Genomic DNA, 461373 nt, shown 5'->3' with positions numbered 1-461373 from the left:
CTGTTGCTAAAGTCAGAATTATTGGCAACCAAAAACGCCTAATTGCAAAAAAGATGGAGGGTGATTTCATAGAATTAAATTTACTGGAATTTTGTCTAATTATGGTCAATAAATTCACCCGCAGGTTTATAGGACAAAGATTCAAGTGCGTCTAATTCTATATCTGGAGTAACTTTACCATTGGCAACCACTTCTAAGAGCGATTGCAAAGTTTTGTCATTTGTCATTGGTCATTTGTCCTTTGTCCTTTGTCACTTATCAGTTATCAGTTGTTAGATGCCACTAATTACTGACTAATGACTAATGACTAATCGGTTACTTTAATTTGTTCAATATTCCAGAATGCGCCACCAAGGGCAGAGAATTTAATTCCTTCAAAACGATTACGCACCGCTGACATGGAATAAGGATTAACCAAGTAAATAAAAGGTAAATTTTCTTGAGTAATCCGCTGTGTTTCGGCATAAATCGCTTTAACTTTAGCTTCGTCCAATTCTCGTGCAGCTTGAATGTAAAGATTCCCTATTTCTGCTTCCCAAGGAGCAACCTCCCAATCCTGAATCGGCTTTTGTCCTGCTTGAGGTTTCTGATTAAACATATGTAATCCGCCTTCAGGTGCCCAGACATTAGCACCATCATTCGGCTCTAATCCGCCGGTCAAACCCATCAAAGAAGCTTCCCAATCCAAGGAGTTAGAAGTTTTGTCAGTAAAAGTATTCCATGCCAACGGGGTGAAATCAACTTGAATGCCGATTTTGCTCAAGTCTTGTTTAATCTGCGATCCCATTGCCTCACGGATTTTATTTCCAGCATTGGTAAGCAAAGAGAAACGGACACGATTTCCCCGATCGTCTACTAACTGATTGTTGTTGTACTTAAATCCTGCTTTTAGCAGTAATTCCTTCGCTTTTTTCTGATTGTAATCGTAAACTTTTAACCCCTCTTTAGGGGAAAGGTAATAGGGGCTTTGTACAGAAATCGGTGAATCTTGTGGCACACCCAAGCCGCGAAAAGTATTATTAATCATCGTTTGGCGGTCAATTGCATAAGCTATAGCTTGCCGAAATTGCACATTATTGAACCACCGAGACTTAACTGGATCGACCAGTGGTTTTCCGTCCCTTTTACCTTTGTTGAGATTGAACCAAACAAACGATGTACTAGATGTTGGTCCACCATTATAAATTGTGAAATTACCCTGTTTTTCTTGCACCTTTAGCAAAGAAAAGTAATCTGGCGATACTCCCACAGTATCTAACCCACCAGAACGAAATTGCAGCAAGGAGGTATCTGTTGATTCCACAATTTGCCAAATTACCCGTTCAATATAAGGCTGGGAATTACCTTGAGCATCCTTGCGCCAATAGTTGGGATTGCGCCGGAAGACCACACGCTGACTAGTATCGTAGCGCTCTATTTTGTAAGGGCCGTTGACAATAATTTGGTCGGGAGGAGTATCAACGCCCCATTGCGTCAGAAAAATCGGCTTCCCATCTTGGTCTTTCGTTTTTACTGATTTTCGCAACACATGAGCGGGCAAAATGGGATAACTTGTACTTAGCAAGAAAGGTCTAAAGGGTTCCGGTACGCTAAACTCAACCCGGCGCTCATCCACTTTTCGCACAGTGGGCAGTTTCCGACTTTCACCAATCCTCAAGCCGTCTCTTACATCTGTAGGAATCGCTTCGTTAAAGTAAATATTGTTGTAGGAAAACACTACATCATCTACTGTTAGCGGCTGACCATCAGACCATTTCAACCCTTCGCGTAGGGTAAAAACAATCTTTAATTTATCATCAGAAATTTGCCAGGATTCCGCTAAAGCTGGCTCGACTTTAGCAGTTATCGAGTTTTGGGTAACTAGCCCCTCGTAAATTAGAGAAAAAACATTGGGAGACTCTTGACTCAGAGGGTAGTTAAAGGTTTTGGGATCGCTGAGAATGCTACTTACTAACTGCGGCACTTGAGCAGCTGCGCTTTTGAAGTTAGCTGGGTTGCAGGCAGTAAGTATAAGTGCTGTTGCTGAAGTTAGAATTATTGGTAACCAAAAATATTTAATTGCCAGAAATATTTGTCTAACAAATTTCATAATTTTAAATTTATTTTGATCCTAATCAGTTTTCAATATCTTGCTCAGAGGCTAAAAGAAAGTTATTCTGAAGCACCTAGCAAGACGACAGCATAAGCACATATACCTTCTTCACGTCCAACAGGGCCTAATTTTTCGTTAGTAGTAGCTTTGATACCAATTTGATTTGGTTGTAATTCTAAAACCGCCGCTAGTTTGTCGCGCATGTTGTGAATATGCGGTTTTAATTTTGGACGTTCTGCTACTATCACTGAGTCAATGTTTCCGATCTGCCAGCCTTGATCGCGAATCAGTTTATGTACTTGAGTTAATAGTACTAAACTATCTGCTCCCGCCCATTTTGGATCGCTAGGTGGAAAATAATGACCAATATCCCCCAAAGATAATGCCCCAAGCATGGCATCCATAATTGCATGGGTCAGCACATCAGCGTCACTGTGCCCCAATAAACCCAGTTCATGGGGAATTTGAATTCCACCTAAAATCAAAGCGCGATCGCTCACCAGTTGGTGAATATCGTAGCCATTACCAATACGAATTTTAGTCATTTGTCATTTGTCATTTGTCATTTGTCATTTGTCAGGAGTTAGAAATTATTCTCTTCCTGCTCCCTTGCTCCCCTGCTCCCCCTGTTTCGATTTTTCCAGGAGATCGGGGCGGCGATCGCGAGTTTTTTTAATTTGTTGTTCGTAACGCCACCGCGCGATCGCGGCATGATTCCCACTGAGCAAGACATCAGGCACTTTCAAGCCGCGAAAATTGGCAGGACGAGTATATTGGGGATAGTCCAATAACCCTTCTTCAAAACTTTCTGCTGTCAGGGATTCAGTTTTGCCTACGGTTCCTGGTATTAGACGCACTACGCCATTAATCAAAGCCATTGCTGGAATTTCCCCACCAGTCAGAATAAAATCGCCCAAAGATACTTCACGAGTTACCAAATGTAGCACCCTCTCATCCACTCCTTCGTAATGCCCACAAATAACTACTAATTGGTCATAATTTGTCACCAATTCTTTCAAAAGAGGTTGATTAATTGCTTGACCCTGTGGACTCATCAAAATTACTTCTCTTCGAGGTAGAATCGGCAGCGACTCCACAGCGGTAAAAATAGGTTCTGGCTTCATTAGCATCCCAACACCGCCACCGTAGGGTTCATCATCTACTTTTCGGTGCTTGTCAGTGGTAAAGTCCCGTGGGTTAACCAGATGCACTTCGGCAATCTGTTTGGCTAAGGCTTTACCTAGCAGCCCAGAATTGAGAACAGAGTTAAAACAGTCAGGAAAAAGCGTAACTATATCAAAGCGCACAGTTATTCGTATTCGAGGACACTAATCTTAAATTTGAATGTCTAGCAAACACCATCAAGCCAAGGTCAGTTCAAGGTCGAGTCAAACTTCAGTTAAACTTTATCAATAGTATCTAAAACTACCAGACCTCTTGGATTTTAGATGGGATCAAAAGTTTTTCTAATTACTTAATTTATGTTTAAATGTTGTCACAACTACATTTAAATTAATAATCATATCAAGTTAACAACTTCCAGGATGCATCGAGCCAGTCTCAGAAAAAAGTGTAGTCTTAACTGCTCGTCCCTAACCCAAGAGTGGGAATCTAGCCCCCTAAAGACTATTTTGCCCTGCTGCAAGTGGACAGGTGAAAAACAAGGCGCTGGCTTTGATGAATGGGAACGAACACGTTTAGACTGAGGTTTCGTGTGCGTTAAGCAAGAATTTGGAGAGTGGCTGACCCAGTTCCAAACTTCAAAAAAGTGTCCTCTCAAAGAAGCAAAGCGCAAAAATCATTAGGCTTCTGAACCTTGTTAAATTCACCTGAAGTTGTTGACAGGAGAAACACAATGCCGCAATTACAAGCTAAATCGCTAGAAATGAGGACACCCCAAGCAACTAAAACCGCCGTTCTGGTTATCGGAGGCGCAGAAGATAAAGTTCATGGGCGCGAAATCCTACGAACTTTTTTTGGACGAGCCGGTGCTAGTAAGGCTTATATTACAATTATTCCATCTGCCTCTCGCGAACCCGCCATCATCGGTGGTCGGTATATTCGCATTTTTGAAGAAATGGGTGCCCAGAAGGTAGAGATTTTAGACATCCGTGAACGAGAACAGTGTGAAGCCTCCCAGATCAAAGCATCCTTAGAAGCCTGTAGTGGGGTATTTTTGACCGGAGGGGACCAACTGCGTCTTTGTGGCGTATTGGCAGATACGCCAGCAATGGAAATTATTCGCCAGCGGGTGAGGGCGGGGCAACTTACGTTAGCAGGCACCAGTGCAGGAGCGGCGGTGATGGGGCATCACATGATTGCTGGCGGCGGTAGTGGAGAGACGCCCAATCGTTCCCTAGTAGATATGGCAACGGGTTTGGGATTTATTCCAGAAGTAATCGTTGACCAACACTTTCACAACCGTAATCGGATGGGGCGACTGATTAGTGCGATCGCAGCTCATCCTGATCGCTTAGGTATTGGCATTGACGAAGATACTTGTGCTGTGTTTGAACGTGATGGTTGGCTACAAGTTATGGGTAAAGGTAGTGTCACCATTGTCGATCCCACTGAGCTGACCCACACCAACGAACCCCATGTCGGTGCTAATGAACCGTTAACTGTGCATAATTTACGTCTCCATATCCTCAGCTACGGCGATCGCTTCCACTTGTACCAGCGGACTGTATTGCCTGCTGTACACCGAATCTCCAGCTGACGGGATAGAGTATCTGAGGTTACACTGAGTTGACCGCACATTTATTATTTCTTACCGTAGAAAAATGATAAGAATACTATGTAAAAAGAAAAAACTGTTTGCAATGAACAGTTTAGCGGTCAATTCCAGTAAGAAACTAGAATTTTGGTTCCGAATCTCCATCTACCTATTCCCATGAGAATCCTCAAGATCCAGACATTACGCGGCCCAAACTATTGGAGCATTCGACGCCACAAACTGATCGTCATGCGCCTCGATTTAGAAACCCTTGGCGAGACGCCCTCGAATGAAATCCCTGGCTTTTATGAAGGATTAGTTGAGGCGCTGCCGAGTCTGGAGGGTCACTATTGTTCGCCTGGCTGTCGCGGTGGTTTTCTGATGCGAGTCAAAGAAGGCACTATGATCGGGCACATAGTAGAACACGTAGCCTTAGAACTCCAAGAATTAGCTGGGATGCATGTCGGCTTTGGTCGCACCCGCGAAACTGCCACGCCCGGAATTTACCAAGTAGTAATCGAGTATCTGAATGAGGAAGCGGGACGCTACGCTGGACGAGCCGCAGTACGGCTATGCCAGAGTATCGTTGATCGAGGCCGTTATCCCAAGGCAGAACTAGAGCAAGATATCCAAGACCTGAAAGACTTCACTCGTGATGCTTCCTTGGGGCCTTCTACGGAAGCGATCGTCAAAGAAGCAGAAAAAAGAGGCATTGCCTGGATGTCGCTGGAAGCCCGCTTTTTGATTCAGCTAGGCTACGGCGTGAACCAGAAGCGGATGCAGGCGACAATGACGGACAACACCAGCATTCTGGGTGTAGAACTAGCTTGCGATAAAGAAGCGACTAAACGTATCCTCGCTGCTGCTGGTGCGCCAGTACCCAGAGGTACAGTAATCAACTTCTTAGACGATTTGGAACAAGCCATTGAGTTCGTTGGCGGCTATCCTATCGTTATTAAGCCTCTGGATGGCAATCATGGACGTGGGATCACCATTGATATCAGAACTTGGGAAGAAGCTGAAGCTGGATACGAAGCTGCCAGACAAGTTTCTCGGTCAATTATTGTTGAAAGATATTACGTTGGGCGTGACCACAGGGTACTGGTCGTAAATGGGAAAGTAGTAGCAGTAGCCGAACGTGTCCCGGCTCATGTCATTGGCAACGGCAGATCCACCATTGCCGAACTGATTGAGGAAACAAACCTTGACCCAAATCGCGGTGAAGGACATGATAACGTCCTGACCAAGATAGAACTAGACCGCACCAGCTACCAGCTCCTAGAAAGGCAAGGTTACACCCTAAATAGCGTCCCACCCAAAGGTACTATTTGTTATCTCAGGGCAACAGCCAACTTGAGTACAGGTGGTAGTGCCGTAGACCGTACCGATGAAATTCACCCAGAAAATCTTTGGTTGGCGCAACGAGTAGTTAAGATTATCGGTTTGGATATCGCCGGACTCGATATCGTCACCACAGATATTAGCCGTCCTCTGCGGGAAGTAGATGGCGTGATTGTTGAAGTTAACGCCGCTCCCGGTTTTCGGATGCACGTTGCCCCAAGCGTGGGTATTCCCCGCAACGTTGCTGGTGCAGTGATGGATATGCTGTTTCCTAACGAGCAATCTAGCCAAATTCCCATCCTCAGCATCACGGGTACTAATGGCAAAACCACCACTACTCGACTACTAGCACATATTTATAAACAGACTGGAAAAGTAGTAGGTTATACTACTACTGATGGAACATATATCGGTGATTACTTAGTAGAATCTGGTGATAATACAGGTCCCCAAAGTGCCCACGTCATCCTCCAAGATCCCACAGTAGAAGTAGCAGTACTGGAAACGGCTCGCGGTGGTATTCTCCGTTCTGGATTGGGCTTTGAAGCAGCAAATGTAGGAGTAGTATTGAATGTAGCCTCCGACCACTTAGGAATAGGCGATATAGATACCATTGAGCAGTTAGCTAATCTCAAAAGTGTAGTAGCGGAAGCTGTATTCCCTGATGGCTATGCGGTACTTAACGCCGACGATCGCCGCGTCGCCGCCATGTCAGAAAAAACTAAGGCTAATATTGCTTACTTCACTATGAACCCTGATTCAGAATTAGTGCAGAAGCACATCCAAAAGGGTGGAGTAGCGGCAGTATATGAAAATGGCTATTTGTCAATTGTTAAAGGTGATTGGACACACCGCATAGAAAGAGCCGAAAATATACCTTTAACAATGGGCGGACGTGCGCCGTTTATGATTGCCAACGCTTTAGCAGCAAGTTTGGCAGCGTTTGTACAAAACGTCACAATTGAGCAGATTCGTGCTGGTTTGAAGACCTTCCGGGCTTCAGTTAGCCAAACACCGGGACGAATGAATCTATTTAATTTAGGCAACTACCACGCTTTGGTGGACTATGCCCACAACGCAGCTAGTTACGAAGCTGTAGGTTCCTTTGTGCGGAACTGGACTACAGGACAACGAATAGGCGTAATTGGTGGCCCAGGCGATCGCCGCGACGAAGATTTTGTTACTTTGGGCAAATTAGCAGCGCAAATTTTTGATTACATCATCATCAAAGAAGACGATGATACACGGGGACGACTACGGGGATCAGCCGCCCAGTTGATTATTCAAGGCATCACGGAAGTTAAGCCTGATAGCCGCTATGAATCAATTCTGGATGAAACCCAAGCGATCAATAAAGGCTTAGACATGGCTCCTGATAACAGTCTAGTGGTAATTTTGCCAGAAAGTGTTACTCGCGCAATTAAGTTAATTAAGCTGCGTGGTTTAGCCAAAGAAGAGACACACCAACAAAATCCCGGCACAACTGTCATCGATTCCCAAAATGGAATCGCACCTTCTTCTGTTGTTAATACTTTGCTGTAGTCAGGAATCAGGAGGAAGCACCGCGTTGGCTTCTCCTGACTCTTTTAATTACTGTTTTTCTTCTTCCTGATTGGTTTCCTCGCTGGGAGTTTTCATCTCCTCCTTAAAACCTCGTAGGGTTTTGCCCAGTGCAGTCCCCATTTCAGGAATTTTTTTTGGGCCGAAAATTAGAATAGCGACTATGCTAATTACAGCTATTTCTGGCCATCCCAGTCCAAACATATAAATTTCCTCTAAGGCATCTGTAATTAAATATAGACATTGATGGCTCAAATCCGATAAATTCGCCAGTGATAAGTGCTCGACCCTTTTGCAAAAACAGGGTATAAGGGCGATCGCTCCAACAGACAACTGATATCGAATTGATATCAATTCGTCAATAATCAGCTCAACTAACTTCCCATTGGATTAGTAATTGGCAAACCTAACCAATCACTTAATTCATGAGCTAACCATTCAAGTTCTGCTTCAGATTTAATACCGCCATTGTTCGCACCAATCTGATATTTTTGTCCTCCTGACCAAATATATAGTGCTGAAACGGTAATTCCATTAAAGTATTTTGGAATGTAAACCAGCTTATTAATACTTTGTCTCGGTAATGGACGCCGTTTATCCAATTTCCAAGTAAACAATTCCCAGGTTAAGGTCATTTGTTCTGAATTCAGGCGTAAGCAGAGGCGTCCAAACTTCAAGAGAAGAAACTCATGTATGGCCCAACAGTTAAGACCCAAAAAGGGAAGAAAAAATAAGGCTAACCACTTACCAGAAAGCAAGAGTGTGCCAATTATCCAACAAAGCCAGAATGAAGTCGAGGCGATCAAAAATAAACCCATGAATACTGTTGATCGATTAAAACCAGCTGGTGGAACGATAATTTCTAGAGAATCCTGATTTTTGGTTAATTGAATCTTACTCCCATCTGGTTTGCCAACAACCAAAGTAGGTAAATTTATTGACTGTGGTTTCTCTAAGGCTGCGATCGCAACAGCAGCAGAACTCAAACGCTTTTCTAAACTGGGTTCAACCATCGACTTTAACCAATTGCTAAAGCTGGGACTGAGATTAGCCGCTAGCTCAAACTGAATGCGAAAATCTTTTTGGGGTAAATCGGCTGGGTGAGTACCCGTCACCAAATAAATTAAAGTTGCACCTAAACTATAAAGGTCAGAAGCGGGAACAGTACGCCCGCCAAATTGCTCCTGTGGCATATAGCCATAGGTTCCTACCACAGTCCTAGTCCCGGTTTCTGTGGCCAGGACGGTTTGCACCGAACCAAAATCGATCAGATAAACTTCACCGACACTATTACCAGAGCGATCGCCCAATAATATATTGCTAGGCTTAATATCACGGTGGATCACAGGCGGATACAGCCCATGTAAGTAAATCAGAATCTCTAAAAGTGCTTTGGCTATCTGTTTGATTTCAGCTTCGGTAAAAGTTTGCCCAGTTTGTAAGTATTGCTCTAAAGTTTGTGCTGCAATATAAGTTTGTACTAGCGCAAATCCTTGAGTAGTTAGTGAATTTACCTCAAAATAGTCTAAATAGCGAGGTATACAGGGATGTGCTAGGTTTTTTAAAATTTTGGCTTCCCGCTCAAACAGCTTGAAATCGTCCCATTCAGAGTCACTACCAAAAGAGAGTAACTTGATGACAACTAATTCCTGAGTTTTTAAGTCACGAGCTAGCAAAGTTCTACGCCCAGCTTTTTTACCTAATAGCTGCTGAACTTCGTAGCGATCTCCCAATATTTGACCAATCATAATTAGTAAATTTTTATAATTTAAACATTTGAATTTAGCTAATTATATTTCAAAATATTACATAAAATACTACTCGCTAATATCCATACGTAACCAATCGCTTAATTCATCAGCTAACCATTCCAGTTCTGCTTCGGATTTAATTGCACCACTACTACCACCAAGTTGATATTTTTTTACTCCTACCCAAATATCCAATTGTGCGGGAACGGCAATTCTCGTGCCTTCAGAATCTTTAGTAAAATGTTTGGGAATATAAACTAACTTATTAATACTTTGTCTTGGTGATGCACGGGGACGATAAAATTTCCAAGCAAACAACTCCCAGCTTAGGGAAATTTGTTCGGAATTCAGGCGTAAGCAGATATGTCCAAATAAATGAAATAAAAATTTATACACCATCATGAAGCCAGCACCCCAAAAAGGAAGCGAGAACAAGGCAAAGGGGATGTTGACAGGAAAAGGTGCTGAGAGTGCGCCAATTGTCCAAAATAAGATAAATGAATTCCAGATGATCGCAAATAAACCTGTGAATACTATCGATGGATCAAAACCAGATGGTGGAACGATAATTTCTAGAGAATCCCCATTTTTGGTTAGTTGAATCTTACTCCCATCTGGTTTACCAACAACTAAAGTAGGCAAGTTTGTCGGTTGTGGTTTCTCTAAAGCTGCGATCGCTTGTTCAGCAGAACTCAAACGCCGTTCTAAACTAGGTTCAATCATCCACTTTAACCAATTGCTAAAGCTGGGACTGAGATTAGCCAGTTGTTCAAACTGAATGCGAAAATCCTTTTGGGGTAAATCGGCTGGATGAGTACCTGTCACTAAATAAATTAAGGTTGCGCCTAAACTATAAAGGTCTGATGCTGCAACAGTGCGTCCGCCAAATTGCTCTGGTGGCATATAGCCATAAGTTCCTACCACAGTCCTTGTCCCGCTTTCGCTAGCCAGGACAGTCTGTACTGAGCCAAAATCTACCAAATAAACTTGACCGACACTATTGCCAGAACGCTCCCCCAATAAAATATTGCTAGGCTTAATATCACGGTGAATTACAGGCGGATACAGCCTATGTAGATAAATGAGAATTTCTAAAACTGCTTTGGCTATCTGTTTGACTTCAGCTTCGGTAAAACTTCGTCCAGTTTGTAAACATTGCTCTAAAGTTTGTGCAGGGATATAAGTTTGTACTAGAGCAAATCCTTTGATGGTTGGTAAATTTACCTCAAAATAGTTTAAATAGCCAGGAATTGAGGGATGTGCTAGGTTTTTTAAAGTTTCGGCTTCTCGCTCAAACAACTTGAGTGAATCCCACTCAAAGTCACTGCTAAAAGAGAGTAATTTAATGACAACTAATTTCTGAGTTTGCAAGTCACGAGCTAATAGCGTCCGTCGCCCTGCTTTTTTTCCAAATAGCTGCTGAACTTCGTAGCGTTCGCTTAATATTTCGCCAATCATTATGGTTTCTTGTAATGCTACGGTTGAAAAGTTTTATAGCTTATAGCTTTTCAATTTGGCAAATCGATATCTTTAGTATAATTGCGTAGTTCTATGCCCTCCCAACTTTGGCCTTATATTACCCCTGGTATTCCCGATGAATTATTCGAGCATTTGCCAGGAATTCCCCTGAGCCAGCGAGAAGTCCGACTACTATTGATTGCCCAACTGCGGCTAAAATCAGATTCCGTGTTGTGGGATATTGGTGCAGGGACAGGTACAATTCCGGTAGAGGTGGGGCTATTGTGTCCAGGCGGACAGATTATCGCTATCGAAAGGGATGAAGAAGTAGCTAATCTGATCAAGCGTAACTGCGATCGCTTTGATGTGAAAAATGTCGAAGTTGTTGAAGGCAGCGCCCCAGAGTGTTTGCATGACCTCAAAATTACCCCTCACCGCGTTTGTATTGAGGGAGGTCGCCCCATTCAGGAAATTCTGCAAGCAGCTTGGCATTATTTGCCGCCATCCGGTCGGGTTGTAGCCACAGCTGCTAATCTAGAAAGTCTGTATGCTATTTCCCAGAGCTTTTCCCTATTAAGGGCTAGAAATATCGAAGTTGTCCAATCTGCGGTTAACCGCCTAGAGACACGCGGCTTTTCTCAAACTTTTACCGCCGTTGATCCCATTTTTATCCTCAGTGGTGAGAAACTAGACTAAATCCAAAATACTTCTATGCCTTGGTCTCGGATTATAAGTGGAATTGTTGCGATCGCTCTTGCTCTTTGGGCAACCCTTTTGGGGGGTTGGTACTTTACCATCATCTTTGCGGTCATCATCTTTTTGGGTCAACAAGAATATTTTAATTTGGTGCGAGCCAGAGGCATCGCTCCCGCCGCTAAAACCACTATGGCTGTCAGCCAAGTATTACTGGTTATTTGTACCCTTGATGGCAGTTTAGCTGACGCTGTGATGCCAATAGCTGGCACACTTATTTGTTTTTACCTGCTGTTTCAACCCAAATTTGCCACGATCGCTGATGTTTCCGCTTCCATTATGGGGCTATTTTACGTAGGTTATTTACCAAGTTACTGGGTGCGGCTACGAGCAATTGATAGCGCTACTTTTAGCAATCTCCCTTTTGGAGGTTACTGGCCCACAACCTGGACAGATTTCTGGGAAAAGGCAAATTCCGCTTCTTTAGCACAAGGTTTTACAGCCACACTACTAACTTTTTTGTGTATTTGGGCAGCTGATATCGGTGCTTACACTATTGGCAAATTCTTTGGGAAAACCCGTTTATCTGACATTAGCCCGAAAAAAACTGTTGAAGGCGCTGTCTTTGGTATTACTTCAAGTGTTGCCGTAGCCATAGCAGGAGCCTATTATCTCCACTTGCCCAAATCCCCCTTCACAGGTTTAGCATTGGGTTTGCTGATTGGTATTGCTAGTCTTTTAGGGGATCTCACAGAATCTATGCTCAAGCGGGATGCTGGAGTTAAAGATTCTGGGCAGTTAATCCCCGGTCATGGTGGTATTTTAGACCGTACCGATAGTTATATTTTCACAGCTCCTTTGGTTTACTATTTTGTGACATTACTTTTGCCACTAGTTAGTAAATAGGTGAATTGGGCATGGGGCACTTGTACTGAGCGACTTGTGCCGAGCGAAGCCGAGGTAAGTCGAAGTATTGGGCATTGGGCATTGAAAAGAGGCAGAGGGGCAGAGGGGAAAAACTACTGCAACTTCCCTGTGTTTCCCTGCTCTCCAGTCCCCAGTCCCCACTAGGCGCTATATCATTTAAAATAGGGTATTAATATTTTTTAATTTGTCATCATCAAGGGTTTACGTTAATCCGCCCACGACATACCAGCTTGCCTGGGATCAGCGTTAATTCTTCGATATCGACATCTGAGCCAAGATCCAGATTGTACTCATAATTGTCCTTTAATATATCTCCCCGATCAGGCTTGATTGGGATATGTACCAGTTGCAACTCATGCCCACTAAGTAATTGTAAGCTCAGACAAATCTCTAGAGGCGTTGTTTCACTATCGGTTACTCTCAAACCTCGCAGTATAATTTGGTTGTTCCCAAGGAGAATTTCTTGCCACTTGATTGGTTGTGACTGGGGGTAATCTGTTGGTAAAACCTTAACCAATAGATCGCTCAAAGCAGTCGATAATAAGTCTGATGAGAGAGAAGCGTTAAGATCCTTCTCATCTACGATCAAATCGCCAATCACTGGTACTGTTTCTAACAGTTGCAGATGTTTTCCCTTGAGTACGGAACCGATATTTACCCGAATATTTTCTGCTATTAATTGAATTTGTGTAATTAGGAGACCTTGATAAACTGCATGAGTAGCAAAAACAGATACCGAAGGAATGCGTCCAGAGAAAAGTTGGCGATCGCTGGCTTTAATCTCGACTTCTAATTCCGATATTTGACTGACCTGCGCTCTTAACCAAAGCTTGACTGCTGTTGTGAGTACCTGTGTAATTATGCGGATTTTATTTCCACTTCTTTTTTGGGGATTTTGCTCTGGCATTTAACCAATCTGTTTATGAGTATTTGCTCAACAACCGAACCGAAATTAAATAAGCTTTAAATGTAACATTTATGCCTACTCGTTACAAAATGCAAATATCATTTAATTGATAACAGTAAATAAGCAATTTCCACATGGAGGTACGGTTACAAAAAATTCTTGCTCAATGGGGTATCGCCTCACGTCGTGAAGCCGAAGAAATGATTAGGCACTCACGGGTGCGGATTAATGGGGTATTGGCACATTTAGGTCAAAAAGTCGATCCCGAAAAAGATGCGATCGCAATTGATGGTAAGCCTGTATCCCAAAAGCAGCGTCCAGCTTTAATATATCTATTGCTGCACAAACCACCGGGAGTGGTTTCAACTTGCTACGACCCTCATCGAAGACCAACAGTTCTGGATCTACTACCGAAAGAATTACGGGAGGGTTCAGGAATTCACCCAGTTGGCCGTCTAGATGCAGACTCTACAGGAGCATTAATCCTGACCAATGACGGAGAATTGACATTTGGATTAACCCATCCACGTCACAGTATTTCCAAGACATATCATGTTTTGGTCAAAGGACATCCTTCAGAAACAGTACTGCAAATGTGGCGTCAAGGTGTGATGTTGGAGGGTAGAAAAACCAGGGCCGCTAAGGTACACCTCATAGAACGTCGTACCGAGCAAAGTGTTTTAGAAATAGTGTTGCAGGAGGGAAGAAATCGCCAAATTCGCAAGATAGCTCAACAGTTAGGATACCCAGTAATCAAGCTGCATCGGACTGCGATTGGCCCAATTAAATTACAAACTCTAAAAGAACCCTTTTTGTCAGAGGGTAAATATCGTTCCCTTAAAGATTATGAGATTCGCTTTTTGCAAGATCAGATAACGCAACCTAATTATTGATTCAGTGGAATTAAGGAGTGTCAGTAGGCATGAAATGGCTAAGAAAGAAGAATAATCACCAGCCATCACTTTCATTAGAGGAACAACGAGCCGAAAAGTTGGCAGAATTAGGCGCTCAACTTTGGGCATTGCGTCAAGAACAGGGTCTATCTCTAGAACAAGTGGTTGCATTGACCAGGATTCCCCGACGATTATTGCAGGCGATCGAAGAAGGTAATTTAAACGATCTACCAGAACCAGTCTATATTCAGGGTTTGATTAGGCAATTTGCCGATGCACTCGGCTTGAATGGAGTAGAATTTTCTGGCACTTTTCCGATCAGTTCTGCACAAGTTAGCCCTCTAAGTAGGGGGAATACTTCACCCCTGGCTCAACTACGTCCGATTCATCTTTACTTTCTTTACATATTCCTAATAGTATGCTCTGTAAATGGGTTATCTCAGTTATTAAATAACGCCTTACTACAAGCAAATAATAGCCCAAACCAGCAATATCCAAAACAAAAGTCTGTTGTTAAACCAGAACTAGCTCAACTAAAAGAGTCAACACAGGTACAACCTGTCAGCGATACCCTGAGCGATGTCCAAAAGGGACAGGTTGTCCAAGTTGGTGTCACTTTGAAAGCCTCATCTTGGATTCGTGTAGTAGCCGATGGCAAAACCGAGTTTGAGGGTATTCTGCCAGAGGGAACTCACCGAGTTTGGAAAGCCCAAGAGCAACTGACAGTGAAAACTGATAATGCTGGTGGTGTGTTGGTGAGCGTCAATCAAGAGAAAGCCAAGAAAATGGGAGAGCCAGGGAAAGAAGAAGAAGTTAGGATTGCTGCCAAGCCTAAATTTTGAGATGAGGGAGATAAGGAGGTATTTATTTCTCCTTCTGCTCCCCCTGCTCCCTCATCTCCCCATTCCCCACTCCCCCTGCTCCCTACTACTCACTCCCTACTCTTCACTGGGCTTCCGGGGCGCGTCCATTAAGTCTGGTAAGAACTTTCAAGCGATCGCGCAATTCGTCTGTTATCGCTCCTGGTTGATAGCGCCACTCCCAGTTCCCCTCAGCAATACTGGGAAAATTCATCCGCGCTTCGTTTCCTAATCCCAAAATATCTTGCAAGGGAATAATCGCTTGGTTGGCTACAGAATTCAAAGCTAGGCGAATCAAATCCCAGTGAATGCCATCAGGGCTGATAGAACCTAAATAAAGCAACAAGTTTTGCTTTTCCTGCTCCTCAGCTGTATTGAACCAGCCTATAGTTGTATCATTATCGTGAGTCCCGGTATAAACTACAGCATTGTGCCGATAATTGAATGGTAAAAATGGATTAGTGGAATCAGCACTAAAGGCAAATTGCAAAATTTTCATCCCCGGAAATTCATACTTGTCTCGCAGCGCTTCTACCCCCGGTGTAATTACTCCCAAATCTTCTGCTAAGACGGGTAGTTTGCCCAACTTTTGCCTAATCACTTCAAAAAAAGCATCTCCAGGCGCTTCCACCCATTTACCATTCATGGCAGTTTGTTCACCTTGCGGCACAGCCCAATAAGCCTCGAAGCCCCGGAAGTGGTCAATGCGAATTATGTCTACATAATCCAGCATTGCCTCAAAACGCTGTACCCACCACTTAAAGTCTTGTTTTTGCAATTCCTCCCAGTTGTAAACTGGGTTTCCCCACAATTGACCGGTGGCGCTAAAGTAATCTGGTGGAACTCCTGCCATTTGGGCGGCAGCTCCTGTCTGTTCATCTAGACAAAAGATGTTGGGATGCGCCCACACATCAGCGCTATCATGAGCTACGTAGATGGGGATATCGCCGATAATGTCAATACCGCGCATGTTGGCGTAGCTTTTAAGCTCTGACCACTGGCGGAAAAACTCAAATTGGACAAATTTATAATAAAAAATCTCTTCATTGAGCCGCTCCTGTACTTGCTCCATTGCTTGTGGATCACGCTTGACAAGTTCTGACGGCCATGCGTGCCAGTTTGCATTCTCGTTGGCATCTTTCAACGCCATAAATAAGGCGTAATTATCTAGCCAATAGGCTTTGCTGTCGCAAAAACCTTCAAACTCTTTTTGTTTGATAGGTGTGGCATTGGCTCTAAAATGTTCATAGGCTTTTTTGAGTAGCCCAATTTTAACCGCCACAACCTTCTCGAAATCTACCTTTTCTTCTGGAAAACCTGGTAAATTAGCAAAGTCTTCTTCTGTTAGCAAACCCTCATCTTGCAGTTTTTCTGGGCTAATCAACAGGGGACTTCCCGCCATTGCCGAGTAGCACATATACGGAGAATTCCCGTATCCAGTGGGGCCCAAAGGTAAAACTTGCCAATATTGTTGATGGCTTTCTTTAAGAAAATCAATGAAGCGATAAGCTTCTAAGCCTAAATCCCCAATGCCAAATCGACTGGGAAAGGAGGTAGGATGCAGCAAAATACCACTTGATCTAGGAAAAGGCATAAGTAATCTAAATTATAGGAGGGAGCAATTGTCTGATGGAGACGCTAGGCGATCGCATCGAATCTATCACAGAACAGTATTCGATTATCAGTTATCAGTTGTCACAGAGCTAACAAATACAGTTAACTATTAACTGTTCACTGTTAACAGATTATGACTTACCGAAATCCTACACCGACAGTTGATATCATTATTGAACTCGTAGATCGACCTCATCGGCCAATAGTGTTAATTGAAAGACATAATCTACCTTTAGGTTGGGCCATTCCTGGTGGTTTTGTAGATTATGGGGAAGCGGTGGAAGTGGCGGCGCAGCGAGAAGCTAAGGAAGAAATAGGTTTACAGGTGGAGTTAGTTGAACAATTACTGGTGTATTCTGACCCCGATCGCGATCCGCGTCAGCATACGATTAGTATTGTGTTTTTGGCGACAGCTACGGGGGAACCTCTGGCTGGGGATGATGCTAAGGGTGTAGGCATTTTTGAGTATTGGCGAGTGCCTGGTAATTTATGTTTTGACCACGATCGCATTTTGCGCGATTATTGGCAATATCGGCATTATGGGATACGTCCGAGGTTGGGGTAAGAGGGACGAACCGCCAAGACGCCAAGGGCGCGTTCGCCCAGCGTCTCGAAGAGAAGGAAGAGGGGAGAGGAATACCTGTGACACAAAGTTTTTGTGATTATACTGTGTCAGTGGTATTTAAAGGTGCGTTATGGACGCTGAGGAACTTTTAAAACAATATGCAAAAGGTCAACGAAAGTTTGATTCAGTAAATCTGAGAGGAGTAGACCTCAAAGGTGCAAATCTGAGTGGGATTGACTTAACAAGTGCAGATTTGACGGGAGCAGATTTAAATAATGTCAACCTGAGTAAGGCATGTCTTAAAAGCACAAATCTCACCAGGGCATCTCTGACAAGCGCAAACTTAAGTGGTTTGCTAGAAAGTTCTAGTTTAAATTTGAGTTGGGCAGACCTAGATAATGCCAATTTGAGTGATGCTACGCTAAATTCTGCCAATCTAACTGAAGCTTCTTTCAAAAAAACAAATCTTGTGAGAGCTAACCTTAGTGGTGCAATTTTAAGTGGGGCTAACTTGTTTGAAGCTGATTTGAGTCAAGTAAACCTAATTCAGGTACATTTCAGAGATACCAATTTGCAGGGAGCCAAAATTCGGGGTGTTAATTTATCTCAAAAGAATTTATCTAGTATGAATCTGGCTGAGGCTGATCTAGGTGCAGCAAATCTCAGAGGCGTAAATTTAAGAAAAGCCTGTCTCAAAGGGGCAAATTTAGAGAGAGCGGATTTACAACAAGCGGATTTAATGAAAGCAAATTTGAACGGAGCAAATCTTAGAAAAGCTGACTTAACTGGAGCAAATCTTTACGGAGCCAATCTTCAAGATGCAGACCTGACTGGTGCGATAATGCCAGATGGAGAAGTCTACAAACCGATCACAGCTGAAGCGGAAATCGGTAAACAGGAAACATCGTTAGAGAAAGTAATATCTATGACCCGTAAAGTAATTAATACTGATAACGCACCCGCTCCAGTCGGTCCTTATAATCAAGCGATCGCAGCTTCAGGTCAATTTGTATTCATTGCTGGACAAATTGCCATCGATCCCCGCCTTGGTGATGTCGTCTACACTGATGATGTCAAAAAGCAAACTGAGCAGGTATTAGCTAATCTTGAAGCCATCCTCACAGCAGCTGGTGCGACTTTTGAAGATGTGGTGAAGACCACTGTATTTTTAGCTGATATGAATGATTTCGCGGCGGTGAATGCCGTTTATGCGAAATATTTCTCGGAAAATACAGCCCCAGCACGGGCTTGTGTGCAGGTATCGCGCTTACCTAAAGATGTGTTAGTAGAAATTGATGCGATCGCAGTGATTAGTGGTTAGGAGAAATAGAACAATGAGCAAAATTTTAACGGTTACATTTGATGGTTCTGTTTTGCGCCCGGATATTCCACCTGATTTAGAACCGAACAAACGTTGAAGACCAAGTAAAGCAATTTCGCCAAAATCCAACATTACCCCCAGAAGACGATCGCCGTCATTTTCTGTATAACGTTTTCATGACAAATCGTAGGCGATCGCTCAATTCAATTGCATAGAGATGTTAAAGAATTTTGCCTCTTTTATGACAAAGCATGACGGTCTACCATAGAGACGGTGGCAGAAAAAGTCAAACCACGCTTGGATGATTAAAAATGAAATCAATAAACGAAAGAGAACAGTTAATTAAAGATATCAACGTACTGCTAAATCAATCTTATGATAGTACTTTAGATGAAATTCACGCACTTTTAAAAAAAATCGATGATGTAGAAGATGAAGAAGACTTAAAAGCTATTAAAGAAGCTAGGGAAGATATACGCATTAATGGCAGTGTGTCTTGGGATGAAATTAAAAACGAAATAAGAAACGAAATAAACAAGGATGTTGCGTGAGTTACGAAGTGAAATTTTCCAAGAGTGCGAAAAAGCAATTTAGGATACTACCTCTAGACGTACAAGAGCACATACAAACTAAAATCAACGACTTGGCAATAGAACCTTGTCCAAACGGGGTAAAAAAATTACAAGGTGATGATAATTGTTAGGCTGTAGGTAATTGATCGTAAGATTCCGGTTCAATATCTGGTACTTTCGCTAAAACTGCATCGTATTTTTCTCGACTGCCAAGCTTTGCTAACTCCCCTAGATAAATTTCAGTTGTTAGTGCAACAATTTTCTCCGCAACTGCTGTCGCCACAAACTGATCGATAGAAATACCGTCTTGTTTGGCAAGTTCCTGCAAACTTTTGTACAAAGAGTCAGGAAGCTGGACGCTGAGGTTGCTCATGACAATGCTCCAATAGATTGCAAAAACTCCGCAGGTGTCAATATTTTTATCCCAAACTGCTCAATGCCATTGAAGTCACGAGCATTATATGTTATTACGCTATCACATCGCGCCTTGACTGCTAGCTCCAGCACCATATCGTCTTTCGGATCGGGCAAGTAAGGTCGCCAGAGGAAGAAAATTTGATGTCGCGTTGCAACCGAGCAATGGAACTCGATAAATTCTTCAACATCTAGTGCAGTGAGATAGAGATTTGGGAGTTGCCGTGATAATACTTCTCGATACTCCAAAACCAGTGGAACCGAAAGATGGATATCAAAAACCCCTGTACCCACAAGCGTCAGCAGACGAAAAGCACTCCCTCGTTTGGAACGCAGACCAGCAACGATAACATTTGTATCAAGGACAACTTGTGGAACTGTCACAGAGGCATGATACTGGCTCTCGACTTACGAATTAATGCTGTTTTGCAGTTCTAATACCAATTTGAAAAATGATTATGAGGAACTTTACCTTTTTGATCACAAACTGTATTGCGATCGCTCAATGTAATTCAGTATAAATATAGCGCTTAGAGTTTGCGTTAAATACAAGCGATGCCTGCGGTGGTCGCTGACTTGTACTGAGCGACTTGCCCTAAGCGCAGTCGTACCCCTCCGGGGAAGCAAGTTACGCGTAGCGTCCCGCAGGGAAGGGAGTCGAAGTAGCTTTATCGTAACACTTCCCCACGGGACGCTACGCGAACGTGGAAGCAAGCTACGCGCAGTGTCTCGTAGAGAAGTGCGAGCTACGCCTACGCAAAGCTGTATCCCTATGGTATCAGTCAGATAAAAACAGGGAATTGTCTAAATCCACTCAAATCCCTGTGTGGCTAAAAATTCTTTAGCTGGTTCCAAAATATCTTTGCTTAAAATCATTTTGACTTTTGAAGAACTAAGATACAAGCGAAAACGCTCAATAAATAGTTGGTTAGCAGGTTCAATTTTCCTAATGGCACTCCAGGGAATCAACAACGGCGTAAGCCCCAAGCTAAACAACGAGAAAATACTCAAATAAATCCCTTGATGAGTTATACCAACATTTAAAGTCCTTTGTAATACACCAACCCCACACAACCGCTTTCCATTTGCGAGAAGTTTTGTGGCGGCGCTTCTTTCGTGCGGTAGAGTTTAGCGAGGCGATTCCAGTCATGACGGAATAGAAAAATCATGACTATCGTGGAAAATGTAAAAAAAACGATGTATATCCACTGAAGGTTATGTGGCATTTGTTTTTAAATCATTGATGATTGATGCTTCAACTGTAAGCGATGTCCAACAACAAGCTTCAGTGTGTCTACGTACTCACCAATCAATTACGTTCCCTTGAACCTTTCAAAATTATCGAAGCATTCCGGTTAAAAATTGCTCAATTGAAACCCTATTCATTGAAAAAACTGGCCTTAATTAAAGCCAGTTTTTTGATTTTATTGCTAACTTCTAGCAAAACTTACGACCGAGTATTAACGGAACACACTTGAGAAGATATTATTAAACTTTCTCATTAAAATGTCAACATTTCACTACTTGTTTCTGCAAAATTTACCATTTAGGTATCGCCGCTTTCCTTAAATTTTCAGACTGTGCTGACAAACTTTTATCGCCAAAATGCTGATTCATCAACGCGGGAACTTGTGTAGCTTGAATTCGACTATGGCGTGTTTTATCTGGCATTACTAAATTCGGCCCAGCTTTACAGTTCTTCATACAACCAGTGCCCTTAATTGTAATTTGGTCTTCTAAACCGCGATCGCTTAAAGCCGCCTCCAACGCCTGACAAACTGCTTTACCGCCACGTTTCATACAATCAGACTTTTGACACACCAAAATCGTGGCCTTAGTCTTAGCTGGTTTTACCTTGACATCATCAATAAATGGGGGTTCTTCTCGTGCAGCGATGGTTTTAACTGCCGCTATTTCAGAACGTGCCACCATCACACGTTCCGCTTTCAGTGTAACTTTGTCTTTTTTTATATCGTATTCTTTATAACCAACAACTTGTAGCCAAGTACCTGCTGGTAGCCGCATGTCAAAAGCAGCCCGTAAATGTTTAGCGAGTTTAACGTAGCATTCACCCTCATGAGTAGCCAGCAGTAAACCTTTCAGCTTATAGCCATCTTTAATAACAAAATCTATAAATCTGCCCTCAAAGCAAAATTTTGATACTTCCATATTGTGAGATCCACCCATTTTTTAACCTCCTTTTAATTAATACAAGCTACCAAGCAAGATATTCTCAGCAGCTAAAAATTATAACTGTTGGTAGCGATTTTTCCAGCAACACTCAAGAGTCCAAATCTGGTCTTGACGAGAGGCTGTAAATCGCCGTACTACACTCCAAAGTTGAACAGCCGCAGTCAGATTGCTAATTTCAACTTTTAATGGCTGGTTAGCCGCACAACTACAGGGAATGTCTAACTCCTTTAGACGTTGATAGACTTGCCAGCGGTCTACCCAATTCACCTCTACAAGGTGGTTTATTTGTATTTCTGAACTATACGATTTCAAGAGAATTGCCCTCAAAATGCAACAAACTTGCAGTAACTACCGCCATTTAACTCCCTGCTTTTTGAAAGTCTTAGTAGTCTAGCCTCTCAAAACCAGCATACCTTAAGTGCAAACAATTCTCATTAATTTTGGAAAAAGAATAAAATTTTGCAATCATCCCATGAGGGAGATCGGGTGGATGACCTGGACAATTAGGGCAAGGAGGTATTTACTCCCCCATCTACGCTCACTTCTTGGGGTATGTATGCACACTTAAGTTTTCATGTCAATAATAATGAAAAATATACACAACTAGATGAGCGTGCCATAATCCAGCAAACAAGAAACTTAAGACTTTTAGTAAACAAAAATACAAAATCTTGTCATGGCAAATTGGCTTGCTCTTATTGTGAAAATGTTAATATGTAAACAATGAGCAGTTAAAATCTATAATTGGTAAATAGCGAGGAGAACAATGTCTGAAACGCAAACTTTGTTACGGAATTTTGGTCATGTATATGACAATCCTGTGTTGCTGGATCACAGTGTAACTGCTCCAGTTACAGAAGGATTTAACGTTATATTAGCTAGTTTCCAGGCACTGTACTTGCAGTACCAAAAGCATCATTTTGTAGTTGAAGGCTCAGAATTTTACTCTCTGCATGAGTTTTTTAACGAAAGCTACAACCAAGTACAAGACCACGTTCATGAAATTGGCGAACGTTTGGATGGACTGGGTGGTGTGCCAGTAGCTACCTTCAGCAAATTAGCAGAATTAACCTGTTTTGAGCAAGAATCTGAAGGCGTATATTCCTCTCGCCAAATGGTGGAAAACGACCTAGCTGCCGAACAAGCAATCATTGGCGTGATTCGTCGTCAAGCTGCTCAGGCAGAGAGTTTAGGCGATCGGGGCACACGCTATCTGTACGAAAAGATTTTGTTAAAAACTGAGGAACGTGCATATCATTTATCTCACTTCCTCGCCAAAGACAGCTTAACTTTAGGGTTTGTCCAAGCAGCTCAAAGCTAAAATTCTCATAATCTAGATTTGTCTAGCTAGACTGAAAGAAAAAGTTGGCAGCCCAACTGTTAAAATATTATAAAAAATGGCAGAGAATGGTATACCTAATTTCTCTGCCATTTTTCATCTAAGTAAACATATTTATATAATATTTAACGTTGAAAATATTTAGCAATTAGCTAGTTAAGATAAATTTTTATTTAAGTAATTTATTTATGCATAAATAAGCAGACAGACAGATGCCAAAATAAATCATCATTTATCGCAAGGTTCATCAGATTAAATAATAAAGATTCCCAAAAGCTTTAGAAATTTGAGGATCATAATTAAATAAAATTAGAAATACAAAATAATTGTTGAGCATTGGGCATGGAGAAGAGACAAGGTAAACAAGGAAGAGGGGAAAGACTTGTTCAATAATTCCCCCTTGTCTCCTCTGCTCCCCTACTCTCTTCCTGTGATCAAACTTAGAAAACTTAATAATAAAAAGCACCACAGGGGGTAAAGACCCTTAAAATGATCAGGATTTCTATTCTCATATTCCAAGGCAACGACTATGCCCCGCCGTGACGACCTTCAGAAGATTCTACTGTTAGGTTCTGGTCCAATTGTGATCGGACAAGCCTGTGAGTTTGACTACTCTGGCACTCAAGCCTGCAAAGCGCTGCGAGAAGAAGGCTATGAAGTGGTTTTGGTCAACTCCAACCCTGCAACGATTATGACCGACCCGGAAACGGCCGATCGCACTTACATTGAGCCGCTAACTCCAGAATTGGTCGAAAAAGTCATTGAAAAAGAACGCCCCGATGCTCTACTACCAACGATGGGAGGACAAACCGCCCTCAACCTCGCCGTTGCTTTAGCCAAAAATGGCGTGTTGGAAAAGTACAGCGTTGAGTTAATCGGCGCTAAACTCCCAGCGATCGAAAAAGCCGAAGATCGAAAACTGTTTGGTGAAGCAATGGCAAGGATTGGGGTAGCTGTGTGTCCCAGCGACACAGCCGAATCTTTAGAAGAAGCCAAAGCTGTTGCCCGCCAAATTGGTACTTATCCTCTAATTATTCGTCCAGCTTTCACAATGGGTGGAAGTGGCGGTGGTATTGCCTACAACCAAGAAGAATTTGAAGAAATGGCACAGGTGGGTATAGATGCCAGCCCTGTTTCGCAAATTCTCATTGACCAGTCTTTACTTGGTTGGAAAGAATATGAACTCGAAGTGATGCGTGACTTGGCAGATAACGTGGTGATTATCTGCTCCATCGAAAACCTTGACCCGATGGGCATTCACACCGGGGACTCTATTACCGTCGCTCCCGCGCAAACCCTCACTGATAAAGAATATCAAAGGCTGCGGGATATGGCAATTAAAATCATCCGTGAGATCGGTGTAGAAACTGGCGGTTCTAATATTCAATTTGCTGTCAACCCAGTTAATGGAGATGTGGTTGTAATTGAGATGAACCCCCGTGTTTCCCGCAGTTCGGCTTTGTCTTCCAAAGCCACGGGTTTCCCCATTGCCAAAATGGCTGCAAAATTGGCTGTGGGCTACACCTTGGATGAAATTAAAAATGACATCACCAAGAAAACTCCGGCGTCCTTTGAGCCGACAATTGACTATGTGGTGACAAAAATCCCCCGCTTTGCCTTTGAAAAGTTCCCTGGTTCGGAACCAGTGCTGACAACCCAAATGAAGTCAGTCGGGGAAGCAATGGCAATTGGGCGGACGTTCAACGAATCCTTCCAAAAGGCACTGCGATCGCTCGAAACCGGACGTGCTGGTTGGGGTTGCGACAAAGCCGAAAAATTACCCAGTGGTGAACAAATTCGCGCCCAACTGCGGACACCTAACCCCGATCGCATTTTCTCCGTGCGCCATGCCTTGCAACTAGGGATTAGTGCTGAGGAAATCTACGAACTGACTGGTATTGACCCGTGGTTCCTAGATAAATTTCAGCAACTGCTAGATGTCGAGAAATTTCTCAAGCGGACACCTTTACAGCAATTGACAAAAGAGCAACTTTATGAAGTGAAGCGGGACGGATATAGCGATCGCCAGATTGCCTATGCCACCAAAACCACCGAAGATGAAGTTCGCGCCTACCGCAAGTCACTAGGAATCATCCCAGTTTATAAAACTGTAGATACCTGCGCAGCTGAGTTTGAAGCGTTTACCCCCTACTACTATTCTACCTACGAAGAAGAAACAGAGGTTTTGCCAGTAACCAAGCCAAAAGTGTTGATTTTGGGTGGTGGCCCCAACCGCATTGGACAGGGAATTGAGTTTGACTATTGTTGTTGTCATGCCGCTTATGCTTTGAAGGATGCGGGGTATGAGACGATTATGGTCAACTCCAACCCAGAGACAGTTTCGACAGACTACGATACCAGCGATCGCCTTTACTTTGAGCCTTTAACAAAAGAAGATGTTCTTAACATCATCGAAACTGAAAATCCAGTCGGGGTAATTATCCAGTTTGGCGGACAAACCCCGCTAAAGTTGGCTATCCCACTCCAGCAGTTTCTCAGCACTCAGGACTCAGGACTCAGCACTCAAATTTGGGGTACATCGCCAGATTCCATCGACATGGCAGAAAACCGCGAGCGGTTTGAAAAAATTCTCCAACAGTTGAATATTTCCCAACCGCCCAATGGTATCGCGCGGAGTTACGAAGATGCGCTGATTGTTGCTAAACGCATTGGCTATCCGGTGGTGGTGCGTCCTAGCTATGTGTTGGGGGGACGGGCGATGGAAATCGTTTATTCCGATGCTGAGTTGGAACGCTACATGACCTTTGCGGTACTAGTGGAACCAGAACATCCGATTTTAATTGATAAGTTTTTGGAAAACGCGATTGAAGTCGATGTCGATGCGATCGCCGATCATACAGGACGGGTAGTGATTGGTGGCATCATGGAACACATCGAACAAGCAGGGATTCACTCAGGAGATTCTGCTTGTTCCTTACCTTCTATTTCCCTATCGCCAGCAGTTCTCAATCAGATTCGCACTTGGACGATACAGCTAGCACAAGCATTGTCAGTCGTAGGGTTGATGAATATTCAATTTGCCGTTGTCGGTGCAAGCAGCTATTCTCCGCAAGTTTACATTCTAGAAGCCAATCCCCGCGCTTCTCGCACCGTGCCATTTGTATCTAAAGCTACGGGCGTACAGTTAGCTAAACTAGCATCCTTAATTATGTCGGGCAAAACCTTAGAGGAGCTACATTTTACAGAGGAAATCATTCCCACACATATTGCTGTAAAAGAAGCAGTATTACCCTTTAATAAATTCCCAGGAACTGATACAATATTGGGCCCAGAAATGAGATCCACTGGTGAGGTGATGGGGATTGACAGCGACTTTGGCCGTGCCTTTGCCAAAGCGGAGATGGGTGCTGGGGAGCGTTTACCGTTAACGGGAACTGTATTTGTATCAATGAGCGATCGCGATAAAGCTGCTGCAAGTGGTGTGGTCAAGGAATTTATTGATTTGGGCTTTACAGTGATGGCTACCCTTGGTACACGCCGAGTTCTTCTCGAACAGGGGTTAAATATTGAATTAGTGTTAAAACTCCATGAAGGTCGTCCCCACGTCCTAGATGCGATCAAAAACCAGAAAATCCAACTTATTATCAACACACCATCAGGGGAAGAAGCCCAGACTGATGCTAGGTTAATCCGCCGCACAGCCTTAGCTTATAAAATTCCCATCATTACTACTATCGCCGGTGCAAAAGCTACCGTTGCTGCCATCCGTTCCTTACAAAATACGACTTTGGACGTTAAAACTATCCAAGAGTACTGCCCGATCGCTAGGGAGTAGAGAGTAGGGAAGCAGAGGAGCAGGGGAGCAGGGGAGACAAGGGGAATGACTACCCCAATGCCCCATTCCCCATGCCCAATTCCCAGGAAAAATTAAACAATTGTTAGAAGAGAATGAATATAGTTCTCATTGAGATACTTTAACAAATATGAGGAAAATTATTTCAACCAGATCATTTCTTAAATTGACTTGTAGTCAGCCTTAAGATAGAGGGCAACATTACATGAACTGGAAAAACCAGGAAATTTCATGTCGCTATCTAGCCAAAATCTTCTCATAAATGTTACAATTATTAATAGGACTTCCAGAGAAAATGTTTAAAAAGCAACCTTTTATCTAACTGTGGATACTTGTGAAAAGTAGGAAATAACTGTAGTTTTAGCAGTTAAGAAGCCTAAATTTGATTATTATGAGCAGCCGAGTTTCTCAGGCGCGTAAGTTGCAAACGATAGTACGGGTTCCCAGTCAGACTGGGTAGCACCCTAATAAATAAAGAAAGCATCTATCCCTTAATGACCCTACCGCCAACCTCATCATTACCAAAGAGTAGCGCCATGAAGACCGCTCAGACAGCCACAGACCTCGTGCGGACTTACCTGCGTGAGATTGGCCGTGTGCCACTGTTAACCCACGAGGAAGAGATTTTCTATGGTAAACAGGTGCAACGTTCCTGCGCTTTGCACGAATCAAGGGAATCTCTTGCCACCCAGCTAGGTCATCAACCGACTCTAGAAGAGTGGGCCAAAGCAACAAACCTAGAACCAGCAGAGTTGAACGAAGCGATCGCAGATGGTGAAATTGCCAAGCGCAAGATGGTAGAAGCCAATTTGCGGCTGGTAGTGTCCGTTGCCAAAAAATACATCAAGCGCAATGTCGATTTACTGGACTTGATCCAAGAAGGTAGTATTGGTATGCAACGGGGCGTAGAAAAGTTTGACCCCACCAAAGGGTACAGATTTTCTACTTATGCCTATTGGTGGATTCGGCAAGCTATTACTCGTGCTATAGCCGAAAAAGCTCGTACAATTCGGTTGCCGATCCATATCACCGAAAAATTAAATAAGATTAAAAAGGCACAGCGCCAATTGTCTCAAAAGTTGGGACGCGCTCCTACGGCTGGGGAGCTAGCTCAAGAATTAGAATTGACGCCCAAACAAGTACGAGAGTATTTAGAAAAGGCGCGTTTGCCTCTTTCCTTGGATTTGCGGCTGGGTGATAACTACGACACCGAACTTGGAGAAATGCTGGAAGATCCAGGGGCTTCTCCCGAAGAGTTTGTTATGCAATCTTCCCTATCTTATGACTTAGATCGTCTAATGGGCGATCTCACGCCACAACAGAGGGAAGTAATCACACTGCGCTTTGGCTTAACTGATGGGCAAGCCCTGACTCTGGCTAGAATTGGTGAAATATTGAACATCAGTCGAGAACGAGTCCGACAAATTGAACGGGAAGCTTTAAGCAAACTTCGCAAGTCTAAAGCCAATATGGATGAATATTTGGCAAGTTAGAAGTTAGGAGTGATGAGTTGTAATTAACTCCCCACTCCTCACCTATTTATTGGGGTGAGAAAATACGCTGACTTTGGTACGGTTACACCTACTGCCACTCTTAGGCTAGGCTGTTACATTAGTTGACAGGAAGACAAAATAACTAAGTCAAATCCAAAACAGACATTTAAAATTCTAATCACAAGCACCGCAGCTAATAGTGGTAGTTAAGGAGCTAAAAAATGAGTAACCCATCCAATCGTGTCTCAGAATTTTTTAATAGCGAATCAGAAACTAACGATTTACTATGGCAGTACGTTAAATCCTTGAGTCCAGAGACAGTTACCCAGCTATCCAAACCCACGTCTGCCGAAGTCTTTCAGGTGATGGAACGGAATATTACAGGACTATTAGGTAATCTACCTTCAGAACACTTTGGTGTTACTGTAACCACAAATCGGGAAAATCTAGGTAGGCTTCTTGCTTCTGCGATGATTAGTGGTTATTTCTTGCGTAACGCTGAACAGAGAATGAATTTTGAAATGGTTTTACAAGGATCTGAAACTGACAACAGCGAAATTGACTAGAAATGTAAAATTTGGGAAATTCAATCAATATTGTTAGGCTGATAGCTAGTCATAGTTACGGCGATACGAATTGAAAATAAGTCTCTGCGAAATCTTTGCCGCTAATTCCGGATTATACATCAGCTAAGTTTTTTAAAATATCCAAAATAGTGACGAATTCAGGTTGAAATTTCAATGCATAGGCGCTTCACCTTCCCGCAGGGTAGAAACGCTGAGGTTGGCGCAGAGGAACGCGGAGTCTTTGATTTCGCTTCTCTGTGAAATCCTGTAATTTTGTGATTAATTCAATCAATTATATGATATCAGGCTAGTTACTTATAACTCCCGAACCTATACAGAAAGCATAAAAATTCCTCCCCTTTAAGCCTCTGCGGTCTGAATAATAAGTTTTTAACCAGACACGATATTAGAGGTGTATTTGTAGCTGATTAATGCACATTTGTGGATAAACGAACAGTGCTAGATGACCTATGCAATAAATCTAAACTCGGCAGAGTTACAACTAGTCTGCCGAGTTTTGTTATTAGTCAAGAGTCAAAATTCAGGAATTCTTTCCTTACTCCCCATTCAATTATGAGTGAAACCAGTTCTTTCCTACCCCATAAAATCATCGGTGTTGCAGTAATTTGGAATGACCAAAAGCAAATTTTAATTGACCGCCGTCGTCCAGAAGGAGCGATGGGTGGTTTGTGGGAATTTCCTGGTGGTAAGATAGAGCCTGGTGAAACCATCCAAGAATGTATTCAACGGGAAATTTCTGAAGAACTGGGAATAGTAATTGAAGTGGGAGAGCATCTGATTACTATTGACCACAGCTATACAAACTTGCGCGTTACCCTTACAGTACATCATTGCCGCCATCTTACAGGTGTCCCCCAACCTTTAGAATCCGATGAAATTCGCTGGGTAACTTTGGAAGAACTGGAGCAATTTACTTTTCCGAAAGCAAATATTCAAATTATTGCTGCATTAAAAGGGACTGAGGACTAGGAAAGAAGTAGGGGGAGTAAGGCGAGACAAGGGGACAATGAGAATAACCATACCCAATGACCAATGACTAATCCCGTAACAATCTATTAATTGCATCAGGTTGAGTCCCGCAATTTTCTACAATAGGCGCAGGGACTTTGATTTAAGGTGTCAGCAAATAAATGCCTAAAACCGTTGCCGATGTGATGAGCCGCGATCCTATTGTTGTCCGGGAGGAAACTCCACTTAAGGAAGCTATCCAAATTCTCGCAGAACGCCATATCAGCGGACTACCTGTTGTGGATGATCTTGGTAAATTGGTGGGCATTATCTCGGAAACCGATTTGATGTGGCAAGAAACTGGTGTTACTCCACCTGCGTACATTATGTTTCTTGATAGTGTTATCTATTTAAAAAATCCTGCTACGTATGACCGTGATTTGCACAAGGCTCTAGGGCAAACCGTCGGGGAGGTGATGAGTAAAAACCCGATCGCTATTTCCCCTGATAAAACTTTAAAAGAAGCAGCTACAATCATGCATGATCGCAGCGTTCATCGCTTACCAATACTTGACAGCACAGGTCTAGTAATTGGTATTCTCACTCGTGGTGATATTATTCGGGCAATGGCTGCTAGTCAAGATTAGTCAAAAATAGAGACGCGATTAATTGCGTCTATCTTTTTTATACATTTGAAAATCAAGGATAACTAAATGAGTATTACTCCGGAGTCTGTTAAGCAATTGCTTAGTTCTGAGGATTTAGGCGATCGCTTACGTGCTGTAAATCAAATCCGCGAATTGGAACCTGCGATTGGTTTTGAATTAATTCAAAGTGCTATTGGCGATCGCAATTCCCGTGTCCGTTACTCAGCGGTGAGTCAAATGGATACACTCGGAACCCAAGATTTACAGTTATCCTTAGATATTTTGCGCGATCGCTTGCTTCATGACTCCGAAGTAGATGTACAAGCAGCAGCAGCAGACTGTTTGGGCGCTCTAAAGTTAAGCGAAGCTTTTGAAGATTTACAGCAGCTTTATCATACAACCGATGAATGGCTAATACAATTCAGTATTATTGCTACATTGGGAGAGTTGGGCGATCCGCGAGCCTTTGAACTACTCAAAGAGGCACTTTCATCAGAAAATGAATTAGTCCAAACTGCTGCTATTAGTTCTTTAGGTGACTTGGGAGATGTACAAGCAGTTCCTCTGTTGGCTCCCTATGCTACCAACCCAGATTGGCAAATTCGTTACAGACTTGTGCAAGCCTTAGCTCATTTGGATAATCCAGAAGCCAAATCTATATTAGAAACTCTGGCTAATGATGAAGTAGATGCGATCGCAAGCGAAGCCAAAAATTCTTTGCAGTCAGTTTAAGTCTATCTAAGGTTAAGAGAATTCACCTTAATATAGATTTATCTGACAGTAGAAAAAATTCGACCTGGTTGGGATAATTTTGCATTCCAGCCAGATCGAATAGATCAATTAGAGTTACTTTTAGCAATTAAAAGTAACTTTTTTATATTTAGGATAGGACTATTGAATGACACTTTTGCGACGGCGAGACATAACCATGCCAGCACCAACTAAACCCAAACCTAGCATTGTGGTTGGCTCAGGAACACTAACTGCTTCGAGAGTTAAGTGGTAAGTGCTTGAATTTCCATTAAGAGAAGCACCCAAATTGCCTGTCGCAATAGTTTTTCCTTTGAAATTAAATGTCCCCGTAATCCCATCAAATTCGTCATTAATGTTACTGTTCGATTTCCGAGTTCTGGTAACTACAGAATCATCTAGATCAAAGGTAAGAAGCGCAGTAGTACTACCCAGGGTTCGGAATCCGAAATCAATGAATGGAGTGTAAATGCCTGTAGAGTATGAGTATGTAGCGCTTGTGGTTGTTCCCACTGTTGGTAGATTAGCTATCTTGGTTAAATTTAGAGTGTTAATTTTAATACCTGAGCTTAAGTTTGGTAAGAAGGCTGCAAAATCATCGTAAGTATCATCAACATGAACAGTCTTAAATCCAATACTAGTATTTTTTGGATTGACTCCATCAGAAAGAACGACAGATTTACCACTAAGACCAATACTCCCGTTCAGGCTCACAGCTTGAGCAGAACCCGCAGAGGTAAACAACCCAGCAGTAGCCAAGGGGATTGCAAAAGTAGCAGCCAGAGTAGCGTTTACTAATTTAGATTTTAAATTAATCATGATCCTTTGAGAGTCCTAATAATAATATGGAACAGAGAAATTGATTGCTTGACTTTTACTATCAGTAATCTATTTAAAATACTGTCAGTGAAAGCGAAACTTGTGTGATGTATTTCTTATCTCCATAGAATCACATAGACTTAGAACCTGCAATATTTACTGAGTGGTCTTCATCACATCTTCAACGAATAAATCGTCTTCATAAAGTTTTAATTTCTTACATATCTGCGCTTCGTATATCTCTGACTCTCTATGGTTGAAATTCTTGGCAATAGCTCTAACTTTAAGAAAAACTATTTACGTAACAATATAAAATAAGTGTATTTTTATATTGTTAATAGCTAAACTCTATTTTAGATAAATGGAGTATGAAGTGTATCTATAATCTTTCTAATTACTAAATATTTAGTGAAACGGTTCCTCTCATAGAATAAATGGGAGGAACCGCTGCATTTGTTTACTATAGATAGTCTTGGTTATCAAATTGAATGTTTGTAACAAACAGCTAATTGCTAGCTATTATCGCTGTTCTTAAATATGTCAGATTTTTCAAATGCTAAGAGCCAAATACCTGTGGCCAGGTTGTCACAACAAAAACTACAACGGCGGCGATCGCTAACAACCCTTGAATCAAATTTCCAACCAAAGACCCGACTACAATTCCTATACCTGCTTTAACCGCCAACCCGAATTCACGTCGATAAAGGTACTCACCAATAATTGCTCCCAAAAGCGGGCCTAGTAAAATTCCTAACAGTGGTCCTCCAAAAGGTAAAGTTGGCAATAATCCCAAAAACCCTACCACCAAACCAACAATTGCGCCAATTTGCCCCCACTTGCTAGCTCCAGCTTGTTTTGCTCCCACATAGCTAGCTAAAAAATCCACTCCGACACTCAGCAGTAAAACTAGAATTGTCACAATTAGTGGAATTTTGATAGCTGCAAAGGAACTACTAACGATACCCCAGATGATAATTGCAATTAAAATTAAGCTGCTACCGGGAATGGCTGGAACTACAGCACCAATAATACCCACAACCATTACAGCAACTAATAGCCAATAAATAATTTGCATAGATCAATTGTAAACTTCCAAATTTTCTCATAGAGGCGCACATCTGTGCGCTCCTACTGTTTATTCTATCTGGGTAAGATAGCGAAAAATGCCTAGTACAATGTGGTGCAAGTTTGCCTAATGCTTCTAAACTGCTATTTAAAAGCTCAAAACCTATGACGAGAAAAATATTAACTGGACTAAGTTCTGAAGCCTACGAGCACCCCTTTGATCGCAAAGCCTTGGCTTCTTTGCAAAATATGCCTGGTGTCTCCCTACTACTCAAAAAAATTAACGAATACGGTATTGATCGCCTACTAAGACTGCAAAGCCTTGGTAGTGAAATTAGAATTTCGCCGCGTAATTTTCCCCAATTACATCAAACATTTGTAGAAACCTGCCAAATTCTTGATGTTGCTCCACTTCCTGAATTGTATCTATTTCGAGGCACAGGTCACATTCAAACCTACATTGTTGGCGTGGAAAAACCCCTTGTCGGTATCAATTTAGATGCAATGGAGTGGCTTGGTGTAGATGAGTTGGTTTACGTTTTCGGACACGAAATCGCTCGTATCAAGAGTAAGCACATGATTTATCACCAAATGGCAATTGTTATGCCAACGTTGAAAAATTTGTTGAGCAGTACCACACTGGGATTCGGTGGCTTAGTAGCTGGTGGAATGGAATTAGGTTTGTATAATTGGCGGATGATGGCTAGGTTCACTGCCGATCGGGCTGCAATGCTTGCTTGTCAGGATATTGACGTAGCAACTACTACATTGATGAAACTCGCGGGTTTACCAGATGAGTATTTGACTACTGCTGTAATTGAAGATTTCCTCGTCCAAGCTCGTGAGTTTGCATCCAATAACTTTGATAGTGTGGATAAAGTTACTAAAATATTAAGCTATACAGAGCCTGGGCTTTCTTGGATAGTTATGCGAACTGGCGAATTATTAAAATGGGTTGATTCAGGAGCTTATGATAATTTAATTCAACAGGCAAATTTAAAGACACCGGAAGAATTAGAAGAAAAAGAAGGAAAGACACCAGAAGAAAAGGAAGGTTGGAATTTTTTGACTTCTTGGTGAGTTAATAATTCGTAATTCGTAATTAACTTATAGATACGAGCAAGTCAATTTGAGGTAATAATTACAAATTACGAGTTATTCTTACAGATGATAAACCTAAATTTAGGCTAAGTCGCTTGGTTGGATAAATTCGAGTGAAGAGTAACGGCTAATTTATCAGCAATTCCTGCAATCCAGTTTTCATCTTGTTTGGTGTAACTTCGAGGAGCATTTGCTCCCAAAATTAATGCACCTTGGTTGCCAATAGGTTGACAAATTACACCTTGAGTATTTTCTGGTAAATAATCAAATTCAACCCTACCTGGATATATTTTTAACGCAACTAAATAAATCGGTTTTTGTTTTTCGAGTACCTGTTTTAAGATTACTCCTGGCACAACTTCAGATTTAGTACTCAGAATCCCGCGACGCAACAAAACTTTACCTTGATAAAAAACCACAAGCGATCGCGTTACTGTATTAGTCAACAATAAATGAGATGCCCAGGCTAGCTCTGTTTTCACGGCTTCGGGTAAATCTGCTGCGAGTACAAAACCTTCTTCTCCAATTAGTTCTACAATATCAGGCGATCGCGGCTGAACTTGCTGCCAAATTAAACCCGTCAAAATTAACACTGCACTCAAAATCACGCCCACTACATCACCACGCGATTGAGACTGGGTTAATTCGGGTGTCAATAAACGGTTAATCAATAAAAGTACAGCGCCCAGCCCACCCACGACAATGGGTAGACGCCGCAAAACTCGATTAGGATCAGGTTTAGTCATCCTTGAGTAAAGTTATGAGTTATGAGTTATGAGTTATGAGTTATGAGTTCAAGAAGGTTTTTAACTCCTCACTTCTAACTCCTCACTCCTAACTATTCTCACTCCTCCCCTGGTTCAATAATCCGCTGGAAAAGATAACCAGTACCCCGTGCGGTGAGAATCAATTCTGGGTTGCTAGGATCATCTTCTAATTTTGCCCGCAAACGTGATATATGCACATCTACTACGCGGGTATCTACATGACGTTCTGGTGTATAACCCCATACTTCCTGCAAAATTTCTGAACGAGAAAAAGCTTCTCCAGAACGACTGACTAACAACTCTAACAAGCTGAACTCCATACCTGTCAATCGAATCCGCTCATCGCCTTTGTAGACTTGTCGCTTATTCGTATCAATTTTAATATTAGCGACATGGATTACCCCAGAACTGGGAATTCCAGAAGCACCGTTTTTATCTACTCGCCGCAGCACCGAGCGAATCCGGGCTTCTAGCTCCTTGGGGGAAAATGGTTTAACTACATAGTCATCAGCACCTAATTCTAATCCGGTGATGCGATCGGCAACATCACCCAAGGCTGTTAGCATAATAATGGGGACATCTGATTCTTTTCGTAATTCTTGACATACACCATAGCCGTCTAGCTTTGGCATCATTACATCTAAAACTACCAGGTCAGGCTCTGTTTTGCGAAAAGTATCTAAAGCTTCTTCCCCGTCGCCAGCTGTCACTACATCGTAGCCAATCATGGAAAGGCGTGTTTCCAAAATCCGGCGAATGCTGGCTTCGTCGTCTACCACCAAGATTTTTTCTTTATGGCTTTCCAAGTTTCTCTAGGCTCCTTAACTAAAAATTTACATGATTAATTTTTAATACCATAATATTAAGATATCATTCCATGAATTGATTTGGAAAAAGCTCTAAATACTACTATTATTAGTTTTTAGTTTTTTTCAAGAATTAAGTAAATATTAAGATTATTTAATAAGATTTAAGAATGGCAAAGCCAAAAACCTTTTTCACTTGTAACGAATGTGGAGCAGAATCGCCCCAGTGGTTTGGTAAGTGTCCAGCTTGCGGCACTTACAACTCGCTTGAAGAACAAATTTCTATTCAATCCTCAGTAGATGTACCCAGTCGGGGAGGAGTGAGTAGTTGGCAATCAGCTCAAGGCAATGGTAAATCTCACGCTAAACCAGCTAAAGCGAGAGCCTCTTTAACATTTGATCAAATTACCGATCGCCAAATTGCCCGTTGGGAGTCTGGTTATGAAGAATTAGATCGAGTGCTTGGAGGCGGGGTTGTCCCTGGCTCTATGGTGCTGATTGGTGGCGATCCAGGTATTGGTAAATCGACTTTATTGTTGCAAGTATCTAATCAATTAGCACAGAAATACCGCATCCTTTACGTAACTGGTGAAGAATCGGGACAGCAGGTAAAATTACGAGCTTCCCGGTTGGGAGTATCAAAACCCCTAAGTGTGGTGAATGAGGAGAATGTTAAGGTAGTAGTAGATACTACACTTCCTATAGACCCTGACAGTATAGGTGCAGATTTATATGTACTGCCAGAAACAGATTTAGAAGAAATTTTACGCGAAATAGACTCTCTTAAACCAAATGTGGCGGTGATTGATAGTATTCAAACGGTGTTTTTTCCGGCGCTGACTTCTGCACCAGGTTCAGTAGCTCAGGTACGGGAATGTACCGCAGCACTGATGAAAGTGGCGAAGCACGAAGATGTCACCATGCTGATTGTGGGACACGTCACCAAAGAAGGAGCGATCGCTGGGCCAAAAGTTTTAGAACATTTAGTCGATACAGTGTTGTATTTTGAAGGCGATCGCTTTGCCTCACATCGGTTATTACGGACAGTCAAAAACCGCTTCGGTGCAACTCACGAAATCGGCATCTTTGAAATGGTGACAGATGGATTGCGAGAAGTCTCCAATCCCTCAGAGCTATTTTTAGGCAACCGTGACGATCCAGCACCAGGTACGGCAATTGTGGTTGCATGCGAAGGCACTCGTCCGATAGTTGTGGAATTGCAAGCTTTAGTTAGTCCTACCAGCTACCCTTCCCCTCGGCGGGCTGGAACTGGCGTAGACTACAACCGCCTAGTGCAAATTCTCGCCGTCTTAGAAAAACGAGTGGGAATTCCGATGTCAAAGTTAGATTCCTACGTTGCTTCTGCGGGTGGGTTGAATGTGGAAGAACCGGCGGTAGATTTAGGAATAGCGATCGCAATTGTAGCTAGTTTCCGTGATCGCATAGTTGATCCCGGTACAGTATTAATCGGTGAAGTTGGGTTAGGTGGACAAGTGCGATCGGTTTCCCAAATGGAACTGCGGTTAAAAGAAGCTGCTAAGTTGGGATTTAAAAGAGCGATCGTGCCAAAAGGGACAAAATTTCCCGACTTGAATATTGAGATATTACCAGTATCCAAAGTCATAGATGCAATTATCGCCGCCATCCCCCATCAAGAATTGACAGCAGACGATTTAGAACCCGATGAAGATGAGTAACTGCTGGGTACTGGGAAATTGTTCCAAATTTTCGCAGGGTTCAAAGCAAATTCTATAATTTTTACGAGTAAAAACTCAGTCCCTAATCCCCAATCCCCAGTCCCACTCACTTTTACACACCCAAGGAAAACCCACCATGACAGCCCTTACCCAAGACTACCAAATCACTTGGGAAAAACTACCTGATGATTACAAACTCCCAGATGATCCAGTGGACAACATCAATCAACCAGCATTAGCTGCTGCACTCACGGAAAGCCTACAATTAGCCGGAAAAATTTCAGCTAACGCCCTAACTCCAACCAATTACGGCATTTGTGCCACTCTAAACAACAAAATAGTCATTAAAGCGCCTGATTGGGCTTTCATTGCCAAAATTAATGTTAGTAGAGAAGAAGTAACACGCAGTTACACACCTGAATTACAGGGTGACATTCCCGTAATTGTGATGGAATTTATTTCCGATACACAGGAAACAGAATATTCTATCAAAGCGACATATCCCCCAGGAAAATGGTTTTTCTACGAGCGCATCTTAAAAGTGCCAAACTACATCATCTTTGAGCCAGATAGTGGCAGTATCGAAATATATCGCTTACATAACACAGAACATTACATTTTGCAGGATACTGATGAAAATCAACGCTACTGGATAGTAGAAATGAATCTTTACGTTGGGGTGTGGCAGGGTACTCGTGAAAACCGCACAGAAAAGTGGTTACGATGGTGGGATGAACAAGGAAACCTTTTGCTTTGGGGTTCCGAGTTAGCCCAACAGGAACGCCAACGCGCCCAACAGGAACGACAACGCGCTGAACGACTAGCAGCACAATTGCGGGCGGCGGGAATTGAGCCAGAAGATTAGACTTCCTGTAAATAATTTAGGTTTGCTAGATCAGCAAAAAATTTGCTAATCTAGCATTTTTTTTATAAAGATGAAATTTTAAATAATACCAATTACAGCCAAAAGTGGAGAGTATTTTTGTTAATTATTATTGCTAATACTATCAAAGCTAAGACTAATTTGTTCCCGTTAAAACTTGAAAATATTATTAACAATTTTCAAGTTTGCAATTGATAAGTATAAAATTATACTTTAATTTAAAGGCATGATAAAAGCGATCGCCCAATCCCGCAAAGAAGAATGCGTAGGCGTAGCCCGTCGTAGACAATCTTGCGAAAAATCGACGCGGCAAGTTGCGAGTTTTCAAAACTCTCAGAGAACAAATCCTCAACGATCCCGCCTGGATACCGCATCAAAGTAGACTCAAGCGAGACTTTAAAGACAAAGCATTACGCTCAGGAGTCTTTTTTGATACGCAGCATGATTTTCTGCTCTTGAGGAATCACCTGCACTAAAAATTTTGATAGCTGATGCCGAAGCAGCTATCTGATAATGATATAGGTTCTCAGAAAGATTAATTTTTGAGAGCGATCGCATATTTAGCACTTGAAATACATATAATATTTCTTTCAGCAAGTCTATAGCAACCTCAGTTTTTATGAAAAACCATAATGTCACGCTATATCCTTACTGTTCCTCAACTCAGTTTCAATTGGGTTACTAAGGGGAAAATAAGGTTCAGCAGCAAATCTAAAAGGCGATGCCCTGAACACTTGCAGATATTACCGCAGACACTGATATATGTTGCGGCGGTTAAAATACTTAAGTATGAGTAGTATGATTAAACTACTCAGGTTAAAATTGTCTATTTGGTAACACAAGACCATCAGAAAATTGTAGAAAAGTGTATTTCCTTGGCTCGATAGTGGTGTTAACCTCAATTTAAAGGATGTTATCAGCCTTTATCTGCTAGAGTTTCTGACTTTCAGCAAATTAGATAATTTATCAAGAACAAAATCGCTAGGAGTGCGATGATGATGTCACAGTCCCCTATGACAAGACCAGAAATAGCTGCTGGAACTCTAATCGATAACCGCTATATTATCCAAAAACTTCTAGGACAGGGAGGATTGGGACGAACTTACTTAGCATTTGACACTCGTAGGTTTAATGAAGCCTGTGTTCTCAAAGAATTTGCACCCATTGGCACAGGCGAAAGTGGACTGGAACAATATCGTAACTTATTTAAAAGAGAAGCAAAAATTCTTCATCAATTGCAACATCCTCAAATTCCCAAGTTTTTGGCTTGCTTTGAAGGAGATGGTCGGCTATTCCTAGTACAAGAGTATGTTGACGGTAAAACATATTCAAGACTCCTAGGAGAACTTCAACGTCAAGGAAGAAATTTTTCTGAAGACGAAGTTATACAGTGGCTAAAGAATCTGCTGCCTGTTTTAGAATATGTCCATCAGCACAACATCGTCCATCGAGATATTTCTCCTGACAACATCATGTTACCTGATGGCAAGGATCTGCCAGTGCTGATTGATTTCGGGGTAGGCAAGCAAATGGCTGACATGAACGAGGGGAGAAGTTCCAACCAACAGGTAACGTTTGTTGGCAAAATGTCCCTCGTAGGTAAAGTGGGATATGCTCCCCGCGAACAAATCAGCCTGGGTTTATGTTCACCCTCTAGTGACCTTTATGCTTTAGGTGTAACTGCTATTGTATTACTCACAGCTAGAGATCCATCTTTACTAATGGATCAATACTCACTTGAATGGAACTGGCGTGATTATACCTATGTTACTGATGGGTTTGCTCAAGTACTTGATTGCATGTTGGAAGATAGACCTAACAAGCGGTACCAAACAGCCAGCGAAGTTGTTCGAGATTTAGAGCGTATTGGAGAACCAGAAGTGGCAATGTCTTCTGCAATCATGGTTGATGATTTGCCAGCCACGGTATTTAACCCTGAATTTCAGGCTATGTCGGTCATATCGCAGTCATATAATCAACCTGAAGAAACAATTTTTAGTTCACCTACTAGTCCACATACTGGGCAACGAATTGAACAACAACAATCTTCACTTCAACCAGCATTTATCAAACATTGTCAGCAAGAATTAGCCTACCACATTGGTCCAATGGCAAATCTGATTATAGAAGAAATACTAGCTCACAATCCTTATATTTCAGCTGACCAATTTATTGAACTTGTAACTAAGGAAATTCCTAACTTTCAAGCGGCTTTTGAATTCAAAAAAAACTTATTCTCATAGAAATTTAGACATCACGAATTGAGGAATAATTTTTAATCTTGTAGCTAATTCTGTGGGTTTAAGTCAAGAGAGCCAATAAAAGTAACAAAGTTTTTTGGCAGGGTCTAAATACCCATTATAAAAATTAATTATGTTAGCATGACGCAAAGCTAGCCTGTATACTTATATGGGAATCTTGCTACACGCAACGTCTTCTAGAGAGCGTCATTACGTTAACGTAGCGGTAGCTAGTCCGCGTCCCCTGCTCTTAAGCAAGCTAAATGTAGCGTCTCGTAGAGAGCATAATTACGAATTATTGTAATCGTTTGTACCTCCTTGAGTACGTTTGATTCTTTTCATCGCCATTTCTAAACTTAACTGCATCCGTTTAAAGGCTTTAGCTAAATTACCAATTTCATCATTAGACATCTGCTCAAATTCAACTTCCATGTGTCCGGTACTAACTTCTTCGGCTATGCGAGTCATACGTTTGAGAGGCCTCACAACTTGTCGATTCAAGAACAAGTTAACTAACAGGATAGTCGCTATAAATATAGCTGATACAATCAAGATAATTAGTAAGGAAGACTGATTTGCTTTGCTGATGACATTCTTTGCAGGTACTGATATAATCTGAGCGCCAACAATTTCATTAAACTTCCACCCAAATCCATTAGCAGCACCATAAAGACTAATCATACTTTGAGGTGCAGCTTCAGGTACACTATGACAGACTAGACAACTTTGTTCAGAAACTGCTAAGGGGCGAGCAATATAAAAGATATCCCCACCAGGAATTGAGCGAAATCCACTAACTTCTTTAAGGTCTGATTTATTTCTGAACTGTTCTACAATTTCCGTTTCAAAACCGTCAGCCTTATCCCGAAGATTTGTGGGATTGAGAGTTGCTTCTTTATAAAAGAAATCACGGTAATCTGTTGTTTTCCGTAAAATTTCAAACACCTCTCGTGCTGAGTATCCAGGCACGGTTTGCGGCAAAAATTCAGTAGCCAATTTATCAACTAGCTCTGGATTCACTTGAGTACTGGTGTATTTCCGAACAGAACTCATTGTTTGGATGAGCATGAGACCAGTTGAGCTAATATCTTGTTTAGCATTCTCCCTCAGTAGAGAAGAAAGAGTAAATCCACTCAAGCTCAGACCAAATGTCAAAATTACCAGTAGCAGAATTGTAAATTTTTGTTTCAAATTGAGATTCTTTAGCATAATTTTAGATTACCTACAAGTCAAATTATTATGAACAAATATATCTAAAGTTACTGTTTACTCTAACATGAGCAATCAACTTTCATTTTTTCGTATAAAGGCATAGTTTAGCCAAAACTATCAGGGTATACCCAACTTTATACTAGTAGTAATTATTGAGGTTAATGAAAATGTTCTCTAAGTAACTAAGTACCAAAAAGCTACAACAGCAATTCAAATGGAATTCCCAAAAATTCGTGTTGGCTGAACTGAAATACCGTGCCAAAATAAATACCAGCAATTGTCAAATATTACTAATGGTGTGGAATGCAGGAAAGTCTTTATTCGGGGGACGCTACATTATTGAAAGCCAACTAGGTGAAGGCGGAATTGGCATTACTTATCTTGCCAGAAATCAACGAAATCAACAGCGAGTGATTAAAACCCTCAAAGAAGAAATCCTGAATCACCCTGCCTGGATACTCCACCGAAACAAGTTACGGCAAGACTTTCGTGATGAAGCAGTTCGGCTGGCTGTATGCCACCATCCTCATATAGTAGAAATAGAAACCATCTTTGATGAGGGGAATTTGCCCTGCATGGTGATGGATTACATCGAAGGGGAAGACTTAGCACAGCGCTTGAGGCGAATAGGGGTGCTATCAGAGGCAGAAGCATTACTCTACATCCGGCAAATTGGCGATGCTTTGACCCTAATCCATTCTAAAGGACTGTTGCATCGGGATCTCAAACCACGCAACATTATGATCCGCATTAATAAATTAGAAGCAGTGCTGATAGACTTTGGCATTGCTAGAGAATTTGTTCCTAATATGATCCAAAGGCATACAGTGTATCGTACTCCTGGTTTTGCTCCACCTGAACAGTATGAATCAGAAGCGCCGCGAGGAGAATACATTGACATTTACGCCCTAGCCGCTACTTTGTATAATTTGCTTACCGCAGTTGTGCCAACTAGTGCAGATGATAGACGTCACAATATTAATTTAGAACCACCACAATATTTTAATCCCAACATCAGCAACAGGGTAAATCAGGCTATTATGTGCGGTATGGATCTAGAGTCAACGTATCGTCCCCAGTCTGTGCAGGAGTGGTTGGATTTATTGGGTCCTGATACAGGGGAAGATATAAGCAAAATATCATCTACTTTAGTGATAAAGCCTAGACTGCAACTACCAGTACCTGTTGTATTAGATCGGCAGAACTGGCAGTGTGTACAGACCCTCAAAGGTCATTCTAGTATGGTTCATGCGATCGCCATTAGCCCAGACGGGCAATTTATTGCTAGTGGCAGTAATGACAACACCATCAAGCTTTGGCAAGTGGGTACTGGCAAGCTAGTGCGTCAACTAGGTCGTTGGTCTTCTAGTCATTCCAGTATGGTTCATTCCGTCGCCTTTAGCCCAATATCTTCAAACCTTTCTTATCAAGGCGAGTCTGGCAAATCTGCAGGAGTTGCAGAGCTGAACCGGGGAATTTTAGCTAGCGGGAGTTGGGATAATACAATCAAATTGTGGGATGTTAACACAGGTAAAGAAATTCGTACTCTCACTGGTCATGCTAATTGGGTGAATTCCGTTACTTTTAGTCCAGATGGCAAGTTTCTGGCTAGTGCCAGTGCTGACTGCACAATCAAACTGTGGCAGGTACACACAGGCATAGAAATCCAAACTTTTATAGGTCATTCTGACCCAGTTTCGTCAGTCGCATACTCTCCAAAAACGCCTGCAACCAATAGCCAGGATAGACAGCTGGTAGCTAGTGGCAGCAATGATTACACTATTAAACTGTGGCAAGTACACACAGGCAGAAACATTTACACACTCACAGGCCATTCTTTTTTTGTCAACTGTATTGCCTTCAGCAAAAATGGGGAAATTATCGCTAGTGGTAGTGGTGACAACACGATTAAACTGTGGCACATAAATACAGGCAAAGAAATTCGTACTCTCACGGGTCATTCTGATTCAGTTTGGTCAGTCGCCTTTAGCCAGGATGGACAATTTCTCGCTAGTGGCAGTTGGGACAACACTATCAAACTGTGGCACATACACAGTGGTAGAGAAATCAGCACACTTACAGGGCATTCCAATTATCTTAGATGCGTTGCCTTTAGTCCCGATGGCCAAACCCTGGTTAGCGGTAGTGATGACGACACTATTAAAATTTGGCGAAGGGGGTAGTAAATAATTCGTAATTTTTCTATAAATCTACAGATAGAACTGCGATCGCCCCAAATTTGTGACAATAATGACGGCAACCGTTATTTTTGAACAATAAAAATTATATGGGCTTTGGTATTGGTGATTTATTCTGGATTTTCCTCCTTCTGACTTCTTTGCAACCCCTTTGGCAAAAACGTCAAATAGAATATCGGCGCTTGCGTGCTTTACAAGAATTCCAGCAGGAACGCAAAAGTCGGGTAATTTTACTGATTCACCGTCAAGAGTCCATTAGCTTTTTGGGAATTCCCATATCTCGCTACATTACTATTGAAGACTCAGAACAAATACTACGAGCAATTCGCCTTACACCGCCAGATGTAGCGATTGACTTAATTTTGCACACTCCTGGTGGTTTGGTTTTGGCTACCGAACAAATTGCCAGAGCGTTAATTCGCCACCAAGCAAAAGTCACAGTCTTTGTACCCCACTATGCCATGAGTGGCGGTACAATGCTTGCGATCGCCTCTGACGAAATTATTATGGATGCTAACGCTGTCTTGGGGCCAGTTGATCCCCAACTGGGTAATTACCCCGCAGCCAGTATCTTGAAAGTGGTTGAAGATAAACCCATCAGTGAGATTGATGACCAAACCCTAATTATGGCCGACCTCTCACGCAAAGCAATTGGGCAGGTACAGCGGTTTGTACGAACTTTGCTAAAAGACAGTATACCTAAACAAAAAGTTCTGCCAGAAAATATCGAACCGATTATCGAAGCCTTGACAACTGGGCGCGTCACCCACGACTATCCCATCACTATTGAAGAAGCAACAGAAATGGGGCTGCCCGTAACCGTCGGACTGCCCCATTCTATTTACGATCTCATGGATCTGTACCCACAGCCACAAGGAGGACGACCCAGCGTGCAGTACATTCCTATGCCTTACAATGACCGCCGTCCAATTCTACCTACACCCAAAGGCAGACCCTTAGAAGAACCAAATCAGATGACTTGAGGGGCTTTGGGGTAGGAGTTTTTTGTGGCGACTAGGGTGTAGCTGTTGGTGTAGCTGTCGGTGTACCTGTTGGTGTAGCTGTTGGTGTAGCTGTCGGTGTAGCTGTTGGTGTAGCTGTCGGTGTAGCTGTTGGTGTAGCTGTCGGTGTAGCTGTTGGTTTAGCTGTCGGTTTAGCTGTTGGTTTAGCTGTCGGCTTAGTTGTTGGTTTAGTTGTCGGCTGGCTGAAGAGTGTCTTTGCTTCTTCATTCAGCTTTTGGCGAAGTGCTAAATTAGCAATTCCAGTTTCTTGCAACTGATATTTCTTCTGATACTCCTTCACCACTTCTTCCGTGCGGGAACCATAAAAATGATCGCGCGGCAGGGGAGGATTTGGCTTCACCACTACATTCAAATTTCTGTGCAGAATTTGAATGATGTTAGCAGCAAAATCTTGGGTTTTTGGCCCTGCAATACCATCAACTGGTTTTAGCTTATAACCAGTCTGAAAGTCTCGAATTGCCTTTTTAGTTTCCTGGTCTGTCAAAGCAGTATTTGTTACCTTGACGTTATAGCCTAATCCCCGCAATACCTCACGGAATTGCTGGGGCGTATAACTTTTTTGAGGGGCTGCAAAACCTGTGTCTGCAATTACCAAACTAGCAGTCATCAGGCAAGTAACAGCAAAGGTTGCGCTTGATTTTCCAAACCCACACCACATACTTAAAAACTCCTTTGGGTTAAATCAGCAGGATCATAAACGTTAACAGCTGCATTTTAAGTTTGTTTAATAACTTTTTTCACGATTATTTAATGAATTTTGAACAAATTGTGATTTTTTTTTGTTAAATTTAGCTAAAATTTAACAAAATAATTTGTGTCATCTATCAAAAGAAGTATCTTATATTAGCAAAGATACAGCGGTTATCATTTGAAGCGAATATACCCTTTTAACACTAAACTGCGGTATAAATCACATCTGTGCATTGGTGTCAACTTAAGGTGAAAGGCAGTCTCTTTACCTGTGGCTGTGCTGCAATGAGAAGTATTTTCAGCAAGAGGTTGGAAAAGAGGTTTTAAAAGAGTTTTGTTTTGGGATGAAGTACTTCTACTGGGGTCTACTCGACTGGAAATTGCTGTAATTGGTTAGAAAGGGACAAAAATTAATAAATGAAAGAATTTATGTTTTAAACACCTAAGGAAGTATCATATATTACAAAAAATGAAAAATATAAAATCTTCTAAGCAGCGTAATCTCTGGTTTGAAAGATTTATGGCAATTGCTGCCACAGTAAATTTAAGTTTAGTGTTGTTTGATTTAAGTTACGTACCTTGGCGAGATTTCTACTTGCGAAAACTTCCCCAAATTACTAAGATTTATGACCAAATCAAAGGTATTGAAAGTCATCGAGACACAAAAAGTTATCTAGAAACAGTAGACGCATTAGAAGAACAAGTTAGGCAAACAGGGTTACAGTCGTCTCAGGTAAATAGCAGGCTAATACAAATAAGTCGTCTAAGCAGCGAGATGATTGACAGTAACCCGTTTGCTGGAGCGAATAAGAGTGGGACGCTGGAAAAAATCAAACAAAGGATGCGATCGCACATCCGCAAAGAATCTGCAAAACAGTCCTTCGCTACTTTTTGGAGTCAGCCATATTTATCACAAAATGGCTGGCTTGAAGAAATTAATTTTTTTAACAAGAGCATCCGCCCTTTGATCGCCAGTAATTACTACCGCCAAATCGGGGAAAATGGGGATTTTGTTGATAAATTCTGGATAATTGACTTACCCTTTGTGATTTTATTTGGTGTAGAATTGCTGGGGCGTACCTTCTTGCTCAGACGCCAACATCCCGGTTTTAGCTGGTTAGAAGCAATATTGTGGCGTTGGTACGATTTATTTTTACTGATACCATTTTGGCGAGGGTTGCGAATCATACCTGTATTAATTCGCCTCGATCAAGCACGGTTATTGAATCTGCATCCAGTGCGAAAGCAAATTAATCAGGGGATTGTCGCCAATTTCGCCGAAGAACTCACAGAAATTGTAGTAGTGAGGGTGATTAATCAGGTTCAGGGTTCAATTCAGCGGGGTGAGTTAACAAGCTGGCTCTCGCAACAAGAAAATTTACGTCCCTACATAGATATTAATAATGTGAATGAAGTGGAAGCGATCGCTGGTCTTTTGGTAAAAACAATTGTCTACCGAGTTCTACCCGATATCCAACCTGCGATCGTTGCCATTCTGCGCCACAACATCGAAACCGTCTTCCATCAAGTCCCCGTCTACCGCAACCTCCAGAATCTCCCTGGTGTAGGACACGCCCAAACCCAGTTAAGCGAACAACTGGCGACTCAAATCACAACTAATGTTTACAAAACTTTAGTTAGCGCTGTTGAAGACCCTGTAGGAGCAAAACTCACCAGTCAATTGGTACAAAGCTTCAGTGACGCTTTAGGATCTGAAATCAAGGAAAAACACGTACTTTCAGAAATTCAGAGTTTACTTTTTGACTTCTTAGAGGAAATCAAACTCAACTACGTCCAGCGTTTATCCCAAGAAGACATAGACCAAATTATCGAGCAAACGCGGCAGCTAAGAACACAAGTATCAGTTCCTGCAGTAGTCGATAAAGGCGCTACTCTCCCAAAAATACGGGAAGGTAGGGAGAGGAGAGGGGCAAGGGAGCAGGGGAGATGAGGGGATAAGAAGAACAACCAATGCCCAATGTCCCATGCTCAATCCCCAATGCCCAATGCCCAATGCACGACTATAAAAGAAATGCGCTAAACTCGAATTAGGCGAATCATCATTTGGTTCGTCACAAGACTTCTTGGAAGATATACCTATCGCAGGAAGTGGGTCGATGCCCACTTTTTTTATTGAATTTTCTCATGGCTCATCCTTTAGTTCCACAAATTATTGATTTGGCGACACCAGTGGCAGAAGAACTGGGATTAGAAGTGGTTGGCGTGGTTTTTCACACCAACCAAAGTCCACCAGTGTTGCGAGTAGACATTCGCAATCCTGAGCAAGACACTGGGTTGAACGATTGTGAGAGGATGAGCCGTGCTTTAGAAGCCTCCTTAGATACTGCGGAAATCGTTCCAGATACATACGTCTTGGAAGTGTCTAGTCCTGGCATTTCGCGGCAACTGGTAACAGACAGGGAGTTTATTTCCTTTAAAGGATTTCCTGTCATTATCTCCACAACGCCCCCCTACGACGGACAACAAGAGTGGATTGGTCAGTTGATTCGTCGGGATGAGACAGCACTTTACTTAAATCAAAAAGGTCGTGTAGTCGAAATTCCCCGCTCCCTAATTACTAAGGTGCAGTTAGAGGAGCGCCGATAAACAAAGGGCTATGGCTCAAGAGTTAGAGACTAGAGCACCTTAGCTCAAGGCTAAAGATTAGGAACTAAGGGCTAAAGGTTAGAGGCTAGGGGCTAGAGGTTAGAGATTAGTTTAAAGCTATTCTCTAATCCCTGGCTCTAGTGCGTAGTTTTCAGTCCCTAGTCCCTAGTCCCCACTCAGTAGAGACGCGATTAATCGCATCTCTCCCCACTCCCTAATTTTTAATGGAGATTGCTTATGTCAATGGTTACTTTACCTGGATTAAAGGAATTAATTGAAAGTATAAGTCGCGAACGGAATTTACCCCGGCTTGCAGTTCAATCAGCTATTAGAGAAGCACTACTCAAAGGTTATGAACGTTATCGCCGCGCCCAAAATTTAGAGCGCAAACAGTTTGACGAAGATTATTTTGAAAATTTTGAAGTAGAACTCGATATTGAAGAAGAAGGATTTCGCGTCCTTTCCACCAAAACCATTGTTGAAGAAGTAGATAACACAGACCACCAAATTTCCCTAGACGAAGTTCAACAAGTTGCTCCCGAAGCGCAGTTAGGGGACTCTGTGGTGCTGGATGTTACCCCCGACCAAGGAGAATTTGGTCGGATGGCGGCGATGCAAACTAAGCAAGTATTGGCGCAAAAATTACGGGATCAACAGCGCCAGATGGTGCAAGAAGAGTTCCAAGATTTAGAAGGAACTGTTCTCCAAGCAAGAGTCCTGCGGTTTGAGCGGCAATCAGTGGTTCTAGCAGTTAGCAGCGGCTTTGGTCAGCCAGAAGTAGAAGCCGAATTACCGAAGCGGGAACAGTTGCCCAACGATAATTATCGGGCAAATGCCACCTTCAAGGTATATCTGAAAAAAGTCTCCCAAGGTCAGCAACGAGGGCCACAGTTGCTTGTGTCTCGTGCTGATGCTGGTTTGGTAGTTTATCTTTTCGCCAACGAAGTCCCAGAAATTGAAGATGAAGTGGTACGGATTGTTGCAGTAGCTAGGGAGGCAAACCCCCCTTCCCGTTATGTCGGCCCCCGGACTAAAATAGCAGTAGATACTCTTGATCGCGATGTAGACCCAGTAGGCGCTTGTATTGGAGCTAGGGGATCGCGAATTCAAGTGGTAGTCAACGAATTACGCGGTGAAAAAATAGATGTAATTCGCTGGTCGCCAGACCCAGCAACATACATTGCTAATGCCTTAAGTCCAGCACGGGTAGATGAAGTACGCCTGATGGACCCAGAATCGCGGCAAACTCATGTACTTGTAGCTGAAGATCAATTGAGTTTGGCCATTGGGAAAGAAGGACAAAACGTCCGTTTGGCAGCCCGTCTGACTGGTTGGAAAATAGATATTAAAGACAAAGCTAAGTATGACTATGCAGCAGAGGATACCAAATTTGCAGCCGTCAGGACAAAATATCAATCAGAGGAATCAGAAGAAGACGATCTTGAATATGAAGAAGAATTTGAGGATGAAAATCAGAACGAATTAGAAGAGGAAGATAGTTTTGACAATAACGATGATGAATAATTGATTAATTTTGTAAAGTTTTGATACTGTAAGATTGTAGTCTCAGTCTCAAGGATTATTTTCTCAAAAGCTACTTGGTATAAGTAAAAAATAGTAATAATAAACTTCTTTTTACATCCCAAATCCTGGACTGAGATCACAAAGAATTGATGAAACCAAATTATCGGCGCTGTATTAGTTGCCGTAAAGTAGGCTTAAAAAATGAGTTTTGGCGGATTGTCCGCGTCTTTCCATCGGGAAAGGTACAATTGGATCAGGGCATGGGGCGTTCTGCCTATATTTGTCCAGAAACGAGTTGCTTACAAGCGGCTCAAAAAAAAAATCGACTAGGGCGATCGCTACATGCATCAGTGCCAGAAGCGCTGTACCAAAGCTTGTCGCAACGTCTAGCCCGCAGTAATACCCAAAACCAAATTTAGTTGGAACAACTTTGTGACGTAATCATTAGAGGAATTGGGTCGAAAGCCGAAGTCGCACTTTCATCACACTCCCTGTTGAGCGTTAAGGTTAGTGCCAAAATAGTAAATGGGTGTAAAAGGCATTCGGCTCTCCAATAACGAGGGGCGAGGCACCATTCCCAGAACAAGATGTAATCGATTGTGTTGTGGAAGACTCAGAATCAACAAAACAAGAAACTACAAAATGGCAACCTGGTAGTGCTCAGGCGCAGTTCGGCGTCCAGGGTTCCTATAAAAATCTTTTATTTAAGAAATTTTTATGGGTATCACTCAACCATCATTCCTGGTGGGGATGCCATTATTAAACCGAAACATCTCTCTTTCCTGATTGGAGGCACCGGCAAAAACTGAACGGCAGTCTAAAAACAGTAATCCAAGGATGGAGATGTCGCACTCCCAGGCAACCATCCGCTAAAACTGTAAATTAAAGGGGAAGAGTGGATGAACAACGGCAAAGTTAGAATTTATGAATTATCAAAGGAATTGAATTTGGATAACAAAGAGCTACTAGCAATTTGCGACCAGCTCGATATTGCGGTCAAAAGCCATAGCAGCACGATTTCAGAATCCGAGGCAGAAAACATCCGGGCGGCAGCAGAAAAGCTTGCAGCTACGAATGTGTCAGCCAAAAAGGAACTAGGTACAACCAGCCATAAGCCAAATTCACCACCCAACGGCGGACGTAACCGACCTGCTGCACCCCACAAACAGCAAATTTTGGAAATACGCAAACCCAAAATATTGAGAAATACTACTTCCAACGCCCCAGAGGCGTCACTTGCTAACAATACCCAAGCTGCCTTGTCTGAAGCTAATCCTCCCTCTCCTCCACGGCCTTTCGCTACACCAGTCTCACCCCTGAAACCGGCAGCACCAACTCGACCTGTGCCCCGGACTCAATCTGAGACTCAAGAGCAACCTTCGATCGCTGACTTGGAACAAACGCCTAATCCAAATCCGGCGTCGGAAAAAATAGCATCCCAAAAACCGGAAAAAATAGTTCCGCCCAGACCGAAATCGGAAAAACCGATCAAACCACAACTAGTTGCTCCTCCAGCCAGACCTGAGGCAGAAGAAGCCCAAGTGGTAGATGAGCCGCCAGGATCTCAGGCAGATAAACCGATCCTCAAACGCGACCAACGGCTACGACCCGCGGAAGGCGATCGCGAGCAAATTAAGCCAAGAGTCGCTAAACTGCCAACAGACCAGTCCGCACCATCTGCACCACAAAGAACAAGTCGTCCCACCCCTTCACCCAGCAGACCAGAGCCGAGAGGCAATAGACCGTCTGCACCATCACAACTGGGAGAGGGACAAAGACCCAGACCAGCACGTCCAGGTGAAGCAGTAGCAGCCGCAATGCCGATCGCTACTCCACCCAGACAGATGTCAGGCACAGCGGGTAAATCTCAAGGATTGGGTGATGAGCCAGTCACACCTGATCTCCTCGATTTGAAACGCCCAAGTCCGCCTCGACCGACCAAAGGCGGCAAAAAGTGGGTAGAAGAGGAAATAATTGACGAAGTTAAAGAGAAGGCAAAAGCTGGCGTCAAAGGCAAGCGAATCAAACCCATACTTGATGATGAGTTTGAAGAAGATTTGCTGGATGATGACGATATAGATTCACCAGCCATAGTTCAAGTCAGCCTTTCTATCGCTCGTCCTCCCAAACCGAAAGCGACTCGACCTGTACAGATGCCAGGTGCAACCCTTGCTAGCGCCCCAACTGCAAGAGCCAGAAAGTCTGGTTCCAGGTCTGGTTCCAAGTCTGGTTCTGGGCGCGACCATCACCAAAACCGTCGCCAAGAAGCCGAGACAAAGCGCGATCGCCCCGAAAAAGTGACGATCACAGGGCCGTTGACTGTGCAAGAACTGTCTGACGTTTTAGCCGTTCCCGATACAGAGATTGTTAAAATCCTGTTCCTTAAAGGTATGGCGGTGAGTATCACTCAAAATCTAGATATTCCCACAATTACCCTGGTAGGAAAAGAACTAGAAATAGAAGTTGAAACCGCCGAACGAGAAGCAGAAGCTCGGAAAATTACGGAAATGGTCGGTGCAGAAGACCAAGAATATCTCCACCGCCGTCCGCCAGTCGTGACAATTATGGGTCATGTAGACCACGGTAAAACAACTCTGCTCGACTCAATTCGCAAAACCAAAGTGGCTGCTGGCGAAGCTGGCGGTATCACTCAACACATTGGTGCTTACCATGTAGATTTGGAACATGAGGGCAAACCTCAGCAGATAGTCTTCCTGGATACTCCTGGTCACGAAGCCTTTACAGCTATGCGGGCACGAGGAGCGCGGGTAACAGACATTGCCGTCTTAGTAGTGGCTGCTGATGATGGTGTCCGTCCCCAAACCATTGAAGCCATTAGCCACGCCCAAGCCGCAGGAGTACCAATTGTTGTTGCAATCAACAAAATTGACAAAGAAGGGGCACAGCCAGAGCGGGTTAAACAAGAACTGACCCAGTATGGTCTGACATCAGAAGACTGGGGCGGTGAGACAATCATGGTTCCCGTGAGCGCCATCAGAGGTGAAAATCTGGATACGCTCTTAGAGATGATTCTGTTGGTAGCAGAAGTTGCAGAACTATCTGCCAACCCAGATCGTACCGCCAAAGGAACTGTCATTGAAGCACATCTGGATAAAGCTAAGGGAGCAGTTGCTACCCTGCTAATTCAGAATGGCACCCTGCATGTGGGAGATATCTTAGTAGCTGGCTCGGCCTTCGGTAAAGTCCGGGCGATGGTGGATGACAGAAGTAAGAGAGTAGACATTGCTTCTCCTTCCTTTGCTGTCGAGGTACTAGGTTTAAGTGATGTGCCAGCAGCCGGCGACGAGTTCGAGGTCTTCCAGAACGAAAAAGAAGCCAGAGCGCTCGCTAGCGATCGCGCAGACAGACAACGCCTATCCCGCCTATTACAAGGACGTGTTACCCTTACAACCCTGTCGGCTCAAGCACAAGAAGGCGAGTTGAAAGAACTCAACTTGATCTTGAAAGGAGACGTACAAGGTTCGGTGGAAGCCATTGTGGGAGCGCTCAAGCAAATCCCGCAAAACGAAGTCCAAATTCGGATGCTGTTGGCTACGGCTGGAGAAATCACCGAGACAGATATCGACTTAGCAGCTGCCAGTAACGCTGTAATTATCGGCTTCAACACCACCTTTGCCAGTGGCGCTAGACAAGCCGCCGATGAAGCAGGTGTCGATGTCCGGGAATATAACGTCATCTACAAACTCCTAGAAGATATCCAAGATGCCTTGGAAGGTCTTTTGGAACCAGAGTTGGTGGAAGAACCCTTGGGTCAAACCGAAGTCCGTGCCGTCTTCCCAGTCGGTCGTGGTGCGGTTGCCGGTTGCTACGTTCAATCTGGCAAGTTAGTTCGCAACTGCAAAGTCAGGGTGCGACGTGGTGGTAAGGTGATCTTTGAAGGCGTCCTTGACTCCTTAAAACGGATGAAAGAAGATGCTCGTGAGGTCAACGCCGGTTATGAATGTGGTGTCGGCATAGATAAATTCAATGATTGGGTTGAAGGTGACATCATCGAATCTTATCAGATGGTTACAAAGCGCCGCACTCTCACCTTAACGAGATAGTGTTGAGGGTAAAATTGTTAGAAGTTAGGAGTAATAAATTAGGAGTTAGGAGTTAAAGGCTGCTAATTCTTAACTCCTAACTCTTAACTCACAACTTTTTTATAATATGCATTCATTTCGCTCTGAACCTATTTTGTGGATTCACGTCGCTGGATTGGCGACGTTGCCTGTTTTTTTAGTACTCTGCTTATTGTTTTTGTCTGTAGGCGAGCCATTTTTGCCAGTCTGGATGGAGCTATTCTTAGTTGCCGCCATTGGTGTTCTCCCCCTGCTATGGATGCAGTTGCGTCGCCCCTTTTATATATTTGCTCTTTTAGGAATAGCTCTAAAGCCAGAGAATCTGACTGAACGGCAGCGGAAAATTCTCTGTTTAATTAATACAAAATTAAATCGTATCCTGGCATTAGTAGCAGCAGTATTGTCAGTTTGGATACTGTGGAATCTTTACCAAATTGCCCCATTAGTCGCAAATTCAGCTAAATTCCTCCCACAATGGCGCAGCCTTGCACTAGTGCTTGCGGGATTGGCCTTTTTGGGCAGTAATCTATTTTTACAAATACCTGTGAGTGTAATGCGAGTTTTGGTGATTAATGAGACAGAATTCGCTGGCATTGAGCCATTATCTTTAGAAAAGATTAAGCAAGATTTCACCATTTTAGGAGTGCGGGTTAATCAAATCGTGCCCCGATTATTGCAATCCTTGTTTAGGATAAATACAGATTCATAGTAGCCCCTAAAGTATATGACAGCGGATTTCAAGTTGGTAAGGTACACGGGCTAAGTCTGTTACCCAGGTATAAAGCGTGTTTTACTCCTGAATTCTGAATTCTGCTGTATTTCACTTTAAAGGGCTAGAGAGAAAAGCAGGGGAGGCAGGGGGCAGCACTTCTCTACGAGACGCTGCGCGAACGGCTACGCTCAGTGACCGAGGAGCAGAGAAGAATAAATAACCAATGCTCAATGCCTAATGTCCAGTCACCGTTGAAGTTTAAAATAAAGGAATAAGGAACTATGGCTCAAATTCCAGCTTCTAGCGATCGCCAATTTTCTGCCGATACTGAAATTTGGTATAGCCTCAAATGTGCGATCTCCACTAGTTCAGGTTTTCAACGTTGGCAACTAGAACGCGATGCTCAATTGCATGGAATTCGCTTGGAACAGCAGGTACAGCGGTATTTACGAGAAACTTTAGAAACTTTAGCTTACTAAACACCAAATAAATCTTGTAAGCTTGTTTGCAAGCGGCGGAGTTGACGGTATGCACTCTCCAAGCGATCGCCATCAACTTCCATTTCATTTGTGGGATAATTCTTAATAATTTCAATCAGCGACACTTGCCCGTCTTGATTCGCAGCAAGTACCAAAGCGGCTCGTAAAGCTTGCCGATTTGCTCTTTGAGACGGTGTAGAAATAACTTGACTAATTTGCTCCAAAATAATATTTCCAATCTGGCTATTCAATACTTTATCTAAAAATACAGGATTTACCTTTATTGGCTTTGTTAAATACTGACGAATGGCTTTGGGGTCTTGTCGCGCCAAAGCTAAATTAACTTTTAGTAAACCTGAAAGTTCAGCTGTTTGGGCAAAGGTGGATAGTTCCTTTACAGAAAGTGATTCACGGAAGATACCATACTTTAGCACTATTCGTTCTGCTGCAAAGGCAGGAGTGGACAAAAACAGAAGACAGATAATGCTTACTAAAACTAAGACGCGACATAGCCCTAAAAGATTAAAATGCATTTCTCTCGATTTCCAATAGGTTTGCTTTTTTTTGTGATGATATTCCAGCAGAATTAATTGCAGCATCTCGCTTTAGGGAATACTAAAAATCGCCTCATCCCCATAGTGCCCCTAAGAAAATTTTCTGAATAACAGAATATAACTAATGTATAAGTTCTGTGACCTATCTAGGGAATTTAGCTGAATCAGTGCTAATCATCCAGTATAGTTTGGCATGGGTTTTAGAGCAGCTATAAGGCTGTTATCTTTAACCTTGTTCGATATACCGTAATTCAGACATCACAGACGGAAAAAATGAAATATTGGGGTTCTCACATTTCTCTAGCGAAAAATTTTCGCCTTCTTTCCAGCAGTCATCTCAGATATACTTTGCGCGTAGGAGCCGGGCTAACGGCAATACTTGTTGTTTTTAGTGGGTCAATACTACTACCTAGTGAGGTTAATGCTGATACCACTCATCTAGAAAATATCGCCCCAACTCATACAGCGCAAGCTCCTGCAACTGCCGCAGCGATTTATGTTAATCCAGCAACTGGTGCAGATAGGGCTGGTGCTGGTGCAACCTCGGCAGCACCCTACAAAAGCATCAGTTTCGCTCTCAGTCAAGCCCAAGCAGGTGCAGTGATTCAATTAGCACCTGGTAACTATAACCAGGAAAGTGGTGAAACCTTCCCGCTTCTACTTAAACCAGGGGTGACACTGCGAGGTGATGAAGCTACTAAAGGTCAGGCGATATTGATTACAGGTGGAGGTTTCTACACTAGTCGCACCTTTGCTAGACAAGACATTACCATCCTTGCCGAGCAAGATACCACGATCGCAGGTGTCACCGTCACCAACCCAAATAGCCGGGGTACGGGTGTGTGGGTGGAGTCAACTAATCCGATTATCAAAAACAGTACTTTTACTAACAGTGTCAGAGAAGGTGTTTTTGTAACGGGTACAGGCAATCCCAAAATTGAAAGTAACCAGTTTGTGCAAAACAAAGGCAATGGGATCTCAATTGCTAAGACTGCTCAAGGAGAAATTCGGAGTAACTTATTTCAGGATACTGGTTTTGGTCTTGCGATCGGTGGGACTTCCACACCTCTAGTTGTAGAAAACCAAATTATCGAAAACCAAGACGGTCTTTTTATCTCAGAGTCAGCCAAGCCCGTATTGCGTAAAAATTTCATTCAAAACAATAAACGGGATGGAGTAGTAGCGACTGTCAACGCTTCACCCGACCTTGGCACCAACGAAAATCCTGGTGGCAATCTTATCCGCAATAACACTCGTTATGATGTGAACAACGCCACTAAAACCAGTAAAATTGTTGCTGTTGGCAACGATATTGATCAGAAAAAGATTTCCGGCTCAGTAGATTTTGTTGCCGCCAGTGTTGATGTACCGCCTGGAGGGCCTGTTGCCTTTAAAGATGTACCAGCAAATTACTGGGCAAAAACCTACATCGAAGCTTTAGCCTCCCAAAATATTATTGCGGGCTTTCCTGATGGCAGCTTTAAACCCAATGAACCTGTAACCCGCGCTCAATTTGCCACTATTGTCACTAAAGCCCTAAAGCCACCAACTAAACGCACAGCCATTCAGTTTAAGGATGTAGCAAGCAATTTCTGGGCTTACGCTGCCATTCAATCTGCTTACCAGAGTCAATTTGTTTCTGGCTATCCCGATGGCACTTTTAAGCCACAGCAGCAAATTCCTAGAGTGCAGGCGTTAGTCTCTTTAGCTAATGGTTTGGGCTTAACTGCAAATAATCAAAATGTCGTTTCCTTTTACACCGATGCTGCTCAGATTCCTAATTATGCGATCGCACCAGTTGCCGCCGCAACTACACGGCAATTAGTAATCAACTATCCCACAGCCAAGCAACTCAATCCTAATCGTCAGGCGACTAGAGCCGAAGTTGCTGCCTTTGTTTATCAGGCACTTGTCAATGCTGGACGTGCCCAACCAATTCCTTCATCTTATTTGGTAACAGTTCAGTAAATGTCTAGTTAGCAAATTGGAAACGCCAGACTAACAAATTATCAGTCTGGCGCTTTCGATTAATGTGAGTTTTATTAATTTTAGAAGTTTGTAATCATAAAATTTGGGGTCTTTAAATATAGCTGACCTCATTTGAATGTGATTGGGTTTATGGTCAGGATCTTTATATTGGCTGACCCCGTTTCAACAATTTATATTTTCTCAGAAATTTTTGCTTTTTGGGATTTACTAATAATTTTTTTATTTTTTCTTTCTGGATATTTTAATCTTCATAAAAGCATGAGTAAATTTGAAGAAAAGATATATTAAAAGAAAGTAGTCAAAAATTAACTAGCTAAGATTTCTCCCTTCAGGAATTAGGATTTTTACCCGAATTGGGGCGTTGTTGCCGACGCTGTTCCCAACGCCAGAGGAAAACCATTAAAGCAACTATTCCTACTTGGAGAGCTAAACTAGGCAAAGCACTCTCAACATTGCGTCCGGCTAGCACTTGGAAGAAAAAGACGAATGCACCGAGTAAGCCAGAAGCACCGAAAGCGATGTAGAAAAATTGTCGGAAGCCGCGATAAGGAGCGGCTATTTCTGCTTTCAGGCTGGCATACTGTTCAGGGTTAAGGCGATTTTTGGGATTTTGATTTACCATGATTAAATCATGTTATACTTTTAGATTGTGTACGCCGATGTGGCTCAGTGGTAGAGCAGCTGATTCGTAATCAGCAGGCCGTGGGTTCAAATCCCATCATCGGCTCTGATGAAAGTATTCTTCAATAGTCTAGTTTGACATAAGTTGTACAGTGACTAATTATATGTCGTCGGTGACATATTACTGACTGGGATATTGTTATCGGTCGATTTTATAGCAATGCTTGCGATCGCTGCTGCTGGAGTTGGTGCTACCTAATTTAGTTGAGCAAAGACAGTCCCAGTGAGGCTTGGACATCTGCCGATATTGCTTGGGAAGAGGATTTAGAACCTTCAATGTGGTGTTAGAGCAACAAAACCAAGACTGCTGTAAAGTAAGTAGCGATGCCTGGGTTGGGCTACGCCAACGCATCTTTTTGAAAATCAAGCGGATCGCAGGTTATTGGCAGAGGGCGATCGCTTAATTTTCTCAATTAGACTGAGATAGATTTACTAAATAATTCACTAAATCACTCTGACTGTTTACTGTTAACAGATTTAACACCCCTCCTTCGATTTTTAAGTCAGGTGGATTATTGCAGCAAAGGAGTTGTGCCATTACCGTTAGTTGACGCATTGGCAATTGCAGCTTGAGTAGGTTGAGTAGTAAGAACCGCTACAAGTGGAGTAACTTTTGAAATAGATTGTTTATTTCGTTTGCGATTAGAGCCGCCAGCCTTGGAATACTCTATACTGTTTCTGCCGTAGACAGTTGCAACTCCACTTAGCATTCGTTCAGACATTTCGGAGAGAGCTTTATCCATCTGGGTTACTGTTTTACGCGATTCTTCCAGATTGGACACCAGCGTATTATTAGCTTCTACCATCGCACGGGTAGTGTTGATTAAGTGGTTGTAGCCTTCAATGGTTAACCCATGTCCCAAATCCAGATTTTCATCAATAGATTTAAGCAAGGCGAGACGAAGTTGAGCTTTGTCAATAGCAGCAGAACCACGAGTTTTTAAAGACATAACACATCTTTTTTTAATTCCTTTTTCAAGATAGTGGAGTATCCTTTTGCCTGAGATGGGTAGTTTTGTGGATTTATTTCATTAAAAGTTGAACGAAATAATTACGAGTTTGCCTGTGTTTTTACTCATTTTTCATATCGATTTGTTGTTTGAGAATAAGTGCAATCAGCAACAGTAATAACAAAATCAACAAATGTGTACCCCGAAATAACAAATGCATACCCCGAAATAACAAATGCATACCCCGAAATAACAAATGAGTACCCCGAAATAACAAATGCGTACCCCGAAATAACAAATGCGTACCCCAAAATAACAAATGCGTACCCCAAAATAACAAATGCGTACCCCGAAATAACAAATGCATACCCCGAAATAACAAATGAGTACCCCGAAATAACAAATGCGTTGGCGTAGCCCGCCGCAGGCATCGCCAAATTTATAAATGGAATCGCCGAAATCACAATTGCGTTAACGTAGCCCAACCCAGGCATCGCAAAATCATTGCGCCTACGTTATCATTCAACCCAACCTACGCAAAATCAGGTTTTTATCTCTAACACCGAGGTATTGGGATATTATGCAGGATAATAGAGATGGTTCAATTAGCGTGTCTAAATTTTCATGCAGTTTGAGTGGGATGAGGCGAAAAATTTAGAGAATCTTCGCAAACATGAGATTGATTTCGCCGATGTTCCTGAGATGTTTGAAAGTCTAATGCTAATTGAGTTAGATGCTCGTTTTGATTACGGAGAAGACCGTTGGTTCGGTATAGGTTTCCTCGGTAACGGTGTAGCCGTTGTAGTTTGGACAGAACGCAAAAATAATGTGATTCGGATCATTTCAGCACGAAGGGCAAATCGGTATGAGCGACAAAGACTTGAGAAATACCTCTCGTACTAACTGGACAGCATTAGAGTCAATGAACGATCAAGAAATTGACTACTCTGACATTCCACCATTGACAGAAGAGTTTTTTCAGAAAGCTACTCTCCGAGTTCCCGCATCTCAAGCACAGCAATTGGTACAGATTGAGCCAGATATACTAGAGTGGTTTCAAGCTCAAAACGGAGAATATAAAACCTTAATCAACTCTGTTTTACGTCGTTACATCGAAAACTGCGACGAACAGAGAGCAGTGTAACAATTCAAAATTCAATATTACATTGCAAATTCCCCCGATTAGATGACAATTTATATTGGGTGGGTGTTGCTTAATATTTCCTTAAAAGCGCGATCGCCAAAATAACAAATGCGTTGGCGTAGCCCAACCCAGGCATAGCTAGATTAACTCTTGATTATGAAAGTAAAATGAAATTATCCTCCACCTAAGCCCCATCATGGTTGTCCCAGAACTCGAACAACAACTCCTTCAGCTTTCACCTGACGATAAATTGTATATTATCCAACTCCTGGCACAAAGCCTGACTACATACAATAACAACACCCAGCCTGTGCAAACAAGCAAAATATCAGAATTATTCCGTCAATTTCCCGTGGCTGAATTACCCGAAGAATTTGACCTGACTCGATTACTAAAAACCCTGATTGAGTTCCTACAACCAGTAACTCCAACCGAAATAACAGAATATCCCTTGCCTCAATTCTATGGATGTATCCAAGATGAAACCTTCTTCCGTCATCCCCAAGGACAACAACCAGAACGCGAACCAATCCTGTGAAATTCTTGCTCGATACTAACACCTGCATTATCTATATGCGGGGTAAAAATTCCACTTTAAAACAGAAACTAAAATCCACTGCCACTAAAGATATTGCCGTTTGCTCAATCGTCAAAGCTGAACTATTTTATGGCGCAATGAAAAGTGCCAACCTACAACGGAATCTTACTTTACAACAACAATTTTTAGCCCAATTTACATCACTACCCTTTGACGATTTAGCAGCAACGACATTTGGGACAATTCGCTCTCAACTAGAAGCATTAGGTACTCCCATTGGCGCGTATGACTTACAAATTGCCGCCATCACCCTGACAAATAACTTAACCCTCATCACCCATAACACTAGAGAATTCCAACGCATTAATAACTTGTTGATTGAGGATTGGGAGATATAGCGATCGCCTAAATCACAATTGCGTTGGCGTAGCCCAACCCAGGCATCGCACCCTTGTTTTACCTGAAACTGCCACTGGGCGATCGCCTGAACAACCTTTGCAACTGTTAGAGTTTGACAAGCAAGCGGCATTAGAGGTACTTTGTCAGGGACAAACTGTGATTCCTTTCTGGTGCGATGCCTGCGGCGAGCTACGCTAACGCGTGCATCAACAATTAAGGGACAATCTTAAAAATTATCGTAAATAAGTAGTGATGCTATAATCTTTGATACTAGTGTAAATTTTGGTACGTATATTCAACCTAAACAAAGACCATCTTATAATTGAATTCTTTGACATAAAATATTTCATGATCAAGCCAGCTTGCAATCCAGGTTCAAGGGTTCGTTACAGAGCAAACATCAAATTATCTAAAGAGCAAGATGAAGAACTTAATATTTCTTCATCACTTGTGTCTGAAACTACTTCTTTACATGGTGCGCTTACAGCATCAAGAAATGATGTGCGTGTCGTGGAGCTTTTTGCTGGAGCCTGCGGAATGGGTGTTGGATTTCTGATGGCTGGGGAGCAAAAAAAAGGATTTATAATTATTAATTCTGCTGAAATTAACCCAATATATTTAAAAAGCCTTGAAACTAATTATCAATCATTTTACAATAACTCAACTAACCGCATTGAAGACTGTATTCCTTCAGATTTTACTCCTACAGATTTAACTAAAAACTAAGAAAATTTACGGATGCTGGGTATGTTCTTTTTCCCGCAGTTATAGTTCCTGCTTAATATAGTGTAATCGCTGATGTTAAAACCATTCAAATTATTATTTTATTAATTTAAGTTAATATTCAAATTTATGAATAGAGCTGATACTAACAAACATGAGAATTATGAAATACTTAATTTAATTGGATATGGTTTAGCTAAATTTGATATGGATTTTGTTAGAGAATTTAGTTTTAAAACTAAGCAAGAGTTTTTTCTTTATTTTGTAAACATTGGTATTGCTAAAACTGTAGGAACAATAAAAAATAGACAAGATTTATTTGATCCTTTTTTTGATAATGCAAGAAAAGGATGGTGGCAAAAGGGAAATATATATATTCATCGAAAAATACTCATTGATTCCCTCTTTGGTTCAGAAGATTATAAATCTTATGCAAATATTATCAAACTCTACTTAGATAAAAAAATCAGTAGTATAGACACTATAGATGCAAAATCTATAAGCCCTATTTTAAAGAGCAAATTTAAGCAACTACAAGATACGGGAAAAGCAGCAGAACTGTTTTTTATGAAAAACTATCAAAGTATCCAGGAATTTAAAGATGGTTTTTTAGAGGATGCCCGAACGTTTGGAGATGGCTACGATTTTCAAGTAGATGTTTTCCAAAAAGCATTTTTAGCTGAAATAAAAGGCATTAAATCTAATTATGGTAGTGTAAGATTAACGAATAATGAATTTTTGAAAGCGCAGGAATATAGAAAGGATTATGCTCTGGTCGTAGTAAGTAGTTTGGAAGATGTTCCAAAGTTTAGTATTATTTTTGATCCTGTAAGCAATATGAATTTTACAAAAAACATTATATTACAAAGACAAATAACTTTTAATACTAAGTTTCTTCCTTGGTAATATAAATTATTAATAATTATATAATTTACTATATTTTAAATGATTTAGCAGAAATAGCAAGACGAATCACCTCTACCTACAGAAGTTATAGACATTAACTCTGTTACTGGTGAAGGAATTAGAGGGACACCCGGAGCAAGTGGTGCGTGGAAAGATAATTTGATCTTGCAAGCTGTTAATGCCCTGAAAGATCAGCCGAGATACCAAAATACGGCTACATTAGTAATTGTCAATTTAGATTCTAATCTGAAGAAAAGCGTTAGTAGAAACTATACTCAGCTTGGCAGTGTTTTACCTGGTGATGCTGGAACAATACCTTATGGAGTTGACCGCAACTATCCCGCGTTATTAATGACTAGATTAAAAGGTGAGGTTGATTCTCAAGGTGGTTAGGATGGAGTGCCTTTCTGCGTTACAATTATCCGATTTCCAGATGGGAACTATGCGTTTTCTGTAAATGAAAGCTAATTTAAATTTCTTCAGATACCCTAGATAAACAACTTTTGAGCAGTTACTATCTTCTCAAACGGAAAGTGGCAGCGATCACAATGCTTTTGCTTCCATAAGGCACAGATTTTAAACCTAACCCCACACTTTAGGACATTTGGAAAGTAAACGCAAATTATGGCGCTCACCGCTCATACCACATCAAAAACAGGGACAATTTTGCTGTGCGATCGCGCATTTTTGACAACCAGAAAAATTCACACTATTTTGGGTTGATATGCGATCGCTCTTTTGAGCCAGAGCCTCGAATTATTCCTCAAATTCAGTTTCACAGAAAGCTTTTAACAAATCGATACAATTAGCGATCGCCATCGTCGGTAGAGACAACCAAAAACTATAATGAATGCATAAAGCAACCAATCATAGATAGGCAAGATTAGGAGAATCTAAACAATGCAGGCTCATAGCAGTTTAGAGCAAAGGCTACTTGAAAAAATTCGCCAGCTACCTCCCGAACAAGTTTTGCTAGTTGAAGATTTTATTAATTCTCTGGAGAAGCAAAATACAGAGTATAGCCTTACCTTTGCAGCAGCAAAACTTTCTGAACCAGTTCTGCTTAAAATCTGGGATAACCCTGATGATGCAGAATATGACAAACTATGAGTTTGGTGATGTTGTTTTAGTGCCGTTTCCTTTTACTGACCAGACTACTACTAAAAAACGTCCAGCAGTAGTTGTGAGTTCTAATAGCTATCAACGTGAACGTTCGGATTTAATATTGATAGCTATTACCAGTCAAGCAAATCCAGCAACTTCCTTTGGTGAAATCACAATTACTGGATGGCGAGTAGCTGGTCTTCTCAAACCTTCAATTATCAAACCAGTTTTGACTACCATAGATAAAGGGCTAGTGATTAAAAAGTTAGGACGACTTGAGGAAGCAGACTTTCAGACTTTGTAAAACCTTTTTCTGGCTATTTTGGGTTGATATGCGATCGCTCATTCCAGTGAAAGCCTCGAACTATTACTCAAACTCAGTTTCGCAGAAAGCTTTTAACAAATCGATACAATTAGCGATCGCTCCTAAATGAGCAATTTCATATCCATGTGTATTTTGTGTGGGAAATGCCAAACACGCAGCACGCCCAACATGACCAAATTTCATTGCAATCGAAGCATCACTACCAAACTGACTCAGTATCGTTAGCTGCACTGCTATATCGAGTTGATTGCCACTATGGCGCAGTTGTCCATTTAGCCCCTCATCATATATTCCATAGGCATCTTGAGATAAAAGTACAGGACTTTCGCCATCTTCAACAGGATATTCTTCAGATAATGGACAAATTTCTAAAGCAATCAAGGCATCTAAACGCTGATTTTGGGTGAAAAATAGCGCCCCAATTGCTCCCACTTCTTCTTTAGCTGACGCTACTAAATAGACATCGGCTACTGGCTGTTTGAGATTTTCAGCCAAAGCTAACAAAATCGCAACAGAAGCTTTGTTATCCAAGGTGTAACCAGCAATATGATCCTTTAACCGAATTGGACGCTTGCGATGTTTGCCAATCACCATTCTAGTTCCAGGTCGAATACCAGCTGCTTCTAATTGAGCAGATGTCAGCTTCGTTTCAATCCAGGCATTTTCCCACTTAACAGTAGTATCTTCCTGCTGCACTTTTTGGGGTGATTCGTGGGAAACGTGGCGGGAACCAAAACTGAGAATACCGTTGATAGTTTCGTTATCTCCCAGTAAATCGACAACACCTTCGCCGTAAACCCACGGGAAAGAACCGCCAAGTTTGCTGACTTTGACACGACCTTCATCACCAATACTCTTGACAATTGCACCAATTTCGTCTTTATGTGCTGTGATGGCGATCGCTCGGTCTGGGTTTTTTCCTGAAATCTTGGCAATAATATTATCGGCGCGATCGCACCAGACTTCTACACCCAGCGCCGCAAATCGTTGCATTAACAACTGGTTAATCTCAGCTTCTGCACCACTAGGGGAATGGTGCATGACCAATTCTTCAATAATTTCAAATAAGCGATCGTAATCCCACATCAATTAGTTTAGTTTTCAACTGTTATATGAGACAATTATGCATTAACAACCCGAACTACTGATACAAGTGCTGCTCTTTTTCGTTGACGCTTCAGCACTCCTAGCGCACCAAAAGCACTAAGGGCTAAAATCCCCAAGTTCATTAGATACTTCCAAACTAAGTACGTCTATTGAGTTAATTTACGTTGTTTTACTTAACTATGCCTCAAAAATTCATCAAACACAGGTAAAAACGCTTAAAACACTGAGATTTACATTTTATTGATAAAAAATAAGCCGATTACAAAGAAATTGCAACCTTTCCATGCTAAAGCGTGGGCATTAGCCACTTTTCTGCTAATGATGAACTAACTGCAACAGAATGACATAACTCTTCGTAGACATCCCTGTTAACTTCGCTTTAATTTCAAAGCCTCAGTAGCCGATACACCCTCACCCTGACTGCCAAAGTACCACAAAGCTGTAGCAGCCTCAGCACGAGTTACTGGTTTTTTGGGTTGAAACAGAGTCGTATAGCCAAACACCCGACGAATATTCGATTGTTCGCCATTCTGGTAATCAGCCAGCACTGCTCTTAAAGCCTTGGAGTCAATTCTCGCTGCATCTTGGAAACCCCAGGTTTGTTTGACCGCATCTAAGTTAGCAGAGGGTAAAGCTTGGCGAGTATCTAAGGGTAATTTCCACAGCAGCAACTGTTCCCGCGTTAGAGGTGCATCAGGACGAAATAAAAGTACTGTAGAATCTCCAGACAAAGGACTGGGAATTAACCCAGCTTCAGCTAATCCCTGAATTGCTGGAAAATCAGGGTCTTTTGCTGATACATCACTAAAAGCTGGTTGAGTACTTTCTGATGCCAAGCGAATCTGTTTAGCTGAATTGTTGGTATACACAGCATTGTTAGCAGCAATTAGCCAACGAGCATATTCCCGATGTGTAACGATTTTACCGGGTTCAAACTGGTTAGTTGTGTTAGTAGAGTTGCTCTTAGTTGTCTTTGCTTCTATAGATAAAACACCTAATGCAGCCAAGTCCTGGATGTGTTGCCGCCATTCTTGCGGTGCCTTATTCAGATCGTTGAATGCCTGAGATTCGGGTGTAGCTGTAGGAGTTGTTTGGTTATTAGCCGTACTTGGTGGCTGTGCTGTCAAGTTTGCAGGTGATACCGGGCCAATGAACTGTCGATCTCCTGGTTGAGCAGCGGCGTTAGTAGTTTCGTTAGGATCTGTAGTTGAGGTAGGTTGTGCTGATGCTGTACTATTCGGTACGTAATCAATCAGTAATTCAGTGGCTGTTTGGGGTTGATTAGGTGTGGCATTAGTAACTGATTTGGGCTGAATGGAAACCTTCAACAGCAAATCGTTGCGACGTGCCTCAAAAGCCCCTCCTGTATCATCTGTCGGCTGTTGTAAAATCTGCCAGTTATTTGTTTGAAACTGGCTGCGATAAAAACTAGCAATAAAATTACTGGGGTCAGAACTTAACCAACGAGTTGAGATTTTGTTTTCTGAGCCGCTAGCAGGTGTAACTTCCTGTAGTTTGGCATTGGAATATAAGGGGATATCTTTAGGAAAATCAGATGGTAACTGAACTGCTGATTCATTTTGCTGTGCTTGCGGTTGATTACCTTGAGATTCTCCAAAGACAACTCGATCACTTTGCAGTTTCGGATCTGCCGCCAAAGATTCCTCAAGGTTTTTGGCGACTGGACTATTAGCACAGGCTGTTAACGAAGTGAGTATAACAGCCCAAATTAGAAATACAGCTGGACGTTTACAGGAAAGCACAGGAAATCACAAATTGAGTTTCAATTCCTACCCTAGCGCAGACTGTCCATTAAATGGGAATGGGGTATGGGGCATGGAGAAGAGACAAGGTAGACAAGGGAAAGACTTGTTCAATAATTCTCCGTTATCCCCTCGTCTCCCCTGCTCTCCTCTGACTTTATATATCACCAAAAGACACTACCGACTCACTACGTCTTCTTCGTAAATGTCTATTTTGGTGATGATATCTCCAAAAATGAGTAAACGGTAGCAAAAGCTACCGTATTGTCTTCGTTTTACAGCCATTAGGTTTTGATAATTCCTATGCTTATTTATAGAGTTCCCTAAAATTCTGGAAAACTAACATTTTTAAGAAAAAATATAAATAAACCTGAAATCCTTGCTAGATAGGAGTTTTATGAGTCGGGAGTTTGTAGTAAGGACTTTAGGATTTAGATGAGGACTAGAGCCACCGACTACAAACTGATCAATAGTAGATTGTGAACCAATTTTTCAGAGAGTTATCTAAATATCCAAGTTCTAGAGCAGATAACTAATTGATAACTGGTCAAAAAACAGTTTAGCTAGCAAAAGCTTGAATCTACTTGCAGATGCACTAGTTGTAATGCGATGCCTACGGCGGGCAAAGCCTACGCCAAGCAACTGAAGTGATAGACTAGGAATGAAGCTCCCCTTAGCCTCACCCAAAGAGGGAAATAGATCGAGTTCACTAACACTGGCTGACAATCGATTCTGAAAATTATTCATCTGACGATGGTAATATGAGTCAGGCAATAGCTGAAAAATGCCAGTGTTAAACAATTCCAGGAACTTAGCGTAAGTTCGTTATTCTTGACGACTGGGGTAAATAGGTAAAGCAGTCAAGTGTCGCAGCAGTTTTCCTAGTATCTCTAAATTGATTTTCTGGAGAAAGTGCTACTTGTGCTGTAGTCAAGAGTTTATTAACAGCCTCGAAAGCAGTGAGTGCTTCCTCTAAAAGTGCGTAGTTTACCGCCGTAGGCATCGCCTCTATGTTATCCAAAACTTTCCCTCAATCAACCCATCCCCTGTTATTCTTGGATAGGGCTGTGGTTCTTTTAGGAAAGCTGGAAGGTGCGCTTCGCAAGTTATAGAAGTAGTATAGAGTTGGCTTTAGCTGTTTGTCCCAATGCCTAGTTAATGATTGGCTAGAAGCGAAAAAGACACTTCATCAAATGCACTGGCGGTTGAGAAAACCCTCTACAAACTTGGTCTGAACAGTTAACAGCTTCCTGATAGATTAGATACAATGAGCATCTGTGTTTTCTTGGGCGTAGGCGTAGCCCGTCGTAGACATCGCTTGCTCAAAGCGATTACTCAAAATGACATGGTGCTGCACTAGCCGATCTGACATAGTTATTAAATTTTTCACCTGCTAGCTCTGGCGAAAATTTTTGATTCAGGGCAAATTAAGACTTATATTCAAGGGGCAAGGGTGTATCTTGGAGATGAAGTTAACCAAAAGGGAGCAAAAGGCTGAAAAAGATATATCTGATGTCAAAAACACAGATCGGATAGGAGTATGAAAATCTAAAATAGATATTAAGAAGAAAAAACAACGACCATCAACAACCGTCAGTCCTTTTTACTTTCTGTAAAGCGTCACCGGGTTGTTACCAGTGCTGAAACACGATTACATGCAAGTTTCCCAGGATCAGCCTATTTATTTTGAGGCTCCACTCCAGCTGTTACTATTTGTCGATGGACGCCCTAAGTCCCGTCAACAGGTGCAGCGAATACGTGCTTACTTAAAAGAATTGCAGGCTGAGTATAGTTTTGAACTTCAAACTATTGATGTTGGTCAACAACCTTACTTAGCAGAACACTTTAAATTGGTAGCAACGCCAGCTTTAATCAAAATTCACCCGGAACCACAACAGGTTTTGGCTGGGAGTAATATCATAGCGCAATTGAAAAATTGGTGGCCTCGCTGGCAAGCTACTGTAGACGCCCACTTAAAATTACAGGAAGACTTACAAGAACAGATAGACGATACTGTTAGGGCAACATCACCCAAATCCACCATCCGTTCAGTTGCTGTTTCTGCCGAACTTATCCGACTCTCAGACGAAATTTTTCGCTTAAAACAAGAAAAAGATAACCTCCAAGAGCAGCTACAGTTTAAAGATCGGGTGATTGCGATGCTGGCACACGATCTCCGCAATCCCCTAACTGCTGCCGCGATCGCCATAGAAACTCTCCAATCTAACTACGATTTAGAAACAGGCCAATTCCAGCGCCTCAAACCATCCTTGACAGCGCATCTATTAAAACAAGCCCGTAATCAAACTAAGATCATTGATCGGATGATTGCCGACCTTTTGCAGGTAGGTCGTGGCAAAGATACAGAGTTTCCTATTTTACCACAAAAGGTACAGCTAGGTAAACTGTGCTTAGATGTACTAGAAGAATTGTGCGATCGCTACACCGCCAAATCCCAAGAGGTGGAAACAGATATTCCCAATGACTTACCTTATGTATATGCTGACCCAGAACGCATCCGCCAAGTGCTAGTAAATCTGTTGGATAATGCCATCAAATACACTCCAGAAGGTGGCAAGATTAGCATCGCCGGATTGCACCGCACTACTCAAAAAGTTCAGTTTAGTATTGGCGATACTGGGCCTGGTATTCCTGTAGAAAATCGCGATCGCATCTTTGAAAACCACTTCCGCCTGCAACGGGATGAAGGTACAGAAGGTTACGGCATTGGCCTTTGTTTATGCCAACGCATCGTTCTGGCACATTATGGCCAAATTTGGGTAGATTCTGCCCCCAATAACGGAGCATGGTTTCACTTTACACTGCCAGTTTATCCTTCTTAGGTATTGGGGCATGGGGCACTTGTACTGAGCGAAGTCGAAGTATTGGGCATTGGTAAAAAAACTAGCAACACTTAATGACAAATGACAATTAATAACTTGAGATAAAGCGATCGCGTCCCCCGGCCTTTGCTTGGTAGAGTGCTTTATCTGCCAGCACGATCAACTCTGAAGGTGAAGATTCCCAAGTCGGGACAACAGTTGCCACGCCCATACTGAGAGTGACGTGCTGACTCACCGCAGAATCGTCATGAACAATTTGCAAATCTTTGATTCCCGCTTGGATCGCGGCGGCAACATGAAGTGCGCCAGATGCAGGGGTGTGTGGCATAATCACAGCAAATTCTTCGCCACCATAACGCGCTACTAAATCCTGATGTTTTTGTGCCTTAAGGCTTAAAACAGCACCCACCTTTTGTAAACAGACATCCCCAGCAGGATGGCCATATTTATCGTTATAAAATTTAAAAAAGTCGATATCACACAAAATCATTGACAAGGGAGATTCCTTTTGTACGAGCTTAATCCACTGAGTATTGAGATAATCGTCAAAGCGGCGACGATTAGCCAACTCAGTTAAGCCATCTACATTGGCTAGGTGGTGCAAAGCTTGGTTTGCTGCCTCTAATTGTTTGTATACTTGCGCTTGCCGTAGCAGTCCGCGCAACCGACGGCGCAATACAGGCAAGTGAATTGGCTTAGTGACATAATCAGTCGCCCCTGCGTCAAAAGCACGGTTTACGGATTCCTCATCGTCCAAGCATGTGATCATCAATATCGGAGTGCGCTCCCATATCTGGGAGATCACAGTATTGTTAAGGGCTGAGTCAGTATCAAAGGTTGCAACAGCTGATTTTAAATTATTCTTGGCAATCTGGCGCAAGTGCTCACAGCAGGTAAAGCCATCCATCACAGGCATTACAGCATCTAGCAACACTATATCCGGTTTGATAGTCTCGTAAGCATCTAAACATTGCTTACCATCATTGACCTCGACCACTCGATAATCTTCTTGTTGCATAGCTTTACGCAACAATATTCGGATGGTCTTGTCATCATCAGCCACTAGAATCAGTGGCGGTTGGTTAGTAGAAACAGGAAATGGGCTTATGCCTGACATGAGTTGCCTTCCACTTGCTGGACTATCCTGAAAAAGGCTGTGCAACTCAATCGCATGGGGGCGATCGCTATTTTCATCAATGCCAGGATTTGTGGCAAAGGTGTGTCTGGCTTCACAATCAACTGTTTTTTGACAATGGACTGCCCAATGTTGTTGGGCCAAGCAAGCGGTAGATAAATAAGTTGCATAGACAATCTGTAATTGGAACACGAAGGCAATTGCTACCTTTTTGTTCAGCGATGGTTATGGGAGGAAATGTTACTTTTATATTTCCCTATTGTTAAAGTCAAATTACGATTTTTTTGAGAATTACAAATACACACCTTAATTCTTGAGTTGTGTAGTTAGTTAAGAAACCTAACGAGCCAGAGCGAGGCAATTGCCAAATTACCCTCAGAAGATAGTTAATACTAAATATTAATATCAACTGACTGAAATTTATTTAGTCTATTCAACAAGGCTTACTGAGGTTTAGTATAATTACATAAAATTGAAATTTAACTTAGTTTAAAGCTTTATTTTCAACTGACTCTATAACAATTTAGTTATAGCCATAAACCCCCCATAACTACAGTTTTGCAGATCATACTCAATTCTATTTTAACGGACTATAGTCTTTTATCAGTTGTTTTTATACGAATGAGTGCTATTAGACTCAGAATGAATTCTGAGGCAGATGAAAATGAAATAGATAGCGTTGCAAATCGTTCTGGGCTAATAAATGAAGTTAAATTTTTATTTAATTAGGTTCAGTATATCTAGTTATCTAAAAAATAGACTTTTTTTTGGAAAGATAGCAATTTAGTAGCTAAAATTATATGTTACTACCAGCTACTAAATTAATATTAATATTTTGAATAACTAATCCTCTAAGTGCTTTACAGACAGCACAGAAAATGCTATATTTTTGATTATACAAATAAAGAAAAGTTCTTACAAAAATAGTCTAAACATCTTGACATTCGCTAAATATTTAAAATGCCAGACTCATTAATGTATCAGCAGGATAATTTTGTTGTTCTCGAAACAAATCAACCAGAACAATTTATGACACCATCAGAGTTATTAGAAAAGCTCAAAACAACTCTTCAACAACTCATAATTCAAGATTTGCCGCCTGACTTGCAAAAATTTGATACTGTGGAAGCTCAAGCACAATATTTACTTGACACTAGCTGCAAATTAGATATTAGCCCTGGGCAATATTTACAGTGGTACGCAGTTCGTTTAGAAAAGTAAGTTTTTGGTTAAGTGCTTAAGAGAAGCCCAAAAGATTTTAAGTACAAGTTGCTGCCCAGATTCCCAACTTTTTGAAGAAGTCGGGGATATAAATCGTGGTTAAGGGAATTCCAAAAAGAATAATTACTAATTCATAATTCATAGTTAAAGACACTGTACATTAGTCCACACACTCATCAAAAATTTAGTGGTCAACAAGATAATGGAGAGTACAAGAGCTACTACTAATTGTAATTATGAATTATTAATTATGTTGACTGTTGCAGAAATATGGGTAACAAGAAGTGATAAAGGAAGGAAGTTTGGGTAATGATAACTTTTGCTATTGACTACTGACTACTGACTAGTGATTCTTTTTGAGTATTGATTAACGCTAGCTCAATTATATTTTCAGATGGCTGCGTTATTTGAATTTCCAATCCAGGTCCAAAATAATTGGTCATTTTTTCATGCTTTTTTTGCCACACATCAATTGGTATTAGTGGTGAATCAAATTCTAAAATTAGGGCATAGCTCCCATTAACTTCTGTTTCTCGTAACCCTGTGACTGTTGGCCGTTCTTGGTCAGTGGGACTCAAACCCAGAAAAGAAAGTGTTGTATCTAGATGAGAATCTTGACCGTAGCAATATCGGGTAATGTCTTTGCGAATTTTATTTTGCGTATCAGTTGCTTGCTGCTGGCGCAGTATCAATGCTGATGGTGAGGTAGTTTGAGTAAATGGTACTGGCTTAAGTTCATTAGCTTTTAGTGCCAGCCCTCCCAATAATAGAGGAATCCCGTAAAAAAATCCGACAAGATTGAGTGTGGCATTATTATTAGCATAGGCGACGAAGCCAATGATGGTTAATATGCCACCGATAGTTAGACCGAGTGTTCCTAAAGAGATTTGGCGTAGCATGAGCTTAAATTAGTATAAAGTCTGAATACCTTAGTTTTATTATCATCGGCTATGAGCAACAAATTAGGAAAGAACATCGTCCCCAAGTGCTAGTATTCAACTAACCTTAAATTGCCATATTAAGGCGGTTATAAACCGCACGCCAGTTGCTAAAGAACCGGAAGGAAAGACACCAAGAGCGAACAAGTCAGGCATTTTTGCCCAAATCACTGGCTTCGTCTAAACGAGACTTTACCCACCTTTGTCTTTGTGATTTTCAAACACTCAATTTTTCCTTAGTCTACATTCGTGCAGGATATCGTAGGGAAGACAAGTGGCTCTAAGTACACAGTTTCGTAAATTCGTGACCAATTGAGGGTTTGAGTTTAAACGCAGAGGGGAGGCAGCGCGCCAAGGGGGTTCCCACGGCAGTCGCTCATGGGGGGAACCCCCTTGGCGCGCTAGCCTCTCCCTTTGGGAGAAGACCGCGCTGCCTCCCCGTTGTAGCGACTGCCGTCACGCAGAGTATAGCGCAGAGGAGCGCAAAGTTTGTTTGAGTCCATTCGCTAAGAACTTCAGGGTTAGCTGTACTAAGTTGACTACTGAGGGCGTATAGTGTCCCAGAATATTAGATTTTGAGTTAACTTTAAATTTAAAGGTAGTTAAAGATGGGAAAAAAATAATGGATTTACAGACTATAAAAGAACGAATTGTGGCAGTTCAAAGTAAACGCGATTACCTATTAAGCTTACTGGAGCAACCAAACCTGGGAACTTTGAGAATTGACGTAAATCAGGCTTTGGAAGAACTGGATGAACTAATTGATGAATTTAGACGCACCATTCCGGTAGAGTAGAATTTATCAAAAATTACGTCGGTTTAACCTCAACTTCAGGCTAGACCGACGTTATTCAGTCGTATCATGTCTTTAAATCCCCAGAATTGAACTAGCCTGAGTTGGCGAAGCAATAATCATTGCATCATTTATCCTGCCACTGAACCATCTCCTGCACGCTGACCCAGTCGCCTAACTAAGACAATAAGTTCGCTTGTCGGTACATCTTTCTTGCAAACTTCATCAAAGCTAGACATTGCCTTTGTACCGTGAAAATTTACGTCTTCCACTGATGAGTAAGCAAGTATCTGGGTGTTCGGAGATATAGCTTTAATTTGACTAGACGCACTCCACCCATCCATGACTGGCATCTGTAAATCTAAAACAATTACGTCAGGATGGCAACGTTTAACCATTTCTATAGCTTCTTCACCATTACTGGCTAAACCTACTACTTGAATATCTTCTTGGCAAGAAAAAACCAATTGTAAGGTTAAGCGAGTCAGTTCGTGGTCATCAACTACTAAAACACGCAAGGTAGAAAGCTCGCAGGATAACATTAACATTGAGGGGAAAGACAAATTTATTTAGAATAACCTCTCCAGTCTATGAGAACAAGTGCCAGCACTGACTCTATCCTATGGTTGAATAACTTGTGTGAATCTATGAGGAGAAACAACTTAGACAACTGCTCAAAAAATTCAATTTTTTCAAAACAACTAAGTTGAGCTAGTTGTGAAGGTATAAGTAACTTATTTTTTAATCAATCAGGTTGGGACTACACCAGTTGAGCGTAATGCCATGTTCATGAGAATTTTTTGTGAATTAGCTTCTGGAGAATCATCATAAGGACGCCGTTGAATGTAAGTACCATCAGCTTGTAATTCCCAAGCTTGGCGATTATCTGCGAGCATAATTCCCATAATTTCTTGCAAATCTTTAGCAATATCTGGGTCTTTTACTGGGGTAATTACTTCGACTCGGCGATCCAGGTTGCGGCGCATCCAGTCAGCACTGCCGATATAAATTTCCTCCTGTGTATTGTTATGAAAATAATAAATCCGAGAGTGTTCTAAAAAGCGACCGACAATACTGATGATGCGAATGTTTTCACTAATGTCTTTGATTCCTGGGCGTAAACAACAAACACCCCTAATAATTAAGTCGATTTGCACTCCGGCGCGGGAAGCTTCATATAAAGTGCTGATAATTTCTGGATCGACTAGGGAATTCATTTTGGCAACAATCCGTCCAGAAAATCCATTTTGAACATTTTCAATTTCGCGGCGAATTAGTGCTAAAAAGCGATCGCGCATATTCACAGGTGCAACCAGCAACTCTCGATAAGATTTTTGCAGGGAATATCCTGTTAAGAAATTAAATAAATCTGTGATGTCAGCACCCAATTCTTCACGGCAACTAAACAATCCCAAATCTGTATACAGTCGTGCTGTTTTAGGGTTATAGTTACCAGTTCCAATATGCACGTAGCGACGTATCCGGTCTTTTTCGCGCCGTACCACCATGACGGTTTTACTATGGGTTTTTAGCCCGACTAAACCATAGACGACATGAACTCCAACTCTTTCTAGTCGTTTTGCCCAGTAAATATTATTCTCCTCATCAAATCGCGCCTTTAATTCCACCAGCACAGATACTTGCTTGCCATTTTCAGCAGCGGCAATTAAGGCGTTGACGATGGGCGAGTCACCAGAAGTCCGGTAAAGGGTCATCTTGATGGCTAACACATTCGGATCGTAGGCAGCATGGGTAATAAAGCGCACTACTGTAGCCGAAAAGGATTGATAGGGATGGTGGACTAGTAAATCCTTTTCTCGAATTACAGCAAAAAAGTCTTTTCCTTCGTCCGTCTCCAGCGCATCTGGGTCTAAACTCGGTTCTCTCAGCCTTTGCAGGCGTAACGGTACAACAGATTGGCGCGGTGGATCTTTGAGTTCCGGCAATGGCAAGGACATAAAGTACATTAAATCCCGCAGTCCCAAAAGACCATCTACCTCGTAAACATCACTTTCTGTTAATTCCAAATCATGCAATAATCGCGATCGCACTATTTCAGGAGTCTGGGATTGAATTTCTAGCCGGACTGGACTACCACCCAGGCGCCGTTTTCGCAATTCCTGTTCGATCGCTAACAACAAATCATCTGCTTCATCTTCTTCTAAGACCAAATCGGCATCACGGGTAATGCGGAACGGATGATATTCTTGAATGTTCATCCCTGGAAATAGAGATTCCAAGTTATGAGCGATCGCTTGTTCTAAAGGTACTCCAGTCCAGTGAGCAGGTTTTTCGCTGTTCTGATCTCCCAACTCAGGCGGTATCGGTAAAAATCGTGGTAGAACACTAGGGACTTTGATTCTGGCAAAGAATTCTTCTTCGGTGTCTGGGTTCTTGACTACAACAGCCAGATTCAGACTGAGATTAGAAATAAAAGGAAAGGGATGACTAGGATCAACAGCCAGAGGAGTCAAAACTGGAAAAACTTGTTCCTCAAAATAGCTGTTGAGATGAGTCCGCTGCTTTTGATTTAAATCTATGTAATTCAGAATATGAATGCCATGATTTACTAGTAGAGGACGAAGTACTTCCTCAAAATGTTGATGCTGTTTCTGAAAGTCGGGAGTTAGGGTAGACCTAATATCGTCTAGCTGTTGTTGTGGTGTGCGACCATCAGGAGTTAACAGGCTAACTTTTGCCTCTACTTGTTGCTTTAAACCAGCAACGCGCACCATGAAAAACTCATCCAAATTAGAGTTAAATATTCCCAAAAACTTGAGGCGTTCCAGAAGAGGCGTGCGATCGTCACAGGCTTCATGTAAAACCCTGGCATTAAATTCTAACCAGCTTAACTCCCGGTTAAGATAATATTGTGGATCGCTGAGATTGATGGGGGTAGCGCTTTTCTTAGATTTTGCCATAATGACCTAAAGGCAGGCAGATGTGGCCCATTTAGCTGGGGGACAATAAACATAGTAAGTTAAATGGTGCATAGAGGCGAAGCAGCTTTTCCGGGGGTAGGAAAAGGGAACTTCATTTGTCCTTAGTTTCCTTCGTTGTGGCAAACGGCAATTGCAAATTTTGGTCGTAGAGAAAATCTTTGTCAATCGTGATCTCGCGTGTGGGCAAGTTACCGTTATTTGTGATGCCATCTTGAGGCGGGATTCGCAATGTATACTTACCAAGCGGAACTGCATCTAGACGATAAAGACCAAATTCGTCACTTGCAGATGAAGAAATTCTTTTACCCTCAGCATTGATGACTTCTACCTTTATTCCTGGTATTGGCTTACCTGCGGCATCTGTAATTCTTCCTGCTAAACCATATTCTACTCTGACAGGGAAATCTAACTTAGTCACAGCAGAGCTTTCCACCTTAGCGACTATCGTACTTTTCTTCACAGAAAGTTCTACAGGTAATCCTTGTGGGTCAAATTGAACTACATATACACCTTCTGGCAAATTACCTACGAAGAAATTACCTTGCGAGTCAGTTACAGTTCCAGCGACGCTTTGACCTTGTTTATTGATTACTTGGATAGTAGATTCACTTAAATTAAAACCTTTCTTTGCTCCTTCTATAACAATTCGTCCAGCGATCGCACCCTTATCTTTACCAATAGAGGTATACTCCGAAGGAGTCATTCTCCCACCTACAAAAGATAAATCTGATACTAGTGAAATAAACAGGCGATCGTCACCAATACCACCAAAAATGTTTTTAATCCTAGAAGGGATGCCCTGATATTCGACTCTAGCGAACAAACCTGGTAACACACGCATACTAGCACCAATCACTGGGCCAATATCTCCACCTCTATATCCTAGTCCAATGCGCCAACTTAAGTCTGAAAAGTTACTGGTATTACGATTGAGGGTTACAGTGAAACGTGTAGGCAAGTCGCCGCCAGATTCAGTCCCCAATGATAGTAAATATTCTCTATTCAGATTATAGCTAAAGTCTGTTGTATAGATATCATTGACGGCGCTCAAAGCCAGACTGCTATTCTGTGTTGGTCGATAAAAAGCGTTAAATAAATAACGTCCAGCAAAATCAGGCACGCCTCTTAAAGATAAGTTAGAAAACGGACTGAATGAAAAAGTCGGCAAAATGTAACTAGTTGAACTCTTCTCATATTGCCGATTACGGGCTACGACTCCCAGAGCCAAAGTATTACTAAAAGTATACTTAGCTTCTATACTATGGTTATAGCGATCGCGCGATTGATTATTGTATAAATAACCAGCAGGATATAATTCAGAATTGCCGAAAATTTGCAAGCGATCTAACTGGAAATCTAAATTAGCTGTATAGCCAAATTGACCATTAGAAGTGCCAACACTAGCAGCTATAATTGCTGGATTTATTAACCGCCAAATAAAACCTGCTTGTGTTTGTGTTCTATCAGAAAGTACTTGTACTGAACTTTCCACAGTCAAGTCATTAGAAATTCCCTGACGCGCTTGAAAAAATCCACCAAGCTTACCTGAGTCAGCGTTAACAAAATCATCAAATAAACTTCTCTGAAGATAGTTACCACTTAAACCAAAACCTGCTAGTTGGGTGCTTCCGCCAGATGGTAACAATAAATCAGAAGCTCTCAGTCTTAAAGAACGAATTTCTGTAGGTATAGTTAGGTTATTACGGTTAAAAATCAACAATTCAATGTCATTGGTTTGACCAGCAGGTAAATTAACATCTAAAAATTCGTATTCTCCACTCAGTCCTACTTGCTGTTGAGCAACTATAACTCCACCAACTCTTAACTGTACAAAACTTGCTGGAGCAACTCGACCGTTAAAGCTTTGTACAGGCTGGGATTGTCTGGATAAAAGTTCAGTTGCACCATAGCTTGCATTAGCATTAAATCTATTTAAGGGGAGATTGGTATGACCAACTTGGAATCCAGTCAGATCAATATGTGACAATAAGGGATGTAAACCGATTTGTTGACGACCAATCTGATAGATAAATTGATTTGAACGTTTAAAGAAAAAGTATTCAGCAATCTCCGGCTGGTTAATAAAATCGTTCTCAAGACGTATACGCCACAAACCCCCAGCTAAACGTCCTCCAAAAAGAGTAGAACTGTGCCAGCCTGAATTACCAAAAGTATTAGTAAAATTTAACTCTTGCCTTAAGTTTGATAAACCACTGCTAGGAGGTAAAGCTTCAGGTTGGAGATCAGTAGCCTGAGTGCTATATTGCCCATTATTTCTTCGCCAAGGCAAATCAACTATTAAAGCTGCATCTGAGGCTTTTAACTCAATATTTGTTGCTAATTTTGATTGTAAAACTGCATCACTAATATAGGTAATGGTGTTGATTGTCTGAAGTTCATTTGATGTCAGTGTAACTTGACCAGAAGGCGTTTTAAGTTTTGTATTATCACCAGATTTTTCAACAGTAAAGCCAGCAATTTTAGCAAAATCCAGTAATGGAATTAATAAAATCTTTCCCTGTTGGATAATATCTAAATTACCAACTTCTTGGTCATTAATAATTATTCCCAATAATAAGCTTTGTGCTTCTACAGCTTTATTTTCGGCAAGATTATTGAAGACAGGATAATTTTTTACTACTGGGTCTGTTGATGTTGTAGGTAACTCACCAGAAACTGAATTCTTTGTAGTTTGGGCAATTAACTTTTTAACAAGTTGCTTATTGACAGAGCTTTCAGGTATTTTATTTAGCTTTTTAACAAGTTGCTTATTGACAGAGCTTTCAGGTATTTTATATGGAGAAAATTCTGCGGCTAGGGTTTCTGGTGGGGCGATCGCTGCTGCAACTATCTTATTTGTCTTCTTAGTATTGGCATCGAGTAGCTTTGCGAAAAAGAAATTCGTGGGCTGTGCGATCGCAACTGTTGGGGGAGGTGTTGGATTATGGTAGGGCATATTTAAGCACAAAAGTTTCTATGAGTAGCCAAAAAAGTTTTTCGGCTACCAAATCATTTCTAGAAAAAGTGGCAATTAATTTACTTTGAGAATTTGAGCTTTGGAATCTGCAAAATCTATTTACGCTGAAGAGAATTGCTCAGATTCCTACCACCTGGCTTATTTCCAGACTGGTTATTCTTAGCAGCCGTAACTGTGAATGGAATAGCTTTATCAATTGGTACACCACTCAATTCCCCGTTGATATCCAAGACGTAGTTTCCAGGGGGTAGAGTTTTAGTAATAGGTAAGTACAGTTGACGAGTATTATTAGGTAATACTGGTAATGATGGTAATGAGCCTACATCTAATACAGATTTTGGTAATTTTTCTCCCGGTTTACCTGTATTAGCTATAGGTTTAGTAGCTTCACTACCTGGATATTGAGCAGCAGGCCAAATAGCATACTGACCACTTAACCGTACATAAGCATTACCTTTATTAGTAACATCAAATACAGCCTTGAGAGCATTCGGTTTGGCATCAACAGTAATAGAATTGAGGACACCAATTTTTTTAATCTCTCCCACATAACCATAAATTACTACCCCTAGCCGTGCATTTACCCTCACTCCTTGAGATGATTTGATTGGGTTGGGCGAAACTTCTTGGAGATAAAGTACAGCACGATGTTCACCTGGTTGGGGTTGAACTTTAGGACGAATAGCAAAGCGTATGGTTTGCGCGCCTCCAGGTGGAATTGTAAATTGAGAAGGAGTAAAAACTATCCACTGATCTAAAGATTGCTCATTAGAAGCAATGTCTTGGGCTTTATTATCTTCATTCATTGCCCAAGATTTGACACTGGCTTTTAGCGTCACTGGTTCAGAAGCAAGGTTAAGAACGCGAATAGTTTCAGTGCGTGTCTTATTACTATTAATTTTGACTTCCAATCGAGGTGGAGTGACACCAATATTAATTGCTGAAGCAGAAGGTATGCCCAGAGCCAAGGCTCCTAGTAAACTTAAAGCTATTTTGCTGATTTTTTTTAACTTTGGGATTGTGTTTTTCACTTTCATATTTCACATTACGAAAAAAACTAACGCCGATTAACTGTTACCGCCACATTGCCACCATATAAACCTGCTGACTGAGCAGTTGAGAGATCCATTTTCAATCGAAATCCCCCTTGCACTAAAGCTGTATTGCTATTTTGATCGCGGGAAATTTCAGTGATGGGTAATGGTTCTATGACTACTTGAACTGCCGAATTAGAACTCTGGGGATTACTTACCGCATTGTTGCGTCCATTTTCAGCCTTCATTTCATAAGTGGCATAGAGAAAACCAACTTGTTCTATAGGCACTCGCATTTGCCAGAAATTGGGAAAATCACGGCTGATAAAGTTATTAAAACCCGGAGGAGACAGCAATTGTTGTGAATTGGCAACAGACTCACTTTTGGCTGCAGGTACAATTTCTGATGCTGGTAAAGGAGGAATAACTAGTGTTTGAGGAGTAGATAACTGATTAATATTTGTAGGTTCAGTAATTCTCAAGAAAGACTGCCCTAAAGAAGGAGGCTGTGGCAATACTAAAAGTGTTATGCTTATAAAAAAGCAATTAATAATTTCAGTCCATAGCTTCTTTCGTGTTACTAGATTGCTGTCACCCTGTTTACATTTGTCTGGCATTTGGCATCAATCTCCACCATCCTTAAAGAACATCAAATAAATTTACCGACGCAAAGTTCAACCCCAATCTAAGAAAATTAGATTAAAGACTGCGTAAACATTGTTAAGTATTAGGTAAGGCTAAGGGTAGATGAAAAATATGTTGATATGATTAATCTAAGAACCTTAGCCCTGATTAACTAAAGTTGCTGAATAAAGAGATGAAAGTGTAATCAAAATGCCAATTCCGATGCCGTTATCCCTCAAACAGCAATATAAATTAGTTTGCGGTAGCTTTGATGTCAAGGGTTGCTCCGCTATATGTACCTGCTTGAGCAATTCCATTTCCTGGCACATCTATGGTTAAATCAACGCCACCAACGAAAGGAGTGACTAAGCCAGGGACAGGAGCAAAGTTTGGATTAGCGCCATTAGAACTCAGGGTTGCTGTAGCAGTACCATTGGTGAGAGCAGCATTTGCAACTGTTGCGTCGACAGTAATCCCCAGACCACGAGGGCTGTTAGACCAAACTGCAAATACCTTAGATATTGTTTTATCCACTGAGAGATTTGTGCCGTTGGTGTTGAATGGAGTGCTTTGATCGAGTGTACTACCGCTTGAATTTGCTGTACCGGTTTTATCAGTACCATCACTGGTATATGGTCCACTTCCAATTAATGTCTTTGCAGATAAGTCCGCAGGTTTAAGGTCTAAATCAATTGTGCTGACAGTCCGCAAGTAGAGAACTTCGGGTACTGAGAGAGTAACGGCCACGTTATTTGTAGTAGAAACTTGAGCATTGGCGGGTGCAACAATCACACTACTCAAGGCGCTAACAAAGGCAGAGGTAGCGGCGATAACTACTAAAAATCTGGTCTTCATGATCAACAATTTCTCCGTAATATTGTGTCTGTGTGAATTTAATTTGAGCTTGAGCAAATCTCAATATCTCGTTAAGCAAACAAATTTGATTTGCGGTTGATATCCAAGAAATAAAGTTCCAGTAAATTTACTGTTTATTAATCTTGGTTTATACGTTGTTTTATAGCTGTTGTCTTACAAATCACCTCCTTGTTAAATCACCCACAATTCTGTGCCGTTAGTCCCGTTCGTAGCAGTGAAGAACAGCCGCGTACCAACGACAGTGAGCTTGGCAGGGTTAGCAATTCCTGTAGTGTAAATATTGCTAAATTTCCGCGTACCAGAAACTGTGCCGTCGCTGCTCCACACTTCCCTGCTGCTACCATCAGAAGCCGCAAAATACAGGGTGCTATTGAAATTGACGAGATTAGTAGGAACACTATTATTCGGCTGGCTATTAGAATCGTTACCAGCCCAAATATCTTTAACTAGTACTGTATTGTTATCAGTACCATCTGTTTTCCAGAGTTCGAGACCACTTGCTGAGTCATAAGTCACGAAGTATAAGGTATTGCCAACGGCAGTCAAATCGGTAGGGCCAGTACCAATATTTGGTGCTTGTGTAGTGTCATTCTTAACCCTTACAGTGCCGTTAACTGTGCCGTCACTCTTCCAAAGTTCTGGCTGAAAGTTATTGCTATATTTGACAAAGTACAAAGTATTGCCAATAGCAGTTAAATATTCTGGCGCTACGCTGTTGTTACCGGATGTTGCATCTTTAACTAAACTAGCTGCTCCAGCTTGATACTTCCAGACTTCAAATCCGCTCGTACCATTATTGGCGGTGAAGTAGAGGCTACTGCCTATAGAAGTGAGGCTGTTTGGCGATGAACTGAGTACTCCTGTCCTGATGTCAATAACTTGTGTTCCGTTTTGAGTACCATCACTTGACCAAAGCTCAGTACCATAAGTGGGGTTATTGGCTGTGAAGAACAGCTGACCATTGACATTGGTGAGATTCAATGGTTTGGAACTATTGACACCAGGATAGATATCTTTAACGATCGCAGATGTTGTGCCGTTATATTCCCATAATTCCTGACCATGCGTGCCATCATCAGCAGTAAAGAAGAGTTTATTACCAACAACAGTAAGATTAGTAGGGTTAGAACTGCCAGAATTAGGATTAATATCACTAACTATTTGGGCTTGAGTGCCATCATATACCCAAAGTTCTCTACCTTTGACTCCATCATTAGCACTGAAGTATAGCTTGTTGTTGAAGACGGTCAGATTAGCTGGGTTAAAATTGCCAGAATTAATATTAGTTAGGCGAGTAGTATTAGCTACAGTACCATCACTCTTCCACAGTTGAGAGCCAGTACTACCATCGTTAGCAGTAAAGTACAAAATATTACTTCCGACTGTTAGATTGCTGGGATTTGAACTACCAGAACCGGAGTTGAGATCAAGCATCCTGGCTTGAGAATACCCAGACAAGTTTAAGGTGTAGTAAGTGTTGGCAGAACCAGAGACGTAAACGCGAACATAATAAGTCCCAACCCCCAAATTGGCGTTTATAGTTTCATTCGTATTCCCTGATTGAGCAGATGTTTGAATTACACTAGCGTTGCTATCCAACAGTTGCACATCTGCATTGTCAATCAACTCATTGAGGGTGAGATTGAATCCACTATTGGTATTAGACTTGAAAGTGTAGTAATCAATAGTGTCAATATTACCCACAAAATCGTTGAAAGTTTGAGAACCATTTAAAGTACCAATATCTTTTGCTGTAGAGAAGGAATTGGGAGCTTGATCTGCTGCTATGGCTTGAGCAGAAGTACTAAGAGTGTAGTTTGTTGCTACTCCTGTAGCAGGAGTAACAAGAGCGTAATAAATACCTGCATTCAAGCTGCGCCGAATGGTATCTATAGCAGTTCCTGATTGATTGGAACTTTGAATATTATTACCGTTAATATCTACCAGTTGTAAATCTGCATTTCCTGTTACTGGTGCTAAGGTGAAGTTAATTAAAGCAGCAGAAGTCAAATCAAAGCGATAATAATCTTTATTGTCAGATGAATTAACAAAATCTGAGTAGCTGTTAGTAGTTAACGGATTAATATTACGAGCTGTTCCTAAAGTGTTACCCGCATTATCTACTGGATCTGAAACCAGCGAAATCTGCAAATTATAGTTAGTAAAACCTGATGTTGCCTGAACTACACGAATGTAGTATGTTCCCTGGCTAACATTGCTGTTGATAGACTCTGAAGCATTGCCAGATTGAACAGAACTACCAATGATTGTCCCAGAAGAACTAAATAAGTATACATCGGCATTAGCTCCTAAGCCATTTAGGTTAATGCTGAGGTTCCCGTTGTTATTTAATTGAAATTTGTAATAGTCATTATCATCTACAACTGCACCAGTACTACCTACAAAATCAGTGGTGTTATAACTGGTGATTGTACCAATATCAAATGCGGTTCCAAGTGAATTATCAGAGCGGTTACTTTCTAAGATGATTTCAGATGAGAGACTGAGATTATAGTTTGTGCTAGTCGTACCCAAAACCTGGGCATAGTAAGTGCCAGCCGCTATGTTCCCACGAATTGATTCTGGGGTAGTACCTGAGTTAGTAGAGTTATAAAGAGAACTGCCAGAACTATTGAGCAATCTTAAATCGGCATTACTGCTCAAGCCATCCAAGCCCAAAGTAACAATACTGGAACTGCTAACAGTAAATTTATAAGTATCGCGGATGTCAGAGCTACTAAGAGAGTTTTGAAATATGCTCGTTGTGCTAGTGAGAGAACCACCAATATAAGTTGCAGTATCTAAAGCTGTGGCTATTGTACTTCCCGGATCGGGGAATCCAGAATAAGTTGGCATAGTTATTTATTATTTTTTATAAAGTTCAAGCACATATACTGGCTACAAGTTACTCAGAACATTCATCAACACAAAAACTATGTATTAGCTGATGCGATAAAATTTTTAATGTTCTTTGGCATCTCTCCTTTAAACTTCATTGCAAATAGAATTTAACTCTTAGGTAAAAGATGATGCCTGCGTGTAAGTACTTAATTAGATGAAGCTAATTGTTAAAAAAATAAATTATTTATGTAGATAATTTTAGTATAAAAAATTTTTTGATTAGATCCTGATTAAGGGTCTTTTCAAGCAAAATAATCGATAATACCATATCTGTTTTATTCTTTGCTAACTCGCTTACCCAAAGCATTTTTCGCCGCATTGCAATATGTTCCAAGCTACTCGTCGCCGTCTCGCCCTTTGGTATACTTCTGTCACTGCTGTATTACTACTACTGGTTGCCAGTGGCGTTTATTTATACGTTAGCCTCAATTATTTTATATTTGAAAGGTTGAATAACTAAGCTTCTACACCCACTTTGGCAAGACCCTGGCATCTTAAGATCAATAGCGATCGCTTTTTGTTTTCCAGCAAAATCTCACACTTCGTTGCTATCCCACCTCAGAATCAATTCTGATGCTAATAGCTAAAGTCTTTTTTTAGAGAACTAAGTACAAAATTTTTGGGAACTCCAAAAATTAAATTACTCAATTCCTCCATCCAAGACGGCTATCAAATTCTTCTTCCCCTGCAATGCCAGCTCCCTTTGCTCACTCAGGGATTGATTATTTTTTATTTGGAAGTCCTTTATACTGGAGATTATAGCGATGTCTACGACGGGCTACGCCTACGCAATAACTTTGGGGCGTAGACAGCAAGTAGTTTACTGCTAGGCATGGCTTTTCTCAAATGTGAATGTAGGTTTTTCAAAAAACTTTCAAAGACTCCCCTGAATAACCAAAAGCAGACAGATGGTTAACTAATGTTAAAAAAGGTTAATCTATTCATAAAGTAGTCAGGCTGGGAATTGAATATCACATTAAAAAAAGTTAATGGAAGCTGGAAATATTGATACAGAAGCTGTGAGGTTAGAAGCCCTCCGCCAGTATCAGATTCTTGACACCGAACCCGAAGAAGCTTACGACAATCTTGCTCAGTTAGCGGCATTTATTTGTGGCACTCCCATATCCTTGGTAAATTTTATTGATGAAAACCGTCAATGGTTTAAAGCGAAAGTAGGTTTAGATGTATCAGAAATGCCCCGGAGTGTTGGATTATCTTATCTTTGCCAACAGCAGCGTCATGTTGTAGTGATTTCTGATACCCTAGCTGATGAAAAGTTGGCAAATAATCCAGTCGTGACGGGCTATCCACATATACGATTTTATGCAGGTGTACCCTTAATTACTCCGAAGGGAGATATATTGGGAACTCTGTGCGCGATTGACCAAGTTCCACGGCAACTAAGCCAAAAACAAGTAGAGGCGTTTGTAGGTTTGAGTCGCCTGGTAATCGACCAACTAGAACTCAGACGTTATGTAGCTGAGGTATCTCAAGTTGCCGAAAAACTAATGGCGCACGAGCAAGCAGCCCGCGCCCAATCTGAAGCCGCCAAAACCCGCATCGCCAATCTTCTCGAAAGTATCACTGATGGTTTTTTTGCCCTAGATAAAAAGTGGCAATTTACCTATATTAATGGTCAAGCAGAACGGCTGTTGCAAAAAACTCACAATGAGCTTTTGGGTAAAAACATCTGGGAGGTGTTTCCAGAAATTATCGGCACAACATTTGATTGTGAATATCGCAGGGCAATCTTAGAACAGGTTAGTGTCGAATTTGAGGAGTTCTATCTGCCACAGCAGCAGTGGCTTAAAGTCCATGCCTATCCGGCAAAAGACGGCTTGTCTGTTTGTTTCCAAAACGTTACTGAACGACGGAAAACAGCAAAAGCACTACGAGAAAGTGAAGAACGTTGGCAATTAGCATTACATGGTAATAATGATGGTATTTGGGATTGGAACCTCAAGACTAATGAAGTGTTCTTCTCAACTCGATGGAAGGAAATGCTCGGCTATAAAGACCACGAAGTTTCCAACCGTTGGGATGAATGGACAAAACGAATCCATCCCGATGAGCAAGATTGGGTATTTCAGGCTTTCCAAGACCACTTTGCCAAGAAAACACCGTTTTACGTCTGTGAATATCGAGTCCAGTGCCAAGACGGCAGCTATAAATGGATTCTAGATCGAGGACAGGCACTTTGGGACGCATTGGGTGATATAGTGCGGATGGTTGGTTCTTATACTGATATCACAAATCGCAAGCGGGCAGATGAAGAATTAAAGCGGCAAAATCTGCGATCGCAACTATTTGCTGAAATTACCCTGAAAATTCGAAAATCTTTACAAATAGATGAAATTCTTCAAACCACTGTCACAGAGGTACAACAACTACTACAAGCTGACCGTGTGTTGATTTTTCGACTGGAACCTGACGGTTCGGGAACAGTGGTACAAGAAGCAGTGCTGCCTGGTTGGCCGATAATTCTAGGAAAAAATCTTTTTGACCCCTGTTTTAAAGAAGAATATATAGAGAGGTATCGCCAAGGGAGAGTAAGTGCCCTTGAAGACATTGAGGCTGCTCATATTCAACCATGCCATCGAGAATTTCTTCAGCAGTTTGCTGTCAGGGCTAATCTGGTAGTGCCGATTCTTGTCAGGGACGGTATTTGGGGTTTATTGCTAGCTCATCAGTGTGCCGCACCTCGACAGTGGAATCAGTTTGAAACAGATTTGTTACAGCAATTAGCTAACCAAATTGGGATTGCTTTATCTCAGGCACAACTATTAGAAAAAGAAACCCAGCAAAGTCAGGAACTTACTCGTTCTAATGCGGAATTAGAACAGTTTGCCTACGTAGCTTCCCATGATTTGCAAGAGCCATTGCGGATGGTAACTAGTTATTTACAACTGCTGGAGCGGAGATACAAAAACAAACTCGATGCCAATGCGGATCAGTTTATCACCTACGCAGTAAATGGGGCCAGCCGGATGCAGACCCTAATCAACGATTTATTAAACTATTCCCGCGTCAGCACTCGTGGACAACCTTTTGTGCCAGTTGATTGTAGTATTGTCTTAGAACAGGTGCTTGCTAATCTTCAAGTTGCGATCGCAGATCGAAAGGCAGTTGTCACCTATGATACTCTACCTCAAGTGATGGCTGATGCTACCCAATTGACACAAGTATTTCAAAACCTGATTGCCAACGCGATCAAATTTTGCGATCGTCAACAGCCATTAATTCACATTGGAGTAAGTAAGAGAGATGTAGATGTATTAGATGGAAAAAATTTAAATTTTATCCCCTCAGAGGATGAATGGTTGTTCTGGGTGCGTGATAATGGAATTGGTTTGGAATCCCAATATACTGAACGTATTTTTATAATTTTTCAGCGCTTACACGGTAGAGACAAGTATCCAGGTACTGGAATTGGTCTAGCAATTTGTAAGAAAATTATCGAACGCCACGGCGGCCGGATTTGGGTTGAGTCGAAACCGGGTCAAGGCTCGACTTTCTACTTCACAATTCCAGATAGAGCAGGTAAGCAATGGTAAATACCATAACAGCAATTATGCCTATTGAGGTTTTGTTAATAGAGGATAATCCTGGCGATGTCCAACTGACACGCATCGCTCTAGAAGATAGTAAAATCTCAATTCACTTGAATGTAGTCGAGGATGGTGTAGAGGCAATGGCATTCTTGCGAAAACAGGGAAAATATGCTAGATTACCTCATCCAGATATTGTATTGCTCGATTTTAACCTTCCGAAAAAAGATGGACGAGAAGTATTAGCAGAAATAAAAGGAGATGAAAACCTCAAACGAATTCCTGTAGTAGTTTTGACGACTTCCCAGGCAGAAGAAGATATCCTCAAAGCCTATAACCTTTTTGCTAACTGTTATATAACTAAGCCAGTAGATTTCGATCAATTTGTTAAAATTGTCCAATCAATAGAAAATTTTTGGTTTGCGATCGTAAAACTGCCACCGGAGTAATGGAAATGGCAGGTGAAAATATTATTAAAGTTTTGTTAATAGAAGACAACCCTGGTGATGTCTTATTGTTACAAGAGTTATTCAAAGAAGTTACCACAGTTGTAGTTGAGTTGATGCCCGTTAAACGGCTTTATGAAGCAGTCAACTACCTAACAAACGAAATTTTTGATGTTATTTTGTTAGACCTCTCGCTGCCAGATAGCCAGGGATTACAAACCTTTGTCATTGCTCACAATCAGGCAAAAGCAACTCCAATCATTGTGCTGACGGGTATAAATGATGAAACCCTAGCAACTAGCGCAATGCAACAAGGAGCGCAAGATTATTTAGTGAAGGGGCAAGTAACTGGTGACTTGCTGGTGCGATCTATGCGTTATGCCATCGAACGTCAAAGGGCAGACAACGCACTGCGGCAGAGTGAGGAGCGATTTCGGGTTGCTCTGAAAAACTCTCCAATCTTTGTCTACAACCAGGATAGAGATTTACGGTACACCTGGGTTTACAATCCCCCATCTGGGTTGACAGTTGAGAAAATATTGGGCAAACAAGACTTAGATATCATTCCATTAGAAGATGCTCAACGTCTGATTGCAATTAAACGTGGAGTGCTGAGTACAGGCATCGGAACGCGAGAAGAAGTATCAATTACTATCAAAGAGACAACGCGATATTACGATTTAACTGTCGAGCCACTACGGAATGAAACCCAAGAAATTATCGGGGTGACATGCGCCAGTATAGATATTAGCGAACGACAAGCTGCGCTACGCGATCGCAAATTGGCAGAAGAAAAAATTCGCGAACAAGCAGCATTACTAGATGTCACCACAGATGCCATTTGCGTCCGAGATTTAAACAATCAAATTATCTTCTGGAACAAAGGTGCAGAAACACTTTACGGCTGGCAAGCTACAGAGGCTCGGGGTAAAAATGCTAGTGAGCTTTTGTATGATGAACCTTCACCGGAAATTGAAGCGGCTCTATTGCAAGCTATTAGTCAAGGTAAATGGCAGGGTGAGTTAACAAAACTTACTAAAATGAACAAAGAGGTCCTTGTGGCTAGTCGCTGGAGTCTGGTTTGCGATGAACAAGGAAAACCCAAATCAATTCTCACCGTTGACACAGATATTACCGAGAAAAAGCATCTAGAAGCCCAATTATTTCGCGCTCAACGCCTGGAAAGTATTGGCACTTTAGCTAGTGGTATTGCTCACGACCTCAACAACATCCTGACACCGATTTTGGCAGGAGCGCAACTGCTATCGCTGAAATTTCCCGATGCAGATGAGCGGACTCGTCATCTACTAGAAATTTTAGAAATTAACGCTAGACGCGGTGCTAATTTAGTCAAACAGGTGCTGTCTTTTGCACGGGGTGTAGAAGGGAAGCACATAACTTTGCAACTCAAACATATAATTGTGGAAATTGCCAAGATTCTTAAAGAGACCTTTCCCAAATCGATAGAAATCAGCACTAATGTACCGCAAGATTTGTGGATGGTTTCTGGAGATAGTACCCAACTGCATCAAGTGCTGATGAACCTCTGCGTTAACGCCCGCGATGCTATGTCTAATGGCGGTACTTTGAGTCTCTCTGCCGAAAATATGTTGATTGACGCAAATTATGCGCGCATGAACCTAGAAGCCAAAGAGGGGTCTTACATAGTGACTACTGTCTCCGATACTGGAGTTGGGATTCCTAAAGAAATGCTAGATAGAATTTTCGAGCCATTCTTTACTACAAAAGATGTCGGACAAGGCACTGGTTTAGGACTTTCCACAGTATTGGGGATCGTTAAAAGTCACGGAGGTTTTGTGAACGTGTATAGTGAACCGGAAAGTGGCACTAGCTTTAAGGTTTACTTGCCAGCAGTGGGGGGAATAGAAACACTCAGCCCCGAAGATTTGCCACCACAGACAGGACATGGAGAATTGATTTTGGTTGTAGATGATGAAGCCGCCATTCAAGAGATTACGATAACATCATTAGAAGCTCACAACTACAAAATCTTAGTTGCCAGTGATGGCATTGAGGCGATCGCGCTATATGCTCAAAATAGAGACAAAATTAGTGCTGTCCTTATGGATATTATGCTGCCCTCACTGGATGGTTTAACAGCCATGCGTACCTTGCAAAAAATTAACCCCCAAGTCAAAATTATTGCCAGCACTGGACTTATGTCTGACAATAAGCTCAGTGCAGTAGCAGCTATTGGTGTCAATACATTTTTGTCGAAGCCCTATACTGTCAACGAATTATTGCTTTCTTTACATAAAGTACTATCGGAAGTCAAGTAATTACGTAATTATACTATTAATCTTAAGTATAAAAAACTGCTTTATTGATGTGAGTGCAAATTCCTTGGATTTGATATGATTGAGCATCTGTTAACACACTCCTTTTACCGATACTCACAGCTTGGCTAAATCAATATGCCTCGGTTTCTTAGGTTAATCATCAATATAGTAGTCTTAGGTGCATTGTTACTCATATCCCAGCAAGTTTGGGCGCAAGATTGGCGTCCGGTTCGCGGTGGCATCCCTTTCGGTATCAGTGGTATAGCTTTGATAGAGCAACAAAGCAATAGGCTCGATTTTCTGATTGTCCATGACAACAAACAAAAAAACCAAGGTCGTTTAGCAATTATTACGATTAAGGGTAAAAGGCAGCCTGAATATTTCCCCTTGAATTGGCCAAATAATACAGAATTGCCCATAGACTTAGAAGCTTTAACATCTGTTCCAGAGAAAACAAAATTTTCTTTTATAGCTTTAAGCAGTTCTGGGAAAGCTTATCACATCAGGTTCGAGCCTGCCAATAAAAGCATCTCAGTTCTCAAAGAATTCAATCTACCAGGAATTATTCAAGGAAATAACTTTGAATCATTTGGATTACAAAATATAGATGGTAAATTAGTTGCTCTTTGGGGACATCGAGGTGAAGGAGAACAACCAGCAACTATTTTTTGGGGAATGTTTGACTTGGCTAAATATCAAATTACCCTCGCAGGTTCTGCCAATCTAAAAGTACCGTTTCCATCTGGAAATGTTCGCCATATTTCAGATATTAAAGTAGACCCCGTAGGAATTGTATATATCACTTCAGCAAGTGATGCTGGGGATGATGGCCCATTTCAGTCGGCTGTGTATGTAGCTGGTTACTTGGGATTGCGTGGCAACAAAATTGTATGGCAGCAAAATTCTCAATTTGTTCCTCTCTACCGCTCTAATTATCACAAAATTGAAGCTATGGAACTTGTTCCCGGTGCAGAAGGCGGTGTAGTAGTTGGTACAGACGACGAGAATTTAGGTTCTTATGTGTACATTGTGGGTGGAAGTAGCTGACAAAGATCGGCACAAGAAAGGAAGGACGATCAATTGCTTGTCCAAGCTTGTTTATTTGCGATCGCCAACCAGTTTCCTTAAACATTAATATGCATATATTGAATACTTTGTCAATATTTTTAGGGCGATCGCAACCTAGTGTAGGTTGACCATTATCTCATCGATAACGACCACCCATTAATTACCCCTACACATTAAATCGGAACAACATTACATCCCCTTCCTGCACAACATACTCTTTCCCTTCACTGCGAACCAACCCTTTCTCCTTCGCAGCATTCATAGAACCAGTTGTTACCAAGTCTTTATAAGCGACTGTTTCGGCGCGAATAAATCCCCTTTCAAAATCACTGTGGATTACACCAGCAGCTTGAGGTGCAGACATTCCCGTATTAATTGTCCAAGCGCGGGTTTCTTTGGGACCACAAGTAAAATACGTCCGCAAGCCTAGAAGCATATAAGTTGCCCGAATCAATGATTTCAAACCGCCTTCTTCCACACCTAAAGACGCGAGGAAATCAGCTTTATCTGACTCTGGTAATTCTACTAATTCCGCTTCAACTTGAGCCGAAACTATCACAACTTGAGCATTTTCTGTCGCTGCAATTTGCCGCACTATTTCCACAAAATGATTACCAGTTGCCAACTCATCTTCAGATACATTGGCGGCGTAGATAATTGGCTTATAAGTAAGCAGATCCAGTCCTTTAATAATTTCTGTTTCTTCTTCGTTCAAGCTCACCTGACGCACCGATTTACCTTCATTTAAAACCACAGCTAATTTTTCTAAGACTGTGATTTCAAACTGTGCATCTTTGCTGGTACGAGCTTGTTTGCGAGTGCGGTCAATTCGCCGCTCAATTTGTGCTAAATCTGATAAACCCAACTCTATATTAATAATTTCAATATCTCGTGCTGGATCAACAGAACCAGCAACGTGGATAATATCATCATTTTCAAAACAACGTACCACATGAACGATCGCATCAACTTCCCGGATGTGGGACAGGAATTGATTTCCTAGTCCCTCACCCTGACTTGCACCTTTAACTAAACCGGCAATATCTACAAATTCAACCCGCGCCGGGATAGTTTGTGCCGAACTGGCAATCTTAGCAAGAACATTTAACCGTTCATCCGGTACTGCGACAACGCCGACATTCGGTTCAATCGTGCAAAAAGGGAAGTTAGCTGCTTCTGCTTTGGCATTAGCAACTACAGCATTAAATAAAGTAGATTTTCCGACGTTGGGAAGTCCGACAATTCCGGCTCTTAGCATTTTGGATTTTAGATTTGAGATTTTGAATTACATTACCAAGGTAATCTAAACAGGTTCTGGTATGGTTTGGGGAATTGGTGCTGGAACCGTCTGAGGAATGGGAGCAGGTACTGGTTCTGGTACAGGCCCAGGTAAAGGTTGGGGTATCGCTGGCCCAGGTACAGGTTCGGGACTCGGTAGCGGATTCGGCTCAGGATTGGGACTCGGTAGTGGACTCGGACCAGGAGTAGGAATTTGTGGATCGGGTATAGAAATCGCAGTAAGATTCAGCATGGTAAGTCTAAATTAAATTATTCAACCTTTCCACGCTAGATGACAACCTCATCTGTTGACATCTCCCCAAATAGCTATACCCACGAACACTTCCTTTAATAAATTACCGCTCTTGTCATTCTCTGCGTCCCTTTGCGCTTCCCTTTGCGCGACGGCAGTCGCTACAACGGGGGGAACCCCCGCAACGCGCTGCCTCCCCTTTGCGTTTAAACTCCAACCTCAATTCGCCACCATTTGCACAAAACTACTGCTCCTTTACCTTTTCTACCACCTCTGGCACTGGATCGTAACCACCTGGATGAAACGGATGACAGCGTAAAATCCGCCGAGTTGCCATCCAGCTACCACGAAACACTCCAAATCGTTCAATGGCTTGAATAGCATACATTGAACAAGTTGGTTGAAAGCGACAAGTCGGAAGAAACAATGGCGAGATAAACATTCGGTAGCCCCGAATTAGCCAAATCAATAATAATTTCATTGCAGCTACCCAAATCTTATAAATTAGTAACAGAGGTAAAAATTCTCATTTTGTTGCATCTTTGTTAATTACATTTTCTGACTCCACCTCAATTCCGGTTTTATGGCTGCAAATTGCGTCGGCTGCAATTTGGGTGTTACTCATCCTCCTGATTGCATGGGTGATAAACCGCTTTACCGACAAGCCAGAAATCGTGCGGAAGATAGTTCATATTGGCACTGGGAATGTGATTTTAATCGCTTGGTGGCTAGATATTCCCGCCAGTGTCGGGATTACAGCTTCTATTTTAGCGAGTGCAATCACCTTATTATCCTACCGATTGCCCATTCTTCCTGGTATTAATAGCGTCGGACGGCAAAGTTTAGGGACATTTTTTTACTCTGTAAGTTTCGGTATTTTAGTTGCCTGGTTCTGGTACTTGCAACAACCCCAGTACGCAGCACTCGGAATTTTGATAATGACTTGGGGAGATGGACTAGCAGCCTTGATTGGGCAGCGTTTTGGTAAACATAAGTATAAAGTTTTTGGGACAGAAAAAAGTTGGGAAGGCTCCCTAACTATGATGCTCGTTAGCTATCTCGTAAGTAGTTTGATTTTAGTTGGAACTCAAGGAAACAGTTGGCAAACTTGGGCAGTATCACTGTTAGTCGCAGTTATAGCTACTGCTTTAGAAGCTGTTTCATTTTTAGGTATTGACAATTTGACAGTTCCTTTGGGTAGTGCAGCACTTGCCTTCTTTTTAAGTCAGTTAGTTTTGAATTAGTAATTACCTTGAGTACTATTTCTAATTGAGCAAATAAGAGATAGTGTCAAAAATTCATCGTTAGTGAATAAATAGCCTGCAACGTTTCGGGGTTGAGTAAATCAGATCATATCTCAGTAGCACTATATTTGAGATTAGAAAAGAAATTGGATCTTAAATTATGGCTTGGGAAATTACCACTGAAGAGTTGTTGAAAAAGTACACTTCCGGTAAACGTAACTTTGCTGGGGCTGTGGTAATTAGAGAAAGAGGATATGGGCGAGAGTTCATTGATCTCGAAGGTGCTGTCTTGTGAAATATTAATTTGCATGGAGCCGATTTGAGGGGAGCCGATCTAAGTGGAGCCGATCTCTTTGGTGCTTCTCTGAGAGAAGCTCGGTTGGATGGTGCGATTATCAGGGATGCTAACTTGGAATGCGTTAATTTGTTTAGGTGTTATTTGATTGGTGCTGATTTGGTTGGAAGTAACTTGTATCATGCTAATGCCATCGGTGCTATTTTCCGTGAAGCTAGATTTTTGTATGGTGGTGAGCATAACGTTTTCATTTGTGCTGATTTCCGAGGTGCTTCCATTGCCCACGACGCTATCTGTAGAGCCATGAATGTAATTTGGGATACTACTATGCCCGATGGCACTATTGAACGTGGCCCCTACTTTGGAGAGTGGAAATCTATCAGGAAGTAAGGGAGCAGGTTCAAGAACAGGCTTGATAGCATTGAGTTTTTCTATAATCTCCTCAATAAATATTTCTTCATTTTTTTCCTGAAGTTCCGTAGGAATATTAGCAGAGAAATCATACCCCAAGAAAAAGTGGTAAAAAGTCAATTTTTCGTATCGGCTCAATCAACAAAAAATAAATCTTTTTGAATATATTCAATATCACCCATTACGTGAAAATTGAGCCGAGTCTATTACCGCGATCGCTCCAAAATCCAATCGAGTAAAATCGGATTGACTAACTCCGGCGCTTCATCCTGGGGACAATGCCCTACTCCCTCTAAAGGAATAAACTTTTCTACTTGCGGAAAGTTAGCTAATTCTCTACCTAAGTTTATTGGTTCCCACGGATCAGCCGTTCCCCACAAGATAATCACCGCACAGGATAACAGTGGTAAAAGTTCTTCTGGTAGAGGCCCTGTGGAATAAGAAGTAAAAGCTAGGAACACAGCACCAGCCCCTGGATCGCTTGCTGGTGAAGTGAGAATATCTACCAACTCATCTGTCACCATCTCAGCATTCGCATAGGCTTGCAGCAGAATTTTCCGCACCGTTTTCGGTTTGGCGAGTTGATTGAAAAAGAAATCACCAACTGGTTTGATAGATAACAGACGTTGGAGTAGAGGCGCTCCGTAACGACGAGATAAAGGTAAAGTTACCCGTTTGCGATCGTGTAACAGCCGTAAAGAACAGTTGAGTAATGCAACTCCCAAGGCAATATCTGGGTTGCTTACTGCGGCTTGCATGGCGACAATACAGCCAATAGAATTTCCAACTAAAAAAGCTGGCTCACCGACAACTTCGCAGCAAAAATCTGCTACTTGCTGTCCCCAGGTTTCTAATGTGTAAGTAATTTTTTCACCAGGTTGAGGTTTTGCGGAAGCGCCAAAACCAATCAAATCGATCGCATAAACACGGCAATTTTCCGCTAATACGGGAATATTTTTCCGCCAGTGCCACCAAGAAGCACCAAATCCATGCACCAGGATAACAGCTGGGCCAGTAGTTCCTTGGGTTTGATAGCAGATCGGAAAATCTTGCCAAATCCAGGTTTTTGTAGAGTTAAGTGCTGTTTTTGAACTTGAGGTTGTCATGATAAATTTGATGTAAAGAATGCTAAAAGTTTTTCAGTAGCAAGGCACAAGTAAAATTGTTTTTAATTTGCATAAAATTTATCAGATTTTCAAAATAAACCCTTTGCTCTAGTGATAGCCTATATATATACCACAAAAGTTTCTAGGCTGATAATACTAGTATTAAGCTGATAATTTTATCCAGTATAGAGAGTTCTCATCTTGTTGATAGAGGTAATTTACTCACAACTGAGATTATGTCAGTATTAGAAATTATAACTTCTCTAATATGAGTAATATTTGGGCTATTTTTTAGATGTGAGTAAATTAACATCAGTGCTAGATTCAGTAGTTTCACAATTTACGATCGCAAATTTGGTCTATAAGATTGGCGAATATGAGGCATCGGCTAAGGGGTGGTTTGCAACTGGAAACTGACGCTGAATTTAACAATATTTTTCTTGTTCCTAATTCTGCGAGCCAGAAAACATGAATCTACTAGAAACAATTGATACTCCCGTTGGAAGCTACGCACCAGATTTTGAACTGCCAGGAATTGATGGTCAAGTACACCATCTCAGGCGTTATCTTGAAAAGTTCCGAGCAGTCGGCGTTATTTCCATGTGTAACCACTGTCCTTATGTAGAGTGGTATTTAGGCAGACTAAAAAACATTCAAGCCGAATTTGCCCCAAAAAGCTTCACACTAATTGGACTGAATGGTAGTAATGTTGACTACGACACTAGGTCAAGCTTTGAAAACATGAAAGCTTTTGCCCTACGTCACCAGTTGAACTTCCCCTACCTGTGGGATTCAACGCAAGATGTGACCGGTAGTTTCGGCGCAACAAAAACACCAACGGCCTTTCTAATAGATACTAACGGTATAGTCCGTTACAAAGGTAAAATTGATAATCATCCCCAAAAGCCATCATCAGTGGGACAGGATTATTTGAGAACTGCGATCGCTTCTCTGTTTAAAGGTGAAGAAATAGCCATACCACAAACAGAACCAGTAGGTACTACATTGATTTGGCGTAACTAGACATAGATAGTCCCTGTAACTGCTATCTTAAATTGGAGGCAATTGCAACTTTTTTGATAAAGCGTAACTTCATGGGAACGAATTACCGACGGGTTTTACTCAAACTGAGCGGTGAAGCCTTAATGGGCAACATGGGCTATGGCATTGATCCCGAAGTGGTCAAAGGAATAGCACAAGAACTAGCAGAGGTGATAACCACTGGCACTCAAATCGCCATAGTTGTTGGCGGCGGCAATATTTTTCGTGGCGTCAAAGCAGCGTCGGCGGGGATGGACAGGGCAACCGCTGACTATATCGGGATGATTGCCACGGTAATGAATGCCATGACGCTGCAAGATTCGCTAGAACACATAGGAGTACAGACGCGGGTGCAAACTGCGATCGCTATGCAAGAATTAGCAGAACCGTATATCCGTCGTCGTGCTATCCGTCATCTTGAAAAAGGGCGGGTGGTAATTTTTGGTGCTGGTTCTGGAAATCCCTTTTTTACTACAGATACTACTGCGGCATTAAGAGCCGCAGAAATTGATGCTGAGGTGATTTTTAAAGCCACCAAAGTAGATGGAGTATATGATGCCGATCCTCATATTTATCCTGACGCCAAGCGTTACAATAGCTTAACCTACGCGCACGTTTTAGCCAAAGATTTGCGGGTGATGGATAGTACTGCGATCGCCTTGTGTAAAGAAAATAATATCCCAATTCTGGTATTTGACCTAACGGTGCGAGGAAATATCCACCGAGCAGTCTTGGGAGAATCCATCGGCACCCTTGTGGGAGGTTCTTGTGAAATTAGCTGAAGCTGAAAGTACGATGCAAAAAACTGTTGAGGCAACTCAACGAGCTTTTAACTCGATTCGCACTGGTCGCGCCAATGCGAGTCTATTAGATAAGGTACTGGTAGACTATTACGGTTCGCCTACTTCCTTAAAATCACTGGCAAATATTAGCACGCCGGATGCTACGACGATCTTAATTCAACCCTACGAGCGCAACACCCTAAACATCGTTGAGAAGGCTATTTCCCTCTCAGATGTGGGTTTAACACCCAGTAACGACGGTTCTGTAATCCGGTTGAATATTCCGCCCTTAACGAGCGAACGCCGTAAAGAATTCGTCAAAATGGCATCTAAGTATGCTGAAGAGGGTCGTGTTGCTATTCGCAACATTCGCCGCGATGCCATAGACGCCATTCGCAAACAGGAAAAAGCCTCTGAAATCTCCAAAGATGAATCAAAAGACCAACAAGACAACTTGCAAAAACTGACAAACGAGTATAACGCCAAAATAGACGCACTGTTGGCAGAAAAAGAAAAAGACATCACGACTGTTTAAAGTCTAAAGTCTTAAGTATAAAGGCTGAAGGATAATGGATAAATTCTTCAGCCTTTATTATTTCTTAGGTATCTAACAAAAATTGATCAAGTATCTGAATAGAAAATAAACTAATTGAGGAGCAAAAATTCAGCCTTATGTACGACTGCATCATCATCGGCGCTGGACCAGCTGGTGGAACAGCTGCATATCATTTAGCCAAACAAGGTCGCTCAGTATTAGTGTTGGAAAAAGAATCTCTGCCAAGATATAAACCTTGTGGTGGTGGTGTATCTCCAGCGATCGCTCAATGGTTTGACTTTGATTTTAGCCCAGCGATTTCTGTAAAAGCCGACTCCCTTCGTTTTACCTGGAAATTGGGCGACCCCGTGGAAGCAAAAATCGCCACCAAAGAACCAATCTGGATGGTGCGACGAGATATTTTTGACCATTTCCTAGTGCAGCAAGCACAGAAGCAAGGGGCTGAAGTACGAGATAATACGGTAGTAACTGGTATTGAATTTCAAAGTGACTATTGGCAAGTTAACACAGCTAATGGCCCAGTTACAGGTCGCTATTTAATCGCGGCTGATGGTGCCAAAGGCCCAATGGCAAAATGGCTAGGTTTCAAAGAACGTAAACGTCTGCTCACAGGGGCTTTAGAGGCAGAAATCCCTGGCATTATAGAAAACAAACCCACAATTCATTTTGAATTTGGCTTGGTTAAAAACGGCTATCTCTGGAACTTCCCCAAAGCTGATGGTTATTCCATAGGTGTTGGGACGTTTATTGGTCGTCAACCCCAGGACTTCAAAAATATTTTGGATGAGTATGCCAAATCGTTGAATCTAGACCTCAAAATCGGCAAACAATATGGTCATCCCTTATGTATTTGGGATGGTAATCAAAAGCTGCACACGCAAAATGCAGTTTTAGCTGGGGAAGCTGCTTGTGTGGTTGATCCCATGACAGCAGAAGGCATTCGCCCTTCAATTTTTAGTGGTTTACTCGCAGCCGCAACCATTAATGAAGCACTTTCTAGTGACACTAATGCTTTAGAAAAATATAGCAAAGCCATTAATGAAGAATTGGGTACTGAGATGGCTTGGGCGCAAAAATTAGCTGGAGCATTCTATCGCTTTTCCAATATTGGCTACAAAGTTGGTGTTAAGCATCCCTCGGCTCCCCAGATCATGGGTAAGATTATGTGTGGAGAACTGCGCTATGGCGATGTTACCGGTCGTGCCCTTAAGCGTTTAATTCCTGGTTTTGGAGGTTAATTAACCAGATAAGTTACTTGAGCAACTTGTTAAAGGTAGGCAAACTTCCGCCAGATTGTACTAGGCATTTCTCAATATGGCAATTTACTTGACAAAACGGCTGTCTATATTCGCTAATATTCTTGCTCTTGTCCTCTTCATGCCGGGAATTGCCTTAGCTGCACCCGTTCAAATCAATACGACTTATGGTGTTATTTTCGCTCCAAGTACCAAAACTGCAAGCTACCCCACCTCGTCAGACATTAGCCTGACTCCCTTACAACGCCAGGAACTCCAGGCTGTGCGTCAGAGAAGAAATAGGGAAATTGTGGCAGTATTAAACTCATCTCAGCGTGACCAACTTAATCACAATCTCCGAGCTGGTAATAATATTAAGCAGGCGCTAGAAAAACTAAATTTACAACCAGAACAGCAAGATTTAGTAAAGGCGATCGTGCAATTTACTAACTTGAAAATGAAAGCTATTTCATCTAGGTATTTGCTGACAATAGGAGAGAATTAACAATTCAAAATTCAAAATTCAAAATTAAAGACATTTTCAAACGGGGATTTAAACCCCGACTGAAACTGATACTACGTATAGACGTAGGGATCTTAAACCCTTTAATTTACGATAAAGGTTTGATTTGTAGAACTTATGGAAACAGCTGACTAATCTGGACTTCAATTTCTGGAAATGCAATCAAGGATAAGGTTGTATTTTTCTGCAAAATAAATTCAAGATTGTAACCTTTCAAGCTTGGTTCGCGGAAAACGTAAACCTGACGCTGATTTACATCCGAAATCCAGTAGTCAGCAATTCCTGCTGTAGTATAAAGAGGCACTTTTTGTTTGCGATCTGTCTCTAGTGTTGAATAGTCAAAACCATTAACCAATCGAAAACCCTCACAGAGGTGGCTACAGAGATGATGGTAGGTTATTACTAGCTATAATGTATCGTTGTAGAGGATAGCAAAGTGTTACTAAGGGGCAAATAAAGGCAAATCCCTCAATAGTTGCCTAGAGAGGGATTTAGTGTGGGCTAGAGAGGGATTTTGGGGTGAGTGTGGCGTTGATTTTTTAACTGCTAGTTTAAATTACTTGCTTTCTCAACTGCTTCCTTTAACTCTTCAAAGGTAATACTACCGTCTTTGTCTGAATCATACTCTACTAGTAACTCCTGGGGACTAGTGGTATTTGTTTCTGATGAGATGATTGCACTTAAGCCAGGACTTAAAAAAAGATCATTAATGGAGATTTTGCCGTCTTGATCGCCATCTAAGGTATTAAAAAGAGATTGAAGCTCTTGCTCGGTTGTCATAAGTTTCTATCTGAATTGATTTTTCAATTTAATATCTCAAAATCTTGACAAAGACGCAAGGACAATTAAGACAGTTAAGGAAAATTTAATGAAATTTTTATACTTGGCAATGTTTTTTATAAGAGACTCGACCGCCCACTAGAGATTTTTCAACCCGCTGGGTATACAGTAAAATATACTACTAAAAACTGTCAAGTATTAAGCAAAAAAATTACAGTTATGTGTGGGATGTCGGGAAATGGGAGTATTATGGCCCGTGGGAGAGTGTGGCAACAAGATTTTAGCGATATCTGGCTCAGGTTCGGAGTATTGGCTCAACTAAATGGGATTTTGCACCCGAACTAAGGCAACTTATACTAGCGATGCCTGCAGCGGGCTGCGCCAACGCTTGAGATAATCAGATGTACAAAGCGTTGTTGCTGCATGAAGGGGATTTTTGGCGCTCATCGGGTAACTTGCCCATCAATCAGTTCTACCCGTTTATCCTCTGTAATAATACCCGTTTCAAACATCTGGTGATATTCGTTTACAGTCCACAGGCGCACTCTAGTTTGTGTGATTGTATTTCCTCTAGCCATCGCACATCACTTTTAGGCAATTATCTCTTACTCTCAACTTTGACAGCATCTATAATTAATCTTGCCCTATTTAGTTCGTTACCATGTCGGAAGAAGATATCCGAGCCGCGAGGCTGGAGAAAGTAGAACAGCTCAAGCAGTTAGGGACTAATCCTTATGCCTATCGTTGGGAATCTACCCATCATGCAGCGCAATTGCAAGAAAAATTTGCCGATTTATCCAGTGGCGAAGAAGTTGATTTAGAAGTTGCCATAGCCGGACGCATTATGGCACGTCGCGTTTTTGGTAAATTGGCTTTCTTCACCTTACAAGATGAAACCGGTACAATTCAGCTTTATCTGGATAAAAATCGCATCCAAGAAAGCATGGCAGATATTGATGCCGATGCCTTCAATCACTTGAAGCAACTTACAGATGCAGGCGACATTCTCGGAGCCAAAGGTACTATTAAACGGACTGAAAAGGGCGAGTTATCTGTCTACGTTAAACAATATACTATCCTCACTAAATCCCTGTTGCCCCTACCCGACAAGTGGCATGGATTAACGGATGTTGCCAAACGCTATCGTCAGCGCTATGTTGACTTGATTGTTAACCCAGAAGTGCGGCAAACTTTCCGCCGTCGCGCTCAAATTACTGCTGGTATTCGCCGCTATTTGGAACAGCGAGATTTTCTGGAAATTGAAACACCAGTTTTGCAAAGTGAGACTGGGGGTGCAGACGCACGTCCATTTATCACCTACCACAACACTTTAGAAATGGAATTGTATCTGCGAATTGCCACAGAACTCCATCTCAAACGGCTGATTGTGGGTGGTTTTGAAAAGGTGTTTGAATTGGGGCGAGTTTTCCGCAATGAGGGAATTTCAACTCGACACAATCCCGAATTTACGACGATTGAAATTTACCAAGCCTACGCCGACTACAACGATATGATGGCGTTGACTGAAGGGATTATTACCACTGTTGCCCAAGAGGTACTCGGCACATTACAAATTACTTACCAAGGGGAACCGATAGATTTAACACCACCTTGGCGGCGGGTAACAATGCACGATTTAGTTAAAGAATTTACGGGCTTGGATTTTAATTCGTTCCAAAGTTTAGAAGAAGCAAAAACAGCAAGTAAAAATGCTGGTATTCCTGGTATAGATGAAGCCCAATCAATTGGTAAGTTATTAAATTTAGCCTTTGAAGAGAAAGTAGAAGCCAATTTAATTCAACCTACCTTTGTAATTGATTACCCTGTAGAAATTTCGCCCCTAGCAAAACCTCACCGTTCTGTGCCTGGTTTGGTAGAACGATTTGAGTTATTTATAGTCGGGCGAGAAACTGGGAATAGCTTCTCAGAACTTACCGATCCCATCGATCAAAGAGAACGCTTAGAAGCTCAAGCGGCGCGGAAAGCTGCTGGCGACTTAGAAGCCCAAGGTGTAGATGAAGACTTTCTGACAGCTTTGGAATATGGTATGCCGCCTACAGGTGGTTTAGGGATTGGGATTGATCGATTGGTGATGTTATTAACCGATTGTGCCAGTATTCGGGATGCGATCGCCTTCCCCTTACTCAAGCCAGAAAAATCAGAATCATCCCCAGATGAAGCCAGTAGTAACAATTCGTAATTGAACCGGGGACTAGGGACTAGGTACTGAGGAAGATTTTAACTCTTCCTCCTCATTTCCCTAATCCCCGCAGTCCTTATACCACTACTTTTTCTAAGATCAGCTTAGAACGTTTCACTTGCTCAGGAATCGCCACAGGATAATCTCCGGTGAAGCAGGCAGAACAGAAACTATTGGTGTCTTCTCGCGTCGCTTCCAGCATTCCCCCCCAACTCAGATAGGCGAGGCTGTCTACTTCCAGTTGCTTAGCAATTTCTGCTACTGACTTGGTAGCAGCAATTAACTGATCCTGAGAATCGGTATCGATGCCATAAAAGCAGGGATGAGTTACAGGCGGAGAAGAAATTCGCATGTGTACCTCTACTGCACCTGCATCACGTAAGGTTTTGACTAGTTTACGGCTGGTAGTACCCCGTACAATCGAATCATCTACAATAATTACTCTTTTCCCTGCCAGCACATCTTTGAGGGGGTTGAGTTTCATCCGAAGACCCGATTCCCGCATCATTTGGGTTGGTTGAATAAAGGTTCGCCCAACATAGCGATTTTTAATTAGTCCTTCGCCGTAAGCGACACCAGATGCTTGCGAAAATCCAATAGCAGCAGGTATACCAGAATCAGGAACACCAAAGACAATATCAGCATCTACAACAGATTCTTTAGCTAGCTGGTGTCCTAATCGCATTCGATAGCTGTACAAACTCTCGTTGTGCATGACGCTATCAGGGCGGGCAAAGTAAATCATTTCAAAGATACACAATTTCCGCTTGGACTGTTTACTCCAATGATAAGAAGCTAAACCTTCTTCAGTAATCCAAACTAATTCACCTGGTTCTACGTCTCGCAAGTATTCGGCTCCAATGATGTCTAAACCACAAGTCTCGGAAGCCAAAACGTAACGGACTGGATTACCAGCCAAAGTGCCGATTACTAAGGGGCGGATTCCATTAGGGTCACGGACACCCATAACGCCGACGGGAGTGCCAATAACTAAACTAAAGGCTCCTTGGCAACGGTGAAATGCCTGAATTGCACCTTCTAGCCAATCAGCGCCCGTATCTATGGCTTCTGCGATCGCAAAAGCGATCATTTCTGAGTCTGTTGTTGTAACTAAGTTACATTTATTCTCAAGCAACTCTTGACGCAATTGCACGGTATTGACTAAATTGCCATTATGTGCTAGGGCTATTAAACCTAAACGGGTTTCTAGTACTGCAGGTTGAGCATTAACTTTGCGGCTAGAACCTGTTGTGGAATAACGAGTGTGACCAACAGCAAGACTACCGGGCAATTGATCCAAGACAGATTCATTGAAAACTTGAGACACCAAGCCCATGTCTTTGTGGAGATGTACCTTTGTCCCCTCAAAAGTGGCAATACCAGCTGATTCTTGACCCCGATGCTGGAGGGCATACAATCCAAAGTAGGTCAGTTTAGCAACGTTTTCTCCTGGGGCGTAGATCCCAAAAACACCACAAGCTTCTTCTGGCTTGTCAGGCTGATTTTCATGACTATTGATTGGGTTGTTGGTCTGGTCGGGGTATTCATCCGAAGTGACAGAATGAATAGAAATCATGCTAGCTTTGCTCCTAGTGGGGGGTCAATCAATCTTGGATTTGAGATTGACGATTTTGGATTGATCGCACCGTAGTAAGGATGCGGCTTAGGATTTGAGAATGCCTATTTTAGATTTGTTTCGCCCAGTAAGAGCAAGATATGAACTAGAAGCAATGCCCCTAATCCAAAATCTAAAATTCAAAATCTCAAATTGGTAGTCAGTCACTGGGATTATATAGATGGCTGCGGAGTTCTTAACAAATCTTTAACCATCCATTAAAACAGTACCGTAAATTTGCTCAGAGACGCTAATAGTTCTGAGTGAAGTCTAAATATTCAGCACTCAAAACTCAGCACTCAGAAGTAGTGGTATGGATGGTGAGACGTCTGGCGATCGCATGGAAATAGCGATCGTTCATATCTTCGATACTAACTTTGATTAAGGTTTGGTTATCAGTGGTGAAAACCCCCAAACCCGTCTCAAAATTACCAACTACACCGAGTTTCTGCCACTCTTGACTTAGATGTTCCTGTAAATATGATTCCCAAATTTCTTGTTGTGCTGATGCTACAGAAACTAAAATTCTGGCACCACCTTCGGCAAACAACACCTCGTCGAGGCGGTTTAACTGTGTTGGTGCTATTTCTAAATTGATTTCGGCACCAAAATTGCCAGCAATGCAACATTCGGCTATGGCGATCGCCAATCCTCCCTCAGCAGAATCATGGGCTGAATGTACCCAACCATTACGAATTCCCTCACGACAAACTTTCTGAACGCGACGTTCCAAGTCAAAATCTACTTGTGGTGGTTTTCCAGCAACAGTATCGTGGATAGTGGCTAAATATTCAGATGCTCCCAAACTGATTTTAGATGCCAGAGGCAATCCGAGAAGATAAATCACATCGCCGGATGCTTGCCAACCTTGACTACAAATTTTGGTTATATCAGGAATCAAGCCCACCATACCGACAACAGGGGTGGGATAAATGGGTTGTGGGATGCCTTGAGAATCGAGAGTTTCATTGTACAAAGAGACATTTCCGCCCGTGACGGGTGTCGCCAATTCTCGGCAACCTTCCGCCAAACCGCGACAAGCTTCTGCCAATTGCCAGTAACCAATGGGTTTTTCTGGAGAGCCAAAATTTAGGTTATCCGTCACAGCCAGAGGTTCTGCACCCACACAGCTAAGATTGCGTGCCGCTTCTGCCACCACTGCCTTAGCTCCTTCGTAGGGGTGAAGATAAACATAACGAGGATTACAATCTACCGTGGCTGCAACACCGCGTTGGACATTGTGAATTCTTCTCTGCTCCTCTGCCTTTTTGCTCCTTTGCCCCTTATCCTCTTGAAGGGGGCGCAAACGGATAACAGCTGCATCTGCACCACCTGGCAGCATGACTGTATTATTTTGTACTTGATGGTCATACTGACGATATACCCAATTTTTAGAAGCGATCGTGGGTGTATCGAGCAAAGTTAAGAGAATATCCTTCCAACTTTGCAATCCTCCTGGAAGTTCTATTCCAGCAGTTGTGGAAGCAGGTAGGGAATCAGCAGTCCATTCCCAAGCTTTACGTGCATATTCTGGTGCTTCTGCTAACAACTCCCGGTTATACAGTGGGGTATTCTCCGCCAAAGCCTCAGCGGGAATTTCTGCTGCTACTTCACCCTGAAAGAGAATTCGCACGATCGGTTCAGCGATGACTGTCCCGGCAACAACGGCTTGAAGTCCCCACCGATGGAAAATGTCAATTAATTCTTGCTCACACCCTTTATGAGCAACAAACAGCATTCGTTCTTGAGATTCCGAAAGCAGATATTCATAAGGAACCATCCCTATTTCTCTGACGGGAATCTTATCTAAATCTAGTTCAATTCCCACACCGCCTTTTGCTGCCATCTCTGAGGTAGAACAGGTGATTCCCGCCGCTCCCATATCTTGGGCGGCGACAACTGCACCCGTCTTAAACGCCTCCAGACAAGCTTCAATTAACGACTTTTCCAAAAAGGGATCGCCCACTTGCACAGCAGGGCGATCGTCTATGGATTGATCGCTCAATTCTGCACTAGCAAAACTCGCGCCTCCCATGCCGTCGCGCCCAGTGGTGGAACCAACATACAACACGGGGTTGCCTAAGCCAGATGCTCCAGATTTGACGATTTCTGATGTTTCCATCAACCCTAGTGCCATAACGTTCACTAGAGGATTTTCAGAGTAAGCAGAGTCAAAGTAAACTTCGCCGCCAACGGTGGGTACTCCCACACAGTTACCATAATGAGAGATTCCTGCCACCACACCGCTAAACAGTCGTTGGGTTTTGGGATCTTCTAAAGAACCAAAACGTAACGAGTTTAATAGGGCAATGGGACGCGCACCCATTGTAAAAATATCTCTGAGAATACCTCCGACTCCCGTTGCAGCTCCTTGAAAGGGTTCGACCGCTGAGGGATGGTTGTGAGATTCAATCTTAAAAGCTAATTGGAGTCCATCACCCAAGTCTACAACACCAGCATTTTCACCAGGCCCCACCAGGATGCGGGGGCCATCGGTGGGAAATTGTTTGAGTAGAGGTCGAGAATTTTTATAACAGCAATGCTCAGACCACATCACGCCAAACATTCCCAGTTCAGCTTTGTTGGGATGACGGCCTAACCGACGGACAATTTCTGCGTATTCTTCTGGTTTAAGACCTTCAGCAGCTATTTCTTGGGGGGAAAAGGCTGGTTTTGAGGTTGCAGTCATGAAAGTAATGCACTCTGGGGGGACAGAGCATTATTCTATCGATTTACTTGCCCTGTAAGTACAGTTCCAGAAATGCAGATAATTCTTCTTTGGATATTTCTTTCTGAACTACTTGAATCACCAAGTTGTAAGCTTGCTCTTGAGATAGGTTGAGAGTGTAGCCATTTAAGTTCAAAAAAGTAAGTATAACAGCGAAAACGGTACGCTTATTGCCATCAATAAACGGATGGTTCATTGCTAAATGGTAGAGGTACGCTGCTGCTTGCTTGTGAATTGTTGGATGGAGAAGTTCACCGCCAAAAGTAGCTTGAGGTTGTGCTAGTGCTGAATCTAGCAAACCTTCGTCTCTAGCACCTCATGTTCCACCAAATCTTTGAATTTGGCGTTGGTGAACATCTAAGACTTGAGAAATAGTGAGAAATTTAAGAGTCTGCAAGCTGAAGGAATACCTCTTCCCATTTTTTTTCAACTGCTAAGTAAGTCTGCCATACTTCTTCATTTGAGGCAATCTGATTTGAGGCAGTATTTTCTACTTTATCTTCATTTTGTTCAATTTTACGGAAATATTCAGCAAAATCAGGAATATTTAATAATATTTTTTCAGTAGCTTCGTTTTCTTCTGTTTTTTGTAGATAAGCAATAATTGCAACTGCTACTCGTAACTTCTCAGGAGAAAGTTGATGCAAACGGCTTTCGGCTTCTGATAAATAATTGCTGTGCTTTTGTTCTGTTGCCATCGTTACCCCAAGCTAGGTTTTTTTTGCCAATTGTGAATCACTTATGCTGCTAACTCTAACTTATCGCGCTTACAACCACCGCATCATTTAAATTAGTAGCTGAGTTGGTAAATGGCGTTAAAAGTATTTTGGGATGCTAATTAATTTATGTTGCAAAACACGACGCCTACGGCGGCAAGCTACGCACTTTTACTTTCCTGTAGATTGAAGCGCGATCGCTCTTTAATTTAAACTCTAACTAAATACTTGTATTTCCATCTTGGTAAATATTGGCAGAAGATGCTTGTGCAGCCTTTCTTACAAGCAAACTTATTTCTTGGATGGAGGGGTAGTAAAACCTCAGAATGCACTCAACAGGATTATTCCGACAATCAGGTAGACAAGATGAAGATTATTAGCACAAAAAATGCTTTAGTCTTTAAAGATAACTTGATTTTTTAATCTTGGTGAAATTTCTAGCTCCTTTACCTACGTGAATTTATGGTCACTCAGAGATTATTCGGGTATATGCAGTTTAGATGTAACAATCAAGTGACGAGAATCACACATATCGATGATTAGGATCGTCTCGCAGCGATCGGTAACTAGGCATAATTAATGACAACTGAACTCTAGCCGAGTCATTAATAGGGAACACACTTAATAGCCGACAGCCTTAATCAAGGACTGTCGGTTTTTTGTATTTGTCATTTGTCATTAGTCATTAGTCAAATGCCCAATACTTCTCTAAGAGACGCTACACACTCAGTACAAGTACCCCATGCCCATATCCATAAAATTTCCCCACAACTGGTTGGTAACTTGACAGAGATTTTGCCACAGCCACTACCAAATGTGGGGAAGGTATGATCAAATTGGGGATTTTATGCCTATCGAGTGCTAATACCTCGCACTCACTCTAGTAGACCGGAAGTATATTCCTAGAACCAACACATACTTTGTATTAAGACATCGCTTGAATGATGTAATCAAAGTAAGGTGCTGCTTCAGCAGCGTCTTCTGCACTCAGTAAGCTAAGGGAGGCTGTTTTGAGGGAATTAATCGCTTCTACCATTCCAGGCACGGGAACGCCCAATGAATTGTACATTTCCCGCACACCAATCAAACCGATTTTTTCAATTGGCTCTTTATCACCGGCAAGTACACCATAGGTAATTAGGCGTAAGTACCAGCCAAAATCACGGATACATAGAGACCGTTGGCGTTCACCGTAAGCATTACCTCCGGGGGAGATAAAGTCAGGACGCTTCTGCCAAAGTTGTTTGGTTGCTTCCTGAACTATCTTTTTTTCGTTTTCGGCTAAGGTAGCTGCAATCCGCGTCCGTTGTACGCCAGTTTGCAAAAAGTCTTTGATATTTTTAAGTTCGCCACTGCTGGGATAACGCAGTTCGTCGTCGGCTTTGAGAATAACTTGGCTAATTACAGTCATGATGATTGAAATCACCTGAAATATTATCTGTTAGTTTAGCGAGTTGGAGGTACACAAGTGAAGGGATCGAAGTTACTTATGTATTGAATTTATCTGTTTGGGGAGAGTAGGGAGTAGGGAGTAGGCGAAATGAAGGGGACGATGACCAATGACTAATGACAAATGACAAAAATAATTTGGCAACAGGGTGAATTAATTGAAGTGACGATCGCTAATCTGAGTGATACAGGCGATGGTGTGGGGCGCGCTGATGAGCGTGTTGTGTTTGTCCCAGATACTATACCAGGCGATCGCGCCATTGTCCGCTTAGTTCATGTTAAACCTAAATACGCCCACGGTAAGCTCCAACAGCTATTGTCACCATCCGCCCACCGTATCCGACCCAGTTGTATTGTGGCTGACAAGTGTGGTGGTTGCCAGTGGCAGCATATTAATTATGATTACCAGCTAGCTGCCAAGCAAAATCAAGTTATCCAAGCTTTGGAACGCATTGGCGGTTTTATCCAACCACCAGTAGATCCGGTACTCGCTGCCCCTTTTGCTTTAGCCTACCGTAACAAATCTACATATCCTCTGGGCACATCGGCAACAGGACAGGTACAAGCTGGTTACTATCAAAAAGGTAGTCACCAATTAATTAATTTAAATCAATGTCCAGTCCAAGATGTGCGATTAAATCCCTTACTTGCCGAAGTTAAGCAGGATATTCAACAGCAAGGTTGGCAAATTTATGACGAACAGCGCCACCAAGGAAAAATTCGCCATCTCGGTTTACGCATTGGCCGACACACAGGGGAAATGTTGCTGACTTTGGTGGTAAAGGACTGGAATTTATCAGGAATTGAAACCCAAGCCCAGGAATGGTTAAAGCGCTATCCGCAGTTAGTGGGAGTGTCGCTCAATCGCAATAGCGATCGCACAAATGCTATCTTTGGATCAGAAACCCGTTGCATCGCTGGAGTACCCCACCTGCGTGAAAATTTTGCTGGACTGGAATTTCAAGTACGCCCAGATACATTTTTCCAAGTGTATACAGAAACCGCAGAGGCACTATTGCAGGTAATTCAATTAGAACTCAATCTTCAAGGGCATGAGTTCCTAGTTGATGCTTATTGTGGTATAGGGACTTTAACTTTACCCCTCGCCAAAAAAGTACGTATTGCTACAGGATTAGAAGTGCAACCAGCAGCAGTAGAACAAGCAATTTTGAATGCCCACCGCAATGGAATTGATAATGCGACATTCCAAGCCGGGGCAGTAGAGAAATTGCTTCCCCAAATGGGCACAATACCAGAAGTAGTAATACTCGATCCGCCACGTAAAGGGTGTGATCGCGCAGTCATAGATACTTTACGGCAATTGAAACCATCTCGGATCGTTTACGTCAGCTGTAAAGTAGCTACCCTCGCCCGCGACCTGAAATTGCTTTGTCAGGATGGGCAATATACCATTACACGGGTACAACCTGCTGATTTTTTTCCTCAAACTGCTCATGTTGAAACTGCCGCCTTTCTTGTACTATCACATTTTGACAAGGGTAGTAATTCCTTCAAAAAAACTGAAATTTGAAAATTTTAGTTTAGTGCATACTAAAGATGCTAAAATTGAATTAAGCCAAAAATAAAAACTCATTTTTTTTAAATAAATTCAAGTTGCATAGGTTATTAAAAACATGAAGAAGATTGTGTAAATTATAAATCGGCAACTAACTAGAGTATGCTAATACTCTCTAAAATTAACAGCATATTTTTAATCTGCTGACTTCATTATCAAACTTATTCCAGCCGATATATACCTAAACAATCCCCATTCATAGTTATAGAGCCAATGCTCCCTAGCATTTTCAAAATTTAGTTTTAAAGACGCAAGTTTGAAGGCAGCATGACCACCTCAAGTTTTATCAGGGTGACTGTAATAGCAAACTGATGTCTAGCTAACTGAAAGCTATGGGGTTTCTCTTGTGATTACTATTTCACTCCGTCCAGTTGGACGTTATTGGGGCACTATTAGTTTTGCCTCAACCCTCTACCTTTGTCCCATATTAGACTTATTGTTGGCAGAAATTCCAGCAAGATTACAAGCAGAATTGCGGCTAGGACTTCAAGAAGCTCTAGTCAACGCAGCCAAACATGGTAATAATCTCGATCCGAGTAAAACAGTTGTAGTTCGTTTTTCCGTAATAGATAATCAATACTGGTGGATAATATCAGACCAGGGTAGTGGCTTTACTCCTTCATCTACTAGTAATGAAGAACCAACAGACTATCTTCCACCAGATGAGTCAGAAAATGGTCGTGGTTTATGTCTTCTGCATCAAATTTTTGATCAGGTAGAGTGGAACCGTAAAGGCACAGAATTGAGGCTTTGTAAACAAATGGAAAATCGCCGGGGATTATCTCTGCTACGGTAGGGTAGTTAAGAGTTAAGAGTTGAATAATAATTCATGACTCTTAACTCTTAACTTCTAACTTTTTCCGTGAGTCGGACAGGGAGGGGCAGAAATAGAGCGATCTAACCAACCAACTGCTTGTTCTAATCTAGCTTGAGCTTCTTCTGGCTGATTCTTTAAAAGATACACAATCGCTGCTGCTACTTGTTCATTAGCGCGAGAATTGCGGTTAGACTTGAGGCGATGCCAATCGTTAGGGGAAATAGTCAGCCTTTCCATAAGGGCTTGAGCTAGTTCCAGAGTACTAAGTTCATTCAGTTGACTGGTTTTAGGCAGCTGAGTAGATTGAGACATAATTATGAGTGCTGAGTGCTGAGTGCTGAGTGCTGTTAGCGGAAGCGGGGCGTTTAGCCCGTGCTGAGTCAAAACTCATAGTTTTAATTTTGACTATTGGCAGACTCGCCTTTAATCTTAGTTTACTACTTGTACATGAAGCCGTCTAAACAATCACAGCCGTCAGCAGAAAATCCCGAATCAGATTTTGAACAAGAATTAGAGGAAGTAGAGCGATCGCTCCTATCCTTAAGAGAACGTTACGAGCAAGTGCAACGCGATCGCCAACAACAGGCACAATGGCAACAGCGCCGCGATCAACTAAAGCACAATAAATCTCAGACACCAGAAATCAAAGCAGAGTTACGGCAAATTCAACAGCAGTTGGAAAGGCTAGAACTAAACTTAGAAAGCCAGTTATTTTCTTGGCGTAGCCTCAAAAAACCTTTCTGGCAAGTAGTCCGCTTTGGTGGAATGGGCGTTATCATAGGCTGGATATTAAAGTCTTATGCTGGGTAAATATGGTAAATCGACGGATTGCAGAAATATTGCGAAGTGGCCAATCTGATGAGTCCCTCCAAGTGCAAGGCTGGGTACGGACAAAACGTGAGTCAAAAGGATTTGCTTTTATCGAAGTCAATGACGGCTCATCGCTAGCTAATTTGCAAGTCGTCATTAATCAGGATTTGCCAGATTACGAAGCTATATTAAAAAAATTAAATACAGGTGCTGCTGTCGAAGTGACAGGCGTACTAGTGGCTTCTCTTGGTAAAGGACAACGGATTGAGTTGAAAGCCGACTCCGTGAAAGTTTACGGTGAAGCTGATCCCGATACATATCCACTGCAAAAGAAACGCCACTCCTTTGAGTTTCTGCGAACCATTGGACATTTGCGATCGCGTACCAATTCATTTGGTGCAGTTTTCCGCGTCAGAAATGCTTGCTCTACAGCAATTCACCAATTCTTCCACGAAAGAGGCTTTTTGTGGGTACACACACCGATCATCACTGCTAGCGACTGCGAAGGTGCAGGTGAACTTTTTAGCGTTACCAGTTTGGATTTAAAGAATATTCCCCGCACAGAAAATCAAGCAGTAGATTACAGCCAAGACTTTTTTGCTAAACCCACATATTTAACAGTTAGCGGCCAGTTGGAAGCGGAAGTTATGGCGATGGCGTTTTCTAACGTCTACACCTTTGGCCCTACCTTCCGTGCAGAAAATTCCAACACCTCCCGCCACCTAGCAGAATTTTGGATGGTTGAGCCAGAAATGGCTTTTTGTGACCTAGAAGGTGATATGGATTTAGCTGAGGCGTTTCTCAAACACATTTTTAAATATGTGTTGGAAACTTGCCCAGAAGACATGGAATTTTTCAATGAACGCATTGATAAATCTGTGTTGGCGACAGCCGAAAATATTATTAACAATCAGTTTGAACGCTTAACTTATACAGAAGCCATCAAACTTTTAGAAAAAGCTGATGTTAAATTTGAATATCCTGTAAGTTGGGGTTTAGATTTACAATCAGAACACGAACGCTACCTAGCTGAACAATTATTTAAAAAGCCTGCAATCGTTACAGATTACCCAGCGCAAATCAAAGCTTTTTATATGCGCTTGAATGACGATGAAAAAACCGTCTGTGCAATGGATATTCTTGCACCTAAAATTGGCGAAATTGTCGGCGGTTCGCAGCGAGAAGAACGCCTAGAAGTTCTAGAACGCCGCGTGTTAGCGCAAGGATTAAACCCAGAAGAGTTGTGGTGGTATCTCGATTTACGTCGTTACGGTACTGTTCCCCATGCTGGTTTTGGACTAGGTTTTGAACGACTCGTGCAATTTATGACTGGTATGGGAAATATTCGTGATGTGATTCCCTTTCCCCGTACACCGCAGAGTGCTGAGTTTTAGTTTGAGAATTTTAAAACCAGATGATTAGAAATCGCATCTATACAAGCTAAGTCCGTTGGCGCGGACTAATAAAAACTTTGAAACCCGCATTCGCGGGTTTTGCTTTTATAGCCGTGTATTTCCTAAAGTGATTAGTTAAAATTAGGGTTTTTGAATCTCCTCTTGTAAAACTTGAATTTGCTCAATAGGTAATTCAGTAACTTGAGCAATTTGTTCTAAACTCATTCCAATTCGTAGCAAATTTAAAGCCATACTTTCTTGTTGTTTCTGCTTTACCTTCTGCTTTATCTTTGGCTTCGCCTTCTTCTGCTATCCTCCATAAGATTTGTAAATAATCTATTCTTACTTCGGAGCTTATTTACAAGTTGTTACAGGTATCTAAGGGACTCTGGCACTGCCCAAATTTTAATTTTTCTATCAATGCTATAACTAGCAATGAATTCACGATTGCTACTCATAGCAACATAACCAATTGGCGCTGTATGCCCCTGCAATGTAGATAATTTTCTGTTCATTGCTAAATCCCAAACAACTATTTCGTAATTCTCTGTACAGTAGATGAAGACTCTACCATCTGAACTTATAAGGCAGGGAGCAACACCCGAAGATGTATAGAGAATGCGATCGCTGATCAATTCCCACACACACGCCTTATTTTCACGGATTCCGCAAGCCAAAACTTGCCCATCAAGGCGATTCGCAAGTGAATTTACTGTCAGGGTAGGCAGATTGTCTAATGTTTGAGTAAGTTCTCTTGTTTCGGTATTCCACAGTTGTAGCCTATTCTGCAATCTCTGCTTGAAACGTGCAACCAAGAACTTTCCATCAGGGGTGAAGAGAAGGGGTGCAGTCAACCAAAGGTTTAGCTTTGATTGATTCCATGAATTATCATAAGGAATTAAAGCCACATCTTGAAATTGATGATGGAGGCGACGAGTATATGTTTCATAATCCCAGATATCTAACTTTCCTGTTCTGCCTTGAGTATAGCTAGTAGCAACTAATGGCTGTTTAGTTGGGCAGACAGCCAAGCAATGGGGATGGGCTTGAACAGTACCCATAAGGTAATCGGGATAAGTGCCAATCGGCTCTTGTGTTTCTGTATCTAATGGCCAGAGAAAGTCCTGAAAGCTAATAATACACACCTTGCCGCTTTTGCCTAAACAAAATTCGTGAGCCATCGCTAGATCAAAATCTTTCTTGCTTTGACCTGTTTCCAAATGCCAAATATTAACGAAAGATTGCTTATAAGACAGATCCTAATAGCAAATAAGGGTGTTATTGTAGTCTGCGATCGCAAAATAATATGGATGATGTTGTTCAGGGTTGTAGCAATCTAGATAAAATTCTGTCAAGGTATGTAGGCATTGCATTTTTGCAAAGGGCAGATAATTCAATATGGCTTGTTCAGCAGTAGCTTCGCTGCTATAGGACAATAAGAGCAAAGCTGATTGCCGCCCTTCTCTGACATCATCGCCCAATGCCTGGATTACTAGATCAAATCCTTTAGGCCCATATTGAAATGCTTCTAAAAGAGCATCCACTTTTTCTTTTGTAGAACCACCGCGCAAACGATATCTAATGCCCTCTAATCCCTCTAGTGCTGCACTAGAAGAAGAAACTAGGTCGTGTTCTCTCATAACCTCGCTGTTATCTGTGGGGGAATTTATCTAATAGTGTATGTCCATTAAATCTGCCAAAAGCGGAGAAATCTTGAGCGCATATTTTGCCAGTATAACTCCTTAGTCAGATTGGGAATACCCACATTGTTTAGCTGACTCAAAACCTTTGCTTCCTACTTAAATAGTTCAATGGCTTTGGGGTTATTCTCAGTCAGCATTTTTAAGACTTTAGTTTTGCCACGCTCGTCAACTTCAAAAGTGTTACCAAAGCTACCTTGCCCTAGCGAGACTTGAACATTTTTGAGACAGAAACAAGGCTTCAACCTAGACAGGTAAAAGAAAATACACCGGAGGCTCAAATATTTAGAATATGCACCTGCAATAATATCTCTTTTATACACAATAAATTAGGGTTACAACAATTGTTGTAACCCTACAGATTTACTATATTAAATCTGCTCGAAAAGCACTATAAAATAACAATTAACCTTATAACTACCGAATTATGAGCAATTATTCACATTTACTATATCTAGATTAATGGTTTGCCAAGACAAATACTTTATTGCTTGCCTGCGTGGGATAAGTGACGCTAGTGTTAAAAGAATTGTGCAAAGTAAAACCCTAATCCCAGAAATCGAGTAGGAAGCTAGAATAGCAATTCCAAATAAACAAGTAGAATCTAATACAGATATTTTAGATAATAGACGCACCCAAACTCGTATCCAAGTTCGCATTCCTAAAGACTTGTATGAGGAACCAGTTATTTCACGACTGGTTTCTCACTATGGGGCCATAGTCATTATTGCTGATGCTCAGGTAAGCGCAAACGTGCCACAATATAGCTGCTTCGATCTGGAACTGCGAGGTACTGTTTCTCAAATTGAAAGCGCCTAACTTACCTGGATGAACTGGATTTAGAAGTTTTGCACCAATCCAGCCCTGAAGAAGATGGATGGTAAATCTTAGTTAGGAGTTAGGAGTTAGAAGTTAAAAAATTCATAATTCGTAACTCCTAACTTTTAACTCTTAACTTTGTTTAAGCCATTTGATTTTCAATCGCCCACCGCGCTAGTTCAGTGCGGTTGTGGAGATTGGTTTTGCCCAACATATTGGACACATGGCTTTCAACCGTGCGCTGACTAACATTTAGTTCTTCAGCAATTTCCCGGTTAGCTAAACCCCTAGCGACAAACTGGACTACTTTCAGTTCGGTTGGGGTTAACTGTACATCGAAGGGAACCTGGATGCGGGAACCGTTTTCGCCTCCTTTTGCTTGGTGTTCTTTCCAACGGATAGTTTGTTTCAGCGAGGATTCAACTTGCGCTACGAGTTCTTCTGGTTCAAAGGGCTTGACCATATAAACATCAGCACCTTTATTCAGACCCTTAACTCGGTCTGCACTTTGTCCCTTAGCTGAAAGGAAAAGAACCGGAATCCAGCTGGTGCGTTCGTTTTGCCGGACTTGTTCCACAAAAGTATATCCGTCCATTTCCGGCATCATCACATCGCAGATGATCATGTCTGGAACATCTTGCTCTAAAATTTCCAGAGCTTCACGTCCATTTTCGGCGGTGATGACTTCATATCCCCGGAACTCTAAGTAATCCTTCACCAGCAAGATGAGGTTAGGGTCATCATCAATCAATAGAAGTCGTTTGTGATCTTTCATGCTGGGCTCTTTCATAGCAGTGGCACTTGTCGCGCTTCGGTCCATCAAAGTCTTGAATATTTATCCTCTATGGTGGGTTATTCGAGATGTTGTCCTTTTTCCTACTTAACTTGCCTTTGCTGTCTCGAAGTCTGAAAAATGCCGAGCACTTTCAATAGACTAGTAGCTCGATAGCAAAAGTCCAGCAAGGATACGTATAGCAGTAGTATCTATAATGCGCTATTATATATCGCTTTGAAAGGGGCGGGGTAAAAAACACTGATTAAATAATAATCTTTCGGACTCACAAGTAAGTATTGGCTTAAAGATGACCCTACCTCAAAACCAACCCGCACTTTCTTAAAGCTTACTGCTATACCATATCCTTTGGTTGTTAAGCCTTTATGAGGTGTTCACAAGAAACTAGGGAAGTTTCTGGCAAAAGATGGATTGAAAACGCATATTCTTCTACCACCTTATTGCCTATTGAGTGTTCTCGGATGATCCGCAGGGTAACTTCCGGGTTTGCTTGGCGATACCAGACACCATCAGGGTAAACCACCATTATGGGTCTAGAACAAGAAACACGCAAGCAATTGGCTTTAGTTTTATAGACGCAAATAGAATGACTTTAGTGCGGCTTATTGAGTTTTAAATCTTTAAGTCGCTTTTTTCAGTAATCCCAGAATTCCAGACTAGCTCGTTTTGAGCAGCAATTGCCTGGTCAGCGTAAATAAAAATGTGTCGCTGAATTTTTGCAAGTCCTAAACTTTCTACACAATTACTCAGGGTCTTATGTTCCAAAGATTGAGTGGTTTTGGGAATTTGATGGCTGGACTGGATCACTGTCACTGTATTGTTACTCATCAAGCGGCTCCCTGATTACAGTTCTATAACAATTTGCAAGCTTTGCAAATAAAGTTGACTGGGGAGTGGGGAACAGGGAATGGGAAAGAATTCTCATACCCCCTACTCCCTACTCTCTTCGTAACTTACGGAACAAAACCCGCAAGGTATAAATAATTAAGCATTTATACTTAAGTACATCTATGACCCTCTAGTTCGGGAACCCGTACTCAAGGCATTCTTGCCATTAGACGCCACTTTTCGGTAAATTAGCACTCAGGAGTTGAGAGTGCTAAACTGGAGAAAATAATTATGGCAGCTTTATCTCTAAGCGTTTCTACAGTTAAACCTTTAGGTGATCGCGTTTTTGTAAAAGTGAGCGCCTCTGAGGAAAAGACCGCAGGTGGTCTGTATTTGCCCGATACCGCCAAGGAAAAGCCCCAAGTAGGGGAAGTAGTGGCCCTTGGTCCTGGCAAGCGTAATGACGATGGAAACCGTCAGGAATTAGAAATTAAAGTCGGCGATAAGGTGCTGTACTCTAAGTACGCTGGCACTGACATCAAACTCGGCACCGAAGAATATGTACTGCTTTCTGAAAAAGATATTTTAGCAGTTGTTATCTAGTGGGGAAAAGGGAATAGGGAACAGGGAACAGGGAATGTCAAAAATAAAGACAATGTCCCATGCCCAATGCCCCATGCCCAATGCCCAGTGCCCAATTCAAAAAAAATTGACTTACTCCCGGAATTTAGACACCTATGGCAAAGCGCATTATCTACAACGAAAACGCCCGTCGCGCCTTGGAACGAGGCATTGACATCCTGGCTGAGGCTGTAGCTGTTACCCTTGGTCCCAAAGGTCGTAACGTAGTCCTAGAAAAGAAGTTTGGCGCACCGCAAATCGTCAATGACGGTGTAACGATCGCTAAAGAAATCGAATTAGAAGACCACATTGAAAACACTGGTGTAGCTCTGATTCGTCAAGCTGCTTCTAAGACCAATGATGCTGCAGGCGATGGCACCACCACTGCCACCGTTTTAGCTCATGCGATCGTCAAAGAAGGCTTGCGGAACGTTGCAGCTGGTGCTAATGCAATTTCGCTCAAGCGTGGTATAGACAAGGCTACTGGCTTCCTCGTAGAAAAAATTGCTGAACACGCCCGTCCAGTGGAAGATTCCAAAGCCATTGCCCAAGTTGGTGCGATCTCGGCTGGTAATGACGAAGAAGTTGGTCAGATGATTGCCCAAGCAATGGACAAGGTGGGCAAGGAAGGCGTAATTTCCCTAGAAGAAGGGAAATCTATGTTCACCGAATTGGAAATCACCGAAGGGATGCGCTTTGACAAAGGCTACATCTCTCCCTATTTCGCTACCGACCCTGAGCGGATGGAAGCGGTTTTTGATGAGCCTTTCCTACTGCTGACCGATAAGAAAATCGCTTTGGTACAAGACCTAGTACCAGTGTTAGAGCAAGTAGCTCGTGCCGGTCGTCCTTTGGTGATTATTGCTGAAGATATTGAAAAAGAAGCTTTGGCAACCTTGGTAGTAAACCGTTTACGCGGTGTACTCAATGTGGCTGCTGTTAAGGCTCCCGGCTTTGGCGATCGCCGCAAAGCACTACTGGAAGACATCGCTGTTTTGACTGGTGGTCAACTAGTTACCGAAGATGCTGGTTTGAAGCTAGATAACACCAAGCTGGATAGCCTGGGTAAAGCTCGCCGGATCACCATTACCAAGGACAGCACCACAATTGTTGCCGAAGGTAACGAAGCTGCTGTTAAGGCTCGTGTCGAACAGATTCGTCGTCAAATCGATGAAACCGAATCTTCTTACGACAAAGAGAAACTGCAAGAGCGTCTTGCTAAACTCTCTGGTGGTGTCGCTGTGGTGAAAGTGGGTGCAGCTACCGAAACCGAAATGAAAGACAAGAAACTGCGCCTAGAAGACGCTATCAACGCCACCAAAGCTGCTGTGGAAGAAGGTATCGTTCCTGGCGGTGGTACAACTCTGGCTCACCTAGCTCCTGATTTGGAAACTTGGGCGAAGGAAAATCTTAAGGATGAAGAGTTGATTGGTGCGTTGATTGTCGTTCGCGCCTTACCTGCACCTCTGAAGCGGATTGCTGAAAACGCCGGTCAGAATGGTGCTGTGATTGCTGAACGCGTAAAAGAGAAAGAATTTAGTGTTGGCTACAACGCTGCAACAAACGAATTCGTCGATTTGTTAGCTGCTGGTATTGTTGACCCTGCGAAAGTGACTCGTTCTGCTCTGCAAAACGCTGCTTCTATCGCTGGTATGGTATTGACAACCGAATGTATTATAGTTGACAAGCCTGAGCCTAAGGATGGTGCTCCTGCTGGCGCTGGCGCTGGTGGCGGAGACTTCGATTACTAATACTTTGTAGTTACATAATTTCTGAAAACAGCTGCTTCCCTTGTGGAGGCGGCTGTTTTTTTGTGTCAGCAGAAGAAGAAGAGTACCCTGACTTTTCACGGTATCTGGAAAACCTCTCTCTAAATCTCTCTCCTAAAAGGAGAGAGACTTTGAATTTTTCCCCTTCCCGCGTCGGGAAGGGGGTTAGGTTTTTCGTGCGCTTTTCCACATAACGTGAAAAGTCAGAACAGTACCCGACTGAGTTTGTGTGTTGGTTGCTTGGGGTAGAGGTGCAAAAAATTGAAGTTTTAAAAACGGAACTCACGCTTGAACCAATTCGTGTGAATTTTGTGACTGAAAGAGTCTGTAATTTATTAAGATATCGTTCAAAAGGAAGCGTTTAAATTGATTATTCGTCAGCTTAAACGGCGCTTTGGTGATATTGATGGATCATTAGTTGAGCAGGTTCAGAATTTATCTGTTGAACAGTTAGAAGAGTTAGGAGAGGCTTTGCTAGATTTTTCTGAAGTTGCTGATTTAGTAGCTTGGTTAGAGCAGCAATAGAGCAATTAATAAAAATGATTTACTTTTAAAGCTACATCATATTTTAGAGATTGAGGCTGCAAGTAGTTTTCCGCTTTTATCTTGAGCTTGCAATTTTTGAATAATATGCTCAATAATACTATTCAAATCCTTCCGGCGGCGCATTGAGCGTTTGGGGTCAAGTTGACCGTGTTTCAATAATTCTCTAACCTTTTCTCCTAGCTCAGTTAAGTAAAACCTCAGTTGTTCTTCACCCTGTTCGCGTAAAATTTGCCGACATTCAGTTACGATAATATCGCCATTTTCGAGAGTTTTACTAGCGTCTGATTGCTTTGGTGTTGCTTCGGACAAGTTTTTACTTTTTTGAGCGTTTAAACTGTTAGTTAGACATTTTTCTACAGCCTTGACAAGTTTTGGGTCAGATTCTACGACTTCTGCGATCGCTCTTAATAAATCTGCAATTTGTGATGCTTCCATTATCTACCTACTCTCTGAATAAATTCTTTAGTTAATTTCACCATAGAATCATGAGAATCATCATATTTTTGTTTATATGTCAAATAATTACTCAATTCTAACCCTTCTGCAATTTTGGCTCTTTCTAAAATTTTGGTTTCAAAAACTTGTGGATAGAAAGGGTTAACAATAATAGAGTTTAAATTTTCACTTTGGGCTATAGTTCGGTTGTAACGAGAAATTAATGTTCCAACTGCTTTTAAGTTATGTACATAATCTCTATTAAACTTTTCAATGTGTTCAAGTAATAAATCTAACCCATGAATTGACATTCGGTTTGGTACACAAGGGATTATACAAGCATGGCTAGCTAGAAATGCACTTTTAACTACTGCGTTAATATTTGGAGCGCAGTCTATTAAAATATAATCATAATTATTTAGTAAGGGTTTGAGGATTGTACGAATAAGATCAACAGGTTTAAAGTTAAAATAATAATAAACTGATGGCAAGTCTTCCTGGATTTCAAATAGCCTTGGGCTGCTAGGTATTAGATGTAAGTGGGCAAAAGAATTTCTGCTCCTAACATTTGAAACATTGTGTTTAACTATAAAATTTTCCCTTTGAACATTTTCTAAAAAATATTCAGGATCTTTAAATAAATAAGGCAATGTCAATTTTTTACTTTCAAATTCCTTTTCCCAAACCTCTTCTGACATTAAAGCACTAGTCAAATTAGTTTGAGGATCAAGATCAATAGCAAGTACACGCTTTTTGTACATGGTATCGCCGGCTAAATATTCCGCTAATGCCATAACGATGGTAGTTTTACCAACTCCACCCTTCAGGTTGCAAATGCTTATCACTTTAGCTGTCATAATTTCTGGTAGATTGACGCATTTCATGGGCTACAGTTCTATGTTTCCCTGAAAATATGCCCAACTAACAGGTTCATTTCTACTTTTCCATAAAAACCCATGAGCCAAATTAATCCCGAAACAACCCCCTTACATACCTTAAACCCACTCAACCGATTTTCTGACAGAGCAGAGGATTATGTAAAATATCGACCAAGCTACCCCGCAGATGCAATTGATATTATCTTGGAAGGATTAGGTGAAAGTTCACAACTCGTAGCAGCAGATATTGGTGCAGGTACAGGAATTGCTTCAAGATTGTTAGCTGAACGCAAAGTTAATGTCATCGCCATAGAACCAAACGCGGCGATGCGAGAAGCTGCTCAATCACATCCTTTGATAGAGTTTCGTGATGGAACAGCAGAATTTACCCAACTACCTGATAATTCAGTTGATTTAGTTACTTGTTTTCAAGCTTTCCACTGGTTCAATCCCGAAGCAACTTTATTGGAATTTCAGCGCATTTTAAAACCATCAGCACGCTTGGCTGTGGTGTGGAATAACCGCGATCAAGAAGATGCCTTAACTACAGAATATAGCCGAATAGTCCGCGAAGCATCTAATAATCACCCAGCAGAATCTCGAATGCAGTCGGTAGAACCACTGTTAGTAACTCCCCATTTTATTAATATCAACGAATATAATTTTACTTATAGACAACAGTTAGATTTAACTGGACTTATTGGACGAGCAATGAGTGTTTCTTACCTCCCGCGTGAAGGCTTGGGATATGAACAGCTTATTGATAGGTTTCAAGAATTATATGAGCATTTTCGTGATGAGAGTGGTTTTGTCTATATGGTCTATCGCACTAGCGTACACCTTGCTGAAGTAATTTAAAAATAAAAATGGGAATCATAATAAGTAGGGTGCGTTAATTCACTCTTAATAAATATCAGGATTCACATGGCACAACCAAAATATGAAGGTTATTGCGAATGCATTCCTACCAAGTTAGTCAAAGAAAAATTTGGAGATGTTAATGTTTATGCACAAAATGCGAAATCACTCTTAACAAAAGCTACTGGTTTTATTGGTAATTATGATTTTACTCTAAATCCTTACAGGGGATGTCAATACGGTTGTAGTTATTGCTATGCTGCTGCATTTACCCCAAATGCTCAAATGCGCCAAGATTGGGGTAAATGGGTAATTTTTAAGGAAAATGCTGCTGAGATTTTAGCAAAAGAATTAAAAAAATGGTATGAAAAAAATCCCCAGACTCCTCCTAGTATATACATGAGTAGCGTTACTGATCCTTATCAACCACTTGAGTCTAAACATCAATTGACTCGTCGGTTGTTGGAGGTAATGCTAGATATGGGGATTGACGGTTATCCAACTCCAACCTTGGTGATTCAAACTCGTAGCCCAATTATTACTAGAGATATTGATTATTTACAACGATTTAAGAGATTGCGAATTAATATGAGCATTCCCACTGGGAGCGAATTAGTGAGAAAAGATTTTGAACCGCGATCGCCCAGTATTAAAGCCAGACTAAATGCTATCACTAAAATTAAACAAAGTATTGATTATTATAAAGGTTTTCTTCCTAAAATTTCTATTACTATTACCCCTCTACTTCCTACTTTGCCAACTGATGAGTCTGCTTTCATTGACAAACTAGCCATCGCCAATAGAGTTGTAATTCAAACTTTTCATGCTAGCCAAAGTCGTTCTCTCATTGCATCAACTCGCCAAGAAGCTGAAGAAATTAAGCAAAAATACGCTTGGTGGTATGAGGATGAGAAATTAAGCTATAGGAAATTTAAGGAAAAGTTAGTTTCTCAGCTTCCAGGTGTAGAAATTATGGAAGGTAAAGAGGGATTTTGCTATGAATAATCCTATCGTAAATTGGTGGCGAAGTCAGCAGTTCAAATTATCTTTGAAACGCGGGGATATCCGACGCGCAGTCCAACTATTGCAAGAGATTCAAAAATCAGGTGCAAGATTCTCATGGTTAGAAAAACTATTTAGGGATAAACTTCAACTTGAATGTTATTCCCAAGAATACAAACGTCAAACAGAAACTTTAAATAAACAACTAACAGAAGCATCCCAGGGAAAAGATAATCTCATATTAATCCCAGATGAGGAATTTGTTAAATATATCTATAAAGTTTTCAATTTAATACAGCACGATGAATATAAACTGCAATCTACTGGTATTGATGAACGTATATTTAATGATTTGGAATCAAGGCTAGTTGAATATCTCAAAGAAGAATTTAGTAAAATTCCTGAAAAACAGTTATTTATTAAGTTAGAAGACGCTCTTGAGGATATTAATAACTTAAAATTTGGACAAGATCCAGACTATCGTTTTAGTCTAACTCCTCATGTCTACTTTATGAAGTATTTTTTAGAAAATGTATATTGCATATATTTAGCTTGGTTTCTTATTTACCAAGATGCTTTACTACCAAGTAAGGTTAATATCCTTGATATTGCAGCAGGCCCAGGAACAGTTGCTTATGGTTTAGCTTTATTTCTCCAAAGTAGTAGCGGTTTTTTTCATATACCGCAAATGCACATATCTTATTACTCTTTAGAAAAACAAGATGCCTTCCAGTTTCGTGGACTTCAGTTTTGGCGACGATATATAGAGTCGCGTTTAACCCCTGTGAATGCTTTTTTCCGCTTTGTTACTACTGATATTTTTACTTGGAAAACTCAATCGAATAATCTACCTAAAGACTTTTTCGACTTTATCGTAATTTCTCACTGCTTCTTTGCAGATCCAGCCAAGAGAGTTGAAGCTAATAATACTTACAAGCAAATATTTGCCACAAGCTTAAAAAGTTCAGGTTATATTCTACTAATTGTGCAAGATAAAAAGTTATTTAAAATTTATGATGTTCACCAAGTTGAAAACCGAGAACAGGAAAAAAACGTAGTGGATAAATTTCTGGCAGAATTGGGATTAGAGTTGGTCTGGTATAGATATCTAACCTCAACAGGTTCAAGAACATCTTTGCCCGGTGCTGAATTTGCTAAGTTTGCTCAAGACAAATTACCAAAAAAACTGTATATGAGTCCAATACTGCAACATTATTTTGGTCAAAAGCATCAGTCAAACTATACATTAGATGATTATGTAATCTTGGCGAAGAAATCATGATAAATTGCAGGTAACGCACCAAAGAATGCATTAAATCAATATAAGATATCTGAACTTTAATCTTGAATTTATAAATGAACTGCAATTCACAAACAGCAGAAGGTTGGCATGGCAAACTTAATTTAGTCTATGCCGATCGCCAAGGTGCAACCCAATTAATTTACAATCACCAACAAGCGCCCTTGAAGGTACAGCGCCCATTTTACCCAGAAGGGGAAAAAGTTTGTCATAGCGTCATTTTACATACAGCTGGGGGAATGGTGGGAGGCGATCGCTTATCCTCTAACATCCACCTCCAACCCCAAACCCAAGCCTTAATCACTACATCTGCCGCAAGCAAGATATATCGCAGTAATGGCTTGCAAGCTAGACAAACTATCGAGATACAAGTTGATGCTGGTGCTTGTTTAGAATGGTTGCCGCAAGAGACAATTTTATTTAACGACGCGATTTTTCGGCAAGATTTACGGGTAGAATTAGCAACCGGGGGCAGTTGGTTAGGCTGGGAAATTACCCGATTTGGTCGTAGTGCTAGAGGAGAAAAATTTTACCTTGGAGAATGGCGATCGCACACTGAAATTTGGCAAGAAGGTGTTCCTTTATGGATTGATCGCCAATACTTACCCGGTAGTGAAGAAATTTTCCACAGTCTTCACGGCTTGGCTGGAAAACCAATAGTAGGTAGTCTAGTTTGGGTTGGTGGTACAGTTTCAGCAGAAATTGTCGAAAAAACGCGAAATTTATGGGATGGGCAAGGAGAAGCGGGTGTTAGCCGATTACAACATGGATTATTGTGTCGATATCGCGGTTCTTCTACATCTGAGGTAAGAAACTGGTTTATTAATGTTTGGCAGATGCTGCGAGTTTCTTTTTTGAATCGTGGTAATTGTATACCAAGAGTTTGGCAGGTTTGAACTAACCACAGAGGAGGAAGTACGAATGCAACTTACGCCGCAGGAAAAAGATAAGCTACTAATTTTTACAGCTGCTTTATTAGCAGAAAGACGTAAAGGAAGAGGTTTAAAACTGAATTATCCTGAAGCGATCGCTTATATTTCTGCTGCCATTTTAGAAGGTGCAAGGGATGGGCAAACTGTAGCTGAATTGATGAGTTATGGTACAACTCTCTTAACACGAGATGATGTCATGGAAGGGATACCAGAAATGGTGCATGAAGTGCAAGTTGAAGCAACTTTTCCTGATGGTACAAAGTTAGTGACAGTACATAATCCCATTCGTTAAATTTACTTCATATTGTGTTATTTTTAAGACTAAAGCTTTTTATAAATATGTATAATAATTAAGTATATAATTTAACAGATTATCAAAAGTGTACTGCTTGACTATCATCAAGTATAAAGGCAATGAATACAGGAAACACAGGCTTTAAAGCAACTATTATAACCACTGCCATAACTACTGCCTTTGCCGTTGTTGCCGGAATAGTTAATCACATTATGTCTGGCAACAGAGACAGAGAAAATCAGCAGACAACTGCATCATTAAAATATACTGAGCAGCAGCTAGAAGAATTATATGGGCCACTTGCTTTTCTGATCTGGGAAGGTAGATGTACTTATACAGATTTAGCAGAAAAGTTAAGAGAAATGCGCGGTCAAAAACGTATCTTAGAATCTCTTCAAGTAGGAGAAAAAAATGGTTATACAATTTTCCCCTTCAAAAACGAAGCAGAAATTAAATTATGGGTTTTTTGGATAGAAAAAGATGCTTTTCCCCGCCATGAAAAAATTAAAAAGCTTTTGATGACAAAGACACACTTAATTGAAGGTGAAATACTGCCAGAAAGTTATCTAAAATTTTTGAATTATCATAATTCTTGGAAAATGGAACATCTGCGGTGGCAAGAACAGCAAATTGAATATTTGTGGAAATCAAAATTTGACTTTCCATTCCAATTTGAAGATGAAATTCTTAAAACTTTTAAAAATCTTAAGCGTCAACAAGCAAACTTTTTAAAAGTTAATCATGACTTACACAAGAATACCGTTAAACTTACGCAAAAATATCCAAAAACATGAATTTATTGAACCGCCTTCTCTGCAAGAGGCTTCCACCAACGCGCAGCGTCTTGCAGAGAAGATGCCAAGAACGTCAAGAATTCATAGAGTGTGCATAAGTCTTATTTAAATGAAATATTGGATTGAACATGATACCAGGAGAAATCATTACACCAGTAGGTGAAATTGAACTAAATGTTGGTCGTCCAACTGTAAAATTGCAAGTGTCAAATACAGGCGATCGCCCCATACAAGTAGGTTCCCATTATCACTTTTATGAAGTCAACACTGCCTTAAACTTTGACAGAGAACAAGCGCGAGGAATGCGCCTCGATATCCCCGCAGGAACCGCAGTTCGCTTTGAACCAGGCGATGAAAAAGAAATAACTCTAGTCCCTCTCGTTGGTGCTCGCCAAGTCTACGGCTTCAACGCCAAAATTAACAGAAACCTCTAAAAACCTCCGCGTACCTCTGTGCTTCCCTCAGCGTCCCTCTGGGTTTAAAAAAGGTTATTGAATAGGTTTAATTTCAAACTCCAATTTGGAACGATAAAAACAAACATCGAATTCTAAGAAAAAATTAGTTTGTCCAAGAATTAAAGGAGTGTTAAGACTGCTTAATTCTCATCCATCCTCTGCGATCCTTTGCGCCCCTTTGCGTTTAAACTCGATTTTAACCTCGATTACTAAAAGTGCATTATGCCTTACATAATGGATCGCCGCGCCTACGCCGAAACTTATGGGCCAACTGTAGGCGATCGCATCCGACTTGCAGACACAGAATTATTTATTGAAGTTGAACAAGATTTCACTACCTACGGCGACGAAGTGAAATTCGGCGGCGGTAAAGTCATCCGAGACGGAATGGGACAATCCCCAATTTCTAACGCTGATGGTGCTGTAGATTTAGTAATTACTAATGCCTTAATTCTCGATTGGTGGGGTATTGTCAAAGCAGATATTGGCATTAAAGATGGCAAGATTTTCAAAATTGGTAAAGCCGGAAATCCTTATATTCAAGACAATGTAGATATTATTATTGGCCCTGGAACTGAAGCCTTAGCAGGGGAAGGAATGATTCTCACTGCTGGCGGTATCGATGCCCATATTCATTTTATTTGTCCCCAACAGATTGAAGTGGCGATCGCTTCTGGTATTACCACCATGATTGGTGGTGGTACTGGCCCAGCTACGGGTACAAATGCCACTACCTGCACCCCCGGCCCTTGGAACATTTACCGAATGCTGCAAGCTGCTGATGCTTTTCCTGTCAACTTAGGATTTTTGGGCAAAGGTAACGCCAGTCAACCCCAAGGACTTGTAGAACAAGTAGCCGCCGGTGCAATGGGGTTAAAACTACATGAAGACTGGGGAACCACACCCGCAGCAATTGATACCTGCCTTAGTGTTGCCGATGCTTATGATGTGCAAGTAGCGATTCATACTGATACCCTGAACGAAGCCGGATTTGTCGAAGATACGATCGCAGCTTTCAAGAATCGTGTCATCCACACCTACCACACTGAAGGCGCAGGCGGAGGACACGCACCAGATATCATCAAAGTTTGCAGCCAAGCCAACGTTCTGCCATCTTCCACCAATCCCACACGTCCTTACACCCTCAATACCTTAGATGAACACCTGGATATGTTAATGGTATGCCATCACCTCGACCCAGCGATCGCCGAAGATGTTGCCTTTGCCGAATCTCGCATCCGCCGAGAAACCATTGCAGCTGAAGATATTTTGCACGACTTAGGCGCATTTAGTATGATTTCTTCTGATTCCCAGGCAATGGGAAGAGTAGGCGAGGTGATAATTCGCACCTGGCAGACATCTCACAAAATGAAGGTGCAACGGGGAACTCTGAACCCACAAGGAACAGAGCAAAAAGCAGATAATTTTCGAGCAAAAAGGTATGTTGCTAAGTATACGATTAATCCGGCGATCGCTCACGGAATTGCTCAATATGTGGGTTCAGTGGAAGAGGGAAAATTAGCAGATTTATGTTTGTGGCGTCCTGCATTTTTCGGCGTGAAACCAGAGATAGTGATTAAAGGCGGGATGATTGCATGGTCGCAAATGGGCGATGCTAACGCCAGTATTCCCACACCACAACCAGTGTATATGCGACCGATGTTTGGTAGTTTTGCAGGGGCGCGTCATGCCACATCATTAACTTTTGTTTCGCAAGCAGCTTTAGAGAAAGAAATTCCCAGCCAGTTAGGTTTACAAAAGGCAGCAGTTGCAGTTTCTGGGACACGCCAATTAAGTAAGCGAGATATGAAGCTGAATGATGCACTACCCCACATTGAAGTTGATCCAGAAACATACCAAGTCAGGGCCAATGGTGAGTTGCTGATTTGTGAACCTGCAACAGTTTTACCAATGGCACAGAGGTACTTTTTGTTTTAATTCATGACCGAGCAACTTTATCGCTTTTAAGGATGAGAGTAATATTGTCCTGATAAACTTTTTGTTTTAGAATTACGATCAAATAGTTAAACGTTGCATCTGATGTAGAAAATCATGTTACCCTTTAAGAAAAAAATTGTGACTGATGAAGCGATGTGTCCGGTAGCAGTGTTGATTGATTATCAGGACTGGCAGCAAATTGAGAAGATATTAGAAGCTCATCAATCACAACAAAAACAAGAGTTTAATTTAAACCAGTATGCTGGTGTAATTCAACTAGCTCAAGACCCTTTGGAATATCAGCAGAAAATTAGGGATGAGTAGTGTTGACACAACCTTTGATTTTTTTAGATACAGATGTAGTCATGTATTTTTTGGGTGTCGTTTGGTAAATCCAGTATCATCAGGATAATATTTTATTTCAGTGATTACTGAGATTGAATTGCTCTCTTACCCGAGTCTCAGTTTAGAATAAGAAACACAAATTATTGATTTTTTCAATAAAATTACAATCCTTGGTATTGATAGTAATATTAAAAATTTAACAATTGCATTTCGCAAACAATACAAATTCAGGCTTCCTGACGCAATAATTGCAGCAACTCCAAAATCTCTAAATGCAACATTGTTTACAAATGATGTAAAATTGGTTAATTTAACAGAAATTAATACTCAGTCAATGCAAATTGTGTAATGGGTGCGATCGCAATTCCTTCCACAGTAGAATTTCAGCAAGTTTTAGATAGAATCGCCTCTGAGACATGAGCGGTCGCCTGCTTTGCGCTGAGGATGTATACCTTATTTATCCTAGTCACACAGCTACTCTTACTCACCATATAAAAATCCCTTTATTTTTCCAAATTTTAATTTTTAATTTTTAATTCACTTATTGGTAACAGCAAACTATTTTCAACTTCCTGCCTGACTTCACAGCTAACATAACAATCGCTCTCTAGACAATCCATCAGCAGTACATTTGCATCGTAATACTGGAATAATAATTCCTGTTGTGCCTCGCTGAACTGCCAGTCATGACAAATATTACGATAATTAGAAACTACAAGCTTTATTTTTTTACACCAATTCTCTCTATTTTCTTTCCACCAGTTTTGAAATGTTTCTTTGTTATGATTAGGATTTGGTAACTCATTCTTAAGTTGGTTAATGACTAAAATTAATTCCATTTTATTTTCATAACAAAGTATTTCATTAATATCAATAAAAATTCCCTTGTTAGGAGAAAAATAATCATAATTTTCATATGCAATCAAATCGTAGTAAGCCTTATCAAGACCGCTAGAGTTTTCATAAATCAAGTAATGGTTATGAATCCCAATTATTCCAAAATAATTAGCTAATTCAATATATTCATCTTTCTCTAAAAAATCAAAGTTATAAATAAACTCTAAACATAGATAAAAAACTCGGATAACCACTAATTCATCGTGACACACAACAGAGAGAGATTTTTTATGAAGCCATATTAAAAACTGTTGCAACTTCTCATCTTTAGCCAGTAATTTATCAATTTCTAGCTTCATCAAGAACACCAATTTATCAGCATTTCGCATCATACCAGCGGTAAGCAAAAACACTTCTCTCCAGCGTTTTTCAGTGATATGAGCCGCTAAATTTTCCCAAGCAGAATTAGCAACAATCTCCCTAGCAGTAAAATATTCTTGAAACGTTAGATGTGAAAAGGAATAGATACCCTTTGCCCGTTCTACTAGTAGCCCATGTTGTGCTTCAATCGCCTTCAAAACAGCTTCGCTGTCTAGTTCCAATTCTTTTAGCTCAGTACGAGCATCACGTAAGTTACGAATGAAGTCAGTAATGTATGCTTCAACCGTTTTTTGCTTAAAGAAATAATCTTTCTGCTCAAAGCTAGTAAGGGCAATTTGACTCAGCAAATCTTCCTTACGGTGCAGCGACAGGTTTTTATAAACTTGATCGCGCTCAATGTTGCGTTTAGCATCCCATTTTTTGAGCAATACATCCAACCCTTCTTTATAAAGTTCGGAACGATTTGCTGGAAAATCTGCGCTTTCCCCAAATACCAAACACAGCAGCGTTAACAATAGTGGATTGGTTGCTAATTCTTGAATTGGTTCGTTATCTTGCAGCTTGTGGATGAATCTTTCAGCTTTTACGGGGTCACTTAACCGAAACCAGTTTTCGACAAAAATGGCAATTTGGTCTTGGTCAAAATCCGCCATTTCTACCTCAGTGAACCGTTCAAAGGTGTATTCTTTGGCAGCAATTCGACAGGTAATCATGAACTGATTGGTATGAAACTGATCGGAAACTTCCCGAATTTTTCGTAAGACACGCTTAGTATCTTCTTCTCGAACTTCATCCAACCCATCTAGCAACACCAATGCCTTACCCTGTCTCAAAACTTGGTCTGTTTTAATGCTGGCATCCTTCACTCCACAACGCGACAATTGTTGAGCAATATATTTCAGAATGTCTAGCTGCTTAGGCGCTTCTGCAAAGTCTTTCAAGGTGATAAATAAAGGAACTCGGTTTGTCAAAAACTTCCCCTCAATGCACTGCATCGCCAAATACTTCAAAAACGTGGTCTTCCCTGCTCCAGGTTTTCCCAAAACCATTAGCTTACTGTAGCGTTGCACCACTTCCAGTCCCGATACTCGCTTCTCTGTTACTCGGCCGAGTCCAAAGTGATCAAAGTGTTCTGGATCGCAGTTTTGCAACAGTTCAGGGATATCCAGTCGCCTGCGTCCTGTGATTTTCTCCAGAATGTTGACGTTGGTATAGATGCCTCGCTCTCCAGTTAATTCAATCGGCTGGGGCATATCCAGCACCCGCATAGTTCCACACTTTTCTTTGACGCTGAGTTTCACTTTCTCGCGGATTTCTTGAACTAAGGCATCAACATCATCCTCTGCAATATCAGCAGTTAAGTTATCCGAAGGTTTTTGCTGTATATATCGCTTTTCGAGATATTCCCGCAAGCGGGTTTCTTTCACAGGTCCATTACCACTAATACAGAACTTCTTGTAAATCCCCGTTAGACAACTGCTGAGATTGCTATTAGAGATGTTGAGCGCTTGTGTAACTTGAACTCGACTCTTGCCACTACTGAAGATTTCCAAAAAGACTGCCTTTTCTCGGTTTGATAATTCGCTGTATTGCTCTAGTTGTGTCAGGAAGTCTCTTGGTAACAACATATACCTAATGTGAAATTGCCTTAAAGTTCAGTTTAGCTTGCGTTTCCAGAGATTGGCGGCTAATAGAGATATGTCAAGACAAGTCAATCTAAGTCACTATAAGTCAAGTAAATAACTACAAAAGAAAATTGCGACATTGAACTCAGTCAAGCAAATGAGGCGATCGCAACGCAATGCTAGAAACACTAATTCCCCTAGTTATCAACAAGTCTATTGAAGTCATCCTAAAGCTACTACTGGAAAAAATCTGGGCATGGCTGTTGACGGATAAAAGCTTCCAACGCCTTAACCATTTTCTGAAAATGCAGATTTTTGTACTCTATCTGGATTGGATTTTGCTCAAAACATCTCTAAAATCTCTGCCAGAGCTAGCAAAAGAGAACAATTCAGACACAAGTGGCTAGTTGTGAAGGAGGCGACGGTTTCCTCTATGCTTTAATTTTGAAAACAAATTGTGCAGAATGCTGAACAGGGCCTATCCTAAATACGGGAAAGTTCGCTCTACCATAAGAAGTATGTTGTCTTAAGTAACTCAGAAGGCACTCTTAACTCTTGGGCGATCGCCTACGCAATTATATCTCCAATTACCTATGAAAACCGATACATCAAAGGCTACATAAGTCATTCCATTATCTGCTGTATCCAAAGCTAAAATTTTACCAGCCATAATTTAATAGTAAAAAATACTTCTTAGGTAGGGAGGCTTACTAAAAAACTTGGCAGACAAATTGTTACAAATACAGCTAGTCTTACAAAAATTTACTTTTACCCCATACCTTGCATCTATATGACTTCACAATCTTCTCGCTCTGACAAAATTCTGGTTGTTGATGACTCTCCTGATAACGTGTTTTTGATCAAAACTATTTTGGAGGAAGAAGGTTACACAGTTAGCACCGCAGAAAATGGGATTTCGGCCTTGGCAGAATTGAAAGCTTCTCCTTGTGACTTGGTTCTGCTGGATTTGATGATGCCAGGTATGGACGGGTACGAAGTCACCAAGCACATTCGTGGAGAGATGAAATTGCCGCAATACATCCCCATATTGCTGATAACTGCCCACGATGCGCCCAACGTCGCCCACGGACTAGACTTAGGTGCTGATGATTTTATCCGCAAACCTGTAACAGTAGATGAATTGCTGGCACGAGTGCGATCGCTCCTGCGTTTGAAGCATAGTATGGATGAACGTGATGAAATTGCCCGCCAGCGAGAAGATTTTGTCTCCCGCCTCACCCACGACTTACGTACTCCCTTGGTAGCTGCCGATCGTATGTTGATGCTATTTCAGCAAGGTGCATTGGGAACATTATCAATGCAAATGCAGGAAGTAATCGCCATCATGGCCCGTAGCAATATCAACCTGCTTTCTATGGTGAATACTTTATTGGAAGTTTATCGTTTTGAAGCGGGTCGCAAAAGTTTAGCGTTTCAACCGGCTAATCTGGGTCAGTTGCTAGATGAAGTGATTGGAGAATTGTCACCCTTAGCTCAAGATAAAACACTGTCCCTAAATTTGGATGTTACTGAAGAGTCAAGCACAAACACAGTCATGGGCGATCGCTTGGAACTGCATCGTCTATTTACCAACCTCATTGGAAATGCGATCAAATTTACCGAAGCTGGGTCTATTACTATTCGTTTTACTTCTCAACGCCAGTTCAACAAAAGTAATCAATCTCAGTTCTCTGAAAAATCCAATTCCGTTGACTACATTAGAATTGAGATAGCGGACACTGGCCCAGGTATTCCCCCTGAAGAACAAGCCACCATCTTTGAACGATTTCGCCAAGGCAGTCATAAGAGTTCTGGTAGTGGCTTAGGACTGTATCTTGCTCGTCGAATTGTCGAAGCACATCAAGGCATTATTCTGCTTAATTCTGAGTTGGGCAAAGGTAGTGTATTTATTGTGCTTTTACCCATTAAAACATGAGAAAATTAGTAATTACAAATTAGCAATTGTAAAGTTTTTTATCTTGATAATTCATAATTTATAACCTTACTACTATCTACCGATAATTTAAAGTAAAAAAAATCAATTGAAAAATAAAACGCTAAGAATTGACGAATTAAATATGTTGAGATAATAGCATTAGTATTAAATAAATACTTTTTGATAGGACAAAACAATGATTACCACTGAATTATCTAACATTGGCAATATTATTCAGACTCAGCGAGAGTTTTTTCAAACGGGCAAAACTAAAGATGTAACTTTTCGCATTGAACAACTGAAAAATCTTAAGCAAGCAATCATTGAGCACGAACAGCCAATAGTCGAGGCATTACAAGCGGATTTAAGTAAACCAGAAGTAGAAACTTACCTTACAGAAATCAGCGTAATTAAGGATATTGATTACGCCATCAAACATCTTCAAAACTGGACTAAACCCCAAAAAGCACCGATTTCCTGGGATTTTTTTTCCTACTCAGCAAAAATTTATCCAGAACCGTTAGGGGTTGTCTTAATTATTGGGCCTTGGAACTATCCATTTAACTTAATTATCTCACCGTTAATAGGTGCGATCGCAGCCGGTAATTGTGCAATTATCAAACCTTCAGAAATTGCTTCTCATACGTCTGATATAATTGCTAAGATTATTGCCAAACATTTTGACCCTGCTTATCTTGCAGTAGTAGAAGGAGGCGTGGAAGCAAGTCAAAAACTACTAGCAGAAAAGTTTGACCATATCTTTTTTACTGGTGGTACAGCCGTCGGCAAAATCATCATGGCAGCAGCAGCAAAATATCTCACACCAGTGACTTTAGAATTGGGTGGCAAAAGTCCTTGCATTGTAGATACTGACATTAATCTTGAACACACTGTCAGACGAATTACTTGGGGCAAATTTATTAATGCTGGACAAACTTGTATCGCCCCCGACTATCTTTTAGTTAATAAAACAATCAAGAAAGATTTAATAGATGGTCTGGAAAAATCTTTAAAAGAATTTTATGGTGAAAATCCTGTAAACAGTCCTGATTATGCCCGGATTATCAGTCAAAAACACTTTGATAGATTGGTGAGTTTTCTCAAAGACGGTGAAGTTATCATTGGTGGAGAAAATCAACCTTCAGAGCGTTATATCGCCCCAACACTGATTGATAATGTCTCATTAGAAGATTCTGTAATGCAGGAAGAAATTTTTGGGCCCATTTTACCGATCATTGAATATACTGACATTGCAGAAGTGATCGCTTTAATTAACTCTAGACCCAAACCCTTGGCATTATACTTATTTTCTCAAGATAAAAATCTGCAAAAGCGAGTTTTGCAGGAAACTTCCTCTGGTGGAGTCTGTATTAACGACACAGTTATGCAGGTTGGTGTCTCGTCTTTACCATTTGGTGGAGTGGGAGATAGCGGTATCGGCAACTATCACGGCAAAGCTAGCTTTGACACCTTTTCCCATAAGAAAAGTGTATTGCAAAACTCCTTCTGGCTCGATTTAAAATGGCGATACGCTCCATATCAGGGCAAATTACCACTCATAAAGAAACTTCTGGGTTAAAAAAGTTAGGAGTTATGAGTTAGGAGTTATGAATTTTTAACTCTAAATTCCTAACTCCTAACTTCTAACTCTTAACTATAAATTATTAAAACCCAAAAGCGTTGCTGTAACGTTCCTCAGCCCAAGGTTCACCACGGCGATGGTAGCCATTGCGCTCCCAAAAACCAAGTTCTTCACCAGCTAAAAATTCCAAACCATTAATCCACTTAGCACTTTTCCAAGCGTAGAGGTGGGGTACAACTAGCCGCATTGGGCCACCGTGTTCAGATGGAAGGTCTTCACCAAAGACTTTAAAAGCAAAGAAGTTTTCTTCGCGTAGAAAATCTTCTATAGAAATATTGGTAGTGTAGCCGCCATAGCAGTGTTCCATAATGTGGGCTACTTTCGGGTCTAATTCAATCAGACTCATGAAATCTTTAACTTTAATGCCAGTCCATTTGACATCGAGTTTAGACCAGCGCGTTACACAGTGGAAGTCGGCTGTGAATTCATGTTGAGGTAGCACCATAAAGTCTGACCAACTAAAGGTAGCAGATTTTACTAAACCCCAAACTCGAAACTCCCATTCCTCAGTGTTGACTTGAGGAGTTTCACCGTAAGTTAATACGGGAAAACCTTTAGCCAAGTGTTGACCAGGAGGGACGCGTTCGCCCTCTTCTTTGCCTGGTTTCTGAAAAAATTTTCCTAGCATAGTTAGAGAAAAATAAGTTTTCTCAAGATGTTTACAAGCTTTTTTGCTGAATTACCAACAGACTAGATGTTTTACTCTTTATATGAACTCTTGAATGATAGGTAATGGGTAATGGATATTTCCAATTACTCACTACCAATTTTTTTCGATCTAATGAGCTTATATAGAGTGTCTATGATTCATAATGCAATCAGGAAAGCTAAGAAAAAGCATTTATCTAGCGATCGGAAGTTTGATTGTTGAGTTTGGCAATCAAATCCATCGGTGCTGTTCATGCTTTTCCTGACTGAGAAATTATGATTCTTCTTCCTCTTCTTCAGCAGTTGGATAAACAAATGTAGAACGTCCAGTCAAAATCGACTTGCCCAGAGATAGGGCTTTCTGAGCTTCAACGACAGCTTTATGCCTCCAGGTAGCTCGACGTTTATCTCGTTTTGATTTGGAAGTTTTCTTCTTAGGAACAGCCATGTCAGCAGATATCGCAATTCTTGACAACCTTCTTATTCTAGGCCATCCACTGACGCCAAAGACAACAGTTGAGTCAGGAATAAGTAAGTTGGGTTAAGACTGGCGCAAGGATCCGGGAACAGAAACAATGACTTTCTTTAAGTCACCCAAGGTTCCGAGCCAAGAAAGCTTTGGCTCAGACTTCTAGCTCAACCCATCATTTTGGCGTTGACACAGCGCTAGCTGCTGGAACTTGATTAGAGTTATTTTCAAAGAAAAGTAAAGATCGCGCAGTTTTGAAGTAAGTGGCCCAAATTTGAGCATCGGGACGCGATCGCCATTGAGGACGACTGACATCTAATGTCAGGACTGGTGCGATCGCTCCATAATTTTGTACGGACACAATGATGGAAACATCTGTCACCAAGATATCTTGGTCAAAGCTCCTTTGAGCAGCTGCCCTAGCGGCCGCTTCCGCTCTCCTGAGAACGGTTTCATAGTTTTCTTCCGGCAAGCGGTCAATAGCTAGATCAACTCTAGCGGTGTAAGCTCGCACAACCTGCGGTGCGATCGCTTCCATCAAAAACCACGCAGGAACAGTAGATATAAGCAAAACTACTAAAGGAATTATCCGGATTCTTCTGGCAATTCGGCTAATAAATGAAAAGGGAGCGAGCGATGATGGTAGGTGAGCAGAAATTTTGCTCATGACCTTCTATCTCCTTAGTAATGATCTGTTATTGAAATTAAGTAAAGGTATTTTCCGGCTAATTAACGTAATAAAAATTACATTATAACTTAAGATTCAATCAGAATCACCTAGACTATAAGACATAGGTTAGCTTTGTTTTTTTGGCAAAGCCAACCGCAATTTTAAGACCAGCAAACAACAATAACTGACAAAGAGCGGGATGGCAAATTACTGGGCGATCGCGATTGGTATCAATCAATATCAGTTATTTCAACCTTTAAGTTGTGCCCAAGCAGATGCTGAGGCACTAGAAGATTTTTTGGTGACAGAGGCAGGTTTTCTCCCCAAACACTGTCAAGTCATGACAGATACTTCGCCGCCGACTGGGGATAGATCAACTTACCCGACGAAGGAGAATATTTTGCTGCTGCTTGAAGATTTGGCAGCAACAAGTTGGCAACCGGAAGACTATCTGTGGTTATTCTTTAGCGGCTATGGAGTCAACTACAAGGGCAAAGATTACTTAATGCCAGCAGAGGGCAACCCCGAACTCGTGCAAGAGACTGGCATAGAATTGCGATCGCTAATGCAAAGTCTACAACTTGCCGATCTGAATGTATTGCTATTACTCGATATCAACCGCGCTTTTGGCACTCAAGCGGATGCTCCCGTTGGTGAAGAAACAATAGAACTAGCCCAAGAACTACAACTCGCAACAATTCTTTCTTGCCAACCAGAGCAATTTTCCCATGAGAGTAGCGAACTAGGTCACGGATTCTTTACAGCAGCTTTGTTAGAAGCTTTGCACTCTGGTAATGGCAGCAACTTGGCAGATTTAGAAAGCTACCTGAGCCTGATTGTACCAAAGTTATGTCATCACCACTGGCGTCCGATCCAAAACCCTGCCACTATCATCCCATCAAGGCAGCAAGTAATCTTGCCAAAATTGGCAATGGAAAGTGATTTTCAGCCAGAAGCAGTGATTTATCCAGAAGAATCTTTTGCTGTTGCCCTTGCAGCTCCTCCCCTCAACGATTTCTCTAAAACTTCAGCAGATCGTCGGGGCAGACAGGGAGAAGTTAGTGTGAACTCCTCCCAACAGGTGAAGAGTCAAAAAGTCCAGGAGTCAGGTGGCAGCTTAGTTTCCCAACCAATGGCAGAAACTTCCTTGGGAGTACATACCAGAGGAAGATTTATCCCCAATTCCTCCAAAGGTTACGTCTCTCGATTGCCAGCGAATCAGCCAAGTATCCCTTATTGGAAACAGTTTATCTTATGGGGTGGAGGCAGCTTGCTGGTAGCAGGTTTAATCGCCGTAGTTTTTCTGCGTAATCAAGAAACTTTTAGAATTAAGCAAATATCAAGTACATCACCTAACGCTACTGTTAGCGATCGCCAGGTTGTCGAGAATTTACCAAGCGATCGCACTCCACCAGTTAAACTCAACAACCAATCTAGCGCCCAAATAGCCTCTAGTTCCCAGTCGAAAAAGCGGAATCAAGCAGTATTAGACCTGGCGAAAATGTCGCTCAGACAAACTCAGGCTAGCGATTTGAGCATGGCGATCGCTACGGCCCAAAAAATTCAACCCGGAGAACCACTGTACGAACAAGCTCAAGAGAATATTAAGATTTGGAGCCAGATGATTTTAGATTTAGCAGAGGGTCGTGCTAAACAAAGACAGTATGCCAGCGCTATTGCTGCTGCTCGATTAATCACCAAAGATGAAGCCCCCTACGCCAAAGCACAAGCAGCAATTAATCTGTGGCGGCTAGAGGGTAAGCAGTATGTGAGTAACAAAACTCTTTTAGATGCAGCTAATGCCTTAATTAAGTCTGAACAGGCATCTACCTACAATCGGGCGATCGAAGTTGCCAAGAAAGTACCAGCCGATCAACCAGGCTTCGATACTGCCCAAAAATCGATCAATAAATGGAGTGAGAAAATCTTAGACCTGGCAAAGCGTCGTGCTACCGAAGGAGAACGTAATGCCGCAATTGCGACCGCAGCGTTAGTGCCAGAGGAGACAGGCGCTTACGAAGATGCTCAGGATGCCATCCAAAAATGGCAAAAAAAATAGTAAAAAAATAGTAAAAAAATAGCAGGCAGTTAGGAGTTAGGAGTTATATTTTTAATTCAGCACTTATTACTCCCTCCCTCCTCACTTTTCCCTCAGCACTCAGCAGTACTGCGATACATCTTCTCCACATTCGTCGGCTAGATAGCACAGCGCTCGGAAACGTAAACCAACTACTTCTTCATATAAGGGGTTGAGCTTGCACATGGGCGGGATGTGAAACAAGGTTTTCCCAAATAATTTGACATCGCGCTCAAAGGGGCACTGAGATGGAATCAGTTTGCACAAGCGGTGAGCTAGTTGGCGATCGCTGACTTGAATGTTTTCTACTCGCTGCCGTAAGGGTTGGAGAATATCCCAGTAAGGCTTGGAAACAGAATGGTTTAGCTGGGTTGCTTTATGGTCAGTAGTCTCTGCTTGATTGATTGATACCCAGCTAGCCAGAAAAATCTTTTTTGTGGTATTGTCGAATACCTTCATGGTTAACCCTCTGTGTTATTGAGGCTATTCACCTTTTTGATGAATATATACAACGTGGCAACGAACTTTCCCGGAAAAATCGCGTTCTGACTGCGATATAATGTAATACCTGATTAGCCACTTAAGTCAGAACCTAATTTATTACTACGTCAAGTTAATCGCAAATTTCTGGGGATCGGTAGTGTAATATTACGATCTTGTTCATAACTTGACATAGTTTAGATTTTAATAAAGACATCCATCATTGGATAGGCTTTAGTGTAACATTTACAGAACTTAATATAAGGTCTTTCTGAAAGTATTTTTGCTAAGTATAAACATCAATAATATTCTAGAAGGCATTTTTCCTCTGCGTGTTCCCACTTTCTCACGTAAGTGCATCCTTTTCATCGCTGGCTGAATACCGTAGAAGTAGTGATTTTTGATTGAGTAGAATCGATTGCATTTCACAAAACTTAGGTTGGCAGTGGCGATTTGAGAATGATATAGTCTAAAGCGTTAAAATTCAGATGAGCTTGCTTATGGGTGTTTCTGTACTCTACAGCGCAATTCCTCCTGGTAGTACGCTGTACGCACGCCTTCAACGTGAAAAGGCACTCAGCACCCTTGTAGTTTATCTTTTCCCCTATGGCTGCGGTATTTTCCGCTTTTTTGAGATTGATCCTGAAGAGATTAATGAAATCCTTGAAGATGTTATCGAAACACACCAAGAGACTTTTGGATCTGAGCTAGAAGCAGATCGGGTAATCGCCCAATTGCGGTCTGAGTTAAGGCTTACTCGTCAAGCCTATCCAGGGATTGAAGATAGAACAGCATCACTAGAAAAAACATCTGTTGAGATCGAGAAACGTTTGTCGCAGGAGCTATCGAGAAGAAGGTTTGCGAATGCTGATGAGATTGTTGAAAAGCTGATGTTCGGAGATCAAACTCTTGCTCCAACTCTCTTGTCAACAGAGGAGTCATTGGGACTTATATCTCTTGAGCTAGTCAGTGAAGGAGCCAGCATTTTTCGACAGATCGATCCTGAAACACTGTTTGCAAGAAATGAATGGTGTTTTGAAGACTTCGAGCGGTGGAGAAATTTGTATCTTTCAGCAGCCGAGAAAAATGAGGAGATATTGGTTGCAGTTGCTTGAGGCGACAGCAACCTAACAAGTTAGATCGCTCTACCGGGTTGAACATTGCAAAATTTAGGCGATGCCTTCTCTTCGAGAGGCTTCGCCAACGGCAATGTCTTCTCCTGTCGGAGACGCTGCGCGAACGACGAACGCAATCAGTATTTTTTTTGATTTCACGCAAAGGAGCCAAACAACCTTAAGCTGAAAACATCTGCTGGGCTGTCAGGGTTAATTCTGCGAATGTTTGAGAAATAATCTGCTGGTTTCCAGTAAATACAGTTTGCTTGTAACTACCGTTGTCTAGCAAACACACCGTCAGCTTATTTTTTAAGGGGTCAACAATCCAATACTCGACCACACCAATAGTTGCATACTCAGAAGTTTTTTGGTTATAGTCCCTTTCTTCAGATTCAAGACTAACTACCTCAATTAAAAGGGGTGGGACAGTCTTAAGAATAGCTGAGGTACTCTCAATACTTTTTGCCTGTTCATTGGTAATTACACAAACATCAGGTCTTCTAAGTTGTTTATTGGTCAGCACCTCTGTACCGTTAGGGCGCGGTTGTAGAGGCAGTCCCATTTTTTGAATTTCCAAAAAAAAGCAAACTAACAGTAGAGTGATAATCGCCTCATGCTTGCCAGTACTAGGAGGCATTTCTACCAGCACCTCATCCTCAATTTCATAGCGCTTGTCGGTACCATCATCAAAATTGATGTATTCCTCAAGAGTACTAATTTTTATTGGTGTTTTAGTCATAGCGATCGCCTCCAAGAACTATAGGCAAGTACTATACCCATAATAAAAGACCGTATCTCACGCCAAAGCGCAAAGACCTTCAGAAAAAATCTGCGTCTGTGCGCTTCTACGTTAAATTGCGATCTTAGCCTATGATGCTACCTGAGCAGCAGTCCGAGTCCGCCGTCTTCTGCCATCAGCAACTTTTACAGGTGGCTCATCAGGGATTTGCATCAACAAAGTCACAGATGGTTGACATTGCAATTCCCGACGGATGGAACGTTGCAATTCTCGTTCTAAAGTTTCTTGCAATCCACCCCAGTCTATATCTGCTGCTTCACCTTCGCTAGGAGCAAATTCTGTCCAGCGCACAGAGAGGATTTCTTCAATGCGTTGTTTTACCCAGGTTTGTAACAGCGATCGCTCTACACTTGTTACTACACCCCGGAGGTGAGTTTCTGGTTTTGCTAACAGTTTACCATTCCAATCAATGGCAGCTGCGATCGTGATAATGCCTTCTGAAGCCATGCGTTGCCGTTCTTGCAGCACTTTGGCACTTACCATACCCGAACTAGTAGTATCCACCAGTTCAATACCAGATGGCACTTTACCAGCGACGCCAATGGCATCCTCTGTCAGTTCGACAATATCACCATTCTGGATAATTATCATGTTTTCTGCGGGAATGCCCATACTCTGAGCCGTTTCTGCGTGCTTCACTAGCATCCGATGTTCGCCGTGAAATGGCACAAAGAATTTGGGTCGAGTTAAGGCAATCATCAGTTTTTGTTCTTCCTGACAGCCGTGACCGGAGACGTGAATTCCTTTATCTCGACCATAGACGACTTTTGCCCCCTGAATCATCAACTTATCAATGGTGTTGACTACAGCGATCGTATTTCCGGGAATTGGGTTAGCAGAGAATACTACCGTATCTCCTTCACGGATTTTAATGTGAGGATGTTCTTTGTTGGCAATGCGGGTCATTGCTGCCATCAATTCACCCTGAGAACCTGTAGTTAAAATCAGTACTCTTTCATCGGGTAGATTGCGGACAGCGTGCAATGGTTGCAGCAGATTATCTTCACACTTGATGTAACCTAAATTGCGGGCATGAGCAATCAAGTTCAGCATGGAACGCCCGACAACTGTCACTACACGGTTCTGCTTCTTGGCGATATCCAAAATCATGTTGATGCGATGCACGCTAGAAGCAAAGGTAGTGACAAATAATCGCCCCGGTGCTTGACTAAATACTCTCTCCAGATTGGGATAAACTGAACGTTCCGAAGGCGTAAATCCTGGCACTTCTGAGTTAGTGGAATCACTCAGTAAACAAAGAACACCTTTTTCTCCATGTTCTGCTAGGCGTTGCAAGTCAAACTTTTCACCATCCACTGGGGTGTGATCAATTTTAAAATCCCCTGTGTGAATAACTACACCTAGGGGAGTATGAATGGCAACAGTAAAACTATCAGCGATGGAGTGGGTATTACGGATATATTCCACTAAAAAGTTTTTGCCAATCCGCACTACATCACGTGGTAGAACTGTTCTGATTTCTGTGCGATCACGGACTCCTGCTTCTTCTAATTTACCTTCTAACATTGCCATTGCTAGTCTGGGACCATAAATCACCGGGATATCAAATTGCTTGAGATGAAAAGCAATACCGCCAATATGGTCTTCATGACCATGAGTAACGATCATCCCTTTGATTTTGTGGCGATTTTCCCGCAGATAAGTCGTATCTGGTAAAACAATATTGACTCCATGCATCGCCTCTGTGGGAAAAGCTAATCCTGCATCTAAGAGGATTATTTCATCGTCATACTCAAAAAGACAGGTATTTTTACCAATTTCATGCAATCCGCCCAAAGGAATAATTTTCAAGGCGGAATTATTAGCTTCGTTTTTAGCCATTTTCTCCTTAGATTGTTACTTGTGGTTAATTAAGTTGATAGTTAACTTTCCTTGTATTTAAGACAACATCATCTGTCTCTTAAGTCAGTTCCAAAGCAATCAAGTTTTAATTGAAGATTTCAATTTTTTATTCAATAAAATCAACTGTAAAACTCAAGGATTCATAGTATTTCTATCAGTCCTAGCACAGATTTTTAAATTGCAACTTATGAACAATTATGATCGTTGTTTATATGTACCTTTGGCAAGGAGGAGATTATCAATGCTTAACTAGCTGGTGGCTAGATTAAAGTAAGTTCTTTCAAAACCGCTTCTAACTTTTGACTGACTTCTAAATCAGCTTCACATAGTGGCGGACGAGTTGAACCAACCTCCCAACCTTGAAGTTTCAGTGCTTTTTTGACTGGAATGGGATTTGAAGTGAGAAATAGAGCTTTAAACAACGGGAAAAGTTGGAGATGAATGTCGCTTGCTACCTCAATTTTTCCCGCACCAAAAGCTTGAATCATCTGCTGTAGTTGGTTTCCTACCAGATGAGAAGCCACACTTACCACACCCTTTGCCCCGATCGCTAACAAGGGCAAAGTCATGTAATCATCACCAGAATATATGTGGAATTCTTTTGGTGTCAAGCGACGAATTTCGCTTGCCTGATCTATATTACCAGTGGATTCTTTAATCCCGACAATATTGCTAACCTCAGCTAACCGGGCAACTGTTTCTGGCTGAAGGTTTTGTCCGGTACGACCGGGAACATTATATAACAACAACGGTAAGTCGGGACAGGCTTGTGCTATAGCCTTAAAGTGCGCTTCCAATCCCGCTTGTGGCGGTTTGTTGTAATAAGGAACAACTTGTAAGGAACCATGTACTCCTATTTTAGACGCTTTTTGGGTGGCTGCGATCGCTTCTTTGGTAGAATTTGATCCACAACCTGCGATTACCTTGGCTTTTCCGGCCACAGACTGCAACACCTCGACAAACAACTGGTATTCCTCATCCCAACTTAGCGTTGGCGATTCTCCTGTTGTGCCGCACATCACCAATGTATCTGTACCGTTGTTAGCTAGATGTGTCGCCAGTTCTGCCGCTACATCATAGTTGACACTACCATCTGCTTTAAATGGCGTAATCATAGCGGTTAAAACATTGCCAAAATCTCCCACCCTTTTTTCACTCCTGATTACCCATGTTTTTATATCTTGGTGGTTCTCTATTGTAATAACCTATCTGCAAATTGCTTTCAAGTGTCATTTTTCCTTTGTCATTAGTCACTTTACCAATGACCAATGACTAATGACTAATAGCTAATGGTTTGAGTAGATTTTTCTCTACTAACAACTCAGCGATTTGTACTGCATTTAATGCTGCGCCTTTGCGGATTTGGTCGCCACACAACCATAATTCCAAGCCACAAGGATGAGAAAGATCCTGACGAATTCTTCCCACTAGAATTTCATCTTGACCTGTTGCTTCAATGGGCATCGGAAAATGATTAGTTCCCCAATCTTCAACCAATTTTACTCCAGGGGAAGAATTTAAAATTTCTCTGGCTTCCTTCGCACTAAAGGGAGTCTCAAATTCTAAATTAATGGCTTCTGAGTGGGCGCGGAGTACGGGAACCCGTATACAGGTTGCAGTGATTCTGATTTGCTGCGTACCAAATATTTTTCGGGTTTCGTTGACCATTTTCATTTCTTCCTCACAATAACCCAAATCGTTTAATGGGGAGTTATGCGGGAATAAATTAAATGCCAATGGGTAAGGCAATATTTCGGCAATCGGTGGCTGTCCTTGTAGTATAGCGCTTGTTTGGGTTTTGACTTCTGCCATTGCCCTAGCCCCAGCACCACTAGCAGATTGGTAGGTTGCAGCGACGATGCGTTGTACTGGTTTAACTTTATGCAATGGCCAGACTGCCACAGCCATCAAAATCGTTGTGCAGTTGGGGTTAGCAATAATGCCTTGGTGATTCGCTGCGGCTTGGGGATTCACCTCTGGAACTACTAAGGGAACTTCCGGGTTCATCCGAAAGGCACTGGAGTTGTCAATTACCACTGCGCCCTTTTCCACAGCAACTGCTGCCCAAGTTTTAGATGTGGAACCACCTGCACTAGCCAGTACTATATCGACATTTTCAAAAGTGCGATCGCGAACTTGCTCTATTGGGATATTTTCACCTTTAAACCGCAGCGATCGCCCGACACTCCGCTCTGATGCCAATAACTTCAAGTCAGCAACCGGAAAATCACGACTTTCTAATAATTCCAGCAACTCTGTGCCAACTGCACCAGTAGCTCCCAAAATAGCTAAACGATAGGATTTCGACAAACTTGCTTTCTCCTTTAACAGATTTAATCTGCAATTTCTTGGAACAATTGACAATTTAGTTATATTTAAATAGCGATCGCAGTCTAGAAATACATTTTTAATAGGTTTAGATTTTTCTTTAATTTAGTCTATCTTTATATATTTAATACATTTATTTTTTTGTTTTTTTAATAAGTTAAGTGATGTTGCATTTTCAAACAACGGTGATTTATTTTTTTCATCGATTAATCGATTATTTTAATTATATATTATACAATAAAGCGCTATCTATCAGAAAAAGCGAGATATCTGCACTTAGGCGTTTAACAAGCATCCTACCTGTAAAGAAACAAATGTATTAGCTATAAACTTGCTCACCAAGATGATGAATATACCAGGATCTAAATGCATAAAGCCAGCACAACGTAAAATTGAGCTATGCGGTTAAGTAACAAATGCACTTTCGTACCACACACAACTTAATAATAGCTAGACTCAATACTATAACTTTAACCTGGGGGTACTAACCACTCTTTGAGAACCAGGATATCACGGCGTTAGCCCACTGAATAATTAATTCCCAAGTTTTAGAGTGAGTCGGGAGTCAAGAAGGGAATAGGGTACAGGTTATAGGGTATAGGTTACAGATTTTTTCCCTATCACCTCCCCCCTAATCCGAATGCCCCATTAACCAAATTGTTATGAAGGTAAAATGTCAAGTCCTTGATAATTGGCAGTAAACTGGATCTTTGCCCCAAGACAAACATCCATCCTTGGATGTAACAAGACCTTTTGGCAAACTCCCATTACCCCTAAGAGACATCAAGCCATAAACGCAAACAATTATTTTATTGCGTTTTGTGTGTACTCGGAGTATAAAATACCAAAAAACTAGAGACGAAGCATGAAAGTCACCCAGGAAAAACTTCCCGCCAGCCAAATTGGCCTGGAAATAGAGATTACGCCGGAAATTACCAAGCAAACTTACGAACAGGTCATTAAAAACTTAGCGAGTACTGCCAATATTCCTGGGTTTCGTAAAGGCAAGGTGCCTCGGCCGATATTACTACAACGGCTGGGTACAACTCGAATCAAGGCAGCGGCGCTGGAAGAACTAATTCAAGATGGCATTGAGCAAGCAGTCAAACAAGAAGCCATCCCAGCAATCGGTCAGCCGCAATTACGCTCCTCTTTTGAGGATTTGATTAATAATTATGAACCTGGAAAACCCCTGACGATTTCGGCTGCTGTGGATGTAGAACCAGAAGTGAATCTAGTGCAGTACACTGATTTACAAGCCAAGGCTGAAGAAGTCAAGTTAGATCCAGAGCGAGTGGAGAATACGCTGGATAAGGAACGTCAAGAATTGGCGACATTAATTCCTGTGGAAGGACGTGCAGCCCAAATCGGCGATATTGCCGTAGTTGATTTTAAAGGTTCATTCGCCAGAGTTGAGGGCGAGGACGAAACAGTTGAACTAGAACCGATTCCCGGAGCCGAAGCAACTGATTTTCAAGTTGAGTTGCAGGAAGATAAGTTTATTCCAGGCTTTATTTCGGGAATAGTGGGGATGAATCCTGAAGAAACCAAAGAAATTGCGGCGCAGTTCCCAGATCCGTATGCTAATGAAGAATTAGCTGGAAAAGCGGCAACTTTCACCGTGACGCTCAAAGAAATCAAAGAAAAGGAGCTACCAGAAGTAAATGATGATTTCGCCCAAGAAATCAGCGATTTTGAAACCTTAGAGGAGTTACGCGCTTCTTTGGTAGAGCGATATCAAAAAGAGGCGGACGACAAAACAAAAACCAATAAGCAGGAAGCCTTGTTAACGGAACTGCTCAAGCACGCAGAAGTTGACTTACCAGCAACTTTGATTGAGCAAGAAGTGGATGCAATGCTAACACAAACAGCAATGCGGCTGTCTCAGCAGGGATTGGATGTGAGAAAGCTGTTTACTCAAGATATTATTGGGCAATTGCGGGAGCGATCGCGTACTGAAGCAATTGAACGCATCAAACGCTCCTTATCCTTGCGGGAAATCGGGAAACGCGAATCTATCGAGGTAACACCAGAAGAAATTGCAGCCAGAGTCACAGAACTTTTGGAGCAATACTCAGAGGAACAGGACGTTGATGAAGATAAACTGCGCTCAATCGTGGAAAACGAACTGTTAACTGAAAAAATCATCGATTGGCTCTTAGAACACTCATCAGTTGAACTTGTACCGGAAGGTTCCTTGAGTCCTGCAGAGGAAACGGAAGACGCAGAATCAGATGCTGATGGTGATGCACCTCAAACTGAGGAACAAAACAGCGAAACTTCTACAGAAGTTACAGAAGGATAATAAAAAATCCCACAGCCATGAATTCACCAGTTCTGAGTTAAAGTTCTGGTGAAATGGGTAAGCTAAGGGAGATGAGGAATTAGAGGGAGAAATAACCAATGCCCCATGCCCCATAACTCAGGGATGAAGTCAAAAATAATTAAAGAATTAGTGAATTTTCGGCAAATAGTGACACCTGTTATCACTTGAGCTTGATACTGTGTTACACGAGAGGAAATTATATGAGGCATAATGGTTAACACGTAGCTTATAAAATTCCATTCGTTGAAAAGGCAGCATCTGCTTGCTGCTGAAACATCTGTCCTAAATAATCGTCAAAGAAAGCTTGTATGCTTGAATCGCAGTCGGGATATTCCCCAATCAGCAACTTAAGTCGAATAAACATTAACTCCCAGTTGAGCAGCCCTAGCAACATCGTGCCGATGGTAGTAGAACAATCTGGCATGGGAGAAAGGGCTTTCGACATCTACTCCCGCCTGCTGCGAGAGCGGATTATCTTTTTAGGAACGCCGATAGACGATGCCGTAGCCAACTCAATTGTGGCTCAGTTGTTATTCCTAGACGCTGAAGACTCAGAAAAAGACATCCAACTGTATGTTAATTCTCCTGGTGGCTCGGTCTACGCAGGGATGGCAATCTATGATACAATACAGCAAATTCGCCCTGATGTTGTTACCATCTGTTTTGGATTAGCCGCGAGCATGGGGGCATTTTTGTTGACAGCAGGAGCTGCCGGTAAGCGAATGTCTCTGCCCGACTCCCGGATTATGATTCACCAACCACTTGGTGGCGCTCAAGGTCAAGCCATTGACATTGAAATTCAAGCCAGAGAAATTCTTTACGTTAAGGCTAAGTTGAATCAGTTAATGGCTCACCATACTGGTCAACCCTTAGAAAGAATTGAAGCAGATACTGAGCGCGACTTTTTTATGTCGGCAGAAGAGGCAAAAAACTACGGTTTGATTGATCAGGTTATTTCCAGGCAAAATCTTCCCGTAGCAGGGGAAAACGTCACCATTCTGAAATAAGAGGCTGGTATGTCTAAGTACGACTCCCATTTAAAATGTTCATTTTGTGGCAAGTCTCAAGAGCAGGTGCGTAAATTAATCGCAGGGCCGGGAGTCTACATCTGCGATGAATGCGTTGACTTGTGTAATGAAATACTAGACGAGGAGTTACTCGATACTAATGGTGCAGCAGCACAACCAGCACCAAGAGCAGAGCCACCTGAAAAACGGCGTACCCACTCTGCTAGTATTTCGTTTAATCAAATACCCAAGCCAAGAGAGATTAAAAAATATCTAGACGAACACGTCATTGGTCAAGACGAAGCGAAGAAAGTTCTGTCAGTAGCTGTTTACAATCACTACAAGCGGCTGGCAGTCATTCAGTCTAAAGCCAGTGGCAAACCTGGAGCAGATGATGCCATAGAACTGCAAAAGTCCAATATTTTATTAATTGGGCCAACTGGTTGCGGCAAAACTCTCTTAGCGCAAACCCTAGCGAAAATCTTGGATGTACCCTTTGCGGTCGCCGATGCGACGACGCTGACGGAAGCAGGGTATGTGGGAGAAGATGTGGAAAATATCTTGCTGCGACTGTTGCAGGTGGCAGATTTGGATATAGAGGAAGCGCAACGGGGAATTATTTACATTGACGAAATTGACAAAATTGCTCGTAAGAGCGAAAACACGTCAATTACCCGCGATGTTTCTGGCGAAGGCGTGCAACAAGCCTTGCTGAAAATGTTGGAAGGAACGATCGCTAATGTACCACCCCAAGGAGGGCGCAAGCATCCTTATCAAGACTGCATCCAGATTGATACAAGTAATATTTTGTTCGTCTGTGGTGGTGCTTTCGTAGGCTTAGAAAAAATTGTAGATCAGAGAGTTGGCAAAAAAGCAATCGGCTTTGTGCAACCGGGAGAAGGGCAATCGAAGGAGAAACGAGCAGCAGACACTCTTCGCCATCTACAACCGGATGATTTAGTAAAATTTGGCCTGATTCCAGAATTTATTGGGCGGATGCCAATGGTAGCAGTTGTAGATCCGCTAGATGAAGAAGCGCTTATGGCGATTCTTACCCAACCACGCAGCGCCTTAGTGAAGCAGTACCAAAAGCTGCTGAAGATGGATAATGTCCAATTAGATTTTAAAGCCGATGCTTTACGAGCGATCGCTCAAGAAGCTTACCGCCGTAAAACTGGTGCTAGAGCATTACGTGGTATTGTCGAAGAATTGATGTTGGATGTAATGTATGAGTTACCATCCCGTAAGGATGTGACACGCTGTACAGTTACAAGAGAAATGGTCGAGAAGCGATCAACTGCTGAACTAATAATACATCCGTCTTCACTACCGAAGCCAGAATCTGCTTGATAGTCATTAGTCATTGGTCATTAGTCATTGGTCAAAAAATAAGGAATAATAACCATGTACCAGGGACTAATGACAACTGACAAAGGACAAATGACTAATGCCTTATATTAATGTTCGTGGCGTTGAGCATTACTACGAATGGGTGAAAAAACCATCCAGTTCTTTGGTAAAACCAGTAATGGTTTTCCTGCACGGTTGGGCTGGTTCGGCTAGGTATTGGCAAAATACTGCTGATGCTCTATCGGAGCAATTTGATTGTTTACTCTACGATTTGCGGGGATTTGGCCGTTCTCGTGGGAAGCCAACCATCGCCCAAGCGAGTGAAGCTGTTGCTAAATTTGAGTCCCCACAGGAAGAGTCAGAGGCAATCAGAGAGTTAACCTATGAATTAGAGGAATACGCTGATGATTTAGCAGCTTTGCTAGATGGGTTGCATATTCAGCGTGTTTATATCCATGCTCATTCAATGGGTGCTTCTGTTGCCACTTTATTTTTTAACCGCTATCCCGAACGAGTAGAACGAGGAATTTTAACTTGTAGCGGTATTTTTGAGTACGATGAAAAATCCTTTAGTGCCTTTCATAAATTTGGTGGCTATGTAGTTAAATTCCGTCCCAAATGGTTAAGCAAAATTCCATTTGTTGACCGGATGTTTATGGCGAGATTTTTATATAGTTCCATACCACATTCTGAACGGCAAGCTTTTTTAGAAGATTTTCTCGAAGCAGATTACGATGCAGCGATAGGGACAATTTTTACTTCAGTCAGTAAGGCTCAAGCTGAAGTAATGCCGCAAGAGTTTGCCAAGCTGACAGTGCCGACTCTACTGGTGGCGGGGGAGTATGACAAGATTATTCCAGCCGAAATGGGGCGTCAAGCAGCTGCCCTGAGTGACAAAGTGGAATTTGTGATGATTCCCAACACAGCGCATTTTCCAATGTTGGAAGATGTACCAACTTATCTACAACGGGTACAAGAGTTTTTGCAAATTAACACGCCAAAACCACAAGTCGGATAACTGATAGCGGTTTTTTAAACAGTTAAGTGTACCTGTGTGATACCTTGACGCATTTCATATTGTCGCTTTAACCAAGACTTTTGAATTATTTTACGGAGCAAGGGAGCAAGTTGAATCAACAGCGAACGCAGTAGTGCATTTTTTCGCAGTAGTTCGCCTTGTTTAGCTTCCTGTAACTGGAGTTGCTGGGCGCGGATAATTTCTGGCTCCCGTTCCGCTTGGATATGCGATAATGCCAAGTCAATATCCTGGTGTCCAGTTTCTTTGTGCAACAAGGGTACAAGATGATTAGCGGCGACAATCACATCACGCAGTGCTAAATTAATTCCTTGAGCGCGGACAGGAGACATTGGGTGTGCAGCGTCACCCAGAAGCAGTACCCCTGGTGCGTGCCATTGTGGACAATAACCGACCACCACAGAAAGCCGAATGGGGGATTCGATGGTGTCTGCATAATTACGAAAATGCTCTGCTAGCCATGAGGGTGATAGTGAGGCAAAAATCTCTGCCCAGTTGGTTTGTTTCCAGTCTGTGTTTTCAGTTGCGGACATCACCCAAGCCAGATGCAGTTTTCCTGATTCTGCTCCGTGAAAGATGCTAAATGCGTGATCGCCATTTAAAATAATACGAAACACATTATCGGCTGCAAACTCAGGGCTGGTGGCAAGTTTAAACCAAAGAATATCAATATTTTTAGGCTGGCGTACCAATTCCAATCCTACACGTTGTCGCACAAGGGAATTTCGACCATCTGCTCCAATCACTAAGTCAGCAGTAAGTTCTCTGCTATCGCTCAGTACCACACCTGCGACACGTTGATTACTCCACAGTAAATCCTTGACAGGAACACCCTGGATAAATTCAAACCTATCATTGGTTTGAGCTTCCGAAATCAGTGCTTTGAGCAGTGGTGGTTGTGAAACCAGTGTACAGGGTCGGGTTGCCCCCATTGGTTCATCAACTCGAAACAACTGCTTGTCCCCGATAATGAATTCCCACGCGTCAAGTTGCCGATGGGGAATATATTCCAACAACGCCGATAGACCCATTTCCTCTAAGGCATCTAAGCCACTGGGCATTAATCCTTCACCGCGAAATACACGATGAAAGTCTTTTGCTGCTTCAATTAAGGTTACAGTAATACCACGTTTCACAAGGAGCAGGGCAAGGGTTACACCTGTTGGGCCTGCGCCTACAATCATAATCTGCACTATCCCATCCCTCCTGTATCAGTTGCTCTCAAAGATGTTGGTAGAATTAATCTTGAGATTAACTTAAACCCAGTTCTCGTTTTAGCAAGTTAATCGAGTTAGCGCCGATATAATTTTCAACCTTAATCAGCTTTGGTGGACGAATAATATCTTCATCAGAGGCTTGCACAGCTGCTTGTACTGCCGCAAAACTGGCTTGGTCGCTGATGATGACCTCAGCTCGTTTAACCATAGCCTGAAGTTTATAGGCATCTTTTGGTTGCGAAGTCATCACCAATAATTCATCACCCCGCAAACCGTGGAGGATAACTTCTGCGGCTCGTGCAATCCCGGAACTAAGGCTAACTATACCAACACAGTTTTCTTTTGGTAGGGTTTTCAATAAGTTGAGTTCTTTGCTGTAGTCGTAGATATCGAGAGGAATTACTCGTGCAGCTTTTGGAGCTGCGATCGCTTCTACATTACTGATAAAATATCGACTTGTGACTACTGTCGCAGAGGTAGTTTTATCTAGTACAGCTGTTAATTCTTCCATCGCTACCAACTGGACTGGGATTTTTAGCGATCGTTCTAATTCATACACCATTAACTCACCAGCACCCATATCATAAGATGGAACTGCAACCAGTACCCGCGCACTACAACGCAAGCGCCAGTCAATTTCTGCTAAAAATAGCTCTCTAGCTTGATTCAGTGAACATCCTTGGGAGAGCAGTTCGTCAAGTGCTTGCTGGACAACTTGATAGGCATCAGGATTTTGCTTGAGAATTGGTGATTGCAGCCTACTACCGCCCTCATGACCTTGGGCACGAACATAAATACCCGAACCAGCCATACTTTCAACAAATCCGTCTTCCTCTAGTTGACGGTAAACCTTACTTATGGTATTACGGTGTAACCCCGTTTGCATTGCCAGCGCCCGTGTGCTTGGTAATTTGTAAGCAGGAGGATATTGCCGAGAAGCGATCGCAAATCGGATTTGATTAAACAGCTGGGTTGATGCAGGAATTTCGCTGTCTGGCTGAATACGGAATTGAATCATCACCAAGCCTCCTTAATACTAAGTGCTGTTAGCAGTAGCGGGGCGTTTAGCCAGTGTTGAGTTTTGAGCGCTGAGGTTTGAGTATTAAGTGTTGCTTGCCTACTCAGCACTCTTTCGGTGTCCAAATGCATTTGCTACATCTTGAATATTTTATTTATATATAAAGTTGTTCTGATACAAATTTCTAATGCACTCACTATTAGTAATTAATAATTTAATTAGAAAAAAGCTGGGCATACTGGCATAGTTATATCAAATAAACACACGGCTAATCACACAGCACTGGTAAAAATTATTATGACAGAGCAAGCAACAATTACCACAACGGTTAATCTTTTGCAAGATAATATTCAAGTGTCTGCAAATCTTGCAGAACCAAAAGAATTTGGTTCTTACCCAGGAGTTGTAGTATTACAAGAGATTTTTGGTGTCAACGTTCACATTCGGGAAGTTACAGAACGGATTGCCAAACTTGGGTATGTAGCGATAGCACCTGCCCTTTTTCAACGGATTGCTCCTGGCTTTGAAACCGGATACACACCCGAAGATATTGAAATCGGCAGAAGCTACGCTATGCAAACTCAAGCCTCAGAGTTATTGAGCGATATTCAATTAGCAATTGACTACCTCAAAAATCTGCCTCAAGTGAAAAAAGATGGTTTTGGCTGTATTGGCTTCTGCTTTGGCGGTCATGTCGCATATCTTGCAGCTACTTTGCCAGATATTAAAGCTACAGCTTCCTTCTACGGTGCTGGAATTACCACCCGCACACCAGGAGGTGGCGCTCCTACTGTCACCCGTACCAGAGAAATATCAGGTACTCTCTATGCCTTCTTTGGTACAGAAGATGCTAGCATCCCAGCCGAACAAGTAGATGAGATTGCAGCAGAGTTAGAAAAATATAAAATTCCTCATCGTGTGTTTCGCTACGATGGAGCTGATCACGGATTTTTCTGTGACCATCGTGCCAGTTATAATCCTAAAGCTGCGGCCGATGCTTGGGAGCAAGTGAAACAACTCTTTGGTCAACTAAACTGAAGCATACGCAGCCAAGTTTGTCATTAGTCATTGGTTATTGGTGAATAACAAACGACAAATGACAAATGACAATCTAAACTTCAGTTGCACCATATCAAATAATAACTAATCTTCAAAAGTCATGAATTCCGAATCGAAACTTTCTCAAACAGCCAATTCGCCCTTTACAATGGACGATTTTGCTAAAGCACTAGAAAAACACGACTACCAATTTCAAAAGGGACAGATTGTACATGGCAAAGTTTTCCAACTTGACCATGATGGAGCCTATGTTGATATTGGTGGTAAGTCGTCAGCTTTTCTGCCGCGCGATGAGGCTTCTTTGAGAGCAGTTACCGATTTATCAGAGGTGCTGCCATTGCAAGAGGAAATGCAGTTTTTGATTATCCGAGATCAGGATGCAGAAGGGCAAGTTACCCTTTCCCGAAAGCAGTTGGAAATTCAGCACATCTGGGAACGACTGACCGAAATGCAGGAAAATGCTCAGACTGTACAAGTACGGGTTATGGGTGTGAATAAAGGTGGTGTTACCGTCGATATTCTTTCTTTGCGGGGATTTATTCCGCGATCGCACTTGGCAGAGCGTGATAATTTAGAAGCACTCAAAGGTCAAAATCTGACTGTGGGTTTTTTGGAAATTAATCGTAACACCAACAAACTCATTCTTTCCCAGCGTTTAGCAACTCGTTCTAGCAACTTCAGCTTATTAGAACTAGGTCAACTGGTGGAAGGTAAAGTTACTGGCATCAAACCTTTTGGTGTATTTGTCGATTTAAGTGGGATGAGTGCCTTACTTCATATCAAGCAAGTAAGTCAAAAATTTATTGATTCTTTAGAAAAAGTATTTCAAGTTGGTCAGCCAATTAAAGCTGTAATTATTGACTTGGATGAGGGTAAAGGGCGGGTTGCTCTTTCTACCAGAGTTTTGGAAAACTTTCCTGGCGAAGTGCTAGAAAATTTCGATGAGGTCATGACTTCAGCTGAGGCACGTGCTAATAGAGCTAATAACAAAGCATCTGAATAGTTTTGAGGTGGGCTGCTTGCACAAAGTATAAATAGTGCAATCGCACCTGCCGTATATGGGATTAATCGGTGAATACTGCCCAAAAATTGATCAAAAATCCAAATCGTGGGTTATTTTATTAGTCCCCCTGCATCTATAAAGATGTGGGGGGATTGAAAATTGGGAAACCTTTTATTTAACAGACTATTTTATAGTACTTGGTCAAGTTAGTATCAAGGGTTTTTAATATAGCGGTTCTCATTCAGATGCGGTACAAGATTATATATATCGTGGGGTGTAGGGGCACGGCATTGCCCATACGTGTCAACTTAAGCCAAGGCTCATGGAATTCGCGGCTACACAGGCTCTCGTCCGCTGCGGACTAACAGAAAATCAAAGTTTTGAAACCCATGAAGGTGGGTTTTGTTTGTGTAGACGAGCCAGTGCGTTGGGCGGGCAATGCCCGACTTGAAGCACCTGGCGTGCGGTTTCTAACCGTCCATTTCACTTTAAGTTGACACCACTGGGCATTGCCGTGCCCCTACGGGTGTACCTCACTTTAGTGATTAGAAAATAGAGACTAAATTTTTTAATAAAAAACTTCTCACCTACTAATCTAAAGTTTAGATACTAATAGTCTCTAACTAGAAATGTGGGTAAAAAATAATTTTATTTAGCTTTAGATAACTTTCACTTCGAGCCACAGAATTTATTCTGAAGAAGACGTGTAGGCAATGCCAAAATTATGCAAGAGGTCTATTGCAAAAATATTTTGTGTTACGATTTAGATACTTACCTACTTGTGAATTCAATTATTCTAGTTGAAAAACGCTACAATTTACCGCAAAACTCTACCCAGTTCAATTATCTACCTGAAAATTATTTATGAATGTTAGTACCGATCAAACACTTATTCACCAGAAAATATATGCGAAAGAATTACGTTCCCTGATACCACCTGAAGCATTTCTCGCCGATCCAAGTAAGTTAATTATCTTGTTCATTAATCTGGCAATTTTGATTTTAGGCTGGATGATAGCAGCGCGGTTAGATTCTTGGTCGCCATATCTTTTATGGCTTTATCTACCTTTAAGCATCATTATGGGCAATAGCGTGGTTGTCTTACTATTTAGCACCCACGATTTGATGCATGGTAGCGTCATTAAAAACCCCCGATTAATCTATATCATTAGCTTTCTAGGGCTAACAATGTTGTGGATGCCACCAACGTTATGGAAAGCAGTTCATAACAGAGTACATCATAATCACACTAATGATTTTGGCGACCCAGATCGCAATTACTTATATGAACAATCTTCAACCTGGGGAAAATGGATTCAGGACTTATTTGTACCTTCAACTGAAGTCAATCCTATGTGGTTGATAGTGGGATTGACTTCTGCTTGGGGAGTACATACTTTTCGCAATCTGACATCTGTCCTATTTTTCAATCATAAATCTGTTGATTATGTTCCTGCTGCATTTACAGTCAGTCCTAAAAATCGTCGAGCGATCGCAGGGGAATTATTGATGATGATAATGATTCATCTGAGTATTATAATCTATTTACAATTTGAACCCATAAAACTTATCCTTGGTTACTTTTTACCGATTGCAATTGGTTATGCTGGAGTAATTTTTTATATTTATACAAATCATTTACTTTGTCGGATGACTAGCGTTAACGATCCACTGATTAATAGTATGTCTCTCCGGGTTTATCAAATACTTGACCTGTTACATTTAAATTTTTCTCACCACACTGAACATCATATTTTTCCAGGAATGAACTCTGACTTTTATGTTCTGGTTAGGGATTTGTTAGAAACTCACTATTCTGAAACCTTTAATTTATTGGATGCTGGGAAAGCTTGGTATTTGCTGTTGAAAACTCCCCGGCATTATAAAGATGAAAATACTCTTACAGATTGGTCAGGAGAAAAGTCTGTTGCTTGTCCTACAAGCGACAAGTAAAAAAGTTAATTGCAAAAGTATTTTGAGTTCATAACTCTTAAATGGGACTACTACTCCCCCCGCATCAACAAAGATGTGGGGAATACTTTTTGGAAAGTTGCACTTTTAGCTACCTATGAAACGCTTATTTTATGAGGTATTCTCACCTCAAATACCATCGCTTCTGATGCTGCCATCAGGCATAATGGTTTCATTAAAAGTAGCTCCCTTGCAACTATTAATACTAAAATAACTGGCTCCTCTCAAATCAGCATGGCTGAGGTTGGCATCGTCAAAAGATGTTTCCGTCGAAATAGCTCTTTTCAAGTTGGCATGACTGAGATTAGCATCAAAGAAACCAGTTTGACCGCAAACAACTTCACTCAAATCAGCCCCTTCCAAATTAGCTCCTGTCAAAGCGGCTTCACCGAGAGGCGCTCCCTTCAAGTTGGCATAGTCAAGTCGGCATAACTGAGATTAGTCCAATCCAGACTAGCGTTACTTAGATCGGCTTCCCTGAAAATAGCCCTGCTAAGATTCACGTCCAGCAAGCGAACTCTTGGCAGCTTAACTCCAGTAAAATCTCTCTCCCCAACAGCATATCGCTGCAACAACTCTTTGGCATTCATACTTCAACCCCTTCATTCCCTTTGAGATTACTTCTCTTTATCCTTATCTAATGCTTCCTGGATTGCACGACGGCAAAATTCTGGAGGATCATCCTTGGTGGATAGTTCTTCCTTCATAGTCTTGGTAATGCGTAGGTTAATTCTCTCTGTTAATGATTCTTCTCTATTTGATTTAATTGGTTGTAAATTTTGTGGGTTCCCTTTAGGATTAGGCATTATTGAGAAATATAAATAAGGTTTTATTTACTTGGTGCCAAAACAATAGATTGTTTTTTGATGGTTGCTACAACTTGCCGGAAGTACAACCACCAATATCCAATTTCAAAAATGGACACTACTATTTTATGTTCACGCGTTCCGAACTTGAAATCAAGACTATTAAAGAATTACGCGACTTGTGTTGTAGATACGGCATCAAATCAACTGGGAATACAGGATACAAAACCTCGTACATCGTAACTCTGATGGCATTTCCACTTTTAGCGCTGCAACAAATGAAGCAAGGTAAAGGCTTAAAATTCTCTAACTTTAACGCTATCCAGGTAATCAGTTCTGCTATAGATGAGATGAATTTACCCACAGATGAGCAAGCAGCACTAATTTGGATAACTTTAGAGGGCAGAAAATGAGCTATCCTGACCGATATGACCAGGAGAACCTGCTGAAGCACAAGGCTAAGATGTCGCTTGAACAAGCTATTGACTTGTTGAGCCAGTAAAACTCATCCCATTACTCTATCTCCTGCATCTACAAAGATATAGGGGATAATTTTTAAAGTATTAAAATGAATAAGGTGTGATTTATTGGTATGAAAATATCTTGAGCATGGTAACAAAGTATAAAAATATGCTCATATCTCTATTTAAGTATTGCTCAATGGATTTTGAGCATATATTGAGTATTTTGACAACTATAAACGCTGTAACTATTCAATTTAGGTATTTATATGTTTCTGATAACTGGAGCAACGGGAGGAATTGGTCGCAGAGTTGTGCGACTCCTACGGCAACGAGAACAGTCTGTGCGGGCATTTGTCCGCCTTACCTCGCGCTACAGCGAGTTAGAACACCGGGGTGCAGAAATCTTCATTGGTGACTTGTTAGAGGAAAAGGATATTCAGAAAGCTAGTCAGGGTGTGCGCTATATTATCAGCGCCCACGGTTCTGATAGCGATGCCCTATCTTTAGATTACCGCGCTAATATTGAACTCATCGACCAGGCGAAAGCCAATGGTGTAGAGCATTTTGTCTTCATTTCTGTACTGGGAGTTGATCGCGGTTATGAAGACGCTCCCGTTTTCAAAGCTAAACGAGCAGTAGAGCGATATTTGGCAGCTAGTGGCTTAAATTACACTATTTTGCGCCCATCTGGATTAGCATCTAACTTGCTGCCATTAGTAGAACGATTTCGGGAAACGGGATTGTATCTGCTTGCTGGCGATCGCAAAAACCGTACCTCAATTGTCAGTACTGATGATTTGGCAAGGATAGTAGTGGATTCTGTGACAGTTGAAGGCGCTCGTAACCAGATTTTACCCGTCGGAGGACCGGAGATTTTATTACGAGAAGATATTCCCCGGATTTTTGGTCGGATTTTCGCTAAAGAACCAGTAATAATTAACTCACCTCTATTTGTGATTGATGGGTTACAGAGTGCATTGGGTTTATTTAATCCCCAAATCCAAAAAGCTTTGGGAACTTATCGCACATTGCTAGCAAATGAATTTTTCTGCACAAAAGATGAAATTGCCAATTTAGAGGCGATTTTTAACTTCCAATTAGAGACATTAGAAAGTTTTTTGCGGCGCTATTTAGCAGTTTGAATAGTCATTAGTCATTAGTCATTGGTCATTAGTGAATAACTAAGGACAAATGACAAATGACAAATGACAAATGACTAATGACAAAGGACAAAAATATATGGTAAATGCTGCTCAAGCACGTCAGACAAAAGAGCGATTCGCCCAACCAGAGGAACAACTTACTTATGAATTAGGGAAGGCGGTACAGGAATTGCCACCCCTGTACACTAGATTATTAGCGGGAACGATGAGCGCCATCGTATTTGGGGCGATCGCTTGGGCGTACTTCTCGCAAATAGATGAAGTAGCAACAGCGCCGGGGGAATTAATTGCTTCTACACAGGTAAGACCTGTGACATCTTTGGGTGGAGGGTCAATTGTCGCTGTTAAAGTGCAAGAAGGCGATCGCGTTACTAAAGGTCAAATTCTGATTCAAAAAGATCCAGACTTGCAAATAACCGATGTTTCTCGTCTAGCCAAATCTACTAGATTGATTCAAGACGATTTGCAACGTTTGGATGCAGAACGCACCGGAGTTAAAACTACTGGGACGAAACTGCAAGATGAACTTTTAACCTCTCGCCTGCAAGACTTCCAAGCGCGTCAAGCTGCGGCTGAAGCAGAAGCAAATCGCCAAATAGCACTCATCGATCAAGCAAAAGTCCGCTTGACTCGATTGCAAGACAACTTAGTTAATGCCAAAAGTAGCTTTGGGAATGCTCAAACCAACCTTGTCAATGCAGATAGCATCCGAATTAAAATTGAAAGTAATTTAGCCCTTGCTCAAGAAAGAGAAAAAAGCTTACGCACTCTAATTACTCCTGGCGCTGTACCTCGTGTCGATTACCTGGATGCTCAAGAAAGATTAACTCGCGCAAAGACAGAAATCACCAAAGCGCAAGATGAAGTCATCAATGCCCAGAATAGAATCACAGAGGCTCAAGATAAAGCCACATCATTAGAAAAAGATATTGCTGCTCAAGTCCAGGAAATTCGCCAAGCACAGCAAGCTTACAACGCTGCACGCAGTCAGGCCCAGCGTGTAGCATCAGAACGCCAAAGCGAAATTTTAACGCAGTTTAATAAGCGTAAAGAAGAACTGACAACAGTTCAAGGTCAATTAGAGCAGGCGAGGAAGCAACAAGCTTTAGAAACGATTGAGGCTCCCGTAGCCGGTACAATTTATAAAGTCAAAGCCACCAAGGGGCCAGTACAATCGGGTGAAGAATTGCTGTCAATTTTGCCGGAAGGGGAAGAAATGCTTCTAGAGGTAAAAGTTCTCAACCGCGATATTGGGTTTATTCGTCAAGGAATGAAGGCAAAAGTGAAAATGGCGACTTTTCCCTTCCAAGAATTTGGCATTGTGGATGGCGAAGTTATGCAAGTCAGTCCAAATGCAATTGCTGATAAAGAATTGGGTTTAGTTTTTCCGACGAGAATTAAGCTAAATAAACACGCAGTGAATGTTCGAGGTCAAGAAGTAGAATTTACACCAGGGATGGCTGCTACAGGTGAAATTGTCACTCGTAAAAAGTCAATTTTGACATTCATCACTGAGCCTGTGACACGGCGGTTCAATGAGGCATTTTCCGTTAGGTAGGAAAGTCTGTTAAATGAGCGATCGCTCCGTTATCTTCTTCATCTTCACAACTGGAGTTTAGACTAACCTATGATAAAATGACCCAGCAGCACTAAGTTGACAATCTACACACCCATTGCCTAAGAAACCCGTCTTGAGGTCATTTTAACCTCTGACTTTTGCCAGAGGAGAAGATTGTCAGTTACAATATCAGGTGCTAGCCAAAGTTGCAAAGTCATTAATAGTAGCAAGTCACTCCAGTGTTCGCACTGTTACGGGGAAAAACCACAATTGGAATGCAGTACTAAAATTTTCAATTAAAATTTCGTCATCTAAGGTCAGTTCGGACTTTTTCAAAGTTTTAAGGTATCTGTATCGTTTAAGCGCTTTTTGCTGTTGGTAGCCTCTATCTGTTTCAAGGTGCCAATTGTTGTAGTCCTTCAGCATACTAATTACGTTTCCAATTAAGAGGAAAGTCCTGCTTAACGATTAGCATTAACTAGCTGTTAACTGCTTGGTTAAGATTTAATGAAGTTCTGTAAAGTTTAACATTATCTTTAGATTTTGTCAGCACTAATGTGCAATTGATTAAAAACTCGTTGCAATGCTTGCAGCGCCGCTCTGTTACAAAAACCTCATTCCAACTTATGTATCGCACAACCTACGCCTAAAAACGTAAGGATTTAGCTTGTTAAACCCTTACATTCATTCACGACTGATGAGCGAGTTGGTTGATTTTCTTAACCGAGGAGTATTGAACTCGACTGCAAATCGCTATAATTTTCAAGTCATACCCAAGAATTTTCTATACTGATCTATTTGTTTTTGCATTTCCTCTAGTCGTTTGCCAAAATCGAGATTATTCTCATCCTCATTGCTATTCACGTTGATGCTGCTCAAATTATTCTCATAGTTTTGGAATTGCGACCATAATTCTGGATTGGCTAATCCATTATTATCTGCGGCTGATGTCAGATATTTTGTAGTTTCTGCGTAGGTGTAGCCCGTCTTAAGCATCGCCTGATCGGTCGCAGGGCTAAAATCAGAATTATTCCAACTGGTGGTAGTTTCTGGTGTTAGAGATTTTCCTGTTTCTGTAATTGCCTGACCGATTCGAGAACCAAAATTGGAACTATTAAAACTAGAGCTTGTAGTTTGTGTCTTATTTACTGCGGTTTCTGCAATCACCCGACTTGCTAGAGAACTGACATTAGAAAGATTCAAACTAGAGCTTGTAGTTTGTGTACTATTTCCTGCGGTTTCTGTAACAATCTGACGTACTTGGGCATCAGTCAGGTTGGGGTTAGCACTAAGCATCAAGGCAACGATACCAGCAACGTGGGGAGCAGCCATAGATGTGCCGCTATAAGTTGCATACTGATTATTCGGAACTGATGAATAAATCTTGACTCCTGGAGCTGTAACGTAAGCGATTTGATTTGTTCCAGAGCGGTTAGAGAAGTCGGCCAAATTATTATTCTTATCTACTGCTCCAACGGCGATTCCCGACTTGGATGCATAGCGGGCGGGATATTCTGGTGATGAGCCACCATCATTACCTGCTGCCATGACAACAATCACTCCTTTGCTGCTGGCATAGTCAATGGCTGACTCTAGAGTGCGATTAGAAGATCCGCCTCCTAAACTGAGGTTAATCACATTAGCTCCATTATCCACAGCGTAGCGAATACCTTTAGATATGGAACTATAGGAACCAGAGCCAGAGCTATCTAAAGCTTTGACAGGCATAATCTTGGCATCGTAGGCAATACCAGTGACACCGTAGTTATTATTTTCTCCTGCGATCGTGCCGGAAACATGAGTACCATGACCGTTGTCATCTAAAGTGTTGTTGTTTTGATTGGCAAAGTTCCAACCGTAATTATCATCAACATAGCCATTGCCATCATCATCTATACCGTTACCCGCAATTTCTTTGCTATTCGTCCAGATATTATTTTTTAAATCCTCGTGGTTGTAGTCAACTCCAGTATCGACAATAGCGACAATAACGCCTTTTCCTGTGTATCCATGTGCCCAAACTTCCGGTGCTTTAACCAGGTCTGCTCCCCAATTATTGCCACCAAGATCGGGAACATCAGCAAAGGTCTTCTGACCAATAGTTCTAGCCACTGCTGCTGCTCCATTAATCAAGCCATAGCCATTAGTGGGGTTATAATTTTGAGTGCTAAAAGTATTAGTAGCGTTACTGCTATTTTCAGATTCATCTTTGTTTAGCAACTGGACATCAGCATCGGCTGATTTATAGCTACTACGTCTGCTGAAGTTGAGACCGTAGTCATCTTTCGTATTCAAGCTATCTAATGAGGAGATTGAAGTGACATTGAGCCGTTTATTTGACAATATATTGTTATTAACATCATCAATGTGCATAAGTTTTTTCTCAAAGATAGCAACCGTTTTTTGACAGTTTGAAGCCTTGAAACCTTGACAATCAGAAGATTTCAATCAATGTGCGAATAAGCTTCATTGTCAATAATTACTATGAAATTTCAGAACAAAATGCTAATTCTATTACCAAAAAACACTCTGACAAATACAGTTTTCATTAAGAGTAAATTTATCGAGTAAATCTTAAATATTTGAGGTGTATTAATGGAGACTAATCCAAAAACTATCTTAGGGCGCTACAACTATTTTTGTTACTCTTAAAACTACTGCGATCGCTAGCTATAAAATTTTTACCCACCTAGACTGGAGCAAGGATAATTATTAAAATCATCAAAATTAAAATGGCGAATGGAGCATAACTCCATTCGCCAAAGGCTATCCTTAAGTTGCTTTACAAAAGTTTATCTTTATATATAGCCACAAGCTTTGAGTTAGTTAAATCTATTAAATGTTTGCTTGCTGCCGTTGATATAGCGACCAATACAAACCCTTTTGTTGCAACAATTGTGAGTGAGTACCACGTTCGGCAATCACGCCTTGCTCTAATACCAAAATCAAGTCAGCACGTTTAAGGGGAGCAAAGCGGTGAGCAATCAGGAACACGGTACGGTTGGCGGAAATTTTTTGCAGGTTTTGCAGTACTTGTTGTTCAGTTTCACTATCCAAGGCACTGGTAGCTTCATCCAAAACTAAAATCGGCGCTTGAGAAAGAAATAGCCTTGCCAGAGCAATGCGTTGTCTCTGTCCACCAGATAAAGCTGTACCGCGTTCACCAACATTGGTTTCGTAACCGTAGGGTAATTGACTAATGAAGTCGTGTGCCACAGCTAATCTTGCCGCCTCTACTACTTGCTCTGCGGTAATGTCGGGACTACCGAGAGTGATATTTTCCAAAATAGAACCGTTAAATAAAAAGTCTTCTTGAAGAACTACACTAACTTGTTGCCGCAGTGAGGCTAAATCAGCACTTTTTATATCAAAACCATCAATCAGGATGCGCCCTGATTCAATTTGATAGAGGCGTTGCAATAGCTTAGACAAGGTACTTTTCCCAGAACCGCTACGTCCGACAATGCCAACAAATTGCCCTGGTTCAGCACTGAAAGAGATTCCCCGCAGAATTGCTTCAAAGTTCGGCCGGTAGCGAAAAAATACTTGCTCGAAGGTGACTTGTCCTTTCAGGGGTGGTAAAACTAGGCCAGTTCCCAGTTCAGCTTCTGGGGAGACGTTGAGAATATCACCAATGCGATCTACAGAAAGTAGCACTTGTTGAAGGTTTTGCCACAACTGTACTAAGCGTAAAAGCGGGCCTGTAACTCTACCAGACAGCATTTGAAATGCAACTAGCTGTCCGATTGTGAGCTTTTGTTCGATAACTAACTTGGCTCCAAACCAGAGAATCAGCATGGTGGATAAATTAGTGAGAAAGTCACCAATGTTGCTGCTGATATTGGAGGTGGTAGAAGCTTTAAAACCTGTGCGAATGAAGCGGGCAAATAAGCCTTCCCAGCGATCGCGGGCTACTGGTTCGGCTGCGTGGGCTTTAACTGAGTGAATTCCTGTGATTGTCTCTACTAGAAACGATTGACTATCGGCACTCCGGTTAAAAGTTTCGTTGAGCCAGTTACGCAGAATTGGTGTTGCAACTATCGTTAATGTGGCAAATAGTGGCAGTACTGCTAAAGCCACAAAGGTGAGTGGGACGTTATAGTAAAACATCAATGCCAGGTACACCACAGCAAAGATGCTATCTAGAATTACAGTTAATGCTGTACCTGTGAGAAACTGACGAATTTGTTCGAGTTCTTGGACTCTTGCTACTGTGTCTCCGACGCGCCGCGATTCAAAATAAGCCAAAGGCAGACGCATCAGATGGCGAAATAGCTGTGCTGATAAACTCAAATCCAGACGACGAGCTGTATGGGTAAAGATGAATAGGCGCAGAATACCCAGTATAGACTCAAATATAGCTACACATAAAAGTGCGATCGCCATCACATCAAGAGTTGGCAAACTCCCCTGCACCATCACTTTATCAATGACGACTTGGGTAATTAACGGTGTTGTTAACCCCAAAAGCTGCAAGGTAAAAGATGCTAACAATACTTCTGTGAGCAATCCTTTATACTTCCAAACTGCTGGGGTAAACCAACTGAGGTTAAATTTTTCTTGCTGGGATATGAGTTCTACTTGCCACAATTGTCCATCCCAAGATGTCTCAACTATAGACTGTGATAAGCCTTCACAAGTCCGTTCGGGATTTAGAGGATTAGCAATAATTAAGCGATCACCTTTAACTCCATAAGCCACCACCCAGGATGGACTCTGGGGTGAGTCAGAATTCCACAGCAATAAAGCTGGAAATGACAACTGTCGCAACTCACTCCAACTCACTTGTAACCGCCGCAATACTAACCCTAACTTTTCTGCTGCTTCCACAACCTGTTTTGGGCGTTGTCCTCTGAGTTGACGCTGCACCCATTCCAGTTGCACAGAATTTTCTAACTGTTGCGCCACCATTGTTAAACAGGCAGCAGCGGTATTCCAGCTGGCAACAAACGGATAAATTGAAGTGATTAGATTGGCGGCTGGGAGTCCTTTTTGGGGTTGGAGGCTATGGGGGCTGGAAGTCCCGTCTGAGACTGATGTTACTGAAGGATTGCCAGAGAAGGAAAATGTCTCCCTTTCTCCCTCCATATCCACTGGTAACACTTGCCAAAATTCCTGAATTTGTGGGTGAGAAAATTCTGCCCACAGTGCAGTGTCCCAACAAACTACTACCACTTCTTTACTAGCAGCTACAGCTTTAAAATCCGCAGATAGCTTTTGGAAGTCGCCAAACCAATCCCCTGCATCTAGGGCGGCTATTGGTTTGCCAATCCCTTCTTGAGACAGCGCATTGGGCGGGGCAATACCCGACTTGTTGCGACTGTCGTCTCGCAAGCGGACTTTCCCAGCCACAATTAAAAATTGATAACCACCGACATCGTTTGACCAGATTTTTTCTCCAAGACGATACTGGCGGGTTTGGCACTCATTTTCCAATCGAGATTGTTGTTCGGGAGTCAGCCAGCATAGCGGTGGCTGATTCCAAGGCAAAGAAGCTAGCACTTTTAATCGTAAAGATTCATTATCCAGAATTTTTAACTCACTTGTAACTTGACTGTCAGTTTTTGAATTTTCTCTGCTAGCCATTTTTCAAACAACTCATTTTGTAGTGCTTGCTGTAGTTGAGTATCTTCTAAAGACGCTGGTAGAAATTGTTCTACTCGAAACAAACCATAAGGCCCTTCTCCTTGGGGAGAGTCTTTGCCAACGATTTCTATTGGTCCTATCAATTGTCCAGGACTGGCCACATCAATAGCTGCCCGTAATATATCCGGCATACTACCTCGGCTGACGATTCCCATCATGCCATTCACAATTCGGTCATCTGAAAGGGAATACTCTTTAGCTAGTTGCTCAAAACTACCTCCTTCTTCAATTTGGGTTTGGAGTTCGTCTGCTAATTCTCGATTATCAACAACAATCCGGGAAAGTACCACCCGATCCAAGAAAATCTTACGTTCAATAAAATATTCTGGGAGTTTTGTTTGTGTTACTACAGCTTTCAGCTTTTCTAACTTGTAACCAAAAGTAACCGATGTGTGAAAGGTAGCGTAATCTGTGTTATTTGTCTTTAACCATTCTTGAAAACTTTGGGGGTCAGTAAGTTGATTTTTCAGCCTAAAGTCAATAATTGACTGTTCAGTTATTGCGGTGCCAATTTCAATATCATCTCGTGTTCTGATTTCTGACTCAATTACGTACTGCCGGAGAATATCCCCAATGAACTGTCCCAATTTTCCAGAGGCTTGCAGGTACTTTACTGCTTCCTCTATAGAAATTATTTGGTCATTAATTGTCAAAAATGATAAAGATTCCATGAACTAATTATGTGAAAATGGTTAAACACTTATAGGACTTTTAAATTAAATCATATAGAAATCATCTAGTCATTAATGGATAAATATGATAAAGATTCCATAAACTAATTACATCTAAATGGTCAAAAAATTATATAGTTAGTAAATAAAATAATTTGCCACAATCAGTTTTACAGTCTAGTGGGGATAAAATCAGGATTGAAAATATTAGTGGTGGCGCAGTAGTAAGGTAAATTAGTTATTTTCTACCAATGCCCAATGCCCCACCTAACAGAGTAATTGTTTCTTCTCAGTCTACTTAAATGAAACTTATCCATGTCCAAGCAAGTAGCACAGATGCGATCGCACCAATTAATGTATTAAAAATATTTACTACTTCATTGGTCAGCCAGGTATACTTAGATTGCAGTGTTGCGCCAATCACACTTTCTAAGTTGGTGGCAATAAATGCTGCCAGCACACACCAAGCTACTCCCAATAGATCGATTAAGCCAACTCCCCAACCCACAAATGCGATCGCTACAGAAGCCACAATCCCAGCTAAAGTTCCCTCCAAGCTTACCGCTCCTTCTGTACCGCGTGGCACTGGTTGGAGTGTAGTAATCAAAAAGGTGCTTTTACCATAAGCTTTACCGACTTCACTAGCAGTGGTATCGGCCAGCTTGGTACTGAAACTCGCTACATAGGCTAACAATAATAGAGACAGGGGACTTGTACTGAGCGCAGCCGAAGTATTGGGAACTAGAGACTGGGGAGTAGGTACGAGGAATCCCGAATTTATTATTCCTACTCCCAAGGCACACAGTGCCCCAGTTAAAGCCGAACCCCAAACATTTTCTGGGCCTCTTGCCCCAGAACGCTTTTCGGCAATTCCTTCTGCCTCCTTCTGCGCCATCCCAATGCGGGTAACGCCAGAACCAACCAAAAAATAGAACATTACTACTGCATATCCTTGCCAGCCTAGAGTTACCCAAATTAAGATGGCCAAAAACCAGGCATGGAATAATCCAGCAGGGGTAAGTAGCTTTTTTGGAGCAATCCAAGCTAAACCCAATAAAATTGTGTTTAATACTACTGCTACTAACCAGGGATTTACAGAATCTATTGAGGATGACATTAGCAATTAATCATGAGTAATTTTGTCTGAATATCAACAGAATAACGAATTTGTGATGCTTAGTGCTTTATTTTTGAAACCTCTCTAGCTAAAGTAATATGTTTGTATTATTAACTAAATTGCGTAGGTATCATTCTGAAAGCTGAGTGTCAAACTATCAATGATATCTTAGATATACACTGCAATATTGACTAAAGAACGTGGATTAAACAAAATGCAAAACTTCTTTTGAGTTAGGTAGACTCTTCTCCGTCACCGCAGATTATAGTAGCTGAAGTATTACTCAATCCCCAATCTTAGTCATAAGGATAAAGAATATAAGTTAATATCAATAAAAACTGTGTTCAAGTTAACCACAATCAAAACTTAATAGCATAAATTGTAGATAGCATCAACTACTAGTCTTTTTAATACAAGCTATGAGCCAAACTTTATTCCATTTAGCTTTTCCTGTAACTGACATTGCCCAGACAAAAGCATATTACGTAAATGGTTTAGGCTGCATTCCTGGTCGTGAAAACCACCATGCCCTGATTCTCAATCTCTACGGTCATCAATTAGTGGCTCATGTCACCAAAGAACCTTTGACACTGCAAAAAACTATCTATCCCAGACACTTTGGGCTAATTTTTACCCAAGAACGTGACTGGCAAGATTTACTAAAAAGGGCACAACAACAACAGCTACTTTTTCGTGAAGAAACCAAAAATCGCTTTGTTGGTTCTCCTCTTGAGCATCGCACTTTCTTTTTAGAAGATCCCTTTTATAACTTCATGGAGTTCAAGTATTATCGTCATCCAGAGGCGATTTTTGGGAGTTACGAACATACGCAAATTGGGGATAGGACTTAAGAAATTAAAAATTAAAAATTAAGTAATGCAAGCTTAACAAGCATCCTGGTTACTGACTGGATTTTTTATTTAGCAAGGGTAGCTTAATAGGCTTTGCTAAAGCTTCTGTGACTACCGCTAAACTCCTGGAGTCTGTCAGCATCCAAGGGTGTAGAGTAACTGGTACTATTACTTTGCTTCCTACGGGCATTTGTGAACTATTTGCTGGGACAATCATTAAATCATAAGGTGTCCAGATAGACGTAAAATCTAGCTGTTCCAACATGACAGCATCAGAATTTAAATCCTTGAGAAAAATGCTGTCAGGGCGCATTTGTAGGCAACCAGGACGCCGGGAACCATAAGCAACTACAGTTCCATAATGGGGCGAAGAGATGGTTATAAATCGCTGCACACGGTTAATTCCTCCCAATCGCTGAACATAGTAACGGCTGACAATTCCTCCCATACTGAAGCCTACTAAATCTAGGCGTTGTTCTGGTGCAAAGGTCGCTGTAACATAATCGGCTACTTGTTTTGCCAATTGATCAAGACCCACATCACCATTATTAGGTACGAGGTCTAGGGAATATACAGACCAACCCTGTAGTCTTAATTGAGCCGCCATTTTATGGAAAACTGCCTCTGTGTCGTCAATACCGTGTATTAACAAAACGGGATTGCGTTGTTGATTTTCAATGTTCATTTACAAAATCTGGCTGAATTAAGGGGTGTATTTCACTTTTGTAAGTACATACTGCTCTGCAAACTGAAGCTATTGCTTTTCGGATCGTTTATAAAGATATTGTTACAAACAAAACTAAAATGCTTTCAAAAATAGTTTGTATAAAATTTAACTAATTTATCTTGCCATTTGCTATTCAGCTATGACACTCTTCCCACTGGTTGAGAGTAAACTGCTTGTCTAACTTCAATTGGGTATTTACTAAACAAAGAAATGTTAATTATTGTAAAGCTTGCTTTCAGAATCTTGCTCTTAGCTACAGTAAAATTTAATAATTAGTTCTCGGTGTGTGCAGGTTGCAAATGCTTGCAATAGAACATTTGCCCTGTGGTTTTACTACAATGATAATTAAGCACAAGGCTATAAGGGTTGTCACTATAACGGGGTGACGCCAAGTAGATAATGTAACATTTTGTCGTAATTTTTAACAATTACGGTCGAGTTCAAAATATAAAAGGTAAAAGGCAGGAGTAATTGTAATGGATTTTATCAAAAAGTTAATTTCGGGTATTCAGGGTTTCCTTGGCGGTATTCTGGGTTTTGTTACTGGATTGTTACCAGGAAAGAAGAAAAGCAACGGCTACTTCTTAGAATTGGATGAAGCCAAAGATGCTGCCAAAGATGCTGCTAAAGAGGTAGCATCAAACGCGAAGAAAGTGGCAGATAGTGTTACATCGACAGTTACATCGAACGTGAAGAAAGTAGCAGAGACAATTACATCAGAAGCACCAACTTCATCCAAGCCAGATTCGTTAAATGGAACAAAAACCGCTGCTACTAAGGCTAAGGCTAAGGAAAAATCAGCTAAAAATCCCAAACCAGCTGACGTTCAATTAGTCCAGACTGCTGAAGGTCTTAAAGTTGAACCAGGCAAAAAAGCAAAAGCAGCAGCAGCCAAAGTACTCAAAGAGCAGCCAACTGAAACAACCTTTGCACCAAAATATCTTGCTCCTTCGACTACTAGTACTAATGGTCGTCGTCGTCCAGGGGCGAATATGAGTGCTTATTTAGACATGGCACGTCAGATTAAAACACCTAAATAATTTATAGAGACCGTAAATTTACGGTCTCTATAGATTAAACGTGAAGATGCAAGGTTAAGATAACTTTGCCATCTGTAGATGGGGGAACTCTCCAAAGTAAGAGTGATCGCTTAATTTTCTCCACTACAACTCCATCTTTTCGGGTTAAGGTTTCCTCATCCAAAACTACCCTTTCTAGCTGACCTTTGTTGACGCTGAACTCAAAGACGATTTCACCAGTGAAGCCGGAAGCAAAGTTTAGTTGTTGAAGGTGTTGGGTTAGGTCAGCAATTTCTATTTCATCCAAGCCAGTAATGCTGATTACGCTGCGCTATCCGCCAGTCGTACAAAATTCATTCTGAATTCTGACTCCTGACTCCTGAATTCTGTTCGATAAGTAACTTCATTACGAATTAGGAATTATTTAACAAACACCAGTCCACTATATAAATGAAAAGCTGAGTCCCAATTAGTCTGTTCCCGACGAAACAGATCGATGTGAGACTTGATATGACTCAACATTTCTGTTTGATCTAATGTTGTATCTGCAAAGGACGTGAAATCTGACCAGATTTTGACTTGAGGAAGTTGCTGGTCAATCCAACTCGATAAACTATTCCAATTAATTCTGATTGTATTTTGGCTAATTTGGGGAATGCTTTCTAACCCTTGCTGAAATTTATAGCCGTTATCATAAAGTCGGAGAATGCAACGTCTACCAGGTATGTGTAAATCACAAAACTGAGCATAGTCTTGTGTTTGAGTTTTCCATTCCAGTTTACGGTGAGCATCAACATCTACAACTTGTTCAAAAATGGGCAAAAGTCCCACTACTCTTGCTGTGACTTCTGACCAGTCAAAGGTGAGAGAACCGAGTTGATTTACCTCGTTTCGGCAAACAACAGTAGCTTGTAGGGTAGATGCTTGGAAATATTTGACTTGATAAACTTGAATTTGCTGAATTTGCGCTATTGTCGCCCAAAAGCAAGGAATACCAGCCTGCTGTAGCTGTTTGCCATAAAAGTTTAGTTCTCCTACTTGGCCAGTGCGGTACAACCTCCAGCCACGACTTGGTAGTATCAGCCGTGCAGTGTAGGGGTCTAGCTGCATAATCTGGGCAAATTTTCGAGACGCTTCTGTTTTCATTTCTGTACTGAGTGGCTCTAAGACTAGTACGCCAAGTTCGGTGTTATTCGGTTGGGCTGTTGCTTGAGAAATAGCTCTTTGTCTTTCTTCTAACTCCATTTCTTGTAGCCGTCGCAAACCTTGACGTGCAAGCGTCACTATTTTGGCATTCCTTATATCTTGCAGCAGTTGCCGATAAATTTTTTCTGCATCTTGGCGCTTTTGAGATACTTCATGTAGCCGACCGAGATAATATTGTACCCAAGGATTTTCGGGTGATTCTTTTTGCAGCTGTTTGAGTAATTTAGCTGCTGTTTTATAGTCTTTATGCTCAAAAGCGATCGCAACTTGCTCAATCATCACTTACTTTAAATACACGCTGGAGTGATGTCTCGCGCAAAAGTAATTTTGCGTGAGCTATAAATCATTTATACTTCACAAGTTGCGGTAATCAAGGATAATGCTACTACTGGGGCTGTAACTGCTCTCAAAATGCGGCGACCAAGGGAAACAGGTTGAAATCCAACTGACTTTGCATTCTCAATTTCTTGTATTGTCCATCCCCCTTCTGGCCCAGTAGCAACAAGAATCTCCTCAGAAATGCTACTCAGCACCTTGCTTAAATGGGGATACTCTCCACGAGCCTCACAAATATAACGGTAACTTGTCTGATTCTCGGTGACAGCAGTATTAAAAGCAACAGGCTCTAAAATTGTCGGCACGAAAGAGCGCTCTGATTGCTCGGCGGCTTCTGCAGCGATGCGCCGCCAGCGTTCGAGCTTTTGAGGACTAGGATGAAGTAAAGTGCGATCGCTCAATACTGGTGCAATACAAGCTACTCCCAACTCTGTACAACACCGCACCACTTCATCAAATCCATTACCTTTGGGCAACGCCACCATCAGCGTAATCGATACAGGTAATTCAGTTTCTACTAAAAGTGGTTCTAAAACCTGTGCTTGTTCCCCTGCTAGCTCTGCTAACCACCATTTTCCCTTACCATCCATTGCAATAAAGCAATCTCCTTCATGTAAGCGCAACACACGCCCTAAATAATGCTGTTGTTCTTTTGTGAGTAAAATTTGCCCTTGTTGGAGTTGGGAGGGTGCGATCGCAATTCTTTGCAGTTGAGACATAAGATTTTGGAATTTCAAGAATATCAAACTATGAATGGACACAGATAAATCCATCTGTATCCATTCATGATTTAATTATTCGGCTTACGAAAGATTCTGAAAGTAAGCTTCTAGCGCTTCAGTCACTAACTGAGTCATCGGCTTACCTTGACTTTCTGCTACTTCCTTCAACTTGCTATAAACCTCTTCTTTCAAATTGACCCGATGGCGCGATTTATTTGCACCATCGGCTGTTTGGGATTCGTATGTGGCAGCAAATTCGCGGATAGTATCAAAACCAACGCGATCGCAAAAATCACCAAACTTTTCCTTCGATTTCCGGGATTTCTTAAAGTAAACGAAAATCGGCTCTAAGAACGTTTCCAAGTCATTATGGTGCAACTTTTCTATATAAGGTTGTGCCAGTCGAGTCTGATTTGCCGAACCTCCTAACCATAATTGGTAAGATTCTGGAGCGCTACCAACAAAACCCAATTCTGCCAGGTACGGACGAGCGCAACCGTTGGGGCATCCTGTCATCCTTACCACAAAATGTTCTTTTTGTAAACCCAATTTATCCAACAGAGCGCGAATCCGCTCCAAAATACCCGGTATTGCGCGTTCCGATTCCGTGACTGCCAAACCGCAAGTAGGCAAAGCCGGACAAGCCATTGCATACCGTACTAAAGGTTCGATTTTGCTAGGGTCGTCTCCGACACCGTGACGGCTGAGGATGTCTTGAATAGCTTCCTTGTTATCTGGTTCGATATCGTAAAAAATCAGGTTGTGGTTGGCTGTCAGGCGGATGGGTAAGTTGAACTGCTCGACAATTTCCCGTAAGGCGGTTTTCAGTTGAAACGAACCATCATCCTTGATTCGACCATTATCAATGGAAATTCCTAAGAATAGCTTGCCATCACCTTGTTCATTCCAGCCAAGGAAGTCGTGATATTTAAACTCTGGCAGTGGTTTGAAGGCTTCAACTGGTTTACCGAAATATTCTTCAACTTGGGTGCGGAATTTATCTACACCCCAATCGTTGATTAGATATTTTAATCTGGCATGACGACGATCGGTGCGATCGCCATAATCTCTCTGAGTAGCAACAATCGCTTTCACTATATCGTAAACGTCATCTTTGGCCACATAACCGATGGGGTCTGCTAACCTAGCAAAAGTTTCTTCTTTACCGTGGGTTCTACCTAAACCACCACCAGCAAAAATATTAAATCCTTCTAATTGTCCCTTCTTATTGATAATTACTACCAACGTCAGGTCTTGAGAATACAAATCAACCGAATTATCCCTTGGCACTGTCACGCAAATTTTAAACTTGCGGGGCATATAGTGAGTGCCATAAATTGGTTCTTCGTTGTCATGGATGATTGTGCCATTACCATTGCGCTGTCGCGCCGCCTTCACCTCTGGGTTCTCTTCGGCACTAATTGCCTTTTCCCCATCCAACCAAATTTCGTAATAAGCACCTGTTTGCGCTGAGAGCAAGTCAGCAATATTCTGGGCATACTCCCAAGCATACTGATACTCTGGACGATTCTTAAAGGGGGCTGGTGGTGCCATCACGTTGCGGTTGATGTCGCCGCAAGCTCCCAAAGTCGTACCCAGATTCTTGACAATTGTGGCAATTGCTGACTTGAGATTCTTCTTTAAAATTCCGTGCATTTGGAAACCTTGACGGGTAGTTACTCGTAAGGTGTGGTTGCCATACTCATCAGCTAGTTTATCTAAAGCCAGATACAGCTGCTGTGGTACTAAACCACCCGGATTTTTTGTCCGCAGCATAAACTGGTAATCTTTTTCCTGTCCCTTGGTGCGGTTGTCGCGGTTATCCTGCTGGTAAGAACCGTGATACTTCAAAAGCTGCACCGCATTTTCGGTAAAATGGGTAGTATCTTGAAGGATCTCAGTTGCTACAGGTTCACGCAAAAAATTACTATTTTCCTTGATTCCTTCGAGTTTGGAAGGCTTACGGCTAGCGATGGGGGAAGGAGCAGATTTAACCATTAGACTTGTATAGTATTCTCAATAAAGCATTAGTAGACGCCGAATCAGCACCCTTCGGCTACTTTATCCCCGGTAATCCGGCCGGAATAATGAGGAATATTTTAATTTTACCACGGCAAAAGCTGGCTTTGTCAGTGATGTAATACTTAACAAAACCAGCTTTTGGGAGTAGTGAGTTTTGAGTGCTGAGTCCTGAGTACTAAGTAAAGTATAAACTGACTGAGGACTCAATAATCTTTTATTTGAAACGATAGCCAATACCACCATTGATGCTAACAGCAGAAGCATCGCTATTTTGGTAGGCACCAAGTCCGACTTTAGCATTAGTGTAGACAAGGAAATTGTTAGCAACTTCCGATTCAACACCAGCACCTACCACTACTGAATCTCTGTTACCTATAGGAGTTGGTGAACCATCTTTCTCTACAAAAGAATAACCACCAGTTAAATAGGCATTAGTTCTATTAGCAATGGGCACATCCACAGAAAGTTCTGGAATTATGGCACTTGTTTTATCACTCCAGAGGACATTACCACGTGCAGAAAACGGCGTATTTCCTAATTTCGCACGACCTGTGACATTACCGCCAAAGGTAGCATCATCATTGATACCTTGTCCGCCACTGGTAACGCCAGCTGCAACACCAGCACCAACATAACTAGCATCAGTACCCTTTTTAGTCTCAGCAGAAGCTTGACCAGCTGATAGAACAAAAGGAGCAACTATTAAGGAAGACAATGCAGAAATTGTCACGAAAGACTTGAGTAAGCGTTTCATAAATTTGACCAAATTTTGTATTTTTTACTTGTATATTCCAGGTCGAAAATAAAGTAATAATGTTCCAAATGATTCCCAAGTTTTATTAAATGACTGTTGTTATTAATGCATAACGCTTACAGGACAATTATCCTTTTAATTGATAAATAAGCTGTTATAATTACATCTCAATGTCTTTCCATTCTGGTTCTTTGTTCCCCAATAGACGCTTTTAAAACTGTCACAATAATTGGAACTAAAACCTAATCGGGATATGGTAAATCAAATACCCGATTAGGTTTTTTTGCCGAGCTTTTCACAGATGATGAAAAAGTAGGCTGTAGCATCTGTTGCAACAAGCTATAGAAGGAATCTATAAAGTTAATTTTGAGCAATTATTGTGGAGATTGAATAATGCTAACCGCTGCAAAAACGTTGTCTGGTTTGATGGGTTTATGTGTCGGTGATGCGTTGGGTGTGCCGGTGGAGTTTACTAGCCGTGCTGAACGAGTAAAATCTCCAGTGACAACGATGCAAGGTTATGGCACATGGAATCAACCACCAGGAACTTGGTCAGATGACAGTTCGTTAAGCTTTTGCTTGGCAGAATGCCTTTGTAGGGGGTATTCGTTGGATGCCATAGCCAATTCCTTCTGGCGCTGGTACAAGGAGGCTTACTGGACTCCCCGTGGCGATGTCTTTGACATTGGTCAAACTACTCATACAGCAATTATGCGCCTTAAGCAGGGAGTTGTTCCCCATCAGGCGGGCGGTAAGGTTGAAAATAGTAATGGCAATGGTTCTTTAATGAGAATCTTGCCGATGGCTTATTGTCACAGAAGCTTAACTTTAGGCGAATTGCTGGCGCGGGTGCATGATGTTTCGGCGATTACTCATGCTCATGCGCGATCGCAAATGGCCTGCGGCATTTATATTAGTATTGCAGTGGCCCTCTTGGAAGGGGCTGACCCGCAAACAGCTTATTTACAAGTACTGCAAGATATCCAAACAATTTATTCTGTCCGAGAATTTTTGTTAGAGAAGCCACATTTTGGCAGAGTTTTGAGTGGTGAGATTGCCAAGATACCAGTTGAAGAGATTAATTCTGGTGGCTATGTGATTGATACCTTAGAATCATCCCTGTGGTGTTTATTAAATAGTTCGTCTTATTCTGAGGCGGTGCTAAAAGCTGTCAACTTAGGCGGAGATAGCGATACTACGGCCGCCGTCACCGGTGGGTTGGCGGGAATTTATTACGGGGTAGAAAATATTCCCAAACAATGGATGAACCAAATTGCTCGTAGACAAGACATTATTTACTTGGCAGAGCGTTTTGCAAAGGCTGTCTACAGCTAGTTTGTAATTATAAATTATACCAAATATGTATTATCAAATGAAGTGCGGAATGTGGATTAAATATTATTACCGATCTAATCAAAAATCCAAGTGCTTAATATGCTAATGCTAAACCATCAGAACGAGATTCAGAAGCAGCAACTAAGACTCCATTATGTCTCAGAATCATTTGACCTTTACCAAACATTATTTCAGAAGCAATTTCCTGATTATGACCTCGCTTTCTTAAGCCTTCAATAATTTCAGAACTTACACCCTTTTCTAAAAGGATCTTATTGCCTTCTAAAAATCGCCATCTAGGTGCATCTAAAGCAGCTTGAGGATTCATTTGATAGTCAGATAAATTAACTACCATTTGTAAGTGTCCTTGTGGTTGCATTGGTGCGCCCATAACCCCAAAAGGCCCTAAAGGTTGATTGTCTTTAGTCAGAAAACCGGGGATAATAGTATGAAATGGAAGTTTTTGTGGTGCAACTTGATTAGGATGTCCCTCTTGTAAAGTAAATCCTGCTGCCCGACATTGTAAAGAAATTCCAGTTTCAGGAATTAAAATACCGCTACCAAATCCTTCATAGTTAGATTGAATAAAGGATACCATTAAATCTGGATCGGCAGTACATAAATAAACAGTTCCTCCTTGAGTTAATCCTGTATTAGCTAGAGTAATTGCTGTATCTTCGATTAAGGATTGACGCTGTATGGCATAATTTTTATCTAGTAGCTGATTAACAGAAACCTTCATCAAACCTGGATCGCAAACATGAGAATAAACATCAGCGAAAGCAAGTTTCATCGCTTCAATTTGATAGTGGAAACTTTCGGTTGAATCACGAGCATAGTTTTCAATTTTCAAGCCTTCTAAAATATTCAGTGCCATCAATGCAGCAATTCCTTGTCCATTGGGAGGGATTTCCCACACTTGTAATTGCTTGTATTGAGTTGAGATTGGATCGCACCAAATGGGTTGATGATTGGCTAAATCAGTTTTTGTTAAACATCCTCCTGTATCAGCAGAAAAATTAGCGATTGCCGCCGCTAATTTTCCTCTATAAAAGCTTTCTGTACCGCTATTAGCAATTTCTTTTAATGTTTCTGCAAACCATAAACTCCCCCATGTTTCTCCTGTTTTAGGAGCGCGATCATTAGGAAAAAATACTTGCTTGAACGGCTGAAATTCTGGAGAATTTAGAGACAGATAAATATTTTCTTGACGTTGCCAATATTGTGCAATTATGGGAGACAATGAAAACCCTTGTTCTGCATAACGGATTGCTGGAGTAAATAGTTGTTCAAACGGTAATTTTCCCCACCGATTCCATAATTGATACCAAGCAGAAACTGCTCCAGGAACAGTTACAGATAACCATCCTAATTGCGGAATTTTTTCCATACCTAAGTATGATTTTAAATTCAGTTGTTGAGGACTTCTTCCAGAAGCATTAAGACCATGTAATTTCCCATCCCAAACAATCGCAAACGCATCTGAACCAATTCCATTTGATGTAGGTTCAACAACGGTTAAAGCAATCGCAGTCGCAACGGCAGCATCAACTGCATTTCCTCCTGCTAAAAACATTTCTATTCCTGCTAGGGTTGCTAAATGTTGACTAGTAGCAACAGCATATTTTTTGCCTAAAATAACCCGACGGTGGGAATGGTAAGGATAATGATTGAGATTGAACTCCATAAAATGGCTCTTTAGCTATGTAATGTAGTCCACGAAGATTTGTAAGAGGGTGTTTGTTTGTCCTTGTCCCGTCTAATCGCAGGGCTGTTTCACGCCCTAAAAGATGTAAAATTACAACCATCTAGGGGATGAAAAATCATGGATGCAAAGATGAAACAGCCCTGCTTTTAATTACTGAATCGATGCTCTACTCTAACTGTTAACTCCTAAACCGTAGACAACGAATAGACCTGACCATCGATTAGCAGTCGCGTGATGCCCTTAGCTTGTAGATGAGTACGAGCCTTATGGAGCATTTTACTATCTGGAACTTTAATCACGCGATCGCGTTTAGTAGAAAAACGCTTGGCGACGCGATGGTTATCAAACACCGGCAGAGTTCTTTGCTGGGTTTCCAGGCTGGGAATTTGTCCCAAGTCACCAAAGTCCTTCAGAGGTCGCGTAATTAATTCTGAGGAACGGTCAATTACCAAATAGCAAGTTTTCGGCAAATTGGCTACCGACAGTGGTAAAACTTCAACTGATGCTTCACCTGGTCTTCTTCTTGTAACTAAAGGTCTTTGCTCATCTAGGTCATCATCATCAAAGTCTTCTTCCTCAAAGTCATCATCTTCTAAATCATCATCTTCTAAATCATCCAAATCCTCTGATTCGTCGAGCAAATCTTCGCCCAGCATGTGCGCGATGACGGCCGCTCCTGGATGTTCATTCTTTAGCGGTGGGATGGGAATGCTGACTATTTCCAGCGGCTTTGGCTCTGGAGTTTCTAATTTCTCTGTGACTCGGAGTTTGGGTTTCTCCGTCGCCGAAGGGCGTCGCCGCACTCGTCTACTAGCAGCAATTGACTCCGCCGTTTCCTCTGAGTAAAGTTCCTGCTCTACACGAATTATCTTACGTGGTAGTGGCTCAACCTTTGGCACTTCCAAGGGTTGGCTTTCACTGGGTGGAACTTCTATCTCCGGCTCTGGTTCTGGTTGAGTCAGCAATGGTAATTGCTCGTAGCTTACCTGCGCCCTTCCTTCAGGAGTTCTCGCAGCCCGCTTTAAAGAGACTAAGTATTCATACTCATCTTCTGGCAAAGTGCTTTTGAGCAGGCGACTAATCGTCGAGTTACTCACACCATAGCGGTCTGCCAAAGTTGAGGTTGTTTCAGCAGTCTCTCGATATAACTTAAGAATTTCTTGCTTGTCAGAGTCTGTTAATTTTCTCACGGTAGATACCAAAAATCTTTACTAAGCTCGTTTCCGTCCGCTGGTTCGCCGTGTTCGTCTTAGTGATGCGTCATATTCTAAGACAGCGCCCATACCAAATAACACTCCACTAAACACCCAAAACACTTCTAATATCTCCCCACTTTGATAATTGGGGCCTTGGGCGTATTTAAACCACATATCTGCAATGTAAAGCGAAAAGGCCGCTGCTGCAATCATTCGCCAAGACTGGGAAACTCTTCCCCCCCAAAAGGCTAGTAGCAAAGTGGTAGCAATAATTAACAAAACTACATCGCTAACTACGTAAAACCAATTCAAAATAGCGACTAGCAGTTCTGAGGGTGTTTCCTGTTGCATAGAAATCCACCATGCCAACAAACTACCGAACACTGCAATTGCTAACACAATTAGCCACTGCCATTTTTCCAGATTGATTCGCCTGGAAGCCACAGCTAAAATCATGCCTGCGCCGAGTAATAGATAAGTCAATACAAAAAATATATCGCCTACAGACACATCCGGTTCATCTTTTAAAACTATTTCGGTATAGCCGAAAATTATCCCTCCAACGAAATAGGAAAGCATACCTAACCCAATTAAGAGCCAAACATTTCGCCCACTGACGATTTGTGGACTCAGCCAGTTTCTCAAGCATAAGATACTGGCACCCAAATAAGCTAAAGCTTCAAAAATATTTGTGCCAATCACATACCACTCGGCTCGGCTTTCTATGCCATCGGCTCCGGGAACTTTGGCACTAAACAATAAAAAGTATAGCAGTGCCAGGACGGCCCAGCCAATATTAGCTAAGACAATGTTCTGAGTGGTGAAAATTGATTTAGAAAGAAACGAATTCTCGTAAGAGTTATTCATAGGACAAGACTTATGTAGATGCACTCTGGCAGTATTTTGAGTTAAAAGACTGTATATCTTGCAGTGTGTCTGTCAGCTAATACACAATCGGACACCAAAAGCAAGTGCGAGTGGCAGGAATTTTGTGAAAAAATTTCCATGCTACTGCCATAGTTTACCCAGTGGCGATTGATTTAGCCAACTAAGAAACAGCGATCGCTCGGCTTCTGGCATATCTTCTAGCTTATAAATCACTTGTTTGGTAAAATTAGCGTTGCCAAAATAAGCTTTTCCTAATCGATGCAGTTCTTGTAACAGGATAACTACATGATTTTCTTGCCAATCAGGTATTTTGGCTGTCGGCAAAGGATTAGTAGATACCAAATATTTAACTGCTTCTAAGGAGGATGTTTGGGGAAATTGCTTCTGCTTGAACACCTCCGCAATATCTTTTTCAAATAAGGCAGCTTGCCTAGCACCTAAAAACTCTTCAATATCGATAGAAACACCTTGCAACAGCAAAATACTGGCTTGGATTAAAATCGCCGTTTTGCCATGACTACCTGTGTCACTATCCAACTGCTCTAAACGGATTTTACCCCAAACACTAAAGCGTTCGGGTTCCTCCAGCAAAACACAGGCTTTACCTCGGTTATCCGTTAATTCTCTCCATAAGGCTCTAGCTTCTTCCTCTTGACTAGCTTTGAAAACACTAATCAAGCGAAAAGTCTGCCCTTGATAACTAAGAATCGGCACCTGCTGATCCTTTTTTGGGTGCTGAATGCTTGATATTTCAACATCCTGCCGTTTGAGAATAAACATGGCACTAGCAAATAACTCCTCACAGGGGCACTCTTAATATGGAATATATAATGGCATTTGGCAGCATCGCCAAGGCTGAAATTACCTAGCATACTGTGGAAACGAGCCTAGCGATCGCCAGTTCCTTCCCAAAGGTAGCCGCCCAGAGGACGGTGGCGTTAACAGGCAAATAACCTCTTGAAAACTCAATATATCTAAACCAATACCCCATCTGTTTCGTTTTCGGTGTAGATTAACTAACTAGCGACTAGCATCTTAGCCTTGCTAGTGGTAAATCTGCAATTTTCGATTGCTTCTTGGTACGCAGAAACGATATAATAGTTTAGGTGACTCTTTTGGGAGCCATTAATTTATGTTGGGCGCGTAGCTCAGTGGATAGAGCAATTGCCTTCTAAGCAATCGGTCGCAGGTTCGAACCCTGCCGCGCTCGTTTTAACTAAATATGAACCCTCAAGCAGCGTGAAATGATATGATGATTTCCACATTTGAGGGTTCGTTATTGCTGCATCATACCAAGAATAAGGGCGATATTGCTGTTACGAGAGCGATGTCTGACGACAAGCCGCTTGGGCGTCTACGCCGATCTAACACTTAAAGGATACTTGATTCTCACACCATTTGTTTGTGAGCATTTACCTTTTGATTTTGTTGCTTACAAAGACGATAAATTTTATAAAATACAAGCTAAATATGCAGGAGACAACAGGGTAGTCAATAAAACTATTTGGGTAGATAAAAATGGTACTTATCAGAAAAAGTATAAAGTAAATGACTTTGACTTTTATGCTGTTTATCTGCCTGATATAGATAAAGTCGTTTATCCATCAATTAACTTTAATGGTTGCTACATAACTGCCCAGATACCTAATTCAGCTACACCGTTTTACTGGTGGGAGGATTTTACAGACTTTACTGAAGCAGCGTCTAAGCGAACCTACAAATAGTTTGGCGTTGATTTAACAACTAGAAAGGTTAACCCAGACTCTAGAATGCATACCAGAAAAGTTGAAAGGCCATCAAAAGAAGAACTAGAAAAACTAGTTTGGGAAAAGCCAACCGCACAAATTGGGAGAGATTTTGGCGTATCTGATAAAGCTGTAGAAAAGTGGTGTAAGGCTTAGGGGATAGAAAAGCCACCTAGAGGGTATTGGGTGAAGAAAGCTTATGAAAATAGTAGAAGGACAGTTAACAATCTATGACGAAGATTGAAACTTATTGAGTCTGCTCAAAAAAAACTAAATCAATGAAAACTTTTTTATACATAGAAGATATTCCATCTAATCGGAGTGATGTTTTAGACTCTGTTAAAGGACTTAAGATACTTAATTTGACTAGGTGTTGTTGGGAGCCTCCTGATAGAAAAGTTAGCGAATGCGGTATTGAAGCAAAAGATATTTTTTCACTAACACCTAGACCTCTTATCATGAGCTTTAACTCAGGGCTAGTTATTGGATATGGAAGTCAACCATCAAAAAACTCAGTTACTATCTGGATTGGGAAAAACGAGGCTGGTGAAACAATTGATAGAACTAACTGAAGAAGATAAGGAACTTTATCCAGTAGATGCAAGAGATGCAGTATACAGTAATAATTTTTGGGCTAGGTTAGTAGGGCAACGTATATCAAATATAACTATTTTAAAAAGAAGCTACAGCAGCGCACTATACGCAGATATTGCAAATGAAATTGGATTACTGTTTGAGGTAGAAAATGGGAGTAGATTTATCGCTTCTCACGGATTACATAACGATTCGGATGACTTTTCGGTAATTCAGGAATCACAGATTGATAATGAAATTCGTAATCACATCCAAGGACTTTAGAGGGGAGAGTGAAAAAAGGGCGTTGCTGAATAGTAGGATAAATGTCTCTGTGGCTTATACTGAGCCTACAAAATCATAGCCAAATCATAGCCAAAAAAACAAGCTGGATATCCCAAATTCTGACCTGATAGTCAAAATAGTCACAAATACAAGTAAGAAAGTTAGCTTTTCAACATCTGAATTCCTTCAAAAGCCTGAAGCCCTTACTTTTACGTTGATTATTTCATCAATCTAAAAAGCCCGTGACGAGGATTGAACTCGTGACCTCACCCTTACCAAGGGTGTGCTCTACCACTGAGCCACACGGGCAAAATATAACTTTGGTTTTTAAGTTGTAAGTTAAAATGCTGGGAGCTTTACTCTTTACCCAGTCATTATAACTTATAACTTCGTAAGTGGTGGGCCGGGCTGGATTTGAACCAGCGTAGGCGCTAGCCAACGGATTTACAGTCCGTCTCCATTAACCACTCGGACACCGACCCAATTTGTCTCACGATTTAAGATATTAGCATCATCTTTGATAATTTGCAAGTGGTTATAAATAATAACTTGTGGGTAGAGACGCAGTTTTGTCGCGTCTCTACAAATTATCTAAACCTATACTAGTTACACGCTCATCTCCAGCATTCGTTGCATTGGTCGCAGTGCAGCAAGGCGAATATCCTCTGACATGGTAATTTCGGGACTACGATTTTTCATTGCCCAGTAAAGCTTTTCTAGGGTGTTTAACCGCATAAACGGACATTCGTTACAAGCACAGTTATTCATCGGTGGGGCAGGAATAAAATGCTTGTCAGGAGCTAGTTTTTGCATTTGGTGAATGATTCCAGGCTCCGTAGCAACGATAAATTCCTTGGTGGAACTGCTTTGACAATACTTGAGTAAAGCGGCTGTAGAGCCAATAAAGCTGGCGTGGCGCAAGACACTACTTTCACATTCTGGGTGGGCGATCGCCTCTGCTTCGGGATGGGCAATTTTTAACTGGACAATTTTCTTTTCCGAAAAGGTTTCATGGACAACACAGCTACCTTGCCATAGCACCAAATCTCGTCCAGTCTGTTCCATGACATATCGCCCCAAATTCCGATCTGGGGCAAAAATAATCGGCTGTTCTTTCGGTATCTGCTGCACAATTTTCACAGCGTTGGAACTAGTGCAAATAATATCACTCATCGCCTTGATATCAGCAGAGCAGTTGATATAAGACACCACCAGATGATCTGGATGCGCTGCTTTAAAAGCTGCAAACTCGTCTGGTGGACAACTGTCTGCTAAAGAACAACCAGCATTCAAATCTGGTAAAAGTACTAATTTATCGGGATTAAGTATCTTTGCTGTTTCTGCCATGAAGTGAACACCAGCAAAGACGATCGCATCCGCATTGGTTTTTTCGGCGGCTCTTGCCAGTTGTAATGAATCCCCAATAAAGTCGGCAATATCCTGAATATCTGGCTCTTGATAATAATGTGCCAGGATAACTGCGTTGAGTTCTTTTTTGAGACTCTCAATCGCCGCAAATAAATCTAGTGGTAGTTCACCCAGTTGGGCGTTTTCTCGTTGAGCTAGTGCAGTGGTAAACACAGTTTAAGGGTGCTTTATGTTGCAAATTTATGTCCTGTGGATTCAATTATAGTAGTTTTTACCAAAAATAGTGGGCGGTTGATATTTTCGGGTTGTGTCCAAATCGGGCTGAGTTTCATATCCTGGAGATAGACGGCAAGGAAAGTGGCATGACCAGTCAGAAAACTCAATCGATAACCCTGAAAATTGCTGTAGTTGGAGATGTTCACGACCAATGGGAAGTGGAAGATGGTATTGCACTCAAACATTTGGGTGTTGACTTAGCGCTGTTTGTGGGGGATTTTGGCAATGAATCGGTGGAAGTGGTCAGAGCGATCGCCTCTCTCGATATTCCCAAAGCAGCTGTGATGGGCAACCACGATGCCTGGTACACTGCCACCGAATGGGGACGTAAAAAGGCTCCTTATGACCGCTCTAAGGAAGACTGGGTACAGGAACAACTCGATTTATTAGGCCCGTCCCATGTCGGTTACAGTAAGTTGGATTTTCCTACTTGGAATTTAACTGTAGTGGGGGGTCGTCCCTTTACCTGGGGTGGCCCAGAGTGGAAATTCGCGGAAATCTGTAAAGAACGTTACGGTGTGACGAGTTTGGAAGAATCTGCCGATCGCATCTTCAAAGCAGTTAAAAGCGCCGCTTATGAAACGATTATATTTTTGGGTCACAATGGGCCAAGTGGGTTAGGCGATCGCCCTGAAGACCCCTGTGGTAAAGACTGGCATCCAATTGGTGGCGACTTTGGCGATCCAGATTTTGGCGAGGCGATTTCTCAAGCCTTGACTGCTGGTAAAACCATTCCTCTGGTGACATTTGGTCACATGCACCATACTCTGAGACATACTAAGGTGCTGCGGAAATCTATCTTTAGAAGTCCAGAGGGAATAATTTACTTGAATGCGGCAAGTGTGCCACGGATTGTGGAAAATGACAGCGAGAAGTTGCGTAATTTTTCCATTGTCACCCTAGAGGCAGGTGTGGTTTCGCAAGTTTCCCTAATTTGGGTTGGGAATGACTACCAGGTGGCTAAGGAGGAAATTTTGTACGAGCGATCGCGTAGTGTGTCGTAGACATTCGCATCTAGTAGTGCAATCTGCGTAGATGATACGATATAGTATTATCTGTCAGCTTTAGTGCTAACCAAAAAAAGCGCCTGAATAGCGTCTGAAGGTAGGGTAAGCACAAGTTTGACAGATTTATTGGAGAGGTGGCAGAGTGGTCGATTGCGTCCGACTTGAAATCGGATGAGGCTAAAACCTCCGGGAGTTCGAATCTCCCCCTCTCCGTTCTTGAATATATAACTTCTTCAAACTTGCGTATAAATACTATGGTTCCCTATGGTGGGGATACTGCTTACTGGTGGGCTTCTATGTGCTTGCCGGCTTTTCAAGTTTTATTGCAAACAAAGAAGATGGAGCAAACCTTTCATTATTTAACTTGTCTGGGCAAGAGTTTACTTTATAAACGTAAGCGAATTGCCAGTAAAACTGGCTTAGAATTTTGTTCCCACAATGTTCCCACAAATATGGTAGACTAAAAATTATGGCAAGGACAAAACCACCATCTGATAAAGAACTTAAAATTCGCTTGCCAAAAAATGAACTTGAGCTTCTTGAGGCTTACTGTACTAAATATGGAAAAACAAAAACAGAAGTCTTAAGAGAGTGGATTCGTAGCCTGAAATTAGACTCTTAGAAAGGATAAATAAATGAATTTACCTTGTGTTGAATCTATGCAGGAGAGTAAATTTTCTCCTCTTGTATATGAGAAAGACCTAGTGAAAGAGGCGGAAGAGCTAATGAATGAGATTCATGCTATGCGTCGTAATTTGATACGGCTTGTAGATACTAATCCAAAATCTGATTATCGGAATGCACATTCATCTTCACGCCTTATAACTCTTGGTAAACATAAGAAATGGCTTGATAAAAACTGGCCAAAATACAGTAATGTTTTTGCTGAACCAAAAGAAGTCTTTCCTGAAGCTATTCAACCGAGGTTAGAATTAGTAACAAAACAAGCACAAAGAGATATTTTTCGTATTGCTCGTTTATCTTGGAGTCTGCCATATAGTATGGGTTACGGTAGACGACTCAATTATTTGATATGGGATGATTCCAACCACAAACTAATGGGTATTCTTGGTTTACAATCACCACCAATCGGTTTTTCAGCACGAGATACAACGTTTAATATCCCTAGAGAGCGGAAACCTGAAATAGTTAATCAGACTATGGATGCTTATTCGGTAGGTGCAGTACCACCTTACAGTGATTTACTTGGAGGTAAGCTTGCTGTTTTGGCTGCCGCATCAAAGGACGTGCGTCAAGACTATGAACAACGTTATGAAGGACGAATAACTGAAATGGAAAAAAGAGTGTTACCTGCTTATTTAATAGCAGTGACTACACTAAGTGCATTTGGGCGTAGTTCTTTGTATAACCGAGTAAGTAAGGGAAAGAAAGGCAAGCAAAACTTATGGGCTACAGCCTCTCTGGGAAATTGTAAGGGTTGGGGTACTTTTTACTTCAATGATGATCTTTACCAAAAAATAAAAATTTTTCATCAAAAGTTATTTCCGGACAAACCAGTTAGAGGATTTGGTACAGGCCCAAAAGTTAAACAACTAGTTATTAGCCATGTACTTAGACAATTGTGTTTACCTCAAACTTATCTTAAGCATGATATAAAAAGAGAAGTATTTATTATATCTCACACAGACAATTTAAAAGATATTCTTGCAGGAAAAGAAGAAACTCCAATATACAATGATCAACCTTTTCAGGAATTAGCAGAATTTTGGAAAGGACGGTATTGTCTACCACGTGCTAATAACCGATGCTCATGTTCTATAGATGGAAAACAGACTATTGCAAAAGCTTTAGAGTTATTCTAAAAACCAGATTTACCACCCCTAGTTATTCAAAAAGTATAGGGGTGGATTGAGTAATTTCCAATTCAAACATCTCAAGGCTAAGTCACATTGAGCCGTAATATCCTAAATATAATTCTCAATTTGAACTGACACTACTTTTTTTGGTGAACCATAAGCCAGAACACCTCCACCAAGTGGGGCAGATGCTAAATCATTGCGATAACCTGAAAGAATTGGGCAAGCATCTGCCAGATGGTGAAAGTCGTTTGCATGTTCTAATGGTAGAACTAGAAAACCGTCAAATTGACCTAATAATTCTTTCTGAATAGCTTGAGGACGTTGGGTAATCGCGAGTAATCCAATTTGATAGCTGCGTCCGGTAAAAGCTATCTTAGCAAAAATTGATTCTGGGTCTGCTACCTTATCTTTTGATAAAAGGTATTGTGCTTCTTCAACGGCAACTACCACTGGAATTATCTGCTTGCGTTGCTCTTCGCTTCCACTCGCTAATGCCTGATTGTGACGAAATATGTGATAGAGAAGAATCACCGTTAGCATTTCACGCTGGTGATCTTCAAGATGATTTTTATCAACAATTACAGTGCAACCTTCACGCAAATATTGAAGTAACTTACCTGTGCAGTCACCCTGAGTTGCATTTTTAGTCATAAATGGCATCTTCAAAAGACGCTGTGCTGCACGACGAATATAAGATAAGCGATCACGCAGACCTTTATCAATATCTGATTCTTCGAGTTCTTCTTGTAGTCCTTGATTCAAAGATTGTGACTTCTGCTTACTTTCCTTGTTAGCCCTAGCTTTTTTCTTCCCTGCTTCGCTGTAGAACATGGGGCCATACTTTTTACCCCATACAACTGTATCTGGCATACCATACTGATCTACAGCTAACAGATCAACAAAAAACTCACATGGGTTTCTGTTAGTATCTTCTATTAATCGCACGACATTAGTTTGAGCTTCTGTTAAATTAGACAAGTCACAAAAAACTGATAGTGAAAGAGTTTCTAAGGGTAATTTAAGTTTTAGAATATCTCTAACTCTCTGTTTATGGTTTTGATATTCACTAGGATTACAAGTCAAAATAATAAGTTTTTCTTTAGCTATCTCCCTCAACTTATTGACCAATCCTGGTACAGTTTCCCCTGCTTGATTATATGTATCAAAGGGATACTCCATTTTAAAATCATCTACCAAAAAGCCTACTTTGCGGTTATCTGTTTTATCATTATATGAATTCATCAAACGCAGATGACCATCTAACAGTTGGCGCATTGCTGTAGACTTACCTTTACCAGTTTGACCAACTATTAAAAATCTCTTCCCAGCTAAATCTACTGTAGAAAAATGTACGGGAACATCTTGTCTTTTATTTCTACCCACACGTAGAGAACCAATATTTATACCAATTTGCCATTCACTTGCCATTAGCTTTTCAGTATTACCGCTAGCTTTAATAGCTGTTGTAGTGTACTTACTAGGGCGGTATCCTTGTTCAGTAATCTCTCCACTGCGGATTTCTCCCAAGAGATTACATATAGCAAGGTTTTTGCACAAAGCCCGAAAAGTGGGACTATCAATTTCTTTATCTGGACGACGGCGAAGTAAATCCAGCATCTCAGCGTGTTCCTCTTTGTGAGGATAGGCATACCCAATATCTGCAATCATCAGTAAATAATTGCGTTGTGTGCGAGAATCTCTAGCTTCTAGTAAATCTCCAACACGAGCATCAAAGTTAGTATCTAATTCTATTAAGTAGAGTTTCTGCTCTCCCTCAATTTTTGTATCAATTACAAAATTTATTTGTTTTGGCTCTGGTATATGGCGATCTGGAAAGAGTTCTGCAATTGCATTAATTTCTTCCAATGATTGAACAGAATTAGAATTTGAGTTATTCATAATTGCTGAATTTGTGAGTTTTTGCAATTAATAAAGCTGGTTAAATATGATGACTTTTATGTGGATTATCCACAAAATCATTACCTTCAAGTTCTTCAGTTATTTTATTAGAGTAAGCAAATAGCTCCTTATATTGCTCACGTAGTAATTTCATTTTTTGATTAGTAAGAACAATCTCACGATGAGCCTTACCTAATAAATTTGGATATCCAAAATGACCTACTTCTCGTTCACATAACTCAAGTATTTCTTGAATAGTGGGTTCAACTAAATCTTCAATATCTCGCGTTTCATTAATTTTGAGGTCAGTTACCCAGATATGTTTCGTACCTTTTAGTGTATCGTGCGTTGCTTCTTCTAGTTTTTCAATATGCCATGTTCGTAAGTCTATTGGCTCTCTATCTATAATTGGTGTTTTGTAATTGTAGAGATCGTATAAATTAAATTCAAGAATTACAAAACTTTTAAAATCATCAGGATTAGGGCAGAAAGCTGTCCATAATGCTCCAATACCAGCTAAGTCTGTATGATCTTTGCCGCCAACCATTAAGGTTTTTCTGATAGGGTTTTTTTCGTTCTTTCCGTAAGAATCTTCAATTATATTTTTGGGAATGATGAAATAAAAAGGTTGTTTTGTCCTGTTAGTAGCAATTTCTCTAACAATAGGGAAAAGCTGACCATATAGTAAACCTGATTTAACAACAGCTACAGCACGGATTTGGTTACGCACTGCACGTCTTCCTATTTGATCTACCCAAGAAGCCGATTGCTCAATCTGGCAGTTGAAGCGACCATCTCTAAGCATTAAAGAACCCGGTGGTAGGTGGCGGGTAATAGCGGCTTGCCATGCCAACCATTCTCCTGTAGCACGCTCAATCGCTGCTTGTTGACGTACACCCTTTATTTGTCTCTCTCCAGTAGTTTTAAATATAGGAGGTTCTGTGGGTCTTGCATGAGACAATATTTGTCTCCAAGAATAATAGTCATTGCGAAATTTTTGATTCACTTGTTCATTATGTAGCTCGATTGAAATACGATAATTAACTAAATCACGCTTTGTCCAAGGGCCACTAGAATTAGGGCCACTGCGATGAATTTCTTTATCTGGGCGTCTTACGTCAAACTCTAAAAAAAGAGTAGCCCAAACAGCAACTCCTAACTCAGCAATGCCAGGAAGGGCATACATCTGCTGATCTGAACCATCAAGCGCTCCTATATACTTTGTCTTAGCTAGAAGACGAGGTTGTACAGTTCTATAATTAGGAATTTCGACATCTGGTCTTTGTAAACCTAATTCTATACGCTTTGTATGAGCTACAAGATTGCCTAAACCATCCACATTCACAGCCTAAAACCTCTTCATCAAAGTTTCAGAAATATCAACATAGGCAGGACGATAAACGTAAGTCCAACCCCGTCCTGCTTCATCTCTTGCTGAACCTGCTATTTTCTCTCTATTAATCAATCCTGTATTAAACAGTTCTTGTAAATAAACGCTGAATTTATTGATATATTTTTTAGAATTTTCTTCTCCATGTAGTGCTGCTATTTCACTAGCACTAACTCGACCTTTATCTTTAAGAATGTCTAGTATTTCTACTAGTCTATCTGGAATAATACCCAGTATATGTGGATTTTCTGCAATATCTACTGCCCACAAAATTCTATCTTCCGTCTTGACGGCAGAGGAGGCAGCTTTGAGTCCTTTTAAAGCTTCCGATAAAACTTGAGTGAAAATAACAGGTATCTTAGTTTGCCTTGAAATTTCCAATGCTGCGGACATCAATACGTTAGCAGCTGATGGTGATAAATAGTCCATATTATCCATATTAATAATATGGATAATATGCTTTTTATTCAATTCTAAATGCTTTTTTACAACCTGAATAAGAGAATCTCTCTCTTCAAAAAAATCTTTAGAACCAAGCTTAAACAAAGTTGTATTTTTGCCATCTATGTTAAATTTAGCAATCCAGCTACTTCGTTCTTCTTCTAAAACTTGAAGTAATTTTACTTCACTATTCATAACCATTATTTATACCTCGTCATCTCTAGTTTCTTCACAAAAAAGATGCATCGTAAATAGAATACTGTTCGGCAATAAATCATTACCATTATTTGACTCTGATTCATCCCTACGACTACCTTGTCCCAAGATTTCATATCCTCCTTCAGAATAAAAACATAAATCTATATCTTTATAATTAACTTCTAATACACCGTTATAACGAGGTAGTAAGTTTTCACGAATGTGTTTCATACCCGCTCCACCTCCTCCACGGTTTTGCAATCCTTCTGCAAGACCATAGGCGGTATCTTCTGGAGGCCAATCTTTAATATGATTTATAAGATTAGACCAAAAAATTTCTATTTGTCCAGAACGCCAAACTGCTACGCAAAATAATCCTCCAAATCCATGTTTTACTAAATTTGAAGTTATCTCTGGGATAGCTTGCATCAGTAAATCTGTTTTTAAATGACTACTCAATTTTTGACAAATTTTGTGAGTCCATACACTAAATTGCTCAAAGACTTCTTGTTCACTCAACTCATCAACCCAAAGTATGGGAGTAATATATCGAGACCGGAATTTAGCTATATTAAAATTACTATTCATGTATGGATCTGGCATCCCCAAATTATTCCATAGCTGCTTTACAGCCTTCGTATTTGGTGAAAGAAAATCAAATTTATGGATTGGTTGTTTTCCCGTCTTTTTCCACTCATCATTTGACCAATCATTTAAAGTTTCTTTACATCTCAGCAAATTAAAAAAAGTTGAAATATTAATTAGTCCACCTTTTCCGACTAAATACTGTTCTTCTGGTTCAAAAACTTCTTTATTTCCAGCTACGTAATAATTTGCCAAATCTAAATGTTTAGCATCAAATATTACCTCTAACTCTGGCTTATTATTTAGCAGCCAGAACTGCTTCACATCTCTAATTCCTTGACATACATCGAAAGCAATTTCTATAGGTACAACCACACGTTTAATATTGCTTATATTTGATATAATCTCAACAGATTTATCTAGGTTGGTTGTGTATGTGGATTTTGCTTCTTTTGTAGAAATAGATTTTTTTAATTCAAGCTGTTTATCCAAATATGGTATGTTCATTGCTTGATTGATAAATTCTGGCAAATCAAAAAGTGTTAACTGTCCAGGAAGAATATTGCTTGGCTTAGGTTTAGTAATTTTCCTGCTCATAATAATTCCTCTAGCAAAACAACCTTAAGTGTTAAAAATATTAATCATTAATATAATATTTATCTAAATAAAATGAATTACACATAGCATCTCCATTTGGAGAATATGGATCTATGCAACATTGAAGCTCTGCTATGATGTCTGCTTGGTTACTAACAACGTTTCTAAGGTGATTGATTTCCGCTTCTAGTTCCATGATCAGTTTGTCTTTGGAATCTATGTAAAAGAAGTATTTTTTTTCTGCTTTTCTATACATCAACTTTTTCTAAGTACCAAATATTTAGCATAGTAATTTTTAGTTACAGTAAATATACTGTATAAGGTTACAAGAATTATTGCAGTTACAACATTGTTAAAAGCAAATAAAAGATTAATCATAAATATAATATATTAGTTAAAGCCTAGAATACAATAAAATAGTTCGGTTAACCGAACAAAAAATTCTGGATAACCGAATATATAGCTTTTGAGATAGGTAAGATAGCTCTCAAGAAGTAGTAGCTCAAAGGATGGCTATTAAAATTAGCTGCTTCTTTGCTCACCAATATTATTGGCGAATCGCTCCCTAACCTCCCCCCCTACTGCCATCGTGCTACCATTACCAATAAATTCTTTTGGGAGGTCAATCAATGGCTACCATTCATGCGCTAAACATACCTGATGAGTTATACCAACAACTGCAAGAGTTAGCTAAAGCTGAAAATAACTCAATTGATGCTCAAGTTATTACAATCTTGCAGAACGCTTTGCAGGCAAAAACACAGCCAACAGAAGAGGAAAGGCGAAAAAATGTCCCAAAACTCCTAGAGGAAATTAGTCGCCGTCGCCGCCGCTTGAATCCAGCAGACTTTGGATTACCTGATAGTACTGAACTAATTCGAGAAGACCGCAATAGATGAGCAATCCTCTTAGATGCGTCGTAGATACCAGTGTGTGCATCAAGTATTTTATTGCTGACCCACTAACTGCCAAAGTTAATCAACTCTTCGGTCATCTCGCCAATCCACAAACAGAAATTTTTGTTACAGACCTTTTTTATATTGAGTGTGCTAACACGTTCTGGAAGTATGTCCGTGCAAGGATGTACACTGCTGCTGAGGTTCAGACAGATTTAGCCACTCTAAAAGCTTTTCCGTTGCGTGTTGTTTCAACAGCTGATTTGATGGCGGATGCAGTTACTATAAGCTTGAGTTATGGAACTTCTGCCTACGATGCTTCTTATGTCGCACTTTCACAGCAGGTAGGTGCTACTTTGCTGACTCTCGACGGTAAGCTGGTGAGGGCAATAGCCGCTTCATCTTACAATATCTGCTCGTTTAATGATTTTGACGTTCCACCATTGCCGTTAATATAGAAGCGATCGCCTTTCCTCACCATATATTTAACCCCAAAGCATTGGATGAGGCTAAATATCTCGATACAAACTCAGAATTGGGGAAATTGAATTTTTATCACCGACTTACTTAGTTGCAATAAAATTAGTTTGTAAAGCAGGGTATAAACCTGCTGTTTTTTTATATTCAATTGTCAAAAATGCCTTTTACTTATAACCGCACGGTTCGCTTTCAAGATACTGATGCTGCTGGGGTAGTTTATTTTGCTAACGTTTTGGGTATTTGCCATGAAGCTTATGAAGAATCTTTAGAAGCATCAAGTATTAATCTCAAAGATTTTTTTACTAATCCATCTGTAGCTTTCCCCATTGTTCATGCTAGTGTCGATTTTTTACGTCCTATGTTTGGTGGGGATAAATTGCTAATTAGTTTAATTCCCCAAAAAATAGGTGTTGATAAGTTTGAAATTACTTACGAAATTACAGTGGCTGAGGTGGTAGTTGCAAAGGTTATTACTCGCCATGTTTGTATTGATGCAAGTAGTAGAAGCAAACAGGAATTACCTAATGAGATAGTTCAGTGGTTGGAAACGAACCGCAGAGACGCAGAGGCGCAGAGAGAAGAAAGTCTAGAGAGATTATGTGATGGGATTTTGGAGGAATTCTGTAGCTATTTGCTGTAACTGTTGGCGGTTAATTTTACCTTGAGAGTTACGGGGTAAGTTTTGCTGGGGAATCCAATATTTAGGAATTTTAAATTTGCTGAGTTTGTCTTTGAGTAGAGTTTGGATTTTTAAGGCAGAGGTATCTGATTTTTTGGGAATGTAAATTGCTGTTAAGGCTTGCCCCCAATGTTTATCTGGGATGCCGATGACACAAATATCGGCAACCATTTGAGTTGATTGTATAGCTGATTCAATCTCTGCTGGGTAAATATTTTCTCCCCCTGTAATAATTTTGTCGCTGTTACGTCCAACTATATTTAAATGACCTTGATCGTCTAAAAACCCTAAATCATCTACTTTGAAATCAGTTTGATTTTCTCTCATTATAGGATAGTAACCAAAGGCTAAAGATTTAGCCTGAATAGTGATATTTCCGATTTGATTGGAATTTAAAATCTCGCTTTGCTGATTGCGAATAGTTATTTTTGCATGGGGAAGAATTTGACCACTGCTAATTTTACCGTCGAGAAAATCATCTGGTTTGAGGGTAGCAATTTGAGAGGCGGTTTCTGTCATGCCATAGGTAAGTGCTAACCGGATATGATGAAATCTGGCTTTTTCTAGTAGTTCATTCCATGCTGGCGCACCTCCCAAAAGTACAGTATTAAATTGAGATAACCATTTAGTTAATTCTAGATTTTGCAGGAGGCGTTGTAACTGTGTTGGTACTAAAGATATGAAAAATTCTGATTGTTTAATATTCGATATTGGATCTGTTTCTACAGCTTTAAATGGTTGAATAGCTAGTTTGCCTCCGGTGGTGAAAGAACGCATAAATTGCATTAAACCGCTAACGTGATATAACGGCAATACACAAAAGGAATTGACTTGCTTTAGTTGAAAGTATTCTGTAAATCCTTGTACTGATGCTGTGAGAGTTTCCCAAGTATGGATGGCAAATTTAATCTGTCCCGATGAACCACCTGTAGGAATCATGATGCTATTGGGAATTGGGCATTGGGTATTATTATTCCCAATGCCCAATTCCCATGCCCCATTCCCCATTCCCAAAATAATGTCTGGCTGTACTAAATCAAAGACTTGTTGCCATTCTTGTGTTCCCCAGTCGGGGTTACAAAGAAAAACTGGGCAGTTAGCTGCACAAACAGCAATAAAACTTGCTAGAAACCTCAATGGTTCGCGTTCAGTTAAGATAATTTTTGGTGGTGTTCCACATGCTGATAACTGTGTTAGTTCTAAATATAACTCTTGAGCTATTTGATTAAATTGACGGCTGTTGTAACCAATAAACCAATCATTTTGAGCTAGGTTATTAAGACAGTCTAAAGGTCGTTCCATAAACTTTGAAGCCAGGTTTCTTCTTGTTCAAAAAAATGGTTGATGCCAAAACCAATTGCTCTGTTGTTTTGGGATAATTCCGCCGCTAGCTGGAGTGCTGCTTGTCTTGCGATCGCAGTTTCAAATACTGATGAAAATACAGTATCAATTTGATGTTGGTGACAAAACTTTCTCAGACGAGATGGCGATCCAACTATCCCAGGCTTAATCACAAAAATCCCTCGCCAACCTTGTTGATGACAGGCGACGAGTTGCCTAAGTGTGGCGACAGATTCATCTAAAGCGATCGCAGTTTTATAACTCGTACTCAATTCCAATATCTGCTGAAATTGTTCAACAGGTAGCGGTTGTTCGATAAATTCAATTTCTAGGGGTAGTTCTGCATTTGCCTTGAGATTGTCGCAAGTCCACAGCCATAAGTTCGCTTCTTCATAGCTGAGTCCACCGTTCGCGTCTAATCGCAGTTTGGTAGAGGCTGGTAAAGTGTGTATCAGTGACTCAAAAATTTCTAGTTCATCAGCGATCGCATACACACCAATTTTCCACTTAAACGTGCGATATCCCTGCTGCCACAACGTTTTCCATTGATTTAAAGCCACTTCCCCGGCTGGTAATAAGGCACTGTAGAAGAGTGAAGAGTTAGGAGTTAGGAGTGAGGAGTTAGGAATTATAAAATTATCTCTCCCACTTCTCATCTCCCAGGCTGACTCAAAACCAAATTGACAAGCAGGTAACTCATCTGGAATAGAGAAAATTATCTCGTCTGTGATTTCTCCTGGGAGTCGGCGACAAAAATCTAAGGCTTGTTCTAGGGTTTCAGAACCGAACCAGCAAATGGGGGCGATTTCTCCCCAGCCGAGTTTACCTGATTCATCGGTAAGGCGGAGGATAATACCTTCACGAATATCCCAATTACCATGATTAGTGGTAAGCGATCGCAAAAATCTTCGCTGATATGGACGAAATTTAAATTGATAACGCATCAATTAGTAATCGCTAAAGCATAAATCCCAAGCCGAACAACAAGCAAGCCCAGAAATGCACAGCTACAGCGATGAATTTACAGTTACTAACTTTGTCCGGTTGGTTGTGATTTTCTTGGACGTGGCGGCATAATTTGACAGCAAAGGGTAAACTCACCCAACTTAGCAATGTCCAAGCTGGAGAAATCCCCAATAGCACAAATAGCAAGGTGAGAGGATAAATACTACCAGTAAACCAAACTAGGAGTTGAGCACCTTTTGCTGTTCCTAGACGGACGATAGGCGATCGCTTGCCTGCAGCTATGTCATCCTTAACTTGGTGAAAGTGTGAGCAAAACAAAATTAAGGTTGTGGCAATTCCGACAATTACTGAGGCTGCTAAACTTGTGATTGACCAAGTTTGGGTTTGACTGTAGTATGCTGCCTCCACTGCTAAGGGGCCAAAGGCAAAAAAGCAAATAATCTCGCCTAAACCCTGATATCCTAAGCGAAAGGGAGGCCCTTGGTACGTGTAGCCTAAACCGCAGCACAGCAGTATTATACCGATAACAGTTAGGTCTTGTTGCCAAAAGGCGATCGCTAGTATGCCCAGCAACCCTAAACCTAAACATAAATTTCCTATCCAAAATATTAATGGTTTGTTGCCTGTTAAGTTCACCAGAGAATGGTGTTTATTTTGATCAATACCTGTTTCGGAATCAAAGACATCATTACTGATATTTTCCCAGGCAAGAATTAAGATTGCGGCAGCTACAAAAGTAGAAAATACTACACCATTGAAAATTTTAGTTTCGGCAAATGCTACTGCTGTTCCTACCCAAATGGGCATAATGGCAACGCTATACATTGGCGGTTTAATTGCTGCCATCCATAACTTAGTGTTGGGATATAAAATTTGCTTGGTAGTCATCAGCTGTGATTAATTAGATTACCGGAATATTACTCACACTTGAGATTTTATAATTTAAAGAGACGCTAGATATGGGTGATATACAAACAACTGTCACTTTTACTATGGCTTGTTAACCTTGTGTTGTTAATACTCACCCTCACGTTGCAGTCTCAGGCTGAAACTGGCTTATCATGGTCTGAGAACACCACAAATAAGGCAAACCCTACGCTGGTGAAATAGCAACTTAATATGTTACCTGTAGAAATACGACCACGATTAATTACACTTTAGGAAGTTAACTTAAAAAAAATTTACTATCGTTAAATCCATGACAGTTTCACCATGTCGTAGCAACTTCTTTGTAAAGCACAAAGATTTATATCAATTTCTGCTAGCAGTGCAAGAAAAGTGTGTCAAAAATAATTGCAAACAAATTGTCAGTATCTCTCAAGAAATTAATTTAGTTGATCCTTTACTTGTATTGGATAAAATTACACAAGCAAATGAAATAAATTTTTACTTTGAGGACAGAGTTAAAGGGGAAGCGATCGCAGCAATTGATGCTGTAGCAAAATTACAGATTGATGGCTCAGGCCGTTTTAGTCAAGCAGAATATTTTATCAAATCTTGTCTAAAAAATATAATTAATTTTGGTAACGCAAACCAACCTTTTTCTGGGCCTCACTTTTTTTGTTATTTCAGTTTTTTTGATAAAAACGCCCAAGTAGATTATCCATTTCCATCTGCTACCATTTTTCTTCCACGTTGGCAAGTAGCCGTAAAAAATCAGCGTTGCATATTAGTAACAAATATAATTATCAATCCAAATATAAATATTGAAAGATTGTTGGAGAAAATACAAAATAAAATTGAATTTATCCAAACTTTAGAAAATTACTCTGCTAATATTGATTATTTTCCTACAAAATTATATAAAAAATCTGTCACAAACTCTGCCCAATTTAAACGTTCAGTAGTATCTATTTTGGAACAAATTCGGTCTACCCATTTAAGTAAGATTGTCCTAGCAGATATATTAGATGTAAAATCAAGCAACCACTTTAGCTTAGTTAAATCATTAAATAATCTTAGACAAAATCATCCTAATTGTTATATTTTTTCTACAAGTAATGGCAAAGGACAAAATTTTATTGGTGCAAGTCCCGAAAGATTAATTAGTATTAATAATCAACAATTAATCACTGATGCTTTAGCTGGTTCTGCACCACGAGGTAAAACCCCTGCTGAAGATGCAGCTAATGCCAATCGCTTACTAAATAGTGAAAAAGAAAAGCATGAACATTCCCTAGTGCTTGATTTCATTACACAACGCCTATCCCAGTTAGGTTTATCACCGCAAATATTAGCACCACGGCTGCGACAATTATCTAACATCCAGCATTTATGGACACCAATCAGTGCTGTAGTTCCTACTAACATACATCCATTGAAGATTGTCGCTCAATTGCATCCTACACCAGCCGTTGCTGGTGCAGCACGAGATGTTGCTTGTGCCGAAATTCGTCGTTATGAAAGCTTTGAAAGGGGTTTATATGCTGCGCCTCTGGGTTGGATAGATTCTCAGGGGAACTGCGAGTTTATTGTGGGAATTCGTTCAGCATTGATTGATGGCGATCGCGCGAGATTGTATGCTGGTGCTGGTATCGTGGCTGGCTCCGATCCTGACAAAGAGTTTGCAGAGGTGCAACTTAAACTTCAGGCGTTACTGAAAGCGTTAGTTTAACATTCAAAAAAGGACATTTTTAAATAGACTATTTGAGTTGATTTTAATTATCCAAAGAATTGTAGGCTTCATTCAGTTTGGTGGCTGACTCTTCTAATAAGCGTTGTTCATCAGGATTTCTTGGTAACACCAGTTGGCGCTCAATACCTTGGGAGCTAATGATACATGGAAGTCCAAGAACAACTTCACTGCCAATTCCATAGTTAGAATCTGCTCTGGCCGATACTGGAAATATCTGCTTTTCATCTCGCAAGATGGTATCAACTAACTGACAAACTACTATTGATATGCCATAGCTAGTATTTCCTTTACGTTCAAAAATGTTATAGCCTCGCTTACGGGTTAACTCTGCGTACTCTTCCTGAATTTGTTCCAGCGTTGCTCCTTGTGGTATGGGAAATTTAGTTAACGGAATTCCCCCAATAAATGCACTAGACCAAACGACAAATTCACTGTCTCCATGCTCTCCAATCACATAAACATGAACGTCAAGTTTTGCAACATTCAGTCGATTACCAAGTTGATATCTCAGTCTAGCAGTATCAAGAACGGTTCCTGAACCGAAAATTAGGTTTTCTGCTCTAGTGGAACTGGCGATCGCAATCCGTGTTAGTACATCCACTGGATTGCTAACAATAAGTATGATTGAATTCGGTGCAACTCGATCCAATTCTTTCATCGTCGAACGCATGATCTGTGCATTCTCGTTCAACGTATCTAATCGGGTCTGTCCTTGTTTATGCTGCACCCCAACAGTCACAACAATAATATCAGAATCCGCTAAATCTTCATACTGATTTGATGGTATAATCTCCATGTCTTTAAGTAGGGGAATGGTGTCTTCAATATCCCATGCTTGCCCCTCAGCTTTTGATAAAGTTCGGTCAAAAAGGACGACTGTTACACATTTACCAAGTAGCACTAAATCATTTGCTACATTTGCACCCACATTACCCGCACCAATAATACTGACCTTGGATATTTTGCTACTCATGCCAAATCTATTTTTTTGTAACTGTCCCAATAGGTTAATGTTAACTCCAGAACTAACTTTTTCGAGTCAAGATTCTTGAAGCGATCGCTTCATCTCAAAGATTTAATATGTTGACGCAAAAGAGAATTGATGAGTGTTTTGTGTTCGACACCCTGGAATTTAAACCAAGCTATGATTCTGGATCAATTTGAATTAAGTTCTGTACTTGAGTTCCTGGCAATCTCAACATTGCCTTCTCGAAAAACTCATCGTTTAATAATGGAATATTCAGAATAATCAACGTCGTCATCTGACATCGATTTCAATGCTTCCCAATTAGGATGTGAGATATTGTTCAAATCGTTGGCGCTCATTATGTTTTAGTTTCAGTATCGTAGATGCTTTATGAAAATCGAAGTGATAAAAGCTACTCAACAACAGAAATCAGTGCTGTGTAATTTAATGGAACTATACCAGTATGACCTGAGTAAGATAGAAGCTAAAGATGTAGATACCTGTGGCTTGTTTGGTTATCAATATCTTGATTACTATTGGACAGAACCTGAGCGACATCCATTTCTGGTTAAAGTTGACGAGAAACTGGCAGGGTTTGTACTTATTAATCAGCACACCTATCTTTATCAAGATAACAATACTATGTCTATTGCTGAGTTCTTTATCCTCAAGAAATATCGAAGTCAGGGCATTGGGGAAGAGGTAGCCACTCACATTTTCAACCAGTTTCCTGGCAGTTGGGAGGTACGGCAGACTGCTTTGAACTTAGGCGCACAAGCTTTTTGGAGTAAGGTAATTAGTCAATACACTAATGGAGCTTTTAACGAGGTTTTCTTAAATGATCATCGATGGCATGGCCCAATTAAAACTTTTGATAACTCAAATAAACTATTAACATAAAAAATACACCGATTTATCCGGTGTATTTCTAGCGTTACTAGAGCATATACTTTTGATGATGTTTTACACTAAATCTTGATGAGTAAATGCTTTAGCATTCGCCCCAGTGTAAGTAGCTACAATATGACCATCGCCAGTCATTTGATATTTGTATGTCACCAATCCTTCTAAGCCAACAGGACCGCGGGGTGGCATTTGTTGAGTGCTAACTCCAACTTCTGCACCGAAACCATAGCGGAAGCCATCAGAAAAACGGGTGGAACAGTTGTGAAATATATTGGCTGAATTCACAAGTCCAAAGAAACTTTCTACAGCCGCAGAATCTTCAGAGATAATCGCATCAGTATGCCGGGAACCATATTCGTTAATATGACCGATCGCATCTTCTATAGAGTCTACAATCTTTATCGACAAAATAAAATCGTTATATTCAGTTTTCCAATCGATTTCTGTTGCAGTTTTTATATTAGGTAAAATTTCCAAGGTGTGTTTGTCACCTCTTAATTCCACATGGCGTTCTTGCAAAGCCTCAGCAACTTTCGGTAAAAATTCTGTAGCAATTGATTGGTGAATTAGCAAAGTTTCAATTGCATTACAAACAGCAGCATATTGCGCTTTTGCATCGACGGTAATTGGAACTGCTTTATAAATATCGGCGGCTTTATCTATATAAAGATGACAAATTCCGTCGGCGTGACCTAGTACCGGAATGCGCGTATTTTCCTGGACAAATCTGACAAAGGAATAAGAACCTCTAGGAATAATTAAATCTACATATTTATCTAACTTCAAAAGTTCTAGAGTTTCTTCTCTAGTTGTGAGCAAGTGTACCGCATCTGGGTTAACAGCAGTTTGTGATAATCCCTGTTTAATTGCCTTAACTATCGCTTCACAAGAACGCACTGCTTCCTTTCCGCATTTGAGGATTACACCATTTCCCGATTTGATTGCTAAAGAAACAATTTGAATCGCCGCCTCTGGACGTGCTTCAAAAATAATTCCCAAAACACCTAAAGGACAAGTAATTCGTTTAAGAGTCAAACCAGTGTCTAATTCGCGGTGAATTTGCACTTTACCAATTGGATCGGCTAGCTTACCAACATCTCGTACCCCAGCGATCGCATCTCTTAATTTATGTTCATCCAACTGCAAGCGCTTATAAAGTGGTTGGGAAATTCCTTCAGCAGTCGCAGCTTTACAATCAGCAACATTTGCTTGTAAAATTTCATCTTTAGCTGATTCTAAAGCTTCAGCGATCGCAACAAGTGCTTGATTTTTTGCCTCAGTGGAGAGAATTGCTAGTTTACTTGCTGCTTGGCGGGTTTGTCCTGCGATCGCAATTAGGGGAGAAGCAATATCAAAAATAGTCATAGTACAAATCCTTACCTTTTCCTCATCTTATCAATCTCAGGTTATGTTCATCATTCGTCTTCCTCCAATCGGGTGAACCATTTGGGTAATCAATAATTACTCTAATCGGGTGAAGCAAGACTGGTTCAAAACATTTATTCTCTGAATATCAAACACAGACAAAGAGGTAGTAAGTTTACAGCGTCAAAAATATTGTAAGTATTATTACAGGTTTTATTTGAAAATCTTAAACATGATTTATGCGTTCCCCAGGCTAGAGAGACATAGTAATGTATGTTTCTCTAGTCTTTTACTTAAGTAAAGATTTTATACTGTCATTATTTAAATTTTTACGAAATTGCAGTGACGATCGCTGGATCTATTGAGTATTGATAGATCAAATACCACTCCTTCAGTAGGGAGATCCTATGTCATTGCAATCTGCATTAGATGCCTTAAAAGAAAAACGTTATCAAGAAGCGGTTAAATTACTCGAACAATTCTGCCGCGATTCTGTTAAACACGATTCCTCAGATTATCTTTCAGCACAGATGTGGCTGATGAAAGCTTATCAAGCCACAGGCGAAACCGAAAAAGCCAAGGCCCTGTGTCAAAAGTTAATCATGAGTGAAAACCCACAGGCTCGCAGTTGGGCAGAACAAGCCAGTCAATCTTTTCGTCAAACGCCATCTAACGTTAGCCAAAAAGCTGGTCGTGCCGCTACGACTGGGATGAAATTAGCGATGGGGGGAGTGGGTGGTAGTTTGGCGTTAGCTTCTAGTGTCACCATGACCTTGCTGTTTGGCATGGTGTTGGCTTTAAGTTTAAGCTTAGTTTTTATTTTGGGTAGCGACAATCCACTCCAAGGATTAGCGATCGCTATTGGTATTACCTTAACTTTTAATATCGCCGCCTTTTTCATATCTCCATTCATCATGGACTTAACTCAAGGCTGGCTTTACCAAACTCGCTGGGTAGAGTTGGCAGAAGTTGAAACCCTCAGTCCAGAGACAGCTAAAGTTATTCGCCAAGTCTGTGAGCAGAAAAAGCTGAAAACGCCGCGTTTGGGAATCATTAACGACCAAAACCCCACAGCTTTTACTTATGGCTCATTGCCGAACAGTGCCCGTTTAGTCGTCAGTCAGGGACTTTTTACATATCTAGATGATGATGAAATTGCTACCGTTTATGCCCACGAACTGGGGCACATCGTCCACTGGGACTTTGCAGTGATGACAGTAGCTTCTACCTTAGTGCAAATTTGTTACTTAATTTACAGCACAGCCAGAAGATTTGGGCGTGGCGGTGGCGATAGCAAAATCAAAGATGCGATGCAAACTGCTGCCCTAGTTGCTTACGTGTTTTATGTCGTCGGTACTTATCTAGTGCTGTACCTCTCCCGCACACGAGAATACTTTGCTGACCACTTTGCAGCTGAAAGTACAGGTAATCCCAATGGATTATCCCGCGCTTTGGTAAAGATTGCTTATGGAATTTTAGAAGAAGGTTCGCGGACACAAGAACCCAGCCGTTTAATTGAAGGAACTCGCGCCTTGGGTATCTATGACCATAAAGCCGCTGCTTCCACAGGAACCGCCTACCGCATTGCATCCGATACCCAAAAAGTTGGTCGCGTCTTTCTGTGGGATATGTTTAACCCTTGGGGCTGGTGGATGGAGTTAAATTCCACTCACCCATTGACAGGTAAACGAGTTCGTGCGTTAAGTACATACGCCGAACAATTGGGTTTACCGACTGAGTTTGATATGGGGCGAGTTATTGGAGAAGGAAAAACTCTTAATAAAAGTAGGCTTTACGGCAACTTCTTTTTAGATGTTGTATTGTACGGTGCTGAAACAATTGGTTTCTTAGTTGGCTTGGTAATGGGTGTGATTCTGTGGTCAAGTTCCCCAAACACAGGTTTGGTATTGGGTGCGCCACTAATTGGCTTAGGGATCGGAATTCTCGTCAAAGCCTTGGTAATGTTCCCTGACTACAAGCAAGCACCAGAAACCGATATTCTCACCCTGATGTCAGACCCTTATGCCAGCCCGTTGCGTGGACAACCTGCAAAACTGGAAGGTCAACTTATTGGTCGTGGCGACGCTGGTTATAAATTTGGTTCCGATTTAAAAATTCAAGATCGTAGCGGAATGCTTTATCTGCATTACACCTCACGCTTTGGCCCCATCGGCAATTTCCTGTTTGGGATGAAGCGAGTCCAAAGCTTGATTGGTGAACAAGTTGGGGCTGTGGGTTGGTTCCGTCGAGGTGTTGCGCCTTGGATGGATCTGATTCAACTCCAGAGTGAAAATGGCACCATTGTCAACAGTTATCATCGCTTCTGGTCATTCATCCTTGGCGGTGGATCGATTATCCTGGGAGTGGTCTTGACTATGTTTTTGAGCCGCAGCTAGCTGAGTTTCTAGGCTGCTGTCAAAGCATTTCTCAGTCCATCCAAGCTTTAATTTGTCAGGAGGTAGTTAGTAACTGCCTCCTTTTTTTATTGAAGGAGGCAGAGGGCAGGACAATACAGCGTTCGCATTTGTTACTTCGGGGTTCGCATTTGTTGATTCGGCGTTCGCATTTGTTATTTCGGGGTTCGCATTTGTTGATTCGGCGTTCGCATTTGTTGATTCGGCGTTCGCAGATTTTACGGGAGCTTACTTATGCGTTAAACTTGGTTTTTGGCAACTTTTGATGATCTTGGTTGGGGTGGGCATGATAAATAGATTATGCACACAACCCTAACAGAATTCTAATGATCAATGCGATCGCTAGTAGATTTCGCCAACTTATGGCTGGAAAAAACAGCTCAATTGGCAGATATGACCCGAAAAACAAAACTAAGCGTTCCTTAGCACTGTATACCTGCATAGGATTAATAGGTGGGATTCTGGCATTATTGTTAATGACATCCCTAGGACTGGCCCAAAAACCACAACTCCAACAACCGTTATTAGTAGCTACACGAGTTATACCCCCTTTTGTGCTACCAGACAAAGGTGAGCTATCGGGATTCAGTATCGACCTCTGGCGCAGCATCGCCAACCAAATAGGTGTAGAGTCTAAATTTATTGAATATTCCTCTGTGCCGGAACTGCTTTCTGCTATTAAGGAGGGCAAAGCCAACTTGGGGATTTCAGCTATCTCGATTACAGCCGAACGTGAGCAGAATTTTGATTTCTCATTACCTATTTTTGCTGGGGGGCTGCAAATTATGGTACGAAATCCAGAGAAGAACGACAGTGCCTTCCCAAATATTTTGCAATTGTTTTTCTCTGCTACCCTCTTGAAGGTAATAGGCATTGCCCTAATGTTAATTGTCGTAGCAGCCCACATTATTTGGTTATCTGAGCGTCATCATAAAGATGGGATGATTCCCCAATCATACTTTCCTGGCATTTTCAAAGCTTGTTGGTGGGCAGCTGCCACATTAGCAACCCAAGCTGATGAAATGCCCAAGGGAGTAATGGGACGCCTAGTAGGTATTGTCTGGATGTTCATTGGAGTACTTTTTGTCGCCTACTTTACAGCCAGCGCTACTACCTCATTGACAGTACAACAGCTTCAGGGCGATATCAGAAGTATAGACGATTTACCCGGCAAGGTAGTGGCCACGACTGCGGGTAGCACAGCAGCCATATACTTGCGAGAAAATAATATTTCAGTTTTAGAAGTTAGCAAAATTGAGCAAGCTTACAATGCTTTGCAAACAAAAAAAGCTGATGCTGTGGTGTTTGATGCACCTGTACTCCTCTTCTATGCTGCCCATGAAGGCAAAGGGAAGGTACAGGTTGTTGGCAGTATCTTGCGTGAAGAAAGCTACGGCATCATTCTGCCTAACAACAGTCCCTACCGTAAACCAATTAATCTGGCCTTGCTGAGTCTCAAAGAAGATGGTACTTATCAATCGCTATATGATAAGTGGTTCGATGCTAAAGAATCTTGAACAAGGGAGTGGGGAATGGGGGAATGGGGGAGATGACGGAGATGAGGGAGATGACGGAGATGAGGAAGACAAGAAGAATAACCAATGCCCCATGCCCAATGCCCAATGACTAATGCCCACTCCCTTCTTTAGCAAGTTGAGCTTTTGCCTGTTGCCAAAGAGTTTCTAACTCATTCAAACTGTAATCAGAAAGGGGACGGTCAACAACTGCCTCCATTTTTTCTAATCGCTGGACAAATCGTTGATTTGTGCCTTGCAAAGCGGCGCTGGGGTCAAGATTATGCCAACGGGCTAGCTGAATCACCGCAAACAGTAAATCGCCTAATTCTGCTTGTTGTCGTTCGGGTGTTTCTTCAGCTAAAGCCTGCTGAAACTCTCCTAACTCTTCATGAAACTTATCCCAAACGCCCTGAATATTTTCCCATTCAAACCCGATCGCCGCAGCCTTTTGAGAAATCTTCATCGCCGCCGTCAGTGGGGGAAGAGTACGTCCATAACGAGCGAGTTTAGCACTAAATTTTTGCGCGTCTGGAGATGCTTCGCCCTTTTCCGCAGCTTTGATTTGTTCCCAATTTTGTCGCACCTCATCCACACTAGCAACAGACACATCACCAAACACATGAGGATGACGGCGAATCAACTTTTGGGAAATCCCCTGAGTTATTTCCTTGAGAGAAAATTGCCCCGATTCGCTAGCGATTTGGGCTTGTAATACCACCTGTAATAATAAATCGCCTAACTCCTCTACGATCGCACCCTTATCCCCACCCTTAATCGCATCCACCACCTCATAAGCTTCCTCAATCACAAAGGGCGTCAAAGTTTCCGCAGTTTGAGCCAAATCCCAAGGACAACCACCATCAGGCTCACGCAACTTCGCCACCACCTCAATTAACTCCTGCAACGCCGCCAAACTCTCATTTTTATCTTCCATACCTCTGCACTTCCCTTAGCGTTCCTTTGCGTTAAAAAAAATTATTTCTTCACTCTCGCCCGACGACTACCACCCCTCACTTTCCGCTTCTTAATTTTGCCACTAGGAAGCAACCCCCGAACCCCCTGCTTTTTAAAACGCTTATAAGCCGAACCACCCCAATCGCTAAGAGAATGACTCATTGCACCGAGTTCCAACCCCAAAAACAGAGCGATATATTCAGTATCGTAATCCACGAGCGATCGCCCCACAGTTTGTCCCAAATCCTGCCAACTAAAACTCAGATTCCACAACCTTTGAGCGATCGCCAAAATGAAAATTGCCAAAATAGCAAGCAAACACCCCAGATAAAGTATCCGCCCAATCGTGCCAATAATCGGCCCGTGGGATAAAAAAGAACGATGTCGAAGACTTTTTTGATAAGGTAGCCAAATCCAGCGCAAGAAACCCCAACGTTGGAATTGCACAGAGTAAATATCCAAATCGGGGCCAAACATCAGCCCACCAAAGAGAAACCCGCCTGCAACCAACAAAGTCGCATTGCTACTGCGACTCTGCCAAAAAGTAACGCCCACCACGAATGGCAGAGCATACATAGTAATGCGATCGTGCGTCCGACCAGAGGGCATCCTAAATCTTGAGTGCTGAGTAACTGAATACTGAGTCAGTATAAGAGAAAAAAAGATTTTCTTAAAACTACTAGCGCAATGCGAAATGTTTTGCTATATTAGTTAAGGATTGTCAAACGGGCGGTTAGCTCAGTTGGTAGAGCGCCTGCCTTACAAGCAGGATGTCATCAGTTCGAGTCTGGTACTGCCCATTCAGTAAATTAAGGCTAGAGACGGCTTAGACGCGGTTTCTGGTCTTTTTTAAATCGATTCACAATCTCCAATTGACCAGCGACTACTAACCCATCTTGCATATCTTCAGAATAGAGAATACTTGCTATTGCGGATAGCGCACAAGAAATAATTAGACTATCCCAAAAAGAAAAATTATATCGACTGCGGATATCTGATGCAGATTCAAAAACAGTCAGATTTAACTCTACCACAGTACAGCGGCGATAAAGCGACTGAATCACAGCTTTAATTTGCCCTTCGTTAAAGGCTGCTTTTTTGAGCAAATTGGCAGCAACCTCATTCCCAACCTGTGTACTAATGATGATTCCTTCAGCTTCTGTAATTGCAATAGCAATATTACGCTTTCTTGTTCTTTTTACAACCTCCATCTTGTTATCGTCAAATAAACGATAAAGCCAAACATTTGTATTAATAAAAGATGTACCAGAACTCATAATTATCAGTTATAAATTTCCTCACGGCTGAATACACCATCCACTTGAACAGGATTTTCTGTTAATTCATCAATTATGTCTCTTTTCTTAGATGATTTTTTCGTCACCAAAACGATTACTTTAATATCATCTCCTTCACCAAGCTCTTGTTTGTACTCATCAGGAATCTGAATTAAACCATTTTGAATTTTTGCTTGAAACTCAACCGCATTTAGCATCTTTAACCTCTTTTATATTTATGGGGCTTCATCTATTATGAGCGATTGCACCAGTAAGATATTCCACATTTTTATAAGATTCGTCAAAAATGCAGCAGTTGGAAAATAAGTTTGCTATGGCAACAATTGAGCCAAACTCAAACAATTAATCACTAGTTAATACAGAGGCCAGAAGGTCAGGATGAGACAGATGTGGGCAATGTCCAGAAACTAGCTCAATGGCATCGACTCCTAAACGCTTGCGTGCAGCGTAGTGTGACCATGTAGGAGACAATATTCGGTCATTGGTACAAACAATATATTTACGCTCAACATTTGGCAAAGCTTTTAGAGGATTGGTTTCAAATATATATGCCATAGATTGTTGCGAACGACTTTTCGAGATTGCCCACTGTGCTACATCTGGTTGACAATCATGAAAGAAAAAATCCCTTAATACTGCTTTGTCTGAATAATCTTTCCCTACGGAAGCTGGTTCAAACATATCAGGTTCATCGTAGAACTGTTCGAGTATACTTGGGTCTTTGGGCTGGTAATTGAATGATTTGAGCGTATCAGAATCAAGACGATGAGAAAATTGGTCGAGTGTACTAATTCCGGGATATGGAAGTAGCGCAGCCACAAACACTAGTTGACGCACTTTTACCGCTTCTGCAACCAAGGGAATTATCGTACCAGCCATTGAGTGACCGACTAGCACAATATCATCATCAGTTTTTGGCAGCGCTTGAATTACTACATCCGCAAATTCGGACAAAGTAGCAGATGCATTTTCAATTGGTAAATCCATTGCTACAGTTTTGTGACCTTGTGCTTCTAAGTAGGGAATTAGCAAATCCCAACACCAGGTGGCTTGGAAGGCACCGTGAACTAGACAATATAGACTCATATCAATTGAATAATGGTAATTGTGGACGAGTTTTTTAACTTCTCTTATTTTTTAGCAAATTTTAAACCTTGACCAGCTAAGTTACATCAGCACCTGCTATATATTCAAACAGTAGTTAAAACAGGCTGAAAAGATTGCAATAAAATACCTAAAATTTTATCAACTTCTTTAATATAGTACTCAGTCAAATCTATATAAACAGTCGTCCCTTCTAAAAATAAAAACTTCCAATTAGTTCCACTAGTAACTGAGCCGTAAATCCGCCCAACTTCATTGCCTTGATTTTGATTGAACAACTGTGCTGCAATCATTGCCGCTACACATTGACCCAGACCGCCAATAATATCTTCTTTTTTCGCTTCAAAAATAAACATTACTGGAGCAGAAATAAATAATTGCTCTTGGGAATTGCTGATTATATAATCGCAAAAACCTTGCAAGCCTAAAGTAGCATCAACATTAAATTCATTTCCAGAGAACAGCGAGATTTGATTATTTAATAATCGTCTAACCTCTGCGAGGATTGGTGCAATTAAAAACTCCGACCTGGCTTTTTCGGTTGAAATTGCAGTTGCTAAAGGGATGTAATCTATTAAAATCGTTCTGAGAGTTTCTGATGGTGTAACAGGTTTGGTATCAGCAAATAAATTCCGAGTTTCATCCAGTGTTAAGTCAAAACTCTTTTTCACCTTAGCGAGACTAAAATCGCTGTATGCCATCCTTTTGCCTTGTAATTATTTATTTCGTCTATTTTATTTAGATACAACTTAATCTTAGCCCTATTGAATGGGAGCGATCGCAATACGGTTCGGTTAACGTTTTCATATTTTGAAGATCCCCCCCAACCTCCCTTAAAAAGTGGGGCTTCCAAGCCTCTTTTACCCCCTTTTTAAGGGGGTCGCCGTAGGCGGGGGGATCTTAACCGAACCGTATTGGGAGCATCGCACCTACAAAGCCAGGGCGAATGGAATTCGCGGCTACATAGGCAAAGTCCGCCTACGCGGACTAAGAAAAAACTGAGGATTTGAAACCCACGGAGGTCGGTTTTTGTTTGTGTAGACGCAGTTTCTAACCGCCCTTTTGAGTACTTATGCAAAAATATTTATGTCATTACGTTCGCAATGACAAATGTCTATCACTGATTACGTAGCTTCTTAAGTTCTGCATCTGTAAACGGATTCTTCCCTGCGCGTAAATCTTTCACCCAGCGCTGCCGTTGTGCTTTACTATCTTTATCGTCAGTCTGGGCGATGTATGCTTCAAAGTCCTCAATCGCCCCTTGGATGTTTCCAGTCAGCGCCCTAGCCAAGCCACGACTATCACGAATGTTGCCATCTTCAGGTGCAAGTGCAACGGCTTTTTCACAGGCAAATATGACATCAGTAGCTTGTTTCTGTAAGCTACCGTATCGGCAAAGTGAGTTCCAAGAGTCGGCGGAGATTTCAACTTTTGGATCTAAATTTAAAGCTCCTGCGTAATCTGCTAGTGCTTCCTTTACCTTGCCTTCTTCGACAATTCTGTTTCCTTCACTAATCAAGCGTTCAGCCTTGCCTTTGTTGACAAATTCTTTTGCTCTGAGTTGGGAATCAAACTTTAATTTATTATTCCACTGCTGTGCTTTGCCAAACTTTTTAACAGCGCCATTCATATCATCATTTCGCGCTAAGTTCTCACCTTGGATGAGTAACGCTGTCGCCCCTTGCGCCAACCACGATGGAGTTTGGCATGATTGCAACTCTTCTAACACTTCTGGATGGGCAATGAGGTAATTATTTAGTAAGTTGCAACCAGTGTGTAATAAATTATCTAAATCCAAATCCCATAAAATTATTGTCTTATCTTCACTAGCAGAAGCTAATTGTTGTCCATTGGGGCTGTAAGCAACGCTTGTGACCAAATCGCTATGACCAGTCAGGGTTTTGAGGAGTTGACCACTGCTGACATCCCAGATTTTGATCGTCTTGTCACGACTAGCAGAAGCTAACTGTTGTCCATTGGGGTTGTAGGCGACAATAAAGACATAACTGTTATGACCAGTCAGGGTTTTGAGGAGTTGACCACTGCTGACATCCCAGATTTTAATCGTCTTGTCCAAACTTGCAGAAGCTAACTGTTGTCCATTGGGGCTATAGGCGACGCTTCTGACCTCACTACTATGACCAGTCAGGGTTTTCAGGAGTTGACCATTACTGACATCCCAGATTTTGATCGTTTTGTCAGTACTTGCAGAAGCTAACTGTTGTCCATTGGGGCTATAGGCAACGTTATTGACCTCACTGCTATGACCAGTTAGGGTTTTCAGAAGTTGACCACTGCTAATATCCCAGATTTTAATCGTCTTGTCACGACTAGCAGAAGCTAACTGTTGTCTATTGGGGCTGTAGGCGACGCTAAAGACCGTATCGCTATGACCAGTCAGGGTTTTGAAGAGTTGACCACTGCTGACATCCCAGATTTTGATCGTGTTGTCAGAACTAGCAGAAGCTAAATGTTGTCCATTGGGGCTGTAGGCGACGCTATAGACATAACTGCTATGACCAGTTAGGGTTTTGAGGAGTTGACCACTGCTAACATCCCAGATTTTGATCGTCTTGCCCAAACTTGCAGAAGCTAAGTGTTGTCCATTGGGGCTGTAGGCGACGCTAAAGACATAACTGCTATGACCAGTCAGGGTTTTCAGATGTTGACCACTGCTGACATCCCAGATTTTGATCGTGTTGTCAGAACTAGCAGAAGCTAACTGTTGTCCATTGGGGCTGTAGGCAACGCCAAAGACCGTATCGCTATAACCAGTCAGGGTTTTGAGGAGTTGACCACTGCTGACATCCCAGATTTTGATCGTCTTGTCAAAACTTGCAGAAGCTAACTGTTGTCCATTGGTGCTGTAGGCGACGCTAATGACCTCACTGCTATGACTAGTCAGGGTTTTCAGGAGTTGACCACTGCTAACATCCCAGATTTTGATCGTCTTGTCATGACTTGCAGAAGCTAACTGTTGTCCATTGGGGCTGTAGGCGACGTTTCTGACCGTACCGCTATGACCAGTCAGGGTTTTGAGGAGTTGACCACTGCTGACATCCCAGATTTTGATCGTCTTGTCAGCACTTGTAGAAGCTAAGTGTTGTCCATTGGGGCTGTAGGCGATGCTATAGACATAACTACTATGACCAGTCAGGGTTTTGAGGAGTTGACCACTGCTGATATCCCAGATTTTGATCGTCTTGTCACGACTAGCAGAAGCTAACTGTTGTCCATTGGGGCTGTAGGCGACGCTAAAGACATAACTGCTATGACCAGTTAGGGTTTTCAGGAGTTGACCACTGCTGACATCCCAGATTTTGATCGTCTTGTCACGACTAGCAGAAGCTAACTGTTGTCCATTGGGGCTATAGGCGACGTTATTGACCTCACTGCTATGACCAGTTAGGGTTTTCAGGAGTTGACCACTGCTGACATCCCAGATTTTGATCGTCTTGTCATCACTTGCAGAAGCTAACTGTTGTCCATTGGGGCTATAGGCGACGCTAATGACCGAACTGCTATGACCTTCTAAAGTATTCACCTCGATCGCACGGTTTTCTTTCTTCTCGTTTGGCTTTAAATAAACCGCTTGCTGTAAAGTTAACACGGTTTGCGTTCGGGTATCGCTTCTGTGCTGTGCCCAAAGTGTATGCTTGAGTTTGCTACCTGCTTTTAAGGCTGCTATTAAAGCATCTGCATGTTTTCCAGAGACAAAATAGGTTTCCGAAGAATTATTGATGGCGCTAATTTGATTAACATTTGCCTCTACTGCCCATTGGAATGTTGCTGCTGCTAAAGCAGCAAATCCTAAACCTGCGGCCACAGTACCAAAAAGGGCGCGTTTGAGAAAGCTATTTAGTTTCGCCTCACTCAGTTTTCTTTCTTTTCGTTCCTCTTCCAGTTCCGCCATTACCTGCTTTAACTTCGGTTCCTGTTGCTGGCGGATAAAAGTGGCGATGTAGTCATGTACCAGTTGATAACGGTCAGCCGGGTTTTCTGGTAGCAAAACCACTAAACCGGATTGAACAAAAATTTCTAAAATCAAATCTAATTTGCTGATTTCAGAAGCTTGTTTTGCCCTGGCTTCTGATCCCCCCGCCTGCGGCGACCCCCTTAAAAAGGGGGTTGAAAGAATAAAGCCCCCCTTTTTAAGGGGGGTTGGGGGGATCTCCGAGAAATACGGGAACAAATCGCGTTCCAACTCAGCGCGAGTCTTGAGAGGGCGAGTTCCTTTTTCATCGGTCAGCAAATAGAGTAATATATCTGCTGCTTGGTGATTTTCTTCACCACAATCATTAACAACTTCATGCAAATAACGCTTAACCAATTCGTCCTTAGTTCCACGCTGCTGATATTCTGTCAGAGTTGTAATATTCTCCGTTTGCAGTTGCGCTCCCACAACCTGCAACTCAATGGGACGAACTTCACCCAATTCTCCGGCTAAATCTTGCACCAGTTGTTCAACTAAAACAGGTTCTAAGTGAAAACTAGTATTTTCAGTTAAACGCTGAATAATTGACTTCGTATCACTAGGTGAGAAGTTCCCCAATTTGTAAAGCACGTTCTTACTGAGAATGTCATTGCCAATAATTTGTAGACTGGACAAATCATTGCACTCCAGCAAGTAATGAATGTAATCTACCCGCAGCGATAAGATAACTTTCAGCGATAGAACATTCAGACACTCTCCCAGAAACTCAAAGAATTGCTTCCTTTGTGCAGGTTCGGTGTAAACGAAGAAAAATTCCTCAAATTGATCGAAAATTAGCACTGTGCGGAGGTTGTGCTGTTCGTTTTCTTTGAGTCTGGATATTAAATATTGCGGAGTTCCGAGTTCTAAAGCTGAACGTTGAGGTTCTGAGGTCGAAGTTCCGAGTTCAAAGGTCGAACGTTGAGGTTCTGAGGTCGAAGTTTCGAGTTCTAAAGCTGAACGTTGAGGTTCTGAGGTCGAAGTTTCGAGTTCTAAAGCTGAACGTTGAGGTTCTGAGGTCAAAGTTCCGAGTTCTAAAGCTGAACGTTGAGGTTCTGAGGTCAAAGTTCCGAGTTCTGAGGCTGAACGTTGAGGTTCTAACTCTCCCCACTCCCCACTCCCTCCCAAAAGCCTCCCTAACTCTTCCACCCAGTTGGTGTAAACCCGCATTACCACCGACAAATAATCTTGAGTACCTATGGCTTTATTCTTTAAAGCTGGCACTAGTCCCGCATTCACCAAGGAACTTTTGCCTACACCCGATTGCCCATGAATTACTATCAACTTATAATCAGGGCGACCCATGCGTTCAATTAAACGTTCTACATCCAAGAGGCGACCAGATGCAGCAATTTCTGGGGCAATATTTCCTTGGGGAGAGTTTGAGCGCAATGACTCTACAAATGCCTGTTTTGTAGCTTCTAACTTACCCGCACCAATAAAAGCCCGCAAGCCAAATTGCTGTTCTATGGAACGCCGTTGCTGTTTGATGTTGTATGCTTGGAGATATTTTTTCTGCTCAAAATAAACCTGCTGCAAAAACCTGAGAATATCCAAGTAAAGCCTGACATCTTCTAGGGGATTCCCCACATTTGTAGCAATTTCTACGCTGAAAGTTGCCTGTTGAATTTGACCTAAGTTGTATTGAGAACGACCTAAAATAAACTGATATAAGCTCAAGTCTTTTGATTTTAAAACCCTTTCGGGAATATCAGATAAAACCCCTGATATATTAGCTGATTCCAGATTTGGAATCGCAGCAAAAACTTTTAATGCTTGCTTAACTAACTGATTTGCCTTCACCCAGTTTTTTTGAGCCAAAGCCACCTCAGCTAAAAAGCCGTAATCTTTGGCTAATTCCTTTAGCTGTTTGTTATTTTGATGGATTACTAAAGCTTGTTCAGAAAGACTCTGCAATATTTCCCACTTTTTCAAGTCTCGCAAGATATCACCAAATTTAACTACTGAGTTAGCAATTAAGTCTGGACTTTGAAACTGGTTAATAAGATTTATATACTCTTGAAGATAATGCCAACTTGTCTGGCCATCTTGACAATTGATATCTTGATGCTTCAAAGCTTTGAGATAATAACAAAAGCTAATTTCACCGAGGATTTTTACCTGTCTTTCTAAATTATGACTTTCCTGCCAGAGCTTATAAGCTTTGTGATAATGCTCTAACGCCGAATCCTTTTGATTATTTATCTGTTTAATAAAACCTAATAAAGATTCTAAGTTAGCTTGAATATCTAAATTATAAATATCTGGCTTTTTAATTAAATCTCTTTGCGCTGCTTCTAACTCATTTTCCAGTTTCAGATAGACATTGACGCTCAATTTTAGATTATTACTAAACCATTGATTAGCGGTTTGGATGATAAAATCTACTAATTCCTGTGTTGATATGGCAAAATTTCTTGTAGTTGCCCAACTTTCCAAATCTGGCGCAAACTGTATTAGTTGCTCGTAGATTTCATCGTCAATCCACACCACTAAGGGAAAAGCAAAATTCTTGCGAAACTCCTCCCGCACCTGATTTGCAGAAGTTAACATCACAGACAAATTCTGCACAGATTCCAAACCCACAACCATCACACAGGCTGGTGTTTCTTCGCCGAATTCTTCCTGAATCGCAGTATAAAGAGTCCTGTTAGATTGCTGCACCGCCAAGACACAAATTTCGACTTGACAAATTTCCCGCAGTCTGGGGATTAAGCGATCGCGCTCTCTAGCATAATTACACCGGGCCAAAATCAGCTTAAACTGTCCCACAGAGGACTCAATCGCCCAAGCTAATTGTTGCAGTCCCTTTTCATTTTCAGGTTGCCGTGAATCTGTCATACCAATTTGGAATTTTGGATTTTGGATTAAAAGAGCCAGGGCGAATAGCAGATGTAGGGTGTGTTACCGCGAAGCATAATGCACTGAAAACCGGAGATGATGCCTTACAGAAGCCTTAACACACCCTACCGTTAAGAAACGTTCAACTCCCTGGCCTCAGCCAAAACCGGATTAACATCAAACCAAGGCTCGCCACCATCCCGATATTCAAACACAAACCGACTACGGATCAGTTTTTGATATCCGTGGTCATCACTCACCTTTTTCCTTTCCTTGACATGACGTAACAATTGCCACTCATCCTCAGAAATCGGCAACATGATTTCATTCCGACGAGAACGAATAACTTGCTCTAAGGTTTCACGGGTTAGAGGAAGACTCATTTCTTCCATAATCCAGGTATTCAGCAGCCTCAGCACGTCCCGTACATGACCACCGCTCATTTTACATAACCGCTCTAGACTTGCAGCACTATCAAAAATCTCCGTAATTTTATTTAAACGCTCCTCTGGTGTCATGTCAGGAAAAGCTCTAGCTAGTACCATCTGCTGCATGAGTGCCATTCCCTCTACATGAACACTGCCATCAGTTTTTTGTACAGGTACCATAGGTAACACCTTGGGGTCTTCTGGGAAACGCTGAGTCAGCATTCCGTAATCATTGGAAAACTTCAAAGCCAAGGGCATGGTGTAGAGGAGATGACAATTAAGCCTTGTCAAAAACTCACCCTGATCGACAAATAAATATTCCTGCTGCGGACGACCCCAAGGTTTGGCACGATTATCTATGCGGTCAAGATTATCGACAATTACGACTAGACCATTTTTACCCTGCTGTTTGAGTTTAGCGATCGCAGGTTCCAATAATTCTTGATTAATCGCTTCCAGCAACTTAGTTTTTTGCGGTGCTAAATACTGATTGAGTTTTTCTCGCAGCGTTGGGTCATTTTTCATCTTCGCGGTGATTTCACCAATGCCCATAGACAGAGAAAGCTTTTCTTTTTCAGAGGTGACACCAAAATCGCCGACATTCGGAACCTTAACTTTTACCCCCGTCACCTCGGAGTTTAATACCTTCCAAGCACCTTGCAGCAACTCATTAAACTTATTAGGTGACTCCAGAGTAATTTTATCCAGACTTTGACTCACCCGACGAGCGATCGCTAGCAGCACATCAGCAATATCGACATCAGTCATTTCCAAATCATCACTGGACTCAAAATAGACCACATGGAAGCCTAACTTTTCCAGTTCTGCCTGTAACCGTAATAGTTCTGTCGATTTACCACAACCAATATGCCCAGTAAATAAAGTGCAAGTGGGTTCATTCGGCTTAAAAAAAGTAATTTTCTGCTTCAGCTTGCCAAGAATATCACCACCTCGTACCGAGGAAAAATCTATATAATACTTGCCATCAGAGCTATTGTTGACAAACAGAGTTCTGCTGGGATCGCTAGCCTGATAAAATTCCCGTAAATCTATGGGCATAATGCTGGTAGTGCAATTGTCTCGTATTGTCTCAACATATCCTTGTTCATAAGGATAAAGTTATTTACATCTTTGCATCTCAATATTTCGGAGAATTTTCGCATTTACTACCTCAAAGGCAATCAAATGACATCGCTAATTCTCTGCGTACCTTTGTGCTGACCTCTGCGCCCCTACCCTATGGGAAGGCGATGCGCCTATGCGTTTAAATTTCCCCCCTTAATTCGTCACAATTTTACCCAAAGCTGTAAGTAATATTTAAGTGATCTGCAAAAACCTAGACTTTTTTTGATACTATTTAAGACCGGACTCCTTAAATATTGATTGACGTATGAGCAAAGGTACCCTGTTTGACAAAGTTTGGGACTTACACACCGTTGGTACACTTCCCTCAGGGCTGACGCAACTATTTATCGGGCTTCATCTAATTCATGAAGTCACCAGTCCCCAAGCTTTTGCTATGTTACGCGAGAGGGATCTAAAGGTACTGTTTCCAAAGCGTACCGTCGCCACAGTCGATCATATTGTGCCGACAGAAAACCAGGCGCGTCCCTTTGCCGATAGCTTGGCAGAGGAAATGATTCAGGCGCTCGAAAATAACTGTCAAGAAAATAACATAACTTTTTACAACATTGGCTCTGGTAGTCAGGGTATAGTTCACGTCATCGCTCCCGAACTTGGACTCACTCAGCCAGGAATGACGATCGCTTGTGGAGATAGCCACACTTCCAGTCATGGAGCATTTGGTGCGATCGCATTTGGGATCGGTACTAGCCAAGTTCGAGATGTTCTCGCTTCCCAAACCCTTGCCCTTTCCAAACTGAAAGTCCGCAAAATTGAAGTTAACGGCATTCTCAACTCTGGTGTTTTCGCCAAAGATGTTATCCTGCATATCATCCGCACCCTCGGCGTGAAAGGTGGTGTGGGTTATGGCTACGAATTTGCAGGGACGACATTTGAACAAATGAATATGGAAGAGAGGATGACTGTCTGCAATATGGCGATCGAAGGCGGTGCTAGATGCGGCTATGTCAATCCCGATCGTGTCACTTACGATTACCTCAAAGGCAGAGATTTTGCACCCATTGGTGCAGATTGGGATAAAGCAGTGGCTTGGTGGGAATCCATCAGGAGCGATGCAGATGCTCAATATGATGATGTAGTAGTATTTGACGCTGCGGAAATTTCTCCTACTGTCACTTGGGGGATTACTCCCGGTCAAGGTATCGGTGTCAACCAGTCAGTACCTCAACCGGAAGAATTGCTGGAAGAAGACCGATTCATTGCCGAAGAAGCTTACCGCTACATGGATTTATATCCCGGTCAACCAATCAAGGGCACTAAAATAGATGTCTGCTTTATTGGTAGTTGCACCAACGGCAGAATTAGTGATTTGCGAGAAGCGGCAAAAATCGCCAAAGGTCGCCACGTTGCAGAAGGAATCAAAGCTTTTGTTGTCCCCGGTTCGGAAAGGGTGAAGGAAGAGGCAGAAGCTGAAGGACTGGATAAAATCTTTCAGGAAGCCGGATTTGAGTGGCGTGAACCAGGATGTTCTATGTGTCTGGCCATGAACCCCGATAAGCTACAAGGAAGACAAATCAGCGCCTCCTCCTCCAACCGTAACTTTAAAGGAAGACAAGGTTCATCTTCTGGTCGGACATTGTTAATGAGTCCGGCGATGGTCGTCACTGCTGCGATTAAAGGCGAAGTCTCTGATGTGCGCGAGTTGCTGTAATTTCCAAAAGGGCATGGGGGATTGGTTATTCCCCTCATCTCCCTCATCCATTTTTCAACAGACTGTCATTGAAATAATAGATAAAATCTATGGTGAGTGAAGTTAAAACAGTTTCAGGGCGCGGTATACCCTTAGTGGGCAATGATATAGATACTGATCGCATCATTCCCGCACGATATTTGAAAGCCGTTACCTTTGATGGGTTAGGTGAAGGTGCGTTTATTGATGACCGAACAGCACTTAAAGGCGAACATCCCTTTGACCAACCCCAGTACCAAGGGGCGAATATTTTAATAGTCAATCGTAACTTTGGCTGTGGTTCATCACGGGAACATGCACCCCAAGCGATCGCAAAATGGGGAATCCAAGCTTTAATCGGTGAAAGCTTCGCAGAAATCTTTTTCGGTAACTGTGTGGCAATGGGCATACCTTGTCTGACAGCCGATGCTGTTACTGTTAAACAACTACAAGATTTAGTCGCTGCTAATCCCCAAGCCGCCGTGACAGTGGATTTGGAAACCTTGCAAGTGCAAATTGGTGATTACACTGCCCCAGTTGCGATCGGTGAAGGGACAAGAAGCACATTCATTTCTGGAACTTGGGACGCTTGCGGTCAGTTGGTGGCGAATGCTGATCAAGTTCGGGCAACAGCTACAAAATTACCTTACGTCAGTTGGAGCAATTTAGCCGCAAGTTAGTATTCTCTTGTTCCCTGGCTCTGCCAGAGAATGCTCATTGGTGGGCTGCCGCCTCCATTGACGCAATGCACTAGGTAGACTGCCTCTCTAGTGAAAACTACATGGGTCTGGGGATGGGAACAATTGCTTGAATATGCCAGCCCAATATCTGTTTATCGATAGGGTAATTTAATTGACACAAGTATTTACAAGTGTAAGTGTGTGATTCATGAAGCTTAATTTATCGCACCGTAGACGATCGCTTTTCCCAATTTGGGAAAAATCGTGCCTTGCGCTACTCTCCATAACGCCGATTTTTTTATTGGGGCTTACGCCTTTTCCTGGAACAGGAACTGAAAAATATACCAAGCTGAATGCTCGACGCTTCCTAAATTTTGATTGGGGAGATTTGTAAAATTCTGGTCGTAGCTGCTCTGGAGCAATATTTGGATGTGACTGAGCAGCAGAAAGGAAATGCGATTTCTACTTTGGTTTTTTAGGAAAGTGATGACAATAAAAATTAATATAATAATTTTAATCAGAAAGACTATTTAGATAGGGAATAATATAATTTAATTGAAACAACTATCCGATTCATATTTAAAAGATGTTATATTTACTTATCCTTAAATTACTACATGAAAATCGAAATTTTACTACTATTAATCCTATTTTAAATACTTTCTCCTTAGATTATTGTGAAGAGATCGATACTGCTGCTAATCATGAAGAATTCATTAAAATCAAGAGAAAAAGTATAATTAATTCTTTGCAAAACTACACAGTTGGACACAATATTTTTCTGAAGCAAGCTCTTGATTACTATAACGAAGCTGTCACTTATTTATTTATTAAAAATAAAAATATACTTGTAGAGAGAATAACCGAAAGTCAAGGAAAAAAAACACCTGATTTTCGAGTTAAATTAAATAATGAAACATTTTATATTGAAATGAAAACATTAGGTTTTGCTAACGGAGAGCTAAATTATTATAATGCTATAAACGAAGGTTTAAACGCTCAAGTTTCTCTTGAAGAGCAAATTAAAGCTGGAAGAGAGATAGCAGTTGCTGAAGCTGGTATTAGTCCTTTTAATATTAGTAATAAAGGGAATTTATATAATAATTTAATTCAAACTAGAGTTATTGAAATTATAATTAATAAAATTAATAATAATTTAAAGGAAGAACAATTTTCACTTGGAAAAACTATACTTTTTATCGATTTATCTCTAATGCTAATGCCATACGATTGGAGATTGAATTCTGTTCCTATATTTCAAGAAAAGCTAGGAAAATCTATGGTTAGCGGTATATTTTGGCATTCAGCATTTGGCAAGGTAGGTGAAAGAATATTTTCAGCCATTGAATTTGAAGGAGCGAGAAATATTGAAGGTGAATTAAGCGTAGAAGGAATTTTAAATAATCATTCTTGGATACAAGCTTTATGTTTCCAAACATACAACATAAGCCGACAAAGGAAGGTAGTTTGTTTACATAGAGAAAAAGATAAAGAAATGATTGATGTTCTTCATCCCTTGTGCGATTTTTTCAATGACGAATTTAATACAAACGGTTATGAAGTTCTTCAAGCAGGATCTTAACACATTTGCGATGTTATATAGATGCTAATTAGATATATAAACACTATTTGAAGGTTAAAAATGTCTATTACACTAAGTAAGATATTGATTGTACGTTTTGCCCTAACGCTTGAAGTTCTTTTTTAGCATTGCTTTTAATAAGATTTGGCTCTTTTCATAAAAGTGATTGGTAACTGTGCAATCAATATATCTGAGCTAGGTAATATACCTAGCTATTAAGTGGTAAATTTAACAAATAGGTATTTAATCCTCGCAGATTAGAAGCACTATTTTAAACTTTAACGAAAATCGTTCAATAGTCGAAAGCTAGCTTGCAAAAGGCATTCACAAGCTATTCTCTCTTTTTAAAATGACGTGAGAAGGTTAGGTCTGTCTCTAAAACTCATAGTGAAGAAATTTTACAAAAACTAATCTTTTGCATAAAAGAAGAACATATCTCTGATTAATACTTAGCAGCTAAAAACTAGAAGTTTTGTAGTTAGTAGACAGAAACTAGTACTTCGATACTTTTCTTAAAAATGAAGTATTAGTAACTCATTGTTCACTTAGATAAATTAAGAATTAGGAGTATTAATCATGGCAGTAACTTGGATTCCAGGGCCAGGGCCGACTAATGGAGCAGATGTAGGTACTAGTAATGCCGCTTCTGATAACTTCAATGGTTTGGGTGGAAATGATAGCCTTTATGGAAATGCTGGTAACGATCTGTTACAAGGTGGCGATGGTATCGATTTTCTATCTGGTGGGGATGGAAACGATACCATACTTGGAAATCGTGGCAACGACACCTTCATTGGCGGAAATGGCAGCGATCGCCTAATCTGGAACAATGGTGATGGTAGCGACAGAATTAGCGGTAACGCTGGCTATGATGTGGTTGAGGTCAACGGCGCGGGTGTGGGAGACAACTTCCGCCTGCAACAAGATACTCAAGGTAGAGCAATCTTCGATCGGCTGAACCTGGTTCCCTTCACTCTGACTGTAGACAGTGCAGAAAGGTTTGAAATCAATGGTGGTGGAGGTGATGACATCCTTGATGTCAACAACCTGTCAGGAACTTCTGTAAATGCAGTCTGGTTCACAGGCGGGGCTGGCAATGATGTGCTGGATGGTAGTGGCACAGCGACACCGTTGAGAGCCTTTGGTGGTGAGGGTAATGACAGTCTTACAGGTGGTACTGGCAATGATAACCTCTATGGTGATACTGGTAATGACCTGTTACGAGGTGGCGATGGTATCGACTTTCTATCTGGTGGGGACGGAAACGATATTATACTTGGAAATCGTGGAAACGACACCTTCACTGGCGGAAATGGCAACGATCGCCTGATCTGGAACAATGGTGATGGTAGCGACAGAATCAGTGGTAATGCTGGCTATGACGTGGTTGAGGTCAACGGCGCGGGTGTAGGAGACAACTTCCGCCTGCAACAAGATGCTCAAGGTAGAGCAATCTTCGATCGGCTGAACCTGGTTCCCTTCACTCTGACTGTAGACAGTGCAGAGAGGTTTGAAATCAATGGTGGTGGAGGTGATGACATCCTTGATGTCAACAACCTGTCAGGGACTTCTGTAAATGCAGTATGGTTCACAGGTGGGGCTGGCAATGACTTCCTTGATGGTAGTGGTACAGCGACACCGTTGAGAGCCTTCGGTGGTGAGGGTAATGACATCCTCTATGGTGGTGCTGGCAATGATAATCTCTATGGAGATGCTGGTAACGATATATTACAAGGTGGTAAAGGTAATGACATCTTGACTGGTGGTGCTGGTAGCGATCGCTTTGTATTCAACTCAGGTGCTAGGTACAATAGTGCCGATCTCGGTGTAGATAAAATTACTGACTTCAGCAGCTATAGCGATAAAATTGTCCTTGATAAGACAACTTTTGCCGGACTCAATAATCTGTACCAAATTACGATAGTAGCTAATGATGCAGCAGCTGCAACTAGCTATGGACTCATTACTTATAGTCTTGGAACTGGCAACTTGTTCTTCAACCAAAACTTGACATCACCAGGCTTGGGGACAGGTAGTCTGTTTGCCAACATTGATAACGATAACAATCAATACACAGCCCCACCATTATTATCAGCTACAAACTTTGAGATCGTTGCGTAAACATCTCTCAAAATCCATAAAAGCTAAGGCATGTCTGCAAGCTTACAGCTAAATCCTAATTAGCAATCATTAATATTGCTAATTAGGGATAATTGAATCCTCCTCATACTTCAAGTATGGGGAGAATTATACAGCAGTTTTCTTTTGCATGAAGTATGAGGTTGCAGAGGCAGAAGGCAGAAACTCTTTATATCTCAATACGCTTGGGTTAAGGGTTCTTAGTGTAGATAATTGGTCTTTCAAGATGTGATAAAGGCTTGAAAGTCTCTTGTTGTCCTTGTTTTTTCATTAGTTCAATCCAGGTAGATACGAAAAACTTAAGAATTGCTGCGTAGGCGTAGCCAGCACTTCTCTACGAGACGCTGCGCGTAGCTTGCTTCCACGAAGTGGTACGACAAAGCTCAGTGACCACCGTAGGGATTGCTTTGGACAAGGAGGCAATTTTGGGCGATCAAAAATATTTCGGCAAAGTTCCTAATTTATGTCTTGAAAGTTGGATTATGGATGGACATTATTAAAAATGCAGATTTATTTTTATACGAAAAAAATTAATTAAAAGATAAAGTTTATTTAAACAGCCTCTCGTAAATAAGTTGAAATTTGCTGTACTATAAGAATAGTTAGAGTTTTTACAACTAATAAATCGATTAATATGCGTTTACCTATCCTTATCAGTGCAACACTATTGCTATCTCTAGGTCTGAATCTAACAGCTATATCCGAAACTACCGCAGAGAAAGCACAATATCAAACGCAAACAAATAATAACTTGAATTCAAGACGGTTGAGATTTAATAAGCGTTTGTGGGAGCAGGCAAATATTTATAACTATCGCATTACGGTTAGCAACAGTTGCTTCTGTATACCAGATGCTAGAGGCCCAGTAGTTATTCAAGTACGTAATGGTCAAACAACTTCAATCACTTCTGTAGCTACTGGTAAACCAGTTAATCCACAATTCTTTCAAAAATACGACACAATTCCCGAACTCTTTAATGTGATTCAAGATGCTATCAACCGTAAAGCATTCAACTTGGATGTAGAATACAATGCTAAACTTGGCTATCCAACTAAAATTAATATCGATTACAATAGTCAAATAGCTGATGAAGAAATATTTTTGACAATTGAGAATTTTCAGGAACTTAAAACTAGACGCTAAACTGATTACTTGCGCTCAATATCGGCCAAAAATAGGGGTAAATTAGCAACTCCAAAGCGAGATTTAATACTTCAATTTACCTCAAAAAGCTAATAGCGATCCAATAGGGTTCAGTTAAGGATTATTCGTGTAGATAATTGGTCTTTCAAGACGCGATATAGCGGTTTCCATTCAGATGCGGTTACAACATTACATCACGAGGGGCTATGGGTGTACCTCACGTAAACGATAACCGCTATAAATCGCGTCTCTACATCTGGGTTTTGAGCTTATCTGAACTGTATTGGATAGCTATTAGCTTTTCATAAAAATTAACAATTAGATGAAGTTATATTGATTTTGTGCAAATAATTCTCAATTATTCAACGAATTTGTCGTGTTTGAAGGCTTGACTAAAAACAGTCACTTCTGATAGCCTTAAATTACTCCATAAGATTAGCGCTTGCTGTGATAAAAGTAAGTTTACTAATACTACACTAAAATTTATCTTTTTACAGATGGCTTAAAGTTGTACACCCATTTGTGAAAATCATCATTAAGATTCATTTGGCGCTCTTGCGTCTGTCCCGTAGATGCCACGGTGCTAATGTCATAGTACCGCATTTCACCCAAAGCACTACGAGTTTGAATGAGTTTTGTCCGCTCGATGCGACACTGTTCATAGCTAGTCAGAGCTTCTTGCAGATTAGCTGAATCAGAAAAACACTCTCGTAGTTGGTATGCATCTTCAAAAGTGGTATTGGCTCCTTGTCCCATTGCAGGTGCCATTGGATGAGCTGCATCGCCTAAGAGAGTGACTCTGCCTTGACTCCATTGAGTTAACGGTGGGCGATCGCAAATTGGCCCTTCCCAAATTTCCTCGGCTGGTGTCGCTTCTACCACCACCCGGAAGGATTCATCCCAGTCGGCTAATTCATGGAGAATGCGAGACTTCACTTCATCAGCACTGTGGGAAAGGGAGTACTCAGGCGAGAACTTCCGACTAATCCAACTGGTATAGCCGCCGCCCACATTCAGAAGGTACATAAACTGTTGATTGCCTTTAATAAAGACTAGTTCATAGTCATTAAATAGCTCGTGGCGATACTTAATGACGGCACGCCAACACATACTACCGATATAATTAGGCTTACCCTCACCAAATAAAGTTTCTCTAATGACAGAGTTAACGCCATCAGCCCCAATCAGCAAATCTGCATCTACTGATTTTTTACCATCAAAATGAATTTTTACACCGTTTGCATCTTGCTCAAAGCCGATGCAGCGATGATTGAGGTGAATGATTTCAGGCGGCAATCTTGATGCTAAGACTTGCTGTAGACGATACCACCAAATAGTTAACAACGGTTGTCCGTATTGTTCTATATATTTAGTTGCGTTAGTTCGGATTGTCTCAGACTGAATATTCTTTAAAACCGTGTGGTGAACCTCGCATCCTGAACTTTTGAGGGTTTCGACAATTCCTGGCGCGATCGCATCTAGAGAATTCAAACCATTAGGAGCCAGTCCTAGTCCAGTTCCCGCCGGACGAAATTCTTGGGCTTTTTCGTATACTTGAACCTTTATCCCTTGGCTTCTCAGTGCGATCGCAGCAGCTAAACCGCCTGGCCCAGCACCGACAATAGCAACTTTCTCTACTATGGGTTGGGATAATTTCTGAGTTAGATTTGTGTTCATATTATTAAGTCAGAATTCAGAATATTCTTACAAATACATATGCTTCTTCCATGTCTTAAGGCAACTTTACCTTTGAGCTAGACCCACAGTCATTACTTTGACTCCTAAGTACTTTTTTAGTCAATCTTCCTTAAGAATCAACCCTGAATTCGTGTTCTAATGGATTGTCATTAGTTTTGCGGTTGCTGGTAGTAACAAAAACTGTATACTTCAGTATTTTTTACCAATCTGACAAACGCAAATAAATACCATTACGTTGATTTGAGCGATAAGTTCACTAAATTTAACTTTTAATTTTCATAAACTTCCTGTAAGTTCACTAAGCTTACGGTATCATTTTCGTATTCAAAAAAATTGTGAAAAAGAGTTTGTATGAAATTTAATTTCTCTATGTCATTGGTTTAAGTGAGTTCATCACTGCTTCTTGTAAATTCCCCACAAGTCCTTGCTTAAGGGGTTAGCTCTTTACGCCTGATGCCATCCGATCTTGCCATTACTTCTTAGATTCTAAATGTCAAACTAGAACAACCGCAGAATTTTTATCGCTACTATAGTAAATGATGTAATTATTATCTACATGAGACATGAAAGAAAATTCCTTAGCTTTAATAACTTCAGACTCATTTACCCAGGAAATGAAAATATTCGGATCAGAGGAAGTAGAATTATCACTGAATGTTAATAATATATCTTACTCCCTGAAGATAGAACCTCGTGTTACATTACTAGATGCACTTCGAGAAAAGCTAGGTTTGATGGGCACTAAAAAAGCTTGCGATCGCGGTGAATGTGGTGCATGTACTGTATTAGTTAATAATCGGCGAATTAACTCTTGTATGACTTTGGCAATCATGCACATCAGTACTGAAATTACCACGATCGAGGGAATAGCACAAGATGGTAAACTCCATCCTATGCAAACAGCCTTTATTAGCCATGATGCTTTTCAATGTGGCTACTGTACATCAGGTCAAATTGTCTCAGCTGTAGGGATGATATTAGAAGAATCGCCAAAATCTGAGGCAGAAATTCGAGAAAAGATGAGTGGAAACCTTTGCCGTTGTGGAGCATATCCAAATATTATTGCGGCGATTCGGGATGTGCTAGAGGAAAAGGAAGATGCAGCCATTTAGTTATGCCAAAGTTACCTCAGAAGAAGTGGCGATCGCAACAGTTGAGCAAGACAAAACTGCCGCATTTATTGCTGGTGGCACAGATTTACTAGGATTAATGAAAGATGGAGTCCAAACAGCGAATATATTAATTGATATTAATAGTTTGCCCTTAGCAGATATTGAATCTCAAGCGAATGGAATCCGCATTGGTGCTATCTCTCGAATGAGCGATGTGGCTTTTCATCCCAAAATTCAGGAATGTTATCCAGTAATTAGCCAAGCTTTATTACAAAGTGCTTCACCGCAATTGCGAAATATGGCAACAGTGGGCGGAAATTTACTGCAAAGAGTCCGCTGTGGTTACTTTCGTGATCCGGTTTTTCCTTGTAATAAACGCACTCCCGGTATAGGTTGTTCGGCAATTACAGGTTACAATCGAATGCATTCTATTTTCGGAGCTAGTGAACATTGTATTGCCGTTCACCCTTCAGATTTAGCTGTAGCTTTGACGGCATTAGATGCAGTGATTTGCATCCAAGGAATAGAAAAAGCACGTCGAATTTCAATTCATGATTTTTATCTCTTACCAGGTGAGACACCAGCAAAAGAAACTCTATTACAACCTGGAGAATTAATTGTTGCTATTGAAGTTCCAGATTTTGCATATAAATCCCATTATTTAAAAGTAAGAGATCGAGCTTCTTACGAATTTGCTCTGGTTTCTGTAGCTGTTGCTTTAGATATAGAAGAAGGCATAATAAAATCAGCACGCATCGCTTTTGGAGGAGTAGCACCCAAACCTTGGCGTGCAAGGGATGCTGAGGAGTTCCTCAAAAGGAAAGCAATTAACGAAGATATCTTTACAGCCGCAGCAGAAGCAGCCGTCAAAGAAGCAAAACCGCAAACAGACAATGAATTCAAAATTGAGTTAGTCAAACGCGCTTTGGTACGCGCACTCTCAGTTGTGGCAGAAAAATTATGAATAAAATTATTGGGAAACCACTTGATCGCGTTGATGGTAGGCTGAAAGTAACGGGAGAAGCACCTTACACAGCCGATGTGCCAATAGAGAATTTAACTTATGGAGTGATTTTTCAAAGCGCGATCGCCAGCGGTAAAATTATCCAAATAGACACATCCGCAGCCGCAGTCGCCCCCGGCGTGGTAGATATCATTACTTACCAACAAACCCCATCTCTGGTAAAAATACCCTTCTTTGGTCCTCAAGAACCTCAGTCAACTGAAAAAGACCATAATATCTACTACGATGGTCAACATTTAGGGGTTGTAATTGCCCAAACTTTAGAACAAGCTGAAACTGCTGCCTCTAAGATAAAAATTATCTACGAAGAAGCCATTATGACAGTCACAATGGCACGTACAGAGATATTTGAACCTGAATCAATATTTTTTGGCATGATGCCAGCTAAAATCACCAGAGGAGATGTTGAATCGGGGAAAGTACAGGCAGATGTGGTGGTAGAGCAAGTTTATACTACACCAATAGAACATCATAATCCCCTAGAGCCTTCTGCAACCATAGCAATGTGGTCAGGGGATAATTTGACATTATATGAAACCACTCAAGGCGTTTCTGCAACCCAAAGCCGAATTGCATCTATTCTGAATATTCCCGAAGAAAATGTCCGCGTCATCTCTAAATATTTAGGCGGCGGATTTGGTTGTAAAGCACTGCTGCGATCGCATACGATTTTAGCAGCGATCGCCGCTCGTCAAGTAAAACGTCCAGTAAAAGTAGTACTAACACGATCGCAAATGTACACTGCTTGCGGCCACCGATCCGAAACTCAGCAGCAGCTAACGTTAGGTGCAACCAAGGAAGGCAAACTAACCCTGATCGAGCAAATTGGTACATCTTTAACTTCCATATTTGATGACTTTGCCGAACCAGTGGGTGCAGCAACAACGATGATGTACGCCTGTGCCAATTTGGAAATTAAATACCGTTTGGGACGCATCAACGCTGGCACACCAACCTTTATGCGAGGGCCAGGAGAAGCGCCGGGAATGTTTGCCTTAGAATCGGCAATGGATGAACTGGCATACACCTTAAATATCGATCCAATTGAACTAAGACTGAGAAATCATGCAGATATCGATCCGCACAAAGGATTACCTTGGTCAAGCAAATCCCTGAAAGAATGTTACCAAGAAGGGGGACAAATTTTTGGTTGGTTACAACGGAATCCAGTTCCCCGTTCCATGCGAGATCATCATTTCCTGATTGGTTGGGGAATGGCAAGTGCGACATTTCCCACCAATGCTAGAACTGCATCAGTTAAGGTAGAAATTTTTGCCACTGGAGAAGTGAAAGTACAAAGTGGTACTCAAGACATTGGTACTGGTACATATACAGTGATGACGCAGGTAGCTGCTGAAGTATTAGGTTTACCAGTACAGTTTGAACTAGGTGATACTAATCTTCCCAAAGCCCCGATTACAGGGAACTCAATGACAGTTGCGAGTGTTTCCCCGGCAGTGCATAAAGCAGCGATCGCCGCACGGGATAAGATAATTAAAATGGCGATCGAAGATGCAAATTCTCTGCTTTATGGATCGCAAGCAGAAGATATTACTGTTGAGTCAGGGCAAATATTCTTAAAACAAGACCCATCCAAACGAGACAGCTACACTGATATTCTGTGCCGTCATGGATTAGAAAGTTTAGAAGTTACAGAGGAATCCTCACTCAATCCAGAGAGCCAACAATATGCCAAACATTCTTTTGGTGCGATATTTATCGAAGTTGCAGTTGATGAATTGTTAGGAGAAATCAAAGTTAGACGTTGCGTAGGCGTTTATGATGCAGGGCGAATTCTCAACTTCAAGACAGCGCGGAGTCAAGTTATCGGCGGGATTACATGGGGAATCGGTATGGCGCTGATGGAGAAAACTGTAATGGATGCTAATCAGGGCAGAATAGTTGGTGCTAACCTTTCCGATTACCTGATTCCCGTTCATGCAGATATCCCCAATATGGAAGTGCAATTCATTGAAGAACACGATCCTTATGTGAATGCACTAGGAACCAAAAGCCTTGGGGAACTTCCGATTGTTGGGGTAGCCGCTGCCATATCTAATGCAGTTTATCATGCCACAGGTAAGCGAATTCGCGATCTGCCAATTACACCAGATAAGTTGTTGTGAATGAATTGGTTTGTAGTTTGCCCTTTAGCGCTAAATGATGGCATTAATGAGGCGAGTATAATCAGCAAGGTCGGCTGTGGTAAATCGGTTAACCCATTCAAAAGCTTAAGCATATTTTTTTTTATTAATAACAATATTGACTAAATCTGTTGTATTTACATTGTTTTCCTGTAAAAAAATTGTCCTATCTTCCCTTTGCAAGCCTCAGCGCATTTCTACGCTTATTTAGAGAGATTGCTGCAAATTAGTAATGGCTTCAATTAGTAGATTTGTACTTTAGAATAGGTCACTAATATTAACTAAAGTAACAGCTTCAGCAAAACCAAACAGTATTAAAAGTATCACATCTGTTATTTAAAAAGCCACATCATGCGCTCTAATAACCCTGTTTTATTACTCTGATCAAATAAAATTACAACCTGTATTTTTACATTAGTCTGTGGAGGTTGACTTTGCTTATGTAGCAGCAATTTCCAGTCGCTTCGATTATTATTTTTTCAGAGTTATAAAAGATCATTAAAGTGCTTGACAAAAGTTTTATAGTTTGGGATTATTTTGAATAACAATACAAAATTCAGAATTCAAAATTCAGAATCAATTAGTAGAGGATTCAAACCACTCACTTGATAATAAACCACCAAAGTTTTATTTTGGTGTGGTTACTGAAACTTGTTTATTTATCCACAAGTTACACAGATTCAATTGTGAATTCTGCTTACTGAATTAGGTTTTGTTAATTGAAGTCTTTGTTTGGAAACTCCTCATGCTAAAAACAACTTCTCAAACAGTAAAAGATTCTTTTTCCATTAGCTTTGATAACCTTAATGACAATTTTTTATCTGAATTAAGCTCCGATGAAGCCTCTGAAATTAGGGGAGGTTTTAAAGTTAACAATGATTCAGGAAGTACGAGAGCTTTTTACAATTTTGGACAGTTTGTACAGCCACAACGCCAACTTTTACAACCTGGACAAAGCGGTGATTATAATGGAGAATATATTTTATATAGTTCTTCACAAACCAGCTTTGAACCAACAATATCAGAAAAACTTGCTCCAACAGACATAGTAAGTTTTCGTCTGGACGGAGATAGGGTAGTTATTGGTACTGGAGCTATCTTTTTTATCACCGCGACGTAAGGCTAAGTAGCTGGACAAAAATATTTACAGTCATTGCGTACTCCCATCAAAAGTCAGGTGTAATTAGATGACTTTCAGTTAAAAAACATACCATTGTAGGGGCACAATACCTTGCTTGCGCCCCTATAAATCTACAAATAATTTAGAATATTTTATTTTTTGCAAGCCCTGTCGCATTTCTAAGAGGATGTTTGAAAAGTATTTTTGGTAACATCTAAGCCTCAGAAACCTAACCTCCCCAGCCCCCCTTCCCTACAAGGGAATGGGGGTTTCAAAGCCTCTCGACCTTTCAAGGAGAGGAATGGAAGCGGGATTTCTAGTATACTTTACGACTTTTTAAACATCCTGTAAGCTTATTTGGAGAGATTACTCTAAATTAGTAATGGCTTATTTGTATTTTGGAAGAGTACACCAATATTAACTAAGGTAACAGCTTCACCAGAGCGATCGCCCACAGCACGCCATAGGGGCAGAGCTTGGTTGAAAAAATCGAGTGCTTTTTACTTTTCTCCTAAAGCGTCGTAGACTCGACCGATGTTATTGAGTGTGCGAGCTTCACCAGAGCGCTCGCCCACAGCACGATATAGGGGCAGAGCTTGGTTGTAAAAATCGAGTGCTTTTTGCTTTTCTCCTAAATCGTAGTAGACTCGACCGATGTTATTGAGTGTATTCGCAACACCAGAGCGATCGCCCACAGCCCGCCTAAGGGGCAGAGCTTGGTTGTAAAAATCGAGTGCTTTTTGCTTTTCTCCTAAATCGGAGTAGACTACACCGATGTTACTGAGTGTGCCAGCTTCACTAAAGCGATCGCCCACAGCACGCGAAAGGGGCAGAGCTTGGTTGAAGAAATCGAGTGCTTTTTGCTTTTCTCCTAAATCAAAGTAGATTTTACCGATGTTATTGAGTGTAGTCGCAACGCCTGCGCGATCGCCCACAGCCCGCCTAAGGGGCAGAGCTTGGTTGTCAAAATCGAGTGCTTTTTGCTTTTCTCCTAAATCGTCGTAGACTGCACCGATGTCATTGAGTGTAGTCGCAACACCTGTGCGATCACCCACAGCACGCGAAAGGGGCAGAGCTTGGTTGTAAAATTCGAGTGCTTTTTGCTTTTCTCCTAAATCGGAGTAGACTCGACCGATGTGATTGAGTGTAGTCGCAACGCCTGCGCGATCGCCCACAGCCCGCCTAAGGGACAGAGCTTGGTTGAAAAAATCGAGTGCTTTTTGCTTTTCTCCTAAATCAAAGTAGACTCCACCGATGTTATTGAGTGTAGTCGCAACACCAGAGCGATCGCCCACAGCACGCGAAAGGGGCAGAGCTTGGTTGAAAAAATCGAGTGCTTTTTGCTTTTCTCCTAAATCGTCGTAGACTTTACCGATGTTATCGAGTGTAGTCGCAACACCAGAGCGATCCCCCATAGCATGGAAAAGAGGCAGAGCTTGGTTGTCAAAATCGAGTGCTTTTTGCTTTTCTCCTAAAGCGTTGTAGTTACGCCCAAGCCCAAGCAGTGCAGTTGCTTCAATTTTTTGGTCTTTGAGTTGTCGCGCAATGGTTAAAGCCTGCTGTAATATTTGTATTGCCTGTTGGTGTTCCTGTTGCTGTGTCAGTTTTATCCCTTGCTCAAGCAGTCTTTCTGCTTCTTGCGCTTGCGAATTTTGAGTTTGTCCCCAAGTGGGTTGAGCCATCAGCATTACTGTTATAGGCGTTAGATAAACGCCCACAGCCAAAAAACTGGTGAGAATTTTTTTCATAGAATCGCGCAGAGGTAGCTGTTTTCAATTGGGTCTAGAAGCTGTCGTTACCAACATTGTGATCTTTGTGATCAACATTGCAATGTTTCTTATTAATATCGTGATATTTGTGATCAACATTGCAATGTTTCTTATTAATATCGTAATGTTTGTGATGAACATTGCAATGTTTGTTATTAATATCGTGATGTTTGTGATGAACATCGTGATATTTGTTATTAACATCGCAATGTTCCTTATTAATATTGCAATGTTTATTATTAACATCGTGTCTGTCGATTAAAATTATCAGTGATACGGTAGTCACTGTAAGTCAATTACTACTGAGTCGCATCATCTCTGCTACTCAACACAAACGCTCATGGACAGCTAAACAGCTAAAATCTTTAGCTGAATTTAGTTTTGGACAACTGCGTTCAATTGATTTTTTGCGATCGCCAAAGAAACAGAAGGCACTTTTCCCCAAATTAAAACTATTTTCAAAGCTGAAGATTTAGGAGCATGGGACGAGATTCAAGCAAAATTCTTTGATGAAGGTACAATCTTTGACAAAATTCGAGCGAAAAAGTCAACTTAACCTTACAAAGGGCAATAATAAATCATCCCCCACTAATTGACCCTTATCTATGAGACGCTACGCTCTTTCTTCAACACCGAGCGCAATGAATCAATGAGCTTTCACCCTAAATCCCTCTCTTAAGCTTGGGAGAGGGACTTTGAAATTTGCATTTGTGTAAGAAGTCTAATCAAGTTGAGTATTTACCATTAATTTCTATATAACCCTCTGAAAGATCGCAACCCCATACAGTTGCAGAGGCATCGCCAATATTAAGGCTAACATGAATATCTACTTTATCTTTAGACATAATTTGCCGTAACTGTTCTAGATTTTCCTCAGTTAAGCTACTAGGATAAACTTTCACATTATCAAAACTAATAACAACTCGTTCTGGATTTATCTGCTGTTCATTTTCACATTTGCCTATAGCCATAGCAACTCGTCCCCAATTTGGATCTGCTCCATAAACGGCAGTTTTTACTAATGGTGAATTTACAATTGCTTTCGCTACTGTTTTAGCTTGTGCATAGTCAATCGCTGAATCTACAGTTACCTCAATTATCTTAGTAGCACCTTCTGCATCTCGTGCGATTTTCAGCACCAATTCCTGTGCAACTTCTTGCAATGCACTAGCAAAATCTAGTTCTGAAACTTCACCGGCTATTCCATTAGCAAGAATCACAGCAGAGTCACTAGTAGAAGTGTCAGTGTCTACACTCAAGCAATTAAAAGTTTTATCTATAGTAGAGCGAAAAATAGAACGAAGGCTATTTGCAGAAATTGCAGCGTCAGTAAAAAAGAAAGTTAGAAGGGTAGCCATATTAGGCTCAATCATGCCAACACCTTTAGCAATTCCTACTAGCTTGGCATTTCCTATTTGCCGTGTAGCTAGTTTCGCTACTGTATCGGTAGTCATAATACCACGAGCAGCGGCATGAAAATCAGCATCAGTCAATTTTTTGCCCAATCCTAATAAACCAGCTCGGATTTTTTCAATAGGGTAACGTCTGCCAATTACACCTGTAGAAGCTATCACAATATTATGTGCAGCAATTCCAGTTTCAGTTGCCACTAATTGCAGAACCTCTTGAGCATCAGCGATGCCAACAGAACCATTAGCTACATTTGCATTTTTAGATATAACGACAATTCCTTGTGCTTGTGAATCTTTTAAGTTATCACGGCTAATAGTAATACTTGGCCCAGCAAAAAGACTTTGAGTGAAGACTCCATCTGCAATACAAGGAACTGATGATTTAATAAATACAAAATCATCAGTTGTATCTCGTATTCCCAAATTAGTGATGAATGCACTAAAACCTTGAGGTGTGGAAGATATAGTTAATGACATTTTTTGATATTTAATAATTTGCTTTAATTATCTCATATCAAATTCGGGTAATTACGTGAGGTGGCATATTCCCTACACCTTAAAGTTGGCTGGCTGACGGGACAACAAAAAGGCTAGGATACTGATAAAATAAGCTTCACAGCCCTGAGACCCTGTTGATAATACTTGCATTTATTACGACTTAATTGCATTAATTTCATGACTAAATCTTGACATGGTTCTACAAAACTTACCCAAGTTTGACCATATAAGCCAATATAAAAACTGCTATGCCGCCTAACTTTACGTCCATATTCTTTAACACGACCAACAGATTTTTGGATACCTTTACGTTTAATTTATTGTCCAGAGATGGTGGCACAAGTGTAGGCGAAACTCCGAAGGGAGCCGCTTCGCTAACGCTATTAATAAAATTAAAGTAATTAACCTGTTCACCAGAGATATTAGTGTCTTCTAAATTATAGCCACCCTTCTTAAAATCTCGAAACATTTCTTCTATATCGAATCTTTTTTTCTAGGCTGCGTTCCCGCTTCGGGTTGCCGAAGGCATCGCCAATTCAAGAGTCTCTAGGTTTGGTGATGATAAAAATCTTTGTATTTTCTTTCTTCTACTTTCAAATAAAATGGGAATGGGCAAAGAAGTAGCCAAGGTTTCTAAGCTAACTTTTTTAATTGATTGTAGAAGATTAATGAGAATTTGGAGTAACAAATATTCTGCAAGACTGAGATTACTTTGCAGGTCTGTTTGCTAGAATGTAGGCAAGATTTTCAACAAGTGGGTCTTCTTGACAAAGCTAGACCTACTTTTTTTACCATAAATTGTTACAATTTTTACCTCACAAGCTTTTCAGGCTACTTTGTTACCCCGTCAGGTTGGCTGGAAGCTGAATAGGTGCGTCTGGGTATTTCAGAGTATATTTGTTTGGGCTAGGTGTAGAGCATTGGTGTCAACTTAACGTGAAACCCGCTTGGTGAAAACGTTTTGCCCTCACCCCCAGCCCCTCTCCCATCCGTGAGAGGGAAGCCTGAGATTTAATTCCCCTTCTCCCTTGGGGGAAGGGGTTAGGGGATGAGGCCGTAAGGTGATGTGTAAAACACCTACCCAATATAGCTTTCAGCTTAAGTTGACACCAATGGGTGTAAAGGGACTAATTAATTTGTCCCGACAACAGTTAATTAGTCCAAACGACAAATAATTAGTCACTGTACAACTGGGTGGGTTGAAAGCCTAATCTGAAACTATTACGCACGCATACAAAAATGTTGTAATAACCCGCCAGGTACTAGGTGGGTTATCATAATTATTATTAGGCAAGGTTGAAAGAGAGCGCTACGTTGACATTATCGCTATAGTCTCTGTAAATAAATGACATTAATCTGTCACTGGCACTTAAACGACATCAATTTGTCCCAACGACAGTTAATTAGTCCGAACGACATTAATTTGTGTCGATTGCCAAATTAAATGACCACTTGACAAATTAATGTCTACAAAAATATTTAGCTTAAAACCCTTATTTGATAAGGGTTTTACTATTCTAGGCTGAAAATAGGCTACTAGAGGCTTATTGCCAAAATACCTGTCCTCTTTTGAAGTTTTGACAAAATATCTGTCCTTTCTTAAAAAACGCTGTGAGCCTACATTTTTATAAAAATTGACAAAATAAATGTCCATTATGGATTATAGTACAATACAACTACGTTTGTATTAAACAATTATGTGAAAATGCTGGACGATCATACCAATAGCGATCAAGAGGCAGAAAAGGATGAGATTGTGACGGAACTCTCAGCAGATGATAGGCATTTGCTGGATATGATTGAGCAATTACTAGAACCATGCGATCGCATCACTTATGGAGAAAGACAAAGGGAGGTCGCAGCCAAACTAGGCAAGTCTGTGCGACCGGTACGGCGACTGGTAAAAAAATGGGAAGAGTCAGGTTTAGCTGCACTTCAAACTACAGCACGGGCTGACAAAGGCAAACATCGAATAGACACCGATTGGCAACAGTTCATCATCAAAACTTATAAGGAAGGCAATAAAGGTAGTAAGCGAACTACTCCCCAACAAGTGGCAATCAGAGTACAAGCAAGGGCGGCTGAATTAGGACAAAAAAAATATCCCAGCTATAGGACTGTGTATCGAGTTCTACAACCGATTATTGAGCAGCAAGAACAAAAAGCAGGTGTTAGAAGTCGAGGTTGGCATGGTTCTCGATTATCAGTTAAAACCCGCAATGGCAAAGACTTATCAGTAGAATATAGCAACCATGTTTGGCAGTGTGACCATACTCGTGTAGACCTATTGCTGGTAGATCAGCATGGTGAACTTTTGGGTCGTCCTTGGCTGACAACAGTTGTTGATACTTACTCCCGTTGCATCATGGGGATAAACTTAGGTTTTGATGCTCCGAGTTCTCAGGTAGTAGCATTAGCACTGCGCCATGCAATTTTGCCAAAGCAGTATGGGTCAGAATATGGACTCCATGAAGAATGGGGAACCTACGGTAAACCAGAACATTTTTATACCGATGGCGGTAAAGATTTTCGCTCAAACCATTTGCGACAGATAGGTGTACAATTGGGATTTGTTTGTCATTTACGCGATCGCCCCAGCGAAGGTGGTATTGTTGAGCGTCCTTTTGGCACCTTTAATACTGACTTTTTTTCTACTTTGCCGGGATACACAGGATCAAATGTGCAGGAACGTCCAGAGCAAGCTGAGAAGGAGGCTTGTCTGACTTTACGGGAGTTGGAACATAGGTTTGTACGCTACATCGTAGATAAATATAACCAGCGTCCTGATGCGCGTCTTGGCGATCAAACTCGTTATCAACGATGGGAAGCAGGGTTAATTGCTTCTCCTAATGTAATTTCAGAAGAGGAGTTACGTATTTGCCTGATGAAGCAAACTCGACGCTCCATTTATAGAGGTGGGTATCTGCAATTTGAAAATCTGATGTATCGGGGAGAAAATTTGGCAGGTTATGCAGGTGAAAGCGTTGTACTGCGCTATGACCCCAAAGACATTACAACTTTGTTGGTTTATCGCTATTCGGGTAATAAAGAAGAGTTTTTAGCTAGGGCATTTGCTCAGGATTTAGAAACTGAGCAATTATCTTTGGATGAGGCGAAAGCTAGTAGTCGCAAGATTCGGCAAGCAGGGAAGATGATTAGCAATCGCTCAATGTTGGCAGAGGTACGCGATCGCGATACTTTCATAACCCAAAAGAAAACCAAGAAGGAACGTCAAAAAGCAGAACAGGCTGTAGTTCAAAAAGTTGAACAGCCATTGCAAAAGGAACTAGAAGAAATAGACACACCATCTGTTGAAAATGAGCTAGAGCCTGATATGCCAGAAGTATTTGATTACGAAGAACTACGAGAAAATTACGGTTGGTAATAGCGGTATCGTAGCGAATGAACAATTACTTTCTGATATTGAACGACTTAGACGTAAAAATATTGTTGAACTCGAACACGTAAAAACTCTCCATAAATGGTTGGATGGAAAGCTTCAATCACGCCAGTGTGGTCGTATAGTAGGAGAATCGCGTACAGGTAAAAGTGTTGCTTGTGATAAATATAGCCTTGATAATCCACCCAAGCAAGTAAGAGAACAACCTCCAACTATGCCTATAGCTTATACACAAGCATCTCAAGAATGCGGTGCAAAAGAGTTCTTTGGAATAATTATTAAGCATTTGAAGTATCAGTTTACTAAAGGAACTGTAGCGGAGATTAGAGATAGAACACGTAATGCTCTTAAAGGATGTGGAGTGGAAATGCTAATCATTGATGAGGCTGACCGCTTGAAACCCAAAACGTTTGCTGAAGTGCGGGATATTTTTGACAACCTAGAAATAGCAGTAATTTTGGTGGGAACAGACCGCTTGGATGCAGTGATTAAGCGGGATGAACAAGTGTATAACCGTTTTCGAGCTTGTCATCGGTTTGGCAAGATGACAGGAGAAGATTTTAAACGGACAATAGAAATTTGGGAAAAGAAGGTTTTGCAGTTACCAGTTGCTTCCAATCTTTCCAGCAAGACGATGCTGAAGATTTTAGGTGAGGCGACAGGAGGTTATATTGGTTTGCTGGATATGATTCTGAGAGAGGCAGCAATTAGAGCATTAAATAAAGGATTACAGAAGGTTGATTTGGAAACGCTAAAAGAAGTAGTAGCGGAGTACAAGTAATGGAAGTTGTAGAAATTCAACCTTGGCTGTTTCAAATAGAACCTTTACAGGGAGAAAGTTTGAGTCACTTTTTAGGGCGTTTTCGACGGGCAAATGATTTAACGCCTACTGGATTAGGTAAAGCCATAGGACTTGGGAGTGCGATCGCACGGTGGGAAAATTCCGGTTTAATCCGCCACCATCTCGCCAGCAATTAGAGGCTTTGGCTAAGGTTGTGGGGCTTGATGCCGATAGGTTAGCGCAAATGTTACCACCTGCTGGAGTGGGTATGAAGCTTGAGCCGATTCGGTTATGTACTGCTTGTTATATTGAATCACCTTGTCACAAGATTGAATGGCAGTTAAAGATAACGCAAGGGTGCGATCGCCACCAATTAATTTTGTTATCAGAATGTCCAAACTGTGGGGCAAGATTTAAGATTCTAGCAGTGTGGGTGGATGGTTGGTGTCAGCGGTGTTTTCTGAGTTTTGCCGATATCGTAAAGTATCAAAAGTCATATTGATGACGGAGTTTGTGCAAACATAGTAGTACTTTTGAAATATTAGCTACAAATTATCCCCCTTGTTTTCATAGAAAAAAGGAGCAAGGAGGCATATCGTATGTTTCAACAAACAAAAGAATTCGCTAGAAGTTAAGTTGACTTCCAGAACGACAGAATCATGGGGTAATTTGCTCTGGTTGCTCGACTGCTGGATTGAAAATGATTGTGAAAGTTGCACTTGGTTGGTATCAGTCGGTGCAGAGCTTGTGAATGAGCTTCTGCATCACTGCGGCGACGAAAACGAGCAACTATTTGATGTTGCATACTAGGAAAATGGCAGACTATACACCAAGGATTTAGCTTTTCAATGTAGGTCATAAAAACCTCCTGATCATACTTATGATTTAGCTGGTAAATTGCAGTCAAATAATAGACAAAAGTGACTTAAATATTCTCAAAACTAAAGCCACCCTACTGTGAAAGTGGCTGGTAAAAAAATATCATCCTGACATTGCAATTAATTGACTTTTCGATTCCTACTTATGCTCTGTGAGAGAACAGAGTATATTCAGACATTCTTCGGGAATTTCCTCGAAGTGTTCTAGCAGGAAGTCCATCAGGGCAAGATGGCGTAAATCACTTGGCATAGGACTGCGATAATTGCGACCCTTGGAAAACCAACGCCGGACAGTTGAAAGTGAACGAGAGCAAATCCGAGCGATCGCTTCATGATTGACATCCCACTTGGCATAAAAATTCTTGGGTGTCATTCCTAGTTGACAATGGCTGTATAGATCAATCAAATTTTGCTCTCTTACCTGTAAAGGACGCGGATTAGTCATAGCAGCGACCCTTCCACTGGTTCTAAATCTTGTTCACAAGCAATATCGGCAGATGTCCAAGCGGCACTGGGGCAATATGAACTCAACCAAATCAGGTAGCACCAAGTCCAGCAGCAAAGATGGGGAGCAAAGCTATAAAATCTGCCGATCGCAGTTCCCCAATCAGTATCAGAACCAATCCAACGCAATTTGTCGCCATACAAAAAGCGGGGTGTCTTTGCTGTATTAGGAAAGTCGTCGGGTAAATCAATAGAACTCGCAGAAAATTTCTGGTTAATTAATCTTGGGAGTAAATCCTGGCGATTGAGCGCCATCGCACTCAAATAATTAGCAATTAGTTCAGCATCAAGACTCTGGGTTAGTTGGGAAATCAACAACGCTGCTAAAGTTTCTTGTTCTTGCTGTTGACAATAATCGCTGAGTTTCGCCAAGAGTTCAGCAATACCGAAGTCATCTAAAGCTTGTAGATAACTTCTGTGTTCATCTGTTTTGTGGCAAACAGGTCTTAACATGGAATATGTCTCCTGTGAGAGGGAGCCAGAAGCCAGTGCGTCAGCCCTGAGAAAGTTGCGCGCTGGCTTTTGACTTATTAGGAATTATACATATTTTTAATGTACTATTGTTTTAATCTATTTGTTTTTAGTGATTTAATATAAAAATACATAGAAAAGCGTATGATAATCACATGGGGAAAGTAACACTGAGTATTTACATGGAAGAAGAAGACAAAGAAGCTCTGCAACAACTGGCGGATGCAGAAGAGCGTTCTTTGTCGCAAATGGCGGTGTTAATTCTCAAACGAGCGATTAGACAAGCGCAGGCGGATGGAACGATTTCACCGAATCAAGGAAAAGAGAAGTGAGGCATCGTACCTTATAAACATTTCGCTTTTATCCTCTTCCTTACTATCGAGAAAGATTCAAAGTTCTGGCGTTATATCATGTCCACATAATTAGTTATGATTTCCCTAGTGATTACACTCCACCCCTTAATCCCCTCACCGCAAGCTTTTATGGGAGACAAAGCGTAGGTTTGGCTCTTTGGGGTTCTTCGGGTTTAATAAGTAATCTGAGTTCGGGTTAAGAGGATGTTTTAAAAGTGGGGGGCTAGTGTAAGAAAACTCACAAGGCTTAAGCTGAAAGATTGAAGAAATCAGCACCTTGCGAGCAAATAACTAAAGCATATCCTAACAATTTGACATGGGAGCAGTGGGAACTGATCGCAGATTTATTCCCAAAAGCCAAACCAGGCGGTCGTCCTCGGTAAGTATCAATTTATGCAATTATGAATGCGATTATGTATGTACTGTGCCAGGAATGCACATGGCGAGCATTACCTGGAGATTTCCCAGCATGGCCAACAGTGTATGGCTATTTTCGCAAGTGGCACAAAGATGGTACATGGTTAAAGGTAGATGACAAACTTTACCAGTGGCTCTTAGTAGAAGCAGGACGTGAACCCAGCCCATCCGAAACTGCTGTCGATAGCCAATCAGTAGAAACAGCAACTATGATCTCTATTGATGTTGGTTATGATGCTGCCAAAAAGATTCATGGGCGTAAACGCCATTTGAGTGTGGATTTACTGGGTCTAGTTTTACGAGTTTTGGTAACTTCTGCAAGTATTCCAGAGCGCCAAGGAGCTAAACAAGTTCTCCAAAGAGTTCATGATACGGGACATCAGGTAAAACGTTTAAACATTATTTGGATGGATGGTGGATACCGAGGTGAAGAATTTGTTCACTGGGTCATGGATATGTTTCGATGGATTGTGCAAATTGTACTTTGACCCTTAGAGAGTAAAGGCTTTGTTCATTTACCTAAGCGTTGGGTTGTAGAACACACTTTTGGCTGGCTTAATTGGTGTCGGCGTTTAAGTAAAGATTATCAACGCCTTCCACAAACCTCAGAAACTTTTATTTATATTGCCATGATACGTATTATGGTTCGACGACTCGCTTAATTTTTTACTCTCTTTGACTTTTAAAACATCCTCTAAGCAGTTTGAGATAAAAGCCAGTCCATATGAAGGTTGGGTTTTTTAGATTGGTGGCCGGATTGAGGAAATGCCAAGCTCACCACCTCCTGATTTGGCATGGACGATGATTCAATCTCCAATTTGACAAGTATCTCTATATGGGAAAGGAAATTTAGGGTAAAAGAATGGCGGGAAGGTTTACACGGTAAGGGATATGGTAATTGAGACAAGGAAAAAGGTGCTTGTCATTTTTGGAAAAGTTTATTGGCACTGGGTTTGAGGGGCTGAACAGTAAGGGAAACTTTGGTAAGTTGTATGTTTTTGGTTTCTCGATCTGGAAAGTACTTGTAAGATTGTAAATGAACCTTCCTCAGTTAAGGGTTTTCAACTTTGCTGTGATTCGTGGCTTTATGCCATTAGGCGTTGCTCAAAGCTTTTAAAAGAGGTTTTATTAACGGCTCACCTATGTGATTCGTGGCTTTATGCCGTTAGGCGTTACTCAAAACGTATCACTATTGTACTGGATAGTAAAAAATTATTGTGATTCGTGGCTTTATGCTGTTAGGCGTTGCTCAAATGTCTGCAAAAATAATTTTGAATCTGATTCTGATGTGATTCGTGGCTTTATGCCGTTAGGCGTTGCTCAATACCTATCACCAGATTTGGATTTAAAATCAAAGCCGTGATTCGTGGCTTTATGCCGTTAGGCGTTGCTCAAAACTAAGATTTGTCAACCAATGCGGACGCACCTTGTGATTCGTGGCTTTATGCCGTTAGGCGTTGCTCAAAGGACAAATGCGTAAGAAAAATTAACATTTTGGTTAAACAATAATTCTTTACAGAGTACGCTTGTATTAAGCAGATATGCGATCACAAGGTCGAGATTTTGATTCCCGGCATGAAAGATTACTAGCATTTAAGCAAGTTTATGTGCTGGAGGTGTTAAAAAAGACTTCAGAATAAATCTTGTTTTTAAGTGACAAGATGATGCTAGACAAGCGATCGCAATTTTAAAGAATGTCTCTGGTATGAATCGCGTACAGCACAGAGACTCTAAAAGTTCTCATCCCATCATCAGGCTTAGGGATCTGACAGTGGTAAGAACTTGGAAAAGCATCGGTTACTCATTTCACCTCTAGCCCTTAGCTTGCTGTTCTCTAAGCTGCTGATTTTCCGCTTGTAGGGCTTCTACTTGCTGCTCCAGTTTCTTAGCCCAGAAATTCAGCAAAACCATCTGTCAGGAAGAATTTGACGACTTGATGGCGGGAGTATTGACAGCTGCAATCGCCACTCTAGCGGCGAGTGGTAATATTCCCATTCTGAAAATCAGCGAACTTCAAGCTTGACGTACTTCTTGAGGGTCTAGGTAAGAGCATTACAATTACATCCTTGACGAATATATCAAGGGAGACTTACATAGTAGGATGCCAAAAACCTTCCTCAGCAAAATTATTGCTGTACGATAGCTTACCGTCTGGATTTGAGAAAGGTTTCTGCCTGTCTTTGTTACTCTTACTACTATGACTGAAACGGCTTATGCTGCTCGTACTAACCACGCTTTTGTTTTGACTGAAACCCTGCGAGTTGCTGAACTGATGTACCAAGGTGCAACCCAGGAAGATATTCGGCAACGGGTATTGGTGGATGATTTATTTCAACTACGCTCCCAAGTTTCTCGTGAGCGGGCGCTGCAAACTGTTCTCAAACGCCTTCAACAAGTGGCAGAGGAATACATTCAATTAATTGCCACTGGCAATCTTGACACCCGTAGATTCACCATATTGTTCCTGATTCTGCAAGAACACCGCCTTCTGCGCGAACTCATCGCTGAAGTCCTGCTGGACAAAATTAAAGGTTTTGATTATGTCGTAACGACTGCTGACTTGCGAACCTTCTTTGAAGGAAAGCGAGATCAAAATTCAACTGTGGCTGCATGGTCAAACTCCACCTATAAAAAGGCTGCTAGCAACACCTTACTAGTGCTAGTAAATGCGGGTCTATTGCAACCCACGTCCCCAAGAGGAAATTATCAAATTCGTTCTGTTCCGGTGCCATCAGCTTTGCGTCAACAATTACTCGCTGATGGGCTAGCTCATTACCTGACTCTCATGCTTGATTTTTAATCGACTGCTAACGCTTTAAATACTGCGTCTACGGGGTCAGCGTAAAATGATGTTTGAAATTTAGCAAACAATTCTGGCGGAACACTGCCTAAGTCCACGGCGCTTGCCATTGGTAAGAGGATACGTTTAGCGCCAGCATCAAAGGCTACTTGCAGACTACCCGCTAGGTTACTGACTGGTGTAATCGTCCCACCAATAGTCATTTCCCCAAATATTGCAAATTGCGTTTGAACACTTCGTTTTAGAGAAGCAGAACATAAAGAAACGAACAATGCTAATCCACTCTCTTGCGGTGCGCCAGACCCTTGCAAGTCTAGTAACTGGAGCAAAAAATCCAAATTACTTGGGTAAATGCTACTGCTAACTCTTTGAGCGTTAGCTTTGAAGTAATTCATCGCAATGTTTAAACTATCCTTCATCTTGCCAGCCGTTGCTACACCAGTGCGTACTAGTTTGCCACTACCGGGTACTGCTTGCAGTTCAAGTTTGAATGCTCCGATTATGCCGCTATCCCCAGTGCTGACAAAGTGCAAGTGACCGGGAGTTAGCATTTCCTGACTAATCAAGCTCGAACCACCCTGTTCCGGTACTGAGACAAAATGCTCATCTAGAGTTTCCAAGTCGATGTAGCTGAAATGCACATCGTAAAATTCCATTCCGCCAATTTTCTTTAACTGTTCTTTCACTCGCCGTCGCACCCGCAGCCCATACACTAGGGCTTCGCGCACATCTTCCTTACTAAATGAGCCATCTGGGAAGAGCAGTTTCAGCAGCCCTGATACAGTTTTGCGAACTGCTTGAACATCTCGTTGCTTAAGATTGTTACCTAATCTGAAGTGGAGGTCTATGGCATCGGCAAAACTGCGTTTACGCATTTCCCGCAGCCACTCCGCTAAGTAATCGACAATAAACCCGTACTGGTTAGTAAAATTCTCTGGGCTAAATTTGGGGATTTCCCAGCCAGGAATATAAGCGTGAAAACGGTCGAAGAAGGCGGTGTCAATCATGGCTTCGGGGAAGGGTGCCAGTAGGTGTGAGGTCTTCACTAAGCATTCCACGCTTTGATTAATGTTGCCGACAAAGACCATAGAAGCATTAGCGGTAATCTCCGCCTTACCGCGTGCAAAAGAACCTGATGCCATGTAGTCTTTCATGATTTGCACACCGTCGTTATCATGGAAGCTCATGCCTGCTACTTCATCAAAGGCAACCACGTCAAATAAACCCACTAGTCCTACGCGACGGTTAGACATATTGTAGAAAAGATTCGCTACTGTAGTTTTTCCACCGGAAACCAAGATTGAGTTAGGAGAAACTTCTTTGTAGATGTGTGATTTACCTGTAGAACGGGGGCCGAGTTCGCAGCAATTGTAGTTATTTTCACAAAGAGCTACCAAACGGGCAAGTAGATGCCATTTCACATCTTCGCTGACGGTAGTGGGTTCCAGTCCTGTTGACCGAATCAGCAGGTCAATCCATTCACTGCGGGTAAAAGCTGGGCGACCCGCAAACAATTCATCCATATCCACACTAGGCATTTGGATAGGTTTGAGGCTTCCGACAATGAAGGGACTGGGTTTGGTTCCTGCTTCGTATTCAAGTTGTAAAATACACCAAATACCACCACCCAGAAGCTTTTGGTTGGGTTTGACAATTTCTGGGTCAATGACTACGCCTTTGACACCCAGGTTCATTAAAGTTCCCTGGTAGATGTCATCTCTGTCGTTGAGTGTTACCGTTACCCGGTCAATGATGGTGAATCGTCCCAATTCCCGAATTTTAGATTTGGTCTGTTCTGCTTCATCAGGACGGACGTAATTCTGTGCCAGGATGTTTTTTACACGAGTAACGCCCTCCTCAATGGTGGTTTCGTCGTCGGTCGCGCAGTACATACCAAGTAGGTATTCCAGCACATACACTGGTACATTAGCACCTTCTTTAATACGTTTAGTCAGGTCTTTACGTACTACCTTTCCAGGGTAAATGCTGTTTAGCTTTTGATTCAGGTCATGCATACAAGGGTTATGAACTGCTGGTGATTATTCTGAGATGATTGAAGTCAGTTGGTTAATAATCCAACATCTAAAATCTTGTGACTATATTGGCTCAGAAATCTCCAAAGTCGTTAGCGATTCCTAAACTAACTGCCCAGGTTTCTCGGAGCAATTCACTCTCATCGTCTGCATCCTTAACTATTAAATAGACGTTACTAGGGGGATTAGCAGTAGTTACGGTCAACCTTAAGTTAATTTCCCGATCGCTAGGGTGGGGGCTAGTGCTGCTTAAGTTTGCTCCTCGCACATCTGTTATCGGTGTATTAGTTTGGGGATCGTAGAAAGCAACTGTAATTTGACGCGATCGCCATCTCCCCTCAACTGCATCACTTTGTACTAATGTCAATGTAAAACGATTATTCGTTACCCGCCGAACTCTGGCACTTACCTGTACCCCTACTTTCCGGGCTGGGCCTTCGTCTCCTTTAACCGCCCGTTGGTGATGATAGGTGATAACTGGTACGCATACTTCTTGGAGAGATGCCCCGCCGTGGACAAACTGCGCTCCTGCACCTTGGACGGCAAAGCGTAAACTACCACGGGGAACGATCGCAACTGTGCCATTTTCTGTATAGGGCAGGCTAAAGTGCAGTAAGGTTGAGTCATTCAACTGTTCTCGTGCTAACAGGTAGCGGCGTTTGCTTTCCAATACTGCTTCACCACTTGGTAGGGGTCGCTTGTCTGCCTCTTGAATGGGGCAACGTTGGTATAAAAAACCGTGGTCTGCGGTGATGATAACGTTTGTACCATTGATAGAATTACAAATTTTCTTTACCAGCCGTAGCAATTCGCTAATTGCTGTTTTGCAAGCTGATAGTACTTGACGTTCGCTGGATGCCTGATCGCCGATCGCGTCAATGACGTTGTGATAAATGTAGATTAGGCGATAAGGTTGCACAGCAGCCCGTCCTTCGTCAGTATTCATCTCTAGCAGGTCTTTGGCACTAAGTACTGTAGCTTCTACCCGACTATTTTGGTTTAGTACCTTTTGCCTTGCTGACGCTCCTTTAGTACTAAGTCCATCCAGTCGAACATCATCATCACCTGGTATCAGTTCTAGTTTTGACCCTGGAAGAAGTGCTGCCATACCCAACCGTGTCACGCTGGGTAAAACTCCCAATTGTGCCTCTAGGCTGGTTTCACCCCGAACTTCTTTTTTAATTACTTCTTGGAGTTCGCTGGCGACTTCATAGCGCAAAGCATCGGAGATAATCACAAATACTTTTTCGCGATCGCTCCGTTCTAAAATTGGGAATACGTGCCTACCAAAAAATCTAGTTTGCGATGCTATGCCTTCTAATTCCCAACTTAAAGGCAGGGGAGAAGAAGCAGGGGGGAGGATTTTCCCCTTTTCTCCCTTGCCTTCTTCGCTAAGGGCATCAGACCAGGCTTCTCCTAGACTATCCAGGAACCATTGGGTGTATAAATTTTCTACGTCGTCAATTAAACCTTTGAGGATATCTCCTTGGGCATCATCACTCTTGACGATAAAGTGGCGGTAAGCTTTGTCAAAAGAGTGTAAATCGCTGGCGTAGGCTTTGAACAGAAGTGGGGCTGGTTGGCGGAATCCTTCTGGATACTGTTGCTTAAATTCCAACAGAGCGATCGCAGCTTCTAATGCTTGATAAATCTTCTCATACTGGGGGAACCAAATCAGGGTATGACGTGCCTGTAACCAAGTTCGCCAGGGTGTCAATTCCGTTATTTGTTGCCTCATTTGCATTTGCAGTGTTTTAACGCAGGTGCGGATTAATACCTTATCTACCACCTCGAAACTGGCTGCTTCAAATAAAACTTCCGGCTCTAAATTCTCTATAGCATCAAATATATGTAATTGTTCTGCCACCTCACTGCTGAGGATCTTCCAGCCTAGAGAATCCTGCTGGTCGCGCATCCACTGGTCGATAAAGGCATAAGCCCGTTGTCCAGGAGTGATGACTTGGTTTGCTAGCTGGGGCGGGATGGTACCGTGCAGAGATTTAGCAAAATGGGTGATTAGCAACTGCACGAATAACTTGTTTAAACTGGGGTTTAGCTTAGGAAAGTCCGTGTGTTCTTGGACTACTTCCCAGAAAGCTTCAGGAGAGATAAAACGCTCAATATCAGACCAGAGGACGTTATCCGACTCTAATAAACCGCCCAGCAGCACCCGCCGAATCAGTGTCCCTGCATCGGGTACTTTTAAGCCTGCGAGGACGGAAAGCATAGCCAGGAGTAATCCCCGTTCGTCGCTGTCCGGGGAAATACCCATTGCTTGCAGGGCTTCTGTCCGTTTGCGGCTTTTAAAGAATTTATCATGTTCCCGGATGACAATTTCGAGGCGGCGCGATCGCAATCCTAAATCTGCATAGATAAGGGCGGCGGGGTCAGCAGAGAAGGTTAAACCGCTTTTTTGGATGTCTAGAAGCCAGTTTTCTTGGGGTGGAGGTTCGGGAAAGGGGGCGTACAGTAGAAAAGTTTGATTGGGTTGCTCGACCAGCAGGTGATATTTGACGGTAAAGGCAGTATCAGCGAGTTGGAGTTTTTCTACGCCTTCGAGTTGGAGTTCATTGAAACTGCTGGTAAATTGTTGTTCGGGGTCGTACCAAAACACCACCCTCTGTCCTGGGTGCAACCAACGGGCTGAATCTTGGAAGAGGGTTTCTAGGGTGTTTTGGATACGAGTGGTGTTCATTCTGTTGGCTTTTCTGTTTCGGCAATTTGCAATTGTTGCACCTGTTCAACTGTTAAACCAGTCACTTTTGCAACTACTTCGATAGACATTCCCTCTTCTAACATATTGATAGCAACACGTCGAATACCTTCGTCTCGACCTTCCGCTCGACCTTCCGCTCGACCTTCCGCTACTAATGATTGATAAGTTACTGACTCACGCATAATATCTCTTTGCAGCAAACGCTGAATCACTTCTTCTTCTAATACTAGCCCAGCCAGGATAAATGCACATGCAGCAAGATTACTTTGAGTCCGTTTATCGGTGATATTGTCAATTAATGTTGCGACTTCTTGTAAAGTATTAGTTTTACTATCTGTATTGCTTAAAACTGCAAATGGAAGTAAACCGGAAGTTTGCAAAAATATTTCTTTTGGTTGCTCCCATAGGCGAATTACTTGGAAGCGATGAGATGTTTCTTCAAGAGTAAATGTAGTTTGCCTAACGAGTTCTGAATCAGTTTTTTGTAAATAAATTACTACTTGAATCATCCGCTTGTGAGGAAAGCGACGATACACCCGCAAACGGTAGTCTGTCATCCGAAAGGGTATATTTTTGTCTGGTTGAGTTTGAAACTCGATATGCAAGACTATTTCATCAGATTGCTGTAGGATGAGCGCATCGGCACGAATTGGTTCTAGGGATAGTTCTTTGGGACTTAATTCAGTTAGGGTTATTGGTTCACCTAACAACCAAGTGGCGAAGTCACTGGGAAAGCTTTCGACAAGAAATTTACACAAATTATCAAACATGAAAATATTTTCTCAAAGAACGCTGTAATGTACGAAAGGAGGAAATTCAGCAATGGATAAGCTAGAAAAATATCGTAGTTTGATCAAGAAGATATTGACTGAATATTACGAAATGGCTAAGAGGATGTTTTAAAAGTCCTCTTGTCGGTATCAAAAAGTTCTAGATCCTCCTAAATCCTCCTTAAAAAGGAGGACTTTGATTCCGGTTCCCCCCTTAAAAAGGGGGGTTAGGGGGGATCAATAAGTGCCTAAAATCACAGCTAAATACTTTTAAAACATCCTCTAAAGAGGCATGGGCAGGGGGATACTATCAATATGATTTGCTATATATAAAGAAAGCTAGCAGCTTAAATTAAGAGATTGTTGATATGCCTAACTCCCAACTTATTAAAGAAGAAATTGCAAAGCGTGGCGGAGAACTTTATGAAAAAGTAATCCGTGTTCAAGTCGAGACAGCAGAAAATATTGGCAAAATTATCTCAATTAATATCAACACTGGTGATTACGAAATTGATAACGATCTACTTGTTGCTTGCCATCGTTTGCAAGCAAAACAACCTTATGCAGTGATTTGGACGGAACGAATTGGCTATGATGCTGTTTATGCTGTAGGTGGTACATTGGTCAGGACAGCACAGTGAAACACGGAATAGTCGTTGGTCTTCAGGCACGCATGAGTGTCATTCTTCGTTATAAAGTCTTGATACTTTAAGAATTTTTCCCCTGAGAAAGGGGGTCTAGGGGGATTAAACCCTTTATCTGCTCACACACACTATCAAATTGATTAAAAACTTGGCTATTTGTGAACCTAATAATCTTTAAACCATAGCCTTCTAGAATGCGTGTTCTCTCTATGTCATAATCTTGACATTCATCTGTAAAATGGCTATCTCCATCAATTTCAATCGCTACTTGTAAAGTAGGGCAGTAGAAATCAACTATAAAATGATTAATTGGTCTTTGTCTTAAAACCCGAAATTTAAAATTCCTTAAATACTCATACCACAGCTTTTTTTCTGCTGGAGTCATGTTTTTGCGAAGTTCTTTTGCTCTTTCTATAAGCTTTGGATTGTAAGGTAAATAGAAATCGCTACTATTGAGATTGTTATTCATAATTTTAAAGTTTGATTACCTTATTCCACATCGTTTAGATCCCCCCTAACCCCCCTTAAAAAAGGGGGGAACTCGAATCAAAGTCCCGTTTGAAAATAGGGAATTAGAATCAAAGTCCCCCTTTTTAAGGGGGATTTAGGGGGATCTAAAACGTTTGCTACCAACGATAAGACTTTTAAAACATCCTTTAAGAAGTTTTCCCCTGAAAAAAGAGGGAACTATAATTAAAGTCCCCCTTTTTCAGGGTATCAATTCATTTCAATAACTCCCTTTTCCACTGCGAGGCTTTTTCTAAATCAGCAATTTTTAAATCTGCACCTTCGTAAACTAAACCTTTGAAGCGCGTGTAGTTGTACGCTACACCATCGTCAAGATCAAGATTAATTCGCGCATCGGCTTGGGTTTGCAGTTTGGCTTGGTAATCTCGCAGTTCTAGCTGTTGGGCTTGCAGTTCTTTCAGGCGGTTTGTGGCAGCTTTTTTGGCGGCGCTAGAATTGGTATTATCTAGCTGTTGTTGCGCCCTGGCAATTTCCCCATCTAGTTTGACTTGCAATTCCAAAACATAATCGGTGCGGATACGAGCAAGAGCATCTTCGCTGTAACGGTGTAAATATAGTAATGCGCCAAAAGCTCGTTTTTTTCCACTGGTAAACAGCCAGTAAATGGGGCGTTTTTTATAAATTTGAATGTGGTCAGAAATGAATTCTTGCAGAAAGTAGCGACGGATGCGTTCTTGGGCGCTTTCGCCGTTTTTTAAGGTGAGGGCGTTGGCGATGAAGTTGAGGTTTTCGGTAAGAGTTTCGGGACTGTAGGCGACTCGCAGAAATTCTATGAAGCGGGTAACGATATCGTTATCAAAGTATGCTTGGTCTGTGATGGGAATTATTGCATCACTGCTGGCGGGAAATGTTTGGTGTAGGGAAGGGTCATAAGGTTGTCCGGCGTGGATGAGTCCGGGTTTGTTGAGGGAGTAGCGCCCCATGATACAGCTGACGGCGTAGGAGATGAGGGAACGGATATCTTTGTTTAAGTCGGCGCGGCAGATGGTGATTTGGTCGTCGGGTACTTCTGGGGTGAGTTCGTCTTGTAAATCATAAGCTTCTATCCAGTAGCGGTTGTTTTCTTCTTCTAGGCGTTGGAGTTCGCGGAAGGCGGTTTCTGATTTGCTTTGCCAAATGGTGAAAGCTTCGCTGAGGTGTTTGGTGTTGTGGCGTAATAGGGGGTGGGTTTGGAAGTCCCAGGAGGTTTCAAAATTATCCCAGTCTTGGCGGGAAGTATTAATACAATTTTCGACAATACTATTGATTTTGGGTTTAATTATATTTGCTTTTTCTGATATCCAAGGTAATGCAGCAACATTACCTGATGAGAAATTCAAAGTAGGATTGATTGTTTTAATCAATTGATTAGTTATATTTGAACATAAGAAACCAGTTAAGCTAAATATCATATCCGATTGACAAAAAGCAGATGATCCTGCTGAATCAAATATAAACCCTTTTCCTGAGTATCTAACTCCAAAATAACTTGAACTCACCAAAGACCAAGTTACTGAAGGCTTAAAATAATAACTAGCATTTCTAATAACTGCCTTTGGTCTAAAATTATCTATTTCTTCTCCATCGTTATTCCAATTTATAACAAATTCTTGATTTCCATACCACTTTCTAAATTCACCACCCTTATTATATGGAAACCATCGTTTTTTAGAAAATCTTGCTTCTTCTCGACTACATAATCCGAATCCAGAATTATTTAAGTTAACTTCAAACCATAAACGAAGAAAACGATCATTATTTGCAGTAGACAAACCTTGTTTTGATTCAAAAACATTACCTAATAATTCTGCGTTTTCAAAAATATTTAATAGTTTCTCACTTAGCCAATAAGCAATAACACTCCCTGGAGTTCTTGCAAAATCAGCCGAATTTGAATAATAAAGATATCCACAGCCAGGATTTCTTATTGCTTCTAAAACCTTAACTGGTTGCAAATTCGCCCCATAAAACTGATTAAGATCAATAAAAGTTCCTTGGTATTCAGGTAAAGCTTTATTTAAAATAGTAAAAGTACAGATTGGTACATAAGCCGAATCAAAAAAAGCATGATATTCCGGTCTAATCAGGCTCGTTATTGTATTTTCACTTAATATACGTCTACGCAATTTTTCATAAGAACTTAAAAACATCCATGTAAAAGGTGTCATTAAGCCAATAAATCCGTTTTTTAAACTCATACTCAAAAAACGTTCAATAAATATAGAGAAAGCATCTGACTTTGAATCAGGATAATTTTTATTAGCAAAATTTCTTAAAATATCATTTAAACTTTTACTTCCCATATAAGGCGGATTCGCAACTACCACCCAATAATTATTTGTCAACAACTCCGCCTGTAATAACAATCCTTGCAAAACCGGAACACACTCACGAAATAGCGAATCACTCGCTTGTAAATTATCTAATTGCCATTTCAACTTCTCTCTATCAAAAGCTGGCGGAGTAATTAAACTTCCTAAATTATCCGCATCCTTAAAAGCTTCAATCAACAGTTCCCAATCTTCAGCAATTAATTCTGTAGCTGGTGGTAAAGTCTGGCTATGAGTAGGACGCACCGCCGTAATATTTAAAGCCAGAGATTTCCGCAAAATCCGCGAATTCTTTGCCCGTGCTTTCATCAATACCGCAAAACTTGCCAACTGCGCTGCACGTTCATCAATATCTAAACCATACAAATTATGCGTCAAAATCAGCCCCGGAATATCGCGCTCTAAATAACCTTGCTCCTTGTAAATTTCAAACAGCAAATCAAACGCATACACCAAAATATGACCACTACCACAAGCAGGGTCTATCACCGTCAACTCTTGAGGCGTTAAAGACCTCTCCCCCAACCCCTCCCCGACGCGGGGAGGGGAGCAAGAATTTTCTTCTCTTGTCCCCTCTCCTCGCAGGAGAGGGTTAGGGAGAAGTTCTTGATTTTCCAAATAGTAAGGCATATATTCCCGCAAGCGTGATTCCGGGTGAGACTCTAACCACAACCGCCCTAAACTGTTCTCTACCATATACCGAACAATCCAGTGGGGGGTAAACAATTGAGTCGCTGCGGGAATATCTGCGGCTGCAACCTTTGACTTTGCCCCAATCACCTCATCCTTGCGTTCAGAAATGTAGAACTGATACAGCCAACCCACTACTTCAATATTCTGCCAGTCCTCCTCTGGAATCTCCTTTACCAGCCGCCGTACAATTGAATCTTGATTTAACAAATTTCCAGGCAAAAACAGCGCTTGGTAATTCTGGCGAGGGTCAAATAGTGCCGGAATTCCCTCTGCCAAAGCTTTACACTGAGCTAACAGCAGACGGCGGTAGAGAAACTCATCGGGATTAGGATCATGATTGGCAAAACTGCGCCACTCATTGAGAGTATCCAAGTCAAGTCCAGGTAAATCCCCCATTTCGGCAATAGAACTAGCATCCCGTAACAAATCAGGGTCTACCAAATTAGGATCGCTACTACTCAACACCCGCCCGATATATCCATTCACCTCCATAAACCGCAACGCCGCCAAACGGTTAAACCAGGTGTAGGCAATTTCATCTATCAGCGCATCTACCGCCTGGGGTTGGCTGGAAGTTAGCGTTAAATCTTGCAGATGATTTCGCAGTTGTTCATACTGGTTTGCTTCTATTGCATTCAAAGTTTGACCTGCCACTAACAACCCACCTGTAACAGCTTGGGATTGTATGATGCTTTTGTCAGTAATCCCATACTGGGCGGCACGGGCTTTTACTTGTTCCCGTAAGTAGCGACGCGCCCAAATTGCGAAGTTTTTAATAGCGGTGCGGTTCATTGAGGTGATAGAGAATTGGTAATTTTCCACATCAACCACCCCACAATCAATTTTGGGGAGGTTAGTCCAAGTCAGTTTTAACGGACTAACACCTTGATAACCACCGCGTTTTAACTGAGTTTTATTCTATTCGCCAGGATTTAAGTTAATTTCCTACTATTTTGGCTACTATAAAGTAAGAAAAAATTAATTACCTTTTGGTAATACCATGTCATCGGAAAAACTATCCATTTCCTTACCAGCATCTTTGATGCAGTTTATTGAGAATTACAAAGTGACAAAGGGGTGTAAATCTCGCTCCCAAGTCATTGAGTTAGCACTAGAATTACTGCGGTATCAGGAATTAGAGCAAGCTTACCGCCAAGCTTCGGCTGAAGTTGACCTAGATTGGGATTTGACAGTAGGGGATGGGTTAACAGATGAAACGTGGTGAGGCAGCGCGTTGCGGGGGTTCCCCCCGTTGTAGCGACTGCCGAATCCGTAAGGGTGAAATTTATTATGCTAATCTCAGTCCAGTAGTGGGGTCAGAAATGGATAAACGCCGACCTGTATTGATTGTCAGCAATGATGCTAATAACAGTGCGGCTAGTACAGTGACAATTTTACCGATTACCTCTAACGTCAGTCGTGTTTATCCTTTTGAGGTTTTATTGAATCCAGAGGAGAGTGGTTTATCTAAGCCTTCTAAGGTACAAGCGCAGCAGGTACGCACGATTTCAAAGCAGCGCATCTTAGGAGATGGGGTAGGTTGTTTGAATCAGGATTTGATGCAATTAGTTGATGCTGTTCTCAAGTTGCATTTAGGCTTAGGGTAGACAAAATAGGAGAGCCGCCGCGCTAGATTTATTCAAGACGGATGCGATGATTTTGGTGAATCTTATCCAGTAGAGTATTCCGCAAAGCCTCCAAATAAATATCAACATCTTGTGGTGTTTCCAGTAGCGACTTAGTTGCAACTCTTGCTACCTGCACGGATACGATGGATTTGACACAGGTTGCTTGGCCATAACTGCCGTTTTTTGATTGACGCTGAATAATTTCATTGGCTTGTTGATCTACTTTTTGCAGCAATTGTGGGAGGATGTTTTCTAGTTCACTCTGACGTGCGATCGCAGAATCGATACTTGTTACTTGGTTAACTGAGGTGACAACTTTATCGATGTCTTGAGTAATGTTACTGAGGTCAAGCTGTGCAGAAATGTCTTGGTGAGCAGAAGTCACATACTCAGTTAATTTCTCTCGCATTGCCTTGCTTTTAGTCTCCACCTGATAAATTTGAGTTTTTAGCGCCTCTTGCACCTTATCTTTAACAGGTAGGAGTAACATTGCTAATTCTGGAATCTTGGCAGTGGGGTCAGACATCGCCAAAATTTGCTTAACTAAATCCACCCGCTTAAGCAAATCTGGGTCACTAATATGGCGTAGTTCTGGTTCTAGAGTTTTCAAGTCATTATGAGCTTGCTGGAACAGCTTAATTTGTGTGCTGAAGAAGGATTGTAGCTTTTGCACATCTTCGATAAATTCTTCTATATCATCCCGTCGCTGACGAAATGTGTCGAAAAACTTAGCCGCACTGTCCTTGCTTAACAATTCAGCCAGCAAATCTAAGTTAGTACGCAGTAATTCAGCAAAGGGAAGCCCACCTTCTGCTTGAATTAACCAACCTTCGAGTTCTTGAGAGCGTTTTGTGAGGGCATTTTTGTATTGTTCAAATAGCAACTGTGGATCGCTAGACATATTGCCATTGAGTAAGTCGCTGGCCATATCTTTGGCAATCTTCAAGTTTGCTGGGTTAATTTCATCGGTAAGGCGGACGGTATATTTATCTATTTCTTTGCGCGATCGCAACTGCATCACTAAACCTTTATCATGCAGATTAACGTTGCCTTGAGCGTGTCGCAGTTCTATTAAACCCTTATTAGCAAGTTCTGCCATCACCCCCAAAGTGTCGAATTCCGACCAACCATAGGGACGGCCTGCAAACTTGTCTACCAATGCCTTAATGCTGACAAGGCGGCGAAGGCGGGTTTCTTCCATTAACCAAGCTCGCATTTCACTATGAGCAGCAACATTAACAGGCTGTCCGTTAATATCTTGTTCTTGACTCTCACGAGTTAGGGCATTGCTTACGTGATCTTCGTTTTCAAAACCACTAGCCACGTAACCGAGCTTTTGATACACATTTTCTACTAAATACTTAAGACCTTCATTCAGCACGCTCTTAGTGTCTCGGCTGCGAATTTCTAACTTGCTACCACAGGCAAATACATCAGCACAAGTAATCAAATTTTCTAGAATGGTTTTCACATCCTCACGCCGCTTACTATTTTGGTCGCCTTGATCTCTTAAAATTCTCTGGATGCTAGGGCTGAGGTTGCTACCATTTTTCAAATTTATATACTTTTCTGTCTTAACAAGGGTTTCGAGGTCATCTACCAAACGTTGCTCATAAGGCAATCGCACTAAGACCTCATAACCTCCCCCTGTAGTACCAATGCAGAAAGTATCCTCCTGCATAGCATTGTAAGTTTCAGCACAAGGAGTAACAATGTGCAGAGTTATATCGCTTTGTTGACTATGGAGTTGTTCATCCAGCTTGCGGTTAAATTTATACTGGTGTCGCTGACTGTAACGAAATAGTTTATCAGTAAAAATTGATTCCCAAATAAGCTTTCGTAGTTCTTCTTTGACTTTTCCTGAATCAACTGGAGTATTTTTGATTTCTCTGCCAATATCTTGCTCCTCATGGGTCAAGAAAATATATTCATCGCCATTACGCTGGATAAGAGTTTGACGTTCCAACCGCCCCAAAGCTGCTTCTACCTGCTGCCGCAAAGCTAATTTATCCTGGTCAATATTACTTAGGCTAAGAGTAGTTAAGTTATCTAAATTAGCCCGAATTTCTTTCAGGTACTTGACCATGAATAGGGTCTTCAATAGGTCAATGTCAAAAGAATGTAGTTGCGGATTCCGACTCGCCTGAATAATAACTTGGTTGATTGCACTGTCCAAAAAGCCTTCTACTGCCATGTAAAAGGTGTGGAACGGAACCAGCACACCAAGAGATTCTCCGGCTACCGCTTGAGATGCAACCTGAAAAGCATCCAATAGCGATCGCTCTCCTGATGCCAAGTGCTTGCCAGCAGAACCCATGAGGCGAATTTGAGTAAAAACTTTTTGTAACAGATTAAACTGATAGGGAATAAAGGGATAGGCGGTAAAGAAATCTTGAGGATTGCCATATCCTGGCATATCGGCACTGTCCTGAGTAAAGGCAATTTGGTTTCTCAGAATAGCAATCTTCTGGCTATACAAAGCTTCCAACCCAGCCCGCGCCGCATCAGTTTTGCCCAGCAGACGTAACTTAATTACCTCATCGGTATTAGCAGAAGACAAATTCAGTGGGCGATAAAAACGACCAATAATCTTAGAAAAATCCTCGCCTTTAATCTTGTTTTTGGTAATCTCATCCATTGCCTCTTGGGATGTCACCACCACCCAAGCTTTTCCCAAACAGTAAGTACCCAAATCTTCCACAACAGTCTGTAGGTTCAGCATCAGTTTGCTGTCTTCACCGATATACTGTCCTACCTCATCCACCATAAAAATTAGGCGATGTTGCGGCCCTTTACTATCCAGATACTGCTTTACCATACCAGCAAACTTTTCTGGACTCAGAGTATAATTTTGTTCGCCGAAATCCAGTAAGCGGTTAGCCGCTTCTGCACTCATACCCGTGCTAGTTTGTAATGCACTAGCGATCGCATCTTGATGAAAACCCCAAGCATCTCGGTTTTCCTTCCATTCCAAGCCACTCTCTGCCAAAAAAGCTTGTTGAAAAGCTGCATATTTACCTTGGCGATCTAGTTGACGTTCAAACTCAGCAATGGGAAGAACCGTCCCAAAGTAACCCAAATGCTCGTCAAATACCTTTTGAAAGACTTTGGTAATGTTTTCTTTATGGTTTTTATTATTAGCATCAGCTTTGGAGTCAATATTGAATAAAATCACATCGCAAGAACTATGTGCCGCCTGTGCTATCAAGGCTTGTAACATCGGATCAGGTATGCGTTTTTCATCAAAATAATCCAAGGCACGGCTAGTTTCCAGTTGATGATTAGCCAATAGGTATGACAGAATCTTCAAAAAGTGAGATTTCCCTGAGCCAAAAAATCCAGAAATCCATACGCCCATCTTATCAGTAGGATTGCTTAGGGCATTAGTGTAGCGTTCAAAAAATGTCCGAAAGTGCCTATCCAGTTCGTTGGTAACGACATACTCTTCCAATTCTTGACGAATATTCTCGTCGTCCTTCTGCCCAACTTTAATAACGCCATTGATATTACGGTGAATGTCATGCAGGAAGAGTTCGGCGATATTCATAAGTGGTGTTGTTGGTGGGGAATCAGAGGGAAAGCCCGATAGTAGTTGTCATCCTTAAAGGTGTCGAATAGGCGTAGTTCATGCCCATCGTAAGAACCAGGGAAAAACATCACTAGGGGGATTTTGTCAAGTACTGGGTGTAGGTTGTTGAGAATACTGTGCGATCGTAAAAGGGGCCAGCTAGCACCAACTCCAGTCATGATTACAAGCTGTTCATCACCCCTAAGTTTTTTTTGGATGTAGGCAATAACTTGGTCAGGCCGGACAAGAGGCGCAATGGTCTTAGCCAAGGCAGCATTTCCTTTAGTTGCTTCCAACTCAAAAGCTTTTTTGAGTACCCCTCGTTCTGACAAGATGTCGAGAATAGTCTTGTAAAGGTCAATTTCCAGCAAAATAAGCTGGATCGGTAAACTCGTCAATTGCAGCTTCAGGCGATCGACGTAGCGCTGTACCAGTGGTTCATATTCAGCGTCATAATCAAAAATATAAAAGCCAATTTCGTTACCAATGCCACGGTTACTCAGCAGGCGTGCATCTTGCAGCTTTGGTAGCAGTGCATCAAGGCGCTGATTAATGGTCAATGTGGGCATAACTTCCGCATTAACCCGCAGCTAAATTAACTGTATTCAAGTGCTTATTTATATACATAGCAAAATATATCCTTAATATTTTTTATCAAGGATAATCGGTAAATGGCTACAAGCTATATGTAAATTTACGGTTTTTGTTAGGCAATTAACAAGTTCTATTTTCTAGATATCAACAGGCTTGTATGATTTAAAGCATAATTTTGCTGCTCACTGTCACTTAAAGGATAAAGTGGCCGCCCTTAAAAACCCATTAATCTCCCTAACCCTTGCTGGATCAGGAGTTTTCGTTTTCTTCCGCATCCAGCCATGCACGAATTAACTCAAGTGCCTTCTGACTCATCATGGTTCGATGCTTGGCACAGGCAATCTTGAATCTGGTTCTCTCAGCCTCCGGCAGAAAAACTCGGAAATTTACTGTCTTGTCTTCTTCTGTCACAACTGCCCTATCAACACGAATTAGCCTCATTGTGGCATTTGGTTTGTTCAGAGCAAATACGGCAGTTGGCGCAGTTGCGGCAACTAACCCAGTTGGTTTATCCTAATTTCCATAGTCTATTTGCAACATTTAGACTTCACTGCTGAACTTGATTAACCAAAAAAAACACCAAAAGCCAGCGCCCAACTTTCCACGGCTAACGCTGGCTTATGGTTTCCCCATTCAAGGAGATTTTATCTTTGGTAAAACCTGTGAGCGCTCAACGTGATCGTTTGGATACTTATCAACAGGCTTTAGATGACTTTGGCATTACAGAGCTACTGTCACGGTTCAGCAATTTTTCCGATCAAGATTTTGATGCAGCATACTTGGTGGAGAAACAAGAGCTAGAGAACCTAGTAGTTATACTCATCCAAAGGCTAACTCATAGCCTCAAAGATAATCTAATTGTCAGTTATTTAAGTGCCATTCAGCAAGGCAAATCAGATTCACTGTTGAGCCAAATTAATGTAGAAATCCCGCCGCCGTCGATTGAGTTACCAAGCCATTTTTCAAACGTCGAAACACCTCGCTTTTTATACGGCGACAAACTACGGTGGGTTTCGTCTGATGATCACACAGATTGGGGGATTGCGATCGGCAGATTTTACAGTTTTGCACCTCATCGCTGCTGTTGGATGTGACGCTACCCGATTTGGTTAGGTAAAGATAGTCCCAGCGCAGCCTGGACAGTTGCAGACGCTGCTTGGGAAGAAGACTTGGAGCCTTTAGCATCAGAAAAAGGTCTATGAAAAATGCTCGTCCTTTAACAGAGTGAGAGCAACAAATAATCCAACTCTACGCTAACTGTGAACTAGGAATGACTCCCCGGCAGTTTTACTCTAAGTGGCAGGTAAACTACGAAATACTTGCCTTGATTTGTTCGCGATCGCTTCCTACAGTGCAACGCTGGTTTAGAAGAGGTCACAACTATCGGCCTCCGCTAACACTAGACTTACGTAATCTTGCTTTAATGGATTTCTTGCTAGAGCATTTTGAACAGATTCCTCCTAATCTCTTGAACAAGCTTTGTTCCTCAAGCCAAACTCAGCAAGACTCTCATACAACTAACTCCCAAAGCTAGGTCAAGTGAGGAAAGTAGACTCATATTTTAATCTAAATGTCAATATAATTCTGATATTTCTTTACTAGCCATTCTTAATTAAGATGGCTATTGTTTAATCCTAGTTAAAGAGGGATTTACTGTGAATCCTCTTAAAACAACAGAGAAATTAAAGATTAAAGTTTTTTATGCTTTCTAATCCTAGTGAACTTGTAGCAAAACTTCTAGACATAGATGAAAGAGAATTTTGAAGAGTATGCTTACCTGGAGCGCAGCTTCAAGGAAAAGACCTAAGCGGAGTAGACTGGTATGGCGGAAATATGAGCAAAGCCTGTCTAGATGGTGCAAATTTACAGAAAGCTGTTTTATTTCAATGTAAGTTGACGGAAGCATCTTTTAAAGGGGCGTTACTCACAGAGGCGTGTTTCAGAGCAGCAGACTTGAGAGGAGCATTTTTTCAGGGCGCTGATTTGAGAGAAGCAGATTTTGTGAATGCAAATTTGACTAACGCCAACTTAGCAGGCGCTGATTTGAGAGGGGCAGACCTTTCTGGTGCAAAACTTAATGAGGCTAATCTGTGTGGCGCAATTTTGGATGGAGCAAAAATACCTGGAAAAGTTGTTAATAACCAAGGTATTCCGTTCAACCCAACTTGGCGAATTTACCATTGGGAAGGGCTAAGGTTTCGCTCTAAGAACGAAATAGAAATTGCAAAGGCGCTTGATGAGGCTGGTATTCTCTTCTTACCCCTTTGCCTAGCTCGGCTCAATACGCCAACAGGTAGACGTAATCTAGAACCTGACTTTTTAGTTTGCCATCACGGTAAATGGGGTCTTATGGAAGTTGATAGCCCTTACCACACTCCATTGACACGAGTAGATGAACAAGAGCGAGAACGCTTTTTTCAGCATCACGGCATTAGAGTAATTCAGCGCTTTGATGCTAAAAGCTGTGAGGATAAACCCCATGAAGTGGTTAGGGAATTCCTGCAATTAATTGAAAAAATGCACTAGCTCTTCGATTCTTGACGTTAATTAATCTGTAATTAACCAATGATTCTAACTGGATAAAGCTAAATAGCTGAAAGTTTAATTTAATTTAAAATTAAATTTTTTAACTCTGGCTCCTTTTGTTGGCGAATAAACACTGCCAAATAATCATGCACTAGCTGATAACGATCATCTCGAAGAGCGGCTACCCATCCTAGAACCCGAAGAAAAAATCGAAACCGTCTTTCAAGACTTCTGGACTCAAGAACGTGTTGAAGCGATTCAGCAACTCTGTATAGAGGAAAACCTCAAGATCGAAGCCGTTAATCAAATGATTGCCGACTACAAATTCTCTGGGAAAGAACCATTAAGGGAAACCGTGTTGAGTGCTTGCAACGAAAAACCGAAATTATTAGAGTGTAAAAAAATATTTGCGCGAGTTGTATCAAAATTACTCGACATCATCAACAAACTTGATAACGCTCTTGGTGAGCCTGGGGAGGAAGAATAAAACAGTTCTCAAAGCACGCGATCTTCAAATTTATACTAAACTTCACAACTTTAATTCCAGACTAAAATTCCCGAACAATATCTTGCTCAATTCTTTAAAATCTGACGCAAGCAACTGGGATACACTAATCTTCGCCTTCTCGCACACAGGAATAATCAACTTCACTAAATGATAAGGTTGACTTTGATTTCTTGTTGAGGCTATCCTCAACGATTCCATAATTCCCCCTAAATCTCCCAATAACTTCAAATCCTTTCCAATTGCTTGTTCAAACACTAACAAAATCAATTGTAATTTTCGGGTTAACTCGATTGGGATGGGTTTATATCCTAATTGGGGAGTAAATGCAATTAATTCACTGATTCCTTGAATATTAATTCGATATTTCTCTATTTCTTCTTCGCCTTTAATTTCCTGCCCTAACCACCCGTAACAACCAGAGCAAAATCCTGCAGGTGAAAGCCTAGCCATCACAGGTAAACGCGAACCACAATGAAGACATTCTTCTATTAATCGCTGTTTGTGAATCAAACAAAATTCTACATCTTTAAATGACCATAATAATGGTTCATAGATCGTTTTGTTTTCCTGCCTCCAATCTTCCCAACAACAAGGACACCAAGCGCGATTGTTCCAAAATAGCCCCTTGTCATAAATCATTCCTTTCCAGCTTAAAAGGGTCAAAAAGCGTAAATCCTGACGCATTGTTAACTCTTCTAAGACAGTGACTAACTTTCGTGTCATTTCTCGCATTCCGTTGATAATCGGTTTAGCATCGCTATTTCCCAATAGGTGACTCAGATTTTTTGACAGTAGCTCAGATTTATCCTCATCTTTGAGGATAAGTGGCGCAATTTCTCCCATAACGAGCTTCTGAGAGGTTAAACAGTGCGCTTGCGCCAAACGATGGAGATAGCTACTAAGACTTTCTGCGTAGGGAGTTCCCACCGCCACAGGTTCAAGAGAGAATAACCGACTCCGTTGCGGGATTTCTAGAGGTTTTAGGCTCCAATGTTCTGAGTAAATTGTCATTCCTCTTGGATTAACCTAAATGCTGGTACTTTAGTTTTAAAAGCCAAATTTCAGGAATTAGTTTCCGATTCACTCTTAACCTCAATGCCGTAATTAATAAAGAAATCGGAGACAGATATCTCCAAAGCTGCCGCTAACTTAACAATATTTTTTAACGAAGGGTTACGCTCTCCGTTTTCGATACCTGAGATGTAGTTGCGATGAAGCCCTGACCTTTCAGCCAGTTCTTCTTGGGATAAATCTAGCTCTCGCCTTCGCCGCCTAATCGCTCTGCCAAAGCGGTACTCAATACTGAAGTGTTTTTGTGTCACAAAACAATCCTGAACTAGTATCGCCGTTAAATCCATCTACTATCAGTGGACTTTTGCATACTATAAGTGTTGTAAAAGGTAAGTAATATAGCATCAGACAAGCAAGTTCCTAACTTTATGGTCTTATTTTGATAGATTCATAAAATAAAGCGCAAAGCGCTTAGTAACGGTAACGACTATATGAAAGAGCAATTTGAACAATGGGTTGCTCGCCTTCAAATATCCGAGGCAGGGCAAAAAATTATTGAGAAAGTTCGCTCATCTGAGCCATCCCATCGCGTTGGTGGCGGTAGTAAGAATGTTTCGGGACGCTACCCTAGTCGCAAACTGGGAGTCACGATTCAATTTGAGTCTCATCGAGTTGAACTGCCGATAATCTATCAGTTAGAACATGATAAAGATGTTCTAGAATTCTACGATCAACCACCACAAATTAAACTTGACTATCAAGCAAGTAACGGACGTAGATTAGGCGTTTTACACACCCCAGATTTCTTTGTCATCCGAACCAATTCGGCTGGTTGGGAAGAGTGTAAAACTGAGCAGGATTTGAAAAAACTAGCAGAGAAAAACCCCAATCGTTACTTTTACTCTGAAGAAGATAATCAATGGCATTGTCCGCCAAAAGAAGTCTATGCTAACCAGTTTGGGCTTTATTACCGCATTCGTTCAGATCGCGAAATCAATTGGCTTCTGCAACGTAATCTGCAATTTTTAGAAGATTATTATCGTTCAGAATCTCTAGTAGTAAAAGAAGCAATTGCTCAATCATTACTTGCAGTTGTGTCATCTCAACCAGGAATCACTTTAGCAGAATTACTCAATCGGTCAACAGGAGCTAAATCTGACGATATCTACACCTTAATTACTCAAGAGCAAATCTATATTGATTTAAATGCTTCACCACTTGCTGAACCAGAAAGATGTGTAATCTTCCGTGATGAACAAACTGCTAGTGCTTATAGATTAATGGTTGAGCAACCAAGTGTAAGTCTTCCAGCTATCTCTCCTGTAGTCAATATTGTTACCGGAACGCTTGTTAGTTGGGACGGCAAAGGTTTAAATATCATCCATGTTGGAGAAACAGAGGTTATACTGGGCGCAGAAAATAATCAGTTAATTGAACTCAAAAAAGCTGTATTTGAGAATCTGGTTCGCTAAGGAAAAATCACAAGTCTCCAAACACCAGAAAAAACAGATATTAGCACAGAATCTTGGCAGCGATTTTATCAAGCTAGTCCTGAAGACCAAGCAGAAGCCCTTGAACGCTACAAAACTATAGAACCTTACTTAAATGGACATCCCTCAGAAAAGGAAACAATACCAGCCCGTACCATTAGTTACTGGAAAGCTAAATATCTAACTGCACTTCAAAAATACGGTTGCGGCTATATTGGGCTTTTGTCTCATCGCAGTGCCAAAGGTAATCGTCAGCGCAAGCTGCCTGAAGACACCTTAGCAATTATGGAGAGGTTTATTTTAGAAGATTATGAAACTCTTAAACAAAAAAGAATGTGGGAGGTTTACGGGGCTTTAGTTTGAGATTGCGAACAATCTGGTGTAATTGCTCCGAGCTATAAAGCATTTACCAAAGAAGTACAACGCCGGACTGGTTACGAACAGACTAAAAAACGCCAAGGTCGTCGTGCCGCTTATCAGCATGAATCCTTCTATTGGGAGCTTGCTATAACTACCCCAAGACACGGCGATCGCCCTTTTGAAATTGGGCATATAGATCATACTGAGTTAGATGTAGAGCTAGTTTGCTCTGATACAGGTCGCAATCTTGGCAGACCTTGGGCAACATTTCTCGTAGATGCTTATTCACGGCGATTGCTGGCAGTTTACCTAACGTTTGACTCACCCTCATATCGTTCTTGCTTAATGGTGCTAAGAATTTGTGTCAAGCGTCACGGCAGGCTTCCCCAAATTGTAGTGGTAGATAACGGTGCAGAGTTTCACAGCGTTTATTTTGAAACACTACTAGCTACTTTTGAATGTACAAAAAAGCAAAGACCCCCAGCCAAAGCTCGTTTTGGTTCGGTTTGCGAACGCCTATTTGGAACTTCCAATACTCAATTTGTCCATAACTTACTCGGTAATACACAAATAACTCGTAACGTCCGCCAAGTCACCAAGTCAGTTAACCCTAAAAATCAAGCCGTATGGACACTTGGTTTACTTTATGAATACCTTTGTGCTTGGGCTTACAAAGTTTACGATACAGACGAACATCCGGCACTTTTCCAGAGTCCGAGGGATGCGTTTGCTGCGGGTATGGCGATTGGTGGCAGTCGGGTTCACCGCATGATTTCTTACGATGAAAACTTCCAGATTCTTACCCTACCTACGACCTCAGAGGGGAAAGCAAAAGTTCAAGTTGGACGTGGTGTAAAAATTAACTCAATCTACTACTGGTCTAATAGTTTCCGCGACCCCCAAATTGAAAATACCTCTGTGCAGATAAGATACGACCCGTTTAATATTGGTATCGCTTACGCCTTTGTTCGAGGACAGTGGGTACAGTGTATCTCTCAATATTATGCAGAACTCCAAGGTCGTTCAGAAAAAGAATTGAAGTTAGCTAGTATCGAATTACGCAAACGCTCTTCAAATCATGCACAACAATCTAAAGTTTCGGCTAAGAATTTAGCAGAATTTTTAGCATCGGTAGAAGCTCAAGAAGCTCTATTAGAACAGCGTTCATATGATGCAGAAGTTAAGGAAGTCTTTAGAGTAATTGAGGGTGGAAAACCGACAACAAGCCGTAACGAAGAACCAAAACTTATTCAAGTTACTTTTGCCAATACCGATTTTCAAGCGGATGAAGATGAAGCGATCGTCCCAGAAACACTTGTAGTGTATGAGGAGTTTTAACTATGACAAAATCTACTGGATTTCCTCTTGAACTCCTCACACGGCCTGCTACAGAAAGGCTTGCTTACTTTGAAAATTACACCGTAGCGCATCCTCGACTTAAAGAAGTCTATGAAATTCTCATGCGAACGATTGCTGAACCAGCAGGAGCTTCATTTATCTTTGTTTACGGTGCTAGCGGTGTCGGTAAAACAACTTTGCGGCTCCGCGTTGAGCAGAAATTAACAGAACTAGCATTACCTAAACTGGAAAGCGATCGCAGTTGTGTTCCTGTTGTTGGTGTTGAAGCTGTAGCCCCAGAACCCTTGAAACTTCAACTGGAAAGATTACTACACACGCGCCTTAATTGCCTTAGAGGAACCCTTAATCGATCACAAGTTTGATTACGGTGTGCGTGGTATCTCTCGTGATAATTTTTGCAAAATTAATATTGAGTCAAAAGTAGTTGCACCGGCTTTACGCAGAGCTTTAGAAAATGCTCTCATCCACCGTCATCCAGACGTATTTTTTGTAGATGAAGCACAACATTTTGGTAAGATGGCAAGCGGGTATAAGCTACAAGATCAATTAGACTGCCTCAAATCTGTGGCAAATATGACAGGTATCTTACATTGTCTATTAGGAACTTACGAATTACTGACATTCCGTAATTTGAGCGGTCAACTCTCACGTCGTAGTGTCGATATTCATTTCCGTCGTTATTGTGCTGACAATCCAGAAGATGTACAGGCTTTTAAAAGTGTATTGTTGACTTTTCAACAGCAGATGCCACTTGCAGAAGCTCCAGATTTAGTCAGTCATTGGGAATATTTTTACGAACGTACTTTAGGATGTGTTGGCATACTGAAAAATTGGCTAACACGCGCTCTCAAAGATGCTCTGGATCGAGAGGCAACAACAGTCACTCTCAAAGACTTACAAAAACGTGCTTGGTCGGTTGCTCAGTGTCAGAGAATGTTCAAGGAAATTCAAGAGGGCGAACGACAATTATCTGAAACGGAAACAGACGTACAAAACTTACGCTCTGCTCTAGGACTTGGAGCAAAGACAATTGCACAGCCAGAAGAAGCTCCAAAAAACACTCGTCCACCAGGAAAAGTTGGCAAACGCAATCCCAAAAGAGATCCTATTGGAGTGCAACAAGATGTTAGCTAATCGATTAGTAACATACGAATGTTGGGATTTAAAAAAGCTTTCTATTCCATCTCGTAGTCGGTTGTATCAATTAGAGCCTGTTGGCATTAGAACACCAATGGTGGAAAGCCTTACAGGATACATAGAAAGATTAGCAGAGGCTCATTGTGTAACTCCAGATGTATTAATTTCACGAACAATTACACCACTGCTAAAACAAATATTTTTGAAATCCCGATCTAGTAGAGATTTACGTTCTCTTTTCGACCGTGCTACAGCTATAAATGGTACAGGAAATATAGTAATAGATTTAGTACAAGCACTTCAGAAGCTAACGCTTATAGAAGATTTGCACTTGCTGACCCTGCTATTTTGGTCTGAAATTATTCCCACGCGCAATTTGTTTCGTACCCAAAGCGCTTGGTGTACTGTATGTTACGAAGAATGGCGTTTAGCTAAACAAGTAATTTATAAACCACTACTTTGGACTATAAATTCAGTAAAAGTATGTCCTTTACACAAAATATATCTATGTTTGCAATGTCCTCACTGTCAGCAGGAGTTGCCACTACTAAGTTGGCGATCGCGACCTGGTTACTGTTCCATGTGTGGTGGCTGGCTAGGTATGAATCTTCCTGTCAAGTCCTCCTCAGAACTTATGGATTGCTCAACTTTATCTAAAGAAGAATTACATTCGCAAACTTGGATAGTAGAGGTTATTGGAGAATTAATTTCTTCCACCCTATCTTTTAACTCTCCACCAGCAAAAGAAGAAATTGCCAAATCTTTGAGTCTAGTCATAAATGCAGTGACTAATGGCAATATAGCTGAGTTTGCCCGTTTGATGGGAATACCGAAGAATACTTTATGGATGTGGCAGACGGGTAAAGCTTTACCAGTGCTTGATATACTTCTCAAAATTTGTTATCGCTTAGAAGTATCTCTGCTAGATTTACTAAAACCAGAACAACTTGCTGCTAAATCTTTTACGAAAATCTCACACAAAACCATTCGGCGATCGCCCACACTAAGAGCATCTCCAAAACTTTTCGAGGCTAATCAAGTACAAGATGCTTTGCTAGCAATCCTTGCAATCGACAACCAGCCACCACTGACAATGGAAGAAGTAGCTACAAATCTAGGATATAATAGGCGGACAATTTTTAGGCACTTTCCAGATTTATGCAGTGCTATTTCTGCCAAATACCGTAGTTATGGTAAAGCATGTCACACAGAAAAGATACAGCAGTCTTGTAGAGAAGTTAAGCAGATTGTACTTAAATTGCATAATCAAGGAGAATACCCCTCAGAAGCTTGTGTGTCTGAAATAATGACTCATCCTGGATATCTCCGTTACAAACAGGTTCGTGCTGCTTTAAATGAAACACGACGTAAAATTGGAGTGTAAAGCTATTAAACTTAAAAGGGCAGAGTAAGTTGGCTTCTTTCTCTACACCTGGAAAATTGGAACCATAACCTTGCCGTTATTTATTGGAAGCATAAGCTTGCCGTTGCGGCAAAGTTATGGGTAAAGTCACAGACAAATAATTAGTCACTGTACAACAACAAATGGACGTAACTGGATTTGAACCAGTGACCTCTACGATGTCAACGTAGCGCTCTAACCAACTGAGCTATACGTCCTTAACCACTTTTGGACTGTCCCAAGTATACCATCTGAGACGTATTTGGGACAATGCGAAATATTAAACCAATAAATCATAGTGGCTCCATACAGCTTAAGTTTTCGTTTGGCGGTAAAAGGTACACTTTCAACCCTATACCCGGTGGGCAATATGGCGATAAAAGGGATATGGCCACTTCTCAGGCGATCGCAACCAAGATACAGAATGATATTCTAGCGGGACATTTTGACTTGACCCTAGACCGCTACAGGTTAGCGCCTAAGAACACCAAAGAAACCCGTAAACCAAATAAGCTACTGGAGTTATGGGATCTTTGGGTGGCTACTTTGGAGCTACCAGAGGCAACTAAGGCCAATCATTATCGCTGGGTACGCACAATGATCGCCAAGGCTAACCCCGGATTAACTGATATTGATTGGTTAACTAAGTCTGAGTTATCACCCAGGACTTATAAGGATCGCCTGAGCTTTGTTAGGTCTTGTTGTAAGTGGGGATTAGCTAAAGGACTGATAGAGACTAACCCATACGAGAACCTTAAACTACGGAAAGCCGCGCCTAAAGAGATTAAGCCCTTTAGTGCTATAGAGATCACTAAGATACTACAAGGTTTCGATGATTTGTACCCGGCTTACAGTCCTTTTGTAAGATTCTTACTGGCTACAGGGGTACGCACATCAGAAGCAATAGGGCTACGCTGGTGTCATTTGGATTTTTCAAAGGGAGAAATAATCATCAAAGAGTCACTACCTAAAGACCTGTGTGGTAATGGATATACCAGAATCAGAAAACAGACTAAGACAGGAAACATAAGATACTTATCAATGCCTGATGATCTTCAATATCTACTTAGCTCTCTTAAACCACAAAAAGTAGACCCAGACAGTTTGGTTTTTAAAACCCCCGAAGGTTGCATTATTGATGCTGATAACTTCCGATCACGGCATTGGAAGGTAGTACTAAAACACTGCCAGATACCGTATAGGAAACCCTATACCACTAGACATACAATGGGCAGCCATGCGATCGAACAAGGCATCCCTGTAACAGGTGTAGCGTACCTTTTAGGTCATAAGAATAGCCGTATGGTAATAGAAACTTACGGACACATGGTTAACCGCCCAGCCCTGCCTAATATTCCTATTGGGTAAAAAAATATCTTAGGATCTCTAATATATTCGTTGCTTCTCAGGTAGGCTCAAAAAGCCTGCTTAGTTATCAGGTGGCTACCATGAAAAGGGCTAAACCTGGCACAGTCGGCATTGAGAAATACAAGGGTCACTACAGACTCCGATTACCCAGAACAATCGCTGACGGATCTGGTCGCTATATATCCACTGGGCTGGCTGTTGATGACCCCAATAACCTTAAACAAGTTCAGAGGTTAGCCTGGGATATTGAGGATGATATAGCTAACGGTAGGTTTAGTTTAAGTAAGTATAAAGTGACTAAGGTAAAAAAACCTTGGTTAACCCTTAAGGAAATCTGGCAGCTATTCACTGAATGTAAAAAATCCGATCTAGCTATTTCCACTCTGAATAAATCCTATAACACCTGGGCAAGATTAATAGAATCATTACCCTACCAATACCCCGAAGATGCCAAGAATATTAAAATATGGTTACTAAACAATAAATCCTCTAATGGAACTAAGCAGTTTATCATTCACGTTAGCGCGGCTTTGGATTGGGCAGTAGACCGAGGACTAATAGACACTAACTCGTTTAAAGGTTTAGCTACGGGTATAAAAAGTAAAAAGAGTTATCAAATAGACCCCTTTACCACCTTTGAGATGCTAGCCATACTCCAATCGTTTCAGGATAATCACTATGAATCTTTTGTGTGGTTCCTGTTCCTCACTGGTTGCCGGACTGGTGAAGCGATCGCCCTACAGTGGAAACAAGTAGCACTAGATTATAGTTATGTAGTAATAAATACTACATATTATTTAGAGTTGCGATTAAGGAAACCTACCAAAAATAAGCAGGCTAGGCAGATTCCATGTAACCCTCAGTTATCCCAGTTACTTCAGGGGTTGACCAGAGGCAGCCCAACGGATCAGGTATTCCCTAGTCTTCAAGGCTGTGTCATAAATAATCACAACTTTCTACTGTATCACTGGCGACCTAAGATCACCCAGTTGATTGAACAGGGGCTAGTAGAGCGCTATCGTCCAGTCTGTAATACTAGACATACAGCTATTACTAGAATGCTTGAAGCTGGCCTAACTGCTGCTGAGGTAGCTAGGATAGTTGGGAATAGCCCAAGGGTTATTAATGAGCATTATGCAGGTGTCAGTCGCTTCACGGTTCTACCAGAGATATAACAGTTAACCTGATTCTAGGCATTAAGAAGCAAAAGTTAAAATATAACCATCAAATATTGGCTTAATACCCCAAGATTCCTGGGGGATTTTCTATGGATACCAAAAGACTACTTAAACTCCCTTTTCAGGGGTTTTTGTCTACCGAAAGTGCCGTGTAAACCTTACTTGACAAGGATTCTAGCGTTTTTAGTGCCGATTTCTGATTACCTGTCCTGTATATATGGTATTTAACTGGTTTTCTTTAGTAACTAAATATACAAAAATATTCTTATATTTCCTAATGCATCTAGTGTATCCATCAGATATATTGGATATATGAAAAGCGAGGGGTTATGGGTAAGTCGATATCGGTTAGGTTCTCAGATGAAGATTATGAAACGCTTAAAAAAGAACATTTTGAGTACTGCCAACAAATCGGTCAGCTAATATCTCTTAATCAATACATGGTTATGAGATTATTGAACAAACTCCCGTCTGAGTAGTAAAAGCAAATACCGGAAATAGTTCGCACCTATCCCCGGTATTCAAAAGTAAACTTTTTGATCTTAGGAAGATAATATCATGTCTAATCTAGTATTACAAGGCCCTTCAGTATCCACCACAGCTACTTGTACGACCCATATCCCCGTAGTTGAGAAAGTCCTCGACAGAATCCTAGAAGCTATGGAAAAGGCTGGCTGGGAATGGGACGGAACGCTTAATACGGTTGATGATTTTTACCGCGAAACTAAAAACTATGATTGGTGGGATCTGACCCCAAGAAGAAAGAACGCAAGAAAAATCTACGTTATGTACATTTACACCATCTAGCCACCCACGGTGGCCATAAGTCCTGAGTGATCACCTTATGCTCAGGACTTATAAGGGCGACGGTTTATCAACTTGACTAACTTTGTATATTACTGTGATATACAAAACAATGACCAAATCTAAGACCCAGGCTTCGCCTTCTAACCCTACAGAACCAGATACTAACAGCCTTGACCCTCGGTTAACCCAAATCATCCAGTTGTATACCTTGGGTCAACACGAATATGATGGTATCCGCGATTATCCCTTGCATGACCCCTTAGACTTTGAGAATGAAATCCAGTTCTTGATTTATAAACAAGGCTTCGAGGATGCCATATATGATCAATCCTTCAAACCAGAACTAGATGACCCTGAGTTACTGGAGTACTCGGAAGGTAGTTACTATCGCGGGTGGAAACTCAGAGGAAAAGAATATGATCAAGCAGGTTACTGGATCATCAGATGGACTAATAGCCTCGGTCAGACCGGGCGTACCAAAGTAAACGCATAAGGCGATCGCAGCTATGAAAACCAAAAGATTACTTATTACCCTAAATGATGAACTTCACCACCAACTACAGAACTTAGCTAACCACAATGGACTCTCTATGTCCGCCCAAGTCCGGTACTTTATCAGCCAAAGCAGACTTTCTGAATGCACACAAGGACTAAAGGTTACAACTGAGGACTAATAACTGAACCCTCAGAACATTCTGAGGAGTCTTTGGTAACTGGTTTACCTGTGCTGGTTGTATACCAAATAGCAGACTGATTTAAGTAGGTCATGGCTGGCTTGGCTGTCTGCTATCACACTTACAGATCCCCCAGATGTCTTTACGTGCCAGCCTGGAACTTTCAAAGGGTCATTAGTACCCTTAACTGGCTTAGACAGAAGCTCACCACCATTACAGAAAGCTGTGTAGGCTTCTACTTTTCTGTAGCCCTTGGCATCCTCTATGGCATAAGTGAAGGATGTCCAGCCCTTCATACCACCATCCTCAGAGTTAGGTGGGTAGTTGGTTAAAGCGTACAGTTTAGCCCCATCCTTAGTTACTCCCATTAGGATATTTCTGGCTAGCACAGAGGAACTGGACAGTACTATGGACACCCCTAGCAGCCCTGAGATGATCTTGGTTATCATAAATAGTTTAAGTATTGGTAGTCACTATGATAACACTATTACTTAAGACCGCCATATTCGTTACTAGTTATCCTGGGATGCCTAGGGCTGACTCAGGTATTTTAGGTCAGCTTAGAGTACCAGAAGGATTGTAAAAGGGTTAACCGTTATGTGCCAGTTTATGCCTAAATGTGCCAGTTGCTAATGACACTAGGATACCAACTATGGTATCATTAATACATTATCAGCTAAGAAATAAGACATACATCACGATGGCTAACATGACCCTGAGATTGCCTGACGACCTAGATTCACAGCTTAAGGCACAGTTAGAGGAAAGGGGTATCAGTAAGCATCAGTTAATACTTAATATACTTAGGAGAAGTTCAGGAATGTCATTAGAAGACCAAGAACAAGCCCAGAACGATATCAGAGAGCTTCAGGATCAGGTTTATCAGCTACAGAACAAGGTAAAAATCTTAGCCGAACACGCCGGATATCCTTTGGGGACTTTCTAAGTTAACCCAACTAGCCGCGCCTATCTCTGCAAAGGAGTCATAGGCGAACTTGGCTATATCGTTGGCTGATTTGTGTTCATAAGCTTAGTATCTTATGATCCTTGCTGCTGCCTTAGCATTAATGATTTTGGCTCCATTCACACCAACCACCGCGCAGGAGAAAACCTTACATGGTAAGGATTTTAGGGGATTTTTACCTACTTTATCGCGCACCGCTTCTATGTACCTTAATAGTCCTCTTAAGGTACTCTCGTTTATGCCGGAGAGCCAAGCCAGCCCCCTTTGACTCATAAGGAAGTTTCATTATCTTTAGGTTTTATTAAGGTTTCATAGGGTAACTCAGGAATACGCAGAGGCTAGAACCCTTATTGCACCGTTGATATCCAGACCTGACATTTTTATTAGTAGTAAGGTCAACGGGGATTACAGAAATGACTAGGACAGCAAAGGTTAACTTCCGTGCTACTGAACAGGAAGTAGTAAGGATTAAACAGCTTGCGGCTATCGCTGGGTACTCGCAGTCTGAATATATCAGGTTAGTGGCTTTAGGGTTCCCAGTACAACCCGTAGAAACCAAATAGGGCAACCAGTTCACAGCTAGTTGCCCTAAAGTTCGATATTCAAAGTACAGACAACAGGGTTAAGTGCCCAAAGATTCAAATAACCAGTTCAAATATCACAAGGAACCAGAAACATGAACTACTCAAATAGTAGCGCACTTATCGATACTCAGTCAAGCCTTGATCAATACAAGGATGTAATCAGGTTTCTAAATGCTGTACATGGGGACAATGACATCTGTTTTCAGACTTTTGATGACTCAAAAAGTGGTAATAAGTCCCTAGTTGGTAACTGGCACAGCTCGGTAAACAGATCAACCATGAATCGCATAGCCGCACTGAACAGTAAGGGCGCTGGTGTTTACTATACAGTTAACCAAACTGATGGTCTAGGTAGAACAGCAGGTAATATTGTTGGCATTAATGCCCTATTTATAGATTTGGACGGAGTAGAGCCACAAAACCTAGATAAGCTACCGCCAGCAAGCGCGGTAGTCCAGTCTAAGAACGGTAAGCACATCTACTGGTTATTACAACCGGGTCAGGACATCAAGTTGTTTACCCCTTATCAGTCTATGTTGGCTGGGATGACCGGGGGTGATCTAGTGGTTAAGGATCTACCCAGAGTCTTGAGACTACCTGACTTCTACCACATGAAGAACCCTAGTTCGCCATTCATGGTTCAGTTGTTAGAGTTACACACCGATCGCCGCTACGTATTGTCTGACTTTTCTACACCTGCCCCTGACTCCATCAAGAAATCAAAAGTATCAAAGCATACGTCTGTAAATGTCAATGGTTCATTGGAGTCATTAGATAAGTTAGTAGATGAGTTGAGAGGGATGATAGCCCCTCCACCAAAGAGTAGCCGCCAGGTAGCCGCTAAAAAGGCTCAGATGATCAAGAAACTCAAGGCATCATCAAGAGGAGAAGGAACAGCCTCAGACACCATGTTTAAACTAGGGTTGATGATGGGGCCGTTGTTGGCTACGGGTACTATGAAAACATCGGATCTAGTTGAGTGGATATTTGAAGCAGCAAGGGCACAGTATGGCTCTGAAGTAAAAGTAGATGGTTCGGTATGGAATGAAGCGGAGGCCAAGGGGCAGCACATCACAAACGGGTTAGCCTACTACATCCAAGGTGCTATCGACAAGCACAAACAATCTAAGCTCCTATCAGTATTTCCTACTGGCATCATAAAAAACTCCCAGTACGTCTCAGAGATGGGTATTGACTACAAAAAAGAGAAAATAACCATTATCAAATCAGCGATCGGTACAGGTAAGACCAGAGCGCTAGTAGACACTATCAGAGACATCTTGACCGTTACTCCAGATGCTCAGATTCAAGTCGTATGCCACCGAGTACAACTAGTACGTCAGTGGGAACATGATTTAGCTGAGTTTGGTTTTATTGCCTATGACAACAAGGAAGCAATGGCTGGTTATACCCACGCAGCAGCAGTTAAGCGCTATATCACCACATACGATTCACTTGATCGCTTCCTATACAGAGGGGAAAACTGGACGGTGAGGACGAAGAACCCCCGAATCCTGATTCTAGATGAAGTAGACCAGGCATTTAACTATTTTCTGACTGCAACTGAAACCACTATTGCCAAAGTTAGAACTGAAACCTTTGATGTGCTGAAAATCCTGTCTCAGTTGGCTACCAGCATTATCGCCACTAGTGCCACAGTGACCAATACCGAAGCTGAGGTACTGAAGTACTTAACAAAGTCGGATAGCTGCCAAGTATTCATAAATGAGCATAAACCGTATCAGAAACGCTTTGTAAAACTACCCGATGCTAATGCCGCATACAGTCACATTTGCGCTTCTATTGATGAAGGTAAAACAGTTTATGTGCCTCTAGACTCTGCTAGTGACGCTGAGGCTTTGCATGGCCGTCTGACTGCCAGATATCCTCAAGTTAACATAGCACTATTCACTGCCGCTAATAAGTCCCAATACGACCAGAGCGATATTAACTCTTTAGTGCAAAAATACCAAGTAGTTGTCACCAGTCCGACATTAGGCACTGGAACTGATATAAACTCCAAATACTTCCATGACGTAGTTGGAATCTTTAATAACCCCCAGGATTTAGGCGCTGCGGATTGTCTACAAGCAACTGGACGGGTTAGATATCCTCTGGGTAACGTTTGTGTTTATATCAATGACAGAACTCCCCCAGGCGAATATATCCAAGCCGTTGAGGACAAGATAGCCAGCTTAGAAACTAACACATTAAACACTGACTGGATTCTATACCCACATATTAATGGGCTAAGTTGTGAAAACGATGATGAAATCCACATTGAGGTCAAGAACCACCCTGACATGGAAGCTGCTACTAAGTTTCAAGCCATCTACTTAGAAAAACAACTGGAAGGTAAAATCTACCGAGGTACAAAGTTCTGGCAGATGGTAACAGATGCGGGACATATCGTCACTGAAGAGGCTAAGGGCGCATTAGAGAAAACCATTACTAAGGCTGATTTAGTAGTAGCTAAAGAAGAGATTAGGCAAAATGAAGCGCAGTTTATAGTAGATGCCCCCCTGCTGGATGATGAGGAAGCTAGCAGACTGACCGCTTTAAGCACCACCTCACTTACTAAGATAGATAAGGCAGCTTTGGATCGATTCTTTATTGCCAAGGGGATGAATAAAGAAGACCTAACCGTTGAGGACATCATTTGGTATGGTAAGGTCGGCAAGAATGCTCTGAGGGTTCATAGGCTTGCAACAATGGACAAAAAACTCGCATGGTCGCTGGATTATCAGGACTATGGAAAACTGAGTAACTATGATGCCAAGTTCATCCAGCAAGACAAGGAAACAATGGATAGTCTGGTTGCTGCTTTAGTCCCAGTGATCGAAAAAGGACAGTTTAGTAGGTCTGATTTGGCGGATTTTGAGGCAGCTATGATCTCTTTGGGCACGGCGGCAATCAGAAGACTTGGCATTAAAGTTGATATGACCAAGCCTACTGTAGTTGCTAATGGCATCCTGGGATTGATGGGGTATGAAGTGGAGAAAAAGAGGGTTAGCAGTAACTTGCTAGTATCTCTGTTTTCTTTTAAGAAAAGTTCAAAAGATACTAGCAACCTAGAACAAACCTATCTCTACACTATAACCCCATGTGAGTATAAATACTTATTCAACTACTCTTTAGCGCCTATAGTCACCTTTGAGCTAACAGACGACCCTGAATACCTCGACAGCCTTGATGATGGCTAGACCCACCCCATAACAACCCTGACCCCCTCTGACAATCTAAGGATTACCGCAGGGGGTCTAAGTTTTCAAATCAGCACTACCTTACACAATCATTAGCAGCACCTATTGCTCTGGTAGTCAAGCTGTCATCAACTATAGCCGCATAGCTAGCGCTGTCTAGCCTCCTAGCAAATACTTCCTTCGCCTCTGGTTCCATCTGCTGCATTAGGTCATTACCTATGACATTTAGGAAATCCGATTTAGGTAGCCAAATGCTTATACCCCTGTTTTGATGTTTCTCTACCAACTGATCACTATCTGTAAACATTACGTATGTTCCACTGGTTCCATTCTTGAACCAGAACACATTAGCGCCTAACAACATACCAGCATAGTAAACCTTACATTCAGCCTTATCAAATGGTTCATCATCCACATCATCTGTTGGATCACCTGCTGAGGTTTGTATTTGGGCTTGTTCCTGTGACTGTGGGGATTGATGTAACCCTGAATACAGAACTAACAATATTACTAACACAGCAACCGCTTCTCTAGGGTTCTTCTTAATCAACTTTATGAGGCTATTTAGCATTGAGCTTTGCTAGTATCTAATATCACCTATCTAAGTCTATTCTGGTAAATAACCGAGGTCAAGGATACTAAAGCTACAACAAAGCCGTTTAGTCCTACGAGTTCCCTGCGATCGCTAAGGGCTTCTTGTAATCCGTAATATTTACTGTTTTAAACGCAAGCGCAACTGGGATAACATGGGATTCTCCCTTATTTCATAAGGGCTTCAGGGTCTTTTTAGCCACAACTAGTGCATTGGGCGCAATATTGGCTACTAGCTGTCTTAGAGTCCCAATGCAGTTAGGGGCAGCTAAATGACCCTAAAACTTTCAGGATGCTTACAGGGCAAGGATTTAGATATGCAGCATCCAATGCGGGTAAAATAATGATTCAGGTAGTAAAAGCCGATTTCCCGGTTTTGTAATCCCTGTGATTCGCTTCGGAAGAAATAGTCTCTAAATCCTTCAAAAACCGTTGCTGGTAAGGATTTAGCAACGGAAAAAGATAGCACTCGTGAAAAGCTAGGCTCAAAAAGCCTGAAGTCCTTTATTGGCAAGGCTTTGACACTAGTGAAATCCTAATATTCCAAAGCAGTAAATATTACGGATTTAAAATCCTCCATCATAACTCCTGTATTACCCCTTGATACCCTTATGGCTTCTGTGGTTCATCCGGCTGGCTGAATAGTACCCATTACCTCTAAATATCCTTGTTTGACTTTGGTTGACTTAGTTAAGTCAAAGGACAGAGATATTACCAATGGAAAAGATTAAGAAAACCAAGCAAACAGCAGTTAGATTTGACCAAGCTACCTGGGAATGGTTAGAGCAAGAATCGCTGAGAACGGGTAAGACCCCCTCGGCGTTACTCAGGGAAGGCATTGAGCTACTCAAGGCTGAGGTGCGCGTACTGGCTGACCTCAAAGCACGGTTTGAATCATCAGGGATTGCCTATCCCTCTATGAAGACCCAAACAGCTACAGGGGTTAGACAGGTTCCACTTAGGGGCTTCGAGGTTAACCAAATAGCCAACCGATGAGACTAGAAGCACATGGATAATACAGCCTAAAGTCAACTAATGTTTGACTAACTCTAGGAAACTCAATGTTTCCCTAGATGGCTAAGATTATCAAATCAGGTCGAGTTAAAAGCTTCAGTCCCAATAAGCACCCAAGGGGGTCACACGGGAGATTTACAGAAACTCCAGACGCACCCAAGGCTACCCGTGGGGATGCTCGGAGGCAATCAAGGGTACTCAAGTCAGCTAAAAAGGCTGCTGAGGTTCACCAAGAACGCCTTAAGGTTCACCAAAGCTTATCAGATGAACAAAGGAAACGATTAAAGTTTTACCGAGGTCTTAATCCTGAGCAACAGGAAAGGCTTCTAGAAGTTTTAAAGGCTAAGAAAGCACAGTCAGAAGCCACTGTAACCCCCGAAGCACCTCCAAGAAAACCTAAGAAATCCCTGACGCAGACTGAGGTTATTAAGCAGTCTAGAGTGCTTCAGTCGTCTAAAAAAGCCTCCGAGGTTTACAGGGCCAGACTGGAGTTGTACCAGGGGCTTAACCTAGATCAGCGTAGGCGATTACAAGAGGTACTAAGGGTACGGAAGGAAGCTAAGGGACTTCAGCGATCGCAAGCCACTAATACTACTGGGAAGTATTTAGCGGCTAATCCTGACCATTTGAGCGTCAAGGGGGATATATTAACCATTTGGGATGGTAAGCCAGAACTAGCCAAAGCCCAAGGCGGGTTTAAGACTAGGAAAGTTAAGGGTTATGAGTACTCAGTAGAGGTAGATGGTAAACAGGTTGTTCTCAACCGAAACACCAATATGCACGAGTACATAGGCGATCGCATATATGGAATGCCGTCATTAACCCCTAGACTTGCTGCCATGACTCCTGTACAGCTAGCTGACGGGTTAGCTAAGTACATGACCAAAGTAGAGACTAAAGACAGTACTGTACCGGACTGGCTGCCTACATACCACGGCAAGGTAGATAAGCCCCTGGTGACTAAAGGTTATGGCAAAATGCAACAGCACCATATCCATCAGTGGGCTAAAGTACCCCTGGATACCATTGTTAAAGACTACGAGTCAGGTAAGATAACCTTGGATGAGGCTAAGGCACGGACACAGGCTATTCTCAGCCGGGAAACCAAGAAGACTAAATCCGGTAAAACCATAGAGGATTGGGTTATTACCCCTACTGAGAAGGATCGGAGATCCTTTGTGGTGCTGCCAGGGGGATTACATGACATCAGTAACCGGAAAATGTATTTAGCTAATCATCCTACGGGTATTGATGTAGATGCCTCAGAGTTTAAGTTAAGGAGCTACAGGCTACCTGAGTTTGGTGATTCAGGTAGACGCTGGCATTCTGATACATTCAGACCCGGCTCATGGGTGGAAATATACCGAAGAGAATCCTATGTACTTTTGGGTGAACTAAACCGCAGAGTAGCCAAGGGGGAAGTAACCCCCCAGGAAGCCCAAAAGCTATTCAGGGATGGATTAGACAAGGTGGACAAGGTTAATCAGTTCAGGTTACAATATAGTAAGAGCCAGAGAAGCTAAGGTTAACTTTATGAAAACGCTAGACGTAACTTTTATACTAACTGACGGCTCCAAAGTAGACATAGAGTCTCTAGAACAGATTGCCGAGGTACGCCCCTTAGACGATGATGATTACAGGGACGCAGAGGTATTTGAAGTCAACTTAATAGACGGTAGTACTTACGAAGTCGATTATGTAGAGTCAGATGGCAATGCCAGAACTATATTATGGCAAGCCGTCGAGCCAGACTAGACATCATCCAGCCTACCTAAGCACCCTGAAATAATACCAAAGACTCAAAGACCTTAGATAAAATCTTGGGTCTTTTGGTTTTGTAGATACCTTAGCCGATTATTATAGTAGAAACTTGGTATTAATAGATACAGTTTAATACTGTAGTATTTGTCCTGTCTCATCAGATATTCTTGGGACAAAACTGGGACAGTTAAGACAAGTTTAGGATATCAGTGAAGTGAAAAAGGTACGGAGCGTCAAGATGACGTTAGTCGTTTCTCTACGATGTCAACGTAGCGCTCTAACCAACTGAGCTATACGTCCTTAACCACACAATTATCAATAGTAGCATATACTTCTTTGATAAGGCAAGATAAAAGACCAAATCAGGCGAACTCTATCACTCCCTAAGTAATCAAGCGCAGATGATGTAAAGTACTTGTTTGATTTGTAAAAAAGGTTGCACCACTTGCTACAAATCAAACAAATAAGTCAAATCCTCTTTCCTTTTGCCTCCAGCAAGACTGCCTGATTTCCTGCAAGCGTCTTTAAGTATCTCGAATCCAAAATGCCAATCCTCCCCCACGACCGCGAGCTGCAATGAAATCTTCTGTCACTAAAAAGAAGCCAAAGAACGGTAGTTTAGCTATAGGTTGGTTGTAGAAATCTTCTGTTTGAACTTTACCAGCACGGATTGCTCTGTTGTAAATAACACGACCAAACAAACTGATAATCATTTGGTTAAAGTCAAAGGCCAATAAATTTTTCTTACCGAAATATTGCACTAGCCCCGTAAGCTTCAGTGAAACTGGGTTCAACTCAACCTGATTAGTAATTTCGCCTCTGTCTGAATCCTGTTTCAAAGTGGCATTAAAGGAAACATGGACTGCTATAAACTTGGGCACATAGAGACCGTTGCCTAATACAATTCCCCCGCTACCTCTGTTTTTCTTAGTGCCAGTGACAAAGCAAAGTTGCCATTTACCGAGAAGAAACTCAAACGGATAAGTCAACCGTTGCTGCTTGGCAGTTTTTTCTGCTTGTAGCAACGCCTTTATTAATATTTCAGCACTAGGGCGTATGCATTGTGGTTGTCGATACGTAACCGCAGCTTGGGATAGCACGGTAACAAAGTCAAATGTCGCTGTAGGTGTTAAATTAGCCATCATGAAGCTACTCTGGATTTAACTATTTCTTTGCTTTTCTGATAGATTGTAGCGTTCATATTTAAGAAAGCACATCTTTCAACCGTATTATCCGCTAGAAGTATATCGCTCGATTTAAGTTACTAGTGGTAATACTAATTCTGCGTCTAACTCACGTTAAGTTAATAGCAACAAGAAAATTTGACAGAGATTGACATTGAGGGGACGCGACGATTAAACCCATCTTATATTCGTAGTCGCATCCAACTATGTGCTGGTATTCCTCTTAATACTGGTAAGCTGGAAGAACAGTTGAAATTATTGCGACTCGATCCCCTATTTACAAATGTGGAAGTGCATTTATGTCCAACGGGTAAGGTTGGTTAAAGTATTCTGGTTGTCAGAGTTGAAGAGGCAAAAACTTTAACTGGTAGTTTGGGTGTAGATAATTATTCGCCTCCCAGTATTGGGGCCCAAACATTGGGTATTGAATTGCGATCGCACAATTTAATTTTGGCGTTGATATATTAGATGAAACGATCAACAATGACCCCATACCCGATGGTCACTTTTTCAGTTGGCTAGGTCAAGTCCAGCGCGTGCAGCAACTCAGTAACGATCATCTATTGCTCATCCAAGCAGACTTGCAGCTTACACCAGATAGCCTTTTACCTTTTCAACAATTTGTGATTGGCGGTGGACAATCTGTAAGGGGATATCGCCAAAATATCCGTTCTGGGGATAATGGATTTCGGGTAGCGATCAAAGATCGGTTTACAGTGCAACTTACTCAAAAGCAACTTTGACTTACTCATTTTGATATTTTCCGCAAGCAAAAGCAACTTTGACTTATTCATTTTGATGTTTTGCTCTCTAATTTCAGTATTTTCCACAGTTTATTCCCTTTAAATCTGGCCTTATCCTAAGAACTGATCAAAATATTTACTTCTTCAGGAATGGGAATTTTCTACTGTGTATATACACATAGAGAAAGATCATAGTCTATAAATTTAACAAGGAATTATAGAAAGCAAACTTATGACACAACCTAACTCGCAAGACAAAAACAGCTTTCTTTACCCACGTAGTCGGTATTATGGAAAATTCCAGCCAGAAAACTTAGTGTTTAATGCCAATCTCCAAGAATTTTCCCAAAAAATTAGTTACATCACTTGCCTAGAAACTGGGGGAAAACTGTCTCAGGAAGAAGCCTACGAGAAAATTAAAACACTTTGGAAACAGTTAAAACACAGCAAAAAGCAGCTAGCTATTGGTGTAAATAAAGAAGTTTAAGCTACTGGGAAACGGGGAATGGGGAATGTGGGGCCCCCTCTGAGGATAAGGGGTAATGGGGATTGAGCATTGTTATTCTGCTCCCCTGCCCCTCTGCCTCCCTTGCACTAGCTAGTTACCTTCTAGCAAAGTCCAGAAATAGCCATCTGGTGCGATAAAGGAGAAACTCGTTTCGCCAAATTCATTACTAATAATGTCTGTAACTTTTTGTGCAGTACTCGCCTTGATGCGATCGCAATATTCCTGTATTCCTTTAACCCGATAGGTATATAAAGACATACCCAAGCTACCTGGTTGGGCTGCTTCAAAGCGCGATTCTAAATTAATAGATTCTGGGAATCGAACGATATAAAGTCTACCACTACGCGTAGCCATCAGGTCAGACTTAGAAGAACGGGGATCATCAAAGGTAGTCACAATAAACTTTTCACCAGAATTCAGGTCAAAAATATCTCGACCTGCTGGCGAAGATTCATAACTAGTTTCGACATCATCACGCACACGCAACAAACCCAAAACTTCCTCATAAAACTTCAGAGTTTCTTTGCTATCATCCTGAACGATAATCCCTATATGGGTAAACTGACTAGTCTTGAGAGGCGCATTATGGTTAACTTGTCCGTAATGCGGTAGCGTATAGCCAAATCGTTGAAATAAAACCTGTCGAGCTAAGGGTTGTAGTAACAGCATTTCTCGCACGCCAACTGCTGGCTCAAGAAAAGGACGGCTTTTTCTATCTTTGTTGTAGATGACTTCCCAATAAGGGTTAGAGTATCTAATAGGGAAACCTGCTGCTTTTGCATCCTCTATATGATTTAAGATACTCAAGACATCCGCAGTTAAACTTGTTGCCCAGCGATTTCCCTTAATTTTCATTGACGCAATTCCCAAACCTTCATTGGTGGGATTTTGCCAAACCATCAGCCTAATCAAACCATGATCTGCATTTTGGTGGTAGAGGCGGATTGAGCGTAAAGACGAATTCACTCCATATAATTGATGGGCTACATCTGCGGTTAATTCACCCACTTCACCAATGCGATAGCCAAATTGCTCCCAATAGTGAATTGCAGAAATTGGCTCTGGAATGCCGATACAGACTTCATAGAGACCTTTAATTGCGATTTGTTCTTGAGTCATAATCAGTGCTGAGTTAGGAGTTAGGAGTTTTCATGCAGAGACATGGAAACAAGAGAAAATAAAGTATTTACAAAAGTATCTCTTAAAGAATCCGAAAAGCAACAACTTTATTTTGTAGCTTATGATGTACCTACAAAAGTGAAATATCAGATATCTAAATATAGAGTCCTTCTGATTGCACGTAATCAAGAATCGCCATAAAGTTTTTTGAACAGGAGTTAAGCTATGACGCAGCGACTGACTCAAGAGCAATTATCACAAATAGTTACAGAAGTAGAAGGTCTGCAATTGCGTCGAGAAGCGGAACTAGACCAACAGCAGGTTAAAGAAATTTTACAGGAGTTGAATTTACCGCCTGAGTTACTAGATGAAGCGCTGATTCAATTAAATCGCCGCCAAGCATTAGAAGTACAACAACGCCGGAATCAATGGATTACCTTTGGAGTAGTGGCAGTTGTAGTGGTTGTCATTGCATCTACAATATTTTTCATGCAGCAGCAAAGTTCTACACTTTCCCGTGTTTATGCTCAAAAAGACCACATCACCTTAATACAAGATAATGGCGGCGACTTAAAGACAATTTCTCGCCAAACCAATCCAGAAGTATTGTATCGTGTCACCTTAAAAGATGCACCTTTGGGTAAAAAGCTGGCTCTCTCTTGTAATTGGATTGACCCAAGTGGTCAAATTGTCAAGCAAAACAACTATCAAACCCGCGAGATTAATACGTCTGTCTGGGATACCCAGTGTCGCTACACTATTAACCGGGCTGCAACTGTTGGCAATTGGCAGGTGCAGATGTTCCTAGAAGGTCGGCAGATTAGCGATGCAACCTTTGAAGTTAAATAGTCCAGATGAGTATCCCGCATTACTTTCTTGGCTATTGGGGTTACGGCGCTCAACAGGAGTTGGAAACGCTGTTAACTAGTGTTGTGGAAAACCTCTCCCCTAGAAAAGGAAAGGCTTTGAAGTTTTCTGCACAAGAAAATTATCCTGTTCCCATCTGGAATGTTGTTTACATAGGACTCGATGGCAATTCCCCACCGCAACAAAATCAGGACTTACACGCTGAACACCTGAAATCTAGATCCCCCCTAGCCCCCCTTAAAAAGGTGGGAACCTTGAAAGCCCCCTTTTTAAGGGGGTTGGGGGATCTATTCTGTGTAAGTTCTAAAAATCAAATTGCTGCCATCTCCGCATCAGGATTATTTAGTTCACCCGATGCTTGGGTAAGTCTCCAAGAAAACAACTGCCTAATTTTGGGTAGAGAACCTTTCGGTAAAGTGCCTTTATATTGGACTGTGCAAGGACAAGTAGTCTGGTTTGCATCTCAACTGCAATTACTTTTACCGATTTTGCAACAGTCAGAAGTTAGCATTCCTGGGTTATATGGTTATAGCTGTTTTTCTTACGTTCCCACACCCCTAACTCCTATTAATGGAGTGTTTGCAGTGACGGCGGGAACTGAGTTAGTTTGGCAGAGCGATCGTCAATCAGGTATTCTGCAAACGCCTGAATCTAAAAAAATCCACTCATGGCGAGAAGTTCCAAAACAGTTAACACATGAAGCTACAGCAATTACCGAATTGCAAACTCTCCTTAAAGACTCCATTGAGCGACAAATTGCAGATTTAAAGGATGAGCCTGTTGGGGTCTTTCTCTCTGGCGGACTCGATTCTTCAGTGGTGGCGGCGCTGCTGGTACAAGCAGGGGTGAAAGTCCGCGCCTACACTTTAGATTTTGGTGACGCAGGGATTCCAGAATATCCATACTCTGAACAAGTCGCCCAGTTTCTCAAAATTCCGCTTGTTAAAGTTGCAGTAACCCCAAGTTCGATTAAGAATGCGCTAATTCCGACTGTGCAAGCATTGGATTTGCCTTTTGGAGATGGCGTGTGTGTGCCGTTGTATCTCCTATCTGAAAGGGCGAGTCAAGAAACTCAGGTAATTTTTAATGGTGAAGGTGGAGATCAATTATTTGCCGGTTGGACGAACAAACCTTTAATTGCCGCAGGTGTTTATCAGGCAGAAAATCTCGCTGGACAGGAAACTTTTGTCCAGCAATATCTCCGCACCTTTCACCGTCTTGGAGGATACGAATCTCAAGTTTATCAGCCGGAAGTATATGCACAGATCCAAAATTTGCATCTTGAAGATTGGCTGTTAACAGCTCTTAATCAAGATGAGTGTCCATCTTTGCTGCATCGCCTTCGCCGTGCTAATTTGATGCTCAAAGGAGCGCAGAATATCCATCCCCGTGCGACTGCATTGGCCTTTGCTCATAAATTATGGGTGCGATCGCCTTTTTGTGACTTACCTTTAGCTGAGTGGACATTCCGCCTATCTGGAGAACTTTGTTTGCAGGGAGCTTGTGAAAAATATATCCTCAAACGGGCTGTAGAAAATTGGCTTCCACCCGAAATTGTCTGGCGACAAAAACGTGGTATGGGGGTTCCTTTAACTTCTTGGTGTTTAAATGATTTTTGGCATCAACTCGGCATTTGGCTCAATCCAGAAATACTTCGCACTCACAATCACTTTTATCCTCACATTGCGGCCCAAATCGTTGAAGGCAAACTGGGAGCAGCTATTCAAGGCCGTCGAATTGGTGAAACACTCTGGTTACTAATTATGTGGCAACTTTGGCGATCGCACGTTTTAAATGAAAAACAAAGTAAACAATCTTGGGATCATCCCTTTTGGTTACATCGTTGGCTATGGAGAAATTACAAGCGATGGCAAGGTTAGATAAAAAAGAGTTAGAAGTTAATAGTGAGGAGTTACGAGTTAAGAGTGAAAAATTAATTCCCTCATCCCCCTCATCTCCCCCATTCTCCAGGGAACTTGCTCAGGAGTTACTGAATAACTACGGTTCTCCGCTTTATGTTTATAATGGCGATCGCTTGCGCGAAACTATTGAGCGGATTACCAAAGCAGTCAGTTATCCCCGCACGCAATTTCGGTTTGCCAGTGTTACTAATGGCAACATTGCGCTGCTAAAAATTTTTCGCTCCTTTGGGTGGGGACTTCACGCCAATACGCCAGGAGATATTTATTTAGGATTGCAAGCTGGTTTTGATCCGAGTGAGATTGTTTATAGTGGCAGTAATTTGAATTGCGCTGAGATGCTACAAGTCCTGAATTGGGGAGTTACAACTCTCAATCTCGATAGCCTCGCTCAGTTGCAATTGTGCTGCGAAGTTTTGCCCAAATACAAAGAAAAATCGATTCGGCTGGGTTTACGCCTCAATTTGCCGGAAATTACTGGAGATAGTCGTATTGGTGTACGTCCAGAAGAATTTGGTGATGCGATCGCTTTAACTGGTGAGGTGGGATTAAAGCTGAGTGGTTTACACTTCTATCGAGGTACTGGAACTAATGCTACAGCAGCTTTTACCCAGGTGATTGATACGGTAATCGCTATTGCACAAAAGTTACCTGATTGGGAATATTTAGATTTTGGTGGTGGTTTTGGCTATCCTTATCACCACAACAAAACAGCTTTTGACTGGGAAATATTTGGGGCTGAGTTAACCGAGAGAATTACTCGTTTAGGACGGGAAATTGATTTGGTGATTGAACCAGGACGAAGTGCGATCGCTGGATGTGCAACTTTACTTGCTCAAGTTGTTTCGGTGAAATGGCAAGGAGAAAAACAGATTGTTGGAGTTGATACCACTGTTGCTAATCTTTCAGTACCTTCAGTACACGGCGGCTACCGAGAAATTATCACTTGGAAACAAGCAGACAATCCATTCACAACTGATATTTGTGGTAACACCACATATTCACGAGATTATCTGGGGAAAAATTGTCAACTTCCGGCGTTAGAAATTGGTGATATCGTTGCCATTTTAGATGTTGGTGCTTATGGTTATGCAATGTCGTCTCACTTTTTACACCGTCCCAAACCTGCGGAAGTCTTGCTAGAAGAAAATGATACACATCGCTTAATTCGTCGGCGGGAAGAATACAGTGTTTTACTAACAAATCAGGTGTTAAATAACTAACAATTAATAAATAACATTGGGCAACTATTATGAAGTGTATTAACTGCGGAACTGATAATAAACTAAAAGACCGGACAGCTAATCAAGGTCGGTGTATAAAATGCAATCATCTCTTTGCCTTTGAACCGACCAGTATGAGTAATGTTCAGATTACTGATCCTTTTTTTGCAAAGGCGATCGCTGACATTTCTGTAAATGATACCTTGTTTTTTACACCCAAACAACTGCTTTATTTTCTAGATAATCGTCTAAGAAAAAGCTCAAAGTCAATTTCGCAATTGGGCTGGTTTTTTTTCTATGTATTTTTTAATTTCTTTACATTTGCTGTTATTATTGGGCCACTGATAGTAAATTTTGTGTTTATTTGGATATTCTTTAATCGGAGTAGCTCAAGCAAGCTCAATAATACAAGTCGCAAAGCAAGCGCTAAGAATTTACAAATTATAGGAGGAATTGTTCTTGTTGTAGGAATTTTAATAAGTCTTGCATCCAAATCATTTAGCCTCTTTGTCACTATTGTGATTATGGGAATGCTGTCTATATATTTAGGAACTCGACAACTAGGACGAATTGGATTCTTAACACAAGACTTTTTAATTTCTGAATCTCAGATTAAAGATTGGCTAAATCGCTGGCAGCAAATCAATGGTTCAATTATCAAAATTCTTCCTTCGCCAAAGCAGGAAAATAAACCAGCCACGATTAATCCTGACGTAACAGCTTACAGTTTTGATAGATTAGTCGTTTGTGATAGTGCTAGTATTGCTCAACTATTAATTGCTAATAATTTTCACTTTGAAAATAACTGTGCAATTCTCAGCATTACCGGATATCCCCAAAGCATTTTTGACACCACAATGCAAATGCTGCGGCGTAATCCTGATTTGAAAGTCTATGCAATACATGATTGCAATCCACGAGGAATTGGTTTAGTTGATAATTTGAGAACCAATGCTAATTGGTTTCTCAATAGCGAAATTGTGATTATTGATATTGGACTAACGCCACGTCAAATTATCGCTACTAAGCGCGGAATGTTCATTCAATCCTCTCCAGAGTCGGCGCAAGCAGCTAAACAATTACCTGAAGAAATACGTCAAAATTTATCTGCTGAAGAATTAGCATGGTTAGAATCTGGAAAGTTTGTGGAATTAGAATCTTTTACTCCCCAAAGAATAATTAAAGTTTTGCAAAAGGGTATTGCTGGCAGTCAAAATTTAGAAAGTGATGACAGTAGCTTGCTTTTAGTAGGTGATACAGGAAATGATATGTACGTTATTCAAAGTTTTGGTTAGTATTCTCATTTCATCTGTAGAGGCAATTCATGACTTGCTCATACATGAATAAAGTCCAGTTTCACATAAGATTTGTTTAATTGATTTACAGATTAGATTTATTCAATTTGTTGGTTTAACCAAGCTTCTAAATCAGAAATTGCTGAAAAGTCTAACAAAGCCTCTCCTAACGACTCCAATTGTTCAATAGATAATCCTTGAACTCGTTCAATAGTAGATGAATCAATCTCACCAAAACGGCGATTTAGTTGACGTATAATTAGACGTTGTTCGCCTTGTTGTACAGCTTGCTCTCGGTCTTGTTGATAAAGTGGTTTTAATCGCATAATTAACTCCCGATCGTCTTCTTCTGAATTTTGATTAACTTGCAAGTTCTGCCGCAAGTTATAAAGTAATTCTAGCGTTGCTCTGCGAAATGGATGATTTGATGATAGTGCTTCTAATTCATCTATTGCTTGTTTTTGTACTGTTCCTCGACCGAGAATTCTTAACCACAGAGTTTCTTGGGTACGCGGTAACTGGTGAATTGCAACGATCGCAGTCTGCAAATACTCTGCGATAAAATGTACTCCAGGTAGCCAATCTACCTTTTGAGTAGCACCGAATCCTGACAGCAGTGCTGTAGACGCTGTTGGAGTGAGTATCCATAATTTGGGAAGTTCTAATTCTGGAATGGAAGTTTTATTGCGATTTGCTTGACGTTGTAATCCACCCCTTACTTCTAATAATTTTAACAGACAATCACAAATTTCTTCTTTTGATGCAGCGTTGCGGAATGGTTCAAAAATGGCTGCTGTAGAGGCAAATCTTCCTAATAATCCCAGTGTTTCTAAATTCGTGCTTTGTTTTGTTAAAGGAGAAAATAAAACATCGATTTCTCGAACTTCTCCCGCCACACGGCTAGAACCTTGCACTTCTCCATAAGGTTTTAGTAATTCTTCCAAATAATCTTTTGCAAATTGGTCATGGATAAATCTAGTCATTCAATTAAAAAAGATTTAGGCAATAGTGAAGCATGGTACTTATATTACCGTCAACTTAGAAGTAAGAATATCTCTAATATGTATAATTTGTAATTTATCTGAAACCTCTTTCCATAAGCATTTGAGGTTCGACATTCTCAACATTAGCGATCGCTTCTAACTGAGAAATTCCAGCGATCGCATCAACAATATTACCTGATTGGGCACGCAACCAAGCGGTATGAGGCGCATAAGAAAGCCTTTCTGCAACTTCATAACCTGCTCGATTAATTACCTCATATTGCGACTCCACATCAACGCCTTCAGCAAAGCGGATAAAAACCAGTCCAGTTGGTACTGCTACAGAACCATTCGATTCTAGTGTATAAATCGGACTCAATATACCCCGTTCTGATTGATTGGGTTCGCCTAAAAAAACTGCGATTGCACCGTCGTTAAGTCGTAAAATTGCTCCTGTTGCCACAGTGCTGGGTTGATTGTAATGTACTGCATAGTACCCAGGTTTACGAATGTAGGATACAGTTGTGCGTAGGCGTAGCCCGCCATAGGCATCTCTACCAACGCGAATTTGTTCAGGATACTCAGAAAAGTAGTCTTTTTGAAATTTCACTTCACCAATCAGGGGTAGAGAGTACACCTGTAAAAAATACTCAACCGGAAAATAAAACATCTTTCTCAAGTTCTAATGATGTTATAGCGTTTTTCAGTGGCATGGAATACATTCTTTTCATCGTGATTCACAGTTATACGCTCCTACTGATAGTGAAGATTCTTAAAACAACCTGATTTTGAATCCCCTCTTTCCTGGAAAGACTAATCGAAGGTTTGTATGAACTTAGATAGATTAAATTCTGTATCGTAATACACATATAACACATGAAATCAGAAGCATCCATAAAGTAAACGTCAGCCTACGATGGGTGCAGCAAGCTTTAAAAGTAAGGCATAATACGGTTTCCCAATTCCCAATTCCCAATTTTCAAAACATTTAGGAGATTAAACAATGGTTCAGGTTCGCTATGGTGGACAGAACGGCCAACAGTATGAATTTGCTATCAGTAACGAACACGTTGTAGTGCGTACCGAAAGCCGTAGCACTATTGTTGGTGCAAGATCCTTTGAAGTCGCACCTGTATCACCCATAGCTCGTAGTATCCTCAATCAATTTGAATTAACAACACGGTTTCGGCAAGCGGGTGTAGAAATTTTGCAAGCGAAAGTTCCGAATCAGGGTGTTGCTTTGCGCGATCGCGCCCGTGAAATTCTCAACAATGAGTCCGAAGTCCAATTTGCCGGACGCGTCTTAATCGATCCAGTATCCCAACAACCTGTAGTTTATACTGAAAACCTTTTTATTAAATTTGATAGCGAAGAAGAGTCAAGGGTCTGCCAAGAAGTTTTAAGACGTTACAACTTAACAATTAAACGCCAACTTGAATACGCACGAAATGCTTATTTTGTCAGTACGCCTGCAAATACTGGCATAGCGGTCTTTGAAATCGCCGAGAGACTTCTAAATGAGGAATCAGTTGAACTGTGCCATCCTGAATTAGCGCGTGAGTCACGCCAACGTCAGGTTTTCCCGCAGCAGTGGCACTTAAAGCAAACAACAATTAATGGTAAAATAATTAATGCCCATGCCAACGTTGAAGCCGCTTGGAAGTTGAGCAATGGCACTGGGACAATTATTGCAATTATCGACGACGGTGTGGATCTCGATCATGAAGAGTTCCGTTCCTCTGACAAGATTGTTGCCCCGCGTGATGTCACACGTAAAACGAACAATCCCAGACCGGGAAATGATAATAACCACGGTACATCCTGTGCAGGAGTAGCTTGTGGAAACGGCAACTTTGGGGCATCTGGTGCGGCACCGGGTGCAAAGCTCATGCCGATTCGTCTAGCTTCGGCGCTGGGGTCACAAGATGAAGCAGATGCTTTTATTTGGGCGGCTCAAAATGGTGCTGATGTTATTTCTTGTAGCTGGGGCCCAGCAGATGGTACTTGGTTTGAACCAGACGATCCTGCACATAACCAAAAAGTACCTCTACCTGATTCCACGCGACTTGCTATAGACTTTGCAATCAATAAAGGTCGTAATGGCAAGGGGTGTGTAATTTTATTCGCAGCTGGCAATGGTAACGAAAGCGTCGATAACGACGGCTACGCCAGTTACCAAAAGGTGATTGCGGTGGCAGCTTGTAATGACTACGGCACGAGAAGCGCTTACAGTGATTTTGGTCAGGCAGTTTGGTGTGCCTTCCCCAGCAACAATGGTGACAGTTCTCAAACTACTGGAATTTGGACAACCGATCGCTCTGGTGTACTTGGTTATAATTCGGGTAATCGAAATCTGGGTGAGGCTTTAGGCAACTATACAAACGAATTTGGCGGAACTTCTAGTTCCTGCCCAGGTGCAGCAGGTGTAGCCGCCTTGATTCTTGCCAGAAACCCAAATCTGCGTTGGGATGAAGTGCGAGACATTATAAAACGCTCCTGCGATCGCATCGATCCAGCTGGAGGTAAATATGATGCCAATGGGCGCAGCCCCTTTTACGGTTACGGTCGAATCAATGCTCTGAAAGCTGTAGAATTGGCCATGCCTGCTCAAACATCGCCCATTAGTGTTTTCCAGGCAGTGCAAGATATCCCAATTAACGATTTGCAAACATCAACATTATCGGTGGCGATCGCTAATACCAGCCTGATGAAATCCATCAAAGTTAATGTAGACATCGAGCATACGTATATTGGGGATCTTATAGTTACTCTCCTTCCCCCGGTGCAAATAGGCATACTTCCCATAGTTTTGCACGATCGCCAAGGCGGAGCTACAGATAATATTAAAACAACTTATGACGAGGTAAATACCCTTAAACTTGCTGCTTTTAAGGGTAAAAGTCCCCAAGGAACCTGGACTCTTCAAGTTGCAGATAAAGCTGAGGCAGATACAGGAAAGATTCGCAGTTTGACCATTGAAATTGGATTTTAGGTGTTGCATAAATGCGGCATGAATCAGTTAAACACAAGTATTTCTCTATACTTTAGATAATGAAATAACAAGCGAATTGAGTATTTAAGCATATCTACTGACTTGGAATAGCATAATATTTTTCGATGTAGAGGTGCTAAGTTGTATGAGAAGATGTGATTTTAGACTACTTTTTCCATAAAATTACATTTTAGTAACAAAAGAATAATGCTTGAGATTAAGGATTCTGTCGGTTTAACCTCCCGTATTATGGCGGCAGTACGGGCTATAGAAACACAAAGACCAGATAGGTTATTTTCAGACCCATTGGCGGCTTTATTAGCTGGCGATGAAATGATTGCAAAAGTTATTCCAACAGCCAAAGAATACGAAAATAGAGGCACACCCTTTGTTGCTACACGAACACGATTTTTTGATGATTTTTTGATGTCTGCTGCCCATCAAAGAAGTCAAGTTGTCATTTTAGGAGCCGGGATGGACACCAGGGCTTTCCGACTTAATTGGCATCCTGACACTCATTTATACGAAGTAGACCAACCTGAAGTCTTGCAACTTAAAGAATCTCTTTTAGAAAATTCTCAAGCTTTATGCCATCGATACTCGCTGTCAATTGACCTTAAAGAAGCTTGGTCTGAACTGCTCATTGCTCAAGGATATCAAATTGATATCCCTTCCATTTGGTTAGTGGAGGGAGTATTTTACTACTTGAGTGAGAATGAGGTACATGATTTACTTAAGACAATTACTAACTTAAGTGCGCCCACCAGTTGCTTAGGGGCTGATTTAATAAATACAAAATTGATATTACAGAGCGACGAAGGATTATCTAAATATTGGCGTTATGGATGCGAGGAGCCAGAAACCTTATTTGCTAATTATGGATGGAAGGCATCAGTTGTTCACCCAGGAGACGAACAAGCCCATTTTGGTCGTTATACTTATAAATCTCCACCCCGAGAGGTTCCAGATGTTGCTCGCGTCTTTTTTGTCACAGCATTGAAAGAATAGCTCCAATTCTTTTATTTAGCTGCATTCATATTCCTGGGATGGTTAGGACTAAAAGAATATCAAGTTCGAGAGAAAAGGAGTCTACTGAGGCACTTTATTTTGGTATTCTGTGCCTATACTTTTATTCTTTGGCATCAGATGACAGGAGGCTTGAGACGCAGGTGGGCCGAGCATTCCTTTGAACACCTTTACTGAAGCAATAGATGCATTTAGAACGGCTATGTCTTATCGATTCTTCGATTGGTTGACACTCAACCGTGACGTGTTTACCGCGAATATCGCCAGTTTAGGCTTTATTTGGGCTTAATTTTTGTCTAAGTCCTGTTAACTACTCTAGTTCTGCCTCTAATTCCTTGAATTCTTTGTACTGTCTATCTTTGTGCTGCCAGTATTTATTGACTGTTTCTTTAGCTGCAACTGCACTTTCATATTCTGTTCCACCCTGGAGAGTTAACCTTTCTCTTACTTTTTTCCGCAGGTCAGAGATGATTTTACCGTTAACTTTGCGGGTTTTAGCCCAATCTAAAATAGGTTGTGGATAAGAACTAGTGCCAATATATTTACCTTGAATAATTTCTGGTAGACTGTACCCTTTTAGTTCGCTTATCCAATAGTAAATAAATTTGAGGTCTGGGTCTTTTTCCTGAATATTCTTATTTGGGTTATATATGCGAAAAGTATCACTTAAGGGATTAGTAACACCTGATTGCATCTGCCACTGCCAATTATCAATTGCTAAATCTCCATCTACTAAATAGTTCATATAATGTCTAGCGCCGTGATGCCAGGAAATACCGCAATTGATAGTTAAAAATGTGGCACACATTGCCCTCATGCGAAAGTTCATCCAACCCATAGTTTTTAGTTGTCGCATACTGGCATCTACGAGAGGAAAGCCTGTTAACCCTTCAAGCCATGCCTGAAATAGTTCTTGTTTTTCTGGTGGTAACTCTAGGGGTGTATACCATTCATCAAATTCCGGGTAGCGGTTTTGATAAGCTATTTCTGGATAAAAATAAAGACGTTGTGTAAAACTATCATGCCAGCGTAAGCGGTCACGAAATGCTTTTAAGGAAAATTCTGCCTTGGGTTGAGTTTTTAATTCTTCTGCTCTAGCTTTAGTACTTTGGTAAACAGTGCGAGTTGAAATAGTCCCAAAAGTTAGGTGTGGTGATAGATGAGATGTTGCCCCAAGCTGTGAGAGCATTGGGCGTGAAAGTTTCCAATGATAGCCATTAAATCTACTTTTAAGAAATGAATTTAATGTACTTTGTGCCTGTGTTTCTCCACCAATAAAATATACCTGTTCTGTTTTCCAAAAAGCTGAATACTTTTGTTTTAATTCTGTAAATGTCAGATGGGGAATATTTAGAGACAGTGACGGAGTATTAATACTAGTAGGTTTTGGGTAAATAGGTTGTCTTTGGTATGTGTAATACTCGCTATACCAATGCTCACGTTTATCTTCCAATTGTAAAAAATTATTTAATCCCATGTGATAATTAAGATTTAGCTGTTGATAAAAATGAACAATAGCCTGGTCTCGACTAACACCATACTCTACTTGTACATCACGATTAAAGTAAAGTTTTGGTCTATGTCCCTGCTGTGTTAATTGTTGAGTTAATTCTTGTATAATTTCTACAGCATTACCTTCAAATAATATTAGTTTGCTGCCTAATTTTTGCAAATTGCTATCTAGATTCTCTAAAGACTCAAACAAAAACCGCACCCGTGCTTTACCTACATCAACCCATTGATAAAACCAAGGGTCGATGATAAAGAATGCTAAAACTGTGGCATTATTAGCAGACGCTAAAGCAACAATTTCATTGTCAGTCAAACGTAAATCTCGACGAAACCACAGAAGGTGCATAAATTAATTTTCTATATCAATCAATAATACAATTGTACTAAATAATTTTAATGGTAGAACTAAAACTATGACCTACGTCTACAGCATGGATGACGCGGTGCAGGTAGCTAAACAAGCTGCTGCTGACATTGAGGCGTGGTTGTGGTCAAGGCCAGAAACTATTAATGTTGTTAATGTTGAGGATGACCTCGACTACCAAAGTAGAGATATTGACCTCATCTGGACAACGCACAGTGGCGAAATCTTAATTGAGATTAAGGGCGATAGGTGGAATAAAACTCGTAACTTGTTCTTCGAGACACACAGCAACCTAGAGAAGGGAACCCCCGGCTGCTTTCTCTATACCGAGGCAGACTGGCTGTTTTATTACTTTGTCAATACGCGGCTTTTGTATCGGTTGCCGATGCCAAAAACGCGGGAGTGGTTTCACATCACCATGCGGCGGTTTCGGGAGCGCTCGACTACAACACCAGTGGGGAATAGCTATTACACCACTGTGGGGCGACTCGTGCCGATTACTACAGTGATGATGGAAGTGGCTGGGGTGAAGATGGAGCAGCTTCCGCCTTCACGTTTCCGTGTTACGCGCAGCCTGTAGGAGCTTCCGCTTTCACGTTTCCGTGTTACGCGCAGTCTGTAGGAGCTTCCGCTTTCACGTTTCCGTGTTACGCGCAGTCTGTAGGAGCTTCCGCTTTCACGTTTCCGTGTTACGCGCAGTCTGTAGCAGCTTCCGCTTTCACGTTTCCGTGTTACGCGCAGCCTGTAGGAGCTTCCGCTTTCACGTTTCTGTGTTACGCGCAGCCTGTAGGAGCTTCCGCTTTCACGTTATCAGAAACAGACTTGTGTTACAGCATCTTCCCTTAAATAGAACAGGCTTTTGAGGTACAGCACTGCTGTGCCTTAACAATAAATATGGTTTCAATTGGCAAAAAATGTTGTAAGGGATTTAAATTTTAGGCTTTTTCAGAAAAATCAACAATTTCACGTATGACAACTTTTTCAACAATTGTCCACTATAGAGTTATCAGGAATTCAGAAATCAAATATTAGTCTTATAATAGCCATGAGTATCAGATGGCTGGAGGTATTTGTAAAAGCGATCGCAAGCGTGCTGTGCGTCAAAGCCTGGTTTTACCGAAGTAAGTAGGCGCAATTAAACGCGATCGCCTAAATTACCAACCAGAATTACTGATTTAGCTTTGATTGGGGAGCGATACCTTCTCTACGAGACGCTACACGTAGCTTGCTTCCCCAAAGGGGTATGGTAGGCTTTGCCAACGCAATTGGATTACTCTTGTACAAAGTAAAAGTGCGATCGCAAAACCTAACCTTATATTTTGAGAGAAGCAAAACCATTTTGTCTCATTCCCAGTCTCCGACTGGGAACAAGGTTTTAAAAGAGTTTTAACTTCTAGTTGATACCAATTACAGCAGTTTTTCAACTTTTGCAAGAGGTCTAATTTGTTAGCTTTGAGTCACAGTCTCTTTCGCCAAGAACTTCTCTAATTCTGTCAGCGCATCAGCATCAACCTTAGTTTGCATTGGACAGAACTTAGGGCCACACATCGAACAAAACTCAGCAGTTTTATAAATATCTGCTGGCAGAGTTTCATCGTGATATTCCTTAGCTCTTTCTGGGTCGAGTGATAATTCAAATTGACGGTTCCAATCAAAGTTGTAACGCGCCTTGGAAAGTTCATCATCTCTATCCCTTGCACCAGGGCGATGTCTAGCAATATCAGCCGCATGAGCTGCTATTTTATAGGCAATCAACCCATTCCTAACATCTTCGGCATTTGGTAGACCCAAATGTTCTTTAGGTGTTACATAGCACAGCATTGCAGTACCGTACCATCCAGCCATCGCAGCTCCAATGGCTGAAGTGATGTGGTCATAACCGGGAGCAATGTCTGTTACCAATGGGCCCAAAACATAGAAAGGTGCTTCCGAACACTCTTCCATTTGCTTACGGACGTTGAACTCAATTTGATCCATTGGCACGTGTCCAGGTCCTTCCACCATCACCTGTACATCATCTTTCCAGGCTTTGCGAGTTAGCTGTCCCAGGGTTTTCAATTCAGCTAATTGTGCTTCATCTGAGGCATCATGGGTGCAGCCGGGACGCAGGGAATCTCCTAAACTGAAGGAGACATCGTACTTTTTGAAAATCTCAATAATATCTTGGAAATGGGTATAAAGCGGGTTTTGTTTGTGGTGATGTAGCATCCACCGCGCCAAAATCCCGCCGCCACGAGAGACAATACCAGTGAGCCGGTTTCTCACCAAAGGCAAATGCTCAAGCAAAATCCCTGCGTGGATAGTTTGATAGTCTACTCCTTGCTGGGCGTGCTTTTCGATGATATGGAGAAAATCATCAGCAGTCAGATTCTCGATTGTGCCGTGGACGCTTTCTAAAGCTTGGTAAACTGGCACAGTACCAATGGGAACAGGTGAAGCATTGATGATTGCGGTGCGAATTTCATCCAAGTTACCGCCACCTGTGGACAAATCCATCACGGTATCAGCGCCGTATTTCACAGACAGATTCAGCTTATCAACTTCTTCTTGAAGATTAGAAGAGTTGGGGGAAGCGCCGATATTAGCATTTACCTTACATTTAGAGGCGATGCCAATAGCCATCGGCTCTAGGTTAGTGTGATTAATATTAGCGGGGATAATCATTCGTCCCCGCGCTACTTCCTCACGAATGAGATCGTCCGGGAGATTTTCTCGTTGGGCGACGTAGTGCATTTCTTCGGTGATAACACCTTGGCGGGCGTAGTGCATTTGAGATACATTACCCTGCCCACGTCGTTTAGCAACCCATTCAGTCCGCATATTGTAATTCCTCAATAAACAGCTTCCCTCCGCTGGTATTACCCAGACTCAGGTGTTAAGGGTTTGATCTCAGCCTGGTTATGTAGGCACCCCTAGCATGGATGTAGTGTAGCACCTTGGTTATGTCTGGGAGCAAAGGTGTTAACAATTTATGAGGTAACACAATTTGGGATTTGAGATTGCTAAAGATTTAGGCGCGAATTTCATTTGCACAAAAATGACCCTGTTCAACATCGGTAATATTAGCAAAAGTTGTTTCTGCAATATTGTAGAGAGCTTCTGCTGTAAAAAAGGCTTGATGTCCGGTAATGAGTACATTGGGGAACGTTGTCAGACGCTGGAAAATATCATCTTGAATAATTTCCCCAGACAAATCCTCAAAGAACAATTCTGATTCTTGTTCGTAGACATCTACACCAAGATAGCCAATTTTACCAGACTTCAATCCCTCAATCACTGCTTGGGTATCAATCAGCGCTCCTCGGCTAGTATTAATTAGCATCACACCTGGCTTAATCTGTTTTATAGCTTCAGTGTTAATTAAGTGATGCGTTTCGGGAGTCAGGGGGCAATGCAGGGAGATAATATCGGAGTTGGCAAATAGCTCAGGTAGTTCTACATACTTTCCACCTAGCGCTTCCAATTCGGGATTGCGATAAACGTCATAGGCGAGTAAGTGACAGCCAAACCCCTTCATAATCTGTCCTAAAATCAGACCGATTTTGCCGGTACCGACAATTCCCACTGTGCGCTCGTGCAAATTAAATCCCAGCAGTCCATCTAAAGAAAAATTGCTTTCTCGGACACGGTTATAGGCACGATGAATTTTGCGATTTAAGCTCAAAATCAATCCTACGGCGTGTTCTGCTACCCCATAAGGTGAATAGGCGGGAACACGCACAACAGTAATTCCTAAATCTGCTGCGGCTTGTAAGTCTACATTGTTAAACCCTGCACAGCGAAGGACAACCAGACGAGTTCCCCCTGAGGCGAGAATCTCTAAAGTTGGGGCATCAACCTGGTCATGGACAAATACACAAACCGCCGGAAATTCAGCAGCAAGGATAGCCGTATCCCGATTTAAACGGGGTTCAAAAAACACTAATTCGTGTTGGATGGGAGAATTTGCAGCTGACAAAAACAGCCGATCGTAGGCTTTTGTACTGAAAACTGCTACTTTCATGCAAAACCTCAGACTTTATCTATGCTGCACGGTGTTCGAGTAGATAATATCTTGAGGTTTAGAAAAGCGATGTCTACAACGAGCGTAGCTGTGGCATTTTTGAACATTTTTTAATCGCTACTCTGGCAATGCCAGTTAAATGCATTTCTAAATTAGGAGCTATTAACGACTAGGTTATGATGGGGCGATCGCCTTTTTGAAACCCGCTCCATGAACATTGGTAAGAGGTTAGAGTGATTGCACTTTTGTCAAGAGGGTGCAGGAAAAGAAGACAAATCCAGCTTTGAGACTGGCTTTCGCAGCGCTTTGACGACTCCTAAGGGACTTCCAAGAAATAAATTAATCAGCAAAAATCATATAGCAGAGCCAGAATTCATGAATTCAGAAGTATCACTCGGGCAACATAGTGATAATTTCCCCATCTGGCATGATCACATCCCGCGTGTCATAGGAATTCAAGGAAACACCTTCAATGTTAGCGTTCCTCAGATTAACTCCTGTCAAACCAGATTCACTCAAATAGGCATTCCTGAGATTGGCTCCTTCAAGATTGGTATAGTACAACTCGGAGGCGTAAAAATTGACCCCTTCCAAGTTAGCATTCCTACAATTGACCCAATTCAAATTGGATTCAATGATGGAACCATTACTCAAATCAGCTCCTTCAAAAATAGCACCTCGCATCATGACACCTGATATGAATATATTTCTGAGATTGGCTCCACTGAAATTAGCCCCCTCAAGTTGGCAATTTTCCAAAACCATACCACTCAAATCAACTCCACTAAAATCTCGTTCCCCAGTAGCATATCTTCTCAACAACTCTTCAGCATCCATACTTTAACTCCAGAATCGAATAGCACTAATAAAAGCTTTAAGCTTTGCTCCATAATTATTACAGGCATTTATGCTATTAAGCAGTCAAGGAGTAGGTGCGTAGTTTACCGCCGCAGGCATCGCTATTTTTTGTAGGTGCTGTGAAATGGAGGCAGTAACGGTGCGGGTTGCCCAAAATTTTTTTAGACAGGAAAAGCTTACTCGTTCATTCCATACTTACTTGAGGACGAGCAAGCAAATATAACTACTATCACTGTCACACTACGAGTACAAATTCTCAAGGATAAATTTAGTCAAAGTTCATTGGTGAGAGGTTAAAATAAAGCGCATTTTGTCAACCAGTTAAAATACTCGAAATAGTCTAAATTAAAATGATAATCGTACAAGGGGTAGGGGAAGGGTTTTGGAAAACTTTTCGGTCTACTGACATTAGTTAACGTAAGTTTGGGTTAAGATTAGACGGCTAGGCGGCAAGAAGCAAATTGCGATCAATAGCGATCGCAGGCTTCTGAGATTGGTGGCACTAAGCAATCAAACCGCAGACAATATTGACTAGGCAGGGGACTGGGGACTGGGGAAGCATGAGGGAGACAAAGGAAATAACCATGCCCAATGCCCAATGACAAATGACCAATGACAAATCATTACCGATATATTATTTTTTACAAACCTTATGGTGTCCTCAGTCAGTTTACAAAAGATGCCCCGACACATAGCACTCTAAAAGATTATATTGATGTGTCTGATGTGTATCCTGTGGGACGCTTAGACTGGGATAGTGAAGGATTGCTGCTGTTAACGAACGATGGACAATTGCAACATCGCCTCGCCCATCCGCGTTTTGGTCATAAACGTACTTACTGGGTACAGGTAGAGCGAATTCCAGATGCAGAAGCTATCAAAAGGTTGCAAACAGGTGTGGAAATTCAAGATTACCGCACTCAACCAGCAGAAGTTAAGCTTCTACCAGAAGAACCACAGTTACCCGAACGCACACCACCGATTAGATTTCGCAAAAATGTCCCGACAGCTTGGCTGGAAATGACTTTGACAGAGGGAAAAAACCGCCAAGTACGGCGCATGACTGCGGCTGTCGGGTTTCCGACTTTGCGACTGATCAGGGTCAGTATAGCTCACCTACAATTAGATGACCTACAATTGGGTCAATGGCGCGACCTTAACGCCTCTGAACTCCATAATTTTAGTAAATCGAAAAGTTTTCCCCCAAAAGCCGCCCCATAACAGGAATTCGCTCATAATTCCAAAAACTCAATACGCTAGGGATTTCCAAAGTTACTGAATTTCTTTATACCGCAAATTACCAGCCAAGCTCCTCCAGAAGATATCAACAACAACGGTGTTAACCAATCACCCCAACGCACATATAAAGTCTGTGTTTGTCGTCGATAAATTGTTTCAGCATGAGTTTCGTAGGTATTGTATCCAGACATCCATAAGGTTCTGCCATGAGGATCTACAAAGGCTGAATATCCGGTATTAGTTGCCCGTGCTGACCAGCGATCGGTTTCAATTGCCCGCATGATATCCTGTGCATGATGCTGGAATGGCATGGATGCAGTGTAATGAGCATCGTTAGAAGAACTGAGAATAAATTGCCCACCCGCCGCCGCTTGACGGCGAAATTGTTCAGGAAAAGCAGATTCATAACATATACTAGCGATCGCCCGACCAAAAGGAGTGTCAAATAGCTGATTTGCTGAACCAGCAACTTGGTGTGCATCCAAAGGCGATAAGCGCTGAACTAGCCCACCTAAAATGCCTTCAAAGGGAATATATTCTCCCAAAGGTACTAGTTTGGCTTTGTCGTAGCGGCTGACAATCTCACCTTTACCATTGAAAGTAAACAAACTAATTGTATAACTATCTCCCCGTTCGCCAAAAGCCCCAATCCAAGCAACTACGCCTTTTTCCTTCACAGCTGCGACTAAGGCAGTTTCTAGCAAGTTACGCTGGAAAATAGGTAAGGCTCCTTCTGGGGTGAGGACTGCATCTACACCTTGATTTGCTAAAGTTATATACCCACTGGTGTAATTTTCTTGAGCGCGACGAAACCCTTCGGAACTTCGTAAAAGTCGGTTCGGGATATTACCCTGAACAATCCCCACTTTTAAGGCTGCTTCCGGGGGTTGAGCAATGGGACGGCTGTATAAGATAAAACCAATAAGGTGTAAGGTAATTAATAGTCCTGTGGCGGTAACTAAGTATTTATTAACGAACCACACAGGCGCGGAGGATACAGAGGAAATCTTGGTGTCTTCTCTACGAGACGCTATGCGTTCGCGTAGCGTTCCGTTGGCGCAGTCTCTCGTAGAGAAGGAAAGGCGGTTTATATATGCTTCAGCAATTAACCCATTAATAGCAACGATCACTGCTGTCACAGTATTAGGCCCAGACAGTTGACCCAGATGTACAATTACGAGATTATGCGGGCTTTGTGTGTAAGCAAGGGAACTCCACCACAAAGGACTAGCACTCCACAGACTCTCTAAACCGCACCAGACGGCTGTACCAATCAGTATACGTAGCCACGGTTTTTGTCCGGTTAGGCGAACCATTACAGCCGCCCAAATAGTAAGGAATACCCCACCCAAGACACTGATAAATCCCCAACAAAAAAGGGTAATTGCCAAACTCGGCAACCACGGAACGCCCAACCAAGTCATGGGATGGATTCCGGTAATCCAGAATAGGGCAACACAGTGAAAACCAATACCCCAGAGGAAAGCAGGGGGGAATTGGTTTTTACCTTTAGTTGAAGTGACAACTAGCACCCATAAGGGGACTAGAGCAATCCAAGCCAAGAACCATGCACCTACAGGGGCTACAGTTAGCCCCATTAAAATGCCACTAGTTAAGGCAATTAAATAAGGGAGTAAGGCGTTTAACCTCTCCCCCTGCTTTTTATTCTGCTTCTTCTGCATCGCCAGCATCAGGTGGAACTATTGCCACTCCAGTAATGGCGTCGTCTTCATCTAAACGCTGCACTCTGACTCCAGTTGCCGATCGCGATTGGATAGAAATCGCATTCACTGCTTGACGAATGATAATACCGCGATTTGTCACCATCATGATTTCATCATCATCATTGTTGACAATGCGTAGGGTTGCCAACTTGTCTTTGGTTTTACGGTTTTTGAACTTAGTTGCCATTAAACCCTGACCAGCACGATTTTGCAGCCGGAATTGGGCAACTGGTACGCGCTTACCATATCCTCCCATTGTAATTACCAACACCCAAGGGCCAACAATGCCACTGCTAGGCACTTCTGCGGACTCTTCATTAATTTCGGTAATTTCGATATCTTCTGTTTCGATTGTTTCGATATCTTCAGTTTCTGCTTCTGTAACATCCAAAGTTTCAAGAATTGCTGCGGGGAGAATATCCATACCCACGAGTTCATCTTTATTTTTGAGTTTCATGGCTTTTACCCCACGAGTTGCCCTACTTAAAGGACGCAGTTGTTCGTGGTTGCACCGGAAGTTAATCGCCATCCCGTTACGAGAACCAATGATTACACTGTCCTCTACTTTAGCGCGTCGCACCCAGCGCAGTTGGTCGCCTTCTTCTAAGGAAATGGCAATCAAGCCATTGGCGCGAATGTGACTAAAGGCTGCCAATTCGGTTTTCTTGATATTCCCGCCCTTAGTAAGCATGACTAGATATTCTTCGTTGCTAAACTCGTCAACCGGTACAATTGAGGTGATTTTTTCCTCTTTGGGAATCGGTAGCATTTGGACGATTGGTGTCCCGCGACTGGTACGCGAACTCGCTGGAATTTGATAAGCTCTCAGGCAATAAACAACACCGCGCTCACTAAAGAATAAAATACTGTCGTGATCGCAGCAAGTCAAAAAATGCTCGATGGTATCATCATCTTTCACCTTGGCTGCAGCTTTGCCTCTGGTAGCACGGCTTTGGGCTTCAAAGGTGTTGACTGGCATCCGTTTGATGTAGCCTTGCTCTGTAACCAAAATAATCGCTTTTTCATTGGCAATTAGGTCACGGTCATCTAATTCCCCTTCCCCTGGTAAAATCACTGTGCGGCGGGGTGTGGCGAAGTTAGTTTTGAGTTGCGTAACTTCGGTTTCAATGATTTCCAGCACTCTCTCCCGACGGGCCAAAATATCCTGCAAGTCGGTAATTTTCGCTTGTAATTCTTCGTGTTCTAGACGAATTTTGTCTGCTTCTAAAGCAGTCAAGCGCCGCAATTGCATTTGCAAAATCGCATCTGCTTGCACTTCTGAGAGTCCGTAAGTTGTGATTAATTCGCCTTTGGCTGTGGGTGCATCGGGAGCATGACGAATTAAGACAATAATTGGATCTAAATGAGACAGGGCAATTAATAATCCTTGGAGGAGATGGTCGCGTTCCTCAGCTTTCCGCAGTTCGTAGCGGGTGCGTCTGGCAATGGATTCGATGCGGAAATCCAAGAAGACGGTTAAGAACTGCTTGAGGGTGAGTACTTGGGGTTCGCTATTCACCAGCGCCAGCATATTCGCGCCGAAGTTGGCTTGCAGTGGCGTTTGCTTGTAGAGGTTGTTCAGAACGACGCGGGGATAAGCATCACGCTTGAGTTCGATCACAATTCGCATCCCGTCGCGATCGCTTTCATCCCGAATATCTGCAATCCCTTCTAGACGCTTCTCGTTCACCATTTCGGCGATTTTTTCAATCAGCGCCGCTTTGTTGGTTTGATAGGGCAATTCGGTGATGATAATTGCTTCTCTATCTGGGCGTCCCCGTTGTTCAACGGTTTCAATGTTAGCTACACCACGCATGGTAATGGAACCACGCCCGGTGGTGTAAGCTTCTCGAATAGCAGATGTCCCCAAAATCTGTGCCCCAGTTGGAAAGTCTGGGCCGTGGACATACTGCATTAATTCCAGGTCAGTGATTTCTGGATTGTGGATTACTGCCACCAAAGCATCAATCAATTCGCCCAAGTTGTGGGGCGGAATGTTGGTGGCCATGCCCACGGCAATTCCAGAGGAACCATTGAGCAATAACTGGGGAATCCGTGCTGGTAAAACTGTGGGTTCTTGCTGAGAACCGTCGAAGTTATCGGCAAAGTCTACGGTTTCTAATTCGATGTCGTGGAGTAGACCAGCACTAGTTAAAGCTTGCAACCGACATTCGGTGTACCGCATGGCGGCTGGCGGATCGTTGTCTACCGAGCCAAAGTTACCATGCCCGTTAACTAGGGGCGATCGCATGGAAAAATCCTGCGCCATCCGCACCAAGGCATCATATACTGCCGTGTCACCGTGGGGGTGATATTTACCCAATACTTCACCCACTACACGGGCGCATTTCTTAAAAGGGCGATCGTGGAGCAGACCTAGCTCGTGCATTGCGTAGAGAATGCGACGATGCACAGGTTTTAGACCATCCCTGGCATCTGGCAGCGCCCGACCCACTATCACGCTCATGGCGTATTCCAGATAAGACTGCGACATTTCGTTTCGCAAGTCTGTCGGGATAATCCTCTCCTGTGAGGTTGTCATAACCTAAAAATCTCCAAAAATCGTAGATTTTAGCTTTTTTACTCAACAAAGCGCAAAATTATTCTAAATTGCTCTTGAATAATTGCTATAATTTGATACAATTCTATCATATTATTGCTTTTTTATGCCTGTGCAGCTAACTTAGGCGCTTGTTTGATCCGTAGCTTCTCTGTGGGATTTGAGTTGAGATCCGCTCAGAGGAACTTTAGGGGCAAGAAAAAATCCAATTAAACTGGCAAAAAGGATTGGCGTAAAAGGACTCAAGTTAGTCAATTTTGACAGTAGCAAAGTCGTACTTATAGGTGTGCGCGTTACGGCTGCGTTGACAGCTGCCATTGTACAAATCATGGCAAGGGCAGGATCGAGTCCCAGAATTAAGACCGCTACTGCTTTACCAATGCAAGCACCAGTGAAAAATAGGGGAATGATCAATCCACCGCGCCACCCACCTGTTACCGTAATGCTAATGGCAGCCATTTTCCCAAGAGCTAGAGTTAAGAGAAAAACAGCACCAAAGTTAGCAGTCAGGACTGAATCTAACTCTTCATGTCCAAAATAACGCGTCAGGGGTAATAAAACTGCTAAACTGCCAAGTCCAACTCCTGCTAGTGTTGTGCGTACATAAATGGGGAAAGGAATCAGGGCAAAGACGCGATCGCCGCTGCGAAAAATGCCCATAAAAATCCATCCCGCCACCGCCCCGATAATTCCAAACATGATCGCGATCGCAAAATCATCATTCCTTAATTTAGTGAATCATTTTTAGTCTACAAAGAGCGATATTTTTGACGGGCTATAAAAAAGGGCGTACATCTATCTGTACGCCCCTAAAATATTTATCTGCGCGCACCCTTTCCTGTCCTTGGAACCGTAATATTTCTCTCACCGGAAGGATAATTTTTCTACTCATGTGCTATGAGCCGTATTTCCACGTTAGGCAATCGCAGCCCTTATTGGGAGACTAGAAGCATAACATTTCCGAAAGTCCAAATTGGAAGTATAAGCTTTCTGCAGGATATTGCAGCGTTATAAGCAAGGTAACGTTACACAGAAACACAGGAAAGCTGTCTCCGTAATTAGACCCAAGAGTTTTCTAAGCGATCACGTTCCATCAGTTTCCTTCCTTCAATTAATCCCCGTGCTTGACGCACAACTTTTAAATAGGTTTCACGGGTGAGAGTACCTGCTGAATCAGCCTCAGCTTGAGCGCGTCTTTTTAGCGCCTCAATTAACGCTTTGGTTTCGCGTTTCACCTCATCAGTTTCACCAGCCATTTCGGTTTCCACTAATTTATCGGTTTCAGAACTTATTTTTACAATTACTATGGATTCAGTAGATTCGATATTGTTAGAAGTCATACTTAAAACATCCTTAATTGCAAAGTTTGCTCTCCAATAAGAATTGCACCCTATCTTAATAATCATTAGTCATTTATTTCTTTTACAAAGGACAAATGACTAATGACTAATGACAAATTAATAAGTTTTTGCTGGCAGTTGTTGCTCTAATTTTAGTAATGCAGTAACTCGCATTTCTGTCGCTGGGTGACTGGAGAATAAGTTACCTAGAAACTGTCCAGAGATGGAATTGATAATTAATAACGGCTCATAAGCTGGATTAGCATTTAAAGGCATCTGCTTTGCTGAAGCTTCTAAGCGTTGCAATGCCCTAGCTAAGGCGCGGGGATTACCAGTTAATCTAGCAGAACCTGCATCAGCGGAAAATTCTCGTGTGCGCGAAATTGCTAGCTGAATGATTGTCGCAGCCACTGGCGCAAGCATGACTGTTAATAAAACTCCTATTGGATTTCCACTTCTGTTATCATCTCGTGAACCACTGCCAAACCATAGGCTGTAACTAACCATTTGGGCTAGGAATGAGATCGCACCAGCCACAGTAGCAGCAACAGCTTGGGTGAGAGTGTCACGATTAATAATATGGGTTAGCTCGTGGGCGATAACACCTGCGAGTTCATCGTCTGGCAATATATTTAAAATACCCTCGGTGACAGCCACAGCAGCGTGTTCTGGATCGCGCCCTGTTGCGAAGGCGTTAGCACCTTGGCTTGGAACGATATAAACTTTAGGCATGGGAATGTTAGCGCGATCGCTCAATCTCTGCACCATCCCGTAAAGTCCTGGTGCTTCGCTTTCACTCACAGGTTGTGCCTGGTATACTGCTAGGGCAATTTTATCTGATTGATACCAAGAAAACAGGTTGGTTGCTGCTGCCAAGCCAATCCCGATAATCAAGCCACTATAACCACCAATTACCCAGTAACTAATTGCAATCAAAAGACCACTTAGTGCAGCTAGCAAAGCAGCCGTTTTCAATTGATTTGTCATGTTTTTGCTCTCCTGCTAATGCTGTGTAAATTTTTGAGAAAACAGCATTACTTCAGCTATATTTTGATTTTATCCAGCTAAACTTAGATATATGGTATAGAAAACCTATCAGATAAGTACGGTTTTCCTACTTAAGTTTTAGTAATACTAATTTAGGAATAGAATTAATACGTATAGATACTAAAAACGCATCTATCTATAGGAATAAATTATTTATCTAGTCAGAAATTACGAGTGTGATGCTTAGATTGGGTTATGCCTACACCATTAGTTAAGATCCATTGACTTATGAAGGTTCTAAGTATATTCCTTGTGCTTGATATACTTGTTCGGTAAATAGCTGAAAATCTAATTCGCACGCCTTCAAAGCTTCAGTGGCTTGTGAATATTTTGGGGCATCAAACAAATCGCGATCGCGAATTTTTGGCAACCAAAAACGCAGTTTCGTTAGTTCTACCTCATTCTCTTGCAGTTCTGCAAAAGAGAGATTACTTATTCTCCGTTCCTCGCTTAATTCGCTATTGAAATCTCAACATTGCCCCAAAAACTCTTGATATTCTTGGTCTACCTGCTGTTAAAAGCGCTCTAGGAACATAGCATTTTGCTCAGGTTCATCAATGCAAATGGTGAATAAATCTGCTTCACCACCTGCTGTAATGTCTGCTTTCAATTCTTTCAAATGGCTCTGCAAGTCTTCTCGCTGTGGTAGCAAGCACACCGACTGCTGTAGATAAAGTGCGCCCAATCCCTTAAGTTTACGCCAAACATACACCCGTTGCGTTGAAGGCTGTGCAGGTACTTTGTACACCAATAGATTCCAAGATTTTCTATCCATAGACGCATTGTAACAAGTGTTGCCTTCAATCTAATATTGCTATCCGAGTTTATAAAACATCTGTTGAATTAAGAAAATTATGATGAATCTGAACTATAAAGTTGGGAGCATTGACCAAATAACTACTAATTCGTAATGACGCTCAATGACTCGCTAACGCTGCGCTAAGGTAATTCGTAATTATTAAAAGGGTACAAGCCCCCACTAAATTTTTAATTTAGTGGTCAACAAGACAGTGGAGGGTTCAAAATTTCTGATGATGGCAGCATATAATACCGCCAATGATACACATTATTTATCTATATCGTAGAATACCAAAGATATTGACCCACAGTAAAAATGGTATTATTAATCAAATTATTAACGGCGATGGAGCTCGCCAAAACCGCCTTTCCAGTGCGATAAACTCTCTTCTGGAAGGCTGATGGCTCCTACTTTCCTTGCTAACTGCGGGAGAGTAGGGCTTGGCTAAGTGCATTACCTGACTCTCCTGTAGAAAGTATCTGTCTACAAATCGCACCTCAAGGAGTCATGGTATGAAACACTTTCGTCAGTTTGAACCATTTATTGCCTTACCTCATCTAATCAAGTGGTTGCCTATTTCTTTTGTAGTTGGCATTCTTGCTGGAACTGCTTCTGCGGCTCTTTTAGCATCATTGGAATGGGCCACTGACTGGCGGGAATCACATCGGTGGATTATCGTCTTGCTTCCTCTTGGTGGCTTCTTGAGTGGCTGGATTTATCATCAATTTGGTCAGACTGTAGAAGCTGGAAATAATCTTTTACTGGAAGAAATTCATAACCCCAAAAATATTATTCCCTTCCGTATGGCTCCTCTAGTTTTACTAGGAACAGACCTTACACATTTATTTGGTGGTTCAGCTGGTCGTGAAGGTACAGCATTACAAATGGGTGCTTCTTTGGCAGACCAATTAACTAAAATATTGCGTTTTCAAGGAGCAAATAGGCGGATTTTGTTAACAGCAGGTATCAGTGGGGGATTCGCTTCAGTTTTCGGTACTCCCTTAGCTGGAACCGTATTTGGTCTGGAAGTTTTAGCGATTGGTAAAATTCATTACGACGCTCTTTTTCCTTCTTTAATTGCTGCGATCGTGGGAAATCAAGTAACCTTGTTATTCGGTTTGCATCATACTGCATACCGACACACTCCCTTGATACCAACGCTGACAATTTTGGGGCTGATTTCTGCCATTATCGCAGGAGCAATTTTTGGAATTGTAGCGAGATTCTTTGCTCAAGTAACTCATAAAATTAGTCACTTATTTAAAGCTGAGATATCTTATCCTCCAATGCGTCCTTTGATAGGTGGTGCGCTGATAGCAGTAATTGTTGGGTTGAGTGGAACAACGAAGTACATTGGGCTTGGTATCCCAACCATCGTTGATTCTTTCTATACTCAGCTACCTCCTTGGGATTTTGCTGCCAAATTGGGTATGACTGCTTTAACTTTAGGTGCTGGATTTAAAGGAGGAGAAGTAACACCTTTATTTTTTATTGGTGCAACTTTAGGTAATGCTTTGTCGTTACTTTTAGCATTACCTGCACCACTGTTAGCAGGAATGGGATTTGTGGGTGTGTTTGCGGGTGCAGCAAATACACCTTTGGCATCTACCTTAATGGGAATTGAACTATTTGGTTTGGAATCGGGGGTATTTATTGCTATTGCCTGTGTAGTGAGCTACTTATTTTCGGGTCATTCTGGAATTTACTCAGCACAGCGTATTGGGTTGAGTAAATACTCTGCTGTATATTTAGAAGAAGGGGTGACTTTGGCTAATTATGGACGAGAAAAAGTTGAGCAAAAAGTTAATTTACCTGATGATAATGAAGAAGGAAAAAGTAGTTTTCATAAATAATTTTTTGATGCAATTAATGGATACTTGGGAAAGTGCTATATAAGATTAATTTTAATTGGCACTTTTATCAGTATCAGGGTTAAAGACCAAGGACTAAGATAACGTCTGAGATCAAAGTCTTATAGACTCGGTTATTTGCTATATTTAATCAAATGGTAAATAGTTAAAGTATGCAAAGTATAAAAATACGTTCTTATGTAGGTAAAGATGGAATGTTACATCTAGATATCCCTGTAGAAATGATAGAAACTGAATTAGAAGTCATGGTTATACTGAAACCCATAAAAAAACAAACTACTTCTTTAGAAGAGGAAGAATTAAAGCAATTAGAATGGCATGAATTTATTGATAAAACTTATGGCTGTTTAAGAGATGACCCAATTATGAGACATCCTCAAGGAGAGTATGAACAACGAGAACCAATAGAATGATTTATCTGTTAGATACGAATGCTTGTATTATTTTTCTCAATGGTATAAACCTGAATTTACGGCGCAGGCTAGAAAACCAGTCGGATTTAGATATTGTTGTTTGTTCTATTGTTAAAGCTGAATTATTTTATGGGGCAAAAAGAAGTAATAATCCAGATCGTAATCTAGCTTTACAAAGAGGATTTTTGAGTAGATTTACTTCTTTGCAATTTGATGATAATTCAGCCGAAATATTTGGCGATATCCGCTCTCACCTAGCTAGCTTGGGAACCCCCATCGGCCCTTATGATTTGCAAATTGCAGCAATTGCTTTGGCAAATAATCTGATTTTAGTAACTCATAATGTAGATGAGTTTAGCCGTGTGGAAGGGTTACAGCTTGAGGATTGGGAAGTAGAATGATAAGTATGCCATTTTTCAAACTGCTCTTTACTGAAGTAGAATTCAAATATCCCGTCTAGTCCTCATTGATTTTGTACCTAAGATTTTAATATTGTCAATTAATTGAGAGAAATGAGCATAGTTACAAACTAAAAAATGAGTAAAATATTTATTAAGTTCATATCTCCTAGCTGATGCCAAAGATGAACCTATAAAAGAAGGATAATTAATACTATATAATTCCTTGTTTGAATTTTGATGCTTAAATTATAGTATTTTTATTTGTTCAAATTTGTCTAAATTATTTAAGGATTGACATTCTTTAGAGCAATGTAACTCAAAATCCGGCCCATAGTCTGAGTAAAATATAAGATATGGAACTTTCACAGCTATATCAGCTAGATCAGATGCTTTTTCAACTTCTTGAATAGTCGAATTATTTTTTGCTATAAATATTTCTGCAGTTGTGATTAGTACAGAATAGAAAATAAATGGTTTATTATCTTTAATATGTCCTTGTACATTAGACATTATTTGCTCAACGATTAACCTTGGAGCGGCATATTGAAGTTGGCATAATCCATGCTTGATTTCAGCATCATAAACAGCAGAACTTTTAATATCGATCTCTATAGCTTTATAACAGCAAGGGAGCATAGCCTCAAAGTCAATATATGCATTTTTTGTGACCGAGTATGGCGAAAAATCATCTACTATATGTATAGTATATCCTAGTGTAATTGGAGAAAAATCTGGCTTATTTGGATCGGGTAATAATAACCATTGTCTAATATTAGGATTTCTATACTTGCACTCTACTAACATTTCAAGACTTGCAGTAATTCTATTTGGATTAGAGAAAGGTAAGTAAGCCGTGGCATGGATATCTACTGAAAAATCTTTATCTACTCCGGCATCGCTACGAGAATAAGTGAAATCTGAGCTAATAGAAAAACCTTTTTTAACAAGTAGTTTTGCTACTTCAAATTCTAATGGAATACTTGATGAAAGTAGTTTATCTTTCCATTGCTTATTAGACATTTTAGAGCCTCAGAGCGAGTAAAATTATATGGTTAAATTAAGTAGTATGGGCATTGTCCACCACAACCCTATGATGCCCAAAACCGATAGCCTACAAACTTATATCTTAAACTTGTCTATAATCTGCTGAAATTTCTCTCACTTTCTCTCGAAATGTGTAGACACGGAGCGGCTTGTTGTAGACATCGCACCTTTGAACAGATTAATTTTTATTACATATATTGCAATTATGGTAATATCCATATTTGGCATTAATTCACAATGAGCAATGCCTATTTTATCATTTACTAAATCATTGCTTCCAATTCTTCTAAAGCTTGAAAACTTCCTACTTGCCAACTACGTTCCACAGCTGCAGGGATAATTTGAGTAATAGTTATATCCTCAAAATTAGGACTGGTATTAGATTTTCTATATTTCCCCTCTTTGAACAAATAAATAGAAAGGTTTCCGTTATCGTATACCCATAATTCTAGGACTCCAATGGCTTGATAAGCATCAAGAGTAGTTTTTGATGTGACATCAGTTTCAATCGCTAAATCTGGCGGCGGGTCATCAGGTTGCAAGCGGCGATGACCAATCATCTGTTGATAATTCTGAATATAAAAGCAAGCATCAGGTTCAACTCCTGCTACACCTTGCCGTTTAAAGGTGGTGGAACCAAAAGGTTGATATCTGATATCTTTAGCCTTCAGCAATATTTTGACAATATTAGAAATTAAATCTTTGGGTATTTCATGTTCTGGTAAAGGAGCCATAATTTCTAAAGCACCCTGGCTATAGGCAATTCGTGTAGTTCTTTTTTCTCCCAATTCTTGTAAAATAGATTCAAATTCTTCCCAGCTAACATCTGGAATTGTCACTGTGCTACCAGGTGCTAACTGCATCTGGCTAACAGCTTTGAAAACGGGGATAGCAGTAGTCATAACCAAAATATTAGTAAGCTGAATCTCAATAATTATGTATCAGGTTGCGGTGGATAATACAGCCCACCGTAACCTTTAGACTAATAGAATGAGTTTAACAAAAGCGATCGCCTACACCTTAAAATTCTCGGTAATCCGCTTCATTGCTTCTTCCACATTCTCCCGGCTGTTAAACGCCGAAATGCGGAAGTAACCTTCACCCGCAGCACCAAAGCCAGAACCAGGGGTTCCGACAACGTTGACAGTTTGCAGCAACTTATCAAAGAATTCCCAACTGGATAAACCATTAGGCGTTTTCACCCAGACGTAAGGTGCATTCACGCCACCATAAACTGATAATCCGGCGGCTGTGAGTTTCTCGCGGATAATTTTGGCGTTTTCTAGATAGAAACTCACCAATCCTTTGATTTGTGCATGTCCTTCTTCAGAGTAAACCGCTTCTGCTCCCCGTTGGACGATGTAAGAAACGCCATTAAACTTTGTGGACTGGCGACGATTCCAGAGTTTCCACAGTTCGACATCGGAACCATCGGCGGCTTTTGCTGTGAGTGTCTTTGGTACTACAGTTAACGCGCAACGGGTTCCTGTAAAACCTGCATTCTTGGAGAAAGAACGAAATTCGATCGCAACTTCTCTTGCACCCTCAATTTCATAAATTGAGTGCGGAATCGACGGATCGGTGATATAAGCTTCGTAGGCTGCATCAAAGAAAATAATCGAGTTATTAGCTTTAGCATAGTCCACCCATGTCTTGAGATATTCCTTAGTAGCAGTTGCGCCAGTGGGGTTATTGGGAAAGCAGAGATAAATTAAATCGACTTTTTTTGAGGGAATTTCCCCGGTGAAGTTGTTTTCAGCAGTAATCGGCAGATAAACTAAACCCTCAAACTCGCCTTTATCATTGGCATTCCCAGTATTTCCCACCATAACGTTAGTGTCTACATACACAGGGTAAACTGGGTCAGTAACGGCAATTAGATTGTCATGACCAAAGATTTCCAGAATGTTGCCTGTGTCGCACTTGGAACCATCAGAGATAAAGATTTCGGAAGCATCTATATCGGCTCCCCGTGCTTGGAAATCGTGAGTAGCAATTTTCTCCCGCAACCAAGCATAGCCTTGCTCTGGGCCGTAGCCTTTGAAGGTATTGCGATCGCCCATTTCTTCCACAGCTTTAATCATCGCTGTGCGACAAGCCTCCGGCAGAGGTTCGGTAACATCACCAATGCCCAACCGGATGATTTTAGCATTACTGTTCGCTTCTGCAAAGGCATTCACCCGCCGAGCAATTTCTGGAAACAGATAACCCGCTTTCAGTTTCAGGTAGTTGTCGTTAATAGTTGCCATATAGAGATTATGAAAAACGCCCTCAAACAGCTTACTGCTAATTTATGAGGGCGATAACTTTGTTGTGGAGATGAGGAGTGAGAACTTGCAACAAGTCTTCCTGTTGTCCTCTTTTTGATGCCGAATGCCCAACTAGACATTTATCGGCTGTTTATTATCGGCTGACGTGTAACTGTTGCGATCGCTAATTCCGAACTGCGTGATTGATTCTTGACCTGTAATCAATCTTGCTCCGCGATTACGGGTAAAGTAATTCCATCCCCACTGAATTATAACTACTAATTTGTTGTTAAATTCAATTAAGAAGTAGATGTGAATCAACAGCCAAAACAGCCATGCAACGAAACCTTTCAGCTTGATAAAGCCCAAATCTACCACAGCAGAATTGTGCCCAATCATTGCCAAACTACCATGATCAGTATAAGCAAAAGGTGGCAAATTGTTACCTACAAGCCGCTTTTGGACTAGTTCTGCTACATATTCACCTTGCTGCTTCGCTACAGGTGCAACACCAGGTAGCGGTTTACCATTTTGATGAGAAAAATTTGCTAAATCGCCAACTACAAAAATATTCGGATGTCCCTTAATACTCAAGTCAGGTTCAACGATAATCCGTCCAGCGCGATCGCATTCGGCATCTGTGTGTTCTGCTAACACTTTTCCCATTGCGGAAGCTTTCACACCTGCTGCCCATAATACCGTTTTTGAGGCAATCTCTTTAACTTCATCGCCTTGTTTGAGGGTAACAATATCATTTTCAATATTTGTTACTAATGTTTTTGTCTGCACAACTACACCCAAGCGCGTTAGAGATGCTTCTGCTTCTTGTGATAACTCTGGTGCAAAGGGTGGCAAAATCCGCTCCAAACCTTCTAATAGCAAAATCTTGGCTTCTGAGGTGTCGATGTTGCGGAAATCTTCTTTGAGAGTTTGATTTGCCAATTCTGCGATCGCACCAGCTAACTCTACACCAGTTGGGCCACCACCTACAATTACAAAAGTTAACCAAGCACGGCGTTTTTCTGGATCGGTTTCTTTTTCTGCGGCTTCAAACGCCGAAAAAATCCGGCTACGCATTTCTATAGCATCTTCTACTGTTTTCAAGCCTGGGGCGAATTCTTCCCAGTTATCTTTGCCAAAGTAGGAATGCTTCGCACCTGTGGCGACAATTAACGTATCGTAAGCTATTGCTTCGTCGCCCACAATCACTTTTTGCGCTTCTGGATCGATATTATTCACCTCTCCCAGCAGTACTTTCGTATTCTTGCTCTTGCTGAGGACAGAACGCAACGGTGAGGATATATCAGCAGGAGATAGCGCACCTGTGGCGACTTGATATAAAAGCGGTTGAAATAGATGAAAGTTACGTTTATCAATCAGAGTAACCTTTACTGCTGCCTTGGCGAGTGTTTTTGCTGCATAAAGTCCACCAAAACCACCGCCAACAATAACTACTTGATGGGGTGGACTATTGTCAAGTGAATTTACCATAAGAAATATTATCGTGTACGCCGACTATTGTAACTATTCTTAACAAATTTGTATCAAAATTGTCATCACATATTTTGTATTGCTCTTTACATTTAAAAAAGTATTAAAGTAATCAAGACTACAGGATAAAGAAAATTTTTAGGCGAAAGGTATAGACCATAAGAGTTTGGAATATTTGAGTCCCTCTTTACCTGTGTAGATTTATCAAAGGTAGATGTAAGATTTATGCAAGTTTAGTCAGAACTAGTTGACTCTGGTGTTTGTGTCAAACGTGGTGAATGAGTTCGCCGCCAACGGCTAAAGCCATAGACAAGAGCAGCAAAAATTAACAAATAGGGACTGTAGACAATTAACCAAATACCCAGCTTGAGTAAGCCAACAGAAAATGCCCTCAAAGAATGGGTAGAGTTGTTCCAAGTTTCCTGAACTTGCAAACCGAAGGCAGGTTGGGGACTGGTGCTAGAAACTGCTGCTTCTAGGTTGAGCGTAATAGTGGAATAAGCAACTTGATTTTGTAAGCTTTTGAGTTGGGCATCAATTTGTTCTATTGTTTGTCGGACATTACTCAGTTCTTGAGCAACACTAAGCACATCTCTGACAGAACCTGCCCGATCCATAATTTTTTGCAAATTGGCTTCAGTTTTTTGCAAATTCGTTAATCTGGCTTGAAAATCCACTAGGCGATCGCCTACATCTTCGGCAGTGATATTACGACTATTAACAGTGCCTAATTTAGCTAGCTGTTCTAGGGTAGGTTCTAGCCGATTCTCTGGTATCCGCAATTGGATGGTTGCTGTGTAACGTGGGTTGTCGTTTTTGGGTTGTTGTTGTTTCAACCCGATTAAATCCCCTTGCTGTTGATTGATAATTTGCGAAACGGCATCAATAGTCCGATCTACAGAGTTGACAGTCAAAGAAATTGCTGCTTTTTTGATGAGTTGGGGACGAGAACGCGCTATTGGTGCAGCTTCCGCCTTTTGGGAAAGACTGTTTTCACGATCAGATAATTGATTTACCGCGCCATTGGCTGCAATTGGAGGTAAAGCCTGATTTCCTGACTGATGGGAAGAGGCGCAACTGGTGAAAATCACCCCTCCTAATAACGCACTTATAAATAAAGCAGATGTGCGCGGTAATTTCGTTGAAGCGTACATAATCTACCCCTAGATGGATGAAGTTAACCCCAGTATTACTGAAGAAAAACTCAAAATCTGGATTGTTACGATTTATGTAACAGGGATAAAGTTTTGTCCAAAGTCCAATTATTCTTCAATTGATGTTTGTTGCTGAGAGAAACTTGCTAGTTCAGATGCTAAAGTCTCTTCTAATACATCTATAATTGCGTGCGGATCAGTAGGGGACTTCATCATTTCAGCCTCCGGGTCAGAGCGATTTTTGACATTAGGAATATCCTGGCGTAATTCCTCAACCAAAGCGATGAGTTTAGCGATTTTCTGCTCAGAGAGCAGGTTAAGTTGAAGAATAAGCTGCGTCCGTTGCTCTGCTAACTTTTCTTGTCGCTCTTGTTTAATCAATACACCTGCTGTCACCAACAATGATCCCGCAGTCAGTGAAAATTGTAACCAAGGAAATGGAAGAGGATCAAATCTTGGTATGCCCAAACGTCGTGGTAAGACATTGGGTGTTACCCACAGAATAATCCCAAGCAGGATGCTATACAGGAATGCAGGACGACCAAAAAAGTCAGTTACCGTTTCTACAACCCGTTGGTGTTGTGGTACGTCTTTTTCAGCACGTCTGTGCAATGCGATGATAGTCTCGATATTTTTACTAATAGATTCCGGTAATGGGGCGGTGGGCAGAATGTTTTGACGACGTGTTTCGCACGATCCTTCCGGTGAATCTTTTGGATTTGGTTTATCTTGGGAGAGCATTGGTAGTCTGACTTGACGAATAATTACTTCAATTTACTAACTCAATTTAAACCGCAATTCGAGTTTTATATGCTTGATTAATCAATCAAGTTTGAACAAAAATTGGAGGTAATAAGGTTATAGTGTCTACTGGAACCCTCAGTGCAGGTAAGTTTCAAGGTGACAACCTTTACCCAGAGTATCTTTCTGACATTTCTGACGGCTAAAAATTTTAATTCAGTGTGAAACTTATGAATCTAGCTTTTATAACGCTTTGAGCAATATTGTGAGAAATTCGGGTTACAGTTCATCTGTGGTTACTCAATTTGGGGTACAATCGTAAGCCTGCCAATAAATGACGATGCTTGCTGACAGGAGATGCTTCTATGGCCCGGATGTATTATGACGAAGATGCCAATTTAGACCTTTTGGCTGGAAAAACTATTGCTATTATCGGCTATGGTTCCCAAGGTCATGCCCACGCTCTCAATCTCAAAGATAGTGGTTTGAATGTGATTGTGGGACTATATCCGGGTAGTAAGTCAGTCGCAAAGGCTGAAGCAGCTGGGTTAACTGTGAAAAATGTTGCAGATGCTGCTAATGCTGCTGATTTCATCATGATTTTGTTACCTGATGAAGTTCAAAAAACGATTTACAAAAATGAGATTGAACCCAATCTAGAAGAAGGGAATGTGTTAGCTTTTGCCCACGGTTTCAATATTCACTTTGGGCAAGTTGTACCACCTGCTAATGTAGATGTGGTGATGGTAGCCCCCAAAGGGCCAGGGCATATAGTACGGCGGACTTATGAACAGGGTGAAGGCGTACCAGCGCTGTTTGCAGTTTATCAAGATGCTAGTGGTCAAGCGCGCGATCGCGCGCTGTCTTATGCTAAAGGTATTGGTGGTACTCGCGCTGGTGTTCTCGAAACTACTTTCCGTGAAGAAACCGAAACAGATTTATTTGGCGAACAAGCGGTATTGTGCGGTGGCTTGAGTGCTTTAATCAAAGCTGGATTTGAAACTTTAGTAGAAGCTGGTTATCAACCAGAATTGGCTTATTTTGAATGTCTGCATGAAGTCAAATTGATTGTTGACTTAGTTGTGGAAGGTGGTTTAGCGAAAATGCGCGACAGCATTTCTAATACCGCTGAATATGGCGATTATACGCGTGGTCCGCGGATTGTTACCGAACAAACCAAAGTTGAAATGCAGAAGATTCTCAGCGAAATTCAATCTGGGCAATTTGCACGAGAATTTGTTCTAGAAAACCAAGCTGGTAAACCAGGATTTACCGCCATGCGTCGCAAAGAAGCTGAACACAAAATTGAGGAAGTTGGTAAAGATTTACGCGCTATGTTTAGCTGGTTGAAAAAGGCTTAAGCACTGAAGTTGTGCCTTCATTAGTCTAAACACACAATGGCTTAGACTTCTTGTGAAAGTCAGGAAAAGGTTAAGGGGAAAAGATGAAAAGGATAAAATTTTCCCTTACCCTTTAATTAGGAGTAAACCAAGTCTGACCCGAAATTCTTTACTGTATCTTGCTTTGTCCCAATTTTTTTGCTTTCTTAACTTGTTTAGAATTAAGTAAAGGGTTGATGATGTCTTCAACTTAGTCATTTTAGAAGTAGAAACTTTTCAAATGAGAACTCTTCGCGGATAGCTCCTTTGAGGTTAGCTCCGTTAGCTCCTTCGAGGTTAGCTTTTTCGAGGTTAGCACCGCTGAGGTTGACATCACTGAGGTTGGCACCACTGAGGTCAGCACCTTTCAAATAGTTTTTCAAATGGTTTATGATTTTTACATCAATCAGAAATTGAATAACGCTTGTTTTTCGCTTTCCATCTTGATTCAACCTTCGCAGCAGCCAAAATGTTCGTAACACACGCTACATTAATCACTGCATCTAGCTTCTGTATTTCGGAGTCTGATAGTTTATGTTCTTTAGAGTCTGGTAGTTTTGATGATTCTTGCTTGTTAATCAACACGTTTAATTCTTTATCAATTAGCAGTTCTGACATTTTGTCAAGATAAGCCTCTAGAGCTTGCTCACGTGAGTTGTTATCTGCTCGTCTCTCTTCTGCTCGATCAAAGTAAAACACTGCCAAAGGAATAGCGAACGTGCCACCAAGCTGCAATAAATCCCACAAAGTCTTAGAAGATTGAAAATTTTTAGTTTCTTTTTTTGTTATTTTAATAACTTCGTTGGTTCTGGGATTAATTTCTTGTTCTGTGGTTACTGATTTATTAGAGTCTTTTCCAAAGCCTGTCCACTCAGCAATTCCGTTGAACTAATACAATTTTGCAAAAATTAATATTAATGCAAATATGACAATTAGGATTAATAAGTTATTTTTAATTTCTGAACGATTTATCATTCACGACGCTAACCTTTTTCTAAGTTCTGCCTCTAACTGTTCTGGTGTAGCCACCACTACGCACTCTGGTTTCGCTCTCATGATTGATAAATAGTGCTGAAATGCATCTTCATCATCTGGGTGAGTGATAACGTATTGGCGTAAGTCTGCCTCGCTAAGGTTCATGTAGTCAGTCATCCTATGATGTTCTCCCCATTGCTAAGAATTTCTACTTGAATAGATTCACCAATTAAAATCACAATTCTGTTTGTTCTCTGATCGTACCGGACTATAGCGATATCACGTAGAAGGTTGCTAGCGCGAACGCAGAAGTCGAAAAATGCTTTTAATTGGTCTATTGTTGGCTCCATAGACAGATTAGGAAACGCTATAATACTATGATTTTTTTAGTTTAATTATGTTTTTTCAGTGTCATTACTCATAAATGACTTAATAGTTATATACTCGATAAAACTTACAGGAAACATAATTCCCGGCTTCTTGGTAGGAGGATTCAGTGTGTTGAATACTCTGTCCCAGAATCCCTGAATGCCATAGTTTCCATTAAAGCAAGTGTGATGAAGATCGTGGAAATCTGATGGAATGAAAAATATTGACAAAGAACTATGACCTTCTAAGTTGTAAGCATTACCTATAACGCTCCATGCACACAGTTGAGTAATGTCATATCCAAATATAAAAATAGGCAAAATGTCAGCGATCGCAACAATAATATATTCAACCAAACTCTTGTGTCCAGCAACAAAACTTGATGAGTCACGAAACTCATGATGTTTAAGATGGATTTTCTGCAAGAATCTTGTGTGCAAGAGCCGATGAGCAACATAAAAACATAAATCAGCAGCAACTATTCTCATTAAAAACCATCCAAGATTTAGGAGTAAGCTATTTCCTCTATGAACCTCTGGAGCTAGATATAAAATTACGAGTGCTGATAAAAAAGCTTTAATTTCTCCTGTTATAATGCCTTTGATAGTAAAGGAAGAAAATTCTTGATTTTTGACTTTCTTGACCCTTGCAGTCAGCTTATCCCTCAAAAAATCGTTACTTTTGATTCCTTTTTCAATGAAAATGCCAATACTATAAAATGAGATAGAACCAAGGAGCCAATACAACAGCACCTGCGTTATAAAGTCAATCTTGATATTATTTAACAGCAAATAAAATACCTGCTGAACAATTGTACAACTAATAGCAATCTTGAAATAGAATTCAATCTCAGAACAGAAATTCAAAATTTTTTGCATCTCTGTAACCTTATAGTATATGACTGAGGTATATTCTGTTAACTTTTTATATCTTGAACAATCCGAAAACCAGCGTGCTGATAAAAATTTGGACGGAACCAGTTGCGGTAATATTTTAAAGCTTCTGTACCATTAGTTATCCAACATCCTCCTAACATCATTTGATGTTTATCATCAAAAAAGATGGCAGAATTATCTTCATAAAGAAAATGAGGTTGATATCCTGCAAAAGGGTTTAGGTTATTACTCAACCATTCCCAAACATTCCCACGTAAATCATACAATCCCGAAGAATTTTTGGCTGTTTCTAACATCCCAACAGGACTAGGTGAGCCAAATTTTAAATTGAGATTATAATTTTCGACATCATCTAATAAACTATTACCATAAGTTGCTAAATGGTATTCTGGTTCACTCATTAAACGAGTATCTTTCCCTTGCCAACGACAATAAGCCATTGCTTCATAATAATTGACTTCCACGGGCCAATCTAGAGGGAGGTCAATTTCATCAAACATGGCTCGATATTTGTAGCTACCATTTTCATGTAACCAAAATTTAGGATATTGAATATTGTATCGAGTTTTCCAATTCCAAGATTCTTCATCCCAATAGTCTTGATTTTCGTAGCCACCAGCTTTTACAAAATAAATAAAATCGGCATTGGTAATCAGATATTTGCTGGCGAAAAAGGGTGCAACTTCAACAGTGCGATCGCCATAATCAATATCCCATCCATAAGTAGAGTCATCTAAGGCTTTACCGAGTTTTACTACCCCACCAGCAACTTCTATCATTTCGTTCTGATGAGTGTAGCCATTAAAAGGGGCATATTGCCAATTTTGAGGACGTTTCACTCTCTCAATTGGTAGTTGGCGAATTAACATCGAAGAAGTTTCAATGTGAATACGTTGGTGTTCAATCCCCATCATTAAAGCCCAAAGAGGATGATTAGGATGAATTGGCAAAGTAATAGGGGTTATCTTAATTAGTTCGGAAATTACGGAATATGCTTGTTCTCGATATTCCCAAGTTTGCGCAACTTGCGGCCATTGTAGATGAGCGATCGCTTCATCCAACTCCTCTGGTATTTCTGGATCAACTCCAATTTCAAACAAAATCTCATACTCTGGATTGAGGCGTTTTTCTAATAACCCTACCTGAATTAATTTATTGATGTAGAAAATAGCTGAATGTCCCAGATAAAAAATTAGAGGATTTCTCAAAGGGTCAGGATTGAGATAAAATGTCTCTTCCCCAACTAGACTTTTCAATAACATATCTTCCAGTTGCCAAGCATTCTCAAAGTAATCGAGGATAACTTGGTTATTACAACTACTAAGTTTTGGAGGTTTAACAGATTGCAAACTATTCATGGTTAAATTGCTATTATAAAACAATAAAAAAAATTAATTATCTATAAATCTGATTTGATTCCTGAATTTACTTGTATAGGTAGGGAATACGGAATAAAAAAATAGATATGTACTGAGTTTTGTGAAAAACTAAATATGAGTTCTCTAGAATATGTTAAACACAATAGGATTGAAGGAGATATCAAATAAGATTCTTAAATATGACAGATTTATTATTTAATAGCAATACTTTTTGCTCAATAATTAGTTTTTCAAATAATACTAAACCTTTATCGAGTTAGTGTAGTATTACTACAGAATTGACCAATTTAATATTTGTTGAATAATTCAACTATCATCTAACAAGTAATTCAGTGAGAATAAACATAACTATATTATTAAAGGTAAAAACTCTTTAAACTCTTACCAATGAAAAATTGCAACCATTTTTAGACAGTTTTATTTGTCTTGACTTACTTAGAGTTAAATTAAAAATAATTTTAGGTTGAGTAGCGATCGCAAAACTAAAAATACTTATTTTCTGGTTTCGATAGAGAACTAAACTATATTGAATTATGAGTTATTCCGGCTCTCGCTCGATATATTGGAACTAGATTTATCTACCTTTGATACTTATTAACGTAATATCATTAACTGAATACGGTTGACAAACTGGTTGCTCAAGGATACTTATTAATTGACGTAAGTGGCTACAGCATCAAACCCTAGTAATGCACTGCTTCTTAACAACATGGTACGGATAGCTTGCTTCTGTGTAGGTGGGTAAAGTAATGACTACAACTTTCCAAGATACATCTCCAATTATCATTGCACACCGAGGTGCTAGCGGCTATCGTCCCGAACATACTTTAGCTGCTTATGAATTAGCGATCGCACTTGGGGCTGATTATATTGAACCTGATTTAGTTTCCACCAAAGATGGTATTTTAATTGCTCGTCATGAAAATGAGATTTCTGAAACCACCAACGTTGCAAGCCATCCAGAATTTGCTCATCTTCAAACCACTAAAATAATTGATGGCGAATCAAAAACTGGCTGGTTTACTGAAGACTTTACCCTAACAGAACTGAAAACACTACGAGCTAAAGAGCGAATTCCCCAACTGCGATCGCAAAATACCGCCTATGATGGACTCTTAGAAATTCCCACACTGCAAGAAATCATCGATTTAGTTAAGGTTAAAAGTGGCGAAATTAATCGGACGATTGGCATTTACCCAGAAACTAAGCACCCAACTTACTTTCAATCTATTGGGTTAGCCCTAGAAGCACCGCTACTTACAACTTTAACAGCCAACGGTTATCAGGGAGCTAACGCACCTGTTTTTATTCAGTCTTTTGAAGTAGGTAATTTACAAGATTTATCCACAAAGACTGATTTACCTCTAGTGCAATTGCTGAATGACAGTGGTAAACCTGATGATTTTGTCGTTAGTGGCTGCGAACGCACCTATACAGATTTAGTCACAGCATCAGGTTTAGCAGAAATTGCCAAATATGCACAGGCGGTAGGAATTCATAAAAATTTACTGGTTCCTAGAGACAACAATGGTAAATTGCGATCGCCTACATCTTTAGTCATCGATGCTCATGCGGCTGGTTTGCTGGTTCATGTCTGGACTTTCCGCAATGAAGACTGTTTTTTACCATTGGATTTTCAAGGAAATCCTCAAGGTGAATATGAACTATTTTTCAACTTAGGTGTTGATGGCGTATTTAGCGACTACCCAGATACAGCAGCTTACCACGCTACTGTTCAGTGGTAATTTAGTAGGGTAATAGAAAATCACGGCAAAGTAACATGGTTTTACTCAACTGGAAATCCTGTCTAACAGCAATAACCTTCACTGCAATCAGTCTTACTGCATCCAAGTCGGCATTGGCGGTATCTTTATACTCACTTACTGACTTAGGCAATCTTACAGGAGAAGCTTACAGTTACGCTACAGATATTAATAACTCAGGTGAGATAGCCATTAATACTTTAGGTGGTTCTTTTTTTTACAGCAATGGTTCGCTCCAAAAAATTAGTCCCTTGCCTGGTGATAGTCAACTTGGAGTGACTGGTATCAATAACTTGGGGCAAGTAGTTGGTAATTCCATCGGTAAGACCGACAGTGATAATAACGTCTTTATTTACAGTGGTGGAACAACGCAAAATACTGGTCTTAAAGGCATTCCTTATGCTATCAATGACTCAGGTGAGGTGGTTGGCGGTACAACTGGTGGCGGTATATTCCCAAAACTTGCCTTTCCCTACGGAGCCGCTTTCCTATACAGAAATGGTACGACAACTATTATTAACAGTAACTTAAATGAAAATTATGTTGCCTACGGCATAAATAATCTAAGTCAGGTAGCTGGCATTTCCGGTTCTTCCGGCCGAGCCTTTTTATCTGACAACGGTATAATCACTAATCTCGGTACCCTCCCTGGTGACAGATACAGTCAAGCAAACGATATTAATGACTCAGGGCAAGTAGTTGGTAGTTCGGGACTCACTGGCGTAAATGATACTCATGCTTTTCTGTACAGTTCCAGCACGGGACTCCAAAACCTCGGTAGGTTACGTCCTACAGATTTGTTTAGTACTGGTTTGGGGATCAATAATTTGGGTCAAGTAGTCGGGTTTTCTGGCACTAGCAATAACTTTTTTGCCGCAGATGGCAATGGTTTACGGGCTTTTCTTTATAGTGATAACACTCTGTACGACTTAAATGATCTGATTGCTCCTGGTTCAGAGGCTGGCTTTACCTTGACAGCAGCATCTGCCATTAATAATAATGGACAAATTGTCGGTCGTGGTGCAGTTAATGGTGAATTACACGCCTTCCTCTTGACACCAACCTCATCTGTCTCTGTAGCTGAACCAACTTCAGGTGTTCCTATTTTGTCATTTGGTGCTGCTATAATTTTATTTGCAACGTTCAAGCGCAAATCTCACTCTAGCAATGCAGCCATACAACAAATAAGTTAATGCAATAACTTCAGGCAGAGAAAATGATTACTTGGAAATATGCATTTATAAAAATGCTTGTTAAAAATCTTTAAGAATATGTCTCTAGGCTGCGCTTAGAGACACATCGTACTTTAGGCAAGAGATAACATCACTGCTAAGTTGTTCTCGATTTTCACAAACTAGTCATCACCTGAGCTAATTGATTAGATAAATCAATTACAGACTGCTGGCATTTTTTAAATAAAACTCCAGCTAAAAAATAATAATTACCAGAATAAAATGCCATCTGATTTTTTTGGAGTTTTTCGATGTGCTTCTTTACCTTGGGATCGGAGCTATAGTAGCCAAACTGCAAAGGTAACACCATGAAGTTTTGAACATAATAACCATTCTGCTTTGCTAGGTTCAATGTATTTATTGGATTAGAAAAGCTAGATATTAAAACCAATACATTTTCATAACCTAACGATAAAAGCTTGTTGGTAACTGTAGCTCCATCTACACCCCCAAATAATAGTGGCATATAAATATCGTTATCTGGTGCGGGAAGATAGGGTGGATTGGCTACAAGATACTCAGCATCGTGTTGAGAAGAATTAAACAAAGATGAATTATGGATGATGTATTTATTAGTGAGATTGTATTCATCAATGGTTGAATTTGCGACTTTCCATGCAGAAGTATTTAATTCAAATCCCTGGATGACTCCATCAAACTTGTTTCTCAATAAAGAATTAATTACAGGGCTGCCATCTCCTGAACCAAACTCCACAATAGATTCAGAATTTTGACAATTTCTGATCACAAAGCTTTCTAAGCAGTTGGAGTAGAAATTAGATTCTTCAGGGCAAAAAAAGATATCTTTCATTTGACTGCACTTCCAAGTGTATGGTATAATCAATCTAATGAGAGGTTATTTATTACCTTAGTATTCAGGCAATAAAAAACTTTTTCTTTAACAAAGGGTTGCTAAAGAAATTTGTTTGCAGGAGAATTAGCAATAAAATAACTTAGAATGTCAAATTAAAACGCTAAGAATAACCTGCCATTGATAATTTTTGGAATTACTCATACGAGTAAAGCAGCTTATTCTGCTTCGCGTATCGATCGCATAACAGCACCAGCGGCGCGATCGCCCATTCGTTTCTCTTGGTCATAGCCAAGCAGCAGTTCCCACGCATCATTGGGATATCGTTCTGCCAAAGACAAAGCTACATCATCTAACATCCAACGACCGTGGCGTTCATCTTCCCTGATGTGTAGTTCCCAATAACCCATCGCCGCCTCTGATAGTTCCAATCTTTGCGCCGCCGCTAGATAGTTTTTGTAAGCCGCAGGGCCAGCCACTTCAAAATATGTCAACGCCCCACTGTAACGTAGGAAATAGCGTTTGCGATCGGTAGTCAGAAAGTTATGATTATCGCAAGCTAAGACTTCCCAAGGCACTAAATCGAAGTATCCTTCCGGTTCCGTGTTCATTCCAAACTCAGCCAGCATTTGAGCAAAAAATGTCGAATGCTTGCGGGCTAAACGACCATTGCCGTACTCTTCTAGTAGTACTCGCACCAGCGTACACTGCACTTCATTAGCAGCACCACCCAATACGTAGCAAAGACGACTACCTTCAACCAAACCATCAAAGGAGCCGATCGCTAGCAAGTGACGATAGCCAACTTCAGTCATTTCCTCACGAATGTAGCGGCTATTCTCCGACAAAGGTGGATTTAAATCGGCAGATGCACGCTCAATTAAAGCTTGTTTTACATCCAATTGTTGCAATGCAGCCACATCGATTTGTGCTAGTTCCCACTGTTGCCAAGCAGCTTCAATTTTGTCACGGCAAGAGTGCAAATACAGCGATCGCTCATTAGTATAATGCTGCAAATCGTCATACCAAAACAGCTTTAGCCGATTAATTCGATAAAGTATCCGTTGGAGAAAACGGTGAGCCTGTTCATCAGAGCGATCGTTTCCATAAGCAGTGCCAATTGCCATAGAGAGCGACTGTTCAAACTCACTGGCTATTGAAGGTTTTGCATCCAGTTGACGATCCAAATCCTCCATTGCTAGCAGTTCTATAAATTGCTCCTCAGCACGGTCGTACTGGGTAATTGTTCTTTCTTCTGTTTGCGTGCTATTTTTCGCAGCCCCAGCTTTAGGAAATATAACTAAATTGCTTTGCATGGAATCTTCGGTAGCTTTAGAAAAGTGAAAAATTATTTTCACCTCTAATACTTAAGTTTTCACACAAGTAGCTTTCTGTACATCTTTCCCTGGTTATAAAGAAAGATTAAGTTTCAAAAGAAAGGGGCATTGGGTATTGGGTATTGGGCATCCCTTCGGCTTCTCTACGAGACGCTACGCGAACGCTCAGAGCAAGTGAGCATGGGGAATAGGGGATGAGTCTTTAATACTCGTGAACGAGTCTTTTTTACTCGTGAATGAATCTTTTTTACTCGTGAATCAGTCTTTGATACTCGCGGACGAGTCTTTGAACTCCACTCCACTGCTCCCTCTACTTCCTCATCCTCCTCATCCCCCGCCCTGCGGTAAGCTAAAGCTACATCTCCCCTAGTCTTTTTCTTCTGTACGAACGCGAATAGCATGTTGCAGACAGACGCTGCGCCAACAATTTTGAATTTTGAATTTTGAATTGATTTCTCCCCGCTCCCTACGGCACTTGTGTCTGTTGCTCGATCGCTTTACTAGGCGGAATCTGCTCAAGAGGAATCAGTGCTTCGATCACCGACTTTACAATTGGCGCGGCGACAGTAGAACCATAAGCACTTTCTCCTTTTGGCTCATCCACCAGTGCAAACACTACATAACGAGGAGATTCCACGGGTAAAATAGCCACAAAACTGGTCATTCTAGCACCCTTTATGTATCCGCCATTGGGACTAGCTTTTTGGGCTGTACCAGTTTTACCAGCAATGCGATATCCCGGAATTTGTGCCGGCTTACCGCTGCCTTGAGTAACAACAGTTTCCATCATTTCCACAACCTTTTGAGTTGTTGCGGTTGAAAAAATTTGGCGGGGGATGGTATGAGTGGGTGAATCATGCATCTGCCCTTTGCTATCAATCAACCCGCGAACTACATGGGGTGTAACTAACTTACCGCCATTAGCTAAAGCACCGTGCATTTGTACTAGCTGTAACGGTGTCATGGAAAAGCCTTGTCCAAAGGAAGTAGTAGCTGCTTCAATTGGCGAAGCGATAAATTCTTCTTGACTTTTGAGCCGTCCCCCAACCTCAAAAGGTAAATCTGTATCAACTTTTTGTCCTAGTCCCAATCGTTCTAACCAGTTATAGTAAATTGAAGGCTTTAAACGTTGGATAATTTGCACCATGCCAATATTGCTAGAATATTGCAAAATTTGAGCGATACTGATTCGCCCATTAGCATTATTCATGGCATTTTTGATAGTGTAATTAGCAACTCGAATCGAACCGGAGTCATTAAACATATCATCTGGTTTGATGATGTTATTTTCTAGAGCGATCGCCACATTCAAAGGCTTAAAAGTCGATCCCGGTTCATAAAGATCCGCTACTGTCCAGTTTTTAAATAGCGAGATATCAGATTTAGCATATTCATTCGGATTATAAGTAGGCTGAGAAACGAGGGCGAGTAAAGAACCATCCAATGCATCCATGACAATTACTGCCCCACGTTTAGCATCAAACTTCTGCATCTGTTGTTTGAGCGCAATCCGAGCAATTCGTTGCAGACGGCTATCGATAGTAAGTTGTAATCGCAAATCGTCAAAATGCAAAAAACCTTCAGGCGCCCGGTCCGGCATCAAGGTTCCATTTCCCGACCGACTGAGCCGCACCGTTTGCACAGGACGTTCTAGCAACTTCTCTTGAGAATATTCCACACCAGCTTGACCACGGCGGTCAACATTCACATAGCCCACCACATCAGCAACCAAATCGTCTGGTGGGTAAAATCGGGAGTATTTTTGAGTCCACTCCAGGCCATTTAAGCGCAAAGAGATGACGCGATCGATAATTTCTTCTGGTAAGGCTGGCGCAAGTATAATTCCGCTTCTTTTGCTTTGAAAAGTTTTCACCAATTCAGCAGTATCTTTTGCCAAAATTGGGGCAAGTCGCTCTGCCATATCTTCATTAGACTTATCAAACAGCTTGGGATGAGCGTACAAAGTATATACAGGGCGGTCAATAGCCAACAGATCGCTATTGCGATCTACCACTGGGCGACGGGGCATAAAAGGTCGCACATTCAGCATTTGCTGGTTGCGTGCTTGCTCAGTTAACTTTGGCCCCTTGACAATTTGTAGATTATACAAGTTAATAGCCAACCCCAACCCTGATGCCATTAATACACCCCAGACGATGAACAGTCGGGACTTAGTATTGGATGTTTGGTCTTGCATACTAGAGGCTAATTGTCCCAAAAGCCCTCGTTTATCACCCTTGTGTCGCCCTGTAAATTTTGGATTCCGAAACTTTCTGAATTTTGTTTTGCTTGGTGACTTCTGCATTGGGTTCTGACGAATTACGATTAGTATCCCAGTGGCGAGAGTGTTTGCGGTTGCGTTTCAGAATTTGGCGTTGTGTTAGGCGATGCTGGCTTCGGACTCTGAGATGCTGGAGGTAAGAAAATCATTCCTTCAGGAGTTGGTGATACCAGCCCTGCTGTTGGTTGTTCTGCTTCATTAGCCATTTTATTTTTCAGCGTCGCGTTGGTTGTCGTTAGCAGCCGTTCATGACGTTGGAGGTTTTGCAATCTGCGATATGACTGACCCCAAAGCTCTTGAGAATAGACTGTCCAAGCATAAACAGCAAGTGTCGATGCTACTAACAAGAACGCTACAACTGACGAATAACGATGAAAGGTATACAAGCGCAGCAACCACAAAGGTGCGGCTCCAGAATTAGGCATTGTGGGAAGACCAAGAAAACCTACCCCCAGAGTCTTTTGGTTCGCATTCAACTGCTCATTGAGATTTGGTAATTGTTGTCTACCCAAGTGTTTCACTGATTTGGCTATAACTGCCTCATTTGTGGGAGAAACCGCTAATTTTTTGGAAGAACGCTGTTGTTTTTGAGAGGATACTGGTGTAGAAGCACTCTGTGCTGCTGACTCCATACGCGCAGAGTGTCGCCTTCCTAAAGAAAGGATAGAATCTCGCCAGAACCAATTACCCCTTGTAGAAACAGTAGATTTACGAGCAACTACCATAAATTTAAAAATTTTTTAGATGGAAAATCCTGCATTTTAGATTGATTGTCTGTTTTGCTAAAGTTAAAATCACCTTCTGTGCAACAAGCACACATAACAGACTATACCCTTTTAACTTTTCTCATAGGTAGCTGTATCAATGTTTGTATCCCCTAGATATGCAATGTTTGCAATCAGCGATTAGAAACTGGACAGCTTACCTTTTAGGTATCGCACCTAAAGTATGGCAACGTCACGTAGCCAGATGCAATACTCTGTGAAAAAAATAAAATTTTTTGCTATCATAGCTTCATTTGCTAAACAAGTTGGTAATTTTCGTTTTGCTCCTGAGTTAAGAGAAACTAATTAGGATACGTAATTCCAAAAACAATACCCCAAAGGATTGTTTTTTTAAAGTATGTAATCTCGCAGAATTTAAAAAAAGCAATAAATACGGTATCGTATTCAACAGGCGAAAAATTGTTCTAGCCACAATTGGTGAAAGAGGAGTTATGAAAACAAAAATCTTTGGTTTTGCTCTAATGTTAAGTCTGGCTACAATTCTTGGGGCCTGTGAAGGTGGTGGTGATGGTGCTGGTAGTGCTACTCCAGCTGCTACAGGTGAACCAACTGATGCACCTGTTAAGACTCCTCCTGCCGCTACTACCCCCGCAGCGACTCCTGCAACTACTCCCGCAGCGACTCCTAAATAAGGCATCTTAAACTTTAGTTTAAATCGCGCCCAGAACTACTTAGTGACAGCATTGCTCACTACATAGCTCGAAACATCCTCGAATTAATTGGGTTCACGAAAAAACCTCATTTTTATGCTGGTTTATCAGAGCCTAGAGTTTGCTCAAATATCAACGAAGTAGGCCAGGAAGTAGAGGACACTGGTAAAGAGGATTATGTCCTCTACCAAGTGTCCTTCTGAAAGTCCCGCCCGCTCAAACCTTGTTATGAGTCCAAGGGAGTTGAGTGAATCTAAGCTATTTTGTAGGCAGATACTTCCCTCGTTTGGCATTTTAGATTGCTTACACTATTGAGTTTTGAGAGGGTAAAATAAATTATTGCGATCGCTGGCAATTGCTCTTGAGCATTCCTGTAGTCTATTCCGTATCAGGAAAGACCTGGTTATCTCCCTTGATATTGCCAGATTTTTATTGGGAAAATTTGGGCATGAGAAAAACAGATTTTCATCCTGCGTTGTGAACGTAGTTCGGGAGATGAGGAGAGTTAAAACGAGAAAATCTCTAAAATTACTGAGCTTAATTGTAATTACTGTAACTTCGATTGTCTTAAGTAGCTATTGGAGATCGGCAGCAATAGCATTACCGCCACCAGAGGATACACCAGAAGAAATATTACGCACAAAGATTATTATAGAAGCGCGATCGCCTGTTGATGGAAGATTCCTAACAGCTGCTGAGTATATCCAATTGCAAGCCCAGCTGCAAAAAGTCCCGCCACCAAAATTAGACCCCAAAATTCGAGAACAGATTTTCTTGCTTCGCTTACGTAAAACATTATTGCAGTTTTTCCCATTTCTAAATTTTTGATAAATTCGTCATTTGTCATTCATCCCCTGCCCAATGACGCCACTTGCTCCACTTGGGGAGACCCCAGATACTTGCAGACTCGCTAACGCTGCGCTATCGCTTTTAGCGTCTCCCTTTGGGAGAAGACCGCAGTGGCTCCCCCATGCCCTATGCCCAATGCCTCATGCCCAATACCCCATTCTGATGTAGGATAACGGTGGCGACAAAATTGCAAATAAATGTAAAGAATATATATAGATATTACAAAAGTAGATTTAGTCAATCACGTTATTTTACTTAGGTAGCTTCATGTCCATGACCACGATCGCCCCTGAACAGGTTAACAGCATCGTTTGGAATCAGCATAACGATCCCTTTGAAATACTAGGTTCTCATCCCATAGAGCAAGACGGCAAAACTGTCTGGGCTGTGCGGGCCTACCTACCAAATGCAAGTGCAGCGTGGGTCGTTCTTCCTGAACAACGTAAAGAATACCCAATGCAAACAGTGCATCATCCTCACTTTTTTGAATGCACCATTGAAACTGCCGAACTGGCAAACTACCAGTTACGGATTAAAGAAGGAGAACACGAACGTGTCATCTATGACCCTTACGCTTTCCGTTCTCCCCGCTTGACAGACTTTGACTTGCATTTGTTTAGTGAAGGTAACCATCATCGGATTTACGAAAAACTGGGAGCGCACCCCACGGAAATAGGTGGCGTTAAGGGCGTTTATTTTGCTGTTTGGGCACCCAACGCTCGTAATGTTTCATTGCTGGGAGATTTCAACCTCTGGGATGGGCGTAAACATCAGATGCGTAAAGGTCGCACTGGAATTTGGGAATTATTTATTCCTGAAATCGGTGTGGGAGAGCATTACAAATATGAAATCAAAAATTTTGAAGGACACATTTACGAAAAATCTGATCCCTACGGTTTCCAGCAAGAACTTCGCCCGAAAACTGCATCCATTGTCACTGATTTAGATGCTTATAGTTGGAGTGATGAAAACTGGATGGAAAAGCGGCGTCGCATTGACCCCCTAACTCAGCCAGTTTCAGTTTACGAAGTGCATTTAGGCTCTTGGTTACACGCTTCGAGTGCAGAACCAGCTAAACTTCCCAATGGTGAAACTGAACCAGTAGTTGTCGTTTCTGGACTAAAGCCGGGCGCACGCTTCCTTACCTACCGAGAACTAGCTGACCGACTCATTCCTTATGTCAAAGAATTAGGATACACCCACATAGAAATGTTGCCCATTGCGGAACATCCCTTTGATGGTTCTTGGGGTTATCAAGTAACTGGTTACTATGCCCCTACCTCGCGTTTTGGGAGACCCGAAGATTTGATGTATTTTATTGACAAATGTCACGAAAATGATATAGGGGTAATTGTAGATTGGGTTCCTGGTCACTTCCCCAAAGATGGACATGGTTTAGCTTTCTTTGATGGTAGCCACCTATACGAACACGCTGACCCCCGCAAAGGCGAACATAAAGGATGGGGTACTTTGGTGTTCAATTACGGTCGCCATGAAGTTAGTAATTTCTTAGCAGCAAATGCCCTCTTCTGGTTTGATAAGTACCACATTGACGGGGTTCGTGTCGATGCTGTTGCCTCGATGCTCTATAACGACTATTGCCGCGAACCAGGAGAATGGCTGCCCAATCAGTATGGTGGCAGAGAAAACCTAGAAGCAGCAGATTTTCTACGTCAGGTAAATCACATTATCTTTAGCTATTTCCCCGGTGCTCTCTCAATTGCTGAAGAATCCACTTCCTGGCCAATGGTATCTTGGCCCACCTATACAGGCGGACTGGGTTTTAACTTGAAGTGGGATATGGGCTGGATGCACGATATGCTGGATTACTTCAGCATGGACCCTTGGTTCCGCCAGTTCCACCAAAACAATATCACCTTTAGTATGTGGTACAACCACACCGAGAACTTCATGCTGGCCCTGTCTCACGATGAAGTCGTGCATGGCAAGAGCAATATCATCGGCAAAATGCCGGGAGATACATGGCAAAAGTTAGCTAATGTGCGTTGTTTATTTACCTATATGTTTGCTCACCCAGGCAAGAAAACCATGTTTATGAGCATGGAGTTTGGGCAATGGAGTGAGTGGAATGATTGGACAGATTTGGAGTGGCATTTATTGCAACATGAAGCCCACCAACAGTTAAAAACGTTTTTCCACGATTTGAATTATCTTTACCGTTCTGAACCAGTTTTGTACACCCAGGATTTTGCCCAACCGGGGTTTGAGTGGATTGACTGTAGCGATAACCGCCATAGTGTAGTTGCCTTCATGCGTCGTGACAAGGATTCTGATGATTTTGCAATCGTGGTTTGCAATTTTACACCACAACCCCATTCTCACTACCGTATCGGTGTACCGCAAAAGGGATTTTATACTGAATTGTTTAATAGTGATGCCCGTCAGTATGGTGGCAGCAATATGGGCAACTTAGGTGGTAAATGGACGGATGAGTGGTCTTTGCACAGTCATCCTTATTCACTGGATTTATGTTTGCCACCTTTGGGTGTGTTGATTCTCAAGTTGGATAAGAAGAAGACTGCTGAGGTAGTTGGATAACAGTTAAGGGTGGGTGATGCCCCACCCTACACCTAATTTCGCCTATTCACAGCGAATCAACCCAGTTCTCTAGTAGACTCTGGTGCAATTAAATATGCGTTATTCATAATCCTTGTAGAGACGTAGCAATGCTACGTCTCTACATTGTTTTTCACAATTTCTCAACTAGCGATCGCTCTGCATTTACCCGTGGAATTATACTTAGTACTCAGGGAAAGTGCATTACTGAAGGCTGACAGTAGCTAGTTGCTAAGTAACCTGAGTTTGGGTTAAGCAGATTGAGGTAAAAGCCATTCCATCTGAAGGCTGGGTTTCTTAGGTTGATGGCAATAAGCGATTAATCCGCACAAAACGTTAACGCAGAAATTAACGGGGCTTCGGTGTCTAGAATGTTCGATTTGAGAAATATTCTTGAGTTGATCGTTAATAGTCTCAATAATGGAGCGTTTACGGGATAAGAGCTTGTCATGGAGATGCATCAAATAGTTTTTCATGTTGCGACGGGGTTTGGCAAAAAATTTAATGCCGAACTCTTGCAAAAGTTGAGAAGCCAGTTTTTGAGAGACATATCCGCTAACGCCAAATATTTTGCCAAACAGATCACTGAGGAAATCGGGAACTGGTTGACGGTCATCAATATTACCAGGAGTAAGAACCACATTTAAGAGTTGACCAAGTTCATTGACGACAAGATGAAGCTTAAACCCGAAAAACCAATCCACAGAAGTCTTTCCACGAGCGGCTAAATCTTCAAAAACCTTATGCCGAGAAATCCGACGATTATGGCAGACCTTCAGACATGTTGAATCGATAAAACCGATACCCGTACACTGTCCAAAACAATGCTTCAGGTAAACGCACAAAGGTATCAAGGTTGATGGTATCCATTCAATGAATCGTTGATAACTCGGCAGTCCCGGAAAAGCACAACTAAGAAAGCTGTTTGACATGATTCAAATAAAAATGCTTGAAATTCCGGTAGTGATTTTGATGAAATGCAATCAGTATCGTCATTATTTCACTCAAACACAGACTTCTAGCCCGAATCCGTCTTATTCCTGCATGTACCAACAGCTTTTTGTGCCATTGGCTTTCAAACGCCTTACAAAAATCATCTACATAGCAGAACAAAAATTCTAAACTAAACATCGGACAGGTGCTGGATTTGACGTTATTTTCAGCTTACTACCTGTCCCTTTCCTTATCCCGAACTCAGGTTTAGTAATAATAAATCCATCTGTCGATAGATAGACTTTAAATGATGTATTTAATTAACTCCTCTTGCTACGATCCCCCCTGTTCCAATCAGACAAAGTTTCGTGCCACTATTGCCCGATTCAAGTACTGAGTAGCAGAAAATTTGGTAAAACTTATTTAGCTTTAGATATGGCTCAAAAGCCAAAAAAAATTTTGTATAGTACAAATGTATGATTTGTTAGCCCTAATTCTAGATATTTTATAATAATTCTAATGACACAGATGAAGCCGGAAGTAAAGCGCACAGAAGAATTGCGCCAGTTATTGCAACAAGCAAGCTTCGCTTATTACGTCCTAGATGCTCCAATCATGGAGGATGCAGTCTATGATCAGCTATATCGAGAATTGCAACAACTAGAAACTCAATATCCAGAATTAACAGCACCCGATAGTCCGACTCAGCGGGTGGGTGAGCTTAGGCATACGCAGTTTACCTCGGTGCGGCACAATATCCCCTTGTACAGTCTGGAGAATGCATTCAATATTCATGAGTTGCAAGCATGGGATCAGCGTTGGCGGCGACAAGTACCGAAAATAGATTCAGTGGAATATGTCAGTGAACTTAAAATTGATGGTTCTGCTTTGGCTCTTACTTACCAAGATGGCATTCTAGTTAGAGGGACAACTAGGGGTGATGGGGTAACGGGTGAAGATATCACTCAAAATGTGCGGACAATTCGCTCAATTCCCTTACGTTTGAATTTTGAAGGGTTAGAAATTTTAGAAAGGGTGGAAGTGCGAGGTGAGGCATTTTTACCGTTGGAAGTATTTAAACGTATCAACGAGGAAAGGCAAAAGGCAAGTGAGCAATTATTTGCTAATCCCCGCAATGCCGCAGCTGGTACACTCAGGCAACTAGACTCCCGCATTGTTGCTAAACGCCGATTAGATTTCTTTGGCTACACACTGCACATTCCTGGTAGAGATGACACCAGTATTGCTAATACCCAATGGGAAGCTTTAGAGTTGTTAGAAAAGATGGGTTTTCGAGTCAACCCCAACCATAAACTCTGTGCTTCGATCGCAGAAGTGGCAAAATATTATGAATTTTGGGATACGGAACGGCTGAATTTACCCTACATGACTGATGGGGTAGTGGTGAAGCTGAATTCTTTTAAACTTCAGGAACAGCTAGGGTTTACGCAGAAATTCCCCCGCTGGGCGATCGCTTTGAAGTACCCAGCTGAAGAAGCGCCTACCCGTGTAGAAAATATTGCTGTGAATGTGGGACGAACGGGGGCGTTAACGCCATTAGCCGAGATGCGCCCGGTGCAACTGGCGGGAACAACAGTTTCCCGCGCGACTTTACATAATAGCGATCGCATTACTCAATTAGACATCCGCATTGGCGATACTGTGATTGTCCGCAAAGCTGGAGAAATCATTCCAGAAGTGCTGAGGGTAATCAAAGAACTCCGTCCCATTGACACCGAACCCTTCGTTATGCCCACCCATTGCCCAGTCTGCGGTCAATTAGTGGTGCGAGAATCAGGTGAGGCTGTGACTCGGTGCGTCAATGCTTCCTGTGCGGCGATTCTCAAAGGTTCCATTGAACATTGGGTAAGTCGTGATGCCTTGGATATTAAAGGTATGGGGGAAAAGCTGGTGTATCAACTCGTTGATAAAGGTTTGGTGCATTCCGTTGCCGATTTATATGAGTTGACAGCAGAGAAATTATCTGCATTGGAAAGGATGGGGAAAAAGTTGGCAGAGAAATTGCTTGATGCGATCGCTCAATCAAAAAATCAACCTTGGTCAAGGGTCTTGTATGGTTTAGGCATCCGTCACGTTGGCAGTGTAAATGCCCAATTGTTGACTCAGAAGTATTTCACTGTAGACCAGTTAGCTACAGCAAAGCAATCAGATATTGAAGGCATTTATGGTATTGGTGCTGAAATTGCCCAATCTGTGTACCAGTGGTTTCGGATTGATGCTAACCAAAGTTTAATAGAACGCTTGCAAGCAGAAGGATTGCAATTAACTGCCACAGAGGAAACAAAAATAGTTGGTGATGGTAATCAAAAGTTCATAGGTAAAACTTTTGTAATTACAGGTACATTGCCAACCTTGAAGCGGGATGAAGCGAAGGTTTTGATTCAAAAAGCTGGGGGGAAAGTGACTGATTCAGTTAGTAAAAAAACAGATTATTTAGTATTAGGAGAAGATGCAGGTTCCAAGTTAGAAAAAGCAATTTCCTTGGGAATTACACAGTTAGGTGAGGCGCAATTGTTGGAGATGCTTGAAGATTGAAATAAGATAAACGCCTGGAAAGCTATATATTTCGTGAACGAATCCAGGCAATTAACCCATACTTATCAATCAGCCCAAAAGCATTACCGCTACAACCTCCCTGTCCCCGATTTTTCAAATAAGTCGGCGATATTATTTTTCAGGAACGATTCAGGATTGCTATAGCAAACTAGTTGGTTTTGCAAAATCGGATGATTCTCGTAAGGGCAATTTATGAATTGCCTCTACTAAAACGGGGGCAAGTTATTCAGGTCAATACCCTGAGATTGCAAATAAGCAATCAGTCGTTCTTTTTGCTGGCGTTCTTGTTCAGCACGTTGACGTTCTTGTTCAGCACGTTGACGTTCTTGTTCAATCTGTTCTACAGCCCACGCTAACAAATTACCATCTCGATCCCACCAGCGCAACCAATACCCAGTGCGACCTTCTTTGGTTCCTTGCCAAGTTCCCAAAAATAAGCCCATTAGATCAATCCAATGACGACCATTTTCGTCAGGTTGCTTTAACTCATAGCGTTTATTTTCCAGTTGATAATATTCTAATAAACCGCCATAAGGTTCAAAAATCACGTAGATGGGAATCTGCAAAATTTGCTCGTAGAAAAACCATTTTCCGGGTGGATAAGTTCGCTTGACCGAATATTCTCCACCCTCAGTATCGGATAAAAATTCGATTGCGATCGCTGGGATATCCCCTTCTAAATTGGGTGTATAACTTTTGCGGTTAGCCACCACTTCATTAACCGACGGTACATAAACCCAGTCTGGTGCTTTGGCAATAAATTGACTGTTGACAGTCGCACAAAGACCAAAGTTTGAAGCTATCAACATCTGAGGTTGAATGAATCCACTGATTTCTAAGCTTTCACGCAAAGCACCAGCTAAAAGTGGCTGACCGGTATTCTCCACTGGTTCATCCTCTAGTTGAAAATCTTTGGGCAAGGCTTCCCAAGAGATTACCAGTTCTGTTGGTGATTTGGCTTGGCTGAGTTGGGTTGCCATAAACACAGCATGAATTTATTTATGATCTTATCGCTTGCGACACTAGGAGCAAAAAAAGGGGCAATTTCCAAGGTGCAGAATGCAGCGTGTCCTTCGTTGAGGTGATAGACAGAAGGTTCAATTCCCAAAGCGTGTAGGGCGCGAACACCACCAATTCCCAAAACGACTTCTTGGGCGATGCGGGTTTCCAAGTTACCGCCGTATAGGTGTCCCGTCAGCCACGATAAAACTCATATCTGTTAACGAATAATTAAGGATGAATTATAAAGTGGCAAAATGTGCATCATAAGATTGACTTTCTGCAAAAGCTCTTAATTGCCCACCATCAACTAGAATAAATCTGAATATATCGAAATATTAAGATAATTCAGATAAAAATTTTGTTTTGTTAACAAAAAAATGCAGTTGAATCGAAGTAATTTCCTCAGCTTTTTGATCCAATCAGAGCCAGGAAAACCAGCAATATCTAACGGCTTACGAGCTGCATTAGCGTTGGGGGTTCCCATGCTAATTGGGCAACTCATCAATCAAAGAGAAAGCGGATTATTGGTTGGTTTAATGGCTCACTTTGTCAACTTAGCGAATATTGGTGGCCCTTACCAAATCAAAGCTAAGGCTATGGCACAGGCTACTTTGGGAATTACTGTTTCAGTATTTGTGGGTACTCTAGTCGCTCAAGTTCCAGCCTTAGCTGTAGTACTGACATTACTCTGGGGACTTGCTTCCGGTTTTGCGTCGCTGTACGGCAATGCTGGTGCTAATGTTGGTCTGGTGGTAGGAATATCATTTATTACCACGATCGCACAGCCAGGAAACTTGGAAGTTGCACTCATGCGATCGCTGCTATGTCTAATTGCAGGTGGATGGGCGATGCTACTTTCCTTAGTAATGTGGCCTTTTAGACCTTATGACCCAATACGGATAGCTTTGGCTGACTGCTTCAGTGCAATTGCCAATTACATTCAGGCATTTGTAGGTAAAGTAGCAACATCTGAAAATATTCTCGAAATTAGAAAAGCATTAGAAACAGCACGCACTACTTTAGGTAGATTATGGATTGGACAGTCGTCTCGGAGTTGGATAAATGAGCCGTTTTTGCTGTTAATTCAGGATGGCGATCGCTTGCTTGGTTTAGTTGTTGCCTTAACAGAATTACTAGAAACTCACTTCCAACAACAGCAATATTATACAGTCCAGCAATTAGTGGACGATGCACTCGCAGAAATATCAGTCATTCTTCAAGCTATAGCCAAAGTCATATCTCGCAAGCCTGCTAGCATCGACTTGGGAAATCTCAAGCGCATCTATGAAGCACTAAAAGAACAAGAAAGTCTGCAAAGAAAAGCAATTGCTGGGAGTGAGACAGACTACACAACCCTCGTTGCTCTCAGTAACCTGGTGCTAACGATCGAAAAGCTGATCAAGCAATTGCAATACACGGCTCAGACAACTAAATCTCTGGCAGATCGCAGCAAAATGAGTCAACGAGATGTAGATAGACTTCTTTTATTTGAAGACGAACAGCGATCGCTCTTAAGTTTACTCAAAGAAAACCTTACTTTAAACTCAGCAATCTTTCGCCATGCTCTCCGCATTGGTGTGAGTCTAACTGTAGGCGTGATATTATACAGCGTTACAAATTTACCAATGGGCTATTGGGTAACACTGACAATCATGCTAGTCTTGAAACCAAACTTGGGTGCAACTTTCAAACGGTTTTTCCAGCGAGTTGGCGGGACAATTTTATGAGCTGTCTTAGCTGCTATCTTACTTGCAACCATCACGAGTAAGCCTCTATTAGACATCATCATTCTGCTGACAGTATTTTTTGGCGTTTCCCTGATCGGTTTCAACTATGGGTATTCAGTGGTTTTCTTCTCAATCTTTGTCTTACTAATTATCGATATTGGTCATCCTATTAGTTGGCAATTTGCTGGCTTTCGGGTGTTGAATACATTAATAGGGGCGGGACTGGCTTTCGGGAGTCATTACTTTATATGGCCAAACTGGGAACGCGATCGTTTACCTAGTCAACTCACCACAGCACTGCGAGAATCCCACAAATACTTTCGGGATGTGATGGCTGTTTACCAAGGTATAAAGGAGCGTGACTCTAGCATTATCAGTCAACGGCGACAAACTGGACTAGCAATTGGCAATGCCCAAGCCTCCTTCCAAGGATTGCTGCGCGAAACCCCAAATGCACCAAGAATTAGTAGAACCAGTAATGACGCTGCTGCTGTACATGGGACGTTTTGCTAACGCCGTGACAGTTTTGGCAGTACATCTCGAACATTTCCGAAAAACAGTGCCACTCCCGGAATTAGAAACCTTTGTCTGCCAAATTTCCCTACTCTTAGAACAGTTAGCTGATTCGGTACAGCAGGAAATTACCCCACCGCCCTTACCTGACTTGGAAGAAACGCTGCAAAAAATCCAGCCGCACCTACAAGCACTGCGTACAGCCCGGATAGAAGAGTTAGCCATCAATCAAGGACATACACCGATTCGTCAGGTAGTCATTGATTACAGCATATTAGATTTGGAGATCGATCAGATCGTTCGGCGGTTGACTGCTATGCACTCAGCGATGGTACGGCTAACATCAGCTAATTAAATTTCAAGTGTTCGGTAGAAAAAGACGATAGGATTCGCTGTCCATCAAAATTCTGAAACCTAGCCACATCAGCACGAAGGGGAAAATCTTACCAGCATAACGGCTGAGTACCAAGGCGATACCGGGTTGATGAGTCAAAGTATAAGACATAAATAGCCAGCAGCAAACAATGAAATAGCAAACTGGTACGATCACGGCCAGATTTTGAATGCTGCTGCTGGCAAACAGGGGTATATAGATCCCAAGATTATTGCCGCCGTTAGAAATTGTTACCGCAGAGACGCGATAGGTTTGGGGATCGCGGATTAAGTCCCAAAGCGATCGCTTTCTGGAATCAAATCCTTTAAATTTAGAGTTTCTTTTCAGATTAGCTGACTTATCTTCAGCTGAATCATCCTTATTTAGGTTGAACAAATTGTTCAAGCCAATGAGTATCGGCAAAATCCCCAGTAGACCAGTCCAAGTTGACGGAATTGCTAAACCGAGTAAGAAACCAAGGAAACTTACTGTCACTAATACCGTGAACCCGATAATTTCGCCAACCACAACATGCTGAGGACGAAAAGTCCGATTAACCTCACTGAAGAAAGCAGTTAGATAAATATTGTCGTCAAACGTTGTTGCCACAGCAGTAGCTAGCCCAATCTTAATTGTTGCAATTAACCAATCCATCACCATTCCTCACTCAACACCTATCAGATGATCGAAACTAGCGATCGCTTAACCAGAGAAATCAGTCCCACAAGATCGAGAAATATTAATATGAAAATGCAAGTTTCGTGCATCAAGTGTGACTCGACTTCTTATTTATTCAACTTAGTTATAATACAAGAATTATGTAGCAAAACTACTAATAGTGGCGATGGTGCATTATGCTACGCTTCTCTTAAATGCCTCAACCTATACATATAAAATATTTACGTAAGTCCTAATAATATATAATAGGAATTACGCCTTGACAAGAAATACAAAATAGGTATAATTTCAAAAACCACACTGTAGGAGCAATTCATAAATTACCCCTACAGTGTGGGTGTATTTACCATTAAAAAATAATGAATAAAAGCCTGAAAAAACCTATTTTGGGAAACGCATACCATGATTAATTTGTACAGTGCGTAAGTCATAATATAATAAATATCCCCAAAAAATTTAACCCTCTGGCTGTATCCTCGTATGTAACGCGCCATTCATTGCAAGCATCAACAAAGGAGTCATTATGATTAGCCGTTTGATTGACCTTGTGCCTAGAAGCAGAGGTCAAAACATCTTACGGTCGTTCAGATCAGTCACTCGTAGATCGGCTACATACAGGTTTGCAGTTCGGTTTTGCCTCGGATTTGTCTCGATTTTGGTTTTGACTCTAATTTTTGACAGTCATGCTGTTGCCACTTCTGAATCTGGCAATCAGCTCTCCACTCTCATGAATCAGTTTAAACTACCCAAAAGCTCCACAATCCAGTTACTGGAAACCGTGGGACTGTTTATGGGGGGAATAATTTTCTGTGTAGTTTTGGATCGCTGGTTTTCTAACCGTTCCGATCGCTCTAGCAATACGCCCTTAGCAGAGCAAGCACGGCGGCTCAAGGAACTCAAAATAGGATATCCAGAGGGGATGACAAATCTGGAAGTTCTCCGTGTTCAAGGCTTGCTCGAAACGCGTTTGCAACCTTATGGGCTGAGTGTCACCTGGACAAGCTTTTTATCAGCCTCTTCTCTGATAGAAGCACTCAGCAATGGCACGATTGACTTCTGCGGTGGCGGCGGCACGGCCAGCATTTTCTCTCAAGCAGCAGATCATGTATTTGTGCGAGTGGCTAAGGAAAAATATACCGCTCCCAAAGGTCAAGCGATTCTAGTACCGGAAGATTCACCGATTCAGACGCTGGGCGACCTAAAGGGTAAAAAGATTGCTTTTGACAAAGGCTCAAGCGCCCATTATGTGCTTGTGCGATCGCTGGCAAAAGTCGGACTTGATTTTAGTGATATTGAACCAGTTTATCTGACACAACCGGAGGCGCTGCCCCGATTCCGTCGAGGTGAAATCGATGCTTGGGTGATTTGGGTTCCCTACACAGCTACTCTTGCCCGAAGTGCTTATCCAGGGCGATCGATTGCAGATTTAGAGAGCATATTTGGTGACAAAGCCTCCGTGGAAGTTCCGACCTATTACTACGCAATTCCAGAGCTGGTACGCGACTATCCTGATCTGCTCAAGGTGATTTTAGAAGAGGTAAACGAAGCTGGAGCTTGGGCTAAGAAACAGGAATTAGAAGCGGTTCAACGAATGGCAGAACACCATGAAATCGATCCATCTATTGTCGGAACTTTACAGCAACGTAGTGCCGAACGCGCCATCATCCCGATTGACGACCAATCGCTCACTGCTCTACAGCATCAGGCAAATATATTTAGAGATTTAAATCTGATTCCTGAGCGGGTAAATGTGAAAGATGGAACCTATAGCTTGCAGACTAAGCAAAACTGGACTTATTAATCTGACACTGACAATTTAGTACAGCTTTGCCTAAGATAGTCACGTTTTTAAACGCAGAGGGAGGCGTTCGCGGAGCGTCCCGTAGGGAAGGAAAGCGCAGAGGTACGCAGAATTTTTTTTAAGCGAATTCTATACTTGCTTGTTCGGTGAGAGAGTTTATCTGAGCCGAATGCTTGCTTTATAAACCTAAATTTAAAGTTCTTGACGTGTCGGACGGATGATGATTTCATTCACATCAACATCACCCGGTTGCTCAATGGCGTATGCGATCGCATAAAGTTGATTAATTCCCGCTGCTGTGTCTTTATCAGTAATCGTGGTGGTCAACTCAGTAGCAACGGCTTCTGGTGATGATTATCACTTTGTTTTGAATCTCAGACATATTTATTCCTGGGGATTATTGAGTATGGATCGTGAAACATCGGGTGCTGTTTCAGATGAACTGAGCATTATTCAACCATATCAACTAGTTTGTATACTCGATCAACGTTTTTGTCCCGGCAACGTCACTACTAATCCGAACCACTATCATCACACCGTTTGAGTTCTGTCCCGTTAAAACTTCAGTTGGTGAGTTGAGACCACCTCATAAACTTAACCTTTATCTACATACCAAGAGGTATTGCTTCAGCGTTATTTGCCGCTTTTGCAAGTAAGTCGTGGACTTCTTCATCGGTAGTTTGAGGAAAGCTTTCGTACCAAAGACCAACGCTCTGGAAAGGGCTGGGTTTGGAGATGCAAACGATTTCGTCTACCTCAGTTTCTAACTCTTGGCAAGTTTCAGGTGCAGCTACAGGCACAGCAATCACAATCTGAGCAGGTTGCTGTTTTCGCACAGTTACAACAGCAGCCCACATGGTTGCACCCGTGGCTAAACCATCATCTACCAAGATGACTGTACGTCCTTGTAAATCTCTTAAAGAGCGATTTCTCCGATAAAGCCGTTCTCGCCGCTCTAACTCCCGTTCTTCTTGCGCCGCCACTCTGGCAATTACTTCATCGGATATCTTCACCAGGCTGATAATATATTTATTGACTATCCGCACACCACCAGAAGCGATCGCTCCCATCGCTAGTTCTTCTTGATCAGGCACACCCAATTTACGTACCACTAAAACATCTAAGGGAGCATTTAACGTTTTGGCAACTTCAAAAGCAACGGGTACACCACCCCTTGGTAGCCCTAATACCAGAACATCTGGGTTGTTAGCATAAGCGGTTAACTCTTTAGCCAAAACTTGACCTGCAAACCTCCGATCTTTAAATAGCATGGTGTGATATTCCTAATTGGTTTCCAAAAAATCAAATAAATATTTACATACGTTTGTTATTGGCTATCAACCTCAAACAATGGGGCAATTGAGCAAATTCCAAAATTGTTGTTATAGTTCAAGATGTTCTGAATCGATCTTAGAAAGCTAAATATTCCCTGTCCTCCACTAACGGAGCGACATTTTTTATCTACAGTTCTATCAAACGGATGAGTTAGCTTTAATGCAATAAGATTTCTGCATCTGGCGCTGAGACTATTTTACGACTCCACACTCAATATCCGTCCCCAAATGACTTGTTGAGAAGACACGTGACGCGGTGAACTCTCGCTATCGGGGGTTTACTGCTGTAAGTAACTGGTGTTAGCGTGAAGCAAAGTTATAGTACGACCACAAAAGAAGGGTGACATGGAAAACCTAATGTTTAAGTAGGGGTGCATTTGAAAACTGCTATAAGTTTTGCCACTTGCTAATATTTACTGTTAGACTTTTACTGGTCATTTTTTTTACTGTATGTCAAGAACAAATTACTTAATTGCTAGCAGATGCAAAAATCTCTGAAAATCCAGTGATAATTCAATTGTTAATTCTTTGCGTGTCCCCTGTAACTGAGGTTATGTTGATATTATCTTTACATTATCCCTAAATTGTGAATATGAGATAATGCACCATCTGCTTGTTCGTTATATAATGCTTAAATATTACAGACAAAAGTCATCAAATTTACCCAATTAACACTTTAGAATAAAAATTAATAGGGTAGAATCACTGAATATGTTTGAAAATCAAAAGAAGGGTGTTTTTAATGATCGGCTTAACTAATTCAGAAAACGGCATTAGCAGCACAGCAGCCACTAAGAGACTGGCAAGGGCGATGATGGTTGCTGGTGGAGAGTTCTCGCTATTATTGGCGTGTTGTAACTGTGTTCAAAGGCAACAGAAAGTGCTGAATTTGTTAACAGAATTTTCATCAGCAGATATCCACGAAATTTTGCTCTCACCTACGGTTGACAAGTTATACACAGCTATTACAAGTGAAATTGGTACTATTCAACCTGAAGCTTTGATGGTAAGGGGCTTAGAATCTGTAGTGGCAATTAACCAACTGATTATTAGTACCAATATCATGCGAGATGAGTTTCGGAAACAGTTTCAGTTCCCCTTGGTGTTGTGGGTGAATGATGAAATTCTGCGTAAGCTAGTCTGGCTAGCACCCGATTTCAAAGACTGGGCGGCTACTACTATTAGATTTGATGTATCGAATAATCAGTTAATTGAATCTGAACAACAACCCATCAGCGCCTAATATTGCCTGAAATTACTTTCAAAATCTTATATACGCTAGGTTGAGCCGAGTAAAACCGAAGCTGATGTTCTGTCACATTCTTTTCTAAAATTACTTTTATTGAACCCTCCCTTACCAAAGTGAGATAAAAATCCTTGGAAGCTATTTTCCAAATTAGAAGATGGTATGGGTGTCGGGTGTGTTATCGCCTTATTACACGTTATCCTCAAAAAAGTGTAGAAATTAAGCTGCGATCGCCAGGTTTGTTTGAATCGTATAATTAAAGTCTTGAATTTGTTAAGCTAAAATTTTAATCGTTGCCGACTTAGTATGCTCATCTTCAATCCTAAAAGAGCAACGTTCTGGTGAGATTATTGCTTCTCATTGCATAAATATACCTCAATACCCACCCTTGTCCCTGAGTTGGGGGTTGTCCTTATTGATGGAGAGTCTTGGACTTGGAAATGTCGCTCATCCATCCAGGTTACAGCGTTAAAAGGGGATATGGAATATGAAGATAATTTTTTTACATTACATCAATAGTCATTGTCAGCCACACAAATCCCTTTACATTTAATATTATTCGTAGCAGTGCGCTGACAATGAGAACATAAAACTTTTTCCTTTTCTATTTCTTGATTTATCTTTATACTAGTGCTTGCTGTGAGAGAGTCTTTTTCGGTCTGGTGTTTTACAGTCATAAAAATAGAAAGATTTTTTATTTTGCGATTTACATTTTACGAAGAAAGGCAATTTTTACTGGAGGCGATCGCGCTATTCTTCCTCTGTCAATTATTCTACTTCAACAGCACTAACTGTAATTGTTATTGAACCGGGGTTTTCCTTAAGGGAGATATCCTATAGGAGTGAAAAAGAATATAGAGCCATAGCAGTGCTACATCTCTTTGAGGATTGTGGATAACGCATATTTAATTTCACCAGATGTCTAATCAATCCTGCGACTAGGTAACTTAGTCCCGCACCTCTGACAAAACCCAGCATTTACATTATGAAAAGCTAAACCACAACCTGAACAAACTATTTCTACCTGATTAGCAGTTTTTACCACTTGCTTAATTAAATCTCCTACTTGCCAAGGAATCAATGCAATTCCGGTAAAAATCATCAATACTGTTAGCAAGCGTCCTAATTCCGAAATTGGAATAACATCGCCAAATCCTACAGTTGTCATTGTGACAACAGAGAAGTAGAATGCATCCAAAAATGTAGCGTAATTTTCAGGATTAACCGGATGCTCCACTTGATAAATTAAGCCAGAATAAATAAAAACAATTGCAAATAGCGTAAATAATATTCGCGCAAAAATCATTCCATCTTCACTGCTGATACTAGCGAATAAAAACTTTCTATCTATAAATCTAATTAATCGTAAAATCCGAAACCATCGTAATAGGCGGATAAAGCTAATATCCACCATACCTAGAAAAAATGGCAGAATCGCCATTAAGTCAATAATCGAATAAAAGCTAAAAATATACTTAATTTTGTTTTCTGCACTCCACAGGCGGAGTAAATATTCCACAGCGAAGATGATGACGATCGCAGTATCAGCTACATTTAACTTAAACCGCATATAATCAGGAATATTATATGTTTCTGCCACAAAAATTCCTGATGATATTAGCACCAAAGAGGCGAGTGTTAAATTAATCGCTTTCCCTATTGGTGTTTCTAGGTCTTCTAAGTAAAATTCTGTTTCTTGTCTGCTCAGTAACATATTCGACCATTAATACATCTTAATTCCCAGTTATAACATTAGAAATACGATATTATTAACCATTATCCTTATGTTAACCTCAGCTTATATGAACCCAGAATATTTTATGCGTTTAGCATTGGCAGAAGCAAAAAAAGGCGATGCACCCTACGGTGCAGTGATTGTTAAAGATAACGAAGTCGTTGCCGTAGCTCATAATACTGTGAGTAGAGACAACGATCCATCAGCCCATGCAGAAATCAATGTTGTTCGTAGTTTAACAGCTAAACTGAAAAACCCCTCTTTAGAAGGTTATAGCATATATGCAACTGGCGAACCTTGTCCGATGTGTGCAACTGCTTGTGTTTGGAGTGGTTTATCAGAAATTGTATATGGTGCTTCAATTCAAGATTTAATTACTGTAAATCAATCACAAATTAGTATATCTTGCGAAGAAGTAATCGATAAGTCATTTAGGAAAATCAAAGTCACAAAAGACGTTTTAAAAAATGAATGTTTGGAATTATTTAAATAATAATTACGAATTATTTAACTTGGCTCATTAAAATAAGATAAATATGTATTTGCCCAAATCGCAGCTTGAGTGCGATCGCGCAAATTTAATCTGTTTAAAATATTCGTAACATGATTTTTCACCGTCCCCTCAGAAATGTAGAGTTCCTGAGCAATTTCTCGGTTACTAGCGCCTGTAGCAATTAACCGCAAAACCTCTTTTTCTCTAGGAGTAAGTTCAGTTAAACTAGATGGTACAGGCGGGGAATGAGTTGGTGCAACATGAGAAAATTGAGTCAACAGCTTTTTAACTATACCTGGGCCTAATTGCGTATATCCTTTATGAACGGCACGAATAGCAACAGCTAATTCTTCTGATGGTGTATCTTTCAATAAATAACCCATAGCCCCATTCTTTAAAGCTGCTGACACATATTCATCATCATCAAAAGTCGTTAGTACTAAAATCTTCGTTTTGGCAAAACGTTTTTGAATCTCCTGCGTGGCTGCAACTCCATCCATAATCGGCATTCTGATATCTAGCAATATTACATCTGGCTGAAATTGTGCAACAAAATTAATTGCCTGTTCACCGTTTTCTGCTTCTCCAACTATTTCTAAATCTGGTTCTAATTCCAATAATGCTCTTAATCCTTGACGAATTAAACTTTGGTCATCTACCAGCAATACTTTAATCATTATGTTAACCTTGTTAATGGAATATTAACTGTAATTTTGCAACCAGAGCCAAGAGTGCTATTAATATTAAACTTACCTCCAAGTGCTAAAGTGCGATCGCGCATACTATGAAGTCCAAAACCAGTAGTATTTTGCCCGACATCAAAACCTTTCCCATTATCCTGAATTATCAATTGCAAATTGCCTTTAGTCGTAGTGAGTTCCAATTTTACCTCTGTTGCATACGCATATTTAGATATATTAGTTAAAGATTCTTGAGTAATCCGGTAAATAGCAGTATTTATTTCAGGTGGTAGAGAATATTCCAGGTTAATTTGATAAATTGGTAATATCCCATTAAAGCGATGAAAATTTTTTGAAATACTAGCGATCGCATCTTCTAAAGATTGTTCTTGTAAGGGATTAGAACGCATAGTAGAAACAGATTGACGAACATCCTTTAGCGCCTTTGAACCTAATTCCTTTGCAGTTGCAAGAAATGTTTCAGCCTTACCTGGGTTAGATTGCCATAGTTTTAAAGCAGTTTCTAATTGTAGATTTAAAGCAGTCAGAGAGTGTCCTAATGAATCATGAATTTCACGAGCAATGCGGTTACGTTCTTCTAAGGTAGCTTGATTTTCAATTTGCATGGCATATTGACGGAGTTTTTCGTTAGCAAGAGCTAGCTTTTCTCGACTTTGCCGTTCAGACAAAACTGCATTCATCATCAACAATACAAAAACCAAACTTAAGCCAAATACTAGCGACGAATTCAAAATCAAAAATCGATATCGCTCTTGTGCCTGCGGCGATGCTTGAAAATTGAATAACTGATATTTTATTTGTGTAGTAATTAAATATAAGGCAAATGACAAAGCTGTAACGAATAAACGCCCATTTAACTGAAAAATCAGACAACTACGAGTCACTAAAATTATATAGAGAAAGGGAAAAAGCCGAGCAAATCTTTCCCCAAAAAGTCCAATTATTAAAATTAATAGAATTTCAATGGCTGTATATATTACCTTAGTTATCTGGTTATTTCTGGGTAATCTTAAGCCCATTAACGCAAAAATAATCAGACTACAAATTGATAGTTCTGGCAATATGCTACAAACTGACAAGTCTGGAAATGCACTGCAAATTGATAGTTCTGGAGGCTTGGGACGAAAACGCCGTAACGGAGGTGGTATAACAGCTGTCAATGCGGTAATCGCCAGTAATGTCCACTCCAGATAAAGCAGAGACGGAAAAGGATGTTTCTTAATTTGAATTGGACGACTCATTAGTCGCGTTGCTCCAGTTAGAAGTGATGAGTTAGGAATTAGAAGTTAATAATTCTAAAGATTTGAGCAGATGCTTTCACTGCTTAAATTTTTTGCTGAGTGAGAAATCAAAAATAAATTCAAAGAACAAACCTGTTAGGTAATCAGCTAGATAATGATTTCTAAAATTATCATAATCAAAATTTTCATAATTTATAACTTCCAACTTCTAACTCTTAACTATCTATTGTCAATCATGACTAAAGTCATGGGTAGAACCATGACTTTCTCCTCATGTAACTACTGAAGATAAGTTCTTATGATGGTGGCATCCAACCAGGAAAAACCCACCAGACAAGTAATGAAACTCAAAGCATTATCGCTAGTTGCTTCCGCCATCGCTCTCACTTTAACTGCAACCTCCTTTGCTGTTCACGCTCAAACAGCCTCTCCTTCACCCGTGTTACTTGCACAAACTCCACAAAAAGAAAGAGGCCCTTGGAAAGATTTAGGTCTAACAGATGCCCAAAAAGCCCAAATTCAGACGATTCGCCGCGATAGCCGCAGCAAATTTGAAGCAGTTTTGACCCCAGAACAAAAAGCAAAATTAGAGGCAGCGAAACAAGCACATCGGGCTGAGTGGCAAGCGCGTAAGGCTCAGGGGCAAACAGGTCAAGGTCAACGGCAACCCGGTCAACGTCGAGGAAAGGGTGGTTTTGCTGACTTAAATCTAACTGAAGCACAAAAAACTCAAATGCGACAAATCCGCGAGTCTGAGAAACAACAGATTCAAGCAGTCTTAACCCCGGAACAGCGTCAAAAATTAGAGCAATTCCGTCAAAATGCTCCTTCACGCCGTCAACAAGGCAATCCTCAATAGTCATTTTTCAAAAAAGAATAATTCTGGGGTGGGCAGTGCCGCTCATCTCAATCCCAAAATAGATTATGATGCAACCCTTTGCCGCTTCCCCAGATCCCGCTCCTCGTCTGTAACAGGTTTTAGATGTACTCGATCGCATCGCTGAAGCGCAGGGGTGAGATTGGCAACCAGAATTACCTTGGCACTTACCTTTGACTGATGTCCAGGTATTGTTTTCCATAGTTAAAAATTAATAGACTTCTTGCAGAAGATGCGGAAAGGGGAAAAACTTTATCCCCTTTCCCTTTCCCTCTTTATTCCCCTGCCCAATTTAGTAGACTTTCAAGCTAGTTTTGAGTTATGAGTTAATTCAAAACTCCTAGCTTGATTAAGATGTCCAAAGAATTCGCAATTGGTAGTAAAGTCCGTGTTGTGGCGCTACCAGCCTACGTCAAAACTGCTGAACCTATGCCCATGCTGCGCCCTCCCAATGTAATTCACATTGGCGAAGAAGGTATAGTCATTGACCGCAGACCCGGTGGATATTGGGGTATTCGCTTTACTAGGGGGGTGTTTCTGCTAGATAGTCAATATATCGAAAGCACAGATACCCCTCCTGAATCTCACTTAGAATAAGATTTTTTGCAACCAAGAATTGTAAACTTGTGTAAAGTTGTGATTCTGGTTTACACCATGATTTCCCGCCGCACTTTTTTAAGCATATTATTTGCCAGCTGTATTTCTGTCATCAGCTGGCTGAATTTTACCCCTGTTGCTAATGCTCTTGGTGGTAAACTTCCGGCAATTAATCAACCCGCACCTGAGTTTACTTTGCTAACCAACACAGGTGATGGCAAAATTTCCCTCTCTGACTTGCGCGGTAAATGGCTAGTTTTGTACTTTTATCCTAAAGACTTTACCTCTGGTTGTACTATAGAGGCTCGTCGTTTTCAGCAAGACTTACCCCAATACCTCAAAAAAAACGCTCAGATTATTGGTGTTAGTGCTGATGACATTGATTCCCACGCCAAATTTTGTGATTCAGAGGGCCTAAAATTCCCCCTGTTGGCTGACACTGATGGTTCAGTGAGCAAAGCTTACGGTTCGTGGCTCGGCTTTTTATCTATGCGCCACAGTTTTATCATCGATCCTCAAGGTGTCTTGCGCGAGACTTTTGTCAAAGTCAACCCAACTATTCACAGTTCAGAAGTGCTGGCACGATTAGAAAAATTACAGTCCACAGCTTCTTAAATGATTAGCCTAAGTTAGGGATTTGTCTCCTTGGCTTAGGCTAACAATAATCAAGCGGTTAATTCAAAATTAGCTACTGAAAGAACTTACATACATCTAAATTCTCCCCCTCAAAGGCTATTCATTACTTGGATCTTTCTTAAAATTTGTGAGAGCGATCGCTAAAGAAATAGAGTGATTATTTTTTATTTTCTTCGGGCACAATAAATCCATATTTTCTGAGTACAGTTTTGACTTCACTGCCAGATAGAAACTGGACAAATTCCTTGGCAGCAGAAGGATTTTTACTGCTTTTAATTATTGCTACCGGATAGACAATTGGGGAATGAAATTTATCATCAGCAGCAACTACGACTTTTACCTTGTTGGAAATTTTGGCATCAGTGGCATAAACTAAACCTGCTTCGGCATTACCACTTTCTACTGCTGCTAAAACTTGACGCACATTGTTAGCAAAGACAAATTTCGACTTGAGGCGATCGTAAAGTTTCAATTTCTTCAAGACTTGCTCGCCATATTGACCGGCGGGTACGCTTCTGGGTTCACCGATCGCAATTTTTTTAATCTTACTATCTGTTAAATTGTAGAAGCTATTGATGCCAACAACATCCTGAGCCACAATCAAGACTAGACGGTTATTTGCCAGGTTAGTACGGCTACCTGGTAGCAATAGTCCTTTTTCTTCCAAGGCATCCACTTGCTTTTTGCCAGCAGAAATAAAGATATCTGCTGGCGCACCTTGCTCAATCTGTTGCTGCAAGGCACCAGAAGCCCCAAAGTTATAACTAATATTGATATTTGATTTACTTTGTTGGTACAAAGGCTTAATTTCTTCCAGTGCCTCTTTTAAGCTGGCAGCTGCAGATACAAGTATGCTGGTGTTCGACTGTGCTATTACAGGAGAAGGAGGAACCAACGGTAAACCAATTGCTAGCAGCAAGCCAGCGATCGCTATACCCAGGAAACCAAAAATTTGTCTTCTTTTCATAGAAAAGGCGTTTGAAGGGTTTCTTCCATAAAATTGATGCTAGGTAAAATAGTAGCAAAGATACCAACACATAACCAACTATATCAGTAAAAATATGCCTAGAAAAGAACAAGGGTGGGTAACATTCCAAACTTCAGAAGAGGAGCGAAAGATTTTGGAAGAGTTTTGTGGCCAGTCTCAGCGAACTAAAACCGAGATTCTCCGAGAACTGGTACGTGGTCTTAATCAACACTCTTCACCATCCAACTTGCTATCAACCATAAATGCAGATGAGAAAGATATCTACACTCAAATACCTGAGATAGAAATTAGTGTTCAAAAGAAACCACTCAAAGTTAGCTCTCGCAATATTCTCAAGGGTGTTGTTAAGCGAGTTGTTACTGGAGCCGTTAATAGTGAAGTAACGCTAGAGATTGTTCACAAAGTTGAGTTAACTTCAATTATTACCAGAGTATCGGTAGAAGAGTTGGATTTGTCTGAAGGGAAAGAAGCTTATGCTGTTATTAAGTCCAACGATATAGTTATCGCCAGAGAATAGGCTGTGGTGATGTCTCTGAACCATTGCTTGGGGTAGGTGCAGACATCACTATTTACTCAAAAGAAACAATCGAAATATTCTCATGAATCATTCAAAGTTGCTGTAAAAATTACTTAATGCTACACAAATAAATTTATATTTTGCTAAATACTTCAGTAGGTAAACTAGGCTACGAACAGCGCAGCCCTTGTTTACCACTCTGTAGCTTATGAAAGCGCTGGTACTGCTTCTAATTTCTCAGCTTTGTTCTTTAATACGGTTGGTAGTTCGCTGTTGAATGCCTCACCTTCAACCACTTGCGATCGGAAACCATCAGGCCCAACTGGAACATCGCCCGTGATGGTGGTGCGATAGAGGACGCGCTCGACTTCCAGATGATCCAAGTCTTGAGGAGCCAAATGGGAGGTGGCGCGGTTGTCCCAGAACGCAATGTCACCGTTATTCCAGCGGAAGCGGGTAGTGTAGGCGGGCTTGGTGATCTGGTTGAAGAACAACTCAAGCAGCAGATCGCTCTCTTGTCGTGATACGTCAATAATGTGCGAGGTAAAGCCAGGATTGACATACAATGCGCGTTCACCAGTCTCAGGATGAACCCTTACTACTGGGTGGATTGAAACCAGGGGATTGGCTGCGATGCGCTGGGCAATCTTGCTGTTGCTGGGGAAATTCAAACGCGCATTGAAGCGATGTTCGGCTTTTAATGTGTCTGCCAAGGCCCGTAGGGGTGCTGACAGACCCTCGTAGGCTGCAACTAGATTTGTCCATTGTGTGTCACCACCGAAGCTAGGGACATTAACCGCACGCAAAATTGACGCCGCAGGTGGGTTGACAACTGCTGTGACATCGGTGTGCCAACGGCTCTCGTAGCTGGAACGGCGCAGACCATTGCGCCGCTCATAACGGCTGCGGTCAATAGGCAGGATTTCTGAGAAGCCTTGAATCGGCTCATCTTCGTGGGGATGTGCGTAAGTCACTTCGCCGAAACGAGCTGTAAATGCAATCTGTGCTGCATGATCGATGTTTTGACCGCGAAAGAACACGACTTTCCACTTCAATAGTGCTTGACGAATTTCTTTGACTGCATCATCATCCAAAGGACGCGACAGGTCTACGCCGCTGATTTCGGCACCGATGAAACCTGCTACCTGTCTGACTTCAATGTGTTTGTTGCTCATGTCAATTCTCCATAATTTGATCGATAGGGCGGTGTTCGCAAGCAATCGCAATTTAAATTATCATACTATAAACCGATAGATTTGCCGTAGTATTTACTTACGGTATTTTAGACTGCTGAAACAACGGTCGATTTAGTCCAAGCAAGGGCAAGTTAAAATTCGCAACACAGATTAAGAAGCTAGCTACGTAATTAAATGGGTATAGAGCAAGCACTAAATTTTTGCTGCAAATGCCTTTTTTGGAACTTACAACGATTCTACAATAGTGCTACTCACAGACGTATTTTTAATACTTTTATATAAACTTTATAAAATCTTTTTATTTGTAATACTAGTATTTTCTTGATTGATTAATTTCTACTATAGAATGAAAAAAATTATATTTACTATAAATATAGTTTTGCCCAAAGCTGCAAAATAAATACTGGTTAAAAGGAAAATAATACCTTGTATTTATTTTTTATTTGTAAATTTTATAAATAAATCCTAGTTTTAATCTCCTCTCCTATTTGAAGATACTAATTTTGTTTTTTCATTAGCACCAGGCTAATAAAAAATTATGATTTGCCTTTTTATCAAGTTGATTAAGCCTTTGAGAAGATTAAAAAATATATGAAAAAGCAATTATCACAAAAATGGACTATTTCTAAATATTGGTTACGTTTTTTAATTATTATACTATTAGTAATAGGCATATTTTTTCGCTTCGTCAATATTGACAAAAAAATTTATTGGGGTAATGAAGTTTTGTCATCATTACGTATATCTGGCTATATGCAGTCAGAAATGAAAAAGCAATGAAGTAATGGTCGTTTGATTGGCATAGAAGATTTACATAAATACCAGTATCCTAATTCTGAAAAAAATGTAATTGATACAATGAAAGGGCTTATTTTAGAAGATTCGCAGATTTTGCCACTATATATCTTGATTACCCGGTTTTGGGTAGAGTGCTTTGGCAATTCTATAGCAGCAATCAGAAGTTTTTTGGCATTTATTAGTCTGTTTACCTTTCCTTGTCTTTATTGGCTATGTCAAAAATTATTTGAGTCTTCACTAGTAGAGTGGATAGCCATCGGGTTAGTAGCCATTTCACCTATTCATATCGTGTATGCACAAGAAGCGCGATCGTACAGTTTAAAGATAGTAGCCATCTTAATATCGAGTGTAGGACTGCTGCGAGCCATGCGCCTTCAAACAAATATTAGTTGGTACATTTATATAGCAATATTATCAATAGGGTTCTATAGTCATCTATTTTTTACCTTTGTTGCTTTTGCACAGGGAATTTATGTAGTTGTAATCGAAGGTTTCCGATTGAGTAAAATATCGATTTACTACGTGCTATCATTGCTTGCAGGGTTTATAACTTTTGTACCTTGGATTTGGATTATTATTACCAATCCTCAGCCAGAAGCAGTTACTTGGGCGAATACTAAACAAACATTATTGATGTCAGATGTGAAGTGGGCTGGTATCTTTAGTCGTGCGTTTCTTGATTTAGATATTAGTCCTAACAAACTAGGAAAACTTAAGTTTGTCTTAATTCCTTTTATTTTAATTATTTTAGCTTTAATCAGCTACTCAATTTATTTTGGATGTCGAAAAACTTCTAAAAAAGTTTGGTTATTTGTCTTAACTTTGATTGGATCTCTAGGGCTTCCTTTACTGATAACAGATTTCGTCTTTCAAAAGCGATTTGCTACTAGTTGATATACACTTACTTCAGTTTTAGGTATACAGTTAGCTGTTGCTTACGTATTTACCACTAAGCTCGCGTCTATTTCTACTCAAGCTTGGCAAAAAAAGTTTTGGTCACTTGTAGCGTTTATAGTAATTATGGGCGGAGTTATATCTTGTATGGTTCACTCTCAAGGGCAGATTTGGTGGAACCAGTTGCCTGAAAAATACTAAGAATATCCTAAAATTGCTAATATTATTAATCAAGGGAAGAAACCGCTTTTAATTAGTGATGAGGATAACATTATTCCACAGCTACAAGTACTTAGTAAATTAATCGACCCAAAAGTGCAATTTCAAATTGTAGGAAAAAATCAGTTACCAGAGATTACTAATGGCTTTACCGACATATTTTTGTTCTTGTTCGAGCCGTCTGACTTTTTAAAAGCTGGAGTTGAAAAAGTTTATAACTCAAAGTTACAGCAGGTAGACGACTTTCTCTGGAAAATAACAAAACCTAATTAAACTAAGGATACAGGTACCTTTAGCGGTTAGGAGACTGCAAGGTGGAAAATAAAAGCAGATAGTTAGCATTTGAATATTGCTTGTAGTTTAAAAATTAATATGCTTGGGTTAAGGGTTATTGGTGTAAATAATTGGTCTTTCAAGACGCAATAAATCACAAAGACGCGATTTATCGCGTCTCTACATTAGGATTTTGGACTTATCTAAACTGTATTGGGTTAAAAATTAATATCAATTAGCCTTATAAGTGACACAGATAGAGCAAAAATATACTTTAATTAAACAAATAATTTAAGTATATACTTGTACTGCTGCCACTTATGTCATTGCCCCTTGAGCGCCCGCTAAAAATTGACATCAGACTGCCATCTTCCCATCCTCAATTATTAGAAGGACTGGATATATGGCTGCGTTTAGGTCTAATATCTGATGCCCAAGTCAGACAGTTATGTCAAGAGTTTCTGGTGTGTGCAGTGGTGTTACAACCCCAGGCTGAAGCTCAAACAAAGGTAGTATTTGCAACTTCTGACCCCGTGCAGCAGTTGCCCATAGCAGCTTTACAATCTAGTAGCGGTAAACAACCACAACAAAAACCAGCTAAACCCAACTTTATCAGCACAATGTTGCAGTCCTTGGGGGCAGAACTGAGTGTCCGTTGGCTACTTTTTCTAGGGGTTTTCCTGGTAGTGGTATCTTCTGGGGTACTGGCTGCTAGTCAATGGGCGAGGTTTCCCGCTTCTGGACAGTACGGGGTTTTATTTGCTTATACTTTGAGTTTTTGGGGATTAAGCTTTTGGGCGACTAGGCAAAATAACCTCAGATTGACGGCTCAGACATTGCTGATTGCCACTCTTTTGTTAGTGCCAGTGAATTTTTGGGCAATGGATAGTTTTCGGTTGTGGCAAAATCCTGTGGATTGGATTGTAGTTGCGATCGCCTGTCCTACTCTGACTGCTATAACTGTTTTACTCTCCAAAAATCGGACTATTTTTACCAATTTACATACTGGCAAATTACCTCTGGTAAATATTTTGGGGCTGAGTTATCTGCATTGGGGTTGGCAATTAAGAGGATTTCCCTTAATTGCTGTTTATCTGGCAACGATCGCCACAACTATCATTACCGTTTATCACAATCTTTTCCAACAGCCTCATACTGGCAGCGAGGAAGATCGGGGCGATGTCTACGACAGGCTACGCCTACGCCGTAGGGTAAGTATTAGTTTACCTGCTGCTGTAATTATTTATTCTTTAATAGTATTGTTGGTGCGGGCAATTTTTGTTACCAAGGTAGATGTCACACTGTTGGGGTTAGCTATTGGCATTTGCGGCTGGTTGATGACTTGGTTAGCACAGCAGGGAACGAGTAGGGCAGGGGGCAGGGGGCAGGGGGCGGGGGGAGTAGGGGAAGTAACATTAATATACTCCTCATTTCCCTCATCTTTTTTACTCTGGGAAAGACTTGGGGGCGTTTTACTCTTTCTGGGTTGGCTGGTATCGGTAGTTAATTATCCTTGGCAAGCAATAGCTGTCAGTGGTTTGGGTTTGTGGTTTGTGGGGAGTCGCTTGCAGTGGTTCAGTTTAAAGCAAGACTTTGCAGCGGTTTTCGTCATCGGCTTAGAGACGATTTTGCTAGGTTGGCGATTAGTACCTAATAACTTACAGAAATTAGTGATCGCAACTAGTACCCAACTCACCAATTCTCAAAATGAACCTTGGGCGCTACTGAGTATAGCTTTATTTCCCTACGTAATTTTGATGGTGGCGCTTACAGATAGTTTGTATCGCAGCCAAAAGCGAGAATTAGCTAAATTTGGCGAACTGCTCACTCTGTTATTTGGAACTCTTTTAACAACGATCGCTATAGTAAATCCCACATTGCGATCGCTAAATCTGCTATTCTCTACCGCCACTCTCGCATTCGTTACTCAACGGCGCTCCCCCTCATCCCTTCCCCTGGTATACCTAACTCACATTATCGGGGTGCTGACGTTTTGCTTTACTATTAATTGGTTATTCCCCAGCCTGAGTCAACAAGCCTGGGCAAGTATTTTATTGGCTCTCATGGTTGCAGAATGGCGATTTAGCTTGGAGGAAGGACTATGGCAACGTAGTGCATGGGACATCGGTTTAGGATTAGCCGCAGCTAGTTTTTTCCTTTTGTGGATGAATGCAGAATCATCTTGGTATGGCATCGCTGATAACCGATCTGATTGGGGGGTTTTATGGTTAGTTACGCCTTTAGCTCTCACAGGTGTTGCCAATGCCACAATTATAGAGCGGCGGCTTACTAGCCGTTACTTGAGTGTCTTGGCTGTGATAGTTGCCCAGCTACTGACTTTACAACTACCAGGAATCAGATTAATCAGTTTGGCTGTAGGTGCTGGATTGATGTTTGCAAATACGCACTATTTGCGAAACCAAGTATCTGCGGTAATTACAGAAGGATTTGTTTTAAGTTTCATTGGAGCGCTGCTGGGGACGGGTGTGCCTGGTTTACCTCGCCTAGCGGTAGCAGGTTGGTTTGTGGTAGGAGCGATCGCAACTCTAAGTCTATGGTTAGCGCGGACTATTTTGAACCGACGCGGTAACGAATTAGCTGTTATCTATGCAGCCGCTAGCGATCAATGGGCGATCGCCTTATGTGGTTTAGAATTGTTGAGTTTGACGCTGCACTCAGTGCTGATTTACCAAGGGTTTACTACTTCAGTATTTTTGTTCTTAATTGCCACTACAATAACCCTGGCAGCCATTGTTTATCGCAGTTGGCGAGAACCGACAAATTGGGCATTTTATGGGATTGGTTGGTGTTTGGAATTGTTGATTACCCAAGTGCTAGGGTTGGAAGAACACTCAATTGTGAGAATTGCAATTGCAAACATCGCCTTGGGTTTAATTACTCAGCTTGTCGGCGAATGGTGGCGACGCCGACATCAATTAGAAAGGTTTCCTAGCAGCCTTCACATTTTGCCATTAATTTATGGTGTATTTAGTATATTGCTGCGTTTGAACACCTTCACCGAATGGACAGGTTTGTATTCCTTGGGTGTAGCTTTAATTATTATTGGTGTGGGGCGACGGCGCGAGAGCTTTAAACCCTTGCTGTACTTAGGAATTATTGGCGTATCAATTTCTGCTTATGAACTTTTGTTCTATCAAATGTCACAAGCTTCAGGAGGAGCATTAGGTGATGGATTAATTGCCATGTCTGCCCTTGGCGCGAGTATCATGTATGCTTACCGCATTCTGTCGCCTTGGCTTGTCAGTTACTTACGCCTAACTCCCCAAGAATTGAAAAGAATTGCCCATATTCACTGGGTTTGGAGTAGCTGTTTATTAATGGCTGCTATTCCTCTTCCCATTGGAGTTAACCGTTTGGTGGGATTGGGAACTGGGGTATTTTTGATTCGCTATGCCATCTTTCAGGGACGAAATTCACGCACTTCACCCAGTTTTTTCGGAGGAATTACAATCGCCCAGATGTGGGTTTACCTTGGCTTATTAGAGGTAGCCGGCATGAGGATTTATTGGCGGGAGACAGCAGTAGGGCGATTTTGGGCTGGGCCATTAGTTCCTTGGAATGGTGCGATCGCTTGTTTAGTAGCCTACTTTCTGTACATCTTACCTTGGGAAAGTTGGGGTTGGTCTAAAAGACCTTGGCAACAAGCTGCATACATCACACCACTGATAATTTTATGGGAAACCAGACTGCAAACTTACCCCATTACCTTGATAATCGCAGCTGGATTCTATATCTTCCTTACAAAAGTAGGTGAAAACATCCGTTTTACCTATATTAGTGTAGCGTTGATTGATTGGGCACTTTATCGCTGGTTTGATTCTTTACGTTTGACTGATACTTTGTGGTATGTAACGCCAATTGGGTTATCACTGCTTTATATTGCTCAAGTAGATACCCAACTAAAGCTACCAGAGTACAAAACATCTCGTCATCTTCTGAGAGTGCTAGGGAGTGGTTTAATTTGTGGGTGGGCAATTTTATTTAATCAAAATACAGCTTGGATACTGGGAATTCTTAGTCTCATCGCCATTTTTGCTGGATTAGCTTTACGAGTACGGGCTTTTCTCTACATTGGTACAGCCACTTTTTTAATTACTACAATCTATCAATCGGTAATTTTCAGCTTGCAGTACTCCTTTTTAAAATGGGTTGTTGGCTTACTAGTTGGCATTTTACTGATTTATATCGCCGCCAACTTTGAAACCCGTCGCGCTCAAATAACTTCCTTAATTCGTAGCGCCATTGATGAATTTCAATCATGGGAATAGGTAAGCTAAGGATTAAACTAATTAGACAGGCGATCGTCTAAATTCAAGATACCTGTAAAAGCATGATTTTGCTTGGCTTGTAATGATATAGGAGCGCGATCGCACCCTTGCTTACGATTCGCAATCAGCAAGAGTATGAGCAAGCGATCGGTTTGTGGAAAATCTTGGTCAATCCCTGCAAGATTACATAATTTATTTGTTGGAAGTCCCTAATACATCAAAAAATATTGCTCCAGGGTTGACGTTTCCGTGTTTCGCGCAGTCTGTAGCAGCTTCCGTCTTCCCTGTAATAACTTCCGCTTTGACGTTTCCGTGTTTCGCGCAGTCTGTAGCAGCTTCCGCTTTCCCTGTAAGAACTTCCGCTTTCACGTTTCCATGTTTCGCGCAGTCTGTAGCAGCTTCCGTTTTGACGTTTCCGTGTTTCGCGCAGTCTGTAAGAACTTCCGCTTTTGCTGTAGCAACTTCTGCCTTAACTTTACTAAGTCCAAAGATAAAGAAGATGAGAAAAATTAGGAAGATAGGGAATACAAAGATTTCACCCAGTCCCATTCCTGCGTCAAACCCTCTTTTAGGGAGACTTGCGGCTGATATCCGAGAATTTTCTGCGCTTTAGATACATCAGCAGCCGTGTGGCGCGCGTCTCCCATCGCTTTTTCTATGTGGTTTCTTTTGATTGGCTTCCCAACAATTTCTTCAATCGTATCTAATACTTCTGCTAAAACCACCCTGCTACCACCACCAATATTAAAGATTTCTCCCACTGCTTGGCGTGCGGTAGCGGCGGCTAAATTAGCGGCGACAATATCACTAACAAACGTAAACTCCCGCGTTTGTTGGCCATCGCCGTAAATAAGAATCGCCTCATTGTGCAAAATGGATTGAAAAAACTTATAAAATGCCATATCTGGGCGCTGCTTGGGGCCATAAACTGTGAAATAGCGCAATGTTACACAGGGCACACCAAAGTTCTTGTAATACAGTTCACACAAAAACTCTGCTGCTAGCTTCGTAATACCGTAAGGAGAAACTGGTTGAGGACAAATTCTCTCGTGGGTAGGTAATGTTTCGGCATCACCATATACACTAGATGAAGAGGCAAACACTAATCTTTTGAGGTGTTTAGCATCTTTAGCTGCTTCCAGCAAAACTTGTGTAGCGTTAACATTTCGTTCTGTATAGCCTCGAAAAGCTTTACCCCAACTTGCTCTGACCCCTGCTTGTGCCGCTTGATGGTAAACTACATCAACATCTTTTAGGAGTTTCTGCCAATCTAAAAACTGCATATCTCCTTCAATTAATGCAAAACCAGGTAAACGATACAAGTGTGCAACATTGTTTCGCTTTAACATAGGATCGTAATAATCATTGAATTCATCAATTCCAATTACTTCGTTTCCTTGTTGTAGTAATGTTTCTGCAAGATGAGAACCAATAAAACCTGCGACTCCAGTAACGATACTTTTAGCCATATTGCCGATTTTTTATATCCTGATTAACCGCGATATTCACAAGCTAATAATTATAATCATAAATCGGTTATTAATTAAGGATTTTTTTTATAGTTCTTTTTAGTGTTATCAATATAAAAGATAATTAAACTAATACATTTATGCTAAAAATATGTTACCAACTTGATTGAATAACTGCTAACAATAAAAATTAAAACTGTAATAATGAGTGAAATTAAATTTGGAGAATTAACGCAGTTGAAATTTAATGGCTAAAAGAGTTCAGCAGTTCAAATAATTAAAGTGATGCGTAAATAAAGGACTGCTATTTTATTTTTCAAAAAATACGTAAAGAGCCAGTCGCTTAAGCGGGTTTCCCGACTTGTGCAAACTGGCGTTGTGTTAGCGAGAGCGTAACGTACCATTCTGAAGAATTTGGTGCGTTACGGATTTTATCCTAACGCACCAAATTGGCGTGACACAGCTAAAATAGTGCATTAGATGTAGGTTGGGTTGAGCAACGCGAAACGCAACATCAATCGGAGTATTAGGTTTCTTTACTCAACCCAATCTAAAAATTTTTTTGCAACAATTTAGCCTTGCCATGCGACTACAGTACCTAATTGTGTTCAAAAATTAAATAAGAATCCTATATTTAGATTAGACTTCTTGCATGAATCAAAAACCCTCACCCTAAATTCCTCTCCCAAGCTTGGGAGAAGGACTTTGAAATTGGCTCCCCTTCTCCCAAAATTAGGAGAAGGGGTTGGGGGATGAGGGCGAATTTCACATTTGTGCAAGAAGTCTATTGTTTTATCCTCACATACTAAATCATCAGAGACTTGCACAAATGTGAGAATTAATGAAAAAATTGATCCGCGAGAGCCGAATTAGGTATTCTCATTTTGCAAGGGACGCACGAGGAAATCAGTGAAAGTTTTAGTTGTCGGGAATGGAGGGCGCGAACACGCTCTGGCATGGAAACTGTTGCAATCTAAGCAAATTGAGCAAGTTATCTGTGTACCAGGGAATGGGGGCACGGCAAGTATGAAAGGTTGCCAGAACTTGCCTTTAGCAGTAGATGATTTTGAGGGCATGAGCCAATATGCTTTAGAACATGGCATAACTCTGGTAATAGTTGGGCCAGAAGTCCCCCTAGCTAAGGGAATCACAGATTACCTCCAAGACAAAGGATTGATGGTATTTGGCCCAGTCAGAGCGGGAGCGCAAATTGAGGCGAGTAAAGCTTGGGCAAAAGCCCTGATGCAAGAAGCAGGGATTCCAACGGCACGATGTGCGGTATTTACGGAGGCTGCGGCAGCAAAATCTTACGTCAAATCTCAGGGAGCGCCAATTGTTGTTAAAGCTGATGGCTTGGCGGCTGGTAAGGGTGTAACGGTAGCTGAAACAGTTGCACAGGCAGAAAGTGCCGTTGATGCAATTTTTCAGGGACAATTTGGCAGTGCTGGTAAATTTGTCGTCATTGAAGAATGTTTGATTGGGCAAGAGGTGTCAGTTTTAGCGTTGACTGATGGGTTAACAATTAGACCCTTATTGCCAGCTCAAGATCATAAGCGGATTGGTGACGGCGATACAGGAGAAAATACTGGCGGCATGGGAGCATACAGCCCCGCACCCATTGCTACACCAGAGTTGATGGCACGCATTCAAACAGCAGTATTAGAAAGAGCGATCGCCACCTTAAGAGCTAAAGGCATTGATTACCGAGGCGTGCTGTATGCTGGGTTAATGATTGCACCCGATGGCGACTTGAAGGTTTTGGAATTTAACTGTCGCTTTGGCGATCCCGAAACCCAGGTGATTTTGCCACTGTTAGAAACACCCTTAGAAGAGTTGATTCTAGCCTGTATACAGCAGCGCTTAAGTGAATTGCCGCCCATTGCTTGGAAAGGAGGAGCATCTGCCACTGTGGTTGCCGCTTCCGGTGGTTATCCAGGAGAATATGAGAAGGGCCAGGTGATTACTGGCATTGAAGAGGCAGAGGCAACAGGAGCAACTGTATTTCATGCAGGTACGAAATTGAACCAGCAACAAGAAATAGTCACAGATGGAGGTCGAGTACTAAATGTAACGGGAATCGGAGAAAATTTTGAGCAAGCGATTGCCCAAGCCTACGCTAGTCTCAAACATATTCAGTTTCAGGGAATGTATTACCGGAGAGATATTGGGCATAGAGTAAGGAGTTAGAAGTCATTCAATTTTGGATTGAAGGAGAAATCTATAATCCAAAATTGGCAAAGTCAGGAGTTATTCCCCATGCCCTATACTTCGACTACGCATTTCGGCTACGCTCAACGTCAACTCAGTACAAGTGCCCTATTCCCCCTTCCCCTAACATATTTGTCAAATTAACTGTTAATTTTTAAGTTGTTGAGCTTTATAACAAAGACTACTAACAACTTTATTTAAGATGCTAACTCTGTTAAAAACAATTCGACATGCGATCGCAAGTTGGTGGTCGGAGTTCACCCTCCAGACTAAACTGCTGGCTGTGGCCACAATGGTAGTTTCGTTGGTGATGAGTGGTTTGACCTTCTGGGCTGTGAATACAATTCAGCAGGATGCGCGGATGAATGACACCCGCTTTGGTCGTGATTTAGGGCTGCTGCTTGCTGCCAACGTTGCCCCCTTAGTCGCGGACAATAATCTCACCGAGGTTGCCCAATTTTCCCAACGCTTCTATAGCAGCACCTCTAGCGTGCGTTATATGCTTTACGCCGATGAAAACGGGGAAATCTTTTTTGGCATTCCTTTTTGGGAAGCTGAGGTAGAAAACTCCCTTACGATTAAACGGCGGATGCAACTGCCAGAAGATTACCCTGGCGATGGCGAAAAGCCGATGGTGCGACAACACACAACCCCAGATGGGATAGTTACCGATGTATTTATTCCCCTGATTGTCAATAAAAAATACTTAGGTGTATTAGCGATCGGGATCAACCCCAATCAGACCGCTGTTATCTCCACCAATTTTACCCGCGATGTCACCATTGCCGTTTTTATTACAATTTGGGTAATGGTGATTTTGGCAGGAGTGATTAACGCCTTGACCATCACCAAGCCCATTAAAGAACTACTGGTGGGGGTAAAGCAAATTGCTACCGGGAATTTTAAGCAGCGGATTAATTTACCTTTAGGGGGCGAACTAGGGGAATTAATTTTAAGCTTTAATGAGATGGCAGAGCGATTAGAGCGCTATGAAGAACAGAACATTGAAGAACTGACCGCAGAAAAAGCCAAACTAGAAACCCTAGTTTCCACGATCGCAGATGGTGCCGTGTTGATTGACAACAACATGCAGGTGATTTTAGTCAACCCCACAGCAGAGCGAATTTTTGGCTGGGAAGCCGCTAATGTAGTAGGTTGCAATGTCTTACATCACTTGCCAGCATCAGTACAAATCGAAATCACCCGTCCCTTGTACGAAATGGCAGCAGGCGAATGCGAAAGCGCCGAATTCCGAATTTTTATTAACCAACCCACCCCACGGACGATCCGTATTCTCTTGACTACAGTACTTAACCTGCAAAGAGAAAGCATCAAAGGTATTGCGATTACTATTCAAGATATAACCCGTGAAGTCGAACTAAACGAGGCAAAAAGTCAATTTATCAGCAACGTTTCTCACGAACTGCGAACGCCTCTATTTAACATTAAAACTTATATTGAAACCCTGCACGACTACGGCGAAGACTTAGCTTTACAAGAACGGCAAGAGTTTCTGGAAACAGTCAACCATGAAACCGATCGCCTAACCCGCTTAGTTAACGATGTTTTGGATTTGTCAAAACTCGAATCTGGTCGCAACTACAGCTTCGATGGCGTAGATTTAGCCCAAGCGATCGAGCAAACCCTGCGTACTTACCAACTCAATGCAAAAGATAAAGGTGTTGAACTTGTTCAGGAAGTTGCCCCTAATTTGCCGCTAGTATTAGGTAATTACGATCTGTTAGTACAAGTGTTTGGCAACCTGATTGGTAATGCCCTTAAATTCACCAAAGCCGGTGGTAAAGTAGCAATCCGTGCCTACCAACTAGATTTCAAGCCCAGTCACACCGAATCCGCACCAGTGCGAATTGAAATTTCCGATACTGGAATTGGCATCGCCACAGAAGATCAACACTCAATTTTTGAACGCTTCTTTCGCGTAGAAAACCGAGTTCACACCCTAGAAGGTACGGGTTTAGGTTTATCGATTGTCAGAAATATCATCGACAGACATCGTAGTAAAGTCCATCTAGTGAGTGAAGTCGGCATTGGCACCACTTTTTGGTTCGACTTAGCTACCTTTGAGGAAAAAGTGCTACCGATACAAGTTGAACCTATTGCAGAAGCATCCAAAATTACCACAGCTTAAAGACAAGGGACTGGCTATGTCTGCTTGTGATGCTTTTTTAATAAAGTTACGATAAAAAGTATGATAATTGTCACAAGATAGAGGAATTTCATCTAAGTTACTAAACTGAAGAACAAACAGACTAATAATAAACCCAAAAGCAACAGCAAAGCCTGATTGCGTTTTACCCAACTTTTCACAGTTACTGCAAAACTGTTAGTGTAACGCTGTTGTTTCAACTCTAATTTTGTCTCTTCAATATTTTGGTAGAGGGTACAGTCTTTAGCGTAGGGACGTTGAGGAAAATTGCAAGTATCATCAGCATGATAGGTGCAGGTGTCGCACAGATACCCGTCCCCAGTGGCGCGGTGCAATGGAATACCGGGATGACCGTAAGCTTTGAGTGTTGTCCGGCAATAGGGACAATTGATAGCTTGACTATCAACGAGTTGATGGCAGTGGGGACAAGATACAGTAGCCAAAACCTTTAGCACAAATAGGTAAACACTATGATTCTAGCCATTCTTGAATTTTATTAACAACAGAGGCAAAAATTGTTATAAGGGAGAAATTATTAGATGCCTTAGCCCTGCACGATCGCTTTGATTTGTTAAATGTCAATTAAGCAAGCTGACTACTAAACTAGCTGTTAGTCCTTGTCAAAAAACTGTGATGATAAATTTCTTTTATCTGTAGTTGAGTGAATAGCTTTGTTGAAATCTCGCAGCAACTCTTCTTCCGCATCCCGCTCTTGCTTGAGTTCTCGAATCATTTCTTGACTAGAACCAATCAGCAAGCCAGCAACTGCACCAACGATCGCGTATTTTTTCTCCAAATTTTGATACATTTGACTGGTGTAAGGACAAGGAAGTAAACTAGCAGTAATAAAACCAATTCCTGCACCCACAAATGCTGTCACCAAGCCAGAGAAAGCGATTAATTTAGCGTTCATTTGCTTCGCTCCAATGCTTATAATATTTGCTAAATAATCAGAAGATACTCTACATTGTCTCAGAGGTTCCCAAAGTCGTAACTTAATCTTTATCTCTTGTAATAGAAAGCAGAGTTGGGCAGGGAAGCAGAGGTGAAAAAGATAAGTTGTAGTCAGTCTTTCTTCTGGTGCTCTTGTGCCCAATCCTCAACTCCCTATTCCCTATTTCCTATTTCAATCACTCGAATCATTGGATCTGTTGTCATCAGTGTTTTGCCTGATAATGACAGATGAATGTTGAGGAGCGTTCGTCGTTCGCGTTAACGTCTCTGTTCGCGCAGCGTCTCCGTCAGGAGAAGGAGAAGACGTTGCCGTTGGCGTTCGCGTTGGCGAAGCTTCTCGAAGAGAAGCGTCTTTGTCAGGAGAAGCCTCTTGAGGAGAAGGCATCGCTTTTGATTGTCCATCCTCATTTCCATCTGGAGATGGTGGTTGGGAGCGATTAGTAGGTTTATGTTTCAAGAAGCGATCTTCCAAAGTCTTAATGATTACATACAGCACTGGAACAAAGAGCAAACTTAAAATCGTTGCCACGAGTAACCCGCCAAACAAAGCCGTTCCCAACGACCAGCGCGAGGCAGAACCCGCTCCAGTGGCGATTACCAGAGGGAAAAATCCCAGCAGTGCCGCACTCGAAGTCATGACAATTGGTCGAAACCGTTCTTCGGCTGCGGTCAAGGCTGCCTCTCGAATTGTCATGCCCCCTTCATAGGCTTGGTTAGCAAACTCGACGATCAAAATGGCGTTTTTCGAGGCGAGTCCGATCAGCATTACCAACGCCACGTTCGCGTAGACATCGTTTACCAAACCGCGCAACGCCAGCGCACTCAAAGCACCTAACAACGCTAACGGTACGGTCAATAAAATAATCGTGGGATCGATATAACTTTCATACTGAGCAGCAAGTGTGAGAAACACCATAATGATCCCAAAGCCAAAAATTAGAATGCCCAAATTACCTGCACTTAATTCTTCACGGGCAGTTCCGATCCAGTCACTACCAACCCCTGGTGTTGCTGCTTGGGCCACTGCTTGCTGCATTGCCTGGATTGCTTGTCCACTGCTATAGCCTGATGCTTCTCTGCCTTGCAGATCGATAGCGCGGAAGCCGTTGTAGTGATTGATTACAGATGGGCCTGTAATCGGCGTGAGTGTTGCAACCTCGCTCAATCGCACCATTTGGTTATTTGTCGATCGCACATAAAGCTGACGAATATCATTCGGCGATCGCCGATAGTTGCCGTCTGCTTGAACATAAACGCGATAGCTCTGCTGTCCAAGGATAAAATCGTTGACATACTGCGAACCAATGGCGGTTCCAAGTGTGGTGACAGCATCCTGAAAATTGACGTTGAGTGCTTCAAGGCGATCGCGATCAAAGTCGATTTCAAATTGTGGTGTACTGGCGGTAAACTGTGTAAACACGCCGCCTTTGAGGGCTGGTTGTTGATTCGCTTGCGCTAGAACCGCTTGGGCATTGGCGAAAAAATCATCGATTGTCAGTCGCCCGTTGGTGCGGTCTTCAAGCTGCAACTCAAATCCACCTAACGTACTAAAGCCTTGAATCGGTGGGGGACTGACTGCGGTGATTACGGCTTCGGGAATCCCTTGAAATCCGCCATTAATTCGGGTCAAAATTGCAGACGCACTTTGATCGGATTTGCTGCGATCTTCCCACGGCTTGAGTTGAGCAAAGAACACGCCGCGATTTGACCCACTGCCTGCAAACCCAAATCCTGAAGTCGCAAAAATATTATTAATTTCCGGTTCTTTTTGGAGAACTTGTTCAACTTTTTCGAGTACTTGATCGGTATAACCAAGAGCAACTCCATCCGGGGCTTGAATAATACCTAATAAAATCCCCTGATCTTCACTCGGAACAAATCCGGTGGGAACATGGGTGAACATAAAATAAGTCGCAGCTAAACCGACTACAAACAATCCAATGACAACGTAACGAACGCGAATCAGAAAATTGACGATCGCTAGATATCGTTGAATAATCCATGCCAAAATTTGATTAAATTTGTTAAAAAACCAGCCAAGCGGGCCGCGTTTGGGTCGTGGCGGACGCAACAAAATCGCAGACATACTAGGACTGAATGAAAGCGCATTAAAGGCTGAAATCGCGATCGAAAAGGCAATTACTAACGCGAACTGCTGATACATTCTCCCAGTCGAACCCGGAAAAAACGCTACTGGAATAAACACCGCCATCAACACCAGCGACGTTGCCAGCACTGCTCCAGTAAGTTCGTCCATTGCCTCGATTGACGCTTGAAACGGTCGCACTCCCTGTTCAATTTTACGGGCGACTGCCTCGACGACGATAATTGCATCATCTACAACTAATCCTGTCGCCAAAATTAAACCAAATAAGGTCAAATTGTTTAACGAGAATCCAAACACGTAAGCAAATGCTAATGCGCCAATCAGCGAAACCGGAATCGCAAAAATCGGAATAATTGTTGCTCGCCAGTCTTGGAGAAACAGAAAAATCACGAGTACCACCAGGGCGATCGCTTCGACAAGCGTTTTCACCACTTCTTCGAGTGATGCTTGCACAAACCCAACAGTATCGTAAACAATCTTGGCTTGTAATCCGGGCGGAAACTCTTTCATCAGGTCATTCATTTGCGCCTGAACGTTTTTCGCCACATCCAGCGCATTACTACCTGGTAACTGATAAATTGCAATGCCGATCGCCGGCTTGCCATTATTTCTGGCATTACTAGCATAAGTCTCCGAGCCGAGTTCGGCATGACCGACATCTTTGAGTTTAATTAAGTTGCCATCACTCCCAGCTTTAATGACCAGATTCTCAAATTCTGATGCATCTTTGAATTGACCATTGATTCGCAGCGGAATTTCATAACTTTGACCTGGAGGCACAGGCTGTTGACCCAACGTTCCGGCTCCAGCGAGAATATTTTGCGATCGCAGTGCTGTTGACACATCTGCCACGGTTAATTGCCGACTCGCCAGTGCATTTGGATCGAGCCACAACCGCATCGCATACTCTTTTTCACCAAAAATTGTGATATCCCCAACTCCCGGTGTTCTCAGCAGTTGATCCCGCAAATTCAGGTCAATATAGTTACTAATAAACAGCGCATCATACTCATTATTTTGGGGATAAAGCGCGTACACTAATAAAATGCTGGTTGAAGACGTTTGCGCTGTCACACCGAATTGTTGCACGGTCGTTGGCAAGCGAGGTGTAGCACGGGCAATGCGATTCTGCACGTTCACTTGGTCAATATTTTTATCTGTCTGTGACCCAAAATACACTGAAATTTGGCTACTACCTGCTGAACTGTTCGAGGTCATGTACTGCATTCCCTCAACGCCGTTAATCTGTCGCTCCAACGTAGTTGTCACGGCAGTTTCTACGGTTTCCACATCTGCGCCAGTATAGGTGGCTGAGACTTGAACGCGAATCGGCGCAATATCTGGCAAGTAATTGAGCGGCAGTAGCGGAATACACACTCCCCCCAAAATCAGAATCACTAAGGTACAAACGGTAGCTAATACCGGGCGTTTGATAAAGGTGTTGGCGATCGACATGATGAGATGTCCTGGATTTAGGATTGCGGTTGAATTGGTGCGCCTTCTCTAAGTTTGAGAATGCCAGCAGTCACGATCGTTTCGCCGGATTTAAGTCCTGAGATGACTTGATAGTTTGTGCCTTGAATGTCACCAAGGCGTACTAAACGCTGATGCACAATTTGCTGCTGTTTGCCGTTTACGGTTTTGTTTTCGGTGACAAACACAAAACTTTGTCCGGCAACGCGAGAAATTGCGGCGGTGGGAATTAAGATACCTGGTTGTCGATTCCAAATCACCCGAGCTCGAACGTATTGCCCATCACGCAGTCGTCCTTGTGAATTTGCAAAGCGTGCCTTGCTCAAAATTGACTGCTGCTGGGAACTGACTGAGGGAGAAATGGAGTTGATCGCGCCGTTGCCAATCAATTTCTGCGTGGTGGGATCGATCAACTCAACGGGCAATCCGGTTCGCAGTTGATTCAATCGATTTGAAGGTACAGAAAGATTAAGATCCAGCGAATCGTTTTGCGTGATTGTGGTAATGGTTTGTCCGGTGTTGACATAATCTCCAATCTTGACTGGAAAATAACCGACTACGCCAGTGATCGGTGCTACCACTCGTTTGAAATTGAGATTGACTTGCGCGGCAGCGGTACTGGCTTGGGCAGAGCGTACATTTGCCTGTGCTTGCCGAATGGCTGCCCCTGATGCAGCAACTTGTTTGTTTGCGGCTTGCAAGTCTGCATTTGCCGCTTGTAAATTATTTCTGGCAAGGTCTAACTCTTGTCTGGCTATGGCTCCTTCGTTGACTAACTGTTGGTTACGATTGAATTGTGTCCGTTGCAGCTGAACATTTGCGGCTGATTTGGTGCGCTGGGCTTCGGCTTGTTGTTGCTCTGCTTGAGCAGTTCCCAATGCTGCTTGCGCGGAACTAGCCGCTGCGATCGAGCTGGCAACATTAGCCTGAGTCTGATCTAAACTCAAGGATGCGATCGCCGTACCTTGCTGCACTCGCTGACCACTCGACACGAGAATCGATTCGATTCGTCCTTGAGTTTGGGGCTGTAGCGTGACTTTTTGCTGCGCTTCCAACGATCCGACAAACACAGAACTTTCTTCGATTGTGCCTGCGTCAATTTTCTGAAGTTTCACCGGCAATGGTGGCGGGCCTTGAGCATTCGCTGCCGGATCGTTTTTTTGACAACCACTCGTCAATGCTGTGAGCATTAGTACAATAACTAATACTGGATTTGTGAGTAAACAGTTTAAGTCTTTAAGTAGACGCTCGCCTTTTAGCATGAAACAAAATGTTAATTAGCTAAATGTATGTGTCGCATAATTTTTTCTTTTCAATACAAAGGATTAAGAAAGCCTAATAGCTCTAACTTTGCCGTCGGAAATTTTCTATATGTCTAATTATTTTGTTTATCATTAGATTCATCTTTTATCTGAAGCGCAGCTTTACCTAAACAAATTCATCTTTAAAAAATCTCTGGATTAATACATTGCACTCAATGTACGCTGTGGCTCGTTTAGGTCGGCTGACTAAATAGAACGATGTGGAAAAACCAAACTATGTTAAGAAAAATTAAATAAACTCAAACTCTCTTCCCTCCTGCCTCCTGCTTCATTCCAACGATAAATATTCACACCGACCTACTTATCTGTTGGTTTTCCTTGTTTTTGAGTCTGAGGCATTGAAAATTCCTCCTTTCGCTTTATTATCAGTACACCTAATTTGGATTTAGATTCCGACTGCTAAAAGAGAGAATTTAAAAACTGTTTTGTGCAGCGAAAGCGTTGATCGCTCATTAAAATATTAGCCTGTGGATGGATTCCATTCTGCGACAAAAACTGATGTCGGTTGCTACATTTAAACAAACCCCGGCATCACAACCTTGGTATACTATATTACTGCGATCGTTCCTGACAGCAGCATGCCTCATATTCGCTCCTTTATGCTAAGAGTGTTTCAGCAGTCAGATGAGGACGATTAAGCACTTAGTTAAATTACTTGTTTCAATGCAATACCATCTGTCTGTAGAATGAAGCATCATCAAAAGTGCAACGTATTCTCTAATGTAGTAAAGGTGGTGCTTTCAGATCCAGCATACAGACTCATGCGATCGCACTCCCAAGATGCAATCAGTATCTTCTGTCCCCTATCCCAGCAGCAAACCCAAATAGCTAATAAAGAGCTATAAACGCTCAAAAAACTAGCTTTTGACCAATCTGAACGCAGTTCAGAACAGGTGTTCTCACCACTAAACTCCAAGGCTAGCTTACCAAAAGAAAAGCCTAAGCCAACTATCATACTTAGCCTGTTAATTTTAAATATGGCTAGCTCTCAAAATTGGTTACTTTATCAGCAGAAATACTAATTTTATGATAATTTTTTAGATTTTCTAAGTGATTTATATCACTCAATATAATTAAGGCTATGCCATAATCTACCAAATATCAGGTTTTGTCCCAAGTCCAATAATTATTTAGAGGTAGAAAAATATTACCTTTTAATCCTGAGCTGTGCCGTAACGAAAGCGAAGTTGAAAGCAAACTCATAGTGCAATATTTGCTACCCCAGCTAGGTTATACTCCTGACACCTGGCATCAAGAAGTTGTCCTTGGTAGCATCCGCTTAGATTTTTTAGCATTTGCTGCACAAGTGATTCCCTTTGTATTAGATGCCAACTCACCGCTGAGTGTCGTCATGGAAGCAAAGCATCCCAAACAAAATTTAAATCATCATGTCCTCCGACTCAGGCATTATTTAACCAGCTTGAATGTCAGGTATGGATTGTTGACTAATGGCAAAGAGATTAGAATTTATCAAAAATTGCAGACTAATATTCAGTTAATATTTCAATGTTCTGGCAAAGAAGTTGAAATTAAGTTAGATAAAATTAAAGATTTAATTGGTAGAGAGAGCCTGAAAGAAGGACAGTTAATAGATAAACCTGAAGTTCAAATAAATAAATATAATTTAAATCTTGAAACAAAGAGGCAACATTCAATGAAAACGATTGCAATCTACCACAATAAAGGTGGCGTTGGTAAGACTACTGTTGCAGTCAATCTTGCAGCAGCATTGAGTAAAAAAGGTAAAAGGGTACTTTTAATTGATATAGATTCACAAGCAAATACTACTTTTGCTACAGGATTAATCAAATTTCAATTTGATGAAGATGATGATTTACGAGATTCTAATATCTATCATTTATTAGAATCAGGTGACTTTTACTTAATACCCGATGTTAGCAGAAAGTCACATTATTTTAATAATCCTGAATTAGATGTTATTCCTGCACATATTAATTTAATAGAAGGACAGTATAAACTTAATCAAATTGATGCTAGTAAGACGAGGTTAGTTACGAAATTAAAAAAAGTAGAACAAGAATATGACATTGTTATTATTGATACACCTCCATCCAGAGATTTATATGCAAAAGTTGCACTTGTCGCTGCTGATTACCTGATAATTCCTTCAGATTTAAAGCCATTTGCAAACCAAGGATTGTTAAGTGTCAAAAACTTTATTATAGAAGTTAATGAATTTAGAGAAATGATAGGAAAACCACACATTATATTAATAGGTATCCTGGCTTCAAAAATCTCTACTAATTCTAAATTTTTACAATATACTTTTCCTAAGCAAAGGAGCGTGATTTCAGAACGTTACAATCTGCCTTTGATGGAAGCAGTAATTTATGATAGAACCGTACTATCCGAATGTATGAATCAGACTATAACAGTTGGAGATTTAGAATACCCTGATCCTAAATCTGTTGTTAAATATGCAGAAGAAGTAAAATCAGATGCTCAAAAATCTGCTATGGAATTTGATATTTTAGCAGATGAAGTATTAGTCGGAATAGGGTTAAATAAATGATGAATTTTTCTTTGGTAGATGTAAAAAGTATTACTTCTAATGAATCTCGTTCAAATTTTGCAGAAGCTGATTTAGAGAACCTTGCAGATATAATTATAGAAACTGGAGGAATTATCAGACCATTAGTTGTGAAAGTGACAGGAGTGGAGAGCTATACGGTAGTTGATGGACATTTTGAATATTATGCTGCTGTCAAAGCAAGAGAAAAAAATCCTCGACAAGGTGAGATGGTTAATGCTTTTGTCATTGCTCCAAAATTAGAGAATTTAGTAGTAAAACAAGTTGCATCTCTCAAAGAAATTGATTCTTCTACCAAACCAGTAATACCAAAGCCTGAAGCAACAAAATTAGAACCACGTTTAGCAAATTTAGAATTACGTCTTGAGAAGCAATTTAATGAGTTTAAGTCAGAATTTATACAAGAAAGACAGAGAATAGATAGTCAGTTCAAGCAACTTGAGAACCTTATTCCCCAAAAGGGTGAACAGAGTAATCCGCTTACTTTATTGAACACTTTAGATAAAGACGAGTTATCTATAAAGTTACAACGCTCTAGGATTTCTGGGGCGGAAAAACTTGCGAAAGCTATAGAAGATGCTCGACATAAGAAGCCAAAGCAAGAGTTTGAAGATTATCGTGATGTAGTAAAATCTGTTAAAAACTTGGGCGATAAAACAATTTTGACTATCATTGATGAGTGGTCAAAAAATTAGTAGTTAGCTAGTAGGTTGGGTTGAACGAAGTGAAACCCAACAATTAACACTTAATGTTGGGTTGGGTTTCGTTCCTCAACCCAACCTACACAGCTTTTCCAAATAACGTCAAAAGTAAGTTGCACAATATGTTAATGTCAATGTCTAACCCTGCATTCGTCGCAATGCATTAAACGCCTTACCTCGCAACCCAACTGGTAACAACGATAAACCTAAACCAGTCCAAGCTTTAGCAGTCGAAAAAGACTGTCCCGCTAAAACTAACTCTCTGCCTTTTTGCGTTTCACCCTTTTCAATTAAACGCAAACCTAGTAATAATTGCGTTTCAGTTAAACGATTTTTCCTGATTTCCTCTAATTTTTCAGACTCAAACTTATAACTTTCTAAATACTGAATTTTATCAAATAAATAAGGAATAGCTCGATTAATACCTTGCTGCTCTGCATGAGAGCGATATTCCATCAATAATTCTGCTAAGTAATAGCCCTTTTTTCCAGCCAAAGCCAGACGCACAAATAAATCATTATCTTCACAATTTTGCAGATTTGGCTGCATATATCCTAATTCTTGCAAGGTTTTACGGCGAAATAATGTCGCCCCCACTTGAAAGCTTTGCTGAATAAATACAACTTCCAACAAATTATTTACGACACCTGCGGGTAAATTCTTCCTACCCCAGCGATGAGAATTTTCTTGAGTTTTTGCCTCATCCCGCACGTTGTTAATATCAATTATCCAATGGTCTGTACCAACAAAATCAATGCTAGAGTCTTCAGCAAGAATAGTTGCTGTACTTGCGAGAAAATCGGGTGTTAGCCGATCGTCATCATCAAATTTAATAAAATATTCACCGCTAGCAGCATCAAAGCCAGAGCGCATATTATTACTTTTACCAATATTTTGCTGATGACGGATATATTTAATCCGGTTGTCTGTGTACTGTGACATCAATTCGGGTGTGCGATCGCTAGAACCGTCATCACAAATAATTAGCTCAAAGTCTTGCTCAGACTGATTGAGTACACTGTCAATTGCGAAAGGCAGTAAATTAACTCGATTAAACGTGGGAATGCAAACACTAACTTTAGGCATTTTTGCAAGATGAGAGTGGACATTGCTCACGAGCTAAACGCATAATGAGCAAGGCTGGGCAAAAGCTAAGTGTAGGAAATAGTTTGATTAATTTTATTCCAAACTTTTTTGATAAATCGATTGCTTCTAGCCGCTATAGTAGGTGGCTTTAATCGCTTCGGTTTTTTCTCTGGTTGCTTCAGAAAGCGATAGTGTAAAAATTCATTTTTGTAACGAATATCAACATCTTCACCTTTACACAAGCGGGCAAATCCAATAGCAGAATAGCCCATATAGTGAAGGCGATGAATTGGTTTTAATCCCTGTTGATTATAAAGAACATTATCAATATTCACAAATGGATTTGCATTAGCACAGTTGCCAGTTCTATCTTCACCATCGGGACTGAGTGTAAAGTTAAATAGTGGTCGAGCAATTCTGAAAGTCATGTAACTAAATAAATCTGCGTCACACCACCAAGCAATTTCATTAATCCATTCGACTTCCTTATCTTCTATCAATCGCTTTTTGAGTATTTCTAATTCTTCGACGCCTAAAATACCTTTTTTTGAACCAAAAAAACTAGAACAGTGGATTTCTCGTCTGATTTCAGATTCAGGTAAAGACATTTTTTGTTCTAACTTTGGCAAGTCGAAAGCTGCAACTGAAGTTTGTTTTGTGTGTTCCCAGTCATCAAACACAAAGTCGTATTGGTCTAGTTTTTCTAAAACTTTATCCAGCTTATTCATTGCCAAACTATCAGCATCATAAAATACAAATATTTCAAACTCACCATCAAAAGCACACATTTTTCTGATTAAGTTATTTTTTTTATTCCATTCGATAGAAGGTTTATTTTTTCGGCTGTTTCTTGGATAAGCTTTCCAAACTTGAATGGCAAAATCCTCCCATTTTTTGATCGAGTTTTTATCGTCAAACAGGGTAACATTAGGTCGAGAACGTATCTCTTGCTTAACTCGCTTTAAGCGGTCATCATAAGGAATAATACAAATAGGAATATCTGGACTAACATTCACCTCAATGCTGTTTAGCAAAGCTACTAGTTGGTCAAATACCACGTCATTAGCAAGTGTGTAAATCCCAAAATTATCCATTGTAATAAATTATTTTTATCTTTGATTTACTGAGTAAAGCCAATTCTCTGTGAAGCTGCACATTATTTCGACCCCTCCCAACCTTCCCGAACTCGCAGGAAGTGCCACAGGTAGTGGGGTTATTTCTACACATCTTTATACAGAATTGGTATAAGGCGAATAATTCGATCGCTATTTTTTGACCGATTATTCTCAAATAATAATATACACATTTTCAACTTTATGCTGAAAATAAGGAGCAAGCTATTTTGGTTAGTTTGGATGATACTAAACATTACCCACCTACTTAGAAGTGCCTAAAACTCTAAGTGTTAAACAATTGCCTCCTAGAGAATAATCTCAGCAACCCGGCGGTTCCCACACCCCAAGCACCATTAACCAATAAACCTGTCATTTCCTCCACATTGTCTCTAGAGCTTGCTTCTGAGAGTTGTCTATGATAGTTTGCTAACTAGTCTCAAGTACAGTAACTCAATCAAACTACCGTACTTTATTGAACATTATCCTTGATATAGCCGAAGGAGTGCAGAGTTAAGAGTACTTAAGTACTTTAGCAAATATATGACAAGTGGAAAAGCCAATCTTGCCGATTGAGAAGTAGATACCTGACATAAACCTGAATTTTTCATTCATCCAGAGCATTTCCGATCAACCAGTCACCTGCTGCGATCGCACTCAACAAAATCACCAACGTTAAGGATGGAAGCAGCAAATTTAGTTTCCTGAACTTGGTAGCGAGGATAGCACCCTACAATGAATATACGTATGCAAACTATTCACAACCGTAAAGTCACAGGTGGAGGCTAAACATTGGCACAATTCCAAGCAGAACCTCTGGCTTTATCAGGCTCTCAAAAAAATTGGGTCTTATTCGGTGTCGGACTTGGGGTATTCATGTCTACTCTGGATTTAGGCATCATTAATGTTGCTTTGCCCACATTGGTGAAAGCCTTTAACACCAGTTTTCCTACCACCCAATGGGCTGTATTGAGTTACCAGTTGGTCAGTTCCGGTTTAGTTTTGGGAGCAACGCGCTTGGGGGATATGTGGGGCAAGAAGTCCTTATACCAGGGGGGACTTATTCTGTTTACTTTCAGTTCGCTGTTGTGTGGTTTTGCACCAAGTATCGAGTGCTTGATTGGCTTTCGGGCACTTCAAGGACTAGGTGCTGTGTTCATTTCTGGGCTTGGTTTAGCAATTATCACAGAAGTTTTTCCCTCTTCCGAACGAGGTCGGGCTGTTGGCGTCATCGGCAGTGTAGTGTCACTAGGAATTGCTTTTGGCCCCTCTGCTGGCGGGTTGCTCTTAAGCTGGTCAGGCTGGCATAGTATATTTTTCATCAATGTACCCTTGGGGATTATCGCTAGTTTCTTAATAGCTCGCGTAGTGCCACCTTCTGCACGCATTGAGGGCAAACAGAAATTTGACTTTTTTGGAGCCATATTAGCTTTATTGACTCTAGGTAGTTTTGGTTTAGGTATGACGCTAGGGCAAAGCCAGGGCTTTAGCAGTACTAATGCATTGGTATTATTAGCGATCGCCGCCGTGAGTTTCACGACTTTTTTGGTAGTTGAAGCGATTTTAAAGCAACCACTACTAGAACTAAAGCTGTTTCGCAATCTTCAGTTGAGTATGGGTTTGCTAAGTGGCTGGCTAGCATTCATTGTTATTGGCGGTTCGCTACTCATCGTCCCTTTCTTTCTAGAGAGCGTCAAGCATTATCCGACGGTAAAAGTCGGGCTGTTGCTAGCCGTATCGCCTGTACTTAGTGGGTTAATTGCCCCCCTAGCTGGAATACTTTCAGACCGCTTTGGCGCTCGACTAATCAGTTCGATTGGGCTGGGGTTGATGATTGGCGGCTGTCTGGGAATTAGCACCTTTGATGCTCAAATTACTGAGCTAGGCTATATATCACGCTATTTTATTTACGGCATTGGTCTAGGTTTATTCCAATCGCCCAACAACAGCACTGTTATGGGATCGGTACCGAGAGAGCGGCTAGGAATTGCTTCTGGGCTGTTGTCTTTGTCACGTACATCAGGTAACACCGTAGGAGTTTCTCTAATTGGGGCAGTTTTTGGAGCCTTGATAGCTAGTATGTCTGCGGGTGCAGATGTCTCTGTTGCCCCTCCTGATGCGATCGTTGGGGGGTTTCAAGGAACTTTTCGCTTCGCAGCCCTAATACTTTGTGGGGCGGCTGTTGCATCTGTTTTGAGGATCGGTAAGAGGCAGGGGGCAGGGGAGTAGGGGAGTAGGGGGAGATGAGGGAGATGAGGGGGTAAACAAAACTCTTAACTCAGCACTCAGCACTCCTAACGCCCAATGCCCAATACTTCGACTTCGGTCAGTACAAGTGCCCAATGCCAAATTATCAATTACTAAGGAGTTAAATAAATGACAGGTAAATTAGAAGGAAAAGTAGCAATTATCACTGGTGCTTCAGCGGGAATTGGAGAAGCAACTGCGATCGCCTTAGCAGCTGAAGGGGCAACAGTAGTACTCGCTGCTAGGCGTGGCGATCGCATTCAGGCATTAGCAGAACGCATTGAAGCTAGTGGTGGCAAAGCATTGCCTATTGTCACTGATGTGACTGATGAAACACAGGTAAATAACTTGGTGGCAAAGGCCAATGCAGAATTGGGAAGGGTCGATATCCTTGTGAATAACGCCGGGATTGCCTTGTTAGGAACTATTGAAGCTGGAAATAGCTCAGACTGGCGGCGATCGTTTGACCTCAACGTATTAGGACTGCTATATGCGACTCATGCCGTTTTGCCTCTGTTGAAGGCGCAAAAATCGGGGCATATAGTCAATATCTCCTCAGTGGCTGGCCGGACAGCCCGGGCGGGCATTGGTGTTTACAATGCGACCAAATGGGGTGTTAATGCCCTCTCAGAAGCATTGCGTCAAGAAGTCCACAAGGACAACATCCGCGTCACGATAATCGAACCTGGTTTGGTGGATACGGAAATTAACAACCAAATTACTGACCCCGTTGCCAAACAACGGATTGAAGAACGACGCAAGTCAATTCAACCTCTGCAAAGTGAAGACATTGCGGCTGCGATCGTTTACGCTCTTACGCAACCGCCGCGTGTTAATGTCAACGAAATCCTCATCCGACCAACGGGACAAGAACATTAAAATAATTCGTAATGACGCTCCTACGTCGCTACGAATTATGAATTACTGACTCAACACCTAGCATAAATTATCTCACTTAGTATTTACTAAATCTTAGAAAGAATCGCTTGGACCGCAGATTCATCAGTAATCAATCCTGTAATTAACTTGCCATGCAGAGCAGCCAAAATCGCCTCTGCCTTTCTCACACCGCCCGCCACACCAATAATCAGTCGATGAGCTGGTTGTTCGAGGGCTACACTGGCAACCCGACTGTTTGTCCCCTCTTGCAGCAATACTCCACGATCGCTGTAAGCCCAACCTGCAATTTCTCCTACTGCTCCTAGTTCAATCAATTCAGCCACCTCATCGTCATTGATGAAGCCGTCTTGATGTAACGGAGCATTCCAGGCAATATGACTAATTCCGACAAAGGTTGCTTTGGCTTGCTCTGCGAGTGTTTTGACGGTGAGAAACGATCGCTGAGTCTGCAAGAGTTCTCGTTCTTCAATGCTAGTTGCGACAACGGGAGTCGGCACTGGGTAAGCTTGGGAACCAACCTGATCAGATAAATGCATAACCACTTCGTGACGACCTGCACGCCCAGAGTGGGACATATTGCCAATAATTGACACAATTTTATGCTGGGGTTGGTTCATTGAAGGTATCTGCTCCACCATTGTTCGCAATGTGCGACCTGATGACAACGCCAGTATGGTTGGGGTTTTAGCCATCAGGTAAACCTCTAGGTGGGTGGCAGCACATACACCAATTCCGTATAAGGTATCACCATTCCCTGCGTCAGTTGGTACTACTTCACAAAGTGACAGAGCAAAGCGATCGCGTAACGATTCAGCCAGAGCAATGCATTCACTCAGGGGATGATCGAGTCGAAATTTAATCAATTTTTCACTGACTGCCAGTGCCACTAAGCGTTGTGCAGCTTGCCGGGACACATTGAGCTTGGCGGCAATTTCTTCTTGCGTATTGCCAGCGATGTAATAGAGCCAAGCAGCATGAGCAGCCAGGTCTAATTTGCGATCGCGCCGCTCCAAAAACGGTTGTCCCATATACTACCTGCAAAAACTATGTATCTGTCAAAGGTATGATTGCATTTTTTAGAAAATATGCCCAAGGATATAATCTTTGCTCAATTATTTTTAAATTTCTATTATCCCCCAGTAACCTCCAAGTTAAAGCCAGTAATGTAGCTTGCCTCTTCGCTCATCAGAAATGCTACCCCATTGGCCACCTCTTCCAGACTTCCTAAACGGCGCATCGGTACTGAATTAATCATCTGTTGTTCCACTACCTTGGGATTGGCATCAAAATACTGCGATCCTGCGGCTGCTTGCAATTCGGTTTGCCGCGTCCACATAAAACCAGGGCCGATCAGCGCAGGCGAGAGCGCATTCACGCGGATGCCGTAGGGTGCTAAGTCTTTCGCTGCCGTCTGAGTAATACCAATGACAGCAAACTTAGAAGCGGCGTAAGCCAACATATTTGGTGGCCCAACCACCCCTGCATAACTCGCCATGTTGACGATCGCACCTCCACCTGCATCGCGTAGTTGCTGTGCAGCCGCCTTGAGAATGTGGAAAACGCCGACAACGTTAATGTCGATCACCTTTTGAAAGTCGTCTTCAGGATATTCGTCAGTCTTGGCAAACACTCCTTGATAACCTGCATTATTAAATATATAGTCGATCCGCCCAAGCTGCTCTACAGCATCAGTAAAAGCTTTGGTAACATCATCAGCAGCCGTCACATCACAGCGAAACGTGCCGACTGGAACGTTGTACTCTTTTAGTTCCCCAGCCACATCTGCCATCTTCGGTTCATTCAAATCTAGCAGGGCTATTCCTGCGCCATTAGCAGCAAAACGGTGTGCAGTTGCCTTGCCAATATCTCCTGCACCGCCAGTAATTAGGATTGTTTTACCTGCAAACTGATAAGTTGCTTTTGCCATCATATTTTTAACCTTTTATTGAAGAATTGTTGCAAATGCTCGTGATGGAAATCAGATTGGTATGATTTCTATTATTGAGCTTTTGCCCAAAATTAGAGCATAAAATCAAAAATTTATTTTTTTTGGTTTTTTACTTTATAAGGAGTTATGCGATGCGTATCCGCCGCTTCGCTAAAGTGCTAGCTGCATTTCTAGCTGGAGTGATGCTGGCGCAATTAGTATATGCTTGCTCACCGCGCTCCCAAGCCGCAGAGAAAACTAGACTAACGATCGCCACTGTTAATAATAGCGACATGGTGGTGATGCAAGGGCTTTCTCGCAAATTTGAGTCAGCGAATCCTGATATTCAACTTCGCTGGGTGGTGCTGGAAGAAAATGTGTTACGCCAACGCACAACTACACATGTTGCAAGCCTTGGTGGGCAGTTTGATGTCATGACCATCGGTTCTTATGAAACACCAATCTGGGCTAGGTGGGACTGGTTAAGACCTTTGGATCTAGGTGCAAACTATGATGTAAATGACCTGCTAAAACCCATACAAGAAGGACTTTCTCATAACGGCAAACTCTATGCTGTGCCATTTTATGGGGAAAGTTCTATGTTGTACTACCGAAAAGATTTGTTTGAAAAAGCCGGGATTGCAGTTCCTCAACAGCCAACCTATCCCCAAATGAGAGAATAGGCAAGTAAAATCCACGACCCAGCAAATGGGGTTTATGGGGTTTGCCTACGTGGAAAACCCGGTTGGGGTGAAAACATGGCATTTATTTCCACATTGGTTAATACCTATGGTGGACGGTGGTTTGATCTGAAATGGCAACCAACGATTAATACTCCACCTTGGAAAGAGGCGATCGCCTTTTATGTCGATCTGCTTAACAAATACGGACCGCCGGGAGCTAGTTCCAATGGATTTAATAAGAATCTGGCATTATTCTCAACGGGCAAATGTGGTATGTGGGTAGATGCAACCGTTGCTGCGGGGTTGTTATCCAATCCGAAAGAATCCCAAGTTTATAACAAAGTTGGCTTCGCCTGTGCGCCAATTGAAAAATATCCCAACGGTTCAAACTGGCTTTGGGCTTGGGCGCTAGCGGTTCCAAAAACATCAAAATCACCAGAAGCCGCACAAAAGTTTGTTGCTTGGGCAACCTCTAAAGAATACATCCAACTAGTTGCAAAAGAAAATGGCTGGGTTGCCGTACCACCAGGGACTCGGACTTCCACATATCAGAATCCCAACTATCGAAAAGCTGCACCCTTTGCGGAAATCGTGCCAGGAGCGATCCAATCTGCTGATGTTACCCGTCCATCGGCACAACCAACTCCTTATAAGGGAGTTCAATACGTTGATATTCCAGAATTTCAGGCGATCGGTTCTTCAGTCGGACAAACCTTGGCGGCAGCGTTGACTAATCGGACTTCAGTAGATCAAGCGTTGCAGCAATCGCAGAAATCGACCGAACGCTTTATGAAACACACAGGTTATATCGAGTAATTCTTAGCTGTTCCACAGCTATACCAAACCCAGAAACCCAGATTTATCTGATTTTCTTAACTACGAATTGCTTATGTCTTCTTCATTAGCGGTAAAACCTCAATCCGAAACGCCACCACCCACCAAGCAACGGACTACGCGGCAAGTGTCAACCTTACCTCTGGTTGCGCCTTCGGTCGTTCTCCTGCTGCTGTGGATGATTGTGCCTCTGGTGATGACTGTATGGTTTTCCTTTCAGCGGTATAACTTGCTGAATCCAGATGCACGCAAATTCATCGGGATTGAAAATTTCACGTTCATTCTGAGTGACTCTGCTCTGTGGACATCGATCGCCATCACAATAGTTTTGGTTGTTTCTGTTTTAGCAATCACAATTGGTCTGGGCACACTCCTAGCAGTACTATTTGACCAAGACTTTTATGGTCGTGGAGTAGCGCGGGTACTAGCAATCTCCCCATTTTTTGTTATGCCCACAGTTAGTGCCCTAATCTGGAAAAATATGCTGATGCATCCAGTGAATGGGCTGTTTGCTCAAATCACCAGAGGTTTGGGTTTGGGAGCGATTGATTGGTTTGCCAGCGTTCCATTGCTTGCCATCATTATTATTGTTTTTTGGGAATGGCTGCCCTTTGCCCTGCTAATTTTGTTGACAGCTATTCAGTCACTCGATCGCGATCAGTTAGAAGCAGCCCAGATGGATGGAGCAAATGCGATCGCTCTATTTCGTTTTGTCATGCTACCCCATCTGAGCCGCGCCATTTCTATGGTTGCCATGATTGAGACAATTTTCTTCCTGACCATTTTTGCGGAAATCTTTGTCACCACAGGCGGTGGCCCGGGACTTGCAACCACTAATCTTGCCTATTACATCTTCTTAAAAGCCTTGCTGGAATTCGATGTCGGCGGTGCTTCAACCGGTGGATTAATTGCCGTAATCCTTGCCAACATCGTGGCAATCTTTTTGATGCGTAGTGTTGCTCGTAATTTGGATACCTAACATGGCACGTAAAACCCCGAAGATTTGGCTATGGACATTGCTCGGCTGGCTTGCCGCTTGCATCTTGTTTTTCCCGATTTTCTGGATGTTTCTCACCAGTTTCAAAACGGAAGTAGCGGCAGTTTCAACTCCCCCTCAGTTGTTTTTCCGCCCGACATTCGAGAACTATATTCCCATCCAAGATCGGGCAAATTATTTCAATTATGCGTTTAACAGCGTAGTGATTTCTCTGGGGTCGACTATAGTCGCGTTGCTGCTTGCTGTACCTGCTGCATACGCAATGGCATTCTTCCCAACGAAACGCACCAAGGGCACTTTACTCTGGATGCTGTCTACCAAAATGCTACCACCTGTTGGTGTGCTAGTACCGATCTACATTTTGTGCCGCAACGCCGGGTTACTGGATACTCACATCGGTTTGATTATCATTTATACCCTGATTAATTTGCCAATCGTCGTTTGGATGATTTATAGCTTTTTTAAAGAAGTTCCCAAAGAAATTCTCGAGGCCGATCGCATGGATGGAGCAACTACTCAGCAAGAACTTGTTCATGTCTTGCTACCATTGGCAGTCCCCGGAATTGCATCCACTGCATTACTCTCGATTATTTTGTCATGGAACGAAGCATTTTGGAGCTTGAACTTGACAACGGCAGATGCCACCCCACTTACAGCCTTTATTGCTTCCTTTTCCAGCCCTCAATGATTATTCTGGGCAAAACTTTCGGCAGCATCAACACTGGCGATCGCACCCATCCTCATCTTTGGTTGGCTGAGTCAACGGCAATTAGTTAGGGGTCTGACTTTTGGTGCCGTGAAATGAGTCAAGGCAGACACTTTTACAGCTTTGCGTAAAATCATGGCGAATTGAGGGTTGAAATTTAAACGCATAGGCGCTTTGCCTTCCTGCAGGGTAGGTACGCAGAGAATTTGTTACGAATTAATTAAATGTTGCGTTCTTCTTTGCGTGAGAGAAAAACTTAAACCCATTAATGGAAACATTTTATGTCAACAGTTGCTTTAAGAAATATCCATAAAACCTACGCCGACACAGAGATCATCAAAGGCATTGATCTTGACGTGGGCGATCGCGAATTTGTTGTTTTCGTCGGTCCCTCCGGTTGTGGAAAATCAACCTTACTCCGCATGATTGCTGGACTGGAGGAAATTTCCTCCGGCGATTTGCTCATTGATGGACAAAAAGTCAACGATGTGCCACCCGATAAACGTGGTTTGGCAATGGTGTTTCAAACCTACGCCTTATATCCTCACATGACCGTGGCGGAGAATATGGCCTTTAGCCTCCGGCTTGCGGGTATGCAGAAAGCCCAACGTTATGAAAGGGCGCGTGAAGTTGCTCGCATCCTGCAACTAGAGCCGCTTTTGAACCGCAAGCCCAAAGAATTATCGGGAGGACAACGCCAACGGGTGGCGATTGGTCGTGCTTTGGTGCGTAATCCCAAAGTATTTTTGTTTGATCAACCATTGTCCAACCTGGATGCTTCTTTGCGGGTGCAGACGCGGATTGAGCTTGCCAGCTTACACGACAGCCTGCAAGCCACGATGATTTATGTTACCCACGATCAAGTTGAGGCAATGACCCTTGCCGACAAAATTGTGGTGTTACAAGGCGGCATCATCGAACAAGTGGGTTCTCCTTTGGAACTTTACCATTATCCCCGCAATCTATTTGTCGCCGGATTTATTGGTTCACCGAAAATGAACTTTATCTCGGTTACGGTGTCAGCCGTCAATGACTCTGGGGCAACAGTCAGACTCCCTGGTGACGCAGTAATGATTCCGGTGAAGCCTAAAACCCTGTCAGTTGGGGATAGAGCAACATTAGGGATTCGTCCCGAACATCTGCTGCTAGATCAAAGTAACCCAAGCGTGAATGGTGAAGTATTAGTTGTAGAACGATTAGGCGGAGAAACCTATCTCTACATCAAAATTGCCGATGGCGAAACTATAGTTGTGCAAACAGATGGAGATAATCCAGCCATTATGCACGATTACGTTCCGATTTACATTAATGGTGAGCTTTGCCATCTGTTCGATCAAAACGGTGAAGCCATTCCCAAAGTTCATCGTCACCACCTAACCCAGAATCAATCCCATGAACAGCAATATCAGCACAGGATCAGCAATCAAGCTGAATGAAACATCTCTGTCTCATTTAGGAAATAACATTCGCGTACCCAATTACGATCGCCATCAAATCACTAACGGCATTGTCCATATCGGTGTGGGTGGGTTTCATCACGCACATCAGGCATTATATCTGGATAATTACTTTCATCAAAATCCCGGCAGTGAATGGGGAATCTGCGGAGTTGGGCTACTAGAATTCGATAAACGGATGCGGGATGCACTGAATTCTCAAGATTGTTTGTATACCTTAGTAGAAAGATCCCCATCAGGCGATCGCGCGCGTGTGATTGGAGCAATTACAAAATATTTGTTTGCCCCAGATAACTGCCAAGCAGCGATCGACACCTTAGCAGATCCTAAATGCCGCATTGTCACCCTCACCATTACTGAAGGAGGCTACTACTATATTGAAGGTAGTGGTGAATTTGATGCGAATCACCAGACTATCCAGTACGATTTGCAGCATCCTAATGAACCAATTGGAGTATATGGCTTTTTGACCGCAGCCCTCGATCGTCGCCGTCAACTGGGAATAGCACCGTTCACCGTGTTGTCCTGCGACAATCTCCAAGGTAACGGCAACATTGCCCGCAAAATGTTAACCGCATTTGCCCAAATGCAGAACCCGGAATTGGGGCGTTGGGTTGTCGAACAGGTTGCCTTTCCTAACTGTATGGTCGATCGCATTACCCCCGCCACAACCCCAGCAGATATCAAAATGGTGGCGGAACAGTTTAACATCGATGATGCCTTTCCAGTTGTTGCCGAACCCTTCCTTCAGTGGGTAGTCGAAGACAGTTTCAGCGCAGGTAGACCTGATTGGGAATCCGTTGGCGTGCAGATGACCAGCGATGTTCATCCCTACGAGATGATGAAAATCCGGCTACTCAACGCCAGTCACTTGCTGATTGGCTATCTCGGCTCCTTGGCAGGTTACACTTACGTTCATGAGGTCATGGCTGATCCATTAATTCGGCAAGCCGTCGATAATTTGATGGCAGAAGTTACGCCAACACTGCAATCTGTGCCGGGAATTGATTTAGACGATTATAAAAAGACCTTAATTGAACGCTTTGCCAATCCCAAGATTCGCGATCAACTGCCGCGTCTGTGCCTCAATAGCTCCGCCAAAATGCCAAAATTTGTTTTAGGCTCAGTTCGTGACGCGCTACGCAAGGGTGGGGCGATTGATTACATGAGCCTCACGGTTGCTGCTTGGTTCCGTTACCTGAATGGATATGATGACCAAGGTAACTCCATCCCGATTGATGACCCAATAGCAGGTACTTTGACTCAACTAGCTCATTCTAGTGGTTCCGATGCCAAACCATTGCTCAACCTGACTGAGATTTTTGGCGATTTATCGCAGTCGCCTTTTGCCGATGCAGTTGCGAACCATTTACGCAGATTGTACGAGTTTGGAGCTAAAGAAACATTAGTCCGATTCTTGCAGAAAACTTAACCAGATGAAAGCCGCGACCTTTCAAGGTGACTCAAAATATTGGTGAAAAAATCCTTTTCTAACCTCGTGTTACAGAGAGAAAAAACAGGATTTTTAAAGTCACCTTGAAATGGTCTAGACAGTGGTACAATTACATCCTGTATTATTTTTAGAGAATTTCAGAAAGATTTCAACTAATGTTAATAAAAAAGAAGAGAAGAAAGTGGCTATTTATTCTACTTGCTATCAGTGTTACCTTTTTTTTACTGATTCTGTATGCTTTTATCATTGAGCCGAATCGTTTCGTCGTCACACGTCATCAACTAAATCAACAATTTGCTTATAACAATAATAGTTTTAAGAGTGTTCAAATTAGCGACCTCCATCTCAAACAATTTAACAATCGGGCACAACATATTGCCAAACAAGTTAATAAACTTCACCCAAATGTTGTACTATTTACTGGAGATTCGGTTGATAAAGTCGAACAGCTTGATGGATTTGATCGCTTTTTGTCGCTCCTTGACAAGCAAACAGCTAAGTATGCAATTATGGGTAATTGGGAATACAGGGCAGGTGTTGATTTAAAACGTTTGACAAAAATCTATGCCACTTATAATTGCCGCTTATTAGTTAATGAAAGCATTTTACATAACTACGGCGATCGCTCTATATTAATCACCAGATTAGATGATTTAGTCAGCAAACCCGATTTAATCAAATCACTCTAAGGTCTTCGCCCTCAACAAAACCATTTATTACTTGCCCACTCACCAGGATATCGAGATTCATTTTCAAGTGATGAGTTAGCAAAGATAACACAATACAAACCACAATATATGTTATCAGGACATACTCATGGCGGACAATTATCATTATTTGGCTTTGCTCCTTTACGTCCGCTACCAGGCGGACGTTATGTCAGTGGTTGGTATCGAGATGGTGCGCTTGCTATGTACGTATCGCGTGGACTAGGAGTTTCGGTTTTACCAGTGAGAATAAATGTAGTCCCAGAGATTAGCTATTTTGAGTGGTTTCTGAACTAGGCTTGATTTTTTAGCGACATAGCATTATGTCAACACCTTCTACTGGACTGGCGCTCTAGTTATAAAAATATAGAAATCAGAGTGTGGTCTTAAATATATGCAAACTGCTGTAAAATTGCCGATTTAGGATTAAGAATTTGGAAGGACAATTGACTGATATCGTAGTTGGTTTAGACTTGGGTACAGGAGGAGTGCGGGCGATCGCAGTTAATCTGCAAGGGCAAATTATCGCTCAGTCATCCAGAAGCTATCCTCTATTAACTCCACAACCCGGTTGGACGGAACAGAACTCATCGGATTGGGTCGAAGCCAGTTTGGATGCTCTGTTCGATGTTACTCAACAGCTAAACGGATACCGAGCGATTGCCCTCGGTTTATCTGGACAAATGCATGGTATGGTTCCTCTTGACGCAGATGGCAAAGCAATTAGACGGGCAATTTTGTGGAACGATCAGCGCACGGGTAAAGCTGTTGTTGAGATTGAAGCCACTATTCCCCGTCAGGAGTTAATCCAGCGCACTGGAAATCCGGCAATCACAGGGTTTCAACTGCCGAAGCTTCTATGGTTGCGGACTGAAGAACCACAAGCCTACTCTCGGTTGTGGCAGATTCTTTTACCCAAAGATTATCTAGGATATCTGTTAACGGGCGAAGCAGTCACAGAACCATCTGATGCGTCTGGTGTTGGCTGTCTGAATCTGGCAAATCGGCAATGGGATACAGATATTCTCCATGCTCTTGATATCAATCCAGCGTTGTTCCCCCCAGTCATTGAATCTACCGCGATCGCTGGACGGCTAAAATCGGAAATAGCTGCCCGTGTGGGATTACCTGTGGGATTACCTGTAATTGCAGGTGGAGGTGATAATGCCGCAGCAGCTATCGGTTTGGGCATCTCATCAAGCAACCTGAACCGGGGTAGTTTGAGTATTGGCACATCGGGAGTTATTTTTGCACCGTGCGATTGCCCAATTCCCGATCCCGAAGGTCGGGTACATTTGTTTTGTCATGTAGATGGTGGCTATCATCTGCTGGGAGTAACGCTGGCGGCTGGTGGATCTGTGCGTTGGTATCGAGATACATTTGCCCCGCATATATCCTACACCGATCTGATGGATATGGCAGAGCGATCGCAGCCTGGTGCGCGTGGTGTTCTATTTCTACCCCACCTCGCAGGAGAACGCAGTCCCCACCTCGATCCACATACTCGTGGTGCTTTGGTGAATTTGTCATTAGCTCATACCCAGGCAGATATCACTCGTGCTGTGCTGGAAGGAGTTGCATTTAGCTTGCGGTCAGCATTGGAGGTAATTAGTGCGATCGCTCCCCTCAATCAACTCTTAGCAACAGGTGGAGGCGCACGTTCTCACATCTGGTTACAAATTTTGGCAGATGTTTTGCAAACAAAACTCATTGCTCCCAAAGCCGAAGAAGGAGCCGCTTACGGAGCAGCTATTTTGGCAATGGTGGGGATTGGTGTTTACCCCAATTTAGAAACTGCACTCAAGATTTTACCGCAGGATAGTAATGTAGTAGAGCCGCAGGCAAATCTTTTGTATGAAGCAAGTTTTAAGCGCTACAGATTATTGTACGATGCTCTCAAAGCTGTTCGTTGATAAGCAGCCTAACCAAAATAAAGGGGAATGGCGTAGGGCGTGTTGAACATAGCCGTAACGTAATAATTATTGATGGTGTCGATGCGATCGCTGTCGTTAATGTCGCTTACTCTGGGCTTCAATTTTCAGCATAACGGTGAAGTTGAGCGGCAGCAGTTAACTTCAAATTCAGGCGTTGCAGAATTATGGGATGATTTCACCCAATCTGGAACGAATTTTCAATGGTTTCAACCGCCAAATCATCCCGCATGCAACGCCCAAATTCAATATGAAATACTTGAGTCCACCGCTCCAACACATTGTTAGACTGTTTACTCTGACTTGGATATGACATCAAGCTCCAGCTTTGAATGATAGAAGCAAACGTCAAATTTGATGAATTTAAGAATTTTCGGATTCTCTGAATAGCTTGTTCACAAAAGATTCCCAAGCAAAGCCTGCAAGAGCTGCATCTCGAACAGTGTAAAACTTCAAACCTAATAAAAATACAACAACAATAGCTATCAAAATAGCAGCCAAAAAAATTCCTAAATACTTGCTACCACCGTACCTTTTCCAAGCTTCCGAAATACGTTCCCCAATTGAAGGCTTATCTGCTGTTTCCAGTTTCGCACGCTGTAAGGTTCTCACTGCAACAGGGAGCACCAAGCTTAAAAGAATACCAACTAATACCCAAATAGTGGCTTCAATTGGGGTAAGAATACCAGCCTGTGTACTCACTTCCATACTCGCTCCCTTGGCTCATTCACCAAATTTAGATACAATTACTCAATATTAAGGTAAAGAATTCAAGATTACTCAATGCATACCACTTTCAATCGCACGGAAGGTAACGATCTATTCCTTTAAATTTGAAATCCTCTAAGATTGCACGCATTGGAATACCTTCATTGACTCTAAATCGTCCCTTAAGAACCTTCTTAATAGAATCAGACAATGACTCGGAAGGATATGGATTACCACTATGGTGCAAAGCAACAACTCCCCAATTCTGATCAAAGACAGGTGCACCTGAAGAGCCATCTTCTGTGTCAGCCACATACTGGACTCTTGAATTTGTCGTATGCACGACATAATTTTGAGTCATAACAACCTTCAGTGGACCACCCTTAGGGTGTTGTATGATATTCACTCGTGAATATTCAATAAACCGCCTTGGTTGCAACAACAAGTAGCCTCTGTGTTTACCAATACTAGCCAAATCTGCTATTGACTTTTTTCTAAGCTCATCTACAGTAGCGGTAGTTTCTATTGGCTTATCTTGCAAACGCACCAAAGCATAGTCTAATTCTTTGGCAGGGCTTGCAAAGTAGAAATCTTGTCGTATTGGTACTACTTTACCAGTCAATGGGGCTATGTCAGAGGCATTAGCCATATAGCCAAAACGGGCTACGGCCTCCTCAAGATAGCTTTGCTCTTTGAGAACATGCTGATTGGTTAATAGCAAATCAGGCCCGATTAAGAAACCAGTTCCCTTAGGAATTCCCTCTGGAATCTCAATTCTTGCTACTGCTTGAGCACAGTAAAATGCACTAGGTAGCATATAGATATCCAAAAAATTGTCAGCAGAGTTAATAATTGCCTCAAGAATTTGCTCATCATCAATCTTGGCTGCAAATTCAGGCTCTGGAGCTATTATTGTTTTTGATGTCAACGCCTTTTCAATACTATCAGTTAGTTCCAATAAAGCCAGTCTAATTTGCTTCTCTTCAATTTTTGCATCTTGCGAATTTACAATACCTTTCCGAACGTTTCCTTGTAAGCTTTTTAAGCTGCCAGAATGCAACAAAACTTCGTTTCTAAATCGAGATGAGTTTTTTTCAGTAACAGCTTTCAATTTTTGTATTGCCAAATCTAAATCGTTTTCTTGTATTGATTCTCTAATTCTAGTGAACTCTGCCAGCATATACTAATCCTTAGGAAGTGTAATCAAATAGATATACTGCTTCTTGATGTAAGGCAAGCAGGGTGAACATAAAAGGGTCGATATTAGCATATCGGTTCCCCTTAGCCATGAATTGAAGTCTTCCTCAACGTCAGTAATTAATAACAAGAAAAAATATACTGATACAACTATTATGTACGGGAGTATAAAGAGCTTTATACTTTGAATCTCCGAATATACATTCTGCTGCATAGGCTTTTTCGTTCTTATCAAGAAAAATATAAAAATTGATGCCATTATCCAAGTAGCTACTGCAAGCTCAAGTAAAAATATAGTGGTATTAAACTCCATTAAAAATACAGTGATCTTATGTATTAAGTATCGCAACAACCAAACACATAATATGAAAAGTCCCAAACTAAATATAGCTGCAAAAAATAAATCTTGTTCATCTTTAAATATATTATTTTCACTACTTTCTATTTGATTTATTACTGTTAGATACGTGAATGAAAATATCGCTTGTCCCAAATTTATAGATAAAGTATATATTACAAAAACAATGTTAGTCGAAATTATAGAACTAAATACTACTAAAAATGGAGTTGCCATTAGTGCCGAGCATACCCAATATAGCCATGCTTCAATAATTGGGTTAACTCGGCTACTACCAAACTCTCTTTCTACACTATATTTATTAACATAATCTAACCAAAATAACAATAGTATTATATAAAAAATAACGGTACAAAATCCAACAAAATAAATAGGAGATAGAGGTGAAGAGGAATAGCCAAAGGTATTTTTTTTAATAGCTTCTATCAACCAAGGTGTAAATATTCTTTTTAACAGTAGAGATATCGGGATAGCAATGAGAGTAAAATATAATATATAATGAATACGAATACTCCAAACTTTTGGATAGTTAAGCAAAAGTTTTTTATCAATTCTTCGCAGAATAGTTGGGTGTATATATTCTGAAAAATCATTATTTTTATTCATAGCATATTCTCAAATAATCGATGTGTTGATTTACTGATATCTCGAAAAAATTTTACAATAACTTTGTGCTTTATCAAAACTCCTAAAAAGTCGCTGGTTAAAACATTTCAACTTGTAAATATAATAAAATATTGAGAATCACCTTCAAGTTTTAAGTATTCTACTTTTTCTTTCTCTAATAGATAAATGAGATGTTTTCTTCCTAAATTACAGCCAAATTCAAATAGATTTTCCTTCCGGTCTTCACCGAAAAGTGAAACTTTTCCATTATAAATAGCTTGACCATTCTTGAGAAAAATAATGTTGTCAGCTACGTCTTCAATTCTATGCAAATGTTGTGAACTGACAATCACAGCCATTGGATAGGTTATAGAAGAGGTAAGATTCTTAAGATCCTGTAAAAATAGCACTTGAGCGTTAATATCTAAATTAGCAAGAGGCTCATCCAGTACTACTAATTTTGGGTGTCTAATGAGCATTTTAGCTAATGTAAAACGTGTTTTAAAGCCACTCGATAGTTCATTCCAGCTTGCATGACGGTATTTTTCCAAGCTTAAACGGCTAATAATAAGATTTACACTATTTACAATTTCTTGTCCTCGTTTTCCGTGACTGGCGGCTACAAAGTAAAGCATATCCTCCAGTCTACCAGGCCATGCTTTTAGTACTGGAGGAATGTAGGCAATTTGCTGTTGAATAGAGTATTGATCTGCATTTTGAGTACTAAAGGCAAGATACGGGTATTCAATCATACCACTATTTACTGCAAATTTTCCAGCCACTATTTCGAGTAGGGTTGTTTTGCCACTCCCATTTTCACCCACAACAGCAGTTATCTCACCTAACTTTAACTGTAAGGTAATAGATTTTAGTGAAAACTGAATAGATTCACTTTCATAGCTCCTTGAAATATTTTGTCCGTTAAAAACAATTTTCTCATCCAATTTTGGCTGCTTTTGCCCTTGAATAGATATTTCTCTATCTGTTTTATAGTATTTGTTTGAAACCAAAGAAATATCGTTGCTACTAAGAGCTATACTTGGACTTTGTGTTTGGGATTCGCTCTCCACTTTAGATAAGTGGTTTTCACGAAGTCTAGATAATTTTTCATCATTTTCATCAGCCAATTCGTGTAGACAATCTAATATCTCTTTTCGTAATCCTCTTTCACGGCTAATCAATTCTGGTGTTTTTGTCCAAATCCGTATTTCCTCTCTCAAGCTAGTATAAGTACCGCTAAGTACTCTAGCCTGGTTTTTCCACTTCCAACCATCAGTAGAAAATTCTACTGTAAAGTCAATTAAGCGCTTTATCGCTTGATCCAAGTTGTCATGTTCTACTAATTCTTCTATTTCCGATATCCACTCCTCAATCTTCTGATTCATACATATCTATCCTGCGTTTGATTCATAAATTACAAGCTAATTTACGATACCTTGAAAGCTGTTCGTTGATAATTAAAGTATCTTAAAGTTAGAGTGAATTAGTGAAGATTTACAGAAAAAGAAATAATCTGCATTATGTCACTCAGTCGTAGCGACCTCGAAGCCGGAAACGTACAGACGAGACTATTAGAAGCATCACACTCTGGAATCAAGCTAACTACCCTGAGTGAAGATGAGTTACAGCGATCGCTTGATAAAACACTACAACAGCAGCCACCAAATTCTGATATCTGGATATTTGCCTACGGTTCGCTGATTTGGAATCCCTTAATCACATACGTCGAGCGCCGTGCTGGGATCGTTTATGGTTGGCATCGGCGCTTCTGTACATGGATGATCCTTGGTCGCGGTACTCCAGAGAATCCGGGATTACTCTTAGGACTCGATCGGGGTGGTAGCTGTCGTGGCGTTATTTATCGGATTGTTGCTGCTGATGTCCCATCTGAATTACTGCTGATTTGGCGACGAGAGATGTTAGCTGGTGTCTATATTCCTCGTTGGGTGAAGGTATTTGACGGTACGCAGGAATTCCCAGCCATCGCTTTTGTTGCTAATCGCCAACATCCCAGGTACGCTCATCAGATACCATTAACAACTACTATTAATAGCATTGCTACCGCATCGGGAAAATTGGGTGACTGCGCTGATTATCTGATGAAAACAGTTGAGGGATTAATCACAGAAGGCATTAAAGATAGACAATTACTCTTGTTACGCAAGCAAGTGTTGGCAAAACAACAAGCGCTTTTAGTTAGTGGCGATCGCTCTACTTTAGCGCCTATTTACGGGCAACAGCCATGATGTGAGCGCTCATCCCCAATATAGAAGGTTCGGTTTCTAACCAACGAATCGCTTTTAAAAGGCGATCGCGGCGACCTAGCTCATTCCAGTGTTCCTGAAAGTTTTGTAATAACCAGCCTGGCCCTTCAATCGCTAAAATCTTTTCAGAATGTAAACCCACTTCTTCAACCTCTGCTCTGAGTTCTTCTGGATGATGAAAGAAGGTTTTTGTAAAGTAGCGAGGATGATTGTTTGGGTTGCGGTGTTGACCATCAATCAAATCCTGTTTAACAATCTCTACAAACTCTGGATCATCTAAATGTCCCCGAAATAATCCATCTAAGGTTGAAGCAAAGCGAGAGACTCCCGCAGCAAAAGCAAAACCTCCACTTTTTAAGATCCGATGAGCTTCACGCAAAGCAATAATCCGATCTGTGCGCTCAGTCAGATGATACAAAGGCCCAAGTAACAGAACAGCATCAACGCTATTATCCGCCCGATTCAGTTGCCGAGCATCTCCAACTGCCAAACTAGCTAAAGGATATTCCAGTTGAGCTTGAGACAAATGTCGGGCTTGCTCTATGTGCAAAGGAACCGCATCAATGAGATGGACTTCATAACCCTGTTGAGCCAGCCAAAAAGAATAAACGCCAGCGCCACCGCCTACATCGAAAATCACTGCGGGTGGAGGCGATAGGTAGCGGCTAATAAATTCTTGGCTTCGGGCTAATTCCAGCAAACCTGCACCTTTTGATAATCGGTCTTGCTCCCGACCACTCGCGTAATGGATTAACGCTTCATCTCCGAGCAGATTATTTAATTCAGATAAATCTGACATCGTGAATCTCAACTTCAATTAAATCATTATCTTTAAGGTTATATAGCTCCCGAAGTTTCACATCGCAAGCTATCTCAATAATTGTTTTTGGATGATCTCCACTTTCAGTATTATTTTTGTCTGTTCTTAAGATAAAAGCATCTCTGCCAAATATCTGACAAGGAACAATGCTCACAGAAACAGTCCCTCCATATTCTTCCTTTTCCAGACGCATGACATTTTTCGGGAGATGGTAAGGTTGAGCTAACTGAATATTTAAAGTTCCAGGGAAGAATTTCATTCCCGTTTTTATCAAATAATATTCCTGGAGTTTTTCAATCCAGTAAGAAAAGTTTCCTAAACCACTGACAACCTTACCTTTCAAGATTTTCATACATCTTTATTTTTGTAAATAGGCTGGTAGTTATATAAATTGAACATATTATATAGTAGCGATCGCTAAATCTATTTCCTCTTGAGTCACTTTACTAGCAAGTCGTGCAGCAAGAACTTACCTTTATTAGCCTTAATAGATCATCAACTCCGAATCGAATGGCACGCTTGAAAAGCTATAAGGTTTGCAGAATAAGGACTACAGCTTTAATTCCCTCTTTCATAGTAATGGCATGATTCAGGCGATGCCTTCTCTTCTCCTGTCAGAGACGCTGCACGAACGACGAACGCACCAGTGCTGGCGATTGCCGTGACTTTGAATTGGTTGTTACATCAGAGGTTGAGCAATACACGCTCTCAAAGCTGCTCTTGAAAGTCGTGAGTAATTGTGGTATTGGGTAATGATATTACACAGCAAAACGTTCTTGGTTCAGGGGAATGGTAATTAAAAACCAATATGACTACATTGTGATTGGTGCAGGTTCGGCAGGCTGCGTTGTCGCCAACCGTCTGACAGAAGAACCTGAAACCACTGTGTTGTTACTCGAAGCAGGCAAAGAGGATACAAAACCGGAGATTCAAATCCCGTCGGAATGTACAAACCTACCAGGCTCCGAGGTGGACTGGGGCTATTTCTCTGAACCAGAACCCTACCTCAATAACCGCAAAATCCTTTGTCCCCGTGGCAAAGTCTTGGGCGGCAGCAGTTCGATTAATTTCATGACTTATATTCGAGGCAATTATCACGATTATAACCACTGGAGGGAATTGGGGAATCCCGGTTGGAGTTACCAGGATATATTGCCTTATTTCAAAAAATCTGAAAACCAACAACGAGGTGTTTCCGAATACCACGGTGTAGATGGCGAGTTGAGCGTGACCGATGTCATTTCCCCATCTGCAATATCCCAACGATTTGTAGATGCATGTGTGACAATGGGTTATGACAAAAATCCTGATTTCAACGCCATGCAGCAGTCAGGTGCGGGACCTTTTCAGGTGACTATCAAGGATGGTAAACGACACAGTACTGCTGCTGCATTCTTGGTGCCAATTCTCAAGCGTCCCAATTTGACAACAATGACTGGAGCCTTAGTGACTCGGTTGCTTTTTAAGGGAACTTCCACTGTTGGGGTGGAATATCTGCACGAGAGCATACTGCACCAGGTCAGGGTCAACAAAGAGGTGATTTTAAGTGCTGGCGCGTTCGATTCGCCCAAACTGCTGATGCTTTCCGGCATTGGCGATGCAGAGTACCTGCAAGCAATGGGAATTCCGGTCGTTGTTGATTTACCAGGTGTCGGACAAAACCTCCAAGACCACGTTTGCGTTACTGTGCCATACGAGGCGACTCAGGATTTACACAGTAATGGGATCAGTGAAACTGGATTGTTTTTGTATAGCAAGGGTCATCTAGATGCTGCGCCAGATTTAGAGCTAATCTTCTGTACCATTTTGAGGGTACCTCCTGGCTATCCCAACTCTGGTTTAGGTTTCACGGGTATAATCGTTTTGACTCATCCCCAAAACATTGGCAGTATCAGTTTGCGTTCATCTGATCCCAAAGATACACCAATGATTCAGCTGAACTATCTGCAAAGTCAATCCGATGTGCAAAAGCTAGTTGACGGGATTAAATTAATACGCAAATTGTTTCATACTAGTGCCTTTGATGAGTTTCGAGGCAGAGAAATTGCGCCTGGTGCCGATGTGACTAGCGATGAAGCACTCGTTGCATACATCCGAGAAGTTTGCAATACTGTGTTTCATCCTATTGGCACCTGCAAAATGGGAACTGACCCAATGGCGGTTGTAGACCCCGAACTACGGGTACATGGGGTTAAGGGGTTGCGTGTCGTCGATGCCTCAATTATGCCAACTTTAATCACGGGACATACGAACGCGCCGACAATTATGATCGGCGAAAAAGCAGCCGATTTAATTAAAACCGCTCTTCGCGTTTCACAGCAAGTAACTTTCAAGGAACACATTGTGTGGGGTGAGAAATAGGAATCTGACTTTTCACGGGAGAGGGATTAACAATTCAAAATTCAAAATTCAAAATTCAAAATTAAAGACATTTCAAACGATCGCCTAGCGTCTCGTAGAGAAGAGAAGTGCCTTGCGCGGGTTAAGAGCGTCGTAGCAACTACGTTCGATTTAAACCCCGACTGAAATGATGCCAGATGTAGATGTAGGGGTCTTAAACCCTTTAATTTACGATTAAAGCTGTAGTCCTTATTCCGCAAACCTTATAGCTTTTCAAGCGTACCATTCGTATTAGAGGGGAGTGGTACTAATACCGCGCACAAAAATATCTACACAGGTTTCGATATAGTCCTCACAGCTATAGCTGCCTTGATTGAATTTTGCACTGCGGCATAGCATTCCAGCTAAGAGCATTCCTGTAAACATATCGACAGCCGGAAATGGATCGAGGTCTGCCCTGACAGTGCCTCGTTTCTGACTCGATTGCAGGTAAGCTACCAGTTTTTCCGCTAAGGGCTTGGCAGCTTCTTGAATCACTTGTTTGGCTGCCTCTGGATGACGTTTGGCTTCTCCAATGAAGGTACGAATTAAGTCCTCCTGTGTCTCTAGCATAGTATTGTAAAGATGGGCATACTGTTTTAAATCAATTTTGAGATCCTGTGTCCACGCTTCGGGGTGTGCAAGGGCTTCTGTCTGGAGTGCTAAGGCATTTTTCATTACTGCTCCCAGAAGTTGTTCTTTGCTAGCAAAGTGGCGAAATAAAGTCACCTCATTCACACCAGCAACACGAGCTATTTCACGGGTAGTTGCTCCTTGAATACCTAAACTAGCAAATACCTGCAAGGCGGCTTCTATCAAACGTGTACGGGTGAGAGCTGATGAACGGATAGTTTTATGCATTTATGCTGGCAAGTACTTACTTTCATCATAGATTATGTAGAAAAAGTGGTCGTAATTTGGGGAAAATCATCTTGATGCCAACATTTTTAAAGTTATTAAAAATATTTACCTTCTCAAATTAATTTCGGTGCAGTAGCTAATATTTTACTCATTTTAGTAACTGGAACAACTATCCCACTTCTTAAATAATGAGGTGCTTTTTGGATGGCAGTAAATCCTAGTCGTAAATAAAACCCTTCAGCATAAAGGCTAGCGGTTGTAACTACCTTATCTATACCTTGCTCAGTTGCTTCGTCACAAAAATGTTGAACTAAAGCACGGCCAATCCCTTTACCTTGATATTTAGGATGGACATACAGCCCGATGAGTTCATCAACAATGAAACTAGCAAAACCTATAACAACATCTCCCTTGATCACAACCCAGAAAGATTCCGCTTTCATACTCTTCAAGATATTTGAACCATCAGGTTTGTTGCGGTAATTACGCCAAGCTAAAAGTTCTTTTTGGGTGTAGAAAGTTGCAGGCAGAGCTTTGATAGCAGCAATATGAATTGCACTCAGCACCCACGCATCTGTTTCTTGGGCAGGTCGAAGAGATATTTCGTTAGCACTCATAGGTTCAGGGCTGGCATTCAAATTACAAGAGAAGGCAGGAGGCAGGAGGCAGGAGGAAGAAGGAAAGAAGTATGAATGAAAACTTTAGTTCTGGGTCATTTGCCCAGTTTAAAAAGAAGAATTGTTCTATTTATACCCTTGTTCACAAAAATCTTGATCCAACTGCTCTCCCAACTTGCCCAATAATATAACTCTTGAAATATAAGTTACGGTAATTCTATCGACAAAAAATATAATAAACTCTAATATACACTAAATCTATCGACAAACCGTATATTATGGATAAAGCAATAAAAGAATCGGCTTCAAAAGACTAATTTTGAAGTAGTTAAGCAATATCTTGTGATATTTGGCTAATTTTGTTGTGTTTATTTTGAATATCTTCTCAAAGCTTGTGCCCTTAAAGTATTTACCAAGCTGGCAGATATTAGAAAGTTAAAAGGAGTGAATGTGATCAACGCCATACAAATTAACGAAAACTTGACAACAACAGGACAAGTTATACCAAAACAACTTGAGCAAGCTATTCAAGAAGGTTTTAAGTCTGTTCTCAATTTGCGATCGCCTGATGAACTAGGATTTTCCAAAGATGAGCAAAAAGTAGCGGAAGCATTAGGGCTGTATTATCAAAATGTTCCACTCAAGGTGGATCTAAAAAATTTGAATGAAGAGATGATTACCAAAATCCTCACGACACTCGAACAAATCCCGAAACCAGCGGTTGTACATTGTGCCGCCGGGATGCGATCAACTGGAATTGTGCTGTTGAGTATTGCTATCCAGGAAGGATTAACACCAGAGGAAACCTTAGCAAAAGCGAGAAATCTCGGCTTTGGATTCTTTGAACACGCTGGCGTTAGTCCCCGATTGAAGCAATTATTTGTGGACTACGTTAACAAACACGCGAAGGTAGCTTTACCTGCTAGCTGCTCTTAGATGTTAGTTATTTCTAATTGTTATGTCCTAATAGACTAGACGGCTGCTATACAAATCATTGAAGAAGTCAGAAGTCAGTATTCAGGAGCAAAGCAAGGAAAGCTCCGCCTCCGGTCAGAATCAAGACGCTTTCTACAAGACGCTGCGCGTAGTTTGTTTCTTTGCAGCGGTAGCGAGTCGCACAAAATTCAATTCTGAATTCTGGCTCACTTCGACTACGCTCAGTGACCTCCTGACTCCTGAATTCTTTCTTGTTAAACAGGACTTACGCAACTGGCACAGTGCGATCGCTATTTATATAGTATATGTGTACTACATAAAAGTGACGTAGCCAGAGGAAATAGCTGAAATTATTAACAGTAATCAACTGTGTACGCTGTTGTTCAAATTATGAGAAGATAAGCAAAGGATGCTGCCAATTAAATGGTGTAGTGTATGCGATTTACTAAACTTAATTATTGCCAGTACTTGCTGAGTAGTCAGATCAATTATACTATCACAAATTTAGCAGAGCATTTAGAACAGATTAGCCACGATCAAATCAACCGTTATCTCAAGAATGAAAAACTAACGCCACGTTTGCTTTGGGATAATGTTAAAGATATCATTGAGGTAAATACCCAGGCATATTGAGTTTTTGATGATACAGTAATTGATAAAAGATCCTCCACAGAAATAGAGACAAGTAAACGCCAATATAGTGGTAACGAACATAGAGTAATTCAAGGGATTGGGTTAATAAATTGTATATATGTCAATCATGAAATCGGAAAGTTTTGGGTAGTTGATTATCGGATTTATGACCCGGACAGAGATGGAAAAACAAAGATAGAACATATGATACAGATGTTGCAAAACCTTGTATATCAAAAGGATTTACCGTTTAAAGCCGTCTTGATGGACAGTTGGTATGCAACAAATAAATTGATGTTATATATTGATGGGTTAGGTAAATATTATTATTGCCCTTTGAAACGTAATCGACTTGTTGATGATACGTCAGGTCAAGAAGATTATAAAAGAATTGAATTGTTATCTTGGGAGGAGAAAGAGTTAACATGGGGAAAAACAGTTAAAATAAAAAAGTTTCCTCAAGCGAAAAAAGTGAAACTATTCCGGGTAAATGTCTCCACCGACAGAACGGATTTTATCGCTACAAACGATTTATCTCAAGATTCTACGGACGTTGTACAAAAAGTGTGTAAGGTTCGATGGAAGATTGAGGAGTTTCATAGAGAATTAAAACAATTGACTGGTATTGAATCATGTCAATGCCGCAAAGGTCGTATTCAAAGAAATCATATTGCCTGCGCTATTTTAGTCTGGCTTCGTCTCAAAGATATAGCCTATAAAACTGGTCAAACAATTTATCAAATTAAGCACTCTTTACTGTCAAATTATTTAGTTCAGCAACTAAAACGGCCGGATGTTCCCATGCTTATTGTCTAGTTGTTTGGCGCGGGCGTGCGGCTGCGCCGCACCGTCGCTTGTGACAGTTGCGTAAGTCCTGTTAAATTAAAAACTGCTCTTGCTGAAAGTAAACAAGAGCAGTTTTGAATAGCAAAGCCCAAAATCATAATTTAGGCATCTTCAAGTTCAAATTGAGCCACCGTAACAGCATTAAAAGCGAAAGCTAAAACTAATGGCATCGGCGACTGAAACCAAAAGGTAAAAAGAACAGCTAAGATTGTGCCAGTTACTGCGGACATTGACCACAATCGTTCTTCAAAAGTCAGTCCTTTTTCGGCTTTAATCAATCTGAGAACATCAACTGGAATTGGCTCCGGCATTACCCCACCCGGAGGGAAAGCCCAGAAGTTGTTACGTCGCTCAACAAATAAATCTGTCCAGCCATTTTCTTGGCACCATGCCTCAATCCATTGAAGTGAGTAATGATTCATCATCGGGTTTCGGAGTTGGGTTTGTGGAAGTTGTGTACTTGGTGAATGTCAACTCTTGGAGATTCCTGAAGAACTAACTAATCGCTATAAAATTAACGCTAATTATCGAACTTTTAAGCTTTGTTAAGCAATTGAGATGCATATAATTATGCTCAAACCTTGCTTTCATTAATTAAAAGATTAACAGTTAATCGGGGCTGTTGAATTTAAAAGACAACAAACTTTACTTGAAAAATGGAAAGTCAAGAATTATAAATAACTCGGTGAGTATTACTGCTCAATAAAACTCTTGATATCTTGAAATTCAAATCTCCAAATGAATAATTGTAAATAAATCAACGAACGTAGACATAGCCCATACTAAACATTGCTTTATTCAGCTAAATTATTCCTTAAGAGTTAAGAATTTCAAGTTTTATCTTCATCAAGAGCGATAAGTTATGCTCCCCGTCTGTGTTTTGCTAAAGCTTGCTTGATCTGGCAGGTAATTTCTACTCAGTCATTGCGATCAGCATTGTATTTAATAAATATTGTTCTGAATATCTAATTTTAGTGCGATCGCAGATTGCCACTCTCTACCTCAAGTAGCAGGGATAATTTTGCTAAAGTAAGAAGCTTATGCTCTTTTTGCGTTACAAAATATTAAGCAACGGAAATACACGTTCTCCAAGTCCAGTAGCAAGGCTGCGAGTCTCAATGATTACGATCCAGTCTTGCTAATATTCAAGTGCGGTAATTAAATGCGGCGATTATACACCAAATTGGCTCTCGATATATTTTGGCGGCAAGCATTAGCATTCCTTCTCGGAATTATTATCTGGTGTGTGGCCGATCCAGCAGTGGCAGTAGACTGGACTCATCCACTGTCATTTAGCAATGCAGAGTTATCAAGACGTGATTTTTCTGGACAGAGTTTGCAAGCTGCGGAGTTTTCTAACGCCAATATGGAATTAGCTAACTTTACAAACGCTGACTTACGAGGAGCAGTCATGAGCGCTTCGGTGATGACAAAAGCAAATCTCCACGGAGCGGATTTAACGAATGCAATGGTCGATCAGGTAAACTTGACTAAGGCAGATTTGAGCGATGTAGTTTTCAAAGAAGCTCTTTTGCTCCGCGCCATATTTAATGATGTAAATATAGACGGTGCAGATTTTACAGATGCAATTTTGGATAGAGCGCAAATCAAAGAACTGTGCGGTAAAGCCAGTGGTGTGAATTCCAAAACAGGCGTGCAAACTCGTGATTCTCTAGGATGTCAATGAAGCGTGTTGGTGTAATTGGTGGCGGACAACTTGCTTGGATGATGGCGGATGCAGCACAGAAGCTAGGAGTAGAATTAGTAGTACAAACTCCTAGCGAACATGACCCGGCCGTGTCAATCGCTCAGGAAACTGTTTTTGCGCCAGTTGATGATGCAAGTGCTACAGAAATATTAGCTCAAAAATGTGATGTTATCACCTTTGAAAACGAATTTGTTAACCTGAATGCTTTATCTGGTTTAGCACAGCAAGGCGTTTGTTTTCGTCCTAAATTAGAAGCTTTAGCTCCTCTTTTAGATAAATATAATCAGCGTTGCTATTTACAGGACTTGGGATTACCAGTTCCTCAATTTTTTGCCCTTGACGAGGTGGAAAATCTCAAATCAAAAATAGAATATTTAGGTTTTCCAGTAGTCCTGAAATCCCGCCGTCATGGTTATGACGGTCAAGGTACTTTCATAATTCAGGATTTTGCTACTTTAGAGCAAAAGCTAAGTTTTGAAACCACAACAAAGACTTTAAATCAATCACTTTTATTGTTAGAAGAATTTGTCCCATTTGAAAGAGAACTAGCAATAATTGCAGCTCGTTCTGTGGAGGGAGAAATTGTCACTTATCCAGTGGTAGAAACCCAACAAGAACAACAAGTATGTCGGCGGGTGATTGCGCCAGCCGAGATTACGCCTAATCAAGTAGCAGAAATCCAAGCGATCGCACATACTCTATTAAATAGCCTACAAGTAGTGGGAATTTTTGGAATTGAGCTATTTCTGGGTGCTGATGGCAAAGTTTTGGTAAATGAAATTGCGCCCCGTACCCACAATTCTGGGCATTTTTCTCTTGACGCTTGCGAAACTTCTCAGTTTGAGCAGCACCTCAGAGCCGTTTGTGGTTTACCTTTAGGGAATCCGGCTTTACAGTGTGCTGGCGCTGTAATGGTCAACCTACTGGGGTATGAAAATTCTCACAGCGACTATCAAAGCCAGCGTCAACAAATAGCAGAAATTCTCCAAGCACACCTTCACTGGTATGGGAAGGCAGAATCACGTCCTGGGCGAAAGTTGGGACATGTCACTGTTTTGCTGGATAATCAGAATCGAGAGTTGGGAAGTGCATACGCCAACAACATTGCCCACACCATAGAATCTATCTGGTATCCCAGGTAAATAGATCGGAAAGTTTCGATATTGAACACACAACATCTTTTGAAAAGCTATAATGAGTGAGTTGCACTACGACGTTGGTGACTGCCATCAAGTTTTTTGATCTATGCCTTTAATGACAAGGGAGTCAGCTGTTCTCGTGGCAGTATACCGGGCATGTACCCGGAAACTTTAAACGAGGAATTTAGGTTCCCACCTGGATAAACCCAGGTCATAAACTTAGGTAAAACGGCGTCGCGGTGAACTTAAAATTATTAGCTCCCAAAGTTCAGTTAGAATTTGGGGGCTTTGATTATTTCAATCAGTTTAAAATAAGCGAACTGAAAGTAAAAACTGCCATGATTTAGGGAAACCTAAATACTGACGTCTCAAGAATTAAGCCGTATGGTCAGCATTCCCGGATATCACGTTAGCAAAGAACTCTACAACGGTTCTCGAACCTTAGTTTATCGTGCTAATCGAGAAACTGACCAAAAATCTGTGGTGATTAAGCTGATGAAAACCGCTTATCCCAGCTTCAGCGAATTGGTACAGTTTCGCAACCAATTCACCATTGCCAAAAATTTGAATCTATCTGGAATCATCCAAACCTATAGTCTGGAACCTTATCAGAATGGCTATGTGTTAGTGATGGATGACTTTGGGGGAATTATCTCTAAAGCAGTGGCAAGACAGAGGAGAGAATAGGAGAATAGGGGAAACACCACAAGCTCTCATTGAGTTTTTACAAGTAGCGATCGCTCTGTGTGATACTGACTGAAGACTTACCAAACCTAGTAGACTTGATGAAGGTGGCTTCAGAAAGAATTAAAGATATTAGCATCAGTCTTTGCACCTTCTCCAGAGCCGATACAACCGAAAAAGTTGCTTGTAATCTCCATGAAGGGATTGAGAGTACCCTGTTGATTTTGAAGTATCGCCTCAAAGCTAACGAAAAACGTCCAGCAACTGAAGTCAAGGATTAGGATTAGCGTAGACGCGGAGCGGCTTGCCGCAGGCATCGCTCGTCAAATTGTTGAGGAGACCCATGATGGGCGGTTGAGTTGCAATTCTGTAGTTGGCAAAGGAACAAAATTTGTCATTGAGATTCCAGTATTTGAACTAATTTGCGATTTTCCTCTCAATGCATAACGCTTCCAATTTCAGGGTAACTGAAACTTTTTATAGCAGCAAAGCATATTGGGCATCGTGGCTCCAAAACTCCTAATTTGGCTTCAATCAAGCCCAAACACCCTGGTTGCCGTTGTCTATTAACTCCACAGCACAAGGTTCTACTTTGAGATATTGATTTTTTCTTTCTCTTGCTTTTACTCACTGGGGATTCTCGGTAAATCTTAATTTTATGAGCTTGGAAATAATAAAATTCTACTTAATAAATATACCAATTTCTAGAAAATCCTAAGCTCGAATATAAGTTTTACCTTTAAAGCTATTGCAATCGCTTACCTTGTCCTATTACACTACCTTTTTATAGTTTATACAACCCATTAATAAAAAAATAGTGTGGTTTGACCACAACTATTTTGATTGATTAATCTACATCTTTGTATTACAGGAATCTTTAGTACAAATCTGATATTACTAATTTGCCCTTACTTGTGGTTTTCGTCGATGTTGTATTAGCAATCCAATCGCCATGCCAATACCGACAAAGGCTGTAAAGTAAAATAAACCAATCAATTGGATGTAAATTGGTGGTGCGATCGCTTTTATCTGCAACGCTACATCTGCGATCGGTTATCCTGTGACAGTATCCTTCACTTGTAGTATTACTTGCGGTTTTCTGCAATCGTGAAATATGAGACGAAGTACTTATTTTTGACCTCGTATAATTAATTTCGGTAGACCAAAAAGTTCTGCGTTAGGAAAGCTCACCGTACCCCTACGTGGAAGCAAGCTACACGCTTGCAGAGAAGGTATCGCTTTGTGATGGATAGCTGGATACACAATTTTTGTACAAAAAACCATATTCTAAGATACATTTTTTATAAATTTGTTGAGAAATTCAAGATAAGTAAAACTAATAGATTAGCCAAAAAGGTAAGGGTAGCTCTCTTACCATCCGTGAGTAGGAAGCGACACGACTAGTCACACTTAGGACATAAGATTGCAATGCCTCTGTCATTTAGATAGGTTTTACTAAACCTTACGTCGGTGTTAATATAGGTAATCTTCATGAATGAAAACGAAATAGCTGGCTCAGTATACTAGTACGGCTCATACAGAGTCTTATTCATCTGTTTTCAGTGATTTACTGTTCACTGCTAACTGTAGAAGTCAGAATACCCACCGAATCAATCATTAAATATCGTTTTATCTACGAGGTACAAAATGACAGTTCAATCTTCTAGTTCGGTTCAGCAACAAGTCAGCCGTCAAGTACTATCAGTACCTGTACAATCAGCGCTCTATGTTGCACTGTGTTCTTTGACTCTGTGGACAATTTATTTCAGTACATACCCCGCTATCCATGACACAACTCATACTCTGCGTCACCACACACTGATGGTGAGTTGCCATTAGTTGGTTGAGTCAATGATTAGCAGGAGTTCACAAATCAAATGACTTTATTTAAGTGGTCTAAGCTGATCGGTGTGATTTGCACGCTCGGAATTGTTCTGTATAGTTGGATCGGACTTTCCCAATCTCCTCAACCATCGGTGCGGCTAACAACCAATCCACCGATTAATCAGGTTCAACCCCTTGAGGCTGAAGCCACTACAGTGTTGGGTTCGGGACACTACAATCCGCCAGTGCAGCTGATGTTGCAAGCCGTAGATGCTCAAGGGCAATCTTTAAAGGATGCCAAAATCCACTTGCAATTGTTCACCCCTCCTAAAAACCCCTGGTTCACAACAGATTTTCCGATCGTCGAGGGAACAAAGTTGCTGGATATTGAAGGCAATGCACCAACAGGTCAGTTGCAGGTTCAACAAACCCTGCCGATCCGGGGAACGTATCAACTACAAATAGCAGTTACTCCGCTCGTTGCCAATGCGTTTGAGCCGATTCAGCAAACGCTGACGCTGACGCTGCCTGAAAATTCTTTAAAGTTCCGCTATTTTGGTATCCTGGTTGTGATTTTGCTGGCAGTTGGGCTACTAGGAGGTTGGGTGATTGGGGGCAGACAACCAATTCAACCGGGAGAAATTGCCCCGCAACGGGTGCGATTGTTGTTAAGTGGATTGATTGTGGTAGCGATCGCTGCACTCCTCTGGGTCAACATCAGCGCTGAACTTGCCGAATCACACCATACGATGTCGATGCCAGGTATGGGAGAAGAAGTTCCGCCCTCTAGTAAGCCTGCTAAATTGCAGTCTCAAGAACTTTATATGCAACTATCGGGTGACGAGAATGCAACGGTGGGTCAATCTGCCAAACTGCAGGTCAGCGTCAGCGATCCCAAAACCAGCCAACCCGTGACAGATGTCGTGTTGAAGGTAACAACCACCCAACTCGAAAATAATTGGCTGGCGTTTGCTTATGAGGGTACTCCAGACAGCAACGGAAAATTGGCGTGGGAGCAGGAGTTCTTTGATGGTGCTCCGCATAGCATTGTTGTCGAGGTTGCGCCGCAAGCAAATGCAATCAGGCAATTTCAGCCATTCCAAGTTGCAGAGAATATTCCAGTCGAAGGTGTCGCTCCGCCGATGTCTGTCCGGTTGATTTCGCTGACTTACTTCACCGGAATTGTAATAATTGGTTTGTTGCTGGGACTGTGGTTGCGACATCGGCAGACTCCGCGTACCAGATTAACTTGGAATCGTAGTGTTTCATAAGTCAGTGTCAAAAAGTTGTAAATACATTTGCCCTTAGTTTGTTCGCCCGATAATTAAACAGACTGATTGCCTAAAATCCATGTCGGATACCATTGAGTATTCGACATGGATTTTTATAAACACAGCATCAGAAATTGAACGGGAGCAATTTATCTATGAATCATCAACACATTATATTCGTTTGCATGAATTGTGAAAGTAGCGATCGCACAAAACAGTATGTTGCTAAAAGCAGTGGTGAACGGCTGCTAGAGAAACTACAAAGCCTATATCATGATTGGATGTTACAAGACAAGTTCTCGATTCAACCCGTTGAATGTATGGGTGTTTGCGATCGGGCTTGTGCAATTGCTTTCGTCTGTTCTGACAAACACACCTACTTATTCGGCGATCTGCCTGCTGATGCTGAAGATGTAGAGAAGACAGCAACTGCCGTACTTGACTGTGCTGGTCAGTATCACGCCAAGTCGGATGGTTTGCTCCCATACGCCAAGCGCCCAGAACCACTCAGAGCCGGAGCGATCGCCCGGATTCCACCTCTGCCCCTGTGTCAATAGACATTTTCCTAAGTTCCTTAAACACTTATGTCAGTACTTGTTGCTTTCATGAGTAATGGCGTTCATTACTATTTAGAAAAATATGAGAAGTTGAATTCTTTGGAATTGGATTTAAATAAAGCATTTTAAAACCGATTGCCAGATAGCATCAGACAAAGACAACATAAAATTGCTATAGACTATAATTACTAATTCATCTAAAATATTAAGAGTAATTGCAAATATTTTGCAATTATTTAGCGCTAACCATAACTAAATCTCATGCCCAACAACTTCGCTCTAAGTGACGGAAAACCTTGGAGCCGTCGTCAATTATTGAAGCTAGGACTAGCAGGTGCTGGCGTGACTGGTGCAGCTGGACTTTGGCAGATGCTAAATCTACAAAGTCAGTCTATCGTCAAAGTGCCACAACTCGATATGGAAGCACCAGACGACGCTACTAACCCGATGAAGATGTTAAGGGATTTTGATTATGGGACAGTGAAGCAAGAAAATGGGCGGACTATCCGGGAATTTCAGTTAACTGCCGGTACTTCCATTATAAATCTCAATAGTGCTGTCTCCTACAACATCTGGGATTTAAACGGTCGCATACCAGGGCCAACGCTACGGGCAAAACAGGGCGATCGCGTGCGAGTGCTTTTTCTCAACAACGCCGGACATTCTCACTCTTTGCATTTTCATGGCGTTCATCCGGCACAAATGGATGGTGTTCGCCCAATCAGCAACGGCAAAGCCACAATTTATGAATTTGATGCTGAACCCTATGGCGTTCACTTGTACCACTGCCATATTGAACCAGTTACCCGTCACATCGCTAAGGGGCTGTACGGAATGTTTATCATCGATCCACCGACTCCCCGTCCCCCGGCTGATGAAATCGTACTAGTGATGGCTGGGTATGACGTGAATGATGATAGCCATAATGATTATTACGCTTTCAATGGTTTGCCCCACCATTACATGGATCATCCCATTCGCATTTACCAAGATCAGTTGATTCGGCTATATGTTCTCAACATTATTGAATACGATCCGGTAGTGACGTTTCATCTCCACGCCAACTTCTTTGATGTCTATCGCTATGGCATGAGTATGACTCCTAGCGAGAAAACTGATGTAATTACGATGGGTATGGCCGAAAGGCACATTTTGGAATTTGCTTTTCGCTACCCAGGTAAGTATATGTTCCATCCCCATCAAGATGCGATCGCAGAAAACGGTTGCATGGGTCAATTTGAAGTAGTTGCCCAGAGCAATCAAAAGACTGTTAACAATTCATGACAAAATGAATAGTAATTTCTATTCAAGCTAAGTACAAGGTACTTAATTCGTAATTAATAAAATTTTAAATGAAATAGTTGATAAAAAATATCATTATATGCGAAAGTAAAATCTATGACAATTTGTCAAACAAACTATCTTTGAGTAATAGTTTGAAGCATTTGAACCAATACCTTTTAAATTGTGCGAGGAACATAAATGATAAGATTTCGCTATATCTGTTTAACAGTGGCAGCTGCGGCAATAGTTACCTTAAGTTCCTGTAGCAGTACACCAACCGCAGAAAATCCCTCAGCACCAGTTGCTAGCACTCCAGCTACAGAGGCAGTGAGTGAAAACAGTCATAGTGGTCACGGTAGCAAACAAAAAATTAACATTAACAGTGCAATATTGTCAGAATTGGATAAATTTGAAGCCAAGCTAGGTGTTCCGGCATTATCCAATAAAATCCAGGCAAATCGTCCCTACGGTAGTCCAGAAGATTTAGTTACTAAAAAAGTAATTACTCAAGAACAGTTCGACCAAATTAAAGACCAGGTTGGTGTTCAAGAAGTGGTACTCACAGGTGAGGCAAAAGATGTTGATTATATGTCTAAATTAGGCTTAATGAAAGGACATCTTTTGGTAGCACAAGAACTGCTGGATCAGAATCAGCCGAAACAGGCAGAACCTCATATTGGGCATCCAGTTGAAGAGATTTACGTTGATGTCGAAGATCAATTGAATGAACGAAAAGTCAAAGAATTTAAGACAACTTTGGTAAGTTTGCAAGATTTAGTGAAATCTAGTCCGAAAAATAGCAAAGTTAAGACTAATTTTACTTCTTCAATGCAAGCAGTTGATTCTGCGATCGCAACTTTGCCAGATGCTCAACGCTCAAAACCAGGATTTGTGCTACAGGTAATTAACGAACTACTAGATTCAGCTAACTCCGAATATGGCGCTGCGATCGCAAATGGTAAAGTAACCGCGCCAATTGAGTATCAAGACTCCCGTGGTTTTGTGGTTTACGCCAATGAATTATACAAAGGAATTTCTAGTCAAGTAGCTCAAGCAGATCCCGAAGCACACAAAGCGATCGACACAAGTTTTGCTGAACTAATTAAAGTTTGGCCCGCCGCAATCCCACCAGCACAAGCAGTAAAAATTCCTAATGATGTTACCAAACTGGTGAAAACCATTGAGGAAAACTCTCAAAAAGTGGTTGACAAATCCAATACCCAAGCACAGCTATAACACCTTAATTTAATGGGAAGTATAGGTTAAGGAGTTTAAAATGAGGAAATCATTAGAAGTTACGAATTACGTTAGCGTAGCGGTAGCGAGTCCGCGAGCGTCATTACGAACTTCTAACTCCTAACTCATTACACTCCATTCGTTACTTTAACTAACAACTGATGCAAGAACTTGACCAGAAAAAGACTATTGACCTGCTAAACGCCATCATGGAATTTGAACTAGCAGGGGTAGTGCGCTACACACATTATTCTTTGATGGTAACTGGCCCTAACCGTATTCCAATTGTAGCTTTTTTCAAAGCACAGGCAAGTGAGTCTTTACTTCATGCCGAACAAGTGGGAGAAATTCTCACCGGTTTAGATGGGCATCCCTCACTGAAAATTGCCCCAATGGAAGAAACCTACCAGCATAAAGTCAAGGATATCTTGGCAGAAAGCTTATCCCATGAAAAAAAGGCATTGGATCTGTATAAAGATTTGCTTGAAACTGTCACCAATGCCAGCATTTATCTTGAAGAATTCGCTCGCGGCATGATTGGGCAAGAAGAGATGCATAATCTCGAACTGAAAAAGATGTTACGCGATTTTGGTTAATAGTCATTAGTCATTAGTCAAAAACAAATTCAAAGGACAACTGACTAATGACAAAGCGCAAAGTCTGAGCTGAGGTTTCCTCAGTTCAGAACTTTGTAAGAGAGGACAACTGACTAATGACAAAGGACAAAAGATGAATTTTAGTACTGCTCTACCTACTTTTGTAATAACACTCCGAGAAGGAGTAGAAGCTGCCCTTGTTGTTGGTATTGTGCTAGCTTTACTGAAAAAAGCTAAACAATCCCAGCTCAACTCTTGGGTATATGCTGGTGTCGGCGTTGGGATTGTCGTCAGTGCCTTAATCGGTGTGCTATTCAGTTGGATAATTCAAGTATTAGGAGCACTTAATCCTCAATACACCTCCGTAGTTGAGCCAGGGCTAGAAGGTGTGTTTAGTGTGTTAGCGATCGCAATGCTCAGTTGGATGCTAATCTGGATGACTAAACAAGCCAGATTCATGAAAGCTACAGTTGAGGGAGCAGTAACAGAAGCGCTGATACAAAACTCAAATGCTGGTTGGGGTGTTTTTACATTAATTTTAATTGCCGTTGTCCGCGAAGGCTTTGAAACTGTTCTGTTCGTTGCAGCTAATTTTCAACAGGGATTAATGCCAGCATTGGGTGCTATTGGTGGTTTGGTAGGGGCATGTGCTGTTGGAGTGCTGCTATTTAAATGGGGTGTCAAAATTAACATCCGCCAGTTTTTCCAGGTAATGGGCGTTTTATTAGTGCTGATTGTCGCTGGGTTAGTAGTTTCAGCCTTAAAACATTTTGACGACGCTGTAGCTAACCTTGCCCTTAGCAGTCGTGCTACAGAAAGCCTTTGTTTCTATTACGAACGTTTTACTAAAGTCCACTCCTGTATTTTGGGCCCAATAGTTTCCAATACTTCCACAATCTTGCCTGACGAGCAGTTTCCTGGGATTATTCTCAAATCTTTATTTGGCTATAGAGACAATCTCTATCTTGTGCAAGCAGTGGGATATGTGACGTTTTTACTCACCATTGGAGGACTGTATTTCCGCAGCCTTGGGGGTGCTTCGCCTGAAAGTAAAAAGAATATCCCCTTTGGTCAAAAACCAATTAGTTCTGCAAAAGATTAAAAGCACAGTCAATTTTATATTTTTGCCTCGTTCCCAGTCTCTGACTGGGAATGCCTATTGGGGGGATCTGCCCTCTCCTTTATTCATCAATAACAAGCATTTCAAGGTATAACCTGAAAACAAGATTTTAACCACCTACTTAAGACTCTGTGGTGTAAACAACGCTTGCTTAAGCTGCTGACAAGCCTTTTCAATTGCATCTATACTACCTGGATTCACCAGACCAAAATAATCAAACACATAGACTCGGTTATTTTTAGTTGCTTGCAATTGCTGCCAAAAAGTTTCCTTTTTCAACGAATCTAAAAGTGCTGCTTCTGAATTTCCTTGTGGAGGATTAACTAAAATTATCACCTGTGGATTTGCTTCTAAAACTTTCTCAGCCGAAAGCGTTACATAGCCACCAACTGGACTTTTTCCTTGTAAATCTGCTGCTACATTTTTCGCCTGGAATTTCGCCAGCAAATCCCCTGCCCAACTGTTTTTATTCGGCGCTAAAATTGGTTGACGACTAACTAGCGCTAAAGTAGAAGGACTCTGAGTTGGCTTATCTGGCAAGAAAGTTTTGTAACGGTTTAACAAAGGCTGAGGATCAGCATTAATTGACTGAGCCAGTGTTTTAGTAAGTTCTTCTAGAGATTCCCAGCTATTCACCTTAGTGAGCAAAGTTTGAATTCCTAGCTGCTGAAGTTTTTGAATTGGAATGTTAGAAAAACCTTCAGCACCAATAACTAAATCTGGTTTGAGTGCTACCACTTTCTCTAAATTTGGTGGACTTTGTCCTTCGCTAACGCGGGGAATATCCTTGAATCTTAAGTCATTCTTAAATAATTTACTACCAGTGATTCCAACAACTTTTGTTTGATCGAGTCGAGAGATAATATCAGCAGAAAGAGAAGAAAGAGCAACCACTCTTTTTGCCGATTCTTTTGGTAATTGCTGAGAGTTCTCATTAGTTACCTCAGTAGTATTTTCCACTTTTGTTTGTGGTTGCTGGGTATTTACAGTGGTACAAGCAACTAAAACTATACTCAACAAAACTGCGAAAGCAGACAAGAGCCAACGACTATGCATATTAAAATTCCTTATATGAGTAAGAATGGTATAACATTAGTATTCGTAATTCGTAATTACTAATGACGCTATCGGTTTAATTACGAATTACGAATTATTAATGTAATTTTTCTAATCCCCAGTTAAACTTACTTCGTCTCCATCCAATTTTCACCTACACGCGCCTCCACCAGCAAAGGCACACTCAACTGCACTGCATTTTCCATCACCGACTTAATTTGCAGTTGTAATTCTTCCCATTCATGGGGGGGAATTTCAAATACTAATTCGTCGTGAACTTGCAACAATAAACGCGCCTGATAGTTCTTCAAAACCTCATGCAATCTCACCATTGCAATTTTGATAATATCAGCGTTGGAACCTTGAATTGGTGCATTAGCCGCAGAGCGTAATAAACCTGCATCATAAGCACCCAAATTTTTCAATTTACTCAGAGCAATATCTTCTGGATTACTGCCTTTTAATTTGCGTAAACTGTTATTATTAAAGTCAAAGTAACGACGGCGACCGAAAATAGTTTCTACATAACCAAGAGCGATCGCTTCTTTTTTCACTCGCTCTAAATATGCAAAAACTTTGGGGTATCGTTCATTAAACCGCTTAATGAACTCATTAGCAATAGTCTTATCTATCCCAGTTGAGCGCGAAAACCTTAAAGAACCCATGCCATAAATCACGCCAAAATTGATAGTTTTTGCCATCCCTCGTTCTTCTGATGTGATATTTTCTTTTTCAAATACTAACCGTGCTGTAACAGTATGAACATCTTCATTTTGCTGATATGCTTGCACTAATATCGGCTCTTGACTCAAATGAGCCAAAATCCGTAATTCAATTTGTGAGTAATCAGCAGCCACCATTAACCAACCAGCTTCTGGCAAAAAAGCCTTCCGAATTTGGCGACTAAAAGCTGTGCGAATGGGGATATTTTGTAAATTCGGATTAGAAGAAGATAACCTACCTGTAGATGTTGCTGCTTGGTTAAAATCAGTATGCACTCGCTGCGTATCTGGACGCACCAATGCAGGTAATGCATCAACATAAGTAGACTTTAATTTAGATAGGGTGCGATACTCAACGATCGCCTCAACAAATCCAGTGTTATCATCTTCTTGAAGTCTTTCTAGTGTTGCTGCGTCTGTAGAGTAGCCCGTTTGAATTTTACGAGAATGTCTGGTGCTTAACCCCAATTTTTCAAACAAAATTTGACTCAATTGTTTAGGAGAACCCAAGTTAAAATTTTCCCCGGCTATTTCAGTTGCTTCCTCTTTTAACCTGGCTAACTCAGTTTCTAAATGCTGCGAAAGTTCTTGTAAATAAGCTGAATTAATCCGAACACCTGTATATTCCATTTGGGCTAAAACAGCTTCTAGCGGCTGTTCCACTTCCACTAATAGCTTAGATAAAGCTGGAATTTTCTCTAGATCCTCACGCAGTTTCGGTACTAAGCCAAAGGTAGAATAAGCATCCATACCGCAGTAATCTGCGACGGCGGGAATATCTATATCAGCAATGGTTTTGCCTTTAGGAACTAAATCTAAGTAACTTTTAGCTATCAATCCCAAATATCTCTGCGACAAATCCATTAAATTATGACTTGAATCTGGATTTAGAATATAACTTGCCAGCATGGGATCAAACACTACTCCCGCCAAATTAATTCCTTGACATCTGAGAACTAGGCGGTCAAATTTGGCATTCTGTAAAGCTTTGGGATAATCGGCACTTTCGAGAATTGGGCGTAATGCTTCTAACACCAAATCTTTATGCAAATTTTCCCCAGTTTTGTGCCCCACAGGAATATAGGCTACCTCATTTGGTTGTGTTCCCCAACAGCAACCAATTCCTACTAACTCAGCATCTCTTGGTTCTAAATCCGTAGTTTCAGTATCCCAAGCAACGGGTGTTTCTGGATTAGTAAATGTTTGCAAAAGTTTCACTAACTCAGTTAGTTTGGTTTCGGTGTTAATAATGTGCGGTGTAATTGGGGAAGTAGATTGTTGTGAGACTGCTGCTGTATCACTAGCACTGAAAAACCACAAATTGTTATCTTCATCAGCGCTGAATTCAGAATTAGTAGAGTTGGGATTACTTACGTCTATTTTGGCTTCTTGTTTTTCTTCAACTTTGCCCCCAAAACGTTCCTGAAGGTCGTTGATTTTGCCTAAAAAAGACTTAAATTCTAATTTTTCTAAAATTGGTGATAAGACGCTTGTATCAAAGCCTTTTAATTTGCAATCTTCTAAATTAAATTCTATAGGAACATCTAAAACTATGGTTGCCAAATAGCGAGACTTCTGGGCATCTTCTTTACCCGTTGCCAGTTTTTTCTGAGTTGCGCCTTTAATTTCATCTAACGCAGCATAAACATTCTCAAGTGAACCATAGCTATTTAGCAGTTGTACCGCTGTTTTTTCACCAATTCCCTTGACACCAGGAATATTATCTGATTTATCACCACAAAGAGCTTTGAAATCAACAATTTGTGAAGGTAAAACGCCCATCTTCTCTTTAACTTGTTCTGCTTCAAATTCTGTGATGCTATTTGTAGAGCGCTTTAGGGCATCTGGACTAAAATTCAGAACAGTGATTTCTTTGTCAGAGTCGATTAGTTGAAATAAATCACGATCACCAGTCAAAATCTTCACCTTATACCTAGCAGCAGTTATTCGTTGTGCTAAGGTTCCCAAAACATCATCAGCCTCGAAACCAGGGGCAGTGAAAATTGGTAGATTGAAGCCATTCAGCAACTCATGCAGGTTTGCTAAGTCGGGAATGAAGTCTTCTGGTGTTTCCGGGCGATCGGCTTTATAAGTCTCATCAGCTTCGTGGCGAAAAGTTGCCTCAGCCAAATCAAAAGCGATCGCCATTGCTTGGGGCTGTTGTGTTGCCATTACCTCTAACAGGGACTTCACGAAACCAAAACATATACTGGTGGGAATGCCTGCTTTAGTACGCAGTCCTCCATCTCGCCCTTTGGCGAAAGCAAAGTATGAACGATAAGCCAGCGAGTGCCCATCTACGAGGATGAACGTGGGACGGGTTGCAGTTACAGAAGTGATTTCAGACATAGCCCTATTTTAGCCAGAAGCTTTGTTACATAGTTAGCAATTTCAGATGCTCGTTTAGCTTAGCTTTGATGACAATAGCCCAATTTATACGTATTGTTTAAATCTTAGTACTATTTTAGACAAATAAATATCTACGCATTTGCAGCTTTAGTACGGAAGCCAAGTAGAACCAACTTTTGCCAGGGATACCAGCCCAATTAAGTATGTGAATATAAGCATAGTAACCAGGTAGTAACTAGATCCCTAACTTATTACCAGAAGTCGGGGATTTATCTCCTGAGCCTTTTATGTTTAATTAGGTTGACCTAGCTTACATCTCAGGAACCAACAAAAACTAACTTAATATTTCGACATAAGATTGCCACTATCAAAACCACTTTGCCTTAACAAAACTTTATATATAGCACTCAAAAAGTCTATTTGTCGAAGGAATTTGAACATAACAACTTTACATAAAGTTACGTGTATTTATCAAGACTATAAGCAAAGTTTCAGAGTTAGAAATAGGTTAGTAATCCGGTAATAATTCGTTTCAGAAAGGCATCTTTTATCCATGACAACAAAACTATTCAACACTCTAGCTGCTGCTACAACTTTGGCAGGAATCGTTGCAACATCTGGAGCAGCTAATGCAGCTTCTCTCTCATACGCTAGTTCCACTGATTACGATTTCACAAATATCATTGATGCACCTCTGAGCGTCCAAAAATTTGACTCATCTTTAGGTACACTTAAGGATGTAACGATAAGTTTTACTGGCGACTTACTTGGAAATGCAGGTTTTGAAAACAGGAGTCCAACCGCGACTCAGGTGACAGTAAATCTTGCTAGTCAAATCAGTTTAAAACTAAATAATCAGTCTCTGTTTGCGCTCAATCCACAAGATATATCGAGTTATCAAGCTGCTAAATATGACCATATCACTGATTATAGTGGTACCTCTGGAAAGACTATTTCTAACTTAACTGCTACACAATCTGCTACTCAGTCTTTCACCAATACCCAATTCTTGCAGTCTTTCACTGGTAATGGCAACATAGACTTTTTGTTCTCAGCTTTAGCAAACTCAGTAGTTACAGGTTCGGGCAACATGAGATCCTACATTGATACTTATGCTAAAGCAGGTATCAAAGTAACTTATGACTACGATGAGGTGAAATCAGTACCTGAATCCTCTGCCACACTGGGAATTGGTTTAATTGCTGGGCTTTGTCTATTGTCACAACGCAAAAAAAGCTGGATCAAAATGTTTAATTAATAGGCTTTCTTAAATAGGTAGGTTTTTTCCATCCTATCTATCAAGCAGGCTCTCTAATTTAAATAATGAAAAAACCCGATTCTCGAAAAAGTCGGGTTTTTTTATTGCGCTTATATCCTTACGGTAGTAGTCTGTCAAGTTTAAATTGATGGGTAAGCAAGTTCGTAGTAAGGACTAAAGTCCTTAACTTTCTAAGCACTACAGTGCTTACTACAAACTTTTCATTACTAGCTTAGACATTGTAGTAAGGAAATTAGATTGACTAGATATGCCAATTTTTTCTACTACTTTCTACTAATCGCTAGAGCCTGTTAACCTCTTATTGTAACTTAAAATATAGGAAATCATGCAGAAAGCATTTACTCACAATCAGGCTGCTGCAAAAGACATTAAATTACTAGTTTTGGATATAGATGGCACGATCGCTGGACACTCTAACACTATCAGCAAACCTGTAAAGCAAGCTATTATTGCAGCCCAAGCACGAGGAATTCAAGTGGCGATCGCTACAGGTAGAATGTATTGTTCAGCCTTGCGCTTTCACCAAGATATCAGTTCTACTTTACCATTAATGGCCTATCAAGGAGCCTGGATTCAAGACCCAATAACCCAAAAAATTCATCGCCATTGGGTTGTTTCCAGAGAAATCGCTCACCAGCTACTCGACTATTTTGAACAGCCGGAGTTGCGATCACTTCTATCTGTTCACTTTTACATCAACGATCAGCTATACGTTCGTGAGTTAACCAGAGAAACCAAAATTTATGCAGAACGTTCTGGTATTATTGCGATTCCTGTGGGTGATTTGCGTCAAGCCTTAACTAATGAACCGACAAAAATTCTTGCTTTATCTGATGACATTGACGTAATCGATAAGTTATTAGGAAATTTGCGCCGCCAATACACACCCGCTGAACTTTATATGACAACCTCTGTTGCTACCTTTTTTGAAGCAACTAACGCCTCTGTAAATAAGGGGACTGCTGTACGTTACCTAGCCGAAGAATTGCTGGGATTACAATTAGCCAACGTTATGGCGATTGGCGATAACTTCAATGATGTGGAAATGCTGGAGTATGTTGGACTTGGTGTCGCTATGGGCAACGCACCAGCAGGAGTGCAATCGATCGCTAAGTGGGTAGCTCCTAGCGTAGAGGAAGATGGGGCAGCAGTAGCAATTGAAAAGTTTTTGCTGTAGTCAGGGTATTCTTTCAAATCTAACCCATACAAATCAGAAAGGACACCGACGACTGGCCGTGTTTCGTCTCGGTGCCCCTGCTGGTTCGCTCCTCACACACCTGCTAATGTATCCGAGGTGGTGCATTGAGTCAATAGCTATATAAAAAGTTTTTATTTTTGCCTAAGCAACATTACCAATTTATAACTCCAAAGGCGCAAAAACCCCCAGATTTTCCTCTAGGACAAATTTTAATACTGACTGAGTAGCCATGAGTAATCCGAGTCTAGCTTGGGCCAGTTCTGGTGATGTAATTTTCACCTCACCCCAAATCCGGCAATTAGACCAAAACTTTTCAAAAGCTTGGCTCAAATTCAGCGCTACTTTTTCCCATTTCACAGAACTGTTAACATCAGGGCACTCTATCTTGTCTACCACTTGTATTAATTCGCCAATTAGACGACGCTCATCTGGGTGATTTAGCCGTAGTGTTCCGTTGCAATTAAGCCAAGGTAGAGGGTTAGGAGAGATAACATCCCAAAAAGCTGGACTAGTATTTGGAACTGGTTCTCTAAGTTTAATTAATCCCTCTCGATCAGCCAGAAGCACTAGCGAACAGCAGCGTGCATGAGCATATTCAACAGCAAACAATGAATTGGGTACTGGGCATTGGGAAAGAGGAGGCAGGAGGCAGGAGTTCTTTAATTTTGAATTTTGAATACTTTGACGTCGCTCAGTACAAGTTTTGAATTTTGAATTGATTTCTCCCTCTTCCCCGCAACTCCCGACTACGAGACTTTGTAACCAAGTCGCTAAGGTTGAGTGAGTTAATTCAAAATTTATCCAACCTGGGGGAACTATTTGGATGCTAAAAACGTCTTTACAAATCCCTGATAAATCTGAAGCGATCGCACTGGCAAGCTCCATCGCTTTCCGATTCTGAGATTTTGATAGTCGCAAAGACACACTCGATATATAGAAAACTCTATTGTCATCTCTACCTTTATATAGAGAAATTTTTTCCTCTTTTATGCATCTACTTTCTAGATTATAAGTATCAATGCTTAGTAATTTTATTAGATAACTATACAATAGCTGTTTGATTGACGTATATTTGCTAACTGGTAATTTATAATGCACGTAATATTAGTTAAATAGTCATGTAAGATAAATTTGTTACATTTCTGTCATCTATCTTGCGGTATAAATTTAATTTAGATGAAGAAAAATGAGAAGAGGATAAAATTTGATGAATAATCGATGAATAGTAAGTAAACTTTACTACCACCATTGTACAGTAGGAAGTATAACAAAAGAGTAGAGAGTAATTTGCTTTCTATTCTTTGGATTGGCTGGCGCTGTTAGGCGTTAAGCCTGCCTCGTCAACACAAAGACACTCCTTGCACCCTTTTATTTACGTCTTTGTCTTCAGCCGAACGCTCTTTGTTACCTATGCAATCTCCATCCTCCTTTTCTGAGGCATCACGGCCTTTTTTGACTTGGCAACGCATTCTTGACTGGGCTCAAGAACACTACCGCTGCCGCACCTTTAGCAAAGATGAGCGCATTCCAGCCCGGCCTGGATTGCTGTATTTGGTGCAAAGGGGTGCGATCCGCATGGTAGGAACCGCCCAAGTTAGTGCGACTGCTAGTCAGCTAACGTCTCGACGAATCAACAGAACTCCAGAAGAAGCGTTCTTGGGTTTTGTGGGAGCGGGACAGCCATTTGAAATTGTTGCTCAGTCACCATTCACACTCCAGGCTTACGCCCATGTTGACCAAACTGCGGTGCTGTGGATGTACTGGCATGATTTAGATAATTGGCCTCACTTCCGTCGCGAAGTTATGGATGCCTTTAGGTATCAGCACCAGCGTAAGCTGCTGTGGCTGAGTGCCTTGGGACAACGCCGCACAATTGACCGACTCTTAGGATTTCTCACATTGTTAATTGAGGAATATGGAGAGCCAGCAATGAGCGACACCGATCCTGATGTGATTCGCGGTTATTGTCTGCCCTTTCCCCTGACTCATGCCCAAATTGGTAGCGCGATTGGTTCGACTCGTGTCACCGTCACCCGCTTGATGGGTAAGCTGCGTCAACGTGGTTTAATTCTGACTCAAGGGGATAATCTAATATGCTTGCCAGCAGAGTCGATTAATAGAGCTGGTTAAGGTACAGTTCAGAGCGGCGATTTCCGCCACTCTGTCTGAGTGCAATCGCAGGTGTCAGCGAATTTTGACAAATCCTGCTTGGGTAATCAGTTGCTGTCCCTGCTCAGTCAGCAGTAAGTTGGCGTAAGCGACACCTGCTTGCTGCTCAGTCTGACCATTCTGTTTGACCACCACAAACAGATTGCGGGTAATCGGGTATTTTCCTGATTGGAAAGCCTCAATGTTCAACTTGTTCCGTTTACCAGGACATTCAGACGGGAGGACAGAAGGTTCTTGGTATGGAGCAATGTATTGCCCTTGCGTGCGCCCCAACGGCAAGGCTTTGATTGAGCATTGAGGAATCACCTCTGGGGCAGAAGCGTAGTAGATGCTACCAGGACTATTAGCCAATTTTTGCAAGGCTTGGGTGGTTGTGGAGATAAATTCTACATTGGAGCTGAAAGCTTGACCACCCAAGATGTCTTGGACAAAAAGTTCGACAGTACCGCCATCAGCAATGCGGCGAGAATAGGGCTTTATCGGGATATTGGAACCGCCCACCTGGCTCCAATTATTGATTTTGCCTGTATAAATTGACTTTAACTGTTCTACTGTTAGTCCAGGGATATTCAGGTTGGGATTAACTGCAACTGCTAAACCATCAATTGCCACAGGAATTTGTTTTAAACTGAACCCACGCTGCTGGGCACGGCTTAATTCTTGATCTAGAACTGGTCGGGAGGACTGGGCAAAGGCTAGTTGACCATCTATCAGGGACTGAATGCCAGTACCAGAACCAGGAGATGCATTACTAGGTTCTACATAGCGCAGCCGTAACTCTGGCCGTACGGCTTGAATTGCTGGATCGACTACTAATCGAATTGGTGCCCAAGATGTACTGCCTCCGTAATTGAATAATCCTGTAGGAACATCCTTTACTGAAGTGAAACTATTGCCACTAGGTTGTTCCGATCCGGTTTGGGGCGTTTTGGTGCTACCAGAATTAATTGTATTTAGATCGACACCAGACTTTCTACTAAACCACCAGAAACCGCCAGCTATTAGCCCGGCGGTGATTAGGATGGATAATACAAGAATAGTTGTTTCATTTTTTTGGGACATAGTATAATTACCCGCGCCTCCATTCAATATAAGTGCTTGACTTGATAAGTGCTTGCTACTTGAGATTGTATTTGGAGGACGGGTGTTTTATTAAAAATGCTGACAAATCCTCACTTCTGACTACTTTATAAACCAAGGTATAATAAATCTCCCCTGGATTATTCGTCTCTTTTCTCAAGGCTTGAATGTTGGTGAGGATAAGTTGTTAGTTGACACTAAGATTTTTCCCCATAAAGCTTAATTTCTCATCTTCAGGGTTTTTCCAGGTTAACGATTAGTTAACTTTTAATTTTTTGTTGCTGGTTAACGCACTGGTTCAAAGTCATAACCAGTGCGAGAGCGAGAACCAGGAACAATTTTTACAAGTTGGACTGGCGCATTGCGATCGCCTGATGCTAAAAACCGAATTGTACCAGAAGCGCCAGTGGCAGAAAAGTCAGATGACAAGAGTGCTTGTTGGACTCCAGCTCGCGTGGGATTGCGTTCTAATGCCGCAATTAGAGCGACAGTGGCATCATAACTGAGGGCACTTCGCCAACTCACATCAGCGCCCCATAATTGCCGCGATTTCTGGGGAAAATCTGACTTCGGATCGCCATCAATATGCCAGGGAACTGCTAATACCATCCCCACAGCTTGTTCTGCGCCAATTTCCAAAGTTTTAGCGGTGTAAACATCATCTCCCCCCAGCAGAGTTAACCGTTTCTGGTTAATTTGAACTACTTGCAGCGCTTTATCCAAAGTTTCAGTATTAGCAGCTAACATCAACACTTCTGCACCTTGCTTCGTTGCTTGTTCTACGCTTTTAGTCGCATTAAAATCCGCCCTGGATAAGTCAAATTCGCTGGCTATTTGTCCACCCTCTAAGGAAACGGATGAGACAAACTCCGACTTTAAAGACTGGCTATAGTTACTCTGAGAATTAAAGAAAACCACTGCATTTTTTTTCTGCAAGGTTCCCACCATATAGTTGGCTAAAGTTCTCGCAGCCATAAAATCACTAGGAACCGTGCGAAAAACATAGCGGCTAAAGTTAGAAATTTTGACAGATGTACTAGTCGGAGATATAGCTACAAGTTGTCCAGAAGTATAGATAGTACCTGCGGCTAAAGTGGAATCGCTAGTATTCGGCCCAACTACACCTAATACTTCGGAATTGCTGACTAGGCCAGAAGCGATTTGCTTGGCTATTTCTGGATTGTCGTCATCGCTAGCTATCCCTACCCTCAACGGTACTCCCTTGACTCCTCCAGAGCTATTAACTTGATTTTGGGCTTGGGCTATCCCACGTAAAATTTCTAAAGAAGTATTGGGGTCAGTGCCGAATGGTACAGAAGCCACGATGGTATAGCTCTTGGAAGAACCGATGCGGGCATTGTTAAGAAAAATTAACGTTTCTGGATCGTTTCGGTTGAGTTTTAGAGCAGCTGTGAAATTGGCGATCGCTTTATCATAACTTTTAGTAGCGATCGTTTGTACTCCTTCTTTTTTTACTGGAGAAATGTCACCCTGAGTAAAAGATTTTTCTCCAAAACTAATGCGGTCTTGCAAGGATGAATTGTTGCCTGGTTGTTGATTTTGAATGTTGGTATTACCAATTTTGACCCCATTGTTAGTAAACCACCAAAAACCACCGCCAACTATTCCAACTGTCAGCAGTAGGGCCAAAGCTAAAATTGTGGTTTCATTTTTTTGTGACATAAATAAGTTTCAATAAAGTAAAAATATTTATTATGAAGAATTCAGAACTCAGGAGTCAGTATGAATTCTGTACGACTGGATGGTGAATATTGGTTTAAAACCGTACTTTTCTATGAGACGCTACCGCGAACGTCTCGCTACACGCTTTTGCCCTTGGTGGGCAAAACTATTATTAAATATACGTTCTGTTTAATTGCACCCACTGTTCTATGAGAAACCATAGACCACCAAATATTAAACCAATAGTGATGACAACGGCTAAAAAAAGACTAAGTGTTTCGTTTTTCTGAGACATTTCTGTAGCTGTTAGCACCAGAAGTTTTTTAAAGTAAGAGAGATAATAATTTATAAATAAGTCGAAATACAGCTGTCAATGAAATAGCTACTAAGCCTGCTGCAACTGCTAAAATCACCACTGACGGAAGGTCAAGACCTCCCCGTAAAAAGGGGACAAAAAAAATAATTGCAAAAGTAATTGTGGGAATAATTAATAAATCGAACTTTTCAATCCACCGCCTGGTTTGGGCAAAAATTAGTGTACCTAAAATCAGGGCAGAAGTAGTCAAGGTAACTATTGGTGATTTTACTAGACTGAAGAGGGCGATCGCGATCAATGCACCCTCAAATCCACTAAATGCCGCCCCACCCAATAATTCCAATGTCGAAAACGCTGGCTGAGTTGGTGGACGACGGGGAACAACAGGACTAGAACCTTTGGGTGGTTGTGGCGGGAGTGTTACAAAGGGTGAATTAAGTTGTATAGGGGTTAGAGGCTGTGAGTTAAGTGCATCTAGAACCTCTTGGGCTGACTGGAAGCGCTGATTGGCAGCAGGTAACAGCATTTTGTCTAATATGTCAGCAAGGCGAGGGTTAACAGTCACTTGCATTCGCCATTTCCACTGGTTACTATAGGCATCAAATAGTTGAATTGCTTCCTGGTTTGTTAACAAGGTAATCAGAGTTACAGCTAAAGCGTATAAATCTGTAGATGGAAATACTTGCCCCCCAGCCATCTGCTCAGGTGGTGCAAATCCCATCGAATAAATTCCTGTGGAAGAAGCAGCAGAACCCAGTGCAACATTTGTTACTTGCTTAACTGCACCAAAATCTAGTAAAAAAAGTCTACCATCGCGACGGCGCATGATGTTAGAGGGTTTAATATCTCTATGGATAATACCTCTATGATGGACAAATTTTAGTACCTTCAGGATTTCTTGCAGCACCTCCAACACTTGCTGTTCAGAAAATTTGCCTTGTTGAACTAATTCTTCCTCTAAGTTTTGCCCATCAATATATTCTTGTACTAAGTAAAAAAATTGGTCTTGCTCTCCTGGTTGCAAGCTATTAACTATCACTGGAAAGAAAGCAAACAAGTCAGGAATTTGATCGTGATCGTTACCAAGCTGTGCTAAAACTTCTGCTTCTCTTTCAAACATTAACTGCGCTTGTTGCAGTTGAGTTAAGGTTAAATTTCCCGCTGGCTGAAACTGCTTAACCACGCATTGACGCATTCCCGGTATTCGGCGATCGCGTGCCAAAAATGCTGCTCCAAACCCGCCCCTTCCCAGGAGTTTCGTTGGCACGTATCGACCATCTAGCATCAATGGCATACCACAGGTAGTACAATACTTTTGCTGGGTTGTTTTCAGTGTCGTAACATCATCTAAATCGGCAAAATAGTTTTGTGGGCGTGGACAACGTGGACGAGTGCAGTAAACTTCCATTTTCGTGATTAGTCAAAATAATTCGCAATTGATAATACGCGCCTTCTCTACGAAATGCTACGCGAATGGCAAGAAGCAAGCTACATAATTCGTAATTAGTTTAGGTTACAAAGTAACTAAATTTGTTAATGAGGAATAGGAAACTTTTTTCCTGATGTCAAACCCTTGGCTTGCCTACAGCACCCTGCACGAACACAATGGGTTAATAATTACGAATTAAGTTAGCGACAAAGGAGCGTCATTACGAATTATTTGGTCATTTACAAAAAACAAAGGACAAATGACAAGGGACTAATAACCTGATTTTAGTCTTCGCTAGATGAGGTGGGTGTTGCTACCTCCAATGTAGTTAACACTAGACTTTTTTGTGTTAATTTTAACACATCTTGATTCCATCCTGGGTTAGCAAACTGGGGCAAAATTTCTTGACTAAAGGCTTCTGCGGCCTTTGATCTATAGCGATTAGGATTACAAATCAGCCACAGCGTCCGTTTGACGACAACGCCTTCAATGGGAGTACGGTGCAAAACGCCCATTTGTAACTCTTTAGCGATCGCACTAGTTGAAACAAAGGCAGCCCCTAAACCAGATTGCACAGCATTTTTAATCGCTTCAATGGAATTCAATTCCATTTCAACTTTAAAACGTCTGGTATCGATTTCACAGCGTGCTAGCACTTGGTCAATGACTTTGCGGATAGTCGATTGGGAATCTAGGGCAATGAATTGTAATTTATACAGGTCTTCTTTCTGGATTTTTTCAAGTTTGGTAAAAGGATGAAATACAGGTAAAATCAGCGCTAGTTCATCTTCAGCGTAAGGAATCACTTCTAAAGATTCTGACAGTTCACCAGGAATTTCACCGCCGATAATCGCCAGATCAACTTGTCCGTTAGCGACACTCCAAGCAGTCCGTCGGGTAGAGTGGACGTGTAATTGCACTGCCACATCTGGATATTTTTGTCGGAACATACCGATCATTCTGGGCAAAAGATAAGTGCCAGTGGTTTGAGAAGCACCGACAATCAAAGTACCACCTTGGAGATTTTGTAAATCCTCGATCGCGCGGCAGGTTTCCTGACAGAGACTGAGGATTTTTTCACCATAATTTAAGAGTAGATGCCCGGCTTCGGTTAATTGGGCGCGTCGTCCTCCACGATCGAATAAGGGGACATCGAGTTGCCGTTCAAGATTTTGGACTTGCAAACTGACGGCAGGCTGGGAGACGTAAAGACTATCAGCGGCACGCTTGAAGCTTCCTTCTTGGGCGATCGCTTTCAGGATACGTAACTGATCTAAAGTGAAAGGAAGGTCAGACATAAGGCTCAACCCACAAACTTTTAAAGGAGCAGATGCACGTAATAAATCCGGTTTGGCAGCAATCAGCCGGACATGATTTGTTGCATATTAAACTTGAAGGATTGACTCGAAAAAGACAGTAGCACAACATCTTGACTAAAGTCCCCTTTTGAATACTTTGTGGTATTGGTTGTACTGAATTCAGTTTTCTTTAAATTACTTCACCTGTGTATATGCTGCTGATTTCTTGGTTGACACCCAGTCATTTTGTCATACTGGGGTTACAAATAGTTTTTGCGATCGCTCACAGTGGAGGTGCTGCTTTACGCCCTTGGGCAGAAAAATACATTGGCCCAAGGTTTTATCGCATTCTCTTTGCATTAGTCAGCCTACCGTTGGCTGTGATATTAATTATTTACTTTTTTGGGCACCGTTATGATGGTTTGCAAATTTGGCAGGTACAAGGGGTGCCAGGAGTGCGAGAATTTGTTTGGCTGCTATCAGCAATCTCGTTTTTGTTTTTATATCCTGCTACCTTCAATCTACTAGAAATTGCTGCTATTCAAAAGCCCCAAGTTCATCTCTACGAAACAGGAATTATTCGGATTACCCGTCATCCCCAGATGGTAGGACAAATAATTTGGTGTGTTGCCCATACTCTCTGGCTGGGTACTACCTTTACCCTTGTGACTTCCATTGGATTGATATTGCATCACTGGTTTGGGGTTTGGCACGGAGATCGCCGCCTGAGCGATCGTTATGGGGAAGCTTTTGAAATTGCCAAACAGCGGACTTCAATTATTCCCTTTAAAGCAATTATTGATGGGCGTCAATCTCTCAAATGGCAGGAATTTCTCCGCCCTGCCTATTTGGGAGTTGCCATTTTTATAGCTTTGCTTTGGTGGTCGCACCCTCTGTTACTGGAAGCAACTAGTAGGATAGGATGGTAACTCTAGACGATCCCCAGTGTCAGCAGAAAATCCGAAATAGATGGAAATTTCAGCTTATCAATTGCCCCGAATCAATGTAGGATAAATTCAAACATTTATTTCAGTGGAGGGTGCGTTCAGTCAGCTTGAGATTTTATATTGGTAGTTGTTGGTCAGTTGCCTTTCCTTGAAAGAAAGTGGCAGATTCAGACAAATCCCCAGGCAGCCACGGCAATCTGGAGTTTAACATCCGAAAAAGCCAACGCGACTTCTAAGGTGGCTTTTCTGTCAGAGACACATTAACGTACTCAATTTTTGCCAATTATTCTGTGTCCTGAATATTTGTGTCCTGAAAGCATCTATCGGCAGTTACTGACTTGCCAATCCTCCACTGAAGCCCTGCTGAGTCCTGAGTCCTGAGTAAAAGCAAGCAACTTAGTATTCATTGCTTGGCAATTAGTCCCAATCCCCGGTTTACTCTAAAAGAAAAAGAAACGAGTTCCTCATTCAATCCGCTAACTTTAGTTATGGACTTCTACTCAGCAACCAGAACTCGGAACTCAGCACTACTCAATTCAGTACTGATAGCTAGTTTGATATAAAAACCTTATAATCCAAGAGGCGTCATGGTGTTGTCGGTTAGTGAGCGGACATTTACTCAAGAAGTTTTAGAATCTCCTATTCCTGTTTTAGTTAACTTTGAAGCACCTTGGTGTGGCTTGTGTCGAGTTATCCACCCGCTGTTGTTGCAATTTCAAGCCCAGTGCGGGGATGAAATTAAATTAGTCGGGGTTAACGCCGATCAAAATTTTAAATTGTCTACTACCTATAGGCTAAAATCACTACCCACTTTACTATTGATTGAAAATGGCACTATTCGCCATCGCTTGGAATGCTTTCGCGGCAGGGAAGATTTACGTCTAGCTTTAGAAGAGATTAAAGCCAGCTACAGCAATTACCCCAAAATCTACAAAAGTTCAAAAACAGTGGATTTAGAGTATCGGTCAGCTTGATGGATATTGGGCATTGGGGAGCCAGCGCCGTGGGCGGGTTTCCCGACTTGAGGCAACTGGCGTCATTGGGCATAGGGCAAATGACTAATGACAAATGACCAAATCTAAAACCATGCTTAATACCCCACCCAATCAGCCTTGGGTGGGTTATTTTATCCTAAAGGGTGTTGTCACAATTATTAACAGTTTCGACACGCTAATCAAGAATTCTAAAAGTAGGCGTCAGTGATGGAAGTAATCTATCAGTATGCCTGGCTGATTCCGGTGTTCCCTCTTTTTGGGGCGATGCTGGTCGGTCTAGGGTTAATCTCGTTGAATCAGGTGACAAACCGCCTACGGCAGCTTAACGCTGTGGTGATTATCTCCTTGATGGCAGCAGCTATGGGGCTGTCGTTTGCCTTGTTATGGAGTCAAATTCAAGGACATGCGCCTTATCTCCGTACCTTTGAGTGGGCGGCAGCAGGTAATTTTCACCTGAGCATGGGCTACACTATTGACCACCTGACAGCCCTAATGCTGGTGATTGTCACAACAGTAGCCTGCTTAGTCATGGTTTACACCGATGGCTACATGGCTCACGATCCCAGTTATGTGAGGTTTTACGCCTATCTCAGTTTGTTTGGCTCCTCAATGTTAGGTCTGGTGGTCAGCCCCAACCTAGTACAGATTTATATATTCTGGGAACTAGTCGGGATGTGTTCCTACTTGCTGGTTGGCTTCTGGTATGATCGCAAGTCAGCAGCCGATGCCGCTCAAAAAGCATTTGTTACCAACCGCGTGGGCGACTTTGGTCTATTACTGGGTATTTTGGGGCTGTTCTGGGCAACAGGAAGCTTTGATTTTAATATCATGGGCGATCGCCTCGCCCAACTCGTAGAATCAGGTTCTATCAGCAATTTTCTCGCTGTCCTGTTGGCGATTTTAGTTTTCTTAGGCCCAGTTGCTAAATCAGCCCAATTCCCCCTCCATGTCTGGCTACCAGACGCAATGGAAGGCCCCACCCCCATTTCTGCCTTGATTCATGCGGCAACAATGGTGGCGGCGGGTGTTTTCTTGATTGCCCGGATGTACCCAGTATTTGAAGACGTTCCAGCAGCAATGAATGTCATTGCCTTTACTGGGGCGTTTACGGCGTTTTTGGGGGCAACCATTGCCATTACCCAAAACGACATCAAAAAGGGCTTGGCTTACTCCACCATTTCCCAACTCGGTTACATGGTGATGGCAATGGGAATAGGTTCCTACAGTGCTGGACTATTCCACCTGATGACCCACGCCTATTTCAAGGCGATGCTGTTCTTGGGTTCAGGTTCTGTAATTCATGGTATGGAAGGTGTGGTTGGACACGACCCCGCCTTAGCTCAAGATATGCGCTTGATGGGCGGACTGCGAAAGTATATGCCTGTCACGGCAACTACCTTTCTGATTGGTTGCTTGGCAATTTCTGGTATCCCGCCCTTTGCTGGTTTCTGGTCAAAAGATGAAATTCTAGGGAAGGCTTTTGAGGCTAATCCACTCCTTTGGTTCATCGGCTGGTTAACTGCCGGTATTACTGCTTTCTATATGTTTAGAATGTATTTCTCGACATTTGAAGGCAAATTCCGGGGTACTGACGAGAAAATCAAGGAACAACTCAAGAAGGCGGCGGCGACAATTGTCCTGGAATTAGAGTCAGAAGAACTAGCCCCGAATTTTGGGCCTGGAGCAATGAAAAAAGGAGAATTGGCTGCCACTGGTGAACACCATGACTCCCATGACTCTCATGACTCCCACGGACATCACAGCGACTCGCCTCACGAATCGCCGTGGACAATGACTCTGCCATTAGTATTTTTGGCTGTGCCTTCGATTTTCATTGGTTTGGTGGGAACTCCCTACGCCAATTATTTTGAAGAGTTTATCTTTCCTCCTAGCGAAACTCTCACCGAAGTTCTAGAAAAGGCTTCCAAATTCAATCCGACGGAATTCTACATCATGGCGGGTGCCTCAGTGGGAATTTCTTTGATTGCGATTACCTTAGCTTCGCTGATGTATTTACGCCGTAAAATTGACCCGGCTGTGATCGCTGCTAAAATCCAACCACTTTACGAGTTATCCCTCAACAAGTGGTACTTTGATGACATTTACCATCGGGTTTTTGTCCTCGGCTTGCGTCGCCTAGCTAGACAAGTTATGGAAGTTGACTTCCGCGTTGTTGATGGTGCTGTTAACCTCACAGGCTTTTTCACCCTTGTTAGTGGTGAAGGTCTGAAGTACCTAGAAAATGGTCGCGCTCAATTCTATGCCTTGATTGTGTTTGGGGCGGTTTTGGGCTTAGTGATTGTCTTTGGTGTTACCTGATTTTAATAGGGGTGGGCGAATGTCCGCCCCTAAGTTTTTTAAGAGTCTAAATTAGACTCCTTTTTTTTGCTGATAGTTCAGTAATTTAATATATAGTCTCCTAGAGTACTCAAAAACCTCCTATAGGATTTAGTATTTGATTTCTCAAATATACGTAGGGTGTGTTAGCAAGGAGAGTACGGCACCATCCCAAGCTTCTGGTGCGTTACGACGTTCCGTCTAAGACACCCTACAGATACTTATATTTTTTCAATAATCAAATATGATTCCTATAGTTCAGAAAAAGGCAGCGAATAGGCAAATGATTAAGAAGAAATACATTTACTGAGATAGAAAGTGATCGTGGCATAAACGTCACCTAAACTCAGCGATGGATAGCGGTAAAGAATTTCCTCTGTTGTCGCGCCTTGCTTAAAGACCGCAACCACAGTATCCAATGTCACGCGGGTTTTGCCGATAAGAATTACACCATCCTCATTTGCTTTCAGAGGATCAGTTTCAGCCACAATTGCCAGGGCCATAAGCATCTTCAAATTAGCTGTCTTGATAGTAGCAAATTCTCATTTGTCTCAGAGGTTATGTTAGACCGGAGACTTTGATTATATCGATATCAACGCTAAGAGTAAAACACTACGATTCTGATTATAAAATGCACTAGCTTGTCCATTTCACTTGAACTGGTTTGCACTGTCGTTTCCATGTTACCAGTACTCAATATTTGTGCAACAGGCTTTCCCGTATTGCGCTGCCAAACTTCTCCCCACTGACCATCATTACAATCAGCGTCACCTTCATTGACAACCATTCGTAATTTCATTGTCAATTTATCTGAAGTAATAATATCAAAATCTACCCAGTAATACTGTCCAATATTATCGAAATACTTTGATGGATGCTTTCTATAAAGCCTAGTAGAATCTTTAGCATTTTCTCTATGATGATCGGGTATGTTTGGACATTCTAAGTATTTTGCCGTACTACATTTTCCTAGAATTGAAACTGACCGAATTGAAAGGATCATTTCATCGAATGTATCTGTCCAAGTGAATGCCTCTCTTAGTTCGGCGAACGATTCTCCCTCTAGTGGATGTTTATTTTTAACAGGCGACAACTTATTAATGTAAGTAGGCCATTTAACTTGCCTATCTTCTTTACTATACAGAATCCACTTCTTCATCATAGCAATTGCTTAAGCTCACTCAAAATCCATGATACCTGAAAGTATCGAAGAAGAGCTAAAGATTCATTGACAAAGTGTAAAAGTTTTATAAAAAGCAGAATTAGCTGTTAATAATGGAGCAGAATTGGAGATTATTAGATATGCAGCTTAGTTTTCTTATTCTAGGCTTCGATATCGTCCCAAAGCTCTGAAACTGGAAAGGTTTGTCCTACTGCTGCTTGTCGCACAGACTCTTGCAAATCAGCTAATATTTGTGCTTTTGGCTCTTCTCTTGTTCATCAATTCAAGCTAAACCAATGATGCCGTTAATTTCACGGGCTTTTTCATCCTTGTTAGCGGTGAAGGTCTGAAGTCCTCAAAAAAGGTCGCGCTCAATTGTATTACATTATTTATTGAATTGAAATTTAAGGATTTTCAGGATAAAAAAAACTACTAATATTTAAAATATAGAATTTTATTAGAAGTGGGAAATCAAATAGCGCTCGTGTTATGAAAAAAAGCTTTCATAATCGTCATGGCTACCTATCCAAAACCATGTAACTGTATCACCCTCCAAAACCCCAATTGCTCGATAATTACGAGTTATTCTGACAGACCAAATATTCTCCTCATTATTTATACATTTGAAATGGAAAGACGGATGAAAAGGATTTTCTTTCCAGAACTGATAAGCTTTTCTTGCACTCTGTCTAACTTGCTTGTCAAGACACTGATATTTATCCCAAAAAGAAGGAAGACTTGCAGACTTCATAACTTTTCATAGTTCATTGGTTTTGCAAGTCCTTCTGCAATCTCTCTTTTAGCAGATTGGGCAGATGCAATCAGTTGTTGTTGAGTTTTCTTAAATGATTTATCCCATTTTAATTCATCTTGCAAATCTTCCAAGTACTCTCGGAGATGTTCTGCAACTCTTTCTTGCACATCTTCAGATAAAGATTCCATCATCTTAATTACAGTAGCGATCGCTGGAGATGACATAATCGAATTTCCTTTATCAACTTTCCCTGTCTATTTTACTAAAAAAAACTTAATCAAATCGCCTACTTTAGTCCCAAAGCTCTGAAACTGGGAAGGTTTGACCTGCTGCTTGTCGCACAGACTCTTGCAAATCGGCTAATATTTGTGCTTTTAGCTCTTGTTTATCAATCCAAGCTAAACCACTGACGTTATCAGAATTTATGGAACTTATAAGCTGTTGCCAAAGTTCTACAGGGACGAGTACATCTGTTGTTTCTCCATTTATGTTGGTCACATAACGAATCTAACTTTCAATTTGTGCGATTATCATTATGTTTAGTTCTCCTGCTATGCTTTTTTGTACCAAATCGCTTTTTTAAACAACCACCAAGCAGCATTTTGTATTTTTAGGGTTGGGCTACGCGTAGACGCAGAGCGGCTTGTCGTAGACATCGCACCACTAAACTATAATTTTATCGGCTTTTTGAGGGTAAATTTTTGACTTGACTGGAAGTATCACAACGCACATTCCGCACCCCCAAAGGTGAAAAAAGACTCCCAACAGAAGAAACGGGGGATTGCCAATTTAATTAAATCAACCTAACGAGGAAGACGAAATCCCCAAAAAGCTGTTACTTAATAACTAGTGACTTTTTGCCAAACATGATTTTGATAGCAGACGAATTGTGATGAATACAGCTAATTTTCCGTGGCTGACGACGATTATTCTGTTGCCAATAGCCGCGTCGCTACTTCTTCCCATCATCCCTGACAAAGAAGGCAAAACAGTGCGCTGGTACTCCCTCGTCGTGGGGCTGATAGATTTTGCACTAATTGTTTACGCTTTTTATACTGGGTATGATTTTTCCAATCCAGATTTGCAGTTAGTGGAGAGTTACCCCTGGGTACCACAATTGGGTTTGAATTGGTCAGTAGGGGCAGATGGCTTGTCCATGCCCCTAATTATTTTGACTGGATTCATTACCACGCTGGCGATTTTAGCAGCTTGGCCTGTCACCTTCAAGCCGAAGCTATTTTACTTCTTGATTTTGGCGATGTATGGCGGTCAGATTGCCGTGTTTGCTGTCCAGGATATGCTGCTATTTTTCCTGGTGTGGGAACTGGAACTAGTGCCGATATACTTTCTGCTGTCGATTTGGGGAGGCAAAAGGCGACAATATGCAGCGACCAAATTCATTTTATACACCGCTGGCGGTTCGCTGTTTATTTTACTGTCTGCCCTGACAATGGGATTTTACGGCGATACGGTGACGTTCGATATGCGATCGCTCGCCTTAAAAGATTTCGCCCTAAATTTCCAACTTGCCCTCTATGCTGGCTTCCTAATTGCCTACGCCGTCAAGTTGCCGATTATTCCCTTGCACACCTGGCTACCTGATGCCCACGGTGAAGCTACAGCCCCTGTACACATGTTATTAGCAGGTATTCTCCTGAAAATGGGCGGTTACGCCTTAGTTCGGATGAATGCCCAAATGCTCCCCGATGCCCACGCTTATTTTGCACCAGTGTTCGTAGTTTTGGGGGTAGTTAATATCATCTATGCTGCCTTGACATCCTTTGCCCAGCGCAACCTGAAGCGAAAAATTGCCTACTCCTCAATTTCCCACATGGGCTTTGTGATGATTGGTATCGCCTCCTTCACCGATTTGGGATTGAGTGGGGCAGTATTGCAAATGGTTTCCCACGGGTTAATTGGGGCGAGTTTGTTCTTCCTTGTCGGCGCAACTTACGATCGCACCCATACCCTAATGTTGGATGAAATGGGCGGTGTCGCTAAGAGAATGCCGAAGATTTTCGCCATGTTCACCACCTGTTCAATGGCTTCTTTAGCATTGCCAGGGATGAGCGGTTTCGTAGCAGAATTGATGGTATTTGTGGGCTTTGCTACTAGCGATGCTTATAGCTCTACCTTCAAAGTTATCGTGGTATTCTTGATGGCAGTGGGAGTTATTTTAACTCCAATTTATCTGCTGTCGATGTTGCGAGAAATTTTCTACGGTAAAGAGAACGAGGAATTAGTTTCTCACCAAGCTTTGATAGATGCCGAACCGCGTGAAGTATTTATCATTGCCTGTTTGTTAATTCCAATTATTGGTATTGGTTTCTATCCAAAATTGCTGACTCAGATGTACGACGCTACAACTGTACAACTGACAGCAAGATTGCGGGATTCCGTGCCGACATTAGCACAGCAAAAAGATGATGCACTAAAGGTTTCTTTGAGTGCCCCCCAAATCGCTAATTAAGTTGCGAGTTTAAATATTGATTACTTTGAGGGCGGGTTTTGTACCTGCCCTTTTTCTTACTCACTCGTAATTTTTGATTCGGGAAAGTAAAAAACAAATCATCGACCTGAGTTAAAAAATTTTGCATTGATAAATGATGAGATACAATACGCTTGGCTTTATGAAAAATTGTAGGTTGGGTTGCGCTTTGCTTGGGGAAAATAAGCTTATATAATTTCTTTCCAGGGGCTATCAAAATCAGCGCGATCGCACATCAATAGATTTCCTACAAGCTATCTAGAATCAAATTTGGCAAAACCGCTCATGTTAAACTACAATCCACTGCATTGTTTGCCATCTTCCGAAGAACTACCCGACTCAGATGATACCGCTGTGGATAATGAACTCCAAAATTTAATTCCCGGCTTGCTAAAAACGATACTAGCTTTGGTTTGGTGCGATCGCTGGGATTGGTTTTTTGGTGTTGATATGGGTATTTATTATCACCCTGACAAACCAGCTATTCTCCCTGATGGGTTTCTCAGCTTAGAAGTTAAACGCTTCATTGATGAGGATTTACGCCTAAGTTATGTGCTGTGGGAAGAAAATAAACTGCCAATTTTAGCACTAGAAGTTGTTTCTCAAATATATCGAGAAGAATATAACATCAAGAAAGAATTTTATGCCAAAGATTTAGGAATTTTGTACTACGTTGTGTATAGTCCCCTTCGGCGTAAAAAGACACCTTTGGAAGTGTATCGCTTAGTTAATGGGGAATATATCTTAATGTCAGGAAATCCCGTTTGGCTACCAGAAATTAGTTTAGGAATTGGGCGAGAAAGGGGAATTTATCAAGGTATAGTGCGGGAATGGCTGTACTGGTATGACGAAGAAGGGCAAAGATTGCTAACACCAGAAGAACGTATCAGGGAAGCTGAAGAACGCACAGCTTTTGAAGAACAGCGACGGGTGGAAGCAGAACAACAGGTGAAAATGTTAATTGAAAGGTTGAATGCGCTAGGTGTTGATCCAGAAACATTGGCTTGAAATTTTTGATTACTCTGGTTAAAAGAGAGAGTAAATCTATTTTTTGTAGAGAAGTAATAATAATGTTCATTTGATTGCCTCTCTCTGTATCCATTCAGTTATCCACCCAGGTTTGCAAGTCGGCAATCGCTCAACGCTCAACACAAGTTCATCCAAAACTAGATTAATGCCCCGTAGCTTAAGCAAGAAAAGTATGTTGTCCGCTCTGTGCATTAGCGTGGTTGCTTCAGCTTTTTCCAGGCATGGGCCAAAAACTAAATTTTTGCCATCGTCGTAATCAGTACCGACTACATACCGCCACTGCACCTGCTCAAACTCATTTTTTCGGATTGCCTCTTCAATTTCCGTAGGGTGAGCATCTGCATAAGCCCAAGCATTCACTAAGTCAGCAGCAATCAAATCGGGATAATCGACTAGTAGTTGTGCTTCGCTGATGCCAAAATGACGAGATTCTATCAGTAGCCAAACTGAGATGTGAGTATTTGCAATATAGGCATCACCGCCACATACACCTGGAGTTTTTCTAATTCCATGTGAACTTTGACTTAAGGTTTGGGTCAAAATCTGTATGGCTTCAGCCTTCTCGGTAGGAGTTAATGCTAGGAGTTGTGTTTCTAATTCTTTGAGGGTCATAGATTAACTAAATTTCGCAACTTTCTCTGCCTTAACGTTAATTAGCTTGCTGGTTAGGGAATTATATATAAAGTAACTCATAGCTTGATAGTAGAAATCGTAAAAGCTTGTTGCTAAACAAATTCGTTTACAAAAATATTCATCAAAAATGTGGAAGTTAAATTAGGATTTGGATCTATCCCCAAACCTCAATATGTCTTTGTCAAAAAAGATAATGATTACTGTTGGTATATTCTTTCAGAAGATGATAGAAAAATTCCTATTCATGACAAAGCCTTGACTGGGGTAATAAACGGTATAGAAATTGATAAACAAGTTGAAACTACTTTTGGAGGAGTTGGAAAAATAGATTTATCTATTTTGGCAGACAAACCTTATATCATCCGCTCAGGAAAAGACTCTTACTTTTCTAAAAGTTTGTTGTTGTCTTTGGATGCTCTTACTTCTGAACAATTGCGTAATCCACTTACTATCAGTGTAAGACCTGGAGATAGTAATGTAGTTTTTTGTAATATTTTCGATCCAGTCACCTATCGCTCTGTAGGTGTTAGTTGGGATGGACACAGGGAAAATAATTGGCAAGTTATAGGACAAAAAGTAAGTTTAAAAATTAACTCTATTCAAAATTTAAATCCAGAACCAATACAGATATCTTCCAATACAACGACGTCAGAAATTCATTCAGTTTTGATAGCTCAAACTGACAGATATTTAACCCAATTAAATTGGACTCCAGAGCAGGGAAGGGAATATTTACAGCAGAAATATGACAAGCGATCGCGTCTACAACTCACTGATACAGAAGTTCTGGACTTTATTGATTATCTAAAGCTACAACTAACCTAAAATTGCCCAACTTAGATTTTGTTGTATTAGTTTTAGATAATTGCGACGCCGAATAGCCCGTCGTAGATATCGCTTGTCAGTTGCACTGAGGTTATTGTTAAAGAGATTCAATTTAGGTTGACTTGGCCTCAGACGCTGGATAAGCTTTGTGTGCTTCTGCGTAAATCTTTAATGCTACAGCCATCTGCTGTTCGGCAGTCTCTCCCTGCTCTTTGAACCAAGCAAAAGTTTCAGGATCTACCTTAACTGTTATTGTTACAGGTGATTTGGGCATTCGCAATTGTGCTTTAGCAAAAAATTCTTCTGACAAAGGTGGAATATCTGAGGTGTCGATGTCTTCGTCACTCATTGCATCGACTCTAAGCCAATCGGTTCTTGAGGTATTGTTCATAGCTTTTTCGTTCGTGAGACAGTGCCTTTCTTAATGAGATGATCCGAACCATTTCTTCACGTGGTTCGGTGTAAATAACTACTACAATTCGACCATCAAGTAGTCCAATACCGAGATATCGATCCTGTCCATAGTCCTCTCGTTCATCTAGGTAGACAAGCATGGGTAGATTAAACACGCGGAAAGCATCAGCAAAGTCGAAACCATGCTTTGTGATGTTGCTTTGGTTTTTACGCTCATCCCACTCAAACTTCATGGACTCAATATACCAGTAACACCGGGAAAATGAACTCTGACTACATACCGGGATTGAACGTCACTAAACCGTCTCCTCACTTTCAGGGAAAATTGAAACTGCATACTGTAAAGAGAAGGATGCTAAATCAAGCTGATCTTCCCGTTGACTGCCAACTTCTAACCAAACTGGAATCGCATCTTGCAACATTTATAATAGATGTTCGTAGCTGTCTCCCCAAGTGTGACATCCTGGTAGGGCAGGTACAGAACCACACCACACACCGTCTTCTTGCCAGATAACTGCTTTAATTTTCATCGCCAATCATCTCTACGAGATTGCGACTAATTATTTTAGCGTTAAGTCGAGTGCGATCGCTTGTCCATTGCATTAAGGTGTTAGCTTCCCTGCGATCGCACAAGTAGTGTAATTACTAAAAATACATAAATTTCTATGAAGCAGATGATGTATTTTTGTCTATGCACAAGTAGTTGGGATGCTAAGTGAGACATAAATTGATAGTTATAAGTTATAATCCTGTCTTTAACATACTTTCATAAATATTACTTATTTATACTGCCTCAATGGTGATAATTGGCTTAATTAGGGAAGTCGATGTATAACCAATCCCTGATTTTGAGGTTAAACACTTAGAAAAAGGGCAAAGAAATACAAATTGCAAGGAGTACTTATGATTCTACTTATCTTAGACACTATTGCTTTAGCTAGTGCTTCTGTAGGGGCGTTTGCAGGTGTGAGAGCAATTTCTAACATAGACGCAGAAAATGAGAAGTTTAAAGAAATTTCAAGTCTTTATGATGAAGCTTTTAGGGAGTTGGAAGTGGATTTAATTTTTACAAAGAATCTTATAGAAGAGTACAATCAACTTCGACAAAATACTATATCTAATACTGAAAAAATTTTTATTTTTTTTGATAAGAATATTGAAAAAATAAAAACTCTGCATCCCAGTGAACTTTCAATTCAGCAAATTCATGAATGTAGAAATACTTTCAATGAAATTAAGCAGTCTCTTCTAATTGAGGCTAATCCTGTTGATTCATTGAAAAAATCTTCTGACGTAATTTATCTTACAAATCCTGTCAAATTAGCAGTGCAAGAAATTCTATCTCACAACTTATCTATCAAGCAAGCCAACAAGTCTACAAAGAATTTTTTAAGTAAATCTTCAATGAATACAATCGCAGGAAGTATGATAATTTTCTCCCTACTGGCATCTGCTAATATTGCTATGAGTCCAGGAGTATTAATTACTGGTTTTATACTTACTCGTTTGCACGAGAAAGCTTTCATTCAGGTAAGAGAGTATGAATCCGAAGTGAATATAGGGATTAATAAAATTAATTTTAGTAAGGATTTGATACTAGAAATAAGGCAAAGAGTTTCTAAATCAATGAAAAAATTGAAGTCTTTAAATGATTCAATGAATGAATTTTTAGCTACTGATAATATAGCTAGTTTTACTCATGAAGCGACTCAAGTTGCTTCTGAATTGGCTTATTATGCTCCAGTAGCTTCTGAAGTTAAAATATTCATACCTTTGATGAAATCCCTGGTTGAAATGTTCATACCTAAAATTTTAGATTATGAAGGTAAGCTAAAGAATGTTAGCTTAAGTATTAAAGAGAACTATGATCGCAGTTTTTTATTGGGATTAGATGAAATAAAAAACATTAACTTAGAGCGAGAATTACTCAATAGTATGATTTGAAATATAAGGATATAGGATAGCTCTTAAGACTAAGACTATCTTCTATCGCTAACTCAATTTGAGTGCGAGAATCAGTAATCGAATCGAGCCAACTATCTGAGCGACGCTGGGGTTGATATTGCCACTTGAGCAGATGCAATAGTAAGCGAGTTAGTTGACTAGCAATACCCCGTCGTTCACTTTTGCCCAAGCCTTCAACCTCTTCAATCAGATGTTCCAGATCGACTTCCTGCCAGCGATGCGATCGCAATAGTTGGGCTGTCTGTTCAATCCACAAATTAAAATCTGCTTTATAAGTTGCACTCATAGCCGCTCTCGATCAGCTGTATAGCTTAGGCAAGCCAAAATATCCTCTTATGTCAAATAAGGAAAGTCATCAAGCAATTCCTCGTAGGTCATGCCAGAGGCAAGATAAGATAAAACATCGTATACAGTAATTCGCATTCCTCGAATACAAGGCTTACTACCTCGTTTTCCTGGTTCGATTGTAATAATGTTTTGATACTGCACAGCTATTTAAGCCTCAAAAATCTTCATCGTCAACAAAAAATTCCGCATCGTCTTCCAATCGAGAATTACCCTGTCCAATACCAGCAAGTCCCCACAGAGGTTGCAGCAGTGCCATGCCAGTTAACCCGACAACGGCACTAAAAGCTAGCACTAAACCCATTGGTATCTGAATCGATTGGAATGTTAAGAATTTTAACGATACGGGTGTGGCATTTTGGACTGAAATAATTGCGATCGCTATTACCCAAACCGCTACAACTAGAGATGTCAAAAAAGGAGCCAGAGTTTTCATACTTTGATTGAAGTGAGGAATTAAGAGATAGAAGTTAAAAGTTATATTTTGCTCAAAATTAGAAATCAGGAGTTAAGATTTGTTAATTTACAACTCTTAACTCTTAATTCCTAACTCTGACAGATTAAACTGCTACTGCCTCTAGTTTAGCAATGGCACTCTCTAACTCTTGGGCGATTTGGGTGAGTTTTTCGGGAGTGTTGGTTTCTAGATAGACACGCACCAGTGGTTCTGTACCGGAAGGACGCAATAAAACCCAGCTACCTTCTTCTAAATACAGCTTAATACCGTCTTTACGCCCCACTTCCTTGACTTTAATTCCTGCTACCTCTGTAGGTGGATTTTTAGTAAAGGAGTCGATGACGGCAGTTTTGTGTGCCTCTGTGAGGTGCAAGTCTAGGCGGTTGTTGTAAAGAGGGCCATCGGCTTCAGCGATCGCTTCCTTGACAAGTTGACTCAGCGGTTTGCCTTCATAAGCGATCGCTTCTGCCACCAGCATATCGGCTAAAACCCCGTCTTTTTCGGGAATATGCCCGATAATACTCAAACCGCCTGATTCTTCTCCACCGATTAATACAGCAGTTTCCCGCATTTTTTCACCGATGTATTTAAAACCAACTGCTGTTTCGTAAATTTGCAGCCCATTTTTAGCAGCGAAATTATCCAGCAGGTGGGTTGTAGCGACAGTGCGGACTATCGCGCCAGTTTTACCTTTGTTTTTGATTAAATGACGTGCTAGAAGTAGCAGCACAGTATTCGGAGTGAGGACGGTTCCTTGTTCATCAACGATACCAAAGCGATCGCTATCTCCATCCGTCGCCAAGCCCAAATCAGCTTGATCTCGAACTACTGCTTCCACTAACTCAATTAACTGTTCTCCTTTGGGTTCAGGCATTCCACCCCCAAATAAAACATCTCTCCAATCGTGGAAACTTTCTAACTGAACGCCACTATGTTGCAAAACTTCATCTAAATAGCCGCGAGAGGTAGAATACAAAGCATCGTACTTTACCTTTAAATTAGCGCTTTTGATCTTTTCTACATCAAGTAGAGTATAGATAAATTGCAGGTAATCTGGTTTGGGATCGAAAATTGAAATTGAACCTGATGGGTTGCTCCCAGGCAACTCATCCGATGCACCTTCTATATTTGCCACAATAGTATCAGTAATCTCTGGAGTGGCAGGCCCAGCATAATCGGGTATATATTTAATTCCACAGTAGGGTGCTGGATTATGACTAGCAGTAAACATTAACGCCCCAGCGGAATTTAGGTGACGGGCATTGTAGGCAATTACTGGTGTGGGACAATCCCGATCGGTAATTTTCACAGTCCAACCCAAGTCTGCTAGTACTTGAGCCGCTGTATGGGCAAACTGGTCAGCTAAAAAGCGAGTATCGTAGGCAATAAGTACTGGTCTATCTTTTGTGTAGGCTGTTTCTAAGTAAGTGGCAATTGCCCTTGTTACTTTCCGCACATTTGGAAAAGTAAAGTCATCGGCAATAATCCCTCGCCATCCATCGGTACCAAATTTTATCTTGCTAGACATTTTTGCCACTTGCTCCGGTACATTATCAGTACTATAAAAGCTTCCTGCAAAGCGTGTGTAGCAGCAAGTATCCTCCGAAGTTCTTTTCTAAGCAAGCCTTAGCTTAAACTTCTCCCACCGTATTTTCTCTCACTGTTTCTGAGCAATGTCAACCCCCGATCGACCTTTTGCCAGTTATCACCTTTGGTCTCTAGTTGCCCCAGCGACTGGGCAAGAACGCTGGCATTGCCAGATGAGACGGGGGTTTATCAAAGCACGGCAACACGAACCACAAGTCAAAGCGCTTTTAACGCAAGCCACCGCACCCCAGCGGATTGGCATACTTGCCCAAAAAGGCGTTTATGAGTTTCATCATCACAGGCATCTGTTGAAGCAAGCAGATGGTGTAGAAAGAGTTGCACAGCTACTGAAATTAGGCAACTCAAGCGTTCAAGTCCAGCAACGCGTGTTGCAAATTTTGAAAAAATATCACGATGCGCCGTTACTTTTGGATAAAGATATTATCCAATTAACTCCGGGTGATGAAGGCTTTCCCAAACCGATAGTAGTTGAACAAGAAGATTATTGCTTTCGCTTATACGCGGCTATGGACTGCGTTTTTATTGAGTCTGATAGCACTTTACATATTTTGGATTTCAAAACTGGTAAGTCCGCTTTTGACAAACGACAGGCATTAGTTTACTTGTTAGCTGCTCGTTATCTTTACCCTGGACGAAAAGCTGTTGCATCATTTTATAATTTAGAAATATGTAAAAAATCAGAGTTAATTAGTATTAACAATAGTGAATTAGAATCCTTAAAATTTGAGTTAGCGAATATTGCCCACAAGCACCAGCACGATTTGCAAAAATATCAGAAAGAAACTACTAATTTCAGTCAAATATTCCCTCCTAATCCTGGCTCTCACTGCCGCTTTTGCCCATTTAATTCCATCTGTGAGTTTGCCGATTTTAAGCAGCATCAATCATATCCATTGCCAAGTTTAAGAGTTAATAGCTAATTGGGAAAGGGAGAGAGAATTTACAATGTTCGCTTTCCGTAGACATCGCATTCTAAGTAAACACCTAAAAATCTTGTCTGACAAGTATTTATAAATAGGAATTTCAATGCGTCTGATTTACGTCTTTATCTTCGTTAAATTTTTAAGAAACATCCACTAAATCCTCATATTTTTACTGACCTCATTCTCCACTCCTGTCAAGCAACCTAGATGTAAATTGTACCCATGTTCATCTTTGGTTGTGAGGACTTAAAACCAGTGCTATTAAAGACAAAGAAAAGTATATCTAAATTATTTGTAATTTGGACTCTTCTTTTACTTTTTATCCTTGAAGGAGTTTTTCCTGAACCTGCCTATGCATTCATGTCGTCTCTAGACGCTTGTGCTGTTCAACCTGAATGTGCTGAGGCTATAGGCTTGGAGTTATCTCCTACTATTGCTGCTTCTACTGCGGAGGCTGCCGGAACGACGGCAATTAGCACAACTACAGCAACTGGAGCTACTACTTCTTCTGTGGAAGCTGTTGCTGGGACTACAGTTGTTGGGGATATGCGCCTATCTGGGGTTGCTGCTTTTTATTTTTGGAATCGAACTCAAAATGAGCAGGCTCAAAATAAGGCAAAGGAAAAGTATTGTGCCGCTAATCCTAGTGTGGATGTTTGTAATACTTCAGCAAGAATTGTTACTAATAATCCTACTACTTTTCAAGGTGATTGTTTTATAGATATTTATTATCAAGGAAGATTAATAGATACGAAAGGTGTTTACCCAAATGGAGTTAGTAATGTTAGCTGGTAATCGCGGCTAAATCAATATGGTTATTCTAGCTATGAATTAATAGTCTACACAGCTAATGGTACTAGGATTGGAACAGATTGGTTGGCTTGGAACCAAAGCTATACTTGGTCATTAAGAAGTACTGAAACTATAGCTACACCTTGGAAAGATTGGCCTCAAGAAAAGCGCGATGCAGCTGTTCAATTACTAAATAATTCTGACTGGCAAGGTTTAATTAGTTCAATGCCAGAAGGTGGGAGATTAAATCCTGGGGATAAAGTTAATACTCCAACTGTTATCATTCCAGGGCAAGAGGAAGATGATCCAAATACTCCAGCAGATGAGTGTTTGCTAAAAAAGGAGTCTGGATTTTTTACTTTTCCTGGAGGTCTTAATACAGACTTTGATAAAGATGGAACGCCAGATTTTGCCGACCCAGAGCCACAAAATCCCAATGTTCCAACAGCAAGTGGTGGCGATAATTCAACCGACCAGCCCCCAGACGACTCATTGAATCTGCCTCTTGAGCAGGATGGGCCGGACGACCAAGCAGCAGATGCACAGATTGAACCAGGTGATCAATATTTGGATGCTAGAGCTAAAGAGCTTGCTAGCTTGATGGATGACGTTGCTAGGAGAAGAAGGACAATTGCAGTAGCACAAGTCCGAAATCCAGATGGTACAAAGGAAGAAGTTGTAGCTTCAAGTAACGGATATTTGAATCTGGCACAAAAAAATTCCATAGACCAAGCAGAAAAAACTAGGCTTCCAGATAACAGAATTAATAAACATGCAGAGCAGAAAATAATTGAATGGGCTGAAGCTAACGGGAAAACAGTTGAATCAATCGGGGCGAGTCGAAATATTTGTTCTGCATGTTGGGCACAGATGCAACCAAGAGATATAAGACCAGCTACTCATGTGAACCTACCCCAAACACAGCAGTAAAGTCCAAGACAAGCGAATAATAAAATGAATCTAAACTTATACAAATTTGATGCCTTAGAAAAAGAACTAGGAGGACTCCCTCACCTTCATAGAATTGCGTTTGCTGCTTCTTGCTGCGAGAGGCTGCTTCCCAACTACAACGCTTTTTCTCGCCTGGAAAACTGGGGAGATCCTTCTGTGCTGAGAACTGCACTTAATGAAGTTTGGCAAATCCTTCAAGGAAAGCCAGTGGATGCGGCTTTAATTCGTCGATTAATAGAGGATTGTGAAGATGTAATCCCAGACTCGGATGACTTTACCAGTCCGAATTTGATTTATGATGTGGAAGCACAGGAGGCAGGTATAGCGATCTGCAACACTCTAGAAGCCTGTCTTAATCCTACCCCACAGCAGATTATTAGGGTGGCGAACTGCGTTACAAATACCATTGATGCATTCGTCCCTCATGGAGACAAATCTTTCAATGTCAGTGAGTCTAAAGTTGGATTAAAAAAGCTGGAAGAGGCGATTACTAGCCACCCTTTTGCAGTTCGAGAAATGGCTAAACAAAGCGAAGATTTGCAAAGGCTGAAGCATGAGAAATTAGATCGGGACTTTGTGAAATGGCTCCGCACCTCATTTGACAACGACGGAAAAAGCCTGATTGACTTAGCCTGAGCTTGATTTAACAGCATCGGCAGGCTTTTTCAGTTCGAGAGGATAAAGTAAGAAAACATTGATGGTGCGAATGTAACGAGCGATCCTTAAATAGTTAACCAATCAAAGCCATCCTTAATGATAAGAAAAGGAATAGCTACGTATGGCAGTATTTTTAGCAGAAACTAGAGCAGTTCTCCAGCAAGCAGGGTGGAGTGAAAACTTGAAGCTATTTGTAGCGGAAGGCATAAGGCAGAAGTACAGTAATGCCAAAACTTAAACGGGAAAAAGTATCGATAAAAATAGTTCCCCGCAAGGTGCTGCGCCTACTCCTTGAGCAAGCGCAGTACACAACAACTGACTTTGGGGATCATCCCTCCGCATTAGATGAAGCCAACATATGGTATTTAGAAGTCCATACGATAACAATTACTTATGGCAGTATTTTCAATAGAAACAAGAGCATTGCTACAGCAGGTAGGATGGAGCGAAGACCGTTGTATTGATATAAGCGAATACGAAAAAAGCTTGCAGTTAGAAGGATATCCTATTCATACAGTTGTAGTAGATTTTCTAAGGCAGTTTGGGGGCTTGCGAGTCGTACACCCACATCATCGCCTTAAAGAAGAAAAGGACGAATTTTACATTAATCCAACGGTTACTGCCTCACATATCTATCCTGAAAGGGTTGAAGATTACAGTGAGCGGGTAAATGCTCCGCTTTGCGTAATCGGCGAGGCTTTTAGCTATCATATGACTTTAGTAATGGCTCAAGATGGTAAAGTATACGCAGGCTACGACGATACATTGATTCATGTAGGGGACTCTGGAATTGATGCCATTGAAGCCCTTTGCAGTGAAAGGGATATGC

Annotated in this window: 431 protein-coding genes, 7 tRNA genes, 1 other RNA gene, 17 pseudogenes, 1 CRISPR repeat array and 2 riboswitches (2 of these 459 running past the window's edge); of the genes and pseudogenes, 238 read left to right on the top strand and 218 right to left on the bottom strand. The window is 41.4% G+C overall.

Annotation, left to right across the window (positions count from 1 at the left end):
• From V7K60_RS24905 to trmD, 5 genes are all read right to left on the bottom strand, one after another.
• Positions 1–70 carry the 5' portion of an ABC transporter substrate-binding protein gene (locus tag V7K60_RS24905; protein ID WP_334929294.1) on the bottom strand. Its footprint begins 1721 nt before the window's first position, so 70 of the gene's 1791 nt are visible here — the first part of the coding sequence; its start codon is at positions 68–70; its stop codon lies beyond the left edge, outside the window.
• Positions 71–95: 25 nt separating this feature from the next.
• The gene (locus V7K60_RS24900) at positions 96–227 is read right to left on the bottom strand and encodes a hypothetical protein (protein WP_334929292.1); all 132 of its coding nucleotides are present in this window, start codon (positions 225–227) and stop codon (positions 96–98) included.
• Positions 228–307: 80 nt separating this feature from the next.
• Positions 308–2089, bottom strand: a complete 1782-nt coding sequence (locus V7K60_RS24895) for an ABC transporter substrate-binding protein (protein WP_334929290.1) — start codon at positions 2087–2089, stop codon at positions 308–310.
• A gap of 62 nt (positions 2090–2151) precedes the next feature.
• Complete coding sequence (gene ispF, locus V7K60_RS24890; RefSeq protein WP_334929288.1) at positions 2152–2637, bottom strand: 2-C-methyl-D-erythritol 2,4-cyclodiphosphate synthase; 486 nt, start codon at positions 2635–2637, stop codon at positions 2152–2154.
• Between the two features lie 45 nt (positions 2638–2682).
• Positions 2683–3399, bottom strand: a complete 717-nt coding sequence (gene trmD / locus V7K60_RS24885) for a tRNA (guanosine(37)-N1)-methyltransferase TrmD (protein ID WP_334929286.1) — start codon at positions 3397–3399, stop codon at positions 2683–2685.
• Between the two features lie 548 nt (positions 3400–3947).
• Between trmD and V7K60_RS24880 the strand changes: the two genes are divergently transcribed.
• Together V7K60_RS24880 and cphA are read left to right on the top strand one after the other, a co-directional pair.
• Entirely contained in the window at positions 3948–4811 is an 864-nt protein-coding gene (locus tag V7K60_RS24880) for a cyanophycinase (protein ID WP_094348499.1), read from the top strand.
• 174 nt (positions 4812–4985) lie between these two features.
• Positions 4986–7691, top strand: a complete 2706-nt coding sequence (gene cphA, locus V7K60_RS24875; RefSeq protein ID WP_334929284.1) for a cyanophycin synthetase — start codon at positions 4986–4988, stop codon at positions 7689–7691.
• A 48-nt stretch (positions 7692–7739) separates the two neighbouring features.
• On the opposite strand, the gene V7K60_RS24870 is transcribed toward cphA, so the two are convergent.
• From V7K60_RS24870 to V7K60_RS24860, 3 genes are all read right to left on the bottom strand, one after another.
• Complete coding sequence (locus V7K60_RS24870; RefSeq protein WP_334929282.1) at positions 7740–7913, bottom strand: Sec-independent protein translocase subunit TatA/TatB; 174 nt, start codon at positions 7911–7913, stop codon at positions 7740–7742.
• 170 nt (positions 7914–8083) lie between these two features.
• Positions 8084–9457, bottom strand: a complete 1374-nt coding sequence (locus V7K60_RS24865) for a serine/threonine protein kinase (RefSeq protein ID WP_334929280.1) — start codon at positions 9455–9457, stop codon at positions 8084–8086.
• A gap of 69 nt (positions 9458–9526) precedes the next feature.
• Entirely contained in the window at positions 9527–10918 is a 1392-nt protein-coding gene (locus V7K60_RS24860) for a serine/threonine protein kinase (protein WP_334929278.1), read from the bottom strand.
• A gap of 93 nt (positions 10919–11011) precedes the next feature.
• Between V7K60_RS24860 and cbiT the strand changes: the two genes are divergently transcribed.
• The gene (cbiT, locus tag V7K60_RS24855; protein ID WP_099100273.1) at positions 11012–11614 is read left to right on the top strand and encodes a precorrin-6Y C5,15-methyltransferase subunit CbiT; all 603 of its coding nucleotides are present in this window, start codon (positions 11012–11014) and stop codon (positions 11612–11614) included.
• Positions 11615–11629: 15 nt separating this feature from the next.
• A complete protein-coding gene (locus V7K60_RS24850) occupies positions 11630–12517 on the top strand; it encodes a phosphatidate cytidylyltransferase (RefSeq protein ID WP_334929276.1) in 888 nt (295 codons plus the stop codon).
• A gap of 214 nt (positions 12518–12731) precedes the next feature.
• Here the strand turns inward: V7K60_RS24850 and V7K60_RS24845 are convergent, their stop codons facing one another.
• Complete coding sequence (locus tag V7K60_RS24845) at positions 12732–13445, bottom strand: LmeA family phospholipid-binding protein (RefSeq protein ID WP_334929274.1); 714 nt, start codon at positions 13443–13445, stop codon at positions 12732–12734.
• A 134-nt stretch (positions 13446–13579) separates the two neighbouring features.
• On the opposite strand from V7K60_RS24845, the gene V7K60_RS24840 reads away from it, so the two are divergent.
• Positions 13580–14338: a pseudouridine synthase gene (locus V7K60_RS24840; RefSeq protein ID WP_334929272.1), complete on the top strand. Its 759-nt coding sequence runs from the start codon at positions 13580–13582 to the stop codon at positions 14336–14338.
• A 29-nt stretch (positions 14339–14367) separates the two neighbouring features.
• The gene (locus V7K60_RS24835; RefSeq protein WP_334929270.1) at positions 14368–15180 is read left to right on the top strand and encodes a helix-turn-helix domain-containing protein; all 813 of its coding nucleotides are present in this window, start codon (positions 14368–14370) and stop codon (positions 15178–15180) included.
• Positions 15181–15283: 103 nt separating this feature from the next.
• Here the strand turns inward: V7K60_RS24835 and malQ are convergent, their stop codons facing one another.
• Positions 15284–16792: a 4-alpha-glucanotransferase gene (gene malQ, locus V7K60_RS24830; protein WP_334929268.1), complete on the bottom strand. Its 1509-nt coding sequence runs from the start codon at positions 16790–16792 to the stop codon at positions 15284–15286.
• Between the two features lie 153 nt (positions 16793–16945).
• On the opposite strand from malQ, the gene V7K60_RS24825 reads away from it, so the two are divergent.
• The 3 genes from V7K60_RS24825 to V7K60_RS24815 all read left to right on the top strand — a co-directional run bounded on the left by V7K60_RS24825 (position 16946) and on the right by V7K60_RS24815 (position 19249).
• Positions 16946–17377, top strand: coding sequence for an NUDIX hydrolase (locus V7K60_RS24825; RefSeq protein WP_334929266.1), 432 nt, complete (start codon positions 16946–16948; stop codon positions 17375–17377).
• Between the two features lie 130 nt (positions 17378–17507).
• Positions 17508–18698 (top strand): Rid family detoxifying hydrolase, encoded by a 1191-nt coding sequence (locus V7K60_RS24820; protein WP_334929264.1) that lies wholly within the window; start codon positions 17508–17510, stop codon positions 18696–18698.
• A gap of 311 nt (positions 18699–19009) precedes the next feature.
• On the top strand, positions 19010–19249 hold the full coding sequence (locus V7K60_RS24815; RefSeq protein WP_334929262.1) for a hypothetical protein: 240 nt from the start codon (positions 19010–19012) through the stop codon (positions 19247–19249).
• Between the two features lie 148 nt (positions 19250–19397).
• On the opposite strand, the gene V7K60_RS24810 is transcribed toward V7K60_RS24815, so the two are convergent.
• The 4 genes from V7K60_RS24810 to V7K60_RS24795 all read right to left on the bottom strand — a co-directional run bounded on the left by V7K60_RS24810 (position 19398) and on the right by V7K60_RS24795 (position 20853).
• A complete protein-coding gene (locus tag V7K60_RS24810) occupies positions 19398–19643 on the bottom strand; it encodes a toxin-antitoxin system HicB family antitoxin (protein ID WP_334929260.1) in 246 nt (81 codons plus the stop codon).
• Positions 19640–20068 (bottom strand): putative toxin-antitoxin system toxin component, PIN family, encoded by a 429-nt coding sequence (locus V7K60_RS24805; RefSeq protein ID WP_334929258.1) that lies wholly within the window; start codon positions 20066–20068, stop codon positions 19640–19642. Before V7K60_RS24805 ends, V7K60_RS24810 begins: the two co-directional genes overlap by 4 nt.
• Before the next feature lie 420 nt (positions 20069–20488).
• Complete coding sequence (locus V7K60_RS24800) at positions 20489–20695, bottom strand: hypothetical protein (RefSeq protein ID WP_334929256.1); 207 nt, start codon at positions 20693–20695, stop codon at positions 20489–20491.
• 29 nt (positions 20696–20724) lie between these two features.
• Positions 20725–20853, bottom strand: coding sequence for a hypothetical protein (locus tag V7K60_RS24795; protein ID WP_334929254.1), 129 nt, complete (start codon positions 20851–20853; stop codon positions 20725–20727).
• 99 nt (positions 20854–20952) lie between these two features.
• Between V7K60_RS24795 and V7K60_RS24790 the strand changes: the two genes are divergently transcribed.
• Complete coding sequence (locus V7K60_RS24790; protein WP_334929252.1) at positions 20953–21162, top strand: hypothetical protein; 210 nt, start codon at positions 20953–20955, stop codon at positions 21160–21162.
• 61 nt (positions 21163–21223) lie between these two features.
• Here the strand turns inward: V7K60_RS24790 and V7K60_RS24785 are convergent, their stop codons facing one another.
• A complete protein-coding gene (locus tag V7K60_RS24785; protein ID WP_334929250.1) occupies positions 21224–21871 on the bottom strand; it encodes a (2Fe-2S) ferredoxin domain-containing protein in 648 nt (215 codons plus the stop codon).
• 60 nt (positions 21872–21931) lie between these two features.
• The gene (locus V7K60_RS24780) at positions 21932–22189 is read right to left on the bottom strand and encodes an Asr1405/Asl0597 family protein (RefSeq protein ID WP_334929248.1); all 258 of its coding nucleotides are present in this window, start codon (positions 22187–22189) and stop codon (positions 21932–21934) included.
• A gap of 454 nt (positions 22190–22643) precedes the next feature.
• On the opposite strand from V7K60_RS24780, the gene V7K60_RS24775 reads away from it, so the two are divergent.
• From V7K60_RS24775 to nblB, 7 genes are all read left to right on the top strand, one after another.
• Positions 22644–23198, top strand: coding sequence for a Dps family protein (locus V7K60_RS24775; RefSeq protein WP_292866553.1), 555 nt, complete (start codon positions 22644–22646; stop codon positions 23196–23198).
• A 547-nt stretch (positions 23199–23745) separates the two neighbouring features.
• Positions 23746–27012, top strand: a complete 3267-nt coding sequence (gene carB, locus V7K60_RS24770; protein WP_334929247.1) for a carbamoyl-phosphate synthase large subunit — start codon at positions 23746–23748, stop codon at positions 27010–27012.
• Positions 27013–27566: 554 nt separating this feature from the next.
• A complete protein-coding gene (locus V7K60_RS24765; protein WP_104909800.1) occupies positions 27567–28523 on the top strand; it encodes an RNA polymerase sigma factor, RpoD/SigA family in 957 nt (318 codons plus the stop codon).
• Positions 28524–28744: 221 nt separating this feature from the next.
• The gene (locus V7K60_RS24760; RefSeq protein ID WP_334816258.1) at positions 28745–29089 is read left to right on the top strand and encodes a DUF760 domain-containing protein; all 345 of its coding nucleotides are present in this window, start codon (positions 28745–28747) and stop codon (positions 29087–29089) included.
• A gap of 573 nt (positions 29090–29662) precedes the next feature.
• Positions 29663–30079, top strand: a complete 417-nt coding sequence (gene mutT, locus V7K60_RS24755; protein ID WP_334929245.1) for an 8-oxo-dGTP diphosphatase MutT — start codon at positions 29663–29665, stop codon at positions 30077–30079.
• A gap of 161 nt (positions 30080–30240) precedes the next feature.
• Entirely contained in the window at positions 30241–30705 is a 465-nt protein-coding gene (locus tag V7K60_RS24750; protein ID WP_334929243.1) for a CBS domain-containing protein, read from the top strand.
• A gap of 66 nt (positions 30706–30771) precedes the next feature.
• Positions 30772–31437 carry a phycobilisome degradation protein NblB gene (gene nblB, locus V7K60_RS24745; RefSeq protein ID WP_334929241.1) on the top strand — a complete coding sequence of 222 codons (666 nt, stop codon included), beginning with the start codon at positions 30772–30774 and terminating at the stop codon, positions 31435–31437.
• A gap of 159 nt (positions 31438–31596) precedes the next feature.
• On the opposite strand, the gene V7K60_RS24740 is transcribed toward nblB, so the two are convergent.
• Both V7K60_RS24740 and V7K60_RS24735 read right to left on the bottom strand, forming a co-directional pair.
• Positions 31597–32274, bottom strand: a complete 678-nt coding sequence (locus V7K60_RS24740) for a PEP-CTERM sorting domain-containing protein (RefSeq protein WP_334929239.1) — start codon at positions 32272–32274, stop codon at positions 31597–31599.
• A 556-nt stretch (positions 32275–32830) separates the two neighbouring features.
• Entirely contained in the window at positions 32831–33349 is a 519-nt protein-coding gene (locus tag V7K60_RS24735) for a DUF456 domain-containing protein (protein WP_334929237.1), read from the bottom strand.
• A 155-nt stretch (positions 33350–33504) separates the two neighbouring features.
• Between V7K60_RS24735 and V7K60_RS24730 the strand changes: the two genes are divergently transcribed.
• Positions 33505–34419, top strand: a complete 915-nt coding sequence (locus V7K60_RS24730) for a M48 family metallopeptidase (protein WP_334929235.1) — start codon at positions 33505–33507, stop codon at positions 34417–34419.
• 107 nt (positions 34420–34526) lie between these two features.
• On the opposite strand, the gene V7K60_RS24725 is transcribed toward V7K60_RS24730, so the two are convergent.
• Together V7K60_RS24725 and rpaB are read right to left on the bottom strand one after the other, a co-directional pair.
• The gene (locus tag V7K60_RS24725; RefSeq protein WP_334929233.1) at positions 34527–35186 is read right to left on the bottom strand and encodes a cofactor assembly of complex C subunit B; all 660 of its coding nucleotides are present in this window, start codon (positions 35184–35186) and stop codon (positions 34527–34529) included.
• Positions 35187–35284: 98 nt separating this feature from the next.
• Positions 35285–36013: a response regulator transcription factor RpaB gene (rpaB, locus tag V7K60_RS24720; protein WP_292866575.1), complete on the bottom strand. Its 729-nt coding sequence runs from the start codon at positions 36011–36013 to the stop codon at positions 35285–35287.
• A 170-nt stretch (positions 36014–36183) separates the two neighbouring features.
• Here rpaB and radA point away from each other — a divergent pair, with 170 nt between their 5' ends.
• From radA to V7K60_RS24705, 3 genes are all read left to right on the top strand, one after another.
• Entirely contained in the window at positions 36184–37710 is a 1527-nt protein-coding gene (gene radA / locus V7K60_RS24715) for a DNA repair protein RadA (RefSeq protein ID WP_334929231.1), read from the top strand.
• Between the two features lie 136 nt (positions 37711–37846).
• Positions 37847–38575 carry a Uma2 family endonuclease gene (locus tag V7K60_RS24710; RefSeq protein ID WP_334929229.1) on the top strand — a complete coding sequence of 243 codons (729 nt, stop codon included), beginning with the start codon at positions 37847–37849 and terminating at the stop codon, positions 38573–38575.
• A 1016-nt stretch (positions 38576–39591) separates the two neighbouring features.
• A complete protein-coding gene (locus tag V7K60_RS24705; RefSeq protein WP_334929421.1) occupies positions 39592–40836 on the top strand; it encodes a serine/threonine-protein kinase in 1245 nt (414 codons plus the stop codon).
• A gap of 285 nt (positions 40837–41121) precedes the next feature.
• On the opposite strand, the gene V7K60_RS24700 is transcribed toward V7K60_RS24705, so the two are convergent.
• On the bottom strand, positions 41122–42042 hold the full coding sequence (locus tag V7K60_RS24700) for a Tll0287-like domain-containing protein (protein WP_334929227.1): 921 nt from the start codon (positions 42040–42042) through the stop codon (positions 41122–41124).
• A gap of 296 nt (positions 42043–42338) precedes the next feature.
• Here V7K60_RS24700 and V7K60_RS24695 point away from each other — a divergent pair, with 296 nt between their 5' ends.
• Entirely contained in the window at positions 42339–44228 is a 1890-nt protein-coding gene (locus V7K60_RS24695) for a serine/threonine-protein kinase (RefSeq protein ID WP_334929419.1), read from the top strand.
• A gap of 104 nt (positions 44229–44332) precedes the next feature.
• A complete protein-coding gene (locus V7K60_RS24690; protein ID WP_334929417.1) occupies positions 44333–45226 on the top strand; it encodes an SDH family Clp fold serine proteinase in 894 nt (297 codons plus the stop codon).
• A gap of 31 nt (positions 45227–45257) precedes the next feature.
• Here the strand turns inward: V7K60_RS24690 and V7K60_RS24685 are convergent, their stop codons facing one another.
• Positions 45258–45923: a peptidoglycan-binding domain-containing protein gene (locus tag V7K60_RS24685; protein ID WP_334929225.1), complete on the bottom strand. Its 666-nt coding sequence runs from the start codon at positions 45921–45923 to the stop codon at positions 45258–45260.
• A gap of 501 nt (positions 45924–46424) precedes the next feature.
• On the opposite strand from V7K60_RS24685, the gene V7K60_RS24680 reads away from it, so the two are divergent.
• The 7 genes from V7K60_RS24680 (at position 46425) to V7K60_RS24650 (ending at position 55359) form a co-directional block, all read left to right on the top strand.
• On the top strand, positions 46425–47906 hold the full coding sequence (locus V7K60_RS24680) for a hypothetical protein (protein ID WP_334929223.1): 1482 nt from the start codon (positions 46425–46427) through the stop codon (positions 47904–47906).
• A 194-nt stretch (positions 47907–48100) separates the two neighbouring features.
• Positions 48101–48562 (top strand): ribosome maturation factor RimP, encoded by a 462-nt coding sequence (gene rimP, locus V7K60_RS24675; RefSeq protein WP_334929221.1) that lies wholly within the window; start codon positions 48101–48103, stop codon positions 48560–48562.
• 237 nt (positions 48563–48799) lie between these two features.
• The gene (nusA, locus tag V7K60_RS24670; protein WP_334929219.1) at positions 48800–50086 is read left to right on the top strand and encodes a transcription termination factor NusA; all 1287 of its coding nucleotides are present in this window, start codon (positions 48800–48802) and stop codon (positions 50084–50086) included.
• Between the two features lie 149 nt (positions 50087–50235).
• The gene (locus V7K60_RS24665) at positions 50236–50505 is read left to right on the top strand and encodes a YlxR family protein (RefSeq protein ID WP_334929217.1); all 270 of its coding nucleotides are present in this window, start codon (positions 50236–50238) and stop codon (positions 50503–50505) included.
• Between the two features lie 480 nt (positions 50506–50985).
• Positions 50986–54150: a translation initiation factor IF-2 gene (gene infB / locus V7K60_RS24660; protein ID WP_334929215.1), complete on the top strand. Its 3165-nt coding sequence runs from the start codon at positions 50986–50988 to the stop codon at positions 54148–54150.
• Between the two features lie 106 nt (positions 54151–54256).
• Positions 54257–54877, top strand: coding sequence for a low-complexity tail membrane protein (locus V7K60_RS24655; RefSeq protein WP_334798988.1), 621 nt, complete (start codon positions 54257–54259; stop codon positions 54875–54877).
• A gap of 284 nt (positions 54878–55161) precedes the next feature.
• Complete coding sequence (locus V7K60_RS24650; RefSeq protein WP_012412012.1) at positions 55162–55359, top strand: hypothetical protein; 198 nt, start codon at positions 55162–55164, stop codon at positions 55357–55359.
• Here the strand turns inward: V7K60_RS24650 and V7K60_RS24645 are convergent.
• Entirely contained in the window at positions 55356–55958 is a 603-nt protein-coding gene (locus V7K60_RS24645; protein WP_442944463.1) for an alpha/beta hydrolase, read from the bottom strand. The two genes, V7K60_RS24650 and V7K60_RS24645, sit on opposite strands and share 4 nt — an antisense overlap.
• A 228-nt stretch (positions 55959–56186) precedes the next feature.
• Here V7K60_RS24645 and V7K60_RS24640 point away from each other — a divergent pair, with 228 nt between their 5' ends.
• Positions 56187–57881 carry a DUF1565 domain-containing protein gene (locus tag V7K60_RS24640; RefSeq protein WP_334929213.1) on the top strand — a complete coding sequence of 565 codons (1695 nt, stop codon included), beginning with the start codon at positions 56187–56189 and terminating at the stop codon, positions 57879–57881.
• Between the two features lie 349 nt (positions 57882–58230).
• On the opposite strand, the gene V7K60_RS24635 is transcribed toward V7K60_RS24640, so the two are convergent.
• Complete coding sequence (locus tag V7K60_RS24635) at positions 58231–58524, bottom strand: DUF3493 domain-containing protein (protein WP_334929211.1); 294 nt, start codon at positions 58522–58524, stop codon at positions 58231–58233.
• Between the two features lie 33 nt (positions 58525–58557).
• Between V7K60_RS24635 and V7K60_RS24630 the strand changes: the two genes are divergently transcribed.
• Both V7K60_RS24630 and V7K60_RS24625 read left to right on the top strand, forming a co-directional pair.
• A tRNA-Thr gene (locus V7K60_RS24630) sits at positions 58558–58629 on the top strand.
• 235 nt (positions 58630–58864) lie between these two features.
• Positions 58865–58987, top strand: coding sequence for a hypothetical protein (locus tag V7K60_RS24625; RefSeq protein WP_334929209.1), 123 nt, complete (start codon positions 58865–58867; stop codon positions 58985–58987).
• 108 nt (positions 58988–59095) lie between these two features.
• On the opposite strand, the gene V7K60_RS24620 is transcribed toward V7K60_RS24625, so the two are convergent.
• Positions 59096–59533, bottom strand: coding sequence for a hypothetical protein (locus tag V7K60_RS24620; RefSeq protein WP_334929207.1), 438 nt, complete (start codon positions 59531–59533; stop codon positions 59096–59098).
• Positions 59534–59658: 125 nt separating this feature from the next.
• The gene (locus V7K60_RS24615; protein WP_334929205.1) at positions 59659–60027 is read right to left on the bottom strand and encodes a hypothetical protein; all 369 of its coding nucleotides are present in this window, start codon (positions 60025–60027) and stop codon (positions 59659–59661) included.
• 130 nt (positions 60028–60157) lie between these two features.
• On the opposite strand from V7K60_RS24615, the gene V7K60_RS24610 reads away from it, so the two are divergent.
• From V7K60_RS24610 to V7K60_RS24565, 10 genes are all read left to right on the top strand, one after another.
• Positions 60158–60436, top strand: a complete 279-nt coding sequence (locus tag V7K60_RS24610) for a BrnT family toxin (RefSeq protein ID WP_334929203.1) — start codon at positions 60158–60160, stop codon at positions 60434–60436.
• Positions 60399–60677: a BrnA antitoxin family protein gene (locus V7K60_RS24605; RefSeq protein ID WP_334929201.1), complete on the top strand. Its 279-nt coding sequence runs from the start codon at positions 60399–60401 to the stop codon at positions 60675–60677. Before V7K60_RS24610 ends, V7K60_RS24605 begins: the two co-directional genes overlap by 38 nt.
• A gap of 196 nt (positions 60678–60873) precedes the next feature.
• Positions 60874–61215, top strand: a complete 342-nt coding sequence (locus V7K60_RS24600) for a hypothetical protein (RefSeq protein WP_334929199.1) — start codon at positions 60874–60876, stop codon at positions 61213–61215.
• A complete protein-coding gene (vapC, locus tag V7K60_RS24595; RefSeq protein ID WP_334929197.1) occupies positions 61212–61613 on the top strand; it encodes a type II toxin-antitoxin system tRNA(fMet)-specific endonuclease VapC in 402 nt (133 codons plus the stop codon). Before V7K60_RS24600 ends, vapC (V7K60_RS24595) begins: the two co-directional genes overlap by 4 nt.
• Positions 61594–61812 (top strand): hypothetical protein, encoded by a 219-nt coding sequence (locus V7K60_RS24590; protein WP_334929195.1) that lies wholly within the window; start codon positions 61594–61596, stop codon positions 61810–61812. Before vapC (V7K60_RS24595) ends, V7K60_RS24590 begins: the two co-directional genes overlap by 20 nt.
• A gap of 150 nt (positions 61813–61962) precedes the next feature.
• On the top strand, positions 61963–62340 hold the full coding sequence (locus tag V7K60_RS24585) for a hypothetical protein (protein ID WP_334929193.1): 378 nt from the start codon (positions 61963–61965) through the stop codon (positions 62338–62340).
• Between the two features lie 126 nt (positions 62341–62466).
• Entirely contained in the window at positions 62467–63243 is a 777-nt protein-coding gene (locus V7K60_RS24580; protein WP_334929191.1) for a DUF3883 domain-containing protein, read from the top strand.
• 165 nt (positions 63244–63408) lie between these two features.
• The gene (locus tag V7K60_RS24575) at positions 63409–63636 is read left to right on the top strand and encodes a hypothetical protein (protein ID WP_334929189.1); all 228 of its coding nucleotides are present in this window, start codon (positions 63409–63411) and stop codon (positions 63634–63636) included.
• 507 nt (positions 63637–64143) lie between these two features.
• A complete protein-coding gene (locus V7K60_RS24570) occupies positions 64144–64353 on the top strand; it encodes a toxin-antitoxin system, antitoxin component, Xre family protein (protein WP_334929187.1) in 210 nt (69 codons plus the stop codon).
• Positions 64340–64651: a type II toxin-antitoxin system PemK/MazF family toxin gene (locus tag V7K60_RS24565; protein WP_334929185.1), complete on the top strand. Its 312-nt coding sequence runs from the start codon at positions 64340–64342 to the stop codon at positions 64649–64651. Before V7K60_RS24570 ends, V7K60_RS24565 begins: the two co-directional genes overlap by 14 nt.
• A 63-nt stretch (positions 64652–64714) precedes the next feature.
• Here the strand turns inward: V7K60_RS24565 and V7K60_RS24560 are convergent, their stop codons facing one another.
• The 4 genes from V7K60_RS24560 to V7K60_RS24545 all read right to left on the bottom strand — a co-directional run bounded on the left by V7K60_RS24560 (position 64715) and on the right by V7K60_RS24545 (position 68563).
• Positions 64715–65758 (bottom strand): M42 family metallopeptidase, encoded by a 1044-nt coding sequence (locus V7K60_RS24560; RefSeq protein WP_334929183.1) that lies wholly within the window; start codon positions 65756–65758, stop codon positions 64715–64717.
• 389 nt (positions 65759–66147) lie between these two features.
• The gene (locus V7K60_RS24555; protein WP_334929181.1) at positions 66148–67542 is read right to left on the bottom strand and encodes an S-layer homology domain-containing protein; all 1395 of its coding nucleotides are present in this window, start codon (positions 67540–67542) and stop codon (positions 66148–66150) included.
• A 519-nt stretch (positions 67543–68061) separates the two neighbouring features.
• Complete coding sequence (locus V7K60_RS24550) at positions 68062–68289, bottom strand: hypothetical protein (RefSeq protein WP_334929179.1); 228 nt, start codon at positions 68287–68289, stop codon at positions 68062–68064.
• Between the two features lie 64 nt (positions 68290–68353).
• On the bottom strand, positions 68354–68563 hold the full coding sequence (locus V7K60_RS24545; protein ID WP_334929177.1) for a hypothetical protein: 210 nt from the start codon (positions 68561–68563) through the stop codon (positions 68354–68356).
• A gap of 616 nt (positions 68564–69179) precedes the next feature.
• On the opposite strand from V7K60_RS24545, the gene V7K60_RS24540 reads away from it, so the two are divergent.
• A complete protein-coding gene (locus V7K60_RS24540) occupies positions 69180–70385 on the top strand; it encodes a histidine kinase (RefSeq protein ID WP_334929175.1) in 1206 nt (401 codons plus the stop codon).
• 88 nt (positions 70386–70473) lie between these two features.
• Here V7K60_RS24540 and V7K60_RS24535 read toward each other — a convergent pair whose 3' ends face one another.
• Positions 70474–71502 carry a PleD family two-component system response regulator gene (locus tag V7K60_RS24535; protein WP_334929413.1) on the bottom strand — a complete coding sequence of 343 codons (1029 nt, stop codon included), beginning with the start codon at positions 71500–71502 and terminating at the stop codon, positions 70474–70476.
• 978 nt (positions 71503–72480) lie between these two features.
• Here V7K60_RS24535 and V7K60_RS24530 point away from each other — a divergent pair.
• The gene (locus V7K60_RS24530; protein WP_334815565.1) at positions 72481–72741 is read left to right on the top strand and encodes a chlororespiratory reduction protein 7; all 261 of its coding nucleotides are present in this window, start codon (positions 72481–72483) and stop codon (positions 72739–72741) included.
• A gap of 329 nt (positions 72742–73070) precedes the next feature.
• On the opposite strand, the gene V7K60_RS24525 is transcribed toward V7K60_RS24530, so the two are convergent.
• On the bottom strand, positions 73071–73640 hold the full coding sequence (locus tag V7K60_RS24525) for a DUF2854 domain-containing protein (RefSeq protein ID WP_334929173.1): 570 nt from the start codon (positions 73638–73640) through the stop codon (positions 73071–73073).
• 661 nt (positions 73641–74301) lie between these two features.
• Here V7K60_RS24525 and V7K60_RS24520 point away from each other — a divergent pair.
• Positions 74302–74475 (top strand): hypothetical protein, encoded by a 174-nt coding sequence (locus tag V7K60_RS24520; protein WP_199784779.1) that lies wholly within the window; start codon positions 74302–74304, stop codon positions 74473–74475.
• A 128-nt stretch (positions 74476–74603) separates the two neighbouring features.
• Here the strand turns inward: V7K60_RS24520 and V7K60_RS24515 are convergent, their stop codons facing one another.
• From V7K60_RS24515 to V7K60_RS24485, 7 genes are all read right to left on the bottom strand, one after another.
• A complete protein-coding gene (locus tag V7K60_RS24515) occupies positions 74604–75020 on the bottom strand; it encodes a response regulator (protein WP_334929172.1) in 417 nt (138 codons plus the stop codon).
• 201 nt (positions 75021–75221) lie between these two features.
• A complete protein-coding gene (gene ppk1 / locus V7K60_RS24510) occupies positions 75222–77393 on the bottom strand; it encodes a polyphosphate kinase 1 (protein WP_334929170.1) in 2172 nt (723 codons plus the stop codon).
• Positions 77394–77505: 112 nt separating this feature from the next.
• Positions 77506–80370: a carboxypeptidase regulatory-like domain-containing protein gene (locus V7K60_RS24505; RefSeq protein ID WP_334929168.1), complete on the bottom strand. Its 2865-nt coding sequence runs from the start codon at positions 80368–80370 to the stop codon at positions 77506–77508.
• Positions 80371–80486: 116 nt separating this feature from the next.
• Positions 80487–81428 (bottom strand): fimbrial biogenesis chaperone, encoded by a 942-nt coding sequence (locus V7K60_RS24500; RefSeq protein ID WP_442944462.1) that lies wholly within the window; start codon positions 81426–81428, stop codon positions 80487–80489.
• 20 nt (positions 81429–81448) lie between these two features.
• A complete protein-coding gene (locus tag V7K60_RS24495; protein ID WP_334929165.1) occupies positions 81449–81940 on the bottom strand; it encodes a hypothetical protein in 492 nt (163 codons plus the stop codon).
• 361 nt (positions 81941–82301) lie between these two features.
• Complete coding sequence (locus V7K60_RS24490; RefSeq protein WP_334929163.1) at positions 82302–82904, bottom strand: hypothetical protein; 603 nt, start codon at positions 82902–82904, stop codon at positions 82302–82304.
• A 192-nt stretch (positions 82905–83096) separates the two neighbouring features.
• The gene (locus V7K60_RS24485; RefSeq protein ID WP_334929161.1) at positions 83097–85781 is read right to left on the bottom strand and encodes an ELWxxDGT repeat protein; all 2685 of its coding nucleotides are present in this window, start codon (positions 85779–85781) and stop codon (positions 83097–83099) included.
• A gap of 370 nt (positions 85782–86151) precedes the next feature.
• Between V7K60_RS24485 and V7K60_RS24480 the strand changes: the two genes are divergently transcribed.
• From V7K60_RS24480 to V7K60_RS24460, 5 genes are all read left to right on the top strand, one after another.
• Positions 86152–86286 (top strand): hypothetical protein, encoded by a 135-nt coding sequence (locus tag V7K60_RS24480; protein ID WP_334929427.1) that lies wholly within the window; start codon positions 86152–86154, stop codon positions 86284–86286.
• A gap of 529 nt (positions 86287–86815) precedes the next feature.
• Positions 86816–89380, top strand: a complete 2565-nt coding sequence (locus tag V7K60_RS24475) for a GAF domain-containing protein (protein WP_334929159.1) — start codon at positions 86816–86818, stop codon at positions 89378–89380.
• Positions 89374–89823: a response regulator gene (locus V7K60_RS24470; RefSeq protein WP_334929157.1), complete on the top strand. Its 450-nt coding sequence runs from the start codon at positions 89374–89376 to the stop codon at positions 89821–89823. Before V7K60_RS24475 ends, V7K60_RS24470 begins: the two co-directional genes overlap by 7 nt.
• A gap of 5 nt (positions 89824–89828) precedes the next feature.
• Complete coding sequence (locus tag V7K60_RS24465; protein ID WP_334929411.1) at positions 89829–92120, top strand: hybrid sensor histidine kinase/response regulator; 2292 nt, start codon at positions 89829–89831, stop codon at positions 92118–92120.
• A gap of 135 nt (positions 92121–92255) precedes the next feature.
• The gene (locus tag V7K60_RS24460; RefSeq protein WP_334929155.1) at positions 92256–93167 is read left to right on the top strand and encodes a hypothetical protein; all 912 of its coding nucleotides are present in this window, start codon (positions 92256–92258) and stop codon (positions 93165–93167) included.
• Positions 93168–93354: 187 nt separating this feature from the next.
• Here V7K60_RS24460 and ychF read toward each other — a convergent pair whose 3' ends face one another.
• From ychF to yidD, 3 genes are all read right to left on the bottom strand, one after another.
• Complete coding sequence (gene ychF, locus V7K60_RS24455) at positions 93355–94446, bottom strand: redox-regulated ATPase YchF (RefSeq protein ID WP_334929153.1); 1092 nt, start codon at positions 94444–94446, stop codon at positions 93355–93357.
• A gap of 45 nt (positions 94447–94491) precedes the next feature.
• Positions 94492–94719: a hypothetical protein gene (locus V7K60_RS24450; protein WP_334929151.1), complete on the bottom strand. Its 228-nt coding sequence runs from the start codon at positions 94717–94719 to the stop codon at positions 94492–94494.
• A 244-nt stretch (positions 94720–94963) separates the two neighbouring features.
• Positions 94964–95200: a membrane protein insertion efficiency factor YidD gene (gene yidD, locus V7K60_RS24445; protein WP_334821667.1), complete on the bottom strand. Its 237-nt coding sequence runs from the start codon at positions 95198–95200 to the stop codon at positions 94964–94966.
• A gap of 61 nt (positions 95201–95261) precedes the next feature.
• On the opposite strand from yidD, the gene V7K60_RS24440 reads away from it, so the two are divergent.
• From V7K60_RS24440 to V7K60_RS24430, 3 genes are all read left to right on the top strand, one after another.
• Positions 95262–95963 carry a diacylglycerol/polyprenol kinase family protein gene (locus V7K60_RS24440; protein WP_334929149.1) on the top strand — a complete coding sequence of 234 codons (702 nt, stop codon included), beginning with the start codon at positions 95262–95264 and terminating at the stop codon, positions 95961–95963.
• 160 nt (positions 95964–96123) lie between these two features.
• A complete protein-coding gene (locus V7K60_RS24435; RefSeq protein WP_334929148.1) occupies positions 96124–96258 on the top strand; it encodes a hypothetical protein in 135 nt (44 codons plus the stop codon).
• 9 nt (positions 96259–96267) lie between these two features.
• Positions 96268–96648 (top strand): pentapeptide repeat-containing protein, encoded by a 381-nt coding sequence (locus V7K60_RS24430; protein WP_334929146.1) that lies wholly within the window; start codon positions 96268–96270, stop codon positions 96646–96648.
• Between the two features lie 227 nt (positions 96649–96875).
• On the opposite strand, the gene V7K60_RS24425 is transcribed toward V7K60_RS24430, so the two are convergent.
• On the bottom strand, positions 96876–97775 hold the full coding sequence (locus tag V7K60_RS24425; RefSeq protein WP_334929144.1) for an alpha/beta fold hydrolase: 900 nt from the start codon (positions 97773–97775) through the stop codon (positions 96876–96878).
• Between the two features lie 468 nt (positions 97776–98243).
• Here V7K60_RS24425 and V7K60_RS24420 point away from each other — a divergent pair, with 468 nt between their 5' ends.
• The 5 genes from V7K60_RS24420 (at position 98244) to V7K60_RS24400 (ending at position 101894) form a co-directional block, all read left to right on the top strand.
• A complete protein-coding gene (locus V7K60_RS24420) occupies positions 98244–98798 on the top strand; it encodes a thioredoxin family protein (protein WP_334929142.1) in 555 nt (184 codons plus the stop codon).
• 71 nt (positions 98799–98869) lie between these two features.
• Positions 98870–99598, top strand: coding sequence for a UMP kinase (gene pyrH, locus V7K60_RS24415; protein ID WP_334929140.1), 729 nt, complete (start codon positions 98870–98872; stop codon positions 99596–99598).
• Positions 99585–100133 (top strand): ribosome recycling factor, encoded by a 549-nt coding sequence (frr, locus tag V7K60_RS24410; protein WP_292779525.1) that lies wholly within the window; start codon positions 99585–99587, stop codon positions 100131–100133. The genes pyrH and frr overlap by 14 nt, the downstream gene beginning before the upstream one ends.
• 137 nt (positions 100134–100270) lie before the next feature.
• Positions 100271–101392 carry a geranylgeranyl reductase family protein gene (locus V7K60_RS24405; RefSeq protein WP_334929138.1) on the top strand — a complete coding sequence of 374 codons (1122 nt, stop codon included), beginning with the start codon at positions 100271–100273 and terminating at the stop codon, positions 101390–101392.
• 76 nt (positions 101393–101468) lie between these two features.
• On the top strand, positions 101469–101894 hold the full coding sequence (locus V7K60_RS24400) for a hypothetical protein (protein WP_334929136.1): 426 nt from the start codon (positions 101469–101471) through the stop codon (positions 101892–101894).
• A 133-nt stretch (positions 101895–102027) separates the two neighbouring features.
• On the opposite strand, the gene V7K60_RS24395 is transcribed toward V7K60_RS24400, so the two are convergent.
• The 3 genes from V7K60_RS24395 to V7K60_RS24385 all read right to left on the bottom strand — a co-directional run bounded on the left by V7K60_RS24395 (position 102028) and on the right by V7K60_RS24385 (position 103270).
• Complete coding sequence (locus tag V7K60_RS24395) at positions 102028–102267, bottom strand: Uma2 family endonuclease (protein WP_334929134.1); 240 nt, start codon at positions 102265–102267, stop codon at positions 102028–102030.
• A gap of 191 nt (positions 102268–102458) precedes the next feature.
• Positions 102459–102692, bottom strand: coding sequence for an EF-hand domain-containing protein (locus V7K60_RS24390; RefSeq protein ID WP_334929132.1), 234 nt, complete (start codon positions 102690–102692; stop codon positions 102459–102461).
• A 443-nt stretch (positions 102693–103135) separates the two neighbouring features.
• Positions 103136–103270 carry a hypothetical protein gene (locus V7K60_RS24385; protein WP_334929130.1) on the bottom strand — a complete coding sequence of 45 codons (135 nt, stop codon included), beginning with the start codon at positions 103268–103270 and terminating at the stop codon, positions 103136–103138.
• 83 nt (positions 103271–103353) lie between these two features.
• Between V7K60_RS24385 and lysS the strand changes: the two genes are divergently transcribed.
• Positions 103354–104892, top strand: a complete 1539-nt coding sequence (gene lysS, locus V7K60_RS24380) for a lysine--tRNA ligase (protein WP_334929128.1) — start codon at positions 103354–103356, stop codon at positions 104890–104892.
• A 76-nt stretch (positions 104893–104968) separates the two neighbouring features.
• Here lysS and purF read toward each other — a convergent pair whose 3' ends face one another.
• The 4 genes from purF to V7K60_RS24360 all read right to left on the bottom strand — a co-directional run bounded on the left by purF (position 104969) and on the right by V7K60_RS24360 (position 109933).
• Positions 104969–106468 carry an amidophosphoribosyltransferase gene (purF, locus tag V7K60_RS24375; protein ID WP_334929126.1) on the bottom strand — a complete coding sequence of 500 codons (1500 nt, stop codon included), beginning with the start codon at positions 106466–106468 and terminating at the stop codon, positions 104969–104971.
• 331 nt (positions 106469–106799) lie between these two features.
• A complete protein-coding gene (gene purL, locus V7K60_RS24370) occupies positions 106800–109196 on the bottom strand; it encodes a phosphoribosylformylglycinamidine synthase subunit PurL (protein WP_334929124.1) in 2397 nt (798 codons plus the stop codon).
• A 43-nt stretch (positions 109197–109239) separates the two neighbouring features.
• A complete protein-coding gene (locus tag V7K60_RS24365; protein ID WP_334929122.1) occupies positions 109240–109533 on the bottom strand; it encodes a type II toxin-antitoxin system death-on-curing family toxin in 294 nt (97 codons plus the stop codon).
• A gap of 85 nt (positions 109534–109618) precedes the next feature.
• On the bottom strand, positions 109619–109933 hold the full coding sequence (locus V7K60_RS24360) for a hypothetical protein (RefSeq protein WP_334929120.1): 315 nt from the start codon (positions 109931–109933) through the stop codon (positions 109619–109621).
• A 711-nt stretch (positions 109934–110644) separates the two neighbouring features.
• Between V7K60_RS24360 and V7K60_RS24355 the strand changes: the two genes are divergently transcribed.
• Positions 110645–110782, top strand: a complete 138-nt coding sequence (locus V7K60_RS24355; RefSeq protein ID WP_334929118.1) for a hypothetical protein — start codon at positions 110645–110647, stop codon at positions 110780–110782.
• A 94-nt stretch (positions 110783–110876) separates the two neighbouring features.
• Here the strand turns inward: V7K60_RS24355 and V7K60_RS24350 are convergent, their stop codons facing one another.
• Positions 110877–111362, bottom strand: coding sequence for an allophycocyanin subunit alpha-B (locus tag V7K60_RS24350; protein WP_094348587.1), 486 nt, complete (start codon positions 111360–111362; stop codon positions 110877–110879).
• Between the two features lie 162 nt (positions 111363–111524).
• Between V7K60_RS24350 and rlmD the strand changes: the two genes are divergently transcribed.
• Positions 111525–112931: a 23S rRNA (uracil(1939)-C(5))-methyltransferase RlmD gene (rlmD, locus tag V7K60_RS24345; RefSeq protein WP_334929116.1), complete on the top strand. Its 1407-nt coding sequence runs from the start codon at positions 111525–111527 to the stop codon at positions 112929–112931.
• 391 nt (positions 112932–113322) lie between these two features.
• Positions 113323–113772 (top strand): ATP-binding protein, encoded by a 450-nt coding sequence (locus V7K60_RS24340; protein WP_334929114.1) that lies wholly within the window; start codon positions 113323–113325, stop codon positions 113770–113772.
• 54 nt (positions 113773–113826) lie between these two features.
• Here the strand turns inward: V7K60_RS24340 and V7K60_RS24335 are convergent, their stop codons facing one another.
• On the bottom strand, positions 113827–114105 hold the full coding sequence (locus tag V7K60_RS24335) for a DUF6439 family protein (RefSeq protein WP_334929112.1): 279 nt from the start codon (positions 114103–114105) through the stop codon (positions 113827–113829).
• A 135-nt stretch (positions 114106–114240) separates the two neighbouring features.
• On the opposite strand from V7K60_RS24335, the gene V7K60_RS24330 reads away from it, so the two are divergent.
• Positions 114241–114603, top strand: coding sequence for a hypothetical protein (locus V7K60_RS24330; protein ID WP_334929110.1), 363 nt, complete (start codon positions 114241–114243; stop codon positions 114601–114603).
• A 2-nt stretch (positions 114604–114605) separates the two neighbouring features.
• The gene (gene asnS, locus V7K60_RS24325) at positions 114606–115997 is read left to right on the top strand and encodes an asparagine--tRNA ligase (RefSeq protein WP_334929108.1); all 1392 of its coding nucleotides are present in this window, start codon (positions 114606–114608) and stop codon (positions 115995–115997) included.
• A 368-nt stretch (positions 115998–116365) separates the two neighbouring features.
• On the opposite strand, the gene V7K60_RS24320 is transcribed toward asnS, so the two are convergent.
• The 3 genes from V7K60_RS24320 to V7K60_RS24310 all read right to left on the bottom strand — a co-directional run bounded on the left by V7K60_RS24320 (position 116366) and on the right by V7K60_RS24310 (position 118020).
• Positions 116366–117178 carry a WD40 repeat domain-containing protein gene (locus V7K60_RS24320; RefSeq protein ID WP_334929106.1) on the bottom strand — a complete coding sequence of 271 codons (813 nt, stop codon included), beginning with the start codon at positions 117176–117178 and terminating at the stop codon, positions 116366–116368.
• 78 nt (positions 117179–117256) lie between these two features.
• Complete coding sequence (locus tag V7K60_RS24315) at positions 117257–117637, bottom strand: hypothetical protein (protein ID WP_334929104.1); 381 nt, start codon at positions 117635–117637, stop codon at positions 117257–117259.
• Between the two features lie 155 nt (positions 117638–117792).
• The gene (locus V7K60_RS24310; protein ID WP_334929103.1) at positions 117793–118020 is read right to left on the bottom strand and encodes a hypothetical protein; all 228 of its coding nucleotides are present in this window, start codon (positions 118018–118020) and stop codon (positions 117793–117795) included.
• 346 nt (positions 118021–118366) lie between these two features.
• Between V7K60_RS24310 and V7K60_RS24305 the strand changes: the two genes are divergently transcribed.
• Complete coding sequence (locus V7K60_RS24305) at positions 118367–118516, top strand: NIL domain-containing protein (protein ID WP_334929102.1); 150 nt, start codon at positions 118367–118369, stop codon at positions 118514–118516.
• A 142-nt stretch (positions 118517–118658) separates the two neighbouring features.
• Here the strand turns inward: V7K60_RS24305 and V7K60_RS24300 are convergent, their stop codons facing one another.
• The 3 genes from V7K60_RS24300 to V7K60_RS24290 all read right to left on the bottom strand — a co-directional run bounded on the left by V7K60_RS24300 (position 118659) and on the right by V7K60_RS24290 (position 120137).
• A complete protein-coding gene (locus V7K60_RS24300) occupies positions 118659–119336 on the bottom strand; it encodes a response regulator transcription factor (protein ID WP_012407592.1) in 678 nt (225 codons plus the stop codon).
• Between the two features lie 328 nt (positions 119337–119664).
• Entirely contained in the window at positions 119665–119835 is a 171-nt protein-coding gene (locus V7K60_RS24295) for a hypothetical protein (protein ID WP_334929100.1), read from the bottom strand.
• A gap of 86 nt (positions 119836–119921) precedes the next feature.
• The gene (locus V7K60_RS24290) at positions 119922–120137 is read right to left on the bottom strand and encodes a hypothetical protein (protein WP_334929098.1); all 216 of its coding nucleotides are present in this window, start codon (positions 120135–120137) and stop codon (positions 119922–119924) included.
• A 291-nt stretch (positions 120138–120428) separates the two neighbouring features.
• Here V7K60_RS24290 and groES point away from each other — a divergent pair, with 291 nt between their 5' ends.
• The 3 genes from groES to V7K60_RS24275 all read left to right on the top strand — a co-directional run bounded on the left by groES (position 120429) and on the right by V7K60_RS24275 (position 123052).
• A complete protein-coding gene (gene groES, locus V7K60_RS24285) occupies positions 120429–120740 on the top strand; it encodes a co-chaperone GroES (RefSeq protein WP_094348596.1) in 312 nt (103 codons plus the stop codon).
• A gap of 134 nt (positions 120741–120874) precedes the next feature.
• Complete coding sequence (gene groL, locus V7K60_RS24280) at positions 120875–122509, top strand: chaperonin GroEL (protein WP_334929096.1); 1635 nt, start codon at positions 120875–120877, stop codon at positions 122507–122509.
• 384 nt (positions 122510–122893) lie between these two features.
• Positions 122894–123052, top strand: coding sequence for a DUF4351 domain-containing protein (locus tag V7K60_RS24275; RefSeq protein ID WP_442944461.1), 159 nt, complete (start codon positions 122894–122896; stop codon positions 123050–123052).
• Between the two features lie 36 nt (positions 123053–123088).
• Here the strand turns inward: V7K60_RS24275 and V7K60_RS24270 are convergent, their stop codons facing one another.
• Together V7K60_RS24270 and V7K60_RS24265 are read right to left on the bottom strand one after the other, a co-directional pair.
• Positions 123089–123508: a hypothetical protein gene (locus V7K60_RS24270; RefSeq protein WP_334929094.1), complete on the bottom strand. Its 420-nt coding sequence runs from the start codon at positions 123506–123508 to the stop codon at positions 123089–123091.
• A complete protein-coding gene (locus V7K60_RS24265) occupies positions 123508–124365 on the bottom strand; it encodes a ParA family protein (protein WP_334929092.1) in 858 nt (285 codons plus the stop codon). The genes V7K60_RS24270 and V7K60_RS24265 overlap by 1 nt, the downstream gene beginning before the upstream one ends.
• Positions 124366–124464: 99 nt before the next feature.
• Between V7K60_RS24265 and V7K60_RS24260 the strand changes: the two genes are divergently transcribed.
• The 10 genes from V7K60_RS24260 (at position 124465) to V7K60_RS24215 (ending at position 132654) form a co-directional block, all read left to right on the top strand.
• Positions 124465–125244, top strand: coding sequence for a class I SAM-dependent methyltransferase (locus V7K60_RS24260; RefSeq protein WP_334929090.1), 780 nt, complete (start codon positions 124465–124467; stop codon positions 125242–125244).
• Between the two features lie 66 nt (positions 125245–125310).
• Entirely contained in the window at positions 125311–126249 is a 939-nt protein-coding gene (locus tag V7K60_RS24255) for an SPL family radical SAM protein (protein WP_334929088.1), read from the top strand.
• 79 nt (positions 126250–126328) lie between these two features.
• Positions 126329–127528: a photosystem II assembly protein gene (locus V7K60_RS24250; RefSeq protein ID WP_334929086.1), complete on the top strand. Its 1200-nt coding sequence runs from the start codon at positions 126329–126331 to the stop codon at positions 127526–127528.
• A gap of 74 nt (positions 127529–127602) precedes the next feature.
• Complete coding sequence (locus V7K60_RS24245; protein WP_334929084.1) at positions 127603–128442, top strand: urease accessory protein UreD; 840 nt, start codon at positions 127603–127605, stop codon at positions 128440–128442.
• Positions 128443–128467: 25 nt separating this feature from the next.
• A complete protein-coding gene (ureA, locus tag V7K60_RS24240) occupies positions 128468–128770 on the top strand; it encodes an urease subunit gamma (protein WP_190736634.1) in 303 nt (100 codons plus the stop codon).
• Positions 128771–128892: 122 nt separating this feature from the next.
• A complete protein-coding gene (locus tag V7K60_RS24235) occupies positions 128893–129567 on the top strand; it encodes a hypothetical protein (protein WP_334929082.1) in 675 nt (224 codons plus the stop codon).
• A gap of 128 nt (positions 129568–129695) precedes the next feature.
• A complete protein-coding gene (locus V7K60_RS24230; protein WP_334929080.1) occupies positions 129696–130001 on the top strand; it encodes an urease subunit beta in 306 nt (101 codons plus the stop codon).
• 243 nt (positions 130002–130244) lie between these two features.
• On the top strand, positions 130245–131960 hold the full coding sequence (ureC, locus tag V7K60_RS24225) for an urease subunit alpha (RefSeq protein ID WP_334929078.1): 1716 nt from the start codon (positions 130245–130247) through the stop codon (positions 131958–131960).
• 114 nt (positions 131961–132074) lie between these two features.
• On the top strand, positions 132075–132284 hold the full coding sequence (locus V7K60_RS24220) for a hypothetical protein (protein WP_442944460.1): 210 nt from the start codon (positions 132075–132077) through the stop codon (positions 132282–132284).
• A 160-nt stretch (positions 132285–132444) separates the two neighbouring features.
• Positions 132445–132654 (top strand): PIN domain-containing protein, encoded by a 210-nt coding sequence (locus V7K60_RS24215; protein WP_334929407.1) that lies wholly within the window; start codon positions 132445–132447, stop codon positions 132652–132654.
• 169 nt (positions 132655–132823) lie between these two features.
• Here the strand turns inward: V7K60_RS24215 and V7K60_RS24210 are convergent, their stop codons facing one another.
• Positions 132824–135151: an NACHT domain-containing protein gene (locus V7K60_RS24210; RefSeq protein ID WP_334929075.1), complete on the bottom strand. Its 2328-nt coding sequence runs from the start codon at positions 135149–135151 to the stop codon at positions 132824–132826.
• A 173-nt stretch (positions 135152–135324) separates the two neighbouring features.
• On the opposite strand from V7K60_RS24210, the gene V7K60_RS24205 reads away from it, so the two are divergent.
• Positions 135325–135555 carry a hypothetical protein gene (locus tag V7K60_RS24205; protein ID WP_334929073.1) on the top strand — a complete coding sequence of 77 codons (231 nt, stop codon included), beginning with the start codon at positions 135325–135327 and terminating at the stop codon, positions 135553–135555.
• A gap of 128 nt (positions 135556–135683) precedes the next feature.
• Here the strand turns inward: V7K60_RS24205 and V7K60_RS24200 are convergent, their stop codons facing one another.
• Complete coding sequence (locus V7K60_RS24200) at positions 135684–135818, bottom strand: hypothetical protein (RefSeq protein WP_334929071.1); 135 nt, start codon at positions 135816–135818, stop codon at positions 135684–135686.
• 120 nt (positions 135819–135938) lie between these two features.
• On the opposite strand from V7K60_RS24200, the gene V7K60_RS24195 reads away from it, so the two are divergent.
• On the top strand, positions 135939–137084 hold the full coding sequence (locus V7K60_RS24195) for a hybrid sensor histidine kinase/response regulator (protein WP_334929069.1): 1146 nt from the start codon (positions 135939–135941) through the stop codon (positions 137082–137084).
• A gap of 196 nt (positions 137085–137280) precedes the next feature.
• Positions 137281–138663: an aldehyde dehydrogenase gene (locus V7K60_RS24190; RefSeq protein ID WP_334929068.1), complete on the top strand. Its 1383-nt coding sequence runs from the start codon at positions 137281–137283 to the stop codon at positions 138661–138663.
• 85 nt (positions 138664–138748) lie between these two features.
• Here V7K60_RS24190 and V7K60_RS24185 read toward each other — a convergent pair whose 3' ends face one another.
• The 3 genes from V7K60_RS24185 to V7K60_RS24175 form a co-directional block, all read right to left on the bottom strand.
• A complete protein-coding gene (locus V7K60_RS24185; protein WP_334929066.1) occupies positions 138749–139354 on the bottom strand; it encodes a sulfite oxidase-like oxidoreductase in 606 nt (201 codons plus the stop codon).
• 294 nt (positions 139355–139648) lie between these two features.
• A complete protein-coding gene (rpmF, locus tag V7K60_RS24180; RefSeq protein WP_012407602.1) occupies positions 139649–139822 on the bottom strand; it encodes a 50S ribosomal protein L32 in 174 nt (57 codons plus the stop codon).
• Positions 139823–140018: 196 nt separating this feature from the next.
• On the bottom strand, positions 140019–140510 hold the full coding sequence (locus tag V7K60_RS24175; RefSeq protein ID WP_334929064.1) for a hypothetical protein: 492 nt from the start codon (positions 140508–140510) through the stop codon (positions 140019–140021).
• Positions 140511–140712: 202 nt separating this feature from the next.
• On the opposite strand from V7K60_RS24175, the gene V7K60_RS24170 reads away from it, so the two are divergent.
• Complete coding sequence (locus V7K60_RS24170) at positions 140713–142572, top strand: caspase family protein (RefSeq protein ID WP_334929062.1); 1860 nt, start codon at positions 140713–140715, stop codon at positions 142570–142572.
• A 99-nt stretch (positions 142573–142671) separates the two neighbouring features.
• Here V7K60_RS24170 and V7K60_RS24165 read toward each other — a convergent pair whose 3' ends face one another.
• Positions 142672–143049 carry a Mo-dependent nitrogenase C-terminal domain-containing protein gene (locus tag V7K60_RS24165; RefSeq protein ID WP_292862476.1) on the bottom strand — a complete coding sequence of 126 codons (378 nt, stop codon included), beginning with the start codon at positions 143047–143049 and terminating at the stop codon, positions 142672–142674.
• A 521-nt stretch (positions 143050–143570) separates the two neighbouring features.
• Here V7K60_RS24165 and V7K60_RS24160 point away from each other — a divergent pair.
• Positions 143571–144185 (top strand): hypothetical protein, encoded by a 615-nt coding sequence (locus V7K60_RS24160; RefSeq protein WP_334929056.1) that lies wholly within the window; start codon positions 143571–143573, stop codon positions 144183–144185.
• A gap of 178 nt (positions 144186–144363) precedes the next feature.
• Here V7K60_RS24160 and V7K60_RS24155 read toward each other — a convergent pair whose 3' ends face one another.
• The 4 genes from V7K60_RS24155 to V7K60_RS24140 all read right to left on the bottom strand — a co-directional run bounded on the left by V7K60_RS24155 (position 144364) and on the right by V7K60_RS24140 (position 149157).
• Positions 144364–144924: a Uma2 family endonuclease gene (locus V7K60_RS24155; RefSeq protein WP_334929054.1), complete on the bottom strand. Its 561-nt coding sequence runs from the start codon at positions 144922–144924 to the stop codon at positions 144364–144366.
• A 129-nt stretch (positions 144925–145053) separates the two neighbouring features.
• Entirely contained in the window at positions 145054–146826 is a 1773-nt protein-coding gene (locus tag V7K60_RS24150) for a ribonuclease J (protein WP_334929052.1), read from the bottom strand.
• A gap of 281 nt (positions 146827–147107) precedes the next feature.
• Positions 147108–147992 carry a 4-hydroxy-tetrahydrodipicolinate synthase gene (gene dapA / locus V7K60_RS24145; protein ID WP_334929050.1) on the bottom strand — a complete coding sequence of 295 codons (885 nt, stop codon included), beginning with the start codon at positions 147990–147992 and terminating at the stop codon, positions 147108–147110.
• A 127-nt stretch (positions 147993–148119) separates the two neighbouring features.
• A complete protein-coding gene (locus tag V7K60_RS24140) occupies positions 148120–149157 on the bottom strand; it encodes an aspartate-semialdehyde dehydrogenase (protein WP_334929048.1) in 1038 nt (345 codons plus the stop codon).
• Positions 149158–150040: 883 nt separating this feature from the next.
• On the opposite strand from V7K60_RS24140, the gene tig reads away from it, so the two are divergent.
• Positions 150041–151480, top strand: a complete 1440-nt coding sequence (gene tig, locus V7K60_RS24135) for a trigger factor (RefSeq protein ID WP_334929046.1) — start codon at positions 150041–150043, stop codon at positions 151478–151480.
• A 247-nt stretch (positions 151481–151727) separates the two neighbouring features.
• On the opposite strand, the gene V7K60_RS24130 is transcribed toward tig, so the two are convergent.
• Positions 151728–151925: a hypothetical protein gene (locus V7K60_RS24130; protein ID WP_334929425.1), complete on the bottom strand. Its 198-nt coding sequence runs from the start codon at positions 151923–151925 to the stop codon at positions 151728–151730.
• On the opposite strand from V7K60_RS24130, the gene clpP reads away from it, so the two are divergent.
• The 3 genes from clpP to V7K60_RS24115 all read left to right on the top strand — a co-directional run bounded on the left by clpP (position 151876) and on the right by V7K60_RS24115 (position 154876).
• Complete coding sequence (clpP, locus tag V7K60_RS24125; RefSeq protein WP_334929044.1) at positions 151876–152508, top strand: ATP-dependent Clp endopeptidase proteolytic subunit ClpP; 633 nt, start codon at positions 151876–151878, stop codon at positions 152506–152508. The two genes, V7K60_RS24130 and clpP, sit on opposite strands and share 50 nt — an antisense overlap.
• A gap of 9 nt (positions 152509–152517) precedes the next feature.
• Positions 152518–153858: an ATP-dependent protease ATP-binding subunit ClpX gene (gene clpX / locus V7K60_RS24120; RefSeq protein ID WP_334929042.1), complete on the top strand. Its 1341-nt coding sequence runs from the start codon at positions 152518–152520 to the stop codon at positions 153856–153858.
• A 97-nt stretch (positions 153859–153955) separates the two neighbouring features.
• Positions 153956–154876, top strand: a complete 921-nt coding sequence (locus V7K60_RS24115; RefSeq protein WP_334929040.1) for an alpha/beta fold hydrolase — start codon at positions 153956–153958, stop codon at positions 154874–154876.
• A gap of 14 nt (positions 154877–154890) precedes the next feature.
• Here V7K60_RS24115 and V7K60_RS24110 read toward each other — a convergent pair whose 3' ends face one another.
• Positions 154891–156090 carry an FAD-dependent monooxygenase gene (locus V7K60_RS24110; protein ID WP_334929405.1) on the bottom strand — a complete coding sequence of 400 codons (1200 nt, stop codon included), beginning with the start codon at positions 156088–156090 and terminating at the stop codon, positions 154891–154893.
• 55 nt (positions 156091–156145) lie between these two features.
• The gene (locus V7K60_RS24105; RefSeq protein ID WP_334820367.1) at positions 156146–157129 is read right to left on the bottom strand and encodes a GntR family transcriptional regulator; all 984 of its coding nucleotides are present in this window, start codon (positions 157127–157129) and stop codon (positions 156146–156148) included.
• Between the two features lie 297 nt (positions 157130–157426).
• Here V7K60_RS24105 and V7K60_RS24100 point away from each other — a divergent pair, with 297 nt between their 5' ends.
• From V7K60_RS24100 to V7K60_RS24090, 3 genes are all read left to right on the top strand, one after another.
• The gene (locus V7K60_RS24100) at positions 157427–158167 is read left to right on the top strand and encodes a dienelactone hydrolase family protein (RefSeq protein WP_334929038.1); all 741 of its coding nucleotides are present in this window, start codon (positions 157427–157429) and stop codon (positions 158165–158167) included.
• A 121-nt stretch (positions 158168–158288) separates the two neighbouring features.
• Positions 158289–159191, top strand: a complete 903-nt coding sequence (locus tag V7K60_RS24095; protein WP_334929036.1) for a S1 RNA-binding domain-containing protein — start codon at positions 158289–158291, stop codon at positions 159189–159191.
• Positions 159192–160055: 864 nt separating this feature from the next.
• Entirely contained in the window at positions 160056–161144 is a 1089-nt protein-coding gene (locus tag V7K60_RS24090) for a fatty acid desaturase family protein (protein WP_334929034.1), read from the top strand.
• Positions 161145–161291: 147 nt separating this feature from the next.
• Here the strand turns inward: V7K60_RS24090 and V7K60_RS24085 are convergent, their stop codons facing one another.
• Genes V7K60_RS24085 through V7K60_RS24075 form a run of 3 tightly spaced genes read right to left on the bottom strand, consistent with a single transcriptional unit; the run spans position 161292 to position 161968 of the window.
• Positions 161292–161570, bottom strand: a complete 279-nt coding sequence (locus V7K60_RS24085) for a pentapeptide repeat-containing protein (RefSeq protein ID WP_334929032.1) — start codon at positions 161568–161570, stop codon at positions 161292–161294.
• Positions 161567–161752 carry a pentapeptide repeat-containing protein gene (locus V7K60_RS24080; protein WP_334929030.1) on the bottom strand — a complete coding sequence of 62 codons (186 nt, stop codon included), beginning with the start codon at positions 161750–161752 and terminating at the stop codon, positions 161567–161569. Before V7K60_RS24080 ends, V7K60_RS24085 begins: the two co-directional genes overlap by 4 nt.
• A gap of 27 nt (positions 161753–161779) precedes the next feature.
• Positions 161780–161968, bottom strand: coding sequence for a hypothetical protein (locus tag V7K60_RS24075; RefSeq protein ID WP_094341361.1), 189 nt, complete (start codon positions 161966–161968; stop codon positions 161780–161782).
• Positions 161969–162096: 128 nt separating this feature from the next.
• On the opposite strand from V7K60_RS24075, the gene V7K60_RS24070 reads away from it, so the two are divergent.
• The 3 genes from V7K60_RS24070 (at position 162097) to V7K60_RS24060 (ending at position 165153) form a co-directional block, all read left to right on the top strand.
• Positions 162097–162381, top strand: a complete 285-nt coding sequence (locus tag V7K60_RS24070; RefSeq protein WP_334929028.1) for a hypothetical protein — start codon at positions 162097–162099, stop codon at positions 162379–162381.
• Between the two features lie 317 nt (positions 162382–162698).
• Positions 162699–163574 carry an SDR family oxidoreductase gene (locus tag V7K60_RS24065; protein ID WP_334929026.1) on the top strand — a complete coding sequence of 292 codons (876 nt, stop codon included), beginning with the start codon at positions 162699–162701 and terminating at the stop codon, positions 163572–163574.
• A 70-nt stretch (positions 163575–163644) separates the two neighbouring features.
• Positions 163645–165153 carry an HlyD family efflux transporter periplasmic adaptor subunit gene (locus V7K60_RS24060; RefSeq protein WP_334929024.1) on the top strand — a complete coding sequence of 503 codons (1509 nt, stop codon included), beginning with the start codon at positions 163645–163647 and terminating at the stop codon, positions 165151–165153.
• 762 nt (positions 165154–165915) lie between these two features.
• Here the strand turns inward: V7K60_RS24060 and V7K60_RS24055 are convergent.
• The 4 genes from V7K60_RS24055 to V7K60_RS24040 form a co-directional block, all read right to left on the bottom strand.
• The gene (locus V7K60_RS24055; protein WP_334929022.1) at positions 165916–167526 is read right to left on the bottom strand and encodes a S8 family peptidase; all 1611 of its coding nucleotides are present in this window, start codon (positions 167524–167526) and stop codon (positions 165916–165918) included.
• A gap of 462 nt (positions 167527–167988) precedes the next feature.
• Positions 167989–170739, bottom strand: a complete 2751-nt coding sequence (locus V7K60_RS24050) for a peptidase domain-containing ABC transporter (protein WP_334929020.1) — start codon at positions 170737–170739, stop codon at positions 167989–167991.
• Positions 170688–171470, bottom strand: a complete 783-nt coding sequence (locus tag V7K60_RS24045) for a peptidylprolyl isomerase (protein WP_334929018.1) — start codon at positions 171468–171470, stop codon at positions 170688–170690. Before V7K60_RS24045 ends, V7K60_RS24050 begins: the two co-directional genes overlap by 52 nt.
• Before the next feature lie 298 nt (positions 171471–171768).
• Positions 171769–172587, bottom strand: coding sequence for a TIGR00297 family protein (locus tag V7K60_RS24040; RefSeq protein WP_334929016.1), 819 nt, complete (start codon positions 172585–172587; stop codon positions 171769–171771).
• Between the two features lie 419 nt (positions 172588–173006).
• On the opposite strand from V7K60_RS24040, the gene V7K60_RS24035 reads away from it, so the two are divergent.
• Positions 173007–173438 (top strand): VOC family protein, encoded by a 432-nt coding sequence (locus tag V7K60_RS24035; RefSeq protein ID WP_334929014.1) that lies wholly within the window; start codon positions 173007–173009, stop codon positions 173436–173438.
• 49 nt (positions 173439–173487) lie between these two features.
• Here V7K60_RS24035 and V7K60_RS24030 read toward each other — a convergent pair whose 3' ends face one another.
• Entirely contained in the window at positions 173488–174123 is a 636-nt protein-coding gene (locus V7K60_RS24030; protein WP_334929013.1) for an esterase/lipase family protein, read from the bottom strand.
• A gap of 518 nt (positions 174124–174641) precedes the next feature.
• Here V7K60_RS24030 and V7K60_RS24025 point away from each other — a divergent pair.
• Positions 174642–175205, top strand: coding sequence for a hypothetical protein (locus V7K60_RS24025; RefSeq protein WP_334929012.1), 564 nt, complete (start codon positions 174642–174644; stop codon positions 175203–175205).
• 34 nt (positions 175206–175239) lie between these two features.
• Here the strand turns inward: V7K60_RS24025 and V7K60_RS24020 are convergent, their stop codons facing one another.
• The 5 genes from V7K60_RS24020 to V7K60_RS24000 form a co-directional block, all read right to left on the bottom strand.
• A complete protein-coding gene (locus V7K60_RS24020; protein WP_334929403.1) occupies positions 175240–175500 on the bottom strand; it encodes an after-VIT domain-containing protein in 261 nt (86 codons plus the stop codon).
• 104 nt (positions 175501–175604) lie between these two features.
• A complete protein-coding gene (locus tag V7K60_RS24015) occupies positions 175605–176669 on the bottom strand; it encodes a tetratricopeptide repeat protein (RefSeq protein ID WP_334929010.1) in 1065 nt (354 codons plus the stop codon).
• Positions 176670–176737: 68 nt separating this feature from the next.
• On the bottom strand, positions 176738–177445 hold the full coding sequence (locus V7K60_RS24010) for a 16S rRNA (uracil(1498)-N(3))-methyltransferase (RefSeq protein WP_334929008.1): 708 nt from the start codon (positions 177443–177445) through the stop codon (positions 176738–176740).
• A gap of 84 nt (positions 177446–177529) precedes the next feature.
• Positions 177530–179446 (bottom strand): sulfite reductase, ferredoxin dependent, encoded by a 1917-nt coding sequence (sir, locus tag V7K60_RS24005; protein WP_334929006.1) that lies wholly within the window; start codon positions 179444–179446, stop codon positions 177530–177532.
• A 238-nt stretch (positions 179447–179684) separates the two neighbouring features.
• The gene (locus V7K60_RS24000; protein ID WP_104905937.1) at positions 179685–180224 is read right to left on the bottom strand and encodes a porin family protein; all 540 of its coding nucleotides are present in this window, start codon (positions 180222–180224) and stop codon (positions 179685–179687) included.
• 393 nt (positions 180225–180617) lie between these two features.
• Between V7K60_RS24000 and V7K60_RS23995 the strand changes: the two genes are divergently transcribed.
• Positions 180618–181559, top strand: coding sequence for an ADP-ribosylglycohydrolase family protein (locus V7K60_RS23995; RefSeq protein ID WP_334929003.1), 942 nt, complete (start codon positions 180618–180620; stop codon positions 181557–181559).
• Between the two features lie 94 nt (positions 181560–181653).
• On the opposite strand, the gene V7K60_RS23990 is transcribed toward V7K60_RS23995, so the two are convergent.
• From V7K60_RS23990 to V7K60_RS23970, 5 genes are all read right to left on the bottom strand, one after another.
• Positions 181654–183246: a gamma-glutamyltransferase family protein gene (locus V7K60_RS23990; protein WP_334929001.1), complete on the bottom strand. Its 1593-nt coding sequence runs from the start codon at positions 183244–183246 to the stop codon at positions 181654–181656.
• 206 nt (positions 183247–183452) lie between these two features.
• The gene (locus V7K60_RS23985) at positions 183453–184457 is read right to left on the bottom strand and encodes a transposase (protein ID WP_334928999.1); all 1005 of its coding nucleotides are present in this window, start codon (positions 184455–184457) and stop codon (positions 183453–183455) included.
• Positions 184458–184478: 21 nt separating this feature from the next.
• Complete coding sequence (locus tag V7K60_RS23980; protein WP_104908316.1) at positions 184479–185330, bottom strand: hypothetical protein; 852 nt, start codon at positions 185328–185330, stop codon at positions 184479–184481.
• A 141-nt stretch (positions 185331–185471) separates the two neighbouring features.
• Positions 185472–186131 carry an Npun_F0813 family protein gene (locus tag V7K60_RS23975; RefSeq protein ID WP_334928997.1) on the bottom strand — a complete coding sequence of 220 codons (660 nt, stop codon included), beginning with the start codon at positions 186129–186131 and terminating at the stop codon, positions 185472–185474.
• Positions 186132–186216: 85 nt separating this feature from the next.
• On the bottom strand, positions 186217–186342 hold the full coding sequence (locus V7K60_RS23970; protein WP_334928995.1) for a hypothetical protein: 126 nt from the start codon (positions 186340–186342) through the stop codon (positions 186217–186219).
• A 146-nt stretch (positions 186343–186488) separates the two neighbouring features.
• Here V7K60_RS23970 and V7K60_RS23965 point away from each other — a divergent pair.
• The 4 genes from V7K60_RS23965 to V7K60_RS23955 all read left to right on the top strand — a co-directional run bounded on the left by V7K60_RS23965 (position 186489) and on the right by V7K60_RS23955 (position 187954).
• Positions 186489–186561, top strand: a tRNA-Arg gene (locus tag V7K60_RS23965).
• 172 nt (positions 186562–186733) lie between these two features.
• Positions 186734–187075 (top strand): group I intron-associated PD-(D/E)XK endonuclease, encoded by a 342-nt coding sequence (locus V7K60_RS35415; RefSeq protein WP_442944458.1) that lies wholly within the window; start codon positions 186734–186736, stop codon positions 187073–187075.
• Positions 187076–187120: 45 nt separating this feature from the next.
• Positions 187121–187252: a hypothetical protein gene (locus V7K60_RS35410; RefSeq protein WP_442944457.1), complete on the top strand. Its 132-nt coding sequence runs from the start codon at positions 187121–187123 to the stop codon at positions 187250–187252.
• Positions 187253–187585: 333 nt separating this feature from the next.
• On the top strand, positions 187586–187954 hold the full coding sequence (locus V7K60_RS23955) for a hypothetical protein (RefSeq protein WP_334928992.1): 369 nt from the start codon (positions 187586–187588) through the stop codon (positions 187952–187954).
• A gap of 237 nt (positions 187955–188191) precedes the next feature.
• Here V7K60_RS23955 and V7K60_RS23950 read toward each other — a convergent pair.
• The 3 genes from V7K60_RS23950 to nadA all read right to left on the bottom strand — a co-directional run bounded on the left by V7K60_RS23950 (position 188192) and on the right by nadA (position 189535).
• Positions 188192–188263 (bottom strand) — tRNA-Thr (locus V7K60_RS23950).
• An 87-nt stretch (positions 188264–188350) separates the two neighbouring features.
• Positions 188351–188436 (bottom strand) — tRNA-Tyr (locus tag V7K60_RS23945).
• A 124-nt stretch (positions 188437–188560) separates the two neighbouring features.
• On the bottom strand, positions 188561–189535 hold the full coding sequence (gene nadA / locus V7K60_RS23940) for a quinolinate synthase NadA (protein WP_334928991.1): 975 nt from the start codon (positions 189533–189535) through the stop codon (positions 188561–188563).
• A 149-nt stretch (positions 189536–189684) separates the two neighbouring features.
• Between nadA and V7K60_RS23935 the strand changes: the two genes are divergently transcribed.
• The 4 genes from V7K60_RS23935 (at position 189685) to V7K60_RS23920 (ending at position 192428) form a co-directional block, all read left to right on the top strand.
• Positions 189685–190602 (top strand): TIGR04168 family protein, encoded by a 918-nt coding sequence (locus V7K60_RS23935; protein WP_334928989.1) that lies wholly within the window; start codon positions 189685–189687, stop codon positions 190600–190602.
• Between the two features lie 131 nt (positions 190603–190733).
• Positions 190734–190818: transfer RNA gene (locus V7K60_RS23930), tRNA-Ser, on the top strand.
• A gap of 256 nt (positions 190819–191074) precedes the next feature.
• Complete coding sequence (locus V7K60_RS23925; protein ID WP_334928987.1) at positions 191075–191227, top strand: CopG family transcriptional regulator; 153 nt, start codon at positions 191075–191077, stop codon at positions 191225–191227.
• A 13-nt stretch (positions 191228–191240) separates the two neighbouring features.
• Complete coding sequence (locus V7K60_RS23920) at positions 191241–192428, top strand: Druantia anti-phage system protein DruA (RefSeq protein WP_334928985.1); 1188 nt, start codon at positions 191241–191243, stop codon at positions 192426–192428.
• Positions 192429–192530: 102 nt separating this feature from the next.
• Here V7K60_RS23920 and V7K60_RS23915 read toward each other — a convergent pair whose 3' ends face one another.
• The 5 genes from V7K60_RS23915 to V7K60_RS23895 are packed head-to-tail and all read right to left on the bottom strand — an operon-like array spanning position 192531 to position 197731.
• A complete protein-coding gene (locus V7K60_RS23915; protein ID WP_334928984.1) occupies positions 192531–194324 on the bottom strand; it encodes a helicase HerA domain-containing protein in 1794 nt (597 codons plus the stop codon).
• A 40-nt stretch (positions 194325–194364) separates the two neighbouring features.
• On the bottom strand, positions 194365–195669 hold the full coding sequence (locus V7K60_RS23910; RefSeq protein WP_334928982.1) for a hypothetical protein: 1305 nt from the start codon (positions 195667–195669) through the stop codon (positions 194365–194367).
• A gap of 3 nt (positions 195670–195672) precedes the next feature.
• The gene (locus tag V7K60_RS23905; protein WP_334928980.1) at positions 195673–196350 is read right to left on the bottom strand and encodes a hypothetical protein; all 678 of its coding nucleotides are present in this window, start codon (positions 196348–196350) and stop codon (positions 195673–195675) included.
• Between the two features lie 9 nt (positions 196351–196359).
• Entirely contained in the window at positions 196360–197535 is a 1176-nt protein-coding gene (locus V7K60_RS23900; protein ID WP_334928978.1) for a hypothetical protein, read from the bottom strand.
• Between the two features lie 40 nt (positions 197536–197575).
• Positions 197576–197731: a hypothetical protein gene (locus V7K60_RS23895; protein WP_334928976.1), complete on the bottom strand. Its 156-nt coding sequence runs from the start codon at positions 197729–197731 to the stop codon at positions 197576–197578.
• Positions 197732–198164: 433 nt separating this feature from the next.
• On the opposite strand from V7K60_RS23895, the gene V7K60_RS23890 reads away from it, so the two are divergent.
• The 3 genes and pseudogenes from V7K60_RS23890 (at position 198165) to V7K60_RS23880 (ending at position 199514) form a co-directional block, all read left to right on the top strand.
• A complete protein-coding gene (locus V7K60_RS23890; RefSeq protein WP_334928974.1) occupies positions 198165–198434 on the top strand; it encodes a hypothetical protein in 270 nt (89 codons plus the stop codon).
• On the top strand, positions 198431–198889 hold the full coding sequence (locus V7K60_RS23885) for a type II toxin-antitoxin system VapC family toxin (RefSeq protein ID WP_334928972.1): 459 nt from the start codon (positions 198431–198433) through the stop codon (positions 198887–198889). Before V7K60_RS23890 ends, V7K60_RS23885 begins: the two co-directional genes overlap by 4 nt.
• Before the next feature lie 179 nt (positions 198890–199068).
• A pseudogene (locus V7K60_RS23880) lies at positions 199069–199514 on the top strand (acyl-CoA thioesterase).
• Here V7K60_RS23880 and V7K60_RS23875 read toward each other — a convergent pair.
• The 3 genes from V7K60_RS23875 to menA are packed head-to-tail and all read right to left on the bottom strand — an operon-like array spanning position 199507 to position 202785.
• Positions 199507–200892, bottom strand: coding sequence for a 2-succinylbenzoate--CoA ligase (locus V7K60_RS23875; RefSeq protein ID WP_334928968.1), 1386 nt, complete (start codon positions 200890–200892; stop codon positions 199507–199509). The pseudogene V7K60_RS23880 and the gene V7K60_RS23875 sit on opposite strands and share 8 nt — an antisense overlap.
• Entirely contained in the window at positions 200877–201875 is a 999-nt protein-coding gene (locus tag V7K60_RS23870) for an o-succinylbenzoate synthase (RefSeq protein WP_334928966.1), read from the bottom strand. The genes V7K60_RS23875 and V7K60_RS23870 overlap by 16 nt, the downstream gene beginning before the upstream one ends.
• Before the next feature lie 13 nt (positions 201876–201888).
• Positions 201889–202785 (bottom strand): 2-carboxy-1,4-naphthoquinone phytyltransferase, encoded by an 897-nt coding sequence (gene menA, locus V7K60_RS23865; protein WP_334928964.1) that lies wholly within the window; start codon positions 202783–202785, stop codon positions 201889–201891.
• A 310-nt stretch (positions 202786–203095) separates the two neighbouring features.
• Here menA and V7K60_RS23860 point away from each other — a divergent pair, with 310 nt between their 5' ends.
• On the top strand, positions 203096–204511 hold the full coding sequence (locus V7K60_RS23860; RefSeq protein WP_334928962.1) for an isochorismate synthase: 1416 nt from the start codon (positions 203096–203098) through the stop codon (positions 204509–204511).
• A 43-nt stretch (positions 204512–204554) separates the two neighbouring features.
• On the opposite strand, the gene V7K60_RS23855 is transcribed toward V7K60_RS23860, so the two are convergent.
• Entirely contained in the window at positions 204555–205505 is a 951-nt protein-coding gene (locus tag V7K60_RS23855; protein ID WP_334928960.1) for an L-lactate dehydrogenase, read from the bottom strand.
• A 384-nt stretch (positions 205506–205889) separates the two neighbouring features.
• Between V7K60_RS23855 and V7K60_RS23850 the strand changes: the two genes are divergently transcribed.
• Positions 205890–206399, top strand: a complete 510-nt coding sequence (locus V7K60_RS23850; protein ID WP_334928958.1) for a GNAT family N-acetyltransferase — start codon at positions 205890–205892, stop codon at positions 206397–206399.
• A gap of 63 nt (positions 206400–206462) precedes the next feature.
• On the opposite strand, the gene V7K60_RS23845 is transcribed toward V7K60_RS23850, so the two are convergent.
• Positions 206463–207770, bottom strand: coding sequence for a glutamate-5-semialdehyde dehydrogenase (locus tag V7K60_RS23845; protein WP_334928956.1), 1308 nt, complete (start codon positions 207768–207770; stop codon positions 206463–206465).
• A 407-nt stretch (positions 207771–208177) separates the two neighbouring features.
• Between V7K60_RS23845 and V7K60_RS23840 the strand changes: the two genes are divergently transcribed.
• The 3 genes from V7K60_RS23840 (at position 208178) to V7K60_RS23830 (ending at position 211810) form a co-directional block, all read left to right on the top strand.
• A complete protein-coding gene (locus tag V7K60_RS23840) occupies positions 208178–210166 on the top strand; it encodes a zinc metalloprotease HtpX (protein WP_334928954.1) in 1989 nt (662 codons plus the stop codon).
• A 344-nt stretch (positions 210167–210510) separates the two neighbouring features.
• A complete protein-coding gene (locus V7K60_RS23835; RefSeq protein ID WP_334928952.1) occupies positions 210511–211701 on the top strand; it encodes a transporter substrate-binding domain-containing protein in 1191 nt (396 codons plus the stop codon).
• A complete protein-coding gene (locus V7K60_RS23830; protein ID WP_334928950.1) occupies positions 211685–211810 on the top strand; it encodes a hypothetical protein in 126 nt (41 codons plus the stop codon). Before V7K60_RS23835 ends, V7K60_RS23830 begins: the two co-directional genes overlap by 17 nt.
• Here the strand turns inward: V7K60_RS23830 and mazG are convergent, their stop codons facing one another.
• Together mazG and V7K60_RS23820 are read right to left on the bottom strand one after the other, a co-directional pair.
• Positions 211811–212635 (bottom strand): nucleoside triphosphate pyrophosphohydrolase, encoded by an 825-nt coding sequence (gene mazG, locus V7K60_RS23825; RefSeq protein ID WP_334928949.1) that lies wholly within the window; start codon positions 212633–212635, stop codon positions 211811–211813.
• Between the two features lie 41 nt (positions 212636–212676).
• Complete coding sequence (locus V7K60_RS23820) at positions 212677–213264, bottom strand: metal-binding protein (RefSeq protein ID WP_334928947.1); 588 nt, start codon at positions 213262–213264, stop codon at positions 212677–212679.
• Between the two features lie 118 nt (positions 213265–213382).
• On the opposite strand from V7K60_RS23820, the gene V7K60_RS23815 reads away from it, so the two are divergent.
• Positions 213383–213455: transfer RNA gene (locus V7K60_RS23815), tRNA-Val, on the top strand.
• Positions 213456–213470: 15 nt separating this feature from the next.
• Here the strand turns inward: V7K60_RS23815 and V7K60_RS23810 are convergent.
• From V7K60_RS23810 to V7K60_RS23785, 6 genes are all read right to left on the bottom strand, one after another.
• Complete coding sequence (locus V7K60_RS23810; protein ID WP_334928945.1) at positions 213471–213932, bottom strand: PIN domain-containing protein; 462 nt, start codon at positions 213930–213932, stop codon at positions 213471–213473.
• Between the two features lie 5 nt (positions 213933–213937).
• Positions 213938–214150, bottom strand: coding sequence for a hypothetical protein (locus V7K60_RS23805; protein WP_334928944.1), 213 nt, complete (start codon positions 214148–214150; stop codon positions 213938–213940).
• A 145-nt stretch (positions 214151–214295) separates the two neighbouring features.
• Complete coding sequence (locus tag V7K60_RS23800; RefSeq protein ID WP_334928942.1) at positions 214296–215039, bottom strand: alpha/beta hydrolase; 744 nt, start codon at positions 215037–215039, stop codon at positions 214296–214298.
• Positions 215040–215143: 104 nt separating this feature from the next.
• Positions 215144–215758 (bottom strand): hypothetical protein, encoded by a 615-nt coding sequence (locus V7K60_RS23795; RefSeq protein WP_334928940.1) that lies wholly within the window; start codon positions 215756–215758, stop codon positions 215144–215146.
• A gap of 416 nt (positions 215759–216174) precedes the next feature.
• Positions 216175–221871 carry an nSTAND1 domain-containing NTPase gene (locus V7K60_RS23790; protein WP_334928939.1) on the bottom strand — a complete coding sequence of 1899 codons (5697 nt, stop codon included), beginning with the start codon at positions 221869–221871 and terminating at the stop codon, positions 216175–216177.
• 131 nt (positions 221872–222002) lie between these two features.
• On the bottom strand, positions 222003–223358 hold the full coding sequence (locus tag V7K60_RS23785; protein ID WP_334928937.1) for an ATP-binding protein: 1356 nt from the start codon (positions 223356–223358) through the stop codon (positions 222003–222005).
• Positions 223359–223689: 331 nt separating this feature from the next.
• On the opposite strand from V7K60_RS23785, the gene leuC reads away from it, so the two are divergent.
• From leuC to V7K60_RS23760, 5 genes are all read left to right on the top strand, one after another.
• Positions 223690–225093, top strand: coding sequence for a 3-isopropylmalate dehydratase large subunit (gene leuC, locus V7K60_RS23780; RefSeq protein ID WP_334928935.1), 1404 nt, complete (start codon positions 223690–223692; stop codon positions 225091–225093).
• An 89-nt stretch (positions 225094–225182) separates the two neighbouring features.
• Positions 225183–225791 carry a 3-isopropylmalate dehydratase small subunit gene (leuD, locus tag V7K60_RS23775; protein ID WP_334928933.1) on the top strand — a complete coding sequence of 203 codons (609 nt, stop codon included), beginning with the start codon at positions 225183–225185 and terminating at the stop codon, positions 225789–225791.
• Between the two features lie 586 nt (positions 225792–226377).
• On the top strand, positions 226378–227373 hold the full coding sequence (locus tag V7K60_RS23770; protein ID WP_334928931.1) for a hypothetical protein: 996 nt from the start codon (positions 226378–226380) through the stop codon (positions 227371–227373).
• A gap of 576 nt (positions 227374–227949) precedes the next feature.
• On the top strand, positions 227950–229494 hold the full coding sequence (locus tag V7K60_RS23765) for a calcium-binding protein (RefSeq protein ID WP_334928929.1): 1545 nt from the start codon (positions 227950–227952) through the stop codon (positions 229492–229494).
• Positions 229495–230146: 652 nt separating this feature from the next.
• Complete coding sequence (locus V7K60_RS23760) at positions 230147–230656, top strand: DUF6174 domain-containing protein (RefSeq protein WP_334928926.1); 510 nt, start codon at positions 230147–230149, stop codon at positions 230654–230656.
• A gap of 483 nt (positions 230657–231139) precedes the next feature.
• On the opposite strand, the gene V7K60_RS23755 is transcribed toward V7K60_RS23760, so the two are convergent.
• Complete coding sequence (locus tag V7K60_RS23755) at positions 231140–232333, bottom strand: FAD-dependent oxidoreductase (RefSeq protein WP_334928924.1); 1194 nt, start codon at positions 232331–232333, stop codon at positions 231140–231142.
• A gap of 584 nt (positions 232334–232917) precedes the next feature.
• On the opposite strand from V7K60_RS23755, the gene V7K60_RS23750 reads away from it, so the two are divergent.
• The 4 genes from V7K60_RS23750 (at position 232918) to V7K60_RS23735 (ending at position 237754) form a co-directional block, all read left to right on the top strand.
• Positions 232918–233466 (top strand): (2Fe-2S)-binding protein, encoded by a 549-nt coding sequence (locus V7K60_RS23750; RefSeq protein WP_334928922.1) that lies wholly within the window; start codon positions 232918–232920, stop codon positions 233464–233466.
• On the top strand, positions 233453–234430 hold the full coding sequence (locus V7K60_RS23745) for an FAD binding domain-containing protein (RefSeq protein WP_334928920.1): 978 nt from the start codon (positions 233453–233455) through the stop codon (positions 234428–234430). The genes V7K60_RS23750 and V7K60_RS23745 overlap by 14 nt, the downstream gene beginning before the upstream one ends.
• A complete protein-coding gene (locus tag V7K60_RS23740) occupies positions 234427–236616 on the top strand; it encodes a xanthine dehydrogenase family protein molybdopterin-binding subunit (RefSeq protein WP_334928918.1) in 2190 nt (729 codons plus the stop codon). The genes V7K60_RS23745 and V7K60_RS23740 overlap by 4 nt, the downstream gene beginning before the upstream one ends.
• Positions 236617–237379: 763 nt before the next feature.
• Positions 237380–237754: a hypothetical protein gene (locus tag V7K60_RS23735; protein ID WP_334928916.1), complete on the top strand. Its 375-nt coding sequence runs from the start codon at positions 237380–237382 to the stop codon at positions 237752–237754.
• A gap of 395 nt (positions 237755–238149) precedes the next feature.
• Here the strand turns inward: V7K60_RS23735 and V7K60_RS23730 are convergent.
• Positions 238150–239502, bottom strand: a pseudogene (locus V7K60_RS23730) (tetratricopeptide repeat protein); the annotation flags it as partial.
• A gap of 245 nt (positions 239503–239747) precedes the next feature.
• Here V7K60_RS23730 and V7K60_RS23725 point away from each other — a divergent pair.
• Entirely contained in the window at positions 239748–239999 is a 252-nt protein-coding gene (locus tag V7K60_RS23725) for a hypothetical protein (protein ID WP_334928912.1), read from the top strand.
• Positions 240000–240248: 249 nt separating this feature from the next.
• Here V7K60_RS23725 and argJ read toward each other — a convergent pair whose 3' ends face one another.
• Together argJ and V7K60_RS35405 are read right to left on the bottom strand one after the other, a co-directional pair.
• Complete coding sequence (gene argJ / locus V7K60_RS23720) at positions 240249–241412, bottom strand: bifunctional glutamate N-acetyltransferase/amino-acid acetyltransferase ArgJ (RefSeq protein ID WP_334928910.1); 1164 nt, start codon at positions 241410–241412, stop codon at positions 240249–240251.
• A 113-nt stretch (positions 241413–241525) separates the two neighbouring features.
• Positions 241526–241926: pseudogene (locus tag V7K60_RS35405) on the bottom strand (IS4 family transposase); the annotation flags it as partial.
• A 1212-nt stretch (positions 241927–243138) separates the two neighbouring features.
• Between V7K60_RS35405 and V7K60_RS23710 the strand changes: the two are divergent.
• From V7K60_RS23710 to V7K60_RS23695, 4 genes are read left to right on the top strand one after another with little or no spacing between them, the layout of a single operon-like run.
• Positions 243139–244818, top strand: a complete 1680-nt coding sequence (locus V7K60_RS23710) for a Mu transposase C-terminal domain-containing protein (protein ID WP_334928908.1) — start codon at positions 243139–243141, stop codon at positions 244816–244818.
• Entirely contained in the window at positions 244781–245614 is an 834-nt protein-coding gene (locus V7K60_RS23705; protein ID WP_334928906.1) for a TniB family NTP-binding protein, read from the top strand. The genes V7K60_RS23710 and V7K60_RS23705 overlap by 38 nt, the downstream gene beginning before the upstream one ends.
• Positions 245614–245811, top strand: a complete 198-nt coding sequence (locus V7K60_RS23700; RefSeq protein WP_334928904.1) for a hypothetical protein — start codon at positions 245614–245616, stop codon at positions 245809–245811. Before V7K60_RS23705 ends, V7K60_RS23700 begins: the two co-directional genes overlap by 1 nt.
• Positions 245766–246116 carry a hypothetical protein gene (locus V7K60_RS23695; protein ID WP_334928902.1) on the top strand — a complete coding sequence of 117 codons (351 nt, stop codon included), beginning with the start codon at positions 245766–245768 and terminating at the stop codon, positions 246114–246116. The genes V7K60_RS23700 and V7K60_RS23695 overlap by 46 nt, the downstream gene beginning before the upstream one ends.
• A 129-nt stretch (positions 246117–246245) precedes the next feature.
• On the opposite strand, the gene V7K60_RS23690 is transcribed toward V7K60_RS23695, so the two are convergent.
• The 3 genes from V7K60_RS23690 to V7K60_RS23680 all read right to left on the bottom strand — a co-directional run bounded on the left by V7K60_RS23690 (position 246246) and on the right by V7K60_RS23680 (position 247449).
• Positions 246246–246473, bottom strand: a complete 228-nt coding sequence (locus tag V7K60_RS23690) for a hypothetical protein (RefSeq protein ID WP_334928900.1) — start codon at positions 246471–246473, stop codon at positions 246246–246248.
• Positions 246474–246631: 158 nt separating this feature from the next.
• Positions 246632–246937, bottom strand: a complete 306-nt coding sequence (locus V7K60_RS23685; protein ID WP_334928898.1) for a helix-turn-helix domain-containing protein — start codon at positions 246935–246937, stop codon at positions 246632–246634.
• Positions 246934–247449, bottom strand: coding sequence for a hypothetical protein (locus V7K60_RS23680; RefSeq protein ID WP_334928896.1), 516 nt, complete (start codon positions 247447–247449; stop codon positions 246934–246936). Before V7K60_RS23680 ends, V7K60_RS23685 begins: the two co-directional genes overlap by 4 nt.
• A 173-nt stretch (positions 247450–247622) precedes the next feature.
• On the opposite strand from V7K60_RS23680, the gene V7K60_RS23675 reads away from it, so the two are divergent.
• From V7K60_RS23675 to V7K60_RS23665, 3 genes and pseudogenes are all read left to right on the top strand, one after another.
• Entirely contained in the window at positions 247623–247799 is a 177-nt protein-coding gene (locus V7K60_RS23675; protein WP_334928894.1) for a ribbon-helix-helix domain-containing protein, read from the top strand.
• Between the two features lie 308 nt (positions 247800–248107).
• Positions 248108–248899: pseudogene (locus V7K60_RS23670) on the top strand (IS5 family transposase).
• A 410-nt stretch (positions 248900–249309) separates the two neighbouring features.
• Positions 249310–249702: a CRISPR direct-repeat array (repeat unit 36 nt; unit sequence GTGATTCGTGGCTTTATGCCGTTAGGCGTTGCTCAA).
• A gap of 732 nt (positions 249703–250434) precedes the next feature.
• Positions 250435–251037 carry a BrxA family protein gene (locus V7K60_RS23665; RefSeq protein ID WP_334928892.1) on the top strand — a complete coding sequence of 201 codons (603 nt, stop codon included), beginning with the start codon at positions 250435–250437 and terminating at the stop codon, positions 251035–251037.
• Here the strand turns inward: V7K60_RS23665 and brxL are convergent.
• From brxL to V7K60_RS23650, 3 genes are all read right to left on the bottom strand, one after another.
• Complete coding sequence (brxL, locus tag V7K60_RS23660; protein ID WP_334928890.1) at positions 251034–253052, bottom strand: protease Lon-related BREX system protein BrxL; 2019 nt, start codon at positions 253050–253052, stop codon at positions 251034–251036. The genes V7K60_RS23665 and brxL overlap by 4 nt on opposite strands.
• Before the next feature lie 91 nt (positions 253053–253143).
• Positions 253144–255765, bottom strand: a complete 2622-nt coding sequence (gene pglZ, locus V7K60_RS23655) for a BREX-1 system phosphatase PglZ type A (protein WP_334928888.1) — start codon at positions 255763–255765, stop codon at positions 253144–253146.
• Entirely contained in the window at positions 255762–256556 is a 795-nt protein-coding gene (locus V7K60_RS23650) for an Rpn family recombination-promoting nuclease/putative transposase (protein ID WP_334928886.1), read from the bottom strand. The genes pglZ and V7K60_RS23650 overlap by 4 nt, the downstream gene beginning before the upstream one ends.
• Positions 256557–256924: 368 nt before the next feature.
• On the opposite strand from V7K60_RS23650, the gene V7K60_RS23645 reads away from it, so the two are divergent.
• A complete protein-coding gene (locus V7K60_RS23645; protein WP_334928884.1) occupies positions 256925–257197 on the top strand; it encodes a hypothetical protein in 273 nt (90 codons plus the stop codon).
• Between the two features lie 67 nt (positions 257198–257264).
• Here V7K60_RS23645 and V7K60_RS23640 read toward each other — a convergent pair whose 3' ends face one another.
• Entirely contained in the window at positions 257265–257669 is a 405-nt protein-coding gene (locus V7K60_RS23640) for an endonuclease domain-containing protein (RefSeq protein ID WP_334928882.1), read from the bottom strand.
• Positions 257670–257922: 253 nt separating this feature from the next.
• On the bottom strand, positions 257923–261552 hold the full coding sequence (gene pglX / locus V7K60_RS23635) for a BREX-1 system adenine-specific DNA-methyltransferase PglX (RefSeq protein ID WP_334928880.1): 3630 nt from the start codon (positions 261550–261552) through the stop codon (positions 257923–257925).
• Between the two features lie 178 nt (positions 261553–261730).
• Between pglX and V7K60_RS23630 the strand changes: the two genes are divergently transcribed.
• A complete protein-coding gene (locus tag V7K60_RS23630; RefSeq protein WP_334928879.1) occupies positions 261731–261955 on the top strand; it encodes a ribbon-helix-helix domain-containing protein in 225 nt (74 codons plus the stop codon).
• The gene (locus V7K60_RS23625) at positions 261942–262337 is read left to right on the top strand and encodes a type II toxin-antitoxin system PemK/MazF family toxin (RefSeq protein ID WP_334928878.1); all 396 of its coding nucleotides are present in this window, start codon (positions 261942–261944) and stop codon (positions 262335–262337) included. The genes V7K60_RS23630 and V7K60_RS23625 overlap by 14 nt, the downstream gene beginning before the upstream one ends.
• A gap of 28 nt (positions 262338–262365) precedes the next feature.
• Here the strand turns inward: V7K60_RS23625 and brxC are convergent, their stop codons facing one another.
• The 3 genes from brxC to V7K60_RS23610 all read right to left on the bottom strand — a co-directional run bounded on the left by brxC (position 262366) and on the right by V7K60_RS23610 (position 266961).
• Positions 262366–265905, bottom strand: coding sequence for a BREX system P-loop protein BrxC (gene brxC / locus V7K60_RS23620; RefSeq protein WP_334928877.1), 3540 nt, complete (start codon positions 265903–265905; stop codon positions 262366–262368).
• Entirely contained in the window at positions 265902–266495 is a 594-nt protein-coding gene (locus V7K60_RS23615; RefSeq protein WP_334928875.1) for a DUF1788 domain-containing protein, read from the bottom strand. Before V7K60_RS23615 ends, brxC begins: the two co-directional genes overlap by 4 nt.
• A 274-nt stretch (positions 266496–266769) precedes the next feature.
• Positions 266770–266961, bottom strand: coding sequence for a plasmid partition protein ParG (locus V7K60_RS23610; protein ID WP_334928873.1), 192 nt, complete (start codon positions 266959–266961; stop codon positions 266770–266772).
• Between the two features lie 221 nt (positions 266962–267182).
• On the opposite strand from V7K60_RS23610, the gene V7K60_RS23605 reads away from it, so the two are divergent.
• The 5 genes and pseudogenes from V7K60_RS23605 (at position 267183) to V7K60_RS23585 (ending at position 269533) form a co-directional block, all read left to right on the top strand.
• Positions 267183–267614, top strand: coding sequence for a hypothetical protein (locus V7K60_RS23605; protein WP_334928871.1), 432 nt, complete (start codon positions 267183–267185; stop codon positions 267612–267614).
• Positions 267615–267790: 176 nt separating this feature from the next.
• Positions 267791–268054, top strand: a complete 264-nt coding sequence (locus V7K60_RS23600; protein ID WP_334928869.1) for a helix-turn-helix domain-containing protein — start codon at positions 267791–267793, stop codon at positions 268052–268054.
• Between the two features lie 257 nt (positions 268055–268311).
• A pseudogene (locus V7K60_RS23595) lies at positions 268312–268377 on the top strand (hypothetical protein); the annotation flags it as partial.
• The gene (locus tag V7K60_RS23590) at positions 268354–269046 is read left to right on the top strand and encodes a pentapeptide repeat-containing protein (protein ID WP_334928867.1); all 693 of its coding nucleotides are present in this window, start codon (positions 268354–268356) and stop codon (positions 269044–269046) included. The pseudogene V7K60_RS23595 and the gene V7K60_RS23590, both read left to right, overlap by 24 nt.
• A gap of 133 nt (positions 269047–269179) precedes the next feature.
• Positions 269180–269533 (top strand): type I restriction endonuclease subunit R, EcoR124 family, encoded by a 354-nt coding sequence (locus V7K60_RS23585; protein ID WP_334929401.1) that lies wholly within the window; start codon positions 269180–269182, stop codon positions 269531–269533.
• Between the two features lie 42 nt (positions 269534–269575).
• Here the strand turns inward: V7K60_RS23585 and V7K60_RS23580 are convergent, their stop codons facing one another.
• Both V7K60_RS23580 and V7K60_RS23575 read right to left on the bottom strand, forming a co-directional pair.
• Positions 269576–270565 carry a TniQ family protein gene (locus V7K60_RS23580; RefSeq protein WP_334928865.1) on the bottom strand — a complete coding sequence of 330 codons (990 nt, stop codon included), beginning with the start codon at positions 270563–270565 and terminating at the stop codon, positions 269576–269578.
• Between the two features lie 50 nt (positions 270566–270615).
• Complete coding sequence (locus V7K60_RS23575) at positions 270616–270876, bottom strand: helix-turn-helix domain-containing protein (protein WP_334928863.1); 261 nt, start codon at positions 270874–270876, stop codon at positions 270616–270618.
• 180 nt (positions 270877–271056) lie between these two features.
• Here V7K60_RS23575 and V7K60_RS23570 point away from each other — a divergent pair, with 180 nt between their 5' ends.
• Positions 271057–272037: a heteromeric transposase endonuclease subunit TnsA gene (locus V7K60_RS23570; protein ID WP_334928861.1), complete on the top strand. Its 981-nt coding sequence runs from the start codon at positions 271057–271059 to the stop codon at positions 272035–272037.
• Between the two features lie 240 nt (positions 272038–272277).
• Entirely contained in the window at positions 272278–272418 is a 141-nt protein-coding gene (locus tag V7K60_RS23565; RefSeq protein ID WP_334928859.1) for a hypothetical protein, read from the top strand.
• Between the two features lie 148 nt (positions 272419–272566).
• On the opposite strand, the gene V7K60_RS35400 is transcribed toward V7K60_RS23565, so the two are convergent.
• Positions 272567–272746, bottom strand: coding sequence for a hypothetical protein (locus tag V7K60_RS35400; protein ID WP_442944455.1), 180 nt, complete (start codon positions 272744–272746; stop codon positions 272567–272569).
• Between the two features lie 14 nt (positions 272747–272760).
• On the opposite strand from V7K60_RS35400, the gene V7K60_RS23560 reads away from it, so the two are divergent.
• Genes V7K60_RS23560 through V7K60_RS23545 form a run of 4 tightly spaced genes read left to right on the top strand, consistent with a single transcriptional unit; the run spans position 272761 to position 276295 of the window.
• On the top strand, positions 272761–273753 hold the full coding sequence (locus tag V7K60_RS23560) for a Mu transposase C-terminal domain-containing protein (protein WP_442944454.1): 993 nt from the start codon (positions 272761–272763) through the stop codon (positions 273751–273753).
• Positions 273754–273755: 2 nt separating this feature from the next.
• Positions 273756–274136, top strand: coding sequence for a hypothetical protein (locus V7K60_RS23555; RefSeq protein WP_334928857.1), 381 nt, complete (start codon positions 273756–273758; stop codon positions 274134–274136).
• A 7-nt stretch (positions 274137–274143) separates the two neighbouring features.
• Positions 274144–274908: a hypothetical protein gene (locus tag V7K60_RS23550; RefSeq protein ID WP_334928855.1), complete on the top strand. Its 765-nt coding sequence runs from the start codon at positions 274144–274146 to the stop codon at positions 274906–274908.
• Positions 274898–276295, top strand: a complete 1398-nt coding sequence (locus V7K60_RS23545) for a helix-turn-helix domain-containing protein (RefSeq protein WP_334928853.1) — start codon at positions 274898–274900, stop codon at positions 276293–276295. Before V7K60_RS23550 ends, V7K60_RS23545 begins: the two co-directional genes overlap by 11 nt.
• A 162-nt stretch (positions 276296–276457) precedes the next feature.
• Here the strand turns inward: V7K60_RS23545 and V7K60_RS23540 are convergent.
• A tRNA-Val gene (locus tag V7K60_RS23540) sits at positions 276458–276531 on the bottom strand.
• Between the two features lie 169 nt (positions 276532–276700).
• Here V7K60_RS23540 and V7K60_RS23535 point away from each other — a divergent pair.
• The 4 genes from V7K60_RS23535 to V7K60_RS23520 all read left to right on the top strand — a co-directional run bounded on the left by V7K60_RS23535 (position 276701) and on the right by V7K60_RS23520 (position 280159).
• A complete protein-coding gene (locus V7K60_RS23535; protein WP_334928851.1) occupies positions 276701–277681 on the top strand; it encodes a site-specific integrase in 981 nt (326 codons plus the stop codon).
• 80 nt (positions 277682–277761) lie between these two features.
• Positions 277762–278856, top strand: a complete 1095-nt coding sequence (locus V7K60_RS23530; RefSeq protein ID WP_334928849.1) for a tyrosine-type recombinase/integrase — start codon at positions 277762–277764, stop codon at positions 278854–278856.
• 561 nt (positions 278857–279417) lie between these two features.
• Positions 279418–279666 carry a hypothetical protein gene (locus V7K60_RS23525; RefSeq protein ID WP_334928847.1) on the top strand — a complete coding sequence of 83 codons (249 nt, stop codon included), beginning with the start codon at positions 279418–279420 and terminating at the stop codon, positions 279664–279666.
• Between the two features lie 109 nt (positions 279667–279775).
• Entirely contained in the window at positions 279776–280159 is a 384-nt protein-coding gene (locus V7K60_RS23520; RefSeq protein ID WP_334928845.1) for a hypothetical protein, read from the top strand.
• A 225-nt stretch (positions 280160–280384) separates the two neighbouring features.
• On the opposite strand, the gene V7K60_RS23515 is transcribed toward V7K60_RS23520, so the two are convergent.
• Positions 280385–280708 (bottom strand): hypothetical protein, encoded by a 324-nt coding sequence (locus tag V7K60_RS23515; protein ID WP_334928843.1) that lies wholly within the window; start codon positions 280706–280708, stop codon positions 280385–280387.
• A gap of 452 nt (positions 280709–281160) precedes the next feature.
• On the opposite strand from V7K60_RS23515, the gene V7K60_RS23510 reads away from it, so the two are divergent.
• The 3 genes from V7K60_RS23510 to V7K60_RS23500 all read left to right on the top strand — a co-directional run bounded on the left by V7K60_RS23510 (position 281161) and on the right by V7K60_RS23500 (position 285091).
• Positions 281161–281286 (top strand): hypothetical protein, encoded by a 126-nt coding sequence (locus V7K60_RS23510; protein WP_334928841.1) that lies wholly within the window; start codon positions 281161–281163, stop codon positions 281284–281286.
• 431 nt (positions 281287–281717) lie between these two features.
• Complete coding sequence (locus V7K60_RS23505) at positions 281718–281867, top strand: plasmid mobilization protein (RefSeq protein ID WP_334928839.1); 150 nt, start codon at positions 281718–281720, stop codon at positions 281865–281867.
• A 299-nt stretch (positions 281868–282166) separates the two neighbouring features.
• Positions 282167–285091, top strand: a complete 2925-nt coding sequence (locus tag V7K60_RS23500; protein WP_334928837.1) for a DEAD/DEAH box helicase family protein — start codon at positions 282167–282169, stop codon at positions 285089–285091.
• Positions 285092–285167: 76 nt separating this feature from the next.
• Here the strand turns inward: V7K60_RS23500 and V7K60_RS23495 are convergent, their stop codons facing one another.
• Positions 285168–285662, bottom strand: a complete 495-nt coding sequence (locus V7K60_RS23495) for a hypothetical protein (RefSeq protein WP_334928835.1) — start codon at positions 285660–285662, stop codon at positions 285168–285170.
• A 737-nt stretch (positions 285663–286399) separates the two neighbouring features.
• On the opposite strand from V7K60_RS23495, the gene V7K60_RS23490 reads away from it, so the two are divergent.
• From V7K60_RS23490 to V7K60_RS23480, 3 genes are all read left to right on the top strand, one after another.
• A complete protein-coding gene (locus tag V7K60_RS23490) occupies positions 286400–286678 on the top strand; it encodes a hypothetical protein (protein WP_334928833.1) in 279 nt (92 codons plus the stop codon).
• Positions 286679–286755: 77 nt separating this feature from the next.
• The gene (locus V7K60_RS23485; protein ID WP_334928831.1) at positions 286756–288219 is read left to right on the top strand and encodes a hypothetical protein; all 1464 of its coding nucleotides are present in this window, start codon (positions 286756–286758) and stop codon (positions 288217–288219) included.
• 10 nt (positions 288220–288229) lie between these two features.
• Complete coding sequence (locus tag V7K60_RS23480; protein WP_334928829.1) at positions 288230–288451, top strand: hypothetical protein; 222 nt, start codon at positions 288230–288232, stop codon at positions 288449–288451.
• Between the two features lie 530 nt (positions 288452–288981).
• On the opposite strand, the gene V7K60_RS23475 is transcribed toward V7K60_RS23480, so the two are convergent.
• Entirely contained in the window at positions 288982–289602 is a 621-nt protein-coding gene (locus tag V7K60_RS23475; protein WP_334928827.1) for a hypothetical protein, read from the bottom strand.
• Between the two features lie 177 nt (positions 289603–289779).
• Between V7K60_RS23475 and V7K60_RS35395 the strand changes: the two are divergent.
• Positions 289780–290363 (top strand): annotated as a pseudogene (locus tag V7K60_RS35395) (ShlB/FhaC/HecB family hemolysin secretion/activation protein); the annotation flags it as partial.
• A gap of 253 nt (positions 290364–290616) precedes the next feature.
• Complete coding sequence (locus V7K60_RS23460) at positions 290617–290871, top strand: DUF7219 family protein (protein ID WP_334928823.1); 255 nt, start codon at positions 290617–290619, stop codon at positions 290869–290871.
• 111 nt (positions 290872–290982) lie between these two features.
• Here V7K60_RS23460 and V7K60_RS23455 read toward each other — a convergent pair whose 3' ends face one another.
• A complete protein-coding gene (locus tag V7K60_RS23455) occupies positions 290983–292011 on the bottom strand; it encodes a VOC family protein (RefSeq protein WP_334928821.1) in 1029 nt (342 codons plus the stop codon).
• Between the two features lie 42 nt (positions 292012–292053).
• Between V7K60_RS23455 and V7K60_RS23450 the strand changes: the two genes are divergently transcribed.
• The 5 genes from V7K60_RS23450 to V7K60_RS23430 are packed head-to-tail and all read left to right on the top strand — an operon-like array spanning position 292054 to position 297315.
• Positions 292054–292212, top strand: a complete 159-nt coding sequence (locus V7K60_RS23450; RefSeq protein ID WP_334928819.1) for a hypothetical protein — start codon at positions 292054–292056, stop codon at positions 292210–292212.
• A gap of 24 nt (positions 292213–292236) precedes the next feature.
• Positions 292237–292860, top strand: a complete 624-nt coding sequence (locus tag V7K60_RS23445; protein WP_334928817.1) for a DUF3859 domain-containing protein — start codon at positions 292237–292239, stop codon at positions 292858–292860.
• A 5-nt stretch (positions 292861–292865) separates the two neighbouring features.
• Positions 292866–294758: an asparagine synthetase B family protein gene (locus V7K60_RS23440; protein ID WP_334928815.1), complete on the top strand. Its 1893-nt coding sequence runs from the start codon at positions 292866–292868 to the stop codon at positions 294756–294758.
• Positions 294728–296020, top strand: coding sequence for a diaminopimelate decarboxylase family protein (locus V7K60_RS23435; RefSeq protein ID WP_334928813.1), 1293 nt, complete (start codon positions 294728–294730; stop codon positions 296018–296020). The genes V7K60_RS23440 and V7K60_RS23435 overlap by 31 nt, the downstream gene beginning before the upstream one ends.
• A gap of 29 nt (positions 296021–296049) precedes the next feature.
• The gene (locus V7K60_RS23430; RefSeq protein ID WP_442944453.1) at positions 296050–297315 is read left to right on the top strand and encodes a hypothetical protein; all 1266 of its coding nucleotides are present in this window, start codon (positions 296050–296052) and stop codon (positions 297313–297315) included.
• 98 nt (positions 297316–297413) lie between these two features.
• Here V7K60_RS23430 and V7K60_RS23425 read toward each other — a convergent pair whose 3' ends face one another.
• Entirely contained in the window at positions 297414–298298 is an 885-nt protein-coding gene (locus V7K60_RS23425) for a DUF4351 domain-containing protein (RefSeq protein WP_334928809.1), read from the bottom strand.
• Positions 298299–298392: 94 nt separating this feature from the next.
• The gene (locus V7K60_RS23420; protein WP_334928807.1) at positions 298393–298968 is read right to left on the bottom strand and encodes a hypothetical protein; all 576 of its coding nucleotides are present in this window, start codon (positions 298966–298968) and stop codon (positions 298393–298395) included.
• A 333-nt stretch (positions 298969–299301) separates the two neighbouring features.
• Here V7K60_RS23420 and V7K60_RS23415 point away from each other — a divergent pair, with 333 nt between their 5' ends.
• A complete protein-coding gene (locus tag V7K60_RS23415) occupies positions 299302–301290 on the top strand; it encodes a S8 family serine peptidase (RefSeq protein WP_334928805.1) in 1989 nt (662 codons plus the stop codon).
• Between the two features lie 23 nt (positions 301291–301313).
• Here V7K60_RS23415 and V7K60_RS23410 read toward each other — a convergent pair.
• Positions 301314–301430 (bottom strand): annotated as a pseudogene (locus tag V7K60_RS23410) (IS1 family transposase); the annotation flags it as partial.
• A 67-nt stretch (positions 301431–301497) separates the two neighbouring features.
• Here V7K60_RS23410 and V7K60_RS23405 point away from each other — a divergent pair.
• Both V7K60_RS23405 and V7K60_RS23400 read left to right on the top strand, forming a co-directional pair.
• Positions 301498–302298 (top strand): SAM-dependent methyltransferase, encoded by an 801-nt coding sequence (locus tag V7K60_RS23405; RefSeq protein WP_334928803.1) that lies wholly within the window; start codon positions 301498–301500, stop codon positions 302296–302298.
• Between the two features lie 36 nt (positions 302299–302334).
• A pseudogene (locus V7K60_RS23400) lies at positions 302335–302605 on the top strand (IS701 family transposase); the annotation flags it as partial.
• Between the two features lie 21 nt (positions 302606–302626).
• Here the strand turns inward: V7K60_RS23400 and V7K60_RS23395 are convergent.
• Positions 302627–304174, bottom strand: coding sequence for an FAD-binding domain-containing protein (locus tag V7K60_RS23395; RefSeq protein ID WP_334928801.1), 1548 nt, complete (start codon positions 304172–304174; stop codon positions 302627–302629).
• 67 nt (positions 304175–304241) lie between these two features.
• Between V7K60_RS23395 and V7K60_RS23390 the strand changes: the two genes are divergently transcribed.
• Positions 304242–304772, top strand: a complete 531-nt coding sequence (locus V7K60_RS23390; protein ID WP_334928800.1) for a hypothetical protein — start codon at positions 304242–304244, stop codon at positions 304770–304772.
• 866 nt (positions 304773–305638) lie between these two features.
• On the opposite strand, the gene thiC is transcribed toward V7K60_RS23390, so the two are convergent.
• The 3 genes from thiC to V7K60_RS23375 form a co-directional block, all read right to left on the bottom strand.
• Positions 305639–307012: a phosphomethylpyrimidine synthase gene (gene thiC, locus V7K60_RS23385; protein WP_334928798.1), complete on the bottom strand. Its 1374-nt coding sequence runs from the start codon at positions 307010–307012 to the stop codon at positions 305639–305641.
• A gap of 7 nt (positions 307013–307019) precedes the next feature.
• Positions 307020–307116, bottom strand: a riboswitch (TPP riboswitch).
• An 86-nt stretch (positions 307117–307202) separates the two neighbouring features.
• Positions 307203–308195, bottom strand: coding sequence for a 2-hydroxyacid dehydrogenase (locus V7K60_RS23380; RefSeq protein ID WP_334928796.1), 993 nt, complete (start codon positions 308193–308195; stop codon positions 307203–307205).
• A gap of 390 nt (positions 308196–308585) precedes the next feature.
• Positions 308586–309032: a pentapeptide repeat-containing protein gene (locus tag V7K60_RS23375; RefSeq protein ID WP_334928794.1), complete on the bottom strand. Its 447-nt coding sequence runs from the start codon at positions 309030–309032 to the stop codon at positions 308586–308588.
• Positions 309033–309665: 633 nt separating this feature from the next.
• Between V7K60_RS23375 and V7K60_RS23370 the strand changes: the two genes are divergently transcribed.
• Positions 309666–310274, top strand: coding sequence for an rRNA large subunit pseudouridine synthase E (locus V7K60_RS23370; protein WP_334928792.1), 609 nt, complete (start codon positions 309666–309668; stop codon positions 310272–310274).
• 35 nt (positions 310275–310309) lie between these two features.
• Here the strand turns inward: V7K60_RS23370 and lnt are convergent, their stop codons facing one another.
• The 6 genes and pseudogenes from lnt to V7K60_RS23340 form a co-directional block, all read right to left on the bottom strand.
• Positions 310310–311974, bottom strand: a complete 1665-nt coding sequence (lnt, locus tag V7K60_RS23365; RefSeq protein WP_334928791.1) for an apolipoprotein N-acyltransferase — start codon at positions 311972–311974, stop codon at positions 310310–310312.
• Entirely contained in the window at positions 311955–314558 is a 2604-nt protein-coding gene (gene gyrA, locus V7K60_RS23360) for a DNA topoisomerase (ATP-hydrolyzing) subunit A (protein ID WP_334928789.1), read from the bottom strand. The genes lnt and gyrA overlap by 20 nt, the downstream gene beginning before the upstream one ends.
• 141 nt (positions 314559–314699) lie before the next feature.
• Positions 314700–315296: pseudogene (locus V7K60_RS23355) on the bottom strand (chloride channel protein); the annotation flags it as partial.
• A 341-nt stretch (positions 315297–315637) separates the two neighbouring features.
• Positions 315638–315916: pseudogene (locus V7K60_RS23350) on the bottom strand (hypothetical protein); the annotation flags it as partial.
• A 117-nt stretch (positions 315917–316033) separates the two neighbouring features.
• Positions 316034–316903, bottom strand: coding sequence for a zinc metalloprotease HtpX (locus V7K60_RS23345; protein ID WP_334928787.1), 870 nt, complete (start codon positions 316901–316903; stop codon positions 316034–316036).
• 286 nt (positions 316904–317189) lie between these two features.
• Positions 317190–317738 (bottom strand): annotated as a pseudogene (locus V7K60_RS23340) (Chromate resistance protein ChrB).
• A 356-nt stretch (positions 317739–318094) separates the two neighbouring features.
• A riboswitch (Fluoride riboswitch) is annotated at positions 318095–318179 on the top strand.
• A 95-nt stretch (positions 318180–318274) separates the two neighbouring features.
• Here V7K60_RS23340 and V7K60_RS23335 point away from each other — a divergent pair.
• From V7K60_RS23335 to vapC (V7K60_RS23325), 3 genes are all read left to right on the top strand, one after another.
• Positions 318275–319615, top strand: coding sequence for a voltage-gated chloride channel family protein (locus tag V7K60_RS23335; protein ID WP_334928785.1), 1341 nt, complete (start codon positions 318275–318277; stop codon positions 319613–319615).
• A gap of 170 nt (positions 319616–319785) precedes the next feature.
• Complete coding sequence (locus V7K60_RS23330; RefSeq protein WP_334928783.1) at positions 319786–320046, top strand: hypothetical protein; 261 nt, start codon at positions 319786–319788, stop codon at positions 320044–320046.
• A complete protein-coding gene (gene vapC / locus V7K60_RS23325; RefSeq protein WP_334928782.1) occupies positions 320043–320447 on the top strand; it encodes a type II toxin-antitoxin system tRNA(fMet)-specific endonuclease VapC in 405 nt (134 codons plus the stop codon). The genes V7K60_RS23330 and vapC (V7K60_RS23325) overlap by 4 nt, the downstream gene beginning before the upstream one ends.
• 246 nt (positions 320448–320693) lie before the next feature.
• Here vapC (V7K60_RS23325) and V7K60_RS23320 read toward each other — a convergent pair whose 3' ends face one another.
• The 6 genes from V7K60_RS23320 to V7K60_RS23295 all read right to left on the bottom strand — a co-directional run bounded on the left by V7K60_RS23320 (position 320694) and on the right by V7K60_RS23295 (position 327126).
• A complete protein-coding gene (locus V7K60_RS23320; RefSeq protein WP_334928780.1) occupies positions 320694–321467 on the bottom strand; it encodes a hypothetical protein in 774 nt (257 codons plus the stop codon).
• 287 nt (positions 321468–321754) lie between these two features.
• A complete protein-coding gene (locus tag V7K60_RS23315) occupies positions 321755–322393 on the bottom strand; it encodes a Uma2 family endonuclease (protein WP_334928778.1) in 639 nt (212 codons plus the stop codon).
• Positions 322394–322504: 111 nt separating this feature from the next.
• Positions 322505–323740, bottom strand: coding sequence for an LL-diaminopimelate aminotransferase (locus V7K60_RS23310; protein ID WP_334928776.1), 1236 nt, complete (start codon positions 323738–323740; stop codon positions 322505–322507).
• Between the two features lie 132 nt (positions 323741–323872).
• Positions 323873–325231: an NAD(P)/FAD-dependent oxidoreductase gene (locus V7K60_RS23305; protein ID WP_334928774.1), complete on the bottom strand. Its 1359-nt coding sequence runs from the start codon at positions 325229–325231 to the stop codon at positions 323873–323875.
• A gap of 233 nt (positions 325232–325464) precedes the next feature.
• On the bottom strand, positions 325465–326385 hold the full coding sequence (locus tag V7K60_RS23300) for a DUF4349 domain-containing protein (protein ID WP_334928772.1): 921 nt from the start codon (positions 326383–326385) through the stop codon (positions 325465–325467).
• A 108-nt stretch (positions 326386–326493) separates the two neighbouring features.
• Complete coding sequence (locus V7K60_RS23295) at positions 326494–327126, bottom strand: DUF1003 domain-containing protein (RefSeq protein ID WP_334928770.1); 633 nt, start codon at positions 327124–327126, stop codon at positions 326494–326496.
• A gap of 365 nt (positions 327127–327491) precedes the next feature.
• Here V7K60_RS23295 and ilvC point away from each other — a divergent pair, with 365 nt between their 5' ends.
• Complete coding sequence (ilvC, locus tag V7K60_RS23290; RefSeq protein WP_334928768.1) at positions 327492–328487, top strand: ketol-acid reductoisomerase; 996 nt, start codon at positions 327492–327494, stop codon at positions 328485–328487.
• Positions 328488–328720: 233 nt separating this feature from the next.
• Here ilvC and V7K60_RS23285 read toward each other — a convergent pair whose 3' ends face one another.
• From V7K60_RS23285 to ovoA, 6 genes are all read right to left on the bottom strand, one after another.
• Positions 328721–328888, bottom strand: a complete 168-nt coding sequence (locus tag V7K60_RS23285) for a pentapeptide repeat-containing protein (protein ID WP_334928766.1) — start codon at positions 328886–328888, stop codon at positions 328721–328723.
• A gap of 19 nt (positions 328889–328907) precedes the next feature.
• Entirely contained in the window at positions 328908–329252 is a 345-nt protein-coding gene (locus V7K60_RS23280; RefSeq protein ID WP_334928764.1) for a hypothetical protein, read from the bottom strand.
• 228 nt (positions 329253–329480) lie between these two features.
• The gene (locus V7K60_RS23275; RefSeq protein ID WP_334928762.1) at positions 329481–329657 is read right to left on the bottom strand and encodes a DUF6887 family protein; all 177 of its coding nucleotides are present in this window, start codon (positions 329655–329657) and stop codon (positions 329481–329483) included.
• Positions 329654–329830: a DUF6888 family protein gene (locus V7K60_RS35390; RefSeq protein WP_442944452.1), complete on the bottom strand. Its 177-nt coding sequence runs from the start codon at positions 329828–329830 to the stop codon at positions 329654–329656. The genes V7K60_RS23275 and V7K60_RS35390 overlap by 4 nt, the downstream gene beginning before the upstream one ends.
• Positions 329831–329875: 45 nt before the next feature.
• A complete protein-coding gene (locus tag V7K60_RS23270; protein WP_334928760.1) occupies positions 329876–330727 on the bottom strand; it encodes a sterol desaturase family protein in 852 nt (283 codons plus the stop codon).
• A 38-nt stretch (positions 330728–330765) separates the two neighbouring features.
• Positions 330766–332103: a 5-histidylcysteine sulfoxide synthase gene (gene ovoA, locus V7K60_RS23265; RefSeq protein WP_334928758.1), complete on the bottom strand. Its 1338-nt coding sequence runs from the start codon at positions 332101–332103 to the stop codon at positions 330766–330768.
• Positions 332104–332736: 633 nt separating this feature from the next.
• Between ovoA and V7K60_RS35385 the strand changes: the two genes are divergently transcribed.
• The 3 genes from V7K60_RS35385 to V7K60_RS23255 all read left to right on the top strand — a co-directional run bounded on the left by V7K60_RS35385 (position 332737) and on the right by V7K60_RS23255 (position 335080).
• Positions 332737–332811 (top strand): hypothetical protein, encoded by a 75-nt coding sequence (locus V7K60_RS35385; RefSeq protein WP_442944464.1) that lies wholly within the window; start codon positions 332737–332739, stop codon positions 332809–332811.
• Positions 332812–332873: 62 nt separating this feature from the next.
• A complete protein-coding gene (locus tag V7K60_RS23260) occupies positions 332874–333869 on the top strand; it encodes a glycerophosphodiester phosphodiesterase (RefSeq protein WP_334928756.1) in 996 nt (331 codons plus the stop codon).
• Positions 333870–333904: 35 nt separating this feature from the next.
• Positions 333905–335080 (top strand): DUF3466 family protein, encoded by a 1176-nt coding sequence (locus V7K60_RS23255; protein WP_334928754.1) that lies wholly within the window; start codon positions 333905–333907, stop codon positions 335078–335080.
• Between the two features lie 154 nt (positions 335081–335234).
• Here V7K60_RS23255 and V7K60_RS23250 read toward each other — a convergent pair whose 3' ends face one another.
• Both V7K60_RS23250 and V7K60_RS23245 read right to left on the bottom strand, forming a co-directional pair.
• The gene (locus V7K60_RS23250) at positions 335235–335930 is read right to left on the bottom strand and encodes an SAM-dependent methyltransferase (RefSeq protein WP_334928752.1); all 696 of its coding nucleotides are present in this window, start codon (positions 335928–335930) and stop codon (positions 335235–335237) included.
• A 218-nt stretch (positions 335931–336148) separates the two neighbouring features.
• Positions 336149–337246: an iron-containing redox enzyme family protein gene (locus V7K60_RS23245; protein WP_334929395.1), complete on the bottom strand. Its 1098-nt coding sequence runs from the start codon at positions 337244–337246 to the stop codon at positions 336149–336151.
• Between the two features lie 232 nt (positions 337247–337478).
• On the opposite strand from V7K60_RS23245, the gene V7K60_RS23240 reads away from it, so the two are divergent.
• A complete protein-coding gene (locus tag V7K60_RS23240; RefSeq protein WP_334928750.1) occupies positions 337479–337637 on the top strand; it encodes a hypothetical protein in 159 nt (52 codons plus the stop codon).
• 96 nt (positions 337638–337733) lie between these two features.
• On the opposite strand, the gene V7K60_RS23235 is transcribed toward V7K60_RS23240, so the two are convergent.
• Together V7K60_RS23235 and V7K60_RS23230 are read right to left on the bottom strand one after the other, a co-directional pair.
• A complete protein-coding gene (locus V7K60_RS23235; RefSeq protein ID WP_334928749.1) occupies positions 337734–339572 on the bottom strand; it encodes a peptidoglycan D,D-transpeptidase FtsI family protein in 1839 nt (612 codons plus the stop codon).
• A gap of 20 nt (positions 339573–339592) precedes the next feature.
• Positions 339593–340273 (bottom strand): hypothetical protein, encoded by a 681-nt coding sequence (locus V7K60_RS23230; protein WP_334928748.1) that lies wholly within the window; start codon positions 340271–340273, stop codon positions 339593–339595.
• Between the two features lie 491 nt (positions 340274–340764).
• Between V7K60_RS23230 and V7K60_RS23225 the strand changes: the two genes are divergently transcribed.
• The 3 genes from V7K60_RS23225 to glgB all read left to right on the top strand — a co-directional run bounded on the left by V7K60_RS23225 (position 340765) and on the right by glgB (position 344391).
• On the top strand, positions 340765–340965 hold the full coding sequence (locus V7K60_RS23225) for a hypothetical protein (RefSeq protein WP_334928746.1): 201 nt from the start codon (positions 340765–340767) through the stop codon (positions 340963–340965).
• 513 nt (positions 340966–341478) lie between these two features.
• On the top strand, positions 341479–341811 hold the full coding sequence (locus V7K60_RS23220; protein WP_334928744.1) for a hypothetical protein: 333 nt from the start codon (positions 341479–341481) through the stop codon (positions 341809–341811).
• 288 nt (positions 341812–342099) lie between these two features.
• The gene (gene glgB / locus V7K60_RS23215; RefSeq protein WP_334928742.1) at positions 342100–344391 is read left to right on the top strand and encodes a 1,4-alpha-glucan branching enzyme; all 2292 of its coding nucleotides are present in this window, start codon (positions 342100–342102) and stop codon (positions 344389–344391) included.
• 269 nt (positions 344392–344660) lie between these two features.
• Here glgB and V7K60_RS23210 read toward each other — a convergent pair.
• A pseudogene (locus V7K60_RS23210) lies at positions 344661–345540 on the bottom strand (IS982 family transposase).
• Between the two features lie 321 nt (positions 345541–345861).
• Here V7K60_RS23210 and ligA point away from each other — a divergent pair.
• Positions 345862–347898, top strand: coding sequence for an NAD-dependent DNA ligase LigA (gene ligA / locus V7K60_RS23205; protein WP_334928740.1), 2037 nt, complete (start codon positions 345862–345864; stop codon positions 347896–347898).
• A 227-nt stretch (positions 347899–348125) separates the two neighbouring features.
• On the opposite strand, the gene V7K60_RS23200 is transcribed toward ligA, so the two are convergent.
• Both V7K60_RS23200 and V7K60_RS23195 read right to left on the bottom strand, forming a co-directional pair.
• Positions 348126–348899 carry a Uma2 family endonuclease gene (locus V7K60_RS23200; protein ID WP_334928739.1) on the bottom strand — a complete coding sequence of 258 codons (774 nt, stop codon included), beginning with the start codon at positions 348897–348899 and terminating at the stop codon, positions 348126–348128.
• Positions 348854–349090, bottom strand: coding sequence for a hypothetical protein (locus V7K60_RS23195; RefSeq protein WP_334928737.1), 237 nt, complete (start codon positions 349088–349090; stop codon positions 348854–348856). The genes V7K60_RS23200 and V7K60_RS23195 overlap by 46 nt, the downstream gene beginning before the upstream one ends.
• A 208-nt stretch (positions 349091–349298) precedes the next feature.
• On the opposite strand from V7K60_RS23195, the pseudogene V7K60_RS23190 reads away from it, so the two are divergent.
• Both V7K60_RS23190 and V7K60_RS23185 read left to right on the top strand, forming a co-directional pair.
• Positions 349299–351161 (top strand): annotated as a pseudogene (locus V7K60_RS23190) (FUSC family protein).
• Positions 351100–351516 (top strand): hypothetical protein, encoded by a 417-nt coding sequence (locus V7K60_RS23185; RefSeq protein WP_334928735.1) that lies wholly within the window; start codon positions 351100–351102, stop codon positions 351514–351516. The pseudogene V7K60_RS23190 and the gene V7K60_RS23185 overlap by 62 nt, the downstream one beginning before the upstream one ends.
• 3 nt (positions 351517–351519) lie before the next feature.
• On the opposite strand, the gene V7K60_RS23180 is transcribed toward V7K60_RS23185, so the two are convergent.
• Positions 351520–352188, bottom strand: a complete 669-nt coding sequence (locus V7K60_RS23180; protein WP_334928733.1) for a cadmium resistance transporter — start codon at positions 352186–352188, stop codon at positions 351520–351522.
• Between the two features lie 685 nt (positions 352189–352873).
• Here V7K60_RS23180 and V7K60_RS23175 point away from each other — a divergent pair.
• Positions 352874–354013, top strand: coding sequence for an aliphatic sulfonate ABC transporter substrate-binding protein (locus V7K60_RS23175; protein WP_334928731.1), 1140 nt, complete (start codon positions 352874–352876; stop codon positions 354011–354013).
• A gap of 192 nt (positions 354014–354205) precedes the next feature.
• Here the strand turns inward: V7K60_RS23175 and V7K60_RS23170 are convergent, their stop codons facing one another.
• Positions 354206–354340 (bottom strand): hypothetical protein, encoded by a 135-nt coding sequence (locus V7K60_RS23170; RefSeq protein WP_334928729.1) that lies wholly within the window; start codon positions 354338–354340, stop codon positions 354206–354208.
• On the opposite strand from V7K60_RS23170, the gene V7K60_RS23165 reads away from it, so the two are divergent.
• Positions 354333–354557, top strand: a complete 225-nt coding sequence (locus tag V7K60_RS23165) for a hypothetical protein (RefSeq protein ID WP_334928727.1) — start codon at positions 354333–354335, stop codon at positions 354555–354557. The two genes, V7K60_RS23170 and V7K60_RS23165, sit on opposite strands and share 8 nt — an antisense overlap.
• Positions 354558–354618: 61 nt before the next feature.
• Here the strand turns inward: V7K60_RS23165 and V7K60_RS23160 are convergent, their stop codons facing one another.
• Entirely contained in the window at positions 354619–355284 is a 666-nt protein-coding gene (locus tag V7K60_RS23160) for a phosphoribosyltransferase (RefSeq protein WP_334928725.1), read from the bottom strand.
• Positions 355285–356089: 805 nt separating this feature from the next.
• On the opposite strand from V7K60_RS23160, the gene V7K60_RS23155 reads away from it, so the two are divergent.
• Positions 356090–356590, top strand: coding sequence for a hypothetical protein (locus V7K60_RS23155; RefSeq protein ID WP_334928723.1), 501 nt, complete (start codon positions 356090–356092; stop codon positions 356588–356590).
• Between the two features lie 925 nt (positions 356591–357515).
• On the opposite strand, the gene V7K60_RS23150 is transcribed toward V7K60_RS23155, so the two are convergent.
• A complete protein-coding gene (locus tag V7K60_RS23150; RefSeq protein ID WP_334928721.1) occupies positions 357516–358307 on the bottom strand; it encodes an ion transporter in 792 nt (263 codons plus the stop codon).
• Between the two features lie 88 nt (positions 358308–358395).
• Here V7K60_RS23150 and V7K60_RS23145 point away from each other — a divergent pair, with 88 nt between their 5' ends.
• Positions 358396–358821 carry a nucleoside deaminase gene (locus V7K60_RS23145; protein WP_334929393.1) on the top strand — a complete coding sequence of 142 codons (426 nt, stop codon included), beginning with the start codon at positions 358396–358398 and terminating at the stop codon, positions 358819–358821.
• A gap of 14 nt (positions 358822–358835) precedes the next feature.
• Here the strand turns inward: V7K60_RS23145 and V7K60_RS23140 are convergent, their stop codons facing one another.
• Positions 358836–359498, bottom strand: coding sequence for a response regulator transcription factor (locus tag V7K60_RS23140; RefSeq protein WP_334928719.1), 663 nt, complete (start codon positions 359496–359498; stop codon positions 358836–358838).
• Positions 359498–360763 (bottom strand): sensor histidine kinase, encoded by a 1266-nt coding sequence (locus tag V7K60_RS23135; protein ID WP_334928717.1) that lies wholly within the window; start codon positions 360761–360763, stop codon positions 359498–359500. The genes V7K60_RS23140 and V7K60_RS23135 overlap by 1 nt, the downstream gene beginning before the upstream one ends.
• A gap of 340 nt (positions 360764–361103) precedes the next feature.
• Between V7K60_RS23135 and V7K60_RS23130 the strand changes: the two genes are divergently transcribed.
• Entirely contained in the window at positions 361104–361622 is a 519-nt protein-coding gene (locus V7K60_RS23130; RefSeq protein ID WP_334929391.1) for a Spy/CpxP family protein refolding chaperone, read from the top strand.
• A gap of 7 nt (positions 361623–361629) precedes the next feature.
• Here the strand turns inward: V7K60_RS23130 and V7K60_RS23125 are convergent, their stop codons facing one another.
• Positions 361630–361842, bottom strand: a complete 213-nt coding sequence (locus V7K60_RS23125; protein WP_334928715.1) for a hypothetical protein — start codon at positions 361840–361842, stop codon at positions 361630–361632.
• Positions 361843–361994: 152 nt separating this feature from the next.
• Between V7K60_RS23125 and sipA the strand changes: the two genes are divergently transcribed.
• Together sipA and V7K60_RS23115 are read left to right on the top strand one after the other, a co-directional pair.
• Complete coding sequence (gene sipA / locus V7K60_RS23120; protein ID WP_334817366.1) at positions 361995–362237, top strand: regulatory protein SipA; 243 nt, start codon at positions 361995–361997, stop codon at positions 362235–362237.
• A gap of 57 nt (positions 362238–362294) precedes the next feature.
• Entirely contained in the window at positions 362295–362852 is a 558-nt protein-coding gene (locus tag V7K60_RS23115; protein ID WP_334929389.1) for a peroxiredoxin, read from the top strand.
• Positions 362853–363030: 178 nt separating this feature from the next.
• Here V7K60_RS23115 and modA read toward each other — a convergent pair whose 3' ends face one another.
• Positions 363031–363840 (bottom strand): molybdate ABC transporter substrate-binding protein, encoded by an 810-nt coding sequence (modA, locus tag V7K60_RS23110; RefSeq protein ID WP_334928713.1) that lies wholly within the window; start codon positions 363838–363840, stop codon positions 363031–363033.
• Between the two features lie 94 nt (positions 363841–363934).
• On the opposite strand from modA, the gene V7K60_RS23105 reads away from it, so the two are divergent.
• Entirely contained in the window at positions 363935–364378 is a 444-nt protein-coding gene (locus tag V7K60_RS23105; RefSeq protein ID WP_334928711.1) for a TOBE domain-containing protein, read from the top strand.
• Positions 364379–364584: 206 nt separating this feature from the next.
• Here the strand turns inward: V7K60_RS23105 and V7K60_RS23100 are convergent, their stop codons facing one another.
• Positions 364585–365553 (bottom strand): TauD/TfdA dioxygenase family protein, encoded by a 969-nt coding sequence (locus V7K60_RS23100; RefSeq protein WP_334928709.1) that lies wholly within the window; start codon positions 365551–365553, stop codon positions 364585–364587.
• A gap of 879 nt (positions 365554–366432) precedes the next feature.
• On the opposite strand from V7K60_RS23100, the gene V7K60_RS23095 reads away from it, so the two are divergent.
• The 3 genes from V7K60_RS23095 (at position 366433) to V7K60_RS23085 (ending at position 372047) form a co-directional block, all read left to right on the top strand.
• Complete coding sequence (locus V7K60_RS23095; protein ID WP_334928707.1) at positions 366433–367266, top strand: glycosyltransferase family 39 protein; 834 nt, start codon at positions 366433–366435, stop codon at positions 367264–367266.
• A 315-nt stretch (positions 367267–367581) separates the two neighbouring features.
• Complete coding sequence (locus V7K60_RS23090; protein WP_334928705.1) at positions 367582–367758, top strand: hypothetical protein; 177 nt, start codon at positions 367582–367584, stop codon at positions 367756–367758.
• A 320-nt stretch (positions 367759–368078) separates the two neighbouring features.
• Positions 368079–372047 carry a DUF2157 domain-containing protein gene (locus V7K60_RS23085; protein WP_334928703.1) on the top strand — a complete coding sequence of 1323 codons (3969 nt, stop codon included), beginning with the start codon at positions 368079–368081 and terminating at the stop codon, positions 372045–372047.
• Between the two features lie 192 nt (positions 372048–372239).
• Here the strand turns inward: V7K60_RS23085 and V7K60_RS23080 are convergent, their stop codons facing one another.
• Both V7K60_RS23080 and V7K60_RS23075 read right to left on the bottom strand, forming a co-directional pair.
• Complete coding sequence (locus V7K60_RS23080; RefSeq protein WP_334928701.1) at positions 372240–372596, bottom strand: hypothetical protein; 357 nt, start codon at positions 372594–372596, stop codon at positions 372240–372242.
• Complete coding sequence (locus tag V7K60_RS23075) at positions 372557–373516, bottom strand: NAD-dependent epimerase/dehydratase family protein (protein WP_334928699.1); 960 nt, start codon at positions 373514–373516, stop codon at positions 372557–372559. The genes V7K60_RS23080 and V7K60_RS23075 overlap by 40 nt, the downstream gene beginning before the upstream one ends.
• Before the next feature lie 909 nt (positions 373517–374425).
• Between V7K60_RS23075 and purD the strand changes: the two genes are divergently transcribed.
• Entirely contained in the window at positions 374426–375703 is a 1278-nt protein-coding gene (purD, locus tag V7K60_RS23070; RefSeq protein ID WP_334928697.1) for a phosphoribosylamine--glycine ligase, read from the top strand.
• A gap of 223 nt (positions 375704–375926) precedes the next feature.
• The gene (nblS, locus tag V7K60_RS23065; protein WP_334928695.1) at positions 375927–377873 is read left to right on the top strand and encodes a two-component system sensor histidine kinase NblS; all 1947 of its coding nucleotides are present in this window, start codon (positions 375927–375929) and stop codon (positions 377871–377873) included.
• A gap of 92 nt (positions 377874–377965) precedes the next feature.
• Here the strand turns inward: nblS and V7K60_RS23060 are convergent, their stop codons facing one another.
• The 5 genes from V7K60_RS23060 to V7K60_RS23040 form a co-directional block, all read right to left on the bottom strand.
• Positions 377966–378334, bottom strand: coding sequence for a zinc ribbon domain-containing protein (locus V7K60_RS23060; RefSeq protein ID WP_334928693.1), 369 nt, complete (start codon positions 378332–378334; stop codon positions 377966–377968).
• Positions 378335–378501: 167 nt separating this feature from the next.
• A complete protein-coding gene (locus V7K60_RS23055) occupies positions 378502–378804 on the bottom strand; it encodes a hypothetical protein (protein WP_334928691.1) in 303 nt (100 codons plus the stop codon).
• Between the two features lie 213 nt (positions 378805–379017).
• Positions 379018–382407: an efflux RND transporter permease subunit gene (locus V7K60_RS23050; RefSeq protein ID WP_334928689.1), complete on the bottom strand. Its 3390-nt coding sequence runs from the start codon at positions 382405–382407 to the stop codon at positions 379018–379020.
• A gap of 17 nt (positions 382408–382424) precedes the next feature.
• The gene (locus V7K60_RS23045; RefSeq protein WP_334928687.1) at positions 382425–383615 is read right to left on the bottom strand and encodes an efflux RND transporter periplasmic adaptor subunit; all 1191 of its coding nucleotides are present in this window, start codon (positions 383613–383615) and stop codon (positions 382425–382427) included.
• Positions 383616–384444: 829 nt separating this feature from the next.
• Positions 384445–384702: a hypothetical protein gene (locus V7K60_RS23040; RefSeq protein WP_334928685.1), complete on the bottom strand. Its 258-nt coding sequence runs from the start codon at positions 384700–384702 to the stop codon at positions 384445–384447.
• A gap of 249 nt (positions 384703–384951) precedes the next feature.
• On the opposite strand from V7K60_RS23040, the gene V7K60_RS23035 reads away from it, so the two are divergent.
• Positions 384952–386280 carry an AAA family ATPase gene (locus V7K60_RS23035; RefSeq protein ID WP_334928683.1) on the top strand — a complete coding sequence of 443 codons (1329 nt, stop codon included), beginning with the start codon at positions 384952–384954 and terminating at the stop codon, positions 386278–386280.
• Positions 386277–386993: a ParB/Srx family N-terminal domain-containing protein gene (locus V7K60_RS23030; RefSeq protein ID WP_334928681.1), complete on the top strand. Its 717-nt coding sequence runs from the start codon at positions 386277–386279 to the stop codon at positions 386991–386993. Before V7K60_RS23035 ends, V7K60_RS23030 begins: the two co-directional genes overlap by 4 nt.
• Before the next feature lie 144 nt (positions 386994–387137).
• Here V7K60_RS23030 and V7K60_RS23025 read toward each other — a convergent pair whose 3' ends face one another.
• Both V7K60_RS23025 and V7K60_RS23020 read right to left on the bottom strand, forming a co-directional pair.
• Positions 387138–388085, bottom strand: a complete 948-nt coding sequence (locus V7K60_RS23025) for a glycosyltransferase family 2 protein (RefSeq protein ID WP_334928679.1) — start codon at positions 388083–388085, stop codon at positions 387138–387140.
• A 65-nt stretch (positions 388086–388150) separates the two neighbouring features.
• Complete coding sequence (locus V7K60_RS23020; RefSeq protein WP_334928677.1) at positions 388151–389179, bottom strand: Npun_R2821/Npun_R2822 family protein; 1029 nt, start codon at positions 389177–389179, stop codon at positions 388151–388153.
• A gap of 810 nt (positions 389180–389989) precedes the next feature.
• On the opposite strand from V7K60_RS23020, the gene V7K60_RS23015 reads away from it, so the two are divergent.
• On the top strand, positions 389990–391426 hold the full coding sequence (locus V7K60_RS23015) for a DHA2 family efflux MFS transporter permease subunit (protein WP_334928675.1): 1437 nt from the start codon (positions 389990–389992) through the stop codon (positions 391424–391426).
• 147 nt (positions 391427–391573) lie between these two features.
• Entirely contained in the window at positions 391574–392323 is a 750-nt protein-coding gene (locus V7K60_RS23010; protein ID WP_334928673.1) for an SDR family oxidoreductase, read from the top strand.
• A gap of 86 nt (positions 392324–392409) precedes the next feature.
• On the opposite strand, the gene V7K60_RS23005 is transcribed toward V7K60_RS23010, so the two are convergent.
• Both V7K60_RS23005 and V7K60_RS23000 read right to left on the bottom strand, forming a co-directional pair.
• Positions 392410–393372, bottom strand: a complete 963-nt coding sequence (locus V7K60_RS23005; RefSeq protein WP_334928671.1) for a sugar-binding transcriptional regulator — start codon at positions 393370–393372, stop codon at positions 392410–392412.
• A gap of 101 nt (positions 393373–393473) precedes the next feature.
• A complete protein-coding gene (locus V7K60_RS23000; RefSeq protein ID WP_334928669.1) occupies positions 393474–394274 on the bottom strand; it encodes an SDR family NAD(P)-dependent oxidoreductase in 801 nt (266 codons plus the stop codon).
• A gap of 149 nt (positions 394275–394423) precedes the next feature.
• Here V7K60_RS23000 and V7K60_RS22995 point away from each other — a divergent pair.
• The 8 genes and pseudogenes from V7K60_RS22995 to xylB all read left to right on the top strand — a co-directional run bounded on the left by V7K60_RS22995 (position 394424) and on the right by xylB (position 403021).
• A pseudogene (locus tag V7K60_RS22995) lies at positions 394424–395770 on the top strand (ABC transporter substrate-binding protein).
• A 73-nt stretch (positions 395771–395843) separates the two neighbouring features.
• Complete coding sequence (locus V7K60_RS22990; RefSeq protein ID WP_334928667.1) at positions 395844–396767, top strand: carbohydrate ABC transporter permease; 924 nt, start codon at positions 395844–395846, stop codon at positions 396765–396767.
• A gap of 1 nt (position 396768) precedes the next feature.
• Complete coding sequence (locus tag V7K60_RS22985; RefSeq protein ID WP_334928665.1) at positions 396769–397473, top strand: carbohydrate ABC transporter permease; 705 nt, start codon at positions 396769–396771, stop codon at positions 397471–397473.
• Positions 397474–397772: 299 nt separating this feature from the next.
• Positions 397773–398927 carry an ABC transporter ATP-binding protein gene (locus V7K60_RS22980; RefSeq protein ID WP_334928663.1) on the top strand — a complete coding sequence of 385 codons (1155 nt, stop codon included), beginning with the start codon at positions 397773–397775 and terminating at the stop codon, positions 398925–398927.
• Positions 398884–400380 (top strand): mannitol dehydrogenase family protein, encoded by a 1497-nt coding sequence (locus tag V7K60_RS22975; RefSeq protein ID WP_334928661.1) that lies wholly within the window; start codon positions 398884–398886, stop codon positions 400378–400380. The genes V7K60_RS22980 and V7K60_RS22975 overlap by 44 nt, the downstream gene beginning before the upstream one ends.
• 176 nt (positions 400381–400556) lie before the next feature.
• Positions 400557–401090: a metallophosphoesterase gene (locus V7K60_RS22970; RefSeq protein ID WP_334928659.1), complete on the top strand. Its 534-nt coding sequence runs from the start codon at positions 400557–400559 to the stop codon at positions 401088–401090.
• 108 nt (positions 401091–401198) lie between these two features.
• Positions 401199–401405, top strand: coding sequence for a hypothetical protein (locus V7K60_RS22965; protein ID WP_334928657.1), 207 nt, complete (start codon positions 401199–401201; stop codon positions 401403–401405).
• A 149-nt stretch (positions 401406–401554) separates the two neighbouring features.
• Positions 401555–403021, top strand: a complete 1467-nt coding sequence (gene xylB / locus V7K60_RS22960) for a xylulokinase (protein WP_334928655.1) — start codon at positions 401555–401557, stop codon at positions 403019–403021.
• Between the two features lie 381 nt (positions 403022–403402).
• Here the strand turns inward: xylB and V7K60_RS22955 are convergent, their stop codons facing one another.
• The 4 genes from V7K60_RS22955 to V7K60_RS22940 all read right to left on the bottom strand — a co-directional run bounded on the left by V7K60_RS22955 (position 403403) and on the right by V7K60_RS22940 (position 407293).
• Positions 403403–403747, bottom strand: a complete 345-nt coding sequence (locus V7K60_RS22955; RefSeq protein WP_334928653.1) for a hypothetical protein — start codon at positions 403745–403747, stop codon at positions 403403–403405.
• An 88-nt stretch (positions 403748–403835) separates the two neighbouring features.
• Entirely contained in the window at positions 403836–404927 is a 1092-nt protein-coding gene (locus tag V7K60_RS22950) for a trypsin-like peptidase domain-containing protein (RefSeq protein WP_334928651.1), read from the bottom strand.
• 3 nt (positions 404928–404930) lie between these two features.
• Positions 404931–405908 carry a hypothetical protein gene (locus V7K60_RS22945; protein ID WP_334928649.1) on the bottom strand — a complete coding sequence of 326 codons (978 nt, stop codon included), beginning with the start codon at positions 405906–405908 and terminating at the stop codon, positions 404931–404933.
• Positions 405909–406015: 107 nt separating this feature from the next.
• On the bottom strand, positions 406016–407293 hold the full coding sequence (locus tag V7K60_RS22940; RefSeq protein WP_334928647.1) for an ABC transporter ATP-binding protein: 1278 nt from the start codon (positions 407291–407293) through the stop codon (positions 406016–406018).
• 135 nt (positions 407294–407428) lie between these two features.
• On the opposite strand from V7K60_RS22940, the gene V7K60_RS22935 reads away from it, so the two are divergent.
• On the top strand, positions 407429–408154 hold the full coding sequence (locus V7K60_RS22935) for a gamma-glutamylcyclotransferase (protein WP_334928645.1): 726 nt from the start codon (positions 407429–407431) through the stop codon (positions 408152–408154).
• On the opposite strand, the gene V7K60_RS22930 is transcribed toward V7K60_RS22935, so the two are convergent.
• Together V7K60_RS22930 and V7K60_RS22925 are read right to left on the bottom strand one after the other, a co-directional pair.
• Positions 408132–408971, bottom strand: a complete 840-nt coding sequence (locus tag V7K60_RS22930; protein ID WP_334928643.1) for a class I SAM-dependent methyltransferase — start codon at positions 408969–408971, stop codon at positions 408132–408134. The two genes, V7K60_RS22935 and V7K60_RS22930, sit on opposite strands and share 23 nt — an antisense overlap.
• Positions 408955–409344 carry a DUF120 domain-containing protein gene (locus tag V7K60_RS22925; RefSeq protein ID WP_334928641.1) on the bottom strand — a complete coding sequence of 130 codons (390 nt, stop codon included), beginning with the start codon at positions 409342–409344 and terminating at the stop codon, positions 408955–408957. The genes V7K60_RS22930 and V7K60_RS22925 overlap by 17 nt, the downstream gene beginning before the upstream one ends.
• A gap of 437 nt (positions 409345–409781) precedes the next feature.
• On the opposite strand from V7K60_RS22925, the gene V7K60_RS22920 reads away from it, so the two are divergent.
• Positions 409782–411353, top strand: a complete 1572-nt coding sequence (locus V7K60_RS22920; protein ID WP_334928640.1) for a GMC family oxidoreductase — start codon at positions 409782–409784, stop codon at positions 411351–411353.
• A 270-nt stretch (positions 411354–411623) separates the two neighbouring features.
• Here the strand turns inward: V7K60_RS22920 and V7K60_RS22915 are convergent, their stop codons facing one another.
• Together V7K60_RS22915 and V7K60_RS22910 are read right to left on the bottom strand one after the other, a co-directional pair.
• A complete protein-coding gene (locus V7K60_RS22915) occupies positions 411624–412232 on the bottom strand; it encodes a TetR/AcrR family transcriptional regulator (RefSeq protein ID WP_334928638.1) in 609 nt (202 codons plus the stop codon).
• Positions 412233–412345: 113 nt separating this feature from the next.
• On the bottom strand, positions 412346–412849 hold the full coding sequence (locus tag V7K60_RS22910) for a GNAT family N-acetyltransferase (RefSeq protein WP_334928636.1): 504 nt from the start codon (positions 412847–412849) through the stop codon (positions 412346–412348).
• A gap of 450 nt (positions 412850–413299) precedes the next feature.
• Here V7K60_RS22910 and V7K60_RS22905 point away from each other — a divergent pair, with 450 nt between their 5' ends.
• Together V7K60_RS22905 and V7K60_RS22900 are read left to right on the top strand one after the other, a co-directional pair.
• Positions 413300–413785, top strand: coding sequence for a beta-lactamase hydrolase domain-containing protein (locus tag V7K60_RS22905; RefSeq protein ID WP_334928634.1), 486 nt, complete (start codon positions 413300–413302; stop codon positions 413783–413785).
• 435 nt (positions 413786–414220) lie between these two features.
• A pseudogene (locus V7K60_RS22900) lies at positions 414221–415234 on the top strand (IS701 family transposase).
• A gap of 131 nt (positions 415235–415365) precedes the next feature.
• Here the strand turns inward: V7K60_RS22900 and V7K60_RS22895 are convergent.
• The gene (locus V7K60_RS22895) at positions 415366–415689 is read right to left on the bottom strand and encodes a hypothetical protein (RefSeq protein WP_334928632.1); all 324 of its coding nucleotides are present in this window, start codon (positions 415687–415689) and stop codon (positions 415366–415368) included.
• A gap of 737 nt (positions 415690–416426) precedes the next feature.
• Between V7K60_RS22895 and V7K60_RS22890 the strand changes: the two genes are divergently transcribed.
• From V7K60_RS22890 to V7K60_RS22870, 5 genes and pseudogenes are all read left to right on the top strand, one after another.
• Complete coding sequence (locus V7K60_RS22890) at positions 416427–416951, top strand: pentapeptide repeat-containing protein (protein ID WP_334928630.1); 525 nt, start codon at positions 416427–416429, stop codon at positions 416949–416951.
• On the top strand, positions 416948–418114 hold the full coding sequence (locus V7K60_RS22885; RefSeq protein ID WP_334929388.1) for a 5-(carboxyamino)imidazole ribonucleotide synthase: 1167 nt from the start codon (positions 416948–416950) through the stop codon (positions 418112–418114). Before V7K60_RS22890 ends, V7K60_RS22885 begins: the two co-directional genes overlap by 4 nt.
• A 60-nt stretch (positions 418115–418174) precedes the next feature.
• Positions 418175–418358, top strand: a non-coding RNA gene (gene ssrS, locus V7K60_RS22880) — 6S RNA.
• Between the two features lie 137 nt (positions 418359–418495).
• Positions 418496–418865: pseudogene (locus V7K60_RS22875) on the top strand (hypothetical protein); the annotation flags it as partial.
• On the top strand, positions 418858–419076 hold the full coding sequence (locus V7K60_RS22870; RefSeq protein WP_334928628.1) for a hypothetical protein: 219 nt from the start codon (positions 418858–418860) through the stop codon (positions 419074–419076). The pseudogene V7K60_RS22875 and the gene V7K60_RS22870, both read left to right, overlap by 8 nt.
• 616 nt (positions 419077–419692) lie before the next feature.
• On the opposite strand, the gene V7K60_RS22865 is transcribed toward V7K60_RS22870, so the two are convergent.
• Entirely contained in the window at positions 419693–419830 is a 138-nt protein-coding gene (locus tag V7K60_RS22865; RefSeq protein ID WP_334928626.1) for a hypothetical protein, read from the bottom strand.
• A gap of 612 nt (positions 419831–420442) precedes the next feature.
• Between V7K60_RS22865 and V7K60_RS22860 the strand changes: the two genes are divergently transcribed.
• From V7K60_RS22860 to V7K60_RS22830, 7 genes are all read left to right on the top strand, one after another.
• Complete coding sequence (locus V7K60_RS22860) at positions 420443–420634, top strand: CbtB-domain containing protein (RefSeq protein ID WP_334928624.1); 192 nt, start codon at positions 420443–420445, stop codon at positions 420632–420634.
• Between the two features lie 38 nt (positions 420635–420672).
• Positions 420673–421890 carry a hypothetical protein gene (locus V7K60_RS22855; RefSeq protein WP_334928622.1) on the top strand — a complete coding sequence of 406 codons (1218 nt, stop codon included), beginning with the start codon at positions 420673–420675 and terminating at the stop codon, positions 421888–421890.
• Positions 421891–422045: 155 nt separating this feature from the next.
• Positions 422046–422447 carry a DUF1636 domain-containing protein gene (locus tag V7K60_RS22850; protein WP_334928621.1) on the top strand — a complete coding sequence of 134 codons (402 nt, stop codon included), beginning with the start codon at positions 422046–422048 and terminating at the stop codon, positions 422445–422447.
• A gap of 261 nt (positions 422448–422708) precedes the next feature.
• Complete coding sequence (locus V7K60_RS22845) at positions 422709–423731, top strand: multicopper oxidase domain-containing protein (protein ID WP_334928619.1); 1023 nt, start codon at positions 422709–422711, stop codon at positions 423729–423731.
• Between the two features lie 198 nt (positions 423732–423929).
• Positions 423930–424967, top strand: coding sequence for a ComEA family DNA-binding protein (locus tag V7K60_RS22840; RefSeq protein WP_334928617.1), 1038 nt, complete (start codon positions 423930–423932; stop codon positions 424965–424967).
• A 161-nt stretch (positions 424968–425128) separates the two neighbouring features.
• A complete protein-coding gene (locus V7K60_RS22835; protein WP_104906910.1) occupies positions 425129–425563 on the top strand; it encodes a ferritin-like domain-containing protein in 435 nt (144 codons plus the stop codon).
• A 133-nt stretch (positions 425564–425696) separates the two neighbouring features.
• Positions 425697–426665 carry an FTR1 family iron permease gene (locus V7K60_RS22830; RefSeq protein WP_334928615.1) on the top strand — a complete coding sequence of 323 codons (969 nt, stop codon included), beginning with the start codon at positions 425697–425699 and terminating at the stop codon, positions 426663–426665.
• A 135-nt stretch (positions 426666–426800) separates the two neighbouring features.
• On the opposite strand, the gene V7K60_RS22825 is transcribed toward V7K60_RS22830, so the two are convergent.
• Both V7K60_RS22825 and polA read right to left on the bottom strand, forming a co-directional pair.
• Positions 426801–427739: an ABC transporter substrate-binding protein gene (locus V7K60_RS22825; RefSeq protein WP_334928613.1), complete on the bottom strand. Its 939-nt coding sequence runs from the start codon at positions 427737–427739 to the stop codon at positions 426801–426803.
• Between the two features lie 128 nt (positions 427740–427867).
• On the bottom strand, positions 427868–430810 hold the full coding sequence (polA, locus tag V7K60_RS22820) for a DNA polymerase I (protein ID WP_334928611.1): 2943 nt from the start codon (positions 430808–430810) through the stop codon (positions 427868–427870).
• 553 nt (positions 430811–431363) lie between these two features.
• On the opposite strand from polA, the gene V7K60_RS22815 reads away from it, so the two are divergent.
• The gene (locus tag V7K60_RS22815; RefSeq protein ID WP_334928609.1) at positions 431364–432068 is read left to right on the top strand and encodes a choice-of-anchor E domain-containing protein; all 705 of its coding nucleotides are present in this window, start codon (positions 431364–431366) and stop codon (positions 432066–432068) included.
• A 346-nt stretch (positions 432069–432414) separates the two neighbouring features.
• On the top strand, positions 432415–433266 hold the full coding sequence (locus V7K60_RS22810) for a Cof-type HAD-IIB family hydrolase (protein WP_334928607.1): 852 nt from the start codon (positions 432415–432417) through the stop codon (positions 433264–433266).
• A 180-nt stretch (positions 433267–433446) separates the two neighbouring features.
• Here the strand turns inward: V7K60_RS22810 and V7K60_RS22805 are convergent, their stop codons facing one another.
• Positions 433447–434211, bottom strand: a complete 765-nt coding sequence (locus V7K60_RS22805) for a DALR anticodon-binding domain-containing protein (protein WP_334928605.1) — start codon at positions 434209–434211, stop codon at positions 433447–433449.
• 486 nt (positions 434212–434697) lie between these two features.
• On the opposite strand from V7K60_RS22805, the gene V7K60_RS22800 reads away from it, so the two are divergent.
• Positions 434698–435417 (top strand): Crp/Fnr family transcriptional regulator, encoded by a 720-nt coding sequence (locus tag V7K60_RS22800; protein ID WP_012412419.1) that lies wholly within the window; start codon positions 434698–434700, stop codon positions 435415–435417.
• A gap of 54 nt (positions 435418–435471) precedes the next feature.
• Here V7K60_RS22800 and V7K60_RS22795 read toward each other — a convergent pair whose 3' ends face one another.
• The 4 genes from V7K60_RS22795 to V7K60_RS22780 all read right to left on the bottom strand — a co-directional run bounded on the left by V7K60_RS22795 (position 435472) and on the right by V7K60_RS22780 (position 441262).
• Positions 435472–436518 carry a PstS family phosphate ABC transporter substrate-binding protein gene (locus V7K60_RS22795; protein ID WP_334928603.1) on the bottom strand — a complete coding sequence of 349 codons (1047 nt, stop codon included), beginning with the start codon at positions 436516–436518 and terminating at the stop codon, positions 435472–435474.
• A gap of 303 nt (positions 436519–436821) precedes the next feature.
• Positions 436822–438219 carry an ABC transporter substrate-binding protein gene (locus V7K60_RS22790; RefSeq protein ID WP_334928601.1) on the bottom strand — a complete coding sequence of 466 codons (1398 nt, stop codon included), beginning with the start codon at positions 438217–438219 and terminating at the stop codon, positions 436822–436824.
• A gap of 323 nt (positions 438220–438542) precedes the next feature.
• Complete coding sequence (locus V7K60_RS22785) at positions 438543–439943, bottom strand: protein kinase domain-containing protein (protein ID WP_334928599.1); 1401 nt, start codon at positions 439941–439943, stop codon at positions 438543–438545.
• Between the two features lie 305 nt (positions 439944–440248).
• Positions 440249–441262 carry a LysR family transcriptional regulator gene (locus tag V7K60_RS22780; RefSeq protein WP_334928597.1) on the bottom strand — a complete coding sequence of 338 codons (1014 nt, stop codon included), beginning with the start codon at positions 441260–441262 and terminating at the stop codon, positions 440249–440251.
• Between the two features lie 212 nt (positions 441263–441474).
• Here V7K60_RS22780 and V7K60_RS22775 point away from each other — a divergent pair, with 212 nt between their 5' ends.
• The 4 genes from V7K60_RS22775 to V7K60_RS22760 all read left to right on the top strand — a co-directional run bounded on the left by V7K60_RS22775 (position 441475) and on the right by V7K60_RS22760 (position 445523).
• Positions 441475–442191, top strand: a complete 717-nt coding sequence (locus V7K60_RS22775; RefSeq protein ID WP_334928595.1) for an NnrU family protein — start codon at positions 441475–441477, stop codon at positions 442189–442191.
• 605 nt (positions 442192–442796) lie between these two features.
• Entirely contained in the window at positions 442797–443183 is a 387-nt protein-coding gene (locus V7K60_RS22770; RefSeq protein WP_334928594.1) for a thioredoxin family protein, read from the top strand.
• Positions 443184–443277: 94 nt separating this feature from the next.
• On the top strand, positions 443278–443412 hold the full coding sequence (locus tag V7K60_RS22765) for a hypothetical protein (protein ID WP_334928592.1): 135 nt from the start codon (positions 443278–443280) through the stop codon (positions 443410–443412).
• The gene (locus V7K60_RS22760) at positions 443412–445523 is read left to right on the top strand and encodes an NAD(P)H-quinone oxidoreductase subunit 5 (protein WP_334928589.1); all 2112 of its coding nucleotides are present in this window, start codon (positions 443412–443414) and stop codon (positions 445521–445523) included. The genes V7K60_RS22765 and V7K60_RS22760 overlap by 1 nt, the downstream gene beginning before the upstream one ends.
• Before the next feature lie 305 nt (positions 445524–445828).
• On the opposite strand, the gene V7K60_RS22755 is transcribed toward V7K60_RS22760, so the two are convergent.
• The 5 genes from V7K60_RS22755 to V7K60_RS22740 all read right to left on the bottom strand — a co-directional run bounded on the left by V7K60_RS22755 (position 445829) and on the right by V7K60_RS22740 (position 447955).
• The gene (locus V7K60_RS22755) at positions 445829–446050 is read right to left on the bottom strand and encodes a DUF433 domain-containing protein (protein WP_334928587.1); all 222 of its coding nucleotides are present in this window, start codon (positions 446048–446050) and stop codon (positions 445829–445831) included.
• 89 nt (positions 446051–446139) lie between these two features.
• A complete protein-coding gene (locus tag V7K60_RS22750) occupies positions 446140–446703 on the bottom strand; it encodes a hypothetical protein (RefSeq protein ID WP_334928585.1) in 564 nt (187 codons plus the stop codon).
• A 487-nt stretch (positions 446704–447190) separates the two neighbouring features.
• Positions 447191–447454 carry a ParE family toxin-like protein gene (locus tag V7K60_RS35380; protein WP_442944449.1) on the bottom strand — a complete coding sequence of 88 codons (264 nt, stop codon included), beginning with the start codon at positions 447452–447454 and terminating at the stop codon, positions 447191–447193.
• Positions 447451–447681: a hypothetical protein gene (locus V7K60_RS22745; protein ID WP_334928583.1), complete on the bottom strand. Its 231-nt coding sequence runs from the start codon at positions 447679–447681 to the stop codon at positions 447451–447453. Before V7K60_RS22745 ends, V7K60_RS35380 begins: the two co-directional genes overlap by 4 nt.
• Positions 447682–447748: 67 nt before the next feature.
• Complete coding sequence (locus V7K60_RS22740) at positions 447749–447955, bottom strand: hypothetical protein (RefSeq protein ID WP_334928581.1); 207 nt, start codon at positions 447953–447955, stop codon at positions 447749–447751.
• 394 nt (positions 447956–448349) lie between these two features.
• On the opposite strand from V7K60_RS22740, the gene V7K60_RS22735 reads away from it, so the two are divergent.
• Together V7K60_RS22735 and V7K60_RS22730 are read left to right on the top strand one after the other, a co-directional pair.
• On the top strand, positions 448350–449927 hold the full coding sequence (locus V7K60_RS22735) for an NAD(P)H-quinone oxidoreductase subunit 4 (protein WP_334928579.1): 1578 nt from the start codon (positions 448350–448352) through the stop codon (positions 449925–449927).
• Between the two features lie 303 nt (positions 449928–450230).
• The gene (locus V7K60_RS22730; protein ID WP_334928577.1) at positions 450231–450953 is read left to right on the top strand and encodes a Uma2 family endonuclease; all 723 of its coding nucleotides are present in this window, start codon (positions 450231–450233) and stop codon (positions 450951–450953) included.
• Between the two features lie 315 nt (positions 450954–451268).
• On the opposite strand, the pseudogene V7K60_RS22725 reads toward V7K60_RS22730, so the two are convergent.
• A pseudogene (locus tag V7K60_RS22725) lies at positions 451269–451586 on the bottom strand (DUF433 domain-containing protein); the annotation flags it as partial.
• A gap of 150 nt (positions 451587–451736) precedes the next feature.
• Here V7K60_RS22725 and V7K60_RS22720 point away from each other — a divergent pair.
• The gene (locus V7K60_RS22720) at positions 451737–452432 is read left to right on the top strand and encodes a hypothetical protein (RefSeq protein ID WP_334928575.1); all 696 of its coding nucleotides are present in this window, start codon (positions 451737–451739) and stop codon (positions 452430–452432) included.
• Positions 452433–452544: 112 nt separating this feature from the next.
• On the opposite strand, the gene V7K60_RS22715 is transcribed toward V7K60_RS22720, so the two are convergent.
• The 4 genes from V7K60_RS22715 to V7K60_RS22700 all read right to left on the bottom strand — a co-directional run bounded on the left by V7K60_RS22715 (position 452545) and on the right by V7K60_RS22700 (position 453376).
• Entirely contained in the window at positions 452545–452781 is a 237-nt protein-coding gene (locus V7K60_RS22715; protein ID WP_234711014.1) for a BrnA antitoxin family protein, read from the bottom strand.
• 10 nt (positions 452782–452791) lie between these two features.
• Positions 452792–453079, bottom strand: coding sequence for a BrnT family toxin (locus tag V7K60_RS22710; RefSeq protein ID WP_334928569.1), 288 nt, complete (start codon positions 453077–453079; stop codon positions 452792–452794).
• A gap of 63 nt (positions 453080–453142) precedes the next feature.
• A complete protein-coding gene (locus tag V7K60_RS22705) occupies positions 453143–453268 on the bottom strand; it encodes a hypothetical protein (protein WP_334928567.1) in 126 nt (41 codons plus the stop codon).
• The gene (locus tag V7K60_RS22700) at positions 453269–453376 is read right to left on the bottom strand and encodes a type II toxin-antitoxin system HicB family antitoxin (protein ID WP_442944448.1); all 108 of its coding nucleotides are present in this window, start codon (positions 453374–453376) and stop codon (positions 453269–453271) included.
• Between the two features lie 373 nt (positions 453377–453749).
• On the opposite strand from V7K60_RS22700, the gene V7K60_RS22695 reads away from it, so the two are divergent.
• Positions 453750–454790, top strand: a complete 1041-nt coding sequence (locus V7K60_RS22695; RefSeq protein ID WP_334928565.1) for a hypothetical protein — start codon at positions 453750–453752, stop codon at positions 454788–454790.
• Here the strand turns inward: V7K60_RS22695 and V7K60_RS22690 are convergent.
• From V7K60_RS22690 to V7K60_RS22675, 4 genes are all read right to left on the bottom strand, one after another.
• Positions 454774–455097 (bottom strand): DUF29 domain-containing protein, encoded by a 324-nt coding sequence (locus V7K60_RS22690; protein WP_334928563.1) that lies wholly within the window; start codon positions 455095–455097, stop codon positions 454774–454776. The genes V7K60_RS22695 and V7K60_RS22690 overlap by 17 nt on opposite strands.
• Before the next feature lie 47 nt (positions 455098–455144).
• On the bottom strand, positions 455145–455300 hold the full coding sequence (locus V7K60_RS22685; protein ID WP_334928561.1) for a DUF433 domain-containing protein: 156 nt from the start codon (positions 455298–455300) through the stop codon (positions 455145–455147).
• Positions 455301–455313: 13 nt separating this feature from the next.
• The gene (locus V7K60_RS22680) at positions 455314–455592 is read right to left on the bottom strand and encodes a LapA family protein (RefSeq protein WP_334928559.1); all 279 of its coding nucleotides are present in this window, start codon (positions 455590–455592) and stop codon (positions 455314–455316) included.
• 124 nt (positions 455593–455716) lie between these two features.
• Positions 455717–457141 (bottom strand): phosphoglucomutase/phosphomannomutase family protein, encoded by a 1425-nt coding sequence (locus V7K60_RS22675; protein ID WP_334928557.1) that lies wholly within the window; start codon positions 457139–457141, stop codon positions 455717–455719.
• Between the two features lie 145 nt (positions 457142–457286).
• Between V7K60_RS22675 and V7K60_RS22670 the strand changes: the two genes are divergently transcribed.
• From V7K60_RS22670 to V7K60_RS22650, 5 genes are all read left to right on the top strand, one after another.
• Positions 457287–458141 (top strand): PD-(D/E)XK nuclease family protein, encoded by an 855-nt coding sequence (locus V7K60_RS22670; protein WP_334928555.1) that lies wholly within the window; start codon positions 457287–457289, stop codon positions 458139–458141.
• 258 nt (positions 458142–458399) lie between these two features.
• Complete coding sequence (locus V7K60_RS22665) at positions 458400–458939, top strand: hypothetical protein (protein ID WP_334928553.1); 540 nt, start codon at positions 458400–458402, stop codon at positions 458937–458939.
• A gap of 81 nt (positions 458940–459020) precedes the next feature.
• Positions 459021–459866, top strand: coding sequence for a hypothetical protein (locus V7K60_RS22660; RefSeq protein WP_334928551.1), 846 nt, complete (start codon positions 459021–459023; stop codon positions 459864–459866).
• A gap of 24 nt (positions 459867–459890) precedes the next feature.
• A complete protein-coding gene (locus V7K60_RS22655) occupies positions 459891–460523 on the top strand; it encodes a DUF416 family protein (protein WP_334928549.1) in 633 nt (210 codons plus the stop codon).
• A gap of 414 nt (positions 460524–460937) precedes the next feature.
• Positions 460938–461373 carry the 5' portion of an SUKH-3 domain-containing protein gene (locus tag V7K60_RS22650; RefSeq protein ID WP_334928547.1) on the top strand. It continues 14 nt past the right edge of the window, so 436 of the gene's 450 nt are visible here — the first part of the coding sequence; its start codon is at positions 460938–460940; its stop codon lies beyond the right edge, outside the window.

The organism is Nostoc sp., assembly GCF_036917555.1.
GTDB lineage: Bacteria > Cyanobacteriota > Cyanobacteriia > Cyanobacteriales > Nostocaceae > Nostoc.
The sequence above is the reverse complement of the archived record's forward strand: the minus strand, read 5'-3'. Positions and strand labels throughout refer to the sequence as shown.

What these genes read in the sequence shown, in the direction of transcription:
- V7K60_RS24900 (WP_334929292.1), bottom strand. Translation starts at nt 227, where the DNA reads ATGACAAATGACAAAACTTTGCAATCGCTCTTAGAAGTGGTTGCCAAT.
- V7K60_RS24895 (WP_334929290.1), bottom strand. Translation starts at nt 2,089, where the DNA reads ATGAAATTTGTTAGACAAATATTTCTGGCAATTAAATATTTTTGGTTA.
- ispF (WP_334929288.1), bottom strand. Translation starts at nt 2,637, where the DNA reads ATGACTAAAATTCGTATTGGTAATGGCTACGATATTCACCAACTGGTG.
- V7K60_RS24880 (WP_094348499.1), top strand. Translation starts at nt 3,948, where the DNA reads ATGCCGCAATTACAAGCTAAATCGCTAGAAATGAGGACACCCCAAGCA.
- cphA (WP_334929284.1), top strand. Translation starts at nt 4,986, where the DNA reads ATGAGAATCCTCAAGATCCAGACATTACGCGGCCCAAACTATTGGAGC.
- V7K60_RS24870 (WP_334929282.1), bottom strand. Translation starts at nt 7,913, where the DNA reads ATGTTTGGACTGGGATGGCCAGAAATAGCTGTAATTAGCATAGTCGCT.
- V7K60_RS24865 (WP_334929280.1), bottom strand. Translation starts at nt 9,457, where the DNA reads ATGATTGGTCAAATATTGGGAGATCGCTACGAAGTTCAGCAGCTATTA.
- V7K60_RS24860 (WP_334929278.1), bottom strand. Translation starts at nt 10,918, where the DNA reads ATGATTGGCGAAATATTAAGCGAACGCTACGAAGTTCAGCAGCTATTT.
- cbiT (WP_099100273.1), top strand. Translation starts at nt 11,012, where the DNA reads ATGCCCTCCCAACTTTGGCCTTATATTACCCCTGGTATTCCCGATGAA.
- V7K60_RS24850 (WP_334929276.1), top strand. Translation starts at nt 11,630, where the DNA reads ATGCCTTGGTCTCGGATTATAAGTGGAATTGTTGCGATCGCTCTTGCT.
- V7K60_RS24845 (WP_334929274.1), bottom strand. Translation starts at nt 13,445, where the DNA reads ATGCCAGAGCAAAATCCCCAAAAAAGAAGTGGAAATAAAATCCGCATA.
- V7K60_RS24840 (WP_334929272.1), top strand. Translation starts at nt 13,580, where the DNA reads ATGGAGGTACGGTTACAAAAAATTCTTGCTCAATGGGGTATCGCCTCA.
- V7K60_RS24835 (WP_334929270.1), top strand. Translation starts at nt 14,368, where the DNA reads ATGAAATGGCTAAGAAAGAAGAATAATCACCAGCCATCACTTTCATTA.
- malQ (WP_334929268.1), bottom strand. Translation starts at nt 16,792, where the DNA reads ATGCCTTTTCCTAGATCAAGTGGTATTTTGCTGCATCCTACCTCCTTT.
- V7K60_RS24825 (WP_334929266.1), top strand. Translation starts at nt 16,946, where the DNA reads ATGACTTACCGAAATCCTACACCGACAGTTGATATCATTATTGAACTC.
- V7K60_RS24820 (WP_334929264.1), top strand. Translation starts at nt 17,508, where the DNA reads ATGGACGCTGAGGAACTTTTAAAACAATATGCAAAAGGTCAACGAAAG.
- V7K60_RS24815 (WP_334929262.1), top strand. Translation starts at nt 19,010, where the DNA reads ATGAAATCAATAAACGAAAGAGAACAGTTAATTAAAGATATCAACGTA.
- V7K60_RS24810 (WP_334929260.1), bottom strand. Translation starts at nt 19,643, where the DNA reads ATGAGCAACCTCAGCGTCCAGCTTCCTGACTCTTTGTACAAAAGTTTG.
- V7K60_RS24795 (WP_334929254.1), bottom strand. Translation starts at nt 20,853, where the DNA reads ATGATTTTTCTATTCCGTCATGACTGGAATCGCCTCGCTAAACTCTAC.
- V7K60_RS24790 (WP_334929252.1), top strand. Translation starts at nt 20,953, where the DNA reads ATGTCCAACAACAAGCTTCAGTGTGTCTACGTACTCACCAATCAATTA.
- V7K60_RS24785 (WP_334929250.1), bottom strand. Translation starts at nt 21,871, where the DNA reads ATGGGTGGATCTCACAATATGGAAGTATCAAAATTTTGCTTTGAGGGC.
- V7K60_RS24775 (WP_292866553.1), top strand. Translation starts at nt 22,644, where the DNA reads ATGTCTGAAACGCAAACTTTGTTACGGAATTTTGGTCATGTATATGAC.
- carB (WP_334929247.1), top strand. Translation starts at nt 23,746, where the DNA reads ATGCCCCGCCGTGACGACCTTCAGAAGATTCTACTGTTAGGTTCTGGT.
- V7K60_RS24765 (WP_104909800.1), top strand. Translation starts at nt 27,567, where the DNA reads ATGAAGACCGCTCAGACAGCCACAGACCTCGTGCGGACTTACCTGCGT.
- V7K60_RS24760 (WP_334816258.1), top strand. Translation starts at nt 28,745, where the DNA reads ATGAGTAACCCATCCAATCGTGTCTCAGAATTTTTTAATAGCGAATCA.
- mutT (WP_334929245.1), top strand. Translation starts at nt 29,663, where the DNA reads ATGAGTGAAACCAGTTCTTTCCTACCCCATAAAATCATCGGTGTTGCA.
- V7K60_RS24750 (WP_334929243.1), top strand. Translation starts at nt 30,241, where the DNA reads ATGCCTAAAACCGTTGCCGATGTGATGAGCCGCGATCCTATTGTTGTC.
- nblB (WP_334929241.1), top strand. Translation starts at nt 30,772, where the DNA reads ATGAGTATTACTCCGGAGTCTGTTAAGCAATTGCTTAGTTCTGAGGAT.
- V7K60_RS24740 (WP_334929239.1), bottom strand. Translation starts at nt 32,274, where the DNA reads ATGATTAATTTAAAATCTAAATTAGTAAACGCTACTCTGGCTGCTACT.
- V7K60_RS24735 (WP_334929237.1), bottom strand. Translation starts at nt 33,349, where the DNA reads ATGCAAATTATTTATTGGCTATTAGTTGCTGTAATGGTTGTGGGTATT.
- V7K60_RS24730 (WP_334929235.1), top strand. Translation starts at nt 33,505, where the DNA reads ATGACGAGAAAAATATTAACTGGACTAAGTTCTGAAGCCTACGAGCAC.
- V7K60_RS24725 (WP_334929233.1), bottom strand. Translation starts at nt 35,186, where the DNA reads ATGACTAAACCTGATCCTAATCGAGTTTTGCGGCGTCTACCCATTGTC.
- radA (WP_334929231.1), top strand. Translation starts at nt 36,184, where the DNA reads ATGGCAAAGCCAAAAACCTTTTTCACTTGTAACGAATGTGGAGCAGAA.
- V7K60_RS24710 (WP_334929229.1), top strand. Translation starts at nt 37,847, where the DNA reads ATGACAGCCCTTACCCAAGACTACCAAATCACTTGGGAAAAACTACCT.
- V7K60_RS24705 (WP_334929421.1), top strand. Translation starts at nt 39,592, where the DNA reads ATGTCACAGTCCCCTATGACAAGACCAGAAATAGCTGCTGGAACTCTA.
- V7K60_RS24700 (WP_334929227.1), bottom strand. Translation starts at nt 42,042, where the DNA reads ATGCTAAAGAATCTCAATTTGAAACAAAAATTTACAATTCTGCTACTG.
- V7K60_RS24695 (WP_334929419.1), top strand. Translation starts at nt 42,339, where the DNA reads ATGGTGTGGAATGCAGGAAAGTCTTTATTCGGGGGACGCTACATTATT.
- V7K60_RS24690 (WP_334929417.1), top strand. Translation starts at nt 44,333, where the DNA reads ATGGGCTTTGGTATTGGTGATTTATTCTGGATTTTCCTCCTTCTGACT.
- V7K60_RS24685 (WP_334929225.1), bottom strand. Translation starts at nt 45,923, where the DNA reads ATGTGGTGTGGGTTTGGAAAATCAAGCGCAACCTTTGCTGTTACTTGC.
- V7K60_RS24680 (WP_334929223.1), top strand. Translation starts at nt 46,425, where the DNA reads ATGAAAAATATAAAATCTTCTAAGCAGCGTAATCTCTGGTTTGAAAGA.
- rimP (WP_334929221.1), top strand. Translation starts at nt 48,101, where the DNA reads ATGGCTCATCCTTTAGTTCCACAAATTATTGATTTGGCGACACCAGTG.
- nusA (WP_334929219.1), top strand. Translation starts at nt 48,800, where the DNA reads ATGTCAATGGTTACTTTACCTGGATTAAAGGAATTAATTGAAAGTATA.
- V7K60_RS24665 (WP_334929217.1), top strand. Translation starts at nt 50,236, where the DNA reads ATGAAACCAAATTATCGGCGCTGTATTAGTTGCCGTAAAGTAGGCTTA.
- infB (WP_334929215.1), top strand. Translation starts at nt 50,986, where the DNA reads ATGAACAACGGCAAAGTTAGAATTTATGAATTATCAAAGGAATTGAAT.
- V7K60_RS24655 (WP_334798988.1), top strand. Translation starts at nt 54,257, where the DNA reads ATGCATTCATTTCGCTCTGAACCTATTTTGTGGATTCACGTCGCTGGA.
- V7K60_RS24650 (WP_012412012.1), top strand. Translation starts at nt 55,162, where the DNA reads ATGGCTCAAATTCCAGCTTCTAGCGATCGCCAATTTTCTGCCGATACT.
- V7K60_RS24645 (WP_442944463.1), bottom strand. Translation starts at nt 55,958, where the DNA reads ATGCTGCAATTAATTCTGCTGGAATATCATCACAAAAAAAAGCAAACC.
- V7K60_RS24640 (WP_334929213.1), top strand. Translation starts at nt 56,187, where the DNA reads ATGAAATATTGGGGTTCTCACATTTCTCTAGCGAAAAATTTTCGCCTT.
- V7K60_RS24635 (WP_334929211.1), bottom strand. Translation starts at nt 58,524, where the DNA reads ATGGTAAATCAAAATCCCAAAAATCGCCTTAACCCTGAACAGTATGCC.
- V7K60_RS24620 (WP_334929207.1), bottom strand. Translation starts at nt 59,533, where the DNA reads ATGTCTTTAAAAACTCGTGGTTCTGCTGCTATTGACAAAGCTCAACTT.
- V7K60_RS24615 (WP_334929205.1), bottom strand. Translation starts at nt 60,027, where the DNA reads ATGCCTGGGTTGGGCTACGTTAACGCAATTGTGATTTCGGCGATTCCA.
- V7K60_RS24610 (WP_334929203.1), top strand. Translation starts at nt 60,158, where the DNA reads ATGCAGTTTGAGTGGGATGAGGCGAAAAATTTAGAGAATCTTCGCAAA.
- V7K60_RS24605 (WP_334929201.1), top strand. Translation starts at nt 60,399, where the DNA reads ATGAGCGACAAAGACTTGAGAAATACCTCTCGTACTAACTGGACAGCA.
- V7K60_RS24600 (WP_334929199.1), top strand. Translation starts at nt 60,874, where the DNA reads ATGGTTGTCCCAGAACTCGAACAACAACTCCTTCAGCTTTCACCTGAC.
- V7K60_RS24585 (WP_334929193.1), top strand. Translation starts at nt 61,963, where the DNA reads ATGATCAAGCCAGCTTGCAATCCAGGTTCAAGGGTTCGTTACAGAGCA.
- V7K60_RS24580 (WP_334929191.1), top strand. Translation starts at nt 62,467, where the DNA reads ATGAATAGAGCTGATACTAACAAACATGAGAATTATGAAATACTTAAT.
- V7K60_RS24570 (WP_334929187.1), top strand. Translation starts at nt 64,144, where the DNA reads ATGCAGGCTCATAGCAGTTTAGAGCAAAGGCTACTTGAAAAAATTCGC.
- V7K60_RS24565 (WP_334929185.1), top strand. Translation starts at nt 64,340, where the DNA reads ATGACAAACTATGAGTTTGGTGATGTTGTTTTAGTGCCGTTTCCTTTT.
- V7K60_RS24560 (WP_334929183.1), bottom strand. Translation starts at nt 65,758, where the DNA reads ATGTGGGATTACGATCGCTTATTTGAAATTATTGAAGAATTGGTCATG.
- V7K60_RS24550 (WP_334929179.1), bottom strand. Translation starts at nt 68,289, where the DNA reads ATGAATAATTTTCAGAATCGATTGTCAGCCAGTGTTAGTGAACTCGAT.
- V7K60_RS24535 (WP_334929413.1), bottom strand. Translation starts at nt 71,502, where the DNA reads ATGTCAGGCATAAGCCCATTTCCTGTTTCTACTAACCAACCGCCACTG.
- V7K60_RS24530 (WP_334815565.1), top strand. Translation starts at nt 72,481, where the DNA reads ATGCCAGACTCATTAATGTATCAGCAGGATAATTTTGTTGTTCTCGAA.
- V7K60_RS24525 (WP_334929173.1), bottom strand. Translation starts at nt 73,640, where the DNA reads ATGCTACGCCAAATCTCTTTAGGAACACTCGGTCTAACTATCGGTGGC.
- V7K60_RS24520 (WP_199784779.1), top strand. Translation starts at nt 74,302, where the DNA reads ATGGATTTACAGACTATAAAAGAACGAATTGTGGCAGTTCAAAGTAAA.
- V7K60_RS24515 (WP_334929172.1), bottom strand. Translation starts at nt 75,020, where the DNA reads ATGTTAATGTTATCCTGCGAGCTTTCTACCTTGCGTGTTTTAGTAGTT.
- ppk1 (WP_334929170.1), bottom strand. Translation starts at nt 77,393, where the DNA reads ATGGCAAAATCTAAGAAAAGCGCTACCCCCATCAATCTCAGCGATCCA.
- V7K60_RS24505 (WP_334929168.1), bottom strand. Translation starts at nt 80,370, where the DNA reads ATGCCCTACCATAATCCAACACCTCCCCCAACAGTTGCGATCGCACAG.
- V7K60_RS24500 (WP_442944462.1), bottom strand. Translation starts at nt 81,428, where the DNA reads ATGAAAGTGAAAAACACAATCCCAAAGTTAAAAAAAATCAGCAAAATA.
- V7K60_RS24490 (WP_334929163.1), bottom strand. Translation starts at nt 82,904, where the DNA reads ATGAAGACCAGATTTTTAGTAGTTATCGCCGCTACCTCTGCCTTTGTT.
- V7K60_RS24485 (WP_334929161.1), bottom strand. Translation starts at nt 85,781, where the DNA reads ATGCCAACTTATTCTGGATTCCCCGATCCGGGAAGTACAATAGCCACA.
- V7K60_RS24480 (WP_334929427.1), top strand. Translation starts at nt 86,152, where the DNA reads ATGTTCCAAGCTACTCGTCGCCGTCTCGCCCTTTGGTATACTTCTGTC.
- V7K60_RS24475 (WP_334929159.1), top strand. Translation starts at nt 86,816, where the DNA reads ATGGAAGCTGGAAATATTGATACAGAAGCTGTGAGGTTAGAAGCCCTC.
- V7K60_RS24470 (WP_334929157.1), top strand. Translation starts at nt 89,374, where the DNA reads ATGGTAAATACCATAACAGCAATTATGCCTATTGAGGTTTTGTTAATA.
- V7K60_RS24465 (WP_334929411.1), top strand. Translation starts at nt 89,829, where the DNA reads ATGGCAGGTGAAAATATTATTAAAGTTTTGTTAATAGAAGACAACCCT.
- V7K60_RS24460 (WP_334929155.1), top strand. Translation starts at nt 92,256, where the DNA reads ATGCCTCGGTTTCTTAGGTTAATCATCAATATAGTAGTCTTAGGTGCA.
- ychF (WP_334929153.1), bottom strand. Translation starts at nt 94,446, where the DNA reads ATGCTAAGAGCCGGAATTGTCGGACTTCCCAACGTCGGAAAATCTACT.
- V7K60_RS24450 (WP_334929151.1), bottom strand. Translation starts at nt 94,719, where the DNA reads ATGCTGAATCTTACTGCGATTTCTATACCCGATCCACAAATTCCTACT.
- yidD (WP_334821667.1), bottom strand. Translation starts at nt 95,200, where the DNA reads ATGAAATTATTATTGATTTGGCTAATTCGGGGCTACCGAATGTTTATC.
- V7K60_RS24435 (WP_334929148.1), top strand. Translation starts at nt 96,124, where the DNA reads ATGGCTTGGGAAATTACCACTGAAGAGTTGTTGAAAAAGTACACTTCC.
- V7K60_RS24425 (WP_334929144.1), bottom strand. Translation starts at nt 97,775, where the DNA reads ATGACAACCTCAAGTTCAAAAACAGCACTTAACTCTACAAAAACCTGG.
- V7K60_RS24420 (WP_334929142.1), top strand. Translation starts at nt 98,244, where the DNA reads ATGAATCTACTAGAAACAATTGATACTCCCGTTGGAAGCTACGCACCA.
- pyrH (WP_334929140.1), top strand. Translation starts at nt 98,870, where the DNA reads ATGGGAACGAATTACCGACGGGTTTTACTCAAACTGAGCGGTGAAGCC.
- V7K60_RS24405 (WP_334929138.1), top strand. Translation starts at nt 100,271, where the DNA reads ATGTACGACTGCATCATCATCGGCGCTGGACCAGCTGGTGGAACAGCT.
- V7K60_RS24400 (WP_334929136.1), top strand. Translation starts at nt 101,469, where the DNA reads ATGGCAATTTACTTGACAAAACGGCTGTCTATATTCGCTAATATTCTT.
- V7K60_RS24390 (WP_334929132.1), bottom strand. Translation starts at nt 102,692, where the DNA reads ATGACAACCGAGCAAGAGCTTCAATCTCTTTTTAATACCTTAGATGGC.
- V7K60_RS24385 (WP_334929130.1), bottom strand. Translation starts at nt 103,270, where the DNA reads ATGGCTAGAGGAAATACAATCACACAAACTAGAGTGCGCCTGTGGACT.
- lysS (WP_334929128.1), top strand. Translation starts at nt 103,354, where the DNA reads ATGTCGGAAGAAGATATCCGAGCCGCGAGGCTGGAGAAAGTAGAACAG.
- purF (WP_334929126.1), bottom strand. Translation starts at nt 106,468, where the DNA reads ATGATTTCTATTCATTCTGTCACTTCGGATGAATACCCCGACCAGACC.
- purL (WP_334929124.1), bottom strand. Translation starts at nt 109,196, where the DNA reads ATGACTGCAACCTCAAAACCAGCCTTTTCCCCCCAAGAAATAGCTGCT.
- V7K60_RS24360 (WP_334929120.1), bottom strand. Translation starts at nt 109,933, where the DNA reads ATGGCAACAGAACAAAAGCACAGCAATTATTTATCAGAAGCCGAAAGC.
- V7K60_RS24355 (WP_334929118.1), top strand. Translation starts at nt 110,645, where the DNA reads ATGCCCAATACTTCTCTAAGAGACGCTACACACTCAGTACAAGTACCC.
- V7K60_RS24350 (WP_094348587.1), bottom strand. Translation starts at nt 111,362, where the DNA reads ATGACTGTAATTAGCCAAGTTATTCTCAAAGCCGACGACGAACTGCGT.
- rlmD (WP_334929116.1), top strand. Translation starts at nt 111,525, where the DNA reads ATGACAAAAATAATTTGGCAACAGGGTGAATTAATTGAAGTGACGATC.
- V7K60_RS24335 (WP_334929112.1), bottom strand. Translation starts at nt 114,105, where the DNA reads ATGTCTCAATCTACTCAGCTGCCTAAAACCAGTCAACTGAATGAACTT.
- V7K60_RS24330 (WP_334929110.1), top strand. Translation starts at nt 114,241, where the DNA reads ATGAAGCCGTCTAAACAATCACAGCCGTCAGCAGAAAATCCCGAATCA.
- asnS (WP_334929108.1), top strand. Translation starts at nt 114,606, where the DNA reads ATGGTAAATCGACGGATTGCAGAAATATTGCGAAGTGGCCAATCTGAT.
- V7K60_RS24320 (WP_334929106.1), bottom strand. Translation starts at nt 117,178, where the DNA reads ATGGCTCACGAATTTTGTTTAGGCAAAAGCGGCAAGGTGTGTATTATT.
- V7K60_RS24315 (WP_334929104.1), bottom strand. Translation starts at nt 117,637, where the DNA reads ATGAGAGAACACGACCTAGTTTCTTCTTCTAGTGCAGCACTAGAGGGA.
- V7K60_RS24300 (WP_012407592.1), bottom strand. Translation starts at nt 119,336, where the DNA reads ATGGACCGAAGCGCGACAAGTGCCACTGCTATGAAAGAGCCCAGCATG.
- V7K60_RS24295 (WP_334929100.1), bottom strand. Translation starts at nt 119,835, where the DNA reads ATGGTGGTTTACCCTGATGGTGTCTGGTATCGCCAAGCAAACCCGGAA.
- V7K60_RS24290 (WP_334929098.1), bottom strand. Translation starts at nt 120,137, where the DNA reads ATGAGTAACAATACAGTGACAGTGATCCAGTCCAGCCATCAAATTCCC.
- groES (WP_094348596.1), top strand. Translation starts at nt 120,429, where the DNA reads ATGGCAGCTTTATCTCTAAGCGTTTCTACAGTTAAACCTTTAGGTGAT.
- groL (WP_334929096.1), top strand. Translation starts at nt 120,875, where the DNA reads ATGGCAAAGCGCATTATCTACAACGAAAACGCCCGTCGCGCCTTGGAA.
- V7K60_RS24270 (WP_334929094.1), bottom strand. Translation starts at nt 123,508, where the DNA reads ATGGAAGCATCACAAATTGCAGATTTATTAAGAGCGATCGCAGAAGTC.
- V7K60_RS24265 (WP_334929092.1), bottom strand. Translation starts at nt 124,365, where the DNA reads ATGACAGCTAAAGTGATAAGCATTTGCAACCTGAAGGGTGGAGTTGGT.
- V7K60_RS24260 (WP_334929090.1), top strand. Translation starts at nt 124,465, where the DNA reads ATGAGCCAAATTAATCCCGAAACAACCCCCTTACATACCTTAAACCCA.
- V7K60_RS24255 (WP_334929088.1), top strand. Translation starts at nt 125,311, where the DNA reads ATGGCACAACCAAAATATGAAGGTTATTGCGAATGCATTCCTACCAAG.
- V7K60_RS24245 (WP_334929084.1), top strand. Translation starts at nt 127,603, where the DNA reads ATGAACTGCAATTCACAAACAGCAGAAGGTTGGCATGGCAAACTTAAT.
- ureA (WP_190736634.1), top strand. Translation starts at nt 128,468, where the DNA reads ATGCAACTTACGCCGCAGGAAAAAGATAAGCTACTAATTTTTACAGCT.
- V7K60_RS24235 (WP_334929082.1), top strand. Translation starts at nt 128,893, where the DNA reads ATGAATACAGGAAACACAGGCTTTAAAGCAACTATTATAACCACTGCC.
- V7K60_RS24230 (WP_334929080.1), top strand. Translation starts at nt 129,696, where the DNA reads ATGATACCAGGAGAAATCATTACACCAGTAGGTGAAATTGAACTAAAT.
- ureC (WP_334929078.1), top strand. Translation starts at nt 130,245, where the DNA reads ATGCCTTACATAATGGATCGCCGCGCCTACGCCGAAACTTATGGGCCA.
- V7K60_RS24220 (WP_442944460.1), top strand. Translation starts at nt 132,075, where the DNA reads ATGTTACCCTTTAAGAAAAAAATTGTGACTGATGAAGCGATGTGTCCG.
- V7K60_RS24210 (WP_334929075.1), bottom strand. Translation starts at nt 135,151, where the DNA reads ATGTTGTTACCAAGAGACTTCCTGACACAACTAGAGCAATACAGCGAA.
- V7K60_RS24205 (WP_334929073.1), top strand. Translation starts at nt 135,325, where the DNA reads ATGCTAGAAACACTAATTCCCCTAGTTATCAACAAGTCTATTGAAGTC.
- V7K60_RS24200 (WP_334929071.1), bottom strand. Translation starts at nt 135,818, where the DNA reads ATGGCTGGTAAAATTTTAGCTTTGGATACAGCAGATAATGGAATGACT.
- V7K60_RS24195 (WP_334929069.1), top strand. Translation starts at nt 135,939, where the DNA reads ATGACTTCACAATCTTCTCGCTCTGACAAAATTCTGGTTGTTGATGAC.
- V7K60_RS24190 (WP_334929068.1), top strand. Translation starts at nt 137,281, where the DNA reads ATGATTACCACTGAATTATCTAACATTGGCAATATTATTCAGACTCAG.
- V7K60_RS24185 (WP_334929066.1), bottom strand. Translation starts at nt 139,354, where the DNA reads ATGCTAGGAAAATTTTTTCAGAAACCAGGCAAAGAAGAGGGCGAACGC.
- rpmF (WP_012407602.1), bottom strand. Translation starts at nt 139,822, where the DNA reads ATGGCTGTTCCTAAGAAGAAAACTTCCAAATCAAAACGAGATAAACGT.
- V7K60_RS24175 (WP_334929064.1), bottom strand. Translation starts at nt 140,510, where the DNA reads ATGAGCAAAATTTCTGCTCACCTACCATCATCGCTCGCTCCCTTTTCA.
- V7K60_RS24170 (WP_334929062.1), top strand. Translation starts at nt 140,713, where the DNA reads ATGGCAAATTACTGGGCGATCGCGATTGGTATCAATCAATATCAGTTA.
- V7K60_RS24165 (WP_292862476.1), bottom strand. Translation starts at nt 143,049, where the DNA reads ATGAAGGTATTCGACAATACCACAAAAAAGATTTTTCTGGCTAGCTGG.
- V7K60_RS24160 (WP_334929056.1), top strand. Translation starts at nt 143,571, where the DNA reads ATGGGTGTTTCTGTACTCTACAGCGCAATTCCTCCTGGTAGTACGCTG.
- V7K60_RS24155 (WP_334929054.1), bottom strand. Translation starts at nt 144,924, where the DNA reads ATGACTAAAACACCAATAAAAATTAGTACTCTTGAGGAATACATCAAT.
- V7K60_RS24150 (WP_334929052.1), bottom strand. Translation starts at nt 146,826, where the DNA reads ATGGCTAAAAACGAAGCTAATAATTCCGCCTTGAAAATTATTCCTTTG.
- tig (WP_334929046.1), top strand. Translation starts at nt 150,041, where the DNA reads ATGAAAGTCACCCAGGAAAAACTTCCCGCCAGCCAAATTGGCCTGGAA.
- V7K60_RS24130 (WP_334929425.1), bottom strand. Translation starts at nt 151,925, where the DNA reads ATGCCAGATTGTTCTACTACCATCGGCACGATGTTGCTAGGGCTGCTC.
- clpX (WP_334929042.1), top strand. Translation starts at nt 152,518, where the DNA reads ATGTCTAAGTACGACTCCCATTTAAAATGTTCATTTTGTGGCAAGTCT.
- V7K60_RS24115 (WP_334929040.1), top strand. Translation starts at nt 153,956, where the DNA reads ATGCCTTATATTAATGTTCGTGGCGTTGAGCATTACTACGAATGGGTG.
- V7K60_RS24105 (WP_334820367.1), bottom strand. Translation starts at nt 157,129, where the DNA reads ATGATTCAATTCCGTATTCAGCCAGACAGCGAAATTCCTGCATCAACC.
- V7K60_RS24100 (WP_334929038.1), top strand. Translation starts at nt 157,427, where the DNA reads ATGACAGAGCAAGCAACAATTACCACAACGGTTAATCTTTTGCAAGAT.
- V7K60_RS24095 (WP_334929036.1), top strand. Translation starts at nt 158,289, where the DNA reads ATGAATTCCGAATCGAAACTTTCTCAAACAGCCAATTCGCCCTTTACA.
- V7K60_RS24090 (WP_334929034.1), top strand. Translation starts at nt 160,056, where the DNA reads ATGAATGTTAGTACCGATCAAACACTTATTCACCAGAAAATATATGCG.
- V7K60_RS24080 (WP_334929030.1), bottom strand. Translation starts at nt 161,752, where the DNA reads ATGAATGCCAAAGAGTTGTTGCAGCGATATGCTGTTGGGGAGAGAGAT.
- V7K60_RS24075 (WP_094341361.1), bottom strand. Translation starts at nt 161,968, where the DNA reads ATGCCTAATCCTAAAGGGAACCCACAAAATTTACAACCAATTAAATCA.
- V7K60_RS24070 (WP_334929028.1), top strand. Translation starts at nt 162,097, where the DNA reads ATGTTCACGCGTTCCGAACTTGAAATCAAGACTATTAAAGAATTACGC.
- V7K60_RS24065 (WP_334929026.1), top strand. Translation starts at nt 162,699, where the DNA reads ATGTTTCTGATAACTGGAGCAACGGGAGGAATTGGTCGCAGAGTTGTG.
- V7K60_RS24060 (WP_334929024.1), top strand. Translation starts at nt 163,645, where the DNA reads ATGACTAATGACAAAGGACAAAAATATATGGTAAATGCTGCTCAAGCA.
- V7K60_RS24055 (WP_334929022.1), bottom strand. Translation starts at nt 167,526, where the DNA reads ATGCACATTGATGATGTTAATAACAATATATTGTCAAATAAACGGCTC.
- V7K60_RS24050 (WP_334929020.1), bottom strand. Translation starts at nt 170,739, where the DNA reads ATGGCTAGCAGAGAAAATTCAAAAACTGACAGTCAAGTTACAAGTGAG.
- V7K60_RS24045 (WP_334929018.1), bottom strand. Translation starts at nt 171,470, where the DNA reads ATGGAATCTTTATCATTTTTGACAATTAATGACCAAATAATTTCTATA.
- V7K60_RS24040 (WP_334929016.1), bottom strand. Translation starts at nt 172,587, where the DNA reads ATGTCATCCTCAATAGATTCTGTAAATCCCTGGTTAGTAGCAGTAGTA.
- V7K60_RS24035 (WP_334929014.1), top strand. Translation starts at nt 173,007, where the DNA reads ATGAGCCAAACTTTATTCCATTTAGCTTTTCCTGTAACTGACATTGCC.
- V7K60_RS24030 (WP_334929013.1), bottom strand. Translation starts at nt 174,123, where the DNA reads ATGAACATTGAAAATCAACAACGCAATCCCGTTTTGTTAATACACGGT.
- V7K60_RS24025 (WP_334929012.1), top strand. Translation starts at nt 174,642, where the DNA reads ATGGATTTTATCAAAAAGTTAATTTCGGGTATTCAGGGTTTCCTTGGC.
- V7K60_RS24015 (WP_334929010.1), bottom strand. Translation starts at nt 176,669, where the DNA reads ATGATTGAGCAAGTTGCGATCGCTTTTGAGCATAAAGACTATAAAACA.
- V7K60_RS24010 (WP_334929008.1), bottom strand. Translation starts at nt 177,445, where the DNA reads ATGTCTCAACTGCAAAGAATTGCGATCGCACCCTCCCAACTCCAACAA.
- sir (WP_334929006.1), bottom strand. Translation starts at nt 179,446, where the DNA reads ATGGTTAAATCTGCTCCTTCCCCCATCGCTAGCCGTAAGCCTTCCAAA.
- V7K60_RS24000 (WP_104905937.1), bottom strand. Translation starts at nt 180,224, where the DNA reads ATGAAACGCTTACTCAAGTCTTTCGTGACAATTTCTGCATTGTCTTCC.
- V7K60_RS23995 (WP_334929003.1), top strand. Translation starts at nt 180,618, where the DNA reads ATGCTAACCGCTGCAAAAACGTTGTCTGGTTTGATGGGTTTATGTGTC.
- V7K60_RS23990 (WP_334929001.1), bottom strand. Translation starts at nt 183,246, where the DNA reads ATGGAGTTCAATCTCAATCATTATCCTTACCATTCCCACCGTCGGGTT.
- V7K60_RS23980 (WP_104908316.1), bottom strand. Translation starts at nt 185,330, where the DNA reads ATGAATAACTCTTACGAGAATTCGTTTCTTTCTAAATCAATTTTCACC.
- V7K60_RS23975 (WP_334928997.1), bottom strand. Translation starts at nt 186,131, where the DNA reads ATGTTTATTCTCAAACGGCAGGATGTTGAAATATCAAGCATTCAGCAC.
- V7K60_RS23970 (WP_334928995.1), bottom strand. Translation starts at nt 186,342, where the DNA reads ATGGGGTATTGGTTTAGATATATTGAGTTTTCAAGAGGTTATTTGCCT.
- V7K60_RS35410 (WP_442944457.1), top strand. Translation starts at nt 187,121, where the DNA reads ATGCATACCAGAAAAGTTGAAAGGCCATCAAAAGAAGAACTAGAAAAA.
- V7K60_RS23955 (WP_334928992.1), top strand. Translation starts at nt 187,586, where the DNA reads ATGGAAGTCAACCATCAAAAAACTCAGTTACTATCTGGATTGGGAAAA.
- V7K60_RS23935 (WP_334928989.1), top strand. Translation starts at nt 189,685, where the DNA reads ATGACCAGTCAGAAAACTCAATCGATAACCCTGAAAATTGCTGTAGTT.
- V7K60_RS23925 (WP_334928987.1), top strand. Translation starts at nt 191,075, where the DNA reads ATGGCAAGGACAAAACCACCATCTGATAAAGAACTTAAAATTCGCTTG.
- V7K60_RS23920 (WP_334928985.1), top strand. Translation starts at nt 191,241, where the DNA reads ATGAATTTACCTTGTGTTGAATCTATGCAGGAGAGTAAATTTTCTCCT.
- V7K60_RS23915 (WP_334928984.1), bottom strand. Translation starts at nt 194,324, where the DNA reads ATGAATAACTCAAATTCTAATTCTGTTCAATCATTGGAAGAAATTAAT.
- V7K60_RS23905 (WP_334928980.1), bottom strand. Translation starts at nt 196,350, where the DNA reads ATGAATAGTGAAGTAAAATTACTTCAAGTTTTAGAAGAAGAACGAAGT.
- V7K60_RS23900 (WP_334928978.1), bottom strand. Translation starts at nt 197,535, where the DNA reads ATGAGCAGGAAAATTACTAAACCTAAGCCAAGCAATATTCTTCCTGGA.
- V7K60_RS23895 (WP_334928976.1), bottom strand. Translation starts at nt 197,731, where the DNA reads ATGGAACTAGAAGCGGAAATCAATCACCTTAGAAACGTTGTTAGTAAC.
- V7K60_RS23890 (WP_334928974.1), top strand. Translation starts at nt 198,165, where the DNA reads ATGGCTACCATTCATGCGCTAAACATACCTGATGAGTTATACCAACAA.
- V7K60_RS23885 (WP_334928972.1), top strand. Translation starts at nt 198,431, where the DNA reads ATGAGCAATCCTCTTAGATGCGTCGTAGATACCAGTGTGTGCATCAAG.
- V7K60_RS23875 (WP_334928968.1), bottom strand. Translation starts at nt 200,892, where the DNA reads ATGGAACGACCTTTAGACTGTCTTAATAACCTAGCTCAAAATGATTGG.
- V7K60_RS23870 (WP_334928966.1), bottom strand. Translation starts at nt 201,875, where the DNA reads ATGCGTTATCAATTTAAATTTCGTCCATATCAGCGAAGATTTTTGCGA.
- menA (WP_334928964.1), bottom strand. Translation starts at nt 202,785, where the DNA reads ATGACTACCAAGCAAATTTTATATCCCAACACTAAGTTATGGATGGCA.
- V7K60_RS23860 (WP_334928962.1), top strand. Translation starts at nt 203,096, where the DNA reads ATGACAGTTTCACCATGTCGTAGCAACTTCTTTGTAAAGCACAAAGAT.
- V7K60_RS23855 (WP_334928960.1), bottom strand. Translation starts at nt 205,505, where the DNA reads ATGAGTAGCAAAATATCCAAGGTCAGTATTATTGGTGCGGGTAATGTG.
- V7K60_RS23850 (WP_334928958.1), top strand. Translation starts at nt 205,890, where the DNA reads ATGAAAATCGAAGTGATAAAAGCTACTCAACAACAGAAATCAGTGCTG.
- V7K60_RS23845 (WP_334928956.1), bottom strand. Translation starts at nt 207,770, where the DNA reads ATGACTATTTTTGATATTGCTTCTCCCCTAATTGCGATCGCAGGACAA.
- V7K60_RS23840 (WP_334928954.1), top strand. Translation starts at nt 208,178, where the DNA reads ATGTCATTGCAATCTGCATTAGATGCCTTAAAAGAAAAACGTTATCAA.
- V7K60_RS23835 (WP_334928952.1), top strand. Translation starts at nt 210,511, where the DNA reads ATGATCAATGCGATCGCTAGTAGATTTCGCCAACTTATGGCTGGAAAA.
- V7K60_RS23830 (WP_334928950.1), top strand. Translation starts at nt 211,685, where the DNA reads ATGCTAAAGAATCTTGAACAAGGGAGTGGGGAATGGGGGAATGGGGGA.
- mazG (WP_334928949.1), bottom strand. Translation starts at nt 212,635, where the DNA reads ATGGAAGATAAAAATGAGAGTTTGGCGGCGTTGCAGGAGTTAATTGAG.
- V7K60_RS23820 (WP_334928947.1), bottom strand. Translation starts at nt 213,264, where the DNA reads ATGCCCTCTGGTCGGACGCACGATCGCATTACTATGTATGCTCTGCCA.
- V7K60_RS23810 (WP_334928945.1), bottom strand. Translation starts at nt 213,932, where the DNA reads ATGAGTTCTGGTACATCTTTTATTAATACAAATGTTTGGCTTTATCGT.
- V7K60_RS23805 (WP_334928944.1), bottom strand. Translation starts at nt 214,150, where the DNA reads ATGCTAAATGCGGTTGAGTTTCAAGCAAAAATTCAAAATGGTTTAATT.
- V7K60_RS23800 (WP_334928942.1), bottom strand. Translation starts at nt 215,039, where the DNA reads ATGAGTCTATATTGTCTAGTTCACGGTGCCTTCCAAGCCACCTGGTGT.
- V7K60_RS23795 (WP_334928940.1), bottom strand. Translation starts at nt 215,758, where the DNA reads ATGGCATACAGCGATTTTAGTCTCGCTAAGGTGAAAAAGAGTTTTGAC.
- V7K60_RS23790 (WP_334928939.1), bottom strand. Translation starts at nt 221,871, where the DNA reads ATGACAGATTCACGGCAACCTGAAAATGAAAAGGGACTGCAACAATTA.
- V7K60_RS23785 (WP_334928937.1), bottom strand. Translation starts at nt 223,358, where the DNA reads ATGCCCATAGATTTACGGGAATTTTATCAGGCTAGCGATCCCAGCAGA.
- leuC (WP_334928935.1), top strand. Translation starts at nt 223,690, where the DNA reads ATGAGCAAAGGTACCCTGTTTGACAAAGTTTGGGACTTACACACCGTT.
- leuD (WP_334928933.1), top strand. Translation starts at nt 225,183, where the DNA reads ATGGTGAGTGAAGTTAAAACAGTTTCAGGGCGCGGTATACCCTTAGTG.
- V7K60_RS23770 (WP_334928931.1), top strand. Translation starts at nt 226,378, where the DNA reads ATGTTATATTTACTTATCCTTAAATTACTACATGAAAATCGAAATTTT.
- V7K60_RS23765 (WP_334928929.1), top strand. Translation starts at nt 227,950, where the DNA reads ATGGCAGTAACTTGGATTCCAGGGCCAGGGCCGACTAATGGAGCAGAT.
- V7K60_RS23760 (WP_334928926.1), top strand. Translation starts at nt 230,147, where the DNA reads ATGCGTTTACCTATCCTTATCAGTGCAACACTATTGCTATCTCTAGGT.
- V7K60_RS23755 (WP_334928924.1), bottom strand. Translation starts at nt 232,333, where the DNA reads ATGAACACAAATCTAACTCAGAAATTATCCCAACCCATAGTAGAGAAA.
- V7K60_RS23750 (WP_334928922.1), top strand. Translation starts at nt 232,918, where the DNA reads ATGAAAGAAAATTCCTTAGCTTTAATAACTTCAGACTCATTTACCCAG.
- V7K60_RS23745 (WP_334928920.1), top strand. Translation starts at nt 233,453, where the DNA reads ATGCAGCCATTTAGTTATGCCAAAGTTACCTCAGAAGAAGTGGCGATC.
- V7K60_RS23740 (WP_334928918.1), top strand. Translation starts at nt 234,427, where the DNA reads ATGAATAAAATTATTGGGAAACCACTTGATCGCGTTGATGGTAGGCTG.
- V7K60_RS23735 (WP_334928916.1), top strand. Translation starts at nt 237,380, where the DNA reads ATGCTAAAAACAACTTCTCAAACAGTAAAAGATTCTTTTTCCATTAGC.
- argJ (WP_334928910.1), bottom strand. Translation starts at nt 241,412, where the DNA reads ATGTCATTAACTATATCTTCCACACCTCAAGGTTTTAGTGCATTCATC.
- V7K60_RS23710 (WP_334928908.1), top strand. Translation starts at nt 243,139, where the DNA reads ATGCTGGACGATCATACCAATAGCGATCAAGAGGCAGAAAAGGATGAG.
- V7K60_RS23700 (WP_334928904.1), top strand. Translation starts at nt 245,614, where the DNA reads ATGGAAGTTGTAGAAATTCAACCTTGGCTGTTTCAAATAGAACCTTTA.
- V7K60_RS23690 (WP_334928900.1), bottom strand. Translation starts at nt 246,473, where the DNA reads ATGACCTACATTGAAAAGCTAAATCCTTGGTGTATAGTCTGCCATTTT.
- V7K60_RS23685 (WP_334928898.1), bottom strand. Translation starts at nt 246,937, where the DNA reads ATGACTAATCCGCGTCCTTTACAGGTAAGAGAGCAAAATTTGATTGAT.
- V7K60_RS23680 (WP_334928896.1), bottom strand. Translation starts at nt 247,449, where the DNA reads ATGTTAAGACCTGTTTGCCACAAAACAGATGAACACAGAAGTTATCTA.
- V7K60_RS23675 (WP_334928894.1), top strand. Translation starts at nt 247,623, where the DNA reads ATGGGGAAAGTAACACTGAGTATTTACATGGAAGAAGAAGACAAAGAA.
- V7K60_RS23665 (WP_334928892.1), top strand. Translation starts at nt 250,435, where the DNA reads ATGACTGAAACGGCTTATGCTGCTCGTACTAACCACGCTTTTGTTTTG.
- brxL (WP_334928890.1), bottom strand. Translation starts at nt 253,052, where the DNA reads ATGCATGACCTGAATCAAAAGCTAAACAGCATTTACCCTGGAAAGGTA.
- pglZ (WP_334928888.1), bottom strand. Translation starts at nt 255,765, where the DNA reads ATGAACACCACTCGTATCCAAAACACCCTAGAAACCCTCTTCCAAGAT.
- V7K60_RS23650 (WP_334928886.1), bottom strand. Translation starts at nt 256,556, where the DNA reads ATGTTTGATAATTTGTGTAAATTTCTTGTCGAAAGCTTTCCCAGTGAC.
- V7K60_RS23645 (WP_334928884.1), top strand. Translation starts at nt 256,925, where the DNA reads ATGCCTAACTCCCAACTTATTAAAGAAGAAATTGCAAAGCGTGGCGGA.
- V7K60_RS23640 (WP_334928882.1), bottom strand. Translation starts at nt 257,669, where the DNA reads ATGAATAACAATCTCAATAGTAGCGATTTCTATTTACCTTACAATCCA.
- V7K60_RS23630 (WP_334928879.1), top strand. Translation starts at nt 261,731, where the DNA reads ATGTCATCGGAAAAACTATCCATTTCCTTACCAGCATCTTTGATGCAG.
- V7K60_RS23625 (WP_334928878.1), top strand. Translation starts at nt 261,942, where the DNA reads ATGAAACGTGGTGAGGCAGCGCGTTGCGGGGGTTCCCCCCGTTGTAGC.
- brxC (WP_334928877.1), bottom strand. Translation starts at nt 265,905, where the DNA reads ATGAATATCGCCGAACTCTTCCTGCATGACATTCACCGTAATATCAAT.
- V7K60_RS23615 (WP_334928875.1), bottom strand. Translation starts at nt 266,495, where the DNA reads ATGCCCACATTGACCATTAATCAGCGCCTTGATGCACTGCTACCAAAG.
- V7K60_RS23610 (WP_334928873.1), bottom strand. Translation starts at nt 266,961, where the DNA reads ATGAGGCTAATTCGTGTTGATAGGGCAGTTGTGACAGAAGAAGACAAG.
- V7K60_RS23600 (WP_334928869.1), top strand. Translation starts at nt 267,791, where the DNA reads ATGACTCCCCGGCAGTTTTACTCTAAGTGGCAGGTAAACTACGAAATA.
- V7K60_RS23590 (WP_334928867.1), top strand. Translation starts at nt 268,354, where the DNA reads ATGAGCAAAGCCTGTCTAGATGGTGCAAATTTACAGAAAGCTGTTTTA.
- V7K60_RS23580 (WP_334928865.1), bottom strand. Translation starts at nt 270,565, where the DNA reads ATGACAATTTACTCAGAACATTGGAGCCTAAAACCTCTAGAAATCCCG.
- V7K60_RS23570 (WP_334928861.1), top strand. Translation starts at nt 271,057, where the DNA reads ATGAAAGAGCAATTTGAACAATGGGTTGCTCGCCTTCAAATATCCGAG.
- V7K60_RS35400 (WP_442944455.1), bottom strand. Translation starts at nt 272,746, where the DNA reads ATGAGGGTGAGTCAAACGTTAGGTAAACTGCCAGCAATCGCCGTGAAT.
- V7K60_RS23560 (WP_442944454.1), top strand. Translation starts at nt 272,761, where the DNA reads ATGGTGCTAAGAATTTGTGTCAAGCGTCACGGCAGGCTTCCCCAAATT.
- V7K60_RS23555 (WP_334928857.1), top strand. Translation starts at nt 273,756, where the DNA reads ATGACAAAATCTACTGGATTTCCTCTTGAACTCCTCACACGGCCTGCT.
- V7K60_RS23545 (WP_334928853.1), top strand. Translation starts at nt 274,898, where the DNA reads ATGTTAGCTAATCGATTAGTAACATACGAATGTTGGGATTTAAAAAAG.
- V7K60_RS23535 (WP_334928851.1), top strand. Translation starts at nt 276,701, where the DNA reads ATGGCCACTTCTCAGGCGATCGCAACCAAGATACAGAATGATATTCTA.
- V7K60_RS23530 (WP_334928849.1), top strand. Translation starts at nt 277,762, where the DNA reads ATGAAAAGGGCTAAACCTGGCACAGTCGGCATTGAGAAATACAAGGGT.
- V7K60_RS23525 (WP_334928847.1), top strand. Translation starts at nt 279,418, where the DNA reads ATGTCTAATCTAGTATTACAAGGCCCTTCAGTATCCACCACAGCTACT.
- V7K60_RS23520 (WP_334928845.1), top strand. Translation starts at nt 279,776, where the DNA reads ATGACCAAATCTAAGACCCAGGCTTCGCCTTCTAACCCTACAGAACCA.
- V7K60_RS23515 (WP_334928843.1), bottom strand. Translation starts at nt 280,708, where the DNA reads ATGGGAGTAACTAAGGATGGGGCTAAACTGTACGCTTTAACCAACTAC.
- V7K60_RS23510 (WP_334928841.1), top strand. Translation starts at nt 281,161, where the DNA reads ATGTCATTAGAAGACCAAGAACAAGCCCAGAACGATATCAGAGAGCTT.
- V7K60_RS23505 (WP_334928839.1), top strand. Translation starts at nt 281,718, where the DNA reads ATGACTAGGACAGCAAAGGTTAACTTCCGTGCTACTGAACAGGAAGTA.
- V7K60_RS23500 (WP_334928837.1), top strand. Translation starts at nt 282,167, where the DNA reads ATGAATCGCATAGCCGCACTGAACAGTAAGGGCGCTGGTGTTTACTAT.
- V7K60_RS23495 (WP_334928835.1), bottom strand. Translation starts at nt 285,662, where the DNA reads ATGCTAAATAGCCTCATAAAGTTGATTAAGAAGAACCCTAGAGAAGCG.
- V7K60_RS23490 (WP_334928833.1), top strand. Translation starts at nt 286,400, where the DNA reads ATGGAAAAGATTAAGAAAACCAAGCAAACAGCAGTTAGATTTGACCAA.
- V7K60_RS23485 (WP_334928831.1), top strand. Translation starts at nt 286,756, where the DNA reads ATGGCTAAGATTATCAAATCAGGTCGAGTTAAAAGCTTCAGTCCCAAT.
- V7K60_RS23480 (WP_334928829.1), top strand. Translation starts at nt 288,230, where the DNA reads ATGAAAACGCTAGACGTAACTTTTATACTAACTGACGGCTCCAAAGTA.
- V7K60_RS23475 (WP_334928827.1), bottom strand. Translation starts at nt 289,602, where the DNA reads ATGATGGCTAATTTAACACCTACAGCGACATTTGACTTTGTTACCGTG.
- V7K60_RS23460 (WP_334928823.1), top strand. Translation starts at nt 290,617, where the DNA reads ATGACACAACCTAACTCGCAAGACAAAAACAGCTTTCTTTACCCACGT.
- V7K60_RS23455 (WP_334928821.1), bottom strand. Translation starts at nt 292,011, where the DNA reads ATGACTCAAGAACAAATCGCAATTAAAGGTCTCTATGAAGTCTGTATC.
- V7K60_RS23450 (WP_334928819.1), top strand. Translation starts at nt 292,054, where the DNA reads ATGGAAACAAGAGAAAATAAAGTATTTACAAAAGTATCTCTTAAAGAA.
- V7K60_RS23445 (WP_334928817.1), top strand. Translation starts at nt 292,237, where the DNA reads ATGACGCAGCGACTGACTCAAGAGCAATTATCACAAATAGTTACAGAA.
- V7K60_RS23440 (WP_334928815.1), top strand. Translation starts at nt 292,866, where the DNA reads ATGAGTATCCCGCATTACTTTCTTGGCTATTGGGGTTACGGCGCTCAA.
- V7K60_RS23435 (WP_334928813.1), top strand. Translation starts at nt 294,728, where the DNA reads ATGGAGAAATTACAAGCGATGGCAAGGTTAGATAAAAAAGAGTTAGAA.
- V7K60_RS23430 (WP_442944453.1), top strand. Translation starts at nt 296,050, where the DNA reads ATGAAGTGTATTAACTGCGGAACTGATAATAAACTAAAAGACCGGACA.
- V7K60_RS23425 (WP_334928809.1), bottom strand. Translation starts at nt 298,298, where the DNA reads ATGACTAGATTTATCCATGACCAATTTGCAAAAGATTATTTGGAAGAA.
- V7K60_RS23420 (WP_334928807.1), bottom strand. Translation starts at nt 298,968, where the DNA reads ATGTTTTATTTTCCGGTTGAGTATTTTTTACAGGTGTACTCTCTACCC.
- V7K60_RS23415 (WP_334928805.1), top strand. Translation starts at nt 299,302, where the DNA reads ATGGTTCAGGTTCGCTATGGTGGACAGAACGGCCAACAGTATGAATTT.
- V7K60_RS23405 (WP_334928803.1), top strand. Translation starts at nt 301,498, where the DNA reads ATGCTTGAGATTAAGGATTCTGTCGGTTTAACCTCCCGTATTATGGCG.
- V7K60_RS23395 (WP_334928801.1), bottom strand. Translation starts at nt 304,174, where the DNA reads ATGCACCTTCTGTGGTTTCGTCGAGATTTACGTTTGACTGACAATGAA.
- V7K60_RS23390 (WP_334928800.1), top strand. Translation starts at nt 304,242, where the DNA reads ATGACCTACGTCTACAGCATGGATGACGCGGTGCAGGTAGCTAAACAA.
- thiC (WP_334928798.1), bottom strand. Translation starts at nt 307,012, where the DNA reads ATGCGGACTGAATGGGTTGCTAAACGACGTGGGCAGGGTAATGTATCT.
- V7K60_RS23380 (WP_334928796.1), bottom strand. Translation starts at nt 308,195, where the DNA reads ATGAAAGTAGCAGTTTTCAGTACAAAAGCCTACGATCGGCTGTTTTTG.
- V7K60_RS23375 (WP_334928794.1), bottom strand. Translation starts at nt 309,032, where the DNA reads ATGGATGCTGAAGAGTTGTTGAGAAGATATGCTACTGGGGAACGAGAT.
- V7K60_RS23370 (WP_334928792.1), top strand. Translation starts at nt 309,666, where the DNA reads ATGACAAATCATTACCGATATATTATTTTTTACAAACCTTATGGTGTC.
- lnt (WP_334928791.1), bottom strand. Translation starts at nt 311,974, where the DNA reads ATGCAGAAGAAGCAGAATAAAAAGCAGGGGGAGAGGTTAAACGCCTTA.
- gyrA (WP_334928789.1), bottom strand. Translation starts at nt 314,558, where the DNA reads ATGACAACCTCACAGGAGAGGATTATCCCGACAGACTTGCGAAACGAA.
- V7K60_RS23345 (WP_334928787.1), bottom strand. Translation starts at nt 316,903, where the DNA reads ATGACAAATCAATTGAAAACGGCTGCTTTGCTAGCTGCACTAAGTGGT.
- V7K60_RS23335 (WP_334928785.1), top strand. Translation starts at nt 318,275, where the DNA reads ATGAAACACTTTCGTCAGTTTGAACCATTTATTGCCTTACCTCATCTA.
- V7K60_RS23330 (WP_334928783.1), top strand. Translation starts at nt 319,786, where the DNA reads ATGCAAAGTATAAAAATACGTTCTTATGTAGGTAAAGATGGAATGTTA.
- vapC (WP_334928782.1), top strand. Translation starts at nt 320,043, where the DNA reads ATGATTTATCTGTTAGATACGAATGCTTGTATTATTTTTCTCAATGGT.
- V7K60_RS23320 (WP_334928780.1), bottom strand. Translation starts at nt 321,467, where the DNA reads ATGTCTAATAAGCAATGGAAAGATAAACTACTTTCATCAAGTATTCCA.
- V7K60_RS23315 (WP_334928778.1), bottom strand. Translation starts at nt 322,393, where the DNA reads ATGACTACTGCTATCCCCGTTTTCAAAGCTGTTAGCCAGATGCAGTTA.
- V7K60_RS23310 (WP_334928776.1), bottom strand. Translation starts at nt 323,740, where the DNA reads ATGGCAACTATTAACGACAACTACCTGAAACTGAAAGCGGGTTATCTG.
- V7K60_RS23305 (WP_334928774.1), bottom strand. Translation starts at nt 325,231, where the DNA reads ATGGTAAATTCACTTGACAATAGTCCACCCCATCAAGTAGTTATTGTT.
- V7K60_RS23300 (WP_334928772.1), bottom strand. Translation starts at nt 326,385, where the DNA reads ATGTACGCTTCAACGAAATTACCGCGCACATCTGCTTTATTTATAAGT.
- V7K60_RS23295 (WP_334928770.1), bottom strand. Translation starts at nt 327,126, where the DNA reads ATGCTCTCCCAAGATAAACCAAATCCAAAAGATTCACCGGAAGGATCG.
- ilvC (WP_334928768.1), top strand. Translation starts at nt 327,492, where the DNA reads ATGGCCCGGATGTATTATGACGAAGATGCCAATTTAGACCTTTTGGCT.
- V7K60_RS23275 (WP_334928762.1), bottom strand. Translation starts at nt 329,657, where the DNA reads ATGACTGACTACATGAACCTTAGCGAGGCAGACTTACGCCAATACGTT.
- V7K60_RS35390 (WP_442944452.1), bottom strand. Translation starts at nt 329,830, where the DNA reads ATGGAGCCAACAATAGACCAATTAAAAGCATTTTTCGACTTCTGCGTT.
- V7K60_RS23270 (WP_334928760.1), bottom strand. Translation starts at nt 330,727, where the DNA reads ATGCAAAAAATTTTGAATTTCTGTTCTGAGATTGAATTCTATTTCAAG.
- ovoA (WP_334928758.1), bottom strand. Translation starts at nt 332,103, where the DNA reads ATGAATAGTTTGCAATCTGTTAAACCTCCAAAACTTAGTAGTTGTAAT.
- V7K60_RS23260 (WP_334928756.1), top strand. Translation starts at nt 332,874, where the DNA reads ATGACTACAACTTTCCAAGATACATCTCCAATTATCATTGCACACCGA.
- V7K60_RS23255 (WP_334928754.1), top strand. Translation starts at nt 333,905, where the DNA reads ATGGTTTTACTCAACTGGAAATCCTGTCTAACAGCAATAACCTTCACT.
- V7K60_RS23250 (WP_334928752.1), bottom strand. Translation starts at nt 335,930, where the DNA reads ATGAAAGATATCTTTTTTTGCCCTGAAGAATCTAATTTCTACTCCAAC.
- V7K60_RS23245 (WP_334929395.1), bottom strand. Translation starts at nt 337,246, where the DNA reads ATGCAAAGCAATTTAGTTATATTTCCTAAAGCTGGGGCTGCGAAAAAT.
- V7K60_RS23235 (WP_334928749.1), bottom strand. Translation starts at nt 339,572, where the DNA reads ATGCAGAAGTCACCAAGCAAAACAAAATTCAGAAAGTTTCGGAATCCA.
- V7K60_RS23230 (WP_334928748.1), bottom strand. Translation starts at nt 340,273, where the DNA reads ATGGTAGTTGCTCGTAAATCTACTGTTTCTACAAGGGGTAATTGGTTC.
- V7K60_RS23225 (WP_334928746.1), top strand. Translation starts at nt 340,765, where the DNA reads ATGAAAACAAAAATCTTTGGTTTTGCTCTAATGTTAAGTCTGGCTACA.
- V7K60_RS23220 (WP_334928744.1), top strand. Translation starts at nt 341,479, where the DNA reads ATGAGGAGAGTTAAAACGAGAAAATCTCTAAAATTACTGAGCTTAATT.
- glgB (WP_334928742.1), top strand. Translation starts at nt 342,100, where the DNA reads ATGTCCATGACCACGATCGCCCCTGAACAGGTTAACAGCATCGTTTGG.
- ligA (WP_334928740.1), top strand. Translation starts at nt 345,862, where the DNA reads ATGACACAGATGAAGCCGGAAGTAAAGCGCACAGAAGAATTGCGCCAG.
- V7K60_RS23200 (WP_334928739.1), bottom strand. Translation starts at nt 348,899, where the DNA reads ATGGCAACCCAACTCAGCCAAGCCAAATCACCAACAGAACTGGTAATC.
- V7K60_RS23185 (WP_334928735.1), top strand. Translation starts at nt 351,100, where the DNA reads ATGCACCAAGAATTAGTAGAACCAGTAATGACGCTGCTGCTGTACATG.
- V7K60_RS23180 (WP_334928733.1), bottom strand. Translation starts at nt 352,188, where the DNA reads ATGGATTGGTTAATTGCAACAATTAAGATTGGGCTAGCTACTGCTGTG.
- V7K60_RS23160 (WP_334928725.1), bottom strand. Translation starts at nt 355,284, where the DNA reads ATGCTATTTAAAGATCGGAGGTTTGCAGGTCAAGTTTTGGCTAAAGAG.
- V7K60_RS23155 (WP_334928723.1), top strand. Translation starts at nt 356,090, where the DNA reads ATGATCGGCTTAACTAATTCAGAAAACGGCATTAGCAGCACAGCAGCC.
- V7K60_RS23150 (WP_334928721.1), bottom strand. Translation starts at nt 358,307, where the DNA reads ATGTTACTGAGCAGACAAGAAACAGAATTTTACTTAGAAGACCTAGAA.
- V7K60_RS23145 (WP_334929393.1), top strand. Translation starts at nt 358,396, where the DNA reads ATGAACCCAGAATATTTTATGCGTTTAGCATTGGCAGAAGCAAAAAAA.
- V7K60_RS23140 (WP_334928719.1), bottom strand. Translation starts at nt 359,498, where the DNA reads ATGATTAAAGTATTGCTGGTAGATGACCAAAGTTTAATTCGTCAAGGA.
- V7K60_RS23135 (WP_334928717.1), bottom strand. Translation starts at nt 360,763, where the DNA reads ATGAGTCGTCCAATTCAAATTAAGAAACATCCTTTTCCGTCTCTGCTT.
- V7K60_RS23130 (WP_334929391.1), top strand. Translation starts at nt 361,104, where the DNA reads ATGAAACTCAAAGCATTATCGCTAGTTGCTTCCGCCATCGCTCTCACT.
- V7K60_RS23125 (WP_334928715.1), bottom strand. Translation starts at nt 361,842, where the DNA reads ATGGAAAACAATACCTGGACATCAGTCAAAGGTAAGTGCCAAGGTAAT.
- sipA (WP_334817366.1), top strand. Translation starts at nt 361,995, where the DNA reads ATGTCCAAAGAATTCGCAATTGGTAGTAAAGTCCGTGTTGTGGCGCTA.
- V7K60_RS23115 (WP_334929389.1), top strand. Translation starts at nt 362,295, where the DNA reads ATGATTTCCCGCCGCACTTTTTTAAGCATATTATTTGCCAGCTGTATT.
- modA (WP_334928713.1), bottom strand. Translation starts at nt 363,840, where the DNA reads ATGAAAAGAAGACAAATTTTTGGTTTCCTGGGTATAGCGATCGCTGGC.
- V7K60_RS23105 (WP_334928711.1), top strand. Translation starts at nt 363,935, where the DNA reads ATGCCTAGAAAAGAACAAGGGTGGGTAACATTCCAAACTTCAGAAGAG.
- V7K60_RS23100 (WP_334928709.1), bottom strand. Translation starts at nt 365,553, where the DNA reads ATGAGCAACAAACACATTGAAGTCAGACAGGTAGCAGGTTTCATCGGT.
- V7K60_RS23095 (WP_334928707.1), top strand. Translation starts at nt 366,433, where the DNA reads ATGAAAGGGCTTATTTTAGAAGATTCGCAGATTTTGCCACTATATATC.
- V7K60_RS23085 (WP_334928703.1), top strand. Translation starts at nt 368,079, where the DNA reads ATGTCATTGCCCCTTGAGCGCCCGCTAAAAATTGACATCAGACTGCCA.
- V7K60_RS23080 (WP_334928701.1), bottom strand. Translation starts at nt 372,596, where the DNA reads ATGGGACTGGGTGAAATCTTTGTATTCCCTATCTTCCTAATTTTTCTC.
- V7K60_RS23075 (WP_334928699.1), bottom strand. Translation starts at nt 373,516, where the DNA reads ATGGCTAAAAGTATCGTTACTGGAGTCGCAGGTTTTATTGGTTCTCAT.
- nblS (WP_334928695.1), top strand. Translation starts at nt 375,927, where the DNA reads ATGCTAACTCTGTTAAAAACAATTCGACATGCGATCGCAAGTTGGTGG.
- V7K60_RS23055 (WP_334928691.1), bottom strand. Translation starts at nt 378,804, where the DNA reads ATGAACGCTAAATTAATCGCTTTCTCTGGCTTGGTGACAGCATTTGTG.
- V7K60_RS23050 (WP_334928689.1), bottom strand. Translation starts at nt 382,407, where the DNA reads ATGTCGATCGCCAACACCTTTATCAAACGCCCGGTATTAGCTACCGTT.
- V7K60_RS23045 (WP_334928687.1), bottom strand. Translation starts at nt 383,615, where the DNA reads ATGCTCACAGCATTGACGAGTGGTTGTCAAAAAAACGATCCGGCAGCG.
- V7K60_RS23040 (WP_334928685.1), bottom strand. Translation starts at nt 384,702, where the DNA reads ATGATAGTTGGCTTAGGCTTTTCTTTTGGTAAGCTAGCCTTGGAGTTT.
- V7K60_RS23030 (WP_334928681.1), top strand. Translation starts at nt 386,277, where the DNA reads ATGATGAATTTTTCTTTGGTAGATGTAAAAAGTATTACTTCTAATGAA.
- V7K60_RS23025 (WP_334928679.1), bottom strand. Translation starts at nt 388,085, where the DNA reads ATGCCTAAAGTTAGTGTTTGCATTCCCACGTTTAATCGAGTTAATTTA.
- V7K60_RS23020 (WP_334928677.1), bottom strand. Translation starts at nt 389,179, where the DNA reads ATGGATAATTTTGGGATTTACACACTTGCTAATGACGTGGTATTTGAC.
- V7K60_RS23010 (WP_334928673.1), top strand. Translation starts at nt 391,574, where the DNA reads ATGACAGGTAAATTAGAAGGAAAAGTAGCAATTATCACTGGTGCTTCA.
- V7K60_RS23005 (WP_334928671.1), bottom strand. Translation starts at nt 393,372, where the DNA reads ATGGGACAACCGTTTTTGGAGCGGCGCGATCGCAAATTAGACCTGGCT.
- V7K60_RS23000 (WP_334928669.1), bottom strand. Translation starts at nt 394,274, where the DNA reads ATGATGGCAAAAGCAACTTATCAGTTTGCAGGTAAAACAATCCTAATT.
- V7K60_RS22990 (WP_334928667.1), top strand. Translation starts at nt 395,844, where the DNA reads ATGTCTTCTTCATTAGCGGTAAAACCTCAATCCGAAACGCCACCACCC.
- V7K60_RS22985 (WP_334928665.1), top strand. Translation starts at nt 396,769, where the DNA reads ATGGCACGTAAAACCCCGAAGATTTGGCTATGGACATTGCTCGGCTGG.
- V7K60_RS22980 (WP_334928663.1), top strand. Translation starts at nt 397,773, where the DNA reads ATGTCAACAGTTGCTTTAAGAAATATCCATAAAACCTACGCCGACACA.
- V7K60_RS22975 (WP_334928661.1), top strand. Translation starts at nt 398,884, where the DNA reads ATGAACAGCAATATCAGCACAGGATCAGCAATCAAGCTGAATGAAACA.
- V7K60_RS22970 (WP_334928659.1), top strand. Translation starts at nt 400,557, where the DNA reads ATGTTAATAAAAAAGAAGAGAAGAAAGTGGCTATTTATTCTACTTGCT.
- V7K60_RS22965 (WP_334928657.1), top strand. Translation starts at nt 401,199, where the DNA reads ATGTTATCAGGACATACTCATGGCGGACAATTATCATTATTTGGCTTT.
- V7K60_RS22955 (WP_334928653.1), bottom strand. Translation starts at nt 403,747, where the DNA reads ATGGAAGTGAGTACACAGGCTGGTATTCTTACCCCAATTGAAGCCACT.
- V7K60_RS22950 (WP_334928651.1), bottom strand. Translation starts at nt 404,927, where the DNA reads ATGCTGGCAGAGTTCACTAGAATTAGAGAATCAATACAAGAAAACGAT.
- V7K60_RS22945 (WP_334928649.1), bottom strand. Translation starts at nt 405,908, where the DNA reads ATGAATAAAAATAATGATTTTTCAGAATATATACACCCAACTATTCTG.
- V7K60_RS22940 (WP_334928647.1), bottom strand. Translation starts at nt 407,293, where the DNA reads ATGAATCAGAAGATTGAGGAGTGGATATCGGAAATAGAAGAATTAGTA.
- V7K60_RS22935 (WP_334928645.1), top strand. Translation starts at nt 407,429, where the DNA reads ATGTCACTCAGTCGTAGCGACCTCGAAGCCGGAAACGTACAGACGAGA.
- V7K60_RS22930 (WP_334928643.1), bottom strand. Translation starts at nt 408,971, where the DNA reads ATGTCAGATTTATCTGAATTAAATAATCTGCTCGGAGATGAAGCGTTA.
- V7K60_RS22925 (WP_334928641.1), bottom strand. Translation starts at nt 409,344, where the DNA reads ATGAAAATCTTGAAAGGTAAGGTTGTCAGTGGTTTAGGAAACTTTTCT.
- V7K60_RS22920 (WP_334928640.1), top strand. Translation starts at nt 409,782, where the DNA reads ATGGTAATTAAAAACCAATATGACTACATTGTGATTGGTGCAGGTTCG.
- V7K60_RS22915 (WP_334928638.1), bottom strand. Translation starts at nt 412,232, where the DNA reads ATGCATAAAACTATCCGTTCATCAGCTCTCACCCGTACACGTTTGATA.
- V7K60_RS22910 (WP_334928636.1), bottom strand. Translation starts at nt 412,849, where the DNA reads ATGAGTGCTAACGAAATATCTCTTCGACCTGCCCAAGAAACAGATGCG.
- V7K60_RS22895 (WP_334928632.1), bottom strand. Translation starts at nt 415,689, where the DNA reads ATGATGAATCATTACTCACTTCAATGGATTGAGGCATGGTGCCAAGAA.
- V7K60_RS22890 (WP_334928630.1), top strand. Translation starts at nt 416,427, where the DNA reads ATGCGGCGATTATACACCAAATTGGCTCTCGATATATTTTGGCGGCAA.
- V7K60_RS22885 (WP_334929388.1), top strand. Translation starts at nt 416,948, where the DNA reads ATGAAGCGTGTTGGTGTAATTGGTGGCGGACAACTTGCTTGGATGATG.
- V7K60_RS22860 (WP_334928624.1), top strand. Translation starts at nt 420,443, where the DNA reads ATGACAGTTCAATCTTCTAGTTCGGTTCAGCAACAAGTCAGCCGTCAA.
- V7K60_RS22855 (WP_334928622.1), top strand. Translation starts at nt 420,673, where the DNA reads ATGACTTTATTTAAGTGGTCTAAGCTGATCGGTGTGATTTGCACGCTC.
- V7K60_RS22850 (WP_334928621.1), top strand. Translation starts at nt 422,046, where the DNA reads ATGAATCATCAACACATTATATTCGTTTGCATGAATTGTGAAAGTAGC.
- V7K60_RS22845 (WP_334928619.1), top strand. Translation starts at nt 422,709, where the DNA reads ATGCCCAACAACTTCGCTCTAAGTGACGGAAAACCTTGGAGCCGTCGT.
- V7K60_RS22840 (WP_334928617.1), top strand. Translation starts at nt 423,930, where the DNA reads ATGATAAGATTTCGCTATATCTGTTTAACAGTGGCAGCTGCGGCAATA.
- V7K60_RS22835 (WP_104906910.1), top strand. Translation starts at nt 425,129, where the DNA reads ATGCAAGAACTTGACCAGAAAAAGACTATTGACCTGCTAAACGCCATC.
- V7K60_RS22830 (WP_334928615.1), top strand. Translation starts at nt 425,697, where the DNA reads ATGAATTTTAGTACTGCTCTACCTACTTTTGTAATAACACTCCGAGAA.
- V7K60_RS22825 (WP_334928613.1), bottom strand. Translation starts at nt 427,739, where the DNA reads ATGCATAGTCGTTGGCTCTTGTCTGCTTTCGCAGTTTTGTTGAGTATA.
- polA (WP_334928611.1), bottom strand. Translation starts at nt 430,810, where the DNA reads ATGTCTGAAATCACTTCTGTAACTGCAACCCGTCCCACGTTCATCCTC.
- V7K60_RS22815 (WP_334928609.1), top strand. Translation starts at nt 431,364, where the DNA reads ATGACAACAAAACTATTCAACACTCTAGCTGCTGCTACAACTTTGGCA.
- V7K60_RS22810 (WP_334928607.1), top strand. Translation starts at nt 432,415, where the DNA reads ATGCAGAAAGCATTTACTCACAATCAGGCTGCTGCAAAAGACATTAAA.
- V7K60_RS22800 (WP_012412419.1), top strand. Translation starts at nt 434,698, where the DNA reads ATGCAATCTCCATCCTCCTTTTCTGAGGCATCACGGCCTTTTTTGACT.
- V7K60_RS22795 (WP_334928603.1), bottom strand. Translation starts at nt 436,518, where the DNA reads ATGTCCCAAAAAAATGAAACAACTATTCTTGTATTATCCATCCTAATC.
- V7K60_RS22790 (WP_334928601.1), bottom strand. Translation starts at nt 438,219, where the DNA reads ATGTCACAAAAAAATGAAACCACAATTTTAGCTTTGGCCCTACTGCTG.
- V7K60_RS22785 (WP_334928599.1), bottom strand. Translation starts at nt 439,943, where the DNA reads ATGGAAGTTTACTGCACTCGTCCACGTTGTCCACGCCCACAAAACTAT.
- V7K60_RS22780 (WP_334928597.1), bottom strand. Translation starts at nt 441,262, where the DNA reads ATGTCTGACCTTCCTTTCACTTTAGATCAGTTACGTATCCTGAAAGCG.
- V7K60_RS22775 (WP_334928595.1), top strand. Translation starts at nt 441,475, where the DNA reads ATGCTGCTGATTTCTTGGTTGACACCCAGTCATTTTGTCATACTGGGG.
- V7K60_RS22770 (WP_334928594.1), top strand. Translation starts at nt 442,797, where the DNA reads ATGGTGTTGTCGGTTAGTGAGCGGACATTTACTCAAGAAGTTTTAGAA.
- V7K60_RS22765 (WP_334928592.1), top strand. Translation starts at nt 443,278, where the DNA reads ATGACCAAATCTAAAACCATGCTTAATACCCCACCCAATCAGCCTTGG.
- V7K60_RS22760 (WP_334928589.1), top strand. Translation starts at nt 443,412, where the DNA reads ATGGAAGTAATCTATCAGTATGCCTGGCTGATTCCGGTGTTCCCTCTT.
- V7K60_RS22755 (WP_334928587.1), bottom strand. Translation starts at nt 446,050, where the DNA reads ATGCTTATGGCCCTGGCAATTGTGGCTGAAACTGATCCTCTGAAAGCA.
- V7K60_RS22750 (WP_334928585.1), bottom strand. Translation starts at nt 446,703, where the DNA reads ATGATGAAGAAGTGGATTCTGTATAGTAAAGAAGATAGGCAAGTTAAA.
- V7K60_RS35380 (WP_442944449.1), bottom strand. Translation starts at nt 447,454, where the DNA reads ATGAAGTCTGCAAGTCTTCCTTCTTTTTGGGATAAATATCAGTGTCTT.
- V7K60_RS22745 (WP_334928583.1), bottom strand. Translation starts at nt 447,681, where the DNA reads ATGTCATCTCCAGCGATCGCTACTGTAATTAAGATGATGGAATCTTTA.
- V7K60_RS22735 (WP_334928579.1), top strand. Translation starts at nt 448,350, where the DNA reads ATGAATACAGCTAATTTTCCGTGGCTGACGACGATTATTCTGTTGCCA.
- V7K60_RS22730 (WP_334928577.1), top strand. Translation starts at nt 450,231, where the DNA reads ATGTTAAACTACAATCCACTGCATTGTTTGCCATCTTCCGAAGAACTA.
- V7K60_RS22715 (WP_234711014.1), bottom strand. Translation starts at nt 452,781, where the DNA reads ATGAGTGACGAAGACATCGACACCTCAGATATTCCACCTTTGTCAGAA.
- V7K60_RS22710 (WP_334928569.1), bottom strand. Translation starts at nt 453,079, where the DNA reads ATGAAGTTTGAGTGGGATGAGCGTAAAAACCAAAGCAACATCACAAAG.
- V7K60_RS22705 (WP_334928567.1), bottom strand. Translation starts at nt 453,268, where the DNA reads ATGTTGCAAGATGCGATTCCAGTTTGGTTAGAAGTTGGCAGTCAACGG.
- V7K60_RS22700 (WP_442944448.1), bottom strand. Translation starts at nt 453,376, where the DNA reads ATGAAAATTAAAGCAGTTATCTGGCAAGAAGACGGTGTGTGGTGTGGT.
- V7K60_RS22695 (WP_334928565.1), top strand. Translation starts at nt 453,750, where the DNA reads ATGATTCTACTTATCTTAGACACTATTGCTTTAGCTAGTGCTTCTGTA.
- V7K60_RS22690 (WP_334928563.1), bottom strand. Translation starts at nt 455,097, where the DNA reads ATGAGTGCAACTTATAAAGCAGATTTTAATTTGTGGATTGAACAGACA.
- V7K60_RS22680 (WP_334928559.1), bottom strand. Translation starts at nt 455,592, where the DNA reads ATGAAAACTCTGGCTCCTTTTTTGACATCTCTAGTTGTAGCGGTTTGG.
- V7K60_RS22675 (WP_334928557.1), bottom strand. Translation starts at nt 457,141, where the DNA reads ATGTCTAGCAAGATAAAATTTGGTACCGATGGATGGCGAGGGATTATT.
- V7K60_RS22670 (WP_334928555.1), top strand. Translation starts at nt 457,287, where the DNA reads ATGTCAACCCCCGATCGACCTTTTGCCAGTTATCACCTTTGGTCTCTA.
- V7K60_RS22655 (WP_334928549.1), top strand. Translation starts at nt 459,891, where the DNA reads ATGAATCTAAACTTATACAAATTTGATGCCTTAGAAAAAGAACTAGGA.